405 protein-coding genes, 7 tRNA genes and 1 riboswitch (2 of these 413 cut by a window edge) are annotated in these 461,373 nt (G+C 46.6%); of the genes, 184 read left to right on the top strand and 228 right to left on the bottom strand.

Translation table 11 applies throughout. From position 1 onward, the window contains the following. Positions 1 to 599, top strand: the final stretch of a protein-coding gene (locus F458_RS0103130) for an NADP-dependent isocitrate dehydrogenase (RefSeq protein ID WP_018981920.1). It extends 1,624 nt beyond the left edge of the window; 599 of the gene's 2,223 nt are visible here — the last part of the coding sequence; its start codon lies off the left edge, out of view; the stop codon is at positions 597 to 599. A gap of 107 nt (positions 600 to 706) precedes the next feature. Here F458_RS0103130 and F458_RS0103125 read toward each other — a convergent pair whose 3' ends face one another. Continuing rightward, complete coding sequence (locus tag F458_RS0103125; RefSeq protein WP_156824147.1) at positions 707 to 1,966, bottom strand: hypothetical protein; 1,260 nt, start codon at positions 1,964 to 1,966, stop codon at positions 707 to 709. A 230-nt stretch (positions 1,967 to 2,196) separates the two neighbouring features. Beyond that, on the bottom strand, positions 2,197 to 2,415 hold the full coding sequence (gene cspD / locus F458_RS0103120) for a cold shock domain-containing protein CspD (protein ID WP_018981918.1): 219 nt from the start codon (positions 2,413 to 2,415) through the stop codon (positions 2,197 to 2,199). Positions 2,416 to 2,620: 205 nt separating this feature from the next. Here cspD and clpS point away from each other — a divergent pair, with 205 nt between their 5' ends. Then, the gene (clpS, locus tag F458_RS0103115; protein ID WP_018981917.1) at positions 2,621 to 2,941 is read left to right on the top strand and encodes an ATP-dependent Clp protease adapter ClpS; all 321 of its coding nucleotides are present in this window, start codon (positions 2,621 to 2,623) and stop codon (positions 2,939 to 2,941) included. Positions 2,942 to 2,968: 27 nt separating this feature from the next. Then, positions 2,969 to 5,248: an ATP-dependent Clp protease ATP-binding subunit ClpA gene (gene clpA / locus F458_RS0103110; protein ID WP_018981916.1), complete on the top strand. Its 2,280-nt coding sequence runs from the start codon at positions 2,969 to 2,971 to the stop codon at positions 5,246 to 5,248. A 79-nt stretch (positions 5,249 to 5,327) separates the two neighbouring features. Here the strand turns inward: clpA and infA are convergent, their stop codons facing one another. The 4 genes from infA to trxB all read right to left on the bottom strand — a co-directional run bounded on the left by infA (position 5,328) and on the right by trxB (position 8,168). Further along, positions 5,328 to 5,546, bottom strand: a complete 219-nt coding sequence (infA, locus tag F458_RS0103105) for a translation initiation factor IF-1 (protein WP_018981915.1) — start codon at positions 5,544 to 5,546, stop codon at positions 5,328 to 5,330. Between the two features lie 79 nt (positions 5,547 to 5,625). Beyond that, the gene (locus tag F458_RS0103100; RefSeq protein ID WP_018981914.1) at positions 5,626 to 6,333 is read right to left on the bottom strand and encodes an arginyltransferase; all 708 of its coding nucleotides are present in this window, start codon (positions 6,331 to 6,333) and stop codon (positions 5,626 to 5,628) included. Next, positions 6,330 to 7,079, bottom strand: coding sequence for a leucyl/phenylalanyl-tRNA--protein transferase (gene aat / locus F458_RS0103095; RefSeq protein WP_026294449.1), 750 nt, complete (start codon positions 7,077 to 7,079; stop codon positions 6,330 to 6,332). Before aat ends, F458_RS0103100 begins: the two co-directional genes overlap by 4 nt. Before the next feature lie 120 nt (positions 7,080 to 7,199). Then, a complete protein-coding gene (gene trxB, locus F458_RS0103090) occupies positions 7,200 to 8,168 on the bottom strand; it encodes a thioredoxin-disulfide reductase (RefSeq protein WP_018981912.1) in 969 nt (322 codons plus the stop codon). A 243-nt stretch (positions 8,169 to 8,411) separates the two neighbouring features. Between trxB and yfbV the strand changes: the two genes are divergently transcribed. Further along, the gene (gene yfbV, locus F458_RS0103085) at positions 8,412 to 8,861 is read left to right on the top strand and encodes a terminus macrodomain insulation protein YfbV (protein ID WP_018981911.1); all 450 of its coding nucleotides are present in this window, start codon (positions 8,412 to 8,414) and stop codon (positions 8,859 to 8,861) included. Here yfbV and F458_RS0103080 read toward each other — a convergent pair whose 3' ends face one another. Then, positions 8,862 to 9,374: a SprT family zinc-dependent metalloprotease gene (locus F458_RS0103080; RefSeq protein WP_018981910.1), complete on the bottom strand. Its 513-nt coding sequence runs from the start codon at positions 9,372 to 9,374 to the stop codon at positions 8,862 to 8,864. Positions 9,375 to 9,379: 5 nt separating this feature from the next. Further along, positions 9,380 to 11,242 (bottom strand): signal peptide peptidase SppA, encoded by a 1,863-nt coding sequence (gene sppA / locus F458_RS0103075; protein ID WP_018981909.1) that lies wholly within the window; start codon positions 11,240 to 11,242, stop codon positions 9,380 to 9,382. Positions 11,243 to 11,527: 285 nt separating this feature from the next. On the opposite strand from sppA, the gene F458_RS0103070 reads away from it, so the two are divergent. Beyond that, positions 11,528 to 12,079: an NAD(P)H nitroreductase gene (locus tag F458_RS0103070; protein WP_018981908.1), complete on the top strand. Its 552-nt coding sequence runs from the start codon at positions 11,528 to 11,530 to the stop codon at positions 12,077 to 12,079. A 37-nt stretch (positions 12,080 to 12,116) separates the two neighbouring features. Here F458_RS0103070 and pyk read toward each other — a convergent pair whose 3' ends face one another. Beyond that, the gene (pyk, locus tag F458_RS0103065) at positions 12,117 to 13,553 is read right to left on the bottom strand and encodes a pyruvate kinase (RefSeq protein ID WP_018981907.1); all 1,437 of its coding nucleotides are present in this window, start codon (positions 13,551 to 13,553) and stop codon (positions 12,117 to 12,119) included. Positions 13,554 to 13,877: 324 nt separating this feature from the next. Then, positions 13,878 to 14,726: a MurR/RpiR family transcriptional regulator gene (locus F458_RS0103060; protein ID WP_018981906.1), complete on the bottom strand. Its 849-nt coding sequence runs from the start codon at positions 14,724 to 14,726 to the stop codon at positions 13,878 to 13,880. A gap of 268 nt (positions 14,727 to 14,994) precedes the next feature. Here F458_RS0103060 and zwf point away from each other — a divergent pair, with 268 nt between their 5' ends. The 5 genes from zwf to F458_RS0103035 are packed head-to-tail and all read left to right on the top strand — an operon-like array spanning position 14,995 to position 20,618. After that, positions 14,995 to 16,488, top strand: coding sequence for a glucose-6-phosphate dehydrogenase (gene zwf / locus F458_RS0103055; protein ID WP_018981905.1), 1,494 nt, complete (start codon positions 14,995 to 14,997; stop codon positions 16,486 to 16,488). A gap of 1 nt (position 16,489) precedes the next feature. Further along, entirely contained in the window at positions 16,490 to 17,182 is a 693-nt protein-coding gene (pgl, locus tag F458_RS0103050; RefSeq protein ID WP_018981904.1) for a 6-phosphogluconolactonase, read from the top strand. A gap of 9 nt (positions 17,183 to 17,191) precedes the next feature. Further along, a complete protein-coding gene (gene edd / locus F458_RS0103045; RefSeq protein ID WP_018981903.1) occupies positions 17,192 to 19,021 on the top strand; it encodes a phosphogluconate dehydratase in 1,830 nt (609 codons plus the stop codon). Next, a complete protein-coding gene (locus F458_RS0103040; RefSeq protein ID WP_018981902.1) occupies positions 19,018 to 19,977 on the top strand; it encodes a glucokinase in 960 nt (319 codons plus the stop codon). Before edd ends, F458_RS0103040 begins: the two co-directional genes overlap by 4 nt. Further along, positions 19,974 to 20,618 carry a bifunctional 4-hydroxy-2-oxoglutarate aldolase/2-dehydro-3-deoxy-phosphogluconate aldolase gene (locus F458_RS0103035; RefSeq protein WP_018981901.1) on the top strand — a complete coding sequence of 215 codons (645 nt, stop codon included), beginning with the start codon at positions 19,974 to 19,976 and terminating at the stop codon, positions 20,616 to 20,618. Before F458_RS0103040 ends, F458_RS0103035 begins: the two co-directional genes overlap by 4 nt. A 90-nt stretch (positions 20,619 to 20,708) precedes the next feature. On the opposite strand, the gene F458_RS0103030 is transcribed toward F458_RS0103035, so the two are convergent. From F458_RS0103030 to gap, 3 genes are all read right to left on the bottom strand, one after another. Continuing rightward, entirely contained in the window at positions 20,709 to 21,278 is a 570-nt protein-coding gene (locus tag F458_RS0103030; protein WP_018981900.1) for a hypothetical protein, read from the bottom strand. A 182-nt stretch (positions 21,279 to 21,460) separates the two neighbouring features. Beyond that, positions 21,461 to 22,312 carry a D-hexose-6-phosphate mutarotase gene (locus F458_RS0103025; protein ID WP_018981899.1) on the bottom strand — a complete coding sequence of 284 codons (852 nt, stop codon included), beginning with the start codon at positions 22,310 to 22,312 and terminating at the stop codon, positions 21,461 to 21,463. A 135-nt stretch (positions 22,313 to 22,447) separates the two neighbouring features. After that, on the bottom strand, positions 22,448 to 23,443 hold the full coding sequence (gap, locus tag F458_RS0103020; protein WP_018981898.1) for a type I glyceraldehyde-3-phosphate dehydrogenase: 996 nt from the start codon (positions 23,441 to 23,443) through the stop codon (positions 22,448 to 22,450). A gap of 239 nt (positions 23,444 to 23,682) precedes the next feature. Between gap and malQ the strand changes: the two genes are divergently transcribed. The 5 genes from malQ to msrB all read left to right on the top strand — a co-directional run bounded on the left by malQ (position 23,683) and on the right by msrB (position 32,336). After that, entirely contained in the window at positions 23,683 to 25,890 is a 2,208-nt protein-coding gene (gene malQ, locus F458_RS0103015) for a 4-alpha-glucanotransferase (protein WP_018981897.1), read from the top strand. 48 nt (positions 25,891 to 25,938) lie between these two features. Next, positions 25,939 to 28,122: a 1,4-alpha-glucan branching protein GlgB gene (glgB, locus tag F458_RS0103010; protein WP_018981896.1), complete on the top strand. Its 2,184-nt coding sequence runs from the start codon at positions 25,939 to 25,941 to the stop codon at positions 28,120 to 28,122. Continuing rightward, positions 28,112 to 30,187, top strand: coding sequence for a glycogen debranching protein GlgX (gene glgX / locus F458_RS0103005; RefSeq protein ID WP_018981895.1), 2,076 nt, complete (start codon positions 28,112 to 28,114; stop codon positions 30,185 to 30,187). Before glgB ends, glgX begins: the two co-directional genes overlap by 11 nt. Before the next feature lie 175 nt (positions 30,188 to 30,362). After that, entirely contained in the window at positions 30,363 to 31,913 is a 1,551-nt protein-coding gene (gene gndA / locus F458_RS0103000) for an NADP-dependent phosphogluconate dehydrogenase (RefSeq protein ID WP_018981894.1), read from the top strand. A 21-nt stretch (positions 31,914 to 31,934) separates the two neighbouring features. Next, positions 31,935 to 32,336 carry a peptide-methionine (R)-S-oxide reductase MsrB gene (gene msrB, locus F458_RS0102995; protein ID WP_018981893.1) on the top strand — a complete coding sequence of 134 codons (402 nt, stop codon included), beginning with the start codon at positions 31,935 to 31,937 and terminating at the stop codon, positions 32,334 to 32,336. 127 nt (positions 32,337 to 32,463) lie between these two features. Here the strand turns inward: msrB and F458_RS0102990 are convergent, their stop codons facing one another. Then, positions 32,464 to 33,342, bottom strand: a complete 879-nt coding sequence (locus F458_RS0102990) for a DUF2989 domain-containing protein (RefSeq protein ID WP_018981892.1) — start codon at positions 33,340 to 33,342, stop codon at positions 32,464 to 32,466. Positions 33,343 to 33,472: 130 nt separating this feature from the next. On the opposite strand from F458_RS0102990, the gene F458_RS0102985 reads away from it, so the two are divergent. The 9 genes from F458_RS0102985 (at position 33,473) to F458_RS0102945 (ending at position 42,803) form a co-directional block, all read left to right on the top strand. After that, positions 33,473 to 34,918, top strand: coding sequence for a glyceraldehyde-3-phosphate dehydrogenase (locus tag F458_RS0102985; RefSeq protein WP_026294448.1), 1,446 nt, complete (start codon positions 33,473 to 33,475; stop codon positions 34,916 to 34,918). A gap of 109 nt (positions 34,919 to 35,027) precedes the next feature. After that, the gene (locus F458_RS18945; RefSeq protein ID WP_018981890.1) at positions 35,028 to 35,627 is read left to right on the top strand and encodes a TlpA family protein disulfide reductase; all 600 of its coding nucleotides are present in this window, start codon (positions 35,028 to 35,030) and stop codon (positions 35,625 to 35,627) included. A gap of 151 nt (positions 35,628 to 35,778) precedes the next feature. After that, on the top strand, positions 35,779 to 36,906 hold the full coding sequence (locus F458_RS0102975) for a M14 family metallopeptidase (RefSeq protein WP_018981889.1): 1,128 nt from the start codon (positions 35,779 to 35,781) through the stop codon (positions 36,904 to 36,906). A 58-nt stretch (positions 36,907 to 36,964) separates the two neighbouring features. Continuing rightward, positions 36,965 to 38,626, top strand: a complete 1,662-nt coding sequence (locus F458_RS0102970; protein ID WP_018981888.1) for an alanine/glycine:cation symporter family protein — start codon at positions 36,965 to 36,967, stop codon at positions 38,624 to 38,626. Between the two features lie 136 nt (positions 38,627 to 38,762). Beyond that, a complete protein-coding gene (locus F458_RS0102965; RefSeq protein WP_018981887.1) occupies positions 38,763 to 39,092 on the top strand; it encodes a zinc ribbon domain-containing protein in 330 nt (109 codons plus the stop codon). Further along, positions 39,089 to 39,379 carry a YeaC family protein gene (locus F458_RS0102960; RefSeq protein ID WP_018981886.1) on the top strand — a complete coding sequence of 97 codons (291 nt, stop codon included), beginning with the start codon at positions 39,089 to 39,091 and terminating at the stop codon, positions 39,377 to 39,379. The genes F458_RS0102965 and F458_RS0102960 overlap by 4 nt, the downstream gene beginning before the upstream one ends. Beyond that, positions 39,369 to 42,179: a DUF349 domain-containing protein gene (locus F458_RS0102955; protein WP_018981885.1), complete on the top strand. Its 2,811-nt coding sequence runs from the start codon at positions 39,369 to 39,371 to the stop codon at positions 42,177 to 42,179. The genes F458_RS0102960 and F458_RS0102955 overlap by 11 nt, the downstream gene beginning before the upstream one ends. Beyond that, positions 42,176 to 42,394: a hypothetical protein gene (locus F458_RS0102950; protein WP_018981884.1), complete on the top strand. Its 219-nt coding sequence runs from the start codon at positions 42,176 to 42,178 to the stop codon at positions 42,392 to 42,394. Before F458_RS0102955 ends, F458_RS0102950 begins: the two co-directional genes overlap by 4 nt. Before the next feature lie 55 nt (positions 42,395 to 42,449). Continuing rightward, positions 42,450 to 42,803, top strand: coding sequence for a hypothetical protein (locus tag F458_RS0102945; RefSeq protein WP_018981883.1), 354 nt, complete (start codon positions 42,450 to 42,452; stop codon positions 42,801 to 42,803). Between the two features lie 184 nt (positions 42,804 to 42,987). On the opposite strand, the gene F458_RS0102940 is transcribed toward F458_RS0102945, so the two are convergent. Beyond that, complete coding sequence (locus F458_RS0102940) at positions 42,988 to 43,350, bottom strand: hypothetical protein (RefSeq protein ID WP_018981882.1); 363 nt, start codon at positions 43,348 to 43,350, stop codon at positions 42,988 to 42,990. Between the two features lie 329 nt (positions 43,351 to 43,679). Here F458_RS0102940 and F458_RS0102935 point away from each other — a divergent pair, with 329 nt between their 5' ends. Beyond that, positions 43,680 to 44,114, top strand: a complete 435-nt coding sequence (locus tag F458_RS0102935) for a retropepsin-like aspartic protease (RefSeq protein ID WP_169334820.1) — start codon at positions 43,680 to 43,682, stop codon at positions 44,112 to 44,114. A 6-nt stretch (positions 44,115 to 44,120) separates the two neighbouring features. On the opposite strand, the gene F458_RS0102930 is transcribed toward F458_RS0102935, so the two are convergent. Continuing rightward, on the bottom strand, positions 44,121 to 45,035 hold the full coding sequence (locus F458_RS0102930) for a hypothetical protein (RefSeq protein ID WP_018981880.1): 915 nt from the start codon (positions 45,033 to 45,035) through the stop codon (positions 44,121 to 44,123). 267 nt (positions 45,036 to 45,302) lie between these two features. On the opposite strand from F458_RS0102930, the gene F458_RS0102920 reads away from it, so the two are divergent. Genes F458_RS0102920 through F458_RS0102910 form a run of 3 tightly spaced genes read left to right on the top strand, consistent with a single transcriptional unit; the run spans position 45,303 to position 48,577 of the window. After that, positions 45,303 to 46,592: a CHASE2 domain-containing protein gene (locus F458_RS0102920; protein ID WP_169334819.1), complete on the top strand. Its 1,290-nt coding sequence runs from the start codon at positions 45,303 to 45,305 to the stop codon at positions 46,590 to 46,592. Then, positions 46,589 to 46,978 (top strand): hypothetical protein, encoded by a 390-nt coding sequence (locus F458_RS20010; protein WP_018981877.1) that lies wholly within the window; start codon positions 46,589 to 46,591, stop codon positions 46,976 to 46,978. The genes F458_RS0102920 and F458_RS20010 overlap by 4 nt, the downstream gene beginning before the upstream one ends. 3 nt (positions 46,979 to 46,981) lie before the next feature. After that, positions 46,982 to 48,577: a M48 family metalloprotease gene (locus tag F458_RS0102910; protein ID WP_018981876.1), complete on the top strand. Its 1,596-nt coding sequence runs from the start codon at positions 46,982 to 46,984 to the stop codon at positions 48,575 to 48,577. A gap of 252 nt (positions 48,578 to 48,829) precedes the next feature. Here the strand turns inward: F458_RS0102910 and F458_RS21000 are convergent, their stop codons facing one another. The 7 genes from F458_RS21000 to F458_RS0102875 form a co-directional block, all read right to left on the bottom strand. After that, positions 48,830 to 49,126, bottom strand: coding sequence for a hypothetical protein (locus F458_RS21000; protein ID WP_026294447.1), 297 nt, complete (start codon positions 49,124 to 49,126; stop codon positions 48,830 to 48,832). A gap of 261 nt (positions 49,127 to 49,387) precedes the next feature. Next, entirely contained in the window at positions 49,388 to 49,771 is a 384-nt protein-coding gene (locus F458_RS0102900) for a Na+/H+ antiporter subunit G (RefSeq protein ID WP_018981874.1), read from the bottom strand. Between the two features lie 8 nt (positions 49,772 to 49,779). After that, positions 49,780 to 50,049, bottom strand: coding sequence for a K+/H+ antiporter subunit F (locus F458_RS0102895; protein ID WP_018981873.1), 270 nt, complete (start codon positions 50,047 to 50,049; stop codon positions 49,780 to 49,782). Continuing rightward, positions 50,043 to 50,543 (bottom strand): Na+/H+ antiporter subunit E, encoded by a 501-nt coding sequence (locus F458_RS0102890; RefSeq protein ID WP_018981872.1) that lies wholly within the window; start codon positions 50,541 to 50,543, stop codon positions 50,043 to 50,045. The genes F458_RS0102895 and F458_RS0102890 overlap by 7 nt, the downstream gene beginning before the upstream one ends. After that, entirely contained in the window at positions 50,540 to 52,066 is a 1,527-nt protein-coding gene (locus tag F458_RS0102885; RefSeq protein WP_018981871.1) for a monovalent cation/H+ antiporter subunit D, read from the bottom strand. Before F458_RS0102885 ends, F458_RS0102890 begins: the two co-directional genes overlap by 4 nt. After that, positions 52,063 to 52,431, bottom strand: coding sequence for a Na+/H+ antiporter subunit C (locus F458_RS0102880; RefSeq protein WP_018981870.1), 369 nt, complete (start codon positions 52,429 to 52,431; stop codon positions 52,063 to 52,065). Before F458_RS0102880 ends, F458_RS0102885 begins: the two co-directional genes overlap by 4 nt. Then, complete coding sequence (locus F458_RS0102875) at positions 52,431 to 55,226, bottom strand: monovalent cation/H+ antiporter subunit A (RefSeq protein ID WP_018981869.1); 2,796 nt, start codon at positions 55,224 to 55,226, stop codon at positions 52,431 to 52,433. Before F458_RS0102875 ends, F458_RS0102880 begins: the two co-directional genes overlap by 1 nt. Positions 55,227 to 56,010: 784 nt before the next feature. Between F458_RS0102875 and F458_RS0102870 the strand changes: the two genes are divergently transcribed. Beyond that, positions 56,011 to 56,691: a hypothetical protein gene (locus F458_RS0102870; protein ID WP_018981867.1), complete on the top strand. Its 681-nt coding sequence runs from the start codon at positions 56,011 to 56,013 to the stop codon at positions 56,689 to 56,691. Between the two features lie 3 nt (positions 56,692 to 56,694). Here F458_RS0102870 and F458_RS18935 read toward each other — a convergent pair whose 3' ends face one another. From F458_RS18935 to ansA, 3 genes are all read right to left on the bottom strand, one after another. Then, positions 56,695 to 58,302 carry a BamA/TamA family outer membrane protein gene (locus F458_RS18935; RefSeq protein WP_018981866.1) on the bottom strand — a complete coding sequence of 536 codons (1,608 nt, stop codon included), beginning with the start codon at positions 58,300 to 58,302 and terminating at the stop codon, positions 56,695 to 56,697. A gap of 609 nt (positions 58,303 to 58,911) precedes the next feature. Further along, the gene (locus tag F458_RS0102860) at positions 58,912 to 59,751 is read right to left on the bottom strand and encodes a DUF2797 domain-containing protein (RefSeq protein WP_018981865.1); all 840 of its coding nucleotides are present in this window, start codon (positions 59,749 to 59,751) and stop codon (positions 58,912 to 58,914) included. A gap of 1 nt (position 59,752) precedes the next feature. Further along, positions 59,753 to 60,760 (bottom strand): asparaginase, encoded by a 1,008-nt coding sequence (gene ansA / locus F458_RS0102855; protein ID WP_018981864.1) that lies wholly within the window; start codon positions 60,758 to 60,760, stop codon positions 59,753 to 59,755. Positions 60,761 to 60,923: 163 nt separating this feature from the next. On the opposite strand from ansA, the gene F458_RS0102845 reads away from it, so the two are divergent. The 3 genes from F458_RS0102845 to F458_RS0102835 are packed head-to-tail and all read left to right on the top strand — an operon-like array spanning position 60,924 to position 63,665. Then, complete coding sequence (locus F458_RS0102845) at positions 60,924 to 61,715, top strand: SAM-dependent methyltransferase (RefSeq protein ID WP_018981862.1); 792 nt, start codon at positions 60,924 to 60,926, stop codon at positions 61,713 to 61,715. After that, the gene (locus tag F458_RS0102840; RefSeq protein WP_018981861.1) at positions 61,712 to 61,930 is read left to right on the top strand and encodes a hypothetical protein; all 219 of its coding nucleotides are present in this window, start codon (positions 61,712 to 61,714) and stop codon (positions 61,928 to 61,930) included. The genes F458_RS0102845 and F458_RS0102840 overlap by 4 nt, the downstream gene beginning before the upstream one ends. Positions 61,931 to 61,934: 4 nt before the next feature. Continuing rightward, positions 61,935 to 63,665 carry a GGDEF domain-containing protein gene (locus F458_RS0102835; RefSeq protein WP_018981860.1) on the top strand — a complete coding sequence of 577 codons (1,731 nt, stop codon included), beginning with the start codon at positions 61,935 to 61,937 and terminating at the stop codon, positions 63,663 to 63,665. A 194-nt stretch (positions 63,666 to 63,859) separates the two neighbouring features. Here F458_RS0102835 and fadE read toward each other — a convergent pair whose 3' ends face one another. The 4 genes from fadE to purM all read right to left on the bottom strand — a co-directional run bounded on the left by fadE (position 63,860) and on the right by purM (position 68,898). Then, a complete protein-coding gene (fadE, locus tag F458_RS0102825) occupies positions 63,860 to 66,316 on the bottom strand; it encodes an acyl-CoA dehydrogenase FadE (RefSeq protein ID WP_018981858.1) in 2,457 nt (818 codons plus the stop codon). Between the two features lie 178 nt (positions 66,317 to 66,494). Further along, positions 66,495 to 67,244 carry a DUF3108 domain-containing protein gene (locus F458_RS0102820; RefSeq protein ID WP_040610028.1) on the bottom strand — a complete coding sequence of 250 codons (750 nt, stop codon included), beginning with the start codon at positions 67,242 to 67,244 and terminating at the stop codon, positions 66,495 to 66,497. Beyond that, positions 67,207 to 67,854, bottom strand: coding sequence for a phosphoribosylglycinamide formyltransferase (gene purN, locus F458_RS0102815; RefSeq protein WP_018981856.1), 648 nt, complete (start codon positions 67,852 to 67,854; stop codon positions 67,207 to 67,209). The genes F458_RS0102820 and purN overlap by 38 nt, the downstream gene beginning before the upstream one ends. Before the next feature lie 3 nt (positions 67,855 to 67,857). Then, complete coding sequence (gene purM, locus F458_RS0102810; protein WP_018981855.1) at positions 67,858 to 68,898, bottom strand: phosphoribosylformylglycinamidine cyclo-ligase; 1,041 nt, start codon at positions 68,896 to 68,898, stop codon at positions 67,858 to 67,860. 190 nt (positions 68,899 to 69,088) lie between these two features. Here purM and F458_RS0102805 point away from each other — a divergent pair, with 190 nt between their 5' ends. Together F458_RS0102805 and hda are read left to right on the top strand one after the other, a co-directional pair. After that, entirely contained in the window at positions 69,089 to 70,447 is a 1,359-nt protein-coding gene (locus F458_RS0102805; RefSeq protein ID WP_018981854.1) for a DUF2066 domain-containing protein, read from the top strand. Between the two features lie 2 nt (positions 70,448 to 70,449). Then, complete coding sequence (gene hda / locus F458_RS0102800) at positions 70,450 to 71,187, top strand: DnaA regulatory inactivator Hda (RefSeq protein ID WP_018981853.1); 738 nt, start codon at positions 70,450 to 70,452, stop codon at positions 71,185 to 71,187. Here the strand turns inward: hda and F458_RS18930 are convergent. The 4 genes from F458_RS18930 to arsC are packed head-to-tail and all read right to left on the bottom strand — an operon-like array spanning position 71,184 to position 74,461. Then, entirely contained in the window at positions 71,184 to 73,097 is a 1,914-nt protein-coding gene (locus F458_RS18930) for a hypothetical protein (protein WP_018981852.1), read from the bottom strand. The genes hda and F458_RS18930 overlap by 4 nt on opposite strands. Positions 73,098 to 73,101: 4 nt before the next feature. After that, positions 73,102 to 73,515, bottom strand: coding sequence for a DUF2069 domain-containing protein (locus F458_RS0102790; RefSeq protein WP_026294445.1), 414 nt, complete (start codon positions 73,513 to 73,515; stop codon positions 73,102 to 73,104). Then, entirely contained in the window at positions 73,515 to 74,108 is a 594-nt protein-coding gene (gene wrbA / locus F458_RS0102785; RefSeq protein ID WP_018981850.1) for an NAD(P)H:quinone oxidoreductase, read from the bottom strand. Before wrbA ends, F458_RS0102790 begins: the two co-directional genes overlap by 1 nt. Continuing rightward, a complete protein-coding gene (gene arsC, locus F458_RS0102780; protein ID WP_026294444.1) occupies positions 74,105 to 74,461 on the bottom strand; it encodes an arsenate reductase (glutaredoxin) in 357 nt (118 codons plus the stop codon). The genes wrbA and arsC overlap by 4 nt, the downstream gene beginning before the upstream one ends. Positions 74,462 to 74,553: 92 nt before the next feature. Here arsC and F458_RS18925 point away from each other — a divergent pair, with 92 nt between their 5' ends. Continuing rightward, complete coding sequence (locus F458_RS18925; protein ID WP_018981848.1) at positions 74,554 to 75,075, top strand: TlpA family protein disulfide reductase; 522 nt, start codon at positions 74,554 to 74,556, stop codon at positions 75,073 to 75,075. Here the strand turns inward: F458_RS18925 and bepA are convergent. Beyond that, positions 75,070 to 76,533, bottom strand: coding sequence for a beta-barrel assembly-enhancing protease (gene bepA, locus F458_RS0102770; protein ID WP_018981847.1), 1,464 nt, complete (start codon positions 76,531 to 76,533; stop codon positions 75,070 to 75,072). The genes F458_RS18925 and bepA overlap by 6 nt on opposite strands. Before the next feature lie 267 nt (positions 76,534 to 76,800). Between bepA and F458_RS0102765 the strand changes: the two genes are divergently transcribed. Then, on the top strand, positions 76,801 to 77,871 hold the full coding sequence (locus tag F458_RS0102765) for an AI-2E family transporter (RefSeq protein ID WP_026294443.1): 1,071 nt from the start codon (positions 76,801 to 76,803) through the stop codon (positions 77,869 to 77,871). A 198-nt stretch (positions 77,872 to 78,069) separates the two neighbouring features. Here F458_RS0102765 and bcp read toward each other — a convergent pair whose 3' ends face one another. Both bcp and F458_RS0102750 read right to left on the bottom strand, forming a co-directional pair. Next, a complete protein-coding gene (bcp, locus tag F458_RS0102755) occupies positions 78,070 to 78,534 on the bottom strand; it encodes a thioredoxin-dependent thiol peroxidase (protein WP_026294442.1) in 465 nt (154 codons plus the stop codon). Continuing rightward, entirely contained in the window at positions 78,512 to 79,072 is a 561-nt protein-coding gene (locus F458_RS0102750) for a glycine cleavage system protein R (protein WP_018981843.1), read from the bottom strand. The genes bcp and F458_RS0102750 overlap by 23 nt, the downstream gene beginning before the upstream one ends. 159 nt (positions 79,073 to 79,231) lie before the next feature. Between F458_RS0102750 and dapA the strand changes: the two genes are divergently transcribed. Genes dapA through F458_RS0102730 form a run of 4 tightly spaced genes read left to right on the top strand, consistent with a single transcriptional unit; the run spans position 79,232 to position 82,875 of the window. Further along, positions 79,232 to 80,116 carry a 4-hydroxy-tetrahydrodipicolinate synthase gene (gene dapA, locus F458_RS0102745; protein ID WP_018981842.1) on the top strand — a complete coding sequence of 295 codons (885 nt, stop codon included), beginning with the start codon at positions 79,232 to 79,234 and terminating at the stop codon, positions 80,114 to 80,116. 12 nt (positions 80,117 to 80,128) lie between these two features. After that, entirely contained in the window at positions 80,129 to 81,241 is a 1,113-nt protein-coding gene (gene bamC, locus F458_RS0102740; protein WP_018981841.1) for an outer membrane protein assembly factor BamC, read from the top strand. 14 nt (positions 81,242 to 81,255) lie between these two features. Beyond that, positions 81,256 to 81,969 carry a phosphoribosylaminoimidazolesuccinocarboxamide synthase gene (gene purC, locus F458_RS0102735; protein WP_018981840.1) on the top strand — a complete coding sequence of 238 codons (714 nt, stop codon included), beginning with the start codon at positions 81,256 to 81,258 and terminating at the stop codon, positions 81,967 to 81,969. A 60-nt stretch (positions 81,970 to 82,029) separates the two neighbouring features. Then, entirely contained in the window at positions 82,030 to 82,875 is an 846-nt protein-coding gene (locus F458_RS0102730; RefSeq protein ID WP_018981839.1) for a DMT family transporter, read from the top strand. A 19-nt stretch (positions 82,876 to 82,894) separates the two neighbouring features. On the opposite strand, the gene yfaE is transcribed toward F458_RS0102730, so the two are convergent. From yfaE to ubiG, 4 genes are all read right to left on the bottom strand, one after another. After that, entirely contained in the window at positions 82,895 to 83,167 is a 273-nt protein-coding gene (gene yfaE, locus F458_RS20365; protein WP_083928564.1) for a class I ribonucleotide reductase maintenance protein YfaE, read from the bottom strand. 11 nt (positions 83,168 to 83,178) lie between these two features. Further along, complete coding sequence (nrdB, locus tag F458_RS0102725; RefSeq protein WP_018981838.1) at positions 83,179 to 84,309, bottom strand: class Ia ribonucleoside-diphosphate reductase subunit beta; 1,131 nt, start codon at positions 84,307 to 84,309, stop codon at positions 83,179 to 83,181. A 54-nt stretch (positions 84,310 to 84,363) separates the two neighbouring features. Further along, entirely contained in the window at positions 84,364 to 86,685 is a 2,322-nt protein-coding gene (gene nrdA / locus F458_RS0102720) for a class 1a ribonucleoside-diphosphate reductase subunit alpha (RefSeq protein ID WP_018981837.1), read from the bottom strand. Between the two features lie 448 nt (positions 86,686 to 87,133). Continuing rightward, a complete protein-coding gene (ubiG, locus tag F458_RS0102715; RefSeq protein WP_018981836.1) occupies positions 87,134 to 87,835 on the bottom strand; it encodes a bifunctional 2-polyprenyl-6-hydroxyphenol methylase/3-demethylubiquinol 3-O-methyltransferase UbiG in 702 nt (233 codons plus the stop codon). Positions 87,836 to 88,118: 283 nt separating this feature from the next. Between ubiG and gyrA the strand changes: the two genes are divergently transcribed. The 10 genes from gyrA (at position 88,119) to pyrF (ending at position 100,992) form a co-directional block, all read left to right on the top strand. Then, the gene (gyrA, locus tag F458_RS0102710) at positions 88,119 to 90,806 is read left to right on the top strand and encodes a DNA topoisomerase (ATP-hydrolyzing) subunit A (protein WP_018981835.1); all 2,688 of its coding nucleotides are present in this window, start codon (positions 88,119 to 88,121) and stop codon (positions 90,804 to 90,806) included. A 93-nt stretch (positions 90,807 to 90,899) separates the two neighbouring features. Next, positions 90,900 to 91,985: a 3-phosphoserine/phosphohydroxythreonine transaminase gene (serC, locus tag F458_RS0102705; protein WP_018981834.1), complete on the top strand. Its 1,086-nt coding sequence runs from the start codon at positions 90,900 to 90,902 to the stop codon at positions 91,983 to 91,985. A gap of 4 nt (positions 91,986 to 91,989) precedes the next feature. Next, the gene (aroA, locus tag F458_RS0102700) at positions 91,990 to 93,273 is read left to right on the top strand and encodes a 3-phosphoshikimate 1-carboxyvinyltransferase (RefSeq protein WP_026294440.1); all 1,284 of its coding nucleotides are present in this window, start codon (positions 91,990 to 91,992) and stop codon (positions 93,271 to 93,273) included. A gap of 124 nt (positions 93,274 to 93,397) precedes the next feature. Continuing rightward, positions 93,398 to 94,075 carry a (d)CMP kinase gene (gene cmk, locus F458_RS0102695; protein WP_018981832.1) on the top strand — a complete coding sequence of 226 codons (678 nt, stop codon included), beginning with the start codon at positions 93,398 to 93,400 and terminating at the stop codon, positions 94,073 to 94,075. A gap of 114 nt (positions 94,076 to 94,189) precedes the next feature. Beyond that, positions 94,190 to 95,857 (top strand): 30S ribosomal protein S1, encoded by a 1,668-nt coding sequence (gene rpsA / locus F458_RS0102690; protein WP_018981831.1) that lies wholly within the window; start codon positions 94,190 to 94,192, stop codon positions 95,855 to 95,857. An 86-nt stretch (positions 95,858 to 95,943) separates the two neighbouring features. After that, entirely contained in the window at positions 95,944 to 96,231 is a 288-nt protein-coding gene (gene ihfB / locus F458_RS0102685; protein ID WP_018981830.1) for an integration host factor subunit beta, read from the top strand. Positions 96,232 to 96,389: 158 nt separating this feature from the next. Further along, positions 96,390 to 98,741, top strand: a complete 2,352-nt coding sequence (locus F458_RS0102680; protein WP_018981829.1) for a PilZ domain-containing protein — start codon at positions 96,390 to 96,392, stop codon at positions 98,739 to 98,741. A gap of 113 nt (positions 98,742 to 98,854) precedes the next feature. Next, on the top strand, positions 98,855 to 99,115 hold the full coding sequence (locus tag F458_RS0102675) for a LapA family protein (RefSeq protein WP_018981828.1): 261 nt from the start codon (positions 98,855 to 98,857) through the stop codon (positions 99,113 to 99,115). Between the two features lies 1 nt (position 99,116). Continuing rightward, positions 99,117 to 100,286, top strand: a complete 1,170-nt coding sequence (gene lapB, locus F458_RS0102670) for a lipopolysaccharide assembly protein LapB (RefSeq protein ID WP_018981827.1) — start codon at positions 99,117 to 99,119, stop codon at positions 100,284 to 100,286. After that, positions 100,276 to 100,992: an orotidine-5'-phosphate decarboxylase gene (pyrF, locus tag F458_RS0102665; RefSeq protein ID WP_018981826.1), complete on the top strand. Its 717-nt coding sequence runs from the start codon at positions 100,276 to 100,278 to the stop codon at positions 100,990 to 100,992. Before lapB ends, pyrF begins: the two co-directional genes overlap by 11 nt. 56 nt (positions 100,993 to 101,048) lie before the next feature. On the opposite strand, the gene ald is transcribed toward pyrF, so the two are convergent. Next, positions 101,049 to 102,179 (bottom strand): alanine dehydrogenase, encoded by a 1,131-nt coding sequence (gene ald, locus F458_RS0102660; RefSeq protein WP_018981825.1) that lies wholly within the window; start codon positions 102,177 to 102,179, stop codon positions 101,049 to 101,051. Positions 102,180 to 102,306: 127 nt separating this feature from the next. On the opposite strand from ald, the gene lrp reads away from it, so the two are divergent. The 6 genes from lrp (at position 102,307) to serS (ending at position 109,130) form a co-directional block, all read left to right on the top strand. Beyond that, complete coding sequence (gene lrp, locus F458_RS0102655) at positions 102,307 to 102,792, top strand: leucine-responsive transcriptional regulator Lrp (protein ID WP_018981824.1); 486 nt, start codon at positions 102,307 to 102,309, stop codon at positions 102,790 to 102,792. Between the two features lie 179 nt (positions 102,793 to 102,971). Further along, positions 102,972 to 105,482, top strand: a complete 2,511-nt coding sequence (locus tag F458_RS0102650) for a DNA translocase FtsK (RefSeq protein ID WP_018981823.1) — start codon at positions 102,972 to 102,974, stop codon at positions 105,480 to 105,482. An 11-nt stretch (positions 105,483 to 105,493) separates the two neighbouring features. Then, positions 105,494 to 106,129 (top strand): outer membrane lipoprotein chaperone LolA, encoded by a 636-nt coding sequence (lolA, locus tag F458_RS0102645; protein WP_018981822.1) that lies wholly within the window; start codon positions 105,494 to 105,496, stop codon positions 106,127 to 106,129. Continuing rightward, complete coding sequence (locus F458_RS0102640; RefSeq protein ID WP_018981821.1) at positions 106,129 to 107,439, top strand: replication-associated recombination protein A; 1,311 nt, start codon at positions 106,129 to 106,131, stop codon at positions 107,437 to 107,439. The genes lolA and F458_RS0102640 overlap by 1 nt, the downstream gene beginning before the upstream one ends. Before the next feature lies 1 nt (position 107,440). Beyond that, positions 107,441 to 107,824: a fluoride efflux transporter CrcB gene (crcB, locus tag F458_RS0102635; RefSeq protein ID WP_018981820.1), complete on the top strand. Its 384-nt coding sequence runs from the start codon at positions 107,441 to 107,443 to the stop codon at positions 107,822 to 107,824. A gap of 10 nt (positions 107,825 to 107,834) precedes the next feature. Beyond that, positions 107,835 to 109,130, top strand: a complete 1,296-nt coding sequence (gene serS, locus F458_RS0102630) for a serine--tRNA ligase (RefSeq protein WP_018981819.1) — start codon at positions 107,835 to 107,837, stop codon at positions 109,128 to 109,130. Positions 109,131 to 109,282: 152 nt separating this feature from the next. On the opposite strand, the gene F458_RS0102625 is transcribed toward serS, so the two are convergent. The 5 genes from F458_RS0102625 to F458_RS0102605 are packed head-to-tail and all read right to left on the bottom strand — an operon-like array spanning position 109,283 to position 111,336. Then, the gene (locus F458_RS0102625) at positions 109,283 to 109,627 is read right to left on the bottom strand and encodes a TusE/DsrC/DsvC family sulfur relay protein (RefSeq protein WP_018981818.1); all 345 of its coding nucleotides are present in this window, start codon (positions 109,625 to 109,627) and stop codon (positions 109,283 to 109,285) included. Further along, positions 109,627 to 109,833, bottom strand: coding sequence for a hypothetical protein (locus tag F458_RS0102620; protein ID WP_156824145.1), 207 nt, complete (start codon positions 109,831 to 109,833; stop codon positions 109,627 to 109,629). The genes F458_RS0102625 and F458_RS0102620 overlap by 1 nt, the downstream gene beginning before the upstream one ends. A 50-nt stretch (positions 109,834 to 109,883) precedes the next feature. After that, complete coding sequence (locus tag F458_RS0102615; RefSeq protein WP_018981816.1) at positions 109,884 to 110,231, bottom strand: DsrE family protein; 348 nt, start codon at positions 110,229 to 110,231, stop codon at positions 109,884 to 109,886. Next, entirely contained in the window at positions 110,231 to 110,620 is a 390-nt protein-coding gene (gene tusD / locus F458_RS0102610) for a sulfurtransferase complex subunit TusD (RefSeq protein WP_018981815.1), read from the bottom strand. Before tusD ends, F458_RS0102615 begins: the two co-directional genes overlap by 1 nt. 50 nt (positions 110,621 to 110,670) lie before the next feature. After that, positions 110,671 to 111,336 (bottom strand): Bax inhibitor-1/YccA family protein, encoded by a 666-nt coding sequence (locus F458_RS0102605; protein ID WP_018981814.1) that lies wholly within the window; start codon positions 111,334 to 111,336, stop codon positions 110,671 to 110,673. Positions 111,337 to 111,585: 249 nt separating this feature from the next. Here F458_RS0102605 and F458_RS0102600 point away from each other — a divergent pair. The 5 genes from F458_RS0102600 (at position 111,586) to F458_RS0102580 (ending at position 116,138) form a co-directional block, all read left to right on the top strand. Continuing rightward, positions 111,586 to 111,677: transfer RNA gene (locus F458_RS0102600), tRNA-Ser, on the top strand. Between the two features lie 124 nt (positions 111,678 to 111,801). After that, positions 111,802 to 111,893, top strand: a tRNA-Ser gene (locus F458_RS0102595). Positions 111,894 to 112,142: 249 nt separating this feature from the next. Further along, positions 112,143 to 114,239, top strand: a complete 2,097-nt coding sequence (ovoA, locus tag F458_RS0102590) for a 5-histidylcysteine sulfoxide synthase (protein WP_018981813.1) — start codon at positions 112,143 to 112,145, stop codon at positions 114,237 to 114,239. Then, on the top strand, positions 114,236 to 115,363 hold the full coding sequence (locus F458_RS0102585; RefSeq protein ID WP_018981812.1) for an aminotransferase class I/II-fold pyridoxal phosphate-dependent enzyme: 1,128 nt from the start codon (positions 114,236 to 114,238) through the stop codon (positions 115,361 to 115,363). The genes ovoA and F458_RS0102585 overlap by 4 nt, the downstream gene beginning before the upstream one ends. Before the next feature lie 82 nt (positions 115,364 to 115,445). Beyond that, positions 115,446 to 116,138, top strand: coding sequence for a pirin family protein (locus tag F458_RS0102580; RefSeq protein WP_018981811.1), 693 nt, complete (start codon positions 115,446 to 115,448; stop codon positions 116,136 to 116,138). Here F458_RS0102580 and F458_RS0102575 read toward each other — a convergent pair. Beyond that, positions 116,132 to 116,311 carry a hypothetical protein gene (locus F458_RS0102575; protein ID WP_018981810.1) on the bottom strand — a complete coding sequence of 60 codons (180 nt, stop codon included), beginning with the start codon at positions 116,309 to 116,311 and terminating at the stop codon, positions 116,132 to 116,134. The genes F458_RS0102580 and F458_RS0102575 overlap by 7 nt on opposite strands. Positions 116,312 to 116,501: 190 nt before the next feature. Here F458_RS0102575 and uvrY point away from each other — a divergent pair, with 190 nt between their 5' ends. From uvrY to F458_RS0102540, 6 genes are all read left to right on the top strand, one after another. Continuing rightward, positions 116,502 to 117,146: a UvrY/SirA/GacA family response regulator transcription factor gene (gene uvrY / locus F458_RS0102565; protein ID WP_018981809.1), complete on the top strand. Its 645-nt coding sequence runs from the start codon at positions 116,502 to 116,504 to the stop codon at positions 117,144 to 117,146. A gap of 7 nt (positions 117,147 to 117,153) precedes the next feature. Beyond that, positions 117,154 to 118,971 (top strand): excinuclease ABC subunit UvrC, encoded by a 1,818-nt coding sequence (gene uvrC / locus F458_RS0102560; RefSeq protein WP_018981808.1) that lies wholly within the window; start codon positions 117,154 to 117,156, stop codon positions 118,969 to 118,971. Between the two features lie 56 nt (positions 118,972 to 119,027). Then, positions 119,028 to 119,594, top strand: coding sequence for a CDP-diacylglycerol--glycerol-3-phosphate 3-phosphatidyltransferase (gene pgsA, locus F458_RS0102555; RefSeq protein ID WP_018981807.1), 567 nt, complete (start codon positions 119,028 to 119,030; stop codon positions 119,592 to 119,594). A gap of 163 nt (positions 119,595 to 119,757) precedes the next feature. Beyond that, positions 119,758 to 119,832, top strand: a tRNA-Gly gene (locus F458_RS0102550). Between the two features lie 206 nt (positions 119,833 to 120,038). After that, positions 120,039 to 120,112: transfer RNA gene (locus F458_RS0102545), tRNA-Cys, on the top strand. A 55-nt stretch (positions 120,113 to 120,167) separates the two neighbouring features. Continuing rightward, a tRNA-Leu gene (locus F458_RS0102540) sits at positions 120,168 to 120,254 on the top strand. A 618-nt stretch (positions 120,255 to 120,872) separates the two neighbouring features. Here the strand turns inward: F458_RS0102540 and F458_RS0102530 are convergent. Then, on the bottom strand, positions 120,873 to 121,304 hold the full coding sequence (locus F458_RS0102530; protein WP_018981805.1) for a hypothetical protein: 432 nt from the start codon (positions 121,302 to 121,304) through the stop codon (positions 120,873 to 120,875). Positions 121,305 to 121,404: 100 nt separating this feature from the next. Then, on the bottom strand, positions 121,405 to 122,274 hold the full coding sequence (locus F458_RS18920; protein ID WP_018981804.1) for a glycosyltransferase family 2 protein: 870 nt from the start codon (positions 122,272 to 122,274) through the stop codon (positions 121,405 to 121,407). Positions 122,275 to 122,635: 361 nt separating this feature from the next. On the opposite strand from F458_RS18920, the gene F458_RS0102520 reads away from it, so the two are divergent. The 6 genes from F458_RS0102520 to F458_RS0102495 are packed head-to-tail and all read left to right on the top strand — an operon-like array spanning position 122,636 to position 127,059. Further along, positions 122,636 to 123,481 (top strand): sulfurtransferase, encoded by an 846-nt coding sequence (locus tag F458_RS0102520; protein WP_018981803.1) that lies wholly within the window; start codon positions 122,636 to 122,638, stop codon positions 123,479 to 123,481. Then, positions 123,478 to 124,185: a Sir2 family NAD+-dependent deacetylase gene (cobB, locus tag F458_RS20625; RefSeq protein WP_018981802.1), complete on the top strand. Its 708-nt coding sequence runs from the start codon at positions 123,478 to 123,480 to the stop codon at positions 124,183 to 124,185. The genes F458_RS0102520 and cobB overlap by 4 nt, the downstream gene beginning before the upstream one ends. 3 nt (positions 124,186 to 124,188) lie before the next feature. Further along, complete coding sequence (locus tag F458_RS20620) at positions 124,189 to 124,815, top strand: LysE family translocator (RefSeq protein WP_018981801.1); 627 nt, start codon at positions 124,189 to 124,191, stop codon at positions 124,813 to 124,815. Positions 124,816 to 124,873: 58 nt separating this feature from the next. Next, complete coding sequence (locus tag F458_RS20005; protein ID WP_156824144.1) at positions 124,874 to 125,623, top strand: hypothetical protein; 750 nt, start codon at positions 124,874 to 124,876, stop codon at positions 125,621 to 125,623. Further along, the gene (locus tag F458_RS0102500) at positions 125,616 to 126,407 is read left to right on the top strand and encodes a glucosaminidase domain-containing protein (protein ID WP_018981799.1); all 792 of its coding nucleotides are present in this window, start codon (positions 125,616 to 125,618) and stop codon (positions 126,405 to 126,407) included. The genes F458_RS20005 and F458_RS0102500 overlap by 8 nt, the downstream gene beginning before the upstream one ends. Positions 126,408 to 126,420: 13 nt before the next feature. Next, the gene (locus F458_RS0102495; RefSeq protein WP_018981798.1) at positions 126,421 to 127,059 is read left to right on the top strand and encodes a DUF2987 domain-containing protein; all 639 of its coding nucleotides are present in this window, start codon (positions 126,421 to 126,423) and stop codon (positions 127,057 to 127,059) included. Between the two features lie 2 nt (positions 127,060 to 127,061). Here F458_RS0102495 and rssA read toward each other — a convergent pair whose 3' ends face one another. The 12 genes from rssA to ccoN form a co-directional block, all read right to left on the bottom strand. Further along, positions 127,062 to 127,958 carry a patatin-like phospholipase RssA gene (gene rssA / locus F458_RS0102490; RefSeq protein WP_018981797.1) on the bottom strand — a complete coding sequence of 299 codons (897 nt, stop codon included), beginning with the start codon at positions 127,956 to 127,958 and terminating at the stop codon, positions 127,062 to 127,064. A 6-nt stretch (positions 127,959 to 127,964) separates the two neighbouring features. Then, positions 127,965 to 128,897, bottom strand: coding sequence for a tRNA 2-thiocytidine(32) synthetase TtcA (gene ttcA / locus F458_RS18910; RefSeq protein WP_018981796.1), 933 nt, complete (start codon positions 128,895 to 128,897; stop codon positions 127,965 to 127,967). Between the two features lie 86 nt (positions 128,898 to 128,983). Next, complete coding sequence (gene uspE / locus F458_RS0102480) at positions 128,984 to 129,910, bottom strand: universal stress protein UspE (RefSeq protein ID WP_018981795.1); 927 nt, start codon at positions 129,908 to 129,910, stop codon at positions 128,984 to 128,986. Between the two features lie 84 nt (positions 129,911 to 129,994). Further along, positions 129,995 to 130,729, bottom strand: a complete 735-nt coding sequence (gene fnr / locus F458_RS0102475; protein ID WP_018981794.1) for a fumarate/nitrate reduction transcriptional regulator Fnr — start codon at positions 130,727 to 130,729, stop codon at positions 129,995 to 129,997. Between the two features lie 13 nt (positions 130,730 to 130,742). Then, the gene (locus F458_RS0102470; protein ID WP_018981793.1) at positions 130,743 to 131,423 is read right to left on the bottom strand and encodes a sulfite exporter TauE/SafE family protein; all 681 of its coding nucleotides are present in this window, start codon (positions 131,421 to 131,423) and stop codon (positions 130,743 to 130,745) included. After that, positions 131,416 to 131,607 (bottom strand): cbb3-type cytochrome oxidase assembly protein CcoS, encoded by a 192-nt coding sequence (gene ccoS / locus F458_RS0102465; protein ID WP_018981792.1) that lies wholly within the window; start codon positions 131,605 to 131,607, stop codon positions 131,416 to 131,418. The genes F458_RS0102470 and ccoS overlap by 8 nt, the downstream gene beginning before the upstream one ends. A gap of 6 nt (positions 131,608 to 131,613) precedes the next feature. After that, positions 131,614 to 133,989: a heavy metal translocating P-type ATPase gene (locus F458_RS0102460; protein WP_018981791.1), complete on the bottom strand. Its 2,376-nt coding sequence runs from the start codon at positions 133,987 to 133,989 to the stop codon at positions 131,614 to 131,616. Further along, positions 133,989 to 134,468, bottom strand: a complete 480-nt coding sequence (locus F458_RS0102455; RefSeq protein ID WP_018981790.1) for a FixH family protein — start codon at positions 134,466 to 134,468, stop codon at positions 133,989 to 133,991. Before F458_RS0102455 ends, F458_RS0102460 begins: the two co-directional genes overlap by 1 nt. Positions 134,469 to 134,581: 113 nt before the next feature. Further along, entirely contained in the window at positions 134,582 to 135,547 is a 966-nt protein-coding gene (gene ccoP / locus F458_RS0102450; protein ID WP_026294436.1) for a cytochrome-c oxidase, cbb3-type subunit III, read from the bottom strand. Between the two features lie 4 nt (positions 135,548 to 135,551). Then, the gene (locus F458_RS0102445) at positions 135,552 to 135,725 is read right to left on the bottom strand and encodes a cbb3-type cytochrome oxidase subunit 3 (RefSeq protein WP_018981788.1); all 174 of its coding nucleotides are present in this window, start codon (positions 135,723 to 135,725) and stop codon (positions 135,552 to 135,554) included. 1 nt (position 135,726) lies between these two features. Continuing rightward, a complete protein-coding gene (ccoO, locus tag F458_RS0102440) occupies positions 135,727 to 136,335 on the bottom strand; it encodes a cytochrome-c oxidase, cbb3-type subunit II (protein ID WP_018981787.1) in 609 nt (202 codons plus the stop codon). Between the two features lie 14 nt (positions 136,336 to 136,349). Continuing rightward, the gene (gene ccoN / locus F458_RS0102435; RefSeq protein WP_018981786.1) at positions 136,350 to 137,783 is read right to left on the bottom strand and encodes a cytochrome-c oxidase, cbb3-type subunit I; all 1,434 of its coding nucleotides are present in this window, start codon (positions 137,781 to 137,783) and stop codon (positions 136,350 to 136,352) included. Between the two features lie 186 nt (positions 137,784 to 137,969). On the opposite strand from ccoN, the gene F458_RS0102430 reads away from it, so the two are divergent. Further along, positions 137,970 to 138,407 (top strand): hypothetical protein, encoded by a 438-nt coding sequence (locus F458_RS0102430; RefSeq protein ID WP_018981785.1) that lies wholly within the window; start codon positions 137,970 to 137,972, stop codon positions 138,405 to 138,407. Here the strand turns inward: F458_RS0102430 and bfr (F458_RS0102425) are convergent, their stop codons facing one another. The 4 genes from bfr (F458_RS0102425) to F458_RS0102410 form a co-directional block, all read right to left on the bottom strand. Then, the gene (bfr, locus tag F458_RS0102425; RefSeq protein WP_018981784.1) at positions 138,408 to 138,875 is read right to left on the bottom strand and encodes a bacterioferritin; all 468 of its coding nucleotides are present in this window, start codon (positions 138,873 to 138,875) and stop codon (positions 138,408 to 138,410) included. It lies immediately after the preceding gene. Continuing rightward, positions 138,875 to 139,351 (bottom strand): bacterioferritin, encoded by a 477-nt coding sequence (bfr, locus tag F458_RS0102420; protein ID WP_018981783.1) that lies wholly within the window; start codon positions 139,349 to 139,351, stop codon positions 138,875 to 138,877. Before bfr (F458_RS0102420) ends, bfr (F458_RS0102425) begins: the two co-directional genes overlap by 1 nt. A gap of 118 nt (positions 139,352 to 139,469) precedes the next feature. Beyond that, positions 139,470 to 141,062 (bottom strand): cation:proton antiporter family protein, encoded by a 1,593-nt coding sequence (locus tag F458_RS0102415; RefSeq protein WP_018981782.1) that lies wholly within the window; start codon positions 141,060 to 141,062, stop codon positions 139,470 to 139,472. Positions 141,063 to 141,107: 45 nt separating this feature from the next. Beyond that, positions 141,108 to 142,055 (bottom strand): alpha/beta fold hydrolase, encoded by a 948-nt coding sequence (locus tag F458_RS0102410; protein ID WP_018981781.1) that lies wholly within the window; start codon positions 142,053 to 142,055, stop codon positions 141,108 to 141,110. A 249-nt stretch (positions 142,056 to 142,304) separates the two neighbouring features. Between F458_RS0102410 and F458_RS0102405 the strand changes: the two genes are divergently transcribed. The 3 genes from F458_RS0102405 to F458_RS0102395 all read left to right on the top strand — a co-directional run bounded on the left by F458_RS0102405 (position 142,305) and on the right by F458_RS0102395 (position 144,829). After that, complete coding sequence (locus F458_RS0102405; RefSeq protein WP_018981780.1) at positions 142,305 to 143,945, top strand: FMN-binding glutamate synthase family protein; 1,641 nt, start codon at positions 142,305 to 142,307, stop codon at positions 143,943 to 143,945. A 14-nt stretch (positions 143,946 to 143,959) separates the two neighbouring features. Then, positions 143,960 to 144,385, top strand: coding sequence for a universal stress protein (locus F458_RS0102400; RefSeq protein WP_018981779.1), 426 nt, complete (start codon positions 143,960 to 143,962; stop codon positions 144,383 to 144,385). Positions 144,386 to 144,469: 84 nt separating this feature from the next. Continuing rightward, the gene (locus F458_RS0102395) at positions 144,470 to 144,829 is read left to right on the top strand and encodes a diacylglycerol kinase (RefSeq protein WP_018981778.1); all 360 of its coding nucleotides are present in this window, start codon (positions 144,470 to 144,472) and stop codon (positions 144,827 to 144,829) included. A gap of 20 nt (positions 144,830 to 144,849) precedes the next feature. Here F458_RS0102395 and F458_RS18905 read toward each other — a convergent pair whose 3' ends face one another. The 7 genes from F458_RS18905 to F458_RS20355 all read right to left on the bottom strand — a co-directional run bounded on the left by F458_RS18905 (position 144,850) and on the right by F458_RS20355 (position 151,465). Further along, a complete protein-coding gene (locus tag F458_RS18905; protein ID WP_018981777.1) occupies positions 144,850 to 145,206 on the bottom strand; it encodes a hypothetical protein in 357 nt (118 codons plus the stop codon). A 133-nt stretch (positions 145,207 to 145,339) separates the two neighbouring features. Beyond that, entirely contained in the window at positions 145,340 to 146,587 is a 1,248-nt protein-coding gene (locus F458_RS0102385; RefSeq protein ID WP_018981776.1) for a DUF945 family protein, read from the bottom strand. 85 nt (positions 146,588 to 146,672) lie between these two features. Then, positions 146,673 to 147,479 carry an EAL domain-containing protein gene (locus tag F458_RS0102380; RefSeq protein ID WP_018981775.1) on the bottom strand — a complete coding sequence of 269 codons (807 nt, stop codon included), beginning with the start codon at positions 147,477 to 147,479 and terminating at the stop codon, positions 146,673 to 146,675. A gap of 80 nt (positions 147,480 to 147,559) precedes the next feature. Beyond that, entirely contained in the window at positions 147,560 to 148,090 is a 531-nt protein-coding gene (locus F458_RS18900; protein ID WP_018981774.1) for a DUF421 domain-containing protein, read from the bottom strand. A gap of 73 nt (positions 148,091 to 148,163) precedes the next feature. After that, on the bottom strand, positions 148,164 to 149,228 hold the full coding sequence (locus F458_RS0102370) for a tyrosine-type recombinase/integrase (protein WP_040610064.1): 1,065 nt from the start codon (positions 149,226 to 149,228) through the stop codon (positions 148,164 to 148,166). Between the two features lie 1,020 nt (positions 149,229 to 150,248). Beyond that, entirely contained in the window at positions 150,249 to 150,638 is a 390-nt protein-coding gene (locus tag F458_RS18895) for a rolling circle replication-associated protein (RefSeq protein WP_026294434.1), read from the bottom strand. Positions 150,639 to 151,345: 707 nt separating this feature from the next. After that, positions 151,346 to 151,465, bottom strand: coding sequence for a class IIb bacteriocin, lactobin A/cerein 7B family (locus F458_RS20355; RefSeq protein ID WP_018981770.1), 120 nt, complete (start codon positions 151,463 to 151,465; stop codon positions 151,346 to 151,348). A gap of 496 nt (positions 151,466 to 151,961) precedes the next feature. On the opposite strand from F458_RS20355, the gene F458_RS0102345 reads away from it, so the two are divergent. Further along, positions 151,962 to 152,273, top strand: coding sequence for a hypothetical protein (locus F458_RS0102345; RefSeq protein WP_018981769.1), 312 nt, complete (start codon positions 151,962 to 151,964; stop codon positions 152,271 to 152,273). Here the strand turns inward: F458_RS0102345 and F458_RS20350 are convergent. From F458_RS20350 to F458_RS0102330, 3 genes are read right to left on the bottom strand one after another with little or no spacing between them, the layout of a single operon-like run. Then, positions 152,270 to 152,434 (bottom strand): DUF2256 domain-containing protein, encoded by a 165-nt coding sequence (locus F458_RS20350; protein WP_018981768.1) that lies wholly within the window; start codon positions 152,432 to 152,434, stop codon positions 152,270 to 152,272. The two genes, F458_RS0102345 and F458_RS20350, sit on opposite strands and share 4 nt — an antisense overlap. After that, the gene (locus F458_RS0102335; protein WP_018981767.1) at positions 152,421 to 153,965 is read right to left on the bottom strand and encodes a cryptochrome/photolyase family protein; all 1,545 of its coding nucleotides are present in this window, start codon (positions 153,963 to 153,965) and stop codon (positions 152,421 to 152,423) included. Before F458_RS0102335 ends, F458_RS20350 begins: the two co-directional genes overlap by 14 nt. Further along, positions 153,965 to 155,392: a cryptochrome/photolyase family protein gene (locus tag F458_RS0102330; RefSeq protein WP_026294433.1), complete on the bottom strand. Its 1,428-nt coding sequence runs from the start codon at positions 155,390 to 155,392 to the stop codon at positions 153,965 to 153,967. The genes F458_RS0102335 and F458_RS0102330 overlap by 1 nt, the downstream gene beginning before the upstream one ends. 79 nt (positions 155,393 to 155,471) lie before the next feature. Between F458_RS0102330 and F458_RS0102325 the strand changes: the two genes are divergently transcribed. Together F458_RS0102325 and F458_RS0102320 are read left to right on the top strand one after the other, a co-directional pair. After that, positions 155,472 to 156,740: a DASH family cryptochrome gene (locus tag F458_RS0102325; RefSeq protein ID WP_018981765.1), complete on the top strand. Its 1,269-nt coding sequence runs from the start codon at positions 155,472 to 155,474 to the stop codon at positions 156,738 to 156,740. Further along, positions 156,737 to 158,203 carry a cryptochrome/deoxyribodipyrimidine photo-lyase family protein gene (locus F458_RS0102320; protein ID WP_018981764.1) on the top strand — a complete coding sequence of 489 codons (1,467 nt, stop codon included), beginning with the start codon at positions 156,737 to 156,739 and terminating at the stop codon, positions 158,201 to 158,203. The genes F458_RS0102325 and F458_RS0102320 overlap by 4 nt, the downstream gene beginning before the upstream one ends. Here F458_RS0102320 and F458_RS0102315 read toward each other — a convergent pair whose 3' ends face one another. Beyond that, the gene (locus F458_RS0102315) at positions 158,204 to 158,464 is read right to left on the bottom strand and encodes a hypothetical protein (protein ID WP_018981763.1); all 261 of its coding nucleotides are present in this window, start codon (positions 158,462 to 158,464) and stop codon (positions 158,204 to 158,206) included. A gap of 229 nt (positions 158,465 to 158,693) precedes the next feature. Between F458_RS0102315 and fabA the strand changes: the two genes are divergently transcribed. After that, positions 158,694 to 159,212: a 3-hydroxyacyl-[acyl-carrier-protein] dehydratase FabA gene (fabA, locus tag F458_RS0102310; protein WP_018981762.1), complete on the top strand. Its 519-nt coding sequence runs from the start codon at positions 158,694 to 158,696 to the stop codon at positions 159,210 to 159,212. Between the two features lie 49 nt (positions 159,213 to 159,261). Here the strand turns inward: fabA and rmf are convergent, their stop codons facing one another. From rmf to F458_RS0102210, 21 genes are all read right to left on the bottom strand, one after another. Then, on the bottom strand, positions 159,262 to 159,438 hold the full coding sequence (rmf, locus tag F458_RS20345) for a ribosome modulation factor (protein ID WP_083928560.1): 177 nt from the start codon (positions 159,436 to 159,438) through the stop codon (positions 159,262 to 159,264). Positions 159,439 to 159,721: 283 nt separating this feature from the next. Further along, positions 159,722 to 161,470 (bottom strand): DUF3466 family protein, encoded by a 1,749-nt coding sequence (locus F458_RS0102300; protein WP_018981761.1) that lies wholly within the window; start codon positions 161,468 to 161,470, stop codon positions 159,722 to 159,724. Between the two features lie 12 nt (positions 161,471 to 161,482). Next, positions 161,483 to 163,423 (bottom strand): ATP-binding cassette ATPase Uup, encoded by a 1,941-nt coding sequence (uup, locus tag F458_RS0102295; RefSeq protein WP_018981760.1) that lies wholly within the window; start codon positions 163,421 to 163,423, stop codon positions 161,483 to 161,485. Then, positions 163,420 to 163,647: a glutaredoxin family protein gene (locus F458_RS0102290; RefSeq protein ID WP_026294431.1), complete on the bottom strand. Its 228-nt coding sequence runs from the start codon at positions 163,645 to 163,647 to the stop codon at positions 163,420 to 163,422. The genes uup and F458_RS0102290 overlap by 4 nt, the downstream gene beginning before the upstream one ends. After that, on the bottom strand, positions 163,641 to 165,740 hold the full coding sequence (gene rlmKL, locus F458_RS0102285) for a bifunctional 23S rRNA (guanine(2069)-N(7))-methyltransferase RlmK/23S rRNA (guanine(2445)-N(2))-methyltransferase RlmL (RefSeq protein WP_018981758.1): 2,100 nt from the start codon (positions 165,738 to 165,740) through the stop codon (positions 163,641 to 163,643). The genes F458_RS0102290 and rlmKL overlap by 7 nt, the downstream gene beginning before the upstream one ends. A gap of 38 nt (positions 165,741 to 165,778) precedes the next feature. After that, positions 165,779 to 166,786: a quinone-dependent dihydroorotate dehydrogenase gene (gene pyrD / locus F458_RS0102280; RefSeq protein WP_018981757.1), complete on the bottom strand. Its 1,008-nt coding sequence runs from the start codon at positions 166,784 to 166,786 to the stop codon at positions 165,779 to 165,781. A 62-nt stretch (positions 166,787 to 166,848) separates the two neighbouring features. Continuing rightward, positions 166,849 to 171,687, bottom strand: a complete 4,839-nt coding sequence (locus F458_RS0102275; RefSeq protein WP_018981756.1) for an NAD-glutamate dehydrogenase — start codon at positions 171,685 to 171,687, stop codon at positions 166,849 to 166,851. Between the two features lie 189 nt (positions 171,688 to 171,876). Continuing rightward, positions 171,877 to 174,198 (bottom strand): efflux RND transporter permease subunit, encoded by a 2,322-nt coding sequence (locus tag F458_RS0102270; RefSeq protein WP_018981755.1) that lies wholly within the window; start codon positions 174,196 to 174,198, stop codon positions 171,877 to 171,879. Positions 174,199 to 174,207: 9 nt separating this feature from the next. Beyond that, positions 174,208 to 175,242, bottom strand: a complete 1,035-nt coding sequence (locus F458_RS0102265) for a WD40/YVTN/BNR-like repeat-containing protein (RefSeq protein WP_018981754.1) — start codon at positions 175,240 to 175,242, stop codon at positions 174,208 to 174,210. A 65-nt stretch (positions 175,243 to 175,307) separates the two neighbouring features. Next, positions 175,308 to 176,675: a DUF1329 domain-containing protein gene (locus F458_RS0102260; RefSeq protein WP_018981753.1), complete on the bottom strand. Its 1,368-nt coding sequence runs from the start codon at positions 176,673 to 176,675 to the stop codon at positions 175,308 to 175,310. Positions 176,676 to 176,687: 12 nt separating this feature from the next. Continuing rightward, positions 176,688 to 178,754, bottom strand: coding sequence for a DUF1302 domain-containing protein (locus tag F458_RS0102255; RefSeq protein WP_018981752.1), 2,067 nt, complete (start codon positions 178,752 to 178,754; stop codon positions 176,688 to 176,690). Positions 178,755 to 178,937: 183 nt separating this feature from the next. Continuing rightward, entirely contained in the window at positions 178,938 to 179,168 is a 231-nt protein-coding gene (locus tag F458_RS21190) for a DUF2835 family protein (RefSeq protein ID WP_083928559.1), read from the bottom strand. Continuing rightward, positions 179,155 to 181,764, bottom strand: coding sequence for an aminopeptidase N (pepN, locus tag F458_RS0102250; protein WP_018981751.1), 2,610 nt, complete (start codon positions 181,762 to 181,764; stop codon positions 179,155 to 179,157). Before pepN ends, F458_RS21190 begins: the two co-directional genes overlap by 14 nt. A gap of 14 nt (positions 181,765 to 181,778) precedes the next feature. Further along, the gene (nhaC, locus tag F458_RS0102245; RefSeq protein ID WP_018981750.1) at positions 181,779 to 183,251 is read right to left on the bottom strand and encodes a Na+/H+ antiporter NhaC; all 1,473 of its coding nucleotides are present in this window, start codon (positions 183,249 to 183,251) and stop codon (positions 181,779 to 181,781) included. An 18-nt stretch (positions 183,252 to 183,269) separates the two neighbouring features. After that, complete coding sequence (locus F458_RS0102240; protein ID WP_018981749.1) at positions 183,270 to 184,604, bottom strand: sodium-dependent transporter; 1,335 nt, start codon at positions 184,602 to 184,604, stop codon at positions 183,270 to 183,272. Between the two features lie 98 nt (positions 184,605 to 184,702). Then, positions 184,703 to 186,742, bottom strand: coding sequence for a carboxy terminal-processing peptidase (gene prc / locus F458_RS0102235; RefSeq protein WP_018981748.1), 2,040 nt, complete (start codon positions 186,740 to 186,742; stop codon positions 184,703 to 184,705). 3 nt (positions 186,743 to 186,745) lie between these two features. Beyond that, positions 186,746 to 187,411, bottom strand: coding sequence for an RNA chaperone ProQ (gene proQ / locus F458_RS0102230; protein ID WP_018981747.1), 666 nt, complete (start codon positions 187,409 to 187,411; stop codon positions 186,746 to 186,748). Positions 187,412 to 187,425: 14 nt separating this feature from the next. Next, positions 187,426 to 187,716: a hypothetical protein gene (locus tag F458_RS0102225; protein WP_018981746.1), complete on the bottom strand. Its 291-nt coding sequence runs from the start codon at positions 187,714 to 187,716 to the stop codon at positions 187,426 to 187,428. Then, positions 187,713 to 188,171, bottom strand: a complete 459-nt coding sequence (locus F458_RS0102220; RefSeq protein WP_018981745.1) for a GAF domain-containing protein — start codon at positions 188,169 to 188,171, stop codon at positions 187,713 to 187,715. Before F458_RS0102220 ends, F458_RS0102225 begins: the two co-directional genes overlap by 4 nt. A gap of 16 nt (positions 188,172 to 188,187) precedes the next feature. Continuing rightward, positions 188,188 to 188,895, bottom strand: a complete 708-nt coding sequence (locus F458_RS0102215) for an SIMPL domain-containing protein (protein WP_018981744.1) — start codon at positions 188,893 to 188,895, stop codon at positions 188,188 to 188,190. 81 nt (positions 188,896 to 188,976) lie between these two features. Further along, positions 188,977 to 190,206 carry a nucleoside recognition domain-containing protein gene (locus F458_RS0102210; RefSeq protein ID WP_018981743.1) on the bottom strand — a complete coding sequence of 410 codons (1,230 nt, stop codon included), beginning with the start codon at positions 190,204 to 190,206 and terminating at the stop codon, positions 188,977 to 188,979. A 178-nt stretch (positions 190,207 to 190,384) separates the two neighbouring features. Between F458_RS0102210 and F458_RS0102205 the strand changes: the two genes are divergently transcribed. Beyond that, entirely contained in the window at positions 190,385 to 191,020 is a 636-nt protein-coding gene (locus tag F458_RS0102205; RefSeq protein ID WP_018981742.1) for a nucleotidyl cyclase domain-containing protein, read from the top strand. Then, a complete protein-coding gene (locus tag F458_RS0102200; protein WP_018981741.1) occupies positions 191,021 to 191,755 on the top strand; it encodes a DUF3307 domain-containing protein in 735 nt (244 codons plus the stop codon). Between the two features lie 28 nt (positions 191,756 to 191,783). On the opposite strand, the gene F458_RS0102195 is transcribed toward F458_RS0102200, so the two are convergent. From F458_RS0102195 to F458_RS0102155, 8 genes are all read right to left on the bottom strand, one after another. Continuing rightward, positions 191,784 to 192,902, bottom strand: coding sequence for a pyridoxal-phosphate-dependent aminotransferase family protein (locus F458_RS0102195; protein ID WP_018981740.1), 1,119 nt, complete (start codon positions 192,900 to 192,902; stop codon positions 191,784 to 191,786). Between the two features lie 423 nt (positions 192,903 to 193,325). After that, positions 193,326 to 193,865, bottom strand: a complete 540-nt coding sequence (locus F458_RS0102185) for a gamma carbonic anhydrase family protein (protein WP_026294427.1) — start codon at positions 193,863 to 193,865, stop codon at positions 193,326 to 193,328. Positions 193,866 to 193,867: 2 nt separating this feature from the next. Beyond that, positions 193,868 to 194,731, bottom strand: coding sequence for an acyl-CoA thioesterase II (gene tesB, locus F458_RS0102180; RefSeq protein ID WP_018981737.1), 864 nt, complete (start codon positions 194,729 to 194,731; stop codon positions 193,868 to 193,870). A 4-nt stretch (positions 194,732 to 194,735) separates the two neighbouring features. Then, positions 194,736 to 196,580, bottom strand: a complete 1,845-nt coding sequence (locus F458_RS0102175; protein ID WP_018981736.1) for a protein kinase domain-containing protein — start codon at positions 196,578 to 196,580, stop codon at positions 194,736 to 194,738. Next, complete coding sequence (locus tag F458_RS0102170) at positions 196,577 to 197,446, bottom strand: 23S rRNA (adenine(2030)-N(6))-methyltransferase RlmJ (protein ID WP_018981735.1); 870 nt, start codon at positions 197,444 to 197,446, stop codon at positions 196,577 to 196,579. Before F458_RS0102170 ends, F458_RS0102175 begins: the two co-directional genes overlap by 4 nt. A 90-nt stretch (positions 197,447 to 197,536) precedes the next feature. Then, the gene (locus F458_RS0102165; protein WP_018981734.1) at positions 197,537 to 199,195 is read right to left on the bottom strand and encodes a dihydrolipoyllysine-residue acetyltransferase; all 1,659 of its coding nucleotides are present in this window, start codon (positions 199,193 to 199,195) and stop codon (positions 197,537 to 197,539) included. Between the two features lie 9 nt (positions 199,196 to 199,204). Continuing rightward, positions 199,205 to 200,182 (bottom strand): alpha-ketoacid dehydrogenase subunit beta, encoded by a 978-nt coding sequence (locus F458_RS0102160; RefSeq protein ID WP_018981733.1) that lies wholly within the window; start codon positions 200,180 to 200,182, stop codon positions 199,205 to 199,207. After that, positions 200,182 to 201,369, bottom strand: a complete 1,188-nt coding sequence (locus F458_RS0102155; protein ID WP_018981732.1) for a thiamine pyrophosphate-dependent dehydrogenase E1 component subunit alpha — start codon at positions 201,367 to 201,369, stop codon at positions 200,182 to 200,184. Before F458_RS0102155 ends, F458_RS0102160 begins: the two co-directional genes overlap by 1 nt. Before the next feature lie 343 nt (positions 201,370 to 201,712). Here F458_RS0102155 and F458_RS21130 point away from each other — a divergent pair, with 343 nt between their 5' ends. Further along, positions 201,713 to 206,137 carry a S8 family peptidase gene (locus F458_RS21130; RefSeq protein WP_018981731.1) on the top strand — a complete coding sequence of 1,475 codons (4,425 nt, stop codon included), beginning with the start codon at positions 201,713 to 201,715 and terminating at the stop codon, positions 206,135 to 206,137. Here F458_RS21130 and F458_RS0102145 read toward each other — a convergent pair whose 3' ends face one another. The 3 genes from F458_RS0102145 to F458_RS0102135 all read right to left on the bottom strand — a co-directional run bounded on the left by F458_RS0102145 (position 206,138) and on the right by F458_RS0102135 (position 209,938). Next, complete coding sequence (locus F458_RS0102145) at positions 206,138 to 206,842, bottom strand: SOS response-associated peptidase family protein (protein WP_018981730.1); 705 nt, start codon at positions 206,840 to 206,842, stop codon at positions 206,138 to 206,140. A 20-nt stretch (positions 206,843 to 206,862) separates the two neighbouring features. Next, positions 206,863 to 208,338: a DNA recombination protein RmuC gene (gene rmuC / locus F458_RS0102140; protein ID WP_018981729.1), complete on the bottom strand. Its 1,476-nt coding sequence runs from the start codon at positions 208,336 to 208,338 to the stop codon at positions 206,863 to 206,865. A gap of 70 nt (positions 208,339 to 208,408) precedes the next feature. Next, a complete protein-coding gene (locus F458_RS0102135) occupies positions 208,409 to 209,938 on the bottom strand; it encodes a fumarate hydratase (RefSeq protein WP_018981728.1) in 1,530 nt (509 codons plus the stop codon). Positions 209,939 to 210,092: 154 nt separating this feature from the next. Here F458_RS0102135 and pabB point away from each other — a divergent pair, with 154 nt between their 5' ends. From pabB to F458_RS0102120, 3 genes are all read left to right on the top strand, one after another. Next, positions 210,093 to 211,484, top strand: coding sequence for an aminodeoxychorismate synthase component I (gene pabB, locus F458_RS0102130; protein ID WP_018981727.1), 1,392 nt, complete (start codon positions 210,093 to 210,095; stop codon positions 211,482 to 211,484). Continuing rightward, complete coding sequence (locus F458_RS0102125) at positions 211,477 to 212,046, top strand: CoA pyrophosphatase (protein WP_018981726.1); 570 nt, start codon at positions 211,477 to 211,479, stop codon at positions 212,044 to 212,046. The genes pabB and F458_RS0102125 overlap by 8 nt, the downstream gene beginning before the upstream one ends. A gap of 157 nt (positions 212,047 to 212,203) precedes the next feature. Beyond that, the gene (locus F458_RS0102120) at positions 212,204 to 213,574 is read left to right on the top strand and encodes an L-serine ammonia-lyase (RefSeq protein ID WP_018981725.1); all 1,371 of its coding nucleotides are present in this window, start codon (positions 212,204 to 212,206) and stop codon (positions 213,572 to 213,574) included. Positions 213,575 to 213,588: 14 nt separating this feature from the next. On the opposite strand, the gene cysB is transcribed toward F458_RS0102120, so the two are convergent. Further along, a complete protein-coding gene (gene cysB, locus F458_RS0102115) occupies positions 213,589 to 214,563 on the bottom strand; it encodes an HTH-type transcriptional regulator CysB (RefSeq protein WP_018981724.1) in 975 nt (324 codons plus the stop codon). A gap of 181 nt (positions 214,564 to 214,744) precedes the next feature. Here cysB and F458_RS0102110 point away from each other — a divergent pair, with 181 nt between their 5' ends. The 3 genes from F458_RS0102110 (at position 214,745) to F458_RS0102100 (ending at position 217,005) form a co-directional block, all read left to right on the top strand. Beyond that, positions 214,745 to 215,449, top strand: a complete 705-nt coding sequence (locus F458_RS0102110) for a sensor histidine kinase (RefSeq protein WP_026294426.1) — start codon at positions 214,745 to 214,747, stop codon at positions 215,447 to 215,449. 78 nt (positions 215,450 to 215,527) lie between these two features. Beyond that, entirely contained in the window at positions 215,528 to 216,286 is a 759-nt protein-coding gene (locus tag F458_RS0102105; RefSeq protein WP_018981722.1) for a hypothetical protein, read from the top strand. A 221-nt stretch (positions 216,287 to 216,507) separates the two neighbouring features. After that, positions 216,508 to 217,005, top strand: coding sequence for a hypothetical protein (locus F458_RS0102100; protein WP_018981721.1), 498 nt, complete (start codon positions 216,508 to 216,510; stop codon positions 217,003 to 217,005). Between the two features lie 133 nt (positions 217,006 to 217,138). On the opposite strand, the gene F458_RS0102095 is transcribed toward F458_RS0102100, so the two are convergent. Then, positions 217,139 to 218,023 (bottom strand): LysR family transcriptional regulator, encoded by an 885-nt coding sequence (locus F458_RS0102095; protein ID WP_018981720.1) that lies wholly within the window; start codon positions 218,021 to 218,023, stop codon positions 217,139 to 217,141. Positions 218,024 to 218,128: 105 nt separating this feature from the next. Between F458_RS0102095 and F458_RS0102090 the strand changes: the two genes are divergently transcribed. From F458_RS0102090 to F458_RS0102080, 3 genes are all read left to right on the top strand, one after another. Continuing rightward, entirely contained in the window at positions 218,129 to 218,836 is a 708-nt protein-coding gene (locus tag F458_RS0102090) for a CoA transferase subunit A (RefSeq protein ID WP_018981719.1), read from the top strand. 1 nt (position 218,837) lies between these two features. Continuing rightward, a complete protein-coding gene (locus F458_RS0102085) occupies positions 218,838 to 219,494 on the top strand; it encodes a CoA transferase subunit B (RefSeq protein ID WP_018981718.1) in 657 nt (218 codons plus the stop codon). A gap of 119 nt (positions 219,495 to 219,613) precedes the next feature. Further along, complete coding sequence (locus tag F458_RS0102080; protein ID WP_018981717.1) at positions 219,614 to 220,945, top strand: DEAD/DEAH box helicase; 1,332 nt, start codon at positions 219,614 to 219,616, stop codon at positions 220,943 to 220,945. Positions 220,946 to 221,115: 170 nt separating this feature from the next. Here F458_RS0102080 and F458_RS0102075 read toward each other — a convergent pair whose 3' ends face one another. Next, positions 221,116 to 221,889 (bottom strand): glycosyltransferase family 2 protein, encoded by a 774-nt coding sequence (locus F458_RS0102075; protein WP_211213183.1) that lies wholly within the window; start codon positions 221,887 to 221,889, stop codon positions 221,116 to 221,118. A gap of 439 nt (positions 221,890 to 222,328) precedes the next feature. On the opposite strand from F458_RS0102075, the gene F458_RS0102070 reads away from it, so the two are divergent. Beyond that, complete coding sequence (locus tag F458_RS0102070; RefSeq protein WP_156824140.1) at positions 222,329 to 222,601, top strand: hypothetical protein; 273 nt, start codon at positions 222,329 to 222,331, stop codon at positions 222,599 to 222,601. A 215-nt stretch (positions 222,602 to 222,816) separates the two neighbouring features. On the opposite strand, the gene F458_RS0102065 is transcribed toward F458_RS0102070, so the two are convergent. The 3 genes from F458_RS0102065 to F458_RS0102055 all read right to left on the bottom strand — a co-directional run bounded on the left by F458_RS0102065 (position 222,817) and on the right by F458_RS0102055 (position 224,718). Further along, positions 222,817 to 223,059, bottom strand: coding sequence for an EF-hand domain-containing protein (locus tag F458_RS0102065; RefSeq protein WP_018981714.1), 243 nt, complete (start codon positions 223,057 to 223,059; stop codon positions 222,817 to 222,819). Positions 223,060 to 223,125: 66 nt separating this feature from the next. Further along, complete coding sequence (gene trhO, locus F458_RS0102060; protein WP_026294424.1) at positions 223,126 to 224,121, bottom strand: oxygen-dependent tRNA uridine(34) hydroxylase TrhO; 996 nt, start codon at positions 224,119 to 224,121, stop codon at positions 223,126 to 223,128. A 105-nt stretch (positions 224,122 to 224,226) separates the two neighbouring features. Then, positions 224,227 to 224,718: a VC2046/SO_2500 family protein gene (locus F458_RS0102055; RefSeq protein WP_018981712.1), complete on the bottom strand. Its 492-nt coding sequence runs from the start codon at positions 224,716 to 224,718 to the stop codon at positions 224,227 to 224,229. Between the two features lie 148 nt (positions 224,719 to 224,866). Between F458_RS0102055 and F458_RS0102050 the strand changes: the two genes are divergently transcribed. The 3 genes from F458_RS0102050 (at position 224,867) to F458_RS20815 (ending at position 228,054) form a co-directional block, all read left to right on the top strand. Then, positions 224,867 to 226,507 (top strand): response regulator, encoded by a 1,641-nt coding sequence (locus F458_RS0102050; protein WP_018981711.1) that lies wholly within the window; start codon positions 224,867 to 224,869, stop codon positions 226,505 to 226,507. 548 nt (positions 226,508 to 227,055) lie between these two features. After that, entirely contained in the window at positions 227,056 to 227,301 is a 246-nt protein-coding gene (locus F458_RS0102045; RefSeq protein WP_018981710.1) for a DUF4235 domain-containing protein, read from the top strand. 591 nt (positions 227,302 to 227,892) lie between these two features. Further along, complete coding sequence (locus tag F458_RS20815) at positions 227,893 to 228,054, top strand: hypothetical protein (protein WP_018981709.1); 162 nt, start codon at positions 227,893 to 227,895, stop codon at positions 228,052 to 228,054. A 1,061-nt stretch (positions 228,055 to 229,115) separates the two neighbouring features. Here F458_RS20815 and F458_RS0102030 read toward each other — a convergent pair. Beyond that, a complete protein-coding gene (locus tag F458_RS0102030) occupies positions 229,116 to 229,958 on the bottom strand; it encodes a DUF6279 family lipoprotein (protein ID WP_018981707.1) in 843 nt (280 codons plus the stop codon). A gap of 152 nt (positions 229,959 to 230,110) precedes the next feature. Here F458_RS0102030 and F458_RS0102025 point away from each other — a divergent pair, with 152 nt between their 5' ends. After that, entirely contained in the window at positions 230,111 to 231,109 is a 999-nt protein-coding gene (locus F458_RS0102025; protein ID WP_018981706.1) for an ATP-dependent 6-phosphofructokinase, read from the top strand. Positions 231,110 to 231,142: 33 nt separating this feature from the next. Here F458_RS0102025 and F458_RS0102020 read toward each other — a convergent pair whose 3' ends face one another. The 4 genes from F458_RS0102020 to F458_RS0102005 form a co-directional block, all read right to left on the bottom strand. Beyond that, positions 231,143 to 231,970, bottom strand: a complete 828-nt coding sequence (locus tag F458_RS0102020; RefSeq protein ID WP_018981705.1) for a LytR/AlgR family response regulator transcription factor — start codon at positions 231,968 to 231,970, stop codon at positions 231,143 to 231,145. Further along, on the bottom strand, positions 231,967 to 233,046 hold the full coding sequence (locus F458_RS0102015) for a sensor histidine kinase (protein ID WP_018981704.1): 1,080 nt from the start codon (positions 233,044 to 233,046) through the stop codon (positions 231,967 to 231,969). The genes F458_RS0102020 and F458_RS0102015 overlap by 4 nt, the downstream gene beginning before the upstream one ends. A 118-nt stretch (positions 233,047 to 233,164) precedes the next feature. Further along, the gene (locus F458_RS0102010; RefSeq protein WP_018981703.1) at positions 233,165 to 233,626 is read right to left on the bottom strand and encodes an Mpo1 family 2-hydroxy fatty acid dioxygenase; all 462 of its coding nucleotides are present in this window, start codon (positions 233,624 to 233,626) and stop codon (positions 233,165 to 233,167) included. Between the two features lie 16 nt (positions 233,627 to 233,642). Then, complete coding sequence (locus F458_RS0102005) at positions 233,643 to 234,296, bottom strand: flagellar brake domain-containing protein (protein ID WP_018981702.1); 654 nt, start codon at positions 234,294 to 234,296, stop codon at positions 233,643 to 233,645. Between the two features lie 125 nt (positions 234,297 to 234,421). Here F458_RS0102005 and F458_RS0102000 point away from each other — a divergent pair, with 125 nt between their 5' ends. Then, positions 234,422 to 236,200, top strand: coding sequence for a M61 family metallopeptidase (locus tag F458_RS0102000; RefSeq protein WP_018981701.1), 1,779 nt, complete (start codon positions 234,422 to 234,424; stop codon positions 236,198 to 236,200). Between the two features lie 25 nt (positions 236,201 to 236,225). Here the strand turns inward: F458_RS0102000 and F458_RS0101995 are convergent, their stop codons facing one another. The 3 genes from F458_RS0101995 to yejK form a co-directional block, all read right to left on the bottom strand. Then, positions 236,226 to 237,041 (bottom strand): M23 family metallopeptidase, encoded by an 816-nt coding sequence (locus tag F458_RS0101995; protein WP_018981700.1) that lies wholly within the window; start codon positions 237,039 to 237,041, stop codon positions 236,226 to 236,228. Then, complete coding sequence (locus F458_RS0101990; RefSeq protein ID WP_018981699.1) at positions 237,038 to 237,916, bottom strand: 6-carboxytetrahydropterin synthase; 879 nt, start codon at positions 237,914 to 237,916, stop codon at positions 237,038 to 237,040. Before F458_RS0101990 ends, F458_RS0101995 begins: the two co-directional genes overlap by 4 nt. Positions 237,917 to 237,989: 73 nt before the next feature. Beyond that, complete coding sequence (yejK, locus tag F458_RS0101985) at positions 237,990 to 239,063, bottom strand: nucleoid-associated protein YejK (RefSeq protein WP_018981698.1); 1,074 nt, start codon at positions 239,061 to 239,063, stop codon at positions 237,990 to 237,992. Positions 239,064 to 239,223: 160 nt separating this feature from the next. Between yejK and F458_RS0101980 the strand changes: the two genes are divergently transcribed. After that, on the top strand, positions 239,224 to 239,436 hold the full coding sequence (locus tag F458_RS0101980; protein ID WP_018981697.1) for a YejL family protein: 213 nt from the start codon (positions 239,224 to 239,226) through the stop codon (positions 239,434 to 239,436). A gap of 15 nt (positions 239,437 to 239,451) precedes the next feature. Beyond that, positions 239,452 to 240,975 carry a DUF3413 domain-containing protein gene (locus F458_RS0101975; RefSeq protein WP_018981696.1) on the top strand — a complete coding sequence of 508 codons (1,524 nt, stop codon included), beginning with the start codon at positions 239,452 to 239,454 and terminating at the stop codon, positions 240,973 to 240,975. Here the strand turns inward: F458_RS0101975 and F458_RS0101970 are convergent. From F458_RS0101970 to F458_RS0101945, 6 genes are all read right to left on the bottom strand, one after another. Then, positions 240,950 to 241,534 carry a D-glycero-alpha-D-manno-heptose-1,7-bisphosphate 7-phosphatase gene (locus tag F458_RS0101970; protein WP_018981695.1) on the bottom strand — a complete coding sequence of 195 codons (585 nt, stop codon included), beginning with the start codon at positions 241,532 to 241,534 and terminating at the stop codon, positions 240,950 to 240,952. The two genes, F458_RS0101975 and F458_RS0101970, sit on opposite strands and share 26 nt — an antisense overlap. Then, positions 241,531 to 242,349 carry a putative RNA methyltransferase gene (locus F458_RS0101965; protein WP_018981694.1) on the bottom strand — a complete coding sequence of 273 codons (819 nt, stop codon included), beginning with the start codon at positions 242,347 to 242,349 and terminating at the stop codon, positions 241,531 to 241,533. The genes F458_RS0101970 and F458_RS0101965 overlap by 4 nt, the downstream gene beginning before the upstream one ends. A gap of 98 nt (positions 242,350 to 242,447) precedes the next feature. Continuing rightward, entirely contained in the window at positions 242,448 to 243,338 is an 891-nt protein-coding gene (gene mmsB, locus F458_RS0101960; RefSeq protein ID WP_018981693.1) for a 3-hydroxyisobutyrate dehydrogenase, read from the bottom strand. Further along, on the bottom strand, positions 243,338 to 244,477 hold the full coding sequence (locus F458_RS0101955) for an enoyl-CoA hydratase/isomerase family protein (RefSeq protein ID WP_018981692.1): 1,140 nt from the start codon (positions 244,475 to 244,477) through the stop codon (positions 243,338 to 243,340). Before F458_RS0101955 ends, mmsB begins: the two co-directional genes overlap by 1 nt. Positions 244,478 to 244,494: 17 nt before the next feature. Further along, positions 244,495 to 245,649, bottom strand: a complete 1,155-nt coding sequence (locus F458_RS0101950; protein WP_018981691.1) for an acyl-CoA dehydrogenase family protein — start codon at positions 245,647 to 245,649, stop codon at positions 244,495 to 244,497. Between the two features lie 9 nt (positions 245,650 to 245,658). Then, positions 245,659 to 247,149, bottom strand: a complete 1,491-nt coding sequence (locus F458_RS0101945) for a CoA-acylating methylmalonate-semialdehyde dehydrogenase (protein WP_018981690.1) — start codon at positions 247,147 to 247,149, stop codon at positions 245,659 to 245,661. 282 nt (positions 247,150 to 247,431) lie between these two features. On the opposite strand from F458_RS0101945, the gene F458_RS0101940 reads away from it, so the two are divergent. Then, entirely contained in the window at positions 247,432 to 249,039 is a 1,608-nt protein-coding gene (locus F458_RS0101940) for a response regulator (RefSeq protein ID WP_018981689.1), read from the top strand. A 73-nt stretch (positions 249,040 to 249,112) separates the two neighbouring features. Here F458_RS0101940 and F458_RS0101935 read toward each other — a convergent pair whose 3' ends face one another. After that, on the bottom strand, positions 249,113 to 249,970 hold the full coding sequence (locus F458_RS0101935) for an NAD(P)-dependent oxidoreductase (RefSeq protein ID WP_018981688.1): 858 nt from the start codon (positions 249,968 to 249,970) through the stop codon (positions 249,113 to 249,115). A 109-nt stretch (positions 249,971 to 250,079) separates the two neighbouring features. On the opposite strand from F458_RS0101935, the gene F458_RS0101930 reads away from it, so the two are divergent. Further along, positions 250,080 to 251,072, top strand: coding sequence for a 2-hydroxyacid dehydrogenase (locus tag F458_RS0101930; protein ID WP_018981687.1), 993 nt, complete (start codon positions 250,080 to 250,082; stop codon positions 251,070 to 251,072). Here F458_RS0101930 and F458_RS0101925 read toward each other — a convergent pair. From F458_RS0101925 to F458_RS0101905, 5 genes are all read right to left on the bottom strand, one after another. Beyond that, entirely contained in the window at positions 251,069 to 251,818 is a 750-nt protein-coding gene (locus F458_RS0101925; protein WP_018981686.1) for a methyltransferase domain-containing protein, read from the bottom strand. The genes F458_RS0101930 and F458_RS0101925 overlap by 4 nt on opposite strands. 11 nt (positions 251,819 to 251,829) lie before the next feature. Continuing rightward, the gene (locus tag F458_RS0101920) at positions 251,830 to 252,588 is read right to left on the bottom strand and encodes a Nif3-like dinuclear metal center hexameric protein (RefSeq protein WP_018981685.1); all 759 of its coding nucleotides are present in this window, start codon (positions 252,586 to 252,588) and stop codon (positions 251,830 to 251,832) included. A 68-nt stretch (positions 252,589 to 252,656) separates the two neighbouring features. Beyond that, a complete protein-coding gene (locus F458_RS0101915; RefSeq protein ID WP_018981684.1) occupies positions 252,657 to 253,280 on the bottom strand; it encodes a TetR/AcrR family transcriptional regulator in 624 nt (207 codons plus the stop codon). Positions 253,281 to 253,289: 9 nt separating this feature from the next. Then, complete coding sequence (gene sohB / locus F458_RS0101910; protein ID WP_018981683.1) at positions 253,290 to 254,306, bottom strand: protease SohB; 1,017 nt, start codon at positions 254,304 to 254,306, stop codon at positions 253,290 to 253,292. Positions 254,307 to 254,454: 148 nt separating this feature from the next. Next, entirely contained in the window at positions 254,455 to 257,046 is a 2,592-nt protein-coding gene (locus F458_RS0101905) for a VolA/Pla-1 family phospholipase (protein ID WP_018981682.1), read from the bottom strand. Positions 257,047 to 257,346: 300 nt separating this feature from the next. Here F458_RS0101905 and F458_RS0101900 point away from each other — a divergent pair, with 300 nt between their 5' ends. Further along, positions 257,347 to 258,090 (top strand): YciK family oxidoreductase, encoded by a 744-nt coding sequence (locus F458_RS0101900; RefSeq protein WP_018981681.1) that lies wholly within the window; start codon positions 257,347 to 257,349, stop codon positions 258,088 to 258,090. A 67-nt stretch (positions 258,091 to 258,157) separates the two neighbouring features. Here the strand turns inward: F458_RS0101900 and glnS are convergent, their stop codons facing one another. Further along, positions 258,158 to 259,828, bottom strand: coding sequence for a glutamine--tRNA ligase (gene glnS / locus F458_RS0101895; RefSeq protein WP_018981680.1), 1,671 nt, complete (start codon positions 259,826 to 259,828; stop codon positions 258,158 to 258,160). 226 nt (positions 259,829 to 260,054) lie between these two features. Between glnS and F458_RS0101890 the strand changes: the two genes are divergently transcribed. Further along, positions 260,055 to 261,083 (top strand): LacI family DNA-binding transcriptional regulator, encoded by a 1,029-nt coding sequence (locus F458_RS0101890; protein WP_018981679.1) that lies wholly within the window; start codon positions 260,055 to 260,057, stop codon positions 261,081 to 261,083. A gap of 5 nt (positions 261,084 to 261,088) precedes the next feature. Here the strand turns inward: F458_RS0101890 and F458_RS0101885 are convergent, their stop codons facing one another. The 5 genes from F458_RS0101885 to hutH all read right to left on the bottom strand — a co-directional run bounded on the left by F458_RS0101885 (position 261,089) and on the right by hutH (position 268,708). Continuing rightward, positions 261,089 to 262,789, bottom strand: a complete 1,701-nt coding sequence (locus tag F458_RS0101885) for an alpha-amylase family glycosyl hydrolase (RefSeq protein ID WP_018981678.1) — start codon at positions 262,787 to 262,789, stop codon at positions 261,089 to 261,091. Positions 262,790 to 262,802: 13 nt separating this feature from the next. After that, a complete protein-coding gene (locus F458_RS0101880; protein ID WP_018981677.1) occupies positions 262,803 to 264,269 on the bottom strand; it encodes an MFS transporter in 1,467 nt (488 codons plus the stop codon). Positions 264,270 to 264,947: 678 nt separating this feature from the next. Next, positions 264,948 to 265,781 carry a PEP-CTERM/exosortase system-associated acyltransferase gene (locus F458_RS18880; RefSeq protein ID WP_018981676.1) on the bottom strand — a complete coding sequence of 278 codons (834 nt, stop codon included), beginning with the start codon at positions 265,779 to 265,781 and terminating at the stop codon, positions 264,948 to 264,950. 773 nt (positions 265,782 to 266,554) lie between these two features. Then, positions 266,555 to 267,085, bottom strand: a complete 531-nt coding sequence (locus tag F458_RS0101870; protein WP_051084990.1) for an RNA methyltransferase — start codon at positions 267,083 to 267,085, stop codon at positions 266,555 to 266,557. Positions 267,086 to 267,145: 60 nt separating this feature from the next. Continuing rightward, entirely contained in the window at positions 267,146 to 268,708 is a 1,563-nt protein-coding gene (gene hutH / locus F458_RS0101865; protein WP_018981674.1) for a histidine ammonia-lyase, read from the bottom strand. Positions 268,709 to 269,141: 433 nt separating this feature from the next. Between hutH and F458_RS0101855 the strand changes: the two genes are divergently transcribed. Further along, the gene (locus F458_RS0101855; protein ID WP_018981672.1) at positions 269,142 to 269,819 is read left to right on the top strand and encodes a hypothetical protein; all 678 of its coding nucleotides are present in this window, start codon (positions 269,142 to 269,144) and stop codon (positions 269,817 to 269,819) included. Further along, the gene (locus tag F458_RS20335; protein ID WP_018981671.1) at positions 269,816 to 272,674 is read left to right on the top strand and encodes a glycoside hydrolase family 16 protein; all 2,859 of its coding nucleotides are present in this window, start codon (positions 269,816 to 269,818) and stop codon (positions 272,672 to 272,674) included. Before F458_RS0101855 ends, F458_RS20335 begins: the two co-directional genes overlap by 4 nt. A gap of 291 nt (positions 272,675 to 272,965) precedes the next feature. Here the strand turns inward: F458_RS20335 and F458_RS0101845 are convergent, their stop codons facing one another. From F458_RS0101845 to sdhC, 9 genes are all read right to left on the bottom strand, one after another. Next, positions 272,966 to 275,797, bottom strand: a complete 2,832-nt coding sequence (locus F458_RS0101845) for a TonB-dependent receptor (RefSeq protein WP_018981670.1) — start codon at positions 275,795 to 275,797, stop codon at positions 272,966 to 272,968. A gap of 491 nt (positions 275,798 to 276,288) precedes the next feature. After that, positions 276,289 to 277,161, bottom strand: coding sequence for a succinate--CoA ligase subunit alpha (gene sucD, locus F458_RS0101840; RefSeq protein ID WP_018981669.1), 873 nt, complete (start codon positions 277,159 to 277,161; stop codon positions 276,289 to 276,291). Continuing rightward, a complete protein-coding gene (gene sucC, locus F458_RS0101835) occupies positions 277,161 to 278,327 on the bottom strand; it encodes an ADP-forming succinate--CoA ligase subunit beta (RefSeq protein ID WP_018981668.1) in 1,167 nt (388 codons plus the stop codon). The genes sucD and sucC overlap by 1 nt, the downstream gene beginning before the upstream one ends. 156 nt (positions 278,328 to 278,483) lie before the next feature. Continuing rightward, positions 278,484 to 280,085: a 2-oxoglutarate dehydrogenase complex dihydrolipoyllysine-residue succinyltransferase gene (gene odhB, locus F458_RS0101830; protein WP_018981667.1), complete on the bottom strand. Its 1,602-nt coding sequence runs from the start codon at positions 280,083 to 280,085 to the stop codon at positions 278,484 to 278,486. Between the two features lie 9 nt (positions 280,086 to 280,094). Then, entirely contained in the window at positions 280,095 to 282,914 is a 2,820-nt protein-coding gene (locus F458_RS0101825; protein ID WP_018981666.1) for a 2-oxoglutarate dehydrogenase E1 component, read from the bottom strand. Between the two features lie 172 nt (positions 282,915 to 283,086). Continuing rightward, positions 283,087 to 283,797 carry a succinate dehydrogenase iron-sulfur subunit gene (locus F458_RS0101820; protein ID WP_018981665.1) on the bottom strand — a complete coding sequence of 237 codons (711 nt, stop codon included), beginning with the start codon at positions 283,795 to 283,797 and terminating at the stop codon, positions 283,087 to 283,089. Between the two features lie 15 nt (positions 283,798 to 283,812). Further along, entirely contained in the window at positions 283,813 to 285,585 is a 1,773-nt protein-coding gene (gene sdhA, locus F458_RS0101815) for a succinate dehydrogenase flavoprotein subunit (RefSeq protein WP_018981664.1), read from the bottom strand. A gap of 1 nt (position 285,586) precedes the next feature. Then, positions 285,587 to 285,934 carry a succinate dehydrogenase, hydrophobic membrane anchor protein gene (sdhD, locus tag F458_RS0101810; protein WP_018981663.1) on the bottom strand — a complete coding sequence of 116 codons (348 nt, stop codon included), beginning with the start codon at positions 285,932 to 285,934 and terminating at the stop codon, positions 285,587 to 285,589. Continuing rightward, positions 285,928 to 286,302, bottom strand: a complete 375-nt coding sequence (sdhC, locus tag F458_RS0101805; RefSeq protein WP_018981662.1) for a succinate dehydrogenase, cytochrome b556 subunit — start codon at positions 286,300 to 286,302, stop codon at positions 285,928 to 285,930. Before sdhC ends, sdhD begins: the two co-directional genes overlap by 7 nt. Positions 286,303 to 286,960: 658 nt before the next feature. On the opposite strand from sdhC, the gene gltA reads away from it, so the two are divergent. Beyond that, positions 286,961 to 288,241 (top strand): citrate synthase, encoded by a 1,281-nt coding sequence (gene gltA / locus F458_RS0101800; protein ID WP_018981661.1) that lies wholly within the window; start codon positions 286,961 to 286,963, stop codon positions 288,239 to 288,241. A gap of 92 nt (positions 288,242 to 288,333) precedes the next feature. Beyond that, the gene (locus F458_RS0101795; RefSeq protein ID WP_018981660.1) at positions 288,334 to 288,756 is read left to right on the top strand and encodes a DUF3429 domain-containing protein; all 423 of its coding nucleotides are present in this window, start codon (positions 288,334 to 288,336) and stop codon (positions 288,754 to 288,756) included. A 30-nt stretch (positions 288,757 to 288,786) separates the two neighbouring features. Here the strand turns inward: F458_RS0101795 and F458_RS0101790 are convergent, their stop codons facing one another. The 3 genes from F458_RS0101790 to F458_RS0101775 all read right to left on the bottom strand — a co-directional run bounded on the left by F458_RS0101790 (position 288,787) and on the right by F458_RS0101775 (position 292,903). After that, a complete protein-coding gene (locus F458_RS0101790) occupies positions 288,787 to 290,247 on the bottom strand; it encodes a phosphohexomutase domain-containing protein (RefSeq protein ID WP_018981659.1) in 1,461 nt (486 codons plus the stop codon). Further along, entirely contained in the window at positions 290,247 to 291,662 is a 1,416-nt protein-coding gene (locus F458_RS0101785) for a mannose-1-phosphate guanylyltransferase/mannose-6-phosphate isomerase (RefSeq protein ID WP_018981658.1), read from the bottom strand. Before F458_RS0101785 ends, F458_RS0101790 begins: the two co-directional genes overlap by 1 nt. A 272-nt stretch (positions 291,663 to 291,934) precedes the next feature. Then, on the bottom strand, positions 291,935 to 292,903 hold the full coding sequence (locus F458_RS0101775) for a glutathione S-transferase family protein (RefSeq protein WP_018981657.1): 969 nt from the start codon (positions 292,901 to 292,903) through the stop codon (positions 291,935 to 291,937). Positions 292,904 to 293,100: 197 nt separating this feature from the next. Here F458_RS0101775 and tcdA point away from each other — a divergent pair, with 197 nt between their 5' ends. Together tcdA and F458_RS0101765 are read left to right on the top strand one after the other, a co-directional pair. Beyond that, on the top strand, positions 293,101 to 293,874 hold the full coding sequence (gene tcdA, locus F458_RS0101770) for a tRNA cyclic N6-threonylcarbamoyladenosine(37) synthase TcdA (protein WP_018981656.1): 774 nt from the start codon (positions 293,101 to 293,103) through the stop codon (positions 293,872 to 293,874). Between the two features lie 33 nt (positions 293,875 to 293,907). Continuing rightward, the gene (locus F458_RS0101765; protein WP_018981655.1) at positions 293,908 to 294,315 is read left to right on the top strand and encodes a hypothetical protein; all 408 of its coding nucleotides are present in this window, start codon (positions 293,908 to 293,910) and stop codon (positions 294,313 to 294,315) included. A gap of 13 nt (positions 294,316 to 294,328) precedes the next feature. On the opposite strand, the gene F458_RS0101760 is transcribed toward F458_RS0101765, so the two are convergent. Continuing rightward, a complete protein-coding gene (locus F458_RS0101760) occupies positions 294,329 to 294,796 on the bottom strand; it encodes a DUF2919 family protein (RefSeq protein ID WP_018981654.1) in 468 nt (155 codons plus the stop codon). Positions 294,797 to 294,964: 168 nt separating this feature from the next. Between F458_RS0101760 and rimO the strand changes: the two genes are divergently transcribed. Beyond that, complete coding sequence (rimO, locus tag F458_RS0101755; protein WP_026294418.1) at positions 294,965 to 296,383, top strand: 30S ribosomal protein S12 methylthiotransferase RimO; 1,419 nt, start codon at positions 294,965 to 294,967, stop codon at positions 296,381 to 296,383. Positions 296,384 to 296,416: 33 nt separating this feature from the next. Here rimO and F458_RS0101750 read toward each other — a convergent pair whose 3' ends face one another. The 7 genes from F458_RS0101750 to F458_RS0101720 form a co-directional block, all read right to left on the bottom strand. Beyond that, complete coding sequence (locus F458_RS0101750) at positions 296,417 to 297,415, bottom strand: Kelch repeat-containing protein (protein WP_018981652.1); 999 nt, start codon at positions 297,413 to 297,415, stop codon at positions 296,417 to 296,419. Beyond that, entirely contained in the window at positions 297,409 to 298,068 is a 660-nt protein-coding gene (locus F458_RS0101745; RefSeq protein WP_018981651.1) for an SDR family oxidoreductase, read from the bottom strand. Before F458_RS0101745 ends, F458_RS0101750 begins: the two co-directional genes overlap by 7 nt. Positions 298,069 to 298,072: 4 nt before the next feature. Next, positions 298,073 to 298,837: a 3-deoxy-manno-octulosonate cytidylyltransferase gene (kdsB, locus tag F458_RS0101740; RefSeq protein ID WP_026294417.1), complete on the bottom strand. Its 765-nt coding sequence runs from the start codon at positions 298,835 to 298,837 to the stop codon at positions 298,073 to 298,075. A gap of 8 nt (positions 298,838 to 298,845) precedes the next feature. Then, positions 298,846 to 299,040 carry a Trm112 family protein gene (locus F458_RS0101735; protein WP_018981649.1) on the bottom strand — a complete coding sequence of 65 codons (195 nt, stop codon included), beginning with the start codon at positions 299,038 to 299,040 and terminating at the stop codon, positions 298,846 to 298,848. A gap of 14 nt (positions 299,041 to 299,054) precedes the next feature. Then, the gene (gene lpxK / locus F458_RS0101730) at positions 299,055 to 300,056 is read right to left on the bottom strand and encodes a tetraacyldisaccharide 4'-kinase (protein ID WP_040610057.1); all 1,002 of its coding nucleotides are present in this window, start codon (positions 300,054 to 300,056) and stop codon (positions 299,055 to 299,057) included. A gap of 15 nt (positions 300,057 to 300,071) precedes the next feature. After that, on the bottom strand, positions 300,072 to 301,820 hold the full coding sequence (msbA, locus tag F458_RS0101725) for a lipid A export permease/ATP-binding protein MsbA (protein ID WP_018981647.1): 1,749 nt from the start codon (positions 301,818 to 301,820) through the stop codon (positions 300,072 to 300,074). Between the two features lie 111 nt (positions 301,821 to 301,931). Then, complete coding sequence (locus tag F458_RS0101720) at positions 301,932 to 304,004, bottom strand: DNA internalization-related competence protein ComEC/Rec2 (protein WP_169334818.1); 2,073 nt, start codon at positions 304,002 to 304,004, stop codon at positions 301,932 to 301,934. 289 nt (positions 304,005 to 304,293) lie between these two features. Between F458_RS0101720 and F458_RS0101715 the strand changes: the two genes are divergently transcribed. Next, positions 304,294 to 304,827, top strand: coding sequence for a DUF2062 domain-containing protein (locus F458_RS0101715; RefSeq protein WP_018981645.1), 534 nt, complete (start codon positions 304,294 to 304,296; stop codon positions 304,825 to 304,827). A gap of 34 nt (positions 304,828 to 304,861) precedes the next feature. Here the strand turns inward: F458_RS0101715 and ligA are convergent, their stop codons facing one another. The 3 genes from ligA to smc are packed head-to-tail and all read right to left on the bottom strand — an operon-like array spanning position 304,862 to position 311,674. Beyond that, complete coding sequence (gene ligA, locus F458_RS0101710; protein ID WP_018981644.1) at positions 304,862 to 306,904, bottom strand: NAD-dependent DNA ligase LigA; 2,043 nt, start codon at positions 306,902 to 306,904, stop codon at positions 304,862 to 304,864. A 58-nt stretch (positions 306,905 to 306,962) separates the two neighbouring features. Continuing rightward, the gene (zipA, locus tag F458_RS0101705; protein ID WP_018981643.1) at positions 306,963 to 308,201 is read right to left on the bottom strand and encodes a cell division protein ZipA; all 1,239 of its coding nucleotides are present in this window, start codon (positions 308,199 to 308,201) and stop codon (positions 306,963 to 306,965) included. Between the two features lie 20 nt (positions 308,202 to 308,221). Beyond that, positions 308,222 to 311,674, bottom strand: coding sequence for a chromosome segregation protein SMC (gene smc / locus F458_RS0101700; protein ID WP_026294416.1), 3,453 nt, complete (start codon positions 311,672 to 311,674; stop codon positions 308,222 to 308,224). Positions 311,675 to 311,888: 214 nt separating this feature from the next. Here smc and cysZ point away from each other — a divergent pair, with 214 nt between their 5' ends. Beyond that, on the top strand, positions 311,889 to 312,629 hold the full coding sequence (gene cysZ / locus F458_RS0101695; protein ID WP_018981641.1) for a sulfate transporter CysZ: 741 nt from the start codon (positions 311,889 to 311,891) through the stop codon (positions 312,627 to 312,629). On the opposite strand, the gene F458_RS0101690 is transcribed toward cysZ, so the two are convergent. Together F458_RS0101690 and nlpI are read right to left on the bottom strand one after the other, a co-directional pair. Beyond that, positions 312,626 to 314,077 carry an SEL1-like repeat protein gene (locus F458_RS0101690; protein ID WP_018981640.1) on the bottom strand — a complete coding sequence of 484 codons (1,452 nt, stop codon included), beginning with the start codon at positions 314,075 to 314,077 and terminating at the stop codon, positions 312,626 to 312,628. The genes cysZ and F458_RS0101690 overlap by 4 nt on opposite strands. 7 nt (positions 314,078 to 314,084) lie before the next feature. Next, a complete protein-coding gene (nlpI, locus tag F458_RS0101685; RefSeq protein ID WP_018981639.1) occupies positions 314,085 to 314,978 on the bottom strand; it encodes a lipoprotein NlpI in 894 nt (297 codons plus the stop codon). A gap of 169 nt (positions 314,979 to 315,147) precedes the next feature. Between nlpI and cdd the strand changes: the two genes are divergently transcribed. Continuing rightward, on the top strand, positions 315,148 to 315,555 hold the full coding sequence (gene cdd / locus F458_RS0101680; protein WP_018981638.1) for a cytidine deaminase: 408 nt from the start codon (positions 315,148 to 315,150) through the stop codon (positions 315,553 to 315,555). A gap of 14 nt (positions 315,556 to 315,569) precedes the next feature. On the opposite strand, the gene F458_RS0101675 is transcribed toward cdd, so the two are convergent. Beyond that, on the bottom strand, positions 315,570 to 315,878 hold the full coding sequence (locus tag F458_RS0101675) for a DUF1244 domain-containing protein (protein WP_018981637.1): 309 nt from the start codon (positions 315,876 to 315,878) through the stop codon (positions 315,570 to 315,572). A 57-nt stretch (positions 315,879 to 315,935) separates the two neighbouring features. Further along, positions 315,936 to 318,053 (bottom strand): polyribonucleotide nucleotidyltransferase, encoded by a 2,118-nt coding sequence (gene pnp / locus F458_RS0101670; protein ID WP_018981636.1) that lies wholly within the window; start codon positions 318,051 to 318,053, stop codon positions 315,936 to 315,938. Positions 318,054 to 318,379: 326 nt separating this feature from the next. On the opposite strand from pnp, the gene F458_RS0101665 reads away from it, so the two are divergent. Continuing rightward, the gene (locus F458_RS0101665) at positions 318,380 to 318,934 is read left to right on the top strand and encodes an HNH endonuclease (protein WP_018981635.1); all 555 of its coding nucleotides are present in this window, start codon (positions 318,380 to 318,382) and stop codon (positions 318,932 to 318,934) included. Here the strand turns inward: F458_RS0101665 and F458_RS0101660 are convergent. The 6 genes from F458_RS0101660 to F458_RS0101635 form a co-directional block, all read right to left on the bottom strand. Continuing rightward, positions 318,931 to 319,806, bottom strand: a complete 876-nt coding sequence (locus F458_RS0101660) for a mechanosensitive ion channel family protein (RefSeq protein WP_018981634.1) — start codon at positions 319,804 to 319,806, stop codon at positions 318,931 to 318,933. The two genes, F458_RS0101665 and F458_RS0101660, sit on opposite strands and share 4 nt — an antisense overlap. A gap of 113 nt (positions 319,807 to 319,919) precedes the next feature. Then, positions 319,920 to 321,167 carry a glutamate-5-semialdehyde dehydrogenase gene (locus F458_RS0101655; protein ID WP_018981633.1) on the bottom strand — a complete coding sequence of 416 codons (1,248 nt, stop codon included), beginning with the start codon at positions 321,165 to 321,167 and terminating at the stop codon, positions 319,920 to 319,922. Continuing rightward, positions 321,164 to 322,273, bottom strand: a complete 1,110-nt coding sequence (gene proB, locus F458_RS0101650) for a glutamate 5-kinase (protein WP_018981632.1) — start codon at positions 322,271 to 322,273, stop codon at positions 321,164 to 321,166. Before proB ends, F458_RS0101655 begins: the two co-directional genes overlap by 4 nt. Positions 322,274 to 322,286: 13 nt before the next feature. Further along, positions 322,287 to 323,786, bottom strand: a complete 1,500-nt coding sequence (gene putP, locus F458_RS0101645) for a sodium/proline symporter PutP (protein ID WP_018981631.1) — start codon at positions 323,784 to 323,786, stop codon at positions 322,287 to 322,289. A 358-nt stretch (positions 323,787 to 324,144) separates the two neighbouring features. Then, the gene (locus F458_RS0101640) at positions 324,145 to 325,152 is read right to left on the bottom strand and encodes a DNA topoisomerase IB (protein WP_018981630.1); all 1,008 of its coding nucleotides are present in this window, start codon (positions 325,150 to 325,152) and stop codon (positions 324,145 to 324,147) included. Positions 325,153 to 325,287: 135 nt separating this feature from the next. Then, positions 325,288 to 325,497, bottom strand: a complete 210-nt coding sequence (locus F458_RS0101635; RefSeq protein ID WP_018981629.1) for a hypothetical protein — start codon at positions 325,495 to 325,497, stop codon at positions 325,288 to 325,290. Between the two features lie 176 nt (positions 325,498 to 325,673). Here F458_RS0101635 and F458_RS0101630 point away from each other — a divergent pair, with 176 nt between their 5' ends. Then, on the top strand, positions 325,674 to 326,228 hold the full coding sequence (locus tag F458_RS0101630) for a hypothetical protein (RefSeq protein ID WP_018981628.1): 555 nt from the start codon (positions 325,674 to 325,676) through the stop codon (positions 326,226 to 326,228). 29 nt (positions 326,229 to 326,257) lie between these two features. On the opposite strand, the gene F458_RS0101625 is transcribed toward F458_RS0101630, so the two are convergent. Continuing rightward, a complete protein-coding gene (locus tag F458_RS0101625) occupies positions 326,258 to 326,947 on the bottom strand; it encodes an SDR family NAD(P)-dependent oxidoreductase (protein ID WP_018981627.1) in 690 nt (229 codons plus the stop codon). A gap of 25 nt (positions 326,948 to 326,972) precedes the next feature. Then, entirely contained in the window at positions 326,973 to 327,497 is a 525-nt protein-coding gene (locus F458_RS0101620) for a DUF2878 domain-containing protein (RefSeq protein WP_018981626.1), read from the bottom strand. Between the two features lie 148 nt (positions 327,498 to 327,645). Here F458_RS0101620 and F458_RS0101615 point away from each other — a divergent pair, with 148 nt between their 5' ends. From F458_RS0101615 to F458_RS0101595, 5 genes are all read left to right on the top strand, one after another. Next, positions 327,646 to 329,265 (top strand): diacylglycerol kinase family protein, encoded by a 1,620-nt coding sequence (locus F458_RS0101615; RefSeq protein ID WP_018981625.1) that lies wholly within the window; start codon positions 327,646 to 327,648, stop codon positions 329,263 to 329,265. Positions 329,266 to 329,367: 102 nt separating this feature from the next. Further along, entirely contained in the window at positions 329,368 to 330,708 is a 1,341-nt protein-coding gene (gene gdhA, locus F458_RS0101610; RefSeq protein WP_018981624.1) for an NADP-specific glutamate dehydrogenase, read from the top strand. A gap of 167 nt (positions 330,709 to 330,875) precedes the next feature. Beyond that, complete coding sequence (locus F458_RS0101605) at positions 330,876 to 331,319, top strand: hemerythrin domain-containing protein (RefSeq protein ID WP_018981623.1); 444 nt, start codon at positions 330,876 to 330,878, stop codon at positions 331,317 to 331,319. 30 nt (positions 331,320 to 331,349) lie between these two features. After that, positions 331,350 to 331,523, top strand: a complete 174-nt coding sequence (locus F458_RS20330) for a DUF1328 domain-containing protein (RefSeq protein ID WP_018981622.1) — start codon at positions 331,350 to 331,352, stop codon at positions 331,521 to 331,523. Continuing rightward, a complete protein-coding gene (locus F458_RS0101595) occupies positions 331,524 to 332,846 on the top strand; it encodes a DUF2254 domain-containing protein (RefSeq protein WP_026294412.1) in 1,323 nt (440 codons plus the stop codon). 63 nt (positions 332,847 to 332,909) lie between these two features. On the opposite strand, the gene F458_RS20325 is transcribed toward F458_RS0101595, so the two are convergent. The 10 genes from F458_RS20325 to rlmE form a co-directional block, all read right to left on the bottom strand. After that, positions 332,910 to 333,068: a YqaE/Pmp3 family membrane protein gene (locus F458_RS20325; protein ID WP_018981620.1), complete on the bottom strand. Its 159-nt coding sequence runs from the start codon at positions 333,066 to 333,068 to the stop codon at positions 332,910 to 332,912. Between the two features lie 503 nt (positions 333,069 to 333,571). Continuing rightward, a complete protein-coding gene (locus F458_RS0101585; protein ID WP_018981619.1) occupies positions 333,572 to 334,258 on the bottom strand; it encodes a PEP-CTERM domain protein in 687 nt (228 codons plus the stop codon). Between the two features lie 706 nt (positions 334,259 to 334,964). Further along, positions 334,965 to 335,453, bottom strand: coding sequence for a hypothetical protein (locus tag F458_RS0101580; RefSeq protein ID WP_018981618.1), 489 nt, complete (start codon positions 335,451 to 335,453; stop codon positions 334,965 to 334,967). A gap of 85 nt (positions 335,454 to 335,538) precedes the next feature. After that, positions 335,539 to 335,616: riboswitch (cyclic di-GMP riboswitch) on the bottom strand. A 395-nt stretch (positions 335,617 to 336,011) separates the two neighbouring features. Next, positions 336,012 to 336,096 (bottom strand) — tRNA-Leu (locus F458_RS0101575). 15 nt (positions 336,097 to 336,111) lie between these two features. Further along, on the bottom strand, positions 336,112 to 336,471 hold the full coding sequence (gene secG, locus F458_RS0101570; RefSeq protein WP_018981617.1) for a preprotein translocase subunit SecG: 360 nt from the start codon (positions 336,469 to 336,471) through the stop codon (positions 336,112 to 336,114). Positions 336,472 to 336,481: 10 nt separating this feature from the next. Next, entirely contained in the window at positions 336,482 to 337,225 is a 744-nt protein-coding gene (gene tpiA / locus F458_RS0101565; RefSeq protein WP_018981616.1) for a triose-phosphate isomerase, read from the bottom strand. A gap of 95 nt (positions 337,226 to 337,320) precedes the next feature. Beyond that, positions 337,321 to 338,664 carry a phosphoglucosamine mutase gene (gene glmM, locus F458_RS0101560; RefSeq protein ID WP_018981615.1) on the bottom strand — a complete coding sequence of 448 codons (1,344 nt, stop codon included), beginning with the start codon at positions 338,662 to 338,664 and terminating at the stop codon, positions 337,321 to 337,323. After that, positions 338,665 to 339,516: a dihydropteroate synthase gene (folP, locus tag F458_RS0101555; protein ID WP_018981614.1), complete on the bottom strand. Its 852-nt coding sequence runs from the start codon at positions 339,514 to 339,516 to the stop codon at positions 338,665 to 338,667. Positions 339,517 to 339,601: 85 nt separating this feature from the next. Continuing rightward, positions 339,602 to 341,551, bottom strand: coding sequence for an ATP-dependent zinc metalloprotease FtsH (ftsH, locus tag F458_RS0101550; RefSeq protein ID WP_018981613.1), 1,950 nt, complete (start codon positions 341,549 to 341,551; stop codon positions 339,602 to 339,604). 118 nt (positions 341,552 to 341,669) lie between these two features. Continuing rightward, positions 341,670 to 342,299 carry a 23S rRNA (uridine(2552)-2'-O)-methyltransferase RlmE gene (gene rlmE / locus F458_RS0101545; protein ID WP_018981612.1) on the bottom strand — a complete coding sequence of 210 codons (630 nt, stop codon included), beginning with the start codon at positions 342,297 to 342,299 and terminating at the stop codon, positions 341,670 to 341,672. Positions 342,300 to 342,391: 92 nt separating this feature from the next. On the opposite strand from rlmE, the gene yhbY reads away from it, so the two are divergent. After that, a complete protein-coding gene (gene yhbY / locus F458_RS0101540; RefSeq protein WP_026294411.1) occupies positions 342,392 to 342,688 on the top strand; it encodes a ribosome assembly RNA-binding protein YhbY in 297 nt (98 codons plus the stop codon). Between the two features lie 92 nt (positions 342,689 to 342,780). After that, entirely contained in the window at positions 342,781 to 343,557 is a 777-nt protein-coding gene (locus F458_RS0101535; RefSeq protein WP_018981610.1) for a 3-hydroxyacyl-CoA dehydrogenase, read from the top strand. 45 nt (positions 343,558 to 343,602) lie between these two features. Here F458_RS0101535 and F458_RS0101530 read toward each other — a convergent pair whose 3' ends face one another. Continuing rightward, entirely contained in the window at positions 343,603 to 345,996 is a 2,394-nt protein-coding gene (locus tag F458_RS0101530) for a Lon protease family protein (protein WP_018981609.1), read from the bottom strand. A 473-nt stretch (positions 345,997 to 346,469) separates the two neighbouring features. On the opposite strand from F458_RS0101530, the gene leuS reads away from it, so the two are divergent. The 13 genes from leuS (at position 346,470) to lipA (ending at position 359,446) form a co-directional block, all read left to right on the top strand. Further along, positions 346,470 to 349,073, top strand: a complete 2,604-nt coding sequence (leuS, locus tag F458_RS0101525; RefSeq protein WP_018981608.1) for a leucine--tRNA ligase — start codon at positions 346,470 to 346,472, stop codon at positions 349,071 to 349,073. Next, on the top strand, positions 349,073 to 349,588 hold the full coding sequence (locus F458_RS0101520; RefSeq protein ID WP_018981607.1) for an LPS-assembly lipoprotein LptE: 516 nt from the start codon (positions 349,073 to 349,075) through the stop codon (positions 349,586 to 349,588). The genes leuS and F458_RS0101520 overlap by 1 nt, the downstream gene beginning before the upstream one ends. Positions 349,589 to 349,594: 6 nt before the next feature. Beyond that, a complete protein-coding gene (holA, locus tag F458_RS0101515; protein ID WP_026294410.1) occupies positions 349,595 to 350,617 on the top strand; it encodes a DNA polymerase III subunit delta in 1,023 nt (340 codons plus the stop codon). Next, positions 350,617 to 351,267: a nicotinate (nicotinamide) nucleotide adenylyltransferase gene (gene nadD, locus F458_RS0101510; protein WP_018981605.1), complete on the top strand. Its 651-nt coding sequence runs from the start codon at positions 350,617 to 350,619 to the stop codon at positions 351,265 to 351,267. Before holA ends, nadD begins: the two co-directional genes overlap by 1 nt. After that, positions 351,260 to 351,610: a ribosome silencing factor gene (gene rsfS, locus F458_RS0101505; protein ID WP_018981604.1), complete on the top strand. Its 351-nt coding sequence runs from the start codon at positions 351,260 to 351,262 to the stop codon at positions 351,608 to 351,610. The genes nadD and rsfS overlap by 8 nt, the downstream gene beginning before the upstream one ends. Positions 351,611 to 351,684: 74 nt before the next feature. Continuing rightward, positions 351,685 to 352,155 carry a 23S rRNA (pseudouridine(1915)-N(3))-methyltransferase RlmH gene (rlmH, locus tag F458_RS0101500; RefSeq protein WP_018981603.1) on the top strand — a complete coding sequence of 157 codons (471 nt, stop codon included), beginning with the start codon at positions 351,685 to 351,687 and terminating at the stop codon, positions 352,153 to 352,155. A 5-nt stretch (positions 352,156 to 352,160) separates the two neighbouring features. Then, positions 352,161 to 354,068, top strand: coding sequence for a penicillin-binding protein 2 (gene mrdA, locus F458_RS0101495; RefSeq protein ID WP_018981602.1), 1,908 nt, complete (start codon positions 352,161 to 352,163; stop codon positions 354,066 to 354,068). After that, the gene (gene rodA / locus F458_RS0101490) at positions 354,065 to 355,186 is read left to right on the top strand and encodes a rod shape-determining protein RodA (RefSeq protein WP_018981601.1); all 1,122 of its coding nucleotides are present in this window, start codon (positions 354,065 to 354,067) and stop codon (positions 355,184 to 355,186) included. Before mrdA ends, rodA begins: the two co-directional genes overlap by 4 nt. Next, positions 355,183 to 356,100: a septal ring lytic transglycosylase RlpA family protein gene (locus F458_RS0101485; protein WP_018981600.1), complete on the top strand. Its 918-nt coding sequence runs from the start codon at positions 355,183 to 355,185 to the stop codon at positions 356,098 to 356,100. The genes rodA and F458_RS0101485 overlap by 4 nt, the downstream gene beginning before the upstream one ends. 247 nt (positions 356,101 to 356,347) lie before the next feature. Beyond that, positions 356,348 to 357,484, top strand: coding sequence for a D-alanyl-D-alanine carboxypeptidase family protein (locus F458_RS0101480; protein ID WP_051084989.1), 1,137 nt, complete (start codon positions 356,348 to 356,350; stop codon positions 357,482 to 357,484). 86 nt (positions 357,485 to 357,570) lie between these two features. Then, positions 357,571 to 357,834: a DUF493 family protein YbeD gene (gene ybeD, locus F458_RS0101475; protein ID WP_018981598.1), complete on the top strand. Its 264-nt coding sequence runs from the start codon at positions 357,571 to 357,573 to the stop codon at positions 357,832 to 357,834. A gap of 6 nt (positions 357,835 to 357,840) precedes the next feature. Continuing rightward, complete coding sequence (lipB, locus tag F458_RS0101470; protein ID WP_026294404.1) at positions 357,841 to 358,491, top strand: lipoyl(octanoyl) transferase LipB; 651 nt, start codon at positions 357,841 to 357,843, stop codon at positions 358,489 to 358,491. After that, positions 358,484 to 359,446 carry a lipoyl synthase gene (gene lipA, locus F458_RS0101465; RefSeq protein ID WP_018981596.1) on the top strand — a complete coding sequence of 321 codons (963 nt, stop codon included), beginning with the start codon at positions 358,484 to 358,486 and terminating at the stop codon, positions 359,444 to 359,446. The genes lipB and lipA overlap by 8 nt, the downstream gene beginning before the upstream one ends. Before the next feature lie 46 nt (positions 359,447 to 359,492). On the opposite strand, the gene F458_RS0101460 is transcribed toward lipA, so the two are convergent. Then, positions 359,493 to 360,128 (bottom strand): response regulator transcription factor, encoded by a 636-nt coding sequence (locus tag F458_RS0101460; protein WP_018981595.1) that lies wholly within the window; start codon positions 360,126 to 360,128, stop codon positions 359,493 to 359,495. Positions 360,129 to 360,299: 171 nt separating this feature from the next. Here F458_RS0101460 and cmoA point away from each other — a divergent pair, with 171 nt between their 5' ends. The 8 genes from cmoA (at position 360,300) to F458_RS0101420 (ending at position 369,593) form a co-directional block, all read left to right on the top strand. Then, positions 360,300 to 361,052, top strand: coding sequence for a carboxy-S-adenosyl-L-methionine synthase CmoA (gene cmoA, locus F458_RS0101455; protein ID WP_018981594.1), 753 nt, complete (start codon positions 360,300 to 360,302; stop codon positions 361,050 to 361,052). Then, entirely contained in the window at positions 361,045 to 362,028 is a 984-nt protein-coding gene (gene cmoB, locus F458_RS0101450; protein ID WP_018981593.1) for a tRNA 5-methoxyuridine(34)/uridine 5-oxyacetic acid(34) synthase CmoB, read from the top strand. The genes cmoA and cmoB overlap by 8 nt, the downstream gene beginning before the upstream one ends. Before the next feature lie 93 nt (positions 362,029 to 362,121). Further along, entirely contained in the window at positions 362,122 to 362,997 is an 876-nt protein-coding gene (locus F458_RS0101445) for a hypothetical protein (protein WP_018981592.1), read from the top strand. Further along, positions 362,997 to 363,821 carry an HAD-IIB family hydrolase gene (locus tag F458_RS0101440; RefSeq protein ID WP_018981591.1) on the top strand — a complete coding sequence of 275 codons (825 nt, stop codon included), beginning with the start codon at positions 362,997 to 362,999 and terminating at the stop codon, positions 363,819 to 363,821. Before F458_RS0101445 ends, F458_RS0101440 begins: the two co-directional genes overlap by 1 nt. 8 nt (positions 363,822 to 363,829) lie before the next feature. Next, complete coding sequence (locus tag F458_RS0101435; RefSeq protein WP_018981590.1) at positions 363,830 to 365,053, top strand: glycosyltransferase family protein; 1,224 nt, start codon at positions 363,830 to 363,832, stop codon at positions 365,051 to 365,053. 3 nt (positions 365,054 to 365,056) lie between these two features. After that, positions 365,057 to 366,817 carry a sugar phosphorylase gene (locus F458_RS0101430; RefSeq protein WP_018981589.1) on the top strand — a complete coding sequence of 587 codons (1,761 nt, stop codon included), beginning with the start codon at positions 365,057 to 365,059 and terminating at the stop codon, positions 366,815 to 366,817. 141 nt (positions 366,818 to 366,958) lie between these two features. Continuing rightward, positions 366,959 to 368,185, top strand: coding sequence for a molybdopterin molybdotransferase MoeA (gene moeA / locus F458_RS0101425; protein WP_018981588.1), 1,227 nt, complete (start codon positions 366,959 to 366,961; stop codon positions 368,183 to 368,185). 16 nt (positions 368,186 to 368,201) lie between these two features. Then, complete coding sequence (locus F458_RS0101420; protein WP_018981587.1) at positions 368,202 to 369,593, top strand: MATE family efflux transporter; 1,392 nt, start codon at positions 368,202 to 368,204, stop codon at positions 369,591 to 369,593. A gap of 10 nt (positions 369,594 to 369,603) precedes the next feature. On the opposite strand, the gene F458_RS0101415 is transcribed toward F458_RS0101420, so the two are convergent. From F458_RS0101415 to F458_RS0101395, 5 genes are all read right to left on the bottom strand, one after another. Then, positions 369,604 to 370,275: a rhomboid family intramembrane serine protease gene (locus F458_RS0101415; RefSeq protein WP_018981586.1), complete on the bottom strand. Its 672-nt coding sequence runs from the start codon at positions 370,273 to 370,275 to the stop codon at positions 369,604 to 369,606. A 28-nt stretch (positions 370,276 to 370,303) separates the two neighbouring features. Further along, the gene (locus F458_RS0101410) at positions 370,304 to 370,906 is read right to left on the bottom strand and encodes a nucleotidyltransferase family protein (protein WP_018981585.1); all 603 of its coding nucleotides are present in this window, start codon (positions 370,904 to 370,906) and stop codon (positions 370,304 to 370,306) included. Continuing rightward, a complete protein-coding gene (locus tag F458_RS0101405) occupies positions 370,903 to 371,874 on the bottom strand; it encodes an XdhC family protein (RefSeq protein ID WP_018981584.1) in 972 nt (323 codons plus the stop codon). The genes F458_RS0101410 and F458_RS0101405 overlap by 4 nt, the downstream gene beginning before the upstream one ends. Before the next feature lie 73 nt (positions 371,875 to 371,947). Continuing rightward, entirely contained in the window at positions 371,948 to 373,129 is a 1,182-nt protein-coding gene (locus F458_RS0101400; protein ID WP_018981583.1) for a vWA domain-containing protein, read from the bottom strand. Then, complete coding sequence (locus F458_RS0101395) at positions 373,129 to 373,965, bottom strand: AAA family ATPase (protein ID WP_018981582.1); 837 nt, start codon at positions 373,963 to 373,965, stop codon at positions 373,129 to 373,131. Before F458_RS0101395 ends, F458_RS0101400 begins: the two co-directional genes overlap by 1 nt. 223 nt (positions 373,966 to 374,188) lie before the next feature. Here F458_RS0101395 and cysK point away from each other — a divergent pair, with 223 nt between their 5' ends. Next, on the top strand, positions 374,189 to 375,154 hold the full coding sequence (gene cysK / locus F458_RS0101390) for a cysteine synthase A (RefSeq protein ID WP_018981581.1): 966 nt from the start codon (positions 374,189 to 374,191) through the stop codon (positions 375,152 to 375,154). Between the two features lie 137 nt (positions 375,155 to 375,291). Beyond that, the gene (locus tag F458_RS0101385) at positions 375,292 to 375,744 is read left to right on the top strand and encodes a hypothetical protein (RefSeq protein WP_018981580.1); all 453 of its coding nucleotides are present in this window, start codon (positions 375,292 to 375,294) and stop codon (positions 375,742 to 375,744) included. A 3-nt stretch (positions 375,745 to 375,747) separates the two neighbouring features. Here the strand turns inward: F458_RS0101385 and ggt are convergent, their stop codons facing one another. Continuing rightward, complete coding sequence (gene ggt, locus F458_RS0101380) at positions 375,748 to 377,463, bottom strand: gamma-glutamyltransferase (RefSeq protein WP_232362632.1); 1,716 nt, start codon at positions 377,461 to 377,463, stop codon at positions 375,748 to 375,750. A gap of 51 nt (positions 377,464 to 377,514) precedes the next feature. Then, on the bottom strand, positions 377,515 to 378,279 hold the full coding sequence (locus F458_RS0101375; RefSeq protein WP_018981578.1) for an enoyl-CoA hydratase: 765 nt from the start codon (positions 378,277 to 378,279) through the stop codon (positions 377,515 to 377,517). A 94-nt stretch (positions 378,280 to 378,373) separates the two neighbouring features. On the opposite strand from F458_RS0101375, the gene rrtA reads away from it, so the two are divergent. After that, entirely contained in the window at positions 378,374 to 378,967 is a 594-nt protein-coding gene (gene rrtA / locus F458_RS0101370) for a rhombosortase (protein ID WP_026294402.1), read from the top strand. Positions 378,968 to 379,005: 38 nt separating this feature from the next. Here the strand turns inward: rrtA and F458_RS0101365 are convergent, their stop codons facing one another. Next, positions 379,006 to 381,504, bottom strand: coding sequence for a S9 family peptidase (locus F458_RS0101365; RefSeq protein WP_018981576.1), 2,499 nt, complete (start codon positions 381,502 to 381,504; stop codon positions 379,006 to 379,008). Between the two features lie 254 nt (positions 381,505 to 381,758). Then, positions 381,759 to 382,370 (bottom strand): FMN-dependent NADH-azoreductase, encoded by a 612-nt coding sequence (locus F458_RS0101360; protein ID WP_018981575.1) that lies wholly within the window; start codon positions 382,368 to 382,370, stop codon positions 381,759 to 381,761. Positions 382,371 to 382,789: 419 nt separating this feature from the next. Here F458_RS0101360 and F458_RS0101355 point away from each other — a divergent pair, with 419 nt between their 5' ends. Beyond that, complete coding sequence (locus F458_RS0101355) at positions 382,790 to 384,499, top strand: M1 family metallopeptidase (RefSeq protein WP_018981574.1); 1,710 nt, start codon at positions 382,790 to 382,792, stop codon at positions 384,497 to 384,499. A 45-nt stretch (positions 384,500 to 384,544) separates the two neighbouring features. Here F458_RS0101355 and F458_RS0101350 read toward each other — a convergent pair whose 3' ends face one another. Then, a complete protein-coding gene (locus tag F458_RS0101350) occupies positions 384,545 to 385,786 on the bottom strand; it encodes a cystathionine gamma-synthase family protein (RefSeq protein ID WP_026294401.1) in 1,242 nt (413 codons plus the stop codon). Between the two features lie 202 nt (positions 385,787 to 385,988). Between F458_RS0101350 and F458_RS0101345 the strand changes: the two genes are divergently transcribed. From F458_RS0101345 to F458_RS0101335, 3 genes are all read left to right on the top strand, one after another. Beyond that, entirely contained in the window at positions 385,989 to 386,756 is a 768-nt protein-coding gene (locus F458_RS0101345) for an NRDE family protein (RefSeq protein ID WP_018981572.1), read from the top strand. A 101-nt stretch (positions 386,757 to 386,857) separates the two neighbouring features. Then, a complete protein-coding gene (locus tag F458_RS0101340; RefSeq protein WP_018981571.1) occupies positions 386,858 to 388,048 on the top strand; it encodes an amino acid aminotransferase in 1,191 nt (396 codons plus the stop codon). A gap of 290 nt (positions 388,049 to 388,338) precedes the next feature. Then, the gene (locus F458_RS0101335; RefSeq protein ID WP_018981570.1) at positions 388,339 to 388,551 is read left to right on the top strand and encodes a Sec-independent protein translocase family protein; all 213 of its coding nucleotides are present in this window, start codon (positions 388,339 to 388,341) and stop codon (positions 388,549 to 388,551) included. Positions 388,552 to 388,714: 163 nt separating this feature from the next. Here the strand turns inward: F458_RS0101335 and F458_RS0101330 are convergent, their stop codons facing one another. From F458_RS0101330 to F458_RS0101290, 8 genes are all read right to left on the bottom strand, one after another. Then, positions 388,715 to 388,972, bottom strand: coding sequence for a hypothetical protein (locus tag F458_RS0101330; protein WP_156824138.1), 258 nt, complete (start codon positions 388,970 to 388,972; stop codon positions 388,715 to 388,717). A gap of 276 nt (positions 388,973 to 389,248) precedes the next feature. After that, the gene (locus F458_RS18865) at positions 389,249 to 389,611 is read right to left on the bottom strand and encodes a VOC family protein (protein ID WP_018981568.1); all 363 of its coding nucleotides are present in this window, start codon (positions 389,609 to 389,611) and stop codon (positions 389,249 to 389,251) included. A gap of 12 nt (positions 389,612 to 389,623) precedes the next feature. Beyond that, positions 389,624 to 390,010, bottom strand: coding sequence for a DUF3224 domain-containing protein (locus F458_RS0101320; RefSeq protein WP_018981567.1), 387 nt, complete (start codon positions 390,008 to 390,010; stop codon positions 389,624 to 389,626). A 93-nt stretch (positions 390,011 to 390,103) separates the two neighbouring features. Further along, positions 390,104 to 390,454: a hypothetical protein gene (locus F458_RS0101315; protein WP_018981566.1), complete on the bottom strand. Its 351-nt coding sequence runs from the start codon at positions 390,452 to 390,454 to the stop codon at positions 390,104 to 390,106. A 194-nt stretch (positions 390,455 to 390,648) separates the two neighbouring features. Next, on the bottom strand, positions 390,649 to 390,930 hold the full coding sequence (locus F458_RS0101305; RefSeq protein WP_018981564.1) for a hypothetical protein: 282 nt from the start codon (positions 390,928 to 390,930) through the stop codon (positions 390,649 to 390,651). Positions 390,931 to 391,018: 88 nt separating this feature from the next. Then, positions 391,019 to 391,558: an isochorismatase family protein gene (locus F458_RS0101300; RefSeq protein ID WP_018981563.1), complete on the bottom strand. Its 540-nt coding sequence runs from the start codon at positions 391,556 to 391,558 to the stop codon at positions 391,019 to 391,021. Between the two features lie 116 nt (positions 391,559 to 391,674). Continuing rightward, entirely contained in the window at positions 391,675 to 392,445 is a 771-nt protein-coding gene (locus F458_RS0101295; RefSeq protein ID WP_018981562.1) for an SDR family oxidoreductase, read from the bottom strand. Further along, entirely contained in the window at positions 392,435 to 393,442 is a 1,008-nt protein-coding gene (locus F458_RS0101290) for an NADP-dependent oxidoreductase (protein ID WP_018981561.1), read from the bottom strand. Before F458_RS0101290 ends, F458_RS0101295 begins: the two co-directional genes overlap by 11 nt. A 144-nt stretch (positions 393,443 to 393,586) precedes the next feature. On the opposite strand from F458_RS0101290, the gene F458_RS0101285 reads away from it, so the two are divergent. Continuing rightward, positions 393,587 to 394,588: a GlxA family transcriptional regulator gene (locus tag F458_RS0101285; protein WP_018981560.1), complete on the top strand. Its 1,002-nt coding sequence runs from the start codon at positions 393,587 to 393,589 to the stop codon at positions 394,586 to 394,588. 113 nt (positions 394,589 to 394,701) lie between these two features. Continuing rightward, on the top strand, positions 394,702 to 397,005 hold the full coding sequence (locus tag F458_RS0101280; RefSeq protein ID WP_018981559.1) for a TonB-dependent receptor: 2,304 nt from the start codon (positions 394,702 to 394,704) through the stop codon (positions 397,003 to 397,005). A gap of 245 nt (positions 397,006 to 397,250) precedes the next feature. Here F458_RS0101280 and F458_RS0101275 read toward each other — a convergent pair whose 3' ends face one another. Further along, a complete protein-coding gene (locus tag F458_RS0101275; RefSeq protein WP_018981558.1) occupies positions 397,251 to 400,406 on the bottom strand; it encodes an efflux RND transporter permease subunit in 3,156 nt (1,051 codons plus the stop codon). Next, a complete protein-coding gene (locus F458_RS0101270) occupies positions 400,399 to 401,631 on the bottom strand; it encodes an efflux RND transporter periplasmic adaptor subunit (protein ID WP_018981557.1) in 1,233 nt (410 codons plus the stop codon). Before F458_RS0101270 ends, F458_RS0101275 begins: the two co-directional genes overlap by 8 nt. A 292-nt stretch (positions 401,632 to 401,923) precedes the next feature. On the opposite strand from F458_RS0101270, the gene F458_RS0101265 reads away from it, so the two are divergent. Continuing rightward, positions 401,924 to 402,232: an isoamylase early set domain-containing protein gene (locus tag F458_RS0101265; protein WP_018981556.1), complete on the top strand. Its 309-nt coding sequence runs from the start codon at positions 401,924 to 401,926 to the stop codon at positions 402,230 to 402,232. 61 nt (positions 402,233 to 402,293) lie between these two features. Here the strand turns inward: F458_RS0101265 and F458_RS0101260 are convergent, their stop codons facing one another. Beyond that, on the bottom strand, positions 402,294 to 403,220 hold the full coding sequence (locus F458_RS0101260) for an electron transfer flavoprotein subunit alpha/FixB family protein (protein WP_018981555.1): 927 nt from the start codon (positions 403,218 to 403,220) through the stop codon (positions 402,294 to 402,296). After that, entirely contained in the window at positions 403,220 to 403,969 is a 750-nt protein-coding gene (locus tag F458_RS0101255; protein ID WP_018981554.1) for an electron transfer flavoprotein subunit beta/FixA family protein, read from the bottom strand. The genes F458_RS0101260 and F458_RS0101255 overlap by 1 nt, the downstream gene beginning before the upstream one ends. Positions 403,970 to 404,260: 291 nt before the next feature. Here F458_RS0101255 and F458_RS0101250 point away from each other — a divergent pair, with 291 nt between their 5' ends. From F458_RS0101250 to fldA, 5 genes are all read left to right on the top strand, one after another. Continuing rightward, positions 404,261 to 405,910 carry an electron transfer flavoprotein-ubiquinone oxidoreductase gene (locus F458_RS0101250; protein WP_018981553.1) on the top strand — a complete coding sequence of 550 codons (1,650 nt, stop codon included), beginning with the start codon at positions 404,261 to 404,263 and terminating at the stop codon, positions 405,908 to 405,910. 109 nt (positions 405,911 to 406,019) lie between these two features. After that, a complete protein-coding gene (locus F458_RS0101245) occupies positions 406,020 to 406,421 on the top strand; it encodes an H-NS histone family protein (protein ID WP_018981552.1) in 402 nt (133 codons plus the stop codon). Between the two features lie 137 nt (positions 406,422 to 406,558). Next, the gene (locus F458_RS0101240) at positions 406,559 to 407,350 is read left to right on the top strand and encodes an alpha/beta fold hydrolase (protein WP_083928557.1); all 792 of its coding nucleotides are present in this window, start codon (positions 406,559 to 406,561) and stop codon (positions 407,348 to 407,350) included. An 89-nt stretch (positions 407,351 to 407,439) separates the two neighbouring features. After that, positions 407,440 to 407,658 carry a DUF2788 domain-containing protein gene (locus tag F458_RS0101235; protein WP_018981550.1) on the top strand — a complete coding sequence of 73 codons (219 nt, stop codon included), beginning with the start codon at positions 407,440 to 407,442 and terminating at the stop codon, positions 407,656 to 407,658. 26 nt (positions 407,659 to 407,684) lie between these two features. After that, complete coding sequence (gene fldA, locus F458_RS0101230; RefSeq protein WP_018981549.1) at positions 407,685 to 408,209, top strand: flavodoxin FldA; 525 nt, start codon at positions 407,685 to 407,687, stop codon at positions 408,207 to 408,209. Positions 408,210 to 408,269: 60 nt separating this feature from the next. Here the strand turns inward: fldA and F458_RS0101225 are convergent, their stop codons facing one another. Then, positions 408,270 to 410,276: a methyl-accepting chemotaxis protein gene (locus tag F458_RS0101225; RefSeq protein WP_018981548.1), complete on the bottom strand. Its 2,007-nt coding sequence runs from the start codon at positions 410,274 to 410,276 to the stop codon at positions 408,270 to 408,272. Between the two features lie 304 nt (positions 410,277 to 410,580). On the opposite strand from F458_RS0101225, the gene fur reads away from it, so the two are divergent. After that, positions 410,581 to 411,009 (top strand): ferric iron uptake transcriptional regulator, encoded by a 429-nt coding sequence (fur, locus tag F458_RS0101220; RefSeq protein ID WP_018981547.1) that lies wholly within the window; start codon positions 410,581 to 410,583, stop codon positions 411,007 to 411,009. A 79-nt stretch (positions 411,010 to 411,088) separates the two neighbouring features. Here fur and F458_RS0101215 read toward each other — a convergent pair whose 3' ends face one another. Genes F458_RS0101215 through F458_RS0101200 form a run of 4 tightly spaced genes read right to left on the bottom strand, consistent with a single transcriptional unit; the run spans position 411,089 to position 414,357 of the window. Then, positions 411,089 to 411,955 (bottom strand): aminotransferase class IV, encoded by an 867-nt coding sequence (locus F458_RS0101215; RefSeq protein WP_018981546.1) that lies wholly within the window; start codon positions 411,953 to 411,955, stop codon positions 411,089 to 411,091. Next, entirely contained in the window at positions 411,952 to 412,923 is a 972-nt protein-coding gene (locus F458_RS18860; RefSeq protein ID WP_018981545.1) for a 5-oxoprolinase subunit C family protein, read from the bottom strand. The genes F458_RS0101215 and F458_RS18860 overlap by 4 nt, the downstream gene beginning before the upstream one ends. Further along, entirely contained in the window at positions 412,916 to 413,611 is a 696-nt protein-coding gene (pxpB, locus tag F458_RS0101205; RefSeq protein WP_018981544.1) for a 5-oxoprolinase subunit PxpB, read from the bottom strand. Before pxpB ends, F458_RS18860 begins: the two co-directional genes overlap by 8 nt. Beyond that, entirely contained in the window at positions 413,611 to 414,357 is a 747-nt protein-coding gene (locus F458_RS0101200; protein ID WP_018981543.1) for a 5-oxoprolinase subunit PxpA, read from the bottom strand. The genes pxpB and F458_RS0101200 overlap by 1 nt, the downstream gene beginning before the upstream one ends. Before the next feature lie 68 nt (positions 414,358 to 414,425). Here F458_RS0101200 and F458_RS0101195 point away from each other — a divergent pair, with 68 nt between their 5' ends. From F458_RS0101195 to F458_RS0101175, 5 genes are all read left to right on the top strand, one after another. Further along, complete coding sequence (locus F458_RS0101195) at positions 414,426 to 415,274, top strand: CvfB family protein (protein ID WP_018981542.1); 849 nt, start codon at positions 414,426 to 414,428, stop codon at positions 415,272 to 415,274. A 3-nt stretch (positions 415,275 to 415,277) separates the two neighbouring features. Beyond that, positions 415,278 to 415,673 (top strand): OsmC family protein, encoded by a 396-nt coding sequence (locus F458_RS0101190; protein WP_018981541.1) that lies wholly within the window; start codon positions 415,278 to 415,280, stop codon positions 415,671 to 415,673. 185 nt (positions 415,674 to 415,858) lie between these two features. After that, positions 415,859 to 416,935 (top strand): efflux RND transporter periplasmic adaptor subunit, encoded by a 1,077-nt coding sequence (locus tag F458_RS0101185; RefSeq protein ID WP_018981540.1) that lies wholly within the window; start codon positions 415,859 to 415,861, stop codon positions 416,933 to 416,935. 26 nt (positions 416,936 to 416,961) lie between these two features. Further along, positions 416,962 to 420,243: an efflux RND transporter permease subunit gene (locus F458_RS0101180; protein WP_018981539.1), complete on the top strand. Its 3,282-nt coding sequence runs from the start codon at positions 416,962 to 416,964 to the stop codon at positions 420,241 to 420,243. Further along, the gene (locus tag F458_RS0101175) at positions 420,236 to 423,310 is read left to right on the top strand and encodes an efflux RND transporter permease subunit (RefSeq protein ID WP_018981538.1); all 3,075 of its coding nucleotides are present in this window, start codon (positions 420,236 to 420,238) and stop codon (positions 423,308 to 423,310) included. Before F458_RS0101180 ends, F458_RS0101175 begins: the two co-directional genes overlap by 8 nt. Positions 423,311 to 423,364: 54 nt before the next feature. On the opposite strand, the gene F458_RS0101170 is transcribed toward F458_RS0101175, so the two are convergent. Both F458_RS0101170 and F458_RS0101165 read right to left on the bottom strand, forming a co-directional pair. Continuing rightward, on the bottom strand, positions 423,365 to 423,694 hold the full coding sequence (locus F458_RS0101170) for a hypothetical protein (RefSeq protein WP_018981537.1): 330 nt from the start codon (positions 423,692 to 423,694) through the stop codon (positions 423,365 to 423,367). A 429-nt stretch (positions 423,695 to 424,123) separates the two neighbouring features. Then, positions 424,124 to 424,918 (bottom strand): DUF2189 domain-containing protein, encoded by a 795-nt coding sequence (locus F458_RS0101165; RefSeq protein ID WP_018981536.1) that lies wholly within the window; start codon positions 424,916 to 424,918, stop codon positions 424,124 to 424,126. Positions 424,919 to 425,536: 618 nt separating this feature from the next. On the opposite strand from F458_RS0101165, the gene F458_RS0101160 reads away from it, so the two are divergent. The 6 genes from F458_RS0101160 to F458_RS0101135 all read left to right on the top strand — a co-directional run bounded on the left by F458_RS0101160 (position 425,537) and on the right by F458_RS0101135 (position 431,998). Beyond that, positions 425,537 to 426,754, top strand: a complete 1,218-nt coding sequence (locus F458_RS0101160) for a pyridoxal phosphate-dependent aminotransferase (protein WP_018981535.1) — start codon at positions 425,537 to 425,539, stop codon at positions 426,752 to 426,754. Positions 426,755 to 426,757: 3 nt separating this feature from the next. Next, positions 426,758 to 427,405 (top strand): 5'-deoxynucleotidase, encoded by a 648-nt coding sequence (gene yfbR / locus F458_RS18855; protein ID WP_051084980.1) that lies wholly within the window; start codon positions 426,758 to 426,760, stop codon positions 427,403 to 427,405. Then, the gene (locus F458_RS0101150; protein WP_026294398.1) at positions 427,398 to 428,717 is read left to right on the top strand and encodes an anti-phage deoxyguanosine triphosphatase; all 1,320 of its coding nucleotides are present in this window, start codon (positions 427,398 to 427,400) and stop codon (positions 428,715 to 428,717) included. The genes yfbR and F458_RS0101150 overlap by 8 nt, the downstream gene beginning before the upstream one ends. A gap of 143 nt (positions 428,718 to 428,860) precedes the next feature. Continuing rightward, positions 428,861 to 429,862 (top strand): protein-methionine-sulfoxide reductase catalytic subunit MsrP, encoded by a 1,002-nt coding sequence (gene msrP, locus F458_RS0101145; protein ID WP_018981532.1) that lies wholly within the window; start codon positions 428,861 to 428,863, stop codon positions 429,860 to 429,862. A gap of 2 nt (positions 429,863 to 429,864) precedes the next feature. Then, positions 429,865 to 430,539, top strand: a complete 675-nt coding sequence (locus F458_RS0101140; RefSeq protein ID WP_018981531.1) for a protein-methionine-sulfoxide reductase heme-binding subunit MsrQ — start codon at positions 429,865 to 429,867, stop codon at positions 430,537 to 430,539. A gap of 235 nt (positions 430,540 to 430,774) precedes the next feature. Further along, positions 430,775 to 431,998: an MFS transporter gene (locus tag F458_RS0101135; protein WP_018981530.1), complete on the top strand. Its 1,224-nt coding sequence runs from the start codon at positions 430,775 to 430,777 to the stop codon at positions 431,996 to 431,998. Positions 431,999 to 432,027: 29 nt separating this feature from the next. Here the strand turns inward: F458_RS0101135 and F458_RS20000 are convergent, their stop codons facing one another. The 4 genes from F458_RS20000 to gloA form a co-directional block, all read right to left on the bottom strand. Then, positions 432,028 to 433,146 carry an energy transducer TonB gene (locus F458_RS20000; RefSeq protein ID WP_018981529.1) on the bottom strand — a complete coding sequence of 373 codons (1,119 nt, stop codon included), beginning with the start codon at positions 433,144 to 433,146 and terminating at the stop codon, positions 432,028 to 432,030. Positions 433,147 to 433,453: 307 nt separating this feature from the next. Beyond that, positions 433,454 to 434,938 (bottom strand): bifunctional 2-methylcitrate dehydratase/aconitate hydratase, encoded by a 1,485-nt coding sequence (locus F458_RS0101120; protein WP_018981527.1) that lies wholly within the window; start codon positions 434,936 to 434,938, stop codon positions 433,454 to 433,456. Between the two features lie 123 nt (positions 434,939 to 435,061). After that, positions 435,062 to 437,014 carry a GGDEF domain-containing protein gene (locus tag F458_RS19995; protein WP_018981526.1) on the bottom strand — a complete coding sequence of 651 codons (1,953 nt, stop codon included), beginning with the start codon at positions 437,012 to 437,014 and terminating at the stop codon, positions 435,062 to 435,064. Positions 437,015 to 437,195: 181 nt separating this feature from the next. Then, entirely contained in the window at positions 437,196 to 437,744 is a 549-nt protein-coding gene (gene gloA / locus F458_RS0101110; RefSeq protein ID WP_018981525.1) for a lactoylglutathione lyase, read from the bottom strand. A 326-nt stretch (positions 437,745 to 438,070) separates the two neighbouring features. Here gloA and F458_RS0101105 point away from each other — a divergent pair, with 326 nt between their 5' ends. The 8 genes from F458_RS0101105 (at position 438,071) to F458_RS0101065 (ending at position 448,303) form a co-directional block, all read left to right on the top strand. Continuing rightward, the gene (locus F458_RS0101105; RefSeq protein WP_018981524.1) at positions 438,071 to 438,601 is read left to right on the top strand and encodes a DUF305 domain-containing protein; all 531 of its coding nucleotides are present in this window, start codon (positions 438,071 to 438,073) and stop codon (positions 438,599 to 438,601) included. Continuing rightward, a complete protein-coding gene (locus F458_RS0101100; RefSeq protein ID WP_018981523.1) occupies positions 438,594 to 439,325 on the top strand; it encodes a MauE/DoxX family redox-associated membrane protein in 732 nt (243 codons plus the stop codon). The genes F458_RS0101105 and F458_RS0101100 overlap by 8 nt, the downstream gene beginning before the upstream one ends. 566 nt (positions 439,326 to 439,891) lie before the next feature. Further along, a complete protein-coding gene (locus tag F458_RS0101090) occupies positions 439,892 to 440,398 on the top strand; it encodes a DUF411 domain-containing protein (protein WP_040610048.1) in 507 nt (168 codons plus the stop codon). Continuing rightward, entirely contained in the window at positions 440,398 to 441,768 is a 1,371-nt protein-coding gene (locus F458_RS18840; RefSeq protein ID WP_018981520.1) for a TolC family protein, read from the top strand. The genes F458_RS0101090 and F458_RS18840 overlap by 1 nt, the downstream gene beginning before the upstream one ends. Positions 441,769 to 441,771: 3 nt before the next feature. Further along, positions 441,772 to 443,565 (top strand): efflux RND transporter periplasmic adaptor subunit, encoded by a 1,794-nt coding sequence (locus tag F458_RS0101080; protein WP_018981519.1) that lies wholly within the window; start codon positions 441,772 to 441,774, stop codon positions 443,563 to 443,565. A gap of 21 nt (positions 443,566 to 443,586) precedes the next feature. Further along, a complete protein-coding gene (locus F458_RS0101075) occupies positions 443,587 to 446,733 on the top strand; it encodes an efflux RND transporter permease subunit (protein ID WP_018981518.1) in 3,147 nt (1,048 codons plus the stop codon). Positions 446,734 to 447,061: 328 nt separating this feature from the next. Then, the gene (locus tag F458_RS0101070; protein WP_083928555.1) at positions 447,062 to 447,418 is read left to right on the top strand and encodes a copper resistance CopC family protein; all 357 of its coding nucleotides are present in this window, start codon (positions 447,062 to 447,064) and stop codon (positions 447,416 to 447,418) included. 6 nt (positions 447,419 to 447,424) lie between these two features. Next, entirely contained in the window at positions 447,425 to 448,303 is an 879-nt protein-coding gene (locus F458_RS0101065) for a copper resistance D family protein (protein WP_018981516.1), read from the top strand. A 72-nt stretch (positions 448,304 to 448,375) separates the two neighbouring features. Here F458_RS0101065 and F458_RS0101060 read toward each other — a convergent pair whose 3' ends face one another. After that, complete coding sequence (locus F458_RS0101060) at positions 448,376 to 451,219, bottom strand: PAS domain S-box protein (RefSeq protein WP_018981515.1); 2,844 nt, start codon at positions 451,217 to 451,219, stop codon at positions 448,376 to 448,378. Between the two features lie 614 nt (positions 451,220 to 451,833). Between F458_RS0101060 and F458_RS0101055 the strand changes: the two genes are divergently transcribed. Then, positions 451,834 to 453,519, top strand: a complete 1,686-nt coding sequence (locus F458_RS0101055; RefSeq protein ID WP_018981514.1) for a methyl-accepting chemotaxis protein — start codon at positions 451,834 to 451,836, stop codon at positions 453,517 to 453,519. 153 nt (positions 453,520 to 453,672) lie between these two features. Here F458_RS0101055 and F458_RS0101050 read toward each other — a convergent pair whose 3' ends face one another. Then, a complete protein-coding gene (locus tag F458_RS0101050) occupies positions 453,673 to 454,572 on the bottom strand; it encodes a sensor domain-containing diguanylate cyclase (RefSeq protein ID WP_018981513.1) in 900 nt (299 codons plus the stop codon). Positions 454,573 to 454,779: 207 nt separating this feature from the next. Here F458_RS0101050 and F458_RS0101045 point away from each other — a divergent pair, with 207 nt between their 5' ends. After that, a complete protein-coding gene (locus tag F458_RS0101045) occupies positions 454,780 to 455,229 on the top strand; it encodes a CreA family protein (protein WP_018981512.1) in 450 nt (149 codons plus the stop codon). Positions 455,230 to 455,610: 381 nt separating this feature from the next. On the opposite strand, the gene F458_RS0101035 is transcribed toward F458_RS0101045, so the two are convergent. The 4 genes from F458_RS0101035 to F458_RS0101020 form a co-directional block, all read right to left on the bottom strand. Beyond that, on the bottom strand, positions 455,611 to 456,684 hold the full coding sequence (locus tag F458_RS0101035) for a hypothetical protein (protein WP_018981510.1): 1,074 nt from the start codon (positions 456,682 to 456,684) through the stop codon (positions 455,611 to 455,613). A gap of 472 nt (positions 456,685 to 457,156) precedes the next feature. After that, the gene (locus tag F458_RS0101030) at positions 457,157 to 457,300 is read right to left on the bottom strand and encodes a hypothetical protein (protein ID WP_156824137.1); all 144 of its coding nucleotides are present in this window, start codon (positions 457,298 to 457,300) and stop codon (positions 457,157 to 457,159) included. A 60-nt stretch (positions 457,301 to 457,360) separates the two neighbouring features. Further along, positions 457,361 to 457,630 carry a hypothetical protein gene (locus F458_RS0101025; RefSeq protein WP_018981508.1) on the bottom strand — a complete coding sequence of 90 codons (270 nt, stop codon included), beginning with the start codon at positions 457,628 to 457,630 and terminating at the stop codon, positions 457,361 to 457,363. Positions 457,631 to 458,077: 447 nt separating this feature from the next. Beyond that, entirely contained in the window at positions 458,078 to 458,791 is a 714-nt protein-coding gene (locus F458_RS0101020; RefSeq protein WP_018981507.1) for a dienelactone hydrolase family protein, read from the bottom strand. Between the two features lie 277 nt (positions 458,792 to 459,068). Between F458_RS0101020 and rluF the strand changes: the two genes are divergently transcribed. Continuing rightward, positions 459,069 to 459,929, top strand: a complete 861-nt coding sequence (rluF, locus tag F458_RS0101015; protein ID WP_018981506.1) for a 23S rRNA pseudouridine(2604) synthase RluF — start codon at positions 459,069 to 459,071, stop codon at positions 459,927 to 459,929. 354 nt (positions 459,930 to 460,283) lie between these two features. Then, a tRNA-Tyr gene (locus tag F458_RS0101010) sits at positions 460,284 to 460,368 on the top strand. 365 nt (positions 460,369 to 460,733) lie between these two features. Here the strand turns inward: F458_RS0101010 and ylqF are convergent. Further along, on the bottom strand, positions 460,734 to 461,373 hold the 3' portion of the coding sequence (gene ylqF, locus F458_RS0101005; protein WP_018981505.1) for a ribosome biogenesis GTPase YlqF. Its footprint extends 359 nt past the window's final position; only the last 640 of its 999 coding nucleotides appear in the window; its start codon lies off the right edge, out of view; the stop codon is at positions 460,734 to 460,736.

Raw genomic sequence — 461,373 nt, 5'->3', positions numbered from 1 at the left:
CTGTTACGGGTAATGTTCTGCGTGACTATCTGACTGATTTATTCCCGATTCTGGAATTGGGTACCAGTGCCAAGATGTTGTCAATTGTACCGTTGATGGCCGGCGGTGGTTTGTATGAAACCGGTGCAGGTGGTTCAGCACCTAAGCACGTACAGCAGTTTGTCGAAGAAGGTCACCTGCGTTGGGATTCACTGGGTGAGTTTCTTGCACTTGCTGTGTCTTTGGAAGATGTGGCTATCAAGAATGATAACCTGCGCGCGAAAATCATCGGGCGCTCCCTTGATAAAGCCACCGAGACTCTGCTTAATAATGGCAAGTCGCCAAAGCGCAAAGCCGGTGAGCTGGACAATCGGGGCAGTCATGTATGGCTGGCACTCTACTGGGCGCAGGAAGTAGCAAATCAGTCCGAAGATAAGGAACTGGCTGCTGAGTTTAAAGACATCGCCGAGAAGCTTGAGAAGAATATCGATAAGGTACTTGAAGAAATCGATGCCACTCAGGGCAAACCTCAGGAAATTGGTGGTTACTATTACCCGGATCCTAAGAAGGTCTACGAGGCCATGTCTCCGAGTAAGACGTTGCACGAGATTTTGGGATAATACCTGTTACCATATAAAAACCCGGCAAAAGCCGGGTTTTTTGTTTATATGCGCATACATCTTCAATAGTATTCATGCATATCATACAGCTTGTCTGGTACCCGTTTCTAATTCCGCTTTCTAAACTCTATCATCAGAACGGTAAACGCGATTAATGCAAATGTGACCCAAACAATAGGTGGCAACATAGATGAGCTGATTTTGGCGATGTCACCATCAAGAGATGCCGGAATCAAAGACGCAATGCCTGCAGACAAATTTAAGCCCATCAGTAGCTTGAGCAACTTGGCGTGTTTTTCAGTGCGCGAGTCGATATGAAGTTTGGCAAGATTAATATGCTCTTTAACGGCATTCAGGTGCTTGTAGGTCTGCGCGATATGACCTTCAAGTTTTATCGCCTTATTGATTGAACTTACCAAAAAGGTGTAATCATCATTTTTAAAGGGAATACTCAGATTATCAAAGTTAATCATTTCTCTGTTGCACGCAAAATAAAAAGACTCAATCTCTTTGGCCTGCTTGTTCAGCAACGAATAGCTGTGAGCTTCGCCATCAATGTTTTTGTTGATTTCGTTAAGCCGATGCTCGCACTGAAAAATCCAGGTCTGGCACTGGAAAAACCGACTCAGTGATTCTGTGTAAAGGTTTAAAAATGTAGCCTGTTCAGCCTCGCTGGTCATCATAATGGTTTTCCAGGTACCCAACATTATTTTTCCATTATCAAGACTCGTCGCTGAAGCCGAAAAGGCTTCATTCATTAATGACTCTTTGATACCGGTAGCGTCGGGCTCACAGGCAAACAAAAGCCGGCCGTGCTGATAGGGATAACAATAGCTGTCTGCCTGAAAATCCTTTAATTGCTTTACTTTGTGTTGTATCTCTTCTAAGCGCTCACAATGGTCAAGAATGGCTGGCACGTCTTCATCAATGTCAGGTTGCGCGATCTTCGTCATGGCATTTTTATATGCGTCGATACGCTTTAGATAGCGCGTATAGGAAAGGTTGATATAACACTGAAGTGCTTCAACCAGTCCTTCGATGGCACCAGGTTGAACATCATCAATGTGGTAACGGTATTCAAAGCAAATATTACCGCTCATCCTCACTGACAAATTAAGGGATATCTCAACAGACACACCTTTGATCATCACGTGCTGCGTATCAACCATGTAACAAAGCTTTGGGATGTGCAAAGCAAGATAACTAAAATTATACGCCATGTACGCATACTGGTGCTGACAAGACTGCCAGGAAAAATGTGTTCGCAACTGCTTATCGACACGTTCGACCACATCCATAGAAGGAGCGAACACACCGCCCAAATCATAATAAATTGGATTATGGATAGTGAGTGAGTTGTTTTGCATTAGTTAATGAGAAAAAGACATTATACGGTCAATGTAATGAATTAGTGAAGCTTTTGTCTAGCACTAAATAATTAGTCAAATAGGTAAGACTGCGGTGGATTTAGATAACGGTAACGAAGACTATGGGCAGGAGAGAAGACGCTATTGACGTATAATTTATGTATGTGAAAATAAAAAAGCTTCCACTGTAAGCAACAGTAAAAGCTTTTTGGCGTTATTTGCTTTGGATTTTAACGCTCTGGTTCGTCTTTCACGTCGATGTTTTCAGCATGAAGACCTTTAGGGCCCTGCTGCACATCAAAGGTCACATCCTGACCCGCTTTCAACGAACGATAACCTTCCATTTGGATGGTTGAATAATGAGCGAAGATGTCTTCACCGCCATTTTCCGGAACGATAAATCCAAACCCTTTTGCGTTGTTAAACCACTTAACTTTACCAACCGCCATACTTCGACTTCCTCTTAATCCTTGAACTCATACAGTAATGCCCCCACAATAGATTTTGAAGGGCAAATGCACAATCATGCGTCACTTCATGAAGGTACATTAGAAACTGTAGATATTTTAACCACACAATGTCAAGCGTAATTTGCAGAATTAATCTTTAAGAAAAAATTCTGCGTAATATAAGCTTAAGCACTATCCTATTACTATGAGCAAAGACAACGCGATCAGTATCGAAAAAGAAAAACTCCGGGAAGCGCAGCGGAAGAAAACGCAGCCGCCTCCAATGTATAAAGTGTTGTTGAACAACGACGATTACACGCCAATGGATTTTGTGGTCGACGTGCTCACACGTTTTTTCAACCTTGATTCTGAGAAGGCTAACCAAATAATGCTTACGGTGCATTATCAGGGGAAAGCGGTTTGCGGCATTTACACCGCTGAAATTGCTGAAACTAAAGTGATGCAGGTAAATCAATATGCACGAAAAAATCAACATCCGCTTATGTGCACCATGGAACCGGCGTAGTAAGTGATTTAACTAGGGGCGAGCAATATGTTGAACAAAGAATTAGAGCAGACGTTAAACGAAGCATTCGTGTTTGCCAGAGAGCATCGGCACGAATTTATGACGGTTGAACATTTGCTTTTAGCATTGATGGACAATTCATCGGCGCAGGAAGCCCTCAAAGCCTGTGGCGCAGATATAGAAGCGATTAAAGCAGAACTCATTGAGTTTGTTAAAGACACCACACCGCTCATCCTGGATGACCAGGTGGGGGAGCGCGAAACGCAGCCAACGCTGGGTTTTCAGCGGGTGTTACAACGCGCCGTTTTTCATGTGCAATCTTCAGGTCGTGACGAGGTAACCGGTGCCAATGTACTTGTTGCTATTTTTAGTGAACAAGAGTCTCAGGCCGTTTATATTCTCAAAAAATCCGATGTCACCCGACTTGATGTGGTCAACTTTATCAGCCATGGGGTAAGTAAGTCGGAAGATGAAGGTAGCCCCGGTGCCGGCGAAGCCAGTGAAGAGGGTGCTGAAGGTGAGGAAAATGGGTCAGCGTTGAGCAAATATGCTACCGATCTAAATCGACATGCCAAAGACGGTAAAATTGATCCGCTTATAGGTCGCGATGCTGAACTCGAGCGGACAATCCAAATACTGTGTCGGCGTCGCAAAAATAACCCACTGCTGGTAGGTGAGGCTGGAGTGGGCAAAACTGCCATAGCTGAGGGCCTTGCATACCGTATTGTTAATGAAGATGTGCCTGAAGTTATAGCACAAAGCACTGTTTACTCACTGGATTTGGGTGGCTTACTGGCCGGTACAAAATATCGGGGAGACTTTGAAAAACGCCTTAAAGCGATATTGAAGGAGCTCAGTGCTGACGAAAATGCTATTTTGTTTATTGACGAAATCCATACAATCATTGGGGCGGGGGCGGCTTCCGGTGGCGTGATGGATGCGTCTAATTTGCTTAAGCCTAAACTGAGTAGTGGTGAGCTGCGGTGCATTGGTTCTACAACCTTTCAGGAATATCAGGGAATCTTTGAAAAAGACCGCGCGCTGGCGCGCCGTTTCCAGAAGATTGATGTTACCGAACCCAGTGTCAGTGATACGACGAAAATACTTCTGGGCCTGAAGAATCGATACGAAGAGCATCATAGTGTCAGATTCACGCAAAAAGCATTGCAGGCTGCTGCTGAGCTTTCCGCAAAGTATATTAACGAACGACAACTGCCTGATAAGGCTATAGACGTAATGGATGAAGCTGGTGCAAGTCAGCGCTTGTTGCCGCAGTCCAAGCGCAAAAAAACAATAAAGGTCGCAGATATAGAGCAGATTATTGCCAAAATGGCACGAATTCCGGAAAAATCTGTGTCGAAATCTGATCGGGAAGTGTTAAAAAATCTCAACCGCGATTTGAAGATGGTGGTATTTGGTCAGGACAAAGCGATCAGCTCGCTTACCGATGCTATCCATCTGTCGCGCTCTGGTTTAGGTAGTGAAGAGAAACCAATTGGCAGCTTCCTGTTTGCCGGACCTACCGGCGTAGGCAAAACAGAAGTTACCCAACAGTTAGCCAAGATTATGGGCGTGGAGCTGGTTCGTTTTGATATGTCTGAGTATATGGAACGCCATGCAGTGAGCCGTCTGATTGGTGCCCCCCCAGGTTACGTTGGTTTTGACCAGGGTGGCCTGCTCACCGATGCGGTTATAAAAAATCCATATTCAGTCGTTCTGCTGGATGAGATTGAGAAAGCCCACAGTGACATCTACAACATTTTGTTGCAGGTTATGGATCATGGCACGCTGACTGACAATAATGGCCGTCACGTTGACTTCAGAAATGTTGTGCTGGTGATGACGACCAATGCCGGCGTACAGGAGACGGTCCGTAAGTCTATTGGGTTTAAGCAACAGGATCATAGCCATGATGCGTTGTCTGAAATCAATAAGGTATTTTCGCCGGAATTCAGGAACCGCCTGGACGCCATCATCTGGTTCAATCATCTTGAATCTGACATCATACTGCAGGTAGTTGATAAGTTTATTATTGAACTACAGGCCCAGTTGGATGTTAAAGGGGTGTCGTTGGATGTCACGAGCGAGGCACGCGCTTATTTAGCTGAAAAAGGCTATGATCGCTCCATGGGGGCGAGACCTATGTCACGGCTGATCAAGGATGAAATAAAGAAAGAGTTGGCTAATGAATTATTATTTGGTGAGCTCAACAAGGGTGGTGGCGTGAAGGTAGACCTGAAGAATGACAAGCTTGAGTTTACCTATACTGGTGTAGAGTCACCAAATGCGAAAGCTGAATCGAGCTGAAAATACAAATATGATAATCATTAAAAAACCCGGCAATGGCCGGGTTTTTTCTTATCGGTGAGATTCTTACTTACTGATATTATCTTGCTCGATACACAATACGACCTTTGGTAAGATCATAAGGTGTCATTTCAACAGTGACTTTGTCACCTGTCAGAATACGAATATAGTTCTTGCGCATCTTGCCGGAAATATGAGCTGTGACCACGTGGCCATTTTCCAGTTCAACGCGGAACATTGTGTTAGGCAGCGTATCTAGTATCACGCCTTCCATTTCAATAGAATCTTCTTTTGCCATGTATAGCAGTTACCTCAGTAAGTCAAAATTTTGCCGCGCAGACATTACCGAATCTGACGCCATAAGTAAAGTTTAAAAGCTATTTTTTATCGCAACGATGCCAATCATTGTGAAAAAAACGCTCATGAGGCAAAAATTTACTTTTATAGTTCATCTTTGCACACGCATCTATCTGGTACCCCAGATACAGATAACGCTTATTGTTCGCCTGAGCATGTTTAAGCTGTTGGATGATCATCCAGGTGCCAGGAGAGTGTTGGGTCAGTTCAGGCGCATAAAAGGTGTAAAGTGCCGAATAGGCCTGGTGCTCCAAACCAAAATCAATATCGTCCGTGACCGCCACCGCAACGAGCTCATCTCCCTTGTAGGCCTCGATAAACAGGGGCGATTTCCACTCACACAATACAAAACTTTCAAATTGCTGTCTGTTTGGAGGATACATTGTACCATCCGCATGCCGATTTGTAATATAACGCTCATATAACGGATAATAACTATCTTTAGGCGAGGTCGCTAATTGAGAGGTCAATAACGCATTTTTTTTGATAATACGCTTTTGACTTTTTGACGGTGTAAATTCATCAACCAATATGCGAACAGACTGGCATGCTTGACACGAAGGGCAGTGTGGCCGATATATTTGTGAGCCACTACGTCGGAATCCGGCCTGAATAAGTTGGCCGTAACGTCCGGCAAAATTATGTTCAGTCTCTGCAAAAACCAATAGCTGTTCATGTTCGTCAGGTAGATAGCTACAGCGAAATGTTTGGGTAATTCCAAATTTCATAATGTGATTACCTGCTTTTGCCAACATGACTGGTAAAACAGCATAGGACTGCCGGAATTATCCAGAGTCTGATTATGGCGTGTTAATCTGGTTATGAACTCCGTTCGTGGAACGGTGACTGCACCGAGACTGGCCAAGTGATCGGTCGGCATTTGGCAATCAATAAACGCCAGTTCATGCCTGCTCATGTGTTCTACCAGTGCGTACATAGCAAGTTTAGACGTATTTGGGTGTTTGTGAAACATTGATTCGCCACAAAACACTTTGCCCACTCCGACCCCATAAAGCCCGCCAGCCAGCTGATCAGCTGCATCCCATACTTCTATGGAATGCGCGAAACCGTATTCGTGAAGCTGCCTGTATGCTTGTATCATGGTGTCAGTTATCCAGGTGTCTGTGCTCTCATGCTTGCCATTTATATCACGGCGTGGAATTTTGGCGCAGTGTAGAATCACCTCATCAAAACAGTAATTTAATGTGATTTTATAACGTTGCTGACGGACAAGCTTGCGCAGACTTCTGGAGCGATGAAACCCATCCAGTTCAATGATAGCTCTGGGATCCGGTGACCACCAAAGCAGTGGTTCATTGTCACTAAACCACGGAAATATTCCATGCTTGTAGGCAAGCATCAATCTTTTAACCGATAAATCGCCGCCAAACGCGAGCAGGCCGTTTGGCTCCCTGAGTGCCTGGGTCACAGGCGGGAAGGGGGTTGAATAGGATAAGTAGGGAAGCTCAATCATAGACGTTCTGACCATTGTTCACTTATGCCGTTATACCAAAAGTGAGTTGCTTAACACCAGTGCCAAAACAGGATCCACAAAAAAGGACCCACAAAGGGTCCTCTATTAAACGGAATTTGATTACCATTGTGCCGCAGCACGCACACCATCCAGATACTTTTCTGCATCAAGTGCCGCCATACAGCCTGTACCCGCTGAGGTGATGGCCTGACGATAAATATGGTCGCTTACATCGCCGGCAGCGAAGACGCCCTCTACAGAGGTTTGGGTCGCATTGCCTTCAGTACCACTATTCACTTTGATATAACCATCTTTCATCTCAAGCTGGCCTTCAAAGATGTCTGTATTGGGTTTGTGCCCGATCGCAATGAACAGACCCATCACATCTAATTCTTCTTTCGCGTCACTTTGCGTATCCGCAATACGAATTTTTGTTACACCCATCTCGTCGCCGAGCACTTCATCCAGGGTACGGTTAAGATGCAAGGTTACGTTGCCATTTTCTGCCTTATCCCGAAGTCGCTGCTCAAGAATTTTTTCCGAACGGAAAGTATCGCGACGATGTACCACATGTACCTCAGAAGCAATATTAGAAAGATACAATGCTTCTTCTACCGCGGTATTTCCGCCGCCAACGACAGCGACTTTCTGATTGCGATAAAAGAAACCATCACAGGTAGCACATGCTGAGACACCTTTACCTTTGAAGGCTTCTTCCGATTCAAGGCCCAGATATTTTGCTGATGCGCCAGTGGCGATAATTAATGCATCGCAGGTGTAAGTTCCTGAATCACCGTATAAAGTGTAAGGCTTTTTAGATAAGTCAGTTTTATTGATATGATCAAAAACAATTTCCGTATTGAACTTTTCAGCATGTTTTTGCATCCGAACCATTAAATCAGGCCCCGTCAGACCTTCAGGGTCGCCTGGCCAGTTTTCAACTTCCGTAGTGGTAGTAAGTTGTCCACCTTGTTGAATGCCGGTAATAAGAACCGGATCAAGGTTCGCCCGTGCAGCATACACTGCTGCTGAATAGCCTGCCGGGCCCGAACCCAGGATGAGTAGCGGCACATGTCTGGTTTCTGCCATTTTAATCTCCAATAGCAACCCGCGCTAGCAGGTCTGTACAAATGTTGAGTGTTAATTTGGGCAAAATTCTTACATTCAATGGCAAGGGATGCAATCTCTACTGTAAATGAATAAATTTTCAATATGGTTAAACCGGTTGATGAGCTATAATCTTCAGGGTTAAGTATTCTATGTAGAGAATATCGTAATTCGCTCGCAGCATTGAAGACAGGCTGTTGTGGCATATTTTAAATGAGGTGGCTTATGTCACAATCTGTAATGACATTATTTCGGGACGGTCAGCACTACATGAGTACCTGGCCAGTCAAAAAAGAACTGTTTCCTCATTTTGCTGAGTGCCGTGTTATTAGTGCTACCCGTTTTGCAATCGCTGTAATGCCGCCTGTAGCGGTTGTTTGTAGTGCGATGTTAATTAACTCCCAGGGGACAGAATATCTGCCCCAGACACTCGCCATGGGTGCATTTTTTCTTAGTCTGCCTTTACAAGGTTTGCTTTGGTTAGGTCATCGCTCAAATCAGGCATTACCACCAGCGCTTAAAAGCTGGTATTACGAGATTCACGGAAAACTGCAACAAGAGGGCTGTGATGTGCATAGCAGGCAGTCCGAGCCTAAGTACAGAGAACTGGCAGCGCTTTTAAAATCGGCGTTCGACCAATTAGACAAGGTTTTTACCCGCCGCTGGTTTGAGTGATTATTCGACGTTGTGGTGTTTCCCGCCTTCAACGTAAATAAGAATATTTCGACATTGTCTGCAAATGTATTGCTGCTGATTTCTCATCACTTTATTATGCCTGCGCACGGAGAGGGTAATTTCTCCACACGCACATTGATAAGAAAAACCTTTTAAGCCAAGTGGGGTCAGATCAAAGTTGTGCGTGGTTTTGGCGGGTGTATCAAAGACCGATGTCATGACCCACTGCCACTGCCGGCCATGCGGGGGAACTTTTCCATATAGTTGATGAACGACAACGTGGCTAACCTCATGCGGAATAACGTCGCTGAAATAAGCCTCACGGTTGTGACAAAAAAGGACTGGATTAAAGTTAATCTTGTTGGTGGTTAAATTTGCGGTACCGGCATTTTTTCCGCAACGACGCCAGGTAATTTCCGGCACTGTCAACGGTATAGAAAAGTGGTCCTGCGCTTGAGAAAACAGCGCGTGAACGCGCTGTTTTACCTGTGCTTTATCCTCTTTGCATATCACTGCAATTAACGAACCTCACATTGCAGACATAAGATATACACACCCATGGGATCATTTAATTTTTGAACATCGCTGTACTGCGTAAGCATCTGTTTAAACAGGCCCATCATTGGCGTATTGCTATCGATAAAATGACTTTTTGCCGCCCAGACCATGGCCTGACCAAAGAACTTGCGCCAGAACATCTCCTGCGGACTTAATTTTCGTTCTACGTAAGACGTTTCATATTCCTTAAGCCCCGCCAGTTCCGCAGCTGCTGCTACGGCGTCGTCTAACTCGCCCAGTTCATCTACCAAACCAAGTTCCTTGGCTTTGGTACCAATCCAGACCCGTCCCTGAGCAATCGAATCAACTTTTTCCGGGGTCATCCCCCGGTTTTCCGCAACCATAGTGATGAAGCGTTTGTAGCTGCTTTCAACATTACGCTGCAAGATATCTGCAAACCTGGGATCCAGCTCACGAGCGGGGGAAAGTCCCGCAATTTCTGTAGAGGCCACACCGTCACTGGCCACACCAATATAGTCAAGCGTATTTTCGTATGTCATAAACATACCGAACACGCCAATCGATCCGGTGATAGTACTGGGTGACGCGTAAATTTTATCGGCCGGTGCTGAAATCCAGTAACCGCCTGATGCCGCATAGGTGCTCATCGACGCGACAACCGGCTTACCAGCTTTTTGTAATTCAAGTACTTCCTGACGAATCACTTCTGAGGCGAACGACGAGCCTCCAGGTGAATCGACCTGCAGCACCACAGCTTTTACATTATCATCAATTCTGGCCTGGCGCAGTAATAGGGCAGTGCTGTCTCCGCCAATTGTACCGGCGCGTTGCTCTCCGTCCAGAATCTGTCCCTTGGCCACCACAACTGCAACATGATCACCGCGCTTATCGCCAATAGGCATGGGTGGATTAATCACTCTCAGATATGAATCGAAAGTTGTTACATTGACACTCAACTCTGTGTCATCACGCCCCACCAGATCGGCAAGTTCTTCGCGAATATCGGTACGGGTTTTCAATGCATCCACCCAGCCATTCTCCAGCGCGTATTGCGCGAAGTCACCGTCAGCAGCATCAAATTTTTCTACCAGAACATCGAGTTTTTCCACAAACTGGTCTTCTGAAATACCGCGGGCAGCAGCCACATCCTGTTTGTATTGCTCCCAGTATGAATCAAGCCACTCTCGATTGGCTTCTTTGGCTGCATCAGACATATCATTGCGTAAAAAAGGTTCCACCGCTGATTTATAAGTGCCTACCCGAAAAATATGCGTGGTTACCTGAAGTTTTTCCAACAAGTCCTTAAAGTACAGGCCATATCGTCCATAACCCTCAAGCAAAAGTGCACCCATAGGATTGAGATAAATTTTATCAGCCTGTGCAGCAAGATAGTATTGGCTCTGGGCATAGTAGTCGCCGATGGCATAAACAGGTTTGCCCGATGTCTTGAAATCCTGAATGGCTTGAGCAACCTGTCTTAGCTTGTCCAGGCCGCCACCTTCAAAGCGGTCAAGATCCAACACCAGGGCTTTTATGCGGTTGTCAGCTTTAGCGTTGTATAACGCTTTTTCGAGGTCGCGAACCAGGATTTCAGGATTTTCCGGCTCATCGCCAAATGCTTCCTGCATGAATGTCTCAAAGGGATCCACGGCTTCTTTTTCAATTACTAACCGGCCCTGTAAATTGACGTACAATGCACTGTCAGGCTTTACACTCACCGGGCTTTTATCAGCTGAAATAGCAACAATCACAGCGACCAGAATGAAGATGAAGATAATATTAAAAAAGAGTTTCCTACAGAAATTTAATACAGTCCAAAGACCGATAAAAAGGGACTTCGTCCAACTACCTTTTGCCGCCATAAACTTTTACTACCTCTGACTTATTTTCTTCTCATGGTATCGAATCATGACTGAATCGCTACTTAAAATTGTAATGAAATGTGATTTGTTTACGTTTTCTATAGTTAAGGTATCCGAACCGATACCGTCTTCGTCCAATTGTATAAGATAATATCTGAAGACAAAGCGAGTATCAGTAAGTAACTAAGCGCATAATTCTAAGGGGAGATGACTTCACCCCATACTGGTATTTTATCCGGGCTGGGCTTAGGATAACGGGCTGACAAATAACATAAGGAGTGGGTAATGGATGCGTTATCACTACTGACAACACGACGTTCACAACCCAGAGTGGGTGAACCAGCGCCAGGCGGTGAAGTACTGGAAAATATAAAGCAAGCTGCATTAAGAGCGCCTGACCATGCGGCGCTGGCACCCTGGCAGTTTATTGTATGTGAAGGTGAGGGATTAAACCGGTTGGGCGCTATCTTCGAACAGTCAGCAATTCGCAATGGCAAACCACAAAAAGACATAGATCGCGCTTCTCAGTTACCACTGCGCGCGCCGATGATAATTATAACGATTGCCAACTATACTGAACATCCCAAAGTGCCCAGGGTGGAACAAATTGCCTCAGCCTCCTGTGCCGTAATGGCAATGCAGATGGCGGCGATTGCTCAGGGCTTTAATGGTATATGGCGAACCGGCGCATATGCGCAGTGTGACTATGTAAAAGAGCAGCTGGGTATGACCAAAGAAGATGAATTGGTTGGCTTTCTTTATCTGGGTACACCTTTGATGAATGCGCCCCAGGCTCCAAGACGAGATACTGACAAACATTTTACGCATTGGTATTAGTTGAAAACCGGCGCACAGCGCCGGCCGCTGTCTTTTATTAGTCGACTTTAACAACTTTCATGGCGTTGGTAGCACCGATCTTTTCCATTTCGTCACCATACGTCATTACCACTGTGTCACCTGGCTCTATCTGGCCTATTGCTTTAAGTGCTTCCATTACATCGTTTTTAAGCTTACCCGGTTCACTGTCACGTGAATCAAAGTAAACTGGCTTCACACCACGGTACAGCGCCATCATGTTGAGGGTATCCTGATGCCGGGACAGCGCCACAATGGGCAGGGTGGTGGTCATCCGAGACATTAGCTTTGGTGTATTTCCGCTTTCAGTCAGTGCAATGATAGCGCGAATGCTGGGCAGGTGATTGGCTGCGTAAACCGCCGACAGCGCAATGGTTTCACTGACGGTGGAAAAAACATCATCCATCCGGTGTTTGGATAGTTTCACGCTGGGATGTGTTTCTGCACCCTCACAGACCCGTGCCATAGCCTGGACTGTCTCTACCGGATAGTTACCGGCCGCTGTTTCAGCTGAAAGCATAACGGCATCAGTACCATCTAATACAGCATTTGCTACATCCATTACCTCTGCTCGAGTGGGCATCGGACTGGTAATCATTGACTCCATCATTTGTGTCGCCGTAATGACTACCTTATTGAGCTGGCGAGATCGCGATATGAGTTTCTTTTGTTTTCCTACCAGTTCTGCGTCACCAATTTCAACGCCCAGATCGCCACGAGCAACCATTACTGCATCAGATGCGGTAATGATATCGTCAATAGCTTCATCACTGGCCACTGCTTCAGCGCGTTCTACTTTGGCACAGATTTGAGCATGACAACCAGCTTGCTGAGCCAGTTCACGCGCGTAATCCAAATCTGCTCCACAACGCGGGAACGAAACCGCAAGGTAATCGACACCGATCTTAGCCGCAGTTTTAATGTCTTCTTTATCTTTTTCGGTAAGCGCTTCGGCAGAAAGGCCGCCACCCTGACGGTTAATACCCTTATTGTTGGATAGCTTCCCGCCAACAGTAATTTCAGTATGAACTTTTCTGTCTTTGACCTGGGTAACTTTTAACTGAATCCGACCGTCATCAAGTAACAGAATATCGCCAGCGGACACATCATCCGGCAGAGCTTTGTAATCTATACCTACAGCATGTTTGTCGCCATCATCCCGCGACATTTCGGCGTCCAGGACAAACGCCTCGCCGACGGTTAATTCCACTGCACCATTTTTAAACCGGGCGACGCGTATTTTCGGCCCCTGAAGGTCGCCTAAAATGGCAACATATTTGTTGAGGTTGCTGGCCGCTTGTCTTACACGCTTTGCCCGCTCAATATGGTCCTCTGCCTGACCATGTGAAAAATTCATACGGACAACGTTAGCGCCTGCTTTAATGATCGCTTCAATCTTTTCAATAGAGTCGGTTGCAGGGCCTAAAGTAGCAAGGATTTTTGTTCTTCTGCTCATAGTATTCAGTCGCTTCGTTGCTTATAGTGAAAATTCAGAATGATCGTAACGCAAGTAAGTGTCATTGTCGCGATTGTGTAACCACGTTACGTAATTTTATTACAGGATAGTAGGTGAATTTTACATAAATGTGAATGTTATGCCTAACAATTCCATACTGAACATACCAGTATTGTTTACTATTCGTTCAGAATAATAAAGATTTTAGATCACAAATGTATTACATCCTAAACGAGATAGCGAAGCGAGCGTAAACTTTCCATTCTAAGCGGTGGGAGCGCCAGGCGCCGCGTTTGAAATTACGATGCCAGGGTGGGCTGCTCTTCAATCCCGTTTTTCGTAGCGAGAGTTACGTAATGTGTCTTTAACGCGTTTGAGATTTTCCCGAAATTTATTGCCGCGGCGAAGCGTGAACCCGGTAGCAAGAACGTCGACCAGGGTTAACTGGGCAATACGCGATGCCATGGGCATATACATATCCGTATCCTCAGGGACTTCAAGCGACAACACGTAGCTGCATTCGTTAGCCAGTGGGCTGCCAGCAGACGTAATACCTACTACTGTGGCATCATTGTGACGAGCGATCTGCGCAATTTCCACCAGGCTTTTGGTTCTGCCGGTGTGAGAGAACAAAACCACGACATCTCCGTCTGAAGAATTCATACAACTCATTCGCTGCATGAGAATATCTTCAAAATAAACCACAGGCACATTGAAGCGAAAAAACTTATTCAGGGCATCGTGTGCGACCGATGCTGAAGCCCCCAGGCCAAAAAAGGATATTTTTTGTGCCTGAGTCAGCAAATCCACGACACGGTTTACTACGTTTATGTCTACAGACTGACGCGCAACTTCCAGTGATGCCATCGTAGATTCAAAAATTTTGTTAGTGTATTCCTGCGGGCCATCACCTTCGTCCACATGTCGGTTTACATAGGGGGTACCATTAGCAAGACTTTGCGCCAGGTGCAGTTTAAAGTCAGGATAACCTTTAGTATCAAGGCGTCGGCAGAACCGATTGACTGTAGGTTCACTAACATCTGACATTTTCGCCAGCGTCGCGATACTTGAATGAATAGCGGTTTGCGGATTGGCCAGGATTACTTCGGCCACTTTTTTTTCAGATTTACTGAAAGCTGATTTGCTCTGGGCAATTTTTTCAAGAATATTCATACGGCTTAAGCACTTAAATAAAAGTCAGTCCCTGTTGCATGCGCCTATACTACTTGATGTACAGCGGGTGACAAGAGGAATGTAATTTTTTAACAACCGAGTAACCTGAACGGTTATCAGGTAGAATGAAAAGATAAAACGCATCGGATTGCATGAAAGTTGTAATTTTACTACATTTAATGTTAACTATGCGCAATACCATCAGTGGAATCCCTTAACCTACCTGACTGAATGTAGGGTTTCCCGCTATCATTAAAAGGTCGACAATATGGTAATGGATAATTCTTTTGAGCCCTGCGACTTTGTGTTGTTTGGCACCATGGGTGATTTGTCACGGCGCAAGCTGCTGCCATCACTATATCAGTTAGAAAAAGCTGAACTGCTCCACCCGGATACCACCATCATTGGTGTCGCTCGTCAGGCGATGACAAAAGATGAGTATATCGCAGAAGTAAAATCAAATATTGAGAAGTTCAGCGACAAATCCCTGTGCGAAGATACCTGGAAGCGGCTGTGCGAGCGCCTGGACTACATCCAGGTAGATATGAAAGATATCGACAGCTATAAAGTATTTGATGACGTTGTTGACCCGCAACGGGTCATGGTGTGTTACCTGGCGACACCACCGGCGATTTATGGTGATATCTGCAGGGGGTTACACGGCTGCAACATTATAGATAGTAGTGTTCGTGTAGTGCTTGAAAAACCTATCGGTCATGACCTCGACTCGTCGAAGGTGATTAATGACGAGGTCTCCGAGTATTTTAACGAATCGCAAATTTACCGAATAGATCATTATCTGGGCAAAGAGACAGTGCTTAATCTGATTGCTCTTCGCTTTGCCAACAGCATTTTCACTACGAACTGGGATCATAATTGTATAGACCACGTACAAATTAGTGTCGCAGAGTCTGTGGGAATTGAAGGTCGCTGGGGATATTTTGATGATGCCGGCCAAATGCGTGACATGGTGCAAAATCATCTGCTGCAAATTCTTAGTCTGGTGGCGATGGAGCCGCCGGCCACATTGGATGCTGACAGCATTCGTGATGAAAAACTAAAAGTGCTTAAAGCACTGCGACCAATTAACAGCTCAAACATCAATGATGTCACAGTGCGCGGGCAATACACCACAGGATTCGTCAAGGGCGAAGAAGTCCCGGGTTATCTGGAAGAAGAGGATGCCAATACCCGCAGTAAGACTGAAACGTTTGTGGCAATTAAGGCGGAAATAGACAACTGGCGTTGGGCGGGTGTTCCTTTTTATCTGCGCACCGGCAAACGTATGCCAACTAAGGTGTCAGAGGTCGTGATTTATTTCAAAAGGCAGCCGCATAATTTGTTTGGCGATAGCTTTAACAGTTTGCCACCCAACAAGCTTGTGATTCGACTGCAACCGGACGAAGGCGTTCAGATTACTGTGATGAACAAAATTCCCGGGCTGACCAGTTCCGGCTCGATGGATTTGCAAAAGTCCAAGCTTGATTTGAGTTTCTCTGAAGCATTTTCTGAAGAGCGCATCCCGGATGCTTACGAAAAGCTGCTGTTAGAGGTCATGCTGGGTAACCAGGCGCTATTTGTGCGACGCGACGAAGTTGAACAGGCCTGGAACTGGGTTGATTCCATTTTAGAGGCCTGGAGTAATTCTTCGGAACCACCGGAACCATACCAGGCGGGTACCTGGGGCCCAGTGGCCTCAATTGGCCTGTTAGCGCGGGAAAATCGTAGCTGGTATGAAAGTAAACTGACAAAGAAGAGATAATATGGCACTAACACAAAAGCATTTTGACAATCCGGATATTCTTACGGCCTCTTTTGCCAAGTCGTTAGTAGAGATATTACAAGAAGGGATCACCACTCGCGGACGAGCAAGCCTGGTAGTGAGTGGTGGGCGTACCCCGGTAGGCCTGTTTAAAACACTCAGTGAAGCGGATATTGACTGGTCCCGGGTAGATATTACGTTAGCCGATGAGCGTTGGGTCGACGAAACTGATGACGCCAGTAATACTAAACTGGTTCGGGAACATTTGTTACAGAATAAGGCTAGTCAGGCGCATTTTATATCGCCGATTACCAAGGATGAAGATGCCAACAGCGCCATTGCTGAGGTGGAATCACGCCTTTCCAGTATGCCACAGCCCTTTGATGCACTCATTTTGGGTATGGGTGAAGATGGTCATACTGCGTCACTTTTTCCGTGCTCTGATCAAATAGAAGATGGACTTAATATGTCCAGCGGCAAAATTTGTATTGCCGTGCAACCAACCACTGCTCCTCATCAGCGAATTTCGCTGACATTACCTGCATTGTTACACAGCCGGAATATTTTCATTCACCTTACCGGTGACAAGAAGAAGTCAGTGTTATTGGACGCACTTGAAAATAATACTGAAATTGAGAAGCCCGTTACTGCTGTTGTTAACCGTGCACCTGTAACGCTGATGTGGGCCCCGTAGGAGAAACCGATGAACAATCAAATCGCCGAAATTACGCAACGTATCACCGAGCGTAGCAAAGCAACCCGTAAAGCATACCTGGCTAAAATTGATAAGGCCCGTCGAGAGGGGCCACATCGCGGTGAGCTTTCCTGTGGTAACCTTGCGCATGGGTTTGCCGCCTGTGGCAGTAGTGAAAAATCTGATTTGCGCAGTATGACCAAGGCGAATGTCGCTATTGTGTCTGCGTATAACGATATGCTTTCTGCACACCAACCCTACGAAAGCTACCCCTCAATAATTAAAGAGGCTATCAAAGAAGTAGGTAGTGTAGCGCAGTTTGCCGGCGGTGTTCCGGCTATGTGTGATGGCGTTACCCAGGGGAACCCGGGGATGGACCTGAGTCTCATGAGCCGCGATGTGATTGCACAGGCGACCGCTGTTGCACTTTCCCATAATATGTTTGATTCAGCTATGATGCTGGGAATCTGCGACAAAATCGTGCCAGGGCTGCTCTTAGGTTCATTATCGTTTGGCCACCTGCCAACCGTATTTGTGCCGGCGGGCCCAATGCCTTCAGGTCTGCCTAACAAAGACAAAGCGCGTGTCAGACAGGAATTTGCCGAGGGCAAAGTAGGGCGTGAAGAGTTGTTGGAAGCAGAATCACAGTCATACCACTCAGCTGGCACTTGCACCTTCTACGGGACAGCCAACTCTAACCAGTTGGTAGTGGAAACGATGGGTCTGCACTTGCCGGGCGCCTCTTTTGTCAATCCGGGCACGCCTTTGCGCGATGCGTTGACTAAAGCAGCATCCATCCAGGCCACTCGTTTAACGGATCTGGGTAATGATTACATGCCCATTGGTCATATTGTGGATGAAAAAGCCATCGTTAATGGTCTGGTCGCGCTATTGGCCACCGGTGGCTCAACGAATCATACTATGCATCTTGTTGCTGTGGCTCGTGCCGCTGGCATTATTATAACGTGGGATGATTTTTCAGAAATATCCAATGCGGTACCTCTGTTAACACGCATCTATCCCAATGGGTCAGCTGATATAAATCACTTTGTTGCTGCAGGCGGCATGGCAGTATTGTTCAAAGAATTACTGGATAATGGCTTGTTACACAATGATGTTAATACCATTTGTGGACATGGCCTTGATCGTTATACCCAGGAACCCCGCATGGAAGACGGTGAGTTGGTCTGGCGTGACGGCGCCGGCGTTTCGGCTGATACCAGCGTTCTATCTTCAGTGGCCTCGCCTTTTAAACCAGATGGCGGACTAAGCGTTCTTGATGGAAATCTTGGCCGTGCGGTTATTAAAACATCGGCGCTGCCTAACCCTCATTGTCATATCAAAGCCCCGGCGGTCGTATTTGAGGACCAGTTTGAGCTGGACGAAGCATTCCGGGATGGCGATTTAGATAAAGATTGCATTGTGGTGGTTCGCTTCCAGGGCCCTTCTGCGATTGGTATGCCTGAATTACATCGCCTCACACCACCATTAGGTGTCCTTCAGGATCGCGGATATCAGGTAGCATTGGTAACTGACGGCCGAATGTCCGGAGCCTCCGGTAAAGTGCCAGCGGCTATTCATGTCACCCCAGAAGCATTTAACGGTGGGTTGCTGGCCAAAGTGAAAAACGGTGATTTGGTTGAGCTTAATACACAGACGGGTGAATTGACGTTATGTGTTGACGATAGTGAGCTGGATGCCCGCGAACCTGCCAAAGCTGATCTGGACAATCATCATGAAGGGATGGGGCGTGAGTTATTTGCTGGCATGCGCTCAGTGATGACGGGTGCTGAAGAAGGCGCTTGTTCGTTATTTTACACTCAGGAGCAGGCGCTATGAGTGAAAAGTTCGTTGCAGATGTTGGCGGCACCAACATCCGCCTGGCCAGGGTGACCGAAAACGGTGTGGCGGACATTAAGAAGTATATATGTGATGATTTTGCCAGTATCGATCTGGCGATTCAGGCATATTTTACTGACCTTCGTGAATACCGCTTTACCCATGGATGTATCGGCATAGCATGTCCGGTGTTAGGCGATCAGGTAGAAATGACCAATCATAGTTGGGCATTTTCACAACAAGCGTTACGTCAGCAGCTTCACCTGGACTCATTATATGTAATCAACGATTTTACAGCGGTAGCGCATTCACTACCCACGCTATCTGATGACCAGGTTATTCAACTTGGTCATGGCAAAGCAATCGAACATGGTAATATCGCGGTGTTTGGGCCAGGTACTGGTTTGGGTGTGGAGCATATCACGATGACAGCCGCCGGCTGGCAGACCCTTGACGGTGAGGGTGGGCACATGGATTTTGCGCCGGTGGATGAAACTGACATCGTTGTCTGGCGACATTTACAGAATATGCATGGCCGCGCATCGGCTGAAGAAGTTATGTCAGGCAGAGGTCTGTTAAATATTTATGCCGCACTGGCGCAGGCCAAAGGCGTGACTTCTGAAATCACAGATCCGGCGGAGGTAACTACCAAAGCGCTAGCCGGCGAGTGTGAGGTTTGCGAAGCAACATTACACCAATTCTGCCGTATTATGGGAAGCTTCGCCGGCAACCTGGCACTAAATATGGCCACCACTGGCGGCGTATTTATCGGCGGTGGTATTGCTAATCGCTTTGTAGATTTTATCAAGCAAAGTGACTTTCGTGCCCGCTTTGAAGCGAAGGGCCAGATGAAACATTACGTGAAGAATATTCCTACCTATCTTATTGCAGAACCCGATCATGGATTGTTAGGGGCAGCGGCGTATCTACAACAACATATTGCGAGTGAATTATGACAAAAAATTGGACCCTTTCCCCAGCGGAAATTTTTGCGGCTGGCCCGGTTGTACCTGTTCTGGTAATCAAGGATGCTGACAAGGCTGTACCGCTGGCCAAAGCGCTTATGGCCGGTGGTATCAAAGTGTTGGAAGTCACTTTGCGTACGCCTGCGGCGCTTGACGTTATACGCAGAATTGCCCAGGAAGTACCGGATGCACTGATTGGTGCAGGAACGGTTACAAATGCTCAACAGCTGAAAGAGGTGACTGATGCCGGGGCAAAGTTTGCTATCAGCCCTGGTATGACAGCCGATTTGCTGGAAGCGGGCAAGCAATGTTCTATTCCATTGATTCCTGGAATCTCATCTACGTCTGATCTCATGAAAGGTAAAGATGCCGGCTATACACACATGAAATTTTTCCCGGCTGAAGCGTCTGGTGGCATAAAAGCGATTAAATCTATCAGCGGTCCTTTCCCTGATGTTACATTTTGCCCTACAGGTGGCATCAGTCCTGAAAATTATAGATCTTACCTGGCATTAAAAAATGTAGCTTGTGTGGGCGGATCGTGGATCGCGCCGGATGATGCTATTGAATCAGGTGACTGGGATCGCATCACGCAATTAGCTAAAGAGGCAGTAGAAGGCGCTAAGAATTAAGCATTGCGTTTTGTGCTGTAATATAGTTAAGCTGTAATATAGTTAAAAAGACCGTGCCAGAAATCTGAGACGGTCTTTTTTTAATGCCGATTAATTAAAGGTTACGCTACCCTGGTGAGGAATAACTTTAAGATTGTTCTTACCGAAATCCTCATCGCCCGGGCAATTATTTATAACGCCGCTAAGGACAACAGTACCAGTGTCCAAATTACTATATTTGCCAGTTCCTTTTACCAAATTTATTTGCTCGTTTATAACTAATGGGCTCCCACCAGAGCAGATGAAGTCTCCCGATAAAGGGATCAGCAAATCGTTCTCTGAACGAAATGTATAATCCTGCTTTTTCCCTACCAATTTATGCGAGGCAAGCCCAGTCAGTGGATTAATTTTACCGGCTACTAAACCTTCAACTTTTATCAAATAGCGCGTTGTTTTTCGCTCCTGACCAGTTAGACTTTGCCAGTCTTTATTGACTAGATAAATTTTGTAGGTACCCAGTTGTTCAGGCGGCTCTCCCAGCGCTGGATCGGATACTTCAAATGTTTCTACCGTACCCTTCACCGGCACGTAAGTGCCCTTGACTGTTTTTGATAAAGCCATCGAAGAAAATGACGCGCAAAGAAGACTGGCGAATACAGCTGATTTGATGATGTTTTTCATGGGTTTTAGTTTCCCTACCTGTGTTTTAAAAGTGCGCAACAACCAGCACGCCCCGACTCATTGAAATCTTATACGGGAAAAAGCACAAAAAGAGCCTATTGGCTTTTAAAACTTTTTTGAAAATAAAAAAAATACAAAAACGGCCCCTGAGGGGCCGTTTCTGCAACAGGCTGGCTGATAGTCTATACGGGGTGGATAATCTGCGTCAGCGTGTGCTGTTCATCGGGCGCAAGTGATATATTCTGTGTGCAAGCGGACTCCACGCAAATCATATGCTTATAGCCGAACGCATCCATGTCTGAGATTGAAGCCGCTCCCTGCCATGGATTCCATACAACAATAGAGTCATGACCTGATGAATTGATACGGGTGAACGGTTTAGTATTTTCCTTGATAACCACTTGTTTGGCTGGATCCAGATGAATACGATCGGTTTCCTTTTCAATTCGATAGTCGGGCGGAGTGGTTTTCACGGCCCAGTTATCGTTTTTATCCTTGTAATCGCCAATAAGCCCATCTAGTTGTACATCGGCAATATTGGCTACCTGAAAATATGTGTGCAATGCCGTGTTGAACGTAAAAGGCACCAATCCTTTATTTACAGTTTGTAAACTTAAAGTAAGGGTAGCACCGACAAAAACGGTTAGTGTGACATCACAGTCGTATTCAAAGCCGTCAGCCCGAGTGTAAGAGGGGGACATATTAAGTTCAGTCCCTTCAGGGGTATCTTGTGAACTAACGATTTTCCAAACCTGTGAGCGCAGAAACCCATGAGCAGGTAAGTCACCTTTGGCTCTGCCATGATCATCGCTAAACCAGGGCCAGCAAACCGGAACGCCGCCTCTGATCGGCTTGTCGCCATTTTTTACCGCATGGGGGCTTAACCACAGACGCTCTGTTGCATCAGATTTTGGTATATAAGAGAGTACATGCCCACCATATAAGCTAATTTTGGCCTGGGCGAAGTCATTGTCGATATTCAGATACGTAATGCCCGATGATTCGTCCATGTTAATACTGCTGGCGATGCTCATAAATAATCCTGTGTTGAACTCTTATTACAAGGAAACGAACACTACTATACGGCCTTTACAATAAAAAAGGTGCGATAAATTCGCACCTTTTTACAATTTTCAGAGGTTTTAATCAATTAGCCTTATCTGCATTGCCTAGCGGCTGATGTGGCTGACCAAATCCAGGACCTTATTGGAATAACCCCACTCGTTATCATACCAGGCAACCACTTTGACAAAATTGTCGGTCAGGGCGATTCCCGCACCGGCATCAAAAACAGAAGTGCGCGCATCGCCTAGAAAGTCATTGGATACGACCGGATCCTCTGTATAGCCTAAAATACCTTTCAATTCACCCTCAGAAGCATCCTTCATAGCTTGGCAGATGGCTTCATAGCTGGCAGAGTCAGCAAGATTGACGGTCAAATCCACTACCGAAACATTTGGCGTTGGAATTCTAAATGCCATACCAGTTAATTTACCGTTAAGGGCTGGAATCACCTTACCTACAGCCTTCGCTGCACCGGTGGATGAAGGAATAATGTTCTGACCAGCGCCACGTCCGCCACGCCAGTCTTTCGCTGATGGACCGTCAACAGTATTTTGTGTTGCTGTGGTAGCATGCACGGTAGTCATCAATCCGTCCACAATACCAAATTTATCATTCAGGACTTTTGCCACAGGTGCTAAGCAGTTTGTGGTACAAGATGCATTAGATACAATCGTCTGACCATCGTAGCTGTCGTGGTTAACACCCATCACGAACATTGGTGTATCGTCTTTTGAAGGTGCTGACAATACGACTTTTTTCGCGCCGGCATCAATGTGTTTTTGTGCGGTTTCCTTAGTCAGGAATAGTCCGGTTGACTCAACTACAACATCAACATTAACGTCACCCCAGGCCAAGTCGCCTGGATCTTTTTCTGATGTTACCCGGACGGTCTTGCCGTTGACAACGAGCTGATCGTTTTCAACACTGACGGTGCCATCAAACATCCCGTGAGTGGAATCATACTTAAGCAGATATGCGATATAATCTGTATCAAGCAGATCGTTAATTGCTACAACTTCAATATCATCACGCTGTGCTGCTGCGCGCATAACTAAGCGGCCAATTCGGCCAAAGCCGTTGATACCGATGCGTACTGTCATGACATGCCTCTACTTTTTAGTGAGTTGAAATAAAATTACGTAAAGTATGGATCAAAATGGCATACTAAGCAAAAGAAAAAGGCAAAATGTTGCAAAGTTACGAAATTTAATCTATGCAATCGTATTCACTTTCGCAACAGCCTCGGTTTAAATAATAATGTTAATAGATTGTAGGAAAGCGTGTATGCACCTTTTCACCATTTACGCGCTAGAACCGCCAAATACAGGAATACGAAACAATGTCGAATCAAGTTTTGCAGAAGCTGGTAGAGATGCGGGGCATCGAATCTAATTATATTGATGCCTGGGGCAAACCCGCCACAATTGCTGATAGCAGTAAAGCAAAACTGCTCAATGCATTAGGATACGAAACCAGTAATGAATCTGCAGTATTAGAGCAGGTCAGACAGGACACCGTGGCATACTGGCAATCTGTATTGGACCCGGTACAAGTTATTCGTCAATCTCAGGCAATCAATTTTGCCATGCGCTTACCCATAGAATTGGTCAACGATTCATTTCTGCTGTGTTTGACTACTGAAGAGGGCAAACAGTTCACTCAAAATGTGGTACCCGTGGACACCCAGCTTATTAATGTCGCTGAGATAGATGATATTGAGTATCAGGAATACGCAATTAATTTTCCGCAGACGTTGCCTGATGGTTATCATACGTTGCAACTTTTTGTCGAAGGCGACGAACAGCCTGTTGCACAAATGCGTGTGATCATGTCACCGGACGCGTGCCACATTCCCGAGCGCGTGGCCAGTGGTAAAAAATCTTGGGGCCTGAGCGTACAGCTTTATTGTGTGCGTAGCGAAAGCAACTGGGGTATTGGCGATTTTTCCGACCTATCCAGACTGATTGTTGATGCAGCCGCAACAGGCGCAGATTTTATTGGCCTTAATCCTATCCATGCACTTTATCCGGCAAATCCTGACGCATGCAGTCCTTACGGGCCATCTTCCCGTCGGTGGCTCAACTTTCTTTACCTTGATGTTACGCAGCTGGAGGGGTATGACCATCCTAGTGTTCAGGCCATTGTTAATGCACCAGACTTTCAGCAACAACTGGCTGAGGCCAGAGATGTTGACTATGTTGACTATGCAAAGGTTGCTTATCTCAAACTCCGGGTGCTAACAGCGCTGTTTGATGTATATCAATCCACCTATTTACAAAGTAAAACGCCCCAGCGTGAAGCTTTCAATACGTTTGTTGAGGAAGGGGGAGAGAGCCTCGATATGCTGGCGGTTTACGATGTTATGCAAGAGCACCTTAAAGAGCTGGGTGAACCCTCTTGGGGCTGGCCGGTGTTTCCGAATAAATTCAAAGAATACCATAAGCCGGAAGTAGCGAAGTTTGCCAAAAAGAACAAAACCCGGGTGCAATTTTATCAGTTTCTTCAGTGGCAGGCGGCACAACAACTGGAAGCAGCAAATCAGGCGGCGGTAGATGCTGGTATGACGATTGGGCTCTATCGTGATTTAGCTGTTGGAGTAAGCGAAGGCAGCGCAGAAATCTGGGGTAACAAGGATCTGTATTGTGTCGATGCCAGTGTGGGCGCGCCACCGGATGTCCTGGGGCCGCTGGGACAGAACTGGGGCTTGCCTCCGATGGATCCTAAGCGCCTTTACGAGCAGGCCTATCAACCCATTATAGACTTATTTTCATCGAACATGGCCTCTGCCGGCGCCCTGCGTATCGATCACGTCATGGCACTACTGAGACTATGGTGGGTGCCCAAAGACGATCATGCCAGAGATGGCGGATATGTCTATTATCCGGTAGACGATCTTCTGGGCATTCTGGCGCTGGAAAGTCACCGCAATCAGAGCCTGGTAATAGGTGAAGACTTAGGTACTGTGCCTGAAGAAATACGCGGAAAACTAGCCGATAATGGAATTTACTCTTATCGTGTGTTCTTTTTTGAGCAAGCAGAAGATGGCGGGTTTTTCTCCCCGTCGCATTATCCGGTTCAATCAATGTCCACACTGACTACCCATGATATGCCGACACTCATCGGCTTCTGGCATTGCCTGGACCTTGAGCTGGGAAAATCGTTAGGCCTGTACCCAACTGACGAAATTCTGGAAACTCTGTATACCAGCAGGCACAAGGACAAACAGGAAATTCTTAATTCGCTTCATGGCCATCATTCGGTGAGCGAAGAAGTCGGCCGGGATGTTGACTACACGGGTATGACTCAGGCACTCAATTTTGGTTTGCAGACGCATATGGCCACAGGCTCCAGCGCTTTATTAAGCTTACAACTTGAGGATTGGCTGCAAATGGATAAACCCGTTAATATTCCTGGTACATTTGATGAGTATCCAAACTGGCGCCGCAAGCTTACCCGTAATCTGGAAGACATATTTAGGGATAGTAACTTGCGCGATTTAGCCAACCGACTGACCCAGGCACGTCAGTCTGCCAGTACTGATAAGTAACCAAGTATAGCTGCCTGCACGAGGCGGGCAGCATAACAGGAGTCATATATGCATAGTAAGCAACAGTTGCCGTGGGCCGGTTGTACTTTACCCTTCGACATTCTGGGAGCGAAAAAAACGCCAGAAGGCTTACATATTTGTGTATGGCGACCTGACGCGGAACGGGTCACTATCAGTAAGCCTGGAGCCGGTAAAGTACTGGCGACATTAGAAGAAGATGAGACGCAAGGATGCTTCGCAGGTTACGTGAAAGGTTTGGATGAAAACGAGGTGTATCAGGTCAACGCGTGTTGCGATGGCCACTGGATTGATTACATCGATCCTTACCAGTTTAAAGACGAAGCGTATCATGCAGTGCATTTTATCGATCATACCCCACAAAATCTTTATCGTCAGGGAGGCGCTCAGATCATCACGGCAGGCGGATATCCGGCGGTGCGGTTTTGCGTGTATGCGCCCAATGCTTCAGCGGTCTCTGTAATTGGTGATTTTAATCGCTGGGATGCACGGCTGCATCCCATGCAAAAAACAGACATGGGTTATTGGGTGGTGGTCGTGCCCGGGCTGGAGAGTGGGGAGCGTTACAAGTACCAACTAAAAGATGCCAGTGGCAACGGACTGCCCCACAAAGCCGATCCGTTAGGCTATCAGGCGGAGCAATATCCCTCCCATGCCTCTGTCATTTATGATCATAGTGATTATCAATGGCAGGATAGTGCCTGGATGACGCAGCGCGGCGAACAGCGGTATCACAAACCCATGAGTATTTATGAGGTACATCTGGGCTCATGGCGCAAGCCAGAAGATGATCGTCGTTATCTGAGCTACCGTGAGCTTGCCCAAACACTGATCCCCTACGCCAAGGAAATGGGTTATACCCACCTTGAATTATTACCCATCTCAGAATATCCGTTCGATGGCTCATGGGGGTATCAACCGGTGGGTCTGTTTGCGCCCACGAGCCGCTTTGGAACCCCTGATGATTTTAAATATTTTATCGACAAGTGCCACCAGGCGAACCTGGGTGTGATTATTGACTGGGTACCGGCACATTTTCCAGAAGATGGCCATGGCCTGGCACGGTTTGATGGTAGTCCGATATATGAATACGATGATCCTCGCAAGGGCTGGCATCCAGACTGGAACTCCTGCATTTATGACTACGGTAAAGACACCGTCAGACAGTTTCTGATCGCAAATGCGCTTTTCTGGCTGGATAAATTTCACGTCGACGGCTTACGTGTCGACGCGGTCGCCTCAATGCTCTATCTGGACTATTCGCGCAAGGAGGGGGAATGGATCCCGAATGTAGATGGCGGCAATCAAAACTACGAGGCAATCAGTTTATTGCGGTGGATGAACGAAGCAGTTTATCGTGAGTATCCCAGTGCGATGACTATTGCCGAAGAATCTACATCATTTCCTGGTGTATCGCGCCCAGTGAACGCCGGCGGGCTGGGGTTTGGTTTTAAGTGGAATATGGGCTGGATGCATGATTCATTGCATTTTATGTCTAAAGATCCGGCTTACAGGCGTTATCACCATGGTGAAATGACATTCTCTATGGTCTATGCATTTGACGAGAATTTTGTATTGCCACTATCTCATGATGAAGTCGTCCATGGAAAAGGTAGCTTGTTGGGTAAGATGCCTGGCGATGAGTGGCAGGAGGCTGCTAATTTACGGGCGTACGCGGCATTTATGTTTGCTCATCCTGGCAAGAAGCTTAACTTTATGGGTAATGAGTTTGGCCAGTATCGGGAGTGGAATCACGACAGTTCACTGGACTGGCACCTGCTTGACCATGCAAAACACAACGGCATCCAATCCCTGCACAAGGCGCTCAATGACGTTTATACGCACGTCCCGGCGCTGCACGCTCTCGATCATTCCCCAGCGGGGTTTGGCTGGATAGACCACGACAATGCACAGCAAAGTGTGATCTCGTTTGTTCGCAGGGGGACTGCAGCAGCCGAGCAGGTGCTAATAGTCTGTAACATGACGCCCATGCCCCGGGATAATTTCCGGGTAGGGGTGGAGCAGCCGGGCACCTATGCTTTGATTATCAATACTGACGATGAGAAGTATTGGGGCAGTGGTTACACCAGCGTAAAAGCAGTAGAGGCTTGCTCACAAAACTGGAATGGTCAGCCGTTTTCAATTGAAATTTCTCTACCGCCACTGGCCACTGTCTACTGGCGCTTAGTCACTGAGCAAAATAATGACAAATAGCGAGATGATACAAACTGAGGGCTTTTCCTACCCGCTGGGGGCCACGGTGACTGAATCAGGCGTAAACTTTGCCGTGTTTTCACCCGATGCGGTCTCAGTTATTCTGTGCTTATTTAGTTCCGACACGGAAGAGCCTGTGAACGAACTGGTATTGACTAACAAAACCGGTGATATCTGGCATGCACACATTAGCCATGTTAGTCATCACCAGCATTACGCTTTCAGGGTTCAGCGCGGCGAATCTGCATTACTTAGCGAATCGACCGATAAATTGTTAATTGATCCTTACGCAAAAATGCTGAGTCGCCCTGTACACTGGAATGCGCGTCAGTACGAAAATGATTCCCACTTCATGGTGCCAAAAGCGCTGGTTATCGATGAACGGGCTTATCAGACACCCCGTCCACCGAAACCGGATATTGCAGCACATCAACGGATTATTTATGAAACTCATGTTAAAGGGTTAAGTAAAACGCATCCTGCCGTGCCAAAGGAACAACAGGGAAAATATACAGGCGCATGTCATCCGGAGATAATCAGTCATCTTAAAGCACTCGGTGTGACCAGCGTACAATTCTTGCCGATGGCGGCATTTATGCCTGAACCCTATATTACAGAAAAAGGGCTGACTAATTACTGGGGCTATAACCCAGTCAACTTTTTTTGTCCTGAACCGCGTTATGCTATTTCTGATGCGTTAGGTGAACTGCAATACATGGTGGATCGTTATCATGAAGCAGGGCTGGAGGTCATCGCCGACGTGGTTTTTAATCACACTGCAGAAGGCGGCAAGGGCGGCCCAATATTAAGTTTTAAAGGGTTTAGCCCCTATCAGAGTTATCTGTTTGAACAGACGCCTCACGGCGACCTGGTCTACAGTAATCATTCTGGCTGCGGAAACACCATAAACACCTCATCACCCGCGATGATGCAATTAATTATGGACGCGCTACGTTATTGGGTAGAAGTAATCGGCGTAGATGGGTTCCGTTTTGATTTAGCGGTCTCGCTGGGGCGTGACCCGCAGATTTTTAATCCCGAATCTGGTTTGTTACAGGCAATGCGTCAGGATCCTGTACTTAAGAATGCGGTACTGATAGCGGAACCCTGGGATATAGGGCCCGACGGTTACCAGTTAGGACAATTTAGCAGTCAATGGCTCGAAGTGAATGATAAATTTCGTGATACGGTTCGGGCATTCTGGCGGGGAGATGGCGACACCACAGCAGACTTTGCCACCAGACTTATGGGGTCTGCGGATGTATTCACCCGCGGTAAACGTCCCGTCAATGCGTCTGTCAACAATGTGACCTATCACGATGGATTTACTTTGCACGATCTGGTGAGCTATGCCAAGCGGCATAATGAGGTTAATGGTGAAGAGAACCGCGATGGGCATGGTCATAATCTGTCGGCCAATTATGGTGAGGAAGGTCACACGCAAGATGAAGACATTTTGCAAATAAGAGAGCAGCAAAAGCGCAATATGTTTGTCACGCTCATTATCAGTCAGGGCACCCCTCACATATTAGGCGGTGATGAGCTGAGCCGGACCCAGCAGGGAAATAATAATGCGTACTGCCAGGACAATGATATCAATTGGTATCAATGGGAGTTGAATAAACGCAAGCAGGACTTTCTTGAATTCTGTGGTTATGTCATTGGGATACGGCAGTCCAGTCGAGTATTGTCTCATCTGCTCATGAGTGATGACGACTGGCAAAATAAAGTCAATGTTAAGCAGATCAGCTGGTATCTGCCTGACGGCTCAGAAAAAGAAATTGCGCACTGGCATGCTTCTGATAATCGGGCCTTCGCACTGGAAATTGAAGGTAGCCGAAACGACAATGAGGTTGACCCTGAGCACTGGTATCTGTGTTTTAATGCTGACCATGCCGAGCAACGTTTTACGCTGCCGGCGGTGGCAACCAAAAGCGGGTGGCAGCTCTTTTTGGATACCCGATACGACAGTGTCCGTGAACAACCTGATATTTGCATACAACAGATATTTCAGATGGCCGGTCGCTCTGTCGCCATGTTCAGACTGGCTCGTTTGTCTGAATAAGCATATTGCATTAACCATCGTATAAATAACAGCCACATTTGATGTCATGATGATGCTTTTCAGAGTCTAACGTTCGTTTGTATCGCCTTTTTCACCGAAAATCGGTGGTTTGATAGTGTTGTAATGAGCATCGGGTGATATCATGCGCAGCCATCTGCAATCTAAGGTGAGAACCATGCAAAACAAAGATGGAAAGCAAGACACTCAGCAACAGTGTGATATAGGATTTATTGGTCTTGGCGTGATGGGAGCCAATTTAACACTAAATCTGGCGGATAATGGCTATCGCGTTGCTTGTTTCGATCTAGACCAGACGAAGGTTGACGCCATTCTGGCCAAAGATTCTGCAGAGCGTGGTGATAAGCCCGCTCGTCTTGAAGGGTGTAATTCATACACTGAGTTACTAAGTAAACTCAAAGCGCCTCATCTCATCATTCTTTCCGTTCCCGCCGGCGATCCCGTTGACCATGTGTGCAATCACCTGATCGATGCCGGTATCAAAGCCGATGATATTGTTATTGATACAGGCAATAGTCTTTGGACTGACTCGGTGCAACGCGAAGAGCACTACAAAAGCAAATTCATATTTTTCACAACAGCTGTTTCCGGTGGTGAGGTTGGCGCAAGGTTCGGGCCGTCACTCATGCCCTCAGGTAACCCCTATGCGTGGACACGCATCGAACCGGTTCTAAATGCGATTGCTGCAAAAGTGGATCCGGTTACCGGCAAGCCCCTTGAATCTTATGTCCCAGGTGCGCCGGTTACCGAGGGTGAACCATGTGCAACCTACATAGGCACTATGGGCGCGGGGCATTATGTCAAAATGGTCCATAATGGTATTGAATATGCCGATATGCAGCTAATCTGTGAAACGTATCAGATTATGCGTACGGCATTGCATATGTCTGCCGCGGAGATAGCTGAGGTATTCCGGCGCTGGAATGATGGTAAGCTGAATAGTTACTTGATGGAAATTAGTGCTGAAGTTCTTGAGCAGCTCGATCCGGAAACAAAGCAGCCACTGGTTGATGTTATTCTCGATAAAGCCGGCCAGAAAGGAACAGGACTGTGGACGGCAGTAAGTGCCCTGCAGGTAGGTAGTCCGGCTCAAACGATTACATCCGCAGTTTTCGCCCGCAGTATTTCAGCATTAAAAGATGAGCGCGTTGCCGCTAGCGAAATATTGAAAGGACCGCACGCTCCTGATATGTCTGATGAACAGAAAGTGGCGGCGGTAAATAAACTAGAGCAAGCGCTATACTGCTCCAAAATTTGCGCCTATGCACAAGGTTTTCAATTGATGGCGACGGCGGCTAAAGAACACGACTGGGCTCTCGATTTCGGCGAGATTGCCAAAATCTGGCGCGCCGGATGTATCATTCGTGCCGTCTTCCTGCAGTCTATTGCAAAAGCTTACGAGAATAATGAGGATCTAAAAAACTTATTGTTGGATCCATTTTTCGCTGATCAAATAACTGAACTACAAGCAGACTGGCGCGAGTCTATTGCTAATGCCACGCTGGCGGGCATCCCCTGTCCGGCCATGATGTCAGCATTAAGCTATTACGATTCTTATCGTACCGCGATTTTGCCGGCAAACCTGCTGCAGGGACAACGAGACTACTTTGGTGCGCATACTTACCAGCGAATTGATAAACCTGAAGGAAAGAAATTCCATATGGACTGGAGCGATCCTAAACGGCCTCAGATTGCTATCAAAAAGTAGATAGTCCTTTAAGGAGACGTCATGAGTGAAAAACAGAGCAATGAATTAACTGCTGAAGAACATCGTGTCATCCGTGAAGCGGGTACCGAAAAACCGTTTTCAGGTGTATTGCTGGACGAGAAGCGTGATGGTACTTATGTTTGCAAATCATGCGGCGCACCTTTGTTTCCTTCTGATACCAAATTTGATGCTGGCTGTGGGTGGCCGTCATTTTATCAGCAGGCTGATGAGGATAATGTTGGATACCGGGAAGACAATACCCATGGGATGCTTCGAACCGAAATTTATTGCAAACAGTGTGATGCCCACTTGGGACATGTTTTTCCGGATGGCCCGGAACCGTCAGGACAACGATATTGCGTTAATTCAATATCAATGAACTTCAAATCCAACGATGATAATGAACCATTGGTAAAAGGGTAAAGCTTTTACAGGTGGCTAATATTTAATCTGGTTTGACCTATATCTGTTCGGAGCGCCTCAAAGGGCGCTCTTTTTTGTCCTAACCACAGGCTATTTTCACTGTAGCAAAATGAAAATTTATTACAGTCTAGAGCCGATGGATGCCAAGCGTGTATGCGCTAAATTCGCCATTTTCTAAATCAGCGATCACCTGATCCGCTAATTCCTCCACCTTATCTATATCTACCTCCGCTGCTATCGCCATTTTTTCATACAGTGCCATATCTACCGGCGCCTCATAATATTCTGCAATCTGTGCCCACAAGTAAGCTGCAGCTGTTCTGTTGTTGTCCAGGGCCAGTGTACTGAGGCTAAGAAACACATCGCTGCTGACCATCGTCTTTTCATCAACTCGTTCTAGCGCCTGATATAGCGTCTCACGGGCACCATCTTCATCAACTTTGATTTGAATGCTGGCAAGGGCGACTAGTAAATCAGGATCCTCGTGCAATCTGCCAGCCTCGGCAAACTGCATAAACCGCTGCTTGGCCTGTGTATCACTGAAGCGAGACCAGTGGTAATAAGAGAGATAAGGGTCGTCCGCGTTTTTGGTTTGCCATCCCAGTCGCTTCAGTTCCCGTTCTGCGGTTAACAGGCCTTTCATTCTGCCGGCTTCTTTTTCGCGATGTTTTATATGGCGAATACCCGCGGCTTTGGCTACACAAGCCTTGTAAGCTTCCCATTTAAGAAGCATGGCATAGTTTTGCTTGTGGCTCGCACCCTCTGCATGCTCGTGTCGGTGTCGAATAATGTCGGCTTTTTCCGAACGACACCAGGCATCGGGATTAAGGTCATTACAGTACGCAGGGGAATCTTTACAAATTTGCGCAATACTTTTCTGACCCCAGTTGTCGCAGCCGCTGAGCACCAAAGCGGCAAGAAGAAAGACAGACCTGATTGTCGAAAACTTACCAACAGAATGAAGAATATGACGGGGTTTAATAGGTTTATTGTAATTAATCAACAATTTGGCGTTCCTTACTACCTTATCTAGAATACCAGCGTTCATAACCGAGCTACTAATTCACCTAGTGTACCCTAAATAAAAGCCGGTTATGTTCACTTTCAAAACTATTTTAGTCGATGAAGGCAAAGGCATGAATCAACAGTTTGAACAGGAATTACAAAGTAGCTGGCAGGAACGTCAAGAGTACGCCGAAAAAATGTTACCTATCATTGGTAGCCTGTATCGCAAATACGCGGTAGAGATTTCTGTGTACGGGCGCCCACTGCTCAATGCCAGTGCTATTGATGTGATAAAGGCACACCGCATGGTGCGTTTACATGAAGGAATAAAGCTTCGTTTGCGTGAAAGCTGGCCAATACTGGAGGCCATCAACGCGATGAAACTGGCCCCGGCTCAGATTGATATCGGTAAGTTAGCTTTTGACTTTCATTACGGTTCTGCTGTTGATGAGACTGACCTGGACGCATTTTTGCGTCGGCAGTTAGAAAGTGTGGTTGATAAAGAGGACAATCAGAAGCCTCGAGATGTTGTACTTTACGGTTTCGGTCGTATTGGTCGCCTTATGGCGCGTCTGTTGATTGAGCGTCAGGGCATAAATAACAAACTGCGGTTGCGAGCGATTGTTGTGCGTGGCGGTCGTGATGGAGATTTGGAAAAAAGAGCCAGCTTACTGCGCAGAGATTCTGTCCACGGTCCGTTTAACGGAAGTATCACTGTGGACGAAGAACGTCGGGCTATAAAAGCTAACGGTGCTTATATTCAGGTTATATACGCCAATAGTCCCGAAGAAGTGGATTATACGCAATATGGCATCAATGATGCTATAGTGGTTGATAATACAGGGATCTGGCGCGATCGTGACGGATTGGGTCTGCACCTAAAAGCCAAAGGTACTGAGAAGGTTATTCTTACCGCGCCCGGTAAAGGTGATATCAAAAATATCGTGCATGGGGTCAACAGCGATAGTGTAACCAACGCGGATACTATCTTATCTGCTGCCAGTTGTACGACGAATGCGATAACGCCGGTGCTCAAAGCATTAGATGAAGAGTACGGCATTACCAGCGGGCACGTTGAAACGGTACATTCCTATACCAATGACCAGAACCTGACTGATAATTATCATAAGGCGGAACGTCGGGGCCGCAGTGCACCGCTGAATATGGTGATAACCGAAACCGGTGCAGCAAAAGCGGTGGCGAAGGCTTATCCGCAACTTGCCGGGAAACTCACAGGCAACGCGATACGTGTACCTACACCGAATGTTTCGCTGGCTATTCTCAATCTGAATCTGGATAAAGACACTGACAAGCTTCAGATTAACGAGTTTTTACGCGATACAGCATTGTTTTCGCCACTTCAACATCAGATAGATTTTACCGCGAGCAAAGAGATTGTTTCTACCGACCTGGTAGGCTCTCGTGCTGCTGCAGTGGTTGATTCTCAGGCAACCATCGTTGCAGATAATCGTGTCACCCTGTATGTCTGGTATGACAATGAATTCGGGTATAGTTGTCAGGTTATGCGGGTAGTGCGGGACATGGCGAATTTGTCGTTTCCAACCCTTCCGGCATAACATAAAGAATATAAAAAGACCGGCACTGTGGATTCAGTGCCGGTTTTTTTGTACCTTGAACTAAATGTCACGCAAAATTAGCGTGTAAGTCTATTTGGGGATAAAAATAATGAACAGAAACCGCTCCCGGCCATGGTATCGGCGTTCGCTGGTACGCTGGATCCGCGATATCGCTATCGTTGTTGCTGTGATATATGGGATCAGCCAGTGGCAAATGCGCGGTATGCTGTCTACTGGTGGCGATGCTGCTCCCTCTGTAACATTTGTAAAAACCCTCAATGGTGAGCCGCAAACGATCTCGGCGCGCGCTGGGAAGCGTACACTCATTTACTTCTTCGCCCCCTGGTGTGAAATTTGTAAAATGAGTATTACGAACACTGAGGTCGTAGATACCTCGCGCTATCAGGTCTTTAGAATTGCATTGGATTACGACAGTGTTGCCGACGTCAGGCGCTTTATAGAGGAGTCCGGCGTCAAAGGACCGGTGTACCTTGGCAACGCCAAGCTAAAATCTAATTTTCAGGTGCAGGGTTATCCCTCCTATTATTTACTGGATGAGCAATTCAAGGTGATAGATCGCGCTTTGGGTTATTCTTCTGCAGCGGGTTTGAGAGTCAGAACCTGGCTTTCCGCGCCGGGGCCGGATATCCCATCCCGAAAACAGTCGGCGCCGGCCGAACAGAATGGTGGGGGCAAGATTGATACCTAAGTTGGGCATTTGCTGAACAAGTGTCACAGTGTTTGAACAGTTTGGGTCGCCATTGGTTTATTAGCCTGAAAGTAAAACGGTTTAAACATAGTATTAACCAAACACAGTATGCTAAATTATCGCGCAAACTCATCTGAGGAACATCTAACTTATGCATATTTCCAGTCAGTTTGACAGCGGTAACATCCGCGTTATCAATGCCGATTCTCCAGAAAATATTACATTGGCAATTAACCAGGATAACCAGTCTGAATTTTATCAATGGTTTCATTTTAGATTATTCAGTGAGGCCCATGTCACGCACAAGATAACGATTACCGAGCTTGCTAAATCTGCCTATCCCGATGGCTGGAAAGATTATAATGTGCTGGCTTCTTATGATCGTCAGACCTGGTTTCGTGTAGACAGTGCTTTTGATGGCGACAATTTATCCTTTGATATTACTTTAGAGCAGCCAAGCGTCTATTTTGCGTACTTTGTTCCTTACAGTTATGAGCGCCACCTCGATTTGCTGGGTGACGTTCAAATGTTTTTTGAATGCGACCATCGCTTATTGGGACAGACACATGACGGCCGGGATTTATCCATGCTGGTTATTGGTGATGAAGCTGAGCATAAGAAAAAAATCTGGATTACTGCTCGCCAGCATCCCGGTGAGTCCATGGCACAATGGTGCGCTGAAGGTCTTATTTATCGTCTACTGGATGAAGAAGATGGTCTTTCCCGAAATCTTCTTGAACAGGTTACATTTTATATTATCCCCAATATGAATCCGGATGGTTCAGCGCGGGGGCACTTACGGACGAATGCCGTTGGCACCAACCTCAATCGTGAATGGGCGGCCCCGTCGGCAGAAAAGAGCCCGGAAGTGCTTTATACCTTGCAGGCCATGGACGACATTGGTGTAGATATGTATCTGGATCTCCACGGTGATGAAGCCTTGCCCTATAATTTTGTGGCAGGAAGTGAAGGCATTCCATCTTATGATGACCATATGCAACGTCTGGAAGATGATTTTAAACAAGCATTACTGACGGTCACGCCTGAGTTTCAGGATAAACACGGCTATCCGAAAGATAAACCCGGAGAAGCTAATCTGACAGTAGCCTCAAACGCAGTCGGTGAGCGTTTTCACTGTTTAGCTTATACCTTTGAAATGCCATTTAAAGATAATGCTGATTTACCAGATCCAGTGTTTGGCTGGTCTGCACAGCGGTGTCAGCAGTTAGGTGAAGATATTTTGGTGGCCATCAGAGCCGTCGTACCAAATTTGCGCTAGCGCAGATAAAAAAAACAATAAAACAGCATAATAACAACTACATAAAGGGGAACCTGTTTTGGAAGGGTTGTATAATTTTTTAACGTCGCTGGACGGGGTGCTCGGGGGGTCTCCGTGGTTCCCGTTTGTTCTTCTCGGGGTCGGCTTGTTTTTTACCGTTTATCTGAAATTTCCTCAGATAAGATACTTCAAGCATGCGTGGAAAGTTGTTTTCGGTAAGTTCGATAAGGGCAATGAGCCGGGTGATACCACTCACTTTCGGGCGCTCACTACAGCGTTATCCGGCACCGTAGGTACCGGTAATATTAGTGGTGTTGCGTTTGCGCTGTACCTGGGTGGTCCGGCTGCTTTGTTCTGGATGTGGGCAACAGCGTTTTTTGGTATGACAACCAAGTTTGTGGAAGTGACTCTGTCTCATAAATACCGTGTGCAAACCGAGGATGGCACCATGGCGGGTGGCCCCATGTATTACATGGATCGTCGCTTGAATATGAAGTGGCTGGCCATTGCTTTTGCAGTAGCCACGGTAATCTCCTCCTTTGGCACAGGTAATCTGCCGCAAAGTAACGGTATTGCACAAAGTATTGAAGCTACGTTCGGATTCGAGCCGGTCGTTGTGGGCAGCGTCCTTGGTATTTTGCTGGCGCTTGTCATTCTTGGGGGCATCCAGCGTATCGCCGCGTTTACCTCCAGAGTCGTACCGTTGATGGCGGTGATTTATATTATTGGTGCGCTGGCGGTTATTTTTGACAACCTTGAAAACATCGGGCCTTCCTTTGTTGCTATTGTTAGTGATGCCTTTACCGGGTCAGCCGCAGCTGGCGGGTTCCTTGGTGCATCGTTGGCCTATGCCTTTAACAAAGGGGTCAACCGTGGTCTGTTCTCAAATGAGGCAGGGCAGGGCTCCGCCCCAATTGCGCATGCCGCAGCCAAAACTAAGGAACCGGCATCCGAAGGAATGGTATCGTTACTGGAGCCATTTATCGACACCATTGTGATTTGTACTATCACCGGGCTGGTTATTCTTTCCTCTGGGGTCTGGAAGGAAAAGCATGAGAATAATTTTGACCGGTCAGATATGTATTTTGTGCAAGGCACCTATGATGATCAGGATTCAGAAGATGTCGGCAAATTGTACAACTTTCTTAACGAAGTCAAAACCCAGGATATTCAACCCTATACCGGCGATATTCGGATAGTTAATGGTACCGCTGTATCGGATGGCTTTACGCTGATTAACGCCCGCTCTGTCGCTGAAGATGTAACATACTCCGTGAGTGGAGAAGATCCCTTCACCGGAACATTACAGATTATCGATGGTAAACCGATGAAAGATAATCTTGAAGTTTCTGGTAAATCTCTGGTCCATTCAGCAGCGCTGACAACCATCGCCTTTACCCGAGGTTTCTTCGGCCATTGGGGCCAGTACATTGTATCAGTCGGTCTGATGCTCTTTGCCTTTTCTACCGCAATAGCCTGGTCATATTATGGTGACCGTGCAATGACATACCTTGCCGGGCCACGCTCTGTAATGCCATACCGGGTTATTTATGTTGCCGGTTTTATCTGGGCTGCATTTTCAGATACCACCCTGGTGTGGGCATTGTCAGCTGTCGCGATTGTAATTATGACACTGCCCAATCTGTTTGGTATATTGTTACTTAGCAAGGAAATGAAGCAGACGGTCAACGACTACTGGACAAAATTTCACAGTAAATAGTTGGCCTGCTAAAATGCGTGTCTGCGTAAACAGGATGTGATTCTGCTTTACGCAGACACGCATTTTTATTATCGGCTGAAAAATAGCGAAATATAATAACGCCAGTTATTCCATCATCTGTAACCGTGGAGAGTACATGGCACTCATTGATTGTCCATCATGTAATAAAAAAATTTCAGACAAAGCAGACAACTGCCCGCATTGTGGCTTCGGGCTGGGTGAAGCGTCTTCTGAAGATATTGTACGTAAACAGCAATTGAAAAAATTTAAAAAGCTGCACAGCATTCAGAATCAGTCCATGTTTGCCATGTTACTGTTTATAGCCGGATTTGGGTTTATGTATTGGGGAGGCGCTGACAAAGGGGATCTTCAATATAATCTGGCGGTGTTGTCCGTGGTGATTGGCTTTGTCTGGTACATTGTCAATCGGGTTCGCATTGTTATTATAAAACGATTTTCATCATGAATATTGAAGCATTAATGGCTGCCATGACGCCGGATGTTTATGAACGACTGCGTCAGGCTGTAGAAACGGGAAAATGGGCTGACGGCACGCCGCTTACCAGCGAGCAGCGCGAGAGCACTATGCAGGCAGTTATGCTATATCAGGCCAAAATTGCACGTTCTACAGAACATATGACCGTCAATGAAGCGGGCGAGATCGTCCATAAAAGTAAACGGGACTTTCAGCAGTCGCTTAAAGAACAATCAGCAGATCAGGAAATAGCGCGGTTCAAACAGGATGATATTTAAACGTTTATTTACACCGTCTCATCACAGTAACGATCCATCTACACGCAAAGCTGCAATTGAAAAATTATCGCCTGCCAAACCGCAGGACAAGGCGGCTCTTCATGAGTTGGCGTTTAATGACTCAGACCCATCGGTAACGTTGGCGGCGCTGCACAAACTCGATTCTTTTGCACTGTGGCAGAAAACAGCACAGTTGTCGCGATTTGACACCGTCAAACGGGTGGCCCGGCAAAAAGTAGAGAATGCAGTTCTTGGGGAAGAAGGCGCTGCTCTTGACGCCCAGCAGCAAAAAGATTATCTGCTGGAATCGGCCGATAGCGAGCTCATTAGACGTGCGCTGACTAAGCCTGTTGCAACATTGGATGATCAAACGGTTCTCACACTTCTGCAAAAAGCAGGTCAGAATGAATTTATCCTCTCGTATTATCAGCACCACGCCAATACGTCTGTGCGTCGTACGCTTATTTTATCTGCTGAGTCCTCTCAGTTGGAAAAATACGCCCGTAAAGAAACCGATGCTGATTTGCAGTCACTAATCGAGGACGAACAGAAGCGTCACGAAGAACAAAAACTTCGTCCGCAGCAAGTAGCTCAACAATTAACGCTGGTGCTGTCCAAGCTTAAAGCGTTAATAGAAAAAAATGATTATGCAGAAATAAAGCGTCGCTTACTTTTGCTGGAGGACGAATTTAGCCAGCTTTCTGCTGATTTTACGTGGCTGGAAGAAGAAGACCGGGCAAGAGCTCATGCTAAATTTGCTGATCTGGTAGCCCGGGTAAATGCGCATCTGGATAAACTACGGCCAGCCTGGGAAGAAGCTCAGCAGTCTGCCGCCGCTAAACAGGCGAAAGCTGAGGCGGACGAGGCGGAAAGAAAAGCTGGCGCATTGATTGCGGACTTGTACCATGGCGACAGAATGTCTATTTCAATGGCACAAATTGCTGAGGCTAACGCAGCAGTAGAAGCGCTAGAAAGGGCATTGAAAGATCCTCGCATTGCTGATCATTCCTCCGTGTCACAGCATGAAAAGCAAAAAATTGCGCAAAAGCTTGAGCGGCACCAACATCGAATTAATATTTTCCCTACTCAGCAGCAGCTGGCACAGCAGTTTTTTGAGTTTTTGGAGCGGGTTAAAAAGTTTTCCCCCGCTACTGATAACCCGTCAGCGCTGGAGGAGCTTAAAAACGAATATGAAACATTTCGTATCAAGTTAGAACAGATGCCGCAAGAATGGGTTGATCAGTGGAAAACGCTCTACAAGCAACATCGTCTGGCACAGAAAGCACAACAGCAAAGCCGTGATGAAGAGCTGAAAACCATCAGGCGTTTACTCAGTATCGTAGATAACCTCGTTGAAGAGGGGCGCTACAAGGCTGCGCTAACGCGCTTTAAAAAAGCGGAGGAAGCGTTTTTATCATTAGATGATGAACAGTCTGCGCGACTGCAACGCCGCTTTGAGGCGACAAAAGGTCAAATTAGCCGATTAGAAGGTTGGCAGGCATATCTGGCTGAACCGCGTATACCTGAGCTTATTGCGCAGGCTGAGCAGCTGGCTGCGCAACAGACCGATGATATTCCAGCGCGCGCCGGTGCAATAAAGTCATTGCGAAAACAGTGGCAGTCGCTGGTCAGGCCTGGTGAAGAAGATGCCCAGTTACAACGTTTCGACAGGGCATTAGAAACCGCGTTTGCTCCGTGCCGGGCATATTACGCACAGCAGGAAGAATTGAGGCAACAGGCTAAAAACCAGCGGCTTGCGTTAATAGAACAAGCAGCCCAGCTTGACGTCAATAATACGGAAATGGCGGTATTGGCAAAACAGTTAGAAAAACTGAGACAGGACTGGCGCAATGCTGGTCAGCTGGAAAAAGCAGATTATGAAGCGCTTAAGAAACAATGGGAATCAGCATTAGCTACAACACACAGTGCTGTAATGGAATGGCATAATGAAAACCGCCATAAAAAACAGCTATTGATTGACCAGGTTAATACGTTACTGGATGCTGAAAATAAGCAAGATGCGGCTCACCAGGCGCAGGCGCTTCAGCAGGAATGGAAAACTATTGGTCATGCCGGGCAGCGCTTTGAAACAAAGCTTTGGCGAGCATTTAAGAAAGCCAACGACACATTGTTTTCTGATCTCAAGTCACACCAGGAACAGAATCGAAGTAAAGCCAAAACTGCTGATAAGGAAATGGCAGCAGAAGTCGATAAGATTAGCGCAGAACTATCATCGTCCAATATTGCTGATGCCCAGCAAAAATTAACTGATATTAGTGAAAAGGCGGCAGGACTGGATGGTGGTGGTCCGTTGTTTAAGAGAAGTCTGAAACAGGCGCAGCGAGCTATTCAGAACGCTCAGGATAGTCTGGCCGCCGGCAAACAAAATGTCGCTTATGAGACGTTACTTGAGGCGTTGTCTTTCTGGACAAACCCGACTGTAGCGGTTGCTGACCAAATCCCTGAAACGCTGTGGCAGACGATGAGTAAAAAGCATCAGACTGCAATGCAAAATACGGATAAAAAGGCCCATGGTCGCGATTGGTACACTACGCAGTTGGAGCTGATTACGGACCAGCCTTCACCCCTGGAATTTTCAGCACAGCGTCAGGATATTCAATTGGCCATGATGATGAATAAGCTGGAGAGTGGTGAGGCCAGTAGTGCCGAGCAAGTTTTATTGGATTGGTTGTCTTGTGGCGCTATTACGCCAGCAGAGGAAAAGCTTGCGGTCCGGTTTGAGCACATTATCAACGCGTTTTTTATTCGGTCTGTTGCTGGCAGGAAAGCAGATCGATGAATGTACAGCTTGAATATGAGTTTGAAACCGAGCAGCATGCGTATCGTTTTTTGAATACAGCGGTGCATATGGATGCTGATGGACTGAAGGTTAGGCTGGGGCAGTCAGATCATCATGTCAGGGTCACATATCAGTATACTGAAGGGGCGTTTGATTCCACCGCCTCTGACCTGGATGATCTTGCACATCAATTAGGTGGCGAAGAACTTCGTTAACTTTAATACCCAGTCGATGGCCTCCGGGCTATGTCGTTGTCGTGAGCCTTGAAGTATGAATAAGACGATAAAAAAACGAGAGAACGCGTTAATTTGTGCATTAACTGAAGCCTGCGAGATGGCAAAGGACTGGAACATTGGCTTTCAGTGGCTTACACACACCGCCAGACACAATGCATTTCCCCACAGTTTGCTGATTTTCTGTGTTTTCAGTTCGGACGCTGAAATGGACAGGGCAACGGAGAGAAGTGATGATGAGATGCTTCGACTTGCCATTCAGAAGCAACTTGCGAAAATTGGTGTGCGGGTGAAAGATATCCGACAACACGTTCGCATTGATAGCGAAGAGAGCTGTTTACGAGAAGATCAGGGAAACTGGCAAAAAAGATTAGCGCGATTAAGCGTTTGAATCTACCTCTTGATTTTGTAAACGGTTAATTAGTTGACCGATAAGTTTTGATATACCAAATAGCGGCAGGAACCTATTCAATTGCACCGGAATATGGTTCACAAAGCGAGGTAGCGTGCTAATTTATAAAAGGCAATACAAACGCTGATCCCAACATATGTCAGAATCAGCTTTTGCAATTGGATTAAAAGCGCTTAAATGGCGGACGACCGGTCCGGGTCGCATCTTCGGCTTGGTTTACCTGCTCAAACTGAGCGACATCGTAAACCGGTAGTGTTTCCACTGTGCGGCGGAATGGCGGCTTGCCACTCATATTAACAGTTCGCACCGACACGTACTTTTGCGGCTGCTTATCGTTCGACAACGCTTCTAGCTTGGCAACATCATGAACTGAAAGCTCTACGACTTCTCTTTTAAACGGCGGTTTGCCAGAAAAATCTGCGAGCTGCACTTTTTGCGTCTCTGCTCCCCCGGTCATACTGGCCATTGCTGGGGTAGCCAAGAGCGTTAAAGGTAGAAGTTTGATTACAGACACTAACGAACGCATAACGTCTCCTCATTCAAAACAATCACTCCACTTATTTATGGCATCGTTTTGCTAAAAATCAACATCCTGTCAGGGGGAATCTCACTGTTTCAGCTTTTTTAATTTGCGAAGTTTGCCTGTTCTTCGGACATGTCTTGTTGAATACATTGCCTTATTGTGGTGCTTACGCCGGTGCGCCTGGTACTTTTTAGTGCAACGAAAATGGGTAAAATAATATAAAGCTTCGGTTTTTCATATGTTTATAAAACTGGTTTTAATTATGCAGAACCCTTGTCAGGTTTTTCCTACACAACATAAAGCATATGATCTCGATTCGACGGCTGCTGATTATGGTCTCACTCCTACCGCTGACTTTCTTTGCCAACAGTGAAGAACACCAGTTTGCCTTACAAAAGCATGGCGGTGGAACTTTATATCTGGATATCATGGTAGGGCAAGCAATCACAGCGTCCTTTTTGGTCGATACGGGGTCAGGTTTAGTCACGTTAAATCAGAGAACGTTTGACCAGTTGCGTCAGCAGGGACGAATACTAAAGCGCGGCTTTATTGCTGCCCGTATGGCGAACGGGTCGATTGAACGTGTTCAGCAGTATCGGTTAGAGTCAATATCCATAGATAATCGGTGCGAGCTTGGTCCGGTTGACGTCGCTGTTATACCCGCTGGTAGCAATATAATAGGTATTAATGCGCTGATGAAAGCTGCACCTATCACCATCACATCAGACGCATTAGGTCTGTCCGGTTGCAACAACCAGAAAACCTGATGGGCACTAATTATTAAAAAGGCACGCACTGTCCTGAAATGCTTGCACCTGTCGAGTGAGCAATTGTTTTTGTTCATCGTTCAAAGCGCTGGTGCGAAGGAGTAATTTACGCTTCGTTATCTCTTTACTGCAAAATTCCTTAATCAACTCAGTAGCTTGTTCGGGCGAAACCTGCTCGTGGTTCTGGATTCGGTGTAAATAGCTCGCGACCTGTTCTTCTGTCGTTAAAAAAGGCGCTACCTGCGAATACAGCCCGGGGTGAGATGCGTATGAGTCATCCAGATGGAGGAAGTGCTCAAAGACGGTGGAATTAGCTAATATGACCGATGCGATGAACACCGAACGCTTTTCCTCCATACCATAGCCGGCATGTAACATGAGTCTATCCAGCGCTTGTGTGTCCTGAAGGTTGGCAATGGGGAGGGCAAACCGATCACCGGGTGTCAGATAAGCACCGGCTTCGATAAATGCCTGCACTTTTTCAGCTGTAAGGTTGTGGTCTAAAGCAAGTGCCATTTCAAGTGCGGTGAACCCATACTTCGGACTACCCAGGACAGAATTGATAGACAGGTAGCCCTGATTGATTAGTGCTAACAGTAATGCAGAAATATCGCCACCGTTTTTCAGATAAGTAAAAATCCGTTTATCTAGCACGTCTTGTGACAAATTTTCTATGTCAGTAAATGGGGTAAGATTGATGGCTGAGTCAGCAAAAAGCAATACGGAGGAGGGGACCTCTGCCTTTGAGGAGGAGGGCGACAGCTTTCCATCAGTCTTTGAGGCTGGATATATTGAAGATTTTTTTGCTACTGGTGCAGTATTTTGTTCTGCTGCATTTTTCGTGTCATTATCAGGTGCGACAAATATCGCGGTGGTGGCCAGTATCATCGCAATAACTGTGATTCCCAGTAGCTTAGACAAAACCCCCTCCGTTAACTTTTTCTGACAATGGCTACATTACCACAATTTATAGAACAACAACCCGAAGGTGCACATTTTATCAAATAGCAGTATTTACGTTTTCAGTCATCCGATGCGCGCATATAAAGCCACAACACCGCAATGTAATCAAAATAGCTGGTAAATATAAACTTGAGGACCTGAGTCAGTTGTATATAATTTAACCAATTGACGTCTTTTACCACTAAGGAAAGTAGTATCAAAACGTTGTTCCTGAAGTTAAAGTTATTGCCATCTTTGTTGCGCGACCGGAATATTTGTCATTGGATAAAGCCGGTAGCGTTACTGTGTGTGTTTGCTTTGGATCCTTTCGGGCTGACCAGTGCCTCAGATAAAGCCTCTACCGACACACTCAACCGCATAGCGTCTCTTTGGTACTCCAACTCTGCACAAAAAGATATCACAATTGTACTTATTGACGATTCCTACCTTAAGGATTTGGCTTCCCACTGGCCTTTGAGTTATACCCAGCAAAGTATTTTATTTCGTCAAATCCTGGTGTATTCGCCGTCTGCGCTGTTTGTGGATCTTATCTATCATCATGACCGCTCCACAGATACTGATAGCCTGGCGCGTTTAAACAGTGTTTTTCAGCGTTTCAGTCAGACCAAAAGTATACCCACCTATCTGCCCAAAGCCTCAACAGAAACTGACTACCTTGCTGCCGGGCAGCTTGACCACACCTATCCTGTTCGTATTGCCTGGGATGGATTTGGCTACCATTATCCGCTGGAAGTAGATGGTACACCAAGTGCAGCGAAAGCCCTGTATCTTCATTATTGTAAATCCCATGCCTGTGCCGACCGGTTATCGGAGAGCTCAGCGCCAATCGCGTTGCAATGGGGTAGCCGTATTGCAGCGATACAGTCGGATATAAGCAGTACGGCCCACTGTGAACCAACGCCGACTCTGGCAGAAGGCGCAGGAAAAATTTTGCTTTCTGAATTATTCTGGAAGTTTGTCCCACGGTGGCGCCAGAACTGTCCTTATCATACTACGGCAAAAGCCTCACAACTTGCAGCGAATGATGCGCAGGCAAAGGCGCTGTTTAATAAAATTATCACTGACAGAATTGTGCTGGTAGGTGCTCTTATACAAGGTGCCCGTGACGAAATCACTTCCCCGGTCCATGGGCAGCTGCCTGGTGTATATCTGCATGCTATGGCACTGGATAATCTTATTACTTATGGTTCGAACTATGTACGGCCAGCACCTGCAATAATACAGAACCTGGATATCGTAGATCTGCTGGACGCAATTTTTTTGCTGTTAGTGGTGATATGGCAGGATAGGCTGCCGGAAAAAGAACAGCCAGAGATAAGAAAAAGGCATCGGCTGTGGGGCGCAATGATTATTTTTCTCATCTTGCTGGCAACCTTTATTACCACCTTTATCTTTCATTTCGAGCCGGTTAACTGGCTTGGCTTACTCATTCTGGTCATTTCAGTGGCGCTGTATCAACTGCACTGGCGTGCCCTGTGTATGTACTTCAAAACTGAAAAAGGAGAAAAAGTATGAAATACGTAACAAAGGCAGCAGTAATAACAGCTTTATTGGCGAACAGTTTTTACAGTTTAGCGGAAGAAACACCCTTAAAAGTATTGAGTTATCACGTCGATCCCGTCTCCATCCTTGATGAAAATGCAACGTTTTTACGAACCGTTGCTGCTGACACTTTACCGACTCCAACTGTTGAGGTGCTGGATACAAAACCATCGCTGGATCTTGTAAAGATTGTTGATAAGCAGGGTAATGAGGTGTGGTTGGACACTTACGAGCTAAAACTGAACAAAGGCAAAGTTGTCAACCTCGACTGCCATAAACTTGTAGAAGCGGCGCCTGACGATCGAAAGGAAGCAGGTACGATGGGTTATGGCGGTCGCTGCAATCAAGAGGGGGAATAGGCTATGAAAAGGGTAAAAACTTTAACGTTGATACTGCTTTTGCTTATTACAGGTGGCTGCAAATCAACATTTGAAGGTGCGGTTAAAGCGTTTGATAATTTGACCGGTGGAACGCCCCATAAGAGCTTTGAAGGCACATATCTGTCGCAAAGCACACTGGACGAGTATAAAAGCCGAGATGATGACTTAAGTGGAACCGGCCAGGTGATCAGTTACTCGGGCCTGTCAATTCCCGCTGATAAGCTTCGCCAGTCCCACGTCGTTGATGCACCGGTTATAACTGCATACTTACAGCGTATTCTCGATGAATTGATCAGACACTGGGATGGGACGCCGGTAAGAACGCAGGTCCAGATAATCGATAGCCAGCATTTTGCGCCATACGCGGACCCTTACGGAATGATAAGTGTTCCGCTGGGTATGCTTAACAACGTGGAGACAGAACATGAAATAGCGCAGTTGTTATCCCATGAGTTAAGTCATTTGCTGCTTCGTCATCATCAGCGTTTCAATACGATGGAGGCCAATAAAGCCAACGTAAACACTGTGGCAGAGATGTTTAAATTCGCCAATATTGTCAAAGACACCAAGGTAGAAAAAAGTGATAGTGTTCTACCTGATTTTAGATACGAACCCAGCAGGCAGGGTGAAAGCAACATCGAAAAAGCGATGCGTTACAATGGTATTATCGCCAGTCTATCCGATAATGTCTGGAATACAGCCTGGAAACGCACCCAGGAGGACGAAGCTGACCTGCTTGGTATGGATTTAGCCGTGGCCGCAGGCTATGCGCCTCGTGCAGCAAGCTTCACATTGCAGCGCTTAAGAGATTTTCAGGGAAAACAGCAAGGTTTGTTGTCTCAGTTCCTTGCGCAGGAGAAACTCGCATTGCAACAATCCTTAGCAGAATTCAATGTAGCAGAGCTAAATGAACAGGCTAATAGTTTTTTAGACAGAGGGGCGCAAGCACTTACCGGCACTATGTTGAATTATTTCGAGCGCACTCATATGTCGACTGATGATCGCGAAGAAAACCTGCGAGATTATGTACGACGGGAATATCAACATGTTGAACGGCAACGTACCAAGCCACTGGGGTTAACTGAATTGTTCCAGAATGCCAGTGTGCGAAATACATTAATCGGTTATCAACGCGCGTTTGCCGCTGCATCTGCACTTGCCCGTAATGACGTGAAAGAAGCGGAGCGTTTGGCGATTAGTGCGATAAATGATGAAACGCGATACCATCCCGGTATCCGCGAAGTGTTATACAATATTCGCATGGCGCAGGGAAATCAAAAACGGGCCTGGGAAAACATCAACCTGGTAAAAGACTGGCAACATGCTTCTCCGAACTTTTTAAAAACCAAAGTAGATATGGAACTAACAAACCGGAATTATCAGGAGGCTTTGGCCGCTATCCAGTTAGCTGAAAGTAGTTTTGGGAACGAGTCGTTGCTAATCATCCAAAAAGCAATAACGCTGGCCAGCCTGGATCGCAAAACTGAAGCATTAACTACTTTGCGAAAATGTCTATCGTATGCCGAAGTAGCAGATACCTGTAAGGTGCTTATAGATAAATACGAGCGCGTTAGCTAGCCTATAGACTGGATTAGAAAATGCTAAATGGGAAGTACGGTCTGCCTACCCAATAGGATAAGCAATAGTGTTTATCAGCCCAGCCAGTGCATATCAATGTCCGCAAGCATTGGTGGGCGCTGGCTGGCTTCTGAATATTTTGCAGGGTAGATAGATACGCTTAAAACCGTATTCGATATTAGATTATGACGGCCGGTCTTAACTGCGTTGTTGTTGCTGTATTTTCTGTCTAGCCAGCTTCGACAGCTATTTTTAAATATACATCGCCACTGACAGTAATTTTCGCTTACCTTTTTCAATTTTACTCACACTATGAAGGTACTTGTCAGGTCTGAAAAAAAAGATACGGTCGAAAAGGCTGAAAATTACTTTTTCACATGAAAAGTTGCCACCTTTAGTTGGTTTAATGAGTACCATATTGAACTTAAAGTAACGACCGCTTCCCATAGGATCGTTATGCTGTAAAACACGGTGTCCTTCGTGGTAGGTCACGATATTTACCGACAGTCGTCGAGAACGTAGTAATGTGGTGTTAAAAACTTTTGTCATAATTAACTATAGCTAAGGGCGATATCTGAGAAAAATTATCCGGTTAATCAGCCGCAGACACCATAGTTTATTCAGGTTGTTTTACGCATAGATATGGCTATGAGTTATAGGTTTTACTGCGTAAATGGAGTTCGTGGGTCGGGGCAACATATTGCTATTTCAGTAATAGTGGCAACGGGGTATTGCTATTTCAGTAATAGTGGCAACGGGGTATTGCTATGAAGGCTTTTCATCATCCCTACCAGAATAGAACGGGTGATGTTAGCTACTTCCAGCATCGTTGTCGCTGACGGGTGGACGTTGTTCTCTGGCTGTGGTGACCATGTGGCTGTTTCTCGTCGCTTCCATCGTTTTTACTTTATGATGCATAGCAGCTTTGGCAAGAATATGCGCGGTTACGGGTGCGGTGATAACCAAAAATAACGTAATCAGAAGCTCATGAATACTCAGATAGCCGTTATGATGAGACATATAGATCATCGAGCTTAACAGAATCCCTCCCAGTCCCACAGTGGTAGCTTTAGTGGGGCCGTGAAGTCGACAATAAACGTCTTTTAGACGAAACAGACCAATTGAACCCACCAGCACAAACGTACCGCCGATGATTAGTAAGATGGAAACAATGACCTCAACCCAAAAACTCATAATTTGTCCTATTCGATAATATCGCCGCGAAGAATATATTTGCCAAATGCAACGCTGCTTACAAAGCCTAACATTGCGATAAGCAAAGCGGCCTCAAAGTATAATGAGGTTTTGTTGTACATGCCAAACAGCATTATTAACGCGATGCTATTAATATACATAGTATCCAGCGCCACTATGCGATCGACCAAATCCGGCCCCACCAGCAATCGCCAAAGATTCAGAATAAGTGCGATAGAAATCATAATGCCAACACAAATCACAGCGGTTTCTAGCATTGAAAAATCTCCTTGATAGCTGACTCATATCTGTTTTTTATCAACGATATAACTTCTTCTTCGTTGTCAGGCATGTTAAGCACATGGACATAAAGCCAGTTTTTATCTTTCGAAAGTTCAGCGCTTAATGTTCCTGGCGTCATCGTAACGGTACTGGCAAGTATGGTAATAAGAAGGGTTTCTTCAAGATCTATAGGTATTGCCACGAAACCGGGTTTGATGCGCCGCATAGGCCCAACCACCAGGATAGCAACCTGTACATTAGCTACAACAATATCACCTAACACCATGAAGACATACCGAACCGCGCGCAATGGCCGTTTAAGTTTTGGCTGAGGGACCTGTAAAGGCGCGCAAAGAAGCGGAATAATAACTGCCAGCACCGAGCCTAAAATGATGTGACCAAGACTGAAACTCACATTTAACATCAACCACACAATGAGCAATAAAAAGCTATGAGCAGGCATCGGCAACAGTCGTGTAATAATACTCACTGTTGTACTCCTTTAAGTTGCATAACGCTAACCGCAGCGCTCAAATCATGAAGCTGCTGTGCTGCGTGGCCGGTATATTTAATAACCGGCGCGCCGTATATGACAATTAACGGAGAAGCAATCAGTAATAAAGAAACACCACCAATCTGCCAGTATGACACCGCTGTTTTATCCGCTTTGTCACGGTCGCCGGCGTGTCGCCAAAACAGCGTTGTACCTGCCCTTGATAGTGCGATGATAGTAAGAAGGCTGGAAATAAGAACAATTGACCAGACCCATACTTTGTCGGAATCGCTAAAAGCTGATTGCAGAATAATTAATTTACCAATAAATCCTGAAAACGGAGGTAAACCTGCTATTGCCATTGCTGCCACAAAAAACATCAGGCCGAGCAGTGCAGGTTGCTGTACTTTTCTGGCGATAACAAAGCGGTCAACGGCCTTACCTCGCTGTTGTCCAATCATATCGGCTATCATAAATAAGGCCGCTGATATAAGGGTGCTATGGATCAGATAGTAAAAACCTGCGGCGGTTGCCTCAGGTGTTCGAATAGCAAACGCCATCAGCAATGTGCCCACCGAAATAATCACGAGGTTACCGGTTAAGTTTCTGAGATCCGGGCTGGCTAATACACCCACGGTACCTATGATGACGGTTAAAATAGCCAGAGGCCATATCCAGGGCTGGATCATGCCACTTAGCTGTCCGGCCTGCTCACCAAAAATCACTGTGTAGACCCTGAAAATGCCATAAACACCAACTTTGGTCATGATGGCAAATAAAGCCGCGACGGGCGCGCTGGCCGCAGCATAAGTTCGCGGCAGCCAGAAATGTAATGGCAAAATGGCAGCTTTCAACCCAAAAACAACCAGTAGCAACATACCGCCAGCTTCAGCTATTACCTGTTCCCGCGCAGAGAGTGTACTTATTTTCAACGACATATCGGCAATATTGAGCGTACCTGTGGTGCCATACAAAGTGCCTAGCGCAAACAGGAACAGAGAGGAACCCACCAGATTCAATATTACATAATGTACATTTGCCAGTGTCCGCTGCTTGCCGCCGCCGTGAATAAGCAGGGCGTAGGAGGCGATTAAAAGGACTTCAAAAAACACAAACAAATTGAATAAATCATGAGTGAGAAACGCCCCGGTAATGCCCATGATTTGAAATTGCATAATAGGATGGAAATACCGCCCCTCGCGATCGGTGCCGGCAAAAGCGTAAAGGGTTGATGCAAGGCCCAGAAAGCCGGTTAATAAAACCAGCATGACGGCTAATGGATCAGCAAACATGATGATGCCAAATGGTGCCTGCCAGTTTCCGATTGCGTACATCATTGAGCCATTTTCACTGACTGAATTCATAAGAAAAATGGTTGCAACAATATGGAGCACACACAGCAACGTCGTACCGATTCGTCGATTGACGTACCGTTCAACACCGGCAAAGGGTGGCAATAGCATCAGCAGTCCACCAAACAGCGGAATCAGAATAGGCAGAATAGGAAGGTGGTCCATCATTTTTTACTGCTCCAGCGGGATGGGCTATTCATTGATGAATCAGGGGGCTCTTTACCATCGACATAGTCATTACCAAGATCAGCTCTTGCTCGCATTGATAAAATAACGATGAACGCTATCATCGCAAAACCAATTACGATAGCGGTTAACACCAGGGCCTGAGGGAGGGGATCGGCGTAGATTTCAGATTTTCCAAGAATAGCAGCGCCGTCTAAGTTCAGGCGGCCACTGGAAAAAAGAAACAGATTTACCGCGTAGCCCAGCATCATCAACCCCAGAACCACCGGGAATGTGCGCCCGCGCAGACATAGAAATACGCCACTGAAGGTCATCACACCCACGCAAAGAACATACAGAGTCTCCATTATTCTTCCTCCACCGTTGGGCGATGCTCGGTTGTTAACTTACCCAGATTTGCCAAAATTAATAAGGTTGCTCCTACCACCGTAAGATATACCCCGAGGTCGAAGATAATCGCACTGGCAAGCTCTATCTTGCCAATCCAGGGAATATCAAAATAATCAAACCAGGAGGTCAGAAACGGCCGGTCAAAAAGCCAGCTACCCACACCTGTTAGCGCAGCCAGTAACACTCCCCATGCAATTAGGTTCTGATAATTCAGCTTTATACGGGGCTTGATCCAGTCCACTCCGTGGGCTATGTACTGTTGAATAATTGCCACAGATGTCACCAGTCCGGCAATAAATCCCCCCCCGGGCAGATTATGCCCGCGAATGAAAATATAAGCAGAAACCAGCAATGCAAGCGGCAATAAGCTTTGTGAAATCATAACGAGAATCGGCGGATGCACATCTTTTGACCAGGCAATCCCTTTATCATTGGCCGTTGGCATTGATAGACGAATTCTTGTTAGTAATTTGAAAATACCCAGTGCAGCTATTCCCAGTACCGTAATCTCACCAAGCGTGTCGAAACCACGAAAATCAACCAGAATAACGTTAACCACATTGGTACCGCCACCGCCGGTTTTACTGTTGGCTATGAAGAAGTCTGAAATACTGTCAAATGGCCGGGTAATAATGGCGTAGTTAATGGTTGCCACAATACCGCCGAGAATCGCTGCAATCCCCAGATCTCTGACTATCCGTTTGGGCGCTGAATCAGCGGGCGTTTTCTGAGGTAAAAAGAACAGCGCCAGCATCAAAAGAATCACGGTCACAATCTCAACCGCTAGCTGAGTCAGTGCCAAGTCAGGCGCGGAAAAACGGGCAAATGTAATAGACACAATCAACCCAACCACGGAGATAGCAATCAGCGCGATCATACGTTGTTTATGGAGTATGGCGGTGGCAACTGCACTAATGCAAAGCAACATTGCAAGCGTGATTTCGATACCATTGACCGCCTGGTCGGTGAGATTTCCCGCGGCGCTGTCTAATTGTATGATCGGAATAGCGGTCATAACGATGACCAAAATAAGCAGCAAAGCTATATAACGCTGCAATGACCCATTACTAAGGGTATTATGCAAGCGGCTGACCTGTTGGATCCCTCCCTGCATGATGCCTTCGAATACTAGCTTTGCGTCTGTCTCTCTAAACTGTGACTGGAAACGGTAAAGAGGGTGGCGGTAAGCGTAAACCAGCAGGCCACCGAAAATAGCAATAACACTCATCAGTAAGGGTAAATTCAAACCATGCCAGATTGATAAACTGTACTCAGGCAGGGGGCCGTCGGGAAGAAGCGCAGTGGCGGAAATAGCGAGCAAATCGCCAATCATAAAGTCAGGAACAATACCCACTAACAAACAGATTACCACTAATATTTCTACCGGGAATTTCATGTAACGAGGCGGTTCCGCGGGGGTTTTTGGTAACCCCTCCGGCTCTTTGTTGAAAAAAACGTCGTGAATAAATCGCATTGAATACGCGACAGATAAGATTCCCCCCAATGTCGCCAGTACAGGGATCATCCAGGATAAAGAGCCAAGCGCGACCTGATCCAGTGTCTCTGCAAAAAACATTTCTTTAGATAGAAAACCGTTGAATAAAGGAATACCCGCCATGGATGCCGCCGAAACAGTAGCCAGCGTTGCTGTATGCGGCATATATTTCCACAAGCCATTAAGTCTGCGCATATCCCGGGTGCCGGTCTCGTGATCAATGATACCGGCTGCCATAAAGAGTGAGGCTTTAAATACAGCGTGATTCATTATATGAAACAGGGCGGCAATGGCTGCTAATTGTGTATTTATCCCCAGCAGTAACGTAATCAGCCCCAGGTGACTGATGGTCGAATAAGCAAGCAACCCTTTCAAATCATGCTGAAATAGCGCGAGATAAGCGCCGATAAGAAACGTAGCCAGCCCGGTCATACTGACGACAAAAAACCACAAATCGGTGCCCGCCAGTACCGGGTAAAAAAGGGCTAATAAAAATATACCGGCTTTAACCATGGTCGCAGAGTGCAGATAAGCACTCACCGGCGTTGGCGCTGCCATAGCGTGGGGCAGCCAGAAGTGAAAAGGAAACTGCGCAGATTTTGTAAAGGCGCCAGCCAGCACCAGCAGCAGTGCAACCGGATAGAGCGCGTGGTCTCTAATAGTGTCACCGCTATTTAACACAACACTGAGATCATAACTGCCGACTATATCCCCAATCAGTAAAAAACCGGCCAGCAATGCCAGCCCACCGGCACCAGTGACAGTCAGTGCCATGCGAGCGCCTTTGCGCGATTCCGATTTCGATGACCAAAAACTAATCAGCAGGAACGAGCTTATACTGGTTATTTCCCACGCCATCCAGAGCTGCAAGAGATTGTTGGCAAGCACGATTGATAGCATCGCTGTCATAAATAAAATCAGATAGGCGTAAAAACGTCCGATGGCTTCTTCTTCTGACAGGTAGTAGCTGGCATAAAATATTATGAGCAGGCCAATTCCCAGAATGAGCAATGCAAATAGCAAAGCCAGACCATCGACTCTCAGAGAAAGGATTAAACCCGCGGATGGTATCCAGGATAAATATTCGGTGATGACATTCCCGGCAAAAACCTCAGGAACAATAGATAGAATTTTAGCTAATGCTAACCCCGGCAAAGCCATGGTCGCCACCGTACACACATTTCTGCCGAACCGCTCACAGATGATTGGTACAAGAACGCCCAAAACTAATAAAACCGGAATCCAAAATAAGCTCATTGGGTTTAACATTCCTCACTAATTCTAATTATTGTGGCTAGTTGAGTTCAGTGACTACGGTAGCTTTGACTTCATTATATAAACTGGCTTATCCGGCCGCGCTAACGGTGATGCGCAAAAGCGTTATCAAAACAACAACCTATTGTACGCACATTTGGTTTATATTGGATTAAAGCAATCACATAGAGATGCAAAGATTCATAAAAGCTAACGCTGGCTGAATATTATAAAAAAGGCGGGCTGATGAATCGAGACCTGAAACAATACCTTCTTAGACCCGGCGATAGATCATAAAGATCGCCTGTCACCTTTGCAAGCAGGCCCGACAGTGCCGCAGAATAATCTACCAGGCAGACGGAATCATAGCATAAAAACGCCGGAACAAACCTGATACTGGTGGTTATCTGACTGTCGAATAGTGACTCCCCTTGGTCTGGCTAACCGGATCATCAAAATTAGCGTTAATCCGCAATATGACATTCTATGCGCGTGGTTCTTTAGCCTGATCATGGCAATTACATGCCGGCAGAATGCACGTTACTTAGCCTTTAGCTATATTTAACATACAAATCAGTGTTACCAGCCGTCGTACAAGCAGCGTTCGAAGAGAAAATTCTTATGAAAAAAGCGAAGAGGCAACCTGCCAAACTCAACGTTAATAGCACAGTGTTGATCTGTCTGGCTGCCAGCGCCCTGTTACTGTTTCTTGTGGTGGTGATAATGCGTTTTTAATGGTCTGGCCGGTCAATAAAAAATCTGATCACAACAACGAGGATTAACGCTGATGTTCCCCTATCGAATAGCACAGCTGTGTGTTTTTCTTCCGCTGGTTACTGTCCACATCACTTTGACTATTGGCATAGCGATGGGAAATCTTACAGCGTGCAACCCTTATTGGTCGGACTGCCATTCCATCAGTGCCACGGGCCGGCAGTATCCTGAATTTTTTATCTTTAAAGCACTGCTTATCCCCACTGCGGTTTTTATGTCTGCGTACTGGCTCTTGTTACATCACTGGTTACGCCAGATGTCAGTGGCTCAGGGTAAATCAATGATGGTCAGCGGGATGGGGATAATAGCCAGCCTGGCATTGGTCCTCTATACGGTAACTTTGGGCGCAGAAGGAGAGCCGTACGCCCTGGCCAGACGCATTGGCGTGATCTTTTACTTTGCGCTAACCGCGTTTGCTCACCTGATGCTATTAAGGAGTCTGGACTATCTCGATACGCAAAAACTACACATTGTAGCAGCACAAAATCGACTAACGATGATTGCGCTGGTGCTGATTATTACTGCCATCGTCAGCGCAGCGTTAGGTTATTTTTTTGAGGAATTCTGGACCAGATGGGAGAATGCTTACGAGTGGTGGTTCTCACTGCTAATGATTAGCATGTTTTACCAGGTAGGGCTGATGTGGCGCCAGACGCGGTATAAAGGCGCGTTTACGATAGATGTGGAAGACTGAGCATTAAAACGCCTTTTTAAGCTGTATACTCCATTCCCAATTGTTAACATTTTTTGCAGCCCCGAAAGGCTTTGCAACATCAATATGTACAACGCCACTGTTACTCGACTTGTTCGAAAAAAGGCGTGCACCCAGACCCACACTGTGTAACCAGCCGGATTCTTCATTCAGACGTGCTGACTTGCCATCAAAAGCTTTGCCAACATCTGCAAAAGCGGCGAAACCAACCTCAAATAGCTGGTAGAAATTGTAGTTCGTGTAAAGCCGTACCTCAGCACCGGCAGCAATTCGATGGTCGCCGTGCTGATACTGATTAGGAAAACCCCTCACGCCATTTTCATCATCAATTACAATCGGCTGGTCAAGGAATTGTCCTGCCGATAATGTTCCGTTTAATCGCAGGTAGTAACCTATCAGGTCAGAGTGTCTGTAAAAATACTCCAGTCGTGAATCAACGCGTATAAAATCACTGATACCTGTGTTAGTGATTGCATTAAAGGTTGCACTGGCCATTAAAAGCTGATTGAGACCAGTGATAAGGCTTTTTGTGATTGTCGCCTGAGTATGAATACCCAGTCCGCCTTCAGAGTTGTCGGCCTCTACACCTAGTCGTGCTGTCAGTTGCCAGCCTAAATTGATGTCTTCAGGCTGGTTAATCAGATAGATATCCCGCATCACCAGGATGTCACGCTCAGCATACACAAAGCTAACCCACGGATATAAAAAATCCCGGGAAGTCGGAGTGAAGGACACGTCATTAGCAGGGCTGTCAGCAGGCGATGAAAATATAGCTTTGTTGTAAGTCAGACCCAGCATCAGTCTGCTTGTGCGCCGGTTATTTGAGGCTATCCGCCAGCCATAAGCCCCGGTAAAGGCCTTGCCCGCGAGATGGAAGCTGTTGCGGCTTTTATTGTTTTGAAATATTTCTTCAACTAACGCTGTCTGGTTAGCACTTAACAATAGACTGTTAGCGCTATCAAGGTGATAGAAAGGTTTTTCAAAAGCAACGCTGTAAATATCGCCATCATCGTTGTTTTCCAGTCGTAGAAAAAGGTTAGCGTGTTCTACCCAGGGGACAATTGAGGAGAAAGCGAGCTGATAACCACTTCTTTGCTCATCCTTGGTATAGCGGGCGGTAGCCCGAATACCCAGGCCAAGCAAATTGTCCTCTCTGATACCAACGAGCGCCGAGTTTTCTGAGCCTCGGCGACTGAATGAGAGGGTCGGAATAAGTGACCAGTTATCATAGGTCTCAATCTTTACATCCATCGTGCCGACTTCACAATTGTTAGTCGTGGATATTGTCGCATCTGCCAGAAATCGCTGTGCCCTGAGAATGGCTTGTGCTTCAAGAATATCTTCTTCAGTGACCACATCGCCCCGCTTGAAGGTAAGTCTATCCTGGATAATACCGGGCCGGGTAATTATGTGCATGGCATTGGCCCAGCGGTGCAAAGAGATAGTGTTCGCAGCATTTTCATCAAAGATGGGACGGTTTATTATCTCAATAGTATTAACCTGCAGTCCTGAGGGAAAATCGTCATTACAACCGGTTAAATCCTGGTGCAGCGTCTGGGTAAAAGCTGATGGTAAAAAAGCAAAGTACACCATTGCGAAATAGTATCGCAAACTATGCAAGGGGCGAAGGAGCGCAAACGATAAAGGCATATCCGGCGCTATTACTTATTTAAAATCAGGGTGAAAGCTAGTCACGCAACAGCCCTCTAATCAGCTAACCGGTTTGAACATCATGGCTATGTTATGTAGTTAAAGTGCGCATTTTTATTTCAACCAGTCATTGGCTTGGTAATCATCGTCAAACCGACTTTACTAAAGCGCGCTGCATGGTTTGGCGCTGCCATCTAAATATAGTGTAGAACATATAGTCGTGGCTGGTGCATGTAGTGTTAAGTTTAATCGTCTCGGGCATGTCTGGTTCAAACATTTTGCCTGACAGAGGCAGCCTTAGCGATCTCATCGATCAAGATGCTAAGATTGCCAAACCAAGGTATTTGCGTCGACTGCCTGAGATCTGACAGGGGATAGGGTCGCTTTGTTTGGAGGGGGTAAGCCTGGGCTGGCTAAAGCACTGAATTACCGTGTATCGCTCATGCCGGCTACGCAGACCTATTTATCATAGGTCGCTGAGCAAATCACAGATTAACGTCCGGCGCAGAGCCAGCCGGAACGTTAACAAAATCAGATACGGGTCTGGTTCAATCAATAACTCACGGTAAGTTCATAGCCCGCATATTTGCGCATATTAATAACCCGGTTGTCGTCTAACAGCAGATATTGCCCCTTAATACCCTGAAGCTCACCACTAAACTGAGGCGTTTTGTCCAGATTAACGGACTTTATTTTGTCCGGGTAGTTGTTAACAGGATATTCAATCATAACCGGTTCGGCGTCAGCTATGCTTATGGCCTGTAATCCTTTTTGTTCCCGCAATTTGTCCAGTTGCGGCTCTATATCAGCCAAAAGGCTTGCTTTGACGGCCTCCATATCCTGCAAATCAGGCTTGCCTTTGAGCATTGTGCGCCAATTGGTTTTATCGGCAATATGGTTTTTGCACAATGTCTCAACTTCACCACTGGTTAATCTATCCGGTACCCGCAACATTACCAATGCCTGACTGGCGCCCTGATCCATCCAGCGGCTGGAAATACTGTCTTTGACATGTCTGGTAATACCGACTTTCAGATTGCCGGTATTTGCCAGGTAGACAAAATGCTCGCTCATACAATTAGTTTCTCCCCATTCGGGTTCGCGACAGGTGCCTTCGTGATAGTGACACTTTTCTGGTTTAATAATACAGCTGTCACATTGCGCCAGAGTAATAAGACAGCGATAACAATACCCCTGGTTAAAACTTTTTTTGGTCTTCTTACCGCAATGTACGCAATGGATTTGTCCGCTATGCTCAACATTAAGTTGTTGCCCTATAAGCGCATTCATAGGGACCTGCTCATCGCCTACCGGGAGTGAATACTGCACGGTATTGTCATCAGGGGTCGCGCTTACGCGCATTTTTGAGATATTTCCGGTTAAAGAAGGCATGTTACTGGCTCAGTTCTCCGCGTAGATTTTGACAAAGCAATTGATTTATCTGTTCAAACGTTAACGACTTAGACAGCAGGTAATGAAGTTTCGCCAAAGCTGCCTCAGGTGTCATATCACTGCCAGGAAGCACGCCCGCCTCAGCAAGTCCGTGGCCCGTGGCATATCCGCCCATATTGACGCGTCCCCGCATACATTGAGTACAGTTTAAAACGGGAATCTGATTATCTCTGGCACGTTGTAGCTGTTCTAACAGAGCGGGATGTTGAGGGGCATTGCCTACGCCATAGCTTAGCAGTATTAACGCATTTACCGGTTGTTGCAGCGTATTTTTTAGCACCTCATGGGAAATTCCGGGATACAGGCTGACCAGCCCGATTGGCTGGGCGGATACCTGGCTGACCACCAGCGGTGTTGCATCAGGCTCAGCCAGTATTCCTGCATTGAGACGAATATTGATACCCGCTTCAAGCAAAGGCGGGAAGTTTGGCGAGTCAAAGGCGTTAAATCCATCGGCGTCCACTTTGCGACTGCGATTTCCACGCAGCAAACGGTTATTGAAAAACAGGCCAACCTCAGCAATCGGGAAGTTTGCCGCAATAAATAACGCATTTAACAAATTGACCTGCCCATCTGAGCGCAGCTCAGCAAGTGGAATTTGCGATCCTGTAACAATGACAGGCTTTTTCAGGTTTTCCAGCATAAAACTAAGGGCAGAAGCGGTATAGGCCATGGTGTCAGTACCATGCAAAATAATAAAGCCGTCATACTTTTCGTAATTGGCGGCGATATCATCAGCGATGCGTTGCCAGTCAGATGGATCCATATCGGATGAATCTATAAGGTTGGGGTATTCGTGTAATGTAAAATGAGGCATCTCATCCCGATGAAATTCAGGCATTTTCTTCAGTGTCTCCCCCAGAAAACCTGCTGCGGGCACGTACCCCTGGGAAGACGGCTGCATCCCAATGGTGCCACCGGTGTAAGCAATATAAATATGTTTTCGCATGAGATACCTTTTATTTTTCATTGGTAACGCTTACCAGTAGATTGGCTATGCGCGCAATCATCAAACTATGCGGCGATGATAATAAACAATTTATCATTGCGCCCGGGACTGTGGCGGGCATAATACCACCCATTGATGAAAGACGTAAAAAGGGATACACCCTGTGAAAGGAAGTCTGGTGTGTGTTGGGCCTGGTATCACAGTGGGCGCGCATATGTCTGTGCGTTGCCGCAACCTTATCAACCGGGCAGATATTGTCTATAGTAGTTGTCATCCGTTGATGGAAGACTGGCTAAAGACGATGCACCACGATGTGCGTTCGCTGCAGCCCTTATATGCGCAAAATAAAGACCGCCGTATTACTTACAAAGAGATGGTAGACCTGATGCTAAATGCTGTTCGTGAGAACCGCCGCGTTACCGGCGTTTTCTACGGGCATCCAGGCGTATTTGCCCAGGTACCTCATCGTGCCATCGCGGCCGCTCAGCGTGAAGGGTACCGGGCCTGGATGGAGCCAGGGATTTCTGCAGAGGATTGTTTGTATGCTGATTTAGCCATCGATCCGGGTGCATACGGCTGTCAACATATGGAAGCCAGCCAGTTTATGTTTTATCAAAGACAGCTGGATACCGCAGGCTATGTCATTTTATGGCAGGTGGCGCTGGCAGGAGAAATCACCCTGTCAAATAGGGTAAGCTCCACAGAACAACGGGCGGTTTTGGTAGAGCTGCTCTTAGCCCATTATCCCGCAACTCACGAGGTCATCCTGTATGAGTGTCCAACGCTGGTAACTGACACCGTACGAGCTGAAAAGATTTGCTTGGACGAACTCACCCAGGCTGCATTAACACCTATAACCACACTTGTGATACCACCGGGTAAAAAGATGGAACATAATCAACAAGTCATAGACAGGTTGTCGCAACAAGCGGCGGCGGAAAAGGAGCAGTTATGAACGCAGCAGAACTTAGCGCTATGTTGGGTGAAAACGCTGATATCAGCATCAAAGATTTAAGCGCTGAGCAGCGTAAGGCCATAAAAACATGGCAAGCACAGGCGGCCCAAATCAACGCCATATTAAATATTAGTGAACCTCATGACCCTACCGACCCCGTACCAAACCCGGTACCGGAACCTGATGATAGACCCAGGGACCCTAGAATAAATTAATCCCATGCGTAGTCTCATTTTTTTATTGCTGTTATTTTCCAGTTCGTTTTTCAGTGCGGCAGCATCAGAAAGTGGACTTAATGAAGCAGATAAGCTGCGTTTGGCCAATCCACAAAAGTCTAAGCAACTGTTGGACGATATCGATTTTGACGCATTAACGCAGCAGCAAAAATATCGATATCGATATTTGCGGATCTATCTGAGCACTATTTTTGAGGGGGATTTGGCAAAAGTTGTTGAGCGGTACAGGCAGTTGATTGCAGAACTACCCGATAGCACGCTAAAAGTGCGTGCTATGCAATCAGCGCTAACGCTAACGGTTTACAAGGCGCAGTGGTATAAAAGTTTAGCGCTGGTGAGTGAACTCAAAACACTCATCTCGCAGATTGATGCTTATACCGTCGAACCCGATGCTTATTTGTCGTTAATTAATTTTTATCGTGAGACCGAGCAACCAGGCATCGCGTTAAAGTACGCAAATAAAGTATATATGCATCCTGCTGCAACGCCTCATCATCAGTGTTACGCATTGTCGCTGAAAAATCAGATCTTGCATCAAGAGGCCGACCCGGAACTCTCAGAGGATGATTTCTATCAAGGAATCTCTCTGTGCGAGGATGTACCTCTGCCTTTTTTTGTAGCCCACAATTACACAAGTTTATTCAAATTTCTTACCGACAAGGGCGAGCTTATCAAAGCAGAGATTGTGGGTGAGGAAGCGGGTCGAAGGATTGAAAAAATTGGCTGGAAGCATTTCAGCAGTGGCTTTTCAATAGCAAAAGCTGAGTTAAAGATGGCGCAGGAAAAGTTTGCTGAGGCCAAACAATTGTCTCAACAAGTTATTGATGAGGATGTAAAACAAGACGCTCGGGAGGCAGTTTTAGATGCTTATTCTAACCTGGCTGAGATTGCCGCATTGGAGAATGATTTTGAGAAAGCATACAAGTACGAAAAACAACTTGGTTCACTGTCACGATCTTTTTATGACGCCAGAGTAGCTAAATCGCTGGCCATTCAGCGGGCTCGGTTTAACCTAGAGAGTAAAGAAAATCGAATTGCTTTACTGGATAAAAAAAATCAGTTGCTTAGCACCGAGTCCCGTCTGGTTAAAGAGCAAATGGCTAATATGGCCCTCGTCGTTGCCGTCGCCCTGGCAGGTGTGTTGGGGTTGCTCTTTTGGTCTTATCGCTCTTCTAAAATCCAGAAGAAGTTGGCAGAACTTGCCTCTACTGACTACCTGACGGGCATCAGTAACCGAGGTTTCTTTAATAAACAATGCCAGCAGGTGATCAATACTGCACAGGATAAAAGTCTTCCCGCTTCGCTCATATTTTTGGATTTAGATCATTTTAAGAAAATTAACGATGCCTATGGTCATCAGACGGGCGACTGGGTACTCATCGAAGTGACGAGAAGGCTCTCAACGCTGTGTGAAGAGAAAAAGTACACACTTGGGCGTCTCGGAGGAGAAGAATTTGGTATCGTTATGGGCTGTAAAGATAGTGAACAAGCTTTTGATTTTGCTCAAGAGTGCCGAAAGTCCATAGCGTCCATGGAGACCGCTGAAACCGGCTTTGACTTCGAGGTGACTGCAAGCTTTGGTATCAGCGATACGCGTCAGGCAGGTTACAATATTAATAATCTTTTTTCAGCATCAGATCTGGCACTTTATCAGGCCAAAAAGTACGGTCGTAATCAGGTGTTATGTTATGACGGCAATATGTCAGATGACTGAATTTCACTTCAATGAATCATGAGCAATGCGCTCATTAACGTCTTTAAATGCTAGGGCGATCTGAATACCAGCCAGGTATTCTTGGTGACGTCCATCGCTGGGCAAAGGCCGTCGATTGACTGTCATGCAAATAAAAAAGCCACCGACATTAAATGCTGGTGGCTTTGCTTCAAACATCACGCTGTATTATTGAATCAGGCTGCAGACTTACCTTTATTACGGCCTTTTTTAGCGGATGCTGCCATTAACTCTTCGTGGTCAAAGTCATCTACATTGATAGTGCGTAAGCGGCCCGCTTCAGTTTCTTTAAGCAAGCTGGCTTCTTCTTCACTGATAATGCCATCTTTAAGCGCTTCGTCCGCCAGTTTGTCCAGTCGGGTGAACGGCAGTTTTTCGCCTTTTTCTTTACAGATTCGCTCGAACACAGGTTCAGCGGCCAATACGTTATCCAATGTCTGCTCTAAATCACCAAAAAGACTTCCTTCTTCACGGGTAAGGTACTGTCCGTCGCCCAATCTGCTGCGGGCGGTTGAAGGCTGCTGTAAAATACCGGCAATCTTATGTTCCATACGATCAGAAGGACGCTCACAGCGACGACCAAACGGGATAATAATTGCTTTAAGACCCAAAGCGATAGGACGCGAGGGGAAATTATCCAGGAACTCAATAATTGCTGTTTCAATGTCGTATAACGTTGTCTGCAGCGCCCAGTGCATCAACGGTGCATCTTCCTGCAAACGGCCTTCTTCGTCATAGCGCTTCAGTGTAGCACTGGCAAGATAGATGCCCGATAAAATATCGCCCAGACGCGCCGACAGACGTTCCTTTCGCTTGAGATCACCACCTAAAACGCCCATCGAAACATCGGTCATGAACGCCAGGTTAGAGCTGTAACCCTGCAGCAGTTTGTAATACCGCGCTGTATCATCGGAGAAGGGCGCAGAGCTGAAGAAATTGCTGGTAAATGCAAACCACAAACTACGTACCTTATTTGACATTGCAAAACCAATATGACCGAATACAGCTTTGTCAAACTCATTAAGTTGTTCGTGACGATCATCCTTGTTAGCGGCTTCCATTTCTTTAAGCACATAAGGATGACAGCGCATAGCACCCTGACCAAAAATCATCATGTTGCGGGTCAGAATATTCGCCCCTTCCACAGTGATTGATATTGGTGCGCCCTCATAAGCTCTACCCAGATAATTATTCGGCCCAAGCATGATCCCTTTACCACCATGAACATCCATGGAGTCATTAATTACCTGGCGCATTTTTTCTGTCAGATGATATTTGCAAATGGCCGATACGACCGAGGGCTTCTCACCCAAATCAACCCCCACAGTAGAAAACCGGGTAACAGCATCCATCAGATAGGCATTGCCGCCAATTCGTGCAAGCATTTCTTCGACACCTTCCATTTTGCCGACGGGCAAACGAAACTGGCGACGAATCCGCGCGTATGCCCCGGTTGCCAAGGCGACGGTTTTAGCACCACCGGCAGCCGTAGATGGTAGGGTGATACAGCGACCCACTGACAGACACTCCACCAGCATGCGCCAACCCTGGCCGGCCATTTTGTGACCACCGATAATGTAATCAAGCGGAACAAAAATATCTTGGCCGCGAATCGGACCATTCTGGAAAGGTGTGTTTAACGGGAAGTGACGACGACCGATATCCAAACCTTTTGTTTCACGGGGGATCAGCGCACAGGTAATGCCTAAGTCCTGTTTGTCCCCCAACAGGCCATCAGGATCCTGAAGTTTAAATGCCAGACCAATAACTGTAGCAATAGGTGCAAGGGTAATGTAGCGCTTGTCAAAGGTAAGACGCATACCCAGAATTTCCTCGCCTTCCCACTCACCTTTACATACAACACCAACATCGGGTATGGCACCGGCATCTGAACCCGCTTCGGGACCGGTAAGGGCAAAACAGGGAATCTCTTCGCCACTGGCCAGACGTGGCAGATAATAGTCCTGTTGCTCTTTGGTGCCATAATGACCAAGCAACTCACCCGGACCTAACGAATTAGGTACGCCAACAGTACTGGATAGTACAGCGCTGGTTCCGGCCAGCTTCTGCAGTACCCGGGACTGAGCGTAGGCAGAGAACTCAAGACCACCATATTTTTTCTTGATGATCATGGCAAAAAATTTGTGCTCTTTGAGAAAATCCCAAATCTCTGGCGGCATGTCCGCCAATTTATGGTTGATTTCCCATTCATCGACCATGCGACAGACTTCATTAACCGGCCCGTCTAAAAACGCTTGCTCTTCCTGGGTCAGTCGCCCTTTGGGAATCCCATGCAGCTTGTCCCAGTCAGGTTTACCGCTGAAGATATCGCCGTCCCACCAAACAGTTCCCGCATCAATCGCTTCTTGTTCGGTGCGAGACATTTCAGGCATCACTTTCTGATAAAACGCCAACAGCTTTTTGGTAATGTGTTTTTTGCGGATATCCGACACACCCAAAGGTACAGCCACGAGCAAAAAGACAAGCCAGCCAAGCCAACCAATGTCGCCAAACAACGTGCCGATAAACATGACGCCTGCTGTTAGCGCTATCGTATTTACCAACCCCAGACGTTTATAGCTGGCCACACAAAGGGTCAGCAATACAATTAAAAACCAGATAAATTCTGCCATTTTTACACTCCTGATAAAATGCGGCGTTACACCAGTCAGTTTACTACGAGAAACGAATTATCTAAAGATTCGAGGTCTGACCAGCTTTGGTTAAGCTATATACTCACGACCCAAAGATCAAGAAAAAAGCGCCGTTAAGGCGCTTTCGAGAGTAAAGCAGGAAGTACGGTGCTAAGCATTACAGACGTTTGTAAGCTTTAAGCTTTATATCACCCTGTTCGTCACCATCTTTAAATTGTTGTAACCGAACCAGCTGATAATCTAATTCAGGTGAATACCAGGCGTAAGTTTGACGGCTTTTTGAGTCTCTCACCAGTTTTACCTTAATGGTTTCAAGTTTACCGAAAGGTAGCGCCAGTGTTTCGTTTCCTAAAATACGAATACCGTAGTGTCTTTTTTGCCCGCGATAATTGATAAAGTCGTAGCCTAAATCACGCTTATCAATAGCCAGCTGTCGGCCCAGATCGATGCGGTAAAGCTGATTGTCCAGTTCATCCTCCCAGACCAGATTATCCTTGCCTTCAACGACAACGGTAGGAGAGGGCGACTTTTCAAAAGAAATGGTTATTTCTGAATCCGGACCTGTTCCAGTGCGTGTGTAATGGTATTGCGATGGTACCAGACTGTCATCGTCAACCATGAAAATGGAATGTTCAAAGCGTTCATCGGACAAAAAAAACTTTGAGACGCGAGAAGAGTAAGTCAGCGAAAACTGCTTATCTGCTAAGGGCTCGAGCTTCATGGTGGCGTTACCCACATCATCCCCCCATTTGAACGCCGTGTAAGTTGCCTCAAACGGAACCAAATCTGGCAAAGCAGAAGCCCCCTCGGGCTCCTGTGCCTTTGCTGATATTGTCAGACCCAATGTGAGCAGCACCAGCGCTGCTTTGTTAGTCGCTTGCGTAACCCGTCTCCGGAAGAAATTCATCGTCAAATATCGCCTTATTATCCTTCATTGCCAGACGTCCGTCACAGAACCATTTAACCACCAGCGGATAAATGCGTAACTCCTGTTCGTTGACACGTTCGGCCAATTCCTCTGCGGTATCATATTCAAATACCGGTACACGGCTTTGAACGATCACTGGCCCGCCGTCTAATTCTGCCGTGACAAAATGGACACTCACACCGTGTTCGGGGTCTTTATTGTCAATAGCACGTTGATGTGTATTCAACCCTTTGTACTTTGGCAGCAACGATGGGTGAACGTTCAATAGCTTACCTGAGAAACGGTCGACAAAGCCAGGCGTTAAAATACGCATAAAACCTGCTAAAACAATACAATCGGCATTTACCTGTATAATCAGCCTGCTCAGTGCTGCGTCGTATTCTGCCCGGCTGCTGTAGTCATCGTAACTAACTATATGGGTCGCGATAGCGGCTTTTCTGGCACGCTCTAAACCATATGCGTTAGGCTTATTGGAAATAACAGCAACAATCTGACCGTTGATCTTACCGGCACTACAGGCATCCATCAGCGCCTGCAGATTCGATCCTGAACCGGAGATAAGTACGCAGATATTTTTTTTAGCAGTCATCGGCTAAACGATCTCTACCTGGTTCTCATCGCCATTGCGATCTTCTATATGACCTAACAACCAGGCATTTTCGCCAGCTTCATTTAATTGAGAAAGCGTAGCTTCAACATCCTGGTCTTCCACAACCAGCACCAGTCCCACCCCACAGTTAAACGTTCTGTACATTTCATGATCGGAGATGTTGCCATTGCTCTGTAACCAGTTGAAAATCTCAGGCCACTGCCAGCTTTTCTCTTCAATAACCACTTTGGCAGAAGCTGGTAATACGCGGGGGATATTTTCCCAAAAGCCACCGCCGGTGATGTGGGAAATCGCTTTTACCTGAACTTTTTCAAGCAGTTCGAGTACCGGTTTGACATAAATTCGGGTGGGGCTTAACAAATGCTCTTTTAGTGAACGTTCGCCCAGCATTGTATCCAGATCAGCACCGCTGACCTCAATCACTTTTCTAACCAGTGAGTAGCCATTGGAGTGGGGACCTGATGAGCCCAGCGCAATAAGTTTCTGGCCGGCAGCAACCTGGGTACCGTCAATAACCTTATCGGCCTCAACCACACCCACACAAAAACCGGCTATGTCATAGTCGCCGTCGTGATACATGCCGGGCATTTCAGCCGTTTCGCCCCCGATAAGCGCACATCCTGCGAGTTCGCAGCCCTCGCCAATACCGGTTACCACTGACGCAGCAGTATCGACATCCAGTTTGCCCGTGGCGTAATAGTCGAGAAAGAACAAAGGCTCAGCGCCTTGTACAATCAAGTCATTCACACACATCGCTACCAGATCAATACCCACGCCGGTATGTTGATTTGCATCCATGGCCAGACGAAGTTTAGTGCCTACGCCATCGGTACCAGAGACCAGTAGCGGTCGCTTGTATTTCGCCGGGATTTCACACAGCGCACCAAAGCCGCCCAGTCCGCCTTTCACCTCAGGACGGTGCGTCCGCTTAGTGACTGATTTGATCCGATCGACTAACTGGTTACCGGCATCGATATCTACGCCGGCATCTTTGTAACTAAGGGAGGTTTTTTTGTCGCTCACGGTTAATGCCCTGATGCAGAAGGATGGAAAAATGCGAATTCTACCAGTAAGTGACTTTAAGTCCAACGTTGTGGACAGGCCCCGCTGTCCGGTGGTCAAAATATTGATGAAAACCGCCGCTAAATAGACCACAATAAGCGCAAGTAGAATTATTGCCCAAGATGCAAACTAACAAGGCCGGAATCTGTTGATGTTCACCCGAAAAGTTAAAGAAACAGCCCGTATCTGCCAAAGCAGAGCTATCCGCTGTGTACTGCTTGCCACCGCATTATGTTGTGTTTTCTCTATACCTGTAACGGCAAGTACCGTGATAGTCACTAATAAAGCCAAAGTACCGGTTTCTGATCAGAGTGTTTCATCGCGACGCGAAGCCCTTAAACAGGCCCTTGAGCAAGTACTGATAAAAATGAGCGGGTCAGCACAAACAATAACGCATCCGGCGGTAAAGCAGGCATTAAAGTCACCGGCCCGTTATCTGAGCGCTTATCAGTTCAGTTATGAAGATGGTCAGCAATTTTACGAAGGCGAATTCTCTCGTCAGGTGTTGGTAGAATTATTGCGGGATGCCTCTTTACCAGTGTGGGGCCAGCGACGTCCTGATACTTTGCTGTGGCTGGCGACCGAGGAAGGGGATGATAAATGGATCCTGCGGGAAGGGCAGCGTGGTGAGCTGGCAGCACAAATTAATAAGGACACCCGCCAGCGGGGCATTCCGATTACCTTGCCCCTGATGGATCTCACCGATAACAGCAATATATCGGTGTACGATGTGTGGGGGCATTTTAGCCGGGTGCTGAATCAGGCATCGGAGCGATACCGCCCGGATTTTATTATTGGTGCCAGACTTCATGAAAAGGCTGAAGCCAGCACACCGACGTTCTTAAGTACTGAAGAACAACTCGAGCAAGCCTTATCCCAGAGTAACTTAGCATTCTCCTATTCTAATGACGTTGACACCACACCAGCGCCCTCTGCATCTGCTACGGTTTCCAGCGATGCCAGAGAGCTGCTGCCAGACGGTCAGACAATGGGTTCAGCTACAGCATTGAGCGAGAGCGATAATACTAGCCAGAACGCAGCTAAACCTGCGTCAGCGCCTGTGCTACCAGCCCGGGTCGGCGAGGGGGATTTTGCTTTGGAATGGGTTCTGCTTGAAGGCAGTGATTCGCAATTTGGTACCGTGCGCGCTGCCAGCGCCAAAGCAGCCATTGCGGCTTTTATTGAAATTTACGGTGAATATCTCGGTCAGCGATTCGCTATTTCATTTGATGCGCAGGATGAAACACAGGGTACGACAGTATCAATTTCTGTAGCCAATCTTGATGGCCTTAACAAGTATGTTCATGCCCAGCGTTTTTTGACTGAGATGAGCGTAGTGAAACATGCAATGCTATCCAAACAGAGCGGTTCAGTGGCAGTGTTTGAGATAAAACTGGCCGGAACGGTGTCAGACTTTATCAACGCACTGTCAATGGATTCTCAACTGCAGCCCGTTCGGGATGCATTTGGAAGGCCGCTGGAAGGACATAACTTTTACTGGAACGAATAATCATGCAGTTGTCGTTGCCGGTATCGCTTCCTGCTGATGAAACCTTTGACAGTTTTGTAAGTGCGAACAACCGGCAGTTAGTCACGCTGCTTAGAGAAATAGGCAACCAGGCGCCTTACTGGCAGCGTATTCCCTCATTAACTGCGTTAGCTGCGCAGCCGCTGCCTCTGATAAACCTTTTCGGTGGCTCCGGGCAGGGTAAGAGTCACTTGCTGTATGCGACAGCCCATATGCTTAGTGCCCGGCAGGTTTCGCATATCTATCTGAATCTTCAACAGCACGCAGCTTTTAAGCCTTGCATATTGGATGGACTCGAGGCGCTGCATGTTATTGCGTTAGATAATATTCACGCTATTAGCAAAGCGCCGGCCTGGGAAGAGGCGTTGTTTGATTTAATTAATCGGGTTACGGAAAACCGTCAGACAGTTTTGTTGTTCAGTGCCCGTCAGCCTCCGCGGCGCATCCCGTTTAATTTACCGGATTTGCAATCAAGGTTACAGTGGGGTACCAGCTTTGCGGTTCATCAGCTTAACGACAATCAGCGCAAGCAGGCGTTGATTCTCAGATCGCGTCAAAAAGGCCTGCAGTTCTCCGATGCAGCAATTGCTTTTTTATTACATCACTACGATCGTAATCTCACAAACCTTATGCAAATGCTGGAGCGTTTAGATACTCGCTCTTTACAGGAACAAAGACGAATCTCGGTTGCCCTGATAAAACGCGAACTAAGTCGCAGCTAATGGTGGATCGCGGGCAACGGTAAATGGCGTTCGAAGACTGGCGACCGGGTTACACGTAACATTTTTTTCGGTTTCAATGCAGCATTTGGTGAATTTATTCCTATTGAAAGTGTGTCAAACCAGTTTTCGCCGGCAGGTAACATCAACGGCGAAGGCATAGCTGCCTGCGCCTGGCCTGCATTAATGTTCGGCAGAACGCTACTTACGACAAATGCTGCTCTGGGTTGTAGGTTTTGCTCATTGATGCGGTTGCGTTGCCCCCATGTAAGCAGCAGATTTTCTGCTGTTCCTGCCTGACCGCTGAAAATACCCACATCTGCATCAACGTTTAACCGATGTTGCATCATAAACCGTTCAAACAAGGTCGCGAAATCTTCCCGGGGCGTGTAGTAGGCGTACATTGATACTGCATCGTCCTGCTCAAACTCAGTAGCCACATCCTCAGCGGTATAATTTCTTTGTACCAGCGTGCTTTGTGCGCCACCATAGCTTACTCTGGCCAGTCCCAGTAAAATCTCAGAGTTCAGTGGATACTGTTCTGCCAGCGTGTCTGATATCTTGCTGTGGGTGTTAGCGTACCGCAAGGGTGAATCTGACAGCGCAAGTGTTGACCACACCGACAAGGGGAACACATCATTTGCGTGAGCCAGCTCATGGTAAAGTAGCCAGGTCAGTGCTGCTTCACGCTGCTTAGGCGTTCGAGATCTTCGCTCCGAACGGGGCAGACCGGGCTGTGGGTAATAATAGTCGCCTGCTTTGACGTAGCGCCAACTGGTTTGATATGACAGGTCGTCATCAAATTCAGTGCGATAATCTGGCTGCGTGTTGACGGTATCGCGTTGCTCCGGGGTAAGCCAAACGTTATCAGCATCAAGATAAATAGCGCCGGTAGCACTCCAGTAAAATGAAGGCCTTATATCATAGCTTATGACTATTGCGGTGGTGGCCCGTAATAACTTCAACATGTCCGGACCTGCTTCTGAATGTGTCAAAAATGCTTTAAATGCATCACCCATCCACTCGTGAGAGACTAACGTTCTGTCCATGACATCCGCGATGGTCGGGGCAGTGGTTTGCTGACCCAGCAAGGGTAGCCTGTTGAACAAACAGGACTGGCTTAGCGTCGGGGTATATATGCACGCCTGCAAAGCGTCCGACCATGGGCTTTGTGGTCGGTATGCTCGCATCTGCGTAGTTGGATAGATGCCGCTTGAAGGAAAATAACCATCATCAGCAATAGCGGTGTCGTTTACCACCACCCATACGTTGTCGGTAAGCGTGGTGGTATCTTCTAACGTAACATGGACAGTAAACGCCAACAGCGTGTCATTCTCCACTGACGGCGCCTGAAAAAAAACATCACTGGAAAGCGTAGCGCCTCTACGGGTGGTTAATTCAACGTCTGGACCCTGAGTTTGCTGCCATTCAATTTTCTGTGGCTTAAGCCCTTGATCAAGGTCAGTGCGTAGAGACACATTACCCAGCTCTACTGCCTGGTGGGTTAGTCGCGCGTTAACTGCTGATGCAGCGGTATTTGCAATCTCTAACGTGCCGCTGGCAGAAAGTGTCTCACCATTGCTGGTAGTGGCTGTAACACGATAAGAAATGGTGCCTGGTGCGTGCGCATCAAAACCTACTGCCTGAGTATGAGGCGCCAGTGGTTTGATATTGTCTGAAAATGTCCAGTTGACGTCACGAAGCCTACTGCGATCACTGGCTAAAACCACCAAACCTATGCTGTCACCGGCAGCGACGTGGGTATCGCCCACTACCTCAAGGACTATTGCTGATTGATCTGTCGCGCCGTTATCTGTCGAAGGCGGGGGCGCAGAACCGCTTTCGTCCTGGCCGCCGCAGGCACCTAAAAGGATAACCGGAGTAATTAATAGCGCTCGCAAAAGAATACTCATAGCCTTATTGCTTAAATCGTGATTTTTCTTGTTCCATTACCTGTTTAAGTTTAGGCAGGGATAACCCTAACTCTTTGCCGCGATGTCGGGCAAACAGGCTGCAGCCTACAAACATTGATGTGCTGAGCACAAGTTCAGTGATGGCAAACCAGCGCTCATGAGGAACGGCGTAGGCAACCGTTATCCCATGAATGATGTAGAACAAAGTAATGAAATTTGCCCAGGCGTGGGTATACGGCTTTGCTTTAAATATTCCTCGCATAGGCAACAGTAAGGGCACAATATAAAGCAGGAAAATGAACAGGAGAGAGTAAGGCTGGGGCTCGCGAAGTGTGGAGTGCCACAGCGCAACCCATAGCAACAACAGCAGATAACTGACCAGCGCCAGCCGCCGATAGCGCAACGTTTCGGGTTTCATCATTGGTTGTCTTCCAGTTTTAGCGTAATCCTGGCCAGTCGGAGTCCCTGAGCAATCGCCAGGGTTTTCTCATGGTCGCTCAACCCGCTGGACTGATGACCGCTGACGTGACTGGCGCCATAAGGGGTGCCGCCGGTGGTGGTGTCATGCAGAGCCGACTCGCTGTATGGCAGTCCGCAGTAAATCATACCCTGATGAAGTAGCGGAATTGCCATAGTCAGCAGGGTAGTTTCCTGACCCCCGTGCATGCTGGCACTAGAGGTGAAAACTGAAAAGGGCTTATCAATCAGCTGGCCTTTGAGCCATTCATCACTGGTGCTGTCTAAAAAATGTTTTAAAGGCGCTGCCATGTTACCAAAGCGAGTGGGGCTGCCTAGTGCCAGTGCTGCGCACTCATGAAGATCTTTTTTTGCAACAAACGGCGGCCCATCCTCAGGCACATGCTGAATCTCGGCAGACTGGTAATCCCGTAAGGGTGGCACAGTGCGAATTCGAGCCTGACAATGCCCTTTTTCGATACCCTTGGCAATATGACGAGCCAGTGCTTCTGTGCTTCCGTGACGGCTGTAGTAAAGTACCAGGATTTCAGTCATGATAATAATTCCAAAACCGATTCTGGAGGTCGTCCGAGCCTGGCATCGTTATCGGTAATGACCATCGGGCGCTCCATAAGTTTAGGATACTCAGCCATCGCACTAAGCCCTTGCTCTACGGTAACCTGGCCTTTTGTCAAACCGGCTGACCGAAATTCTGCTTCTTTCGGGCGCATCATCTGTTCTATATTATCAATGGGTAGTTTTTTAAACACATCAGACAATTCAGACGCGCTTAGCGGCGTTTTAAGATACTCGATAATCTGCGGTTCAATGCCGTTATCACGAAGAAGCTGTAGTGTCTGGCGGCTTTTTGAGCACCGCGGATTGTGCAATATCCGAATAATGGGCATTAGCGGGTCCATATAGTTGTCAGTTTGCTAGCCTGGCACCAGGTTTAAACTGTGGCCTGGCATTTATTAAACAAAGTGTTGAGATTAAGTATATGACTATGCAGGGCGACAAGAAAAACATCAAGCCGATAACCAGGTATAAAAACCTACTGTTCTTTACAGCAGGTTTATTGGCTCTGGTGGGTGGAGTATTGATCGGCCAGGATCAGCAAGGTGATGCGCCAGACTTCACTACTACCGCCGGTACGCAATATAACTGGCATGATTTAAAAGGCCAGTGGATTGTGCTTAACTATTTTGCGCCCTGGTGTGCACCTTGCCTGCGCGAAATGCCTGAGCTGAATCAATTTTCACAGTCACTGCCTGATAATACCCGGCTGTTTGTTATCAACTACGACCGTACCGGTGTAAACCAGGCTAATGCACTCAAAGAAAAATATAATATTAAGCCTGAAATGATTATCTCAGATAGCGTATCACTGCTACCTGTAAAAACACCACCAGCCTTGCCAGCTACCTACATTATCGGCCCGCAAGGTACCCTTGCCAAAACTATTATGGGCGAAATTACCGAACAAGAACTGAATGAGATTCTCAGCGATCTACAATCATAGCCGTTTTATACGTTCTTCATCTTCACGCAGTTGTCTTATTCTGGCCCGAATTTTCTGTTTCTCAAGATGGCTTTCGCCGGTGTAGTTATAGGCAAATTGCAATTCATCAATGGCCCGCTGATAAGCCCCGTTTAGTGCAAAAACTTCCGCTTTACTCTGATGCATGTCTTTGCGGTCCTGCGCGCGCTTGTAGGCTTCAGTCAGAAGCTGATAGGCAACTTCATAGTCTTCATTAACCAGAATGAAATCTTTAAGAATTAAAATAGCACGCTTGTACTGACCAGCTTCAATCAGCGCGTTTGCCTGATTGAGTGCTAACACCTGATTACGGGGAGTGCGTTCCAGATGAGGCTGGAGGCGTTCGATTGCCTCATCGAATTTTTCCTCAGCTAATGAAATATCTGTGGCCGCATCCAGGTAAAACAGGTTCTCCCCATGCTCAGCGAGCAATGACTCAATAATGGGCCGTGCCTTTTGTGGCTTATTATTACGCAAATACGCCAGTGCCAGGCCGTACCGTCCGGCTTCAGCCATAGGATAATCGTTCTTCTCAACCGCCGCCTCAAAATATTCCAGACTGAATTTTTCGTCCAGCGTGTAGCGAGCCATCACACGCGCCCGAGCCAGGTGAAATGCGAGCCGTTTAGGTATTCGGACCTGTTCATAATTTGCAGCCCGAGCTCTGGCATCGGCAATACGCGATTCGGTAAGAGGGTGGGAAAGCAATCGTGCCGGTGGCATAGAAACAAGCCGATATTGTTCATTTAACGTGGAGAAAAAACCGGCGGCACCGTTAGGATCAAAGCCAGCTCTGGCAAGCATTGTGATGCCGATGCGGTCGGCCTCTTCCTCGTTAGAGCGGGTATAGTCAATCTGCATTTGCGCAGAGGCTGCCTGCGAACTGGCCAGTGCGGCCATTCCGGCTTCCGGGCTGGCTAATGCCAGAAGCAACCCGCCTACCATTGAAGCCAGCGCAAGTGGTGCAGAGCGTTGCTGCGCCTGCATTTTTCTGGCCAGATGCCGCTGTGTGACGTGGGCGACTTCGTGGGCAAGCACAGAAGCGAGTTCGCTTTCTGACTTTGCATTATGGATAAGGCCAGTATGTACACCAATATGCCCACCAAAAAAGGCAAAGGCATTAATAGCACTGTTATTAACCCAGAAAAAGCGGAACGGGAACTTCGCACTGTCTGCATGAATAACCAGACGATTACCAAGGTCCTGAAGATACTCATCCAGAACCGGGTCCATGACGAGGGGAGCCTGGCCGCGGATCTGGCGCATCATTACATCGCCCAGAATTTCTTCTTTGTCCAGAGAGAGCGCATTGGAGGCTACTACGCCAATTTCCGGCAACGCATTTTTATTCTTGTAGCTGATATCCTGTGCCACTGCAGACAGACTCAGGGCCCCAAATAGCAGGCCTGTCCGGATGATATTTTTCACTAATGCTCTCATTACGCCCTTACATAGAGTACCGACCAGTGATTAATGTCTTAGAGCCGATCGGTCTGGATAGAGTTTCATTTTTCTTGGACTTTTCGGTATTTTGCCGTACCGGTTTACGATTTACTACTATAACCGGTAACACAAAGGTATTAAATCGTGGCAAACCGTTGCTTGTCCTGAATTTATCGCCGCCCCGGAATTTGGCAGTTGCTCTCGTTTGAGCCTTCACCTATGATGCCTGCTTTAACCGATTATACGTGAGATTGTTACATGAGTTTGATTAGCGTCTTCGGACGTTGGTACCGCCGTAAGTTCTCCGATCCTGACGCAGCTATGCTGCTCATTCTCATTATCCTGACCACCGCGGCACTGCTGTTGTGGGGCGGGCTAATCATGCCGGTGCTGGTGGCAGCGGTTATCGCCTATTTGCTCGACTGGCCAGTCAGCAGGATGGTCCGTATTGGCTTGAGTCGCACCATATCCAGCGTGTTTGTTTTATTAGGTTTTTTGATGGTCAGTGTACTGTTGCTCATTGGTCTGATGCCGGTAATATCCCGGCAAAGTATTAATTTGATCCAGGAAACTCCCCTTATCTGGCAAAAAGCACAGGATTGGGTGTTAACCTTACCGGAAAAGTACCCTGATTACGTTCAGGTTTACCAGATTCATCAAATGATGGAAGGGCTCAACGATAAGTTAGTGGAAGTCGGCGAGCAGCTTATTTCAGCTTCGGTCAGTTCCCTGGGTGACGTTGCAGCATTGTTGGTTTATCTCGTCTTAGTACCTTTAATGGTTTTTTTCATGCTCAAAGATAAGATGTTTTTTATCAATAGTATTTCATCGGTGCTGCCCAAAGAACGACGTCTGATTACGCAGGTCGGGCAGGAAATGAACACCCAGATAGCAAACTACATTCGTGGCAAAGTTATTGAGATTGTTATAGTCGGTGCCGTGTCATGTATCACATTTGTGGTGATGGATCTGCGTTATGCCATTCTACTGGGCGTGCTGGTGGGTCTGTCGGTACTAATACCCTATATCGGCGCTGCCGTGGTTACCATTCCGGTGGGGGTAGTGGCGATGTTTCAGTGGGGGATAACGCCGGAGTTTTGGTATCTGATGATTGCATACAGTATTATTCAGGCTCTGGATGGTAACTTATTGGTACCCTTGCTGTTTTCCGAAGCGGTAAGCCTGCATCCGTTGTACATTATTGTTGCGGTACTTTTCTTTGGCGGTCTGTGGGGGTTCTGGGGCGTCTTTTTTGCCATCCCGCTCGCCACGCTGGTTAAGGCTCTGATAACCGCCTGGAGCAGCAATCCACCCGCCCAACAGCATCCCGCCTAAATATAATGCCGGCAACATCAGGTGCCGGGATATATATTGATTGCGACTACCGATGTGCGCGCTGCTTAAGATTATTGAGGATATCAGTGTGACCATCCGTCATCATCACAGCCCGTTACTCGATAGTATTGAAAAGCACGGCTAAATTCTGAGGGGCCAAAAAAAGACGCTTCCAAGTGGTTGGAAGCGCCACACTTTTTATTTATTCAGATAGTCCAGCACCACATTGTGATGCTCTTTGGTTTTAAACTTATCAAACACATGTTCAATGGTACCGTTTTCATCAACCATAAAGCTGGTCCGATGGATACCATCATACTCTTTACCCATGAATTTTTTTGGCCCCCAAACACCAAACTGTGTTGCAACCTCATGGTCTTCGTCAGAGAGCAACGTAAAATTCAGATTTTCTTTTTCAACAAATTTGGGTAAGCGTTTTACCGGGTCAGGGCTTATTCCCAGCACAACAACATTATGTTCATCCAGTGATGATTTTGAATCTCGCAGGCATTGCGCCTGTGTTGTGCAGCCTGGGGTCATAGCTTTAGGGTAAAAATAAACGAGCACTTTTTTACCCTGTAAGGAGGCCAGCGAAACTGCCTCACCATTTTGATCCTGCAATGTAAATTGGGGGGCTTTTTCACCAGCCTGTAGCATTGTCATATGACTCCTTATTGGATTTATCAACCACTTTGCCTGTTAACGATAAAGAATCAAATAAGGCCATTACATCAGATTGCAAGCGTTCAAAATCGACATCAGTGGATGCATTGACCACAAATTTACAACGCATGATCTGCTGGCCAGTGGTTTCATCAACGCTCACACGCTGCCTGAAAGCACTGATTGACAACTGTCTCTGGGCAAAAAAACCAGTAACATTTTTTATCTGACCTTCAGCGTCAGTTCCGGTAAATTCAACATCAAATAAATGCTCAAGATTCTGCTTTTCGTGGTGACTGGTGCGTTTCATCATGGATAGCAAATCGAGGCGCTGACACAAAGGGGGGAGCAGACACTCTGTTTTTGTAATAGCGGTATGATCGCCTTCCAGAATCATAGTCAGGGAGAACTCCTTCCCGTAAATGGCCTGGCGGCTATCCAGAATATTACAGCGGGTCTCACTTACCAGCGAGGAAATCTCACTTAAAATGCCGCTACGGTCGGTACCCAGAATGGTGACAATAAGTTGCTGCTTCATAGATGGTATGCATTATTTTCTATGGGATGATGTTAGCACAGAGGTTTTTTATCTGACCAGTACTACTGCTCAGATAAATAGTCTAAATAAACCCTTTGCCGCGCTTGTTTTTAGCAGGGTGAATATTTAACATGTGCGCTCACCAAAAGCGGAGACACTATGTTTAAAGGCAGTTATGTTGCACTAATTACGCCGATGCATGATAACGGCAAGGTTGACTACCCGGCACTGGAACGTCTAATCGAATTTCATATCGATCAGGGTACCCATGGTATTGTTGCGGTCGGTACAACCGGAGAATCGCCCACGCTGCCTTTTGACGAACACGTCGAAGTAGTCCGCCAGACCGTTAAAATGGTGGATAAAAAGATACCTGTAATGGCCGGCGCTGGTGCTAACTCAACCGCAGAGGCCATCTTTCTGAGCGAGCAAATGGCCCAGGTTGGCGTAGACGGTTTTCTTAGTGTGGTACCGTATTACAATAAACCCAAACAAGCAGGCATGGTAGCTCACTTTACAGCTATTGCCGATGCCACCGACGTGCCGGTTGTGTTGTACAATGTGCCTGGCAGGACGGTTGCTGATATGCAGGCCGGGACGGTGGCAGAATTATCCCGGCATAAAAATATCGTTGGGATTAAAGATGCCACTGGTGATATTGACCGACTGAAACAAATGCAGGCATTGACGGATGAAAACTTTGTTTTTCTAAGTGGTGATGACGCCACCAGTTGTGAGTTTTTGTGTCAGGGTGGTCACGGCGTGATTTCTGTTACCGCCAACATCGTACCTAAAGCCATCGCAGACATGTGTCAGGCTGCTTTGGACGGTGACCATCTGCGTTGTCGCGAAATCGATAAGCCTATTAATGAGCTTCACACGGCGTTGTTTGTTGAGCCTAACCCGGTGCTTCCCAAATGGGCATTATATAAAATGGGACTTATCGAGAGTCCTAATTTACGTTTGCCGATGGTTTTACCGGAACTTGCTAACCAAAAACATATCGAACAACTATTAAAACAACACGCCCTGTTAAAAGGTTAAAAAGGAATATCAATGAATAGATCCCTGGCTTTGGTAAGTGGTCTTGTTGTGCTGTCTCTTACCGGATGTTCAAGCCAACTGGAAAAAACAACTGCAACGGGTAGTTATAAATATTTAAAAGCTGAACAAAAAGAAAAACTAAAAGTACCGGAAAGTCTGGAAACACCCGATTTCTCCAGTGAATATGAGCTGCCCGAGCTTAGCGATGATGCTAATAAAGGTTTGGTTGGTCGTGATTTACGCATCATTTCACCTGCGTTGGTACATCCACTGGTAACCGGTTCACATATTCAGGAAGGGACAGAGGGCGCTGTGGTTACCTTTGACCAAGTGGATGATCGTCAACCTCTTCGTGAAGCTATCTGGGATGCTGTAAAAAGCTTTCTTGAAAAACAGGAAGTGGGGATCAGCCAGTTCAATGACGCCGAAAATGTGCTGGTTACAGACTGGTTTGTATTGACCGAGGAAGTAGAAGACGAAGACAGCCCCTGGTACGCGTGGTCATCAGATATTGATGCAGAAAGAAAACGTCGTTTTAAATTTCTGCTGGATGTGAAGCCCCACGGTCGTACCGCGTCTTTGCGAACTGAGCTGGTAGAGTTTCAGGAGCAACGCGGTAGCAACACCGTGGAAAATATTAGTGAATTTGCCCGTCATCGTGAAGAAGTTGAGATACTTAACGAAGTGATCTCTCATTACGAATATCAGATCCAGCTGGACAACACCCGCCGCATAGCTGAAATTCGTCAGGGGTTAGAGACTGAGATGGGTTTCAATAACAGTGGTGAGCCTGCGATTCTGGTCAAAGGCAAGTATGACGTTGTGTGGCCCCGCATGCTTCTGGTTCTTCGTAAACTGGGCTTTGATGTGAAAGATTTAGACAAATCCACCGGATTATTATTTGTCACATTTAATGGTAATGATGAGGGCTGGTGGAGTAACTTATTCGCCGGTGATAATGATCTTCTGGACGAAGCCGATTACAGACTGCTTATCGCACCGAAAGGTAACGATACGGTGGTGACCTTTATGGACAATGAAAGCCAGCCTTTTGATGCCAGGCAAGTGACTGATATATTTGACCCGTTCTCCGAGGTTATGACCCAAGATAATCTGGACATTTAAGATTGAGACACAAGATGGAAAAGCGCGAAGAACTTTATCGTGGTAAAGCTAAGACCGTATTTTTAACTGATGATGCAGATAAGCTCATTCTTCATTTCAGAAACGATACATCGGCCTTTGATGGCGAGAAAATCGAGCAACTCGATCGCAAGGGTGAGGTAAACAATAAGTTTAATCATTTTATAATGAGTAAGCTTGAGGAAGCGGGCATTGACACGCAGGTTGAATCCTTACTCTCTGACAATGATTCGCTGGTTAAAAAGCTTGATATGATACCGGTTGAATGTGTAGTGCGAAACGTAGCAGCAGGTTCATTGGTCAAGCGACTGGGTGTGGAAGAAGGGACTGTTCTCAATCCACCGGTGTTTGAGTTTTTTCTTAAAAATGATGCCTTGCATGACCCAATGATCAATGATTACCATATCATGTCATTTGGCTGGGCAACAGAAGGGCAGGTTGAGCAAATGAAGGCGCTGACCTTCAAGGTCAATGAAGTATTAAGCGGGTTGTTTGATGAAGGTGGCATGATGCTGGTGGATTACAAACTTGAATTCGGCGTCGATAGCCAGGGCCGAATTGTATTGGGTGATGAGTTTACGCCTGACGGTTGTCGCTTATGGGACAAGGCGACCCGCAATAAAATGGATAAAGATCGTTTTCGTCAGGGGCTTGGCTCAGTGGTAGAAACTTACATTGAAGTCGCAAAACGATTAGGGCTTGAGCTTTAGTTCGTTGTAATAAATTACAGGGGAACAAAAGTTCCCCTTTTTTAGTGGAAGCAAATACCTGTGGTGATCTCTGCTAGTTTCCGCGTGAGTGCATTTACCACCATTGCAATGCTGGCCTTTGCTGCTAACTCACTGTTGTGCCGTATGGCACTGACAACAACCTCCATCTCACCGGCAACTTTCACCTCAGTACGCTTAGCCAGCGGTGCGGTATTCCTGTTTTTTCTCACCAGGTTTTTTTCCCGTTCGGGCAGTCTCCAGGGTAGCTGGAGTGGTGCTTTATTACTATTTACTTATGCTGCGGGCTTTTCTTTTGCTTATATTGGCATGAATACCGGTACAGGTGCATTACTGCTGTTTGGGGCTGTTCAGCTAACTATGCTGACTTACGGCCTGTTGCGCGGGGAGCGTTTTTTACTTCTGCAGTGGGCGGGATTCGTATTAGCATTAAGCGGTTTACTCATTCTGTTACTGCCCGGGGCGAAAGCGCCAGCGGTGTTACCGGCTTTTTTAATGATTATAGCAGGCGTTGCCTGGGGCCTTTATTCACTAAAAGGTAAATCCGCCAGACAACCATTGTTAATGACGTCCGGTAACTTTGTTCGGGCCTTGCCGTTTCTGATTTTTCTCTTACCCTTTGATATGACGGATTTCGACTCTTTTGCTGGTGTGCTTTATGCAGTTAGTTCCGGGGCGCTCGCCTCAGGAGCCGGCTATGCAGTTTGGTATAAAGTACTACCGCAACTTAGTGCATCTATGGCTGCCACATTGCAGCTTAGTGTGCCTGTCATTGCAATGCTTCTGGGATGGGCAGTGCTTAGTGAGGCGATCACACTAAAGATGATCATTGCGGCAGTCGCAACATTAGGCGGGGTAGGATTGGTTATCCATTATCGCGCCCGATAAACTCAGCGGGCCAAATTTATTATCGGGGAATATCGATCTTAAGCGGTGAACGGGGAATACAGCAGCACGGAAGAATTTCATCATCATCGATAAAGGCTAACGGATCGGTGGTGTAAGTAACACTTCCACATAGCAGTTTAGTCCGACATGCACCACAAAAACCTTCTCTGCAGTGATAGTGAACGTCTATATTTTGCCGTTCAATGGACTCAAGCAATGTTTTATCTGTAGACGCTGTGACAGATCCCACATCGACGATGTCGATGTGGAACGTCTCATCAGGTACCGACATGTACAAACAAATTATAGTTCAAAGTCTGCAAAATCGTCTTCGCTAACACTTGAGTCAATTTGTCCGACCAGATATGAGCTGATTTCTGCCTCCTGCGGAGCTACCTGAACATTGTCCGAGTTAAGATAATTATTCATCCAGGGCAGGGGGTTGCTTTTTACATCGAAGGGCGTGTCCAGACCAATCGCTGACATACGTTGGTTGGCGATATACTCTACATATTCACACAAGATTTGCTTATTAAGCCCGATCATTGAGCCATCTTTAAACAGATAATCCGCCCATTCTTTTTCCTGCTCCACCGCACACATGAAAATTTCCCGTGCTTCTTCCTTACATTCTTCAGCAATTTCAGCCATTTCCGGGTCATCTTTACCCTTGGCCCAGAGGTTAAGAATGTGCTGCGTTGATGTGAGGTGCAGGTTTTCATCGCGTGCAATCAGTCTAATTATCTTTGAATTGCCTTCCATCAGCTTGCGTTCTGCAAATGCAAAGGTGCAGGCAAACGACACATAAAACCGTATAGCTTCTAGTGCGTTAACTGAGTTCATACACAAATACAGTTTCTTTTTCAGCTCACGCTGACTAATAACATGTGTTTCGCCGTTAACGGTATGGGTACCTTCTCCCTGCGTCTGCCAGAGCTGAGTGGCAAATATCAGATCATCATAGTAACGAGATATATCCGATGCCCGGCGCTTAATTTCCTCATTGGCAACAATATCATCAAAGATATCACTGGGGTCAGAGAAGAGATTACGCAGAATATGGGTATAGGAGCGGGAATGAATAGTCTCGAAAAATGACCAGGTTTCGACCCATGTTTCCAGTTCAGGTAGAGAAATAATAGGCAGAAACGCAATGTTGGGGCTGCGGCCCTGCACTGAGTCCAGCAATGTTTGATATTTCAGGTTAGAAATAAAGATATGTTTTTCTGGATCAGTAAGCTTTTGAAAATCCACACGGTCACGAGTAACGTCGACTTCTTCAGGGCGCCAGAAAAAGCTGATTTGTTTCTCGATGAGCTTTTCAAAGATAGAGTGTCTTTGTTGATCGTAACGCGCCACATTCACTGGCATACCGAAAAACATTGGTTCGGCAAGAGTGTTAACGCTTTGCTGATTAAAAGTGGTGTATTTCATAAGTCCCGGTTACCTGATTCTGTATTAAAAGCGTTGGGAAAATGCAAAGGCGCGCTATATTTTGCACGCGCCGCCTGCACAATCATCGTCTTCAGCCATTACGGCTTCCTGGGCCTGAGGCTTTTGCTGTTGGGCTTTGGCATCTATAGAGCTGGCATCGGACGCACCATCACGGGTGTTGTGATAATAAAGCGTCTTCACTCCGAGCTTATAGGCAGTAAGCAAATCTTTCAGCAACAGCTTCATTGGTACCTTGCCACTTTCGTATTTACCTGGATCATAGTTGGTATTGGCAGAGATAGTCTGATCGATGAACTTTTGCATGATACCGACCAGCTGCAGATAACCATCGTTGGTCGGAATATCCCACAACAATTCATATTTTTCTTTAAGGGTTTCGTACTCCGGCACCACCTGCTTCAGTATTCCATCCTTACTGGATTTAATGCTGATATGCCCCCGTGGCGGCTCAATACCATTGGTAGCATTGGAAATTTGTGACGAGGTTTCCGACGGCATCAACGCAGAAAGGGTGGAGTTACGCAAACCGTGGGTTTTAATATCTTCACGAAGCGAATCCCAGTCCATGTGCATGGGTTCGTTACAGACCGCATCAAGATCCTTTTTGTATGAATCAATGGGCATAATGCCCTGAGCATAGGTGGTTTCGTTAAACTTCGGACATGCGCCTTTTTCTTTTGCCAGGGTATTTGACGCTCTAAGCAGATGATACTGCATGGCTTCAAAGGTGCGATGAACCAAACCATTGGCACTGTGATCTGAATACTTAACACCATTTTTGGCCAGGAAGTAGGCAAAGTTAATTACCCCCACACCCAGTGTTCGGCGGTTCATGGTGGCGTTGTAAGCTGCCGGAACAGGATAATCCTGATAATCGAGCAGGCTATCCAGTGCGCGCACCGCTAAATCGGCAAGCTCACCAAATTCGTCCACAGACTCGATAGCGCCCAGGTTAAATGCAGACAGAGTACAAAGAGCAATCTCACCATTTTCATCATTAACATGCTGCAAGGGTTTGGTTGGAAGGGCAATTTCCAGACACAGATTACTCTGGCGAACCGGGGCCACTTTGGGATCAAACGGGCTGTGGGTATTACAGTGGTCAACATTCTGCAAATAAATGCGGCCAGTGGAAGCACGTTCCTGCATGAACAGGCTGAAAAGTTCCATGGCTTTTATTTGTTTTTTACGAATTGATTCATCGTTTTCATATTTAACGTAAAGCGCTTCGAACTTATCCTGGTCAGCAAAAAACGCATCATAAAGGCCAGGGACATCAGAAGGGCTGAACAGCGTGATATAACCATCTTTCATCATGCGCTGATACATTAACTTATTAAACTGTACCCCATAATCAAGGTGTCTGACCCGGTTTTCTTCCACACCACGATTGTTCTTAAGTACCAGTAATGATTCTACTTCCATATGCCACAACGGGTAGAACAGGGTCGCTGCGCCACCGCGAACGCCGCCTTGCGAACAGCTTTTTACAGCAGTCTGGAAATATTTATAGAAAGGAATACACCCGGTGTGGAAAGCTTCGCCGCCACGAATTGGGCTACCCAAAGCACGGATGCGCCCGGCATTAACGCCAATCCCGGCACGCTGACTGACATACTTGACGATAGCAGATGCAGTGGCATTGATTGAATCCAGGCTATCGCCGGTTTCTATCAATACACAGGAGCTAAACTGACGGGTAGGGGTGCGCACACCAGACATAATAGGAGTAGGCAGTGAAAGTTTGAAGGTTGATGTCGCATTATAAAAACGGCGAACATAGTCCAGCCTGGTAGCTTTTGGGTAATCAGCGAAAAGACAAGCTGCGACCAGTATATAAAGAAACTGAGCGCTTTCGTAGATATCACCATTAACGCGATTTTGAACCAGATATTTACCTTCCAGCTGTTTAACCGCGGCGTAACTGAAGTTCATGTCCCGCCAATGATCAATAAAGCTATCCATCTCAGCGAATTCTTCAGGGGTGTAATCTTCAAGCAAATGCGTATCGTACTTGCCTGCATCCACCATTTTTGCAACGTGATCATACAAGGCTGGCGGCTCAAATTGTCCATATGCCTTCTTACGCAGATGGAAAATTGCGAGTCTTGCCGCAAGATACTGATAATCCGGCGCTTCAGTAGAAATTAAATCGGCTGCCGATTTAATCAGCGTCTCATGAATTTCACTGGTCTTAATACCATTATAAAATTGGATGTGCGCCTTGATCTCAACCTGAGAGACAGAAACATTGTTTAATCCTTCAGCTGCCCAGGTGATAACTTTGTGAATCTTTTCCAAGTCAATGGGCTCTTTTTCACCGTGGCGTTTGGTGACAAGTAAATCGTTATTCATTAGTACTGGCCGTTTGTTGTCTGTTAGCACTTTGTGCGTGGGCAAAGCCCGTGAGTTTGAGTTTTTAATTGTTCACGCAGATGCTTTAAAGGTATTGCCACCTTAAGAGCACATTCACATCCTTAGTCTCTGCAAACATTGTCGGTTATCGGGACAGATGATCCCGGACGAGACTTGGCAGAGCCAGGATTGAGATTAAGCACAAGATAGTGAGGTTTAAGGTCTATTGCAACCCAATATCTGGTGCTTAAACCAGCGATCAAAACACTAACATTTAGATGTTAGTGATAACTAACCTAGCAAGATGACACAAGCGTCATTTATCCAGAATGCAAGCTGTTTTCATCGAAAAAACTGTTAAGCAAATTTATTATTCTTTTTTTGTTTTAGTTTATAATTTGTGGACATATAGTGCCTTTCAAAAACACAAAGCACAATATCTTGTGTTTTATCCTAAGGTGGTATGAATCATATAATTGACATCTATGTTCTTATTTGACAGGTAAAATCGCTGGGTCAGCGGGTTCATATGTAATCCGGTGGCGTGGGAGGTTGTCAACCCTGCCTGATCGGTCATTGACATCAGCTCAGAAGGGCGGATAAAGCGACTGTACTGATGCGTACCTTTTGGTACCAGATTCAAAATATACTCTGCACCTACAATGCCCATTAAATACGATTTGGGATTTCTGTTCAGCGTAGAAAAAAACACATGCCCGTCTGGCTTGACCAGGTTTGCACATGCCTGAACAATTGAAGCTGGGTCCGGGACATGTTCAAGCATTTCCATACAGGTCACAACATCAAATTTGCCGGCATGCTCGGTGGCATAGTGTTCAGCCGTTACACAGTGATAATCTACGTGAATGCCAGACTCAAGTCCATGCAGTCTGGCCACTTCCAGCGAGGCTTCCGCCATATCAATGCCGGTAACCTGTGCGCCCATCCTGGCCATAGATTCTGCCAGAATGCCGCCACCGCAACCGATATCTAACACGTGTTTATCAAACAGGCCATGCGCATGACCGGCAATAAAATCAAGCCGTAGCGGATTAATCATATGCAGCGGTTTAAATTCGCCTTCTGTGTCCCACCAACGTGAGGCAAGCTCACCAAATTTAGAAATTTCCTGTTCATCCACGTTCGACATCGGTAAGTCCTTCTCGGCAATGAGGGGCTATAACATAGCGCAAAATCACATTAATGTGCATTGTTTCGTGCCACTGGCTGGCGTGTATGGACGAAAAATCACCGCTTAACATCCTGCTTGAGTTTTGGGATGATTAACCGCTACATTATTTGTCCGGGCGGTGGTACACTCAGGGATTGTTCTATCGCCTCAATAATAAGAATGTGCGCGTTCAGCCTTCTGCTGAATCTGGGGCATATTTAAATCGCGCACAGCAAACCTAAGTTAAGGGAAAAAGCAGTTTATGACTGATAACGCTAAAGAAATTCTCCCCGTCAATATAGAAGAGGAGCTTAAGACTTCTTATCTCGACTATGCGATGAGCGTTATTGTAGGCCGTGCACTTCCGGATGTGCGAGACGGCCTGAAGCCTGTTCACCGTCGCGTATTATTTGCGATGAACGAGCTGAAAAACGATTTCAACAAGCCATATAAAAAGTCAGCCCGCGTGGTCGGCGATGTTATTGGTAAGTATCACCCGCATGGTGACTCCGCCGTTTACGACACCATTGTTCGGATGGCGCAGTCTTTTTCACTGCGGTACATGCTGGTAGACGGTCAGGGTAACTTCGGTTCGGTCGATGGAGACTCTGCAGCGGCCATGCGTTATACCGAAGTTCGCATGGCGAAAATTGCCCATGAACTGCTCGCCGATCTGGACAAGGAAACCGTCGATTTTGTGCCGAACTACGATGGCACTGAATTTATACCTGAAGTGCTACCTACTAAAGTGCCGAACCTGCTGGTGAACGGTTCTTCCGGGATAGCTGTTGGTATGGCGACTAATATCCCACCGCATAATCTCAATGAAGTTATCAATGGTTGCATAGCATTAATTGAAGATCCTGACATCTCCATTGATGATTTAATGCAGCATATCCCGGGTCCAGATTTCCCCACGGCTGCCCAGATAAGTGGTCGCAAGGGTATCGAAGAGGCTTATCGTACCGGCCGGGGTAAAATATATCTGCGAGCTAAAGCGGATATAGAGACGGAAGATAACGGCAAAGAGACGATTGTCGTTAACGAAATTCCTTATCAGGTGAATAAAGCCCGGCTTATCGAAAAGATAGCTGAACTGGTAAAAGAGAAGCGGATTGAAGGCATTTCTGCTCTGCGCGATGAGTCTGATAAAGACGGAATGCGCATTGTAATCGAAGTCAAGCGTAATGAATCAGCCGAAGTATTGCTGAACCATCTGTATGCTAATACCCAGTTGCAAACGGTATTCGGCATCAATATGGTAGCGCTGGATAACAACCAGCCGAAAGTATTCAATCTTAAAGAAGTGCTGGAATGCTTTATTCTGCATCGTCGGGAAGTCGTTACCCGCCGTACTGTCTTTGAACTGCGAAAAGCCCGTGACCGCGCGCACATTTTGGAAGGTCTGGCTATTGCGTTAGCCAACATCGATCCGATTATCGAGCTCATTAAAGCATCCCCCAGTCCGGCGGAGGCCAAACAGGCCCTAGTCGCGCAGGGCTGGCGACTTGGTGATGTGTCGGAAATGCTTGATCGCGCAGGTGATGATGCTGCCCGCCCTGATTGGTTGGCACCCGAATTTGGCATTCGTGATGATAAATACTTCCTAACCGAACAACAGGCGCAGGCTATTCTGGATTTGCGACTGCACAAGCTTACCGGTCTGGAACACGAAAAGATTTTAGGTGAGTATAAAGAGCTGCTGGATCAAATTGCCGAGTTGCTTTATATCCTGCGCTCACCAGAGCGTCTGATGGAAGTCATTCGTGAAGAGCTTGAAAAGGTGCGTGACGAATTCGGTGATGCCCGTCGTACTGAAATTACCGCTGCCAGCCATGATATCGATATAGAAGATCTTATCGAACGAGAAGAAGTGGTGGTTACCTTATCCCGCGAAGGCTATGTGAAATATCAGAAGCTGTCAGATTACGAATCACAGCGTCGCGGGGGCAAAGGTAAATCAGCCACGAAGATGAAAGATGAAGATATCATCGAGCGATTACTGGTTGCCAATACCCACGACCACATATTGTGTTTCTCAACGCGTGGACGGTTATACTGGTTAAAAGTGTATCAGCTGCCGTTTGCCAGCCGTAATGCCCGGGGCCGCCCAATAGTTAACATATTACCGTTGGAAGCAGACGAGCGTATCACTGCAATTTTGCCAATTAAGGAATTTGAAGAGGGCAAATTTGTGCTGATGGCTACGGCTAACGGCACGGTGAAAAAGACAGATCTGAGTCTTTATTCACGCCCTCGCTCAAGCGGTATTATTGCAGTTAACCTCAATGAGGGTGACGAGCTGATTGGCGTTGCTATCACTCATGGTGACGATGACATTATGCTGTTCAGTGATGAAGGTAAGGTCGTAAGGTTTAATGAGAAACTACGTGACTCAGAAACGGGCGACGTGAAACGTGATCCAGAAACAGGTGAAGAACTTCTGGCGCTGCGTCCGATGGGCCGAACTGCGACTGGAGTTCGTGGGATCAGACTTCAGGAAGGCCAGCGTGTGGTGTCGCTTATTGTTCCGCGTGGTGAGGGAGCCATCCTAACTGCCACTGAAAATGGGTTTGGCAAGCGAACGCCATTAGCTGACTACCCGGCAAAAAGCAGGGCAACCCAGGGCGTTGTTTCAATCAAGGTATCTGAACGCAACGGTAAAGTTGTCGGCGCCGTGCAGGTTGATGATTCGGACGAAATCATGCTAATCAGCAATCAGGGTACGTTGGTAAGAACCCGGGTTGAGGAAGTCTCGGTTGTGAGCAGAAACACTCAGGGGGTACGTCTGATCCGTACAGCAGAAAGTGAATCTGTTGTCGGCTTGCAACGGATTGAAGAAGTCGAAGATAAAATAGTACTGGATGAAAACGGTGAGGTTGTGGCAGTGGAAACCGCCGAAGACGCGCCTTTGTCAAACAGTGATGAGAAGCCATCGACAGAAGAGTAACCTCATGCACTGCTGGTACGGAGTGCATGAATCATTCTTTTAATTAACAAGCGGCTTCGTGCCGCTTGTTTTGTTTACAGGTATTAATAATCAATGAATCGGGTGTTTAATTTTAGTGCCGGTCCGGCCATGCTACCACCGTCAGTTATGCAACGTGCTCAGCAAGAGTTTACCAACTGGCGCAACGGCGGCGCGTCAGTGATGGAAATCAGTCACCGCGGTGCTGACTTTGTCGAAATGGCGCAAAAATCAGAGCAGGATTTGCGTGATCTCATGGACATCCCTGATGATTATAAGGTGCTGTTCATGCAGGGGGGAGGTCGTGGTCAGTTTGCGGCAGTACCCCTGAATATCTCTGCTGCGACGGACACATCTTTGCACATGGTAACCGGTTCATGGTCGAAAGGGGCGGTGAGCGAGGCTGACAAATTTAACCATGCCGAGATCCTCAGTGAAATTTCTCAGCGCGATGGCAAGGCCTTTGTAGAAAAACCTGACGCCTCCGCCATTCCCCAGGACGCCGCATATTTACATTTTTGCCCTAATGAAACGGTTGATGGCGTGGCGTTTGACTGGTTGCCGGATGCCGGTAAGGTGCCGTTGGTGGCGGACATGTCCTCATGCATTTTATCGCAACCTCTGGAAGTAAGCCGTTACGGTATTATTTACGCAGGCGCACAGAAAAATATAGGGCCTTCAGGGCTTGCTGTGGTTATTGTTCACGAATCGTTGCTGGGCAGACCGCAAAGCGTCACACCATCATTTATGGATTACACCCAGACAGCCGACAACAATTCTATGTACAACACCCCCCCTACCTTTTCCTGGTATCTGGCGGGGCTTGTGTTTGAGTGGCTCAAAGAGGAGGGGGGGATAACCGCCATAGCCCGCCGTAACGACCATAAGGCGAACATGTTGTACGACGCCATCGACAGTACAGACTTTTATCGCTCTCAGGTGCATCCGGATTGCCGTTCTAAAATGAACGTTCCCTTTCAATTAGCAAACCCTGACCTTGATAAAACATTCCTCAGACTGGCCGATGAAGCTGGCCTGAAAGCACTTAAAGGCCATCGGTTTGTTGGTGGTATGCGCGCTAGTATCTACAATGCTATGCCAGTAGAGGGCGTTCAGGCGCTGGTTGATTTTATGACTGACTTCGAACGACAGTATGGGTGAAATGATGAAACAGTTAACGTTAAATCCCGTTTCCGCTGTTAATGGCGTGGTCAATGTTCCCGGGTCGAAAAGCTTGTCAAATCGAGCCTTATTACTGGCTGCATTGAGTGAAGGCACCACCACGCTGACTAACCTGCTGGATAGCGATGATATTCGTCATATGTTAGCGGCTCTTGAATCTCTGGGGGTAAGTTATTCACTTAGTGCTGATAAAACAGTATGCGAAGTCAGGGGATTAGGTGGCGGCTTTGCCCATGCCGGAAAATTATCTTTATTTCTGGGCAATGCCGGGACAGCCATGCGTCCATTGTGTGCCGCCCTTGCTGCCAGTGACGTGCAGGTTGAACTGACCGGCGAACCCAGAATGGAAGAACGTCCAATTAAAGATTTAGTGGACAGCTTACGCCAGGCGGGCGCAGATATAAGCTATCTGAAAAATGAGGGATATCCGCCAGTTTCTATTCATGGCAAAGCATTGCATGCTGATATCATTGAGGTTGACGGGAGTGTGTCGAGCCAGTTTCTGACAGCGCTGTTGATGGCCGCCCCCTTATTCAATTCCGCCAGTCGTATTCGCATAAAGGGCACTCTGGTGTCCAAACCCTACATTGATATTACGCTGGATACCATGTCCAGATTTGGTGTGGTGGTTGAAAATCATGATTATGCAGAATTTTACATTTCTGCTGGCCAGCGATATAGATCACCCGGCCAGTTTATGGTGGAAGGTGATGCTTCTTCCGCCTCTTATTTTCTGGCTGCCGGCGCGATTAAAGGTGGCACGGTGCGCGTTACCGGCGTTGGTAAACAAAGTGTCCAGGGTGATATTCGCTTTGCCGAAGTCTTAGAAAAAATGGGCGCGACTGTGTGTTGGCACGATGACTCTATTGAAGTGACAGGTGGCACCCTACACGGCATAGATATGGACATGAACCATATCCCCGACGCGGCAATGACGATTGCTACTACGGCGTTGTTTGCCTCTGGTCCAACTACCATACGTAATATTTATAACTGGCGAGTCAAGGAAACGGACCGACTTTATGCCATGGCCACTGAGCTTAAAAAGCTGGGCGCTGAGGTAGTGGAAGGTAAAGACTACCTGACTGTAGTCCCACCGGCTGTAATCAGACATGCAGAAATCGATACATATAATGATCATCGTATAGCGATGTGCTTTTCGCTGGTTGCTCTGAGTAACTCGTCAGTGACCATTAATGACCCGGGATGCACAGCAAAAACATTTCCCGACTATTTTGACCGGTTTGCTTCACTTTGTTCGGATTAAATATTAACCCCAACTAATAAAAGCGAGCGAGCGGGCAGATCCGCGTAGATCTGCCATTGCCAATACCTTTTAAGCGCGTATAATTGCGGCCGATTTTAACCTTTTATTAATAACTGGAGCAGGTATGCATCCGATTCCCGTAGTCACGGTTGACGGTCCTGGCGGGGCTGGTAAGGGAACGCTTAGTAGTTTGCTTGCTGAGAAACTGGGTTGGCACTTTTTAGACAGTGGCGCAATTTACCGGGTTTTAGCAGTGGCAACGTTACATCATGATATCCCGGATGACGATGAAGAATCCATAGTACCCTTGGCCACAGGTTTGGACGTGAGCTTTGAAACAGATAAAGAGACGACCAGAATTATCCTGGAAGGCGAAGATGTTACTGACGACATCCGTACAGAAAAAATTGGCGCAGTAGCCTCAAAGGTTGCGGCGTTGCCAAGGGTACGTGAAGCGTTATTGCGTCGTCAGCGGGCGTTTCAGCAGGAGCCTGGTCTCGTTGCTGACGGTCGGGACATGGGTACAGTCGTTTTCCCCAATGCGCCGGTGAAGATATTCCTTACCGCCAGCGCAAAGGCCAGAGCGGAGCGTCGTTATACCCAGTTGAAAGAGAAAGGCGCAGATGTTAATATTGCGCGCCTTTTGAGCGATATTGAGGCTCGCGACAAGCGTGATACACAACGCGCGGTTGCGCCATTAGTGCCTGCTCAGGATGCTTTAGTAATTGATTCTACGGATCTGGATATTGACCAGGTCTTTGAAAAAGCGATGGAAGTTATCTCCTCTTGCCTTAAAACGTGACCGGCGGATAGCACCAAAGCAACTAATCGCAATACGGATGTAGCGATAAATTTTAATAACCCCACATTAGCCGGAATGTAGTGTGGATTTCAACTATTTAATTAAACTGACCTTATGACTGAAAATTTTGCACAACTTTTTGAAGAAAGCTTACAGGAACTGGAAACACGTCCAGGTTCTATCGTAAAAGGTACTGTTGTTTCTATCGATAAAGACATCGTACTGGTAGATGCGGGCTTGAAATCAGAAAGTGCTATCCCAGCAGACCAATTTAAAAACGCAGACGGCGAATTAGAGATCGAAATCGGCGATTCTGTTGATGTTGCTCTTGATGCCGTTGAAGACGGTTTCGGTGAAACTGTACTTTCTCGTGAAAAAGCGAAACGCCACGAAGCGTGGGTAGAGCTTGAAAAAGCGTACGAAGAGAAAGAAACCATTATCGGTGTTATTAACGGTAAAGTTAAAGGCGGTTTCACTGTTGAAGTTAACAGTGTTCGCGCGTTCTTGCCCGGTTCTTTGGTAGATGTACGCCCTGTTCGTGACACTACTCACCTTGAAGGCAAAGAGCTAGAGTTTAAAGTTATTAAACTTGATGCAAAACGCAACAACGTCGTTGTTTCCCGTCGTGCTGTTATCGAAGCTGAAAACAGTGCTGAGCGTGAGTCGTTGCTGGCTAACCTTGAAGAAGGTCATGAAATCAAAGGTATCGTTAAGAACCTGACGGACTACGGCGCGTTCGTAGACCTGGGCGGTGTTGACGGCCTGCTTCACATTACTGACATGGCTTGGAAGCGTGTTAAGCATCCAAGTGAAATCGTCAACGTTGGTGATGAAATCAATGTTAAAGTCCTGAAATTCGACAAAGAGAAGCAGCGTGTATCTCTTGGTATGAAGCAAATGGGCAATGATCCATGGCAGGATATTTCTCAGCGTTACCCAGAAGGTACTAAGATCTCTGGCCAGGTAACTAACCTGACTGACTATGGTTGTTTCGTTGAGATTGAAGACGGTGTTGAAGGTTTGGTTCACGTTTCTGAAATGGACTGGACTAACAAAAACATCCATCCGTCTAAGGTTGTTAACCTGGGCGACACTGTTGAAGTTATGGTTCTGGAAATTGACGAAGAGCGTCGTCGAATTTCTCTGGGTCTTAAACAGTGTATCGATAACCCTTGGGAAACATTTGCCAAGTCCCACGAAAAAGGCGACAAAGTTACCGGTAAGATTAAGTCAATTACTGACTTCGGTATCTTCATTGGCCTTGACGGCGGCATTGATGGCTTGGTTCACCTGTCTGACATCAGCTGGAACAAATCTGGCGAAGATGCGGTTCGTGACTACAAAAAAGGTGACGAAATCTCAGCAGTGGTCCTGCAGGTAGATCCTGAGCGTGAGCGTATTTCTCTGGGCGTCAAGCAAATCGAAGAAGATCCGTTCAACCAGTATCTTGCTGCAAACAAGAAAGGTACTATTGTTAACGGTACCGTTACCGCTGTTGATGCTAAAGGCGTCACGGTTAACCTTGCAGAGGAAGTAGACGGATACATCCGTGTTGCTGACCTGGCTCGCGATCGTGTTGAAGATGCATCAGAAGTTGTTAACGTCGGTGAGTCTATTGAAGCCAAATTCATGGGCGTCGATCGTAAGAACCGTGCAGTAAATCTTTCTGTTAAAGCGAAAGACCAGGCTGACGAAAAAGAAGCTATCGATAAAGTTAATCAAGACGATGGCGGTTTCGGCAGCGCAATGGCAGAAGCATTTAAAGCCGCAAAAGGCGAATAATGCGATAAAAGGTGCGCCAGATTGAATTATCTGGCGTATATTGATGTGAAGAAGCTGATTAAACATTTAAAGACAAAGAGGTTATTATGACCAAGTCGGAACTGATTGAGCGGCTCGCGGATCAATACCGTCACCTTCCTGCTAAAGATTTAGAGCTGGCGATCAAAGAAATCCTTGAGCAAATGGCACAAACACTGCAAAAGGGTGAACGCATAGAAATACGCGGATTTGGTAGCTTTTCTCTTCATTACCGGGCACCGAGAACAGGTCGCAACCCCAAAACCGGGGAAACCGTCGAATTAGACGGAAAATATGTACCTCATTTTAAGCCGGGTAAAGAACTTCGGGAACGTGTCGACGCATCAATAGCCTAGTAGCCAAAGGTAATTCAATTAAAAAAGCCGCAATGTAAATTGCGGCTTTTTTGTATCTGATTTTTTGCTCTGGATTATTAAGACTAACTGTCTATTGACCACTGTTATAAAAGGGTTATATATTATTCAGGCTAAGACCAAAATATCAGTATTGCGTCATGCCTGGTGAAGAACAAAAAATTATAAAACAATATCAGGCTCTGATTCGGGCTTTGATCCCCTATGAACAAGAAAATCGCTTATTGGAAGGCCTCAACCGTTTCTCCAAGCGTATTCCTAGTAGTGTTCGCAAAATAGTTCGTGATGAAGTCGTTCGTTTATCTTCTTTAACGGATGCTCCGGCGGATAATTCCGCTTTTGCCCAGTTTCCGGTTATTAAGTTTCAACATTTCGGTGTGGATATGCGCCTGGATAAGGTGGGTACGCATATTCTAAAAACAGAATCTTCTTTTTATCAAAACCGCTACACGGTAGGCGTTTTCGAGTCCATCACAAATTCTGATTTCTATCAGGCCCATATTAAAAAAGAACAGTACAAGAAAATTGTCGATGCGTTCACAGTGGAAACACAATCGTTAAAAGACATTCAATTTGGTGATGATATTGCTATTGCACCAAATTTTCAGGTTGCCTGTCCTGAGTTTGAAAAAGGTCGCAATTTCACTGTAGCTGCATTAGCAAGTGAAACTATGGTTCTGGAAAGCAAGCGTCCGCCACGGATAGAAAAGAACAAGGTGTATGCGTTTCAGATGCCCGAGGTGTTTGGTGCAAATGGTAAGGATCGGCTGCTTGAGTATAGGGTGGCTAGGCTTACCTTTAACAAAGATACTGAAAAGTATGAGACACATTTCACGCTTAGCAATGATGATGAATCGAAAGTTGCTTCTCACCTTAGCAAGTATATTCAGGGCGCGGCATACCAACATCCCTTGAAACGTGACCTGGAAGTTGAACGTGCCATGCAGGATCTTGAACGGGACCGGGTCTTGATCAATAGCCCATGGGTACCAGTGGCACTTAAACGCAGCGGAAGCGTGCTATTACCGGTTCTCGCTCTGTTTACTAACGCAAACAGTAAACAAAACCGCGGATATAATTCATTGACTGCGTTTGAGGGTAAATCAAATTTCAATGCTTTAGTTCAGGAACTGGAGATTTTTTCTGAAGCTTTCTTGTTCAGGGGAACATTGAAAACAAAGCACGGCGAACTGCAGATTGAAGCAACCCATCGTCAATTACTGGAATATAACCTCTTCACCCCCATTATTTATTTACTGTCACGAGAAAAAGATATGCAGTGCTTTCACTGCAGACTCAGTGCGATTGATAAAGAAAATAAAAAAGTCGCTTTTGCAACGCATGATATTACCCGTGGCGAACACAGCGATCTTGACACGTTATCGCATATTCTGTTTTACACCGATATCAGCGAACGAATAACGCCGCAGGCGTTGCTAGAGCCATGTCAGCTGGGGCCCGTTCACAAAGACTTATTAGCGGATACAAAGCGACACAAAATAGACTTTGTGGTTGAAGACGGTTTAGATCGCCGCAATGAGCCGCGCTACAATATCAATAAACCTGCCGCAGTAAAAATGGGCCTGTTAAGCACTGCAGAAGCCAAACTCACAGATATTTCTGCTCATGGGATGAGATTATACCTGTCCCGGCCAGAGCCTAAAGCTAAAATCTCCGCAGTGGTAAAAGTCTCTGCCCCCGACTTTCGAATCAAAAATGAGCGCTACGAGGTTGTGTATTACTGTGAAAAAACCGGTTTATTACGTCTGAAGCTACCCGTAGGGGCTAAAGTTGAACAGGCTATCTTGCAATATCTTGAAACCAATGCCAGTTATTTCAGGAGCAAAGACACAGCTCGTTTACAACGTATGATGCAGCGTTTCGTATGGGAGCTTGCGATGCGGCATCACCCATCAGCAAGTGTTCTGTGTGTAGCTAACCGATTTTTACTTGATAGAATCAAGACACTGTACATCGACGAAGACTCTCAGGATCTCTACCCATTCTCACAAGAGCAAAACATTGCACCTCTGCACGGCTTTTTTGCCGATCAGGGAGAGTCAAAGCCTAAATCAGCATTATTACAGACGATACTCAAATCAAAGTCATGGCAAAGTGGTGTAATTCATTGTCAGCGAAAGGCTGATCAGAAACTCGTTTACATAAAAGAAGATGACTACCTGTACAAATCTCTGCGACAAAACATCAGTTTACACCTTAGCGAAGAGAAAACAGAGTTATGCGTAACCAGAATTCAGGCCAGACAGTGTGATAATTCAGTCTCATCAATGACCAAAAAACGCCTGGCACAGCTGTCAAAGGTAGATAAGGTGATGTATGAAAAGATGCTGAATATGCAGGGGTCCTATACGCACGTGATTTATCTTAGCAATGAGTCAGCGCTTCAGACTGCACTTACGAGCGCTAAATTGAAACCAGTGTTGGTAAAGAAAAAGACGCCAGTCCCTGTGGTGGGAAAGGCGGCAAAATAACCTTTGGCAAAGACGATAATGCGTGTTTTTTTACTTCAAATATAGTAACTAGTGATATCAACAAGTCCACCAATTTGCTATGCTCATGAGCACCTTAAGTAAACAGGGCGCTTGTGTTGAAAGGAATTATTTCACTTCTGATTATTGTGTTTCTTCTGGTTATGGCATTTGCTATTGGCTCCCAGAATGAAGCTATTATCTCGGTCAATTATCTGATTGCGAAAGCGCAAATAAGGATATCCACGTTGATTGCGATATCGCTGGCAATTGGCGTAATAATTGGGTTTCTCATTATGCTGACAAGCTGGCTAACAGTACGAGTGCAATTGACAAGCACCCGAAGTCGTTTGAAAAAGGCCTTAAAAGACAACTAATATGCTTGAGTTGCTGTTCCTACTTTTGCCCGTCGCAGCAGGTTATGGCTGGATTATGGGGCGCAATAGTGTTCGCCAGGCGCAGCGGGAACAGTCCAGCATATTATCCCGACATTATTTCCGTGGTCTGAATTTTTTGCTGTCTGACCAACCTGATAAAGCGGTTGACACCCTCATTAAGATGATAAATCTGAACAGTGATACGGTAGAAACGCATATAGCAATGGGAAACTTTTTTCGACATCGGGGCGAGATTGATCGCGCCATCCGAGTCCATCAAAATCTTGTTTCCCGCGAAGAAATTCAATCTACTCAGCGTGAAAATGCCCTTAAAGAGCTTGGTCTCGATTATGTTCAGGCTGGTTTTCTTGAACGAGCGGAAAATGCGTTTTTGCAATTGCTCAACAGTGACAAACACTATGTCGTTGCACAGCAGCAATTATTCAACATTTACCAGACTACCAAAGAGTGGCGCCGGGCGATTGAGCTGGCTGGCAGAATGGTAGATTGCCACGGCGATAATGACGATGTAAGTGAAAGACTTGCGCACTTTTACTGTGAACAGGCCCTGATAGAGCGAAAAAGTGACAATGACAGCGTCGCACTGGAACTACTTCAAAGCGCTGTAAATGCTGATGAGCGTGCTGTCCGACCATGGCTGTTGTTAGGCCAGATGGCGATGGAACAGGCGCGATATAAAGACGCCACTGCGTACTTTGTTCAGGTGGCGGAGCGCGATATTAGCTGGTTCAGCGAGGCTGTACCCAAGCTCGAAATCATTGCTGAACAAACAGGTGACTGGGATGCATTCGCCCGGCAGCTGGAGTCACACTGGCAAGAATGCGCAACTTCCTATCTGGCTATGGTCGACGTGCTATTGCGCAAAGGAGAAACTGTTCAGGCAGCAAACTACTTGCTGGAGCAACTTCACAAACGACCTACCATGAAAGGGTTCAAAACCCTCATGGGGCTGTACATTGACCAAATTGACGATAAGGCCTCCACACAAAGCCTGCAGTTACTTAAAGATTTGGTCGAAAATCAAATAGCCCAGCGCCCTCAGTATCGCTGCGTCAGCTGTGGTTTTTCGGGACGAAAACTATATTGGTTGTGTCCTTCCTGTAAAAAGTGGAATGTAGTTAAGCCGATAAAAGGGCTGGATGGAGAGTAAGGTGAGTAGCGTAGATCCCAAAATTATCGTGGCATTGGATTACGATAATAAAGACAAAGCGTTAGCGTTTGTTGATAAAATTAACCCCCAAATGTGCCGGCTGAAAGTTGGTAAAGAGATGTTCACTTTATTCGGGCCTGAGTTTGTCAGAGACTTGGTTGACCGTCAGTTTGAGGTCTTCCTGGATCTGAAATTTCACGATATTCCCAATACGGTGGCTAAGGCGTGTAAAGCTGCAGCCGAACTGGGTGTGTGGATGGTTAACGTTCATGCCAGTGGCGGCAAACCAATGATGGAAGCGGCTCTAAAAGCAGTGCGGGGCAGCAGCCATCCGCAGACGAAACTTATTGCTGTGACCGTGCTCACCAGCATGGACAATGCGCAGATGGAGCAGATTAACGGCAATGTAAGTGTGGCCGAGCAAGTCGGTCGTTTGGCTAGCCTGACAGTGGAATCGGGGCTGGATGGCATTGTATGTTCCGCTAAAGAAGCTGAATCACTGCGCAAAGTTATACCGGCTGGCTTTTTATTAGTTACCCCCGGAATCAGGCCTCACGGTAGCGATACTGGTGATCAAAAACGTGTAATGACGCCGGCAGACGCAATCGCAGCGGGGGTCGATTATCTGGTAATGGGACGGCCTATTACGCAAGCTTCTAATCCACTGGACGTTTTACAGCAAGTCACTGATAGTTTAGAAAAATGAGTCAGAACATAAAAAACCATCCCGCGGGATGGTTTTTTTCGAAACAGCAATAAAGATCAACCACGCAGCGCGTCGGCAGCGGGTACATATGTAAGATCAAGTTGTTCACCCAGCGCATCAACAACTGCTTTATAGGTCACTTTACCTTCATGCACATTAAGACCAGCCATCAGGTGAGGATCATCCAGCATCGCCTGCGCAGGGCCTTTGTTGGCCAGAGCAAGTCCGAAAGGCAAGGTGGCATTGTTTAATGCCATCGTTGAGGTCCGGGCAACGCCGCCCGGCATATTCGCAACGCAATAGTGAACCACCTCGTCTACAGTGTAGACAGGATCCTGATGGGTGGTGGCTTTAGATGTTTCAAAGCAACCGCCCTGGTCAATGGCAACGTCTACCAACACCGAACCAGGCTTCATTGCACGAATTTGCTCGCGGTTTAGCAACTTAGGTGCTGCTGCGCCAGGAATAAGTACCGCACCTACCACCAAATCCGCTTTCGATGAGTAATGTTCAATAGCATCAACCGTAGAAAATACGGTTTTAATCCGTCCATTGAAAATATCGTCAAGCTGGCGCAGACGCGGTAAAGAGCGATCAAGAATCGTTACATCAGCACCAAGCCCCAGAGCCATTTTGGCTGCATTTGTACCGACAACTCCGCCACCAATCACCAACACCTTGCCCGGTGCAACACCCGGAACGCCGCCAAGCAACGTGCCGGAGCCACCATGAGCAATTTCCAGATAGTGCGCGCCGGCCTGAACAGACATCCGGCCAGCAACTTCACTCATAGGTGCTAACAATGGCAAGCCACCGCGATCGTCGGTGACAGTTTCGTAAGCAATGCAGGTTGCACCAGACTCAACCAGTAATTCAGTCTGGGTAGGATCCGGAGCAAGATGTAAATAGGTGTAGAGAGTTTGACCTTTACGTAACATTTTACATTCGTCAGGTTGTGGCTCTTTTACTTTTACAATCATTTCTGCCTCAGCAAAAATGGCTTCTGGTGTCGCAGCAATTGAGGCCCCCGCAGCCTCGTACATCTCGTCAGTAAAACCGATCGCCAGGCCGCCGTTTGTCTCGACCATTACCCTGTGGCCATGAGTAACAAACTCCTTAACTGCAGCTGGGGTCAGACCAATTCGGTACTCGTGATTTTTAATTTCTTTGGGTACACCAATAAGCATAAGCGCCCTCTGTATGAATGACTGATTGAGATCGCGCAGTATACTGGCAAATAAAGCAAAGTATGTGCTGAAAACAAAACTTCCTCGGTGTAATATTCTGCAATAATTTAAAAATGCAGAATTATCTATGCTTGTTAAAACACCCAAGGACCTTGACAGAATAGATCGCAATATTCTTAACGAACTACAGAAGGACGGGCGGTTGTCCAATGTTGAACTGGCCAGAAAGATAGGGCTTAGTGCAAGCCCGTGTCTGGAACGTGTTAAGCGCCTGGAGTCGCAAGGCTATATAACCGGGTACCGGGCAATGGTAGAGCCTGCTAAGCTGGGTGCGGCCATGTTGGTATTCGTCGAAATCACGTTAACCAAAACATCGGTCGACATTTTTGCCGAATTTTCCAGCGCCGTACAGGAACATGAAGATATTCAGGAATGTCATTTGGTGTCTGGCGACTTTGATTTTCTGTTAAAAGCACGTGTGGCAGATATGTCCAGTTACCGACGCTTGTTAGGAGACACATTATTGCGGCTACCCGGCGTGAGTGAATCAAGAACGTATGTTGTGATGGAAGAAGTAAAAAGCACCACCCGGGTAAGAATTAACCTGAAATAACAAAATCTGTGTTTTTGTACAGCTTAAGATAGGTGCATCTGAAATCTTTGTGGTAGGCTTAGCGTTATAATAAAAAAACCGAAGCCAGTTTTATCTTTGTCAAAACAAAAGATAAATACATGGATGCTGATTAATAACAGTGCGTAGCTGCACGAGACGGTTAAAAGAAATTTAGGGTTATGGCGCGACTTTCCGGGATTCAGCGGTTGCTGGAAGCAGGTATGATCATTGCCTGCGTATTTGCTTTTTATTTACTACTGGCGTTGGCTTCTTTTCATCCGGGGGACCCGGGTTGGAGTCAGGCTGGACTGCAGCTTAATGTCCATAATTGGGTAGGGGCGACAGGCGCCTGGATCGCCGATCTTTTGCTATTCAGTTTTGGCTATTTGGCCTATTTACTGCCATTTTGCTCGGCATTTCTGGGCTGGTTTTTGTTCCAGCATGTGAAGCATCTGGAACATTTTGACTATCTAACTATTGGCCTGCGTATTATCGGTGCATTATTGATAAGCCTGGGGGCCAGTGGTATAGCCAGTATCAACTTCAATGATCTGTTTAATTTTTCTGCCGGCGGCTTTGTCGGTGATGTTATCAGCTCTGCGCTGATTCCCTATTTCAATGTACCGGGGACCATATTGTTACTCCTGTGTTTTTTTTGCACAGGGTTTACGCTAATGACAGGTATTAGCTGGTTAACGATAATCGATAGTATGGGTCACCTGGTGTTATGGACGGGCAAAAAAGCCTGGGAAGCTCCTCAGCAGCTGCTGGATTTTGAAGCCCCGCGATTGAGTCTGCCAACATTTTCCAAACGTTCAACGTCCCCTGACTCAGATGAGCTGGACGTCACCAGTATGCGCGCCGAGCCGCCGCCTGAAACAGCGAGCTTTAAGCAGGCGGCTGAACCGCAACAGCAGCGCTCGGAGCCTACCTTTGGGATCCCCGATGAAATATTTGATGTTGATGATGAGCCACCGTTTCATGTCGACGACACTCAAGTGGCAGAGACCACCCAGCAGTCTGATGTTTCTGCGAAAAATGCTCGCCCGCAGGAAGAGGAACAGACTAAACCGCGCTTTTCTGTTTCCGCACTGAAAGAAAAAGTTAAACCGTCCGGCAATGGCAGGGGAGGAGAGAAAGCCACTCATCAGCCACAAGCTGCGGCACCGTCGGTAACTAATAACGAAAAAAGCCAGGAGCCTATGCCTTCTGTGGACCTGCTGGAGCGTCCGGACCGCCATGAAAACCCTATTACGCAGGAAGAACTGGATGCCGTGTCCCGGCTGGTCGAGGAAAAGCTGGCAGATTTCAATATTCAGGCAAACGTTGTGGGCGTTTTTCCCGGCCCTGTAATCACTCGCTTTGAGCTGGATTTAGCACCAGGTGTTAAAGTGAGTAAAATCACTGCACTGTCCAAGGATTTGGCGCGGGCAATGTCGGCTATTTCCGTTCGGGTGGTGGAAGTGATTCCCGGCAAATCTGTAATAGGGCTAGAGTTACCCAATAAGACCCGGGAAATGGTGCGTTTAAGTGAGGTAATTAGCTGTGAGACCTTCCAGAGCAATTCCTCCCCACTAACAATGGTTCTGGGTGCAGATATCAGTGGCAAACCGGTAGTGGTTGACCTGGCTAAAATGCCTCATCTGCTGGTAGCCGGTACAACAGGCTCGGGTAAGTCAGTGGGTGTGAATGTTATGATTCTAAGCCTGCTTTATAAATCGACGCCCGAAGATGTCAGGATGATAATGATCGATCCCAAAATGTTGGAGCTTTCAGTTTACGAAGGAATTCCGCATCTGCTGGCCGAGGTGGTGACTGACATGAAAGAAGCGGCCAATGCGCTGCGCTGGTGTGTAGGGGAAATGGAACGCCGTTACAAACTGATGTCTGCGCTAGGTGTCAGAAATCTCAAAGGTTATAATACAAAGGTTAAAAAGGCCATAGAGGCTGGTGAACCTATAAAAGATCCGCTGTGGCGTTCAGAAGAAAGTATGGAAACAGAAGCGCCGGCGTTAGAGAAGTTGCCGAGTATCGTGGTGGTGGTAGATGAATTTGCCGACATGATGATGATCGTAGGCAAAAAGGTGGAAGAACTTATTGCCAGAATCGCTCAAAAAGCCAGGGCAGCGGGTATCCACTTAGTGCTGGCTACACAGCGACCTTCTGTTGATGTAATTACCGGGCTTATAAAAGCCAATATTCCTACCCGTATTGCATTCCAGGTGTCCAGTAAAATTGACTCGCGTACAATACTTGACCAGCAGGGCGCTGAAGCGCTGCTGGGAATGGGGGATATGCTTTATCTACCACCGGGTAGCCCTGTACCTACGCGGGTTCATGGTGCGTTTGTCGACGATCACGAAGTGCACGCGGTTGTTGCCGACTGGCAGAAGCGTGGCGAACCTGAATATATCGATGAGATTCTTAATCCTGAGGCCAGCGCGGAAGTGTTACTGCCGGGTGAACAACCTGAGGGGGGCGATCAGGAATTTGATGAATTTTACGATGAGGCAGTGGCTTATGTTACCGAAAGTCGTCGGGCGAGCGTATCTGGCGTACAGCGTAAATTCAGAATTGGTTACAATCGAGCAGCACGTTTGGTGGAACAAATGGAGCAAAGTGGCGTCGTAAGTTCACCGGGACACAATGGTAACCGTGAGGTTGTTGCGCCCCCACCACCAAAGGATTAGGAAAGTTAATCATGAAAAGTACCATGAAACTGTTACTGACTGGCCTGGCAGTAAGCTGGATGGCGTTATCTTATAACGTTCTTGCCAGTGACAAAGAAGATGTTAAATCTGCATTGCAGAGTAAGCTGGACACCATGCAGCAATATAAAGCTGACTTTACGCAAACTGTAAAGGATATGGATGGCACCGTAATTCATGAAGCCAGCGGCGCGCTGACGATGGCTAGACCGGATAAATTACGCTGGGAAACCAAGCGCCCGGACCAGACTTTGCTTATTGCGGATGGGCGTGCCGTCTGGAATGTAGACACCTTTGTTGAGCAGGTAACTATCATCGATCAGACTTCAGCCATTCAGGATAATCCAATCGTTTTGTTAACGACTGACGATGAAAAACAATGGGCTGAATTTACTATTCAAAAGATGTCAGATTCAGCCTATAGCATTACGCCGGTAGACGGCACTGGTCAGATTCAGGCTCTGCATTTGTATTTTGACGGCGATATACTTAGCCGTCTGATTATGAAAGATGCTCAGGGGCAAACAAGTGTGCTTGAGTTCAACCACATTCAGACAAAGTTTGAGCCTGCTTTGAGCCAATTTGAAGTCACCATTCCTGATACCTATACCATAGACGATCAGCGGTAATGTTATTTGAGGATAGCGAGCCGTTTGCGCCTTTGGCCGCTCGTATGCGGCCGCGCACTGTGGATGAATATACCGGTCAGGCGCATCTGGTGGGCGAAGGCAAACCCCTGCGCAAAATGCTGGAGGCCGGACATTGCCATTCTATGATTCTGTGGGGCCCTCCAGGCACCGGGAAGACGACACTGGCTGAACTTATCGCCCGCTACACTAACGCCAATGTTATTCGCTTATCTGCCGTTAATGCAGGAGTGAAAGATGTTCGTGCGGCGATGGAAAAGGCCGAAGCCGATGCACGCTATCAGCAAAGAACGCTGCTTTTCGTAGATGAGGTTCATCGCTTTAATAAGAGTCAGCAAGATGCTTTTTTGCCCTACGTCGAATCAGGCACGGTTACGTTTGTGGGAGCTACCACAGAGAATCCCTCTTTTGAACTTAATAAGGCCTTGCTTTCCAGAGCACGGGTTTATGTCCTCAAAGCATTGGATGAAGATGCGCTTAATGACTTACTGGACAGTGCTTTGAGTGATGCTGAACGGGGTCTGGGTGACCGTTCGCTGAGTCTGGAAGCAGATGCCCGCCGGGCATTAATCGGATTGTGCGGAGGCGATGCCCGCCGATTATTAACATACCTTGAACTGGCTGCTGATTTTACCAGTGCGCAGACTATTGTTTTATCTGATATCGAGCAGGCGGTCGGGGAAAAAGTTGCCAGTTATGATAAGCAGGGTGACGCTTTTTATGATTTGATATCAGCCTTTCATAAGTCAGTCAGAGGCTCAGATCCGGATGCGGCACTTTACTGGTACGCGCGGATATTAAATGGTGGAGGCGATGCCTTATATGTCGCACGACGACTTCTGGCCATTGCCTCAGAAGATATTGGCAATGCTGATACCCGGGCAATGCAGTTATGCGTAAGCGCCTGGGATACATTTCACCGGGTGGGACCGGCTGAAGGAGAGCGTGCTATAGCCCAGGCTGCAGTCTATTGCGCACTGGCGCCGAAAAGTAATGCGGTATACACCGCATTTAAAGCCGCCATGCGAACTGCTCGTGAAGCCCCAGACTATGCGGTGCCCAATCACCTGCGTAATGCACCGACAAAGCTCATGAAAGAACTCGGCCATGGGGAAGGGTATCGATACGCTCATGATGAGCCTAATGCTTTTGCAGCCGGGGAAGTATACCTGCCGGAAGAACTCTCGGGCACCCGCTTTTATGAACCTAAAGAGCGGGGTATGGAGAAAACCCTCCAGGCCAAGCGTCAATTTCTGGATCAGCTTAACCAACAGAGTAACAGGAAGCGCTAAGGTGTCGAATGGGTGGGTTGTTTATCTGTATATAGGCGCCGGCGGAGCTCTGGGAGCCTGCCTACGTTATTTTCTCACCAATCAGCTGGATTCCTGGTTTGGAAAATCTCTTCCCTTTGGTACACTTGCAGTAAATATACTCGGGTCGTTTTGCCTGGCACTGTTATATGTGGCCATCGAGCAATATGACCTGGCGGAGTCCCCCTACCGCGCGCTTGTCGGAGTTGGTCTGCTGGGAGCACTTACCACATTTTCTACATTTTCAATTGAAACACTGGCCCTGCTGGAATATGGCCTCTGGATAAAGGCGGCAGCGAATATATTGCTCAATGTCACGCTTTGTCTACTGGCTGGCTGGTTAGCCATAGTAATGACGAAAGGATAAAAATAAGCACATGTTAGATCCAAAGTGTCTTCGAAGCGATATCGAAACCACAGCCGAACGTCTTAAAAGCCGCGGCTTTGAACTGGACGTGGAGGCATTTAATGCCCTGGAAGAGCAGCGCAAATCACTGCAGGTAAAGATGCAGGATCTGCAGAACGAACGTAATGTGCGCAGTAAGTCAATTGGAAAAGCTAAAGCACAGGGCGAAGATATCGCGCCACTGCTTGCGGAAGTGGGCAAGCTGGGGGATGCGCTCGACGCTACTAAAGCCGAGTTCGCCGCAATTCAGATAAAAGTTACCGAAATGACCCAGGGCATTCCGAATCTGCCCCATGAGTCTGTCCCCGTAGGTAAAAGTGAAGACGAAAATGTTGAAGTCAGTCGTTGGGGCACGCCAAAGTCGTTTGATTTCACGGTCAAAGATCACGTCGATGTGGCTTATGATTTAGACAAGGGAGCAGATTTCGAGCTGGCATCTAAGCTGACAGGCAGCCGGTTTGTGGTGATGCGCGGTAAAATTGCTCGTCTTCACCGTGCACTCGCTCAGTTCATGCTTGATATCCATACCGAAGAGCATGGTTATGAAGAAACCTACGTGCCTTTTCTGGTCAATCATGACAGCTTGTTTGGAACCGGTCAGTTACCGAAATTCGGTGAAGACTTATTTCACACGCAGCCTGCAACTGAAGAAGGTCAGGGATTATCGCTGATCCCTACTGCGGAAGTACCGCTAACTAATATTGGTCGCGATGAAATATTTGAAGCAAAGCAGTTGCCTTTAAAAATGACGGCCCATACCCCTTGTTTCAGAAGCGAAGCTGGCTCATACGGCCGTGATACCCGGGGCCTCATACGTCAGCATCAGTTTGAAAAAGTAGAGCTTGTTCAGCTGGTCAGGCCCGAAGACAGTTTTGATGCGCTTGAAGCGTTGACACAGCATGCAGAGGCAATTTTACAGCGTTTGGAATTGCCATATCGCAAAGTATTGTTATGTACCGGCGATATGGGTTTTGGAGCCTGTAAGACCTACGATCTGGAAGTATGGTTGCCTGCTCAGGATACTTATCGGGAAATTTCTTCTTGTTCGAATATGCTGGATTTTCAGGCAAGACGTATGCAGGCGCGCTATCGCAATCCACAAACCAATAAACCAGAATTATTGCACACTTTAAATGGCTCTGGACTGGCTGTGGGCCGCACATTAGTGGCTATATTGGAAAATTATCAGCAGGCTGATGGGAGCGTTCTGGTCCCAGAGGTGTTGGTGCCTTACATGGGTGGGCTTAAGGCAATTACTGCGGGTTAAGATACTCCTCAATTCATTATTCCTTCTTTTTGAAAAGCCCGGTTTGTTACCGGGCTTTTTTACTCTGCTACTACTATTAAAAACATACAAAAGGGATCGTCATGCTCTGCGAAGAGCAGTCTATGTGTTTTTCAATTCCACAGACTGCAGTTCTAAAGGCATTTCGCCGGTTTAGGCAGCCCAGCAAGTTTAGTCGCCTGTTTAGCCGGCCCTTTGGGAAAAAGCCGCTGCAGATAGCGGCTGTTGCCTTTATCTGGTCCATAGGTTTGTTTCATTGCATTCACCAGTGCCCGTATTGCCGGGCTGGTGTCGTATTCCATATAAAAGTGACGGACAAATTTCACTACTTCCCAGTGGGCATCGCTTAAGATAATACCTTCTTGTGCTGCCAGCACCGGCACCATGTCTTCCTGCCAGTCAGAGACATTTAGCAAGTAACCATTCTTGTCCACCGGAACTGACTGTCCTTTCCAATCGAATGTGTTTTGTTCTTTCATTACCAAACTACCCAGGGCGAATGTGTGTGGGAAAGTGTAACCAGCATTGTATCGTCAGCCAACTGTTGTTCGTAGTTGCGGATACCACGTACTGTTGCATCGAGAGAATAAATATAACAACGGCAGCGTAATTCAGGCAGATGCGGCGCCAAATAAACGCCGTCACCCATTAATAGCACAGCATGCTGAGCTGATAATAAAGCCAATTGGCGTTTTTTGGCATCGCTGATCTGAGCCCTTTTTATAACAATAACCATCAGAAAGTAACCACGTGATCGGCGTTTAGAATCAATTGATTTATTTGTTCGCCGTCTAAGGCAGTAACTAACGGCGAGCTTATCTGCAAATCGTGAGCACTGGCTGACATACTGCAGATATACAAATTTTCAATATCAAAAAGTGGTAAAGCTTTTAATCGTTTTGCAAGGTTTTTTATCCCCGGCGCAGGTGACTGCTCAGGTTGCCATATGTGCACAGCGTGATCTGAAAATAAAACTGAAACCTCATGCCCGTAGTTGGTTGCTGCAATAGCAAAATCAAGGCCTTCGGCACAGGTGTTCGATGTATATGGTGCACTGTAGAAATGAATGAGTATCTTTGCCATTAGAACTGCACCAGATGGTCACAATCGTGTAACTGGGTAAAAAATTCACCAAGCCCAACTTGCTCAAATGGCGCTTGTAAGGTCACTGCTGTAACGCCAGCATCCTGAGCCTCAGTTGCACAGAGCAAACCTCGTTTAACAGCTGCGGTGACGCATACCATTAGTGGGCACCTGGCATCCCGGCTTATGTCGCACCACTCACTGTAACTTTGATGTTCGTCACTGGGGATTTGCATAAATGCGTTGGCGTGATAGGTGCCATTACCGTAAAAGAAAATATTGCTGAGCATATGACCAGCACCAGCAACCTGCCTGGCGAAACGCTGGGCGGCGATGGTGTGTGATATCTCACCGGGAGAATGCGTTATCAATATAGAGTAGCGAGCCATAAATACAAAAACACCCCGACAGAGCGGGGTGTTTTCCTTAACTGATAATGTTAGTCATCACCGCCAAATGCACCCAAAAGGTGTAGAAGCGACGTGAACAGGTTATAGATATTCAGGTAAAGCGCGACAGTTGCGCGCAGATAATTTGTTTCACCGCCATTAATAATACGGCTGGTGTCGAACAATATCAAACCTGACATAATAAACACGATTGCTGCGTTAAGTGCCAGACTTACTGCAGGTACTGCGAAAAAGATATTCGCGATACCAGCAACAATCACTACAACCAGACCAACCATTAAAAATCCGCCCAAAAATGAGAAATCTTTCTTGGTGGTCAGGGCATAGCCAGAAAGTGCAAAAAACACTAATGCCGTTGCGCCCAGCGCCTGCATGATAAGCATTGGACCGCCAAATTGCAGATAATACTGCAGGGTGTAGCCCAGTGACGCTCCCATCAGACCAGTAAAGGCAAAAACCCAGTAGATACCTGACGATGATTCTGCTTTTTTATGAACCACAAAAAGCGTAATGAACGCACCAATCATCATAGCAATGGACGCCAGTGGACCGACGCCAACTGCCAAGGCTACCCCTGCGCATACTGCACTGAATGCCAGAGTCATAGCCAGTAGCATGTAGGTGTTACGCAACACCTTGTTTGTTTCCAGCACCGACGGCTGAGATGTATTAGCATACATCGAACGGTTGTCCATCTTTTCCTCCAACAGGATTGACTATTAACTAAATCAGCTAATTGATTCTTTGAGTACGTTGTATGGGTTTTAGTTCCCGAATTCAAGTGTTTGAATCACAAATTTATACGAAACATTATAGCAGTCGGATGTCATTGTAGATATTGTTTATTTCACGTGCTGATTGGCTAAATGACCATCAGTTAACCCTTTTTTTTTAATTAAGACTTTACAGCCAAAAAAATTTCATTAAGATACGCAACACTTCTCGGAGAGATGGCAGAGCTCGGTTTAATGCACCTGACTTGAAATCAGGCGAAGGGTCAAACCTTCCGGGGGTTCGAATCCCTCTCTCTCCGCCATATTAGAGATAGCGTATGTGAAGTTAATACGGTATTTCAGCGGTAAAGCTATTAGGTAATTTGCTAATGAGCAAAAGACTTACTTGCTTACCCTATTCACATTGATGTGAAGACAATCAGTTTTGGAGAGGTGGCAGAGCTCGGTTTAATGCACCTGACTTGAAATCAGGCGAAGGGTCAAACCTTCCGGGGGTTCGAATCCCTCCCTCTCCGCCAAATTAAAACCCACCGCAAGGTGGGTTTTTTCATTCCTGCTTCTTAAATCCCAGAATCCTCCCTGGTAAGAAGTGAACAATTGTTCACGCAAACTTCTTTTGTATGATTAAACTGAAAACCTGTTAAAAGCGTAATATTTTTCTCGAAATCACTAGTTTGATCTGTCTTTTTCACATTAAAAAAATATGTGAGATATATCAGTGTAAATTGGTATGGTATAGCAAAATGAAGTTGTTATAAGGAAGTCCCATGACGCCGTTACACACCCCCCATCTGCGCACGGGGTCAGTCGAAGAGAAACGGGCAGAGATTCTGGCGTATTTTCACGCCACCTGCGACATGTATGAAAGCTTATTCAGTAATCTGAAATCCGATGAAGCGTTTTACCAGCGCCCTGATCCGCTGCGCCATCCTTTGATTTTCTATTACGGGCATACCGCTACATTTTTTATCAATAAATTGGTCCTGGCTAAACAGCTAAATACGCGCATCAATCCTGAATTTGAATCACTGTTTGCAGTCGGTGTTGATGAGATGAGTTGGGATGATCTTAATGACGATAATTATGACTGGCCTTGTGTCGATGCTGTGAGTGATTACCGCACGCAAGTTCGAAAAGTCGTAGGCGATTTGATCAATACCCAGTCCTTTTCAATGCCCATTGACTGGGAAAGCCCTATGTGGCCGATTTTGATGGGGATCGAACATGAGCGAATCCATTTGGAAACGTCTTCGGTACTGTTGCGTCAGTTAGATCTCAAATTTATTCAGCCCCAGGATGACTGGATGCCGTCGCAGTTGCACAACGACGTACCTGAAAATCATCTGCTCCCCGTTAGCGCAGGAAGTGTGGTCAACCAAAAATCCACGGAAGGGGACTATTACGGCTGGGATAATGAATATGGCATGCAAAAAGAAGACGTAACCGAATTTAAAGCGTCTGCTCATCTGGTTAGTAACGCGGAATTTCTTGAGTTTGTCGAGCAGGGTGGCTATCAGCAAAATGCGTGTTGGGAAGAAGAGGGTAAAGCCTGGCGAGACTTTACGAATGCCGCACACCCGGTGTTCTGGCGCAAAACCGATGAAGGCTATATGTATCGAGCCATGGTTAAGGAACTTCCACTGCCATTGTCGTGGCCCGTTGATGTAAATTATCACGAAGCAAAAGCATTTTGTAACTGGTTGGCTGCCCGTGAAAATAAACCTATACGCTTACCTACAGAAAATGAATGGCAGCGTTTGAGGGATCATTGCGGCCTTGAGCAGGTGCGTTTTAATGATGGCATGAATATCAATTTAAATAAAAGCGCTTCTTCAGAACCCGTTGATATCAATCGACACGGGGACTTTTATGATGTGGCAGGGAATGTATGGCAGTGGACTGAAACCCCTATTTATCCGTTTTCGGGGTTCAAAGTGCATCCTTTGTATGATGATTTCACCACGCCGACATTCGACAACAAACACAACCTGATTAAAGGCGGTTCCTGGGTATCTACTGGCAACGAAGCGACCCGGGATAGCCGTTATGCTTTCAGGCGTCACTTTTTCCAGCATGCTGGCTTTCGGTATGTAGAGTCACCTAATCATATTACAGTGACAGACTTTGATTATGAAAGTGATACGCAGGTTTCTCAGTACAGCGAATTTCATTACGGCGAGGAATACTTTGGTGTACCCAACTTTGCACGAACCTCTGCTGAACATTGCCTGAAATATGCGCAGGGCAGAGCTACTAATAAGGCGCTGGATCTTGGTTGTGCGGTTGGTCGTAGTTCGTTTGAATTGGCCAGAAAATTTCTCCATGTGGATGCAATCGATTTTTCCGCCCGTTTCATCAAAACTGCGTTTGCGATGCAGGAGCGTGGTGAAATTCGTTATCACCTGATAGACGAAGGTGAGCTGACTTCCTTTAAGTCGCGCAAACTGAAGAACCTGGGGCTCAGTGACTATGCTAAGCGGGTTCATTTTGCCCAGGGAGATGCATGTAACTTGAAATCACAATATTCAGGCTACGATCTGATTTTTATGGGGAATCTTCTGGATCGCGTTTATTCCCCGCGCAAATTACTTAAAGATGTTCAGTCACGCTTGAATAAAGGCGGAATTCTTGTGGTGGCCTCGCCATTTACGTGGCTAACAGAATATACCGAACGTGACGAATGGCTGGGCGGTTTTAAAGAAGCCACAGGTGAAACATTAACTTCAACCGATGCGCTGGAGCGGGCGTTAGATGAATGTCAGCGTCTGGATGGCCCCATTGATGTCGAGTTTGTCATTCGTGAAACAAAGCGAAAATATCAGCACAGCATTTCTGAGTTCAATGTATTTGAAAAAGTGAAGTGAGTCTGTTTATTGATCGGCGCGGTTCGGGTGCCTTACAGTACGATGGGGTAGAAGCGAAATTTGGGGTGGTTTACCCTGACATGTTATCGATGTGGATCGCCGACATGGATATCGCGATCCCTAAGCCGGTGCAGGATGCAGTGTGCGCTTTTATTAGCGGTAACCAGGCAGGATATCAGCATGTGTCAGTAGCAAACTCGATATGTGAGTGGCTTGGCGCCCAACAAGTTGTTATTGATGAGTCCTGGGTGGTCCCGTGTGCGGGCATCGTGGATGCGTTATATCACTGTGTCGATTGTTTTACAGGGCGCGGCGACAAAGTCACTGTTGTCTCACCCACTTATAGTCCGTTGTACGATGCAGTAAGCGCGCAGGGCAGAGCACTTAGCGTTGTGTCTATGACGCTTAACTCGCAAGAAGCATGGTCGTTGGATGTGACAACCATTGACCCTGATTCTACCGCGGTGTTGCTGTGTAATCCGCAAAACCCCACCGGCCATGTGTGGTCATATGACCAGCTGCAAACGTTGGTGGATTATTGTCACAGTCATAATATTATTATAATTTGCGATGAAGCTCATGCTGATTTTACCTTCGATGCCCCCTTCATATCGCTGCTGAATACCGATGCACAGAATTGGCCCGGTCTTATTGTACTGCGTTCGGCCTCCAAAACCTTCAATCTGGCTGCTGTAGATAATGCCGCTTATGCAATTGTCCCCAGTCCGGAACAAAGAAATACATTTCAGCATATAGTTAACCAGCGACATCTTTCGCCCAGCCCGTTGGGTTGCCATATACTCAATACTGTTTACCAGTCGTGCGATGAGTGGTTCGCTACTGTAAAACAAGTGATTACTGATAACCGGGATTTACTCAACACACACATCCCACGCTTACCTGATAGCCTGTCGGTAACTATCGGCGCAGGGACGTACTTTGCGTTATTAGACGCCAGAAGTTTATCTGCCGATCCGGCCCATACGCTGCTGCACGATTATCACCTGGCGCTAGGCCCTGGCGATACCGAGTTTTTACCGGGTTTTTTCAGGCTTAATCTGGCCACCCATCCTCAAACCATAGTCAGCCTGGTAAATCGCCTTTGTAAGAATTCTAAAAAATAGAACGCCAAAACAAATTTTTGATAATGTTGCTTTACCGTATCTGTGATTACACTATCTCTCTATTATTTTTTAAGGAATTGTTATGGAGTACATAAGACGCGCTGATGAACGAGGTCAGGTTGAGATAGACTGGCTGCAAAGCCGCCATAGTTTTTCTTTTGGGCACTATTATGATCCTGAGCACATGGGCTTTTCCGTCCTTAGGGTTATTAATGAGGATGTGGTCAAGCCGGGTTACGGCTTCGATACCCATGGCCATCGTGATATGGAAATTATTACCTATATTATAGATGGAGAGCTTGAACATAAAGACAGTCAGGGCAATCAGGCAATTATCCCGGTAGGCGATATCCAGCGTATGAGCGCAGGCAAGGGTATATTGCACTCAGAATTCAACCCTTCTTCTACGACTCCGACTCATTTGCTACAAATATGGATACAGCCTCAAAAACACGGTATTAGCCCTAGCTACGCGCAGAAAACCATAATACCAAACGGGCCGCTTACACCGATTGTTACGCCTCAGGGTAGCGATACAGCGATTTCTATAAATCAGGATGTCTCCATATATAAATTAAAGCTGCAGAAAGATGAAGAAATAACGTTTTCCGCAGAGGGCAGAAGTGGTTATTTGCATATGATAAAAGGCCAGCTTAACGGCACTGACAAGTATTTTGCGGCCGGTGACGGTTATGGTATTCAGAACGAAAAAAATGTGATGCTGCGTGCAGGGGAGGACACGGAAGCGCTTTGGTTTGATTTACCGCATCAATGATAAACAACACGATGCGCTCCCAATATGGGTTTGTATTGTAAACTTACAGTTGGGAGTGCTTTTTCGACCCTGTCACCATTTGCAGCTTTTTCGAAGTGTGCTTTAACGCCCGCCCAGGTTGCTTTAAACGACACTGTCTCTCTGCTTGCATCGCTGATAGCTGAATAAGACATAGCGTTTCACCTTCTCTGTTTTGATCTCATCGTTGCTATATTACGAATGACAATCTGATGGCGATTTTACAGGTACAGTAAAATATGGAAACCACCAAGGTACTTCACACACAAGGGCAGCATGGTATTATGTCCTTGCTGCGGGTACGCCTGCATATCAATGATTATTAAGACTATCGGTGAGTAAAACTTGATAAAAATAATTCTGGTAGATGATCATGAGCTGGTCAGAACAGGTATCAGACGGATTCTGGACGATATCAAAGACTTTTCTGTGATCGCAGAGGCAAGTAGTGGAGAAGACGCTGTTGCCTCGTGCCGAAAAAATGCGCCCGACGTAGTACTGATGGATGTCAACATGCCAGGTATGGGTGGGCTGGAAGCAACGCGCAAGATACTAAGGATGGCTGAAAATACACGGGTGATATGTTTATCAATGCATAAAGAACATCCGATCCCTGCTCAGGTAATGCAAATTGGTGCGTTTGGTTTTTTGACTAAGGATGCTGAGCATGAGGAGATGATTCGCGCTATTTACAAGGTAGCATCCGGCCAAAAATATTTGCCGGCGGATATTGCTCAACGTATCGCGATTAGCAAACTGTCAGCAGACTCAGATAATCCGTTTGACATTTTGTCCACCCGTGAGCTGAATATTGCTATGCGACTAACCCGTGGTCAGCGAGTGCCTGATATCGCAGAAGAGCTCTCCATCAACGCCAAAACGGTAAATACCTACCGTTATCGAATGTTTGAAAAGCTGGGGGTGTCTACCGATGTGGAACTGACGCACCTGGCATATCGACATAAGCTTATTGATCCTAACGCGCTGTAAGGCTTGCATGGCAACGTTTGATTCCACTGAATTTTTAAAACACCTGACTCATCAGCCTGGCGTATACCGCATGTATAACGAGCAGTCTGAAGTTATCTACGTGGGTAAAGCAAAAAATCTGAAGAAACGGGTGGCCAGCTACTTCAGAATGCAGGTGGATAACGCCAAAACCCGCTCTCTGGTCAGTCAGATTGCCGATATGGATGTCACCGTAGTTAACAGCGAAACCGAGGCGTTTCTGCTGGAAAATAATTTTATCAAAAAGTACAAACCCCGATACAACGTGGTTTTACGGGACGATAAATCCTATCCATTTATTTTTCTGTCCGATCATGAGCATCCCAGGCTGTCTTTTCACCGGGGGCCGCAAAAACGTAAAGGAGAATATTTCGGACCGTACCCAAGTGCCTGGTCGGTGCGCGAAGCTTTGCGCTCAATGCAGAAAATTTTTCCGGTAAGACAGTGTGAGGATAGCTACTATCGCGCCAGAAGTCGCCCCTGTTTGCAATATCAAATGAAGCGCTGTAGCGCACCTTGTGTTGAAGGGTATGTGTCAGACGAAGAGTACACCGAACAGGTAAATCTCGCGCGCATGTTTCTCAAGGGTAAGAATAAACAAGTCATTGGGGCGCTGGTTGAACGCATGGAAAAAGCCTCAGTTGATCTTAATTTTGAAGCGGCCGCCCGTTACCGGGATCAAATCAGTGCACTCAGAAAAGTTCAGGAAAGACAATGGGTAGCCGGCACTCAGGATGAAATGGATGTGTTTGGCTTTGCTGTGAAAGGCAATATGGCATGCATTCAGGCAATGTTTATAAGGGATCGCCAGCTGTTAGGCAGTAAAGCATTTTTTCCTAAAGTCCCCCCAACTGCGACAGAAGATGAGATTTTCGAAGCGTTCTTTTTGCAGTTTTATCTGGCTGGCAACAAAATTATTCCCAAACAAATTGTGCTTCCCGTAACGTTGAGTGATGAAGAGGCCATCACTGAACTGCTAAGTACAGAGGCTGGACGCCGGGTCAAATTGTTCCGCGGTGCACGGGAAGAAAAACGGCGCTACATGGAACTGGCGCAGAGCAATGCACAGAGCGCACTGGATGCGCGCTATGTTGAACAAAAGTCGGTACATGCCCGTTATCTTGATTTAGAAGAAACCCTTGAACGTGAAGTACCTATTCAGCGTATGGAATGTTTTGATATTAGTCACACATCGGGCCAGCAAACTGTGGCATCATGTGTTGTGTTTAATCGGGAAGGCCCGCTTAAAGCAGATTATCGCCGGTATAATATAGAAGGTATTACACCGGGTGATGATTATGCAGCAATGGCGCAAGCATTGAAGCGGCGTTATAAAACGGTGAGCGAAGTAGCTAAAATTCCCGATATCCTGTTTATCGATGGCGGAAAGGGGCAGCTGGCGCAGGCTGAAACATTTTTTGAAGACTGGCCAGACGATAAGCGTCCCATGCTCATTGGTGTAGCGAAAGGCACTACCCGAAAGCCGGGACTGGAAACACTTATTCTGGCTGATTCGCATGAAACCATCCCGATGGAAAGTCACGCCCCCGCATTGCATCTTATTCAGCATATACGGGACGAGTCGCATCGGTTTGCCATTACCGGTCATCGTAATCGCAGGCAGAAAGTTCGTAATACATCTACGTTGGAAGATGTACCGGGAATAGGCGCTAAACGCAGGCAAGCCCTTTTGAAATTTATGGGCGGGCTACAAGGCCTTAAAAAAGCCAGTAAAGATGAAATAGCAAGTGTTCCTGGCATCAGCCGGGACCTGGCTGAAATAATTTACGACCACTTACATGGCTAACTATCACCTGTATATGGTCCTGCCACTGGCAAAGTGGTGTTAACAGAGAAGTTATTATGTGGACAGTACCCAATATCATCACGCTATTCAGAGTTACCCTTATTCCTGTTTTTGTACTGGTGTATTTTCTGGAGTGGCGCTGGGCCCATGAGGCGGCTGCGTTTATTTTCTGGCTGGCAGCGATTACTGACTGGTTTGACGGATATCTGGCCCGTAAACTGAAACAAAGCACCCCCTTTGGTGCATTCTTAGATCCGGTGGCGGATAAACTTATTGTAGCAGCAGCATTATTGATGATAACCCACAACTATGCCTCGCTCTGGATAACCATTCCCGCCATAATTCTCTTAATTCGAGAAGTATATGTGAGCGCCTTGCGAGAATGGATGAGTAGTCAGGGCGTAAGAGAGTTAGTTCAGGTATCTTTTATCGGCAAAGCTAAAACAACCACGCAAATGTTGGCGCTTATTGGTTTGTTATCAGGCCTTGAAACCTTTATGGGTGTCCCGATTTTCTGGGTTACGCTAGGGTATATCCTGTTATATGTGGCTGCTGTTTTGTCGTTATGGTCTATGTGCAGTTATACAATTGCCGCATCTCGTCATCTCACCGGAAGGGACTGATTTCAAACAGTTGTTTGCCAGATAAGCAAAATGCATAAAAAACTAGCAAACAGTTATAAAATCCATAAATTACTGCCATTTCATATTGACAGTCAGCGAGGGGCAGGTAGAATGCATCCCACGTTTTAGAGAGGCACCAGCCAATCTAAAATGAATTAAAAGTGCGGGAATAGCTCAGTGGTAGAGCACAACCTTGCCAAGGTTGGGGTCGCGAGTTCGAATCTCGTTTCCCGCTCCAAATATATAAATGTTTGATTGAAATTTGATGTTTTGATGGTTTCGTTATTGCGACAGATCGCGGCAACGTGGTTACCAGCTACGCATCTTGTTTCTCGCCAGATATTTAAATGTTTGAGTGGAATGTGGATATTCAGGTAACTCTATATCGCGACGCCTCGCAATACAGTGGTTGCCAGTTACTTATCTTGTTTTCCTTACAGATATGGCGGAATGGCAGAATGGCTATGCAGCGGATTGCAAATCCGTGGATCTCGGTTCGACTCCGGGTTCCGCCTCCATATTGCTTTACAGCGAACAGGTTCTACACCTGCACCAAGCGCAAGCTGACCCAATGCCCGGGTGGTGAAATTGGTAGACACAAGGGATTTAAAATCCCTCGCTCGTTAGAGTGTGCCGGTTCAAGTCCGGCCCCGGGCACCATTTTTCTTTCTTTAAATGAATAGCTATTTAGCGCTTTCTGTATTGATATGTAGTTATTGCTATATCCGCTACGTCGGGTAGCTTTAGCAGGCATTTCTTTGCCCCTCTGTTAATCGTAACTTTCAAAAAACCTTCGATAGAAAATAATTCACTCGCCTGTCGCATTGACGCTCAACAATACCCTGGCCTGGTTCAGAATCAAATGAAGCATGTACAGGTGAATTTGCTGGGTTCTCAAAAGCCGATCGTGCATTTTGTTGAGAAAAACTGCAGGCAAGGTCATTCATCAAGCAGCATCACCTTTATTTCGCTGAGTGATGATAACAATCTTAATAAAATCAGCGTTTAACTTTTTGACTTCACCCATCCTGTAAATTACAGGCTAATTAACTTAAAATTCTTGAATTTCTGAGTTTTCGATTCGTTAATATCTGCAGAGGAAGAAGGGGGCTTTCAATCATTACGCAATGATCAGCTAAAAGACAGAAAATTTTATTCTGTCAGGTTAGGAACAGGCACGCACAGCTGGTTATATCTCTTAACTACAAAAATCTTCATGTTATGAGGTGAGCCCGGCTCGATTGGTATTTTCATCGAGCCAGTTACACATATGGATAATTACCCATTTACATAGTTAAGTACAGCATCGGACCCCAGTAGCTCCTGTGCCTGCTGGCAGAGTGTTTCAATAGATTCCGAGGTGGTAATGGTCAGGCCATCCTTGCTACCGGCCAGCGCGTGCGCAAAAATCTTTGCATTTACCGTTGAGGTCAGTATTAATACTCCCTGACAGCCGTGCGCGTCAAGCGCAGAAAGATCTTTCTTCATTCTTACAGCGGCATCGTGGGTGATAGTGTGAGAAATGTCAGGAATACTGAGAATAATCCATTTATCCAATTGCGACGCTGTCTTTATAATCGCTTTACACCAGTCGTCAACCTGCTTGGGGCAGTAGACATCACTGGGAATGTCGAAAACAACATTATCTTTGATAAAAAAACGATATTTTTGCGCTTTGTTTTTGTTAGTAGTTGCTTCGCTACCGGCCATTTACGACAACTCCGAAGGCAGTATAATATAATCTTTATATAGTAGCTGTTTCTTATGCAAAGCACCACAGTCTGCTCGTCATGAGCAGACTGCAAGAGATCTACGCAGTCATTTGTGCGGCATTTGCGGGTACATCGGGTTCAGCATGTTCATTTAACGCAGCGAAAATCTCATCCTGAGTGGGCATGCGTAAAATAGACAACCCTTTGCGCTCGTAGTCTTTATTCACAAAGCCATTTTTAACAAAAGCAGCAAGCCAGTGAGTAGCCGGGTAATACCCCCATTTATGTTTAAAAACATTGGCATTGGTCACAATATCCAGCAGGTGATTGATAGGGTATTGATAGTTTGAACGATATTGTGTGAATACTTGTGTTTTCAGCCTGGCCAGCTTAAGACCGGCAACATCGCAACGGGTTACAAAATCAATATCACCAATACCGAAACCATGATACTGCTCGTCAAATCCGCCAACCCGTTCAAAATCAGTTTTACGGATTGCGAATACCGCAGAGCGAAAACTCGTATTGGCAGGTACTGCTTGTTGGGTATCGTAGATATGCTGACTATCTGCCTGTTTAACCTGTTGGTAGCTGGCATCGTCCTGCATAGACTCAACCTGAACCACCTTTGCGGTATACAGGCGATTCTCTTGCCAGTGATGTAATGTATCAGCAAAAAAACCAGGTGGGCATAAACAATCTACATCCAGGTGAAAAATGTACTCATGAGAGCATGACATAAAGCCCTTATTTCGGGCCTGCGCAATAGGTAAGTCTTCAGATGTGGCAAAACGATGCTGAATATCAAAATGCTCGCTTTGAATCAGTGAACTGTCTGAAGGTGATGTCATCCAGACTATAATAAGCTCAGAGGGTTTAGCGTCCGCTGCCTCGAGGTTGTTGATAAGATTAGCGAGCTGTTGTGTCCGGTTTTTTACTATGGTCACTACGCTAAAACAGTTTGACATCTTATTGTCCTCTTAAGTACTGGTTTGAGTGGATACTTCGCGTGTCCAATCTTTCTGTAGAGCGATAAAGCAAATTCCAAACCAACTGGCAAATGCTTTAACTTGCTGTAACTAAAGGCAATCAGATGAATATTCTTTTTATTATGTATGTGTAATCATGAAATAATTACACTGGTTTCATAAATATACTGCGTTTTTTTCGCAGCTTACAATGAATAAGTATTATTATTTTTGGAATTTATATTACAGAACCAGAAGCGAATAGCTACCTTTTTAAATAAAACAGACAACAGCGTCACTATTTAATTTTAGAGCGACGACCCGTATCATCTAAAACCACTAATTTACGAAGGGAATAGTTATGGCCAGCTTTAACGCTGATACGCTAGTACAGCCAGGCTCACTACATCATCTGATAACCAGCAAACCTATGGTGCTAATCAGGGCGCTTATGCATAACCCCGGTGATAATTCGCCGGATAATAGCACCGATTACCTTCCGGGTTCCGTTGGTCTTGATTTGGATGCTGATGGTAGTACAACTTCAGCCGGGGTGCCTCATACGTTACCCACTTTGGAATTTCAGGCTACGTTATTCGGTCAGCGTGGAGTAAGTATGCAACAGCCGGTTGTGGTTTATGATAACCGGGGCATGTTTTGCGCGGCCCGAGTTTTCTGGATGTTGAAAGCCCTTGGTCACGACAATGTGGCATTACTGGATGGCGGACTGCCCGCATGGCGTGATGCAGGATACTTGACTAACCAGGCCCCGATTTTGCCGGCCACCCGGATTTTTGAACCCGCGCCAGTAAAGGGATGGTTTGTAGATAGCCATACGGTGCGTGCGGCGTTAGACGCACAGATCCAAATTATAGATGCCCGTAGTCCGGCACGATTTAGCGGTGCAGAACCCGACCCGCGAGAGGGAGTGCGCGCCGGCCATATCCCCGGTGCGATGAACCTGCATTACCGTGACGTATTGCAAGATAACGGACAATTCAAATCCCACGATGAATTGAAAAAACTGTTGAAAGATAAAGGAATAGTGCTTAACAGACCGACCATCTGCACCTGTGGGTCAGGTATTACCGCTTGCATTATCGGTTTTGTTTTGCGGTATTGCGGCGCCAATGAGGTTTCGGTATACGATGGCAGCTGGGCGGAGTGGGGCGCTGATACAAGCCTGCCTGTGGAGACGGGCGCATGAAACCGCACGTGGTGATTTTAACGGGGGCCGGGATTTCTGCAGAGTCGGGCCTTAACACATTTCGAGATAATGATGGGTTGTGGGAAAAGCATCGGGTAGAGGATGTGGCAACGCCGGAGGCGTTTGAACGGGATCCAGCGGCTGTATATCGGTTCTACAACCTACGTCGACAGCAGCTGCAACAGCCGGATGTTCGGCCCAACGCAGCACACGTGGCGTTGGCAGAACTGGAAGCCGAGATGGGCGAACGGTGCCTGGTAGTTACCCAGAATGTGGATAATTTACACGAGCGGGCAGGCAGCCGTCGGGTGATCCACATGCATGGTGAATTGCTTTCAGCAAGATGTATCCTTTCAGGCAAAGCTGTTCATTACACTGGTAACTTTGATGGTACCACCGGCTGTCATTGTTGTGATCCACCAGGCGCTTTAAGACCAGATATTGTGTGGTTTGGTGAGGTCCCTATGCATATGGATAAAATTGGCGAAGCACTGGCAGCCGCGGATATTTTTATTGCCATTGGTACATCTGGTCAGGTTTACCCTGCAGCTGGGTTTGTACAACTGGCGAAACAATACGGTGCTAAAACCGTTGAGTTGAATATTGAGGCACCTACCCGGCCAACTGACTTCGATGAATTCAAACAGGGGCCTGCTTCTCAGGTTGTACCGGCTTTTATTCAAAATCTGCTGGAAGGAAACTAGCGCATGCAGGAGTTTATAACTATTGCGCTTATTCATCTGGTGGCGGTGGCGAGTCCAGGCCCGGACTTTGCTATCGTCGTACGAAATAGTATAAGCTTTGGACGTCGGGCAGCGATGTTTACCAGCATCGGTATTGGTCTTGGCATACTGGTCCATGTTTCATATTCAATTGTGGGTCTTAGCGTTTTAATTAAGACTACGCCGTGGCTATATACGGTGATTAGTTACTTGGCGGCGGCCTACTTAATCTACCTTGCCGTTGGAGCGTTGCGAAGCGGGCCGACAAATCAGGAAGACCCGACAGACAGTAAATCACCCGTTGCGACAAAGACATTGTCTGTAAAAAAAGCGCTATGGACGGGTTTTCTTACCAATGGTCTAAATCCGAAAGCAACATTATTTTTTCTATCATTGTTTACCGCGTTTATTGATGTAGATACCTCTTTTAGTGTGAAGCTTGGGTATGGGATTTATCTGGCCGTGGCGACGGGATTGTGGTTTTGTTTTTTATCTTATCTGCTAAGTACCAGCAGAGTCGCCCAGCTGATTGGCGCAAAAGGTTACTGGCTCGACAGAACCATGGGAGTACTGCTACTCGGGTTGGCGGTGAGACTAATCTGGTATGGGTAACACCACCGCCGCTTTTCACGTATACTACTGATGGTAAGAAATAAATTTCGAGGTAAGCTTGTCTAATACGACTCCAACATCAGGCCAGAATAATCTTCAGCGAGCATTGGATGGCGACTACGCATTTTCGGTCAAAGAAATACTGACTCGAGCTAATGAACTGGTTAAAACCAACTATTCGCTATTGTTAGCAGGTTGCGGCGTGGTATTTGTCATCTGCGCTGTACTGATAATGATTCTGGTCAGTCAGTACTCGTTAGATGCACTGGCTACAATAAGCCAGGGTCAGCAGTTTATGATCAATTTGGCCGTAATCTTTCTGGTGACACCAATTACTACAGCGATGACAGTACTTATGGCTGAAACGGGCTCACACCAAAACCGAGGGTTCTCTGAGCTTTTCCGCTATGTACCATCAGTATTACCACTGGCAATAGCGCAGTTACTGATGACGATGTTAACGCAACTGGGGTTTGCATTACTTATCATCCCTGGCCTCTATTTGCTGGTAGCAACGTCTTTTACGCTGCCGCTCATCGCTGATAAGAAAATGTCTATTACCGGCGCGCTACTGTTGTCGTGTCGTGTGGTGAATCGCTATTTATCGGGCTTCGGCGTCTTACTTGTCATTTTTGTCGCGCTGGCACTCATATCGCTGTTCACATTGGGTCTTGCTTTACTTTGGGTTATGCCGTTTTACTATGCCACACTGGGGTTATTGTATGAAGACTTGTTTGGCAGTGGGCAAGGGGATTCGACAGTAAAATCTAAAAACGGCAATGAACAAGAGTCTACATTTGATGCATAAACGTGAAACCACCAAAATTGTTCTGATTACGCTGGGCGTATTGGCAGTAATTGTTATCAATGCATGGATCCTTGCTACCAGCGAACCGGACATTTTGGATGTGCCTGAGTCTGAGCAGGCCTCTGAACCGGTGCCTGACTTCGCTTCTTTTGACGACGTAAAAAGCCGTAAAGCGGCGTTTTACGACTACCTCGGACCAGAGGTAGACAAGCAGAATGAGTATTTGCTCTCGCTGCGCCATTATTTGCAAACGCTTCAACGCCAACTAACCAGTGGTGAAGAGCTGGACGAGGATGACATAGAACGCATCGACTGGCTGGTCGATGAATACAAAATCAGCCCGGAAAAATCAACCGACGAACGCTTAAGTACGTTGATGAATCGCATCGATATACTGCCTAAAGAGCTGGTTTTAGCGCAGGCTGCTAATGAATCAGCGTGGGGAACCAGCCGTTTTGCACAGGAAGGGTATAACTTTTTTGGTCTGTGGTGTTTTCGCAAAGGCTGTGGATTTGTGCCTTCCAGACGGACCAAAGGCGCCTCACACGAAGTGGCCAAATTTGATAATTTGTCACGTGCCACTTACACCTATATGCGCAACCTCAATCGTCATAACGCGTATAGTGATTTACGTGACATTCGTGCCCGATTACGCCGTAATCAGAAAGACATTTCAGGGATGGCGCTGGCAGAAGGTCTGATGAACTATTCCCAGCGAGGTGCCGCGTACGTTGAAGAGCTACAGGCAATGATGCGCTTTAATCGTGAATATATTAGTGAATAAGAGAAGCCAGCGAATGAAGAATCTTGTAGTCGCTCTAGCAGTAACGCTGTTTACCGGCCCTGTTATAGCGGAAAACCTGGAAATTGAATACAGCAAATTCTACAGTCACTTGCGCAAGCTAAACAGTGATGATGTGCAGGCGCTGGAGTTTGCATTTGGCTTTATGCGCGTTGGTGAAGGCAGACTGTGCGAGATAAAGGACGCTGAGATTGTAACTGATAAGAAGATACTGCCTATTACAGTTACCGACGAGCAGCGCTTCACATTGCCTGACGAAAAAGCGCTTAAACTGGCGGCGGCCAGGGTACACGTCGATTTGGCAGAGCCTGCCAATGTTTGCGATATGTCTGTGCAATTGCAAACAAAGCCAGCGTATCTGAAAACCGAGTACACCCCGGAAGAGCTGGCGATGCTGGTAGAGCAATATGACGCATTCTTTAATGAAATGGGCAGTTTTCTATCGTTTATGATGCCGTCTGTAAAAGGCCTGACCGTGCAGTTTGCTAATGAGCAGATGAGCCGACCATTAAAAGATGCACCTGCTATTAATGGTGGGTATTTGCAACTTCCTCTAGAGTGGATAGAGCAGGGGAAATCGCTGACCTTGCCTGAAAAACCGTTACGCGTAACTGCAATTGCGACCCGTGACTGATATCAGGTCAGCACCAGCTGGTAGCGTATTTGTTCGGCCAGCCGATTAACTGTTTCCTCGCCTTTCTGGCACAATTCGGACCCTCTGTGAAATTCCAGCAAGCCGACATCGGCCAGATTGGGCTCAATTAAAACATCGGGCGGGTCACCAGCCAGCCTTGAACGAGTAACCCTGGCCTGTAGGATTTCCAATGAGCTGCTCATCACACTGAGAATGCCCGGCGGTGTATCCACATCCGGGCCTTTGTCCGGTGAGAACCATTGACGGATGGCCGTGGAGCTCTTCTGCAAGAAGTGGTCGGTTTTTCGCTCATTAGCTTCATGCTCTTCAGCCGGTTTTTCCAGCCTTTGTGGTTTGAAATCAGCGTTAAGGTTAACGGCGATCACAAAATCAGCACCCATTTGTCGACACAAATTAACAGGCACGGGATTCACAACGGCGCCATCTACCAGCCAGCGTCCTTCGTAAGACACCGGACTAAAAAGCGCGGGGATCGCACATGAGGCCTGTATTGCCTCGTTGGCTGGCCCTGCATTGAACATTACTTCTCGGCCAGAGTGCAGGTCGGTAGCGACTACCGCAAATTGCTTTTGCATTTCTTCAAAAGTGGGCGCGCATAAATCATCGCGAAGTTTGTTGAAAACTTTTTGACCGCTGGCGAGGCCACCCCGCCGAATTCCGATACCCATCAACGATATTACCTGCCATTCTGTAAGAGAGCAGGACCAGGTTTTCAATTCTTCCAGTTTGCCGCTTGCGTAGGCTGCTCCTACGTAAGCACCAACCGAGCAACCTGCGACAATATCAATTTTAACACCGAGCTTTTCAAGCGCCTGAATAATGCCAATATGCGCCCATCCTCTGGCGGCGCCAGCGCCTAATGCAATTCCAATTTTCATAACAACCTACTTCGCTAACGTTACCACCTGAACGACGCCATGGGCATTGTGTGCAGGAGGATCATCAAATGACGGTTCATCAAAAGCCGTATCACCATCAACCACTGCTTCATGAGAGCGTTCAATGTTATCAAAGTCATGCAATTCGCGATCGAGTAGATGAGAAGGGGCAATATTTTGCATAGCTTTGAACATCGACTCGATACGACCTGGATATCTGCGGTTCCAGTCTTGCAACATATGCTTAATATTTTGGCGTTGCAGGTTTTCCTGTGAGCCACACAGGTTGCACGGAATGATAGGAAACGCCACCGCCTCTGTGTACTTTTGAATATCAGCTTCATTGCAATAGGCAAGAGGACGTATGACAATATGTTTACCATCGTCACTGACAAGTTTTGGCGGCATCGATTTTAGTTTTCCGCCGTGGAACATATTTAAAAATAGTGTTTCCAACATATCATCACGATGGTGGCCGAGTGCTATCTTGGTGGCGCCCAGCTCAGTGGCGGTGCGGTACAAAATTCCACGTCGCAGACGAGAGCAGAGCGAGCAGGTGGTCTTGCCTTCTGGAATTTTATCTTTCACAATTGAATAAGTATCTTCTTCAACTATCTGGTAATCAACCCCCAGATTATCAAGATATTCAGGCAGAATATGCGCCGGGAAGCCAGGCTGTTTTTGATCCAGGTTCACCGCCACAATAGAAAAATTCACAGGTGCAATTTTCTGCAGAAAAAGCAGTATATCCAGCATCGTGTAACTGTCTTTGCCACCGGACAGACACACCATTACTTTATCGCCGTCTTCGATCATAGAGTAATCGGCAATGGCTTTGCCCACGTTCCTGCGTAATCGTTTCTGAAGTTTATTGAAACTGTACTTTTGCTTACTTTGGGCGCTTTGATCCCCGGTAGGGGTACTGGCTGACTGGCTCATAGATGACATCTTGAATAACAAAAACCGGATTATACAAAAGCACAGGCCCCTTCGTCATCCTGAACGGCAATTTTTTAACACATCCTTTAAGATTGCATCGGTGACTCAAAGCCATCAGGTTTAACGGCCAGAACATCGCAATGAAGCCGATCTATAACGTGCTCGGCAGTATTACCAATAAAAGCAGCTGAGAGACCAGCGCGCCCAACGGTGCCGATAACCACCAGTTCAGCGTCCAGTTCACAGGCTTTCCGGGCCACCACATCTTCAGGCAAACCTTCTTCTACATGACAACGCTGAATATCCACTGCAAATTTTTTCGCGTGTGCTGCCATTTCCTGTTCATGATGTTCTTTTACCGACTCATGGTAAGCCTCTGTATCAAATTCGGGAATTTCTATAGCGATACTTATTGGTGCCCTCGGATAAGCGTTTATAAGGTGCACATTACCAGTTATCAATTTAGCATAATCCTTAGCTATCTCTGTCAGCTTTTCGTTGAGCTGAGCATGTTCTTTATCTTCGGTGCCAACATTAACGGCGGCCAGTATATTGCCCTGGGGCGGCCAGGCATGTTCTTTAACCATCAGAACAGGCATCGGTGCTTTACGCATCAAATGCCAGTCGGTGGGCGTAAAAATCACAGAAGCTAAATCATCAGACGTCTGACTGGCTTTTATAATAATGTCCGCATGGTGCGCCATGGCAGTACGAATAATCGCTTCAAAGGGCCGGCTCTGCCATTTGACTACCACTTCGATCTCAATGTTTCGATCGTATTGTGCAATCAAATCTTCAACCCACTGGGTCCGCTCTTTAATAACTGCGGTGCGCATAGCATCGCGCTCACCGGGGGATAGCATGGTGGTCATTTCGTAGGAAAAATCATAGGCAACCATTAGGGCGGTAATAGCCGCACTGGTTTTCGAAGCCAGTTCCAGGGCTCTGGATAAAGCCGGTTGCGTATCCAGGTCGTTATCAATGACGACCAGTATTGAAGTATAATTAATCAAAGCGGCCTCCCGGCATCATTTTCAACACTACTACATTGAGTGTAGCCTGTAGAAACCGGTGCAGCCTTGTTTTAAATCAAAAAATCAACGGCAAGCAGACGTCAGAGAAATGCCCTGCATTTTCTCTTCGATACGCGTAAAGTCGAGTATGGTAATCAGTTTACCGGAGACTTCGATGATACCTTCCTTTTGAAAACGGGTGAGCAAGCGGCTGATAGTCTCAACGGTTAAGCCCAGATAATTACCGATTTCATTTCTTGTCATGGAAAGATTAAACTGACGGTGTGAATAACCACGCTCTTCGAATCGAGCCGACAGCCGAGCAATGAAATAGATCAGCTTTTCTTCAGCGGTGCGGCGATTTAATAACAGCATCATTTCGTGATCATGTTTAATCTCAGCGCTCATGAAACTCATGATTTGCCGACGCAACTTAGGAAAATTGACTGACATCTCGTCCAGCGTTTCATAAGGCAGTTCGCATACCATGGCGGTTTCCAGCGCCTTGGTATAAATCTGATGTTCCTGCGCACGAAGGCCGTCAAAACCAATAATGTCACCCGGTAAGTGAAATGCCACAATCTGTTCCTCCCCATCGCTGTCACTGATGAAAGACTTGAAGGAACCTGATCGAACTGCAAATAAGGCATGAAATTTGTCACCAGCCTGAATCAGAACATCATTTTTGTGCAGAGGCTTTTTGCGCTCTATGATGTCATCCAGTGATTCTACCTCGGTTTTGTTCAACGCAACCGGCAAACAAAGATGACTAAAACTACAGTTTTGACAATGAATAGAAAAATCAGACGGGGTCGCCATAACTGCTTCCTTATCAGTTTAAAATCATAAATAACATACGAAACCCATTGTACAACAATGTTGCCGCAAATAGTGCCAGTAATACGGCGACACTTTGTCGCACCGCTGGTTGCCGGAGGGTTGTTACTAACCAGTGAGCCCCCAGACTTGTGGCAATCAGTGCCGGTAACGTGCCAAGCCCGAAACAGAGCATTACCTGAGCACCTTCAATGGCGCCGCCACTGGCTAAAGCCCATGTTAATGTGGAGTACACCAGGCCGCAAGGCAGCCACCCCCATATTATGCCGTAGGGCAACGACGCCAGGGGGGAGGAAAACGGGATGAATTTTTTTGATAGCGGTTGGATGCGCCGCCACACCACCTGTCCCGCGTGTTCAAGTCTGGTCAGCCCCATCCACCAACGCCCCAGATATGCAGCCATGGCTAGCAGCATAAACCCACTTAACAGAGCGAGCAATGGGCCGGTAAACGGCACGTATTCCGACGACATCTGACCAATGCCACCGGCCACAGCACCTGCGACAGTATAACTAAAAATCCGACCGGCGTTGTAGCTTAGGGTATAAGGCCAGTGGCTAGCATCAGCGGGGACGGCCAGACGCAGGGCAGAAGCAATCCCCCCACACATACCCAGACAGTGCAGGCCACCTGCCAGACCGATAAGAAATGCTGATAAGGCAGTAAGCTCATTCATTCATTTTCTTACGTTCATCAGCAAGTTTTTTTTCTTCAGGCGGCAGGTCATCATCAAACAAAATACTGTAACCCTGTCGGTCGAGATCTTCGAACTGATTACTGCGCACAGCCCAGAAGAAGACTCCGATGGCAATTGCTACGATAATTATTGCCAGGGGAATAAGCACATAGAGGATAGACATATATAACTACCTGAGCAATCGGGTTGAATTGAATACTACGATGATACTACTTATTGACATTCCGATCACGGCCATCCATGGGGCCAGCATGCCGCTGATTGCCAGAGGCAGAATCAACAGGTTATAGGCTAGTGCCCAGACCATGTTTTGCCTGATCACCGATGTTGTGCGCCGGGCCAGTGCCACGACATTTGCCAGGGTATCAAGCCGGGGAGATAAAAGGACAATATCGGCAGAAGACTTAGCGATATCCGTTGCATTGCCCACTGCAACGGACACATCAGCCCCGGCTAGTACGGGGGCATCATTTATACCGTCACCGAGCATCATAAATTTGTGTTTATCAAATTGAAACTGTTTAACAGTATTAAGCTTCTGCTCGGGCGTTTGCTGAAAGTAATAGTGGTCGATATCCAGTTGCTCTGCCACTTCAGACACACTGGCCTGAGTATCACCACTTAAAATAACTTTCTTGAGCCCGCTGAAAGACCTCAAAACATCTTTAACGCCTGGTTTGATAGTGTCGCTGATTTTCCAGGCGGCAATAATTTCCTCGTCGCAGGATAAATAAATGTTTGCTTCAAAAGCCAGGTCAGGCAACGCACAAGAGAAAAACAGACGTGAGCCTGCCCGGTAAGTCTTTCCATCCACCGTGCCTTTGATACCAAAACCTGGCACAATATTGAAATCACTCAGAGGCAGGATATCGTTTCGGTCGAACAGGCTGGCAATAGGGTGCTCGGAACGTGATTCTAGAGTTGCCATCGCCCTCAGGATATCCGTCTTATTCCAGTGAGAATGATACCAACAATCCACCACAGAAAATTTACCATTGGTTAGCGTCCCGGTCTTATCCAGCCCCAATATTGAGCACGCGGCCGCAGACTCAAGTACATCAGCCCGTTTTACCAGTACACCTTGTCGATTAAGGCTAGCCACCGCACAGGTGAGCGCTGTCGGTGTTGCCAGACCAAGCGCGCAGGGGCAGGTAGCAACCAATACCGCAACAGTGATCCAGATTGCCTCGTCCGGTTGATGCTCAGACCAGTACCAGTAAGTAACTCCGGCAATTAACAGAACAGCAGTCACAAAGTATTGGGAAAGTTGATCTGCCGCCCGGGCCAGGCGGGGGCGGGTCGCCATTGCCTGACTCTGCAGGCGAAGTATTTGGTTGACCAGAGAGTATTTTAAGGCTTTGGTTACCGTGATCAGAACTGTATCCCGGTGATTGAGCGTACCGCCATAAACGTTGTCGCCAGTATCTTTGCCAACCGGTGTAAACTCACCGGTTAACATTGACTCATCGACATGGGTGCGCCCCTCACAGATCACTCCGTCAACAGGAATGACTTCACCCGCTTTGACCATTACTGTCTGGCCTGTTTTAAGGCGCTTCGCCAGACAGCTATGATAACCCCCGTTATCACAAACAGTGGCTGTCATAGGAATGTACTGAAGCATATTGGAAGATATTTGCATGGCCCTGTGCCGGCTTCGGTGCTCAGCAAAACGACTAAGCAACAACAAGAACACAAACATACAGATGGACTCAAAATACACTTCTCCATTCCCACTAAATGTCGCTTTTAAACCAGCAAAATAGGTCACACCGATAGCTATTGTAACCGGCACATCCATATTGACTGTTTTTGCCTGTAATGCTTTAAATGCGCCCAGATAGAAGGCAGACCCGGAATAGAAGACCACTGGCGTGGTGAGAATTAAAGCGACGCCGTGAAAATATTGTTCCATTTGCGCCGACATATTGTCCAGCAGGTCAAAATACATAGCCGCCATTAACATCATTACCTGCATAGTCATAAGACCAGCAAGGCCAAGTTTCTTTATAAACTGTTTTTGCTCGGCAGCATAAGAGGCCTCGTGTTCATCAGCCTGGAAGGGAAAACCTTTATAACCGATCTGCCCGAGACGCTTTATTAATGCGCTCAGACTGGTGTGCTCTCCTGACCACCTAATCCAGGCTCGACGCTGGGCCACATTCACTGAAACCTGACGGACGCCGTTTACTCGTGACAGTTGCTTTTCGATAAGCCAACCGCATGCAGCACAGGTAATACCTTCCACGGTAAGCTGGATTTCTTTATCGTTATCACTGGAAATGACAAAATCCTCCTGCAACTGAGGATCATCGTACATATTTAATCGTGACAGCAGTTCTTCATCGGGTGGCTGCGCCTGTTCCGCTTTTTCTGTGCGAAACTGGTAGTAGTCCTGTAAACCATTTTCAACTATCGCCTCTGCAACAGCCTGACATCCGGGACAGCAAAAATGGCGAGTTTCTCCAAGAACATCTGCTGTATAAGGGCGACGCGGATCATTAGGCTCACCGCAGTGGTAACATTGGCAGGGTTGTGCTGGCATCAGGGTTTAAGGGAGATAGTTTGTTTGGCGGGCAACCATATCTGTTTTCTTATTTTCCAGTCTGAATTAATAGGCTCAAGCGTCATTTGCCATTTTCCAGCTACCATATTCTCACTAAAACCGCGGTACATTCCGCTGGCATCGCGGCTCAATAATACTGAAAAATCTTTGCTTTGCTGAGTAGTATGATAAAACGATAAGCGGATGGCCTGGCCATCGCGAGGAATACCGGAGTGGAATTGTAACGCAATAGCGCCATCGTCAATAGTAACATCTGCGGAGATATTCCGGCGCCGGGCTTCATGTTCTTTTGCCAGACTGGCATTGATAGCTTTACCCTGTTTGTAGTAATTGTCCACAACCAGGCTGTCCTCAGTGGATATAGCGAGGTTGAGCAGAACCCCACTCATGATCATTGTTATAGCTGGCACTGCAATCAAAAACCAGGGCCAGAATTGCTTGTACCAGGGTTTTTCCATCTAATATTGCCCGTAAATTAACGAAGTATGAGTTTGAGAATGAAAAACATGGGCCGGCGAGCCAGACAAAATCACAGAAGGTTAAAGCCCCGCTGGCGCGGGGCATGAAAGTATTACTCAGATTCTGGCTGGTTAGAAAGGCTATAAACATAAGCCGCGACAACATGAATCTTGTCTTCACCAAGAGTTTTCTTGAACGAAGGCATGACGCCATTACGTCCATACTTAAGTGTTTCTGTAACAGCTCGCTTGCTACCACCATACAGCCAAGTGTTATCTGTAAGATTTGGTGCACCCAACGCCTGATTACCTTTCCCATCCTGACCATGACAGGCAGCGCATACGGCAAAGCGAGCCTCGCCTTTATTCGCTAACTGCTGATCAACCTGACGTCCACTTAAACTGAGAACGTAAGCTACAACTTCTTCGATACCTTGTTCGCCCATTGCATCAAGCCAGGCTGGCATAGCCGCCTGACGGCCATTAATAAGCGTTTCTTTAATTTTTGCGCCGCTGCCGCCATATAACCAGTCGTCATCGGTAAGGTTAGGAAACCCCCCGTTCTGACCACGGGCATCTGAACCGTGACATTGTGCACAATTTTGCAAGAACAGTCGTCGGCCTACTTTGACAGCATCCTCGTCAAATGCCAGTTCTTCTACCGGTACCTGTGCAAAGGCTTCAAAAATCGGATCAAAGCGTTCTGCCGCTTTGGTGAGCTCTACGTCATACTGGACGTAGTCTCCGCTTTCCATGGCATCTTGTCGAGCCTGACGAGACTCTTCAAGCGACTGAATATTCTGGTTAGAGCTTTTCCAGTCCCACAAGCCTTTATAGCTGCCCAGACCAGGATAAAGAACCAGATATATAAGGCCGAAAACAATAGTGACGTAAAATAAGATGGTCCACCATTTTGGCAGAGGGTTGTTTACTTCCTCAATACCATCAAACTCGTGGCCCATACTTTTACCTTCTTCAACGCCGGTAAAATTCGTCAGACACCAACGAAGCAGAACGAAACACCCAATGATGCTTCCTAAAGTGATCACTGAGATCCATATTGTCCAAAACGTGCTCATGAGCTCAAGACTCCCGCTTATCTTTTTTTATGCGCTCTTTGTCTTCATCTGCAAAGGGCAGGTTCGCAGCGTCATCGAATTTCTTTTTATTCCGACCGCTAAACGCCCACCAGACTACGCCGGCGAAACAAATAAAAACAACAATTGTAAAAATAGTGCCAATTAAACCCTGATTCATATTATTTCAGATGTGTTCCCAGTGATTGCAGATAGGCCACAAGCGCTTCCATTTCTGTTTTTCCCTGAACGGCTTTTTTAGCACCAGCAATATCTTCATCGGTGTAGGGTACGCCGAAATCTCTGAATATTTCCATTTTTGCTGCGGTATCTTCACCGCTTAATGTATTTTCAAGCAACCATGGAAAACCCGGCATGTTGGACTCGGGAACCACGTCCCGTGGGTTTCTCAGATGTGCAATATGCCATGCATCGCTGTAACGACCACCCACTCGGGCTAAGTCTGGTCCGGTCCGTTTAGACCCCCACAAAAAGGGATGTTCCCAAACTGACTCACCGGCAACACTATAGTGACCATACCGCTCGGTCTCAGCGCGGAAAGGGCGAATCATTTGTGAATGGCAGCCTACACAGCCTTCACGGATATAGATGTCGCGTCCCTCGAGTTGCAGAGCAGTGTAGGGCGTCAACCCTTCCACCGGCTCCATAACTTGCTGCTGAAACATCAAGGGTGTAATTTGCACCATAGCGCCAAAGCTAATAGCTACCAGAATGAGAATCGTGAGCAGCCCAACATTTTTTTCAACAATTTCGTGTAAATTTCTTTTCACCTGACAACTCCTTCTTATGCTGGCTGCGTGGCCGGGTCAGCGGCGATACTACCTTTAGGTGCCCGAATTGTCCGGTAAGCATTATAGGCCATTACCAGCATTCCGACGACGACAAAACAGCCCCCGATAAAGCGCACAACATAATAAGGCTTAGAAGCTTCCAGCGACTCTACGAAGCTGTAAGTCAGGGTGCCGTCAGCGTTTACTGCGCGCCACATCAACCCTTGTAATACCCCCGAGAACCACATCGCTACGATATATAGGACGACGCCAATAGTAGCCAGCCAGAAATGCACATTAACCAGACGAGTACTGTACATAGCGCGCTGTCCGAACAGATGTGGGATAAGATGATAAACCGAACCGATAGACACCATGGCTACCCAGCCTAATGCTCCGGAATGAACATGTCCGATGGTCCAGTCGGTGTAGTGTGATAACGCATTTACCGTCTTGATTGCCATCATCGGACCTTCAAATGTCGACATACCGTAGAAGGTCAGAGACACCACCAAAAAGCGTAGTACAGGATCGGTTCTGAGTTTATGCCAGGCTCCCGACAATGTCATGATGCCGTTTATCATGCCGCCCCAAGAGGGTACAAAAAGAATGATTGACATCACCATACCTAACGATTGGGTCCAGTCAGGTAGGGCAGTGTAGTGCAAATGGTGAGGGCCGGCCCAGATATAAAGGGATATAAGCGCCCAGAAGTGGATAATGGATAAGCGATATGAATAGACCGGGCGGCCGGCTTGCTTAGGCACAAAGTAATACATCATCCCCAGAAAACCTGCGGTCAGGAAAAAGCCTACAGCATTGTGTCCATACCACCATTGCATCATTGCGTCCACCGCGCCGGCATAGAGCGAGTAAGACTTTGTAAACGAGACTGGTATAGCCATACTGTTACCAATATGCAATACCAGCACCGTCAGGATAAATGCACCGTAAAACCAGTTGGCCACATAGATGTGAGAGACTTTACGGATGACGATAGTACCGAAAAAGTTGATCGTATAAGCGATCCAAACCAGTGCAATCAGAATATCAATAGGCCATTCAAGTTCAGCGTATTCTTTTGAAGACGTCATACCAAGTGGAAGCGTTATAATCGCAGCAACGATAACTGCTTGCCAGCCCCAAAATGTAAAGGCGGCGAGCTTGTCTGAAAAAACGCGTACCTGAGAGGTTCGCTGAACCACGTAATAGGATGTGGCAAACAAGGCACTGCCCCCGAACGCAAAAATCACCGCATTAGTATGCAGTGGACGCAAACGGGAAAAGGTTAGCCAGGGAACGTCAAAATTTAGTGCAGGAGCAAACAATTGGGCAGCAATAAAGACACCCAGCCCCATACCTATGATTCCCCAAATGATGGTCATGATAGTGAACTGACGAACAACCTTATAGTTGTAAGTCGGTTGTGCTTGGCTTATCTCACTCATTTTATTGAATCTTCCACTTCGATGTACACAGGCTCAGTTGTTGTGCAAGTTGTGCCCGGTTTGGTCAATTGCACCGCGATGATAATGTTTTTGGATACAAAAAGATAGCACATCATCGCCAGGATTGATTCATGTCAATAAATAAGCATACTAAATTAATAGCAAAGTAGTAATTACAGAAAGTTTATGAAAAAACAAAGTAGTTTGACAAAGTTAGCGATAATTTTCGGGGTTGCTGTTGTGGTTATAGCGGCAGTATGGCTCTACCTTTCATCACAAACCTCATCGACTAACAGCTGTACAATGGCAAATCAGCGTTGCGATTTAACAGTAGCGGCAGGTGATGTCCATATTACTTTTAACAATCCGCCCCGTGCCGAGGAACAAATCGGATTTGAATTACGGGTCCCTAAAGACGTTATTGTTGAGGATATTTTATTAGAGGGGGACGATATGTATATGGGAAAAGTGCCCGTGTTTATCAAAGCCAACGCGGGAAGAAAACTTGAAGGTTGGTTTATGCTGGGAAGTTGTAGTCAGCCAACTATGCGCTGGCGTATGGTGATATGGTTAGAGAACCGCAAAGACCCTCTAACCATTTTCTTCGATGCTCCAGCAGGCTGATTACATTTGCGTCTGCAGGTAGTTTGATAAACCCAGCATCTTGATTAGTTTTAACTGTTGTTCTAGCCAGTGTGCATGATCCATCTCTGTATCATCCAGAAGCTCTACCAGAATGCCCCGGGTAACAAAATCCCCTTCGCGTTCGCACACAGCGATAACCTCACGTAATTTGGCATCGACTTCATATTCCACGCGCAGATCACTTTCGAGCATAGAAGGAACATCCTCGCCAACTTGGAAACCAGTTCGCGTCTGCATATCAGGCGTACCTTCCAGAAACAGCATTCTTTCAATCAGCTTGGTAGCATGACCCCGCTCGTCATCAAACTCATGATCGATTCGCTCATAAAGCTTATTAAGTCCCCAGTCCAGATACATCTGAGAATGAATAAAATACTGATCCATTGCCGCAAGCTCATAGGCAAGCAGCTCGTTTAATGCTGATACTATTTGTGCATTGCCTTTCATTAGTCGTCTCCGTTAACCTGAGCCTGAAGATAATTTTCAAGACCCATAGCGTCTATTTGATACTCCTGAGTTTCCAGCCAATCCAGATGTTCTTCCTCATACTCAAGAATTGCTTCAAGAATATCCCGGCTGACGTAATCCTGTTTTTGTTCACATAAAGCAATACCATTCCTAATCAGTGGAAGTTGCTCCAGCTGAAATTTGGTATCGCAGGCAATCATTTCAACCGGTGTCTCACCGATATACAATTTGCCCAATGCCTGAAGATTGGGTAATCCCTCGAGAAACAGGATACGTTCAATCAGGTCATCCGCCTGTTTCATGTCCTTTATAGACTTTTTGTAATTGCGTTCGTTTAAGTTATGAATGCCCCAGTTTTTGAACATCCGGGCATGCAAAAAGTATTGGTTTATAGATGTCAGTTCACTGGTGAGAATCTCATTCAGTGATGCTATGACCTGCCGATCACCTTGCATGGAAAAATCCTTATAGAGAATGTGCCACAGAGTATAGTGCTCAGTCTGGAAAAAGTCAAAATTACTTTAAAAAACAATAGCATACAAATGTGAATGATTATCAACCTGTTCTTTGTTTCTATTTGGCCGGTACCACAATGTCCTGATTTGCATGAACATATGCGAGACTCTCCTCTGCAAAACCCAATCCAGCCTCTGTAAAAAAGTTAAAAACTTTATCTACGCCATTTTCCAGCAGATGATTAACCTCATCCTCATACCGGGCTATCGCAGCGACTTTCCCTTGGTAACCTGCATGTTTTAATTGGCGGGTGATATTAATTGCATCTTCAATGGAAGGAAGGGCCAGCAATACAAGTCTTGCATTAGAGATATCCAGATTGTCCCACAGATCGATATCTTCGCCATCTCCGCAGATAACATTCATGCCGTTGGCTTTTAAGCGCTGAATTTTTACTCTGTCAGCGTCCATTCCCACAACCCGACTATCAACCAATTTGCTTAGCGACTGAAATGCACCCATTCCGACCCGGCCCATGCCAATGACCATAAACTGGGCATCGTCTATACTTGGATAGATATCTCCTGGCAAGCGTTTGTTGCGCTCATAATAAGCGAGTTTTTCTTTGATTTTGATATACCGGCTGTGCGAATTCCGATACAGCAAACTGGTAATAACGAACGATATTGAAACACTCAATGCCAGTACCACCAGCCACTTATCGTCTAACAGCCCCAAGGAAACCGCCAGCGAGCCGACGATGAGTCCGAATTCACTGAAATTACTAAGGACCAGACTCGTTAGATAGCTGGTACGGGCGCGCAACCGCAGTAAGGTCATGATGCCAAAGAAAAGAAAAGCCTTCAGGGGCAGGAACAGACAGACTATCACTGCCATGGTCAGCATCGGTAAGTCGGGCAGGGCGGTTAACCCGATGGATAGAAAGAAGCCAATCAAAAAGAGGTCTTTAAACGCTAACAGTGATTTTGACAGTTCGGTGGCCTTAGAATGTCTGGACAGCAACATACCAATAAGCAACGCCCCCAAATCACCTTTGATACTTACCAGTTCAAAGACTTGATACGCCCCCAATGCCAGGATAAAGCCGGTTAAAGGTAACAATTCGCCGTGACCAGAACGATCGAGAATGCGGTTGAGTAATGGTAGCGCCGGAAAAACTAACAGTAACGCTAAAGCCCACACTGACGGAAGTTTGCCTGTAGCGGCGACCATAAAGACCACTGCAAATACGTCCTGCATAACCAGAACGCCAATTGCCAGCCGGCCATGCCGGGTCTTGCCTTCACCAGCTTCCTCCAAAATCTTAACCACACATACAGTACTGGAAAAACTCAGGGCAAAGGCAATTAGTGCAGCGCTTTGAAAATCTAGAGGGCCGGTGAGACTCGTTAGCAGTCCGGCGATACCATATAAAATACCTGCAACCACGCCCACCCAGATTAATGTATGGGAAATGCTGCCTGCCCATACCTCACGCCGGCTAAGATCTTTTACATTGAGTTTCAGGCCAATGGTAAACAGCATGATGGTTATACCAAGACTGGCGATATCCTGAAGTTCGTCAGAGGCAGTAAAGCCCAGTGCGTTTAAGATAAATCCTGCAGCCAGATAACCCACCAGGGGGGGAATACCTGCAAGTTTAACTGTCAGTCCGCAGATAAATGCAAACAGAAGAAATATATAATCCATAACGAAGAAAAATCCCTACTACTCGGGTATAGCGTTCTTAAAATGTCAGGCAGCCTGACGCTGTTTTTTTGCATTTAGAAAATGCTGGATACGTTGGTAGGTGCGGCCGGGAGCTTCTGCCATAGGCATATGGCCTACATCATGAAATATTTCCCAATCACAGTTTAGGCAGTGGACCCAATTATCTAATGCAGTAACATCCAACAGCCCGTCGCGGCCTCCCCAAATTACCAGTACGGGGGTGGTCGTACTGGCCAGTTCCTTTTCATCAATGTACCCAGACGAAACAAAGTCATCGAAAACCTGCTGATACTCGCTAACTCTGGCGATATGCTGATCGGCTAGCACATCTTTAACAATACCGGGAATATATGGGCCACTGGCCATCGCCATAGATAACAAACGATGATAACCCCGCCGCCTGGTGATGAAAAAAGGATTTTGCCCCTTATCCAGCATGATATCCAGCCGACTTTTTGTTTTAGAGGGCATACCGGCAGGGCACAACAAAATAGAAGAAGCGACCGCACTTGCCTGATGCTTTGCCATCCACGCAGCGACATACCCTCCCATAGAATTGCCAATTAATGTCGCTTTTTGGTAACCCATACGCCAGACAAGCGCTGTTAGTAACTTTCCGTGATCACTCACTTTATAGTGCCATTCCGGTGAAAACCCGGTGTGGCCGTGGCCTGGTAAATCCGGGATAACAATATGATATTCATCTTTAAACAGCGCAGCCAGTGAAAGCCAGATATTATTATCGCCGGCAAAACCATGTACCATCATAAGTAGAGGTTTGCGTTTATCCCGTGTGCCTTCGGTTTCCAGAACGCTCAAGCTTATTCCGTTTATCGAATACCGCCGTCGCACTAATCGCGCCTGTTGCATTGCGCGTTTTTGATAGGCGACCAGCAGAACTTCCCCGAGCCGGGGATAGGTGTACCAGTAAACAAAGCCAAGTAATATAATAAAGGCGAGTAAAATCCACATGCCTGATGGTGACCCTGATAAACGAATTTATAATACCATAAGCCTGCTTAAAAATATGATTTCTCAATAAAATCGATATTGAAACGCGACTTTTAAGATACTTCTTTTTACCATATGGCTGACATCGATGAAAGCTGACAACATGGAAATAGTAATTTGTAATGAGGGGCGCGAAACATTACCGCATCTCATAATGATCTCATACAAGATACATTTCATATTAGCTGTAAATTGTTAAACTAAGCGTTTATGAGAAACTCCATTCTTGTTTTTATCTTCACCACGCTCATTATCAATATCGCTTTAGGTTTTCTGTGGCCTCCTGCCTGGTGGTTTTTATTGCTAACCACTACCCTTACCATATTTGTCTTAAGAGACATTACCCAATCACGCCATTCGATTTTAAAAAATTTCCCCCTAGTGGGTCGGGTCCGTTGGACGGTGGAAGGATTACGTCCATATGTTCAGCAGTATTTGCTCGAGAGTGAGACCGAGGGCCGTCCCATCCACCGGATGTTCCGTGGCATCGTATATAAGCGGGCAAAAGATTCTCTGGATAGTATGCCATTCGGGACACAGATGGATACTTACGCTGATGGTTATGAGTGGATTGCGCACTCACTTTCAGCGATGGGAGTGAAAGAGATGGATGAGGATCCCAGAATATGGATCGGCGGTTCAGCCTGTGAGCAACCCTACCTGGCCAGCGTTCTGAATATCTCGGCTATGAGCTTTGGCAGTCTTAGTAGCAACGCCATAACGGCGTTGAATCGAGGTGCGGCTAAGGGGAAGTTTTATCATAATACAGGCGAGGGCGGTCTTACCCCTTATCATCTCGATAATGGTGGCGACATAGTATGGCAAATTGGGACTGGTTACTTTGGCTGTCGGAATAAAGACGGCTCTTTCAATGAATTAGAATTCGAGGAAAAAGCCCGACACCCACGGGTCAAAATGATAGAAATAAAGTTAAGCCAGGGCGCCAAGCCTGGTCACGGCGGTATCCTGCCGGCAGACAAAAACAGTGAGGAAATTGCCCGGATTCGCGGGGTAGAGCCACATACTCAAGTAGATTCACCGCCTCGGCGTACTGCGTTCGGTACACCATTAGAATTGATGGATTTTATTCAGAAATTAAGAACGCTAAGTAACGGTAAACCTATTGGTTTTAAACTGGCGCTGGGCCGGAAAAGTGAATTTATTGCCATCTGTAAAGCCATGAAGAAAACCGGAATAAAGCCAGACTTCATCACTGTGGATGGCGGCGAAGGAGGGACCGGCGCCGCCCCTCTAGAATATACCAACTCGGTAGGTTTTCCATTGCGCGAAGCGCTGGCTTTTGTCGATGATGTTCTTATTGGTTTTGATTTACGACATGAAATTCGGCTTATAGCATCAGGGAAAGTATTTACTGCGTTTCACCTTGTGCAAAACCTCAGCTTAGGCGCCGATATTTGCAACAGTGCTCGCGGCATGATGTTGGCACTGGGGTGCGTTCAATCTTTATCCTGTAATACAAACCGCTGCCCAACGGGAGTAGCAACCCAGGATCCCAGACTTGCTAAAGGCCTTGATCTGGCTGATAAATCTGTGCGAGTGTTCCAGTATCATAAAAAGACCGTTCACGCTCTAATGGATATGCTGTCATCTACCGGCCATCAGTCAATTACGGACCTTAACCGAACTCATATTTTCAGGCGCGTTAATCAACAAAGTGTAAAACGCTATGATGAAATATTCCCTTTAGTTAAACGGGGCAGTTTGTTAACAGAAAATGAGAAACAATTGCCTGAAGCGTTCAAACTGCACGTTATAGAAGCAAGCGCACAAAGCTTTATGCCAGCCAGCCTCCTGGCTGATATTGACCATGAAACAAAGTCTGTTTGCTGACATAGGGGGGGATCATGAGCGGTTACACAAGTATTCTGGTAGCAGTGGATGTCTTCAACGATGTCAATGCAGTGATCGACCGGGCCCTTCGCGTTTGCAGCCAGGATACTAAGATACACGTGGCTTATGTGGTTCAGCCCCAACATAGTATTGCCCCGTACGGTGGTTATCTTGAAAGAGACTTTTCTGAAGAGGTAAGGGTGCAGGCGGAGAAAAAGCTTATTCAGATCGCCCAATCACTACCAGCGAAAAACACCACGATTCACACTGCAGTGGGTAGTGTAGCCGATGAACTTCACTGCCTTGCCAAGGCATGTTCGGCCGACTTAGTTATTTTAGGTGCTCACAGTAGCTCTGGTGTATTCAGGTTACTAGGCTCTGTGGCTAATGCTGTTATTCAGCGTAGCGAAATAGACGTGCTTACGGTGAAGATGCATTGAAACGCCCACTGTTGAGCAGATTTCATTCCTCTGTCATAGTTGTCATGCAAATTGGCGATAAAAACAACAGGTAATGCCGCGCTAATGAAAACAAAAAGCACCGGATTTGTAAGGCTATATTTCGCTACTCTCTACTCATTCAAAGGATTGAAGGCGGCTTTTGCCAGTGAAGCTGCTATCAGACAAGAGTTAGCAGCAACGGCACTGCTTATCCCCATCACGTTTTGGCTGGAAGTCACCCTGGTAGAACGGCTATTAATGATACAGTCTTTATTTATAATCATTATTGCTGAGCTTCTAAATTCAGCGGTCGAAGCATTAGCTGACAGAGTCAGCGCAGAAGTCCATGTGCTGATTGCAAAGGCGAAAGATATCGGTTCGGCGGCTGTTTTTGTTAGTCTGATATTGGCAGGGGCAATATGGGGCACGATATTACTTACCTGAACGGCCCCTGCTCAACACTTTTAAAAAGAAGAAACCTTAGTGCCTTCAGGCAGTCGCTCATTGAGCATCTCTGTGACTGTGCTGGAGATGAGTTTTAGGTGGGATGAATGGACTTGTTTTTCAATCGGCTCTTCAAAACTTACATTAGAAAATACCATATCTTCACCGCTGGAAGTAACTTTGACCGTGAGGTGATCATCTGTTCCTGCAATAGGGACTCTGATGCATAACGGCTCATTATGCGACTCTACATATTCTTGTGCTTCATCTGTACTTGCAAAAGCCCGTTTTTTTTCCGGATGAAGCTTCCAGTTGGACGACTGGTCTATTACCTGAATAAGTGTCTTAGCATGATGTTCGCTGATCTGATTGCTCATTTAAAACTCCTTTTGAGTGACGATGTCATTCCTACGCAAAGGCGTGGTAAACAGTTTTTGTTTACCACGAAAAAGCACAGCTTTCGCTGTGCTGTTACTCGTTGGGCATGCGTTTAAACAGAACCTTTACACGTCACAGTTGATACAACGGAATATCATTGGCTGAAATCAATCCCTGCTTAAGTCTGATAGTCGCCTGGAACTGATCCTCTTCTTCGGTCAACAAACCTTGTTCCAGATACTGCTCGATAACCGGCATTGCCATGGGAAATGCCTGATTAATGGATTTTCCAATATACAGATTTAGTGAACCAGTCATTTTCTGCAAGACTGATGCGCTTTGAATAGCCGACGCGTCATAGGGAGCTAATGTAAAGTTCCCTTCACTTTTAAATGGCGCATCTGCAATATCAAAACGGAATGATTCAACAGCAATGTTATGAGATGACTGACCAAGCTCTGCCAATACTTTATCAGTTTGCGCTGAAGAGCTATCGTCACTGGTTTGATTCATAAAGCGCAGCGTTTGACTGCTGATATTGTCAAGACTAACGTTTAAAGCAAAATTCTCAATAGCATTCGTCTGGTTTTGAGCACTAACCCGGTCAATAAATAATGCGTACGCCGCTTCGAATGTATCACTGTCTTCCTGTTCAATTTCGGTAATCGATCGGATATTTTCAATATGATAGTTGGCATTGTAAGTGGCCGAGGTAATATTCAAACTTTCCACCGTCAGCTCCGTTTCGCTGGCATAGACATTCTCAGCAATGCGCGTCATCTCGCTATTGACGTACATATTCTGCAAATTAATAGCAGTCCCACTGGAAGACCCTGATAAATTCATTCCTTTCCACTTCAGCTGAAATTCTGCACTGCTCATCGATAAGTCACCGTCATAGAATAACGTCAGCGGGGAAATGGTTAATGTACCGTCATTTTCCTCAACCGAAAACTCATCAAAAGAAAGTGTTGCACTTGTGCTGTTAAACAGCACATTTACTGAAAAGTTGGCTTCATGGCCTACTGAGCCTATGGTCGATAGCAGTTCGCTATCAGAGCTAACCTGAGAATCACAGACAACATAAAAAGGATAAAACGCGCAATCGCTATTTAGCGTGAACGAAAGAGGGGCTGAATCTGCAAGATTATACTGACTCAGATAGGTATCGGTAAGGGTAACACTCAACGTGTTCCTGGCCCCGAATAAACTATTATCAATATTTTCCTTGTTAATTAATATGCCCTGGGGGCGATAAGTCTGCTTGGCAATCGCTATCTGATCATTGAGTGAGGATTCAAAACGCGACTGCGTAAAAATTTGACCGCCTGCCGCTACCACACTAAGCCCCGCAAGAACGAGCACTGTTTTTTTATTCATTACCTGACTAACTCCCTGGTATTTCCTCCCTGTGGCAGTATTTTATTTTCACACCGCCTTAGGTCCATTAATTTATAGGGTTAGTTTACCGAAGAAGTTCGGGGTTTACAGGTTCAAATGCCTCAAAGGCGGGTTTTCCGAAAAAATAACCTTGTTGCTTGGTTACGCCTAACTCGTAGAGATAATCTCTTTCTTCTTTTGTTTCAACGCCTTCTGCAAGAATAGTAATATCCATCTGTTCAGCCATATGCTTGATAGTAGATAAGATAATTTGCTTCTTGCGATGTTCGTTGATGCCTCTGATCAGGGACATGTCTATCTTGATTTTATCCGGTGACAGCTCGGCCAGCCAATCAAGATTAGCGTATCCTGAGCCAAAATCATCGATAGCGGTAGAAAATCCAATCTTCTGATAGTAGTTGATAACCTCTTTAAGATGATTGATATCACTGACGTGGTCTGTCTCAACCAGTTCAAACGTAATATTTTGTGGCGGGAAACCATAGTTTTCTGCAGCAATCAGGGTGGTGCGGATACATATATGTGGCCTGTACACAGCGCCAGGTAAGAAGTTGATATTCAAATTTGTGTCAGGCTTTTTCTCAGCAGCCAGTGCAATGGCCTTAACCCTGCAGGTTTGATCAAATTTGTAAATGTTTTCAGCGTTAACCTTACTTATAATTGTCCCGGCTGGCGCATTATCGAGTCCTCTAACCAGCGCTTCATAGCTGAAAACCTTGCCTGCATCTAAGTCAACCAGCGGCTGAAACGCCATGGTGAAATCAAAATCAAGCATCTTGCCATTCCGACAACCAGTACAAGATAATTCGCGGGCATTTTCTTCAACCACAAAAATAGGGAGGTTTTTAGCCGAGACATTTTCGAACTTCATAAATACACTGTTACAACTCTGAACTACAGGTCCTGTAAGTTTGCAACAAAAATGTATTATTGCAAGTGCTCAGATGAAAATTAATGATCATGTTTAACAACATCTTCGATTGCTTTATCGTCACGGTCATCAGCTCTGTGCTGACTTGCAGGTATAATACTCAGCTCGCCGTTGGGTTCCAAAATAACGGCACTCACGTCATTCTCATCGATTAACCCCTGACTTCGGATCCCTGTGCGCACCTCATCTTTGGTAACACGCTCACGTTGTAGCGTTTGCTCAACATATTCTCCACTAAAATAAAGCAGAGCAGGGGACTTCTTCATTGTTTTACGTGACGTCAGAAAATAGACGGAGAGTTTATTGAAAGAAAATTGCAGTGCAAGTAGCAGGAAAAGCGCCAGAAAAAGCTCCAGAACAACCACTTTTTTAAATAATACCGATGAGCCGAGCATTGAACCCATGGCCACTGTCACTATCCAGTCAAAATTGTTCATTTTGGCACTGGCCCGCTTTCCGAACACAGAAACCATACCGACACATAACATATAAATAAGCACGGTGCTTATTGCCACTCGCGCCAGTTCATCCCAGTTTTGAAAAAAAATCATGTCTAGTTCGCAACAAAAACGTTTCTTTCCCTTACGTAGCAACTTATTCCGTAGATTAAACTGAGTTAACGTTTTATCGTCGCGGCTTGTTTTTGTTCTTAATCAGTTTAGCCATTCCACCCTTGCTTACCGATGCCTGCTGACCATAATGACCAGGCATTTCCGGTGAACGCCAGCCGCCTGCAAGTTGCATCTCTGGAAGTGTTGCACCGTGCTCAGCCAGTGACACAGCCGCGCCAACCCGACCACTGTGTGGGGTAATATTTTCTTTTATCTGAGCATGTCCGGCGATACGCTTCCATATACGATAGATGCTGGAGTATTCCAACTTATTGGCTTGTTTACCCTGGTTAGCCTCATCATAAGGAAGGAGTGCGTGTCCTTTGTTAGATAAGCGTCTGAACAGAATCCCTTTATTAATTCTTCTTGGATCATCCATAGAGCGCTCGCACTGATGTTGTTTGTCATAGTTTGCTTCATTAACATACTCATCAATCATGTCGAGTGTTGCCTGAGAAATGTAACGGTATTGCCCCTTACCTGACTGATCAGTTTTTGAGGTTAAAACGAGTAGGGCGTTATTGCGTTTATCGAGATCTTCAACACAAACACGGACAATCTCATCAGCCCGTAATAGGGCATCAAACATCAGATTCACCATCGCCAAATCCCGCATTTCCAAAAGTGTATCAGGAATAACACGATCATTAATTTGTTCCAGTAAATCCAATGTCAGCGGTACCGCCTGATGTCGGCTAAACTGATATTTTTCATTCTCAGCCAGTGACAGCCGGACAAAATCTTTCAAATAGACAGACTGAATGATGGGGTTGGGGAGCTTGGCGATACGTAAAAATTTGCTTAACGCACTGAGCCGGCGTTTTATCGTTCGGTAAGCTAGCGGTGATTCGCACAGCATCTCTACATAACGTTTTACACAGTTTTCGTTGTTCTCAAACGAAACGGTAAATCCCGGTAAGCCAGACTGCTTACAAAAAATTACAAACTCATTGAAGTCACTGATGTAGGCACGCTGAGTGTTTTTGGGCAAACGAGTGAATATTTCGTTGAAATACTGATTTACGGCATGACGATACTCACTGGTAAAGGACGCAGCATTGGCAATTGGGAGTTTCATAATAAAGTAATGATTTATAAGGAAAATAATTCTATCACGCATGATAACTGGAATTATCATGCGTGATAGATCTCAAATTGATCGTCAAGTATAAATGAATCTCATAAATGTGTATATATATACACTGGTTTATGTTTTTTTAATTATCTGAAATTTATTGATACGTTTAAAATGCCGCAGAAATAAAGGGCTGCAAGCGTATATGCAAGATATTACTTTGGCGCATTAAAGGTGCTTGGCATCGTATGGCTATCGTTGCACTAACATTAAGACAATGTGCCTTACTTAGTACCGAATGATGTTAAGGAACATTCGACACCTCCAATACATTCGCGATTTATTGTTAACCGGCCTGTGATTCAGATAACTGCGCTACAAACATTTAGCTTGTCTTCACGCACAGGATTAAGGCGACCGTGCGTTCAATCTGAGAGAAATTCACGGCAATACACGCATTCGATTTTTCTGTACACGAGTTGCTGATAACTCAAAAATTTACTTATTAAATCAGGTGAGAAGCCTGTGGGCTAGATAGCGAAGTCTCTAAAGAAGAATTAAAGGATGGAGCGATAAAGGCAATAACTCACTAAATCGCTAATGTCGCCAGGCCAAGCAACGAATTATTTTTGATAAAAGCTGCGTTTTAAGCGCTTGAATCAATAGTGATGACTAAAAGTAAAATGAGAGTTGTGACAACCTTGCTATGACAAAGCCAGTAAAGTGCTATACCAAATTATTACATGAGCTGTCGGGCGCAGTGTCCACAGTGCCTTACCAGATAGCTATATACATTATAATACTCTATTTAACATAATATACATTATGCGCAGTTAAGTATTATGCGCAGTTAAGTATTATGCGTTATGGGTGTTTGGGTCTGCTATTGCGTGACGCGTCTGCTTCAGTCCGTCGCGGCGAGCCCTCACGGCATGCCGCGTCGTTCTTCGCATTCGCTATCACTGTTTAATAATGAAGATCCCGATGTTGGTAATGCGCACCTTCCAAGGCGACGGCACAATTTCACCTGAGCTTTTCAGCACAATCCCTCCACCGATTGCGCGCCGAGGTTTTGTCCTCGATGCTGGCGATGTCTTTTACCCAGGTTGGCATCAACCACCAACAACGTTCATTTCTGGCCGGCTCAGATAAACCGCCACAGCCCATAATTCGACAGCCTTTTGGGAATGCATCGACATCGTCTTTGGACAGATATTTAGCCAGATAAGCGACTGGCCGTTTAACCCATTCAATACGAGTCATGCCATGTGGCCACCAACCTTGCTTGTCCGGTTTTGGCAACGTGATACCAATCGGTAGCCAAAGCACTAGAAGATAATCTGGGAATGAAATGAGAGATTTGAACTTTATTGAGAACATCGCCGCTTTTAAGTAGCTCAGCAACCCAGACATATCGGACTTCGATTTTTATCGGTCTGCCGCTGAGTTGCTTTATTTCAGTGTTATGCTGGAAAATGCGCTGCAGTTGTTTTCTCCATCAAGTCATAAATTCTTCGAAGATTCCTTTAAAGGCAACGCCTACAAAATCAGCTGTGCGATGGCTATTCTGATGACCTATGTGTTGGAGATCACTTTGCCTTAGTAAACGGCGGCAAATGCAAAAAACACCAATCGATCTTCATCGACCGGTGCTCAATCTATAACTTAATTGCCAACAATTTCATTTTTATTGTGATTCAAGATGTAAACTTCAATAAATGCGTAAAGTTGACACATGACCATAGCCGAGAGAAATGAATTTGTCGAAAATAGAAAGACATCCTGACTGTATGCATGAAAAAAAGCTTCAGCCAGCGCTCCTAAAATGGGTATGCACGCGATAGCTCTGAGACTGTAAGTAAATTTTTTTTTCATAATATCTAACTTAACTTACTATATTTATGGATGCGACCAATTATAGATTGCACCACCTAGTTAATAACCGAAATTGTTTAGCTCTCGTATGCCACTACCTATGGTATATCCAACGCCGTAGCCGAAACTGTCTACTGCACCAGCACCTGAAAAATTTTGTAACTCAGTAAAGTTCAAATCTCTCATTTTTTTCTCCAGTATATAGTTTATGGATGAAATGCGTCATAGAGACCTGAACCTAACCCTTAACCAAATGTCCACGCTGTTTCCAATGCGGATCCGTAAGCGCCAATACCGACTATGATGGCCCAGGGAGCTATTCCACCGCTGACATCCTGGATATCTGATTTTGTTAACTCTTTCATCAAGTAATTCCTTTTGATTGATAAACTGTCATTCATTTCTTGTGACGAACTAATCTTAGTCACTTATCAAAATAGGTAAACTGCACTTTGGTCCAGAATACGGCCTTACGCTTGCTTTAAACTGCTAAGGGTTCTGTCCACTCCCCCTTTAACACAATACAGAATTAAAACTTTCCAGTTTTGCTCGGCAAGGCTGGAGGCAGATTGCAGAGCTTGTGGCTCTATTGTGCAGGATAACGAACGTAACAGACTTGCTGTTTAAAACGATTTATAACTGTTGCCAGAGCGATAAACTGGAAAATGGCGATGGCACTGCCCTACTTCTCTTAAACTAGATAATCTATTTATTTAAGCCGAAAAAACTTATCTCAGATCAACTAATTTTTATTTTATCATCAGTTCTTAAGTGTTTTTGTGGCATTTATATTCGACGCGCACTACACTAGAAAATAGTTGAGGTGTGCAGTACAACCTATTTCAAACAATGGAGTGGTACATGCACATGCGCGAGTCTTGTTCCGATGATTTTTGTATTGGTATTGACACTTATGACAATACCATGATTGATGCTATCAGTTTGTTTTGTAAAGTTTTTGGCTACCTGATCCGTGATGTTTGGTTTCCCAGTGAGTCAGAAAAAATTGCCACTTATTTAAGTAATGGTGCATCTCTTCAATGTCACCGAATTGATTCAGTCACTGTCAAACTTGAGCTTCGCCCCAACTCAATAAAGCTGGCAAAATTTTTCATAATGCGCTTTAAAAAAGGAAGCTGGTTTCTGATGGAACAGGGTGCGATTGTACATTAGCCGTCAGCGTTCTGATGTCTGGCTTTTATAGTTTTACGCTGACCAGCACAGCGTTTTGAGCAGTACTTAACTTCACCCCAGGTTTTTTCCCATTTTTTGCGCCATGTGAAGGGTCGATGACATACCGGGCATACCTTTTTCGGTAATTCAGACTTCTTCATTATTGCTTAACTTTCTCAAAAAATTTGCCGCGTCTTCTCGCATTACCTGAATTTTTTCTTCCCCCATTCGCTCGTAACTTTTATACACCAATCCCATTCGGGGGTTTCCTTTAAGTTTAGCTTTGTGCGCATCCAGAAAACGCCAGTATAGATAGTTAAACGGGCAGGCCTTTTCACCGGTTTTTTTAGTCACGCTATAGCCACAGTTTTTGCAATAATCTGACATCTTATTGATGTAGCTACCGCTGGCCACATATGGCTTACTGGCGAGGTTACCGCCATCGGCATAAAGGATCATGGCTGATACATTTGGTAGCTCTACCCACTCGTATGCATCAGCATACACCAGCAAATACCATCGCTGAACCTGCTCAGGAGACAACTCTGTGAGCAGCGAAAAGTTGCCTATGACCATTAAGCGCTGGATATGATGGGCATAGGCATTTTGTTTGGTTTGGGTAATGCACTGGCGCATGCAGTTCATGTTGGTGTAACCGTCCCAGAAAAAGGATGGTAAATCGCGTGTGGCGTTAAAATAGTTGTCTTTGTCCAGGCCGGGCATATAGTGCCAGTAAAAACCTCTGACAAATTCCCGCCAGCCAAGAATTTGGCGGATAAAACCCTCCACAGAATTCAGAGGCGCGGCGCCGGCCTGGTAAGCAGCTTCTGCCTGCTCAATGGCTTCCTGCGGTAGCAGCAATCCGCAATTTAAATAAAACGAGATATGAGAGTGAAACAACCAGGGGGCATCATTGCGCATCGCGTCCTGAAACTGACCAAACTCGGGTAACCGCTGTTCGATAAATTCGTTGAGTACCGTAAGTGCCTGTTCACGGGTAACTGCAAACTGAAATGGTGTTAAATCGCCAAAATGGTCGGGGAATGTAGTTTCTACTAATTTCAAAACGTCTTTGGTTATCTCATCGGGCGAAAATGTTGTGGGCGCAGGCACGGACTTCGATTTAGGCAAGGACTCACGGTTCTTGTCATCATAATTCCATTTGCCACCAATGGGACCACCGCTATCCATCAAAATACCGGTCTTTTTGCGCATTTCACGATAGAAAAATTCCATGCGAAGCGACTTGCGATCCTTGGCCCATCGGGAAAAATCGTCCGTAGTAGCATAAAAACGCGGGTCGTCCATGATTTTCACCGGGGCGTCCAGCATATTTTCCCACTGATACATGCTATTCAAAAGACGATACTCACCGGGTGATGTGACCATTACCTTCTTGCACCCGGTATCGTCCAAGGCAAGCTTGACTTCCTGTAACAGACTCCCCTGATTATCGTCTGCATCATAGCGGCGATACCGGACCGTAATCCCCTGATCCTCCAGCGCGTGAGCAAAATGCCGCATTGCTGAAAACAAAAAAGCAATTTTCTTTTTATGATGCTTTACATAGGTAGCTTCTTCTTTCACCTCTGCCATTAACACCACATCCTGGCTTTTATCTGTATCCTGGATAATGGGTAAAGAGTCGGTGAGCTGGTCCGCCAGAATAAGTCGTAATGCCCCTGCCATCATTAACTTCCTTTTATTTCGTCGAAGGCATCGAGGGCCCGCTGGCGACTCGCTTTTAAATCCACAAGTGGTTCGGGATACTCGTCACCCAGTGTTACGCCAGCTTTTTGCAATACATCATCTGGTGCATCCCAGGGCTTGTGGATGTACTTTTTGGGCAGGTTTTTAAGCTCAGGACAGTACTGACTGACGTATTCACCCTCTTTATCGAACTTTTCCCCCTGCAGAACCGGATTAAATATCCTAAAATAAGGGGCTGCGTCAGCGCCCGAACCCGCTACCCATTGCCAGCCTGCGGTATTGCTGGCTAAATCAGCATCCACCAGGCAGTCCCAGAACCACTGTTCACCGTGATGCCAGTGCATCAAGAGATTTTTAACCAAAAACGAGCCCACTATCATTCTGACGCGATTATGCATCCAGCCGCGCTGCCAGAGCTGGCGCATGCCGGCATCTACAATGGGAATGCCGGTTTTACCCTGTTGCCAGGCTTTCAGTTCATTCTTGCTGTATCGCCAGGAAAAATTATCAAACTTCTTATTAAAGTTTTTATCAACAATATTGGGAAAATGATAAAGCAAATAGTAGCTGAACTCACGCCAGCCAAGCTCGCTTAAATAAGTATCAATGTCTTTATTTTCGCTATCACCGAATTTATCTTTAACCGCGTACCAGACCTGATTGGGGGATATTTCTCCCCAGTGCAAATGTGGCGACAGGCCTGATGTGCCATCTATGGCTGGCAGGTCCCTTTGTTCGTGGTATTGAGTCGCATCGTCATTGAGAAATGTACTTAACCGATCTGCGGCGCCCTCTTCACCTGGTTGCCAATGTTTCTGAATGTCGTCATACCAATGAATATCCGGCATGAGATTCAGAGCGTCAATGCCCTCGCCTTTATTCGGCACGTCGCTATAAGTGATTCGATCAGGTGGCGCATGAGGATAGCGAGGCTCTGCAGCATTAAGACAACCTTTTTTATAGTATGGTGTAAAGACTTTATAAGGTGTACCGCTTTTGGTTTCAATATTCATCGGTTCCCACAAAAGGCTGCCATTGAAACTTTTAGCTTTGAGCTCTTTATCCTCCAGAGTTTTCTTGATGGCTTTATCCCGGCGAATAGCCCAGGGCTCATAAGTGCGATTCCAGAAAATTGTATTTACCTTAAAAGCTTCCATCAGTTCCGGAATCAACGTTTTGGCATCGCCTTTGAAAACCTGTAAGTGACCATTTAATCGCTCGTTGAGCCGGGTTAAAGACTGGTGAAGCCACCACTGCCCCGCGCCACCGGGCAATCTGCCATCCGGAGCCCCTGTATCATAGATATATATCGGGATAATTTTGCCTAAATCACAGGCTGCATTCAGTGCCGGATTATCCTTGACCCGCAGGTCTTTTTTGAACCACATTAGACTTACTGGTACTGTCACGGTATCCCCTATTCTGATGGTCTTTGTTTACCAGATATACGTATTCAGCCATCAATTGATCTCAGTTAAGCGCACAACAATGGTGAAAGAACAACGTACAGGATTATACTGGTTCACACGGGATTTGCGTCTTGACGATATGCCCGCTTTAATTAAATTAAATTCAGTTGTTGATTCGTTAATTCTCGTTTATGTTTTTGATGAACAACTTTTTAAGACTGCAGAGTTTGGCTGGTCGCGGATGGGACCACACCGCAAACAATTTATCGAGCAGGGTCTCGGGGACCTAAGGGCCCAGCTTGATGATCTCGGTCAACACCTGTTGGTTCTAAATGGCGATACGATTAACGAGATTGCGCGGCTTTGTGAGCAATATGCAGTTAGTGATATCGGTGCTACAACCCTGGACGGTGTTTATGAGCAGCGAACACTGAGTAAAATTAAGCAAAAGTGCCCGTTATTGCGCTGGCACATGCAAACGCAGGAAACGCTGTTCGGGATAAACGCATTGCCCATGGCGCTTGAGAGCGTGGATAACACCTTTACTCCGTGGCGCAAGAAAATTGAGGACGTTGTCAGTCCGATAGCACCTGAGGCAGTTGTGAAAAGTCTTAAGCCCCCAGTGTTCGAATCAAACTGTCAGCAAAATAGTGAGCCCACCGCATTTTTAACAAAAGACTGGCACGGTGGTGAGCGGTTCGGCCTTGCTCAACTGGACTATTATTTCGAAGGTAGTCAGCATCTTTCTCAATACAAAGTCACCCGTAATGGCATGCTGGGATGGGATTTTTCCAGTAAATTTTCTGCCTGGCTAGCCAGTGGCATGCTTTCGCCCCGCCGAGTGGCTTCCCGCATCGTGAAATATGAAGAAAACGTAGAAAAAAACGAATCAACATATTGGTTGTATTTTGAATTACTGTGGCGTGAGTTTTTTCACCTTCAACTGAAAAAGCACGGCCATCTTTTCTTCGCTGCGGGCGGATTCAAGCAGCACAACCCGAACCTTCATTATGACAAAACAGAGGTGAGAAAATGGTGCGAAGGAAACACCGGCTGTGACATTGTTGATGCTGGCATGCGGCAGTTAAATACCACCGGGTTTTTATCTAACCGAGCCAGGCAACTGTGCGCCAGCTATCTCATTCATGAGCTGAATCAGCACTGGCGTTATGGCGCTGCCTATTTTGAGTATATGCTTATTGATTATGATGTGGCCAGCAATTGGGGAAACTGGTTGTATCTTGCCGGAGGTGGCAGTGATCCCAGAGGGCAAAGAAAATTTGATATTGCTGCGCAGACTGAACGGTACGACCCTCACCGCGAATTCATCGATTACTGGCTTCGATGACCAAAACATCCGTTAACATCGTTTGGTTAAAGCGTGATTTGCGCCTACGCGACCATGCTGCCCTGGTTACTGCTGCCAGTAGCGGTAAACGTGTTTTGCTTCTTTATATTATAGAACCGATACTACTTGATGATCCTCATTACAGCCCTCGCCACTGGCAGTTTATCATGGATAGTTTAGGGGATATCAATTCGCAATTGCGTCCATATAACAGTCAGGTATACGTTGCTTATGGTGAGGCTGTGGCGGTATTTGAGGATCTCCGACACATTTTTGCCATACAGGCCATTCATTCTCACATGGAAATTGGTCTTAACAACACGTTTAAGCGTGATGTTGCGCTACATAAATGGTGCTCAGTACACCAGATCTCCTGGTCAGAGCACAGACAAAATGCTGTGGTTCGGGGCCTGACTAATCGCAAGAACTGGCGTAAAAACTGGCAAGATTTTTACAATGAGCCAAGTCAGGATATTCATTTATCTTCGGTGAACTGGCATCAGGGTAGCTTTGCTTGCTATATGACTCACCCATTGCCTTGCAGCGCTAAGCAATTACAACCTGGCGGAGAACGCCGTGCGTGGTTTGTACTGAAGCATTTTTTTGGCAAGCGCTGTGCAGACTATCATCGGTATATTTCGTTTCCTGAAGCAGCCCGGCGCAGCTGTAGCAGACTCAGCCCTTACCTGGCGTTTGGCAATATTACTGTGCGCCAGGTGTATCAGTATGCCCGTCAATGTGCCCGCGGTGAAAAGCGCCACTCCTTATCCATGAAAGCATTTGGCGACCGGATTGCCTGGCACGATCACTTTATTCAGAAATTTGAAAGTGAAAGCAGGATGGAGTTTCGCAGTGTGAATAAAGCGTACGAAGAATTCAACTATGAGGATGGGCCGGTTGCTCAATATCTGTTTGAAAAGTGGTGCCGTGGTCGGACGGGTTTTCCATTGGTGGATGCCTGTATGCGCGCCGTTATAGCCACGGGATATTTGAATTTCAGAATGCGTGCGATGGTGGTCAGCTTTGCCTGCCATTGGCTGAATCTTCACTGGCGTCGCCCTGCTGAGTTTCTGGCTCGCCAGTTTTTAGATTTTGAGCCGGGCATTCATTATCCTCAAATACAAATGCAGGCTGGCGTTACCGGTACCAACACCCTGCGGCTGTATAACCCGGTAAAGCAGTCCCGTGAACTGGATGAAGACGGCATTTTTATTAAAAAATGGGTACCTGAACTGCAACCGGTTCCGGTTCAATATATTCATGAACCCTGGAAATTACCACCGCTGGTGGCTGAGCTCGAGGGTATCAATATTGTCGCTCCTTACAATGCGCCGATAATCAATATTGATGAGCATGGCGCAAATATAAGGGAACGATTGTGGGCGTTCCGACAGCGCCAGGATGTAATCACCGAAGCAGCACGAATTCTTGCCAGACATACACTACCAGACCGCAAGCCTTAATCATCGTTTATGGTCCTTCAACCACTCATTAAGCAGTTTGATCTGGCCGCACTTATGAGCCGCGTACATGATGCGTATTGCGTTCGACAACATTTCATTATCGCTCCATCCGGTTTTATCACGCATTTCGTCATAACACGTCGTTGCCTCGGGAGAAACATACCCGCGGACCATTTTTCTGCCTGCTTCACGCTGCTTATCACGAAAACGACGTTGCTTGTCTGCGTTCGCCTGTGAATTGATTTTTTTCGTATTTGCCATTTCAACACGTTAAACACTAACCACGTCTGTGTCTATACTACACAGAAAATTACTCCCGCCTAGTCGAAGTTTGGCGGTCAGTGCTTTATTTTAAACGACAATTGTTGTTTATTATCTGTTCGGTTACCTTGTAAAAACTAAAAACTTCAAGAAAATGACTGTTCAGAGTTGTTTAGCGTACAAGTGTTCGCTAAATTATGGCGCTTAATCCATTACAAGAAGAGAGTTTATGTCTCAACAACAAGATAGCTTTAGTCGGGAAGATCTTTTGGCCTGCAGTCGTGGCGAAATGTTCGGTGCCGGAAACAGCCAGCTGCCAGCCCCCAATATGCTTATGATGGATCGTATCGTCTCCATCAAAGATACAGGCGGAGACTATGGTAAAGGCGAGATTGTTGCTGAACTGGATATACACCCTGACTTGTGGTTTTTTGACTGTCACTTCCCCGGTGACCCTGTTATGCCAGGATGTCTGGGCCTGGACGCAATGTGGCAGTTGGTAGGCTTTTTCCTGGGATGGAGCGGTGGTCCTGGCAAGGGTCGCGCGCTGGGTGTCGGTGAAGTTAAATTTACCGGGCAGATTCTGCCTACGGCCAAGAAAGTGACTTATAAAATAACTATGAAGCGGGTGGTAAAACGGCGTTTGTTTATGGGCCTGGCTGATGGAACGGTAGAGGTCGATGGGCGTGAGATATACGCTGCGAAAGATTTGAAGGTTGGCCTATTTCAGGATACATCGAATTTTTAGTAAAAATAAAAAAGCCCCGGTAAGGGGCTTACCTAAACGTCAAAGAGATTTAACGTACCGTTAGACCGACACTACGGTCTTCTGCGGCTTCTCGCCATCCTCCTAGCCAATGTGAACGTGTATCAAACGATTGAAATGGACAGTTTTCTTTAGAGCGACCGCTGATACCAGCCTGATACCCTTTCGCATGGGCGCGAGTCAGTTTGTCTCTTTTTTGTCGTTTCATTGATTAGCCTCTTTTGTCAGATTATGTACACAATCAATGCAGTCACCTTAAGCTTAGATTGTCGACGAGTGCTGTTTTTTTTCGTGTACAATAATGTGATAGTCATTGTAGCGCGAAGGTTCAAGTAAAATTCACAAAAAATTCTCTTGACATAAACTAACTTGTGGAACTGTGGGAGTTTTTTATTTTGAATATTTTTGCTCTGAACACATTGCCTATGACAAAAGGCAAAAAAAAGCCCTGCAAAAAGTAAAAATTGCAGGGCTTAAATTACCAATACAGATTATCGACGAGTGAGTCGTCTGAAGCCGGCAAAGCCGAATAGTGCCAGTAATGCGCTAAACGAAAATGAAGCGCCACTGCGTTCATATTTTTCATCTTCCACATTACCAATGTCGTCTTCATCGCAGGTTTCAATTTCACCATTCGGATTAGGTGTTAATTTTACAGCAACAATGCGATCCTCAAATGCCGGTTCACCATCTTCGAGAATATCTTCGCCATCAACAAACTGTGAAGGCCGGCGAATCAGTGCATTAGCAATAATTTCATTGTTGTCGTTTATATCCAGGGCATCAACCAGCAAGTATTCGCTATCACAGCTGGTAAGATTGTTTAAATCCACAATAGCGTCATCGCCGATTTTGTACATAAAGGCGTGAGTTTTCGGCGTGACTCCTGAAGCCACAGCTTCAAACTGAGAGGCACCAACAACAATATTATTGTTGTTGATTGCGGCTGGTTCAGTTTGAGCATTTTCAAAAAAGCCCTGCGGATATAGAGTTTCTTCGGTATCCAGGTTATGGGCGAATAAGAAATTGCGGGCGACACTGTTCGGTTCGCGGGTGACATAACCGGTAATCCAGTTTGTGTCATTAATGGAAATCGCGCGGCTTTGCAGATTCTCTTCTCGGTTGAGTAACTCGGTGGTTTCGCCATTGCTAAACACGGCAGCAACCTCGCCGCGTTCACGGGTACGGTTTGCACCAAGGCGAGAAAGAATTGTATTTTCATCAGTAGCAGAAATACCTACCGCGATTCCGTTGTTATTTATGTCATACGCGCGGCCATAGTTATATGAGTCAAGCTGTTCGCCTTCAGGCTCATACACTAGCGGGTAACTGGTAATATCAACAATGTCCCCTGAGGCATTAAGGCTCCATATCACAGGACGAATTTGAGAAGCAACTTTCAACGGATAGACAAGACTGACGGAGTTACCGTTTGAGCGGCGCTGGTAGACGATATTTTTCAGGCACAACTCAATGGGTGTATCACCGCGTAATTCATCATCGCTACATTCTTCGATGTCTTCGCGAATAGCATCTGTGAAATCAGTCGTACCGAATCCGGCCACCTGAAAGCTTTCATTGACAGCAAAAGCGGTGGCGTAACCATTTAACAAATCATCCGGTGAAGGCAGTCGTACTGTTTGCCCGTTTACCTGCGCATAAGCCTGCTCCAGACCTTCGCTGATTAGCGCATAAGCAGTTTCGCCATCTTCATCAGTGTACTCTACCCGTTCAAATGGTAGTTCTGATGAGCCGACAATAAAGTCACGACTGATACTGTCCCTGGCAATGGATTCAGCGCTCTGGGTAAATCCCTCACCAGAGTCAATCAAACGATCCAGACCCGGCACCAGTTCAGCATCTACGGTATCAGTGACATACGAACGAAAAGATGCCAGCGACGGGTACACAATACTCGCCTGATTCTGATTATTTAACAAAAAATTGACTATAATCTGGTAGTCTACCGATGTGAATACACCATTTTGCGCATCTTCGGGGTTTTCAAGCGTGGTAACCACATTAAAAAAACCGCTCTCCTCAAGTAACGCAAGATCGATACGCGGATTAAACTCTTGTGAAACCGCGGTTAACATAGCTCCGGTATTGTCGATAGACTTACCAAAATTGCTCTTCGCGATATCGGTAACGGGTAAAGGGGTGACATCGTACGTAGCAGCCAGTGCAGACACACTGCCTGTTGCCATAAGCATGGCGGCGGCAAGCTGTTTTAATTTCATGTACTATCCTATTTACTGCTGAGTCTCTTCCAGCATGCTTTCTAATTCATCCCAGCGCGTATAAAGTTGTGACAACGCTGTTTCTGTATTGTCCAGTTCGCTTAACGTTCCGGCTGTGCTCTCGCTATCCTGTTTGAAAAACGCTGGGGAGTTGACCAGTTCTTGTAAGCTACTGACTTTATTCTCCAAGTCTTCTATTTGTTGGGGAAGCTGCTCCAGTTCCCGTTGATCTTTATATGATAACTTTTTCGGCTTGCTGACAGAAGTGTTTGCCTTAGAGCTTTCTTTATCCGATTTAGTTTCATCTGACTTTGGTTTTGCTGAGTTCTTTTTTTGCTGGCTACGTTGTACATCCTGAGCCTTGTACCATTGCTCAACGTCGGTGAAGCCGCCAACAAACTCCTTCAATTTACCCTGCCCCTCGAAAACCACACAACTGTTCGCAACGTTATCCACAAATTCTCGATCGTGACTAACCAGTAACACAGTGCCCTGATAGGAAGAAAGTAATGTTTCCAGCATCTCAAGGGTTTCAACATCAAGATCGTTGGTCGGTTCATCCAGCACCAGTAAGTTGCTGGGTCGCAGCATTAACTTAGCCAGCATCAGACGGTTTTTCTCGCCACCTGATAACGATTTGACCGGTGCATTGACGCGATCGGGCGTAAACAAATAATCCTGTAGATAACTGATAACATGGCGCGGATGCCCGTTAACCATAAGATCTCGTTTGCCATCACTTACGGCATCAATAACAGACTGCTCCAAATCCAAGCCAAAACGATGTTGATCAAAATAAGCAACTTCCAGATTCGTGCCCTGTCGAACTGAGCCCGATTGTGGGGTAAGCTGGTCCAGTAACAACTTAATCAGGGTTGTCTTTCCACTTCCATTGGGTCCGATAAGTGCGAGTTTGTCACCGCGTAGAACATTAATGCTGAAGTTATCGACAATAGGACGCCCTTCAATTTGATAAGACAAGTCATTAACTTCAAAAACCATTTTTCCTGAACGCACGCCCTGATGCTGACTGGCAACAACATTACCCTGCAGCTCACGGCGAGCCTTACGCTCATCCCGCAACTTTTTAAGCGCTCTGACACGACCTTCATTGCGGGTACGGCGGGCTTTGATCCCTTGCCGGATCCAGGTTTCTTCCTGTGCTAGCTTTTTATCAAACTCAGCATTCTGAGATGATTCAACCTCAAGATCTTCCTGTTTTTTCTGTAAGTAACTGTCATAGTCACCCGGATAGCTGGCCAGCGTCCCGCGGTCCAGATCGACAATTCGTGTAGCCATATTGCGGATAAACGCCCTATCGTGGCTGACGAACACAATCGCGCCCTGAAAATTGACCAGGCTTTGTTCCAGCCATCGGATCATCTCAATATCCAGATGGTTGGTGGGTTCGTCCAGCAACAATAGATCAGGGGCGCGAACCAGTGCTCTTGCCAATGCCGCTTTACGCCGCCAGCCGCCTGAAAGTGTGGTCAGCGAAACGTCAGGATCCAACTTGAGCATGGTCAGAGTCTGAGAAATTTGCTGTTCAATTTGCCACGCATCCCGGGATTCTATCTCTGACTGTAGTGTTTCCAGCCGAGCGAGATTTTTTTCGCTGGGATCATCTGTAATAACCCGCGCCAGATGATAGTAATCTTTTAATACTTTACCTACATCAGCCAGACCTTCGGCCACATAATCGTAAAGTGTGACATCGGTAGTTTGAGGAGGATCCTGTTCAAGCCGGGCGACTATAGTCTGGTTGTCGATAATACGTTGCCCATCATCCGCTATTACGTCGCCGGAAATTACCTTCATCAGGGTAGATTTACCACTCCCATTGCGCCCCACCAGGCACACCCTTTCACCGGGCTGCACGATCAGGTCGACACCGTTTAACAGCGGTGGATTACCGTAAATAACGGTAATGTTTTTTAATTGCAAAATACTCATTCAATAAACCTTTTCAACATTTGCTGATCGAAGGGCCAGCCTAACTCCTGTTGAGTATCACTGCGCATAATAACCGGAATACGCGCGCCATAGCGATGATACAGGTCGCTGTCTGTGCGCACGTTCACCGTTTCAACAGAGGGGGTAGGACGCAGCGTGCGCAACATCGCCAGGGCTTTATCACATATTGAGCAGGCCGGACCGGTGTACAGAGTGATCAACATTTTTTCAAAATCCAGCATTTGTGAATATTTGCATGACGAGCAAAATCACCGGGAATGGTTTGCGCAGTGATGTCTTCAACCCCCAGCCCCAGTGCGCTCATTGCGGAGCTATCAAGTTTGAAGCCCCGCTTGTTGTTTGAAAAAATAATTGTACCGTTTGCCTTGAGACATTTACATGCATCTGTCAGCAAGGCGACATGGTCACGCTGCACATCCCAGGTAGACTGCATTCGTTTGGAGTTTGAAAATGAGGGCGGGTCAACAAAAATAAGGTCATACTGACCACGGTGACTGGCGAGCCACTGAGTGCAGTCGGCCTGTTCAAATACATAGGGACCACTAAGATTATTTAGCCGGAAGTTTTCTCTGGCCCAGTCCAAATAGGTTTTAGACATATCTACTGTACATACCGAGCGTGCACCGCCTAACGCCGCAAAAATAGACACACTGCCTGTGTAAGCGAATAAATTCAGTACATCTTTATCCTTTGACATCTGATGAACACGTTTACGGGTATCACGGTGGTCAAGAAAAAGACCCGTATCAAGATAATCAGTCAGATTCACCAATAGCTTCGCGTCGTTTTCGTAAACAACTTTTTTGACACCTTTTTGATCAAACTTATCGTACTGAGCAGTCCCCTTCTGACGCTCTCTTACTTTCAGCGATATTTTTGATGCAGGTACTCCAGTGACTGCTGGCAAGTGAAGTAATACTTCCTGCAAGCGCCGACGAGCCTTGTTTTCATCGATATCTTTTGGAGGAGCGTATTCCTGTACAACCAGCCAGTCGTCATAGCGATCGATAGCGACATTATAGTCAGGTAAGTCTGCATCATAAATACGATAGCAATTGGTATCTTGTTGCTTCACCCAGCTTTTCAACTTCTTCAGGTTTTTGCGCACTCGGTTGGCAAATTCATGGTCCTGGGCATCACCGGAAAACTGCTCACAATTAGCAGCGTCCATAATATAGTTAACCAGCCGGCATTCAAGCTTGCCATTATTCATGGCGTAGTCTTTACTTGCCCGCAGTTTTAATACGCGCAATAAATCACGGTTACTTGAAAGCAGTGTTATGTGCCATCCTTTCCAGGCAGTTTTAAGATGCTTACCCCACTGTGAGAACAGAGGCAACAGCTCCGTGAGCTCGCCCAGCCGTTCTCCATATGGCGGGTTTGATACAAGGTACCCTTTATCCTTGTGCGGTGGTGCGGCTTTTGTCGCGTCCTGACTGGCAAACTGAATATCTTGATATACCCCTGCCTCATCCGCGTTTTTACGGGCGATGTTTATCAGATTTTTACTGATATCAGAGGCAAATATTGTGGTTGAGGATGGTTTTTGCGCCTCGATTGCCGAAGTGACCAGCCTGTCCCAGGTTACATTGTCATGGCCTAGCCAGCCGTTAAAGCCCCAATAAGAGCGCTTAATCCCCGGCGCAATATTACGCGCTATATAGGCGGCTTCAATGGCCAGGGTGCCAGAGCCACACATCATATCTGCCAGGGGTTTTGCGGTATCCTGAGCCCAGCCCGAGCGCATTAACATCGCACAGGCAATATGCTCTTTTAATGGCGCATCGCCGGTTTGCTGGCGGTAGGCTCGTTGGTGAAGACTATTCCCGCTCAAATCGATACCCAGCGTCACCTGTTCGCGCTGACATCTGGCGTAGATGGGTAAGTCAGGTTGTTTGCGCTCAACAGACGGACGCTGGGAACATTCCTGCAAAAACTGATCAACAATGGCGTCCTTTATTTTGACGGCACCAAACTGGGTGTTGTTGATGGCTCGATTGGTACCGACAAATTGTACGCTCAGCGTATCGTTGGAACGTAAATGCTGCGGCCAGTCAACATTGTCTGCCAATCCGTACAAATCTTCTGCTGAATCACACTTACCTGAGCTTAAAACCCAAATTACGCGGTTAGCAAGCCTGGACCATAAGCACAGGGTATAGGCATTTTCCAGAGAACCAGTAAAGCTAAGCGCGCCGGGCGACATTTTTACTTCCGCCTGTGGACATAGCGTTTCGATTTCCTGCCTGAGCAGCTCGTCCAGTCCGCGACTGGTGGTAACTAAGATGGTATTCATATTGGTGCCTTGCCAGACTATGCCGGCGTCAGGAAAAATTAAATAGCGCGAGCAATGGATTTTATCAGTTCAGGACCCTGATAAATAAACGCGGAGTATACCTGAACCAGAGATGCACCGGCGTTGAATCGGTCCTGGGCAGCTTTCGGGCTATCTATGCCGCCTACCCCAATAATAGGAATTGCTCTGTCGAGGGCCTGATTAAGTCGTTGGGTCACGTAAGTCGCCTGTTCTGTGAGAACTGCACCACTAAGGCCGCCGGCCTCTTCACTGTGAGCTAAACCCTTAACCGACTCGCGGCTCAATGTCGTGTTAGTCGCTATAACGCCATCCATCTTTGCATGCAATAATGAGGCGGCAATACTGTCAATCTGTGCATCATTTAAGTCAGGGGCGATTTTAATAAATAACGGGACGTAACGACCATGGGTTTTGGTTAACTTTTCCTGACCGGATTTAAGGCCAACTAACAGCGCGTCCAGCGCATCACCGTACTGCAATTCCCGTAAACCTGGGGTGTTGGGAGATGAAATATTCACCGTAATATAGCTGGCATAAGGATAAACTTTATTCAGGCAAATCAGATAATCATCCAGTGCCTTGTCCTCTGGCGTATCTTTGTTTTTGCCAATATTAATACCGATTACGCCATCAAACTTTGCTTTTTTGACATTCTCAACCAGATAATCCACGCCTTTATTATTGAAACCCATGCGATTGATGATCGCCTGTTTTTCTTCGATGCGGAATAACCGGGGTTTTGGATTACCCGGCTGTGGTTTAGGCGTTACCGTACCAATTTCAATAAATCCGAATCCCATGGCTGCAAACGCATCGATGCAATCACCATTTTTGTCCAGACCGGCAGCTAGCCCAACGGGATTGGGAAAGTCAACACCCGCAACAGTCAACGGCTTGTTTACTTGCGACTGGCTATACAGCCACTTAAACGGTGTGTGCTGTGTACGTTTCAACCACTTAAGGGCTAAGTCGTGACTTTTTTCCGGTTCAATTTTGAGTAACAGGTTCTGGGCTATGGTTGGCATATCTCAACAAGCTATAAAAAAGCCCTGTCAGACAGGGCTTTGTTTAGACGAATGGCTCTATTCTAATGGCTAGCCTTCACGCTTAAAAGCATCAATTCACGTAAAGCGACGGAAAACTTAGCAAAGTCATGCGCTGAGCTGGTCTTGAACTCAGACATCATATGATACCAACGCTTAAGTAACGCCTGATTATTGTCCATCCAGTTGCTCAGTATTTCGTCGGCATCAGAGGCATCAGGACGACTTTGCAACAGATTTGCAGTGATAGAACGCTGCTGCCAATCCAGTTCTTCACGGTATGATGCCCGGGCGAGTGCCTGCCAATGGTTACTGACAGCCTGATTATTAATCTGATCGAGGAACCAGTGAAGTTCAAGCTGATTGCCCAACTGAAAATACAATTTCGCGATGACAGATGTTTTATGCTCAGAAGACTCATCTATCTGCGCAATATCCAGACTTGAGAACAAGTTCGAGAAACTGGAAACCTGAAAGGCAATATCTTTTGGTACATCTTGCTCAATAAGCGAGTCTGTATTTTTATTCAGCGTGGCGAATTCTGCTTCTACAAGATACTGTTCAAGATTTTCACGCAAGTTTTCGCAGGTCCCACGATACGCATCGATGGCTTCCTGAATACCTAACGATTGATTACCATGACGAATATACCAGCGCGCTGTCCGGCGCATAATACGTCGCGCTTCCTCAAGCATTTTAAGCTGCAACTTAGCATCAATCTTCGTATCAAGCTCTTCAATACGGCGCCACAACGGACCAATATTGAAAATTCCTTTAACGATACTGTAAGCGTTAGCTATCTCGTCCACTGTTGCGCCGGTTTCCTCTTGCATACGAAAAACAAAATTGAGACCCATATCGTTGATCATATTGTTGGTAAGCTTGGTGGCGATAATTTCACCACGCAGTGGATGCTGTTGCATCTGCTCTTCAAACTTATCGCGCAATACATTAGGGAATGCTTCTATTAAGAGCTGACCGTGGTAAGGATTTTCAGTAATAGCCGGGATGTTGAGCTCATCCTTCAAAACCATTTTTCCATACGCGATCAATACGCTTAATTCCGGCCGGGTCAAGCCTTTATCTTCTGCAACACGGTCAGAGATTTCATCGTCGGAAGGTATGAACTCAAGTTCCCTGTTAAGACGCCCTTCACGTTCCAGTCCGTGGATGAAACGTAGCTGCTCTTTCAACGCAGAAACCCCGGCTAGCTCGGTAATAGAAATAGACTGGGTCTGACGGTAACAATCCTCTATCACAAGTTTGGCCACATCGTCGGTCATTTCAAACAGCAAGTTATTGCGCTGCTTAATCGTCAGATCGCCATTGCTTACAAGGTTGTTCAGCAGAATTTTGATATTTACTTCATTATCTGAGCAATCCACGCCACCCACATTGTCAATGAAATCGGTATTGACCCGACCACCCTGAGCAGCATATTCGATCCTGCCAAGCTGAGTCAGACCCAGGTTACCGCCCTCTCCAATTATTTTGGCTTTAACATCACGGCCATTGACACGTAGGTCGTCGTTGGCGCGATCGCCAACTTCTGCATGGGATTCCTTTTTACTTTTCACATAGGTACCGATGCCACCGTTCCAAATAAGATCCACTGACATCTTAAGAATATTGTGAATAAGTTCGTTCGGCGTCATGGTGGTCTGGCGAGTATCCAGCCACTTTTTCATCTCTGACGTGAGCTTGATAGATTTATCTTTGCGACTGAAAACGCCGCCACCCTTTGAAATAAGCTTTTTATCGTAATCGTCCCAGCTTAGGCTTGGATTTTCGAATAAACGTTGACGCTCGGCGTAGCTTTTTGCCACATCGGGATCAGGGTCAAAAAAGATATGCATATGGTTAAATGCTGCGATCAAACGGATATGTTCAGACAGAAGCATACCGTTACCAAATACATCCCCTGCCATATCACCGATACCCACACAACTAAACTCGGTAGTCTGGCAATTAACGCCTATCTCACGGAAGTGACGTTTAACCGATTCCCAGGCGCCACGTGCAGTAATAGCCATTTTTTTGTGGTCATAACCGATACTGCCGCCTGAAGCAAAGGCATCCCCCATCCAGAAATTATATTCATCAGATATACCATTAGCGATATCCGAAAATGTTGCAGTGCCTTTATCAGCGGCAACAACCAAATAAGGGTCATCATCGTCAAGACGTACAACATCTTCTGGGGGAACCACTTCCCCGTTTACAATGTTATCGGTAATATCGAGCAGGCTTCTTATAAACGTCCGATAACAGGCTTTACCTTCAGCCTGAATTTCTTCACGACTGGCGCCAGCAGGAATATCTTTACAGACAAAACCGCCTTTTGCACCTACCGGCACGATTACCGTGTTCTTAACCTGCTGTGCTTTTACCAGACCCAGAATTTCGGTACGGAAGTCTTCCTGCCGATCAGACCAGCGCAGGCCCCCTCTGGCAACTTTGCCGCCGCGCAAATGCACGCCCTCGACCTTCGGTGAGTAGACAAATATTTCAAATTTTGGCAAAGGTAGTGGCATTTCCGGGATTTTCTCCGGCGCCATTTTAAATGAAACATACGGCTTCTCTTTACCTTCACTATCATTTTGGTAGAAGTTTGTCCGCAAAGTAGCCTGCATCAAATCCAGATAACGGCGAATTATCCGGTCGTCGTCCAGGTTGCTAACATTGTCAAGCTGGGCCTTAATTTCATTAAGCACGGTTTCTTCGCGTTTTTTAGTCCGTGTTTTATGTGGGTGATAGCGAAGTTCGAAATATGTCACCAGTAATTTGGCAATTTTTGGATAGTTTGACAACGTATTGGCGATATAATCGCGGCTAAAGGAACTCCCAGTCTGACGCATATATTTTGCGTAAGCCCGCAATATTGTAACTTTACGACCGGTCAGCCCGGCGCCAAGTACGAGCCGATTGAAAGCATCATCTTCTAAACGCTTTTTCCAAACTTTGGCAAAAGCATTCTGGAAAAGGCTTTGCGCTTTTTCCATATCCAGTTTATCGCCTGCTTTATGCAACATAGTGAAGTCCATCACATAATTTAGCTCCCCTTCTGAGCAAGTGATTTTAAACGGACTTTCATCAATAACGCGCAAGCCAAAGTTTTCCAGCATTGGTAACACATCAGACAGATGTATTGGCTCTGCTCTATGAAACAGCTTGAGTTTTACAACATCGCTGTCTTTGCCCTCTTCCTGAGGCCGATAAAACAGCATATCCAGCTGGTGTTCATCGTTAAGCGATTCCAGCTTGCCGATATCAACTAATGCCACACTGGGTAAATTCTGTTCCATGTAGCTTCGGCTGAACGCATTATTATATTTACGTTCCAGTGCTTTTCCGCTGGCTTCACCATGAGCCTGACTGATGGCTGAGGCCAGTCGGTCATTCCAGGTTTTTGTCAGCTCAATAATATTCTGTTCAATTTCCTTCACATCATATTCCGCGTTGTTATTGTCTACCCTGGCAATGTAGTGCGTTCTGGCATAAACCGATTCTGAGAAAAATGTAGTAAACTCGACTTCTTCAGTGGCTCCCAGCGACTCTTTCAATAGTGCCTGGGTTTCTTTACGCAATTGGGTGTTGTAACGCTCTCTGGGCACAAACACCATACAGGAGAAAAACCGGCCAAACACATCTTTGCGAATAAACAGTCGCGTAATACCGCGCTCCTGCATTTGAAAGATACCCATTACAATTTGCTTGAGCTCTTCGGCGGGGGTCTGCAGTAATTCATCTCGCGGATAGGTTTCTACGATATTGACAAATGCTTTATAAGCATGCGTACCGGGCTCAAAACCGCTTAAGTCACAAATCTCCTGAATTTTTTCGCGCAATATAGGCAACTGCGTAACGCTGGCATTGTAGAAGGAGGCGGAGTACAGACCCAGAAAACGATGTTCCCCGATTACATGGCCTTTGTCGTTATAGGCTTTTACGCCGACATAATCCATGTACGCTGGGCGGTGGACCCGGGAACGGGTATTGGTTTTGGTCAGCATCAGCGGGTTGTCGCTTAATGCCTCTTCTCGGGCAGAGGCCGGAAGTTTGGATAACAGCCGTTCACGGTCGCTGATCGAGTTTTTCATCAGACCAAGGCTACTGTCGTTATCTGGTATCCAGCGATGATCGCCTTCGATAGCTTTTACACTGTAGAAACGGTAACCCATCATGGTGAAATTATGGTCGCCCAGCCAGTCCAAAAATTGTTTGATTTTCTTTTGTCCGGTTTCGTCAACCGGCCAGTTTAACTTGCTAGTATCGTCTTTAACGGCTTTAAGTTGATTGGCCATTTCCTGCCAGTCATTAACTGCCAGAGAAACCTCATCTACTACAGAATGCAATTCTTTGGTAAGCGCCTCAACATCTTTACGTGAGGTCTGCCGATCTATTTCAATGAAAAGGACGGTTTCCTTACGGGTGTCTTTACCGTTCTTACCCGGCTCTTTAAATTCAGTGATTTTATCATTTTTGTCACGTTTGAGGCCTATCGGACTATGTAGCAGAAGATGCGCAGTTATTCCCAAACGGTTTAAAGACATGCGCACAGAATCAACTAAAAATGGCATGTCTTTTACGACGATTTCTACGATGGTATGGCTTGAATGCCAGCCATGTTTGGAGATTTCGGGATTAAAAACTTTGATGTAGGGTTTGGTCTCATCAAAGTCGTAGAGCGTGTTCCAGAGACTGAGAGTGGCGCCATACAGGTCGCTGTCGTTACGGTGTTCCAAATCTTCGTTAGAGATGTTTTTATAAAGAAGCTCACCGAACTGTTTCACCAGCGCTTGTTGGTTTGTATCCACCTTTTTATCAATTAGCGAAAAAACGTTATCAAGAAGTACAGAGTGTCGCTTGGTGGTGACTGTCATGTATAAACCTTAAGTTTGTCGTAAGTGCGGAAAAACCTTAACCATTTTCGCTAAAACAGGAACGTATTAAAAGGCCTGTTTTAACGTTAAATTAACAGCATAGATAAGTATGCAGAAAACACCTATAAAAAAGGCCCTAACGGGCCTTTCTGGTGCTTACCTATGCAAAAATATTTTGCATTCGGGTGGCTAGTCTTCGTTACGCTTAAACCAAAGCACCCTAGCCAATGCCGGTAATACGATAATAGCGCCCAACATGTTCACCAAGAACATAAAGGTGAGCAAAATACCCATGTCCATCTGGAACTTCAGAGATGAAAACACCCAGGTGCTTACGCCTACCGCCAAAGTAATACCGGTAAACAGGACCGCACTACCCCGTTCTTGCAAGGCGGTCAGATAAGCTTGTTGTACGCTATCTCCATGTTTAAGTCGATAGCTCATGGTGGACAGAATATAAATACCATAGTCAACACCAATGCCCACGCCCAACGCAATGACGGGCAATGTCGAAACTGTCAGGCCGATCTCTAAAAATGTCATCAGTGCCTGAGCCAGCACCGACACCACATAAAGTGGCAGAACAACAGACAGTGTTGCGCGTAGTGAGCGAAAGGAAAGCAGACAAAGCAGAATAACCGCGCCAAATACGTATGCCATCATAGGTATCTGAGCATTTTTGACAGCTTCATTGGTCGCTGCCATTACACCAACCGGTCCTGAGGCCAGGCTGAATTTAAGGTCATCGGTTTCGTATTGCTTACGATACGCTTTTACCGCATCCACGACACGGGTAATGGTTTCTGCTTTATGATCCTCCATAAACAGGATAACGGGCATAACGGAGCAATCACCATTGAGTAAGCCCGATGAGGTTGGAACTCTGGCTATGGCCTGCACCAATGTCTGTTGGTTACGTGGCAATACTTCCCATTTTACGTTGCCTTCGTTATAACCTGCGTTAACCACTTTAGCAATTGAGGCCAGTGAAGCGGCTGATTGTACGCCAGGGACGTTTTCCATCTTCCACTGAAAATCATCAATGGAGCGCATCACGTCGTAACTGGTACAGGCATCTCCGGTGGTTTCAACCAGGACAGAAAGGTAATCTACCGTAACCTCATATTTATCAGTGATTAAAAATGTATCCTGATTATACCTGGAGGATTCATGCAAAGCTGGTGCGCCTGCATGTAAGTCACCAATTTTCATTTGCTGCGACTGATATAGACCAAAAACGAGAAGCAGCGCTGTTATCGCAAGAATAGTATAAGCAGGCTTTTTATCAGAACAACGTGATACAAATTGCCAGAAACGTAGCGAATGCGCTTCTTTACCCTCAAACTTAGCCACGTATTTGTGGTCAAGTTTCAAGTAGCTCATCAGTACCGGTAGCAGAATAAGATTAGTGAGGATGATTACCGCTACCCCAATACTGGCGGTAATGGCCAACTCTCTTATAATACCTATATCAATCACCAGCAATGTCATAAAGCCTACGGTATCAGAGAGCAGCGCGATACCACCGGGTATGAGCAGACTTTTGAACGCGAACATAGCTGCATGTTTAGCGCCGGCCCCCCCTATCGCTTTTTTCTCTACTGCATTGATCATTTGTACGCCGTGAGACACACCGATAGCAAAAACGAGAAATGGCACCAAAATAGACATCGGATCAATACCAAAGCCTAACAGCGACAATAATCCCATTTGCCAGACCACAGCAATGAATGAGCATGTAAGCGGAAGTACTGTCAACATGACACTTCGAGAGAAGAAATAAACCATGATCGCGGTAATAGCTAACGCGATAGCAAAGAAGAACACTACATCTTTGGCACCGTCAGCAACATCACCGATCATTTTCGCAAAGCCGATGACGTGAATAGAAATGCGATCATTTTCAAACTGACCGCGTAATTTGTTCTCCAGTTGCTCTGCCAGCGCCAACGTATCCAAAGGTTCGCCCGTTTCCGGGTTCAGCTCCAGTAATTGAGCGGTGACCATAGCGCAACTGTAATCGCTCGCTACCTGACGCCCGACAATATTAGCTTTCTCAATATTTGCGGCAACCTTGTCCAGCGCTGCTGGGTTTTTCGAGTCAAAATCAGCCGGGATGACGGGGCCGCCAGCAAAACCTCCCTCGACGATTTCGGTAAAACGGGTGGATGGCGAAAACAGTGATACCACTAATGAACGGTCTACACCATTGATGAAGAAAAGCTGATCGTGAACATTTTTGAGGGTGTCGAAAAAGACCGGATTAAAGATATTACCGCTCTTATCACACACGGAAACATAGACACTATTAGCACCGCCAAAATCTTTGCGGTGAGCCATGTAAGTTTGCATATATTCATGGTTAAGGGGAATATTTTTTTCAAAACCAGCATCCAAACGGATTTGCGAGGATTGATAGCCCAGAAAAAGTGTAACTATGGCAAACAAGGCAATAACGATTATTCGGTTGGCGAAAATCAGCCTTTCTAAAAAGTGGGTAATACTCGACATGGCAACTTCTTATTGTAAATTTAGCGATTCAATACCGTTAGCAGTAACGGCGATGACTTTACCCTGGAAGCCTTCAGCATTGACGATGGCAGCTTTGTTGGCGACTTGTCTGGCTGAAACCCCCTCCGCAGGTTCGCAGTTTGCCGGGTTGGCATAAGGATCATGCTGACTTACCGGAAGCGGCCGGGACAATGACACCACCATGCCATTGTTACCCAGGGCATAAACAGTGTCATCGTTTTCCAGATAAATAGAATTAAGGGTGCTTGTTGAGCAGGTTTTCACATATTCCCATTGCTGGTCATCCCGCATTACAAATATATTTCCCCGCAAGCCAACAGCAAGAAGCGTAGATGCATCAAGGGGCTTAATGTCAAAAAATGAGCCCGTGTAATCGACCTCAAACCGCTGCCAGGTATGCCCCATGTCGTTACTATAAGCCAGCGTTCCAGCTTCTCCGGCTAAATATAAGCGATCATCGACCAACGTAACACGGTTGATATGAGGTAATATAGAGTTCAGCTCTTGCTGATAGAATGCTTCATCTTCAGCTCTTACCTCTTCCAGATATTCCCTGTCGTAAGGATCAAGTAACGACACATGTTGTTCTGACTGCCACTTTTTACCGCCATCTTGTGTACGATAAAACATGCCATAAGCGCCTACTGCAACGCCGTGCTGTTTATTGAAAAATGTAATGTCCAGAAAGGGACGTTGCTTGTCGGGCGCTTCAAATTGCAGGTTCCATGTTTGACCGCCATCTGCAGAGTGAATAATGGTGGCATCATGACCTGCGGCCCAGATGTGGTTGTCGATAAGTGTTACTGCTGTCAGTGTGGCAGTGGTTGGCACATTCGCCTGTGCAAATGTTTCGCCATCAGAAGAGAGTAAAATATGACCGCGCTCTCCCACTATGACAACCTGCTCACCTGCCGTAATATCAAGCAATAATGACTGCTCAACTAGCGGAGCCTGGTAGGCATCCTGAGCAAAAACAGCAGTACTAATTGCCAGCGCAGCGAATGCTGCCAGTGGTTTTTTCATATGAGAAACAATCCTGAAAATATAAATGAAAAGGCAACCGCACGTACGGTTGCCAGTTTGGACGTTTATCGCATGCCTTCGCGACGCAGCGCCTGAGGTGTGAACTCTACATCACGAGGACGTATATTGAAGTCATAGATTTCTTCTTCGTTATCCAGACCTATCGCCAGGTAACGACGTGAATTTAAATCATGGTAGACATCTAATGTTGACCACTGTGTAGGCACATCGTAATAATTAACCCCGTATGCAAAAGCCACACGATACAACTCGCCGCGGTTATCATACATATCGGCTATCTGTATTTGCCAGCTGTCTTCGTCGATGAAAAATACGCGTTTTTGATAAACATGACGAAAACCTTCTTTAAGAGTGGCTTCTACCACCCAAACACGGTGCTTCTCCCAGCGGGTTAAGTCTGGATTAATATGGTTTGGGGTCAAAATATCCGAATAAGATACATCTTCACCATGTAGTTTGTAGTTGTTGTAGGCAACATAAACTTCTTTTTTACCCTTTAATTCCCAGTTATAACGGTTGGGGGAACCATTAAACATATCGAAATCATCGGTAGTACGAAGGCCATCAGCAGCTGTTCCCGGCGTATCATAAGCAATGTTCGGTGCCGCTCTGACCCGGCGTTGTCCGGTATTATATGTCCAGGCGCGACGAGGCTCTTTAATCTGATCTACCGTTTCATGCACCAGTAGTGCCGTGCCAGCCAGACGCGCAGGCTTGGTGACCTTTTGCTTAAACATGAACAATATATTTTCATCGAGCAGCTCTTCAGGCGTCATATCATCCTGAGCATATTTAATTAACAGCTGCTCATCAAATCCAATCACGTTATAGTCGCCAGATGCTGTTACTGCTGCCTGACCACCATAACGCTGAACCGCCTCGCCACGATATCGTAAGATATGATTCCAGATTGCTTCCAAACCATTTTCAGGCACCGGAAATGGAATGCCCATAACCGCGCCTTTAAGCCCATTTCCACCTTCAATAAGCTCTGCTCTGGTAGCATTTTCTTTTGTTGCTTCATAAACCGACTGCGGATTTGAGGCAGAGCGACGAGTTTTATATACCGGCATTTCGAACGTTTCTGGATAGGCTTTAAATAGCGCTATCTGCCCTTCTGAAAGATGCTCCTGATATTCTTTGTAGTTGTCTGCTGTAATGGTAAACAAGACTTCATCACCCTCAAATGGATCCGGGTGGTGGTCGCCGACTTCAAACCCTGCTGGCGCTTCGGTAATGCCGCCGGTCCATGCAGGAATGCTGCCGTCAGCATTGGCAGCCATTTCGCCGCCCAGCGGGGTCAATGAATTCCCCAGCTTATCTGCTTCTTCCTGTGATACTTTTGCTATAGCTGCCGTACTGGCCAGTGCTAACGAAACTGTTGCTGCGATAAAGCCAAATTTTCTTATCATAGTAACTACCCTTTAGATTGCATACTTGATGTTGAAAGAAATAAAGTCGCGATCCGATAACTGATTTGTAGTTCCTACACCACCAAAAAAGGTATTGTAGGATGCCGTTGCAGACCATCTATTCAGATAATCAAACGTTAATGAGATATTAGCTGACTTTCTATCTTCAATGAACAAAAACAGCGGATCAGGCGTCGTACCATCAACATCGTGGGAGAAGGTCGCTCGGGCGCGCATATTTACGCCTGCCATGATGCTATTGAAATCTGCAACGGCTAAAAGTCTATAGCCCCAGGCAGAATCTGTGGCAAAAGGATTATCCTCAGGTCCGTCTGACAGACCTTCATGTAACCCGGTCCGTGGATTTCCACTTGGTGTAGGCTCTAAAGAAGGCGTACGCGCGGTGCCTGGAGCATTCAGACGCAGTACATTTGGATCCGGAAAATCCATGACATCTACGTAACCAGCTTCGCCGAGCAAAACGAGGTTGTCACTGCCAAGCATTGGGCCAAACACGTGAGAAAGCGTAAACTGCGCCTGCCAGGTATCAGAAAATACGAACCCCTGAGCGGTCTCACCCGGCCCTACATCACGGCCAATATTATTAAGCTGAGAGATGCCGGCTAAGTCAGGGCGTAACCCGGCATTCGCTAACTGTTCTGGCATGCCCATATAGAGCAATTCCACATCATCGATTTGCAGCGGCTCATCTTTGCGATAAGCAAATTCACCGGCGAATGCAGTGGTACCAATGTTGGTATTGAAGCTCATGCCATAAAGCTTGATATCTTCAGGATAGAAGAAACGCGACTGGGTAAATGCACCTAATTCAGTGATATTTTCACGAGTGATGTTATTTTGCTGTAGAAATGCGATATCACTGGCAATACCCTCTTGGGTAAAATCAGAGGTTACGCCTGAAATCAGCGGTCTCTGACTGTGATAATTAATGTGATAAAAACTAAACTCTGTTTCGTTTAGATTTTCAGCAAACCAGGTAAGACGAAGGCCGTACTGGCCCTGATCATCCGCATCATTATGCGCCTGGTCAGAGTACCCGCGCACTGCAACTTTGGTTGGATAAGCAAGATATGCCTGAGATATCTGAGAGGGATCAGCACCACCATTGAGCGCAGCCCCCAATTCATTTAGCTGTGTAAGCAAGGTATCAAGATTGATATCCGGGTTACCACTAAAACCAAGTTGTACGTTATTAAACTGACCGCCTTCACCAGCGAAATCGTTAGTGGCAAAATAACTGCCTGCCACAGGCAGCCAGCTGCGCTCCCATTCGTACTGATAATAACCTGACACGCTAACGTTCATGGTTAATCCCAAAGACGCGTAGACCATGCCTACTGGAATAAACACTTCACGCAATTCGGCACCCGGTGCGCGAGCACGAGTAACGTCAATAGGGTTTGTAGTATTAATACCATGCTGGATAAACGTACTTTCGCCCCAGCTAATAACCTGTTGGCCTACACGAACGGTCAATGGCTTGTTACCCAGCCACCAGTCACCGTAGAAAAATGCATCAAGTAACCGAATATCTGCACATAGCAAATCTTTGGCTTCAGAATCTTTACACAAATCGTAATGTTCGCCGGTTATCGGGTTGGCGTTAGCTGATGTACCGTTTTCCTGTTCAAAATCATAGAACCAGAAACCCCGGGCAAAAAAGCCATAATCGCCAAAGTTAACATCCAGTTCATGGTTACCTGCGATCTGAGTCGAGAAAGCTTCACCGGGATCGTGAGCAAGATTGCCCAAATCACCGTTTGTGGAGTAGGAACCATCGCCAGACAGTGCCCACACGTCGGCACTTGGGTAAATGATATTGCTAGCAGCATTATATCCTGACCAGTCAAACTGTGGATGATTGCTGTTACCAATAAGACTGTAATCCCTGTCTTCTACTCGAATACTGGTAGCCAAGGTAAATGTTGAATCTAGCGTGACATTCGCATCGCCAATCTGCCAGTTTGCTGCTTGCGTGGGTGTAGAAGCAACGCCCAACAGAGCAATTACGCCAGCCGCGACAGGTGATTTGTTAAATGCGCGTAACCTTGTTGTCATAATTTTTATTCTCCCAAGTTGACGTTGTGGTGGCGCTGTAAGGTTAACCTACCATAACGATTAACAAAATCATTACATCATTTTCAACGAATCGCAAGAACTAATCGTACCAGTTAACAATTTGATTACGAGCAGGGTTTTATATTATGGGGATGGCACGCAATGTCACACTAGCGAATAATATTACTGAATTTTTTCGAAGCGAATGATTTTGTTGGCAGGAGAAACAGTCAGTCTAAAGCGTCCGTGTATTCCTATAGAGGTAAGGAAGGGGCGTAATGTGGCACAAGGCACCTGGACCCGGTGCCCGCTTTCTGACGTGAGTAATATGTTTCCCCCCGGGCTGCGATAGAGCTTCTCACACTCGCGATAAGTCGCAGCCAGAGAGAAAAAATAATAGTTATATGCGCTCACTTATCGTCTCATAAGCCAGACTTTTGCTGACTTTTTCAAACAGATCTTTGCTCAGACCTTCTTTTCCCAGCAAGCGATTCAGCTGTGTCTTCATCAGGGTTTGATACGCAGGCGCATAGTTATGCCACTGAGTTAGCGGTGTAACGATTCGAGCCGCCACCTGGGGATTCACTTCATCCAGTTTCAGCAAGTAATCGGTGACAAATTTATAACCCGATCCACTTTTATCATGGAATCCTGCTGTATTGAAAAAAGCAAAAGTGCCAATTACCGCTCGCACCCGATTCGGATTATTGATAGTGAATTGAGGGTGCTGCTGGAGCAGCGATAACTGGCTGAGTATATCATCCCGTTCAGTGGTTGCGTGTAGGCCAAACCATTTATCCAAAACTAAAGGATCATTATTCCAGGTTTTCTCAAATTGCTGCATCAATGTTTCAAATGTCTCGGGAACAGCACCCTGTGCCGCCTTCAAAGCACCCAGTGAATCGGTCATATTGTCAGCCGAGGTAAACTGTTCACTGGTAAGTTCGGCGCCTTTTGACGTTCGGGCAAGATGACCAAGAACAACATTACGGCAACGTCTGGCATTTACCGCCTGTTGATTGTATGCGTAAGTACCTGTTTCAATGGCCTCATATAAGTTGGTTAGCTCTGGTTCAAGCTGCGTTGCGAATGCCTTGCAAAATAATTCGCGCGCCGGGTTTAATGTATTCGGATCGACCAGCACCCGCGCCTGACTGAGCGTTTCAAACGACGGAATAACCAGACATTCTCCCAATAACTCGAGATTGTCTTTTTCGCTGCTAATCACATCACTTAAAGCCTGCCAGACGCTTGCAGATATCTGGTCACCCTGCCCCTGTTCGAATTCATCGATGCACCAACTATATACCGACTGCAGGGCATCCCACCGATTAAACGCATCATTGGCGTACTTAAAAATACTAAGCAATTGCTCGACACTTAAAGCATTTTTTACTTTAGCCGGAGCAGAAAAATTTCCTAATAATACTGGAATGAGCGGTTCATCAACCTCAGTAAAATGCAATGTGACTGAGGGAGCGTCCAGCATCAATACACCATCTTTGACTTTGCTGTCCACATCCGAGTAATGATTGCCCTTTGAATCGATGCAGTCAAACGCAACGGGAATAAACAAAGGCTGCTTGGTGCCTTGATCTGCAGTAGGTGGTGTATGTTGCGCAATGGTAATGTCCATCAGCCTGCTGTCTTCGCTATAGCGTGTGGTCGTTGTAATAACCGGGGTGCCAGACTGTGAGTACCAGCGGGCAAAGTGTGTCAGATCCAGTTCGGTCGCTGTTTGCATCGCGGCAACAAAATCATCACAGGTTACCGCCTGGCCATCGTGGCGCCGGAAGTACTCATCCATACCACGGCGGAAACCGTCTTCCCCGAGCAGAGTATGAAACATGCGTATAACTTCTGCGCCCTTATCGTAGACAGTCACTGTATAGAAATTATTCATCTCAATAACTTCTTCAGGCCGAATAGGATGACTCATCGCACTGGCGTCCTCGGCAAACTGATGCTCCCGCATTACGCGAACGTGTTTGATACGGTTGCTAAGAGCGCTGGTCATATCAGCGCTGAATTGTTGGTCCCGAAATACTGTTAGTCCTTCTTTGAGGCTCAACTGGAACCAATCACGGCAAGTAACACGGTTGCCTGTCCAGTTATGAAAATATTCGTGGGCAATGACGGACTCTACATTGAAAAAGTCTTCATCAGTAGCACTTTGCTGATCAGCGAGAACAAATTTGCTGTTAAAAATGTTCAAGCCTTTGTTTTCCATTGCTCCCATATTAAAAAAGTCGACGGCTACAATCATGTAAATATCAAGATCGTACTCAAGGCCATAGGTCTCTTCGTCCCATTTCATCGCACGCTTCAGAGACGCTAAGGCAAAATCACCTCGATGCTTTTTACCCTTATCCACGTACAGTTCGAGCTTTACATCGTTACCACTAGCTGTGGTAAATGTATCCTGAAGCAGGTCAAAGTCGCCGGCGACCATCGCAAAAAGATAGCAGGGCTTAGGAAATGGGTCCTGCCACTTCACCCAGTGGGTGCCATCTTCATTATCACCCTTATCGATCAGGTTACCGTTTGCCAATAGTGTTGGATACGTCTCTTTGTCCGCATGCATGGTAACTTCGAACGTCGCCAGAACGTCAGGCCTGTCGAGGTAATACGTTATTCTGCGAAAGCCTTCGGCTTCGCACTGGGTACAGTAGGTATTTTGGGAAAGATAAAGCCCTTCTAACGCCTGGTTATTTTGTGGATCAACCTCATTGACAATGGTTAGCGTAAAGGTATCCGGTACATTTTCCAGCACCAGTTTATCATCGGTTTGTGTAAAGTGTTCGAATGCTTCACCAGCCACTTCTACACTAATAAGTTTTAGCTTATCACCGTCTAATTCAAGCGCATGATCATGTGAACCATTACGCGCAACTGCCAGCGTACTGATGATGTTAGTTGCGGTAGGGTGAAGTCTGACATCTAGTTTTACATCAGAAATAGAAAATGCGGGCGGCTGATAATCCGCCCGTTTTTTGGCCTGCATACTCATTAATCCTCCCGGGATTATGCGTTTGACTCCTTCGCTTCTGCGTCAAAAGGAGGCTTAATTTGAAGAATTTTAATACCGACATAGGCGTAGATCACCGCCAAAATCGGGTTTACTACGTTGAAAACGGCGTAGAAGATGTATTCGAACGGATGTACACCGAGCACGCCCTGCATGTAAGCGCCACAGGTATTCCAGGGGATCAGCGGCGAGGTCAATGTACCGCCATCTTCCAGACTTCTGGAAAGATTAAGCTGATGTAATCCACGTTTTTCGAATTCTTCTTTATACATCCGGCCCGGCATAACGATGGCCATATACTGGTCTGCTGTTACAAGATTGGTACCTAAACACGTAAGGATGGTACGACTGATCATATCACCCGCGGATTTAGCCCCGCGCAAAATTGTCGTGACGCCTCGTTTCAATAAGCCGACTTTTTCCAGCACGGCACCAAATGACATGGCGCAAATAATCAGCCAGATCGTATTAAGCATGGAAGACATACCGCCCCTGCTTAACAAACTATTAAGGTTGTCATCGCCGGTTGCAAAAGCAACACCGTCGTACAGTGCTTTCCAGACCACCTTGAGCATTCCTACCGCGCCATTATCGCCGGTCGCGACCATATTAAGGACAACATCACTTTGGAATATAACAGCCCACAACGCACCAACCAGCGCACCAATGGACACGGCCGGGAACGCGGGCATCTTACGTACCGCGAGAGTCAGTAAAACGACTAACGGAATAAGCAAATGCCAGCCCAGCGTAAATGATTCATCCAACAGCGCCTGCATTTGTTCAATACGTTGAGCAGTAACATCCCCGGATTCATTGAACCCCAGAAATACAAAAACCAGTAATGCTATTAAAAAGCTGGGAATCGTGGTCCACAGCATGTAACGAATATGTTCGAATAAATCAGTGCCTGCTACCGCAGGTGCAAGATTAGTGGTTTCCGATAGTGGCGAAATTTTGTCGCCAAAATAGGATCCGGATATAACCGCGCCAGCAGTAACCGCTTCTGACATACCCATGCCCGATGCTACGCCCATCAGCGCGACACCGACGGTTGCCGCGGTAGTCCAGGAGCTACCGATACTCATTGCAACCACAGCACAAATCAGGCAGGTGGCAGCATAGAAAAAAGAAGGGTTAAGTAATTCCAGACCATAATAAATGAGAGTTGGTACAGTGCCCGCCAGCATCCAGGTACCGATGAGAGAGCCTACAGCGAGTAAAATCAAACAGGCACCCAGCGCCATGGATATCCCATTAACAATGCCCTGCTCAATATCTTTCCACTTATGGCCGTTTTTCATGCCTATTACTGCTGCAAGGCCGGTCCCCAGTAACAGTGCAATCTGGTTGGGACCAAACGAGGAGTTATCGCCAAACAAATAAACTGCAGCACTCATCATAATGATAAGTGCTATAACAGGCAGGAGAGCATCCAGTAGGGATGGAGCTTTGACATCTTTATTCATTATTATTTTTATCCCGCTTTACAGCACCGTACGTGCAAACATGATGGCAATTACAACCGGACAGACAAACCGAACATACCATGGCCAGATCTTCCAGAACATACCATTTTCTGCATCAGGACTGCCGGATTTAAGTTCCTGCAAAATAGCATCCCGTCGCCATACCCAGCCAGCGAAGATACACAATACCAGTCCCAGCAAAGGCTGGCTCCACTGCGTAGTGGCGGCAATGACAAGCCCGAACAGCGCTTCAAAATTGAAAATGATAATAGTACTGCAACAAAATATAATTGCCGTCATCAACCATACTGCTTTTTGACGCGCAATGCCCCGGCTTTCAACCATGTAAGCTACAGGCACCTCAAGCATAGAGATTGACGAAGTAACAGCAGCGATAACCATCAGTGCAAAAAAGGCAAAAGAGACAAAGAGTCCGACACTGCCAATTGAATCAAAAAGTGCAGGCAGAACGGTAAAGATAAGTTTATCACCCTCGATCAGTGCACCATCAGGTGAGAAAATTTCGACACCGTTATGCAGGGCGACATACATTGACGGTATAATGAGCATACCCGCTATGATGGCGACACCAATATCCACTAACGCCACGGAAGCGCCAATAGAAGGCAGGTTTTCTTCCTTACTAACATAGGAGCCGTATACAAGCATGGTACCCACACCCAGGGACATAGAGAAAAATGCTTGGCCCATCGCACTGATCAACAAATCTGGTTCTAAAACACGAGAAAAGTCAGGAACAAGGTAAGCGCTCCACCCTTCTACAGCGCCTGGCTGGAAGCTTACATAGACGATCAACATCAAAATAATGATAACCAGTGTCGGCATCAGGCGCACCGACCACTTCTCAATGCCAGCTCTGACTCCGCCAAGCACAATCAGAGAAGTCAGGGTAAGAAAAATCCCGCAAAAAATCATATTTCGGGGTACTGAAAAGCCCATTAGCCAGTCAGAGACTGATGTTGCCCCGACCATAGATACACCGGCATCTGCAAAATAAGCCAGCATCCAGCCGCCAACAATGGCATAAAAGGCCAGAATCATGGAGACAGTCACACACCCCCAAATACCTGTTGCTCTGCCCAAAACACTGTTAGAAATTTTCCCCAGTGCATCAACCATATTTGATCGGTTGGCCCGGCCAATGATCAATTCTGCCATGAGTACGGGGTACGCCAGTACAAACGCTAAAAGCAGATAGACCAGCACAAATGCTGCGCCACCATTACTGGCAACTTGTGTCGGAAAGCCCCATATATTCCCTAACCCTACGGCAGAACCCGCTGCGGCCAATATGAAGCCGATACGCGACGAGAATTCACCTCGCATAGCCATGATTGTGTTCCTGTTTATTATTGTTTTGTTGTTTTATTATGAGTGCTAAGCACATAAAAAAGGCTGGCTCAACACCAGCCTTTTTTGACTTTACCGTTTTATTTATGATTTATTGCATACTTTCCAGTGTTCAGCATATCAAATGTGATGTTGGCTGCTTCGTCAAGGAAAGGGTCAAGCTCTTCAATATCTTCTGGCAAATCGTCCATTGACTCTATCGGTTCTTTACCCAGACGAGCCAGTCTCTCATTGGCACGAGACAATTCTTCATTCTCTTCTTCTTCTTTTTCCGCCAGTCGCTCCGACTTAACCAAGGAGACATAGTCACGATCTTTCTTCTTTTTATAGTCTTCAATATCTTCGTAGATATATTTGAACTCAGGGTTTTCCATGATGCGTTTATTATGCTTGGCCGTCAGTACATCTACCGCACCCTGGTCGGCGCCAAATGTTGCGTAATTTGCCCGGTCAATGCTGTCCCACGGAAGTGCCGTTTCTTCCTGACTTTCACCCCATTCAGCCGGTTCTATCGGGCTTGGATACTTAATATCCGGTACTACGCCTTTATGCTGCGTACTCCCCCCGTCAATACGGTAAAATTTAGCAATAGTGAATTGCACACTGCCTAATGGATTTTCGTACAAATCATAGATGCGACCTAAACCACGATGTTGCTGCACGGTGCCTTTTCCGAAAGTTTGCTCACCGATAATTAATGCACGGTTATAATCCTGCATGGCAGCAGCAAAGATTTCTGAGGCAGACGCACTGTAACGATCAACCAACACAGTCAAAGGACCTTCATAAGCAACATCACCGTCTGTATCCCGATTAACACTGACTTTGCCCTCACCGTAGCGAATTTGGACCACCGGACCTTTTTCAATGAACAGGCCAGTCAGCAAGGTTGCTTCAGTAAGTGAGCCGCCACCGTTGCCGCGCAGATCGACGATGATCCCTTTAACGTTTTGTGCATTCAGCTTGTCGAGCTCCTTACTGACATCCTCATGCAGATTATTGTAAAAGCTTGGGATCGTAATAACGCCCAGCTTTTCACCTTGATGCGGACCACTTTCAGGCTCGTAGACTTCTGATTTCGCGGCGCGATCTTCAAGTTTGATTTTGTCACGGGTCAAATCGACTACCGACATGGATTTGCTTTCACTGGCTCCTTTTTGAACCTGTAATCGCACCGTGGAGCCCTTCGGACCTTTAATCAGTTCGACAACCTCATCCAGTCGCCAGCCAACCACATCAACAAACTCATCGTCATCCTGGGCAACACCAATGATTTTATCTTCAGGCTTAAGTGCCTTTGACTTATCTGCCGGCCCACCCGGAACAATACTTTTTATAACAGTAAAATCTTCTTCACTTTGCAGAACTGCCCCAATACCTTCAAATGAAAGGTTCATTTCCATTTGAAAGCGGTCCGCATTGCGGGGGGAAAGATAACTGGTATGTGCTTCAATACTGCGTGCAAAGCTGTTCATGACCGTTTGAAAAACGTCTTCGCTTTGCGTTTGCTTAATGCGCTTGATAGCCCGCTTGTATCGTTTAGTAAGAAGCTCTTTTGCTTCTTCCCAGTCTTTATCCGCCAGAATCAGGTTAAGCGCATCATATTTAACACGCTGACGCCAGATTTCATTCAGGGCTTCTTCTGATTCGGCCCACGTGGCGTCTTCTCTGTCGTAATAAAACTTATCGTCCTTCTTCTCAAAATCAAACGGTTCATCAAGCAGAGACAACGCATACTCGTAACGTTGCATACGACGTTCTGAGGTCTGATTAAACATATCATACGCGATTTTTAAATTGCCACGGGTCAGCGCCTCATCAAAATCGTCTTGATAGCGGGAAAAGTTTTCGACATCGGAAGCAAGCAGAATTTGCTTGTTGTTATCTAATGCCTTGAGAAAACGGCTGAAGATTTTTTCCGACAATGCGTTATCCAACGCTATTTCCTTGTAGTGCGCCCGGGTGAACAATGCACTCACCCGTTTCGCCGCAACGCTATGTTGAGTCTCCTGTTGCAGAATAGGCAACTCTTCAACATCAGGTGTTGTTGTAACAGCACCCGCACCAACCCCCATGGTCAGAAATGCAGTTGCAATGGAAATACGAAGGATATCTTTCATGTTTTACGACCTCTTGGAGCCAGCCAAACGTAATGCGTCCGAATTCACTTTTACTACCATTCCGGTATCAAGCTGAACATGGATGCCATCTTTGGCAACTTCAGTAATTACGGCAGGCATTGGTGCCTTGCCCAACTTAACCGTCACTTTCGTCCCGGCATGAAGATCGGACTCAGACAAACGTGCCGGGGGTGTCTTCATTGGTCTATCAGATTTCGGTTTAGTTCCCTTTTTTGTCTCGTTCGCCCGCTTTGCTGGTCCGACAGCAGGTTTCGCAGTATTACGACGGGGCGGACGTTTTTCACCATCCTGTTGCTGTTTCGCCTTGCGTTTCTCTGCTGCCTTGGCTTTGCTTTCGTCAAGTTGCTGCCTGGCGTGGTCGGCGTGTTCTTTCTCTATCTGGGCATCCTGATTACCATCAAGGTCCACGCGGTAGGCGCCTTCTTTGATGCTATGCAGATAACGCCAACTATTAGTGTAATGTCTTAATGTAGAGCGCAGCAGTGTTTTACTGATACGTTCCTCATCTTCCAATCGTTGCGCCAGTTCCTGAAAGATACCGATTTTCAGCGGCTGTGCTTCGCCGGTGGTAGAAAAACAGTGAGGAAAACGCTCTGCCAAATAGGCAATAACTTCTTTGCTGTTAGAAAACTTCTCTGCTGATTCCATTAATTTAACGCTAGTTAGTAAAATTCCGAATTATCCGCATCATCCCAAGTTGCCAGCGTGTGGTCAACCCAATCCAGTAATTCATCATCATCAATGTCTAATAAACTGGCATTTCGGTGCCACTCTTCCCAAGTATAGTGCAATATTCGTTCAAGCCGCTCGGTATCGATATCCTCATCAGCGTTGTCATACACACCATGCAGGATAAAATTTAAACGTTCTGCGGCTTCCACCGGATCGGTATGAAAGTCATCCATATCCTGAGGCGTTGCAAGCACAACATGAATGTCTACATTATCCTTCATAACTGCGTTGTCTCTAAAATTCGGGCAATTTTTTCGAGACCGGTCTGATCAGTTGCTCCAAAGCGCCCTATCTCCGGGCTATCGATATCTAACACTCCCAGCAACTGGTTATTAACATACAGTGGTATAACAATTTCTGAATTAGAGGCTGCATCACACGCTATATGTCCATCGAAGGTGTGGACATCTTCCACCACGAGCGTTTTATTTTGCTGAGCCGCAGTTCCACATACCCCCTTATTCATGGGAATGCGTATGCACGCTGGCTGACCCTGAAATGGCCCCAGAACTAATTGTTCTTCTTTATAAAGATAAAAGCCTGCCCAGTTGACCTGCTCCAGATTGTTGTAAAGCAGAGCGCTCAGATTGGCCATATTCGCGATAAGATCATGCTCGCCACTGACCAGTGCTTCAGCTTGTTTTACTAAACGCTCATAAATCTGTTCGGACACCATTGTTCTCCATTAAAATTCAATTAAGTGCAAATGTGACACTTACATTTGCTTCTATTTGCTGCTGACCTGGCATACTGCCGCTTTCATCAGCCATCGCCATACTTGCCTTGCTGGAAGTCATTATTCTTCCGCCATATTGTTGAGTAACGTCAATGACATCGCCCACGTTTACATCAAGCTCTCCGGCAATCAGCGCAGCCTTGGATTTGGCGTCACGGATAGCATTTATCAAGGCTTGCTTAAACGCATTTTGCTGATCCTGTGAAATAAGATCAAACTGACTTATCCGGGTTACCCCTCGCTTGAGCGCACCATCTATAATTCTGTCATAGTGTTCAATATGGTTATGCGTAACTGAAATTTCGCGCGTAAGTATAAAACCCTGTTGCTTTCTGCCTTCTCTGGCATTTTCATACCAAGGTGCCAGTCTTACCTGCATTGACTGAATTTGCTTAGCCGGCACATCCTGCTCAAGTAAAAAGTCGGTCAGCTGGTTAAGGTGATGCTGCAGCTGCGTGTTCAGCTTACTTACTGTCTCCCCTTTTTGTTCCAGTACAAAAGTCACTGTGAAAGCATCCGGCGTTACAGAGGCGCTTCCGCTTCCCTGAACCTGTATCTGCGCTGGTTTACTTTGCTGAGCAAGTGCGGATGCAGAAAAAACCAGTGCTGTGATTGCAACTGAGCAGATTGCAGATAAAAAACGGCCGCATTTATATTTGGTCATAAACAACTCCTGTTTAACGTGTGACGGTGAATTTTTGCTGACACTATGAATACCTCAACGTGAATACTGAATGAACAACCGCTAGCCAAAGAACCAATAACTAACTGTGATAGCTGTTATTATACCGGCGGCATCGGCCGCCAGGCAGCACGCTACCGCATGCCGGGCATGTTTTATCCCAACTGCACCAAGGTACACAGCCAACACGTAAAATGTCGTTTCGGTAGAGCCTTGCAATACGGAGGATAGTCTTCCGGCAAAAGAGTCAGCGCCCTGGTATTGCATTGTTTCTATCATTAATGCCCGGGCGCCACTGCCTGACAACGGCTTCATCAGTGCAGTTGGCAGTGCATCAACAAAACGCGTATCCCCACCTAACATCGCAACTCCACTGGCTATCAGCGTTGAGATGTGCTCAAGAACACCGCTGGCACGCAGCATACCAATTGCTATCAACATCGCTAATAAATAGGGAATCAGGTAAATTGCCACCTCGAAGCCTTTTTTCGCCCCTTCGATAAATACATCATAAGTATTTAACTGCTTTTTATAGCCGGCCAGTAGGACTGTAACGATAAAGCTTAATAATAAGAAGTTAGCCACCATTGAGGACTGACTGGCCAATACGTCCGTGGCCAGCGTCGAAAAGTACATGACTATGGCAGTTAACGTTGCAAATATCAGCGTGGCATAAATAATAATGGTCTTTTGAAATAAATTGATCTTCTGAACCAAAGCGGTAACTGCGACGCCAGCGATGGTCGAGGCGCTGGTGGCCAGTAAGATAGGGATAAATACATCCGTTGGCAGGGCTGCACCCTGCTCTGCCCGGTATAAAAAGACTGCAATGGGGAACAATGTCACTGATGAGGTATTAAGAACCAAAAACAGTATCTGACTATTGGAAATGGTCTCACGATGAGGATTAAGACTCTGCATATCCTGCATTGCCCTAATGCCGAACGGCGTAGCTGCATTGTCCAGGCCCATTACATTAGCCGATAAATTCATGGTAATGCTACCAAGCGCAGGATGGTCTCTGGGCAGCTCAGGCATTAACTTGCACAATAAAGGTGAAAGTAATCGGGCAAATTTTTGAATCATCCCAGACCTTTCTGCCACTTCAAAAATGCCGAGCCAGAACGCCAGCACACCGATAAGACCCAACGCTATTTCTACACTTAACTCGGCCATGCTGTTAACTGCGGTCATTACCTGAGCAAAACCGGCATCGTTAGTGCCACTTACTACCTGAAAGCAAGTCGCCAGAAAAGCAGTCAGAATGAAAGTTAACCAAATTTTATGAATCATTCGCGCTTGTTGTTTTTATTCCTTTTAGGCAGTGTATCAGAAACCGTTTAACGCTAAATCATAAACCTTTAGCGCAAGGCTATAAACTTGCATTTAAAATAGCAAGCCTATAGCCTTGCAGTATATGCATAGAAAAATAGTAAAAGAAGATAGCTGTAACAAAGACAAGGAAAATAGGATGATTGCGGTATTGAATGCTGACTTGGTCGGCTCCACCCGGCTAACACCGGAAGACTACACGCAAACTATTGCAGATATCGAGGACTATTTGCAGGGGTTGAAGCATCAGCATAATGTTATTTACTCCCTTTACAGAGGCGATGAGTTCCAAGTTGCGTTTGAACATCCTGAAGCCGCCGTGACTACCCTCCTCAAGCTGAAGTTATGGTTAGCCAGTGCGAACCTGTCACATCCATTGCAAAGTACAATCAGTCTGGCTTACGGTCCAGGTGAACTGACCGGCGAAGATCCCGGTAAAGCCAACGGCGAAACATTTATACTGGCCGGGCGAACGCTGGATAAAATGCGCCCGGGTCAATTGGCGATAAATCTTCTGCATAAAGAAACGCCGGCGCTGACGGTTATATGTCAACAGTTGAGCTATATTCTGAACCGACTTAATACCAGTCAAACTACCTTGCTTTACGATTATGTGTATGAAGACTTTCCTACTCACCAAAATCTGGCTGATAAGCTGGCGACATCCCGCCAAAACATCAGTGAGCGGTTAAGCGCAGCCGGGGCTGACCTGCTACCGGGATTTATTGATTACATGAACAACCTGATACAACAGCAGATGCAAAAGGAAAAGTAAGTGACATTGCTACTTTTACTGCTCACCGCACACTTTATTGGCGACTTTTATTTGCAGCCAGCCGCCTGGATTGATAACCGACATGCTTATGGTATTCGCGCGGCAGCATTGTATAAGCATAGTTTGGTGCACTTTATTCTGGCGTTAATTGCTCTTCTGATTGCTGATTACTCGGTTATGCAGGCATGTTTATGGGGCGCAATTATTGCTGTAACGCACTGGCTTATAGACTGGGCCAAATCAGGCCGCCATGGCTTGAAGGCTTTTATTCTCGATCAGATAGCCCACTTTATAGTGGTTATTGCAGTAACTGTATTTCTTTCACAGATAACGGTTGAAACCCTTTTAGCGCTGGCAAAAACCCTCAGGCAACCGGAAAAACTAATATATATTCTTGGCTATATTCTGATTCTTAACCCAGCCAGTATTCTGATTGCGCAGATACTTTCCCGGCATACAAAAATTCTGGCCGCTGCAGAAAACCGCAGCCTGGGTGATGCCGGACGCTGGATTGGCTATGTTGAGCGTACACTAGCTCTTTCTTTTATACTGGTGGGTCAATACACCGGATTAGGGTTCTTAGTTGCCACTAAGACAGTCTTTCGGATTGGCGATTTGTCTAAGGCGAAAGATATGCGCCTGACCGAATATATGATGCTGGGTACGCTGTTTAGTTTCGCCCTGGCATTAATTGTGGGTTGGGTAATAATCGCCATCGTTCCAAATTTGGCTTAATATTCAAAACGATGGCAAACATCTAGTATCAGCGAATAACGTTTGCGATACTGGCTATACAGTGGTCAATGTTTCGGTCTTTACAGGCAAAGCCCATCAGACCAATACGCCAGACCTTCCCGGCCAGGTCGCCAAGGCCCGCACCAATTTCCAGGTTAAAGTCTTCCAGTAATTGTTGACGGGCTCTGGCATCATCGACACCCTTAGGAATATTGACCACATTAAGCTGAGGTAGTCTGTATGCCTCATCAACAGTAAATTCAATATCCAGATCACTGAGGCCTTTTAACAGTTTTTCATGGCCGCTGCGGTGTCTGTCCCATGCATGCTCCAACCCTTCCTCTTTAAGCATTCGCAGAGACTCATACAGGGCATACAGACTGTTAACGGGCGCAGTATGATGATAGGCACGTTTGCCCCCCTGGCCCCAGTACCCCATAATTAAATTCATATCCAAAAACCAGCTCTGCACAGGTGTGCTACGACTTTGAATGCACTCAACCGCCCGCGGGCCAAAAGACACCGGCGATAAACCCGGAACACAGCTAAGGCATTTTTGCGAACCAGAATAAATAGCGTCAATACCCCAGCCATCTACATCCACTTCGATACCGCCCAGCGAGGTAACCGCATCCACAATACTAAGGCAATCATATTTTTGTGCTAACCGGCATAATTGCTGAGCATCATTACGTACACCTGTAGAAGTCTCTGCATGCACAAATGCAAGAATTTTTATGTCTGGTTGTGCGCTTAACGTATCTTCAACCTTCTGTGCATCTGTTTGCGAGCCCCAGCTATCCTCTATTACAACAGCCTGCCCGCCACAGCGTATGACGTTTTCGACCATACGCTGACCGAACACGCCGTTAACACAAACCAGGACTTTATCACCTGGCTCCACCAAATTTGCAAAGCAGGCTTCCATGCCGGCTGACCCTGGCGCAGAAACTGGCATGGTCAGCGCGTTGCTGGTTTTAAAGGCATACTGCAGAAGTGCTTTGATCTCATCCATCAAGTCAATAAATAACGGGTCCAGATGGCCTATAGTCGGGCGCGCCATCGCGTTTAAAACGCGCTGACTCACATCTGAGGGGCCTGGGCCCATAAGTGTCCGTTCCGGCGGTATAAAAGTTGGATAAGCCATATCATTTCCTGGTAGTTTATGCGTATCGCGATTGTGTCAGCATATTCAGCAAAGCTCAATGTATGCATTACCACTATCATTGTGATGAATATAGATGCCTGGCAGGCTGGTGATCCGTAAGGCCTGATCCGCGTAGAGGATCAGGAAACACATTTTTATGATTACCGGTTTTGGCATACTCACAGGTTGGACCGGTTAAGAAAATGCTTGTCCCGCCGTAAGATATGAAATACATTTTTATCAGGCGATAAGAAGTCAAAAAAAATTCATAAAATTTTGTTTATAAATCGAACAATTGTGAGCTATGATTAATTTGCTATAACGATTGTTAGCACTTCTCCCTTTGCAATAGTTAGCGCACGGCTCAGCAATGAGCCATTCCCCTAGGCCCGGAACGCAAGTTCTGGGCTTTTTTTATGGATACTATAACCCGTCAGCTAACCCGCTAATTGTGGTGAGATGCTCACTAAAATGACGGCCATTTTTCACATAATGTTGGGCGGACGCCTTGAGCATGCTCGCAGTGTCTTCATCCAATGTTTTAACTACCTTACTTGGCGAACCCATAACCACCGAATAGTCAGGGATCTCAGTCCCCTCAGTGATCAGCGTATTGGCGCCGATAACGCAAAACTTACCAATTTTTGCCCGGTTCAGAACCACTGCGTTGATGCCAATCAGGCTATAATCATCGATTGTACAGCCATGCAGCATGGCTTTATGGCCAACGGTTACACCCTGGCCCAATGTCATTTTTTCACCATGGTCAGTATGTAAAACACTGCCATCCTGAATGTTACAGTCTCTGCCCACATCAATGGTGTCTGAATCGCCCCGAATAACGGCATTAAACCATACGCTAACATTCTCCCCGAGCCTTACATCGCCGATAACATGGGCGCCCGGTGCGATATAAACACCTTCAGACACATCTGGTTTTTTGTCACTCAATTGATAAAGCATGATCACTCAGCTCCTTTTTTGCGAATCATTCCTTCCTGCATAGTACTGGCGACCAAATCGCCCTGGCGATTAAATATCTGCCCTTTTACTATCCCACGACTGTTGCCGGTGAAAGGACTTTCCATAGCGTACAACAACCAGTCATTCAAATTCACCGGACGGTGAAACCACATGGCATGATCAATTGTGGCCATGCGCAGATTTTTATCTGATACCGCAATCCCATGTGGCTGCAAAGAGGTACTCAGAAAATGATAATCTGAAGCGTAAGCCAGCGTTGCCTGATGCAGTCCCTGCTCATCATCCATCACATCACGCACTTTAAGCCATACGTGTCGGACTGGATCCCGGGCCTGAGCTTTAAAAGAATTGGCGGCATCAACGGTACGAATATCTATGGGTTTGTGATAGCTCAGTGCTTCTTGCATGCCCGTGGAGAGTTTATGGTAATTTTTTTCGTAAAAGGTTATGTCTGACTCAAGCGTGTCAGGATCAGGCACATCCGGCATATCAGCGTACTGATGAGTCATGCCATCCTCTATGGTTTGAAATGAAGCCGTCATATAAAAAATGTTTCGGCCATCCTGAATGGCTTTCACCCGGCGCGCCGAAAAGCTGCGTCCATCCCGCACTACTTCCACATCATACACCACGGGTTTCTTAGCATCGCCCGGCAATAGAAAATAAGTGTGAAATGAGTGCACAACACGATTTTCATCTACTGTACGATGGGCGGCAGCTAACGCCTGACCTAAGACCTGTCCGCCAAACAATGCTCTAAAGCCTAAATCCCAGCTTTGTCCGCGGAACAGTCCTTTTTCTATGAGCTCCAGCTCAAACAGCGAGGACATTTTTACCTCTGACATGTTTCTACTCCATTTCGTTAATAACTTTTGGGTTTCTGGGATAATACCGTTCAGGCTGCTGTGTTCTGTGCTCAAAAAGCCGGGTATCTTTATAGGGTAATTTCATAAAACCGGATATGCCCAGCCCCTTGATTTGTGGCACAGCGGCGACAATTTCCGCCAGCAGTTGCTCAAATACAGCCTGTTTACTGTGGTCCAGCAACATATAATAACTGTGAATTTTCAGGTGGGCCGGAAGCGCCTCAAAAATAATACAGCCCGTATGATGAATATTATTGAGCTGTTCCAGGCGCTGCATAATCGACTCAGGAAGTTTAAGTAACTCATCCGGATCCTCGCCATCTTCAAAGTAAGAGTGCGTGCGGCTGTTATCTTTTACCGCCGGCGTGCGTGATAATTCAAAAGGGATCTTGCACGTTGCCGAAGGCATAAAGGCAGTATCTGGTGAGTCACGCTCTATGTGAAGTGTATCTTTAGCATTGAACATACAACATTTAAAAATGCCAGAGCGATGAATGGCTCTGGCCAGACTGATCACATTATTAACCGATTGTTCAAATGCTGCCTGTCTCGATTCATCATACAGGTTTAGACTGGAATCCACATACACGCCATCCGGTTCCCACCGAATTGCCATTCCCCCAACCACCGGAAATTTTCCTAAGCGGCTGACCGCGGCAATAAAGCCTTTTTCTGTTTCACCCATCCCCATCAGATAGTTTTTGTAATAACGTTCAAACTGCGCATCGTTAACGTATTTCAGCTGAGCATCTGCTTCGGGTGCATGTTGTCGTAAATACGACTTTCTGGAGCTATAAACCACAGTTTCAATATCTTTAGACTGACTGCTTATCCAAACCGGAATCATCGGTACAAAGCGTACTGGCCGATCATCACCAAATACCATGTGATTAAGTACATGGATGTGAGCAAACAGATAGTCGGCCCCTTTTTGTTGTTCATGCAAATCATCGCTGAGCATATGCGCCAGGATATTGGCCAGCATCTTGGGTAAACCCAGCGATTGAGGTGTGATAACTTTGCGCCCGAAACGGCTGGACTGGCCAGAAGCCAGTGCATAAATGGTACTGGCGAGCCCTTGCTCGTCAAAACGCGGCGAAGACAAAGCCCCATTCAATTGTTCATCCCCAATAAAATATACATCACCCAGGCGCGCATTGGTTTGTTGCATATCCGATGACATCAGATCCATAACATTGCCTGAAACAAACTGCCCTTCACTGTCTAGTTGTGCGAAAACCGATGAGCCCCAGTCGATAAGTTGCACACGCTCACCGATCGGGTCCCAAACCAGGTTTGAAGGCTTAATATCACCGTGCACAATAGGCTTTGGCTCTTCCTGAACCCGGTGCCCACGCAATGCTTTAAGAATCTGGGCCAGTTGTACGGTAATTTTAACGATAATACGCGCCGACAGGGGGCCAACATTCAGGCTTAACTGTTCAAGATCATCCCCTTCGGCTCGCTGCATGACCAGAATAGCCTGCTTTCTTACCTGCTGAAAAGCAACCAAAGCCGGTACATTGGGATGGTCTACCTGAGACAGCATAAACGCCTCATCTTCCAGCCGGTCTCTGACATGCTGCGGTAAGGTGATGCGCGAAAACTTAAACACATGCCGTTCGCCATCGCCAGATATGCCGGCAAATACAAACCCAAAAGCCCCCTTACCGATAAGGCCAATATCTGAATAACCAAGCTGAGCAAGCTGTTTTATACATAAATTAACCCAGTCTTTAAGCTTTTTTGCATCAGCATGACTTAATAGGTATATGGACTGCTCTTCTGGAATATAAAAATGTTTTAGCGCGCCGGCAGCATCAGTCATGAGTTTTCGTGTTTCAGCCAGTTTAGTGAAAAATGCGTACTCTCACCCATGGCTTTACAGACTTCTTTCATAGCCTGCGTAAGGTGCTCATCAAGTTGCCACGAAGGGTTCACCACACAAACCCCTGATCCATACATTCCAGCATCATAAGTATTGGGTGCCACCGTAAGTTCAGCACTAAAGCAAGTCTTGCCCAGTTTCGATACGCTATTTATCATGGTCTGGCAGGCCAATACTTTGTCTTTTGCCCGGTCGGACAGTAACGGATACCACAAGACAACCTGGGCGTTATGCCAGCGACGAAACATTGCATCTACTGACTGAGTGACTTTTTCGTACTCAGATTTTTGCTCATACGGCGGATCTATCAGTACCGCGCCCCTGTTAGGCGTTGGTGGTGTAAGTGCTATCAGTGCTTCAAAACCATCGCGGTAATGCAAATGAACATTTGCAGAGGTCGGGGTTTGCTTATTCTGCTCCGACATATTTTTCTGTAGCGCCGGAAACTCTGTTGGATGTAACTCCATCATATGGGCTGTGTCCTGACCCCGCATCGCCATTGTGGTGATGACAGGGGAGCCGGGATAGATACCGGCTTGCCATAACGGGTTTACTATTGTTTGATAATCATTGAGCAATGCACTGGCCGGGGTCAGATTTTCAAGACGGGCAATGCCACTGTCGAACTCTCGGTTCATTAGAGCCTGTTCACTGCTTAGCGGATACTCTCCGGCACCTGCATGGGTGTCAAACACGACAAATGGCTTGGTTTTTTGCTTCAGATGAGAAATAACACCTAACCATGTCAGATGTTTAAGAATATCGGCATGATTGCCAGCGTGAAAGGCATGACGGTAACTAAGCACAAAAATCCTGGAAAAACGGGTGATTCCGCTATATTACCTGTGCCGGGGAATAAATAACAAGAGTGCGACGTGAGTCGCACTCCATCAAGATTAGCGCAGGTGCATCAACATACGGGTGGGATTGGCCAGATAACTGCACCACAGATTATTGAACCTGACCATAGTCGCCCCATCAATAATGCGGTGGTCTCCGGACCAGTTAACCTGCATCATGTGCCGGGCAATAATGTTGTCATGTTCATCAAAGCGCGGCAGCTTCTGCGTTTTCCCCAGCGCCACGATGGCAGCCTCTGGTTTATTGATTACCGGGGTAGCTGTCATGCCGCCAATAGCGCCAATGTTAGAGATACTGATAGTGCCACCTTTTAACGTATCTCCACCGAGTTTACCGTCGCGCGCTTTATCAATAATTTCCTGCATTTGCTGTGCAAGCTCAAATAAGGTCAAATCCTGTACGCGCTTGATATTAGGTACCAGCAAACCAATTTTTGAGTCCACCGCAAAGCCAATATTATGATCATCAAAATACGTCAGCTCTGTAGCATCATCATTTAGCTGACTGTTTATAACAGGAAACTCTGTCAGCGCTAGTGACAATGCCTTAACAAAGAATGGCATGAAGCTCAGTTTGACATTCTGTTCAGCAAATACCGGCTTCAATTCGTTACGCAGCGCCATTAACGCATCCATCTGCAACTCGTCACTGACGGTGAAATGCGGAATTGTCTGCACCGAGGCCGTCATCTGTTTCGCCATTGCCGCCCGAATGCCTTTAACTGGCTCGGTACGCGTTCCCCCGCTTGACGTAGTCGTCGGAGCCGGTTCCGACTCACCCTCAACGTTTGCTGCATCAGCCTTATAAGAAGATTGCTGTGATCCGATATTCAGCACATCTTTCTTTAAAATTCGGCCTTTTTTACCGGACCCCTCTACAGCAGTCAGGTCAATATCTTTTTCGCGGGCGACGCGTCGAACCGCCGGACTAGCGAGTACCCGGCCGGGTATTTCCACTGGCGGTTCAAATTCGCCATCCGGCCATTTTTGGTTGCTCGCTTTATCTTCAGCGGCTTTGCGCTGAGTTGGTTGGTTTTGATCTGTCGAGAATGACTGCTTAGCATCACTACCTGACGCTTCAGTGGCCGAAGATTGAGCACCTTCCACAAGTAGCGCAAATAATGGGGCATGGACTTTAGCAATGTCCCCCTGCTGATAATAAAGCTCATGGACTTTACCGGCATGTTTTGCCGGTATTTCAACCATGGCCTTATCTGTCATTACTTCGACTACCGGCTGATCTTCTTCAATGACATCGCCTTTCTCAACGTGCCATTTAACGATCTCACACTCGACAATGCCTTCACCGATATCCGGAAGAATAAAGTCTTCTATATCGCCCTGACCTGTTTCGTCCTTTGCAGCATTATTTTCACGTCCCGGCGTTGCCTCTTCATTCTTTTGCGTATTTTGCTCGCTCGCTGACGCCTGCTCAGCGTCAGCGGACTCGCCGTCACCGTCAATGTCCATGGCGAACAGCGGTTCGTGTACTTTTGCGATATCACCCACTTTGTAGTGAAGCTTTTTGACAATACCAGCATGCATTGCAGGAATCTGAACCGTGGCTTTATCCGTCATCACTTCAGCCACCGGCTGATCTTCTTCGATGGTATCACCTTCAGCCACCAGCCATTCCAACAGTTCACACTCAACAATGCCTTCGCCGATATCCGGTAAAATAAATTCTGTTGTCATTCCTGACCCTTAGTACTTAAGTGTACGCTTGATGGCTTCATAGGTTTTCAGCTCGTCTGGCATGTACTCTTTTTCATGTGCCAGCGGATACGGCGTATCCAAACCACAAACACGGGAAATCGGAGCTTCCAGGTACAAAAAGCACCGGTCCTGAATGGTTGCCGCCACTTCACTGGCGAAACCACCGGTGAGTGGCGCTTCGTGGTTAATTAGCAACCTTCCGGTTTTCATGACTGATTCTGCCACCGCGTCGGCATCCCAGGGCAATATTGAGCGGAGATCGATAATTTCACAGGAAATACCATCTTCCAGCGCCATGTCTGCCGCTTTTTGCAAGATCTCAATCTGTGCACCCCAGCCCAGCAGGGTAATGTCGTTACCTTCCTGCACTGTATCAGCCTTACCAAGTGGCAGCTCGTAATCCTCATCGGGTACATCACTTACCGAAGCCCGGTAAAGGCGCTTAGGCTCTAAAAACAACACTGGATTGTCGTCGCGAATAGACGCCAGAAGCAATCCCTTCGCCTGATAAGGATTGCGGGGAATAACAATCTTCATGCCCGGTATATGCGCAAAAAAGGCTTCAGGAGATTGACTATGATAATGTCCGCCTGCAATGCCGCCCCCATATGGAGTACGGATGGTAAGCGTGCCACAGGAAAATTGCCCCCCGGAGCGATACCGAAACTTAGCGGTTTCATTCACAATCTGGTCGAATGCAGGGAAAATATAATCGCCAAACTGAATTTCAGCTACCGGCACTGAGCCCTGAGACGCAAGTCCATTGGCAAACCCAATAATACCCTGCTCCGTTAATGGTGTATTGAAACACCGATCTCTGCCATATTTTTCCTGCAGATTACTGGTAGCTCTGAACACGCCGCCAAAATGGCCGACATCTTCACCAAAAACCATCACTCGCTCGTCCTGATCCATAACAGTTATAAGGGCACTGTTGATTGCCTGCAAAAGATTCATTTTCGCCATTACTTCACTCTCCCTGATGTTTTAGGATAGGCGTCAGGATACTGGCTAATGTGTTTTTTAAGCTGATCAAGCTGCTCTTCAAGATGCCAGGGGACCTTGTCATAAACATCATTGACGATATCTTCAATGGGATTTACCGGTACTTTTTCTGCTTCTTTAAGGGCTTTAAGCACTTCCTGACGGGTTTCATCAATGAGTTGCTTATTGGCCGCTTCATCATACCAGCCTTTCTGTTGTAACCATTTCGCCATCCGCTGGATGGGATCTTTGGCTCGCCACTTATCTTCTTCATCGCGAGAACGATAGCCAGTGGGATCATCTGAGGTCGAATGCGCAGCCAGTCGATAAGTCATTGCTTCAATAAGAACCGGACAACGTTCTTCCAACGCCAGTTCACGGGCCCGCTTAGTGGCGGCAAACACTGCAAGTGGATCATTACCATCCACACGAATCGTTTTAACGCCATAGCCCAGACCACGTGAAGCTATGCCATCCCCGGCGAATTGTTCGTCTGCCGGTGTGGAAATCGCATAACCGTTGTTACGACAGAAAAATATGACCGGACACTTTAAAACCGCAGCCATATTAAGACCGGCATGAAAATCACCTTCTGAGGCCGCACCCTCACCAAAGTAGCAGATTGTAATCGCCTCATTGCCCGCCATTTTCTGACCATATGCATAGCCGGCCGCCTGCGGGATCTGGGTGCCCAGTGGCGATGAAATGGTCATAAAATTGAGTGCTTTGTCCCCATAATGAATGGGCATCTGCCGCCCTTTGTTAGGGTCTTTCTCGTTACTGAACATTTGGTTCATAAATTGTGAAGTCGTGTAACCACGATAGGCCAATGCACCCTGTTCACGATACTGTGACATGATCATATCGTCAGGCGATAACGCAGCAGCACTACCTACAGCCGCCGCCTCTTCACCTGTTGATGCCAGATAAAAGCTGATTCTGCCCTGACGTTGCGCACCGATCATGCGCTCATCCAGCACCCGGATATATTCCATGGTGTCATACATTTTACGAGCAACATCTTTGCTCAAGTCAGGCTCTTGTGCTTCTTCATGCAGGGTGCCGTCAGGCTTAAGGATTTGGAGCATGGGTATATCAATCAGGCCATTTTCAATGATGTGTACCTGATGAGTGGTTTTAACCCGTGCCAGATGATTTCTGTCTTGCACTGTGAATCCCTCTTGTTGCGTTGAGGTAAGAAAAACGGTCTATTTATGAGAAACTATGCTAGTGCATGTTGGATTTACACATCTTGCTATTTCCATCATGAATTAGCTCAAAATAGACATTCTGTCCTTTTTAACCATGACAAAATAGAATTTACATCCTAACATTTTAACCTGCCGTTAAAGTATACTCATATAATTTAACATTTATATGTATTGTATGATGCCTCTTTCAGGGATGCACTGATACGATTGATGACGCTTAATTCATCTACTATTCATCATTGTACTGGTATAGTTACCCTTTAAACTGGTCGTCAGTATACGGAGTTGCATTTTGACGTCGATGATTTCCGCCCTGGCTGCGCTGCTACTTACTACCGGAGCAACTGTCGCGCCTGCTAAGTTTGAACAGATAGACCCGGTTTCTAACAATAAAGTCACCGCGTACAATCATGCGCTACCGCGTCAGACTGATGATGCGTCAAAAGAAATATTCATTGTTCGTTTTGATGCACCTTCTGCAGTTAACTACCATGAAAATATTATAACCGCCGGCAGGCACCAACTTAGCGCACTGACTGCGGCGGACAAACGCCGGGCCGTATCCGCTGGTAGTGATGTAACACAATACGTTGCCAGGCTCAAAGAAGAACAAAGCGCTCATATTTCCAGTATGCAACACGCTGTTGGGCCATTCAGGGTGTTAACGCACTATCGCTATGCATTTAATGGCATTGCGATTAATGCTTCGGCAAAACAAGCTGCTATGCTGCGTAACTTCCCCGGTGTCAAAAAAGTTGAAGCTGACGCAGTCAGGCAGCTTACCACTGACACTGGGCCTTTATTGATTGGCGCTGAGTCGATCTGGAGTGGTCTGTCAGGTGCAGCAACACAAACTCTTGGTGAGGGAATTACTGTGGCTGTGCTGGATACCGGAATTAATACCGGTCATCCTTCATTTGCTGCTACCGGTGCTGACGGTTATACACATACGAACCCATTGGGCCCGGGGCGTTATCTGGGTGATTGCAATAAAGGGTTTGCCACATTATGTAATGATAAGCTCATTGGGGTGTACAGCTATCCGGCAATAACCGATGTTTATTCCGATGAGGACATCTTTGCGCGGGTACTTCCTGCCAACGGTGAAGACTATAACGGTCACGGCACTCATGTCGCAGCAACAGCTGCTGGTAATATTCTTACCAACGTAGCCGAGGTGCTGCCGGATGCAGGTCAAAACCAGAGTGAAGGGATAGAATCCGGTTTTGTCTATGACCAGATAGCAGGCGTGGCGCCGCATGCAAACATTGTTTCATTTCAGGTATGTCTGCCCGGTGAAGATGATGATACCTATAACGGCTGTTATGACTCTGTAATAGCCCGCGCCATTGAAGATGCCATTGCCTCTGGCGTTGTGGATATTATCAATTTTTCTATCTCTGGTGGGGGGGATCCCTGGACCGGTGCAGTCAACGAGGCCTGGCTTGCTGCGCATAGCGCAGGCATCTTTACCACTCACTCTGCCAGTAACTCGGGGCCAGACGCTTATACCACCGAAAAACAATCACCCTGGATGACAGTAGTCGGCGCCAGTACTCACGGCCGGTTGGTAGATTACGAGAAACAAATCAACAGCTTTAACGGTGGCACGTTTACACCGGCTCCGATAACGGGATCCAGTAATACCGGCGAAATCAGGGCTCCGGTTATTTATGCTGGCAATGTTCCTAACGACAACGATCCCGGTAACGATCCGGCACAGTGTTTGGAGCCCTACCCAGCGGGAACGTTCAACGGAGAAATCGTGGTCTGTGACAGGGGCGATATCGCGCGCATTGAAAAAGCTAAAAATGTGGCAGCCGGTGGTGCTGGCGGATTTGTACTGGCCAATGTAGAAGGTGGCGCTACCAATTTGGCCAACGACACCTACGTTGTGCCCGGTATCCACATCGATGCTTCAGATGCGACGGCCTTAAAAAACTGGTTAGCCAGTGGTGACAATCATGTCGCAACCATTACGGCCGCTGATGGTGGTATATCGGTAGATCCTGACGCTGCTGATATCGTCGCTGATTTTTCTTCGCGGGGGCCTAACTCACTAATCAGTACCCTTACCCCTCACCTTACAGCCCCGGGCGTTGATATATTTGCGGCGTATTCTGATGAACAATACGGCCATGATATCTCCGATCCGGCGCCGGCCGATTTTGCTTATCTATCGGGAACATCAATGGCAAGCCCGCATGTTGCCGGGGCCGCGGCGTTGATAAAAGCCGTCCATCCTGACTGGTCGCCAGATGAGATTCGTTCAGCAATGATGTTAACAGCGCACACGGCCGTCAGCAGTGGCAATAGTGGACGAGCCGCAAACTGGTTTGAGATGGGTGCCGGGCGGGTGCAGGTGGACGCCGCAATCCGCTCCTCACTCATAATGGAAGAAACCTCGGCTCGGTATCTTGCAGCCAACCCGGCTGAAGGGGGTGATCCCAGAGATTTGAATATGCCAGCTGTTATTGATAGCGAATGCTTTACGAATTGTCAGTGGCAACGCACGGTAACTGCTACGCAGGACGGAACCTGGACCACTGAGGCTATTTCACAGGACGCCGGATTCCTTGTCTCAGTGTCGCCCGCCTCATTTAATCTCGCTGCCGGTGAATCACAAATTCTGACTATAATAATGAATACTGAATCACTTAGCAGTAACCAACGCGGGTTTGGCCAGATTGCCATTACCGACGCCAGTGGCAACAACCTGCACATTCCCGTGGTCGCCTTCGCCAGTAACGGTACTATCCCTGATTCTGTGGATATCCAGGCGCACCGTGATTATGACAGCTTGTCAATTGAAGATGTTTACACCTCTGAAGTAGATGCGCTCACCGTGACCTCATTTGGTCTGATAAACGGTAGCCGGACTGAACAAATGCTGGCACCAGATTCCGATAATAGCGCCGTGCTTGATGACATAGAAGACGGCCTTTACCTACTCCCCGTGACAGTAACGGAGAATGATCTGCGACTGGTGGCTGAAATTACACAATCCAGTGCTCAGGATCTGGACCTGTACGTGGTTTTTGATGAAAACCAGAATGGTCTACCCGAAGAGACTGAAATTGTTGCCGAAAGCACGTCGTTCAGTGTGGTGGAATACATTAATCTGAACCAGCCAGATGCCGGCGACTACTGGGTTGTAGTACAGAATTGGGCGGGCTCAGGAGCAGCACGCGATGCGTTCACTTTGTTTACTGCGGTGTTGGACCGATCGGAAAAATCCAATCTGACTGTAGAGGCACCCGCGACGCTGGCTGCAGAAGAAGAATTTGATTTACAGATAAGCTGGGCATTGTCGCAAGCCGAACCTGGAGACAGATACTACGGTGCATTTGAACTAAATAGTAGTGCGCAGGCCACTGGTGATATCGGTTTAACGACAGTAGACCTGGTCCGTGAGCAAGACGATGTTTACCTGACCTCATCTGCACCAGCCAGGGTAGCACCCGGTGACAGGGTGCCTTTTACAGTTAATATTTTGACTAACGATACGCAACAAGACCGTGACTACGTTATTGATGTTTTGCTGGGAGACACGCTAACGCTGGTTGAAGACAGTGTAAGCGGAGCTGCCTCGGTCAGCGACAATGTGCTGACGTGGCAGGTTACGCAGCCGGCTGTAGAACGGCCCGAACATAACGTGGCAATGACGACCGGAGATACCGATTTACAATGTCATCAAAGCGGACAGCAACTCAATACGCTGGCTGGCTGGCAGCCAGCCAAGGCTGATACCGCTGCATTCAAAACTTATAACATTGATTCAAGCTATATGGGTAACGCCTTCAGTTACATGACCATTTTGCGTGAGGGGGCGGTAAACTTTGATCCCACCTTATCTGCTCTGCCAGGCAATGCTAACAATGCGTTTGCGCAGATTAACGCGGTAATAAGTGCCCGTGGCGATACCGAGAATATGGCCTCACGTGTTCTGCAAAACGCTCAGGATCAGACCATTGTCCAATGGACCACACCCGATGCAGGCACGCACGTATTGTTAATGCTTGATTCATCTGAACGCGATAGCCAGCCTGCAATTGTCATGGCTTATCCATCAATTGCTAAAGGAGCATCAGCGACACTGATTAACAACAAAAGAAAAGTATGGTCAAGCGATAACGCCATGGATATAGCCAATGGTGATGTGCTGTGTTTCTATCCGATGGACAATGCGGTACAGGTAATTGAACAACTGCAATTTGAAGCCATTGTGCAACAAAATGCGATGCCAGGCCCATTAGACATCCAGGTCCGTTCACGTGTGACCAACGTGTTAAATACGCAGGAAGAAACAGCTGCCAGTTTTACCGGCGTTCAAATTGATGCTCCGCCGCGGGTTACCATTGACGGGCCGGAGCTAGTCAATCTCGTGGCTGGCCAATCCATACAGGTATCGGCCACTGCCAGTGACGCCAATAGCGATGAACTGCGATTTCAGTGGCAGGTTGAGGCTGCGTCCGGTGTCACGCTGAGCAATGCGCAGTCTGAAACGGTTACCTTACGGGCGTCAGGTATCAGTGAAGCAACAACATTGACCTTACAAGTAACAGTTGACGATGGTTTTGCTAATCAGGCCACTGATTCTGTGACGGTGCAAATCACGCCAGCCCGATCGTCCGGTGGAGGTGATGCCGGGGGTGGCTCGATGCATTATATTGTGCTGTGTTGCTTACTTATAATGGTTTGCCAGCGTGCCTGGTCAAGACAATGATTACACATCGCTGGTGATAGAAAATGAAGAATTGATCTGATTATATCCTGAGGGGCTGTCCACAGGCAGTGCGGTCAGTTCCTGGCGAATTTTCGGAACCAGTAAATCGGTAAGAACATCAGTGCTAACAGACGGATCGAGCCAGCTCTGCAAACTGCCATCTTTCAGGCTAAGCATTAAAGGGCTGGCTTTTTTATGAACATGGCCAAGTTTATCATGTGGCGGCAAAGTGACTATCGAGCATGAATATTCAGTAAAAGTACGGCCAAGTTCGTCTTTACCCGTCCACATACGGTAGAGCCCGCCCATGGCCAGCGCCTCATCATTAGCAACAAGCAAATCGTGATAGTATTTTTTACCGTTGACCGTGATAGTTTCGCCAAATCCACCGGCAGGAATAATACAACGCTGTTGTCGAAATGCCTGGTAGCCGGCAGTACCTGGCTTATTCAGTTTGTCATAACGCGTATTAAATGAGGTGTACCGAGAGGGCTTGAACCGATGACCTTCACGTTCCAGCAGTAACCACCAAATCGCGTTGACCATGTTATGTTGCCGGCCCTGTTTCATGACAATGGAAACCTGTTCAGTGGGCCTGATAAACCGGGAATACCGCATACCTATTTGTGGCCACAATGCTATTTCCAGCTGATCGCATAAGGCGTTAACGCCGGGTGAATCTGTTACATTGAGTCTGCCGCACACGGTGCTCTCCTTTTACTGGGCTACTTTACTGCAACGTCTGTTTCATCATCCATACTGGAAGCATCTAACATGGCGCGCGATAGTTTTTTACTTGGTTGAACGCCAAGGACCCGGAACTGTTCCACCTGTCTGACCAGGTTACCCTTGCCCGCTGTCAATTTGTTAAATGCACTGTCATAGTGTCTTTGGGTCACTTCAAGAGATTTCCCAATTTTATCCATATCCGTCACAAAGCCGGAAAACTTGTCATACAGTTTAGCTGCCTGTGCCGCAATTTTCTGGGCGTTCTGATTCTGGTATTCGTACTGCCATATATTATTAATGGTGCGCAAGGCAACCAGCAAATTGGTCGGGCTGACCAGCATAATATTGTGATTAAGCGCCAGAGAAACCAGTTCAGGCTCATGTTCTATAGCCAGCAAAAAGGCAGGTTCTATCGGAATAAACATGAGTACATAATCCAGCGTCTTGAGTTCGGCCAGTTCTTGGTAATCTTTGGCACCCAAGCCTTTAATATGCCCTTTTAATGACGCGACGTGTTCTTTTAACAGTTGTTGACGGGCTGTTTCATCATCTGCATTAAAATAGCGTTCGTAGGCTGAAAGACTGACTTTGGAATCAATGATGACATCTTTATCATTGGGCAAATGTACCACTACGTCCGGTTGTTGTAGGCGACCCTCGGCGCTGCGGGCGGACACCTGGGTTTCAAACTCATGACCTTCTCGTAAGCCGGACTCTTTAAGGATCCGCTCTAACACCACTTCCCCCCAATTGCCCTGCTTTTTGTTATCGCCTTTCAGGGCCATGGTCAATGCAGCAGCTTCTTCGGTGATTTTCTGGTTCAGAGATTTCAGCGACAGGATTTCTGTTTTCAGCGATGCGCGTTCCTGACCCTCGCGGCTGTACTGATCGTTAATTTGCCGTTTAAAACTTTCCAGTTGCTCTTTTAGCGGATTTAGCAGCGCATCCATGCCTGACTTGTTAGCCTGAGTGAAGGATTCGCTTTTTTCTGTAAAAATTTTATTCGCGAGGTTCTCAAACTGGGTTTGCAAGCGTTGTTCAGCCGCTTCCAGCATGGCTATTTTTTCCTCATTACTGCGTGAGGAATGTTCAAAACTGGCAGACTGGGCTTCATATTTGGCATTAAGATCTGACAATGACTGCCGGGTCTGGCTCAACGCATTTTGCTGTTCACGGTAATCAGCTTCCAGTCGCGTTAACTGTGCCGCTTTCTGGCCCATCTCCCCTACTTGTATCTGGCACTGATATAAGCGTTCCTGGGCAGCGGTCAGCTCGTTCTGTTTCGCTGTCAGTTGCTGGTTAAAATATGATTCTGCCTGTTCAGTTTGTTGCTGTAACACTAAGACTTGCTCACTGAGCGCTGAGCGTTCTTTACCGAAACGGCGCTGCGTAACAGCGTACGTCACAATAGCACCAGCCAGTAATCCGGCAGCACAGGCGCCACCCAGCAGCATCATTGCTTCTGTATTCATTCTTTTTCACCTGCAAATACAAAGACGGGCACCGTCTGGGGTGCCCGTTTAATCCTATAACAGCTAAGCTTTATTTAGCCAACTCACTGTCAAGTTCTTCAATTCTGGCTTTCCATATGGCTGGCCCTGTTTCGTGCGCATTGGCACCGGTGCTGTCCACAGCAACCGTCACAGGCATATCTTCAACCTCAAATTCATAGATTGCTTCCATCCCCAAATCCTCAAAAGCAACGACGCGGGATTTTTTAATGGCTTTGGATACCAGGTAAGCCGCTCCGCCCACTGCCATTAGATAGACAGCTTTGTGTTTAGCGATAGAATTAACGGTGGCAGGCCCACGCTCGGCTTTACCGATCATGCCGATAAGGCCGGTCTGTTCAAGCATCATATCGGTAAATTTATCCATGCGCGTAGCGGTGGTCGGGCCCGCAGGCCCGACCACTTCATCTCCAACTGCATCAACCGGGCCCACGTAATAAATAAAGCGGTTCGTCAAATCCACGCCATCAGGCAAACCTTCACCATTTTCCATCATGGTCTGAATACGTTTATGAGCAGCATCACGGCCGGTCAACATTTTGCCGGAAAGCAGCACTGTTTCACCGACTTTCCAATCCTGGATAGCTTCTTTGGTCACTTTATCCAGATTTACCCGGCGGGTATTAGCCCCAACTTCCCAAGTCACTTCCGGCCACTCTTCCAGCTTTGGCGCCTTCAACTCAGCAGGGCCGCTGCCGTCCAGATGAAAATGGGCATGACGGGTAGCCGCACAATTTGGAATCATTGCAACTGGCTTAGACGCAGCATGTGTTGGCACTGATTTAATTTTAACATCAACTACGGTAGTCAGTCCGCCCAATCCCTGTGCTCCGATGCCCAAATCATTTACCCGCTTAAAAATTTCCAGGCGTAGCTTTTCATCTGTGGTCTGCGGGCCCCGTTCCATAAGTTCCTGAATATCTACCGGATCCATCAGGCTTTCTTTAGCCAGCACAGAGGCTTTTTCTGCTGTGCCACCAATACCGATACCAAGCATCCCCGGCGGGCACCAGCCAGCACCCATCGTGGGCAGCGTTTTAACCACCCACTCCACAATATCATCGCTGGGATTAAGCATAACCATTTTCGATTTATTCTCAGAGCCGCCACCTTTGGCTGCGATCATCACTTCTACCTGGTCGCCCGGAACCATATCAATATGAACCACCGCTGGCGTATTGTCTTTAGTATTGGTTCGCGCACCAGCCGGATCGGCTACGATAGAAGCTCGCAAGGGATTGTCCGGGTTGGTGTAGGCGCGACGAGTACCTTCATCAACCATTTGCTGTACAGTCAGGTCAGTGTTGTCCCAGCTAACGCCCATACCGATTTTAACAAAGCAGGTGACGATACCGGTATCCTGACAAAGAGGTCGATGACCCTCTGCAGACATCCGGGAATTGATAAGAATTTGTGCCATAGCATCTTTCGCTGCCTGGCTTTCTTCTTTAAGGTAAGCCTGTTCAACCGCTTTTACGTAATCCAGAGGGTGGTAATATGAAATGAACTGCAAAGCATCTTCTATGCTGTCAATAAAGTCTTGCTGACGGATAACGGTCATGACGTCCTCTTTTACTTGCTTATTCGTGGTGTGTGCCGTGTAAAAATGCGTATACTAGCGTATCTGTCCCTGCGGCACCAACAAAACGCAGGTTATCCTTTATGTTAATTATCAGTGTTGTCAGACGCTGTTAATAAAAATCCAAATTGTCGTTATGAAGAATCAGGCTGAACAACAGCTAATTATAGAACCTATTCGTTCCCACCAGTCAATCTATCAACTTTTTGAACAGGTTGAGCAACAGCCATATGCAATGTTACTAGATAGTGGCAGTGCCGGGCGCTTCCATATTATGCTGTGGTCGCCGGCATGGGTGGTAAGTGCCAAAGCTGATAGCGTATGGGTGGAAGACAGACACAATAACCGAGTCGAGCATAGCGATGTGGCACCTCTGGCGTGCGTGGATGCGTTGATGCATCAACATTTGCCGGTGAGTCATCTAACCACCAACGATACTCAGTTGTACAACATGCTGCCATTTTTAGTGGGCGCAGCAGGCCTGTGCGGATACGATTTAGGCCGTTTCTATGAAGCCCTGCCCGCTACCAATGCTGATGAATACGACTGCCTGGATATGGCCATTGGTATCTTTGAGCAATCGGTTATAGCAGACAGTCGTACTGGCGCGCTTTACCACTGCCGACTTAGCCACCTTCCTGGTTTAGCGACGCAGTTAAAAGGCATCACCTCACAGGTTCAGCCGCCATTCGCGTTAAACAGTGCATGGTCATCTAATATGACCCAGAAGGTGTATACCGGTGCACTGGCTGGCATACATAAATATATAGTGGCCGGTGACTGTTATCAGATTAACATGGCGCAGCGGTTCAGCGCTCATTACAGTGGCAGTGAGTGGCAGGCATATCAGGCATTGCAACTTGAAAACAACACACCATTTTCAGCCTTTATGCGACTGCCTACGGGGTGTGTTTTAAGTATTTCGCCGGAACGTTTTATCAGTGTTAAACAAAACAAGGTCCAGACCAAGCCAATAAAAGGAACACGTCCGCGTTTTTCTGTGCCTGACGAAGATGAACAGAGTGCCCGGGATTTACTTGCCGCCACAAAAGATCGCGCTGAAAATCTGATGATAGTGGATCTGCTGCGAAACGATTTAAGTAAACATTGTAAAGCGCACAGCGTAAATGTTCCGCATCTTTTTGCGTTAGAGTCCTACGCTGCCGTACACCATTTGGTCAGTACTATCGAAGGTGAGCTCAAAGATGATGCCAGTCCACTGGATTTGCTGGCTGGTGCTTTTCCCGGCGGATCAATTACTGGCGCGCCTAAAGTGCGGGCGATGGAAATAATTGAGGAATTAGAGCCAAATCGTCGAAACATATATTGTGGCAGTTTCATGTACTATGGTGTAAAGCGGGATATGGATTCAAGCATCACAATTCGCACCCTGCTGGCCGAAAATGGTCAACTGTTTTGCTGGGCGGGAGGCGGTATCGTGCTTGACTCAAATGCTGAGGCTGAATATCAGGAGACCCTGGACAAAGTCTCTCGCATCCTGCCTGTATTGGATAAATATCGTGCATAAGTCAGAATTTATAAACCGCTTTCAGCATGCCCGCGCCGTTCATCAGGAGCCCGACTTCCCCCTAACTCGTCGCGGCCGGGATGCTGCCGTGTTGATCCCCATGCTGGATTTTCCTGATGGTTTACATGTTTTACTTACTGAACGCGCTCACCATTTGCGCCATCATGCCGGCCAGATAAGTTTTCCCGGCGGCGGCTATGAAGCGCAGGATGCGTCGCTGGTAGATACTGCCCTGCGCGAGTCGTATGAGGAGGTAGGCTTGCCACCGCACCATGTGGAAGTGATTGGCGCGCTGCCTAATTATCGCACCATCAGTGGCTATCATATTAAACCGGTTATCGGATTTGTTGAGCCCAGCTTTGAGTATCAGATAGACGATAATGAAGTGGCCAGTGTTTTTGATGTTCCATTATCTCACCTTATGGAAAAAAATAATCACCTGGTCCATCACACGACCCGTGAAGGACAGCGTTTTCCAATTTACTTTATCCCCTGGCAGAACCGAATGATTTGGGGGGCAACCGCTGCAATTTTGCGAAACCTGGCACATCATCTTGGCTGATTGCGTAATGGTATACCCTTATACGCAACAGTGTTATCAAGATTTGTTTACATTGAATTAGCTTTTCTTATCTGCTGATTAGCTTTTCTGTATTGTAGTTGTACCGACATGCAGGCAAGATCTGGCGTAGATTTTCATTGGGGATTTAATCACATTTATGATTAGTGTATTTGATATGTTCAGCATCGGAATCGGCCCGTCCAGTTCTCATACAGTAGGACCAATGCGAGCCGGTGCAGAGTTTGTATCAGAGTTAGCTCACGATGGTCAGCTTGAAGACGTTGACAGCATTAAAGTGGAACTGTTTGGCTCTTTAGGTCAAACCGGTAAGGGCCATGGTACCGGCAAAGCAGTTATCCTGGGGTTACTGGGCGAATCGCCAGAGACTATTGATGTGGATAGCATTGACGTTACTCTGGAAAATATACATGACTGTCAAAAGATTCTGCTCAATGGCAGCCATGAGGTAAAATTTCCCAATAAAAATGCCATTGTCTTTCACCGCCGCAAATCTTTGCCTCGTCATGCTAACGCACTGACATTTTATGCCTACAAGAAGGATGCACTTGTTAAAGAGCAGACTTATTATAGTATCGGTGGTGGATTTGTGGTCAGACACGAAGATTTTGACCAGGTTAAAGAGCACGCCATGTCGGTACAGGCAGAAGTGCCCTACCCGTTTAAGAGCGCTGAAGCGTTGCTAGAAATGTGCAAAGCTAACGGCATGTGTATCAGTTCATTAATGCTTAAAAATGAAGCAGTACATCGTCCGGTACACGAAGTAAAAGATAAGCTATATGAAATATGGCAGACCATGAAATACAGCGTACAGCGTGGTATCGAAAGCGAGGGTATTTTACCCGGCGGACTGAAGGTGGTTCGTCGCGCGCCGGCACTGTATCGTCGTTTGCAGACAGAACATACAACTGATCCTATGCAGACCATGGACTGGGTTAATTTGTTTGCTCTGGCGGTAAATGAAGAAAATGCAGCCGGTGGTCGCGTTGTCACTGCGCCGACCAACGGTGCCGCGGGTATTATACCAGCCGTACTGCACTATTTTGACAAATTTATCCGCCCTGTTGATACAGAGACCGCCGCACGATTCCTATTAACAGCGGGCGCGATTGGTATCCTGTACAAAGAGAATGCCTCAATTTCCGGCGCTGAGGTAGGATGTCAGGGAGAAGTAGGCGTTGCATGTTCCATGGCGGCTGGTGCGCTGACCGAAATAATGGGCGGCTCCATTCTGGCAGTGGAGAACGCCGCTGAGATTGGAATGGAACACAACCTGGGACTAACCTGTGATCCCGTTGGCGGACTGGTTCAGGTTCCCTGTATTGAACGTAATGCCATGGGCGCAATAAAAGCGATCAATGCGTCTCGTCTGGCAATGCGTGGCAGCGGTGAACATAAGGTGTCGCTGGATAAAGTTATCAAAACCATGCGTGATACCGGTAACGATATGAAAACAAAATACAAAGAGACCGCACGAGGCGGTCTGGCTGTAAATATCATCGAATGTTAGATAATAATGGGACGCTACTTTACCGGTAGCGTCACACCTTTGAACATCTTTTCGACTTCATCGTTATTTTTTAACATCATCGCTTTTTCTACCTTGTCCTTGGTCAGATGCGGGGCAAAGCGCTCAATAAAATCGTACATATAGCTGCGCAAAAAAGACCCCTTTCTAAAGCCAATTTTGGTGGTACTGTAATCAAACAGATGACTGGCATCAATTTTAACCAGATCACTATCCAGCTCTTCACTGACTGCCATCGAAGCAATAACTCCAATCCCTACGCCCAGCCTTACATAGGTTTTAATTACATCTGCATCGGTTGCGGTAAATACGATTTTAGGATTCAGGCCAGCACGCTCAAATGCCTGATCCAGTTCAGAGCGACCGGTAAAACCAAACACATAAGTGACCAGCGGGTACTCAGCAATATCGCTTATATCAATGCTGGTTTTTTTAGACAGTGGGTGGTCTTTATTAACGATGACACTGCGATTCCAGTGATAACAGGGCAACATTACCAAGTCATTGTAAAGATGCAGCGCTTCGGTCGCTATCGCAAAGTCAGCCTCGCCTTTTGCTGCCAAATCCGATATCTGCGACGGCGTCCCCTGATGCATGTGTAAGGAAACCCGCGGATATTTATGCATAAACCCCTGGATAACATCGGGTAATGCATACCTTGCCTGCGTATGTGTTGTGGCAATATTTAGCTTTCCCTGGTCCGGCAATGTATGTTCACGAGCCACTGATTTAATGCTTTCCACTTTGGCCAGAATCTGACGCGCGATATCTATTACATCACGGCCGGCATCGGTAACATGTGTCAGGTGCTTGCCGCTGCGTCCGAAAATTTGTACGCCCAGCTCATCTTCCAGCATGCGCACTTGCTTACTGATGCCCGGTTGAGACGTGTATAAGCTTTCTGCCGTAGCCGATACATTCAGGTTATTATTGACGACTTCTACAATGTATCTGAGTTGCTGTAATTTCATGCGTAATGGCCCTTCGCTACTGGCGCTTCCTGGTAAGTGTGTTAGTGTTATAACCAAAACCGGCATGCATTTCTATTGCCTTTTTCAGTTACACCATTACCCTTATATCAAAAACAAAGGCAAGTATTCAATTTATAGTGAATATTAGCATATGTGCCAACTGAAGTATGATACAACCTATATGCCAGAACCTACCGCATCGCCTGACCCAAAAATTGGATTTTCTACTGTATTGGCCGCTGCCGTACATGACATGAAAAACTCACTTTGCCTGCTGATTCAATCGATTGAAGAGCTTTCCGAGAGCATCGCACCGACTAATTTAAATGCCAGCAAACATGTCGCGGATGTGCACTATGAAGCAACCCGGTTAAACACCAGCCTGGTCCAAATTCTGTCGCTGTATCGCGCGCAATTGGAAACCCTGCCGATAACTGTCGATGAGCATTTTGTGGCAGATATTTTTGAAGATGTGCTTGGCGCGGTAAAATTGTCGGTGCGGCAACGGGATTTTACCGTTACAGTTGACTGCGATCCGGATTTGTCCTGGTACATGGACGGCGAACTCATTTATCTGTTGGTAAATGATGCAGTAATCAACGCACTAAGATATGGAAATAGGTCATTGCACATAAGTGCCCGACGAGAAAATGACACATTGTGTATCACTATTGAAGATGACGGCGAGGGATACCCTGAAACCATGTTAAAGCAAAGTCTTACAGAATTGTCTCGGTATGCCGTCAGCCAGGGGCGCACCGGGCTTGGCTTATATTTTGCCAGACTTATCGCCAGTGCTCACAGTCAGCGAGGTCAGAGCGGCGAGATATGCTTATCTAACGGCGGCCGACTGGGTGGGAGTGTTTTTGTGGTAAAAATACCGTAAACTCTGCCGTTATAAGAAAAAAGAATGTCTGAGGCCAACGGGCCGGTGACACAGTGAAAGCGATCGGAACCCATATCCATGTTCACCATTATAATCATCATGATAGTCGTGCTTATTATAGCCGCCATCTTTATCAATGCCCTGCAACAGCACCGGGCTAAAGTAGAGTCGGAACGGCGCGCAGAGATGTCCAGGCAACGGGTTATCGTGGATGAAACTGAGAACATTATCATGGCGTGTAGCAGCATGCCGGTATCAGCTCGTCTGATGCAGATCCTTTACAAGCGTTTATATAACGCATTAAAGGCAATGGGGGACGCTGGCGCCGGCGGTACTGATATCAAACGCCGACTGGATGAAGCAGAAAAAAGAACGCAGGAAGAGATCCCCGAAACCCAGAGCCTGAACGAATTTTCGTTGCCTGATAATGACAAAATGATTATTCAGTATATACAGGCGGTTAAAAAGCTGCGTACGTTGCTGCGCTCGGAGCATTCTAAGGGTAACGTTGATACCCGTAGTTTCATTGAAGAAGATAAAGCCCTAGAGCGTTTGCAACTTAAAACAAATGTAGAAACCCTCATAAAACGTGGGCGCGGTGCGATGCAATCAGGAATGCTAGGATCAGCCAGACAATATTTTGAGAAAGCCATCGGGGCGCTTGAGGGCCAGACTCAGCGCGACGAATATATCAATGCGCGTTTAAACCAGCTCAATGAGTGGCTGGAAAGCATTCAGAACAATTTGAAATCTGCCAATGCTGAAGACCGTGCCAAGCGAAAAGAAGAAGAACGTGATGAGCTTGATGAGCTTTTTGCACCTAAGAAAAAGTGGTGATGGTTCCTTCACTTCTTACAACTACACTCGCTGACGTTATATAACTTAAGTTAGCCTTAGTTTACATTTACAGCGTGTCATTGGTACACGCCTGAAAATGACTTGAAGGCCTGTCTTGTCGCCATACTAATTTAAGAAACAGTATCTTATTTTCTCTCAATTTTAAGTATTGCCGACAGAATCACTACCTATACAAAATCAAGAAATAAAAGAGTCGGTAAATGCTCAAAAATGTTTGCATTGGATTGTGCTTATTTTACTGTTTTAATGTGAACGGTCAGCTTATTAATAATATGCCTGTCAAAAAGCGATTTGATAGTCTGGAGCTCGTTAAGGTCTCTCCTCAATACAATGAATCAGACTATCTGGCGTTGATGAAGAGCAAAGCGTTTATCCATGAATTACTAAATAACGACACATGGCCGGGTGATCATCTTACACAAGAGCAAAACCTGGCAACCCTGATAAACGATTTGAATCAGTTTGATGCTGGCGAAAATTTCACCTTCCACATATTTGATGCGTCTGATCAGATTATAGGTTGCATCTATATTACGCCAACAATTGTAAATAAGAATGACATTCAGTTTAGTTCATTTTATTGGCTGGTACCTGAATATCAGGATCCCACGAAAGCCGCAGCTTTACGATACTCTGTTACTCAATGGTTGCTGAAAATGGACGGTGTAACGTCTGTCAATTTTCCTTTTAACGAGTGAGAAATAGACGGTATCCTTCCTTACGTGTCTATCTCTGGTAGTTTCCTCGTGCAGTTATACCTTACTGATATAGCCGCCTATCCAATGTCCTTTAACTATATTAACAATGATTGTCGCATAGCGTTTGACGGCTTCAGGCCAGTGATTCCAGACAGTGGTCCCACAACGCCTGTGCCGCCACAGAAAAACCCTGCCGGCTAGCCCGAATCATACCTACCCGTCTGACCAGCGGGTTATCGTTGATAGGCAGACATATTAAGCCATTGCGCTCCATTTGGCGTTGACACAATTGCGGCATAACTGAAACGCCCATCTTCTGTGCGATAAGTTGCCCCACGGAACCCAACTGGCCAGTCTCGGCAATAATATTCAGCGCGCCGTAACGCTGCGAAATCTGTTCTGTCCATTTACGTACCGCCGAGCCCCGGTTCATTGCTATCAGTGGACTTTTCAGCAGTTGTACAAAATCCACAGAGCGCTTTTGTGCTAAAGGGTGTGCCGGGTAAAGTACCGCGACAAACGCATCATTGAACAGCGGCGTAAACACACATCCTTCCGTGCTCTCTGGCTCAAAGGTAAAACCAATTTCGGCCCGGCCGGCTAATACCGCATCAATTGTATCTTCCATGACAACATCCAATATCCGCAAGCGAATATTGGGAAAGTTGCTATGATACTTTCTTAAAAGCTCAGGCAGCCTGGACTCTGCAAATGACGGCATCGCGGCAATGGTAAGCTTCCCCTGCCGGACAGAAAATAAGTTTTGCATCTCTTCCAACGTATCATCCCACTCGTGAATCAAACGCCGGGCGCTGGGCAACAGGGTTTCACCCTCGGGCGTTAATTGTACCCGGCGCGTACTGCGGCTAAACAACTTACCACCTAACTGCTCTTCCATTTTTTTGATGGCGCTGGATAGCGCTGGCTGAGTGAGGTGTAGTTTCTCAGCAGCTTCAGCAAAGGTTGATGATTCAGCGACTTTCAGAAACGCCAGCATATTACGGTACGAAACAGACATAATTGATAAATTTTATTTATTAATACTGATATAAAATTAATTTTACAAAATTTTTGCAAGGGCAGATACTCTTAATTGTATTTTCCATAATGAAAGGAGCGTCAGATGTCAGGTTTCGATAAAGTCGTGACCAGCTATGAAGAAGCGATGCAGGGACTCACGGATGGAATGACCGTGATTGCCGGTGGTTTCGGGCTGTGTGGAATCCCGGAAGGATTGATTGGTCAGATAAAGACGATGGGCGTCAGAGACCTTACGGTTGTATCGAATAACTGTGGGGTTGACGGTTTCGGTCTTGGAATCCTGCTGGAAGACCGCCAAATAAAAAAAATGGTCTCATCCTATGTGGGCGAAAATGCGCTATTTGAAAAGCAATTACTCGCCAATGAGTTAGAGGTAGAGTTGACGCCCCAGGGGACGCTGGCTGAAAAGATGCGTGCCGGCGGCGCTGGTATTCCGGCCTTTTACACTGCCACGGGATACGGTACACCAGTGGGCGAAGGTAAAGAGGTAAAAGAGTTTAATGGTCGTCCGTATATTCTGGAAGAATCTGTAACCGGAGATTTTGCTATTGTAAAAGCGTGGAAAGCCGATCGTTATGGCAACTGCATTTACCGGCATACTGCACGCAACTTCAACCCTATGGCAGCTACAGCGGGTAAAATCACTGTGGTAGAAGTCGAGGAAATTGTGGAAGCAGGCGAACTGGATCCTGCCCATACTCATACTCCTGGCATTTACGTGGACAGAGTTATCAAAGGTAGCTTCGAAAAACGTATTGAGCGAAAAGTACTGGCAAAGGAGGAGCGTTGAGATGGCATTATCCAGAGATCAAATTGCAAAACGGGTTGCCCGGGAATTTAAGGACGGCAGTTACGTCAACCTTGGTATTGGCATCCCTACCCTGGCCGCGAATTATGTCCCTGAGGGGATTGATGTAATGCTTCAGTCTGAAAACGGGTTGCTTGGAATGGGCCGGTACCCTACCGAAGAAGAGGTAGATGCGGATATGATCAATGCCGGCAAAGAAACGGTTACCGCAATCAAAGGCGCATCTATTTTCGACTCGGCTGAAAGCTTCGGAATGATTCGTGGTGGCCATGTCGACTTCACTGTTTTAGGTGCTTTTGAGGTTGATGTAAATGGCAACATCGCCAGCTGGATGATACCAGGTAAGCTTGTCAAGGGTATGGGCGGCGCCATGGATTTGGTGGCAGGTGCAAAGAACATCATTGTTACCATGACTCACGCTGATAAACATGGCAATTCTAAATTGTTGTCTGAATGTAAACTACCGCTGACCGGCGTAAATTGCATTACCCGGATCATCACCGACCTGGCCGTACTGGAAGTTAAAGATGGTGCTTTCCATTTACAGGAGCGCGCTCCAGGTGTCAGCGTAGAAGAGATTCGTGACAAAACTGCCGGGAAATTAATAGCTGAAGGCGATATTCCCGAAATGAAGGTATAACAATTTAGCCGGGTGCTCTGGAAAATCCGACGCCCGGTTTTATTCTATTTCTTTTCACGTCTTTTATTTGTTCGCTGCTTGATAGATAATGCGCCTGACTTCACTTAAAGGGCTTTGCTTTGCAGATCAGCGATCTTCCTGTACATCATAAAATAGTTTCACGTCTTGAAAGTAAGGGGTTTGAAGCCTTAACTGAAATTCAGGAAAAAACTCTCCTGCCAGCGATGAGTGGTAAGGATGTTATTGCCTCTTCGCAAACCGGATCAGGAAAAACGCTCGCGTTTCTCGTGCCGCTGATTAATCGTCTACTGACCCAAAAAGCGTTAAGTAAAAAAGATCCCAGAGCGATGATTTTGGCACCAACCCGGGAGCTGGCTAAACAGGTTTTCAGTGAAGCGAAGAGCCTGGTGTCACAGCTGAATATTCCCTGTGCGTTAATTGTAGGTGGCGAAAATTACAACACGCAGACCAAAGTGCTGCGAAAAAGTCCGGCCATTGTTATTGGTACAGCGGGAAGGATTGCTGATCATCTTGAGGATAAGACATTTTTCATCAATGGTCTGGAAATGCTGATATTTGATGAGGCAGATCGCATGCTCGACTTGGGATTTGCACCTCAGCTAAACATGATTAATCAATATGCTGATCACCGCAAACGGCAAACCATGATGTTTTCTGCGACATTAGATAACCTGGCACTGGATCACATCAGTAAGGCGCTTCTAAAAGCGCCTGTCCGCATCAGTGTAGGACTGGCCACAGCGGTCCATCAGGACATTAGTCAACGTATGTACTTTGCCGATAATATTGACCACAAAGATGCATTATTACAGCAATGTTTAAGTGATACCGAATACAATCAGGCAATTGTGTTTACCGCTACCCGCGAAGATACTGACCGTATCAGTGCGCTGCTAAATACTCACCATATGGAATCGGTCGCGCTACGCGGAGATTTACCGCAAAATCAACGCGCTCAAATTATGAGTGAATTCAGTCGCGGTCAGCACAGTATCCTGGTCACCACCGATGTAGCTTCCCGCGGCCTCGACCTGTTGAAAGTCGGGCTGGTTATTAACTTTGACTTGCCCAAACAGTCAGATGAATATATCCATCGAATTGGCCGGACAGGACGGGCCGGGCAGAAAGGTACAGCATTATCTTTGGTGGGCCCGAGAGACTGGCAAAGCTTCGAAAATATTAAAGCTCATGTGGACTACCCGGTAAGTTGTGCAGCGCATCCTGAGTTGCCCGCCCGTTTTACGGGTAAGAAAGAGAAAAAATCATCAACCGGAGCCGACCAAAAACAGTCACCGAAACAGGTAGCTAAGCCTGGCAGGGTACCCTCTGCGGCCAAAAAACGTGTGGATACCACAGCCGGTAAAGACGTTGGCCAAATGCCCATAAAACGCAAAAAAAGACAACCATCGCCTGAACAAGACGATGATTAATTGTAGCTGGCGGGCTGAACTGCCAGCACTTCATCTTGATTGCCAACCGTCATTTGCGAATACCAGACAGACGACTGTTTTTAGCCGGGTTGGCTTATGAAAAGAATGTATTGTTATTGATAATATAGCGGGGTATTTATATTACTTTCGGGCATCAATATCTCTACCAATCACAGATCCTTTTCTTGTTCATAAGCCCACAGGCCTGCGTATTTATTAAATGTATATTGGGCAAACATGATCGCATATAATAGCCCCCGGCTTCCATCTAATATCCCAAGTCTGAAAATATATATTTGCATAAAGCTGATTAATGCCCTGACTACAGCCACTGGCAGTCCGAAGCTTTTCTTCCCTTTTTCATGCTTCTTTTTTGCCATCAAAAGTGCATAGAGCCTGTTTTTATACAAAAGATGTTCAAAGTCTCGAATGGAGTAATGATTCAGGTATCCTTGTTTTATTAAGCCTGCGCCACCTTCATAAACAACCTTCTCATGGACGATTGCCCCATCAAATTTTGCATTAGCGCGCTCAAACAGTCGCATCGGAGCTCGGGCTGTCCTACCGAATCTAGTTGCCTTACCAAAAATAATATTTTTCCATCTTACTTTGTAGGCTTTATATTTTATAACATCTTGTTCTAACAAGTTAATTATTGCTTTGGCGAGTTTTTCATCCACTTCTTCGTCAGCATCTATTGATAAAACCCATTCACATGTTGCTTTTTCTAATGCACGTTGTTTTTGGATACCGTATCCCTGCCAATCAGTGATAAAAACATGACTGGTATATTCTCTTGCAATTTCAACTGTGTTATCAGTACTGCCTGAATCAAATACTATTATTTCGCTGGCGATATTTTTTACAGAATCCAGACATCTCCCAATTCTGTCTTCTTCATTTTTTGTGATAACGATTACTGACAATTGACGCACTACAAACATCCTTTTTACAACAATAATAAACATTATCAATTATACATAGCGACAAAGGCAATTTTAGTAATAAATAATTAGTATATTAATCGTAACAAGTTTTTAAAGAGGATAATAATCAAACGTTTACAAAACGACTATTCAGCAATTTTGAAGACCAATACTATTACTCAATTGTTGGTCGATACTGAAAATAGAAATAATACAACAATGTAGTTTCATTTACCTTTCCATCATGCCAACGGTTCAGATAGGCAATTGGTATTAATCGCCAGGTTACCCGCATTGTAGTTTGTGCGAATATTCTCACGGAAAATCCGATTTAACATCTTGCGTCTTGAGGTATTATAATAATTCTGTTCCTTAACCTTTTGGGGGTTCCATGTCGATAAAATGTCGCTACTGTGCAAAATGCGACAGTCTGTATGTTGGCTTGTGTGGCGGGCTTGTGGCGACTCTTATTGGACTCTTCACATTTATATTGCACTGGTCAATGTGGGATATGCGCGGTGGTCCTTTGCCGGGCTATAATATTTTACTGTATCCGGGCAACTTGACGCTGGCATACCTCTGGCACCCGCTTTTTACAGAAGAGCTACCGCTTTTGCAAAAGGCGGGACTGTTATTAACCGGTCAGTTTATGCTTGTAGGCTTAAGCGTTGCAGTGCTAAGAGCAGGGTTTGGTCTACTGGCTGTTTTCATTCGCCAACGCTGCTCATAGAAATCTGACGTTAAGTAAACATCTTAGATGGGCGTAATTCATACAATATAACGTCACTCTCCTGGCATCCATCTTCGGTAGAGATACTGTACTTAAGTAATAAATAGAATAGCCTTGAAAATAGAAAAATATCGCCACTGGCTATAAAAAGAGATTTGATTAAGACATAAAAAAAGCCTGATAACATCAGGCTTAATTACTATTCATACGGGAAATTAATATTCCCACCACCCTTCCTGCCACCAAGATAGAAACTCTTCAAAATCAATGTAACCATCATTGTTACTATCAATTAATTTAAAGCCTTCTTCAACATGACTGGCTTTGGTTTTTGGCGACAAAACAGTTAATAATTCGATAAATTCAGTCAAATCAATCTGACCGTTACCATCGCGGTCAAAAAAACTAAAATCGCTTCTTATTTCAGCGATTTTTTCTTCTGAAAGTTGGGCGCTCACTGGTTATCCCTATTTCTTACGTCTTAATAATCAGGTTTTCAGTGTACCGCCCTCATTGCTGGCTGTCTATGCCTGTTTTTGTCTGGCTTCCAACGCACGCTGGCGCTGCTCTTCAGCTTTTTCCTGACGACGCTTTTCCATCGCTTCACGAGCTTCAGTACCGACATGCTCTTCGTTTCTGGCCTTTGCCAGCTGAACTTGTTTTTCGCGTTCCCGAAAGCGTGCAATTTGATCGTCAGTATGCGTGCCGTAACAATGTGGACAGCTAACACCTGGCTCGTATTTCTCGCTTTGCTTGTCTTGCTCTGTAATAGGAAGGCGACAGGCATAACAAGCCTCATAGTGACTTTTTTGCAAATCGTGATTCACCGCTACCCGATTGTCAAATACAAAGCAGTCACCTTCCCACAACGACTCTTCCTTGGGTACGTCTTCAAGGTACTGAAGAATACCGCCTTCTAAATGATAAACCTCTTCGAAGCCCTGCTCCTTCATGTACGCAGTGGATTTTTCGCATCGAATTCCCCCGGTACAAAACATCGCCACTTTTTTGTGTTTTTTCGGATCCATATTGTCTTTTACGTACTGAGGAAACTCACGAAACGTTTTGGTATTAGGGTCAACCGCGTTTTTAAAGGTACCGATATCAATCTCATAATCATTGCGCGTGTCGACTACAAATACATCCGGATCGCTGATAAGCGCATTCCAATCAGAAGGCTTTACATAGGTGCCTACCGTTTCGCGGGGATCAATGCCTTCCACCCCCATAGTGACAATCTCTCTCTTAAGCTTAACCTTGGTGCGATAAAACGGTTGCTCTTCGTGAAGAGACTCTTTGGTGGAAATAGGATTAATGCGGGTATCGGCGTTTAGCCACGCCACAAGATTGTCAATGCCCTGTCGGGTACCCGATACGGTGCCATTGACGCCTTCAGAAGCAAGAAGCAACGTACCTTTTATCCCCTCTTCTTCCATCTTGGCTAAAAGGGGAGCCCGTAATTGCTGAAAATCTTCAAGCGTGACGAATTTGTACATCGCGCAAACGATATATTGAGACATAAAATTAACTACCTTTGCTAGTTGGAACGTAAAACCAGTGCAAAATGCGGCGGCGAATATAGCAAAAAGAGAGAAAAATTTCCAACGCGATTATCTACCCGAAGCTCAGATTAGTAGCGATTCCGAGCCGCGTATAACTTCGTCCAGCATTACAGGGGTTTCGGTAAGCGTAGTGTCAGGGCTTTCAGACCGCCATCTCTGCTGAGTCGCATAACTACAGTTCGCCAGTACCTCTGGCGCGACATGTCGGTGGTCATCTTTTACCGAAAGAGGATCAGGGTGCATGGCCCGCCAGAGCATTACCGAAGACGTATCATTAAAAGCTGTAAGTTTGCTGTAAATATTGGCTGTCTTAATATCATTCTGATCCGGCTGGGTTGCGGCCCGACGATAATGGCTGATGAACTCTGACTTTGACGATGTATCGTTAGCCTGGTCTGATGAGGGCTCGAAGGCAATGGTAGGGTTGCCTGGCTGCAGATGCATCGCCAGGTACAAGGAAAACAGCTGCGCATCTGATGAAGCACGGTTTAGTTGCCCGCCCCACTCAAGATTTTGCCTGTGCAACTCGCTGGCTTGTAAATTCACGTGCGCCACAAATTATGCCTGTCCGGTTATTCTACCTTTGCTATCGGTATATCAGACTAAACCTTTAATCTAAACGGGCATTGCTAAAACCCCGGCCTTAATGCGTATAATGTACTTCTTTTCCTGTGGTCGCCCGGTGTGGATCGGATTTTGTGTTATGAAGTATGCTGACAAACGGGTTCTTATTGTGGAGGACCAGCGCCCTTTCCTAATGTTATTGAAAGGGCTATTGCAATCCATGGGTGCAAAAGATGTAGTGACCCATACTGCAGCCGAGAAAGCGTTGACTGCTTGTCGCAAGGAAAAATTTGATATCGTGATTGCTGATTTACATTTAGGCAGCGATCAGAAAAACGGCTTTGAATTGGTAGAAGAGCTTCGCCAGGTCAGATTGATAAAGCCGTCCGCAGTTTTCATTCTCATCAGTGCTGACAGTGCCCGGCCCGTAGTACTTGGCTCAATAGAGCGGCGTCCGGATGACTATATCGTAAAACCATTTTCCCAGGCGCAGTTGAAAAGTCGCATCAACCGAGCCTGGCGTAAGCGTCAGGCGCTGTTACCCGTTTATCGCGCAATCCATGATCAAGAGATTGATACAGCAATCACAGCGTGCCGCGAAATTATTTCGCTGAATACGAGTTACCTTCACTCCACGGAGCTCTTGTTAACCCAATTATATTGGCAGAAGGAAGATTTTGAAAGTGCCCGTCAGTTATTAACACCTTACGAAAACGTGCCAAGCGCATTATGGATTCAAATCGCATTGGCCCGTACGTACTTATTTTGTGAGGAGCCTCAACAGGCTCTGGCGCTATGCGAAAAGATACTTAAACAAAATCGCTTTTCGGCCGAGGCCTACGATATTATTGCCAGCGCCAGACAACAACTTGCTGAAGGCGATGCAGCAATTGCTGCTATTACCCATGCAGTGAAGCTATCGCCATACTCTTTACCCAGATTTATCACGGCCTGCGATATCGCAAGAAAAAATAATGATTTTGTATTTGCGCATGAAGCATGCGCGGCTATCTGGAAGCTTACCAGGCACACGGCCAATCAACATATCGCTCACTGGTGCACTTATATAAGAAGTATGTTGGATGTCGCTGAACATACCGAAGAAAAACGACTTAAAAACCGTTATCAGCAAGAGGCACTTCTGCACTTACAGCGGGGCCGACATGATGAGCGCATAAGCCGTTTAGACCCTGATTTTGACTTCGATATTTTTGAACAAATGGTTATGGCCCGAATGGCCGCGCTGGATGGAAAATTTATCGATGCCAAGCATGCTCTGTTCATCTCGCAGCGGGATATCGACGCTAAATACGACTCATTTCCCGTCATATATGCCCAGGATTCGCTGAATGTAATGCTTGAATTGGGAGAGTTCGAAGACGCGCAGCCGATTATCAACTTGCTTAATAACACGCCTGAAGACAACAATGCATTTGTACCTGTACAGCAGATCTCTGATGCTTCGGCCCAGCGACATAAAGCCTATCTTCAGCATAATCGCGAGGGGATAAGTTTATATCAGCAGGGGAAATTTGAACAAGCACGCGAACAATTTAACCTGGCTCAGGGTTTTGCTCCACTCAATACAGGGGTTGCGCTTAACCTGATCCAATGTATTTTGAAACTGACCCATGGCCGTAAGACCAGTAATGATGAGCTGGTTTCTCAGTGCCGGAAACTGAATAAGTTACTTAACGATATTCCACTCAAACCTCAGCACCAACAGAAATTTGATGGCTTGCGCCAGGAAATTGATGAGCTACTCGGGTCAGGCAATTAATACCCAACATAAACAAAACATAAAATGTTTCGTTAGACCTTGCCAGTCCTGCCTCTCCCGCTTTGTTGCTGTATAGACGAAAGTTATTCCGATCTAAAGTGAGACGAACAGCGCACTGTTCTTGCTACCTTTCCACTATGTATTGCAACAGTCTTCGGGCGTTCCTTAGGTGCCGAGGTAGTCAGCACAGGAAAATTTACGCAAGCAGGATAGCTTAGTGATGCAGGCCTCAACGTCAATCAACATGCCTTAGTATTAGATGATGACGTCACTAAGCGAACAGTAGATAGCGGGGCCTGGTTTCGGGAGACGGGAATACTTTCGTAGGTTGAGATCTCGCTCAAGCCTTATCCTTAATCTGAATTTTGCTAAAAAACTAAGACACGCTACAAGGTGGTTATTATAGCGCTCATCAGCGCTAGGCTCTGCCCCCACCGGTACATAACTTGCAAGAATTTTCTTACACTTACATAAGCTTGTAAGTATCACGAAGAATGCGTAATGCATTTTATTCAAGATCTGTCCTTTAGCGGAGCATCGAGGAAACTATGAGCAATAAACACCTAATTAGTACCATTGGTATAGGGCTTGCTGCAGCATCTGCGAGTATGTTAACACGGAAAAGTGTGCAAAAATCCTGGGAAAAAATTACCAACGAGCCCGCCCCTAAAGATAAATCCAGTGAGGAAATAGATCTCAAAGAAGCCATTACGTGGGCGATGATTTCAGGCGTGGGTGCAGGCCTGGCCAGGATGGTTGTTCATTATGCTGTCGATAAGCATAAATCTAAGTAACTATCTTGTGTTAGCTTCACTCTGAGTTACTAATGCATGTTTAAGAAATTATACTACGCGCGCAGGCTAGCCCTTCAGAAACCATCGTAATGTATCGGGATTATCCGGTGCAGTTACTGTGTTGAGAACTTCCCTCACAGAATGTGCTGGCCTTGTGCTCATGTTGATTCTTTCCACAAATACAACAAATTATTCACTCTGTGTGGCTTGTCCGCGGAGTCCCCAATTCGGGTCCACGCTTAGTCGATAACCGGCAACAAGATTATTTAACATCGAAAGCAACTGCCTTTTTACATATAATCTGAGTCAAGCATGTTTTATTACTGATATACTTTATGCTTAGTAGTAACGCGTAGCGTCGTATCTGAGTACTTTCCCAAAAACCTGCTGTAAGCCCCGGCTGCAGGGAGGCTGGTGAAAATCTATATACCCGTACGTAGATATTTACGGGTATACAAATCCAGAGACATTCTGCCACATTACTGGAATCGCTTATCCAGGTGCGGTCCTGCGTGAGCCGTTACGTAGCAAGCCATACAAAAAAGGCTGCAACTGATGCTTTTTTGAAACCATAAAATATGAGGTTTAGAGATGACAAAATTTGATGAAAGAGTAAAAGAGCTTGTTGATAAACACCCTAACCTGACCAGAGATGAAGCGATAAAAATTGTTACTGAAAAAAATGCAAGAAAAAAACTTAAAAGAGAGAAAAAATTAGAAAAAAATAGTGATAAAAAATCCTCTGATATATAAATAGAGCCGGTAAAGGCTCGTCCGCCGTGAAAGAGATATATGCTTTTATGAAAAACGCTCATTTACTCTCATACAATTAATCGATACCTGAAGTTTTATCACTGAAAACATCAAAATACTCGAAACCGAATGCCGCATAAATTCTTAAAAGTACGTATACTGCAGTTGATATAACCAGCAAAGCCAGATTGATAAGGCGGGCAACCGCCGGAATAATTACGAGACATCGATTTTTTTGCTCTTTAAAAAAACATATTCCAGAGAATGTTAACGTGAAATGTACAAAATTCCGCATCACTTCAAAGGTAAAGAGCGTTATAGCTTCTACCACGTTAATGTTGCTCTTCATCTTTACATAGAATCATTTACCGCAGGCATTGCACTGAACGATGGCATAATACAACTGACCGCCACAAAACTGAACGTCACGGGCCACCGATCAGCTAGACTACTCTTTTACAAAGCAAGTATATGACAGCGACAAAAAGACAGTAATAATATGGTTGTCACAAATAGATAAAATAATTCTCGGCGTGTCAGTAGCTTACCCCCTGCGTTTTACAACCGGTTGAACGCAGGCATCCGTTCAAATCCGTACTGTGTTAACGCCCATCGCAACTTTCCGAATTAGAAAATTAAAAAGAAAGATCGAACCCCGCTATGTTGACACTACAACAGCGATACGCCCAATGACTAAATACACCGTTGTTGATGTTATTGAGTCCATCAGTGGCAATATGTAAAACGTTCACATCAATATTTCTTTAATAAAATATAGAGTGGGAAAACACAGTTTATCCACTTAGCACGATGCGTTTATCGCGCTGTGGGTACTGTATGCAAAGCCTGTTTTTACGAGAATGTAGTTTCGGTAGTAAGGTCGGAGTATGGGCAGTAGCGTAGAAAATGATTTGCCTGAGTACGGATCATCTGCTCATTCCAGGCAAGCTTCACTGAATGATAAAAATGGCTAACTGAAAATTTTTGTACGGTGGTGGAGTGGTTGACGTCTGACAATTATCTTTTTCAGATTACGCCGGCATCACAGCCGGCGGCCAGGTCTATTTTTGTAAATCCCGTATATCTTCAAGCCATTCATCTACTTTATCCAGTAAATGTTCTTTTTGGTCAGGTGTCATCGTCGGGGCCAGTTCGCTGGCCATATTCAGATACTGCTGACGATTTTCATCTCGCAATGCCAGATAAGTATCACTGCGGTATTCATCAGGATTATTCATCAGATAAGTCAAATCCTGCTCAAAGTTTTCGTTACTATCGCGGGTTATAAACAAGCGGCGTGCAGCATTTTGAATATCCCGACGAAACGCTATCCAATGCATTCCTGAACGATTAAATTGTGCGGCATAACGCGCAATGATGTCTTCCTGCTGGTCAGTTAAATCACCAAGTCTGTCTTCAAATTCTTCTTCTATGTCCTCTGTAAGTTCTTCGAGACGCTCATCTGCGCTTTCCTCTTGCGCTTCCCTAATATTCTCTTCCTCTTCTTCATTTTCTTTTTCCAATGCAGCAAACAGGTAGACAATCTGTTCGTCATCGAGCCGGGTGGCCAGCTTGGCCAGCTCTGGAGCAAGTTTATTTCTGATAGCATCGATATGCTGTTTGCCCTGGTCCAGATGATAAGCAATGGTTTCTTTATCTAACTCATCATTGCGAATATGTTGCTGAAGCTGTTGCAGTTGTTGTTCGTACTTTGATAATTCCTCGCTTCGATGCCAGTCTATCCAGGCATCCAGCTTTTCATCAAATACTGCTTCCTGTCTGTCGTTGAGCTCAACATAATCATCCATGTACCAGTAGATAAGCCAGTCGAGATTGTCATAAGCAAGTTTTGAGGAGCATCCGCCCGTCACCACAATTACTATCAATAAAAGCCACTTTTTCATTAATCTTCCTGAATGTTTCGTTTTTTGATGGTCGTTGACAAATCTGTTATGCCTGAGATACGAATAAAACAGATATTCAGACTGTTCACTTTGCTTAAGAGCCTAGTTTACGTATAAAGTTGCCAAACGCCTGACTTAAAAGGTTTCAAATTGTGACAAAACATATCGCTATTTTAACTTCCGGTGGTGATGCCCCGGGGATGAATGCTTGTATACGAGCAATTGTGATTGCCGCTGACCGGCAGGGTTATCAGGTATCGGGTTATTTACGTGGCTACAACGGTTTACTCGATGACCAGCGCATTAAATTAACCTGTGAACGTATGCACAATCTTTTGCAGCAGGGGGGAACGATTTTACATAGTGCACGTTGCAAGCCCTTCGCCACGCATGAGGGACAACAACGCGCTGCAAATAATCTGACATCTGCAGGTATTGATACGCTATTTATTATTGGCGGAGACGGATCGTTTCGTGGCGCGCATGCGCTGGGTAAATTATGGTCAGGGCAGATTATTGGTTTACCGGGTACCATTGACAATGATGTTGCCGGTACAGACGCTACCATCGGCTATTATACGGCGATTGAAACGGCAGTATCTTCCATTGATAAGGTCAGAGATACAGCTGACGCATTCGATCGTGTATTTCTCGTGGAAGTAATGGGTAGACACGCTGGTTTTCTTGCGCTTAATGCAGCGCTGGCCTCAGCGTCAGATTATGTCATCCTGCCTGAGCTGTTTGAGGATGAAGAAAAGACCCTGGCTCAAATTAGCAAACAGATTAAACAACGTCAGCAGAAGCGCGGGCCTGTGAGCTATGTCATTGTACTTGCGGAAAATGTCTGGCCCGGCGGTATTAATGATCTGTGTGAACGTTTGGCTAAACGAAGCGAAATGGACGCTAAGCCTGTTATTCTTGGCCATGTGCAACGCGGGGGAACGCCGGTGAGCCAGGACCGAATCTTAGCGGTAAAGCTGGGCACTTATGCGGTCTCTTTGGTGGGAACAGCGGTTAGTGGCGTGATGGTCGGCACAAATGAACATAGATCCGTCACGGTACCACTGCCACAAACCTGGGAAAAAACGAAGGCCCTGGATGAGGATTCTTTAACAACGATGACCACGCTGATGAATCATCGCTATAAATAATGTCCTGCAGCCGGTATATGCGCACCGGCCTGATCACATTTTCATTGCAGCTTTAACTTTATCACGATGGCTACGACTCACTTTCAGCTCTGTGTCATTTTGTAAAATCAGGTGATACTCTCCGCTGATATGGCTTACCAGCTTTTTAACAAATCGGATATTTGCAATTGCAGAACGGTGCACCCGAACAAACCACTGCGGGTTCAATTCCTGTTCAAGCTCTTTCATTGTCTTACGCATAATGTGCATTCCATCAATTGCATGGACACACATATAATCACCTGCAGCATCTATCCATTGTATATCCTGTACCGCTACGCGGGTAACTTCTGAGCCATCTTTAATTGCCAATACTTCAGGATAAGGGTTCGTATCAATGGCCTCGCCACTGGCCAGTTTCCGAAGTATGTCCTCAAAGTCATCGCCCGTAAGATCAGCGACCAATGCTGCCAGTTTTCGAGACTGCTCATCCTGGTGTTGGTTAGACAAATATTCCCTGACTTTAGCGACTGCTTCATCCAGCCGTTCATCATCAGCAGGCTTAAGCAAATAGTCCAGTGCATGCACATCAAACGCCTTTATAGCGTAACTGTCATAAGCTGTGACAAATACAATCAGCGGGATGGGCTGATTAAGCTCCTGCAGTTTGTGAATCACCTGAAAGCCGTTTAATCCGGGCATCTGAATATCCAGGAATACCAGATCAGGTCGGTGCTGGGATATGGCGCTTACCGCATCCAGACCATTCTGGCATTCTGTGATGAGCATGACATCCTCGTAGCGCTCCAGCCGGGCACGCAAGCCACGGCGTGCCAACGGTTCGTCGTCAACAATTATCGTTTTTATCACGTTGTCATTCATAGTTTGCATTCTTTTACTTCACTGGGGATGCGTAGTCTGACTCTTACGCCGGTTGGCTGATTATGTTCCACAGAAAACGCAAAGTTTCGGTGGTACAAAGACTGCAACCTTTCCCTGATATTGACCAAACCAACACCCTTTTCTCTGGAAAGCTGGCCATCTTTAATATCCGCACCCGGACCATTATCAGCAACATCTAACAATAAGTCATTGCCAAAATTCTTAGCCGATATAGCAATTTTACCACCCTTCTCCATTTTTGATATGGCATGTTTAATCGCATTTTCAATAAGTGGCTGAAGAATCATGCTTGGGACCAACGCGTTTTCACAGGCAGGTTCGATATCCCATTCTACCTCTAAGCGGTCATCAAAACGGACTTTTTCTATTTCCAGGTAAAGACGTAATGCTTTAATTTCCTGGCTAAGGGGGACCCGTTTTATCGGATCGTTATCCAGGGAGTAGCGCAAAAAGTTACTTAAACGCGACACCATTGCTTCAGCAGTTTTGTTCTCTTTAAGTAAAATTAGCGTTGAAATTGCATTAAGCGTGTTAAACAAAAAGTGGGGATTTAACTGATAACGTAGCATTTTTATATGAGCCTGATGCGCCATAGTACTGGCTTTGAGCGCATTTTGCTTCTCTTTTTGCAGCATTTGAAAATTCTTGATGCCAAAGTAAAGCCCGCTCCAACAAACAATCATTATCATCGAGTTTATGGTGTTGGTGAAATACATGTACCATTCTTCAGGCCGGTAACCGTGCTTATATATCTCCCAATAATTAATATTTTTGACGACTGCCCACAGTAACGCAGTGACATAACAGGCGAGCAACACAACACCGAGCATTTTGAGCGGGGCTAGCTTACGGGCACGGCGGAAGATATAACGAAGAGGAATAGTGACAAGCCACCCGGCATAAGCGTTCAACAGAATAATGAAAACCCAGATCGGGCGAACGTCGTGTAAAAAAGAGCCGATATAGTAAATGAGCGCAAACCCTGCCCACCCCATGGTATGGAATGCCCAGAAAAGTCGCTCGTTGCTCTCAAATGTTTTCTGCCAGCGGCTCACGCAACTACCGGATGATTTGTATGTTAAGTGCAATTATACGCATTAATTTAACAAAATCCGGCCACACTAATCGTAAACCACCGACGGCTTATCGCACATTGTCATCTGCCCCTGCTGATTAGTAACTTATATTCATCCGTTTTAGCCAGTGAACCCACCACCAGGCCGGGCCAACCAGTAAAAAGCGCAGATCTTCCAAAAATGAGGGTTTTTTGCCTTCAACCTTATGCCCCACAAACTGCAGGATCCACATCACAACAAACAACGCCAGACAAAATTGCCACACAGAAAGCCCCGCTGCTTCGAGCACTGCAATGCCGCCAAAGCACGCCAGTGTCAGTAATGTCATCGCAGCGCCTATCGGACCGGACAACAGAAAATAATAATACAGCACAGGAATGGCAATGATATGAGCCCAGGTAACATCAAACTGTGCCAGTAAATCAGGTACCGGTATAGCGTAAAGCAAACCCAGCGTGACAAAGTAAATACTGGGGACTGCAATAGCATGTATAACTACATTGGTTTTGTTCTGGTGACTCTCACCGTAACGGTCCAGCAAAAGCTCTATCTGACGCATCTAAATACCCACCTTTTTACTCATAATGTAATATGTGTCGTTCCAGCAAGAGGGCCACGCTTTCCTGGCCGGATACAAATTGCAGCCCCATATAGACGTAGCTACTCTCACGACTCACATTTTTTACCAATGTTTCTATAGTAAGTGGTTTATCGCCCAGTTGATAGCCTAATGTTAATCTTTTGTTATCAGTAGCTTCAGGGGCGTTTGCCTGCAGAATCGCGATACGACAGCCCGAGGGCGAAATATCGGTAATCACTGCCTCTGTGTGGTCAAAGCCCTCACCAATAGCCGTTACTGCAATACCCGGATAACCTCGCCTGACGGCACGAAGACCCTGAGACTGAAGTGCATCAGGAAATGAAGTGACCAGCAATGAAAAAGGATTATTAAGTAAACGCAATACATTTACTTTGAAAGCTATGATGGTACCGGTATCGCCTTCTATCACATGACGGATAATTAATGAGTTACCCGGCAACAATAAATCTTTTATAGCCGCCCAGCGCGTCGACGAGGGTACGGCAAAAAACATTCCCTGCTCTTCTTCCATACCCAGGTAGCGGGTGCGCACTCGTTTGGGCGCTGTAGGCGTCGTCACCTGCATGTCAACGGCGTCGCCTACAGACATGTTTCTCAATAGTTGCAGGTCGTTTTGTGGTAATGCCATCGCTGTCCTTAAAATAATAACGCTGCATCTTATCTCCAGTTTAATGCATCGAAACACGCGCTGCTACTGACAATCCCGGTATTGTTGGGCATCATAGAGCTAACTTTGCAATAAAAGAACTGACTATGACAGAACTACCTCAACATCCGCACTACACACTGTCTGTTGCATCAAAATCGCAGCACCTGTTCAATGTTGAACTGCGTATTCCGAATTCTGAATCTACCAGCATCACGCTAACGTTACCGGCATGGATACCCGGTAGTTATATGATTAGAGATTTTGCCAGGAACATCGTGTCAATTGAGGCAAAATCTTCGGACGAGCGAATCTTGCCGGTTAGAAAAGTGGATAAACAAACCTGGCAGGTGGAAAACCAGGGGAAGGAACTCACTGTAAAGTATCAAATTTTTGCATTTGATTTGTCTGTACGATCGGCATTTATCAATGACCAGTATGCATTTTGTAATGGTACGTCGGTTTTTCTGCAGGTCCGCGGCATGGAAACCCGTCCTCACAGCCTTGAAATTGCGCCACCGGAAGACGAAAACTGGCTTATTGAAACCACCATGCCAGTAAAGAATAAGCACTATCAGGCTCGCGATTATGCAGAACTTATTGACCACCCAATTTTTATTGGTCAGGCTTTAACCAAAAGCTTTACTGTGGATGATGTTGAGTTTGTGATGCTATTTAGTGGCAACGATCCGCTGGATATCGAACGTATCTGCCAGGATATGATACCGGTTTGCCAGCATCACCTTAATCTTTTTGATAAGCCTTACCCGGTAGAGCGTTATGTCTTTATGACATTATTGAGTAATGATGGATTCGGGGGATTAGAACATCGCAGCTCTACCGCCTTGCTTTTCCCCCGGTTTGAGTTGCCCCTGTCAGGAGAGCCAGCGACAAAAACCGATGGCTACACAACATTTCTGAGCCTGTGTAGCCACGAACTTTTCCACACCTGGCATGTTAAACGCATTAAACCCGCGTCAATGGTATCGCCGGATATGGGTAAAGAAGTTTTTACAGAACAATTGTGGATTTATGAGGGCTTTACCAGCTTTTACGATGATCTGACGCTGGCGCGTACCGGGCTAATATCGCCGGATAAGTATCTTGAGATTGTAGGTCAGAATATAACGCGCCTGTTACAAAGTGGTGGCCGGCATATGCAAAGCGCAGCGCAGTCCAGTTTTGATGCCTGGACGCGATTTTATAAACAGGACGCTAATTCGATAAATCATATTGTCAGCTACTATACAAAAGGTGGCATTATTGCCATGGGGCTGGATTTGCTGATTAGGGAGAAAAGTCAGCAGCGTTATAGTCTGGATGACCTCATGCGGTTACTATGGACACATTATGGTAAAGATGAGTCCGGCACGCCTGACGACGTCATTGAACATCTGTGTAACAACTTCCTCAATATAGATGTTAGTACCTATCTTGACGAGGTCGTCCACGGCACTAACGATGTGCCGCTGGAAAACTGGCTGGATGACATTGGTATTGCTATGGTATACCGGCCTAAACGCGGGATGACCGACAAGGGCGGTGTTAAGGGGCCTGAGCATAGCCAGAATCAGCATTTCGGCGCCAATATTAAAAATGCTTCCCCCGGGGTCACAGTAGCTCAGATCATGGATAATACGCCGGCCAGCGCGGCTGGGTTACAGAATAACGATGTGATAATTGCCGCCGACAATTATGTTGTCGATGACAAGCTATTGGAAAGATTCGTAAACAATAAACAAAAAGGCGCGATAATGCTCACTGTGATCCGGGAAGGCCGTTTGCTTAGCCTGAATCTTGTGCCGCAAAAAGCAGTGAACGATGCCTGTTATTTTGTCATCACTGACCGCAAAAAACTGCATCAGTGGCTGGGTTTACCGGTCTGATATGGCCACCAGAATAAAGGCCGCCCTAGTCTCGGGGCGGCACCAACAGCTGCGGATCTAACCGTTTATCGTTAAGGTTGATTCGCCAGTCCAGATGCGCACCGGTGGAGCGTCCTGTTGACCCGATAGTACCAATTTGCTCACCTTGCTTAACCGTATCTCCCACCTGGACGCCCATTGAATCCAGATGAAGAAAGGTACTAAAAACCCCCATACCGTGGTCCAGCACAACGGTGTTGCCGGAATAGTAAAGGTCATCTGCCAGCGTCACAGTGCCATTTACCGGCGCGACGACTGGCGTACCGGTAGGCGAACCTACATCAAGCCCATAGTGAGGACGACCGGGTTTACCATTCAATATACGCTGGCTGCCGTAGACGCCGGTTACCGGGCCTTCTGCAGGCCAGATGAAACCGGTAAATAAGGCGTCACTGTCAGATTTCCCCGCCCGCGCCTTGTAAACATTGGCAGCATCTTGGCGAATACGCTTTAAAACAGACTCTGGGGGCGTGACCATTTTCTGATCTAAGCCATCTATTCGCTGGGTTACATATTCCCGCGCCTCTAACTTGATCTGGCGGCTGTGGGTAGTGCCGTCGGGCAATGTCCATTTTAGCGAATGTGACAGGTCGGCATCTCGACCAAAACCAAAGACAAACTTGCCCTGACTGTTTGTCTTTAGTGTCTCACCATTGAGCGTTATCTGGCTACCAGCGGGTAACTGGCCACGTATCAGACTACCCTGCGTAAGCTTGCCATTGAACACAAGTTCATTCGCTACCGCGCTATAGCTGGTAATTGCGATACCTAAAGAAACGAGTATCCCTGCTATCTTTTTCATACCTTGCCTTCAACCATTGCACCTTTTCCCACGCCCTCATAGGCCATTACCCGCAGTTCACCCTGGCCGGTCCGTTTCTGTTGCTCGTCAAAGATATACTGAGCAAGGCACTCTACTGTTGAATCGGTTTCTACCACCTCACAGAATTTACGTGGGATAAGCAGCTCAAAGTAGCCCTGAGAGGATTCATATGCACAGCAATAATAATCCAGCGGATTGTCCAATGCCCCGGATGAGCGGCGCATATCGTAATCAATGATATCCTCACGGGTGATAATATAGATATCCTGCCACCGCTGTGACCAGTATTGCTGACTCTCCAGACAGGCCTGACCATCAATGAATATGCCTATCCTGGAGCGGTGTCCATGAGCGATTCGCTGGCAGTTGCCGTCGTGTTTTTTCAGGCCATGGGTATAATGATAGAAAGGCGTCAGTATCTGCTCAGCGCGCAATTTCAACTCAATGTTTGCTACGTTCTCAGGCAGATGGGTGGCAATAACCTCCCGCATGTAACGCCCGACTGAATCCATGGTAACGCTATCCGAATAAACAAATGCATAAGCTTCTGCCGGACAGAAAAGCTGAATGACATCACCGCTATCCAAGGTAAAACGTACTTCTACCTGATCTTCGTCCAAATGCGTAATGGCTGCACCGTTATGTTCCGCGGGCACCAACAGTTTGTGGTCGACATATTCATCGATAAGACGTTTCAGACCTTTTTTTACCTTGCCAAAATCCTGGATCATGCTTTCGTCATTGAGATCGCCATCTAAGATAACATCAACAATCCAGCTTTCTCCTACCATGCCCCGTTGGGGGCATAAATAAGAAAAATCCATCACGGTTAAATCGTTTACAAAAAGTTGCATAAGAGCCTTACAACTAAAAATTTAATAAATTATACGGGAAAATTCGTCTTCGCTCACCCCAAGATATCAGAGCTTAACTTCCAGACTGGCGATTCAGCTGATCTTTGAGATTTGGCGGGATTCCTTTAATGGTCAGTGTGTCTGTTTGTGGATCATACATGACCCGATCGCCTAATAGCTTGCGTTCAAAACTAACACTCACCCCACCACCGGCGCCAGTAAATTTTGCCAGTTGACGTAACGCTGCAGGATCTGGCTGTATGTCTTTTTCCAACGGTGTTTCCAAATTCTGGGTGAAGTGCTCAAATGAACGTTCTTCTTCTGCATCCTGGGGCAAGCGGCCGGAAAGCTCACTGACTGATACTGACTCACCACTATCAATCTTTTCTTTAAAGTAGGCCTTTACTTCATCCCGATGTTGCTCTTGTTCGTGGCGGTCCAGATTCTCACTGGCCAAATAGGCATCCACCGAGGAAATAAGCTGCTTGTTTTGCTGTTTTACATCAACCAGTTCTTCACAACCAATAAAGTCCATGAAGAAGTCTGAGACCTTGCGCCCCATCCGCCCTTTAATAAAACTGATATAGCGCTGCTGTTCGGGCTGGGTGTCAAGCTGGGTCAAATCAATACGTACTGCAAGCTGCATTTTAGCTAAATCCAGATGTTCCCGTTCGTATAACTCAAGCGACTGGTCAACTTCGACGTGTGCACGTGTATTGAGCAGTGCAATCATCAGATACTGGGTTGCCAGGTATTCGTACTGACAAAAAATAAGAAAGCCGGTTTCAACACTACCTACATTAATCAACGACTCAATCAAACGGTCAGTGGCATTTATCGAAAAGTTATGAAAACGTGGTTCGAGGTCATCGACACCCTGCTTTTGCACTCTCATAAAGTCCGCCAGTGACGATGCAAAAGTCGGCTTATCTGTTGCTGGCTCTTCTGGGGATTCCTCAGCGCTTTGCTGAGAAAAATGGCCCACGCCTTTACCAGGTTTGGCATTGAAACTGTGATTAATCTGATGCGCAAGATGCTCTATTTGAGGTGTAACAGACAGGCATTTATCTCGCGGCACTGCCTGAATTTTTTCCTCTTCATTGACGATCAGACGATGAACAACAAAGTGGTGTATAAGTGCACTCATATTAAAAAACGCATCCCGTTGATTAAAAATTGAAAAATTTACGAAGTTCAAAGAAAGGAATTATGAATGAATGATTGTTATCACTCAAACAACGATTATAATCCTCCTATTGATATTATCATTCTTTTAAAAGAATAAATTACACATAAGAGATGTCGCGATGCCCCAGAACAGCCGTTATCAGGACACCGAATTTGAAGCGTTAATGAATCAGGTTATCGAAACGCTCGAAGAAAATCAGGCCGACCGGGATTTATCATTGATGGTGCTGGGAAATGTAATTACGCATATTTTAAAGACCCAGGTAAAACAGCAAGATAGATCGGCAATGGCTGAAAAATTCGCTGACGTGTTAGTTAAGAGTGTCAAATAATAATATTGAGAAATCATGATTTTAGCTGAATCCCCACGCCGCCAGCGGGTGACAAAGTTAGTTAACTGGGGCCACTGGTTCGCCCTGGTTAATATTGCCATTGCTATTGTTATCGCATCAGTTTTTGTCTTTTCGTCTCCGTTGCCCGATACTGCGCTGGGCACTGCATATCTAATTGCTAACTGGCTTGGTCATATTAGCTTTATGACTTTTTCGGGGTTCGTCATACTTGTCTTGCCTCTGTGCTACCTGGTAAACCGGCCCAATGTGATAAAGGCCAGTGCCTCGGGAATCGCCGCAATTGGTCTGGCATTGCTGGCATTTGACGCGCTTCTTTATAACCGTACCGGTTTTCATATCAGCATCAACTCTGCCACGCTGCTAAAAAGTGAAGCACAAACCCAGATGAGTCAGTTTACCGTCCAGGACTGGGGCTTTCTGGCGCTTCTATTCCTGGTGTGGTTAGGCTTTCAGCTTATTCTGGCCAATGCTATCTGGAAACGTATAGCGCGCCTGCAGCAGTATCATATTGGCAGACCGGTTACCGGGTTGTTTGTAATTTGCTTTGTCAGTAGCCATGCCATTCATGTATGGGCCGATGCGCAATTGTATCAGCCCATAATAAAGCAGGATAATATGTTTCCACTGTCATATCCTGCCACGGCGAAAACCACCATGTCCCGGTATGGGTTACTGGATTTAGCTCGGTATGAAGAACGCAAGCAGCTGCAATTTGATCCGAACATACATAAGGTTACCTATCCGGTTAAGCCTGTTTATTGCTCGATCAAAGAAAACATTAATACCCTGTTAATCGTGCAGACCGATTCAGCACCGCTACCAGCGTTTGAACAGTTCAATCTGACAACAATGGATGAATATTATTCTACCGCCTCGACGCTGCAAGGCCTGATTGTCACTACCTTGTTTGGCGTCCCTGAAATTTATCGTGATACGGTGTCTTCCGAAAGTCCGGTTTTGCTGGCGTTGCCAGTGGCTATGCAGACTGCGGTATCTATTCATACTGATGCGACATTACCTGGCACTACGCTTGAAAGTTTCCGGCAACCGATTAGCAATAGCCACGATGGGTTACATGTGGCCTTTTTACCTGCTGATCAAATAGTACAGATGCTGGGGCGGGAGAGTTTCGCTAAGAGCAATATTCTTATTGCCTCTGGCTTTGATCCAGAAGGCGGTATTTCTAAAGGCAAGCTATTGACCAATCTGGACATCCAGCAGGGCCTTGCCAGTACTGAAGATCTTGCGCCAACGGTGTTAAACGCACTGGGATGTACAGCGCCGGTGCCGCACTATTCAACGGGCCAAAATCTGCTGGCACCAACCAGAAACTGGCTGGTGAGCACATCCGGAGAGCGTATCGTGGTTATGCACAATAACCAGCGTATTGAGGTATTAAGTAATGGTAGTTACGAAATTACTGATCTGACAACCCAATCGCGTAGCACAGATAATCTGAATGTTGATTTGCTCAGCCGCGCAATAAAACATCTTACCCGCTTTTCGACGCGGCAATGATATCCGGAATTTTGGCGGCAATGTCCGCCACATTCTGCGTCTGGAAAATACGTGAGGCATTCAGAGTTGGCGCTGGTTGCTTATTAACATAGCACTGGCTTGGAAGACCGGCCGCAACCCCAGCCTGAATATCACGCCAGCTATCGCCGATTAAAATACTCTGGCTTAAATCCGCATTTAGCTGACTGGCAGCCTTAAGCAACATACCAGCACCAGGCTTTCGACACTGGCATTCTTGTTGATAAGGCGGCAAGGCTTTAGTGGGATGATGAGGACAGTAATAAACCGGAATGTGCGGTAAGCCATGCTCTGTAAATCTATCCTGCATCCACCTGCTAAGGGAAAAAAAATCATCTTCCGAATAATAACCACGACCAATACCGGATTGATTTGTGACCACTACCGGTAAAAAACCATGATCTACAAATGTTGCAATAACAGTAAAGATGGCCGGAATAAATGAGACATCGTTGATACTGCCAACGTATCCTTTGTCTTCATTAATGATACCGTCGCGATCAAGAAAAAGCAGTCGGGTTGGTTTGTCGTTTTGATTCATGAATGTTTACACCAAACCCGAATAACAAAATCTGCCGTCACTGTTTTTACAGCATGGTGCAAAGTTGCTAACGTTTGTTCACTCAGTTTCCAGCACAAGGGCGTCATACCAATCAGTCCATTTCTTCGTTTGTCATCTTCGAGACTGACAGAAAAGGTTAGTGGTAGTTCTTCAACTATGTTGAGCAACCCGGACGATGCTGACGGTGGGCTATGTTTTTCAGGGGTTTCGTAGATAACCTTTTTCATTTCTATAAGATGTTCGGGACCAGGATCAACAGTAATAAGCACACCTTTATCAGCCAGCACCCTGGCGAATTCATTGTGGTCACCGGGCGCGAAAACCAGCAGCAACACATCTACAGTCTGCTCCATCACCGGCAGACTGAACGAGCTTGCAACAACAAATTGCCCACGCTTATCAAGCTTTGCAGCCATATCAACAGCAGCTTTTGCAATATCATTGCCTGCGGTAAAAACAGCCCCTTCGTGTATCAGGTTTTTTTGGATAAATCGCAAATAGGCTCCTTCACCGCAGCCTGCCTCATACACGGTGAGTGAATTTTTCTCACTAAAATGCGCCCCTATAATCTGCACGATTTTCTGCATTAAAGGTTTATAACCCAAGGTTTGATGAAAATCACGCCGGGCTGTCAGCATGACTTTATCATCGCCGGGTTCACGGGACCTTTTATTCTGAACGGGCAGTAAATTAATGTATCCGCTTTTTGCCTGGTCAAATGTATGATTATTGTCACAGCGCCATGTAGTAGACGAGGTGTCCAGGGCGTGCTGACAGAGTGGGCATTGCCACATGTAAAACAATCCAAAGTACAAATTCAGGGAAGAGATGCTAGCAGATAACCGATAAAAAGCGAAACCGGGCAGCTGCGCTACCCGGTTATCCAAAACTTCTATTTTTTGGAGGAGTACATGGAGAAAATACTGGAAAAATCCTTATCATCAAAACCGTTACTCTGGTGCAAACGGTACAAACTTTGCGCTAACGAAGCCATAGGCGTTGCTGATCCGCTTTGCGCAGCAGCATTCATGGCCAGGGTTAAATCTTTGTTCATAAGCTTGACCATGAATCCCCCTTTATAATCATTGGATGATGGTACATTTTCCATTACCCCCGGACATGGATTATATTTCTGCAGAGTCCAGTTGGACCCAGAGCTTTGCAGCATAATCTCACTTATAACCTTTGGGTCAAGACCATTATCCACCGCCATCTGTAACGCCTCACTGGTGCCTGCCATTAGTACAGCCAGCAGCATGTTGTTACAAATTTTGGCTACCTGTCCAGCGCCCAACGGGCCTGCGTGAAAGATATTTTTCCCCATGTGCGCAAGTACAGGTCTGGCCAGGGCTACCGCTTCTTCAGTACCGCCCATGATAAAAGTGAGCGTTCCCGCTGCAGCGCCAGCTGTACCGCCGGAGACAGGCGCATCGACAAAGTGGCGACCAGCAGCTTCTACTGCCTTACCCACTTCGGTGGCGCTGGCTGAATCTATAGTACTTGAATCAATAATCAGTGCGTGTGGCTGCGTGTGGTCAATGATACCTTTTTCACCCAGATACAGTGACTTAACATGGTGCGCTGCTGGTAGCATACTAATAATAACGTCAGCCTGAGCAACAGCTTCATGCGCACTGGCTGCGGATTTAGCCCCTTTTTCACAGGCTGCTTCAACAGCAGCAGGCACCAGATCGAAAACCGTTACATCACAACCGGCGCTAAGCAGGTTGGCGGCCATGGGGCCACCCATGTTACCCAGACCGATAAAAGCTATCTTTTGCATTATTTTTCTCCCAGTGTGGCTAAGGGATGTGGTTCGCCTTCCCAGGGATCACTGAAAAAGTAATTGACCACATCTTCCGGTACCGATTCGACATCCTTAAATTTCCATGCCGGCTTATTATCTTTATCAATGAGCAAAGCGCGAACTCCTTCCTGAAATTCGCCATACTCTCCGCAACGACAGGAAATGCCAAGCTCTGCCCTGAAGCATTCAGCCAGCGTCATTGATTGCCCACGACGAATCTGCTCATACACAATATGGGCGGTGATTGGTGAACCACCTGCCAATGTCTTTTGTGCTTTGGCCAGCCACTTATCATCGCTGGCAGATAATGCCTGTATGCCCTGCACGGCGTCTGCCAATGTGGACGCATCGCACACTTTATCGATCTGCGTACGGTGCCTTTCAACCTGGCCGGCTATACGGTCGCTTTCATTGACAGCAAATGATGCAAGAGCTGCACTGATAGCTTTATCAACAGAGGCGCTGTCAGACAACTCTTCGTTTGCCAACACATCCAGAATATTCTGCTTGTCACCGGCTGCGCAGTAGTGATCAGCCAGGCCGACATAAAGTGCGTCAGTGGCATTTATACTTGCCCCTGTAAGTCCAAGAAACAGGCCGGTTTTACCTGGCAGACGGGGCAAAAAGTAAGTTCCGCCAACATCTGGATAAAGGCCGATGCTTATTTCTGGCATCGCCAGCCTGGAGGCATCTGTAACTACCCGATGTGAGGCACCACTCATAAGACCCATGCCGCCCCCCATCACTATGCCGTGGCCCCAGGCAATAACGGGTTTCTGATAAGTGCGGATGGTGAAATCCAGACGATATTCCACTGCAAAAAATGTTTTAACAAAGTGCGGTACGCTGTCAGGGTTTTTCTGCATGGCCTGATACATACTAACGATATCTCCACCGGCACAGAATGCTTTGTCCTGCACTGCATCCATCAACACAAATGCGATGTCATCACGAGTGGCCCACGCCTGCAAAGCGCCCAACATAATTTCAGCCATCTCCAAATCCAGCGCGTTCAGTGCTTTGGGTTTGTTGAGGGTCAGCTGCCCTGCCACTTTGCCCTTAGCCAGTGTAAGTTCACTGACTATAACGGGTAATGTCTGACTATTCTCACTCATTAAAACTCCTTAGGGCTTTACAGTACTTCTCGTTCATCTGCGACTAATCGGCGGCCAATTATTAACCGCATTATTTCGTTGGTACCTTCCAGAATCTGGTGCACGCGCACATCCCGTACGTGCCGCTCAAGGGGGTATTCTTTGATATATCCATAGCCACCGTGTAACTGCAGCGCTTCGTTACACACTGTAAAGCCCACATCGGTGGCAAACCGTTTGGCCATTGCACAATAGGTCGTGCGATCAGCATCATTATTATCCAGTTTCCAGGCAGCAAGGCGCACCATCTGCCGGGCGGCAACAAGCTCTGTCCCCATATCAGCCAATTTAAATTGCAGGGCCTGAAAAGTAGCAATGGGTTTGCCGAATTGTTCGCGTTCCTGCATATATTCACGCGCTGTATTGAGCGCTTGCTGAGCGGTGCCGATAGAACAGGTGGCAATGTTGATACGACCACCATCAAGGCCCCGCATCGCAATTTTGAAACCCTCGCCTTCTTCGCCCAACAACCAGTCAGCATCCAGCCGGACACTATCAAAGGTGATCATTCTGGTAGGCTGTGCATTCCAGCCCATTTTTTCTTCAGCTTTGCCGTAGGAAATGCCATCGGCATCCGCCGGCACGGCAAATGCGGATATACCGGAAGCGCCCTCACCGCCGGTTCTTGCCATAACCACCAGCACATCTGTGCTACCGGCACCGGAAATAAATACTTTGGAACCATTTAGTAAATAACCGTCGCCTTCCTTACGGGCTGTGGTTTTTAACGATGCGGCATCCGAACCTGCACCAGGCTCTGTCAGACAGTAAGACGCCAGCTTTTGGCCGGTAACCAGCGTTTCACACCACTGCTGTTTAACCGCCGTCCCTCCCCATGTGGCAATCATCCAGGTCGCCATATTGTGTATCGTTAACATGGCGGTGGTGGTGGTACATCCCATCGCCAACTGCTCAAAGATTATCGATGAGTCTAACCGGCTTAAACCAAGACCGCCTGCGTCTTCAGGCGTATAGAGCCCGCAAAATCCTAATTCTCCGGCTTGCTGAATAGCGTCGACCGGAAAATGATGGTCCCTATCCCATTGCGCGGCATTGGGTGCCAGAACCTCACGAGCAAATTGCCGTGCGGTATCTGCAAAAGCTTGTTGATCATCGGTGAGTTCAAAATTCATAACTGCTATTTACCCCAACGAAATTGTCATATTCGGGCCACCCGGAATATCATTTTCAAGCCAGCGGGAAGTGATGGTTTTTGTTTCAGTATAAAAACGAATTGCTTGTTTACCGTAAGCGTGCAAATCGCCATAGAATGAGTTTTTCCAACCGGTAAACGAGAAGAATGGAAGCGGTACGGGAATCGGAATATTAATGCCTACCTGACCTACCGTCACTTCGTGCTGATATTTACGAGCTGCAGCGCCGCTGGCTGTAAAAATCGATGTACCATTACCATAGGGGTTATTGTTTACCAGCTTAAGCGCGTCATCCAGAGAATCGGCATTCATAATAGAGAGTACTGGCCCAAAGATTTCTTCTTTGTAAATATCCATCTCGTCAGTAACATCGCTAAATACCGTGGGGCCAATCCAGTTACCATTCTCGTACCCTTTAACGGTGAAATCCGAGCCATCTACCAGGCAGGTCGCGCCTTGTTTTTTTCCTGACTCGATAAGTTTTAACACACGCTGTTTCGCCTGCGGGCTTATAACCGGTCCGAATGCAGAATCTTTATCATCCCACGGCCCGGGCTTCACCGCTGCGATACGGTCTGCAAGCTCAGGAATCCACTCCTGTGCCTCACCAACAAAGACAGCAGCAGAAATAGCCATACAGCGCTGACCGGCCGCGCCTACTGAGGCACCAACCAGATTATTCAGTACATGTTCTTTATTGGCATCAGGCATGATTACCGTATGGTTCTTGGCGCCGGCAAAACATTGCGCGCGCTTCATATGTGAAGTAGCAGTACGATAAATATACTGACCCACCGGTACTGAGCCCACAAAAGAAACTGCTTTAATTTCTGGGTGGGTCAGCAGTGGTTCAACCTGCTCCTTACCGCCGTGAATTACGTTTAGTACGCCGTCAGGGGCACCGGCTTCTTTAAATAGTTCAGCCAGACGCATTGGCGTTAACGGATCCTGTTCGGAAGGTTTAAGTATAAACGTGTTACCGCAAGCGATGGATAACGGGAACATCCATAATGGAATCATGGCCGGGAAATTAAAGGGGGTGATGCCCAGACAAACACCCAGCGGCTGTGTGAAGCTGTACGTATCGATACCACGCGCGACATTTTCGGCGGTTTCGCCCATCATTAACGATGGCACATTCATCGCCTGTTCAACGACTTCTATACCACGCCAAACATCGCCCATGGCATCATCGAATGTCTTTCCGGTTTCCAGCGCTAGGGTTTCTGCTATTTCTTTCTGGTGTTCTTTGAGTAGCGCCTGATAACGCATCATTAACCGCGCACGCTCCGTAACCGGTACGTCCTTCCAGGTTTCAAAAGCAGTCTTTGCAGAAGCGATGGCCTGTTCGATTTCACTCTCAGTGGCGCAAGGAGCATGCGCAATCACTTCGTTATTTGCAGGATTGGTTACATCAATGTGTGAAGTCGCTTCTGAGCTTTTAAACTCACCATTGATAAATAAAGGTACATGTTTCATCGCTGATTCCTTTGATAAACGGACGTTAGGGACACCTTAACGCTGGCTCCCCTTGACGTAAACGTTAACCATAAACGTAAGGTTGTATTTTTGTAAACATAATGTGACATGAAAAATGATAGATTGCGATGGATGAATCAACACATCAGACGAGATAAAATTACACTGTCTTGATGACGGATAAAAAACCAGCTGTTATGCTTCAATTCTCTGCGTTGAACAAAGCTTAATTGTATTTTTATCAGGCGCGATTTATCTTTGTAGTTGTTAAAGAAGATTAAAATGACATACCGTCTTGCTATTCTCGAAGATAACGCGACAGCCAGAGCTAATTTGCGTAGTCACCTTCTTCGTATTGACCAGTTTGAAGTCAGCAGTTTTAGTCAGGGTAATGAGTTACTGTCAGCACTGCGGATCCAGCACTTTGAAATTATTATCTTCGACTATGTTCTGGGACAAGGTAAAACTGGCGTTGAGTGGCTTAGCAAGTTACGTCAGGCTCAATTTATTAAACCCAGCACGGGTATCATTTTCATTACGTCCGACAGGCAACCTCAGACAATTGGGCAGATCATCGATGCTCAGCCTGATCTGCTGCTGATCAAACCCTATAATATGCAGACGCTTTCCCGGGGAATAAATCATTATATAGAGTATCGCCAACTTGCAGGAAACGCCCTGAATGCGCTGGATAATAATGAACCGCTGCGAGCACTTAAGTTGCTGGAGGCCTCATCACGGCAAGCTATACCAGCCCGGCTGAGAAATGACGTTGCCAAACTCAGGGCGCAGCTGTTGTTTGAGGCAGGCCAGATAAAACAGGCGCGCGCCTTATATGAGTCAATCTTAGCAGACAGTAATCGCGTTTTATGGGCTCAGTGGGGGAAAATAAAATGTTTATATATCGAGGGAAACTGGACGCATTGTCAGGATGATCTCAGCGCGCTTGAAGAGTCAGCATTGGCCCGGGACAAAGCCTTTGAGTGGCTGGCCAGTCTGAGCTTTGAAAAACAGGCGTACTCTCAGGCAGAGTACTATCTTGACCATATAAAGATATCGGCATTAAGCGTACCGGCCACCAGACTGAAATCGCTGACCTACCAACGTCAGGATCGCGTTATAGAAGGTATTGAGTTACTGGAGAAGAAAAGAGAGGCTAATCGTACTGCGCGAGAGACATTCAGTGACTTTACCATAGAGCTGGCTGAATTTTATCTGGCTATTGCAGAACACCAGACAGCAGCAAACCGAACAGAAAGTCTGAGCCAGGCAAGACGGCTTACGGGCATTGCCAGCCGGTACAGTAACGATGCGCAAAGTGCACAAAAGCAAACTGTGCTTACTGCATATTGTGCCATTTTAGATGAGGATATTAATCGGGCGCGTGCATTAATGCAGGAGCAGGAGGTCAGCTATTTTTCGCGAGCTGACGTTAGTGCATTGATTATCGCTGCAAAAGTGTATTTTGCCCTGCAGCAGCCGCAAAAAGCGCGGGAATTACTGGCGGTGGTGCATTCACGAACGCGAAATAATCTTAGCCTCGCACAACGAACACTGCATCAGGATAGCCTGCTGGTTGCCCAGCAACAGCTGGGTATAGCAGCAGAACAGGCGTTTGAGCTAAACGATAAAGGGACCGATGCCTTTTTACAAAAAGACTACCTCAAGGCTGCGTACTATTTTTATCAGGCCTACCGGTTGTTACCAGAGACTGCTGCTTTTGGCTTAAATTTATTACATTGTATGACTGAGGCTGACCTGTCGACTTACAGAACCGTTAGTCTCGCGCCATTGCTGGCATTATTGGAAAAGGCTTCCTTATCTGCTGCTAACCAGGCCCGCTTGAGCAAGCTGCGCAATGCTATTGAGAAGCGCAGTGCTCAGTCCTGACCGCTCCGGTTGCAGTAAGCACCATCAAACCGCCGGGTTCTTACCGTCGCATCAAAAGATATCGGCCAGGTTATTATTTTTGAAGCCGGGTAAGTAAACTGGATGTATCCCATCGATTCCCCCCTGACTTCTGAACATCGGCGTAATACTGATCAACCAGCGCAGTCAGCGCCAGCGTTGAGCCATTTTTTCGGGCTTCCTGCAGGGCAATATTGAGATCTTTGCGCATCCAGTCCACCGCAAAGCCAAACTCGTATTTACCTTCAATCATCGTTGCAGCCCGATTATCCATTTGCCAGGATTGCGCCGCACCTTTGCTTATAACATCAATAACCTGGCCACAGTCTAATCCAGCCTGTTCACCGAAATGCAACGCTTCAGCCAAACCCTGTACAATACCAGCGATACATATCTGGTTCATCATTTTTGCCAGTTGTCCGCTACCATTTTCGCCAATCAACTGCACGTGTCGTGCGTATACGTCCAATACCGGCAAAGCGCTGTCATACACGCTTTCCTGCCCACCTACCATGATTGTAAGCTGGGCGTTTTGTGCACCAGCCTGTCCACCGGATATGGGAGCATCTAAAAAGCCAATTTCCCGTGCTGCGCATTTTCTTGCCAGTAACCGTGCGATATCTGCTGAAGCAGTAGTATGATCAACTAAAATACTGCCGGCATGCATCGTGTTGATTGCCTTATCCGCTACCTCTTCAACATCTTTATCATTGCCCACACACATAATAACAAGATCAGCATCGCTGGCGGCTTCTTCAATCGTCGATGCCTGCTTGCCGGCAAACCGCGCGCACCAGTCTGCTGCCTTTGAGGTGGTGCGATTGAACACGGTTACCGGATACCCGGCGTCAGCTAAATGCCCCGCCATGGGAAAACCCATTACGCCTAAACCTAAAAAACTGACCTTTTTCATTGCTATACTCTGTGGTGATTATATGTAAGAACGTATGCTGCCATAAAAGTTGCTGGCGCATAAGCATCATTCATCATAGACGAGGTCTTTTTCCAGGGAGCTAAATGAAATGAGTCAGATTGTCGGTGTATTCAGCTGTCAGCAATATGATAAAGAAACCTTTCAGGCTGTAACCTCCAAATCCATTCAACTTCGTTTCTTTGAAGCTGCACTGAATGAACAGTCTGTGTCATTGTGCGATGAGCTAGATGCGGTTTGCGTGTTCGTCAATGATGATCTTAATGCCTCGGTGATCAGTGCGCTGGCCGACAAAGGGGTTAACCATATCGCGATGCGCTGTGCCGGTTACAATAACGTTGATACACAGGCAGCTAAATCTCACAATATTGCAGTAAGCCGTGTACCTGCCTACTCTCCCCATTCTGTCGCCGAACATGCCCTTACCCTGATGCTAACGTTGAATCGGCGTACGCACAGAGCTTACAATCGTGTTCGGGAAGGTAATTTTTCGTTGAACGGCCTTATGGGATTCACTTTGCATGGCAAGACTGTGGGTGTGGTAGGCACAGGCCATATTGGTAAAGCAATCACCCGGATTTTAGCCGGATTTGGCTGTAACGTGCAGTGCTACGACCCCTACCCTGATGAAGAGATCAAAGCGATAGCCCGATATGTGCCTTTGCCTCAGTTAGTCAGCAACAGTGATATTATTACGCTGCATTGCCCGCTAACCGACGAAACCCGGCATATGATAGATGCGCACACCATCAAGCAAATGAAAGACGGCGTGATGCTGATTAATACTTCGCGTGGCGCACTTATCGATACCGCAGCAATGATTCAGGGACTTAAATCAAGAAAAATAGGTTACCTCGGTATTGATGTCTACGAACAGGAATCATCGCTGTTCTTTGCTGATCGTTCTATGGAGATTATTGATGATGATGTGTTTGAGCGCTTGCTGACCTTTCCTAATGTGTTGATCACCGGTCATCAGGGCTTTTTTACCCGTGAAGCAATGCACGAAATTGCAACGACCACACTTAAGAACTTAAGTGATGTGGCCAATGATACACTGCCTGAGGCTAATAGGGTCGTCTAGCACTTTTCTAACATAAGATGAAAATATTTACCCAACCAGCAAAAGGGCTCAACATCGCAGTACTGGCGCTCCAGTGTTAACAGCTGAGCAAAGACTTCTTCAGTGTCAGGTTTATTGTGCATGTAATCGTGAAAGCAGCGGATTCCGGTTTTCGATAAAATTCGAAAACCATGCCGCTCAGTAAATTCAATAACTTCAGCCGGACGCAGAGAATTGGTGGGATTCAGCCGTACTTGTTTTTTCACTTTCATACCACGTGCTATGTAGTCAAAATTGCCGTACACCGCATTGGTAAATAATGCGGCATCCCGATTAAAAAAGCTGAGACTAAGTCTCCCGCCAGAGGGTATTTTTTCGGCCAATATTGAAAGTGCTTCGAACGGATCCGCCAGCCACTCAAGGACAGCATGACAAACCACCAGGTCATAATGATGGAGTGTGCTCAGCTCTTGCAGCCGACTGTGCTTAATATCGATACCGGATGTATCACTGAGAAACTCCCTGGCTAGAGCAAGAATTTCAGTTGATGCATCCGTTAATGTGACATTATGCCCCTGGTCTGCCAGCGCTTTTGTCATTATCCCGGTCCCACCACCAATTTCGATGACAGACTGAGGCGGGCCTGACAAATAAGGCGCTAATGCATCCAGTAACAACAAATGCCTGAGCTTACCCTTCGTGGTGCCGTAGATATTACGAACAAATTTATCCGCAATGCCATCAAAATATTGGTCAGTGGCTTTCATTGTCGATTCAGCTATGCCGGATTATCGATATCGATAAAGGTAGTATCGAGGCCGAATTTTTCGTGTAAAAAATCACCCAAAGCCTTTACCCCGTAACGTTCTGTTGCGTGATGGCCGCAGGCAAAATAATGAATTTGCTGCTCCCGGGCGCTATGAATTGTCGGCTCAGACACCTCGCCACTGATAAATGCATCAAAACCGGCTTCCGCCGCTTTATCAATAAAGCTCTGGCCGCCCCCGGTACACCAGGCAACAGTGGCGATTGGCTGATCAACATCACCTTCAACCAATGGCTTTTTACCCAATACATTTTCCAGTTGTGTGGCCAGGGTTTTCTGAGATATCGGTGTCGTCAGTCGCGCTTCAAATACAATACCCTGAGGGGAAATATCAGGATGAGGTTTGGCAGTTTCGAAATTCAGTAATTTGCCTAATTGCGCATTATTGCCCAACGTGGTGTGCACATCGATGGGCAGATGATAAGCAAAAAGATTAATATCATTTTCCAGTAATGCTTTAATACGCCGCTTTTTCATGCCGGTTATAGCCGCACCCTCACCCTTCCAGAAATAACCGTGATGAACAATAATGGCATCCGCATCGTGATCAATGGCGGCATCAATTAATCGTTGAGAGGCGGTGACGCCGGTGACAATTCGCTTAATGCGATCTTTACCTTCAATCTGCAAGCCATTGGGGCAATAGTCTTTTATATCTGCAGGCTTTAGCAAGCCATCAAGAACCCGCCCTAATTCCGTTCTGCTAATCATAGACATTCTCCTGTTCACGGTGAAAATAAGGGCCAGCAGTGTAACAAAGTCTCGCTGAGAATGCGGTGTTATTGACCGGCAATACCTGTAGCAACAAAGGGTATCAGGTGTTCTATCACGCCCACCACATCGACATCTTCATTGAAGTCTGACTGGGCTATCTGGGTGAGCGCGCTGGAGGAAGACATTGAAAATACAAAAGCCCCCATCGCAAAATGCAGGCGCCAGAATAAATCTTCATCCTGCACCTCGGGCAAACGCCGGTGAATTTCAAGCAATAGTTGTTTTACAGCAACACCGTAATGACCCATGATAAAGCGGCGTAAATGCCCCTGGGTTTCGTTATAGCCTTTGCCTAATAACAGCACAAACGTCGCAGTGCCGTTCGGCCTGATGGCATTCAACGACAGCATAGGCGGTACAAGTGCATTTAACAGTGTAACCACACCCGCGCGACCGGTCTGAAGCGGTAAGTCTGCCAACACGGTCTCGATGTGGGGCATTAAGACATCAAAATAGCGTTTAAAAACTGCCTGAATCAGATTTTTTTTGGTACCGTAATGGTAGTTCACTGAGGCCAGGTTAACATTGGCGCCACTGGTAATGGCGCGCATGGAGGTCTGATTAAAGCCCTGTTCGGCAAACAGGGCTTCAGCCACATCCAAAATTTGAATTTTGGTGGATTTGGTCATTGGTAGTAATTAATGAAACCAGGTACGAGTCTGACTCCATAACCGCATCAGTTGCTGTTGCGCCACACTGGCAAACGACATGCCCAGCTTCTCGGCCATATTCTTTTTGTGGGAATATTTAACACTATATATTTCTTTAGCCGGATAGGCTGAAAGAATATAGTCGTCAGAGGTCATAATGGTATCGATCAGGCCCAGCTCTTTAGCTTTCACACCGGGCCAGAACTCACCGGTAGCAACCTTTTCAATATCCATTTCTTCGCGCTGCTCTTTCACCCAGTCTTTAAATAACACATGAATTTGTTCGATTTCTTCACGAAACTTCTCCCGGCCTTCGTCGGTATTTTCACCAAACATCGTTAGTGTGCGTTTGTAAGCACCTGCCGTGTGTTGCTCAAACTCAATATCGTTCTTTTCCAATACTTTGTGAAAATTAGGCATTTGCGCAAGAACGCCGATAGAGCCGATATAGGCAAACCGTGACGCCAGGAGTTGATCAGCCACACAGGCCATCATGTAGCCGCCACTTGCCGCGACTTTATCTACTGACACTGTAAGCTTGATACCCTTATCTTTAATTCTGTGAAGTTGCGCCGCTGCCAATCCGTATCCATGGACCACACCCCCGCCACTTTCCAGCTTTACCAGTACTTCGTCTTGTTGCTCTGCAACGCAAAGTATAGCGGTGACCTCTTCGCGCAGTCGCTCAACTTCGTGGGCATCCATGGAACCTTTAAAGTCCACCACAAATAACCGCGAACGATCCTGTTTATGCTTATCCTGATCTTTAGCATCTTTCTTTTGCTGCTTGGCCAGTTTTTTCATACTCGCTTTATCCAGCAAGACTGACCGTGCATAGTTGGTGATATCTTTTAACTGCTCATTTAATGAAGCGATCTCCAGATGACCTTTACCGGGTTTTTGCCGGTTAGCCGCCCCTACAACAGAGGCAACAATAATGACGAACGCCGCGACAAAGGTGACGGCTTTTGCCAGGAACAGCCCATATTCGTACAGAAACTCCAAGTTTGACTCCTGCTACTGATTGTCAGATTAGTGTGTTTTAGAATTTTAGCCGGCGTAAGTGTACCAGCGTTCAATGGCCGTGACGACTGTCATGTGTTTAACCCACAAAAAAAGGCCAGCGAATGCTGGCCTTGATAACGTCATTTGTTTAGTTTGCGACAACATCTTCATTGGTTATCTGGATTACAGTGCCATCTGTAGCAATATACGTAGCTACCTCACGCTGCATTTCTTCTGTTGCAGCAGCACTGGCGTCTGGACTCAAACTTGAGGCGTGTGCGCCTTCTGTGAATCTGACCTGCCCGGATACCGGCTCGCCGGTACTGGTGCTGGACACCTGTTCAAGACCAATAATACGTGCCAACGGATTTTGTCCAGACAGCGGCAAACTGGTATTTACCGGAATTACCTGGTCAGGTTTGTTTTCTTCACTACCATCTCCCACAACTGTCATCATATGAACCGGCGTGTTTTCACCCAACGTTTGTGCATAATTGTTGGGATCTGCAGAGTCCAGTACCGTCTGAGCAGCAAAGGCAAACTGGCTTAGGGTTGATTGGACCCCGGCCGCCTGTTCTGGTGTCAGCGCACCTTCAAACTGAGCTACCGCTGCTGTCAATTCCTCACGCTCAACATCTGTTGTTCCGTATAACTGCTCAAGCAGCCCCCGGAATTCAGGTGAAGACTCGGTTAACAGGATGCCTTTAATTAACGGTCCAAACGAAGGAGATTCAATGAGAAATTGAGCCAGACCGCCTCCTGGTGACTCCAGAGACGCAACATTGATTGCATAAGCGCCATCAAGCGCAGCCAGCTCATCACCCATTGACTGATTAGCAATCGCCGCAAAATTACCACCGGTAATAGCACCCAGCGAAACGCCCATTACAGAGACATCACCAATATTAAGTTTAACATCCTGTGCCGACGTGTTATCGCTAAGGGCATTCATACCCAAACGCAAGCCAAGCAAATCTGCGATACTCTGACGAATATTGTCCCGGGCGGTTGGCAAGCTACCCAGATTCATATAATGAACCGGCGTAATACTGGTGGCATTGATGTCATCGTTGCCATCCATATCAACGTCAAATCCACGCGAGCCGTGCAGTGGTTGATCAATAGCCACCGTTGCAATACCAGCTAGGGATAATGTACCGGTAATAGCTAGCATATCTTCTTTTTTGCTGGTAATACCATGATAAAGCATCACCACTGGCCAGCCGCTCTCGGGCTGGCTGATGTCAAAGCCAAGTGCTCCGGCGGCAGCCGGATCTGGTACCGTGACCTGAACATCCAGGGTTTGCGCGCTGGTCGCAGCAGGCAACGGATTAAAGCGTGTGATATTACGGGCCGGGTCAAGCTTTTCACCGTTAACCCGTAAATCTGCCAGGCCAATTTGCTGACAAACAGTATGGTTTGGGCCAGGTTCAGCAGCCGCTTTAGTTTCATCTGATACGGCAGCCAGGACAATGCCACTGTCACAGGCCGCGTGCCAGAATTCATTTACCGGCGCCATGGGGTTTTCGGCGGTAGGCACGCCCAGATAGTATGGCAGCGTGATGTTACCCGCATAGTGCTTTGCAGCACAGAGTGCGCCTACTTCTTCAAGTAGATTGCCGGCAAGTGGCTGGGCGAAATCATTGAGTGGACCAAACGCATCTGCCAGTTGGCCGGACGCGGTGGCAAGCAGACCACTGCAGGTCTGCAGACTGTCGAAACTACCGGCATCCAGTGCTGCCATTATCCCCGCTCTTTGCGTCTCATTTAGGCTTTCTGCACCTTGCATTACCGCACCGCTAAGCACATCATCATTTAACAGCTGAAGTGCCTCCATGGCGTTGGGGGCGCCCTCAGCATCACCTACCTGTAAAGCAGGCAGCGATTGTCCGGCAGCGGGATCACCACCCGCCAACCTTTGCGCGTAAGTAGCTATGCCGACCTTTTTCAGTGTGTCCAGTGACTGTCCTACAGACTGGGTGGTGAATGCTGACACGTAAGTCAGTTCCTCGCGGGAGAAACCAGCATCTTCCAGCGGTGTGATGTAGGTATTGACCAATGTCTGCAATTGTAATTGAGACGGTGTAGCCAATGGTTTGGTGTCTATATCCTGTTTAACCAGATCCCATGTGGTAGAGCCCATTACCGCTTTACCACTGGTATCCTTTAACCCGGTGGTCATTATTAGCATATAACCCTGTGCCGATTTCAGAGGCCTTAACGGAACGACTGAAATGGTATCTGAATCTACCAGACTTAATGTATAGTCTGTACCGAAAGTCAGAGCATCACCCACTTTACATCCAGAAGACGGAATTTCAGCCGCTGCACAATCCGGGTCGCTTTGATCAAGTCCCAACGTCGCTTCGTGAATATAAATCCCTGCCGCCAGCGTACTTTCATCAATTGCGGCATCTCCGGGCGTCTGAACATTAATCACAAAGGGGTGCTGAGTCGACCAGCCATCCAGAGTATTTAATGCCGCGCTGGGATCACTAAAATCATTAGGATTAGCAACAGGTATATTTAGTGTGTAATCAAAAAAACCATCGTCGCCTGGTAGCATCAGCAAATCATTCGGTGTGTTCAGATTACCGTTAGCCGGATCAAAGACAATACGGGAAAAGGGTGTCTGATCGGGCGTTTCAGCCTCAATATCCTCGATGGTATCGCCTGAGCCTCCGCACCCCGCTAACCCCAATGCCATGGCAACACTGGAACTGATAAGTAGTTTTCTCATTGTTTCTCCCTATGACTCATTGTTTTTATTGTCCGCCTAACACCCTGATTTTATTAACGGTAATAGCAGTCAGTTAGTCCACGGTAAAGAAATCTAAACATGAATTTCAACATGTAAGACCAGTTTCTATTAAAGCAATCTTATTGACTTTGCACCAACTTTGCAAAACTTTGTTAACTTTTTATTTTCTTTATTTACAGTCTGTACCAAGTAGCATGGCTGCCGATTATAAAGACAATGACTTCCATCCTTTTCCATCCCGTATTATCCTTGCGCCACACAGTTTAATCAGGAGAGCTTATGCATGACTACCAGGCGCCAGACGGGCTTTTACGCGATAAAATAATACTTATTACCGGGGCCGGGGCCGGTATCGGCGCGCAGGCCGCCAGAACCTACGCCAGTTACGGCGCTACCTGTATCCTGTTAGGGCGCACTGTCAGCAAGCTCGAAGCGGTTTATGATGAGATAGTATCGGCGGGCGATACTGAGCCGGCAATTATCCCGCTGGATATTAAAGGGGCCACGGCTAAAAACTATGAAGATATGGCGCGTACCCTTGAGGAGCAGTTCGGCCGTCTGGATGGGGTTTTACACAATGCATCTATACTGGGCCATCTCAGCACATTTGAAGATATTCCGGAGCAGGAATGGCAGGATGTTATTCAAACCAATCTGAATGGTACCGCGCTGATGACGCAAAAGCTATTACCGGTATTGCGCCTCTCTGACGCAGCCTCGGTGGTGTTTACAACCTCAAGTGTGGGTCGACAAGGACGTGCTTTTTGGGGAACCTATGCGGTATCAAAGTTTGCCACAGAAGGTATGATGCAAGTTCTGGCGTGCGAATATGAAAATCGTAATGTGCGCTTTAATTGTATTAATCCGGGTGGGACCCGCACCAGCATGCGTGCCAGCGCTTTCCCGGCAGAAGATCCACAAACGCTTAAAACACCTGCCGATATTATGCCGCTGTATTTGTACCTCATGGGAAAAGACAGCCAAACGGTTAATGGTAAGTCACTGGATTGTCAGCCTAAATAACCATGGCATGATAGATACAAAAAAGGCTACCTGTAGGTAGCCTTTTTTTCTGAATTGTTCTCACAATCTATTTATTTTCAATCTTGGCCCAGGTATCCCGCAAACCAACCGTTTGATTGAATACGCGCTGCTCATCACTTGAATCTTTGTCACAGCAAAAATAGCCAGTACGTTCAAACTGCCAGTTTCCATCTTCCACACTTGCTGTGGCAAGGCTTCTTTCAACATAACCCTGTTTAGTAACAAGAGAATCGTTATTAATAGCGTCAACAAAGTTTTCTTCAGCAGCCGGATTAGGTACTTCAAATAACCTGTCATACAAACGAAATTGTGCAGGGATGGCCGTTTTGGCATCGACCCAATGAATGACGCCTTTCACTTTTCTGCCATCGGCGGGATCTTTACCGAGCGTGTCTGCATCATAAGTACAGTAAATAGCCGTAACATTCCCGGCATCATCTTTTTCGACACGTTCTGCTTTTATTACATAAGCATTACGTAAACGAACCTCTTTACCCAGCACCAGTCGCTTGAATTTTTTGTTCGCTTCTTCCCTGAAATCTTCAGCTTCTATCCATACTTCTCGGCTGAAAGTGATTTCGCGTTTACCCATGGACTCATCATTGGGATGATTCGGTGCCTGCAAAGTTTCAGTATGGTCATCAGAAACATTTTCTATGATAATTTTTACGGGTTCGAGTACCGCCATCGCCCTTGGTGCGTTTGCATTCAGATCGTCGCGGATACAGGCTTCCAACATGCCCATTTCAACCAGGTTGTCCATTTTGGTCACACCGATGCGCTTACAAAATTCTTTGACCGCACCCGGGGTATAACCACGCCGACGCAATCCGGCGATTGTTGGCATGCGTGGATCATCCCAGCCACTTACATGGCCTTCATCAACTAATTGAATTAACCGACGTTTGCTCAGCACAGTGTATTCAAGATTAAGTCTTGAAAATTCATATTGCCGCGGGCGGGCATCGATGGTGATATTGTCGATGACCCAATCGTACAGACGTCGATTATCCTGAAACTCAAGTGTACACAGAGAATGTGTTATGCCCTCGATCGCGTCAGAGATACAGTGGGTAAAATCGTACATCGGGTAGATGCACCATTTGTCTTTCGTTTGGTGGTGATGGGCAAACTTCACCCGGTAAATGACGGGATCACGCATACACATGAACGGCGAGGACATATCTATCTTAGCCCGCAAACTGCATTGCCCTTCCTGATATTCACCCTTGGCCATTTTCGCAAACGCCTGCAGATTTGTTTCAACATCGGTGTCACGATAAGGGCTATTCGTACCGGGCTCAGTGAGCGTACCGCGTAACTCCCGCATTTCGTCATGCGTGGAAAAGTCGACATAGGCAAGCCCTTTTTCAATCAGCTCAATGGCAAATCCATGCAAGCGGTCAAAATAGTTTGATGAATAACGCGCCTCACCAGACCATTCAAACCCTAACCAGTGAACGTCCTGCTTGATACTATTTACAAAAGAAATGTCTTCTTTGGCTGGGTTGGTATCATCAAACCGCAGATTACAGGTACCCTGATAATCTTCAGCAATGCCAAAATTCAGACAAATAGACTTGGCATGACCAATATGTAGATAGCCATTGGGTTCGGGTGGAAAACGCGTTTTCACCTGCTGGTGCAACCCAGACGCCAAATCTTTATCGATAATTTGCCGGATAAAATTGGTCGGACGATTTTCAGTCTCCGCCATTCGCGAATTCCCCTTTTGCTACATTATTAAAAATAAACACGTTGAGTATATCATCACCCTCATACAGGTGATATTTTTTCATTACTGCATGGCATTAACTGCTTAAAATAACGTCGATTGCGCTGAACTTTAAGATGCTGTGGGCAGCAAGGTCCATAGCGAAGACAGATTTTGTGGTATCTTAGCACCAACATGGTGTGAACAAGTCCAGCCAAAAACAGTAATTATGAAAGAAAAAGCAACCTCATTTGATATTGCGCACCGTGCTGGTGTTTCTCAGTCAACGGTGTCCAGGGCGTTAAATAATAGCCCGTTGGTCAGCCAGGAAACCCGCGATAAAATCGTCGAAATTGCGCGGGAACTCAACTACCAGGTGGATAAAAACGCCAGTAATCTGCGTAAACAGAAAAGCAATACGCTGGCACTCTTACTTTTCGAGGACCCGACCACCGATGATTCGCTGATTAACCCATTTTTTCTATCGATGTTAGGCAGTATTACACGTGCCAGCGCCAGCCAGGGCTACGATTTACTGGTCTCTTTTCAAAACATGAAAAGTGACTGGCATGCCGAATACGAAGATTCCAATAAAGCTGATGGCATCATCTTACTTGGCTACGGTGATTACAGCTCTTATCGTTACAAACTTGATCAGCTGGAGGAACAGGGCACGCACTTTGTTCGCTGGGGCGCTCAGGATAATGAGCACCCGGGCGTAAATATCGGCTGCGACAACTATCAGGGCGGATTTGATATTACTACCCATCTTATCAACCTCGGTTACAAAACATTTGCATTTATCGGCGACAACAGTGTCGATGCGCCTGAATTTAGTGCCCGCTATCAAGGCTTTATCAATGCATTGAGTAATAATGGTTTGGCCGACAATCTACAGCAGTTTGCGGCCCATTCAACTGAAGCATCCGGGTATGCGGCAACACAACAGATGCTAAACGTGTCGCCGCTGCCCAGAGCCGTAGTGTGTGCATCAGATTTAATTGCAGTGGGCGCTTATGATGCGCTACGTGAAGCTGGTTTGCGGGTGCCTGAAGATATTGCCCTGGTCGGTTATGACAATATTCCAATATCGGCCTATACCACACCTGCATTAACTACCGTTAAGCAAAACACTACGCTGGCCGGAGAGTTACTCGTCAATACATTAATAAAAGCAATTAATAAAGAGCCGGTAAGTGATTATCTTATGCCGGCAGAGCTTATTGTGCGCCGCTCTTGCGGCGCACCTGGCCAATAGGCATTTTACTGGCGCTCTAACTGCGCTGTCGCCTTTTGTAACAATGCGTTGTTGCTAATCGGGCCATCTAATAGCCATACGCGCACGCCATTTGGCGGGACCGACGTTTGCAGTGACTGATTCTCATTCAGGCGCATTGTTTCACCCGTGATCTGTTCCTGCCACGAACCAGCCTGAACAAAGCGGTCAATATCAAACGATGCGGCTTTATCGCCCTTGTTTAACAAGACAAGGGCGGTTTGCCGGGCATCTTCGTCCTGAACTACCCTGTAAAACGCCGCTGTCGTGTCCGTAAAGTTCAGATTTATCTGTAACCCACGCTGTAATGCCGGGGTTTGCTGACGAATATGAGCGATAGTTTTAAGATGGCCATAAATCTCAGAGCTCTCTGCGCTATCAATCCTTTCCTGCCCCAAATAATTGCGATTTCCGGCATGTTCGGCAGTGCCTCGCATGAAGCCAATTTCTGAGCCCTGGTAAACCACCGGAATACCACGGGCAGTAAATAGCCAGTTGTGAGCATTTATAAAGCCTTCATCACTGGCCTGCATGCGTGGCATATCATGATTATCATAAAAGGTGGTCAGCTCATAAGGATTATTATAAGGACCATGGGTTAAATGTAAGACCGGCTCAAGCTCTGTGTACGCTGCATCGTCTTTTCCAAAAACCTGGTTCATGGCTTTTTGCATCGGAAAATCCAGCACGCTTACCCCACCGTTTTTCGGTAAGGTGTGCTGAGCGATAGCATTGGCATCGTACTCGAAGCTTTCTCCGAACATAAAAAAGTCCGGATGCTCAGCACGAATACGGTCAGACATGGTCCGCCAGAAATCGTGAGACACATGACGGATGGTATCAATTCGAAATGCATCCGCGCCCTGCTCTATCCAGTATAAGTAAGCATTGATGAGGTATTTCTGAACATCTGGATTATGTTCATCCAGATTGGATAGCTTTACTAAGTCCGGATAGGGGTGAAAAAATGCATGTAGCGGATTGTTGGGGTCAAGCTCGGTTGGATGCAGATTCTGGTGATCAGCAACAAGCTTTCCTTCAGCGTCATAAAGCTCGCCATAACCAGGTTGATCCTCAGGCATCGAGAAACTCGGCGAGCCGTGATTGGCGACAATATCAAAAACTGATTTGAGCCCGTATTGTTCACGCATCGCCTGTGTGTAGTCAGCATAAGACAGTGAATCACTAACCAGATGTTCGTCTGCTTTATAAAAGTTAGTCGCCCAGTAACCGTGGTAACCTGTTTTCCCACCGTCTTTAAACTGTTCGCCAAATGCAACCGGTTCATCGCCGGTAAAGGCCTGATCGGGATTATCCAGAATGGGCGTCAGCCACACGGCGGTAAAACCAAGATCTTTTATGTAATCACCATTGTTAAGCACGCCCTGCAGATCGCCGCCCATGTAACCCACATTGGCGGTTTTACCTTGTGGTCCTTCCAATTCAAGATTCCAGGTTGGGTGGTCTCCTCCCTGCTCTTCTTGATTATTCGTCGGGTCGCCATCTACAAAACGATCAGTAACCACAAAATAAATGGCTTCTTTGGCAAACGGATTGTCAGTTCCCCGAATAGTGGGAGTTGCAGGCTCTGACGATGAACTTTTGGATACTGACGATGAGGTTTGAGCGCATCCAGTAAGGGCCAGCGCAACACTGGCGGCAATTATCTGACGATAAAACAGTTTCAATTTAGACTCTCCTTTAAGGCTGCGTGACCGCAGGTTGGTCCGGCTCTTTAACAAAAAAGACGGCCGCTGCTCCTGCCATCATCGACACGCCAGCTACCACAATGATGTACTTGGCTTCATTTGCAAATACGGCCGATAAAATATAGCCAGAGAAAAGACCTGCTACTATTTGAGGTATAGCCACGGTAAAGTTAAATATACCCATGTATACACCGGTTTTTTGCGGTGGTAATGCACCTGCGAGCATGGCATAAGGCATGGCAAGAATAGCTGCCCAGGCGATCCCGATACCAACCATCGGTAACAACAGCTTGACCGCCCCCAGTGGTACGGTTACTTCCGTTACTAACAGATTGACATTGGTGGGTGTCATATCCTGAAATATCAAAAAGCTGACATACCCTAAGCCGCCGAGGAACAATGAGAGGCTATACACAAACTTTCGCCCGAAGCGATCGGCTAGCCGTGCCAGGAAGATAGAAAATATCGCAGCAAAAACAGAGTATGCCGCAAACAAGATGCCTACCCAGTCACCTGCAGCCCCTTTAGCCTGCACAATCTGCTGAGGAATAACTGAAAGCGTTGACAGATAATCTGGGTTAAACCATTTTTTATCTACATTCCAGATATGCTGAGTAATAGCCGGCGTTGTGTAGACCCACATGATATACAGTGAGAACCACGAAAAAAACTGTACTACGGCTAACTGTTTCATGGTAGTTGGCATGCTCTTTACCAATGTAAAAAAGGCGCGTAGACGCTTGCCAAGCCCCTGCTTAGGCTGAATTTGTTCAGGCTCATCGGTGATTTCTTTATAGTGGTTGTACTCTTTTGGTGCATACTCTTTAGTACGAATGACCGTCCAGATAACACTACCAAGCAACACCGTGGCACCAATATAAAATGCCCACATGACTGAAGGCGCAACTTCCCCGAACTGCGCTGTATTTTCCAGGCCTATCACATTCGTTAACAGAAACGGCAAAAGTGAGCCAATCACTGCGCCGATATTGATAAGTAAAGATTGTACTGAATAACCGATATTGCGCTGACGAGGCGGCACCATATCGGACACCAGTGAACGAAATGGTTGGAAACAGATATTAAAGGACGCATCCATCAGGGCCAGCATGAGAGCGCCAAAAATCATAGGTGTCATCAGCGCTACAAAAAGTGGTGCGTTGGGCATTAAAAACATACCAATAGCTGCAGCTATTGCACCGGCAAGAATGTAAGGGCGACGTCTGCCGAGCCGGTTCCATGTTCGATCAGAAGCTGCCCCCACAATGGGTTGAATGATTAAGCCCATAATCGGCGCTACCAGCCAGAAAAGCGACAAAGAATGAAGATCGGCACCAAGATCAGACAGAATGCGGGACACATTGGCATTTTGCAGGGCAAAACCAAACTGCACGCCCAGAAAGCCAAAGCTGACATTCCAAATCTGCCAGAAATTCAGGCCGGGTTGTTTTGATTTCATAGATACCACTACTTATGGTTATTTTAGTAAGTTTATCGTAACAGCCAGACTGAGACACGCCGCACCGATGACTTACCGGATTAGCCGCCGCTATAGTGACCGTTCCACTAGTTTCTCCCGGCTTTCAATCCATCCGGCTACTCGACACGTTATCTGGTTAGCTCCCAGATTTAGCGAAAACTGATTGTGTGCTGCACACTGCAATAAAACGTGAAAATACTTTACGGTCAGTGCTTTCAGATTAACTTGTCTGATTGTAAAACCGGTGTAGCCACAGCGACATGAACAGGTTAACAGGATGTTACCCTCACTAACGGATATATACCAAGACTTTGCATACGTATTCACGACAAATACCCATAGCCGCCGATGTGCATAATCAAAGGCTCTGCGTGTACCAGAACTTTGCCTAATGGTTACGCGTAACCGGGGTAGTATCAAAATGTAGTAAAAAATCGTATGGATGGCGCTTTACTTTGCAAGCAGACAGCACAACGCTCTGGCGGTCCATTGTCACCAACTGACGATGACAAACTTTGTATCATCAGGGAGTAAGTGAATGTTAGCTAAGGAATGCGGAGATTGAATAAGCCAGCGTAGGCGAATATGACAAATCGTTCTTATAACTGCTTTGGCAAACAGTTAAAAGAACGATTTTCTTATGAAGAGTAAGCGAGTTTACGCAGCGCGCTGTTCTTCGTGTATCCGGGTAAGAATTGAGGGCTGATGACGAAAAATTGCTCCGAAATTTGGCACTTCTTCCAGCTCATTCATAATCTTACGCTGAAAGCGTTGCAACGAAGGAGATATTTGCTGCATAAATTCCATGGGCGATAACTGAAATGCAGCACGCTTACCATGATAATCAATTTCACTGCCAAGCTGCTCAAAATTAATACCAAGCATACGCAGGCTTCGGGCAAGACGCGGTTCCATCATTACATATACGTTTTCGATGTCACGCAAGATACAAATGCTGGCAGCGAAAAAATACAACGCTAATGATAAGTAAGGAAAGTTACGCCCAGGGGCATTGGATTTAAAACCACCGTTTAACGACTTCCCGGTAACCGGAGAAACGTTGCTATCAGAATGACGACGACGGAATTGTTTGGGTATAGCCAGTCGGGAGATTTCACATACCTGAAAACGCGGATACCTTTTAGGGCTGTGCTCATCCATACGAATTGCTTCAGGACAGTTTTGTTCCACCGGCAACAGTTGGCCAGGATGCTGCGGCATCACCAATCGAATCGTTCCCGCGCAATCACCTGTGGCTTTATGTTTTATATAACAGCTCAATGCAAATTCATCAAACTCATCCACTTCCATTTTTGACTCGCGGGGGGGCTCAAATCCCATCTCCTCGCAATAAACCTGATGACGTGTCTGAAAGCAGGTTCGTTGTTCGCTTTCGTCATTAGCAACCACGAGGGTAAAGTGTTCAAAGAAATGATCAGCAGCTGCGTCGATAATTTTATTCATTTTGCGACGCACAACAGGGCGAATCATATGCTTGATTCCTGGTACTTTGTGTACTCTTTTAAAAGCATTTAGCAAGCGACGTTTCACTTTGGCTCCCGTTACTCTTTTGAATGTTGCAAATACTTCATTAATATCATCCTTGTCCCATGTACTACCATATCACTATCATTCCGTTTAACTGATAACATTGCACCAGTACACCAACAAAGTAAACCGACTATTGCAGTTCTCTCTTAATTTACCGGGCTGATTTACAATGGGAAATTACATAAATGAAGCTGAATATTATTCTGTGAATATACCATTACAACAACTGTGCCAGACTGGCGCTAGAATAGTGTTTGTGAAAATTTGATGTAGTTGGTGTGAACTTATTTCATACCTAGCAATTAAACTCGAGGGATACTGTTCTACATTGTGCCAATGACATAATTTTAATTTAACAGTATATAAATCAGTAATTTGTTTTAATCTTTTTAGGTATTAATTCTCATCCTAAATACTAAAAAAGGATGATAGGGATAATTCAGATTTACGCTACCCACCTATGTCGGAAATAGACTAAAGTTTAATTAAAATTAGTATGGTTGACATTGGGACACAGGTCTTTGTGTTAGTCATAAATTAAAGATAAAGGAATTGTAGCATCTAAGCTGTTGCAAATAAGCATCACCGAAAAAGCTAAAATGACCTGGCAGTACTGAAAAAACTTTTAACAGGGTAATTTTCTATTTTTATATCAGTAATATAGATGAATGTGTAGCAAAAAAGTTACACCTATGCATTGTGTCGCTATGCCACTAACGCTGAACCCGGGTTGTACGATTGTTAACGTCCCGACTACCGCGGATAAGCGTGTCTGAGTGCGAATACGGAGATTTTGCCAGCCTGTCGTACAGTAAGACGTTGACCGTGGCGGCCAGATTCATACATCCGTTTGTAGGCACATAAACAATATCATCGCACCAGTCAATCTCTGACTGGTTAACCGAACCGTCTTCCGGACCGAAAATGTAAAAAGCGTTTTCAGGATGGGCGAAGGCTGGCAGTGGAGTTGCACCTTCCACTAGCTCCACTGCGACCGTTGCAGCGCCTTTTGGAACAGCCGATTTAATGGTATCAACACCAATGGTAGGAATTTTTTTATGCATTTGCCGGGTGTCAGCATTAAAATCCTTTGCGTAGCCATATCGCTGGCCCGTATAAAACACACTGGAAGCGCCATAGCACCCTGCAGCTCTGAGTACCGATGCTACATTGGTAGCAGACTTAGGATTAATAAGACCCAAACTGACTAAACCCCAGGGAGAAAATTCTGTGCTCGCGCTCATTTTTTTATCATTGACCAGAATACGGGCGGCAAAGTATGCCAAAGTTACCGTACAATGTCATTAACGGCTGACTGTAAGGCTTTCGTCAAGGTCTTTGCCTTCAGTTAACTCCCTCACCAATTCCCAAAGTCTGCCATCCTGGATCAGCACAGTAGCAGCCTCAATATCCGGCGCAAAATAACGATCTTTATCGTAAAAAGACACTTTTTCTCTTAACAGAGCATGCACTGCTTCAAGCGGTTCACTGGTACGCAAAGGACGTCTGAAATCGATCCCCTGCGCCGCCGCTAACCACTCTATGGCTAAAATAACTGCTACGTTATCAAATATATCTTTGAGTCTGCGACCGGCAAATGCTGACATAGACACATGATCTTCCTGGTTTGCTGAAGTAGGAAGAGAGTCAATTGACGCTGGATGCGCCAATGATTTATTTTCGCTGGCAAGAGCCGCACAGGTGACCTGTGCAATCATAAATCCCGAGTTAATCCCGCCATTATCAACCAAAAATGCGGGGAGACCACTTAGGCTACTATCAATAAGCAGCGCCATACGACGCTCGGATAGCGCGCCAATTTCAGTCAGCGCAATAGCAAGATTGTCAGCCGCCATAGCGACTGTTTCGGCGTGAAAATTGCCACCTGAGAGAATTTCTTGGTCATCGCTAAACACCAATGGATTATCCGATACACCGTTAGCTTCAGTAATAAATATTTCACAGGCGTTTCGAATTTGGTGCAGTACGGCGCCCATAACCTGAGGTTGACATCGTAACGAGTAGGGATCCTGAACTTTTTTACACCCATGGTGGGCATTACCAATTGACGAAGTGTCTAAAAGTTGCCTGAATAATGTAGCAGTATCCGTTTGACTGCGATGACCTCGTATAATATGGATCCGCGCATCAAACGGCACTCTGGATCCCTGCGCAGCATCTACCGCCAAAGCGCCTATTCCTACAGCACTGAAATACGCATTCTCAGTTTTAAACAAACCTTCCAGTGCGAATGCGGTTGATGCCTGGGTGCCATTCAACAAAGCAAGGCCTTCCTTCGGCGCCAAAACAAGCGGGGTAAGACCTGCCCGTTCCAGCCCCTCTCGCGCCGGACATCGTCGGTTTCCCATGATAACTTCCCCTTCTCCGAGCAAAACTACGCTCATGTGCGCCAGAGGAGCTAAATCACCCGAAGCCCCTACCGATCCCTTTTGCGGAATCGCCGGCCAGATCTGGTTATTGAATAAGGTTATCAAAGCATCAATCACGTCCAGCCGGACACCGGAAAATCCCCGGGCCAGAGAATTGATTTTCAGCAACATCATCAATCTGACTGTGCTGATTTGCATCAAGTCCCCGGTCCCAGCGGCATGAGATAAGACGATACTACGCTGCAACAGCTCTAACTCCTGCTCAGCGATTCGGGTGTTTGCTAACAGCCCGAATCCTGTATTGATGCCATACACTATACTTCCGCTGGCCAGTATATTTTTTACGGCCTGATGTGAGGCGTGAATCCCGGCGTACGCACTTTTATCCAATGATAGATTAAAATGTTCTTTAACAGACCGACGACAGTCAGCCAGCGCAAGCTGACCTGGCACAAGAAGAAAGTTTTTACTCGTCATAGCAACCTCCGTTCATTGGCAGATTTAGATGATACTCAAGTGCGCAAGCTATTTCACTTTCGTGGCCTGCGTCTGCATCTGGCATAACGCCGGCGGCGGGATCATTGTGTAGCACCCGTACAATTTGGGCTTCCGCTGTCCCGTTACAGACAATCACCATACTGGCATACTACCGAAAGCACCATTTGAATTAACAACTTTCAGATATTGCTGAGCGTGCTCCCGTTTGCGACCACGGGTCCGGGACTGCGCAGCTTGGCGCCAGAATTAGGTTGTGAACGCGTTAATGCCTTGCACGCAATTGTAAATAGAGTGTTGCCATTTATATTATGTTTGGTTAAATTGTAAGCGCAATCATTTGTGGTGCCGTTGAATGAGATGGGCCTTATTCATCACACCAAAATGTAAGCGCTATCATAAACGAGGGATACACATGAAACTAACTAAGGCAACATTGATTTTAGCTACGGCCCTGGCCTGGCAACCGGCTCAAGCTGCATTCTTAACCAATGGCAATTTCGAAACTTGTGATTTAAGTGGCTGGCAGACTGACACCGACGGTGGTCCGGCTAACAGTGATGATTTTGCTATCGCTGAAAGTGATAATGGGTGTAGTGCCGTTATTTATGCTGACCGCAGCGATGCATTTGTAAACACACTTTATCAACCGATTGACTTTACCACCGATGAAAATGCGCAACTGGTTCTTCAATATGATTTTTCTGTAGCCAGTGCAGTGGATGATCAGCCGCCATTAACTGCTGACTACTTTACTATTGGCTTCGGTGATGGCTCTGGTTTACTTTATAACGCTGGCGGAGAACTGGGTAGCCTGTTCGGGCAGCCAGACATAAACGGTTTGATGAATTACACGGGTGATATCCTGCTTGATGGTAGTTTCAATAATCAGCAAGGGTGGACGCTGGAAATACAGCTGTTCAGTAACTTTGATTTTGAACAGGCTAGTATGACCATTAACAGCTTCTCTATTCAGGCTACAGACAATCAAATCAATGTTCCAGCGCCTGCTACATTACCCCTGATATTGTGTGCATTTGGGCTGATTGGCAGACGCGCGCTACAGACACCGGCACAGGAAGCATCATCATGAAACATCATTTAATTCGCCTTGCCGTGGTTGCCGGGCTGACTCAATTACCTGTGAATACAGCCATGGCGCAATGGCAACCGGCTCAGGAAAATCTTGAGGTAAAACAGCATAGAGCGGCCTTTGATCGCATAAATCGTCAGTTCAGTGTGCTGGTCAAAATTACCAATACCAGTGATGACACCTTGTCGATGCCTTTACGCCTGCATGTGAATAACAGTACGCATGAGGTTACCAACGCGCAACTTGATGGTGATATCTCGTATGTTCCGGTTGATGTGACGTCATTGAAACCAGGCGAAACCGTCACCGTACCTGTTTATCTGGCGTTTGCGCGCAAGCGTCTGGTGCTCGATGTAGCCCTAATGCAGGAAAGTGGTCCGGGCAACAACTGGCAACTAATCTGGCAGGATGAGTTTGACGGCAATACTATTGATACCAATAAATGGAATTTTGAAGAAAATTGCTGGGGTGGCGGGAACAACGAACAACAGTGTTACACCGATCGCTCTGAAAATGCGTTTTTGGAGGATGGTAAACTTGTTATAAAAGCTCAACGCGAAGACTTTACCGGCCCGGATAATCCCGAGGGTAATCCGGACAGCCTTGCTACCCTGCCTTATACTTCTGCCAGACTGCGCACGCTTAATCAGGGAGACTGGACCTATGGTCGCTTTGAAATTCGCGCTAAATTACCCTACGGTCAGGGAACCTGGCCTGCTATCTGGATGTTGCCCAGCGATTATAAATACGGTACGTGGGCCGCGTCAGGTGAAATAGATATTATGGAAGCGGTCAACCTCAAAACGCCTTCTGATGATCCCGCTGCAGCAGGAATGCCCGAAGATCGTGTCTATGGCACCCTGCACTTTGGCCGAACCTGGCCGGGCAATGTCTATGTAGAGGCAGAACACCGCTTGCCCAATAACATTAATCCAGCAGATGGTTTTCACACTTATGCAATTGAATGGGAGCAGGGAGAAATTCGCTGGTATGTTGACGGCTATCATTTTGCGACCCAAACACAGGATGGCTGGTATACCCAGTATCAGGATGAAAGTGGACAATGGCAAACCGGCGTGAGCGATGCGCCTTTTAACGAGCGTTTCCATCTATTGCTAAATCTGGCTGTAGGCGGTAACTGGGCAGCCAATACTAACGAAACAGGTATCGATGAATCCGTCTTTCCACAAACCATGGAAGTTGATTTTGTGCGGGTGTATGAATGCTCGATAAACCCTGCCACGGGTCAGGGATGTGCCACTATCGGCGATAATCCGCATCTGCCCGAGGGTATTGAACCACCTCCCCTGCCCGGCGAATCCTCATTGGTCGGTGAAGGTCCGGTATTTATGCTTTTTGATGATGCTTTTAGCGAAAAACTTTCTATACAAAGCTACAACCCTGACGGAACGGTCACCAGCTATGTAGAGTCGGCCGAAGATCGTGGTGAGGTCTTTACCATGGAGCAACTGGGAAATGTAGGTAATGTCTTTTTCAACGCAGATGCGCCCATTAACTTGCAGCATTTTGAACAACTTGGAAAACTGAAATTTGATATTCGTACACTGAATCGGGCCCCTGGCGCTGAGTTATTGGTTAAAATCGATAGTGGCTGGCCAGCAGTTGGAGATACGCAAGTTTCACTCACGGATGATGGCCAGTGGCAGTCTGTAAGTATTGATATTTCCGATATTGTTGAAGCCGGCAATCGGTTTGCACCGGGTAATACCACGGACTTGGCGCAGGTACTTAATCCTTTTGTATTAGAAGCAAATGGTCCAATGACGGTACAGGTAGACAACGTTCGTTACGAGTATGATTTAGCGGGAAAATCTGAGGTAATTGTGTTCGATGACAGCGACAATCCTCCCTTCGCGGCAGGTAAATATGTCGCCAGTGGCAGTGTCGATGTTGAACAGGTAGTCAGCGCAGATGGCGGTTATGGCGACGTAAAACAGTTTTCCTTTAACACCAACGAATCTGTGGTTTACTTTCAAACACCGGTAAATGGTGAAGGCCAAACTCAGAAAATTGACTTCACGGGTTTTGACACATTGTCTTTTGATCTGAAAGTTGTCGACGATCCGCGAACCAATCAGGACTTTTTCATTAAAATGGACTGTGGTCATCCCTGCTCCTCCGGCGACTTTGCCATTGAAACGCCGGATACAGGCATTTGGACACACTATGATATTCCAGTTTCCGAACTGATCGATAATCCCGGTTCTACACTGGATCTGTCACGTGTGGATACGCCTTTGGTTATATTCCCAGCGTGGGGTAACCAGCAGGGTGTGGTCATGCAAATTGACAACATTGTCCTTACAGGCGACGGCGAAACATCACCGACCCCGGATGTTGTCACAATCACTGACACGTTTAGTGTGTTTGACGAAGCGCTGGCAACAGGATGGTCATTGTGGGATTGCTGTGCAAATGCAAACCTTAGTGTCGTTAACGATAACGAACGTGGAAATGTTGCTCAGCTTGATTACTTCGGACCGGCACCTACGGTTTCCGGATTCAGAGCCAATAAGCCACACGATGCAACAGCCGTTCAGGGCGGTGTGCTAACATTTTCAATGAAGATGGTGTCAGCGCCGGATGACGCTTCAGCAAGTCTATTGCTAAAAGTAGAAGGCGGCGACGGTACATTTGCCGAATTACCGATATCAATGAACCTGGAAGGTGCGGTGCCGCAGGTGGGTCTATGGCAGCAATACAGTTTCTCACTGGCAGATCTTGCGAGTCAGGGGTTGTCTTTGGATAAACTTAACCTGATCATGATGTTTCCGGAATGGAATAAAGCCACTGGCGCTGTGTTACAAATAGATGACTTGACGATAATGCCCTGATCACAACAATCGATAAACAATGACGCCCGGCCTAATAGCTGGGCGCTTTTGTCTGTGCTGGAAAAAGTCAGTTCGGCAGTGGCATTTCATTATTTTTAGGCAAGCATCAACCCAGATCCCTAGACGCAGATGCTTACTCCTTGGCTTCGGACCAATTTTATTGAAGGTCCAAAAACTATCCTTAACCAGGTGAGCTATTCGTGTGCAAAAAACCGATAAACCCATTGGTATACAATAGGAAATAAAAAAACCGCAGGCTTGCGCACTGCGGTTTTTTTAACTCAAAGGTAATTAGAAAGAGTAATTAAACCCTAACAAATAGTTTGCGCCGTATGTCTGGCGAAGCGTTACCTGCCGGGAATCTGTACCTGCTGTTTGCAAGTCTTCTTCATCAGTAAGGTTTTGTGCTTGTAAGGTGACACGCAGCCCTTCCAGTGAACGAATGCCCGATTCGCTAAAGTCATAACCAATCTGTGCATCAATAAAGGTACCACCCTGGTTAGTAGAGTCAGACAGCGCAAGACTCAGGCCTCGCGTTTCGGTCAGGTAGCTTGACCGCTTTGTTCCAGCCACGCGGAACTCAAATCCGGCATTTTCGTAATAAAGTGTCAGACTGTAATTCTCATCAGACAGACCTGGAATACGGGTTTCAGTGGTTCCTGGTGCAGGATCCGCTTTGCCATCAAGGAACGTTGCACTGGCAAACATACCGAAGCCTTCGAGAGATTCGTGAATCAGATCAGCCGGTAAGCTTCCCTGGATCTCGTATCCTCTGACAAATCCTTCGTAACCATCTTCCGGACGTGAACGCTGACCAACAAATAGTTGAGGCGCCTCACCGGTAGAGCTTTGGTGCACACTTGGAATGTAAAACTCGCTGAAGTCAGCTTCAACTGCGTTGCTTCTATGCCAGTTTTTCAGATCCTTGAAGAACCATGAGACCGCTACGTACCCGGCGTCAGCAAAATAGTTCTCATAAGCCAAATCAATCTGGTTGGCTTCATACGGCTTCAGCTCAGGGTTACCAGCACTGCCGCTCCAGGGGGAGTTATCGATATCTGTACTATTGATTCGCGCATCCTGGAAGGCAAACGACACCTGATTATTTGGACGCATATCGTCCATACGAGGACGAGTCAGTACCTTAGCCAGACCTAGACGCACAAACTGATTTTCAGCAAACTCAGCGCTTAGGTTCAAAGTAGGCAGCACATCAGTGTAATCGGCGCCACCTGAAACCGGCAGGGACTCGACAAACCCAAGCTCGTTTTTAGTTGCAGCAAAACCTGTGGACTCCTGGTCTGCCTGAACGACCTGAATACCTACGTTACCGCGAATATAAACATTGTCGATTTCCGTATCGATATCCAGCTTAGTATAAAAGGTGGTCAGTTTTTCTTCTACCGTATAGGTATCGCCCAGACGGCCCGTTTCGATTTGCTGCGCGTCAAGCTCGTCGTAATATCCACTGTTATACAAACCCAACGCATCATAGGCTAAGACACCTTCGATACCTACAAAGTCAAGAGAGGTCACACCCAGTACCTCTGGAATAGCAGCGCTTCCAGGGTATTCCGGAGACACCAAAAAGGCACCGTTGTTATCTTTTGATTTTGTACGGTCTGAGTAGATTGCACCAATCTCAATACCGGTAAACACGCCCCATTCGACGAAGCCTTTTGTGCTCAGTCGCAGAGAATCCAGTTCTTCTTCAAATACAGGCTGATTGACAAAACCATCCTGCGCATCAGGTGCAAACAGTTGCTGACCGTCTTCATTAATAAGGGTTTGTCCCCACGGCTGGGGACCTGCCAGACGAATCAGAGAAGGATCAGTCAAATCCACTGCTGGAATGGTAGGATGATCAGAAAACATTACGCCGTCACCGGTCATCTCCCAGGAACGGGCAGTCGCTGTACGCCCTTCCATTCCTGCACGACCTGTACCTGAATAGCTTTCAACATCGGTGATGGTTTTGTCCACTTTACCGGTTGAGATGTCGCCGGTAATTGTCCAGTTGTCGTTGACAAAATATTCAACGTTCAAACCAAATGTCTTGAGTTCTGCTTCCTGTTCGCGGACATCATTACGAATAACACTGAAAAAGCCATCGTGATAGGCACGTGTTGCTAACCCATTCTGAATCTCAGATACGGTGTAATCTACGCCGCCCCATACCGGACCGCCTTCTTCAAGGCCGCGACGCGCATCATTTTCATTAAAGTCGATGTACAGTGCATCAAACTGCATGTTGATGTTGTCATCCGGCGACCATTGGATGACTGCAGCAAGCGAGTCACGCTCCATCATCGCAGAGCGGGCGAAGCTGTCGTGACCACCTAAAATAGCGGTTCCTTCTGGAATATCTACGCCTTCAGCGCCAGTGCCGGCTTCAGCATTAGGGTAACCCCAACCGCGGAACTGCTGCTCTTGTCGGGGTGATTCCATGGTTGCAAATGTCAGTGCTACACCCAAGGTATCATCAGCAAACTGGTCAACATAATTGACCGATACGCGATGACCATTGTCATCATAATCAGGGTTTGCGGCATCTTCGGCATTCTGCTCGTAAGTGCCGTTGATGGTAAATGTCTGATCTGCAACCAAAGGCTTAACAGTTTGTAAGTCAATGGAACCGCCGATATTTTGAGTTACCATGCCGGCTTCAGGCGTTTTGTAGACCAGGATGTTGGAAATAATTTCTGTAGGATATAAGTCGAATTCTACCCCGCGGTTATCACCCATACCTAAAAGCTCACGGCCATTTAAGGAGGTGCCTACATAGTTTTCATTAAAACCACGTACGGAGATCCCGCTGGTACGACCATTTCGACGTTCACCGGAAACCCCTGGTAAACGTGCTAACGATTCTGCAATACTAGTATCAGGAAGTTTACCGATGTCTTCAGCAGATAGCGCTTCAACGATAGAAGTGCTGTCCATCTTAATGGCCTGGGCACGCTGTAAGCTGCCACGGATGCCAGAAACTTCAATGACTTCTACGTTCGGTTCATTCGGTTGCGCAGTGTCATCATTTTGTTGAGCAAGCGCAGGGGTACATATTGCACTAAGGCCACTGGCGATAAGTGCAGCATTGATCATGTTAGGTTTAAAGTGTTTCATTTATAGTGTCCCATTACTATCCACACAACCCTGTCTCTGTTGTTGTCTCTCTGACAGGCCAGATGTCTAAATTCAGGTTTAAATCCTATATCCATCCCCTCTTTGCTACAATGTTATGCATACGTATTCATAATTTTATTTATACATCTGATTAACAGAGCCGGATTTTTAAAAGACACTCTGGTATTATTTTTTCTATCTTATCTTTCTGTTTTTTATTGTTTTTTATATTTTCTATGTGATTTTCAATCTTAGTTTTTTTAATAAATCTTTAACGAATCGTCGCTCTCTTCGGCAAATGTTAACAGGTGTTTAATACATATCATTTCATACAGAGCGGCATTTATAAGGTATAAAGTAGATGTTGTCGCCGGGAAGGGTGAGCAGGATCAAAGATGAGTTTGACCTCGAATATCTTCGCGAGGTGAATAGTAAGCAAATAAAAAACCCGCCGTGACGGCGGGTTTTTTATTTTTCACATAGAATAAGCTCTACCAGCCAGTTGCTTCGCGAAGCGCCTTGCCAATATCAGCCAGAGAACGCACAGTTTTAACACCTGCATCTTCTAAGGCTGCAAACTTATCATCTGCTGTTCCTTTACCGCCAGCGATGATAGCGCCAGCATGGCCCATCCGCTTGCCCGGAGGCGCAGTAACACCAGCAATATAAGATACGACCGGTTTAGTCACATTATCTTTGATAAAGGCAGCCGCTTCTTCTTCTGCAGTTCCACCAATCTCACCAATCATGACAATAGCTTCAGTTTGTGCGTCATCCTGAAACATTTTAAGAATGTCGATAAAGTTAGATCCAGGAATTGGGTCGCCGCCTATACCTACGCAGGTAGATTGACCAAAGCCTTCGTCAGTTGTTTGCTTCACAGCTTCATAAGTCAAGGTTCCAGAGCGAGAAACAATACCTACCTTGCCTGGTTTATGAATATGCCCTGGCATAATACCGATCTTCGATTCTCCCGGCGTGATAACACCCGGACAGTTAGGACCGATTAAGCGAACACCCTTTGCATCTACGTATTCTTTTACATAAAGCATGTCCAGTGTAGGAATACCTTCGGTAATACAAACGATAAGCTCAATACCCGCATCGGCAGCTTCTACAATCGAATCTTTACAGAAAGGGGCAGGAACATAGATTACAGATGCTGTGGCACCGGTTTCTTTAACTGCATCACGTACTGTATTAAATACTGGCAGACCAAGGTGCTCGGTACCCCCTTTACCAGGTGTAACACCACCCACCATTTGGGTGCCGTAGGCAATCGCTTGCTCAGAGTGGAATGTTCCCTGACCGCCAGTGAAACCCTGACAGATTACTTTTGTGTCTTTATTAATTAAAACAGACATTATTTGCCCTCCGCTGCAGCAACAACTTTTTTCGCTGCATCAGTCAGCGATTCAGCAGCAATGATATCCAGACCTGAGTTAGCCAGAACTTCTCGACCCAGATCAGAGTTTGTACCTTCAAGACGAACCACTACCGGCACTTTTACACCCACTTCTTTGACTGCGCCAATGATACCTTCTGCAATCATGTCACAGCGAACAATACCGCCAAAGATGTTAACCAGAACAGCTTTTACGTTATCGTCAGACAAGATAATTTTAAATGCTTCGGCTACACGCTCTTTGGTAGCGCCACCACCCACATCCAGGAAGTTTGCAGGTTTACCGCCATGCAGATTTACGATATCCATCGTACCCATCGCAAGGCCTGCACCGTTAACCATACAGCCAACGTTGCCATCTAATGCAACATAGTTCAGTTCATATTGCGCTGCGTGTGCTTCACGTGAATCTTCCTGAGAAGGATCATGCATCGCTTTTACATCAGGCTGACGATACAACGCGTTGCCGTCGATACCAACTTTGGCATCCAGACAATGCAGATTACCATCAGTATTGATAACCAGTGGGTTAATTTCAATCAGTGCAACGTCCAGTTCTTCAAACATTTTGGCCAGACCAAGAAATATCTTAACAAACTGTTTGATTTGATCGCCTTCCAGGCCTAATTTGAAAGCCATTTCACGCGCCTGATAGGGCTGCGGACCAACAATTGGATCAATTTCAGCTTTCAGAATTTTTTCTGGAGTCTCTTCTGCAACTGTTTCAATCTCTACACCACCTTCGGTGGATGCCATGAACACAACGCGACGGGTAGCACGATCTACCACAGCGCCCAGATAAAGTTCGTTGGCAATATCAGTGCAGGATTCAACAAGTATCTTGCTAACCGGCTGACCATTTTCATCAGTCTGGAAAGTTACCAGATTTTTTCCCAGCCAGTTTTCTGCAAACCCACGGATATCGTCTTTATTTTTAAACAGCTTAACGCCGCCCGCTTTACCGCGACCGCCTGCGTGGACCTGACATTTTACGACCCACTCTTCACCGCCAATGCGATCCGCGGCTTCAACAGCACCTTCAGGTGTATCAGAAGCGTATCCTTCAGAAACAGGCAAGCCGTATTCTCTGAATAGCTGCTTACCTTGGTATTCATGCAAATTCATGGTGTTTCTTTCCGATTATTAGTAAGACAAAAGCCGCTAAACGCGACTTGATTAATTTGACCGGCCGAATTCTACCTGTTCGGCCAGCGTTGTGCCAGATGCGATACAAGCATACCTGCTGCTCGCACCTGCACACAATTCTTTGAGACGAAAGTCTTAAACATCCAATAGCAGACGTGTTGGATCTTCCAGCATTTCTTTTACAGTTACCAGAAAACCAACAGATTCTTTACCATCAATGATGCGGTGATCATAAGACAACGCAAGATACATCATAGGCAGGATTTCGACTTTCCCGTTAACCGCCATTGGGCGATCCTGGATTTTGTGCATGCCCAGGATAGCGCTTTGGGGTGGATTGATAATGGGTGTGGAAAGCAACGAACCGAATACGCCACCATTAGTGATGGTGAAGTTACCGCCCTGCAAATCTGACATAGCAAGTTTGCCGTCACGACCCTTAAGCGCCAGTTCTTTAATGCCTTTTTCAACACCGGCCATACCCAGCGTATCGGTATCTTTTAGTACTGGCGTAACCAGGCCACGAGGGGTAGAGACAGCAATAGAGATATCAAAGTAGTTATGATAGCAAATATCGTCGCCGTCTAAAGATGCATTCACCTCAGGGAAACGTTTAAGTGCTTCAGTCACTGCTTTTACATAAAAAGACATAAAGCCCAGGCGGATACCGTGGCGCTTCTCAAAACTTTCCTGATACTGTTTACGAAGATCCATGATAGGTTTCATGTTCACTTCGTTAAACGTGGTAAGCATTGCCGTAGAGTTCTTCGCTTCTAACAGACGATTAGCAATGGTTTTACGCAAACGTGTCATCGGTACACGTTTTTCGGTGCGCTCGCCAGTTGGCGCTTCTGAAGGTGTAGACTCTGTTTCAGACTTGGCAGATGATGCTTTGCTACTACCACTGCTTTTATCGGATTTCAGATACTTTTCGACATCGTCTTTAGTAATTCGACCATTCTTACCGGTACCTTTAACTTCTGAAGCGCTGATGCCTTTTTCAGATAGTAAACGACGAACTGAAGGGCTAAGTGCATCACTATCACTCTCAACACCTTCATCAGTAGAATCTTCATCTACCTGAGAAGTGCCCTCAGATGAACCACCTTCAGCAAATTTAGCGATAACCTCTTCAGCGGAAACAGTCGTCCCTTCCTCTGCCAGAATTTCTGAAACAGAACCGTCAGCCGGAGCTACCACTTCCAAAACAACCTTATCTGTTTCAATATCAACCAGATTCTGATCACGACTAACCTGCTCGCCTACTGAAACATGCCATGTCGCTATAGTAGCATCGGCTACAGATTCAGGGAGCACAGGCACTTTAACATCGCTGGTCTTACCGCTTTTATTGTCTGTTTTAGCTGTGGTTTTTTCTGCTGACTTGTCATCATCTGAAGACGCATCTTTATCAGACTTTTCAGACGCTTCAGAATTCTCTGACTCTGACTTGGGTTCTGATTCAGACTCACTGTCGCCCTGTTTTTCGTTACCCGCGCCATTTTCATCTAACTTAGCGATAACTTGCTCGCCCAGAACCGTTTCACCTTCATCTTCGATAATTTCGCCAATCACGCCATCGGCGGGTGCAACAACTTCCAAGACAACTTTATCTGTTTCAATATCAACCAGGTTCTGGTCGCGTTTAACCTTGTCACCGGCCTTAACATGCCAGGTTGCTATGGTGGCATCGGCAACTGACTCAGGTAGGACCGGAACTTTAATCTCTATTGTCATCACTGTTCCTTATTTAATCGTGAGTGCGTCTTCAACCAGTGCTTTTTGTTGCTGGTTGTGGACTGAAACATAACCTACAGCAGGTGAAGCCGATGCTTCGCGTCCTGCATAAGTAAGTTTGGCGCCTTCAGGAATCGTTGCCCAAAAGTGGTGCTGACTGTTATACCAGGCACCCTGATTCTGAGGTTCTTCCTGACACCAAACCCAATCTTTTACATGGCTGTAATTCGCCACTACTTTAGCACATTCCTCTGACGGGAAGGGGTAAAGCTGTTCCAGACGAATGATGGCTACGTCTGTTTGTTCATTTTTACGGCGTTGGTCAAGCAGGTCGTAGTAGACTTTACCTGAACACATGACGACTCGTTTGACATCTGCCGGGTCCAGATCGTCAATTTCTCCAATAACATTATGGAAAACGCCCGTTGCTAATTCTTCCAGGGAAGAAGTGGCCTGTGCGTGACGTAGCAATGATTTTGGTGACATTACGATCAGTGGCTTACGCATAGGACGAAGCATCTGCCGCCGAAGCATATTAAATACCTGCGCCGGTGTCGATGGCACACAAACCTGCCAGTTATGATCAGCACATAACTGCAGAAAACGCTCAAGACGGGCTGAACTGTGTTCTGGCCCCTGTCCTTCGTAACCGTGAGGTAACAGCACGGTCAAACCACATAAACGACCCCACTTTGCCTCACCAGAACTTAGGAACTGGTCGAAAACAACCTGGGCACCGTTTGCAAAGTCACCAAACTGCGCTTCCCAAATGGTAAGGCAACTTGGTTCAGCAGTTGCAAAACCATATTCAAAAGCCATTACAGCAGCTTCTGATAGCACGGAATCATAAATTTCTATTTCGCCCTGACCTTCGCGGATATGCTGCAAAGGCATGTAGGTTGAACCATCATTCTGATTATGCAAAACAGCGTGACGATGAAAGAATGTTCCTCGACCGGAATCCTGACCTGTTAAACGAATGCTTGTACCGCGATCAACTAAATCTGCGTAAGCAAGGTTTTCAGCCATACCCCAATCGATACGCTTGTCACCGGCTGTCATCGTCTTACGATCCTGATAAAGCTTATTCACTCGTGACTGAAGCTGCACATCATCGGGATAGCTACTGATTTTTTCGCCCAGCTCTACCAGCTTTTCAATACTGATTTCGTGATCGTATTCAACATCCCAGTCGTGGCCTATGTAGGGAGACCAATCTACTGAATGCTCCGTCATGGGTCGCCACTCATCAACAACACAAGCTCCGTGATCAAGCGCAGCCCGGTAATCTTCAAGCATCTTATCAGCATCACGCTGCTCTATAACCCCTTCAGCTATTAACTGATCGGCATAAAGCACGCGCGTAACCGGATGTTTCTTAATCTTCTGATACATCAATGGCTGAGTAGCATTAGGTTCATCCGCCTCATTGTGGCCGTGACGGCGATAGCAAACCAGATCGATAACTACATCTTTTTTGAATTTATTGCGATATTCCAGCGCCAGCTTAGTAACAAACGCTACCGCTTCCGGGTCATCGGCGTTTACATGAAAAATTGGCGCCTGAACCATTTTTGCAATATCAGTACAATATTGGGTAGAGCGGGCATCTTCCAACTTTGACGTAGTGAAACCTACCTGATTGTTGATTACGATTCTTACTGTACCACCTACGGCAAAACCGCGGGTTTGAGACATGTTAAATGTTTCCTGCACAACCCCCTGCCCGGCAATCGCAGCATCGCCATGGATAGTGATGGGCAACACTCTGCTTGAATCATTATCACGGCGTAGTAAGCGTGCTCGTACTGACCCCATTACAACCGGATTTACAATTTCAAGATGAGAAGGGTTAAACGCTAAGGCAAGATGAACATTACCGCCAGGAGTAGCAAAGTCGGATGAATAACCGGCATGGTATTTTACATCACCAGACCCCAGACTATCATCGTGCTTTCCGGCAAATTCATCAAACAGAACGGAAGGATTTTTACCCAACACATTAACCAGGACATTCAAGCGACCACGGTGAGCCATTCCGACAACCACCTCTTTGGCGCCGGCAGTTCCAGCTTCAGTAATTAGGCCTTTAAGCATGGGAATCAAGGCATCTCCGCCCTCCAGGGAGAATCGCTTAGCCCCTGGAAATTTGGAACTAAGATACTTCTCCATTCCATCAGCGGCAATCAGACCTTTCAATATCTGCTTCTTCTGATCTTTACTTATCTCAGGTTTAGCCTGAACAGACTCAATCTTTTGCTGTAGCCAGCGTTTCTGCTCTGTATCGGTGATATGCATGTATTCCGCACCGATAGAACCGCAATATGTTCGGTTGAGAGACTTAAATAAGTCACCCAGCGTCATCGATTCACCACCATAGGAATACGATCCGGTATTAAACCGAATATCAAAGTCTTCTTCAGACAAATTATGATGGTTTAGTTCTAGATCTCTTACGCGTGGTTGTTCCCACAGACCTAGCGGGTCTAGATTGGCATGTTGGTGGCCGCGAAAACGAAAAGCGTTTATGAGCTGGAGGACTTTTACCTGACGGCCATCAGATGAACTGGAACCTTCATCTGAGGATGGAGTCATTCGTGCCGCGGGGCCCAGAGAAGCGAGTTTTTTGAACTGCTCACGAATAACTGAATGATTTTTTTCTAATTCTGCGCCTTCAACTTTTGGAAGGCCATCGAAGATTTTGCGCCAGGAATCTGAAACACTTTGCGGATCTTCGAGATATGCTTCGTACAACTCCTCGACATAGGCGGCATTGGCGCCAGCCATGTGCGACGAATCCCACCATGCTTTCATCACGCTTTCTTGCATTTTTGTGCCTTGCTACGTTTTATAGAAACTGAAATAACACGAGACGCTATTATGACTGTTATATACAACAGAACCAACCATTTAGGCCACGTATATAAAAAAATAGCCATCCGCTACCGGATGGCCATTTAGAGCATCACAATCTGTAAAGCCTATCTTTACAGAAAAATAACTAAACAGCCCGCTGTAACAGCATTGACTTGATCTGGCCAATCGCTTTGGTCGGGTTCAAGCCTTTCGGACAAACGCTTACACAATTCATGATGCTGTGGCAACGGAATACGCTGAAAGCATCATCAAGATCGTTAAGACGTTCTTCTGTCGCTGTATCACGGCTATCGATTAAGAAGCGATAAGCGTGCAACAAACCTGCCGGGCCAATAAACTTGTCTGGATTCCACCAAAACGATGGACAGGACGACGAACAACATGCGCATAAAATACACTCGTACAGCCCGTCAAGTTTTGCGCGTTCTTCAGGTGATTGCAAGTGCTCGCGAGCAGGCGGCTGTCTTGCATCATTAATAAGAAACGGCTTGACCTTTTCGTACTGTGTATAGAACTGTGTCATATCAACAACCAGATCGCGCACCACCGGTAAACCAGGTAATGGGCGAACAACAATCTTACCTTTACCCAACGCTGATACCGGCGTTATGCAGGCAAGACCATTTTTGCCGTTCATATTTACACCATCAGAACCACACACGCCCTCCCGACAGGAGCGGCGAAGTGACAGAGTCGGGTCCTGCTCTTTCAGCTTTAGCAGCACGTCCAGCACCATCAGATCAACGCCGTCTTCAACTTCCAGTTGATAATCCTGCATATGCGGAGCGTCATCAACTTCAGGGTTGTATCGATAAATTGAAACATCTAGCTTCATAACTGGTAACCTCTCTTAGTATGAGCGCGCTTTAGGCGGGAATGTTTCCCTTAGCTTGGGTGACATATTCACCTCACGCTTCAACATTGATTCATCTTCCGGACGATAAATGGAGTGACACAACCAGTTATCATCATCGCGATCCGGATAGTCAAAACGACTATGCGCGCCACGACTTTCAGTTCGGAAGTTTGCTGCTACTGCTGTGCTGTACGCGGTTTCCATCAAGTTATCTAATTCCAGACACTCAATACGCTGGGTGTTGAAATCTTTACTTTTATCGTCCAAACGAGCATTGTGCAAGCGCTCACGAATTTCACGCAGCTCTTTGAGGCCATCGGCCATAGCATCCCCTTCCCGGAATACTGAGAAGTTAAGCTGCATGCACTCCTGCATATCTTTTTTGATCTGAACCGGGTCTTCACCCTTGCCCTTCTCTGAATTCTCCCAGCGGTTGAACCGGGACATTGCTGCGTCGAGATCTGATTCACTGGCGTCGCGGCTAGGATCCATCTCATCTAACTTTTCACCCAAGTGTAAACCTGTGGCGCGACCGAACACAACCAAATCAAGCAGTGAGTTCCCGCCCAAGCGGTTAGCACCGTGAACCGACACACATGCTATTTCTCCGCAAGCGAAGAGGCCTTTAACAATGTGCTCTTTACCATTCTCATCAACGCGCAACGCCTGACCATCTACATTGGTAGGAATACCACCCATCATGTAATGACAGGTTGGAATAACTGGTATAGGCTCTTTAACAGGGTCAACGTGCGCAAATGTTCTGGACAGCTCCAGGATGCCCGGCAACCGTGACTCAAGCACATCTTTACCTAGATGATCCAGCTTAAGTTTTATGTGCTTACCCTGTGGTCCATCGCAACCACGGCCTTCACGAATTTCTGTCATCATTGAACGGGCGACGACATCACGTCCAGCCAAATCTTTAGCATTTGGCGCATATCGTTCCATGAAGCGTTCACCGTCTTTGTTAAGCAGATAACCACCTTCACCACGACAACCTTCGGTAACCAGTGTTCCGGCGCCTGCTATACCAGTTGGATGGAACTGCCACATCTCCATATCCTGAAGCGATACACCAGCGCGCATAGCCATACCGATACCATCTCCGGTATTGATGTGGGCATTAGTAGTCGACGCGTAAATTCGACCCGCTCCACCTGTGGCCAACACCACAGCCCGAGCTTTAAAGTAAACTATCTGGCCGGTTTCAATATCAATAGCTGTACAGCCTACGATGTCACCGTCCTGATTTTTAACCAAATCCAGTGCATACCATTCACTGAAAACTTTTGTCTTATTTTTGACATTTTGCTGATAAAGCAAATGAAGCAGCGCATGACCGGTACGATCAGCAGCGGCAGCCGTTCTAGCCGCCTGTTCGCCGCCAAAGTTTTTTGACTGGCCACCAAACGGACGCTGATACACCTTGCCGTTTTCAAAACGCGAGAATGGCAGCCCCATGTTTTCCATTTCAAGAATTGCTTTGGGACCGGTATTACACATGTATTCTATCGCATCCTGATCACCAATATAATCAGAACCTTTAACGGTATCATACATGTGCCATTCCCAGTTATCTTCATGGGAATTGCCCAACGCTACTGTAATACCACCCTGTGCAGAAACAGTGTGAGAGCGAGTTGGAAATACTTTAGAAAGCAGTGCGCAGGATTTCCCCGACTGCGATATTTGCAGTGCAGCACGCATACCTGCACCGCCAGCGCCAACGACGATGGCGTCAAATTCATGTACTGGTAAACTCATATTACACACCCCACAGAACAAACAGACCAACTAAAACATAAGCGAAAGCGATCAGGTTCAAAATCCACTGGAGCAGGCCGCGAACTTTTACTGACTTAATATAATCCGTCAATACCTGCCACAAACCGATTCGAACGTGAATCATGATGGAAATCAAAGTCGCCAGCGTAAATACCTTCATCGCCAGACCAGAAAAAAGCCCCTGCCATTCGGTGAAGGTAATGTTATCGGTAGTGATGAAAAACCACGTCATAAGGATAGTAAACGCAAGAATGATTACCGCGGTGGTGCGCAGTGATACATAGTCCTGGACGCCATTGCGTTTTACACTTGCCTGATTCGTTACCATAGTACTACTCCCAATACGATGGTCAGGATAATCCACAGCGCAATAATTGCTTTAGCACTGATATTTCCTGAATCCAATTCTTCCCAATAACCCATATCCATTACCATATGACGAACACCGCCAAGTATATGGTAAGTCAATGCTGATAAGGTGCCGATCGCAATTATCTTACCGAAGACGCCAGCCATAAGGCTTTGAACCTGTTCGAACCCTTCAGGTGACGATACTGATACCGCCCAAGCCCAGATTACAAACAGCAACGCAAAAAACATTGCGACGCCGGTGATACGGTGAAGAATAGACGAAATAGCAGAGGGAGGAAATTTAATGGTATTGAGCTCTAAATTTACTGGTCTTTGCTTTTTCACAATGTATGCCTGTTATATCCGTAGGGACAATGAACCACTCGTTATTTTTATGTCCTGAGCAAGCGATTCAATTTATTAATGTTAATTATCTCATCCATTGAGTTGTTAACAATTTGTGAACTATAAGTTACTTGAAACACAAGGATGTTCTCTCCCGTTTTCAAGCTGGTTTGAGTATATCTACCGCATTGTATAATTACAATTTTTTGTCGCTCTATTCGACCAGAGCGTAATTAGCAGATATAAATATGCCTCTTTGTCAAAAACTGATCAGAACGTACCATAACTAAAGTATAAATCCGGTGCCAGATAATCACTGAACCTGGTGATATAGCCGCTACTGCAGGTTAAAGAGAAACGATAAGCTTCGGGGGCAGGCTAAGACTATAGTACACCGTTCTGTCAACGACAGCGGGATTCGTCTTTATTTTATGGCTTTAAATACGTTTTCGCCGTGAAGTTTTTTTAATCGATATAAAAGCCGTAAAGTGGTCATAATGTATATCACCACAGACAATCTAGAATATTAATTGTACAAATATGCATTTAAATTGACTTCTGCATGCAGAATAAAGTACAAATACGCCACTTTTCCCAGCAAGACGTCGAATTTTTGATGATGTTGCTGAAAACAGAACCATTCTGAGGAGAGCAATTTATGGCAGATCAGAAAGCCATTTTAAAAGCCGGTGATAAGGAAATCGAACTTCCGATTTATTCCGGTACCGAAGGACAAGACGTTATCGATGTACGTTCATTAGGCGCACAAGGGTATTTCACGTTCGACCCAGGCTTTATGGTCACAGGTTCTTGCGAGTCCGAGATTACCTATATTGACGGTGCTAATGGTGTGTTATTGCATCGGGGCTACCCTATTGAAGAACTAGCTCGCGATGCCAGCTACTTAGAAGTGTGCTATTTGCTGCTAAACGGTGAAGCACCGAGTAAAGAACAGCACGAGGAATTTCGCTCAACAATTACTCGCCATACTATGGTGCATGAGCAAATTAACATGTTCTTTCACGGTTTTCGTAACGATGCCCATCCAATGGCTATGTTATGCGGGACTGTGGGCGCGATGTCGTCGTTTTATCACAGCGATCTTGATGTTTCTAATCCAGAAGAACGGATGCGCAGCGCGCACCGTCTAATCGCTAAGATGCCCACATTGGTGGCAATGTGTTACAAGTACAACATTGGACAGCCCTTTGTTTACCCGAGTAACGATATGAGCTACGCTGCCAACTTTTTGAACATGATGTTCTCTGTTCCTGCAGAAGACTACGAAATTAGTCCGGCTGTAGAGCGTGCAATGGACCGTATCTTTACACTGCATGCAGACCATGAGCAGAACGCGTCTACCTCAACTGTTCGACTGGCGGGCTCTTCGGGTGCCAACCCTTATGCCTGCATAGCGGCAGGTGTTGCTTCGTTATGGGGGCCTGCGCACGGTGGTGCCAACGAAGCATGTCTGAATATGCTTGAAGAAATTGGCAGTGTTGATCGCATTCCAGAGTTTATCGAGCGAGCTAAAGACAAAAACGATCCATTCCGTTTAATGGGCTTTGGTCACCGTGTTTATAAGAACTATGATCCTCGTGCCACTGTAATGCGTGAAAGCTGTCACGAAGTGCTCAAAGAGTTAGATGTTCAGGATCCATTGTTGGATGTGGCCATGGAACTGGAGCGCATTGCCCTTGAAGATGAATATTTCACAGAGAAAAAACTGTTCCCTAACGTGGACTTCTACTCTGGAATTATCCTCAAAGCCATTGGCATTCCTACCAATATGTTCACGTGTATTTTTGCACTGTCACGCACGGTTGGCTGGATTTCGCATTGGCATGAAATGATGAGCGACTCCAAACAAAAAATTGGTCGTCCTCGTCAACTTTACAAAGGTTACAGTCAGCGTAAATTCAGCCCTATTAATAAATAGCGCGTTTTTTCCAGACCAGACCATTTAAATAGCGCCTTCATGGCGCTATTTTTGTTTAATCTCGTCAACAATAGTGACAAGGAGGCATTATCATGCCCTATCCGGCTTTATTTCTGGGTATTGCGGGACTCATTCCTTTTATTGGGTTACCAGTATTCGCGCTGCTGGGCGTAATGGGCGTTTATGAAGCAACCCATTATTTCACGCTTTATTCAGCAGTATTACTCTCGTTTTTTGGCGGGATACACTGGTATGATGCCATTTCCGGTGGTAAGACAAATCATCAGTTATATGTCGCTATGCTGCCAACAATCGTTGGATGGCTGTGTTTGATTTTGGGCAGCGATATCCGCACGTTGGGAATTTTATCGCTATCATATCTAGCAATACTGATTTATGACAAATACACTCTCGCTTTACCGAAAGAGCAGATAATGAGTTACATCACCTTCAGAGTTGGTTTAACCACTGTGGTGGTTCTGGCCCATGCTGTAATGATTTTCATGCTCCGATAAAAAAAAGGCACCATGAGGTGCCTTTTTTTATCATTCAGCCCGAATGATGCTCAACAACTCTGCGGTTTTTTGTTCCATAAGAGGAATATCTCCCCGGGACTCGACATTTAACCTGATCACCGGCTCGGTATTTGATTTACGCAAGTTAAACCGCCATTTTTCAAATTCAAGCCCGATGCCATCAGTGTCATCGACAACCAGAGCATCAGATTTATATTTCGCCATTACGCGTGCCAGAGCAGCATCAGCATCTTTAAGCTTACTGTTAATCTCCCCCGATGAGGGATACTTCATGATGCGTTGTTCTACCATTTCAGACAAGGTCTGCCCCTTGGTACACAGGAGCTCGGCCACTAACAGCCAGGGGATCATACCCGTGTCACAGTAAGCAAAATCCCTGAAATAATGGTGAGCACTCATTTCCCCGCCATAAACCGCATCCTCTTTGCGCATTCTTTCTTTTATAAAGGCATGCCCGGTTTTACACTTAACCGGTCTGCCGCCTCCTTGCGCCACGATATCCTCTGTATTCCAGCAAAGACGAGGATCGTAGATGATAGCGGCCGATGGGTCTTTGTCCAAAAAGGCCTGAGCAAGCAAACCGACAATATAATAGCCCTCGATAAAGTCGCCGTTTGCGTCAAACAAAAAACACCGGTCAAAATCGCCGTCCCAGGCAATACCAAAATCAGCGTTATTTTCTCTGACTGCCTGCGACGTATCAGCGCGGTTTTCAGTCAAAAGCGGATTAGGTATACCATTTGGAAAATCAGGATCTGCATCATGATGGACTTTAATAAACTCGATGGGTATTTTCTTTTCCTGAAACGCTTCTTCCAGTGCATCTATCACTTTACCCGCCGCACCATTACCTGAATTGGCAACAATCCGCAGCGGCGTGAAATTTTTCGAATTAACATAACCAAGGATATGATCAATGTAAGCCTGCATACAGGAGTCCTGACGATATTGCCCCGTCGCTTCAATCTGAGTACGCGAAATATGGCCATTGCCCTGATAAAATGCTGATGGGTCAATGGTCTTGCCTTGCGTAAAATAAGTCAGCCGGCTTTGAACCTCATCACTATCCAAACCCTCCGCGGCCTGTTGTATAGCCTGCAAGCCGGTATCGCCACTGATCGGAATGGAGCCGCTTTTGACCAGCTTCATACCATTATAATTAATAGGATTGTGGCTGGCCGTAACTTCAATACCGCCATCCGCTTTTAAATGCTTAGTGGCAAAGTAGATCTCTTCGGTCCCCGTCATGCCTAAATCAATAACACTGGCACCACCGTCAATAAGGCCTGCACTTAGTGCCAGCTTCAATGGTTCAGAGGTATACCTTACATCCCCACCCACGACTACTGTCCCGGCGGCAAGAACATCAGCAAACGCGTAGCCAATGCGGTAGGCGATATGTTCATCCAACTGTTGGTTAAGTTCGCCCCGGATGTCGTATGCTTTAAAACATGTAATCCTTGTCGTCATCACTTGTCCTGTTTTTCTATGCGACCATAGCGATCTGAAAATCTCACAATGTCATCTTCTCCCAGATATGCACCGGACTGGACTTCAATTAATTCCAGCGGGATCTTGCCCGGATTTTCCAGTGCATGAACCTCACCAATGGGAATATAGGTAGATTCATTTTCAGTGACCATTTTGGTTTTTTCGCCTACGGTTACACTGGCCGTTCCCGATACCACAATCCAATGTTCTGCCCGGTGATGATGCATTTGCACGGAGAGTTTTTCGCCAGGTTTCACCGTTATTCGTTTTACCTGAAAACGCGCGCCGCTATCAATAGAGTCATAACTGCCCCATGGACGGAAAACCTCGCGATGAAATTCAAATTCGGGGCGTTTTTCCGCTTTAAGTCGGTTAACAACCTTTTTTATATCCTGAACATTGTTTTTGTTAGCCACCATGACTGCGTCTTTGGTTTCCACCACCACCACATCATCAAGACCAATAACCGAAATGAGGCGACCTTCAGAATTTATATAGCTATTGTTCACATCTTCTAAAATTGCATCGCCCACCACGGCATTGCCGTTGGCATCTTTATCGGCCACGTCCCATAATGAAGACCAGCTACCAACATCTGACCAGCCCGCGTCCAGGGGCACCATGGCAGCTTTTTCCGTCTTCTCCATAACCGCATAATCGATGGAGTCGTCAGGGCAGGTAGCAAAAATATCGGCGTCGATACGGATAAAGTCCAAATCGTTAGTCTCTGTCTCAATCGCCTGTCTGCATATTTTAAGAATATCAGGGTGGAATTTTTCCAGCTCTTCGATATAGCGGCCCGCTTTAAACATAAACATACCGCTATTCCAAAAATAGTTACCTGACGAGACATATTCCTGAGCGGTTGCCGCATCAGGTTTCTCGACAAATTGCTCGACGGCGAACCCAGGGTCCAGTTCCTGCGCAGCTTTAATATATCCGTACCCGGTATGGGCGCAATCAGGAACAATACCAAAGGTTACCAGATACCCTGATTCAGCAAGATTTTGCGCGTTGTGAACCGCTTTGTGGAACGCGGAGGTGTCTTTGATTAGATGATCAGCGGCAAGCACTAAGAGCACCTCATCAGGATCGCTCTGCAGCGCGTGCAACGCTGCCAGCGCAATAGCAGGAGCCGTATTACGGCCAACTGGCTCGAGCAAAATCCCACCGTGGTCAACATTCTGCTGACGAAGCTGTTCAGCCACCAAAAACCGGTGCGCATCGTTACAGATAACAATTGGTTTGTGGGTTTCCACGCCTTTCAGTCGTGAAAGCGTTTCCTGTAGCATGGACTGCTCCGAGGTTAACGCGAGAAACTGCTTGGGGAGTGCCGCCCGGGATTTGGGCCACAGACGACTACCAGAGCCTCCTGCTAAAATTACTGGTTTCATATTCTGTCCTATAAATTACAGCTACGACGTTTATTTAAAATCATGTTAATAGAGCAATTATGCTCAATCAACGTAACGCCGTGATTAATCGCCATTATTACTACGATAATGATAAAAAAGATGCGTTTAGTACCGTGATCTGGTTCTCTCATGCTTTAGTTGCACAAAAATACCGCGTTAGTCACGCTGTACTGTGATGTCTTTATTAATCAGATTTAGCAACAATCGGACCATTACACCAACGACGAGAACTCCACCAACCTTTTATTTAATTACTCCGGGAATAGTGCATCTCTGCCGTGAGGCTCACTGAGATTAAGTTGTGGACCTAGAGGCACTACTTGTGTTGGATTAATCATCGTGTGACTAAAATAATAGTGCCGTTTGATATGATCAAAATTAACGGTTTCTTCCACCCCTGGATACTGGAACAATTCGCGCAGGTATCCGCTTAACGCGGGAAAGTCGCTAATTTGCTTAAGATTACATTTGAAATGCCCGTGATAGACTGCATCAAACCGAATAAGTGTCGTAAATAAGCGCCAGTCTGCCTCTGTGATTTGATGACCAGCCAGGTAGCGTTGACTCGCCAGGCGCTGCTCAACCGTTTCAAGTGCTCTGAACAATGCCGATACTGCTTCTTCATACGCTTGCTGCGTGGTGGCGAAACCCGCTTTGTAAACGCCATTATTAATGTTGTGGTAAACCAGCGCGTTCACCTGCTCTATTTCTTCCCTTAATGACTCAGGAAAATAATCATCACTATTGCCCGTTATCTGATTAAAAGCACTGTTGAACATTCGGATGATATCTGCAGACTCATTACTGACAATCGTTTGCTGTTTTTTGTCCCACAATAAGGGCACCGTAACCCGAGTAGTAATATGTGGATCCACCCGCGTATACAATTCTCTGAGGTACTGGCTCTGATAAAGGGTATCACCGGTAGCACCCGGATAGCCGGCAAACGTCCAGCCTTCCCCCAGCATTTCAGGAGACACCACCGAAACACTGATATGGGTCTCCAAATTTTTTAGTTTGCGCAAAAGGAGTGTGCGGTGGGCCCAGGGACAGGCAAGTGAAACGTAAAGATGATACCGACCGGATTCAGCCGGGAATTTTGCATCTTCTTCTGCGCTTATCCAATCCCGGAATGTTGCTTCTTCTCGTTTGAACTTGCCACCATTATTGTCAGTGTCATACCACTTATCTTGCCATTCTCCGTTTACCAGTAAACCCATTGTATCCTCTCAGGAAGTTGATATTTCTAATTAACATATCTGTGTAAAACGTCTTTTAGACGGTTTCGGATTGACGATAACCTGCTTATATCCACTTGCAGCAAATTTTCTGTGTCAACGGCTACGTACACATTAGGCTTTTTGTTACACTATCGGCTTTATAAAACCCCTTATACCCAGCAATTTAGCAGGCAGATATGACGGATAAACAACGGTTTGGTGGCATTCAAAGGCTCTACGGTGAAGCCTCAGCGAAACGGCTGGCGCAGTCACATGTGGCCGTTATCGGTATTGGCGGCGTTGGTTCCTGGAGCGCTGAGGCGTTGGCCCGCTCGGGAATTGGCGAGATTACACTTATTGATCTTGATGATGTGTGTGTGACAAATATTAACCGTCAAATTCACGCCCTTGATGAAACTGTGGGTCAACCAAAAGTAGAAATAATGGCTCAGCGTATTTGCAGTATCAATCCTGCCGTCCGTGTTCATGCTGTTGAAGACTTCGTAACACCGGATAACGTGCGCGGTTATATACATGATGGTTTTACAGCCGTGATTGAGGCCACAGATAGTATTCAGGCAAAAGCTGCTATTCTTTACAGTTGTAAACGGCAGAAAATACCGGTGGTGACAGTAGGAGGCGCCGGCGGCCAGATTGACCCGACGCAAATTACCTGTGCCGATCTGGCCAGAACCATTCAGGATCCGCTGGCCGCAAAGCTTCGTTCTGTGCTGCGCCGCGACTACGGTTTCAGTAAAAACACCAAACGGCGCTTTGGTATTGAATGCGTATTCTCTACCGAACAGTTAAGGTATCCTCAACCTGATGGTAGCGTGTGTTTTAATAAGTCAGTGATGGAAAACGGTACACGACTGGATTGTTCGGGTGGTTTTGGTGCAGCAACTACCGTCACGGCTACATTCGGTATGGTTGCCGCCTCGCGCATCATCAATAAGATTACCGGTATTTGAGATATTCCCGTTTAGGAAAAATGACGAATACTAATGGAACAACAAGAACTTGAATTGCTGATGAAAGAGTCAGCGCAAAATGCGGTAGAAACAGCCAAAACAGTATTTGATATTGAGCTTGATTTCACCCGCCAAAGTGTCCAGCTCGTTGATGACATCATCCTTATGTTTCTTGAGAAGTTTAAAGATGAGGCGTTGGAAGACACGGCAGTTTTTACAATATGTAATATTTATGGAGCCTATTTAGGGGAAGTCTTCCGTCAAGAATTGGGTGGTCTGTGGAAATATGAGAATGCAGATTCCGATGAGCCTCACGTTTTGCTCGCCCTCGGTGATAGAGCTTACGCCTTTGCAGGTATTTGTTATCAGCGACTGGTAAATGATAGTCAGATAAGTGTATACCGCTATTTTGAAAAAGCCCGTCAGAATCATACAAATTAACCCAACCGTTGCGTTACTTTTTCCAGTCTTGCAGCATCAGGGCGACATGCTTACTCTTAAACATCAATGTCGCCAGCGTAAAAAGCGCGCAGATTTGACCGGCCATCACCGGTTGAAAATACCAGTGAGTGCCAGCGAGTTGCAGCAAGACTACAGTCAGGCTTCCGGCAACACCGCCAACGGTTAACCAGGGAATCAGACGGTACCAGTTTATCAATGATTTTTTCCATAACCGCTGCCGGTTACCTAATAGCAAAGCAGTAATAATAAACGGCAGAGTCACCGCAAGTTTGTACCACAGCAGCGAACGATCTGGAAAAAACAATCCCAGCAACTGTGAGGTATGCTGGCGACTTGCCACTGAAAAAATAAAGAAAGTCCAGTCGACGCTATTTATCAGTAACAACCAGTACAGCCACCTGGGCGGTTTAATAATGCCAGCGTCATCATAACAATGGAGAGGTAAAGGCAAAGCAGCCATGGTAATTCGTCAGCGAAGATAAAACTGTTAGAGCCTATGGTAAACGAGACGTAGTGAAATACAACGTACAGCACGGCGGTTTCTTAATTTTATTCACTGTTTGAGGGTGAGTGATGCACGTTCTTGATGGTACAATTACCGTATCAGGCATTTAACGTAAAGTTTTCCATGACAGTAGAGAAATTTTCTCCTAACCCCACCACCACATTGAGTACCCCAGTTAAGGTATTGCAGGCTGACCAGACGCAACGTGCTAAACAAACTGCAGATTCCAGAATTGGCTTTATCAGTCTGGGTTGTCCTAAAAATCTGGTCGATTCTGAGCGGATTTTGACACAGCTACGCACTGAAGGCTATGACGTCGTGCCAACCTTTAATGATGCTGACTTAGTTATTGTGAATACCTGTGGCTTCATTGATGCAGCAGTGCAGGAGTCGCTGGATACTATTGGCGAAGCACTGGCCGAAAATGGCAGAGTTATTGTAACTGGCTGTCTGGGTATCAAAGACGACGAGATTCGTGAGGTACATCCGAATGTATTGGCAGTCACCGGCCCTCATGCATATGAAGAGGTCGTTAACCAGGTCCATCAACACTTGCCGAAACCTGAGTTCAACCCCTATGCCGACCTGGTGCCGGATCATGGTGTGAAATTGACCCCCCGTCATTATGCTTACCTGAAAATATCCGAAGGCTGCAATCACAAATGCACATTTTGCATTATTCCCTCGATGCGGGGCAAACTGAACAGCCGCCCGGTTGGAGAGATTCTTGACGAAGCCAAACGGCTCAAAGCTGGCGGTGTAAATGAATTACTGGTTATTTCACAGGACACCAGCGCTTATGGTGTAGACGTAAAGCATCGGACTGGCTTTTGGAATGGTATGCCGGTAAAAACACACTTGCAGCAGCTTTGTCAGAAACTTGGGGAGCTCGATATGTGGGTGCGCCTGCATTATGTGTATCCCTATCCCCATGTGGATGATTTAATACCACTGATGAATGAAGGTCGTATTCTGCCCTACTTAGATATTCCGTTGCAGCATGCCAGTAAGCGAATACTTAAACTGATGAAACGACCTGGTAGTGCCGATCGTACCCTTGAACGAATTAAAAAATGGCGTGAGATTTGTCCTGAACTTATTCTACGCTCAACCTTTATTGTGGGATTTCCCGGCGAGACGGATGAAGAATTTGAAGAGCTTTTGACCTTCATTCAGGAAGCACAACTTGATCGTGTTGGCTGCTTTATGTATTCACCGGTTGAAGGTGCTGTGGCCAATGGATTACCGGATCCGGTTGCCGAGTCAGTAAAACAGGAACGTCATGCCCGCTTTATGGAAATTCAGGGGCGGATCAGTGCAGAACGACTGCAGCAACGCATTGGCAGAGAATATCAAATTGTAATTGACAGTGTGGACAGCGAAGGCGCCGTTGGCAGAACCTTTGCTGATGCGCCGGAAGTGGATGGCGTGGTACATTTAAACGGCATTTATGATGTAAAACCTGGTGACCGGTTATGGGCTGAGATTATTCACGCTGATGAGCATGATATCTGGGCTGTACCTGTTGAAGACACAGAATAAACACAAAAAAACGGCGGCATTAAAGCCGCCTTACTAATTCATGTTTTTCAATTTACTCACCACGGAGCTGGTTCCCGCAGCACCGGCTTTGGTGGCACCGCCAACCAGCCAAATCTGGTCATCGAGCACGACTGCGCCTAAACCATGCCTGGGCACGGGCATGGTGGAAATCTGCCCCCACTTTTTACGAGCAATATCGTAACGCCATACCTCGGAAAAAACCCCGCCTTCATCAACAAAGTGTTCACCGCCAAATACATAAATACTGTGACGATATGCCACACATGCAAGTCCTGCTTGTTTTTGCGGCAACGGCTTGAGTGTTTTCCAACGGGCAGTGGTTGGATCGTACATTTCATGGGTGTCCAGGTTACCACCACCAACCTGGCGGCCCCCTATCACATGGATTTTACCCATATAGGTTACCGCGCAAGCACTATTTCTGGGGGTAGGCAGAGGGGTGGCAGTTTTCCATACACCCGCTGTGGCATCATAGATACCATGCCAGTCAGTATCATTGTGATCGTGCCAGCGTCCGTTGGCCCTTCCCTTAATTGTTCGTCCACCAATCAGATGTAGCTTGTCGTTAAGCATTACCGCGACGGTTTCTGACAATGCTACTGGCATCGGGCTTTTCTGTTCCCAGCTTTGCGTCGCTTTATCAAAACGCAGTACGGTATCTGTATTGACCCACTGCCCGCCACCGGCCGTTATAAACCCGCCAAATGACCACAACGCGTTATCTTCAGCCACCAGCATAGCATGATGACGAGGCTCAGGAAGAGGTGGCAGCGTTTGCCATTTACCTGTCTTGGCGTCTAACTGATAAACGTTATCGCGAACAACAATACCGTTTTTACTTTCGCTTAACCCACCAGCGACATAAATGCTTGACTTGTTCACCGCCGGGTAAATTTCCTGAACTTTGACGGGCAGAGAAGGACCTGCAGACCAGTAATGATCAACCGCCGCCTGACCAGAAGTTGCAGTAAAGAGGAACGTACACCATAACATCACTACCCGCTTTACCATGGCAGTATCTCACCATTTGCATGATAAAATATACCTGTTGATGCCAGGTCCAAGTCGTCTAAACGTTGCATGAGACCAGCGGCAGCCGTAGCTGTATCCACGTCGCCAGCGTTGTTGACCATATCAGTTTGCACAAATCCGGGATGCAGTAACGCGACCGCTATGCCGCGGTTCTTGACATCATTCGCCAACGACACGCCGGCGGCATTTAATGCTGCTTTTGACATCCTGTAACCATAGTAACCCCCGGACCCATTATCCGTCATCGAGCCCATACGACTAGTGATAAGGCCAATTTTACTGCCTGAATGCATGTTAGGTAATAGTGTCTGAGTCACCAATAAAGGACCCAGGGCATTCACTCTGAATTGATAATCAATTGTTGCCGGCTCCCAGTCAGACAGTGATTCTCTACCCAATACCCCGGCATTGTTGATTAATATATCAATCTCAACTCCCGTGAGCGGCTCTAAGCTGGTCGACAGGCTGTCGGGATTACCGATATCCACACCACATATCACTTTTGCATTGAGACTGTTAAGCTCATCACTGCTGTTACGGCACAATGCATAAACATGGTCACCGCGGCCGATATATGCCTTGGTCAGAGCGAGCCCAATCCCCCGGTTTGCGCCTGTTATCACAATGTTCATAGTATTAATGTCCCTGAGTGGCTGCCAAATCTTTAAGTAGTGCTTCTAAATCCGCCGGAGTATCGATACCCACAGGCGGTGGGGCGGTTGCTACGTCAACATGTATTTTATCGCCGTACCACAGGGCTCTGAGTTGTTCCAGTGACTCAGTAAGCTCTAAACCAGTCGTAGCGTAACTGACATATTGTTTGATATAACCTGCGGTATACGCATATAAGCCAATATGACGCAGATAATCAGATGGATTCGCTGTGGCCGGTTCTTTTAAAAAGGCGGCACGGTCAAACGGGATAGCCGACCGGGAAAAGTAGAGCGCTTCGCCCTGAGCATTGACCACTACCTTTACCATGTTCGGATTAGCGATATCTTCTGCACTCGTGAAGGGTGTTGCCAGCGTAGCCATACTGGCCTGACCATTATTAGCGAGATTTACCGCTACCTGTCGAATATTCTGTGCAGGCACAAAGGGCTCATCACCCTGAACATTAACCACAACTGATTCATCGGGTAACCCCAGCTGATTGACCACTTCCGCCAGACGCTCTGTTCCTGAGTTATGGTCAGGATGTGTCATACACACTTCACAAAGCGGTCTTGCCACTGAGGCAATATCCTCGTTATCCGTGGCGAGAATCACCCGCTGAGCGCCGGCTTCATACCCGCGCTCAATCACGTGCTGCACCATGGGCCGGCCATTAATATCAGCCAGAGGCTTTCCCGGAAACCTTGTAGAGCCGTACCTTGCGGGTATAATCACAACAAAAGACATCATTAACCCTATTGTTGCTGCTCTAGTTCGTCACTGGATAATTGTGTTGCTTCTTCTTCAATCAACACAGGTATCCCCTCTTTAACCGGATAAGACAGGCGATCAAACCGACACAGCAAATGTGTCTTATCTTTATTTAAAACAAGCTTCCCTTTACAAACGGGACATGCCAAAACATCCAGTAACTTAATATCAAATACCATTTTTGATTCCTTAATCAACCTGCCAGATGAGCAAGCTTTTTATCAAGTTGTTTATACAAAGTGTCGGGCAATGAGGCACAGACTTCAAGGTACCAGCACTCATCATGACCAATCTGAGCAACTTTAACCGCATCTTTCTCTGTCATAATTACGGGCCCCGGGGGAATATCCGCAGCACAGTAGGCATGATGGTCTGCTTTAGAGTGCGTTGTTCTGCAATTAATACCCAACTGTTTAAGCTGGGTAAAGAAACGTTCTGGATTACCAATGCCCGCCAATGCCTCACAGGCGGTATACCGCTGGACAAACGCCGCAATACTCAGGCGCTGTTCGGGATGCTTTACATTAACGATTTCACCGGGGGTTAGCTGCATGTGAAATTGGGCAGTACTGACCCCCAATAGCTCTGCCCGCTTAAAGTTGTCAACATTGTGAATGAGCATATCTACCGTATCAAGCCGCCATGTTCCCTCTCTTAACGGCCCCATGGGTAGCAAATGGCCATTCCCGTAGCGCCGTTCGTCCATCACCACTAACTCTATGTCACGGTCCAGTGCATAGTGCTGCAACCCATCGTCACAAATCACCACATCGCAGCTTTCCTGTTGGGCAAGGCGCTGGGCGCCCCGGGGACGTTTGGGATCGATAATAACCGGAAGCCCCGTGCGCGCCGCAATAAGTTTAGGCTCATCGCCAACCAGCGCAGGACCGTCGCTACTTGCCACAAGATGCGGAAATTCAGTTTGAGTGCCGCCATAACCACGGCTCAATACGCCGGGTGACCACCCTTTTTTCTTTAAATATTCGGCTAAAGCAAGTACAACAGGGGTTTTGCCATTTCCGCCTACACTGATATTACCCACAACAATGACAATGGTCCGCGCAGGTTTGATCTGATTTAAGAACCCCGCTTTGAAAAGATATCTGCGCAAAGTACTGATTGTCCAAAATAGCGCGCTCAGAGGCCATAACACCCACACCCAGCGCGCTTTCGAATACCAGGCTTTTTCAAGCATATTCACTGATAATCCTTAATGACTCTCACCAAACTGGAGTGCATGAAGTTGCGCATACGGGCCATTGTTCGCCAGAAGCGTTTCGTGCCTGCCGCGCTCCAAGATTTTACCCTGTTCGACCACCATAATCTGGTCAGCCTTCTCAATCGTCGATAATCGATGCGCCACTACGAGACTGGTGCAGGATCGCTGAAGTGTCTCAAGTGCATCCTGAATCAACCGCTCAGATTCTGTATCCAGCGCCGACGTCGCCTCATCCAGAATTAAAATCGGCGCATTGGCAAGTATAGCCCGGGCAATAGCAATGCGCTGACGCTGACCGCCGGATAGCATCAGCCCGTTTTCACCAATGACCGTTTCGAAGCCGTCGGGTAGCTGATCCACAAATTCGGTCACATGCGCCATTGAAGCAGCTTTTTCAACCTCCTTACGGCTCACATTCTGATTGGCGCCATAGGCAATATTGTTAGCTATAGAGTCATTAAATAACACCACATGTTGCGAGACTAACGCAAATTGACGGCGTAAGGCAGTGAGCTCAATATCCTCTAACGGGATACCATCTACAGTAATCTCACCCTCCTGAGGCGAGTAAAAACGCGTCAGTAATGAAGAAATGGTGGATTTACCGCTACCAGAGCGCCCTACCAATGCGATGGTCTGCCCCGGTTCAGCTGAAAATGAAATATCGGTAAGTGCTGGCGTTTCTTTACCGGGGTAGGTAAATGTGACATCTTTGAATTCAATACTGCCGTGGGCGCGCTCAAGATTTTTCTTACCGGTATTGATTTCCGGCTCCTGATCAAGTACCTCAAAGATACTGGTGCAGGCTGCCATGCCTTTTTGAAACTCATTATTAACCGTAGTTAGCTGTTTAAGCGGTTTTAACAGCATAACCATGTAAAAAACCACACTAACGAACGTGCCTGCGGTAAGATCTTGCATCATCGATGGCAGACTCGCCATATACAATACAAAAGCCAGTGCAATAGAAGCTATAACCTGAATCGAGGATACGCTTAGAATCTGGGTTACCTGCAATTTCATATTTTGCTGTCGGTTGTGATTATTCTTGCGTTCAAAACGATCTTTTTCTATTTGCTGACCGCCAAACATCAAAATCACTTTATGTCCCTTTACAGCTTGCTCTACTGCTGCAGTAACGGTTCCCATAGATTGCTGTATGCTGCGACTGACCTTACGGAAACGCTTGCTGACAACCATAACAATAACGGCCACAACCGGGCCTATAAGCAAAAATATCAATGAAAGACGCCATGAATAATAAAACATCACACCGAGCAACCCGATAACCAGGGCCCCCTCTCTGACCAGTGTAAGAAATGCCTTGCCAGCTGCATTTGCCACTTGCTCTGTATCATAAGTAACTTTGCTGATTAGTGTTCCTACTGCCTGAGTATCATGAAAGGATACAGGTAAGTGCAGATATTTTTCGAACAATTGCTGACGCATACGCATGACAACTTTGGCACCTATCCAACCCAGCGTATAGGTGCCCATAAAATTAAAAATACCACGCAACATAAACAGAGGAACGATAGCGTACGCCGCTATTTTGAGAAACTCACTGTCATTGTTGGTCAACGACTCGTCAATCAATGTTTTCAGCTGCGCGACGACAAAGGTATCCAGTGCGGAGTAGCCAATCATACCGATAATGGCCACTGAGAATTCAAGTTTGTATTCACGCAAATAACCTAAAAAGCGCCTGACCTGACCTTTGGAATAGTCCATCTGTTGCATGTAATTTGTTCACCACGTTATAAATCGCCGCTATTGTAACTGTTTACTGCTCATTTCCATAGTCGGATACACAGCCGCGATATGTGGCACCATCGCGATGTCCTGGTTGAATCAGCGATAATACCAGCGTCGATTATGTTTGACCCACTCCCTAATCTTTGGAACTGCACCGGGTGAAAACTCAAAGCGAATATAGCCGGATTCAGATGTTTTCATGATGTGTGCACCTAACGCTTGATAGCGTGAGCTCACCTGGCGTGCCGGAAAATTCCAGCGATTATCTCTGCCCTGTGTAAAAACCACCCACTCTGGTGAAATCTTCTGTACAAACGCATTGGCCGACGAAGTAGCACTGCCGTGATGTGGCGCGATGAGGACATCGGCTTTTGATAAACGGTTGGTATATAGCAGTTGATATTCTGCCCAGCGCTCAATGTCACCCGGTGCGAGAATAGTATGCTCCCCATCGCTGATTTTGATGACACAGGAGTAATCGTTACCTTTTATACGATTACCTGACTCAGGCCACACAGCTGAAAAATTAATTCCCTGCAGGGTAAATGTCATGCCAGCTTGGCAATCATCTACAGGACTGCTGATAACGGTGTTCCAACCAACCTGTGACAGACGCGTTATATCCTTAAGACCACCAGCATGATCGTTATCGTGATGGCTAATCAGAATATTCTGCAAGGTCGTTATTTGCATATGCTCAAGAGCTGGCGCTATTTGCTGTAATAACAGACTTTGACTGGAAAAAGAGGCCCCTGTGTCTATGAGTACACCTTGCTCTCCTCTGGAAATTAAAAGCGCAGTCCCCTGACCCACATCAAACACATGCAGGTACCACTTGTTGGGGTTAAACGACAATGATGAAGAAAGTGCTGGTATACATAGCAACCCAATACACAGCCACTTTGTTCTAAACGGAGGTAAACAGATTACGAGCAACGCCAGAAAGGCTGCAATAAAGCTGGGAGCCGGCCAGTAACTCGTCAGCATGGGCCACCACTGTGCCATTGTGCGAATGACTGTCATCAGTATGCCGAGTGCATCATCAAACACCCTTAGCAACGCATCAGCCATAGGTGAATGAAACGGCATCAAAAAAAGGCTTATCAAACCTACTGGCAGCAATAAGGTTATAGCCGGAATGGCCACAAGATTAATAATGGGTGCGATTAAAGACTGCGCATTAAACCATAACAGCGTAACGGGCGTGAGAAAAACGCATAGAAAAAGCTGGAGTTTAACCGACCACAGAAAACGCCCTTTTATGTCAGATCTGGGTCGCCCGGCCCACCACGCGAAATACCAGATTAGTGACACCGCCCCTATGCTTAAGTAAAAACTGGCTGAATACACCGAAAAAGGGAATAGCAAACAACACAACGCTATCATTAGCCATAATGTATCCATAGCCCGGGTTTGGCGCTGCAAAGTTTGCATTACAACGAACACGCTCAACAATATTAACGCGCGTACTACCGGTAACTGCCAGTTCGCCAGCGCTGCATAAATAGTGCATAGTACCGCCGAGGCAATAAGAACCGGTATGCGTATGCTCACTTGCTCACGTCCACCAGCAAACGCTCTGGCGATGGGAAGTATACCTTTACTGATAAATAGAGCCCACAGCGCTACCAGCCCCAGGTGCATGCCCGACAGACTGAACAAATGTGCTGTACCACTTCGCGTTAGTAATTCCCAGTCCTGTTGGGTCAGAAAGGTTCTGTTGCCAACCAGCAATGCCAGGGCCCAGCCACTCAGATTTTTGTTAGTTAATAAGGTAACTGCTCGTTGATGCAAACTGGAGGCTTGACGGGGTTCGGTATACAAAACGGATTTTATATAACCGGTTTTTACAACTCTCTGCGCGAGCAGACGTTTAGTACGTAAGGGTGCACCTGGATTTACCACCCCCTGGGGTGGTTTGAGTCGTGTCTTTACATGAATCCGCGCACCTACGTAAGGACATGTTTTGCTATCAGAACGCCAATAAAGCTGAAATTTAGGCTTTAACAACTGATCAATAAGTCGGCCAGTTTGCGGTATACCGGTCAGCCGACAGGTTTTCTGCTCATAGATCGCTGTGGCAGTGATTAGTAGCGTAACTTGTGCATTACGTGGATTATTTTGTTCAGGCAGTTGCCAAGTCAGGTACCAATACCCTAAACTCGCCATCCATAAACTTCCTGCTGCAAGTCCAATCATCAGGGTGCTGGCCGAATAACTGTGGTATCCCAGCAAACTATTTCGGAGAAGCGGGGGTACAAATGACAAATGTCGTCTCAGTCCTGCGAATGTGTGGAACAAACAGGCAGCGATTAAAACAACTGTCAGTAACAACGGATGAGGTAAAACAGGCCAGTAACCTGCAGATAAACAGGCAAGAGAAAAACCCGCCAAGACGAGCGTGGCTTTTCTTTCCATAATATTGTGCTGTTGCATACTTGCGGCCCTGATTCCAAATATGCCAAGAAAATTTATTAAACGATTTTTGCCTGACCACCAAAAAATTAAGCAAAACCGTGCACTGAGTATGTTTGGTTCACTTTTGCATGAGCCAAATTTGTGGCACCTTAACCGTAAGTCAGCCAGCGGTGCCTTTGGTATTGGATTATTTTTTGCCTTCTGGCCAGTCCCCTTTCAGATGTGGCTTTCGGCAGCAATGGCCATTCCTTTTCGGGCTAATTTGCCCTTGTCGGTAGCCACAGTATGGATCACCAACCCATTTACCATGCCGCCAATATTCTACGCTGCATACAAGGTGGGAACGACTGTACTTGGGACCGAAACAACGCATTTTGAGTTTCAGTTTAATTGGCAGTGGGTAGTAGAAAGTATCAGCACCATTGGCCCGGCCTTCCTGGTGGGATGTGCTATCTGTTCGGTTTTTGCCGGTGCGGTGGGATATTTTGGCTTAAACTGCGTCTGGCGTTTTTCAGTAAAAAAAGCATGGGATGCACGTAGAGAAAAACGAAAGAACCAAAAAGAAACATTCTGAGCGCTACGCAGAACAAGCATAGCGCTTCTCGTGTTTATGCCTGGTAAACCTCAAATTTTTCCAACGTTGCAATAAGTTTACCTTCATCCCAGACCGCAATATCAAGCTCCTGCGCTTTGGTAAGCTTGGAGCCTGCTTTTTCACCCGCCACCAAAAAGTCAGTGTTTGCCGACACGGAGCCGGTTACTTTGGCACCTAACTGTTGTAACAAGTTTTTGGCTTCAGAGCGTCCCATTTTAGATAAGGACCCGGTTAATACGCAGGTTTGACCTGCCAGAGGCTGGTTTTCGTTTGAGACCTTAATTGCATCCCACTCAATTCCTTCTGCTAACAGAGCATCAACAATGTCACTGTTGTGAGACTCATTGAAAAAGTTAAAGATATGCTGTGCAACCACAACGCCGATATCATTAACCTCCTGCAAGCTCTCGACACTGGCCTGCATAATCTTTTCCAGGGTTTTAAAATGCTGGGCAAGATTATTAGCAGTGGTTTCGCCTACTTCACGGATTCCCAACGCGTAAAGGAATTTAGGAAGCGTTGTTTTTTTCGCCGAATCCAGCGATGCCAATAAATTAGCAGCCGATTTTTCTGCCATACGCTCAAGGCCAATCAAATCAGACATATTCAAACGAAAAAAGTCAGCAGGATGCCTGACAAGGTCGGCGTCAACCAATTGCTCGATGAGCTTATCGCCCAGGCCATCTATATCCAGCGCTTTTCTGGACGCAAAATGCTTTAAGGCCTGTTTACGCTGGGCCGCGCAAATGAGCCCGCCGGTACATCGAGCGACCGCTTCACCCGCTACTTTTTCAACCTGCGAATTGCACACCGGACAGGTTGTCGGAAATACAATATCATAAGCATTGTCAGGACGCTGGGCTTCAACCACTGACACCACCTGCGGAATAACATCTCCTGCACGTCGGATAACCACATGATCCTGTACTTTGACTCCAAGTCGCGTGATTTCGTCCTGGTTGTGCAATGTTGCATTCGAGACCGTCACGCCCCCTACGAATACAGGCTCAAGCCGGGCCACCGGGGTGATTGCGCCAGTGCGCCCCACCTGGAACTCAACATCAATCAGTTGAGTGATTTCTTCCTGGGCGGGAAATTTTTGCGCAATCGCCCAGCGCGGTGCGCGGGCCACAAAACCAAGTCGCTGTTGGAGTGCTATATTATTGACTTTGAATACCACGCCATCAATGTCGTAAGCCAGGTCATCGCGTATTTTTAAAATATGTTGATAATAACTCAGACACCCCTGCCCGCCCTGCGCTGTCTCTACCTGAGGACAGACCGGTAATCCCCAGCTTCTTACCAGTGCCAAACGCTCAGCGTGGGTATCAGGCAGTGTAAAGTCATCTGGCGTTACCAAACCCAGCGAGTACGCGTAAAACATCAACGGACGTTTTGCGGTTATTTTTGAGTCTAGCTGCCTCAGACTACCGGCGGCAGCATTTCTGGGGTTAACAAAGACTTTTTCACCTTTTTCTCTTTGCCTGGCATTTAACTTCTCAAACCCTTGCTTGGGCATGAACACCTCGCCCCGTATCTCTACGCGGGAGGGCACCTCGTCAGCATTCAAACGCAACGGTATATTGGCAATAGTGCGCACATTTTGCGTAATGTTTTCGCCTGTCTGACCATCCCCCCGGGTAGCCGCACGCGTCAGTGAACCGTTCTCATACAAGATACTGACAGCCAGTCCGTCAAGCTTAGGCTCACAGCTAAACGAGAGTGCTGTATCATCTTTGAGTCGATCTTTAACCCGTTTTTCAAATGCCAGCAGACTGTCATCATCAAATGCATTATCTAAAGATAGCATCGGCACTTCATGACTGACTTCCTCAAAGGCGCTAAGCGCCTCGCCGCCTACTTTCTGACTGGGCGAATCTGCTGTCTTATATTCAGGATATTGCTTTTCCAGCGATACAAGTCGCTGCATCAAACGGTCGTATTCGGCGTCGGGAACACTGGGAGTATCCATGACGTAATACTCATGGTTATAGTGTCGAAGTAAGCTTTTTAACTCTTCAATGTCCTGCTTAGGATGTTGCGATTTTTCTGACATGATGTGTACGCGCTATTTGCAAATGAAAAGGCCACCCCTGAAGGGATGGCCAAATGGATCAGGCGCGCGGGCTGCGCCGCTCAAACTCTCTTATTTTTTCTATATATTGCTGAAGCCCCTGTTTGGTCAGAACGCTTCGTTTACCATCAAGCACCTTAGCCCCAAATTCGTCCGCTATCTTGCGTGCCGCATTATGCATCATATTAAAAACCTGATGCGCATCACCTTCGATGGGTAAAATCATGAATAAAGAGACACCACGGGTGGTGAAGGTTTCAAGATTATCAATATCAAAGCTACCTGGCTTGAACATGTTTGCCAGACTAAACAGTACCGGCCCCTTTCCATTGGAATTAACGTGGCGATGAAAAATATCCTGATCACCAAATTTGAACCCCAATGTTAGAAGCAGTGGTAATAATGCTGCCCCTGAAATGTCATTACCCTCACCAGCACGCACATTAAGTATCAATACTTCCTGTGAAGGTGGGTTGGTATTCTGTGGCGCTTCAGCGTCCCGTGACGCGGATGGCTGTTCATCGCTGCTGGCCGCGGCAGGCTCATCAAACTCAATTCGCATCTGATCATCGCCGTTATCAGCATTTTGCGCCCCAGAGAACGGCTTATGCTGACGCTTTCTTGAAAGCCGTTCCGATGTATGACCTGAAGTATGCTGCGACGGTTTTGTATCAGCATCCGGACTATCCAGACTGAACGATTCGCCATCGTTGCTCTCAGGCGCGGGAGCTGGTTCAGCGCTGACTGTTTTATCAGTGCCTTTCAGTAAAAACCCTGGCGGTTCGGGAATCGACTGCTCACTATCACTGTGCTGGGCGCTAGCATTCTGATTACCCGACATATGTGGCTTAGGATTGGTTACCACCGAGCCATAGAGTTTTTCCTCATGATTCACATCTTCGCCTGCACTATCTGATGATGCTTCTGTTGAGGTGCCACGTTTTTTAAGCTCATCATCACCGGAACTCGACTCACGTTCTGCCCCATCAGCATTATCGCTATTGACCGAATTCTGACTGGCACTGACTACCCGGACTCTGCCAACTCCCAATTCGTCGAAGTTACCCTGAGATTGCGCCTTTTCTTCAGGCATATCCCAGCCATCATGATCAAATCCCGGCTCCTGACGCGAAGATTGCGACTCCCATTCACCCGGTTCAACACGTTCACGCGGCGTTGCTTTATTATTTTTTCTGATTTTCCAGATACCGTGGGCAAGTACACCTAATATGATGAGTGTACCTACAACCAGTAACGACAGACGTAATTCATCTTCCATCTTAATTAAGTCGCCCTTTGTTATGATTCTACAAATGCCATGGCTTCGTCGACATCAACAGCTACCATGCGTGACACTCCTGGCTCTGCCATTGTCACACCAGTGAGATGCGTCGCCATTTCCATAGCAATTTTATTATGGGTGATATATATAAACTGTACTGTCTGCGACATTTCTGATACGAGATTACAAAAACGTCCCACATTGGCATCATCCAGCGGCGCATCGACTTCATCGAGTAAGCAAAACGGCGCCGGGTTCAGCCGGAAAATTGCGAACACCAATGATAATGCGGTTAGTGCTTTTTCTCCACCGCTTAATAGGTGAATTGTGCTATTTTTCTTACCCGGTGGCCGTGCCATGATTGTTACGCCCGTTTCGAGCAGGTCATCATCAGTCAGTTCAAGGTATGCAGAACCGCCCCCGAATACTTTAGGAAACAATGCTTTTACATCCTCGTTGACCCTATGAAAGGTATCAGCAAAGCGGATGCGTGTTTCTTTATCGATTTTTCTGATCGCGCTTAACAGGGTTTCTAAGGCTTCATTCAAGTCATCGTACTGTGTATCCAGATGAGTTTTACGCTCTGCCTGTTCCTCATATTCTTCTACTGCTGCCAGGTTGACTGCACCCAGCCTCGATAACGCGCGACTGGTTTGTGTAAGATGGTTTTCCAATAATTTTTCATCTGCGTTCCCGTCAAGCTGCGCGAGCACCTGTTTGAGGGTAAAGCCTGTACCTGACATTTGCTCCAGTATGGCATCGCTGCGGGCTTTGTTACTTTCAATCTCAATAGTCAGGTTGTCAATATGATGCTGGCGTCGGGTGATACTGGCGCCTATTGACTGATGGTCCCTGGTCGCTTCGCTAATGATGGCTTCAAGTTCACTGAGCTTTTTGCGATGCTGTGACATGTCGATTTCTAACTGATCGCGCTTCACCAATAGTGATTGTAGACGGTCGTTTTGATCATCGATAGGTTCACGCAAGTCAGTAAGTTCAGTATCAAGGCGCCGGCGACGTAACGCATAATCGTGCGCTTGATTCTGGTTACGTGTAACTTGCTCGCTATACCGTTCAACAAGCTGCTGTTGCTGATTAAGCGCCAGCTCCAGCTGGTGACGGTGATTCTGATACTGGCTCAGCATTGAGCGCCTTGAGCGCACATCTGCTTCCAATGTCTCTTTTGTTGACCGTTGCTCTGCAACCTGACGTACCAGCGTCTCAAGCCGTTGTTCGCTCTCATACAGCGCTTCAGACAGCTGTTCCAGCTGAATCGCGTCCTGACTTTCTGTTGCCAAAGCAGCATCAAGCTCTGCCTGACGTTTGTCCAGCACACTTTGCTGGCGACTTGCGTGTGTAACGGCCATAGCCAGACGCTCTTTCGCCGTATCCCGGGAAACGACAAGGCGCTGCAGTTCACTTTTTGCCTTTTCAAATTGCAGTTGTGCCTCGTCGACCTGCTGCAATAATGTTTCATACTGACCCTGAGCGTTGGCGATTGCCATATCCAGTGAGGCTCGCTGCTCTGTGTACGTGTTGAGCTGATCCTGACGTCGCAATGCACCATCATTTTTTTGTTCAGCAGGAGCAAATAGCCACTGCGAGGTAACCAGATATCCCTGTTCACTGAGCGCAATTTCGTCGGCCTGTAGCGTGGTCGCAGCAGTCAGGGCGCTCTCAAGATCAGGTTTTATAATTACCTGATTAAACAGCGCGGGCACCGGCTGAGAAGGACTGATACGCGCAGCCAGTGAGTCTTTTCGCAGCATCTCCTGGGGAGAAAGAAACCGGGTTACCAGGGTATGTCCCGCGGGTAAAGAGTGTTCCAGAAGTTCAGCGTTATCGTTACGCACGGGTTGATGAAAAAATTGCAGCAGGCTTTCCACCGCGACGTGTAAAGAATCAGGGATATCCAGGTCGCGCCATAAGGGTGTTGCATCCGCGGGTGTCTGCTCAAGCGTATCTTGCTGCAATGTTTCAATGGCGGCAATTCGGGAAGACAGATTTTGGCGCTGCGCTTTAAGCGCGGCCAGACTTTCGGCTTCTTGCTGAGATTGCTCACTTAGCCTCTGGTATTGTTCTTTTCGGATATGCTGGGATTGTTCAAGACGGGCAATATCATTAGTAAGCGCATCAATTGTAGATTCGGCCTGACTGACCTGCTCATCGTGCAGGCTACTCTTCAACTCTGCTATCTCTGCACGCAATGCACTAATACGTTGCTGATTACGCATCTGCATATCGATCTGCGACTGAATCTGGCTATGATACCGCTGCACCCGATGTTTGGTATCAGCATGCTCATCTTCATGCTGCCGGCTATGCTGGCTAAAATCATCAAGGGCTTGCTCAGCATCCTCCAGTGACTCTTCGCATTGCATCAGCTGCGCTTCACTGGTTGCCAGCTCAGGCTCCAGTGAGGTTACTGAATGATGTGCCCTGTCAAGAGTCTCGCGCGCTTCCTGGATAGCGTCGTTAAGTGTACTTTCGTGTATGTTAAGTTCGCTTAACTCTTTTTCTATCTGCTCAGCGCGCTGTTTACTATGCAGTGCGCTTTGCTCTATGCGGGTAATTTCATTACCCAGCGTAAATGTTTTTTGCTGTAGCGCGTCCATCTCAGCGCGCAAATTATCGGCGTTTTGCCGGTACTGGATCAGCCCGGCTTCCTCACCCTTATATTTTGCTTCCAGCGTATCTAACTCACGCTGCTCTGCACGCTGAGTTGCTGTAACCGACTTTATTTTTTCATCTAACTTCAACCACCGCGCTGCAGTAAGTTTCGCTTTATACTGGCGCTCTTCTGCTTTGAGGGTCTTGTAACGCTGGGCTGCTGCTGCCTGGCGTTGTAGTGTTTCCAACTGACGGGCCAGCTCACCACGTACATCATCCAGCCGCTCCAGGTTTTCCTGAGTGTGCCGGATTCGGTTTTCAGTCTCACGACGCCGTTCTTTGTACTTTGAAACGCCGGCGGCTTCTTCCAGAAATACGCGCAATTCCTGGGGTTTCGATTCTATCAACCGGGATATCATTCCCTGCTCTATAATGGCATAGCTGCGTGGCCCCAGGCCGGTACCCAGAAAAATATCGGTAACATCTTTACGACGGCACCGGCTACCATTTAAGAAATACGTCGACTGGGCATCCCTTGTGACCAGACGTTTAACCGCCAGTTCACTGTATTTACCGTATTCACCTGCAATGCGCGCCTGACTGTTATCAAAAATAAGTTCAACGGAACACTGGCCCAAAGCTTTACGTGTCGACGACCCATTGAAAATGACGTCAGTCATGGCATCGCCACGCAGATTTTTGGCCGAACTTTCGCCCAGCACCCAGCGCACTGCATCAATTACATTTGATTTGCCACAGCCATTAGGACCAACAACTGCGGTCATTTCACCCGGAAAAGGAATGGTGGTAGGCTCGACAAACGATTTAAAGCCTGCCAGCTTAATTTTAGTCAGTCGCACGAACAGGCGCTCCAGCCAGATAACCGCGTGCAACAGACGAACATTCTGTCGTACTGAGAAACGGAAGGATCATACTCACCGCAGGGGGGTATTTTTTGCATTATTATACTCAGGGACTGTATCAGAACTCACAAGATGTAACAATTCAGATTTGAACTGCAGGGGTTAGCGTAATGTATACTACATGTTTTATTTTTCTGTGGCAGGAGCACAAATGATAGCTAGAAGTGGTGTGGCCTATTTTACCAGCGGATTTTCGCTGATTAGAACGAAAGGACTAAAGCGTTTTGTTTTCATTCCGCTGGCGGTGAATTTATTGTTATTCGCCACCGCCTTTTATTTTTTATTCGGACAGATTGAAATGGGCATCGCTTATTTAATTGATCTTATTCCAAAATGGCTTGGGTGGGTGCAAGAGGCGCTGGTTTATTTACTCTGGCCAATTGCGGTGGTCTCTGTTCTATTAGTATTTGCGTTACTCTTTGGTACACTGGCGAACTGGATAGCAGCGCCATTTAATGGCATTCTAGCGGAGAAAGTGGAACGCCATTTAACCGGCCAGGATATGGGCGATGAAGGTGTGATGAGCCTGGTAAAAGATATACCACGAACACTGGGCCGGGAATTTTCAAAGTTTTTGTGGTATCTCCCCCGGGCTGCCGGATTTTTTCTCATTTTTCTGTTTGTCCCTGTGATTGGACAGCTTATATGGTTTTTATTCTCTGCCTGGATGCAGGCTATTGTGTATTGCGATTATCCCTATGACAATCACAAAGTCCCTTTTGATAAAATGCGTCTGCATCTTGGTCAGCATAAGAGCCGGGCACTTACATTTGGCATGATGGTCAATATATTTTCGTTAATCCCGGTGGTCAATTTTATCGTCATGCCGGTCGCAATTTGTGGTGCCACAGCCATGTGGGTGAGTGAACTGCGTGAGGAAATGGTCCGCTAGTCAGCGGGTTGTTCGGTATCCGGGAGGGCGTTAAATGCATTGTAACGCGCCAGCCACTCCCCGGCGCGTTGCTGGTCGCCGGCATAATGAAAGCGCTGGAAAAGATTCATGAAAACCGGGCGTTGCTGATCTGGCTTTAATAACTGTTGCTTCCATAGTGCCAGATAGATTTTTGGTATTACACCACTATCGTGGTGTTCCATGAACGTAATCTGACGGCTGGGCTTGTAAGCATTAACGCCAAGCGCCCGACATGATGATGCGTTGGCAATGCCCGTAGAAGGTTTAAGTGAAAGCCATTTTGCCAGTGTCGATTGGGGACGATAAGTAAGCCTGCCATCAAACACCAGATTAGGGACTTTCGCACCATGACAGTACTGCTCGGCAATGTTTTCTGCAAGCGGGTACTCGTCGACAAAGCCAGCAAAATGCGCCAGTTCATGAACCATTACTGAGTAACTGTCTGATAAATCGAGGTACATAATACCGTTGTTAACGTTTGCCTTGCCGGCATCTCCCACCAGGATTACATGGGTTGCCTGAGTCGCTTCCACCGGCTTCGCCAGTTGCCGAATGTCACATCCCATACGGCCGGAACGTTGCCAGTCCGAGGAACAATCAATACTATTTTGACTCAGCCATATAGGTGCCTGTAAACAAAGCGGCAATGTTTCAAGACGCTCATCCTGCAAAAATGACTCATACAACTGACTGGCACGCTCTATACTGGATAATGACGTGGCAAACATTTGGATTTTCTGCGCGCACTTGCGGTCTTCTGGCCAGGGCGTTAACGTCACCGCATCAGGCGTTTGCACACTGTACTCTTTGATAATAGTAAGCAGCCGCGAAGCCATTTTGTGGCCATCATTAGATGCCTGACGAAGTAATGCGGTCCCCTGCTCCGTCTGACCTTCCTCAAACAACATTCTGCCCAGTTGAAATGCACTTTGCGGGTAAGCCTGAGCGGTAGCAATAAGCCATGGCCGTGCCTTTTCAGCAGCTTGGCTTAACAGGTATAGATCTGCCAGTGCTGCCTGCGCCGGTGCATGATCATTTTGCGCAGCACGGACCAGCCACGTCTCGCGCTGGGAAATACTATCACTCGCCATAGCCAGTTCAAGCTGAGCTGCGGGGACATCTCCCCGGGCAGCAAGGTTCAAAAGTCGCTCACTATTGACACTGTTCTTGTCCAGTTCATAGAGAGCCCAGGCAGCTTCTGGATTACGTAAGCCCACCAGCTTGGCAAGCCAGAATTTGTTCTGCGTTTTTATAGACAGCAAAACCAGCTCGCGCTGTGCCTGTTTACTACCGCGCAAGGAAGCCTGCCATAATAAAGGCTCTGGCTTAGCAGCATCACGGGCATTTTCCAGTAGCTGAGGAAGATGAAAACTACTATCTGCACTGACTAGCACCATTGCCAGTAACGCTATGACTAAACCACGCATAAGCTGGCTAAGGACTATCCGAGTCAGGCTGGCGCAAACGCTTTAATTCTTTTCGGGCATAACGATGTTCTACATAATCGTACACATTAGTGCTTAATGCCAATTTGAAATAGTTTGCTGCAATGCCCTGATTTTGCTGACTGCTGTGATACTTGCCTAAATAAAAATAGGCCTCGCACAACCGTTCTGTCAGCTCACGCTGATTGGATACGCCGTCAATGAGTTGTCCAAGTAGATGATCTTCGCCTACGTTGCCAAGATATAGATCGACGAGGCTGAGTGCCCAGTGATTCTGTGAGATATTGCTCCGAATGTCTGCCAAATAAGCCTGCGCGTCCACTTCATTAACAGCCGCCATCGCAAAATAAAGCCAAAGAGCCCGGAAGGGGTCGGAGGGATCATTGTTATAAAATGTGCGTAAATCAGGTATTGCTAAATCTGAGCGATCACCATAGTAAAGCGCTATACCACGATTTAAAAAAGCAAAATCATAATCAGGATTAATATCCAAAGTGGAGTCAAATGCTTCGTAGGCCTGGATATATTCACCCTGCTGGATAAAATGTATTCCCATTGAGTTATATGCCTCAGCCATATCCGGTTTCAACTGTAATGCCTGGCTGTAATCAAACTGAGCCAGGCCACCCAGGCCCACACTATCGTAAAGCATGCCCCGCTGATAAGTCAGCTCCGCTCGCTCTTCGTCAGATAGATCGGCACTGGCAAGAATTTGATTGTATCGGATAATCGCCATCTGCGAGCGTGGGCTCACCGGTACTGGCTCAGCCAATAGTAAATTACCCATCTGTTGCCCGCGCGACTCAGTCACCGGCGTTTGGCTACAGCCGGTCAGCATGGTCAGTAAGAAAGAAAAAAGAATGAGACTTATCAGTTTGTGCATGTTAAAAATGGCATCACTTTAATAATTAGGTAAAACGCGCGCAGGCTTATGCTTACCCGGAGCAGGCCTGTTTTGAAGATAATGGCCGGGCTCTGTTGATAATGACTGGCGCAACCTTCGCCCATTTGTCAAAAAAAGTAAAGTCTAACGGTGTTTTTGCAGGAATAAAATGGACAGTAAAATTATTCAAAACCTGGTGGATAGTGCGCGACAGGCGCAGCAAAACTCCCATTCGCCTTATTCTAATTTCAAAGTTGGTGCCGCCGTACTAGGCGCAAACGGTAAAATCTATGCCGGATGCAATGTGGAAAATGCGGCTTACCCTTTGGGTCAGTGTGCAGAAGCAACGGCCATCGGTAATATGATCACTTCGGGTACTCAGTCGATTAAGGCTGTCGTCATAGCCAGTCCAAACGATGCTGCCTGCTACCCTTGCGGCGGCTGCCGGCAAAAAATTGCTGAGTTCGCATCAGACGATGTACCTGTATATATGAGTACCCGGTCAGGCAGCCTGCAAAAGGTATCTGTGGGCGAGTTATTACCGTTCGCGTTTCGCGATTCATCGCTGGCAGGCTAATAACCTAATGTCGATTACCCGTCAGCCTTGTTTTTTTGCTGACGGGCATTGAGCGCATCTAACTGCTGTTGTGTTGCTGGAAGCTGGTATCGCGCTTTCCAGTCAGCATACGGCATTTTATAAATAGTATTACGGGCTTCTTCATAATCAATATCTACATCCCGTAATGAAGCTTCATGTTTGTACCATTTCGCCAGACAATTACGACAAAAATCCGCCAGAATCATCAAATCGATATTCTGTACATCCTTATTGTCGTCCAGGTGCTCAAGCAGCTTTCTGAATGTCGCGGCTTCGACTTCTGTCTGTGTTTGTTTATCCATAGTTTTCTCCCAAGAAAAAAGGAGGCCACTGGCCTCCTTTTGTACTAACAGCGGTAATTATTCACCTTGTTCATTTTGCTCTTTAGGCGCCGGTTTCTCAAGCAGTTCTTTAATGCTCAGACGAACCCGGTTCTGACGATCAATTTCCATCACTTTAACATCAATCATCTGGCCTTCAGACAAATAATCTGTCACTTTATTCACGCGCTCATGGGCAATTTGTGAAATGTGAACAAGCCCTTCTTTACCTGGCAACACTTCTACAAACGCGCCGAAATCGACGATACGTGTAATTTTACCGTGATAGGTTTTACCAACCTCGATTTCAGCCGTAACCTGCTCGATTTTACTGATCGCTATGTCAGCTTTAGCACGTTCAGTGGCAAAAATCTTGATAGTTCCATCATCTTCGATTTCAATATTTGTGTCAGATTCTTCGGTGATCTGACGAATCATCGCGCCACCTTTACCGATGACATCACGAATCTTGTCCTGATCAACTTTCATCGTATAGATCCGCGGAGCGAATTCACTCAGTTCATCACGGTGACCAGATATCGCTTCGTCCATTACCTTCAGGATATGCAAGCGCGCTTCTTTGGCCTGCTTAAGAGCGATCTGCATGATCTCTTTAGTAATACCTTCTATTTTGATATCCATCTGTAAGGCGGTAATACCTTCAGTGGTGCCGGCAACTTTAAAGTCCATATCACCTAAGTGATCTTCGTCGCCCAGAATATCGGAAAGTACAACAAAATTATCATCGCTTTTAACCAGCCCCATCGCAATACCGGCAACCGACGCTTTGATAGGTACACCTGCATCCATTAAGGCCAGTGACGTACCACATACTGATGCCATAGAAGATGAGCCATTAGACTCAGTGATTTCGGATACAATACGAACAACGTACGGGAAATCTTCTTCACTGGGCATTACCGCCTGGATACCACGTTTCGCCAGGCGACCATGGCCAATTTCCCGCCGCTTTGGTGAGCCCATCATGCCAGTTTCACCGACACAATAAGGAGGGAAGTTGTAATGTAGCATGAACCGGCTATCACGTTTACCCTGAAGCTCATCAATCATCTGCGCATCACGCTCTGTACCAAGGGTTGCTGCAACAATTGCCTGAGTTTCACCCCGAGTGAACAACGCAGAACCGTGAGTACGCGGTAAGACACCCGTCGCCACATCAAGGGCTCGGATCATAGCCGGGTCCCGGCCATCAATACGTGGCTCACCTGCCAGTATACGCGAGCGAACAACGTCGCTTTCAAGATCATGTAACAAGTTCAGAACTTCTTTCTGATCCTGCGCTTCGTCCTGCGCCACTATGTCTGCCAACGCTTTCTCAGTGACAGCATTGACGGCATCTTTGCGAGCCAGTTTGTCAGAGATCTGATACGCCTCTACCATGCCGCTGTGTGCTGCTGATTTGACCTTTTCTTTCAATTCGGTGTTTTCAGCTTTAGGCTGCCAGTCCCAGGCTTCTGTACCTACTTCATCAGCGAATGCTTTAACTGAATCTACCACAGTCTGAAGTTGTTCATGACCGAACATAACAGCGCCAAGCATAACATCTTCAGAAAGCATGTTAGCTTCTGACTCTACCATCAGAACAGCGCCCTGGGTACCCGCTACAACCAGGTCCAGTTCGCTGTCTTCTTGCTCAGAAGCACGTGTATTTAAAATATACTCGCCATTGCTGTAGCCAACACGCGCCGCTCCGATAGGGCCGCTAAACGGTATACCAGAAATTGCCAGTGCTGCTGACGTTCCAATCATGGAAATGACATCAGTAGGAATTTCAGGATTTGCAGACATCACCGTTACCACTACCTGTACTTCATTTTTGAAGCCTTCAGGGAAAAGTGGGCGAATGGGTCGATCTATCAATCGTGCTATAAGGGTTTCACCTTCAGATGGACGCCCCTCACGCTTGAAAAAACCGCCTGGAATCTTACCAGCTGCATAGGCTTTTTCCTGGTAATTTACCGTTAGTGGGAAAAAGCTCTGATCTTCTTTGGCTTCTTTTTTACCAACAACAGTCACCAAAACGGATGTATCATCCATACTGGCCATAACTGCTGCTGTTGCCTGACGAGCGATTACGCCTGTCTCAAGAGTGACAGTATGCTGTCCATACTGAAATGATTTTGTAATAGGAGTCACTATTTGTCCTTTATGTCTCTGTATATATATTTCGCTTTTAAACGCGGCGCTTAGTATAGCTTTGAAATCAGTTCAATACCATCAGCAGATACACCAATCCCAGCTAGCGGTTTGCTTATCGCCACGTCTTTTTTGTAAATCAGGGTTTATAAATATGCCGATACCCTAACAATGGCGTTAGAGAATGCCAAGCAACTTCGAACTTTTCATCCAGCCCGCACGGGCGCAATATTAAAAAAATCATAAAATTTACAATTCTGTTCGTAATTTCATCAATTTGCCATAAAGTGGCGTATGATGGATATAGAGGACTGAAGGAGTCATCTATGCTTATATTGCGTTTAAATAAAGCGGGAATGCCACAGGATTGGATTCATCCGGAACAAGCTGCCCGTCTGTATTGTCAGGATAAAGTATTGTTTGAGCTGGGGCACGATTCACGGCTGTTACGAGGCGGTCATAACCGGCTGGGCATTCAAAGCACATTGCGACTGGCTTCCATTATTGCATGTGATGGCAAAGTAACAGATCTGTCAGGAAAAGTAGCGCTAACTAATCGTTATCTGTTTAGGCGGGATAACGACATTTGTCTTTATTGTGGCCAGCGTTTTTCACCGCGAGTCCTTACCAGAGACCATATTATTCCACGCTCCAGAGGCGGCAAGAACATTTGGACAAACGTTGCCACCGCCTGTCGCCGCTGTAACCATGCTAAGGCTGCTCGCACGCCGGAAGAGGCAGGTATGCCACTTCTGGCAGTGCCATTTCGGCCAAATGTTTACGAACGGTTTTATTTGATGAACCGACGCATACTGGCAGACCAGATGAGCTTTTTAGCCAGCCACTTTTCGCATCAACGTGACTGGCAGGTCCAGGATTAATTGTGGGTTGGTTCTGGGCTTGCTTCTTGTTCAGCCAATGCGCGGTGCCACAGGTACATCCAATCAGCAGAAATTTTTTGCTGCAAATCATGGGCCTCGTCTGTAGGACAAAACAGCGCCACTGATATGACAATATTGCCAAGTTCATTTGTTTCTACACCGATGGTGGGATCGATTTTTATAAACTCCACTTCCATATGCCGCTCTATCAGACTTTTATATCGTTCGGCAACATCCCGGTAAAAATCACAGTGTGCTTTGGCTCGTGCTACAAAGGAGGGTAACAAAGTATATGGGTTTAATTTTGGCTCGCTGGTGATAGTAAAGGCATGTAATTTATAGCGGCGCAAAAAATTCAGATTTTTAACCATCTGCGTAACCAGGTGGCTATTTGGCACATATACATGCTTGCCAGTATAATCATGTGATTCTTCATCCACTTCAAGCAGTGCCGTCTTAGCCCAGTCCATTTCGACAACTTCGCCAACAATTTTATTTAACTGGACCCAATCGCCCACCCGAAAAGGCTTGGCACCAAGGTAATAAATAAAACCTAAAAAGCACTGAATAAATTCACGCATTGCAATCACAATGGCAACCATGAAGGCTGCAATTGAAATCGCCAGACTCTGTATCTCCGAACTCCAAACCAGAATGATGAGAATGAATAGAAAGCCGTTGCTGATTTGTTCCAGAATATTGAGCGTGTGACGACGGTCTTCACCCCGACGCCGGCTGCGTAAACGAATAAGCTTAAGGGCAAGGCGCTGCAAACCCAGAAATAAAACGATAATGATAGCGGATGTGATAATTTTATTATCAGCGGCGAACGCCGTAATTTGTTGCCATAATAGTTCCACGGAATAAGGCAATCTTCGTCTCCTGATAAATGCCGGTTTGCGCATAATGCAAATAAAAAAACACCGGGTTAAATAACCCGGTGTTCATTATGACGAAAGCCTTATTAGGGAACAATCCCAAGGCGTTAATTTCTGATCTGGCCCTCGCCATTAACCAGATATTTTTCTGTAGTCAATGATTCAAGACCCATAGGGCCATAAGCATGTAGCTTGGTCGTTGCAATACCAATCTCTGCGCCCAAACCCAACTGGCTGCCATCAGAAAAACGTGATGAAGCATTGACCATCACTACTGATGCATCAACAGCAAGTTGGAATTTATTCGCTGCTTCTTCATTTTCGGTACAGATGACTTCAGTGTGATTACTTCCAAATACAGCAATGTGATCAATGGCAGCATCAAAGTCGTCAACAACCCGAACGGCTATTTCCAGGCCCAGATACTCTGTGCCATAGTCTTCTTCACCGATAACATCAGCGCCATCAAAATATTCGCTGCCAGCTTGGTTAACATGCACTTTCACTTCGTGCTCAGCTAACGCTGCAGCTGCTTTTGGTAAAAATTCTGCCGCAACATCTTTATGCACAATCAAACCTTCAAGCGCATTGCAAACACCGGTGCGTTGTGTCTTCCCATTAAGCAATAACTGAAGAGCCTGATCCAGGTTAGCGTCTTTATCAACATATAAATGACAAACCCCTTCAAAGTGCTGAATTACCGGCACCTTGGAGTTCTCAGTGACATAGTTAATCAAGCCTTCGCCGCCACGGGGAATGATTACATCAATATAATCACGCTGTTCCATCAATTCTTGCATCAACGCACGATCAGGATTTGGTACAACGGTAATTAAAGCCTTAGGTAAGCCGTGCTTTTCAAGCGCCCCCTGTAAAAGCTCAGCGATAGCCAGACTAGAGTCAAGGGCTTCTTTGCCGCCGCGCAGAATTACTGCGTTACCAGATTTGAAACATAACGCGCCGGCATCTGCTGTAACATTTGGACGAGCTTCGTAAATCATGCAGACCACACCAAGAGGTATTCGCATCTTGCGTATTTTGATACCTGCCGGGCTGGTTCCGAAGTCACGGGTTTGTCCAGCAGGATCCTCCAAGCCGATAATAACCTCAATACCGGCAGCCATATCTTCGATACGATCATCATCCAGGATCAGGCGGTCTATCATCGCCGCGTCAAGATTATTTTCTCGCGCACGGGCGACTTCTTTTTCGTTAACTGCTTTGATTTTATCTTTGTTGGCGCGAATTGCTTCCGCCATATCTTTAAGTACTTCGTTTTTCTTGGCAGTATCAAGAATCGCCAGCTTTTGAGCGGCTTTCTTTGCGTCTTGTGATAATTGCGTAATTAAACTCATTCTTTCTCCAAATTTGCTAGATGCTGATTTGAAATAATCGGACCGGTTTTTTCTTCGAACTCAGAGGCGAATTCTTCACTGTCCTGTTTAGCGATAAAATTAAGCAGACAGCTGCTGTAATTAGATCTTGCTTTTACCAGCTTGGTACCATCATCTTTTCTGACCAGGATGGTATCACCTACCGAAAACTCGCCTTTAACATCAATTATTTCGCTACTTGTTAATTCTTCAGAATTTTCTCCCAACGAACCACCGAAATCACTTTCAACAATGACTTCGCCCTGCGCGTTAGAAGTATGTTTCATCCAGTGGACATTTTCTTTCATGGGCACTTCGTAGGCCTGGAAGTGCGTACCCGGATTCTTACCATCCAATAACATATTGAATGAAAGTTCCGTGAAGCCATTGATAATGAATGTATCAATACCATGGGAGACCGCTTTTTCAGCCGCTTCAATCTTAGTTCTCATACCGCCGGTACCAACACCACCTTTAACGGCACCGCCAGCCATGGCGTAAATACTTTCATCGATATTTTCAACCCACGACAATAATTTGGCATCGTCATTTTCATGGGGATTTTTGTCATAAAGACCATCAATATCAGAACAGATAATCAGGGCATCGGCGTCAGCTGCAGCAGCCACCATTGCCGACAAGTTATCGTTGTCTCCAACTTTTAATTTGTCCGTTGTGACAGTATCGTTTTCATTAACAATAGGCAGAATCTGATTGTCTAATAAAGAAAACAATGTTTCACGAATACTGACATAACGCTCTCTGTCACGCAGATCTGCGTGAGTAAGGAGGATCTGCGCTGACGGGAAGTCAAACAGTTTATCCCAGGTCGAAATCATTTCCGTCTGACCTGCTGCTGCCATCGCTTTTTTTACGGCAATATCTATATCTTCCTGGTCTGGAAACATATGAGAGCCCGCGGCCACCGAACCAGAAGAAACCAGGACAACCTGAATCCCCTCAGCACGACACTTGACAATAAACTGCGCGATGCTCAGCAGATAATGGCTGCTGCAACCCTGTTGATTTGGGGCTATTAGAGCACTACCAACTTTTATAACAATGCGTTTCCAATTTGCACGATTCATAGCTTCTATCACCTTAAGACTGTTGTTCTGCTAGTTCCTGACTGGCTTGCCTATACATTTTCTGTACATTCTCAGCAGGTGTAAGATCAACTGCTGATACCCCCCATAGGGTTACCGTACTGACAATAAACCCGGGAACAATTTCGTAAATTACGCTGCTAAGTGCCTTGCCATCCTCTAGTACCGGCGCATATATCCAGAACAAGACTGTTACAGCACCAGTAATTACACCCCACAGGGCGGCTTTTTCAGTCAGGTTCTTTTTATACAGACAAAACAGAACTAATGGACCAAAAGCAGCACCAAAGCCTGCCCAGGCATTACTTACCAGCGAAAGAATAGTATTCGATGAGTCCATTGCCAGTAGCAGTGCGACTATCGCGACCCCCCCTACGCCAAAGCGGCCGATAGTGACGGTTTTCTTTTCACTCACCTTCTTATTGGAAATAACCCGATAAATATCCTCAGTCAGCGAACTCGCAGACACCAGCAACTGGGACGAGATTGTGCTCATAATAGCAGCAAGAATTGCTGCCATCAGAAATCCACTGATTAGCGGATGAAAAAGGATTTGTGAAAATAGAATAAAAATAGTTTCAGGGTCATCAACCTTAAGACCAAACTGATTTGCGTAGGCCACACCGACAAAACCTGTTGCCAGCGCTCCGATAATGGTAACCAGCATCCAGGACATGCCGATGTTGCGCGCTGTGCTGACTGCTTTGACCGATCGAATAGCCATAAAACGTACGATAATGTGAGGTTGACCAAAATACCCCAGGCCCCATGCCAGACTCGATAAAATACCTACAGTTGTCATTGCTTCCCACGAAGCAACTAAACCGGGCACAGATTCTGTAGCTGCGGCAGTCATCTGGGTGGCGCTATCGAATTCAGAAAATGCCACAATAGGCACGAGAACGAGTGCTATAAACATAATGCAGCCCTGAACAAAGTCAGTCATGCTAACCGCCAGGAACCCGCCCAGGAGGGTGTAAGAGACGACCACGCCCAAAGTTATGATCAAGCCCCAGTGATATTGCACGCTAAAGGCACTTTCAAATAACTTGCCTCCGGCAACCAGTCCGGCAGACGTATAAAGTGTAAAAAACATAACAATAATAGCGGCTGAAACTATTCTGATGGGAGAGTTGGCCCGGCCAAACCGTTTGGCGAAAAACTCCGGAACCGTCAGTGAGTCGTCTGCTACCTCTGTGTAAACCCTGAGTTTTGGTGCGACTAACAAATAGTTGGCGAGAGCACCTGCCAGCAGACCAATTGCGATATACATCGCATCAAAGCCGGTGACAAACATTGCACCAGGTAACCCCATTAGCATCCAGCCGCTCATGTCAGATGCGCCGGCTGATAATGCGGTTACCTGGGGACTCACTGCTCGCCCACCCAGGATATAACCAGATATATCGCTGGTCGATTCGCGATAGGCGAATAACCCTATTCCCAGCATAGCCAGAAAATAAATAGCCAGAGAGATATAACTTTCAATCGGCATACTACGGTATGGACTCCTCTTGTTGATTACACGTCGCGGTGGGGTGCTCGACAATTTGATTGCACGCTAGCACCGGGGAATTCACACCGCCCCTTTAATTTGAGTTCTAACTATATCAGTCAAAAACATTTAATTGCAAATAAAGCGCTTCATAAACGCCTGAAATTACATTGTTCAGACTAAATGATTATAAATCTGTTCATTAACAATCAAAACATCAGTCTTGTAGCGGGCCGCGCGTATTGTTCGTGGCCTGTAAACAGCATTCAATTTTCAAAAAAATTGTTAACAAGCTGTGAACAAGCTGATTTTTCATGCAATAAACTGACAATTTTATTCATTTCAACTGAATTATATTTCAAGTGCTTTGTTTGGTTATAATTTGACCTAATACTTTTTCAGTTTCAGTCACGCTGTGATCACTTAAGCCATACTCGTCCAAGATAGTGCTCATCTTAGAAATAACAGAATCCCGACTATTTTCCTTCTCCACTATCTGATAAATATTTGGATGCAGATAGTATTGACGACACACCGTCGGTGTATTGCCAAGCATTGCAGCGACATGACTGGTTAAGGTAGCAGGCCAACTGCGGCGTGAATTTTCCAGGATTTTAAGGCGCACGTCCGGCAGTGCCAGTAAGGCAAACCGACTAGCTCCCCACGTTCTGAAGTCTTTACAGGAATACGCTTCGCCCAGATTGGCGTGAATAAACTGGTTAACATCATCTGCATCAACATCGTGCCATCGTCCCGCGTTATCTTCATAACGAAACAATGCGTAGCCACGCTCCTGAGCACTTTGCGCCACTAATTCCGCTAATTCGCTATCTTCAACTTCCACATTTCGAGGCTTATTATGCTTACCGACAAAAGATAATGTGACATGGTCATCATCCTGTTGCAGATGTTTTCTGCGCAATGTGGTCAGGCCGTGGGTGTTATTTTGTTGAGTATAATGGCGGTTGCCGATGCGTAGCCCAGTGTGATCTAGTAATAAACAAACTAATGAGAGCGTTTTGTCAGGCCCCCAATCTTCAGAACGAACCTGTTCCCAGCAAAATTTTCTGAATTCTGGAAGCGCTACACCAAATTCTGACAACCTTTCAAATTTTGCCACCTGCTGTTTCTCATGCCAGTTAGCATGATAAATATATTGTTTACGACCCTTTGCATCGTAACCTGTGGCCTGCAAATCCGAAGATGGTTCGCTGGCAATTCGGACATTTTGCCAGTTAGGTGGAATAACAAGCTTATGCAGCCGATGAAGCGTTTTTTTCGCGTGCACTTTGCGCCCGCTGGCATAAAAGTATTCAAATCCTTTTCCGCGCTTTTTTCTCTGAATACTTAAATCAGATTGTGACATATAAACCAGATTCCAGTGCAAGATACATATGTATCGTGATGCGATTGAGAAAAGCGTTATGCGTGCGAGTTAATAATGTTTATTAATCACGAGTATCGCTTTAACTGACTGCCGTTTTACAATTTCAGTCGCCACTTATTCTTCTATAACAACCTTAATTGCCGGAGTTACCGAGACTGACATATAAAAATTAAAAGCAAGAGGTTTGCCATAGGCTTTCCCCTTTCCCGAAGGCAAGTTTTTTCGGGCCTGAGCGGTAAATAGCGAAATTGCGGTTGAGTAAGACGCTGATTGGTAACCGGAAAATTTTTCAATTTTCAGGCAAATTGTACTTGCAACAATCATGTGAACCGCAGCTAGAAGGCGCTAATAAATTGTTTGTTTAATAAAAACAGGCGGTTGTAGCTTCGTACAATTCTTGCTTGTTGTTTCACAGATAAACAGAATGGTGATCCAGATACTGACGACCGTTTCGCCCTGTAAATTTCAATTAGCCGATACCCAGATGAAATGGTGATGAAATGACTCAAAGAAATAATCTTGATGAAATGCGCGCTGCAATTCTAAGTACAGAACACACCCAGGTGGCCGCTGTTTTTGATACAGAGGCATCCGCAAGAGCATCCGTCGATGAAGTAGAGGACGCTACTGATGTAACTGAAAGTCAGGTAACCTTTGTCAGCCCAATGGACGATACGTTTAGCCAAAAACTTGAAGCAGACAGCAAAAAACTGGGTAAGCATATGTGGTATGCCCATCTTATCCTTGGTGCTGCAGGGTTGCTCGTTGGTTTAATCGCTGGCTGGTTATTAGTCAGTTTCGGTCCGGCGTTGACGCAAAGCAATCCTCTTTTTACCTATATCGCTATGATCAGCCCGGGGATTTTTGTTGGTCTGTTTGTGGCCGGTCTCATAAGCTTACGTCCTGACAGAAGCGAGATTATTGATACGGTACGCCATGCCATAAGACGTAAACATTATGCCGTCATTATAAATATGAAGAAAAACCAGTCGGTAAAAAATGTTGCGGAAATTCTGTCGAAGACGAGCCACAAGGTGGTTGAAGCTGCATCATAAAAAAAGCGCCGCGTGCGGCGCTTTCTTTGTTACCAGTCTATTTCTTTTTTATCTCTGAAAAACTTCCCTGACGGCCCATCCTCTTCAAGCTGACCTAACCATATTGCTGTCTCGGCCCCTTTCTCAGGAGAGCGAGGAGCATCTCGTCCACCCATTCTGGTATGTACCCAGCCTGGGCACATAGCATTAACCTTCACGTTATTATGTTCTTTAACTTCATTAGCCAGTTTGAGTGTCATAGCATTAAGGGCAGCTTTACTGACTGCGTATGCCATCGGTCCTTCCATTCCCTCTGCAAACGACCCATAACCGGAAGATACATTCACTATGCGGCCGTAACCGCGCTCAATCATTCCCGGTAACAATTGTTGACTCAATGCTAAAGGCCCATTCAAGTGTATCTGCATAGATCGCTTTAATTTGGCCATGTCTAATTCATCCCAGCTGGCGTCATCCATCACACCGGCATTGTTTACCAATACGTCAATTCGTCCATATACCGCTGCTGCACGCGTAATATTATCTATCACTGCCTGTTCACTGGAAAGGTCGATTTCTATTACCTGGATATCTGCGCCAACGATATCTTGCTTGACCTTTTCTCCGGCTTCCTCGTCCCGACAGCCCATTAGAACTTTGCAGCCCGCCTGCGCATAGCCCCGAACAATTTCTAGTCCGATGCCTCGGTTGCCACCGGTGACAAATACGATAGGTGTCATGCTCTCTCCTATTGTTTACTTAATATCAATGAGGCTCTTTAAAGAACCGGTTTGCACAGCTGGTCAGATACATGCACGCAGGAAATACGATGGCCCACACCATTGCGAGTATACCCAAGGTATATAGCAGCGTGTGTGGAAAAATTACCGCACCAAATCGCGCACCGGCCCAATAACTCAGCGGACCGGAAATACTGCCTAAAAATGCACAAATCCACCACCTGCCCTGTAAATAATTCAGGCTGTACGGCAAGGTCAGCGCAAATGCTCCCCACAAAGCGGTCAGCCATAAAGGGATCGGAATAAAATAAATGGCCGAATTGAAAGCAAAAATGTTGAAAATCGTCAGCAGACTGTCAACCACCGAACCAAAAACCATCGCGGTTATCATTAAGGCTATATCGCGTCTGCGTGCAGGAGACAGTATAAAAAATGCGACAAACAGAAGCCCTATCAGCCAAATAAATGCATACTGAGTAAAAATAACCAGAACCCATATGGTCTGAAACCATATAAAATTAACAACTTTATTTAACGTATTGGAATTCATGGCAAAATTTCTGCATTAGCCTTAGTTCGTTGTTATTCATTACGCAATCAGCGTAACCATCATTGATGTTCATTACGGTAAGAACGGGCGACGGTTCAATGTCTGACATCTACAATATTAATCTGCAAAAGGAGAGAGAACGTTGAAAATGGTAAAGTATTACGTGTTAGGTGCTGTAATTGCGACGTTGCTGGCTATTTTCATTCCTTCACTTATCGCTGCAATACTTTTCGGGTGGATTGCTTTTTCACTGGGCATCGTTAGCTTCGCCTATATTTTTAACTTTCCTTCCCTATTCAGGAAACGGGAAGATGGCTCGATCCCTTTTTATATACGTTGGGCATTTATTCCTTTCTTAATAGGCGCTGGCGCTTATAATCACTTTGCCCGCAAATACGATAAAGTCCCTCCCATACAGCAAATCGACGACAATCTTTTTCTGGCCTGCCGACTGTTCAGTAAAGATATTGAACAAATGAAAGAAAATGGTCTAACAGCGATTTTAGATGTCACCGCAGAATTCGACGGTTTGGACTGGACAGCATATCAACTTGACCTCGCGTACCTGAACATTCCCGTGCTGGACCATACCAGTCCTACCGAGGACCAGCTCAATACAGCAATAAACTGGATCGACCAACAGATTGATAGTGGTAGAAAGGTTGTCGTCCACTGTGCCCTTGGCCGCGGGCGCTCTGTACTGACCATGGCTGCATATTTATTGGCAAAAGATTCAACGTTATCGGTCATTGATGCGCTTAACAAAATTCAGTCAGTGCGCAGTACTGCACGATTGAACAAAGGTCAGATGCGCGCTTTAAAGAAAATAAAACAGGGTGGACGATTACAATTGAACAGGTCGCTGGTGCTGATTGCAAACCCTGTCGCCGGCGGCGGCAAATGGCAAATTGAAAAAAATGATGTTTTGGCCCGGCTGAATCCATATTTTCGCGTCAAGGTTCTAGAAACAAGTAAAGAGCGCAACGGCTCTGTGATGGCAGAAAAAGCTATAAGTCAGGGTGCCAATATTGTTGTCGCCTGTGGTGGAGATGGCACTATTGCAGAAGTCGCTCATGCATGTATAGACCGTGATGTTACATTAGGCGTTATTCCGCTAGGGACCGCTAATGCGCTTAGCCAGGTTATTCACGGGTATTACTCGAAACTTGTTCCAATCAGTCACGCTTGTGATGTCATCGTGGAAGGTAAAACAATGCGTATGGACACCGCTCAGTGCAATGACCGGCTTATGCTTCTTGTGGCCGCTGCAGGTTTTGAGGAACAAATGATTTCTGCCGCTGATCGCGAGCAAAAAGATGCTGGCGGGCAGATGGCGTATTTGCGTGGTTTGTGGGAAGCCATTTCGCAAAATGAGGTTCAGGAGCTCAAAGTGACATTTGATGACGAAGAACCTGTAACAATTACAACCCCGAGTTTTGTTGTCGCAAATGCGGCTCCAACGACCACAGCCCTCGCTCAGGGAGGTGATGAACCTGATATGACCGACGGTAAATTAGACATTACCTGGCTACAACCACAGGAGCAGGCTGATCAACAGTTTCTTTCACTGGCTGAATTGGTCTTCAGCAGCCAGGATACCAAAAAACAATCAGACCGACTTGAACACCGGCAGGTGGAAAAGGTAACCATTGAGTTTAGCGAGCCTGCTGATTACGCCCTTGATGGGGAAATATTAAAGGACCGAAAAATTACTATTAATATAAAACCTTCAAGTTTGAATATATTTGGTTATCAGCCGGACGAGTAACAGCATTACTTACAATAAATCATGATTATTATCATATCACTATGATCAATGTGAGCATTCGTCAGGTAACAAAGTTCAACAGTTCCAAACTAAAGATAAACTATGAGCTACCAATCTAATTTTGATAATTTTAACGAATGGATAACCGGTCTTTTTCCTGATCAAAAAGAATATCTGCAAGCAACCCGGGAGCTTGCCCGGGACGTGATTGATATTTTCAATGCTCACGAGCCATACAAAAAAAATGATGTGCTTAGACGCCTGAGCATGCCAGAGCGAATTATCCATTTCTCTGTGCCCTGGCTTAATGATCAAGGTAACGTTGAGATTAATCAGGGCTGGCGTATTCAACATAATGGGATGATCGGCCCTTATAAAGGCGGCTTACGATTTCACCCTACAGTGAATGAATCTATTTTGAAATTCCTGGCATTTGAACAGTGTTTTAAAAACGCATTAACCGGGCTGCCCATCGGAGGCGCGAAAGGCGGTGCTGATTTCAACCCAAAAGGTCGCTCCGATCAGGAAATCATGCGCTTTTGTCAGGCGTTTATGACCGAACTTCAACGCCATATCGGGCCTTATACAGATGTCCCGGCTGGTGATATCAATGTAGGTAGCCGCGAAATAGGCTATTTGTATGGACAGTACAGAAGAATTAATAACCGGTTTGGTGGTGCCATAACAGGCAAAGATATCAGCTTTGGCGGTAGCCACGTACGTACGGAGGCAACCGGATTCGGACTAATTTACATGTTACAGGCTGTTCTTAAAGAACATCATGAAAATATTGCAGACATGCGCATCGGCATTTCTGGTGCTGGTAATGTAGCGCTGCATGCTGCCTTAAAAGCTATTGAGCATGGCGCTTGTGTGATTTCGTTGTCCAATAGTCGAGGCTGTCTGATAGTTGATAAAGGATTAACTACAGCTGATATAAACTGGGCAATTGATAACAAAGCGCACAAAGATAATATTCTTACTGCATTGGCTGAACGGGTACAAGGTCAATGGCACGATGGAAAGACCCCCTGGCAGGAAAAAATGGACATCGCCCTGCCCTGCGCTACGCAGAATGAGCTTGATGGCGAAGCGGCAAAAACATTGTTACAGAACAAGGTTAAATATGTGCTTGAAGGCGCTAATATGCCATGTACTGATAAAGCCAGACAAGAATTCGACAGAAGCGAAATACCTTTTGTTCCGGGTAAAGCGTCTAACGCGGGTGGCGTAGCCATATCTGGTCTGGAAATGTCGCAAAACGCCAGCTTCCGTCGCGGGTCTTATACCAGCATAGATGAAACATTAGAGGATATTATGCACAACATTCACCAGCAGTGCGTTGATGAAGGGCGTGAAAATAATCGTATTAACTATGCCCGCGGCGCCAATATCGCCGGCTTCAGAAGATTAGCCGATGCCATGGTATTACAAGGTATCTAAACGAATTTGCACAGCATCGTGTAATAACTACGAGTTTACCCGTATGCAAGTCGTGGGTGCATTCGTTCAATCCAGTGCAAGCCTTTGTTTTTTTTACGTTAATTTATCACTCTTGAATGGTATGGAATTAGCAATGGATTATGGGTAACCCCTAACAGGAGTGTTTGATGAAAATATTTGAAGAATTACGGGAAGACCATGAAAAACAACGTTCTTTACTAAAGATTCTCGCTGAAACTAGTGGTGATACACCCGCGCGTCGTGAGTATTTTACTCAGCTTAAAGAACAGCTTGAAAGTCATGCGGTGGCAGAAGAACGTTACTTCTACTCTAAGTTAATGGAATCTGACCAGACAATCGATATGTCCCGTCATGGTATTGCAGAACACCATGAAATAGATGAACTGATTGAAACATTAGAAAATACAGATATGGGCTCATCTGCCTGGCTGACCCACTTAAAGTCTTTGCAGGAAAAAGTAGAGCATCATTTAGCCGATGAGGAACAGGAATTCTTTCAGGTAGCAGGTAAAGTTCTTAACGAGCAGGATAAGAGTAAGCTGGCTGGAGATTATCGCGAAGAAATGCAAAAAGAACTCGCTAAACACTAAGCAGTATAATAAAAACTCAGGAGAATAATCATGTTAAAATGGGCACTTATATTTTTAATAGTTGCTATTATAGCCGCAATATTTGGCTTCGGTGGCGCGGCCGGTACCGCAGCAACCATTGCACAATATCTGTTTTATGGCTTTGTCATTCTTTTAGTGGTCTCGCTAATTGCCTCAGTGGTACGTGGCGGTTCACGAAGATAAATGACAAAAAAACGTACTTTCCCGGAACTGACCGTAAGGTTCCGGACGTGGTGGGAAGGCGTTAGCACAAGCTACTGGTTCATTCCGGTATGCATGATGCTAACGTCTTTTTTATTGTGCTACCTCTGCCTTAGCTATATTCAGCGGGCTACCCTACCTGAATATTTACTTACATTAACCCCGATTGTGACGCAGGCCGGGGCGCAGCAAATCCTTTCAACCATTGCTACCTCTATTATAACCGCTACCAGTATCGCCTTTTCCATGACGATTGTTGCACTTACTATGGCTTCCTCACAGTTTGGCCCTCGGTTACTTCGCACCTTCATGTTGGACAGAGGAACTCAGTGGGTTTTAGGTTTACTGGTTTCCACCTTTGTGTTTTGTCTGATATCACTGCATCACTTAAGCAGTATTGATGAGAACACTGATGCGCTATCTATACTCAGTGGCATATCAGTAATAATGGGTGTGGCAGATATTTTTGCAATCATCTTTTTTATTCATCATATCGGACGGTTTATACAAGCTGATGAAGTTATTTATCGTTGCTACAACGAATTGATGAACAATATAGATGAGCTATTACCTAAGCCTGAAGACGCACCCAGAGAGCAGCCCGTACCGTCAGCATTTTTGCAAAGTTCGGCCTGCCAGATTGAAATTCCCATGCAAAAAAGCGGTTATATTCAAACGGTTAATTATGAAAAACTTCTGAGCACTCAGCTTGAGGGACTGGAGGGCATCGAAATCAGGGCACGTTCTGGTGATTATGCATTTCCGGATGCCACCATTATGGTAATTCACAGCCGGTATCAAAAGCCGGTTGAATACTATAAAGGGCTCCTGGAATTAGTAATACTGGGAAACAGGAGGACACCTGTTCAAGATCCTGAGTTTGCTATCAGTCAAATGGTAGAATTGGCATTGAGAGCATTGTCAGCGGGTATCAATGATCCCCAAACTGCAATTTCGTGTTTAGACAGACTTACTGCAAGTTGCATTTACATGGGGCAACGTTCCTTTCCCGCTGATTGTGTTATAAACAGAGAAACAGGGATTTGGATAAAACGCCGTACGTTTAGTATCGAAGGCATTATAAATACCGCGTTTGACCAGATAAGACAAGCAGGTGAGGGGCATGTGGACATCGCTTTGCATATCATGTTCTGTTTGCAAACACTAATGAAACATTTGCCAGACAGATTACATCCGCTGTTGCGTCAACAGGCAAAATCAACATACGAGATAATTATCGAAAGTACAATAAACAAACAGGATCTGAAAACCCTTGAGAACGCCTATCTGCCTTTCAAAGACTAAAGACTGGTGGCCTTTTTAAAAGGCTTTATGAAAAAAGCCTGGCATAACGCCAGGCTTTTAATCTTACCGGGTAACGATAATGTAGACCGCGTGGATGATTCCAGGTATATAACCCAGCAATGTCAACAAGACATTGATCCAAAACTGCGCACCAATACCCACTTGTAAAAATACACCTAATGGCGGCAGCAAAATTGATAAAATTATGCGTAAGATATCCATTTCATGTTCCTTTCAGATTGAGAATAAGTTCAATAGTTTATTCAGTAGTTGCAAGGTCTTTGCCACACTGCCCTACTCTATTAAATAAACATAATGAACTATAATACAGGCTAAAGCCCCCGCTGCATCTGGGATACGCTACCGTAATTCAAATCAGATCGTGTCTCGGTAGTGAAAAAGATTCGTTCAAGGGGTGAAAATCATGAAGGGAATTTCTGACAATATGTAAAAAGTACATTTCTGTCGAAACTGGTTTATATGATCATTCATCTCCAGTGCAAGCTGGTTTCCGTTTCAGTGTGAGTCTTAAAAAGTATTGTTTTAAAATTGTCAGTGTAAATCTACTACTCAGCATTTATTTAGAGAGAGATTTTACACCTCTTTTTATTAACCTGGGTTATCAGGATGAAGCAGAGTGACTTTAGCCATTGAAAGGCTGCGTAGTCATAAATAAAAACACGCTGATAACGTTGGTATCAGCGTGCCGTTAAATGTATAACTTGTTATGCCTGGAAGTGACGTTTTTTCTTTAGTCGCAGACTGGCTAGCCCGACAAACGATAGTGCGAACAAGCTAACTGTATAAGGTTCAGGCACCTGCACCCGGACACTTATATCTCTAAATTGTGTAGAGTTGCTGCATGAGTCGCCATCACAGTCATTGATAAATACAAGGTACTGGTAATCACCATTGAAAACATCATTCAGGTCGACATTGAAACGCTGCCAGGTTGGCCGGCCATTGTTCAGGCTGTCAAAATCATACCTAAATGCTTTGCTCCCCCAGCTCTGGCTACCAGAAAGATTTAGTGCATAAACACCGTCGTCACCACCAATATTTTCAACGTTATCATTAGCGAGCATGATTCCGCCGATTTCAGAAGGTATAGCCGGACTGTTATTACCCTGCTTCACCCGCATATCAAAATTCAATGTGTAGCGCGTTTTGTCATCCAGAACAAAACTATCTAGGCCGAATAAGCTTTCTGTTGAAATGTATGTCCACGCTTCACTGCCTAGATGTAATATACCACCACCAGAATCGCGAACTTCATAGTGCCCTTTATTCTGGCCTGGGACATCTATAAATTCGCCGTTGGCAAAGTTATCAACAATATTCGCTTCCATCAGGCTTGATTGAGCGGTAAAACTGAAAACTGAAAAACTCAGTGCTAATAACAGACTTCTCATGCTTGTAACCTACATTCGTTTATTTAATCATCCAGATATTACGACATATCCCTGAAACCGTTATTGAGCAATTTTGATACCAAAATCATAACCTACTGTTTTAAAGGTAAAAGCAAGCTGAATCTCGGTAATACCGTAAAATAACCTGACAGTACCACACAAAAATAGTTTAAAACTTTTTATGTATTTATTTACCCTCAGGGGTGGTATCCCCCTGGCAGAGCCCAGCAACAAATTTGTATAAGCTATTAGCGGAGTCTGCGCCCTTTACAGTGTGTCGGGCGTTGACTTCGGATGGATAAAAGTCACAAAAAATTAGATAACTATGTCTTTCCGAGCTATGAGGTGTATTTTTATAGCTGATTTGATCAAAAAAAATACTGCGCCCTTGTGGCTGCTTCAGGCACCGAAGAGAATCGGTCATCACGTGTAATGAAAATAACAATAACGATTACAAAGTATAGTATTAAACGAAGAAGACAAAGTCGGTCTCAATATATTGATTGGTATAAATAAGGCATGAAGGGTGTATAGCAGATTCTGCTACTTACCAGCAGAACGGATCTAATCTGTTGTGTATAGACCAGGGAGCCTGCTAATTTATTTTTGCAGTGGATTAAAAAAGAGAGAACATCGTTCTCTCTTTTTAGCGTTTACTTCGGCCGGCATTCCGGATAGCTAGGATAGAAATCTAAAGAGCCTTACACTACAAGTCTTTATAAGTCGCGCCCCCAATAGAGCCGCAATTTACATGTGGCCGGGAAAATGTGAACTTGACGGGTTCGACATTCAGATTGTTTAACTGGTGCAGAAATACCGTGGTTTGACCCAGCGGACGAACTGTCTTATCGGAGCTGATAGTGATAGACGCTTCGGAGCCGGCTTTCTTATTCAGTGTATTAGCGCCAACTTTGCCGCTGAAGCCTTTATGCGTCGACTCTACGATCATAACCAGCGGGCGGTTAGTATGGCCTGTCTTTACAAGAGATACTTTTACCGCAGCAGCATTGTTTTCATCGCAGAAAGCCTCAAATTTCACGTCGGCCTTCCAATAGCTGTAATTGGTCACAGAGTACGCTTCACCTTCAGCGAATAGTGACGTGTCAACGGGTACAAAAAAGTATTGAGCAGAGACTGAGGAAGAAAGTGTGCCGAGCATTAATGCTGCGGTTATCGCTATACGGGATTTCAACATAAATATTCCTTTTCATCGTTTGTGGCATCCAGGACCACGCCAAACGCTTAGTCAACTTACAAGCGGGACAAGATGCAATGTAAAATTATGCAACCCGGCCATCTCGGTGTAGAGATCCGAAGCTTTCCGTCCTTACTTCACAGTAAGTTTGGCGATAAAATAATATGCAATTAAAGTCATAAGAGCAATGTGAGGCTGACTGCAAAAGAGATATTGATATAGAGTGATTGAACTAAGCAATCGATGCGCGACGTCCTTTAACTACCTGGCTGTAGGCAACAACGGGAAGAAAAGCTCGTGATATAAATGATAGCGAACTGTAAAAAATTGACGTTCGAGGTCCATTGGGAACATCTTTAACTTATAATTGTCGATTTTAATCGAGTTCTCAAAAGCCAAATCAGATTAACGTCAGAGAAGTTCTTTTTATAGCAAGCTCTGAAATTATAAACACCAATAGCAGCTTCTATCTGATTAAAAGTGCGAGACCTGGTTAATCTCTAAACGCAACAGTGATAAAAAAAAGGCCCGTATAAATCAATACAGGCCTTTTTTATTTGGTGCGGAAAGCGGGACTTGAACCCGCACGACCGAAGTCACCACCCCCTCAAGATGGCGTGTCTACCAATTCCACCACTTCCGCAAAAACTTATTACTCTTAATCAGGCGTATCAGATGCGTCGACATCATCACTAACCGGTACATCAGGATCTTGCTGTGTTGCCGCCGGCGCGCTATTTTGCGCAGGTGCTTCCAGATTGTTCCATTCATCAGAAGCGCTTTCACGGTTAGCTGTCAAATTGCCCAGGGCCAGACTCACCATAAAAAACAAGGCCGCCAGAATCGATGTGGTACGCGTCATAAAATTACCAGAGCCGGACGAACCGAAAACGGTATTAGACCCACCGGCTCCAAAAGAGGCGCCCATGTCAGCCCCTTTACCTTGTTGAATAAGAATAAAACCAACAAGAATAAGTGCAACCACTAAGTAGGCTACTAAAAGCACTTCGTATAACATAACTTCCTCGTCAAATTGCCGCCTGGCAAATTGCAATAAAATCTTTTGTATTCAGGCTTGCGCCGCCAATCAGGCCGCCGTCAATATCCGGTTGACTAAACAATGCCTGTGCGTTGTTAGCTTTAACGCTACCACCATATAAAATTCTAATACCATCCGCCAGGTCAGCGTCATGCTCAGACAATACATGACGGATAAACCGGTGAATATCCTGTGCTTGCTCAGGTGACGCCGTCTTGCCGGTACCGATAGCCCACACAGGTTCGTAAGCAATAACACTTTGCTTAAGCTGGTCTGCTGTCACTTCAGAAAAAAGTGCTGCTACCTGCTCACCGATAAATAATTTTTCCTCACCGGCTTCACGGACCGATAACGCTTCGCCCACGCAAATAATGGGAATCAAACCAGACTCAATAACTCTGGCTACTTTTTTTGCAACCAGCAAATTTGTTTCATTATGGTCTTCACGGCGCTCAGAGTGGCCGACAATAACATACCTGGCACCCAATTCTTTGAGCATCTCTGTCGAGATATCGCCAGTATGTGCTCCATTGTCGAGATGACTGACATCCTGTGCCCCAATTTGAAAATGCTCTGCATTAAACATGCTCAAATAAACACTTGGCGGACAGACGATAACATCCATTCTGTCGAATGCTTTGTCATTCAACGCATTGGTAAATGACTCAACCAGTGAACGATCTCCGTTCATTTTCCAGTTGCCAGCGACCATTGGCGTTCTTTTTTCTGTCATCCTGAGACCTTTACCGTGACTGTAAAGCGGGCGTGATATTAACGAGATACGCCCGATTATACAAGTGGAAAAATTAATTAACTAACCAATTTCAGCTAATTGGCTACTTCACGAACAACATCTGCGATTTTGTTTGCCCATGTTTTAGCGTCAGCTTCTTCACGCGCCTCTACCATGACGCGAATCAGCGGTTCTGTACCACTTTTTCTTAACAACACTCTGCCACCATCGCCTAAGGCCTGCTCAGCGGTTGCCTTAGCATCCTGAACACTGGCTGATTCAAGGGGACTTTCCACACCCGGCGTATAGCGAACATTGACCAGTTCCTGAGGATATTTTTCAAAGCCTTTACTTAAATCGTACAAATTCGCATTGGCTCTTAGCATGGAGGTCAGTACTTGCAGTCCAGCGACAATTCCATCACCGGTGGAGGCTAAATTAAGATTCAATACATGTCCTGAACTCTCACCGCCGATGGCCCAGCCTTTGCGCTGCAATAATTCCATAACATAACGGTCGCCAACTTTACTACGGGCAAAGGGAATGCTGAGTCGGGTAAGCGCATTTTCAAGACCAAGGTTACTCATCAGCGTACCTACTACGCCACCCTGTAATCTGCCTGATTTCAACGCATCTCTGGCTACGATATACAGTATTTTATCGCCATCAAGCACATTGCCCTTATGATCGACCATCATAATACGGTCGCCATCACCATCCAACGCAAAACCTAAATCAGCGTTCTCATCCACCACGCGCTTTTTAATCGCGGCCATAGATGTCGCACCAACCTTGTGATTAATATTAAGCCCATCAGGTTCGGTGCCAATTTCTATAACGTCTGCGCCTAACTCAGAAAGCACATTAGGTGCAATGTGATAGGTCGCACCGTGAGCGCAATCCACTACAATCTTCAAACCTTTCAGCGATAAATCCGAGGGGAAAGTGCCTTTGCAGAACTCAATATAGCGGCCAGCCGCATCATTCACTCTGACCGCTTTGCCTAACTTGTCAGAAGCGACGCATCGCATAGGCTCATCCATCATTTTTTCGATGGCTAACTCAATATCATCGTCAAGCTTAAAGCCATCAGCTGAGAAAAATTTTATACCATTATCATGATAAGGATTGTGCGAGGCGCTGATCACAATACCGGCCTCTGACCGAAATGTTCGTGTCAGATACGCAATTGCCGGGGTTGGCATGGGTCCGAGTAAACCAATATTTATTCCGGCAGCGGATAAACCTGATTCCAGGGCAGATTCAAGCATATAGCCTGAAATTCGGGTATCTTTTCCAACAAGCACCTTATTGGTACCACGCCCCGCCAACACTTTACCGGCGGCCCAACCGAGTTTTACTGCGAACTCAGGGTTAATAACGCTCTCACCGACTGTGCCGCGTATACCATCAGTACCGAAATACTTACGCTCACTCATTTATTGTTCTCCTTGTTGCGTATATACATGATAGGCATTCACAATCTCAACGACGTCAACGGTCTCTTTCACATCATGTACACGAATAATTTCTGATTTAGCCTGGGCCGCGAAAGTCGCCAGTGCAAGGCTACCTGCTAATCGCTCATTAACCTGGTTTTTAAGAACCTGTCCTATCATAGACTTACGGGACATCCCGACGAGGATCGGATAGCCAAGTTGACGTATTTTAGGTAGAGCCGCCAGCAGCTGATAATTATGCGCCAGGCTTTTACCAAAGCCAAAACCTGGATCGAGAATCAGGTTGTCTTTATTTATACCCGCGTTCAAACAAGCATCCACTCTTTGCATAAGAAAAGTCTGGACCTCTTCAACGATATCCTTATAAGTCGGATTATTCTGCATAGATTGGGGCGAGCCCTGCATGTGCATCAGGCAAACCGGTACATCACAACGAACAGCAGTTTCCAGCGCGCCGGGTTCCTGCAAGGCTCGCACATCATTAATTAGTTCAGCGCCCGAATCCACCGCATGTTGCATGACCTGGGGTTTACTCGTATCCACTGAAATCACCACATCAAATCTTGAAGCGATAGCCTCAATCACTGGCACAACTCTATCCAATTCCTGCTGAACATCTACCAAAGGTGCCCCGGGGCGGGTTGATTCGCCGCCAACATCAATGATAGCGGCCCCAGCATCAACCATTTCAGCACAGCGCGTTAACGCCTTGGACAAGGACATATATTCGCCGCCATCTGAGAAAGAATCCGGCGTTGCATTTAGCACACCCATAACAACAGACTTAGAAGGTGCCGCAGAGTCATTAATAAATTTTAATTTTTTATTCATGAATGGATAGCATTACTTAAAGGTGGGTCTATGAGATCGGTCGTTATTATAAAAAAACGCCAGCAGAGATGCTGGCGTTTTTGTTTTATCCTGGCAAGTCGCCGGGCTTACCAACTGACGGTTTATCAACACCATCATTTTTGATTTCGCCCTCCCGCGCGGGTTTACCACCACTGGGTTTATCACCATCACCAGGGGAACGATCATCCCAATCCGCTGGCGGACGAACCTCAGTGCGATTCATCAGGTCATCAATCTGCTTTGCATCAATAGTTTCATACTTCATGAGGGCATCTTTCATTGAATGCAGAATATCGATATTCTCTTCAAGAATCTTCTTCGCCCTGTCATAGTTCGAGTCTATGATCGCCTTGATTTCTGCATCTATTGCACGAGCTGTATCATCCGACATGCTTGACGCTTTTGACATCGACTTACCAAGAAATACCTCGCCTTCATCTTCAGCATACAGCATGGGGCCCATCTTACTGGAAAGTCCCCACTGCGTGACCATCTTGCGGGCTATCTCAGTGGCGCGTTCAATATCATTCGATGCACCGGTCGTAACTTTATCATCACCGTAGATAATTTGTTCTGCAATTCGGCCACCGAACAAACTGGATACCATACTTTCAAGATGCTGTTTCGAGTGACTAACGCGATCTTTTTCTGGCAGATACATAGTTACACCCAGCGCGCGACCGCGTGGAATAATAGAAACTTTGTATACCGGATCGTGTTCGGGCACCAGTCGTCCGACGATCGCATGGCCAGCCTCATGGTAAGACGTCATAGCTTTTTCTTCTTCAGACATGACCATTGATTTGCGCTCAGCGCCCATCATGATTTTGTCTTTCGCCTTATCAAACTCTTCCATTGATACAACACGCTTGTTAGAGCGCGCCGCAAACAACGCAGCCTCGTTAACAAGGTTCGCCAAATCAGCACCTGAGAACCCCGGCGTCCCACGGGCAATTACCGCTGGGTCGACATTATCTGCAACCGGTACTTTGCGTGCATGAACCTTAAGTATCTGCTCACGCCCACGAATATCCGGTAACCCTACCACAACCTGACGGTCAAAACGGCCTGGACGAAGCAACGCAGGATCCAATACGTCCGGACGGTTAGTAGCTGCAATCACGATAATGCCTTCATGGCCTTCAAAACCATCCATTTCAACCAACATCTGGTTAAGGGTTTGTTCCCTTTCATCGTGACCACCGCCAAGACCTGCGCCCCGTTGTCTACCAACTGCATCAATCTCATCTATGAAAATAATACAAGGTGCGGACTTTTTCGCTTGTTCAAACATGTCCCGGACTCTTGAGGCACCGACACCAACAAACATTTCGACAAAGTCAGAACCAGAAATCGTGAAAAAGGGAACTTTTGCCTCACCAGCAATTGCTTTGGCAAGCAGCGTTTTACCCGTACCAGGAGGGCCTACCATCAGCACGCCTTTGGGAATTTTACCACCTAACTTCTGAAACTTTGTTGGATCACGCAGAAAGTCGACCAACTCTGAAACATCTTCTTTTGCCTCATCACAGCCTGCAACATCAGCAAATGTAGTCTTCACCTGGTCTTCACCTAACAAGCGCGCTTTGCTTTTACCGAAAGACATTGCACCACGGCCACCACCGCCCTGCATCTGACGCATAAAGAAAATCCACACTGCAATCAGCAGTAACATGGGAAACCATGATATGAAAATCGATGTCAGGATTGAGGGTTCTTCGGCGGGCTCGCCATATATGCGGATATCTTTAGACGCTAAGTCAGATATTAACTTGTCATCATAATAAGGAATATACGTGACAAAGGTTTCCCCGGAACGTTTTGTCCCGCGAATTTCCTGTGATTCGCTGTCAATACGAACCTCACGAATATTACCCTGATTCGCTTCTTTAAGGAAGGTTGTATAATCTGTCTGGGGCCGTGCCGATTCTCCCGGAGAAAAACTCTGGAATACTGACATCAAAACCACAGCGATGACTAACCATAAAATTAAATTCTTTGCCATATCGCTCAATGCTACTAACCTCTGAAATTACCGGAATAATCCTGTCTTTGCTGATAAGTTACGCAGTAACTGGTCAGCTAACAAAACCGGACGAATAACGTTCCTTTAACCGCTACCCTTTAGCCTACTACACTTTATAGCCGCAAGCCACCAGATAGACTTCCCGCGAACGCGCCCTCGATGAATCGGGCTTACGGGTTTTTATCGAGGTAAACGTCTGACGCAACGCTTTTAAATATTCGTCAAACCCTTCCCCCTGGAAAACTTTAATCGCCAGACTGCCACCGGGTTTTAACACTTGGTGACACATATCCAGCGCCAGTTCACACAAATAAATTGAGCGGGCCTGGTCAACAGAATTATTACCCGACATATTAGGTGCCATATCAGACAACACAATATCTACGTTGTTCCCGTCTATTCTGTTCAATAATGCGTTGAGAACTGCTTCTTCACGAAAATCGCCCTGCAAAAATTCAACACCTGCAATGGGATCCATGGGTAAAATATCACAAGCAATAACCTGCCCCTCAGGCCCCACCAGACTAGACGCCATCTGCGACCATCCACCAGGGGCTGCGCCAAGGTCTACTACCGTCATACCAGGTTTAAAAAGTTTATCTTTTTGCTGCACTTCTTCGAGTTTAAAAAACGCCCGGGACCGACGCCCTTGCTTTTGCGCCTTCTGCACATACTGATCGTCAAAATGCTCTTTAAGCCAACGCTTACTGCTGGCTGAATGTTTCTTTTTCGTCATTGCCGCACTTTGTGATTGGGAATGTGGTCAAGATGGCGTTAGAATATGGCTTTTCAAGACGCAAGTCCCAATTAATTAAAGATATCCTGGTAATGAAACTTTCGAATAAACAGAAACAATTTTTAAAAGGTTTAGCGCATCCGCTGAAGCCTGTTGTACAGCTTGGTGGAAACGGCCTTACTGAGGGCGTGGTGGCTGAAATTGATAATGCGCTAAATCATCATGAACTGATTAAGGTGAAAGTACCGACCGATGACCGTGAAGAAAAAACGCTCATCAATGATGCTATCGTCAGGGAAACCGGTGCAGTGAAGGTTCAGGTAATCGGTCATGCGCTGGTGCTGTATCGTCCAACCGAAGAGCGTAAAATTCAGTTGCCAAAACAGTAGGCGGTGAAAGTACAACCTGACGCCCTGGCATAGTTATTTTTTTGTTAAGCAGGTAAGCTTTGCTGCACAACTTGGTTAATGAGAAAATATAAATGGATGTAGGTCAAATTACCGCAATTGTTACGGGTGGGTGTTCGGGGTTGGGTCACGCCACTGCAGTAGCACTTCGAGACGCAGGCGCCAGGGTCGCATTATTCGACCTGGACGCTGCATCAGGCGAGCAACGCGTTAACGAGCTGGGTGCAGAACATACCCGTTTTTATAATGTAGATGTGCGCGATGAAGCACAGGTTCGCTCAGCGATCGACGATGTTAAGTCAAAGTTTGGAGATCTTCACGTCTGTATTAACTGTGCAGGTATTGCTCCGGCTAAGCGTACTCTCGATAAAGAAGGCGCAGCAGCACCTCTAGAGGATTTTCAGCGTACGGTTGATATCAACCTTATCGGAACCTTTAATGTGGCCCGTCTGGCAGCTCAGGCCATGAGCCAGCAAGCCACTTTGAATGATGATGGCGAGCGTGGTCTTATTATCAATACCGCTTCGGTGGCGGGTTATGAAGGCCAGATTGGCCAGACTGCTTACGCAGCCAGTAAAGGCGGTATTATTTCGTTAACTCTGCCGATGGCCAGAGACTTATGCTCGCTGGGTATTCGGGTCAACACCATCGCACCTGGTGTGATGGGCACGCCACTGTTGTTAGCTATGCCGGAAAAAGTGCAGGATGCATTGTCTTCGAATGTCCCGTTCCCCAAACGGCTGGGTTATCCCAAAGAATTTGCCGGGCTGGTCAAGCATATGATTACAAATAGTTATTTAAATGGTGAGACCATTCGGCTGGATGGCGGCCTGCGTATGCCACCAAAATAATCACCCGCTTCGATTCAAAAAAGACGGGCTGTGCCCGTCTTTTTATTATTCCTCTCCGCCATTTACGATAAGCGCAATATTGTAGAGTCTATTGACGGCCATATAATTAATCGTATTTTTGGGATACCGACCTCGACTACTCAATCCGCCGGCTTCCCGCTCCATCAACAGTGTGAGCGCTTCGTCAACGGTTTTTACCGGGTAAATATGAAAGAGCCCCTGTTCAACAGCGTTCACTACAGTAGTATCCAGAACCAGATTGACGTGGTTAGAATACGGAATAATTACCCCTTGAGAGCCGGTCAGGCCGCGATGTTGGCAAAGATCAAAAAAGCCTTCAATTTTTTCGTTCACGCCACCAACAGCCTGCACTTCCCCATATTGATTAATTGAGCCTGTTACAGCCAGCCCTTGTAAAACCGGTATCTCGGTCAGGGCTGAAATAAGCGCTACCAGCTCACCCAGTGAAGCACTGTCGCCATCAATATGGCCGTAAGATTGCTCAAGGGCGATATTAGCCGACAGCGTAAGAGGAAAATGCTGTGCATACTTATTGCCCAAAAAGCCGCTTAGCAACATGACGCCTTTGGAGTGTATCGGCTGACCCAGTTCAACTTCACGTTCAATATCCACCACCCCATTGGCTCCGGCATAAACGGTGGAGGTTATCCGGGCCGGTGTACCAAAAGCCGTATCCCCTACTTCAAGTACCGTTAGCCCGTTGACGGTACCTACGGCTTTGTCTTCGGTGGCTATTAATACATGACCTTCCTTGATGTCATCCAGCAAGGACTGACTGACTCTGCCAGTACGGCGTTTTTTAGCCTGAAGGGCCGTTTCGATGTGTTCCGCCTCAAGGGTTGTGTCGCCCTGCTTCTGGCAGAAATAAAGCGCTTCATTGATCAGTTCCAACAATTCTGCGACGTGGGCAGAAAGCCGGTTTTTGTGCTCTGCCATGCGTAAGGACTGGTGTATAAGTCTGCGCATAGCGTTGACCGATATTGATGTTATTCCCTGAGCATGAACATGCTGCTGCACCTTGCCAATAAAGCTAAACAAATTAGTAGGATTGGCCGGGATTTCCGAATCAAAATCGACTAACACTCTGAATAGTTCGTCGAATTCGTCATCATAATCCTGCAGCGTGTAATAAAGATCCCGGGAGCCCAGCAGCACAACTTTTAGATTCAGCGACATAGGCTGTGGATTAAGTGTAATCGCGTTGACCATGCCGACTTCCTGCTGTGGCAGATCCATTTTTAACAGCCCCGACTTGATAGTGCGTTTGAGTGCTTCCCACACGTAGGGCTGTTCAACCATTTGGTCAGCATCCAATAGCAGGTAACCGCCGTTAGCCCGATGCAGAGCCCCGGGGCGAATCATGCGATAGTCGGTATACACGCCGCCATGCATGGTGTGATACTCAATACGGCCAAACAAATTCTGATAAGTGGGATTAGGCTCGTAAATAATTGGAGGACCGGCGTCATATTTGTGAGATACCAGAAGGTTGGGCAGATACAATTCTTCCAGATAACCGCGCTTATCCGGGTCATCTGACTTTTCCTCACGCTGTTCATCCAGCCACAGGTCAACCACGGTCTCTGGCAGGTGCGATCGTAGCTGGCGCAGATATTTCAATACGCCCAGGTTATCAGCATATTTGTGCTCAAGAGATTTAATCAGCGGACGCACCCCGGCGTCAGCCGTTTCCCGATTGAGGTTTCTTAATTTTTCGGCATTCTCCCGCCGCCAAACGGGTAAACTGATCAGACTCTCACTCAAACGATTTTCAAGTTCGTCAATAAGGCCATAAAAATAACTGCGCTGTTCTTTCTCCAGTTGTGCGAATTGCGCTTCAGTAACAGGCGCACCGTCGATGACTGGTACAAAGCTAATGGTACCCTGCTGTTCCTGCATAACCAGTTGATTTGCATTGGCATAACGCTCAACAGTGTCCACAGCCGTATCATATCGTTGCTGATAGGCGCGATTGATTGCCGCTTTCTGGCGCTGATAGCCGGGCATATCAAAGGCTGCCGGGAAAGTGGCCAGGACATCATCAATCAGTCCCTGCATCGCTTTGTGAAAGCGACGTCCCTGGGAGGCGGGCAACTTAAGCAGTAATGGATCGCGTTCATCTTCAAGGTTTGCGATATAGCACCAGTCTTCAGGTGCGTTGAGTTTCGTCGCCGCTGTTTCAATATGAGATTTCACCAGGGAAAACCGGCCGGTGGCGGGCTCTCCCATCACATAAAGGTTATAGCCAGGCGCGCCTATGCCCAAACCGAAAGACATGGCTTCACGGGCTCTCTCCTGCCCGACGAATGTTGCTTCACGGGCAGCAGGATTGTTAATGGTCTCTTCTATAAACGCATCGTCAAGCGTTGGGGCCAGCTCTTCAACAGAGATAGCTGCGATCTTATCAGCGCTGGGCATAAGGATATTTATTCTCTTGGATTACTGGTTGCTGTAAAACAACGATGTTTTACAGGACAACTATAGATAATAAGTCGATTATTCCAGTCTTCTTTGGATAACGCCATGAAACGCTGTGAATTTGTGAATGCCCGTTGATGATTGGTCATTTTATGTACCGATGTTGTCAGGATAAGCCACGTTAAGTTGGGGAAATCAGCTAACATCAAATGCACTGCAGTGGCTGTCAGCTTCGTTCTCACTGGCAAACGACGCTTGCTCTCTCCCTTATCGGAAATTCATGATGGTTCATGGCCGGTGCGGACCAACGTCTTTCGACACCCTTGCACCACGACATCAACAGAGTAACTCTGGTTAAAGTAACCGCTCCTGCCAGAAAAGTCGACGACGGCTATTGTGGGTCGGCAGGCCACTGGGGTATTCTATGCGGCTAATTGTATCTACACATAATCAACGCGGAAGTTTCAGTTTTCATGGCCGAGAAACAGTATAACCCTAAAGAGATTGAGCAGCAGGTTCAGCAATACTGGGAAGAAAATCAGTCTTTCCAGGCAACCGAGAATCCCGACCAGGAAAAATTTTATTGTCTATCAATGTTCCCTTACCCCAGCGGAAGGCTGCATATGGGCCATGTCAGAAATTACACCATCGGTGATGTGGTCAGCCGCTTTCAGCGCATGCAGGGAAAAAATGTTCTGCAGCCGATGGGCTGGGACGCATTTGGCCTGCCGGCAGAAAATGCTGCTATAAATAATAAAACAGCGCCCGCCAAATGGACCTACGCCAATATCGATTATATGAAAGGTCAGTTAGCTTCATTAGGTTTTGGCTATGACTGGGATCGTGAAGTGACCACATGCAAAGCCGATTACTATCAGTGGGAGCAGTGGTTTTTCACTCGCCTGTATGAAAAAGGTCTAGTATACAAAAAAAATTCGACGGTTAACTGGGATCCTGTCGATCAAACCGTTCTGGCTAATGAGCAAGTAGTCGACGGTCGCGGCTGGCGTTCCGGCGCATTAGTTGAACAAAAAGAAATTCCTCAGTGGTTTATTAAAATTACTGACTATGCTGAAGAATTACTGACTGACCTGGAAAAACTTGAGGAGTGGCCAGAACAGGTTCGCGCGATGCAGGCAAACTGGATTGGTCGTTCTGAGGGCGTGGAAATCACGTTTGAGTTGGAAAAATCTGACGCAGAGCTTAACGCGCTGGACGTTTACACCACGCGCCCTGATACCTTATTCGGAGTAACCTACCTTGGTATTGCTGCTCAACACCCTCTGGCAGAAAAAGCAGCAGCTACCAGTGAAGAAGCAGCCCGATTTATTGAAGAATGCAGAAATACCAAGGTAGCTGAAGCCGAACTGGCCACCATGGACAAGAAGGGCTGCCCCACCGGCTTCTACGCTATCCACCCGTTAACCAAAGAACGTCTGCCAGTCTGGATAGCAAATTTTGTACTAATGGATTATGGCTCCGGCGCGGTCATGGCTGTGCCTGGTCATGATCAACGGGACTGGGAATTTGCTAATAAATATCAACTACCTATAAAGCAGGTGGTTGAACCTGCGGTGGATAGCAGTGAAAAGTGTGACCTTGATCAGTCAGCATTCACCGGCAAAGGTGTTTTAATTAACTCTGGCGATTTTAATGGGCTTGAATTTAACGACGCTTTTGCACAGATAGCCGGAGAACTGGAAAGCATCGGTCATGGTAAGAAAAAGGTAAACTATCGGTTGCGCGACTGGGGTGTCAGCCGTCAGCGTTACTGGGGCACCCCCATCCCTATGCTTAATTTGGAAAATGGTGAATCAGCAGCCGTGCCCGCTGAAGATTTGCCGGTGCGTTTGCCAGAAGATGTCGAAATGGACGGTGTAACCTCTCCTATCAAAGCAGACCCGGCATGGGCACAGACTACCTATCAGGGTCAGCCAGCACTGCGCGAAACGGATACATTTGATACCTTTATGGAATCATCCTGGTACTATGCCCGTTACAGTTGCGCACAAAATCAGGAGGCGATGCTAAATCCAAAGCAGGCTAATTACTGGCTGCCAGTGGACCAGTATATTGGTGGTATCGAACACGCGATATTGCATCTTCTGTATTCACGTTTTTTCCATAAATTACTTCGCGATGAAGGCTTAGTAGATTCAGATGAACCCTTTAAGCGTTTGCTATGTCAGGGCATGGTTTTGGCAGACTCTTACTATTCGGAAGATAGCCTCGGTAAGAAAACCTGGCATGCGCCTGTTGACGTATCTACCGAAAAGGATGATAAGGGGCGCATTACGAAGGCATGGCTGACAAGCTCGGGTGAGCCGGTAATTCACGGCGGCATGACAAAAATGTCGAAGTCCAAAAATAATGGTATAGATCCTCAGCAGGTTATTGACCAATACGGTGCCGATACAGTGCGTCTATTTACGATGTTTGCCGCGCCACCAGAACAAACGCTTGAATGGATTGATTCGGGCGTAGAAGGCGCTCATCGTTTCCTGCGCCGGGTCTGGAAGTTAGTTCAGGACCATCTGGCCAGCGGCCGTGCTCCTGCTTTGGATACGTCAGCGCTGAGCAAGCCCCAAAAAGATTTGCGTCGTGAAGTACATCGTACCATCGAGAAAGTCACGGATGATTTAGGCCGCAGACAAACATTTAATACTGCAATTGCTGCAATCATGGAGTTGTTGAATCATCTGCAAAAAGCCTCTCAGGAAGGCCCGCAGGATAAGGCGATTATGCGCGAAGCATTGCAGGCGGTTGTACAGCTTTTAAATCCGGTTACCCCGCACATCTGCCATACTCTATGGGAACAGTTCGGTTTTGAAACGCCAATAGAGCATTGCGGCTGGCCAGAGCTGGATAAAGACGCTCTGGTTGAGGACGAAAAGCTAATTATTGTGCAAGTTAACGGTAAACTGCGAGCGAAAATTACAGTCAGTGCCACAGCCAGCAAAGACGATGTTGAACAGCTTGCTCTGTCGCAGCCCAATGTCCAGCAGTATACGGACGATAAAACCATTCGTAAGGTAATTGTTGTGCCGGGCAAACTCGTCAATATCGTTGCCAACTGATGATTCGTATCTATAGCTTCATATTTGTCATTGCAGCCTGCCTTTCCCTGGCAGGCTGCGGCTTTCATTTGCGTGGATCGCAAACACTGCCAGCGAATGTAAAGGCTGTAGCTGTTAACGCTGCTGCCCCACATTCGCGGTTACAGAGGTCACTGGAAGATCGACTGGACGTTTATCAAATCCCGCAGAAAGCTTACCAGACTGTAAAGGCCAAAGGTCACAATGACACTGTGCTTATCAAGTTGATGCCTGAAACAGTTGAAAGACGTTTACTGTCTGTCTTTTCCACCGGCCAGGTTGCTGAGTATGAGCTTATTTACGGGGTAAGCTATCAGGTTACCTTTCCCGGACATGATCCAATACAGGCTTATTTTGAAATAATGCGTGATTATCAGGATGACCCAGACCGCGTCCTGGCCAAGTCAAGAGAACTGGATTTGGTTGTTAGCGAAATGCGAAATGAAGCAGCAGACCGCATCATTCGCAGACTTGCGCTTCAGGCTAGTGAACTGTAGGACTATATGCAAGTTTATCCCAATCGTTTTGAGCAGGAGCTATCCAATGGACTAAAGCCTTGCTATATGCTTTTTGGCGACGAACCCCATCAGAAATTTTCTATGCTACAGGCAGTTCGGAAAAAAGCGCGTAATGAGGGTTTCGATGAGCGCACCGTCCTCGTGGCAGATAACGCATTCAGCTGGGCCACGCTGACTGAAGCTACCCAAACACGGTCCCTGTTCTCCTCTGCTCAGGTTATTGAGCTGGAACTTCCCACGGGAAAGCCTGGCGCAGAAGGGAGTAAAGTGCTTCAGCAAATCGCCCCTTCTCTTGGCACCGATGTATTACTGATCATTCATGGCCCGCGAATCGGCAAAGAGGTACAGAAAGCTAAATGGTTTAAGACATTAGATGATAGTGGTATATTCTCAGCTGCTTATCCGCTTGAAGGTCAGCAACTGGATAACTGGATAATGCAGACGCTCAGCCAGTTCTCTGTTACAGCAGACCGTGAGGTTGTGCGTTTAATTGCTGATTATACCGAAGGCAATATGCTGGCAGCTCATCAGGAAATTGAAAAACTCGGTCTGGTCTATGCCGGTAAATCTGTTACCCGCGAACAGGTCGATAGCGTTATTGTCGATCAATCCAGGTTCAACGTATTCCAGTTGATAGATGTCATGTTATCAGCTGATCGGCAACGCTGTATTAAAATGCTTTATCGCCTTGAAAGTGAAGGTGTCGAGCCGACGATCGTACTTTGGGCGCTGGCCCGGGAATGGCAGTTGTTATGGAAGCTGAAGCAGGCGATGAACCGTAGTGAAAATATTCAGTGGCAACGTTATGGTATATGGCGTAATCGTCAGCCGGCTTACCAGAAGGCGCTGAATTTATTGTCCATTGACGCTTTAGCTGCTTTACGCGATCAATTACGGGACGCCGATATTGCATTCAAACAACAGCAGGTAATCAGGCCTTACATAAAACTGTGTCATCTGACTATGTTGTTTATGGGTATGCCGGCTCAGCTACCACTGGGTGCCTGATGAAACCGACAGCAACCTGTATTCTTGGTGGTACCTTTAACCCACCCCACCGCGGGCACATTGAAGCAGCGCTGGATGTTTGTCGCGAGATTGACTGTGAAGCGGTAGGATTGATGCCCTGTCGCCTGCCTCCTCACAAACAGATTGCTGATTTATCGGAACAACATCGCGTGCGTATGGTCGAACTGGCTGTAGAAAATACAGATAACCTGTATCCAGAATTACTTGAGTTATCGCTAGATGAACCGTCTTACACAGTAAAAACGCTGAAGTATTTGCGCCAGCGCGATGAACATGCGCCATTAATTTTTGTGATGGGCGAAGACTCCTGGCAGAGCCTAACCAATTGGTACGAATGGGAAAAGCTCAGCGAACTTGCTCACCTCGTGGTCATGCGCCGACAAACTCAGAGAAAAAATTTAGCGCCGGCGCTTGTAAAGCTCAAAACAGGCCATAAAATAAGCGACCCGGCACGGCTTTACCAGCAGCCGGCTGGTTATATCTATTTCGCCGAAACCCGACTGCAACCTATATCATCCACCCAACTCAGAGATGCGCTGGGACACTCCCCGTCTGACACTGCCTGGTTGAGTGACTGGTTGCAACCATCTGTACTACAATATATTAAAGAGAATAGACTTTATGTCTGAGACCGTAGCTTCACGAGGAGAACTTTTGGAGAACACTGAACTAAAGCGTTTTGTTGTTGATAAAATAGACGACATGAAAGGACGCGACATCATCGAAGTTGATGTCGAAGGCAAATCCAATGTTACTGATACCATGATAATCTGCTCAGGTAATTCAAAACGGCATGTTATGGCTATCGCTGACAATCTGCAGGTAGAGGCAAAACATGCTGGCCATGCACCACTTAGCATTGAAGGCAAAGATACCGGTGAATGGGTACTGGTAGATCTTGGTGAAGTCATAGTCCATGTGATGCAGGATGAGACCCGCGACTTCTACCAGTTGGAAAAACTCTGGGCCTGATTCAGCAGGTGGGTGTCCAGGCAAATTTTTCCCGCATTCTTTTTCTCAAAAAGTAATTAAGAGAGCGTTGTACTGTGCGAATTCAGATTGTAGCGGTGGGTACCCGAATGCCCGATTGGGTAACCACTGGCGTAGACATATTTTTGTCGCGCTTTCCGGCTGACATGCCAGTTTATTTTACCGAAATTGCCGCTGGTAAGCGTGGAAAAAACGCCGATATTAAACGGATTCTGCAGAAAGAAGGCCAGGCCACTCTTGCCGCGGTACCGAAAAGTAATCGTATCGTAACGCTGGAAGTAACCGGTCGCCCCTGGGATACCCCACAACTAGCAAAACAACTGGATGTCTGGAAGATGGATGGTCGCGACGTCAGTTTGCTTATCGGCGGCCCTGAGGGGCTGGCCGATGAATGTATCTGTGCGGCTGAACAACGCTGGTCACTTTCGCCGCTAACCTTACCCCACCCGCTGGTCCGCATTATTGTCACTGAAAGTCTTTACCGGGCCTGGTCTGTAACGCAAAATCACCCCTATCATCGGGAATAGAGACAGTGGGTCGTAAACGCCAGCATATACGTGACCATAGCGCCGAAGCCAATTTATTTGCCCGGCGTTGCGCTATCGCGCTGCTTATTGTGGTGGCAATGCTCGGAGTGGTGGTAAGCAACCTGTACAGCCTCCAGGTTAGTCAATTTGAGGACTATCAGACTCGCTCAAACGGCAATCGAATCAAAGTGCTGCCTGTCGCCCCCAACCGCGGGTTGATTTATGACAGAAATGGCATCTTGCTAGCGGAAAACCGGCCGGTTTTTACCCTTGAGGTGATACCGGAGCAAATCGACGATCTTCAGCAAACTATCAAAAAGCTCGCTGTGCTTATGGATATTACAGCTGAGGAACAAGAAGAGTTTTTTACCACCCTCAATAGCCAGCGCCGATTTAAACCTGTCGCGTTAAAAACGCAGTTATCAGAAGAAGAGGTCGCACGGTTTTCAGCGCAGCAGCATCATTATAAAGGTGTATCCATTGAAGCGCGCTTATCACGCCATTATCCCTACGGAGACACGCTCACACATATCCTTGGCTATGTGGCCAAAATCAATAAAACGGACCTGCAAAAAATAACCGAGGCTGGGCAGGAAGCAAATTATGCCGCAACCTATGATATCGGCAAACTGGGTATTGAGAAGTTTCACGAAGATAAATTACATGGTGAAGTGGGCTATCAGCAGGTAGAGGTAAATAGTCAGGGCAGAATTATACGCACGCTGGATGTGGATCCTCCAACCCCAGGGCAGGATATTGTGCTTAATATTGATTTGCAGCTGCAAATGGCTGTGCAAAAAACCCTGGAAGAGCAACGCGGCACAGTAGTGGTGTCCGACCCCAAAACCGGTGGCATTCTGGCCATGTACTCCAATCCCAGTTACGACCCGAATCTTTTTGTGCATGGTATCAGTCGTAAGAATTATGCAGCATTGCTCAACTCCCCCGACCGACCGTTGATTAACCGTGCGACGCAGGGTCAGTACCCCCCCGCCTCTACTATCAAACCACATCTGGCGTTGCTCGGACTCGATAGCGGAACAATTGATCGTGACTACACCATAAAAGATACCGGACGATTCAGGTTGCCAAATGTGTCACATGTCTGGCGCGACTGGAAACGGTGGGGGCACGGAAAAGTCAATGTAAGTAAAGCGATAGAGGTTTCCTGCGATACCTATTATTATGACCTGGCCTACAAACTCGGTATTGATAAGATCAGTGCGGCGATGACGGACTTCGGTTTCGGCGATTATACGGGTATAGATCTTTATGAGGAGTCTGATGGCAATATGCCCAGCCGGGGCTGGAAACGCGCTCGCTTTAATGAGCCCTGGTATGTCGGGGATACCATCCCGGTAGGTATCGGTCAAAGTTTCTGGACCGCGACACCCATTCAGCTGAATCAGTCTGTTAACACCCTGATCAATCGCGGGACACGTTACGTCCCTCAATTACTGCGAGGCTACATGCAAAGTAATGGCGAGGTTGCACTGGCATCTCCCAAAACACTGCGTCCCTATCTGGTGCAGGAAGACAAGAACTGGAATATCGTGCTAAAGGCGATGTGGAAGGTGGTTAATGGTGAGGAGGGTACGGCGCGACACGCCTTTGATGATGTCCTTTATGAATCCGCCGGCAAAACCGGCACAGCACAGTTATTTTCAATTGGCCAAAATGAGTCATATGAAGAAGACGAAGTTGCCGAACGTCTGCGCGATAACGCCATGTACGTAGGCTTTGCTCCTTTCGACGCGCCGGAAATTTCGGTCACCGTGGTAATTGAAAATGCCGGTGGCGGAAGCTCTAATGCCGCGCCGGTGGCAAGACAAGTTATGGACTACTACTTTGCGAATATCTCCTCCACAACTTTTCCTGATCCTGAAGCAACGCCGGAGGATGCCGCTCCGTGAAAAATAAACGAGCCACTTTGAGTAACAACACGCCACGTTTATTGGAACGCTTTCACATTGACGTAATTTTGTTAATGGGGCTGCTAACTTTGATGGGCGTGGGGATGGTAACGCTCTATTCAGCGTCAGGACAGGACATGGCACAAATGGAAAGGCAGCTTACCCGGCTGGCCGTGGGCCTGGGCGTCATGTTAATTATGGCGCAGATTCCTCTTATGGCTTATCGACGCCTGTCGCCTTACGCATATATTGCCGGCTTGCTAATGCTCATCGCGGTACTTTTATTCGGCGATATGGGTAAAGGTGCACAGCGCTGGCTTGATTTAAAAGTCATTCGCTTTCAGCCTTCAGAACTGATGAAACTGGCGGTGCCTATGATGGTTGCCTGGTATATCAGCAAATTCACGCTGCCACCGCGCACCCTTCATGTGGTCACAGGTTTTATATTGGTTGTAATACCCACTGTTTTAATTGCCCGCCAACCCGATCTGGGAACGTCTCTGCTTATTGCCAGTTCCGGTATTTTTGCTATTTTTCTTGCCGGAATGAGTTGGCGGCTGATTGGTGTGGTAGCAGGCATGATTGGTGCGTTTGCTCCGGTGATGTGGTTTTTTCTCATGAAGGAGTATCAGAAACAGCGGGTAGTAACATTTCTGAATCCGGAAAGTGATCCCTTAGGTGCCGGTTATCACATTATACAATCTAAAATTGCTATAGGCTCGGGCGGTGCACAGGGTAAAGGCTGGCTTCAGGGGACGCAGTCGCAGCTGGAGTTTTTACCTGAGCGCCACACCGATTTTATCTTTTCAGTGTTCAGTGAAGAGTTCGGGCTGGTTGGCGTTATCGGTCTGCTCGCCATTTATCTGTTTATCATTTGCCGGGGGCTTATAATAGCCACACGGGCGCAAGATGCCTACAGCAAACTACTCGCCGGCAGTATTACTTTGACATTTTTTGTCTATATTTTTGTAAATATGGGTATGGTCTCAGGTTTACTGCCCGTGGTTGGCGTGCCTCTGCCCCTGATTAGTTATGGAGGCACATCAATGGTGACATTAATGGCCGGTTTTGGCATCCTGATGGCCATTGGAACGCAGAAACGTTTTTTATCACGATGATGAAGTTAATATTTCGTTTAATCACAGCTGTAGCCGCGGTGATGATAATTGCCGGGTGTCAGTCCTCTGGCAGGTACGCGCAAAAGCAAGACTCTGAGCCCACCTTCGCTTATGAAGCGCCACTCATGGAAGACATGCAGCCGCGCTATGAACCCTACAAGCCTTTTAATTCGCGCCCCTACGAGATACTTGGGAACCGCTATTATCCTCTTGAGTCTGGTAAAGGATTTGTCCAGGAAGGTATTGCATCATGGTATGGACAAAAATTTCATGGTCACCTGACCTCCAATGGCGAAACTTATAATATGTTTATGATGACGGCCGCTCACAAAACCCTGCCGTTGCCCAGCTTTGTTAAAGTTACCAATCTTAGCAATGGCAAAACAGCGGTAGTCAGAGTTAATGATCGCGGTCCGTTTCATCCGGATAGGGTCATCGACCTGTCGTATGCTGCTGCGAAAAAACTCGGGTATCAGCAACATGGCACAGCGCGGGTGAAACTAGAGGTCATTCATTTTGATAAAGATAATAATGTTACTGTAGGTAACCGCCCGACTGTAACTTACGAAGAGTATGCCGGAGCCGGACCATCAGAGCCTGCCACCGTTGCGGTCAACGCGGCGGCTAAATTCAGCGTCGACGAGACTGACTTGAAGCAACAAGATACCCGTTCAACCAATACTGATGACGGAATGTTCATCCAGGTTGCTGCACTGAGTGACCTGAAGAAAGCAAAGTCTGTGTCAACAGTCTTATCTGCACTCTATCAGGTGCCAGCCCAGATTCCACTTATTGATGATATCTATAAACTGAGGCTAGGACCGCTCAAAGACCGTTTTCAGCTAAAGATGCTGCTGGAAGAATTGAAAAATAACGGTTATCCCAATGCTTACAAGGTGGAAGAAACATTATAGGCTAGTCTTTCGCTGATAAGGTTATGATGAGGTCAGTTTCTGACAACAATGTGGCAGAACCGTGGAAATCGTCAGACTGACTTCTAAAAAAGATAAACTTTTCCGCTATAAACTAGTCCTATACCGGGGCTTGCGATAGAATCCCTCGCCAAGACCCAGTTAGCAACATCAACACGGTATTTAAATAATCATGCATAATAATAGTCAACGCGCTAACCAGTCGGCATTTGTTCGATTTTTGTCAGTTATGGCGCTCTCTCTGACAGTGTTCAGTACAGTCGTCTCTGCTGCAGTAGTAACGCCACCTGCGCCAGATGTCGACGCAGAGGGCTTTGTTCTGATGGACTACGACACAGGCCACATCATTGCGGAAAAAAATTCGGACATGCAGCTAGCCCCTGCCAGCCTTACCAAGATGATGACCACATACGTTATAGGCAAAGAACTTGAAGCAGGTAATATCAGCCTGAACGATCAAGTCACCATTTCAGAAAATGCCTGGGCCAAAAAATTTCCGGACTCTTCAAAAATGTTTATCGAAGTCGGCACACAGGTCGAAGTATCTGATTTGTTGCGCGGCATTATCATTCAGTCAGGTAATGATGCGTGTGTGGCGATGGCCGAGCATGTAGCTGGTTCAGAAAGCGCGTTTGCCAGCATGATGAATGCCCATGCGCAATCTCTGGGTATGACCTCCTCTCACTTTGTAAACAGCCATGGGCTGCATGACCCTGATCATTATACCTCTCCGCGAGACATGGCCATCCTGTCTCAGGCTTTGGTGGATGAAACACCTGAAATTTACGATATGTACAGCGAGAAGGAATTCAGTTTTAACGGCATAAAACAGTACAATCGCAATAGCCTGCTGTGGGATAAAAGCATGAATGTTGACGGCATTAAAACCGGACATACCTCCGATGCAGGTTATAGTTTGATAACGTCGGCCAAACAGGGTGATATGCGCCTGATTTCCGTTGTAATGGGCACCGAAAGTGAGCGGGCCCGTAAAGTAGAAAACAAAAAGTTGCTGCGCTACGGCTTCAGGTTTTACGAAACTGTTACCCCCTATAAAGCAGGCGAAAGCTTTGTCTCTCATCGTATTTATATGGGCGACAGAGAAACCGTAGATTTGGGTATCAATCAGGCCACGCCGATTACTATTCCCCGGGGCCAAGCGGAGAACCTGGAAGCTAATTTTGAGCTGGATAGAAAATTGGAAGCGCCACTGGACAAAGGCCAGGTGGTAGGAACGCTTTATATTCAGCTGGAAGGCAAAGACGTTGCCGAATACCCACTGGTGACATTACAGGAAGTTAATCAGGGCGGGTTGTTCGACCGCGTCTGGGATTGGGCGATGCTACAGGTGGGCTGGGAAGGCTAAACTACCTTAATAGCAACTAATCCTAGTTCTCAGGCGGCCAGATTTGTTACAATCTGGCCGTTTTTATTTGCAGTCAAGGATATCGCATGGATACCCGTTTTGATGAATTACTGGATTTTCCGACTTTTCAGACATTTAAAGTGATGGGCGTGGCTGATGAGAAGCTGGCTTCGCAAGTTATTGCCTGCTTGCAGGAACATGCTCCCGGGGATTACGCTCCGTCGGTAAAACCCAGTGCGAAAGGCAATTATCACTCAGTTTCGGTAAGTGTAAGAGTTACCAGCAAAGAACATATGGAAACAATTTATACTGAGCTGGCGAAAATTGAATTAGTCAGAGTTGTATTATAAGTGAGCATGACACATTCTGACCTTATCTTGCGGCAACTTGGTCGACAAGCATACGAACCCGTCTGGCAGAAGATGCAGGCTTATACAGACGTGCGTGAAGCCAGTGATGCAGATGAGATTTGGCTGGTAGAGCATAACCCGGTCTTCACGCAGGGCCAGGCAGGCAAAGCCGAGCATATATTGATGCCAGGTGATATCCCCGTAGTTAAGGTAGATCGCGGCGGTCAGGTAACTTACCATGGTCCAGGTCAACAAGTTATCTATCTGATGCTTGACATAAAAAGACGTAAGCTGGGTGTCAGACATCTGGTTAATGCCATGGAGAATGCAGTTATTGCACTGCTGGCCAGCGACAATATTGAGGCCTATGCTAAGAAAGACGCACCGGGTGTATATGTGGATGAAAAGAAAGTGTGTTCACTGGGTCTGCGTATTCGGCGCGGTTGTTCATTTCACGGGCTCGCGTTGAATGTCAATATGGACCTGGAGCCCTTCAGTCGGATTAATCCCTGTGGCTATGCCGGTATGGAGATGACCGACACAAGAACATTAGGAGGTGCAGACAGCCTTGAAGTTGCTGGCCCTGCCCTTATTAAGAAAATACTGAATGAACTAAATATTCAGCATACAGAGTACAAAGAAGGTTTTGATGAGTAATGCACGTCCCAAAGCCGGAGTGAAACTCCGCGACGATGAAAAAGTCAGACATATTCCCGTCACTGTCGTTCCTACTGAAAAAGAGGAAATGCTGCGCAAACCTGAGTGGATAAAAATCAAGCTTCCACGCACCACTGATCGTATCGACCATATTAAGCAGACACTGCGAAAAAACAATTTGCACTCGGTGTGTGAAGAGGCAAGCTGCCCTAATCTGGCGGAGTGTTTTAATCACGGTACAGCTACATTCATGATTCTGGGGGATATTTGTACCCGCCGTTGTCCATTTTGTGATGTAGGCCACGGTAAACCGTTGCCTCCAAGTGCTGAGGAGCCGCTTAAGCTCGCTAAAACTATCGCTGAGATGGATTTACGCTATGTAGTTATTACTTCGGTAGATCGGGACGATCTCCGTGATGGTGGTGCACAGCATTTTGTTGATTGTATCAATGCGATTCGGGAGCATAGCCCTTCCACTACTATTGAAGTACTGGTGCCGGATTTCCGTGGCCGTATGGACAGAGCGTTGGAGATTTTCAAAAACGGTGTGCCCGATGTGTTCAACCACAACTTAGAAACTATTCCACGTCTGTACCGTGAGTGCCGCCCTGGTGCCAACTATCAATGGTCATTGGATTTGCTTAAGAAATTTAAAGCGCAGCATCCCCATGTGCCGACGAAATCGGGTCTGATGATGGGTATGGGTGAAGAATCCGATGAAATAAAAGTTGTTTTACAGGATCTTCGGGATCATGGCGTAGATATGCTTACCTTAGGTCAGTATCTACAACCAAGTCGCCATCATTACCCGGTAAAAAAATATGTCCATCCAACCGAGTTTGATGCATTAGGTGATTTTGCCCGTGAAATTGGCTTTAAGCAGGCAGCATGTGGACCGATGGTTCGTTCAAGCTACCATGCTGATCAACAGGCTGCCGGTGTAGAAGTTAAATAATGCTTTGGTAAATTTAATTAAAAAACCCGGCATGAGCCGGGTTTTTTTAGCTTAATTGTAATTTATCCATTAACAGAACAGCCTGTGTTCGTGTATTTATCTCAAGCTTTCTTAAAATCGCACTGATGTGTGCTTTGATGGTTGCTTCGGTCACATTCATTTCATGCGCTATTTGCTTGTTCATCAAGCCGGACCGTAAAAAAGACAATACCTGGATTTGCTTAGGTGTGAGTTCACGAAATCGCCTGAGTAACTCTGATAACTCTTTATTGACTACCTCCAGTTCAGCTTTTTTCTCTTCCGGTACCCAGGTTTCGCCATCTTTGATGCGTACGATGGCGTTAGCAATATCCTTAGTGGCAGAAGACTTTGGAATGAACCCCTGCGCCCCCAGACTCATTACCTGTGCAATAATCTCTGTACTTTCACTGGCTGAAATAACCGCTATCGGCGTATCCGGATAGGCATCTTTGAGCGTAATTAAGCCGTTAAAGTACTCGCCCCCCGGCATATTGAGATCGAGCAGTATTAAATCAATATCTCGCTGCTGATTCATTATCTGCATGGTGGAGTCCAGACCGTCTGATTCAAGAATTATTGCGTCAGAAAAGTAAGGGGCCAACGCGCCACGTAAGGCTTCGCGAAACAGAGGATGGTCATCCGCTACCAAAATATGAGTCATGATTTACTTATCAACCTTAACTAAAACTACATCCAGGTAACACTTTAGTCTAACAATGACCGTCTTGAAAGTGTTAAGCGATGAAAAAACCCACATAAATCACTTCTCATTGGAAATTACGCTCAAACAGGTAAAATCAGCATATTTCAAACTAAGACCGGGAGTGCCAGCGTGCGCAAACAAGATACAATTTTTGCAAATCCCATGGATACTGTAGAAGATTTTAAATTTGATGAGGCCGTCGCTGACGTTTTTCCGGATATGATTCAGCGCTCAGTTCCTGGTTATCAGACAATTGTAAATACTATTGGTGAACTTGCCGCCCGATATGTTGGTTCTGCTACGAACGTTTATGACTTAGGTTGTTCACTTGGCGCAGCGAGTCTGTCAATTGCCCGGGCCACCAGCGATACACCCTGCGATATCTTCGCCATCGATGCCTCTCAGGCGATGACCGAGCGATGTGCAAGAATGGTACGCTCATTTTCTCTACCCAATCCCATTGATGTTAAGTGTCAGATGGCACAGGACACAGAGATCGTAAATGCATCTATGGTAGTAATGAATTTCACGCTACAATTTATTCCGCCCGACAATCGACTTGCCATACTCAAAAAGATTTTTGATGGTATGAATGAAGGCGGCATATTAGTCCTCTCCGAGAAAATCAGCCATCCCACCTTATCAGGTAATGAACTACTTATTGATCTGCACCATCAGTTTAAGCGTGATAATGGTTATAGCGAACTTGAGGTTTCACAGAAACGCGCTGCGCTGGAAAACGTCATGCTTACAGATACGTTCGAAACCCACGAATCCAGATTAAAAGAAGCAGGGTTTATGGATGTGGTGATGTGGTATAAATGTTATAACTTCATGTCTTTAGTGGCTATTAAGTCAGCGTCGGGAAAAACAGATGAATAAACTTGTCACAGCATGGTTTGAAGACGCATATCGCTCATTAATTGGCAGTCCGCTAAGCCACTGGCTGGAAACACTCCCCCAGCAGATCAGTCAGTGGGAAGCTCACTCAAAACATGGTGAGTTTGATAAATGGTGTCGCTTACTGGAAAAACTCCCTCAAACCAATATTACGTCTTTTGATGTGCAAGATGCTGTTAGCGCTGGTCAGCCACAAGACGTAGATAGCTATACACAAAAACAGATTACGGGTTTGCTGAAGCAGTTTATGCCCTGGCGGAAGGGACCTTTCACTATCCACGGAATTAAAATTGATACCGAATGGCGCTCGGATTTTAAATGGGATCGGGTGGTGCCCCATATCAGTGATCTGAACAACCGGCTGGTACTGGATGTAGGCTGTGGCAGTGGCTATCACATGTGGCGTATGTTAGGCGCTGGCGCTCGTGGCGTATATGGCATCGACCCGACCCAACTGTTTCTCATTCAGTTTCAGGCTATCAAGCATTTTATCGGCAACCAGAATATCCACTTTCTGCCTTTGGGTATTGAACAAATGCAGTCTTTACACGCATTTGATACCGTTTTCTCAATGGGGGTGCTTTATCATCGCAAGGATCCCGTTCAATTTATTGAGCAGTTAAAGCACCAACTGCGGCCGGGCGGCGAGCTTATTCTAGAGACACTCGTGGTGGACGGCGATGAAAATACAGTTTTCATGCCTGGAGAGCGCTATGCCCAAATGCGCAATGTTTGGTTTTTGCCCAGCGTGAATGCACTTTCTAAGTGGTTAGAGCGGCTGGGCTTTGTCGATATAACACTGGCTGATGTCAGTCATACCTCTGTGGAGGAACAGCGAGCTACAGCCTGGATGACCGGGCAGTCTTTGCAAGATTTTCTAAACCCTGAAGATCTTTCACTGACTATTGAGGGTTATCCCGCCCCACAACGCGCTATGCTTACTGCCAAACGTAAGTAATTGCTTTTACTTTAGACAACTTGATTTTGGCACAATAGTTGTAACCATTTAAAGTATTGTTAAAGTGCAGTTTGCACCAATACAGGTAATGACATGGATATTGCGCCATTTATAGCTGAGCATCGCTTACCCCAGAGTTACACATCGGTTGCACAAAATTGGTTCAACCCCATGGCTGATGAACTTGCATTGCGCCAACGTAGTGCATTGGGCCCGCTGTTTGTCGGTGTGAATGGCAGTCAGGGGTCGGGAAAATCTACCTTATGTGATTATCTGGCCTTTTATCTGAAGAAAACAAAAGCGCTGTCAGTAGTGGTTTTGTCAATTGACGACTTTTATCTGTCCAGAGCACAGCGTACGTTGCTGGCCCAGAAGGTTCATCCATTATTAGCTACCCGGGGGGTACCGGGAACTCACGATACTCAGCAGGCCCAATCTACCTTTATGGCGCTGAAAAATAGTCAGGAGGTGGCATTGCCGCGTTTTGACAAAGCCACGGACAACCCTTTCCCTGAATCTGAGTGGCCGGTGATCAATACCCCCGCAGACATCGTTCTTATTGAGGGATGGTGTTGGGGCGTGCCGCCCCAGGAGGAGCACCAGCTGGCCCAGCCCGTCAATCAGCTTGAAAAAGATGAAGATCCCGAGGGTATCTGGCGCCGGTTTGTAAATACCCAGCTCGCGGGTACATACCAACAACTATTTAAACAAATGGACTATTGGGCCATGCTCAAGGCACCTTCTTTTGATCATGTCTATCAATGGCGATGTGAGCAGGAACACAAGCTGGCTGCACGGTATGGCGATACAACAAACAGTAATATAATGAATGATGCGCAGATTGCCCGCTTCATACAGCATTATCAACGTCTCACTGAACATGCATTACGCATGTTGCCGGGGCAATGTGATACCGTATTTGAACTGGATAGTGAACGCGCAATAACAAAATCTTTTAAAGGGAACTGATGAGTACCTACGACACTCTCGTGTTTACAGATATGGATGGCACATTACTGGACCACCATACCTACAGTTTTGAAGCGGCTAAACCTGCACTTACAGCGTTGGATAATAAACATATCCCGGTCATTCCATGTACCAGTAAGACTTATGCTGAAATGATTGAGTTGCGAGACTATATCGGTTTAACCGGTCCATTTATCATCGAAAATGGCGCAGCAGCTTTTGTGCCCCATGGAATATTAGATCAAAAACCGGTGGGCACTGTCTGGCAGGATGGCTTTTGGTGTAAGTCATTTACGTCCCCCAAAGCCTATTGGTTAAAACTCTTAGAAACTATAAAAACAGAGTTTGAGGGTGAGTTTACCCACTTCAGCCAAATGGATATTGATGCTATTCAGCAAGCTACTGGTTTAGACGAAGCTTCGGCAGCACGCGCAGCCAAAAGGCAATTTGGCGAGCCGGTGCTCTGGCTTGGCAGTGAGGAGCGCAAAGCAGAATTTATCAAGATGGTCAGTGAACGCGGTGCGCAGCCACTGGAAGGTGGCCGTTTCATCCACATTTCAGGTGACTGTGACAAAGGCACTGCTCTGAAATGGTTGAGTCAGGAATATACCCGTCAACGCAATACCCCTACCCGTTCGCTGGCCCTTGGTGACGGGAAGAATGATATAGCTATGTTAGAGGCAGCAGATGTGGCAGTTATTATTGCCTCGCCCAATCATGCTGCTCCACAGGTCAACAAACAAGAAGAGCTCTACACCAGTACCCTACTCGGCCCCGAAGGCTGGACAGAAATGCTGACAAAACTGCTTTCATTACAAGATTAGGAGGTACCATGGCCGATTTTTATCAAAACGGTGTGGTTACAACGTTACACAATTTATCTAAACGTCCCACTGAAGAGTTGGAGGCTGAGTTACTAAGATTCTCACAAAAACGCCCGATGGCATTGATCCTGCCCTCCCTGTACTCTGAACTGGAAGGTGAGGCATTGCCGCATATTGTCAATGAGCTTACCAATGTTCCTTATTTGTCTGAAATTGTGATTGGGCTGGACCGGGCAGATAAAGCGCAATATCAACATGCACTTAAATTCTTTAATCAGTTACCCCAGCATCACAGGGTGTTATGGAATGATGGTCCAAGGCTGAAAGCGCTGGATGAGGAGCTCACAGAGCTAGGCCTGGCACCAAAAGAAATGGGCAAAGGCCGCAACGTCTGGTATTGCATGGGATACATTCTGGCATCAAATCGGGCTGAATCCGTGGCGCTGCACGACTGTGATATCGTCACCTACAACAGGGACTTGCTGGCAAGGCTTATCTACCCCGTGGCAAATCCTATGTTTAACTATGAATTCTGCAAAGGCTATTATGCCCGGGTGGCAGATGGAAAAATCAACGGGCGCGTTTCCCGATTGCTGGTAACGCCTTTACTTCGCGCGCTTAAACGCACCTTAGGCGACGTCGAATATCTGGAATTTATGGATAGTTTTCGCTATCCGCTTGCCGGTGAATTTTCGTTTCGTCGTGATGTTCTCAACGACATCCGGATCCCCAGCGACTGGGGACTGGAAATCGGCGTGTTGTCCGAAATGCACCGAAACTACTCCCATAACCGCTTATGCCAGGCTGATATTGCAGAAACCTATGACCATAAGCATCAGGACCTGTCTTTGAATAACGATCAGGGCGGGTTGTCAAAAATGTCCATCGATATCACTAAAGCGGTTTTCAGAAAATTAGCCACCCAGGGTTTTACATTCAATACGGAAATGTTCAGGACTATCAAGGCGACATACTATCGGATCGCTCTGGACTTCGTCGAAACCTATCACAACGATGCCATCATGAATGGACTGAACCTGGATATCCATCGTGAGGAAAAAGCGGTGGAAATGTTTGCTAAAAATATCATGAAAGCGGGTCAGAGCTTTCTCGAGAGCCCAATGGAAACGCCGTTTATTCCAAGCTGGAATCGAGTGACAAGTGCTGTGCCGGATGTTTTAGACAGATTGCTTGAAGCAGTGGAAGCAGATACGTCCGAACTACTGGAGTAGCTCATGACAGCCAACCTGAACGCGTTACACGAAAAAGTGTCGCATCATTTACAGGCAATTTATGCCGATGTGGTGCTCGACAGGCCGGTTGGTGAACTGGCCACTCAACTGATGCAGTCAATGCGCATAAACAGTGATGAGGACATCACGCCGCCTCAGCCCCATTTTAACTACTGGGATGAAGACGACATTGTCATGATTACTTACGGAGACAGTATTACAGATGGTCATGAAAAGCCTCTGTTTACACTCCATCGCTTTCTTCAGACGTACTGTGTCAATACAATCAATAATGTACACATCCTGCCATTCTTTCCCTACAGCTCTGACGATGGGTTTTCGGTTATTGATTATTCGAGCGTGAATGAGTCATTAGGTGACTGGGATGACATCAGTCGTCTGGCAAACGATTATGGACTAATGGCCGACCTCGTGGTCAACCACTGCTCGTCCCGTAGTGTGTGGTTTGAAAATTTCATCAAAGGTGAAGGCCCGGGTAGTGATTTTTTCTTCACTGCGAATCCTGATGATGACCTTTCCATGGTTACCCGCCCCCGGGTTTCCCCGTTGTTAAGGGAAACCCAGACCAGTGAGGGAACAAAATATGTTTGGTGCACCTTCAGCCATGACCAGGTAGACTTTGATTTTCGAAACCCAAAGGTACTGCTGGCGTTTATAGACATTATCCGACTTTACATTGATAAAGGTGCAAAGATTTTCAGAATGGATGCTGTGGCATTTCTGTGGAAAATCGTTGGCACCACCTCTATCAATCTCGAGCAGACTCACGAAATAATTCGGTTAATGCGCACCCTCATTGAGCATGTGGATCCGCGCATTATTATTATTACCGAAACCAATATCCCCAATCGTGAGAACCTGACTTACTTTGGTAATGCCAACGAAGCCCATGCAATCTATAATTTTTCATTGCCACCATTGCTGGTTAACACCCTGGTAACCGGAGATTGTCGCTATCTGAAAAGCTGGATGATGAGTATGCCGCCGGCACAGAGCGGAACAACCTATTTCAACTTCATTGCTTCTCATGATGGTATCGGCTTGCGTCCGGCGGAAGGACTGCTGGATGACGAGGAAATCTCAGCCCTGGTTCATACCATGCAGCATTTTGGTGGCAAAGTATCATGGCGTGCTTCGGCCCACGGTCAGCAAAAACCCTATGAAATTAATATCACCTTATTTGATGCCCTTCAGGGAACAATCAAAGGACCGGATCGTTATCAGGTAGACAGGTTTATCTGTGCCCATGCCATTATGCTGGCAATGGAAGGTATACCTGGCATCTATATTCATAGTCTTTTGGGCACATCTAATGACTATGAAAAGGTCGCGAATACTGGGCAAAACCGCTCAATTAATCGTAAACGCTGGGATTTATCTGAGCTGGAAGCACTGTTGGATTCACCGTTCTCTCAACATCATAAGGTGTTGACACGGATATCGCAGCTTATTCGCATCAGAAAAAAGCAGCCAGCATTTCATCCAAATGCGACACAGTTTACGTTGCAACTCGGCACTCAGGTGTTTGGTTTCTGGCGGCAAAGTCTGGACAGACAACAGAGTCTGTTTAGTATCAGCAACATCAGTGATACTGAGCAGGCGGTTTTGTTGTCCGATATTAATCTGTTTGGCACCGACCACTGGATAGACTTGATCAGTGGCGACATCATAGATAATGACGAAAATTATCTGCAATTAAAGCCTTATCAGACCGTTTGGATAAGTAACCTGGAAGCATCATAAGACAGGGGCTCGAAAGGGCCCCTCACCTCGTCCGTACAAGAACAAAGACGTCGACCTTTTCCGGTTTGGTAAAATCGGTAGCAAGGTAATGTCTTTTCAGGGATAATCCCGCATTTGAACTGATGTTCAGGGAGTTCACGGATGACCACATCCACTTGGTTGTCGCTTGACGAAGCACTGGCGCGTATTAAAGCGAAGTTTCCAACAGTAAAACAGACTACTCTTTGTCATATTGACACCTGTCTCGGGCGAATTACCGCACAGGATATTGTTGCGCCTGTGAGCGTTCCACCTCGGGCTGTTTCTGCCATGGATGGTTATGCAATAAACACATCCGTCGGTAAGCAAAACAGCTGCCTTCCTGTAGTAACGACGATTTTTGCAGGAATGGACGCCACTGACGTTACCCTGGAGCCTGGTCATGCCGCCAGAATAATGACTGGCGCGCCTGTTCCAATGGGGGCAGATGCGGTTGTCATGCAGGAAAATACCACTCAACGTGAAAACACCGTGTGTATTACCCAATGGCCGGACAGAGGCGAAAATATCCGTCCGCAGGGTAATGATATTTTTCAGGGGGATATTATCGTTGAGAAAGGCACACGACTGCAGGCCAGTCACCTCATGCTGCTGGCATCGGTGGGGATGCGTGAGTGTCCGGTCACCGCAGCGTTGAAGGTAGCGGTTCTGGCCACCGGCGATGAATTAATTACACCAGGCACGCCACTTGAAGCTGGGCAGATATATAACGCCAACAGCGTTGGCGTAAAAGCCTTATTACATCCCTATCAGGCTGATATAACAGATTTAGGAATTTGCGTGGATGATCCCGCTAAATTACGTGACACGCTTTTAACGGCTTCCAAGCAGTTTGATATCCTGATTAGTTCCGGGGGGGTCTCGGTAGGCGATGCCGACTACGTTAAAGACATTCTTGATGAGATCGGCGAAGTAGACTTCTGGAAAGTCGCTATCAAACCGGGCAAGCCCTTTGCGTTTGGCCAAATAGGCAAATGTGTATTTTGCGGTTTGCCCGGTAACCCGGTATCTGCTTATGTGACTACCGAAAAGCTGGTGACACCTTTAATCGCAATGATGCAGGGAGAGCAACGTTCGCTAAACGATCTTACCGGGCTGGCTGTGCTGGGTAGTTCTATCAGGCGGCGACCAGGCCGCCAGGAATTTCTTCGGGCCCGCCTTGAAATAAACCAGGATGGAGGCTGGCATGTTACCCCATTAGCAAAACAGAGTTCAGGCGTCATGAGCACGGTGACTCAGGCAAATGCTTATATTGTGGTGCCAGCAGAGACCGCTTTTATTGAATCGGGAACGCAGGTGCAGGTCTCGCCATTCAGATCTGTAAATTGATGGGGCTATACATATCGTGAATTTAGTTTCAAAACGCTTTGCTTTGGAAAGTAAACGTTTGGTCCAGCTGACCTGGCCGCTGTTAATTGCCCAGCTCACCCAAATGCTCATGGGTGTGGTCGATACGATTATGGCCGGTCACTACAATGCGGTGGATATGGCGGCTGTAGCGCTGGGCTTTAGTGTCACCATCCCGCTCATGTGTTTTTTACAGGGACTGGCGCTGGCACTGCCGCCAATTATTTCGCGCTACCAGGGTAGCCGACAATCCGATCAGGTAGCATTCGCCGCCCAACAGGCCGGCTATTTATTGTTGCTTATCAGCCTTGTGATCCTGGTGCTGTACCCCGCTATCCCAACTGTTTTACGTTGGTTTCCCATGGACGCCGGGCTTTATAGTATCACGCTGGAATATGTACGGTATGTGTTGCTCGCAATGCCAGCCTTTGCACTTTATCAGTGGTTGCGAAATTACTGTGAGGGTTTGGGCAATACTAAACCCACCATGATTATCACAGTAATAGGATTACTGTTTAATATTGTCGCTAACTATTGCTTTATCTATGGGGTTGGCCCGTTGCCAGCCTTCGGCGGGGCCGGCTGCGGTATTGCCACTGCCATTGTGATTACAGTTATGTTTATCAGCACGCTGATTTACACACACTATAGTGCACGCCTGCGCCAATACGCGTTGTTTACAATACTATTTCTACCAGATTTAAAGCAAATGGTGCGCACCTTCAGGCTGGGGTTTCCTGTCGCAATGACGTTATTGTTTGAAGTCACGCTGTTTGCTGTGGTCGCTCTTCTGCTTGCGCCTTTTGGGGCGACCACTGTTGCTGCCCATCAGGTCGCCCTTAATTTTTCATCTTTAATGTTTATGTTCCCGCTGAGTATGGGCATGGCTGTATCTATTCGGGTGGGATTTCGTATCGGGCAGAACAACTACAGTCAGGCGGCAACAGCCGTAAAAAGTGCATTGCTAATCGGCCTGGGTGTAGCGGTGCTGACCGCCGCTTTCACCGTTTTAGGCAAAGGTCTGATTATTCGGCTGTACACGACAGACAAAGCGGTTATTGACACCGCCAGTTCGTTATTAATCTACGCCGCACTTTTTCAGTTTTCTGATGCTATACAGGTCATTTCGGCAAACACACTACGCGGCTATAAAGATACGACGGCCATGTTTGTTCTGACATTCTTTGCTTATTGGATTATTGGCCTGCCAGCGGGCATTATATTGGGTCGTACCGACTGGTTGACGGATGTACCTATGGAAGCTGCCGGGTTCTGGATTGGGTTTATTATCGGCCTTAGCAGCGCTGCGGTAATGCTGGGGGTCAGGGTCTGGGTGCTGCAACGCCGGTATGAGCGCTTAACGCTAATGCAGCACAACCGGGCGTTGTAACACAGATATCTCAATCCCGGTGTTCGTGCTCTCCATCGGGATCGCGCCACATATCCTGTATAACAGGATCGTCCTGTTCCTCTTCATTCTCCCAGGAGTAAGTTTTGCGTACAGGCTTTGGATCATTGCGCCATAACAAAAGCGCGCAAATTACCCCTCCCAGTGCACCAAAAAAGTGTGCCTCGTAGGAGATGTCAGGCTCAGTGGGAAATATAGTAAGAATCATGGTGCCATACATAAAAAAAGCTATCATCATCAGGCCTACCGAACGTGCATCCCGGCGCAGTACAGACACGACGAACAAATAGAAAAACATGCCGTGTGCGACACCACTGGCGCCCAGATGCGTCGCCTCACGTCCAAACAACCATACTCCAATACCACTCCCCAACCAGGCAAACAATACGACCCAAAGCCGGGTTCTGGGATAGCCGTAAAGAAGCGCGCTGCCCAACACCAAAAGCGGAAGCGTATTATTGAAAAGATGTTCATAGCCGGAATGCACTAGCGGGGCGGTGAGAATACCGTATAGACGGACAGGATCCAGGGGAATAATTCCCAGAAGGGATAACGGCCAGCTAAACAACACACCAGCAGACTGAACAACCCACAGGACCGTTACGGCCATTACTGAAAGTAATATCGCCTGTCGCAGGGAATAATCTGAATTCGTTTTTTTCATTATCCTAACATGGGGCAAGCAAGTCAGATTACAATCTCTGGGCGAGTTTTTTCAAAGCCTCTGTAGTATCGATATCTAAAGCCGCCTCAGGGTGTGGCACGGGAAATGTTTGCGGCGGCTGTTGATAGAGCCCATTATTCAGCAGTCGACCGGCCCCATTGTCACCTTGCAGTTGACGCAGGTGTGGCCAGTACTGACCAGGAAATATTGCCGGTGCAGTACATTTTCCATTCCAATAGCTGGCCACCATTTTTTCTGGCTCCAACTCTGCCACTTCTTTAAGTACTTCAAGGGAAGGAGCTGTCACTGCTGGCAAGTCACCGAGCATTATCAGAATATGTGTGGTTGTCGGATAGCATTGATGAATCTGTTGTACACCGGTAGCAATACTGCCTGACATTCCTTCATGCCAGTCGGGGTTATAGATAATATTGACATTGTCCGGCAGATGTCTTGATAGTTGCTTATGATGAGCGCCGGTAACCACCATAATATTTTCTGTCACAGCTGCACATTGTGCAATTATCCGCAAAACCATCAACTGTCCATCCGGCATTCGTGTAAGTAGCTTGTTGCCGTTGAATCGATGCGATCTCCCAGCAGCCAGAATTAATGTGCTAAGCTGTATCACCAGGGCTCTCCTGCCTGCTCCAGAGGCTTTTGATGTAACACTGCGTGTGCCTGGGCCAGCATTGAAAGTGCAATAGATTCGGGCAACTCGCCGCCAATATTAAATCCGGCGGGCGAATGCAACGCCACGGGTAAGTCAGCAGGCTGAATGCCTGCTTCGTCCAGCACCCGTTGCGTGCGATGGCCCGGTCCGAGCACTGCCAGATAGCGTAGCCCTTTGGGTGGACACTGCGCGATGGTTGCCAGCATTTTTGCATCCAGACCCACTTGATGGTGCATTATGATAATGGCGCCCGCCTGATGATATTGAGTATTGTCGGGTAGCTGGTCTGACGTAAGCGAGTGGCAGCGATACGCGGCGTGAAAATCCGCTGAACGCGCGTAGCGGGCCCTTTCGTCATTGACGGTAACCTGCCACCCCAGTCGGGCTGCGATATCCGCTACAGGCACAGCATCAACGCCACCACCGCCGATAAACAGGCTCTGTGGTGGCGTTAACCGATGAGTGAACCAATGCTTGGCATCATTGCTCGCAGACAACTTTATTTGATTAGCTGCCCCACAGATGCAATGACTTAACACTACCGACCGATGACTCTGCAACTCACTAACCACGTCAGGCAACTGTAAATAATTGTTGTCTGCTGTTAGCGGTTGCAGTAACAATGTTACTTCGCCACCGCAGCCAATGCCCAGCCGCCACGCTACGTCGCCTTCTTCCTGCATATCATAGGTTACCGTCCGGCTTTGACCGCTAAGCCAGCATTTTCTGGCATGATGAAACAAGTCGCTTTCCAGACATCCGCCACTTACCACCCCAAACTGGTTACCACTGTCACTAAATAACATCATCGCCCCGGCTTTGCGGTACGCAGAGCCACGGGTTTTAATAACAGTAGCCAGCAACCACTGCCCCTCATCTTTATGGGCAAGCCAATGTTGCAGTAAATAAAAAATATGGTGGTTCATGGCCAAAAAAATATTGTGTTAATTTGCGTTGCCCTGAATACGGCCTGCCCTGGTGCTTTGTTCACAGGATACTTCAGCCCGGTCGGCTAAGACGTGAAATGGCTTCGGTCAGGCCATCCAGAGTGAGCGGGAACATTCGCTGCTGCATTATCTCGTGCATAATCCCCACTGAGTGATAGAACTGCCAGTGTTGTTGGGGCTGTGGATTCAACCACACGGCGCTGGAGAAATGATTCAACAGTCTGTCCATCCAGGCCGCCCCCGGTTCCTCATTCCAGTGCTCAACACTTCCTCCCGGATAGGTGATTTCGTAGGGCCCCATCGTCGCATCCCCTACAAAAATAACCTTATAATCGGGTCCGAACCGATGAATAATATCCCATACAGGAACTAATTGATCACGGCGCCGCTGGTTATCCTGCCAGACCGCTTCATAAACACAATTGTGAAAATAAAAATATTCCAGATATTTAAATTCACTGTGTACCGCCGAAAACAATTCCTGCATTTCTTTGACGAAAGGGTCCATTGAACCGCCAACATCGAAAAACATCAGTACTTTTACAGCGTTGTGCCGCTCCGGCGCCATCTGGATATCAAGTAAGCCACCTTTTCGCGCGGTCTCGCGAATAGTGCCGGGGACATCCAGTTCATAACTGGCGCCGGTTCGCGCAAACTTTCGCAACTTACGTAGCGCCATCTTAATATTGCGCGTGCCCAGCTCAACATCTGAGGATAGATTTTTGAACTCGCGTTTATCCCAGACTTTTGCTGCTGAAAAGTTCCGATTACCTTTTTGGCCGATTCTGACGCCTTCGGGATTAAAGCCGTACGCGCCAAATGGTGACGTACCACCGGTTCCAATCCACTTATTCCCACCCTGATGGCGCTCCTTTTGCTCTGCCAAACGCTGTTTGAGGGTTTCCATGAGCTTATCCAGCCCACCCAGCGCTTTGATCCGGGCTTTCTCCTCATCCGTCAGGTTTTTTTCAAGCTCTTTGCGAAGCCAGTCTTCAGGGATGTCTTCGCCAAATAAATCGATATTTTGAACACCATCAAAATAGTCAGCAAATGCTTTATCAAAACGATCAAATTGTGTTTCGTCTTTGACCAGCACCATGCGGGCAAGATAGTAAAAGGCCTCAAGATCGGCGTAGACAACCTGTGCCTCCATAGCCCGCAGCAAATCCAACAATTCCCGGACTGTGGTTTTGACCTTATAGCGTCGTAGGGTGAAGAAAAAATCAATCAGCATTAGCGGCGCGCCATAAACGCCAGTTTTTCAAATAAATGAATGTCCTGCTCATTTTTAAGCAGCGCGCCATACAAGGGCGGGATAGACGCTTTACCATCCTTATCATGCAGTGCATCGGGTGAAATATCCTCTGCTACCAACAACTTCAGCCAGTCAATCAATTCTGACGTTGATGGTTTTTTCTTTAAGCCCGGTACGTCGCGGAGTTTAAAGAACGCCTGCATGGCTTCATCCAGCAACCTTTTCTTTAGATCCGGGAAATGTACCGCTACGATGTCCTGCATCTGCTGTGGTGTAGGAAATTGGATGTAATGGAAGAAACAACGGCGCAAAAACGCATCGGGTAGTTCTTTTTCGTTGTTTGACGTAATGATAACGATAGGACGCTGGGTCGCTTTAACCTGTTGCTGCGTTTCGTAAACAAAAAACTCCATTTTATCCAACTCGAGCAACAAATCATTAGGAAATTCAATATCCGCTTTGTCTATCTCGTCGATCAGCAGAACCGGACGCTTACCGGCTTCAAACGCCTGCCATAACTTGCCCTTGACGATGTAGTTACTGATATCGTGAACCCGGTCGTCGCCTAGCTGTGAATCGCGCAAACGTGACACTGCATCGTACTCATACAACCCCTGTTGCGCTTTAGTGGTTGATTTTATATGCCACTGAATCAGCTCTGTATCCAGCGCGCCAGCGAGTTCCTCCGCCAGCATTGTTTTCCCAGTGCCTGGTTCACCTTTGATCAACAAAGGTTTCTCAAGGGTAATTGCTGCATTCACCGCAAGCTGCAATTCTTTGCTTGCGATATAGTTGGTTGTACCGGTAAAGGCCATTACGACTCCTTTTAGGTGCCTGCTAAATCTCAGCGGACCAGTGTAACGTGCTTGCTACAAATAACCATATCATATAGCAAAAAATCACTTTGCTTTTTTATCAATGGCCACAATGATATAAATGCAGAAATAAAATACGTCAGCGATTGTGTATTCATTGCGTTTTGGACGTAATCTTAGATGAAATACCAGCAACGTATTCCACGAGAATAAAGGATAAGTAATGAGAGTATTTGACGATAACTCACTGGCAATTGGCGGCACCCCGCTGGTTAAGCTCAACCGGGTCACAGGCGGCAACGTGTACGCCAAAATGGAAGCACGTAACCCAAGCTTCAGTGTTAAGTGTCGGATTGGCGCAAACATGATTTGGGACGCCGAAAAGCGCGGCGTATTGACGGATGGCAAGGAAATTGTGGAGCCAACCAGTGGCAATACCGGTATCGCGCTGGCGTTTGTTGCTGCATCTCGGGGCTACAAAATCACATTGACTATGCCCAGCAGCATGAGTCTGGAGCGTCGTAAACTGTTAAAGGCGTTGGGGGCGAACCTGGTTCTTACCGAGGCGCCTAAAGGCATGAAAGGTGCCGTCGCCGCCGCTCAGGAAATTGTCGAGTCTGATCCTGACAAGTATGTGCTACTCCAGCAATTTGATAATCCGGCGAACCCTGAAATTCATGAAAAAACCACCGGTCCTGAAATCTGGGAAGATACCGAAGGTAAAATTGACGCATTTGTTGCTGGCGTAGGGACAGGCGGTACTATCACCGGCGTTAGCCGCTATATTAAAAAAACCCAGGGCAAGGCCATTGTATCTGTGGCGGTTGAGCCTACTGACTCCCCGGTTATCACGCAGGCTAAAAATGGGGAAGAGCTCACCCCCGGCCCCCACAAAATTCAGGGTATTGGTGCAGGGTTTATTCCCGGCAATCTGGATTTAGACATGGTGGATGAAGTTGAGCAAATCACCAACGAAGAATGCATGGAAATGTGCCATCGACTGATGAAGGAAGAAGGCATTCTTGCAGGTATTTCCTCGGGCGCGGCAGTTGTAGCGGCAAAGCGCTTTGCAGAACGTCCGGAAAATAAAGACAAGATGGTGGTTGTGCTGTTGGCCAGTGCTGCAGAACGGTATCTGAGCAGTCCTTTGTTCGCTGGTGCATTCGGTGATGAGGAAGAGGTGCAGTAAGCTGGCACCCAGGCATTTGTAAAAAGCGAAGCGCCGGCTTCGCTTTTTTTTTGCCCATTATTGAGTAAACTGTGATAAATATGTTTTTTGCCTGCAAGACATACTAATCAACGCCCTTACCTGAAGGAAGCTGTATCATGGTCTGGAATAAACCGGTTCAATTTTTACTTGTCGCAGCCTTTGCAACTTTTCTCGTAGCCTGCGATAAGACGGCTGACAACGGCGACGGCGACGTCAGTGCCGGCACCCCGGAATATGCAGCTATTGTCTTCGCCAGGGCTATCTATCACGATGATAATATCGATAAAGCCTTAGCGGTAAGTACAGACTCGATGCGCCGGATCCTTTCCAGCTATCACACCAATCGCAATGCACAGCGTCACATTATGAACCTTAATTACGAGCAGGTTAATATCAAGCCGGATGGCGGCAACCGCATCGGCAGAACCGAATTTGCCGAGAAGGCCAGTGTGACGCTATTTTTCAATGGCAATTATAACGGTAATACGATCAAAGAGCTTCGCACTATTCATTTACTTCGCCAGGGCGGCCAATGGAAAGTTGACCGCGTAAGCGAACAATACGGCTAGGCGCTACTGGCCCACCGCGACGCCTTCACGCCGAGGGTCAGCCCCACCTATATAAGTGCCATCTTTTATCTGTATGCCATGTAAGCCGCTGTTCAGATCAATAACTTTTACCTTGTGACCTAACGCTTCCAAGGGTGCTTTGAGCTTTTCCGCTGCAGTGCCTTTTTCCAGTGCAGTGTAATCGTTACGATTGGTAACCTTGGGCATATTAATGGCCTGCTGAATATTCAGATCAAAATCCAGCACGCCAATTATTGTTTGAGCCACATAATCAATAATACGACTGCCACCCGGGGAGCCAACGATAAGTTCCAGTTCGCCGTTTTCATCGAAGACCATAGAGGGACTCATGGAGCTTCGCGGCCGTTTGTGGGGTTCTACACGGTTGGGGACAGGTTGATTATTTTGCGACGGATCGAATGAAAAATCTGTCAGCTGATTATTAAGTAAGAAGCCATCTACCATTAAGCCCGAGCCGAACATAAATTCAATACTCGTGGTCATAGAAACCGCATTGCCTTGCTTATCCACTATAGAGATATGACTGGTATTGGGCTGCTCCATCGACATGCCCTGCGTCACTTTCGCATCGTCGTAAGGTTTGCCCGCCCGCGCCGGGCGCCACTTTTTCTCGGCACTGATCAACTGTGCCCGTCGCTCCAGGTAGGCCGGGTTAATAAGCGCAGCATATGGCAAATTAGTAAAGTCAGTATCGCCAACATACATCTTTCGATCGGCAAAGCTCATGGCACTGGCCTGCGTGAACAGGTTGGCGAATTCCGGACTGTCTGCAGATAGTGTGCTGAGCTGTTTATTTTCTAACAACTTAAGGATTTGATAGACATTTATCCCGCCAGAGCTGGGTGGTGCCATCCCGCAAACTTTTTTGCTGTGATAATTACCGCATATTGGCTGACGCATTTTTGCCTCATAACGGCTAAGATCATTCTTGCTCAATTTACCCGGATTGATCGGCGCTGTATTAACCGTTTCTGCAATCTTACCGGCTAACTCTCCGGTGTAAAAATAATCAGCGCCCTGCTCTGCAACCGCGCGTAACGTGCGTGCCAGTGGTTTATTGGTTTTTGTCACGCCCGCTTTGAGGGGATTGCCGCCGGGGAAAAAATAAGTACTGCTTGAGGGAAACTGCTTCAGGCCGGGGTGATAGTCAAGTGCGACCAACTTTGCCAGGCGCTCAGAGACCTTAAAGCCCTCTTCAGATTTTGTAATGGCATCACTGAACAATTTTTTCCACTGCAACTTTCCAAATTTAGCGTGGGCCAGTTCCAGCCCGCGTAAAACGCCGGGAACCCCAACAGACTTGCCTCCAACCACAGCATCTAACCAATCCATAGGCTTGTTGTCATTCATAAACCAATAGGCATTTACTGCCTCAGGCGCCATTTCGCGGGCATCAATGGTATACAGTTTTTTCTGCTGATTGTCCCAGTAAAGAATAAAAGCGCCTCCACCGATGCCTGAGGACTGTGGTTCAACCAGTGTGAGCATGGCTTGCACTGCAATTGCAGCATCAATGGCATTGCCACCCTGTTCAATAATATTTTTGCCGGCCCAGGAAGCATAGGGGTTAGCCGCCACCACCATATATTCCCGGGCGGTAAATGCCTGTTTCTGACTGAAGCCTGTATTAGCCTCGGGTTCACGGGTCTCGATGGTTTGCGCGTGCGTTAACGGCGCGATACTTAATGAGGTAAACAGTAATACACTGCGTATACCTGACTTAAATGAAAACAAGATAGCGGTGTCTCCTTATCTGAATTTTTCCGGATTAACAGGCCGTTTGTGCAAAAACGCATCAAATGCTTCTTTTGCAGCTTCGGTGGTCAAAGCTTCCAAAAAAACATCAAGTTCGTCGTTTATGTGCTGATCAATAGACTCTTTGTTGTTGACCAGTAATGATTTAGTATGTTTTAACGAAAATGCCGGTTTTTGGGCCAGTTTCTGGCAAACCGTCTCTACGTGGGCAGCCAGGGTATCATTATCCACGACGGCGTTGACCAGCCCGAACTGGCTGGCTTGCGCGGCATCAAAGGGGTCGCCAAGCATTAGCCACTCGGCAGCCTTTCGATGACCTGCCAGCCGGGGCAGAATGTAACTTGAAGCAAATTCAGGCACCAGCCCAAGATTAACAAACGGCAGCACAAAACGCGTCTGAGGCTCGCAGTACACCAGATCACAGTGCAACAATAATGTAGTGCCAATACCCACTGCCATACCATGGACCTGGGCGACCACCGGCCGACTACAATAAAGCAGTGCCCGCATAAATGCTGAAACTTCCGCAATATGCTGACTATCCTGTTGATTGGCAAAGTCACTGATATCATTCCCTGCAGTAAAACAGTCGCCATTGGCATTAAGCTTGATAACTTTTACCGCATCATTTTCTTCTGCATCGTTAAAAGCACTTGCAAGGCTTTGATACATATCCCGGGTCAGCGCATTTTTTTTATCGGCGCGGTCGATAGTAATAGTGAGGATCCCGCCGTCCAGGCTGGTTATTACGTTACTCATCGTCTGTATTCCTTTTTTATTAAAGTGCTGACAAATTCTGGCTAATTTTCGGTATGATAGCGAGACTGGATAAAAATAAAAATCACTGTGAATGATGTTGTCACTACCTGTTTCGCCAAAATATAGTATGGGGCCATTAATCGTCGGTATCACCGCACTGGTCTGTTATCTTCTTGAACCCGCGACCAATACACTTCTTGCCTATGACAGGTATGCTCTGCAGGGGTGGGAAACCTGGCGCGTTATCACTGGTAACTTCGTGCACACTAATGGTTACCATTTGCTACTCAATTTAGCCGGCCTGGCGCTTTTATGGCTGCTTTACGCTGAACATTTCTCAGTTACCGTATTTTTGAAAGTGTTTATTTGGTGTAGCCTGGGAACAACCCTTGGCATTTACTGGTTTTCACCTCAGCTTATCTGGTATGCGGGTCTGTCAGGCGCCCTCCATGGTGTGTTCGTCTGGGGGGCGAGCAAAGATATTATCAGAGGAATACTTTCCGGCTGGTTGCTGCTGGCTGGTGTTATTGGGAAAATTATCTATGAGCAACTATATGGTAGCAGTACCGGCGTGGCTGAGTTGATTGATGCCAGCGTGGCAGTGGATGCACATCTGTACGGTGCTTTAAGCGGCATTCTGCTGTTTGGCGCCATGCATACCAGACAACTGTTGAAACGCAGCGCGTAAAAAAACGGCGCCAAGTGGCGCCGTTTTGCTATCTCTGTCTATAAGTTTTCTTCAAACAGTTTATAAATGCGACGGTACTCGTCCAGCCATGAACTTGGCTGCACAAAGCCGTGGGGCTCCACCGGATAAATCGCGGTTTCAAAGTCTTCTTTTTCCAGTTCAATCAGACGCTGGACCAGTCTGACCGTATCCGCAAAAAAGACGTTGTCATCCACCATAGGCGCATTAATAAGCAGCGGGTATTTTAATCCCTCCGCATGATAGATCGGTGAGCTTCTGCGATAAGCAATAGGGTCAATATCCGGTGTGTTGAGGATATTGGCAGTGTACGGCGTATTGTAGTGCGCCCAGTCAGTTACTGGTCGCAATGCCGCACCCGCTTTAAACAGCTCAGGGGCATTGAACATCGACATAAAGGTCAGAAAACCACCATAAGAACCACCGTACGTACCAATTCGATCGCGATCCACATTAGCGTTTTCTACCAGCCAGTTCACCCCGTCCTGCAAGTCCTGCACTTCTGGCTCGCCCATATTCCGGTATATTGCAGTACGCCAGTCGCGCCCGTACCCGGCCGATGCCCGATAATCCATATCCAGCACCACATAGCCCTGCTGGGTTAACAAACTGTGAAACATAAACTCACGAAAATAACCGGACCAGCCAAGATGTGCATTCTGCAAGTAACCGGCTCCATGGTTAAATACCACAGCACGGTGAGGCTCTCCCTGCTTGTAATTTTCCGGCAGGTATACGCGGGCATAAATAGGCTGCGCAGTGTGCGAAGATGGAATCGCCACTATTTGCGGCACAGACCAGGGCATATCAGTGAAGGCATCGCTGACAGTGCTGGTTATTTTACGGGCCGCTGTGTTGTCATCAATAGCTTTCAGATAAAGCTCAGGAGGCCGGGTCACCTTACTATGGGTTAACAGCAACGTTTTTTCATCCGGGCTCAATACATACTCAGTCATCCCGTTGAGGTCTGTGACCGCTTCGCTTTCGCCGGTTTGTATATTGACCCGGTAAATCTCGTAAATGCCCGGGTGCTCCTTATTTGCCTGATAATAGAAAAACTGATCGTTGCTGGTAAGGGTAGGTTTATCAACAATAAACTGACCGCGCGTCAGAGCGCGGGCCGCTTCCCCGGGCTTTTGTGTATATAAGTGAGAATAACCGGACTCTTCGGATAAAAAATAAAGCGTTTCACTGTCATTCATCCAGCCAAACTGGTTAAACCGATAGTTTATCCAGGCATCATCATGTAACCGGCGCTGCGTTACTAACTCGCTGTTTTCGAGATCCACAGTGGCGATCCAGCGGTCTTTGTTATCCCATGCTTCAAGCATCACAGCAACCTGTTCACCGTTTTGATGCCAGCGAATAGACGGTTCACTCCAGTACCAGCTTTCCAGTAGTGTGATGTCTCGCGGCAAGCGATTGACCTGATAAGTCTCGCCCCTGGCTTTGGCATTTTCTGCTTTAACTTCAGCCAGCACATCTTCGTTGTACCCTGGTAGATTAACGTATGAAAGCTCCTGTTTTTGGCCGGTCTTTAAATCTACCAGCCATAGCTGATGATTCTCTGGCTTGGCATCGGCAACGCGACGGCGGACCTCTTTTGCATCAATCCGACCATCTTCCTGAATATAATGGGGCATGATGTCGTTATCACCGCGCCAGGGTTTATCTTCGGTAATAGCTACTATCGCTTTATTCCCTTTGGGCGAGACAGAAGCACTCACCAGCCGGTAAGCGGGATCAAAGTGAACAGGTTCCGGGGCCACAGCCTGATTAGCCCTGGCCAATGCCTTGTCATGGGCTTCCTGTTCCTGGCGCTGCTTTCGTTGTAACGCGATGTAATCAATCAGTGTAACTTGCTCTTGCGCGATAAAGTCAGCGGGCGGCTCAACCGCTTCGGGTTTCTCTGTAAATGCCCAGCTTAATAAGGCTGTGCGCTGGCCTGTCTGTAAATCGATGGCGATAATGCTGCTACCGCTTTGTGCCATCAGTCGGCCATCTGTCATAAACGACAAATGGCTCAGAGGCGCTCCGCCGCGCGTCAGCTGCACAGTATCGCCACCGTTAAACTGCACAAATACGCTGTCTTTATACGTAAACGCAGTCACTGAACCGTCAGGACTCTCTACTTTTTCATCAAACCGATAACGATGAATGTCTTGCATTGGAACCGCACTGGCATCATCTGCATCAGTTAACGGAGCAGCAAATACCTCCATTAACGCGCTGTCGATTTTTTCTCGCTCATAAACGATGTGGCTGCCATCAACTGAGAAGCCGGGCTGTTGAGGCGCTCGCCCCAGCCATTGGGGATCGGCCATTATTTTTTTTAACGTTATCTCGGCTGGATTAGCATCTGTCTGAGTTTCTGTTTGCGGCGTCAGTACCGGCGCTGGTGATGCTGTGGCGCTTTGATTAGCAGTAGCGGTATCGGGTGTTTGTTCTGAAGTTGAGGTGCAGGCACCCAGTGCTGATGTCACCGCCGCTGCCACAAGCAACGATTTAAGTTTCTTCATGTGCTCATCTTATTGTCTTGTTATTAGAGTGACCTATTATAAGCAGGCAGCTCTTACGATGGTCAAGCTTCATCGAAAATGTATGTGCAGTCGTCTTGCTTATTTTACTACTTGGGTTATTGAGTGAATCAAGATAGACCAGACATAAAAAAGCCCCGCTATTTCAGCGGGGCAAACAAGCACACTCAACTTGGAACACACCTTAGCGAACTAACATAAGGCGATTGCCCTATGCTTTAGCTAACTGCAATAATTTAGTCAACGCTGGTTCTGGTAAGTTCAACAATTTTTTCATTTGCCCGAGAAAATGACTCACTGGCAGCCTGCTCCCCCATTGCCAGCCCTTCGGCATAAACAAAACGTACATTTGTAATACCAAGAAAATTGAAAAAATGCTTCAAATAAGGGGTTTGCGTGTCCATCTCTGTACCCTGATACTGGCCGCCACGAGCTGCCAGTACGGTGACCGGTTTGTTTTCAAGCAGTCCTTCAGGCCCATTATCGGTGTAACGAAAAGTCACCCCGGCCCGAGCAACGCGATCGATCCATACTTTCAGTGCCGAAGGTATGCCGAAATTGTACATAGGTACCCCAAGGACAATTTCATCCGCCGCTTTTACTTCTTCAATAAGTGCATCAGAGATGGCAGCCAACTCAGTTTGTCTTTCGCTTCGGGAGGCAGGTTCTGTCATCCATGCCTCCATTTCATCTTTTGTCAAATGCCCCCCCTCTTGCGTGTACAAATCCCGTGTGGTGAGATTCACGTCAGTATTTTTCTGTAATTCCGAAAGATACTGGCTGGTAAGTTTGGCGGAGTTACCGTCTTGTTGGCTAAGGCTTGAGAAAATGGCTAAGACATTACGCATTATGGCTCCATGCAATTGATTAACTGAAAGTTGATTGTAATTTAGCGGGTTCGAATTAAAAGGCCATTATATGGAATCAGGCATTCGATTTATTCGGACATATCGGTGTTCACATTCATGTATTTTGATCAATATTTACAATGTTGACAGGCCATTATGTTCGTGATGTTTTACTGAAAACTTACCGAAAAAGCACCTACCACGCCTTAGTAGTTTACCTGCTAGTCCTTTGGTGCCAGAACGCTGTGGTGGAGGTAGCGTTCTGAGTGATTGTCACCTTTATTGCGCTTATGGCGTTGTTAGTGAATAGCTGATTTTCACAGCGATAATCGTTATTGATTTATTGTGAAAGGCTGTACGCGGAACATTATTCAGGTCATTATTGTCAGTTATTTAATAAACCATCTACAGGAATCATCATGCGAATGTTCGCGATGGGGCTTATCCCATTGGTAGTTTTAATTGGATGCGCAAGTCGGGACCCGATTATAAAAGGCGAGCCTTCACGAGAGCTTTCTACGCCCTACACGCTTAAATCCGGTGGTTTTGCCCCACCGTTACAGCAAGGGTTGTCCATAGAGCATGCTGAGCTTTGGTTTAATTTTGATTTTAAACGCAAGGTGCTATTTGGCTCAGCCACGCTGACCCTGGATGCACAACGTCCAAAACGCACATTGTCCGTGGATTTGGATACCCGCTTTAAAATTGAGCAGGTGTGGATAAACTCAGAACCAGTGCCAGCCGGTAATGTTAAAAATCCTGATGGTCAGCTTTTGATTACACCCCGCCAGGCCGTCAGTTTCCCGTTAACCTTAAAAATTGATTATTACGGGCAGCCACGCACAGCGCCAAATCCACCATGGAGTGGCGGCGTAGTGTGGTCCCAGACACCGCAGGGTAGTCCGTGGGTAGTCAGCGCTGTTCAGGGTGAAGGCTGCGATCTCATCTGGCCATGTATTGATCAGCCATTTGGTGAGCCAAAAACAGCGGATATAAATATCACTGTGCCGAAACATCTGGTTGGTGTGAGCAATGGTAATCTGGCCGATATCACCGAACTGGAAGCGGCAAATACTTTCCACTGGCGCGTTACCTCCCCTATCAATACATACGGTATTGCATTTAATATCGGCCCCTACGATAAGCTTGAGGAAGGTTACAAAAGTATCTTCGGTAACCGTTTTCCCATGGTCTACTACTTTCTGCGTGATGATAAACCTCAACAGGCCCGAACATTGTTTGAAGAACTGCCCCAGATGCTAACCTTTTTCGAACAGGTAATTGGCCCTTATCCGTTTGGTGATGAAAAAGTGGGGATAGTACAAACACCGCATAAAGGTATGGAACACCAGACTATCAATGCCTATGGCAACGGCTATGCAAAAGATGAATATGGTTTCGACTGGTTAATGCAACATGAACTGGCACATGAATGGTTTGGTAACCAGATGACCAATACAAACTGGGATCATATGTGGTTACATGAGGGGCTGGGAACCTATATGCAGCCGCTATATGCACAGTATCTGCATGGCAATCTGGCATATCTGGCTTATATGAATAAGATTCGCAAATCGATCGCCAATGATGCACCGCTTGTCTCTGGCATGATCCGCTCTGAAAATGAAGTTGCCCGCGCCAAAGAAGGGCCGGGGCTGGATCTTTATTATAAGGGCGCCTGGGTTATGCACACGTTACGCTATCTGATGGGAGATGCTGATTTTTTTAATGGCATACGCGAGCTGGTCTATGGCACCGTCTCACCCCGCCCGGGTACCTTTTCACCTCTACAGCGCAATACCCGTGATTTTATAAAGATTATGAATAAACATCATGGCAAATCTCTGGACTGGTTTTTTGACATTTATCTTTTTGAAGCTGATCTGCCCCGGCTGAATATTGCCAGAAGTGATTCCAGCCTGACGCTGTCCTGGACCGTCCCCCAGACAAAAGCCTTTCCAATGCCCGTTGAAGTCAGCATCAATGGCGAAGTGCAGACATTGAATTTAAGCCGTCCGCAGAATATTAGGGTAAAACCAGATGACATCGTGATCGTTGACCCGCAAAGTAAACTGTTACGGCAGGAAAAACGTTACGAAACCTTCAGGGCAAACAAAGAAAGCTCGTGAGCCACTTGCGGCGCCGTGGCAGTGACTGCCACGGCCAGAATGGTATTAAAACGCGTCAAGCGCCTGTGCGAAGTCAGCGATAATATCATCGATATCTTCGATTCCCACCGATATGCGGATCATCGTATCCGAGATACCCATTTTCTGGCGCTCCTGCTCACCACTTTCATGGAAAATAGTACTTGCTACTGGCAATGCAAGAGTTCGGTTATCGCCTAAATGCGTTGCACAAATGACCAGTTCAAGCTGATTTAAAAATGCAATAGGATCTATTTTATTCACCAGATCTACGCTTAAAATTGCGCCATATCCAGACTCCATTTGCTCGCGGGCAATAAAGTGTTGTGGATGATCTGCCAACCCAGGGTAATAAACCCGATCAACTTTCGGGTGATTATCTAAAAAGGTGGCCAGATGTTTGGCATTTTCACAACTTCGCGGGATCCGCAAACCCATGGTTTCCATCCCCACTGCGAGCTTATGTGCTGCTTCAGGTGCCAGCGTGGCGCCCATATCCCTAAGTCCTTTCTTTTTTATCTGGGTCAGGCCCCATTGGCTGACATCATCGACCTGATAAGCCGGTTTAATATTATCAAATTGCCGCCAGTCGAATTGGCCGGTATCTATAACCGCACCACCAAGTGCATTACCATGGCCACCGACGTACTTGGTTAAAGAACATATAATAAGACTGGCCCCTGCTTTTTGTGCATTGAACACCGGAGGCGGAGTCATGGTGTTGTCCACCAGCAACAAAATTTGTCGTTCTTTACAATACCGCCCAATAGCCTGAATATCCGCAACCTGGGTCACCGGATTAGCAACAGTTTCTGTGAATACCGCCCGGGTATTGGGCTGATAGGCTTCTTTGATACTTTGTAAAGCGGTGACATCCACAAAGCTGATTTGAATGCCCATATCTGCAAGAGTATTCATCAAACTGCGGGTATTGCCAAATAAATACTGACTGACAATCAGATGATCACCGCTTTTAAACAACGAAAAAAACGTACTGCTTAATGCGCCCATTCCGGTTGCAAAACACACCGCACCCACGCCTTTTTCTAACAGGTTAACCTGATTAGCCAGTGCTGTTACCGCTCCGGAGGAAGAACGTGAATACACATGACCGGCCTTTTTACCCTGGAAAACATCTACAATAGACTGCGCATCTTTATACTCAAATAATACAGAATTTGTTGATGCGGTATGGACGGCGCCGTCCTGAGGGGAGTTACATTTTCGATCAGCGTGTACCTGGGTAGTGGTAAAGCCTGTTTGTTTCACTGCGGCGTCTCCTGCAAAAAGTCTCATCTGGCTTGCTGCAACGGTAGCACAATTTTTTTCAAATGTGCTGGCTTACACCTTGTCAAATGCATACTTTTATATCATTTTAGGCAGACACGGGTTCAGCCACAGTATGATCTAAGCCTCACGCCACGTATTATAAGAAAAACGCACTCGAGGCTAACAGGAGACGTATTGCCCCATGTGTATTTTATTCATCGCCAGAGATCAACGTAAAGATTACCCGTTGATAATTGCCGCTAATCGCGACGAGTTTCACGAGCGCCCTACCCAGTCTTCACATATCTGGCCGACGCACCCGCCTATATTTGCCGGTAAAGACTTACGCGCTGGAGGAACCTGGATGGGGGTCACACGGAGCGGACGCATTGCCGGCGTAACAAATATTCGCCGGTCGGACGAGGCGCGTCCAGATGCTAAATCACGTGGAGAGCTGGTAGTCGATTTTTTAACTCATCAATATGATGATGACGCCTTTCAACAGGCACTACAGGCTCGCAGAAACAACTACAACGGCTTTAATCTGCTCTATGGTGACTGGCGTAATTTACAGGTTTATAACAATCAGACCGGTGATGTAGAAGTACTGACTTCTGGAATCCATGGTTTGTCCAATGGTGCCCTGAATGACCCATGGCCGAAGGTGTCTCGAGGCGTCAGTGCGCTGTCACAATATTGCGCAGAAAACGATGTCCTGTCTGAAGAAACCCTGTTTTCCCTGCTAAAAGATAAAACTGAAGCCCCCCAGAGCACGTTACCGGATACCGGTGTTCCCGTGGAGTGGGAGAAGCGTCTTTCGCCGATATTTATTCAGTCTCCGGATTACGGCACACGCGCATCTACACTTATTCTGGTTAAACGGAACGGTTGTGCCAGCTGGACTGAGCGCACGTATACCCCGGCCGGACAAATCCGTGAGCAGACAACCGCACATTTTCAGTTTGTATAAATGACGCCAAGGCTAAAAAAACACTGACAGGGCTCGTATTTTTTACCATCGATGGCATAATGCTTTTCTTGCTTACCAATCACGCAACGTGAGGAATTATTGTGTTTGAAGTATTACCTTATCTGGAACCAGATCCTATCCTGGGCCTGTCCACAGCCTTTAAAAAAGATAGCAATGCTGCAAAAATTGACCTGGGCGTCGGCGTCTATAAAGATGAGCATGGTAATACCCCCATCATGACCTCTGTCGCGAAAGCCCAGAAAATATTGCTGGACCGTGAGACCACAAAAAGCTACATCACCATGCAGGGCCACCAGGGCTACATCGACAACATGCTGGAATTGCTACTAGGTGAAGAAAGCTCTGTCCTCAGAGAGGATCGGGTAGCCGCGGTCCAGGCACCCGGTGGCTGTGGCGCGCTGCGCATATTGTCTGAACTGGTGGCGCGAACCAATGAAAAAGCCCGTGTTTTTGTCAGCGACCCCACCTGGGCTAATCACATTCCGCTTATTGGTTCAGCGGGTCTGCAGCTTGAAACATATCCTTACTTTGACAAAGACAAGGCTGGTATAAAGTTCGATGCCATGATGGATACACTTAAAGATGCCGGCAAAGGTGATCTTGTGTTGCTCCACGGCTGTTGTCATAACCCTACCGGTGCAGATCTGACTAATGAACAGTGGGATGCGGTACTGGAACTGGCCCAAGACCGAGGCTTTATTCCATTTATTGATGTTGCCTATCTTGGCTTCGGGGATGGCCTGGACGAGGACGCCTATGGCCTGCGCTTATTGGCTGAAAACTTACCTGAAGTCATTATTGCAGCCTCCTGCAGTAAAAACTTCGGTCTGTATCGTGAACGTGTAGGGCTGGCGGCTATTGTTACTGAAAATACCAAAACCCGGGATATTGTTCAGGGGCAAATTCAGTCCGTGGCGCGCGGAAGTTACTCCATGCCTCCCAGTTACGGTGGCGCACTGGTAGATATCATTCTTTCCGATACCGCACTTAAGAAAGAATGGGTAAGCGAAGTAAACAGTATTCGTAATCGCATGCAAAGTCTTCGCACCATGTTGGTGGAAAAGCTTAATGACAATGGTGCAGAACAGGATTTCAGCTTTATAAATACCCAGAAAGGTATGTTCTCATTTCTTTGTATTACCCCCGAACAAGTTCGCGAGATGCGCGATAAGCATAGTGTGTACTTTGTAGAATCCAGTAGAATCAATATAGCCGGTATCAATCAGCAAAATGTCGATACGCTGGCAAGAGCTTTGGTTTCGGTACTGTAGCGTGTTTAGCCGGCGCACTTGTGCGCTGGCGCCTCTCCTTTTTCCTTCTGTGTCATTAAAAACCCGCTGAGCTGCATAGCTGATAGCAACAATTATTAGATAAAACGTCGTTGCGTAGATTAGCAACGCCAACGTTGTCACTTCACCACGCTGCCAATTCTTCACAATTTTAAATTAACTTTACGCTCCGCAAAATGCCACTGTTATTTACCGGACTTAAATTTTTTAATTTTTCAGTAGTGCAACGTTGCGGTAATGTGTGTTTCTATCCTCAATACAGGGACGATTAAATGGGTGGCATCAGCGTTTGGCAATTTTTAATTATTGCGATAGTGGTCGTAGCGTTCTTTTTACCGGCTTTGCTTACCGGATTTTCAAAGCGAGCAAAAGGCGCAGAAAAAGCGGGCTGGCTTATTCTGGTAATATTTACTTCATGGATCGGCTATGGGCTATTTCTTATTATTACCCACCTTTTTGATAATACCGGCCGACAACAGCCCTGAAAGAACAGTAGTTTCCAATATTACGTTACCGCTGGCACGGTATACGTGTATCGTTGGACATTATAAAGTGTGGTCTGTGGCCGTCAGTTTCATGACTAACAAAACCGCTTTACCGTTCAGTTAATCAAAGGGGATACGCAATATCGTTTCTGATTCACTAAATTCAGTCATAGGAAATTAAAATAACCTTATCCTGATGGTCGAATATGATAGTACAGCTGACGAGATACGCGCTGAGCGGGCTATTTAGCGTAATACGCTTTTGTTGTGGGGTATCGTCAATTGAATATTCGGATAAACTGACTGTATTAAGCTGATTCATCACGCTGGTAAACGAATCACCTTCGTTGAAGTTGAGACACAGAAAATAAACTTCTTTTTTCGCTTCCAGTGCAAAAAAACCGAACACCAGCATGCTCAAACAAAAAACGATCCACGTAATGCATTTTGGCTTAAGAAAAGTCGTGTTGTTCACGTTCATTTTTCATGTGTATAAAAGTCTCAGTGTAAAAGATGTCTTTTCGCATAGCCATTGCTGTTCACCCGGCGCCTGTTTTTTAATTCTTATCTCCTGTTAGAGAAGTTTCAGCTAATGCACCTCGCCGATAAAAGCCGTTAAGACCTCATTGCAAGCACACTACATCAGCAGTAAATCGCTGACAGCGTATAAATTCTTTAAAATAAAATGACAGATTGTTTACTCAGATGCAGCAAACACACGAAGCTGAACAATATTTCCCTCTGGGTCGGCAATATTGGAAACAGAAAAAAGCGGATTTGCCCACTCCCCGGGCAATGACTTCCCACCTGCCTCGGTAACGCTTTGGTGAGCGTCATGATGACTATCAACTGAAATAAATAACTTTATAGTGTTCATTCGTTCAGGGGGAAACTGCTGTGGTGGGACATGGACAACGATGTGCAATCCTTCGCATTCCAATGTCACCCACTGTTTTGACGTCTTGATAATGTCCATTGCGAAGACAGATTCATAAAATGCTGCAAGGTCTTCTGTGTTGTTAGAATAAATGATGACACCCTGTCGCGCCGGTTTTGACATTGTTTTTCCCTGTTACAAAGAATAATCAAAGATATACGTATGCTCACCATCGACCTGTTTGATATGCAGTTTACCTGCTATTGAATTCAGTTCGTCAGTTCCACTGCCTGCTATCACTGTGATATCAAGCTGCGATGACCCCTGCTGCATTTGTCCGTTGTGTAAAAGCGTAAAGCCGCCTTTTTTACCGTCTATTTCACCCTGAAACTCTTCAATAGCGCAGTACACTGAAACCCCGTTCTCAACTTGCTTACTTAACATCTGGCCTCGTCCCACACCCTGAATTTCGCCTTCATAATGCTTTTCAATAACCATTCTGCCTGCAGCTACATCATCTTTTTGGGGCGTAATTTCAACGTCAAATCTGCCAGTGGCCTTATACATTTTTGGATTACTCATAAAAACGTCCTTTTGTCTTGAACAGGTTGAGGCTTCAATTATTGATACGATGGCAACTGCCATCAGTAGCAATCTTACTTCTCTTAACTGGCATTAATCAGCATCATGTGGATTTATGAGTTTTTTTACATCCCGGTAAGTCAGTAATTCTGTTTTCAGATAATGCTTAATAACTGCGTACTCACTGTGCCTTGCAGCCACTGCACCACATAACAGGGAGGCGGTTAAAATAGACCAGTACGCCACAGGTTTCTGAATGAAAAACGAAGAATAAAACAGGTAAAAATTAATCGGCAGTACGATGAGCAAAAAACTGATCATTTTCAGTAGATCACGAATTACAAGTGTCTCGGCACTAATTTTTTGCACCATATTGTCTACATCATCAAAGGTAATATCTTTATATTGTGCGTAGCTACACTTAAACCAATACGCGTAATCCATGCTATCTCCCGAAAGTGGCATTAACGACTTCATCGTTCTTATCTACAAGCAAACAATTAAACTTCCCGCGGCCGCGCATATGCCTGACAGGGGAGTTACCTGATAGAAGTACGTGCAAATAAATCATGTTTTCCATAACCTCAAGGATAGTCTGATGAGACACATTTACGCCCATTTATGTGCCGGGCCAGTGATTACGCGGACTGTTGGGGGCCACAGACAATGCGTTGCTCGCCCAGCCTGTATATGTTGTTAACGGCCACATACGTCCCTGACACGATGCCAGTAATCGGGATGAGTGCAATACCACTAATAGAATAAAAGGTATTAGTTTGTTCAAAGCCGTTCACGATCTTCAGCGTTTTGTGGTCGGTGGAAATTTCACAGCGATTCTGAACTGTTTCATCGGGCGTGGGGACAACAACGCATCCGGATAACGCAAAAAGGCATATAAGCCCACTACTATAATTTTTCATTCATTCCCTTTACTGACCGTCTTCCGTTAATTATTAACCATATAGTAACAATCCAGAAATGCAAATAGGTTATACAATCCCCCATGGCTTATTTGATTAATTTAAGAATAGTTTGAAATTTAGGGTGCCGGCAATCTTTGATAAGTTCGAATAAACACATTTCCAGAGAGGTGATGGTTACCCCGGAAGCCTGCAGTCTGGCTATAGCGCGGGCTTTATTAGCGAATGTTCGTGACGCTATGCAGTCTTCAGGTACCTGAATATTGTAACCGTGCTGAAATAACGATAGTGCGGTTTGGAAAACACAGACATGCGCTTCAGTGCCACAAACTAACCAGTCAGATAACCCCGATGATGCCACTGCATCGCAAAACGCCGGGGTATCAAAAGCGTTAAAAGTATACTTTGTGATGGGTTGCAAAGGTTGTAATAGTTCACGAATAGAAGGATGAGTAGGGCCCAGCTTCTCAGGAATTTGCTCGAGCCATATAACAGGTAAATCAAGTGCTCGGGCAGCGCATATGAGTTTTTCACAAGATGCGACGAATGCATCGCTTTGGTCTACACATTCTGCAAGGCGGCCCTGAATATCCACTACCACCAGGCCAGTGGTCTTGTGACTAAACATAGATAATACCCCCTACCTGTATAGCTACTACTAATGAGTTTTGCAGGCAGTCCGGTAAGGGTCAAGGTCAAATAAGCGAGTTGCCTGATTAGTGACAACCCGCTTATACCCGAATACTAAGCTAACATGCCACCATCGACCGTAAGCGTGGCACCTGTTGTATAGCTGGATGCATCAGAAACCAGGTAGAGTACGGCACCTGCCATTTCTTCCGGGTCGGCCACCCGCCCTAAAGGAATCTGGGTTAAGGCACCTTTAAGGATTTTTTCATTATTGGTCAAAGCGGAAGCGAATTTTGTATCAGTAAGACCGGGTAATAATGCATTAACCCTGATATTGAGGGAGCCGCATTCTTTTGCAAATGATTTGGTCATACTAATTACCGCCGCTTTGGTAATGGAATAAATCCCCTGCATATCGCCGGCGACCACGCCATTGACTGAGGCGGTATTAAGAATAACCCCACCCCCCTGCTCTTTCATCAGCTTACCAGCCGCCACGGACATGAAAAAATAGCCGCGGATATTGACGTCGACAGTTTTTTGATAAGCCGCCAGATCAGTATCCAGAATATGTCCGAAGTACGGGTTTGCTGCTGCGTTGTTTACCAGTATATCCAGTTTTTCATATTCACTACTGATGTGCGCGAAAATACTATCTATTTGCTCCATTTCGCCAACATGGCAGGCGTACGCGGATGCACTGCCACCGGCGTCATTAATCGCTTGCGCTACTTGCTCACAACTTTCCTGCTTGCGGCTGGATACGATAACATGCGCACCATATGCGGCCAGCAGGTGCGCGATAGCCTCGCCGATACCACGACTGGCACCGGTTACCAGGGCCACTTTCCCTGTCAAATCAAAGAGGTTTTTTTTATTCGTCATGTTCCACCTTCAATACCAGCTTGCCAAAGTTTTCTCCTTTAAACAGCATCATCAACGTATCAGGAAATGTATCGATGCCAGTTACCACGTGCTCTTTGGCTTTAAGCTTACCCTGTTGAATCCACCCGGCCATCTCTTGTGCGGCCTGCCCATAGTTTTTTGCGTTATCAAATACAACAATACCTTCCATTCGTGCCCTGTTCACCAACAGTGAAAGATAATTAGCGGGCCCCTTGACCGCTGTGGTGTTGTTGTACTGGCTGATGGCCCCACAAATCACAATTCGGGCGTGCAAATTAATACAGGTGAGTACAGTATCCAGAATTTCGCCACCAACATTATCAAAATAAACATCGACACCTTTAGGGCATTGTTTTTTCAGACCATCACGTAGCTTCTCATTTTTGTAATCTACAGCGCCATCAAATCCCAGTTCATTGATAAGGTAATCACATTTTTCTTTGCCTCCGGCAATGCCTACGACTCTACAACCTTTAATTTTAGCGATTTGACCTACCACACTGCCTACGGCACCAGCGGCCCCTGAAACCACGACTGTTTCACCTGCTTCGGGCAGCCCGGTTTTGAGCAAACCAAAATATGCTGTCATACCAGGCATACCTAATACGCCCAGATAACGTTCCAGCGGCGCTAAAGCTGGATCCACCTTATGCACGCCCTTGGTATCACTGACAGCAACAGACTGAACCCCAAAATTGCCATACACTTTATCCCCCCTGGCAAAATCATCGGATTTTGATTCAATCACCTCACCTACGGCACCAGCGCGCATGACCTCGTCAATCTGTACCGGTTCGATATAAGACTTACTATCGTTCATCCAGCCCCGCATCGCCGGATCTAATGAAATAAACTCAACTTTTACCTTTATCTGACCGTCACCGGTCTGCTGACTTTCAACTTCCTGATAACGCCAGTTATCGCTAGTCGGCTCTCCCTTCGGGCGGGAAGCTAGTAACCATTGTTTATTTTTCATAGTCTCTCCATGGTTTGATTGTTTTAATCAATGTGGACTTATTGTTACACAGGTCTGACCTTGCCTTTACTGTCAAAAATGACACAATAATGGTGATAAAGGACACCCATCATTGGTGTTGATAATCAACTATGGGAAATTTTGATGCAACACCGCCATCCGGCTAAAATCGCGATATATGCATTTGACCAGGCACTAGCCTCAGCCATTACCGGTGCGGTTGATTTATTCGCCCAGGCCGGCGTTACCTGGCAAAAAATACACGGCGAGGCCCCTGCGCCCGTTTTTTCCGTACAACTATTATCTTCCAATGGTGCGCCCGTCCGCTGTGTCAACAATGTAACGATTCATGCAGATGACAAACTCGACGCAAGACACCCGCCAGAACTACTTCTTATTCCCACCATTGGCGGTAATATCGATCATGTCCTTGCGCAGCAGCAACCCTTATTGCCCGTACTGCGTGCTTTTCATCATAAGCGGGTGGATATTGCAGCTAACTGCACGGGAGTATACCTGTTAGCCGCTGCTGGCATTCTCGATGATAAAGCAGCCACAACTCACTGGGGATTTGCGGCTGATTTCAAACAGCGATTTCCCGCAGTTAATCTTAATACGGATAAACTGCATACCTACGACTCAAATATTTTCTGTGCTGGGGGTGGGATGGCGTGGTTTGATTTGGCGCTATTACTCATCGAGCGCTATGCCGGCGCTGATGTCGCCCGGCAAACGGCGAAAGCGCACGTTCTGGATTTACCCCGGTTAAATCAATCAATGTACGCTGGTAGTCGTCGTGAACAATATCATCAGGATGATGTAATAAAGACTATTCAGCAGTTTATGGCAGATAATATCAGCCAAACAGTGTCGCTTAATCAACTTGCTGCGCGGCACAACCTCACTACCCGAACTCTGAACCGCCGCTTTAAAGCGGCGACAGGGCAGACACCTGGCCACTACCTTCAGACCCTCCGCATAGATCACGCCAGGAAATTGCTGGAAAACCAGAAATGGACCATAGAACGGATCCTCACTGAGGTGGGATACGATGACCCCAGTACATTTTCCCGCTTATTCAAAAAGCGCACCGGCTTTTCGCCCTCCATGTACCGCACTAAATTTACAACTTTCGTTCAAAGCTGAAAGTTTTACTTATAAACTTTATCTAAAGCGAGTAAACTACCCTCCCGCAGACGGTCCGATCAGTTGACCGAAAAAAAGCTCACACTAATTTTTTATCATCACTTGGTGAACACATGAAAACACATCGTATTGCCTCTCTTGCGCTTGCTGTCAGTGCCGCATTTTGCAGCACCGCAATGGCTCAGGAAGCCGGAACGACTCAACAACAAAAAGCAAAAGACAGTTCCCTAGAGCAAATAACGGTCACTGCCCAGAAAAGAACTCAGTCTATTCAGGAAGTGCCTTTGTCTATTGCCACACTTAGTGGTGAAAAACTTGATAGCCTGTTTGCCGGTGGCGAGGATATTCTTGCCCTCGCTGTACGTGTACCCGGTCTTTACGCCGAGTCATCCAACGGGCGTGTTGCTCCCCGTTTCTATATTCGTGGTCTGGGCAATACAGATTTTGACCTGGCAGCGTCTCAGCCAGTATCCATTATTATGGATGAAGTGGTCATGGAAAATGTGGTACTGAAAAGTTTTCCATTATTTGATGTCCAGCAGGTTGAAGTTCTGCGTGGCCCCCAGGGCACATTGTTTGGACGCAATACCACCGCCGGTATCGTAAAGTTCGATACGGTTAAGCCTTCTCAGGATTTCGAAGGCTTTGCGAAGCTCGGGTACGGTAGTTACGACACTGTTAATCTGGAAGCAGCTGTGGGTGGCGGACTTACCGACGACTTATCAGGTCGCTTTTCGGTGCTTTCACAGCACCGAAGTGACTACATCGACAATGCATTTACCGGGCAGAACGATGCACTGGGCGGTTTTGACGAACGCGCATGGCGTGCCCAGCTATTGTTTGAGCCCACCAGTCGTTTTTCAGCGCTGTTAAATATGCATGGACGCTCGCTTGAGGCTACCGCATCAATATTCCGGGCCAATATCTTTGATAAAGGCAGTAATGACCTGAACGAAAATTATGACCGTGATGTTGTGTACTATGACGGTGATATTGATAGTAATGGCGCAGACAATAATCCGCAGGAATATGATGGATTCGGTACCTCACTGAAGATGTCTTACGATTTTGATGCAGTGGAGCTGACCTCTATTACCGCCTGGGAGCAGGCCGATGGTTTCAGTCTTGGTGATATTGATGGCGGCGCCGGTGAGGGACAAACAGAAAACTCAGGCTTTATTCCGTTTACAGCCGTTACTCAGGATAAACTGGACGATCTTGAACAGTTCACCCAGGAGTTTCGATTTGCCAGCCAGACAACCAAACCAGTAAGCTGGCAGGTGGGTGCATTTTTCTTTGACTCATCCTTTAGTGTTACCAGTATTGATGGGTTGTACGGCGCCTCTACTGTTTTTCATGAAAACACTACCTGGGCGGTATTCGGGCAGTCTTCTTACCAGGTTAATGAGAAGCTGGAGGTAACAGCTGGCGTGCGCTACACCCATGATGACAAGTCATTAAGAGTAGGCGAACAAAATGTAGACGGGCCCTGTCTATTCCTCGACTTTAACAACGATGGCATCACCGAATGTCAGATACAGGACTATGATCCTATTGATGTTGATGACGGTCAGATGAGCTATGAGTTGAGTGCCAATTACCGTATAACTGACGATATGTCAGTGTATTCGCGTTATGCGAACGGCTTTCGGGCTCAGACCATACAAGGTCGGGACGTAGCCTTTGAGAATCCGCCATCGGTCGCCGATGCTGAAACGATTAACTCATTTGAGGTGGGTTTTAAATCAGACATGCTCGATCGCACATTGCGACTTAATGCTGCGGCATTTTACTACACAGTCGATGATATGCAGTTTTCGGCAATTGGCGGCGGCAATAACCTGACCGCACTGGTAAATGCCGATGAAGGTGAGGCCTATGGTTTTGAAATCGATACACAGTGGCTGGCAACAGATGCTCTGACATTAACAGCAGGTTATAGCTACAATCACACCGAAATCAAAGATGACTCTCTCACCGTATTACCTTGTGGTGCCAACCCTGCGTTTGCTGCCACTGGTAATTGTACGGTGCTGGATCCGCGTCCGGATGGTTTTAGTGCAAGTATCGACGGAAACCCGTTCCCGCAGGCACCAGAGCAAATCTTCACCTTTACCGCACGCTACGCCATTCCGGCTGGCAATGATGGCGAGTTTTTCGCATTTACTGATTGGGCATTTCAGGGGCAGACCAGCATATTCCTTTATGAAGCTGTTGAATTTACCACTGATGACAATTTCGAAGGCGGTCTGCGCATAGGCTATGAAAACTTTAATGATGGTTATTCCGTGGCGCTGTTTGGTCGCAACATCACCGATGAAGATAATGTCAAAGGTGCTATCGATTTCAACAACCTGACCGGTATCGTTAATGAACCTCGCATTATCGGCATTGAGGTTAAGAAAACCTTTTATTAGATACTGCTGAATCGAGCAAAAGGGGGCTTCATGCCCCCTTTTTCGATCTAGCCTTACTTCCTCAATGTTACGGGTCACTGACGCGGTAGAGTTTGGTTTTTATCACGTTACCAATACGTAAATAATACTGATGTGATATCACTTAAAACCAATAACTTATGTTTAAGTGAACGATATCCTCTGCAAAAAAACCACCTTAAATAAAGGTGGTTTTCAATAATTGCATAGTCCCCGACGGTACTCACCTAGTGCTGTTCAACCCTCCGCTGTGCCTGTTCTGATGACCTTGGTTTTTTGTCAGATCGCCTGAATAAGCCACGTATATCATCAAGTATCAGATACAGCGCAGGTACCAACAACAAGGTGATAACGGTGGCAAACAAAATACCAAAGGCCAGCGAAATCGCCATCGGAATCACAATCTGAGCCTGCAGACTTCGCTCGAAAACAATCGGCATAAGACCCATAAAAGTCGTCAGGGACGTCAGGATAATCGGCCTGAACCGAAGCGTACCGGCATTGATTGCCGCATCAATCAGACGGTGGCCCTCTGACCGGGCCCGGTTCACGAAGTCCACCATGATCAGGCTGTCATTCACGACCACGCCGGACAAAGCAATAATTCCGCACAGGGACAAAGAACTGACCGCCATACCAAGCAGAAGATGACCAACAATTGCCCCTACCACGCCAAATGGTATTACAGCCATGATAATAAAGGGTTGGGTATACGAGCGAAGCGGTATGGCCAGAAGCGTGTATATAGCAAACAGCGCGAACAGTAATCCCTGGAACATACTGAACATGGCTTCCTGTTGCTCTTTAGAATTACCCTGCAACTGGAAGTTAACTGCCGGGTGGCGCGCCATAATATCAGGAATGACGGTCATCACGACATCACGGGTAACTTCACCCGGGTCAAGAATTGCTTTATCAACTTTAGCACTGACCGTTATCGACCGGCTACCATCTACCCGGATTATCGAGGCGAAGCCTTCTCCAAGTGAAATCTCGCCAACTTCCTCAAAAGGAATAGCATCACCCGTGGGCGCCCGGACGCGCATATCTCGTAGGTGTTCAACAGACGTTCTGTCCTCTTCGGGATAGCGCACCATGACTTTAACTTCTTCATCGTCCCGCTGTACCCGTTGTACTTCAGCACCGTAGAAACCATACCTGACCTGTTGCCCCAGCTGCTGAAGACTAACACCCAAAGCATCGGCCTGTGGGGTAGTCGAAAGCTGGATCTCGTCACTGCCCCCGGCAAACGAATCGTTTATATCGTTCACACCGTCATAATCTGACAGTCGCGCCTTCAATTCTTCTGCGGCAGATTTTAGTGCATCAATATTGGCTGAAGTGAACTCAAAGCTCAAATCAGGTCCCCCGAAGCCGCCTCCTCCACCGATGTCGAGGGTTTTCACTCCAGCTATTTCCGGCATCTGTTCACGCCAGCGCTGATGGATTTCATAATCAGCCAGTTCCCGGGTTTCTCCTTTTGACAGCTCGACAAAAATCTCACCCCCGGTATTACCGTTATCAAACGCGATAGCGTGTTTGATAACACCACCACCGGTTTCCTGCTCCACATTCTCATCCATACGGTACATCGCATTTAGCATGGTTTGCAGGGTTTCATCACGTTGCCTGATAGAGGAACCTGGCTCCAATTCAAAGCTGGCGGTCATAAAGTCACTGGGTATATTCGGGAAAAACACAAAGCGCACGATGCCACCGGCAAACAGACCAATGGTTATAATCAGCAAAGCGATGAAAGTAGCCAGTGTGATGTAACGGTTGTTAACTGCTTTAGTCAAAAACGGGGCATATTTTTTGTGTACAAAAACTTTTATGCCTTCACTGAAAATATTACGAAAGCGCTGAAATGAATTTAGCTTGTCCGGATCATGCGGTTTCAGATTCATGTGCACAAGATGGGCTGGCAGAATAAGCTTCGACTCTACCAGTGAAAAAATAAGGCAGATGATAACCACCCAGCCAATTGACTGCCAGATAACGCCGAAAGGGCCTGAGACCATGAGCATTGGTGTGAAGGCAGCAATTGTGGTCAACACGCCGAACGTGGCTGGCATTGCTACGCGTTTAACGCCGGCTATGACGTTATCGGTAGTATGGCCCTTCTTATCAATCTCGGTGTATGCCGATTCACCCATAATGATGGCATCATCCACCACTATCCCCAGGACCAGAATGAACGCAAACAGACTAAGTAAATTAATCGAAACGCCAACAAACTCCAGCGGCATTACAAATAAGGCACCCAAAAAGCAAACCGGTAAGCCCCAAATCACCCAGAAAGCCAGTTTAACCCGTAAAAACAGCGATAAGACAATAAATACCAGCAATGCGCCGACGCCCATGTTTTCAAGCATCATATTTAAGCGGTCGTTCAGGTAAAACGATGAGTCACCCCACGTATCTGCATGGAGGTGATCAGGAAATGTCTGCTTAGCTTCCCTGACGTAATTTTTTACCTGCTCGGCAATTTCCAGTGCATTCTGGTCGCCTACTGCTTTAACACGCATACTCACGGACGGTTTCCCATCAAAGTATGCAAAGCGGTTATCTTCTACAAAACCATCATTGATAACAGCCACATCACCTAACCTGACACGCGTTCCGTCGGAACTGGTCAACAGCGTAAGTTGGGAAAAATCATAACCACTATAAGCCTGACCTTTGGTCCGTAGCAAGATATCGCCGGTTTCGGTACGGATAGATCCGCCGGGTAAGTCAACACTGGACTGTCTTACCAGAGAAACCACTTCTGAGAACGTCAGGTTATACTTCTGCAGGTCTTCTTCGGATAATTCAATTGAGACTTCATAGTCTCGCGCGCCGACAATATCGACATTAGAAATGCCACTTAAGTTAGCTATATCATCACGGATATTTTTGGCAAACTCTTTAAGCTCACGCTCCGAGGCATCGCCATAAACCGAAACCCAAATAACATCCGATTGCATCTTCTGGCGATAAATTACAGGTTTTTCAGTATTAGCCGGAAAGCTCGGTATGGCATCCACCTGAACCTTCACTTCATCCAGCACCTCTTGCACATCGTAATCCTCTTCTACCTGGATACTTACGGTGCCCATTCCTTCTGATGCTGTGGAGGTAATTTTCTTAATGCCATCTATATTCTCAACAGACTCTTCAATCTTGAGAATAACCCCCTCTTCGACTTCCTGAGGCGCTGCACCCAGATAAGGGACTCGTACATTAATGACGTTGACTTCGATGGGCGGGAAAATTTGCTTCTGAATAGTAAATATCGAGAATATGCCGCCAATAATCAGAATCCACATCAGCAGGTTGGACGCTACGCTGTTGCGGGCGAACCAGGCGATAACGCCCTTATGGGTATCGATTTTACTCATTAGCCTGCGCTCCCAGTTTTACATCGTCAGATGAGTCTGGCGCATCGCTGGATTCTTCTGGCGGAGTATCCGTTTCACTGGCCAGGCGAACTTTCATGCCGGAAAAAGGATTCGGGACTGCGCTGATCACCACCTGATCGCCCTCGTTTAAACCTTCGGCAATATAGACGTGCTCAGCATCGGTTCTGGCGACATCAACAGGATTAATTTCCAACTCATTGTCAGCGTTCACAGTAAGTACTGTTTGATCAAGCCGCAGTACACTGCGTGGTAATACAAATAGTTGTCTGGGCTGGCCCGCAGAAATACTTGCCTGCACAAACTGACCAAACCGAAGGGGCATATCCTGCTCACTTTGGTCATCACGGTTATAGGGGTCTTCTACGCTGGCAACGACATAACTTACGCGACTGGCAGAATCCAGGATTCCTTCGCTTCTAACCAAATCTGCACGCCACTGATGCCTGATACCATTCACTCTGGCCTGTAATATTACATTTTCCTGTTCGCGCAACCCCTGTTGCAAATCGATAAACGCCATATCGCTATCTGCTACGGGCAGACGAATCTCAGCTACATCAGTACTATACAGGGTACCAATTTGCGTACCCATTGAGACAAACTGTCCAATATCAATATTACGACTAACCACAAGCCCATTGTAAGGCGCTCGAATCCGCGTTCTTTCAAGGTTACGCTGAGCACGCTCCAGCTTTGCCTCAGCCGCTTTCACGTTAGCTTTCTGGCTCGCCAGCTGAGGCTTGCGCAGGCCCAGCTCTGGGGGAGCCTCAGTATTCACCGAACGCCACTCCTGACGGGCTACCTCGCCGCGTGCAACCTCCTCAGCCAGGGCAGCCTGGGCCTGTGCCATCTCAGCCTCCGCCAGCTTCAGTTCGGTTTCATAATCCTGTGGTTCCAGAGTGACCAGTACGTCCCCTTTTTGAAACATGCCGCCCGCCACAAAAACCTCTGACAGAGATGCCACACGCCCACTTACCTGTGCACTGATTTGAGTTTGATTTTTAGGTAACACATTACCCTGAGTCTGAACCTCAAAATTTACTGACTCACGATTAACCTGACGGGTATCCACCAGAAACGCTTTGGTCTCTGCCGTTTTTTTCTCAGGCGGCTGTTTACTCATTACAAGTACCACCAGAACAACAACAGCAGCGGCGATAATGATAACTGGTAACAGAGTCTTTACCACAGACGATTTTTTCATGCAGATCCCTTCACAACATGGCTTGTATAGTAATTAGCTGGCTTATAGTTTTGTTTTTATAACCAATCAATTACGTTTCTTATTTATGAGACAGCAGTGTACCTTGAAAAAACCTTTTTTGCTTTCCCAAAACTGTTAATAAATATGACTGGATATAAACGACACTGAGTAAATCGTTTATAGGTTTATTCACCACGAGAGTATTAGCGCAACGCAAGGATACCAATCCCGATTTCTTCAGTATAAACTCTATACAAATTCCCCCATCAAAAATAAATGCCTGAGGTAAACCATGGGCCTGAAAAAGCAATATCTAAAATCAAAACCGGTATGTAAGGTTACTTTTCGATTAACCGCAGCAGAGTCGGGCTTTGCTGAATCTGTGCAGTTAGTGGGTGATTTTAATCAGTGGGATCAAACAGTGCCCCCGATGCGTCGTCTAAAAAACGGTAGTTTTACTCAGACGCTGAATCTGGAGAAAGATCAGCGCTATGCATTTCGTTACTTAATTGATGCAAACCGCTGGGAAAATGACTGGCAGGCAGATGCTTATCTCGCTTCCGGCATGGGAAGTGAGGAAAACTCAATAGTGGTGGTGTAAAATATCGAAAAAGCGTAAGAAAAAAAGGGTCGCTAGCGCAACCCTGATTATTTATAGAGACTTAGATCGATTTTTCCAGCTCAGGTAAAATATCAAATAAATCACCGACCAGACCATAGTCTGCTACCTGGAAAATCGGGGCTTCCTCATCCTTATTGATGGCCACGATGACTTTGGAGTCTTTCATGCCGGCCAGGTGTTGGATAGCACCGGAAATACCCACCGCAATGTACAGCTGAGGAGCGACGATTTTGCCTGTCTGGCCCACCTGCATATCGTTAGGCACAAAGCCTGCATCAACGGCTGCACGTGAAGCGCCAATCGCGGCAGCTAGCTTATCGGCAATACCTTCTAACAGAGAAAAGTTTTCCCCATTTTGCATACCCCGGCCGCCGGAAATAACAATATCTGCTGCAGAAAGTTCCGGGCGTTCTGACTCAGTCAATTGCTCGTCGACAAAACTTGATTTTTCAGATGTTTTGACTGCATCTGACGCTTCGACCGGTGCACTGTTATCCTGCCCGACCGCATCAAAGGAAGCGGCGCGAACCGTGATGACTTTAATGGTATCTTCTGACTGCACAGTGGCAATAGCATTACCTGCATAGATTGGTCGCACGAATGTATCGGGCGACTCAACTCCGATGATGTCAGATATCTGGGCAACATCCAGTAAAGCAGCTACCCGGGGCATAAAGTTTTTGCCCGTCGTGGAAGCACTCGCCACAATGTGATCATAGTCTTTACCCAGCTCAACCACTAATTCAGCGATGTTTTCAGCCAGCTGATGACCATAAGCCTCATTATCTGCAACAACAACTTTTGCTACACCATCAATTTTTGCCGCTGCCTCGGCAATACCAGCGCAGTCTGAGCCGGCAACCAGCACGTGAATGTCACCACCCATTTGTGTGGCAGCACTAATCAGCTTGGCGGTATCGCCTTTTAGCGCATTATTATCATGTTCTGCATAAACTAATACTGTCATCAGATCACCTTCGCTTCGTTTTTGAGCTTATCAACCAGTTCCGCGACACTGTCTACTTTAACACCGCCTTCTCGCTGGGCCGGTGGATTCACTTTAAGTACCTTCACTTTAGATGACAGATCCACACCAAAATCAGCAGCTGGCATTACATCCAGCGGCTTTCGCTTAGCCTTCATAATATTTGGCAGCGATGCATAGCGCGGTTCGTTAAGGCGAAGATCTGTGGTAATCACCGCGGGCAAATCCAGCTGAACGGTCTGCAGACCACCATCAATTTCGCGGGTTACTTTGACTTTGTTATCGTCAATATCTACTTTCGAGGCGAAGGTACCCTGGGGCATGCCAGTAAGCGCAGCCAGCATCTGACCGGTCTGGTTATTGTCAGAATCAATACTCTGCTTGCCCAGAATGACTAAGTCCGGTGATTCTTTTTCCACCAGCTTACTCAGTAATTTAGCAATCTGAAGCGAGTCCAGCTTTTCATCGGTGTCGATTTGGATCCCCCGATCTGCACCGAGCGCAAGAGCGGTTCTGATTTGCTCCTGACAGCTCTTGTCACCGATAGAAACAACCACCACTTCGGTTGCCACACCCTGCTCTTTCAATTTTACTGCTTCTTCAACAGCAATTTCACAAAAAGGATTTATTGCCATTTTTGCATTGGCCAGGTCAACGCCGGAATAATCAGCTTTAACCCGTACCTTCACGTTGTAGTCAATTGCACGTTTGACTGGTACAAGTATTTTCATTTGTTACCTCAAAATTTGAGTTAGCCGGTGATGTACCACCCTGTCTTGATATCATCAGCCTCTTTATATGGTTGATGGACGAAGAAAGGTTTACCCTGCATTAACGTAGAGTATACATTGAAACCAACTTGCTTTACGTTAACGTAAACTAAGCTGCAATCTACTTCCTGTTGACGTAAACGTCAACCTGCATTACCTTTCGAGACGACAATTAATTTACAACTTTTTGACACCTGGCATTATTTGTTTCACCTATAGTGCACTATAACAATGAATTTTAAGGAGCCACCCATGGAACGTGAATCAATGGAGTTTGACGTGGTCATCGTTGGTGCCGGACCTGCCGGTCTGGCCACAGCGTGTCGACTCATGCAACTTGCTAATGACGCCGAGCAGGAACTCATGGTCTGTGTCGTGGAAAAAGGCTCAGAAGTGGGCGCACATATCTTGTCAGGGGCGGTGTTCGAACCCCGCGCACTAAATGAGCTTTTCCCGGATTGGAAGGAAAAAGGCGCGCCATTAAATACGCCGGTTACCGAAGACGAAATCTATTTATTCAATGATGCGACCTCTGCGCGCAAGCTGCCTAACTGGATGACCCCCAAGACCATGCACAATGATGGTAACTACATTGTCTCAATGGGCAATGTCTGCCGCTGGCTGGCTGAACAGGCAGAAGCCCTGGGTGTAGAGGTCTTCCCTGGCTTCGCTGCTGCAGATATTATTTACAACAAGGATGGTAGTGTGGGCGGTGTCGCTACCGGGGATATGGGCCTCGATACACAGGGTGAAAAGAAAGACAGCTATATGCCCGGTATGGATTTGCTGGCCAAATATACAATTTTTGCAGAAGGCTCGCGGGGTCATCTCGGTAAAAGCCTCATTGAGAAATTTGAACTTGACAAAAATGCCAGCCCGCAGCATTACGCCATTGGATTTAAAGAAGTTTGGGATATTGACCCAGCTAAGCATAAACCCGGCCTGGTTGTTCATTCAGCAGGCTGGCCATTAGATGAAGCAACCGGTGGCAGTTACCTCTATCATGCGGAGGACAATCAGGTTCTGGTGGGTCTGATTATCGACCTGAATTACGAAAATCCATACCTGAGCCCTTTCCATGAGTTTCAGCAGTTAAAACACCATCCTGCTATTAGTCAGTATCTTGAAGGAGGCAAGCGCGTAGCGTATGGCGCTCGCGCCATTACTAAAGGCGGTTTCAATTCTCTGCCGAAAATGACCTTTCCGGGAGGCCTGCTGGTAGGTTGTAACGCCGGAACGCTAAATTTTGCCAAAATAAAAGGTAATCATACGGCGATGAAATCCGGTATGGTTGCTGCTGAAACATTATTCGAGGCGTTTAACCAGCAGACTCAGGAAAAAGAACTGCAGACGTTTGAGGAAAATATCAAAGCTTCCTGGCTGTATGACGAATTATATAAATCCCGCAACTTTGGGCCGGCTGTTCATAAATACGGAAATTTCTGGGGGGGGGCATTTAACACATTGGAGCAGAACTTCTTTGGCGGTAGTTTTTTTGGAAAAACCTTAACGGATAATTCACAAGATTATGCCCAGATGAAGACTGTCGATGAGGTAGAAAAAATTACCTATCCAAAGCCAGATGGTAAATTGAGCTTTGATAAACCTTCATCAGTTTATCTGTCCAATACAAACCACGAAGAGAATCAACCTTGTCACCTGCAACTCAAAGATCCATCAATACCTATTGAGATCAACTGGCCTAAATTTGCGGAGCCGGCGCAACGATATTGCCCGGCCGGCGTTTATGAAGTAATTGATGATGATCAGGGAAATAAAAAGTTTCAGATCAATGCGCAAAATTGTATTCATTGCAAAACGTGTGATATTAAAGATCCATCACAGAATATTTGCTGGGTAACGCCAGAAGGAACCGGCGGACCTAATTATCCCAATATGTAATTATTTTTAATTCGTTTTAAAAAAAAAGCAGCCGATGGTTGCTTTTTTTTTGTATAAAAATTAACTATTATAATTAAAGAACTAACACATATAAACGTAAGGTTAATAAATGAGCGAGTTTTTAGATATTTTAACCCACGGAAGACGTTTACAGGGAGCAGTAAAAGAATTGTCACTAGAAGAACTTGAAGAAGTTCGTGGCAAATTGGATAACATAATTGAAAAGCGCCGTGAAAAGGCTGCTGAACAAGAAAAAGTAGAAGAGGAAAAGAAGGCAAAGATTGCTGAAATCCAGAAACAAATGGAAGAAGCAGGATTGGCGGTCAGTGATCTTGAGTCGACCTCTTTGCCTGCGTCAAAACAAAGTAAGACGGGTAAAAAACGCCCGGTAAAATACAGGCTGACTGATAAGGAAGGCAACGAACATAAATGGACAGGTATTGGCAGAATGCCGAAAGTTTTCAAACAAGCACTTGAAGACGGCGAACAATTGCAGAATTTTTCAATTTAGAAGTAACGCACAAAAAAGGCGACTGATGTCGCCTTTTTTGCACTTCGCTATACTTGTAAATCTCTACGGGTAAGTCTTTTAATACACTGCTTGCGTATGTGTAGCACATTCCCTATTCTTTTTTGAAAGTTTTCATTATGTCAATTTCATTAAATTACGAAATCTCCCATAGCCACGAGGATGCGCCCTGGCTAGTGTTACTTCATGGCCTTTTTGGCAGCCTGGATAATCTGGCTATCGTGCGCCGTTATTTCCAAAATCAATATAATGTGCTTAGTATTGATTTGCCGGACCATGGTGAATCGCCGCACACAGAGGGTTTTACCTTGTCTGACAGTGCCCATGGCGTCCTGGCTATTGTTAACCAATTAAAGCTGGATTCGGTTTATTTACTAGGGCATTCCCTGGGCGGCAAGGTCGCCATGATGGCGGCGCTGGAACAACCAGATTATATCAGCGCTCTGGTTATTGCCGATATTGCCCCGGCTACCTATCCGGCTCGCCACGAATCAATCATTAAGGGACTACAGGCAGTCGATCTTGAAAAAGTGGACAAGCGTAGTGATGCAGATACGCAGCTGGCACGACACATTCCCATATCAGGTGTCAGACAGTTCCTGTTAAAAAGCTTATTTCAGGATGAAGAAGGCAGGTGGCAATGGCGTTTTAATTTAAACGGGCTTGCTACAAATTATGATGCTATCCGAAGCTGGCCGGATTGCGACTTGCAATTCGCCAAAAGCACCTTATTTATAAAAGGTGGAGAATCGGATTATCTTAGCTTAGAGCATCGCAGTGTTATTGCTCAGCTTTTTCCAAAGTCAAAAGCACGGGTAATTGATGGTGCCGGCCATTGGCTACATGCTGAAAAACCTGACGCATTTAACAGAGCAGTTGACCAATTTTTTTCCAGGGTTAATAGCGATTAGTGATACTCCATGAGATAAATTTAAGCGGTTTTCTGTGCGCCATTGAATTAAGATATGGTATAGTCTGCGCCTGATCAGAAAGGGGTGTTATGCCCAACAGTACTTACGAATTATTTGAATCCGTCTCGATTTATATTGGCCTTGGTGGCCTGTTCATTTTGATGGGTTTGGCAGTACATGATGTGCTTAAGAAAAATGATGTTCCCCTGATAGGAAAGCTCGTAGTGTATGGCGTGCTCGGCGCCGGGGCCATGGGTTTTTTAGCAAAAGGGTTGATAGAAGTTTTCTTACTAAGTACAGGTGTGTAAAAACAGTTAAATGATAGAGGGTAATTATGGCAAGTGTTGGCCTTTTTTTTGGAAGCGACACCGGAAATACTGAGCACGTCGCCAAGATGATTCAAAAAGAATTGGGTAAGCACCTGATTGACGTTTTTGATATCGCCAAAAGTACCAAAGAAGCCATTGCTGAATACGACTTGCTGATATTTGGCATACCTACCTGGTATTATGGTGAAGCGCAGTGTGACTGGGATGACTTTTTTCCCGAACTGGAAGAAATAGATTTCACCGATAAGCTCGTGGCCATTTTTGGTTGTGGTGATCAGGAAGATTATGCCGAGTATTTTCTTGACGCAATGGGCATGGTTCGGGATATCGTCGAACCTCGTGGCGCCATTCTGGTTGGTGAATGGCCGTGCGAAAGCTACGAGTTCGAAGCGTCCAAAGGTATGGCAGATGATAAACATTTTGTGGGCTTAGGTATTGATGAGGATCGTCAGCCGGAGCTTACTGACGAACGGGTTAAAGCCTGGTGTAAACAGCTTCACGAAGAGCTGTGCCTGGCTGAACTGGCCTAGCGTCTATTACACAAAGGAGCTGCTTAAAGGGCAGCTCCTTTTAATTTGTTCCGCTATTCTTTACAACCTGAAACGCTCAACCGCATTACGTAAGCTTTCCATTTGAGCATCCAGTTGCATAACTGACTGATTCGCATTTTGGGTATTTTCCGCGCTGGCATCAGCAAGCCCAACGATGGTATTAAGGCTGTTAGCCACGTCAGCCAGCAAGCGGTCCTGTTGTTCCGTGTCGCTGACGATGGTGTGGTTTATTTTACTCAATGAGTTGATAATTTCACGAATCTGACTCACCTGCTCATTTACCTGGCCAATAATCTCTACTCCCTGATCGGCCTGCATTTTCCCTGCATCAATAGCCTGTACTGCCTGCCTGGCATCCCGTTGCAGACTGGCAATCATACCTTCAATTTCTTCGGTAGAATTTTGAGTACGAGTAGCAAGTGTTCTTACCTCATCAGCCACGACGGCAAATCCCCTTCCCTGATCGCCGGCTCTGGCAGCTTCAATTGCAGCATTCAGGGCAAGTAAATTGGTTTGTTCAGCTATAGTTTTAATGACGTCGAGAATACTACCTATATTACGGCTATTTGCTTCGAGTCGCTCAATGGTCTCAGCTGACGTCTCTGCTTGTCTGGCTTGTTGATGGCTCTGCTCACGACATTGCGCTACCAGTTGCGCAATAACATCACTTTGTTTGTCCACCTTATTCAGCGAGGCAGTCGAAGCATTAATCTGGGCCAGATTACTGTGGCTGGTCTGTTGAACATTTGCTGTATTGTGCGAGGTTTTTCGAATCTGCTCACGTTGCTCAGCAACACCATTTAACGAACGCTCACCCATCGCAACGCTTTCTTTTGAGACCCTGTCAAGTTGTTCCTCCTGCGCCAGAATATTACCGATTAGCTCGCGCAAACTCGCGGCCAACACATTGACCTTATGGGCCAGTGCAGCAAACTCGTCGCGCCCATCGCTGTCCAACTGACAGGTTAGGTCTCCTTGTGACAACTGACTCAGCCCGCGGTTGATACGCGCCAGTGGACGAGCAATACTGCGTGTAGCTATGGTTCCCAGCACAATGGCTGCAATCAACCCTAAGCCAGAAACAATCAGAGTCTCTACAACGCTTTCCTGCACTGTCTGCAGGATGCTCTGCTGCCCCTCTAGCGTAGACTGGCTGGCCCTGTCAAAAAGCGTATTTATCGTCGCCATCGCAGCATCCAGTGCGTTGTCGGCGCTTTGCCGATAATCCTGGCTGGCTGTAATGGCCTTTAGCTTTTGTTGCTGCAGGTCAATCAGACCGTCGTTTCCTGTAAGATTTTGGAAGACCAGAGCATATTGTTCATTGAAAGCCTCAACGGTGCCGCTATTTTCAACACCTTGCGCCAACCGGTTCAGATAGTCCTTATCAACCTGCAGATTGCTCAGCTGATAATTCAGGTCTTCGACAATATTGGCAGTTATCTCACCACTATTTGTTTCAGCTAATTCCTGTAATGCGGTATTGAGGGTCAGCAGCTTGTTGTCAATATTTGTACCTGCGCCGATCAACGTTTGAATGGCAGGATCGTCACTATCAATATAGCTCAAGTCCAACATCAATGCGCTGGCTTCATCGGTCATACTCAATAATAGACTCAGCTGGTTATCCAGTGCCTGTGCCAAACTAATCCGCTGCATTAGCGCATCGTACATCTGCTGACTGTGGCTAATAAATGCCTTACCATCCCGGACTGCCTGAGCGACTACCTTACTATCCGGGCGAGACTGCAGCAATGTGTCAAGTTGGGTGACAAATTTGTTAGATAATTGGCTGAAAGCGTCGCGATTAGCAATCAGTTCTTCTGCACTTGTTTTATAAAAGCCATTTGCAATAATCGTTGCCAGAGACTGAGTTTCAGATTTTATTTCCATCATCTGAATCTGTAATGGCATTTTTTCGTTTGCAACAGAACGAGCCGCTTCACGGATATCGGACAAACCTGCATAAGACAGCACACCTATGAGAAACAGCAGACACCAAAATGTTACGAACCCTAAAATTATCTTTCTGACTACGGTCAACTGCATTTACTACTTTCCTGTCCCTGTCGTTGCAGCAATAACATACAAAATTGTTATCACTAAGTAAATTTATCTTTAACGCAGGATTAATATTTTAAATTAATTATTGGCCATAGCGGCAATTTTGTTATCATTCTTTCGTATATTTTCGATAGCTATCAACAGCTCACAAATTATACAAATTAATACCAAACCCGCCGGATGATTAATTTTTGCGCGTCAGTTTGACAAAAAGCGGCTTTTCCTTTCAAATCATGTCAATTTACCTATAATAACGTCACCTCGAACGCAGCCCTGAAGTTGGTATTCAATGGATCAAAATAAAGAGCTTAAGAAAGCCGGTCTGAAAGTAACGTTACCGCGCCTGAAAATCCTGCAGATATTGCAGGAGCCAGAGAATCAACACATCAGCGCTGAGGATGTGTATAAAATATTGATTGAACAGGGTGAGGAAATTGGTCTGGCCACGGTTTACCGTGTATTGAATCAGTTTGATGATGCTGGCATCCTGAGTCGCCATCACTTTGAAGGCGGCAAATCAGTTTTTGAAATCAGCCATAAGGATCATCATGATCACCTCGTATGCCTTAAATGTGGCAAAGTGATTGAGTTTGAAGACGATGTTATCGAGCGGCGACAGATTGAAGTCGCCGAAAGAAATAATATGAAGCTGACCCACCATAGCTTATATCTTTACGGCGAATGCGCCGACAAGGACTGTGATCAGCTAAATGATTAAGACCATCATTTGGTGTCGTTCGAATAGTTAAAAGCCTGCCGGCCATCCGGCGGGCTTTTTTTATCAGTTACAGATAGCGTTAAAAGGTAAATTTATGTTTATTGAATTTGCGCAAACTCTCTTCCCATACGGGTCCGGGACAGCCTTCGCCCACCGGTCTGCCATCGATGCTCAGCACCGGCGTAATTTCTTTACTGGAACTACTTAACCACACTTCATCCGCCTGCAACAGTGCGTTTTTAGTAATGGCACGCTCACGTACGATAGTCCCTTCCTCCCGTAAACTCTGGATAACAAGCTGGCGGGTTATACCAGGCAGAAGCTGATGATCCAGAGCTGGCGTAACTATCTGACCATCAATAACTGCAAACACATTGCAGGAGGCAGCTTCCGTTACCTCATCGTGTTGGTTTAACAAAATGGTTTCCTGTTTACCCTGAGTCACGCCCTGCTGATAATGCAAAACGTTTCCCAGTAAAGAGGTCGATTTAATATGACAGCGTTGCCAGCGTAAATCACGGCCTAGCGCCACATGGAGTCCCTTAACCGCCGTCCTGTCCGGAACGGGTGGAGCCGCCATTTCAAACGCATAGCAAAATACAGTAGGCACCATCTTATCATTGTATGCATGATTGCGCTGGGCCGCTGTCCCCCGGGAGACATGTAGATAAACACCAATAGACGAGGACTCAAATTCAGTAGCGTTGTGTGTTACCAATGTCTGAATAACACTTTCCCATTGCTTTTTTTGCATAGGATTGGGTATCTCAATGTCGTTGAGGCCGCGGCTCATACGCTGCAAGTGGGCGCTCAGCCCGATGGCTTTCCCGTTTTGCGTAGGGATAACCTCATAGATGCCATCGCCAAACAAGAACCCTCTGTCCATGGGCGAAATTCGCGCCTGGTCCAGCGGTAAGTACTCATCATTTAAAAACGCTAAAGTCATCTCTGTTCTGTTTCCGGGTGGCTGGAGTTAGGGTGGCTGTCAAAAATCAGTTCTTCCAAGCGGTGCCAGAGTAACCACTTTCCTCTGGCATTATCGGCATCAATTGCCCGAAAGGTGACAACATCACCCGGGACTGCCTGGGCCAGGCGGTATATATCATAGTCAGCAACGCAGCCAATCTTAGGATAACCGCCCAGTGTCTGGCGATCAGCAAGCATAACTATAGGCTGACCGTCTGGGGGAAACTGTATTGCCCCGCAATTGATACCCTCAGAATACATCTCTTCTGGTTCAACCTCTATAGCCTGACCGGTCAACCGGTAGCCCATTCGGTTAATATCATTAGACACCGTATATTCGCTGGCAAAAAACAATTGCTGTTGCCAGTTATCAAACCGGGCCTGTTGGTAACCCACCACCACATCCAAAGGCGTCTCGAGGGTATAATCGGGTATTTCATGCGCTTCTAATTCACGCATAGCCTGAATCGAATGCACCGCAACAGGGAGTGTATCGTCCTTCTGTAAGCTCTTACCATCATTATGAATACCACCGACGCCTTCCCGGGTGACTATCGTTTTGCTTCCCTTAATTGCGGGCAAATCCAGCACACCACCCAGGCCGATATACGATTTAGTGCCAAGTCGCCTGGGGCTAACAGTCACTGTGTCACCGGCTGCAAGATTGATGCTCTGCCATGCTGAAACTTCATCCCCATTTTGCTGCACACTGACCGCCGGACCGCCCACTGCAATCTCCATAGCGTGGCTGACTGAAAAAACGACCTCGCCAATGCATTCCAATGCCGGCGTATCCAGAGGATTCGCACACAGCCAGTTGACCAGCTCAAAGGATAATAAGTCTACGGCGCCGGAGGCACAAAAGCCGATTTCCTGGGCCTGTGGTTGCCTGCCAGCATCCACCACAAGAGTCTGCAAGCCACTATTTAGCAAAGTTATTTCAGCCATGTTTATCTGCCAGCTCCCTGAACGTTGCTTCATCAACTTGTACAAAGTTAACCGTATCGCCGGCCCGTAAGGTGATGGGTTGACTACCATCCGCTTTAAATAGCGGTAAGGGGCACAGACCTAACAAGTTCCAGCCGCCTGGTGACTCGTTTGGGTAAACTGCTGTCTGGCGGTCCGCAATCGCCACTGCGCCGGCCGGCACTTTCTTTCTTGGCGATTCCAGCCGCGGACAGCTCAGTGATTCTGAGGTTTCTCCCATGTAGGCAAAGCCCGGAGAAAAGCCGACAGTAAAAACCCGGTACTGTTGCCGCAGATGGGTTGCAATGACTTCATCTTCGCTCAGTCCGGTCTTCTCACTGACCACGGCTATATCGTTGGCACTGGGAGCGCCGTACCACACAGGCAGCTCATAATGACTGTGCTCATCGGCACCAGCTTCACGAGGTTGTGTGTTCTTTAATGTACGGTATACAAGGTGGACATCGGCCCGCTGCAAATCAAATAAAACCAGCAGCGAATCGTAGCCGGCGATGAGAGACTTAAGCCACGTCAGACGCTGTGCTCTGAGTCCTCTGGCTAACGCCTGAACCGCATCATTTTTGTCAGTAAGTGTATCACCGCTAAAATAAATGATGACACCATCAATACCGGCAGGCTGAATATCTTTAATGCGACCAAAAAAACGCATTAGTCAGAACTCTCCTTACTATTTATAATTTGTCTGATGGCCCGGGCCATTTCTACAGCACCTGCCGAATCTCCATGTACACAAAGTGTATCTACCGGCAACGATAAGACTGTCCCATCAGCAGCGGTAATTGTGCCCTGCTCAATAATAGCCCGGGCCTGCTCAATCGCCTGTTGTTCATTAAGCACCGCACCGGCTTTGTGACGGGACATCAGATAGCCATCAGCTTCATAGTGCCGATCGGCAAATGCCTCAAACATCACGGGTAAGTCATAGGTTTGTGCATGCTGTGCGATAACGTGATGTTGAGGGTGAGCTTGGACCATTATTTTTAACGGATGGGAAGTGAAATCTGCCAGCGCCTGGAATATCGCATCCCTGGTGATCTCATTTCGCATCATATCGTGATAAAGAGCACCATGGGGCTTTACATACTTGACCTGTGTCTGGTAAAGACTGGCTAACCCTTGCAGGGCGCTTATTTGGTACTGGATGCATGCTACCAGCTCAGCGTGCTTCATCGCCATGCTGCGGCGGCCAAAACCCTGTAAATCAGGATAAGCCGGATGCGCGCCGACAGTGACATTATGCTCTGCGGCAAGGGCTAACGATCGTTTTAGTGTTACCGGATCGCCAGCGTGAAACCCACACGCTATATTGGCCTGATCAATCAGGCCCATGATCGCGTTTTCCACCGGCATTTTCCACGCGCCGTAGCTTTCACCCAGATCGCAATTCAATAACATAGTTGTTTCGCTCTTACTTCAAATGTGCGTTATCATATTACCTTTAATTTCATCGACAGTCAGGCGCCATGATACAGGTTGGTACATTAAACAGGCTCACAGTGGTGGGCGAGTTTCCATTCGGTTTTCAGCTTTCTACGGGCAGTGACACCGAAGGTTTAGTCACGCTGCCGACGGCCGAAGCACCGGCAAATCTTGCAGCCGGGAGTACCATTGAGGTTTTTGTCTTTCCTGATGAAACCGGTTCATTACTCGCCACAACCCGCCGCCCGGTGATTGAGGTAGGTCAGACCGGGGTATTAAAAGCCGTTAATGTGACCCACTTCGGCGCTTTCTTTGACTGGGGGCTGGAAAAAGACTTACTTGTGCCTCTGCAGCATCAGGAAAGTACTGTGGATTTGGGTATGAACTATGTTGTTCACGCCTTTTTTGACAGGAAAACTCACCGTATTCTGGGCGCCACGCGATTGCACCCTTTTTTAAATGAACATGGTGAAAATTTCTTTGCAGGTCAGGCGGTAGACTGCCTGGTTTATGCTAAAACAGAGCTGGGCTTCAAAGTCGTGGTCGAAGGTACCCACACAGGCTTACTGTTTCACTCAGATGCCTTTATTCCACCGCGGGTGGGAGACGCTATCAATGCTGTCATAAAGTCTGTGCGAGAAGATGGCAAACTGGACATTGCATTGCAGCGTACCGATAAGCACGGCCGGGATACCCTCAGTGATGCTATCTTAGAAGATTTGGATGCTCATGGCGGGCTGTCAACCTTAACTGATAAAAGCCCCCCAGATGAAATTTATGCCCGCTTTAAAGTCAGTAAAGCAGCGTACAAAAAAGCGTTAGGGAATTTGTATAAACAACGCAAAATTGTCATTGATAAACAGGCGATACGCCGAACAGAACAAAAGGATTAATCGATGAAAGCAAATGTGGTGTGGGATCACGATTTATCGTTCACAGGCGTTACCGATAGCGGTTACAAAACCGTGATGGATGGCAGTGGAAATGCTATTTCTCCGATGGAATCTGTGTTGTTGTCGGTCGGCGCCTGTTCAAGCGTTGATGTGGTGGAGATCCTCAAAAAAGGACGCTATGAACTTGCACACTGTGAATGTGAGCTGTCTGCACAACGCGCGGATGAGGCCCCGCGGGTCTTCACATCTATTCATGCGCACTACATAGTAAAAGGTGAAGGCCTTACTGATAAAGCGGTGGCACGCGCGGTATCTTTATCTGCAGAAAAATACTGCTCGGTGATACTGATGCTTAATAAGAGTGTCGATATTTCAACAAGTTATACTATCGAACCCTGATACTGGTCAAAACGACAACTTTTTAATCAGAAAAGTCACCTGGCTCATTGGGTGGCTTTTTTTATTGCCCGCATAAAAATATAACCATCTGATAAATAAAACATTTAAAAATTTTGCTATGTTGGCATATACCCTGCTGAAGTCACTGGCATACAGTGATTACTATCGTTTTACAGGACTTTATCATGGATGTTTTATCTGCACGTTCGTTTCGCTTAACCCTGGCCGCCATAGCCTGCACCACTTCACTTACACTTGCCGGCTGTGGCAACGTCGAAGCTGTAGATGCCACCGAAAAAGACACCTCCGAAAGAATTAAAATTCCGGTAGAAACCGCCAGTGTTACCATTGGTGATATTGATGCCACCTATTCAACAACTGCCACGCTACAAGCCATCGACGAGGCATTTGTGGTGGCCCGGGCATCCGGCATCATTGAACAAATACTGGTAGAGGAAGGTGACTATGTGGAAAAAGGACAGATACTTGCCCGCCTGGATCAAAAAAGGTATGAGCTTGCCCTCAACAAAGCACGCGCCGATTTACGAGGTATCAAACAGGAACTCGATAAAGTCAACAAAGTTTATTCACAAAAGCTGGTCAGTGATGATGCCTACGAAAAACTCAATGCCCAATATGAATCGGTCAGAGCATCAGTGCAGCTGGCTGAGCTTGACCTCGCCGAAACAATCATTACTGCGCCAATAAGTGGCTACATCGCAGAAAATAATGCCAAAGTAGGAAATCTGACTGAGTCATTTCAACGCGAGCGCATGTTTCACATTGTGCAGCAAAAGGTGCTGCAGGGAATTGTTTATTTGCCAGAAAGCGAGTTACCTAATATCGCCGTGGGTCAGCACGCCAAACTGCGAGTATCAGCGGTACCTGAAACACCCGTCACAGCCTCTGTCATTCGCATTAGTCCGGTTATCGACGCACAGACAGGTACTTTCAAAGTTACCCTGCGTGTGCCTAATCAGGCAGAAAAATTAAAGGCCGGTATGTTTTCCAACGTGGCACTCAATTATGCCACTCACCAACAGGCACGTCTGTTGCCCCGTCGGGCACTGCTGACAATTGATAATAAAACCTCTGTATTTGTGGTTAATGAGGGCGTGGCCAATCAGGTTGAGGTAACACCAGGTATTGAGCAGGGCGAGTATATTGAGATTCTCAAGGGATTAAATGGTACTGAAGAGGTCATTACCGTAGGCCATCAAAATCTGAAAGATGCGACGCCGGTTAATATCGTAAACAGCTAACTGCACCGTACTTTAAGGAGAAAGTAATGAGAATTATCGATGTTGCAGTGAAACGGCCCGTGGCCATTGCGATGTTTACAGCAGCGGTATTGCTTTTTGGTATGGTTTCGCTTAGTCGGTTATCCGTGAACCTGCTGCCAGAACTGTCCTACCCTACCCTGACCATCCGCACCGACTATACCGGTGCTGCGCCTGGCGAAGTGGAGCAACTGGTTTCAAAGCCCATTGAAGAATCTGTCGGTATCGTCAAAGGAGTACGCGAAGTTACATCGGTATCCAGGCCCGGCCAGGCAGACGTTATACTTCAATTTGCCTGGGGCACGGATATGGATATGGCCAGTCTGGAAGTCAGGGAAAAGCTGGATATATTGATGTTGCCACTGGACGTGGAAAAATCCCGGTTACTGCGGTTCGATCCTACCACTGAACCCGTGCTTCGCTACGGCTTAAGTTTTGCAGATACCACCAGTCACACCTTCGAGAGTATGAAACAGCTGCGTTTCTATGCTGAAGAGCAACTTAAGCGAAAGCTGGAAGCTGTCGAAGGCGTGGCATCTGTACGCGTCGGTGGAGGTCTGGAAAATCAAATACAGATTCTGATAGATCAACAGAAAGCGAACCGGCTCAATGTGGGCATCGAACAGGTAATTGAACGGCTTGAGCAGGAAAATATTAACGCCGCCGGCGGTAAAGTGAACCAGGGCGGCCAGGCATTTTTAGTCAGAACACTCAATGAGTTTGCTACGCTGGATGACATACGCAATCTTTATATTAGCCAAAACGAACAACGCAGTATCCAACTCAAAGACATTGCGATGGTCGAAAGCGCCTACAAAGACCGTAATGCAATCACCCGCTTTAATAACACTGAAGGCGCCGAAATCGCAATTTACAAAGAAGGCGATGCGAATGCTGTTCAGGTAGCTCAGCGGGTTAAGCAGGCGATTAATCTATCAGACTCACCGGTCCCCTCTTACTATTCACTGGATTTGTTTTATGATCAAAGTGAATTTATTAATCTGGCGATTAGCGAAGTTAAGTCAGCCGCCTGGCTGGGTGGCTTATTAGCAATGTTTGTGCTTTATCTGTTTTTGCGCAATATCTGGACCACACTGATTGTTTCCATCTCCATTCCGGTATCAGTCATTGCCACTTTTAATCTTATGTACGCTAATGATATCAGTCTGAACATCATGAGTTTGGGCGGCATCGCCCTGGCGGTAGGGCTGTTGGTCGACAACAGTATTGTGGTATTGGAAAATATTCACCGCAAACGTCGCAACGGTGTGTCCCACGCGACATCAGCCATTACAGGAACCCGTGAAGTCAGTAGTGCCATCATTGCATCAACGCTAACCACGCTGGCGGTGTTTGTTCCTCTTATATTTGTTGAAGGTATTGCCGGTCAACTGTTTAGCGATCAGGCAATGACTGTGTCTTTTGCATTGCTGGCATCGTTGCTCGTGTCACTAACACTTATCCCTACCCTGGCTGGACGGCAGGCAATATCTCAATCCAGCCCAGAGCCGCTAGCGCAATGTCAGAAGGATGTGCTAGCGCAGAATAAAAAAACGTCGTCTCGCTATTTACGCCTGTTACTGTTGCCATTCTCAGTATTATCGAAGTTGTTCTTTCATTGGTTGCCAGCGGCCCTGGTAACAGTAGTGCTGCTAATCTGGCATGTGCTTAGCCGTTGTTTATCATTGTTGTTTGCGCCGCTTTTGCGTGGGTTTCATTCAGGATTTGCTTATTTAGAGCAAGGCTACCAGACAATACTTTGTCATGCCCTTAAGACCCGACTACTGGTGGTGTCACTGGCGCTCATTGTAGCTGTGGGGGCTGTTCCTTTGGTCAGACAGCTAGGCGTTGCACTTATTCCGACCATGACACAGGGGGAGTTTACTGTAGAGGTTACGCTCGCCGCGGGTACCAAAGCTGAGCAAACCGACAGGTTACTGGGCGAACTGGCTGCTAAGGCAGCTGAATATGCTTCCGTGGCCAGGACCTACTCGCTGGCAGGCACAGGCAGCCTGGTCAGTGCTTCGGCCAGTCAAAGTGGTGATCACTGGGGCCGATTGAATGTTGTTATGAAACCGGATTATCCAGCGTCAGCCACTGAACAGGTCCAGTCTGGGTTGCGATCTTTTCTGGCCCGGCAGGCAGGCGTCCAAAGCCAGTTCTCCGTTCCAAGCCTGTTTACCTTTGATGCTCCTATCCAAATTGAACTGCAGGGATACAACCTGGAGCAACTCTATTTGCATAGCCAGACGATTGTCAGCCGGCTACAGGACAATGCCCGTTTTGCCGATGTCACCACCACCCTTAACCAGGGGAACCCGGAACTCAAAATCCGCTTTGATCACAATAAACTGGCTGCAATTGGGTTATCTGCTCGTCAGGTCTCAGACCGGGTAGCTGCACAGATTGGCGGTAAGGTGGCGACTCAGTTCAGTGTTCAGGACAAGAAAGTTGATGTGTTAGTCAGAACAGTAGACCAACAGCGCAACAATGCTCAGGCAGTGAAGCAGATTATTGTCAATCCGCAAAGTTCACAGCCGGTGCCGCTGGCCGCCGTAGCGGATGTCTACATGAGTCGAGGCCCAAGCGAAATCACTCGTATAGGGCAGCAACGGGTGGTCGTTATTGCCGCCAATCTGGCGTACGGCGATCTTGCTGATGGCGTGCAGGTCGCTCGGGCTATCATTGATGATGCAAATCTGCCCCTGACGATATCCGCCGACATTGCCGGTCAGAACGAAGAAATGCAACAAAGTTTTCGTTCTCTGCAGTTTGCTCTGGCGCTGGCGGTATTTATGGTTTATCTGGTGATGGCGTCGCAGTTTGAAAGTTTACTGCACCCGCTGTTAATCCTGTTTGCAGTGCCGCTGGCGGGCGCCGGTTCTGTGTATGGTTTGTGGCTTACTGGCACCCAACTAAGCGTAGTGGTATTCATCGGGCTTATCATGCTATGTGGTATAGCAGTGAATAACGCCATCGTGCTGGTCGATCGCATTAATCAGTTGCGTGAGCAGGGCATGCAAAAAAATGCGGCAATTATCGAGGCAGGCACGACTCGCTTGCGGCCGATTATAATGACCACTCTTACCACTGTGCTTGGTTTGTTACCTATGGCAGTCGGGATCGGTGAAGGCGCTGAGGTACGCACGCCTATGGCGGTCACGGTTATCTTCGGACTCCTGTTTTGCTCGCTGATTACATTATTGCTGTTACCGGTGCTGTATGCGTTGTTCGACAGAAAACATTTTACCCAGGACAGCCATGCAACAGGAGAAACCACTTATGGATAAGCAAGCGACGTTCGCAGCCGGGTTAGCGCGGTTTGCTCTGACCCATCCGGTTACGGTTTGCATGGTATTTTTCTCCATGCTTGTGTTCGGCATAATTGCCAGCCGTATGTTGCCGCTGGAAAAATTTCCGGGTATCGATATCCCTCAGATGGTAATTAACGTTCCCTATGGCGATGCTACGCCAGCAGAAATTGAGCGAATGATCACCCGCCCTGTAGAAGAAGCTGTTGCTACGTTGTCGGGCATTAAACGTATTCAGTCGCGCTCCTACGACAACCGGGCGGAAATTTTTGTTGAGTTTAACTGGGATGAAAATATAAAAGCGAAAAGTATTGAAGCCAGGGAAAAAATAGATGGTATCCGTCATTTGTTGCCCGATGATGTAGAGCGCATTCTGGTCTTTAAATTCAACACTAACGATATGCCTATTTTCCAACTCAGGGTGTCCAGTGAAAGAGATCTGTCGAATGCCTATGATTTGCTGGACCGCAATTTAAAACGTGCCATGGAACGCGTCCCCGGGATCGCTAGGGTCGAATTGTACGGGGTGATGAAAAAACAAATAAATATTCGTCTTAATCCCCAACGAATGGCCGCTTTACATGTCAGCCCGGCGGATATCACGCAGCAATTACAGCAGGCAAATTTTGCGATGTCAGCCGGCCAAATTGATAATGGTAGCGAGCAAATTCGCGTCACTCCGCAGGGTCAGTTTGAGGATATCCGCGATTTTAACAATATGCCGGTAAAGCAGGGCATTACTTTATCTGATGTGGCTAACGTGACCTTTGAGCAACCTGAGGCGCAGGAAGGTCGACACCTGGATCGCACTTATGCGGTGGGCTTTAACGTCTACCGCGAATCCGGCAGTAATCTTGTTAATGTCTCTGCAGCTGTTCTCAAAGTCATTGAGCAAGCCAAAAAAGATCCCGCTTTTGATGGTATTAGTCTGTTTGTAATGGACGATGTAGCCGACAGTGTCACTACGTCTCTGGCGGACTTACTGTGGGCAGGCATTATTGGCGCGATATTGTCTGTTGCTGTGCTGTATGTCTTTTTACGGCAACTCAGTACAACTCTTATCGTGGTTCTGTCAGTGCCTGTATCACTTTGTATAACGCTGGGCGTGATGTATCTGGCTGGTTATTCGCTCAACGTACTTTCACTTATGGGGTTGATGCTGGCGGTTGGCATGCTGGTGGACAACGCTGTGGTCATTACCGAAAGTATTTTCAACGAACGACAACACACCAGTAACCGGCGTCAGGCCACCCTGGCCGGAATCAATAAAGTCAGTCTGGCAGTTATTGCCGGTACCGCCACCACAGCCATCGTCTTTTTACCTAATATCATTGGCGTCAAAATTGATGTTACCGTGTTTCTCGAGCATGTAGCTATTGCGATTTGCATATCACTTTTTGCCTCGCTCCTCATTGCTCAGACGCTAATCCCGCTGCTTGCCGAAAAAATCAAAACACCAGAGAATATTACTCAGCATAATAACGCCGCCTATCAGAGGCTATATAAACGCGTGCTTCAATGGGTGATTAGCCATCGCAAAATAAGTGCTGTTGCCGCTCTACTGATTTTGTTCTCCGCTGCGATCCCACTGCAAAGTATCAGCGCCGACAGTCAGGGGAATGACGACCCCAAACGGGTATGGCTTAGCTATCACTTTACTCAGGGATACAACATGGAGGAAGTGGAGACAAGCGTAAATAAAATGGAAGCATTTTTATACGCTAATCAGGATAAGTTTCACATCGAGCAGGTTTATAGCTGGTTTACGGCGGGCGAGGCAGTTTCGGGTATAACGTTAAAAGATGATTTGCCCATTCCTATAGCCCGGTGGAAAGAGATGGTGAAAGACGCCATGCCTGAATTTGCCAGGGCCCGCCCTTCCTTCAACTGGCGTAGTGATAATGGCGGCGGTGTGCAAATCACACTGACAGGCGATGCTACCAGTCGATTAATCGCACTGGGTGATAGCCTCGTTATGCCGCTTTCTGCCATAGATGGTCTGGAAGATGTAAAGCTGGATGTGGGTAATCAACAGCAGGAGGTTCAGATTCATATTGACCGTGAAAAGGCATTCCGGCTCGGCCTGGATGCTCAATCAGTGGCGCAGCTTATTGCCACCGCTTTACGTGGTGTAAATCTGCGCACATTCCGTCACAGTGACGCTGGCGAAGTCGATGTGGCCCTGATGTATTCGTTACAGACACAAACTTCATTAGCTCAGTTAAACAATATTCAGCTAACGCGAACTGAAGGTAAACCTATCACACTGGCCAGCGTTGCAACCGTCACTCGCAAACCTCAGTTATCTGAAATCCAACGCATTAACCGTCAAACAGCATTGATGATCAGGGCCAATCTGAATGATAGCCTTACACTTGAACAGGCCAGAGAAAAAATAACCGGGGTCATGCAAACCCAGACGTTTCCGGATGGCTATAGCTGGTCATTAGACGGTGCTTTTCAAAATATGGATGAAGCCGGCGCGGTCATGCAGGTGAATATGTTGCTTGCTGTCTGTATGATTTATATTGTGATGGCTGCGTTATTTGAATCGCTGTTGTTGCCGACAGCCGTTATTGGTTCACTGCTTTATTCCTTCACTGGCGTTTTCTGGACATTGCTGCTCACCGGCACCTCGATGTCAGTGATGGCGATGATTGGTATGCTTATTCTAATGGGGATTGTCGTAAACAATGGGATTGTTCTGGTCGACAGAATAAATCAACTTACAGAACACGGTTTGTCATTAACGCAAGCGGTACTGGAGGGCTGTCAATCCAGGGTTAGACCGGTGCTAATGACGGTGGCAACTACTGTGCTGGGACTCGTTCCGCTGGCCGTGGGTACAACACGAATCGGCGGAGATGGCCCGGCTTACGCACCAATGGCAATTGCTATTATCGGTGGTCTTTTGTTTTCTACGTTAACCAGCCTGTTTCTTGTCCCTCTATCTTATATACAGCTTATCAGATTACGCCAAGGCACTGGTTCAATTATTAACGCGGCCCAATATCGCGTCCGTCGCTGGACCAGACAAGCCACCTGAGCGACTGGCGGGGGTAGCCTTCGCTACCCCGCTTTACTGCGCCATAGTTAAGCATTAACGTTGTGCGGTAAGAAAACTTTTCACCTGCCGAGCTTCACGCTCATCAGAAAACTCCAGTAAGTTACTGCCATTGCATTTTAGGCCATCTTCTGCAGTGATTCGACGCACTACGGCGCGATCATTGGCGGCTACATTCCCGATGCTGCGCTGGATGCTAGAACGCAATATCCGAATGTCATCAAGTACAACTGCCTTGCAGAAACCGGAGAAAGCGGTGTCACCCTCAAATTTTATAACAGTTTCTTTTTCATGTGCCATTGCTGGCTGGCTTAGTGATAGCAAACCTGCGGTTAATAGAAGTGTTTTGGTCAGTAATTTTTTCATTGTCTTTCCTGTCATATGATTTTCGGTTTTAAGATGTGCAACACGTTTTCTAAAACGCCCTATATTTATGCACTAAATGAAATAAAATTACTGTTTTAATGTTGTATGAGTATCGTAAATATAGCGTAAAAACCGCAATTTACATCTCATTAAAATAAACAAGTCGCTGTTTATAAAGACTTTTTGTTTTTTCTTGATACGAAAAATGAGGGAAGCTATAACTAATCGATATTAAAATGAAAGCTACAAATGACGGTTAAATGCCATCCATTCTGTAACTTTACTACATCTTTACACTTTATTCGGTTTGTCGAAGAAAATTCATCGGGCTTATTCAAAAATTTGGGCAGTAATTCAACAAAAAACTTCCCGTAAAGCCAAGGCCACTTAGTCTACATGTAACCCGGACATTTATGCGCTCAGCAGGGCTTACTCATAATTTCGCGGCTTCTTAGTTTCAATGGTATCGATATAAGCATGCCAGGTGGCATAGCCCAATAATGGCATGAGAATCAGAAATCCGAGAAATGCCGTGGCGAACCCCAACAGCACAGAAACAAAAACAATCCCAGCCCAAAATAACATTGGCAATTTGTTAAGCCATACAGCATTGATACTGGTGAGCAACGCTGTGGCCAAGTCGACTTTTCGCTCCATCAAAATTGGCTGCGTAAAGGCGGATATAAAAAGTAATACTAACGAAAAAACGACACCTACCAGGGTACCCAGAATTAAAAATGGCCACAGGTCAGACAACGTTTCATCCAGATACGGTGGGTAAAGGGCGTGTATTAACGAAGCCACACGCAGCCAGAAAATCATCATGATGACAAGCACCACACCAAACCCCCACCCGTTTACCGCGTTGCGTTTCATTGCCCGCAGCGAATGTGACATAGTGGGCTTATGACCTTTTTGCAACTCCCAGCTTACATCATACATGCCAGCAGCCAGAAAGGGGCCGATAAGCATAAAGCACACCATGGCAGGCATGATAATCAAATGCCAGCCGGTCATATTCACAAGTAAGGTGATAAGCCAGGGGATGATGGCAAATATCACACCGTACACAGCGGTGTGAAGGGGAGCCCGTTTCATATCACCCATAGCCAGGGCCAGCCATTTAACCGGGTCTTGCAGCGTCAGCGATTTACAGGGAATGACGCGGGCAATGCCGCTGTCAGTAATCGCGTTATGGGGCGTTTCTTTAAAAGAGTGTGACATATAAGGCCTCATTGTAATCCAAATTACGGGCCGTAGCGCCACCTCCCGAACCACCTGTGGCAAAAGGCCCCTACTAATTAAGATAGATCAGCGTGTCAATTTAACAATGTTAAAATAGTACTTAATAGCCACTGTTGTTGATTGAATACCAGGTGTTCCGTTATCTACAGTCAGTCATCAGTCTATTCAATACAATAAGCGTGTTTAGCGATATGGCATACATATCAAGTCAGTCTGCCAATATTGTGAGGCATGTAAATGCGAGCGAATATTGTACATATGCCTGGGTTTACTATTCGCCAGACGCATTACAGGAGACTGTCAAACAATGGGTCACTGGATCGTAAACAGCACCCTGAATCCACAGGTTTATGCCTCTCATGCCTGATTTTAATCTCATTAACTGTTACCCATGCGTGCATATCCTGGAGGACATCCTGAAGATAAATATTGCGCCCAGTACCCGATTGGGCCGGTTAATTATTTGCTGTATCCTGATTGAGCGTTAAAAACAGGAGAAAATGGTTATTTTTGTCCGATTAACAGAAAATAACGCTTCGCATCCCAGAGAGCTTTACGCTACTCTGAAAAACTATGAACTAATAAAGCCAGGGGACTATGAAATCAGTAGCTCGCTCCCACAAACTTGATAGTGTTTGTTATGATATCCGCGGTCCGATTGCCGCTCAGGCCCGAAAAATGGAGGATGAAGGTCATCGTATTCTCAAATTGAATATAGGTAACCCAGCACCATTTGGTTTTGAGGCACCGGACGATATTCTTAAAGACGTTATTTACAACCTGCCAACCTCCCAGGGTTACTCTGACTCCACGGGAATTTACGCGGCGCGCGTTGCGGTGATGCAGTATTATCAGCAAATGGCAGTGCGCGACCTACAAGTCAGTGATGTATTCATAGGTAATGGTGTCAGCGAGCTCATTATGATGGCGATGCAGGCGCTGCTAAATACTGGCGATGAAGTCCTGCTACCAGCGCCGGATTACCCGTTGTGGACGGCAGCCGTCAGCTTATCCTCTGGTACGCCGGTACATTACTGTTGTGATGAGCAGGCCGACTGGTTTCCCGACATCGATGATATAAAAAGCAAAATCACCGCCCGTACCCGCGCCATTGTACTGATTAACCCTAATAATCCGACCGGCGCTGTTTACAGTGAAGCATTGTTAAAGGAAGTCATTGAACTGGCTCGAGAACATAATCTTGTTATATATTCTGATGAAATTTATGACAAGATCCTCTACGACGGCACCAGGCACACCTGTATAGCCTCGCTGGCCGACGATGTGTTTATGGTCACATTGAGCGGATTATCTAAAAATTACCGGGTAGCAGGCTTTCGCGCAGGCTGGCTGGTGGTCAGCGGCAACAAGCGGGTCGCCGCCGATTACATTGAAGGCCTCAATATACTGTCGTCTATGCGAATGTGCGCTAATGTTCCCTGCCAGACGGCGATTCAAACCGCTCTGGGTGGCTATCAGAGCATCAACGAGTTGGTTGCAGAAGGCGGCCGCTTGCGCGCTCAGCGTGATATTTCCTGGCAAATGCTTAACGATATCGAGGGTATTCACTGTGTAAAACCTAAAGGGGCGATGTATTGTTTTGCCCGGGTAGACCAGAAACGGTTTAATATCAGCAATGATGAACAAATGATTTACGATTTACTTAGCAGTGAAAAAGTATTGTTAGTTCATGGCAGGGCTTTCAACCTGAATCAGGGCGTGTATTTCCGGCTGGTCTTTTTACCTCACACTGACGTGCTAAAACCTGCGCTTACCCGTATAGGTAACTTTTTCGATAATTACCGGCAGGTTTAAGCTATGTCTGATAGGAGCCATTTTTTCGCGCATCTTGCGCGAATGAAACTAATAAATCGCTGGCCGCTGATGCACAATGTGCGCAATGAAAATGTGCAGGAACACAGTTTACAGGTGGCCATGGTAGCGCATGCTCTGGCGCTGATAAAAAACCGTTTTTTCGACGGGAAATTAAATCCGGAACGCATCGCCACCATGGCGATGTTTCACGATGTTTCTGAGGTATTAACAGGCGATTTGCCCACGCCGGTAAAGTATTACAATGCCACTATTGCCGCCGAATACAAAAAAATTGAGAAGATTGCCGAAAGCAAGCTGATTGACATGGCGCCTGAAGCATTGCGGGATGATTACGCCATGCTGATAGACAGTCGCACGCACAGCGAGGAAGATGCCTTCATTGTTAAGGCTGCTGATGTTTTGTGCGCTTATCTTAAAACTCTGGAAGAGCTCAATGCCGGTAACCGTGAGTTTACTCTAGCGAAAAATCGTCTGGATAAATTACTGGCAGCTTATCAGTCCCCGGAAGTGGATTATTTTATTTCGCGCTATGTGCCCAGTTTTTCGCTGAGTCTTGATGAAATAACCCAGGACGAATTTGACGCATCCAGCCAAACTCATCGTGATAATATCGGGAAAAATGATGTGTAGCACTCATTGGACGCAACCGTGGCAGGAGCGACGTTTACCGCGGGTGCAAATGCGCGACGGTGATCATCGTAGTAGCTATCAGCGCGATAAAGCGCGCGTTCTGCACTCAGCTGCATTCAGACGACTGCAGGCAAAGACACAGGTGTTGGGCGTTGGTCTGAGTGACTTCTACCGGACCCGATTAACTCACTCGCTGGAGGCGGCACAGATTGGGACGGGAATTACCGCCCAGTTAGAGGCCAAATACCCGGCGCTTTCCAGACATCTGATGCTGGATTCCAGCCTCATTGAAACGCTGTGCCTGGCCCACGATATCGGTCACCCGCCGTTCGGCCATGGCGGCGAAATCGCTCTGCATTTCATGATGCATGAACATGGTGGTTTTGAAGGGAACGGGCAAACATTCCGTATTGTCACTCAGCTTGAACCCTACACTGCACAGCATGGAATGAACCTGGCGCGTCGCAGCATACTGGGGCTGATAAAATACCCCAACTTTATTGATAATCTTACAAATCCGGCCTGTCATGGTCAGATAAACACGTCGCTACGCCAGATAAAAGCTTCTGACTGGCATCCGCCCAAAGGCCTGTTTAACTGCGATAAGATCTTATTTGAGTGGCTTGTCTCACCGTTTGAACAACAAGACATTGAGCAGTTTATGATGTTTGATGTCTTTGACGATAAACATGCAAAAACCCGTCACAAATCTTTTGACTGCACCATCATGGAGCTGGCAGACGATATAGCTTACGGTATTCATGATCTGGAGGATGCTATCGTCATGAGTATGGTTGACAGAGACCAGTTTGAAAATGACATTGTGTTACCGCTGCAAACTATGGAAGTGCCATGGTTATCACAAAATATTCAGGAACTTGCAAGCCGGTTGTTCAGTCAGCATCACCATGAGCGGAAAAACGCCATCGGCGCGCTGGTAAACTGCTTTATTACCGCCATAACCATTGAGCAATTGCCCCAATTTTCTCATCCGTTGCTGGCTTATCAGGCTAGCTTGCCACACAATTATGAAAAGGCGCTGGCGCTCTTTAAAGTCTTTGTGTATGAACAGGTTATTCGACAATCGGATGTTCAGATCCTGGAATACAAAGGCCAGCAAATGGTGATGGCGTTATTTGAGGCTTTTAGCAGCGACCCGGAACGCCTGTTACCTGAAAACACTCGCCAGCGTTGGCGTCAGGCAGAAGCAAAAAACTATGGGCAGCGAATTATTGCAGATTACATCTCGGGTATGACAGATGAATTTGCCACCCGCTTGTACAGTTCACTATTCCTACCTAAACACAGTTAAATAATGAAGTTTTATTCATAAGGAAAGAAAATCGCACTTTTGCAGGTCTTATTCGTAAACAAGTAGAAGATGTCTGTGTGTGAGTGACGGCTATTCCGGTAACACAGGCTGTATTTGATACTGAATGACGGATAGGTCCTATCATGCCAAAACGATTTTCTCCCTCTGTAAAACTCACCGAAAATGAGGTTACTGACGAATCAGTTTATCGCCAGCGTCGAACTCTGCTCAAGAGTATGGGCTTTTTAGGGGCCAGCACCCTGTTATCCAGTAAGGCCTCGGCGTTTGGCTGGTTTGACGATGATGATGAAAAGAAAATTCAGCGTGAGGCTTTAGATTTTTCGCCCGCCGGCAAATACAGTACTGCGGCGAAAAAGACCCCTTACGATAAGGTATCCGGTTATAACAACTTTTATGAGTTCGGCACCGGTAAAGATGATCCGGCTGAATATGCGCATAATATGGAGACCGATCCCTGGTCGCTTAAAATTGATGGGATGGTGGAAAAACCGTTTACCCTGGATCATGCCAGTCTTACCTCAAAATTTCCCTTGCAAGAACGTATTTACCGGTTACGTTGCGTGGAAGCCTGGTCTATGGTGATACCCTGGGTAGGCTTCGAGCTGGGCGCGTTGATTCGCCAGGCTCGCCCCCTATCATCTGCACGCTATGTAGCATTCCAAACACTGTATGCGCCCGAACAGATGCGTGGTCAAAACAGTCGGTTCATTGGTGGAGGCGTCGATTATCCTTATGTAGAGGGATTACGTTTGGATGAAGCGATGCATCCGCTCACGTTGATGGCTGTCGGCCTCTATGGCAAGACACTGCCGCCGCAAAACGGCGCCCCGATCAGGCTGGTGGTGCCCTGGAAATATGGGTTCAAGAGTATTAAATCCATCGTCCGCATAACGCTGACAGACAAAGAGCCGCCTACAACCTGGAATAAACTGGCACCGAATGAATACGGCTTCTATGCAAACGTTAATCCCAACGTCGACCATCCACGGTGGAGTCAGGCCAGCGAACGCCGGATCGCCGGCGGAGGTCTGTTATCACGCAACAGAATCGATACAGAACTCTTTAATGGCTATGAGGAAGTTGCCTCACTTTACAAAGACATGGATTTGAAAAAGTATTATTAAGTATGGCATTTCGACTGTTTAAAAAACCAGCCCGTTTGACTAAAGCGCAATTGTTGACAGGCAAATCGATGGTGCATATTTTGGTTTTGGGCGCGCTTGTATGGCAGTTTGTGATGGGGTTTACGGATAACCTTGGCGCAGATCCGGTTCAGGCTTTGCTCAACTTCACTGGCCTTCACGCTATTCACATTTTATTGCTAACATTATGTCTGTCACCTTTAGCCCAACTTACCCCGTGTGGCGATTTCATTCGCTACCGGAGAATGCTAGGTGTCTATACCTTTATCTATGCATTAGCACATTTTGCCACCTACATTCTATTTGAACTACAACTCGACTGGCCACTTATTGGAAGTGAACTGATCGAGCGTCCGTACATCAGCGTCGGGTTTGTAGCATTGTTACTCTTACTGGCCATGGCCGTCACGTCGTTTGACAGGCTGAGAAAAAAAATGGGCCGCCGCTGGCAGTCTCTTCACAACACCGTCTATCTGGCTATCTTGCTGGCTTTGCTTCACTACAGCTGGTCACAAAAAACCGTACTTGCAGACCCCCTGCTATACTGGTTTGCAGCATTTGTTATCCTGCTTCCCAGAATGAAGCGTTGGTACCAATCACTGCAGCGTAAAAGTGACGGCAAAAAAAAACATAAAACGACAGCGACACGGACAACCTGACTAGTGCGAGCCGACCGCACTCAAGGGTTTCATTGTTTTCTGCCTTTACAATATATTAACCCGTAAACCAATGATTTCACAAAGGTTATACACAATACTCCAATACATGGCGTGATGCCGGTGTTACCATGTTGTCTTTGTACAGGCAGCGTATTTTCAGCGTACGATAAAAGCTTTTTTTTAGTACTTATATTGCGCCCACTGTCCCATCCCTTTCAGATATTGGTTTACAAGCATGACAAAGCCCCAACATAATGACACCGCTGGACACCAGATCCGTGACGGCGAATCCTCGTTAAAGGTAGTCACATTTTGGCTGGCTTTTGGCACATTCGTGCTTGGGTGTAGCGAATTTGCAGCCATGGGGTTGCTGCCATATTTTGCCGAAGATTTTAATATCAGTGAAAAGACAGCCGGCTACGCAATCAGCGCCTATGCACTGGGTGTGGTTGTCGGTGCGCCGGTAATCACGATGTTCTTTTCCCACCTGGCTCGTCGCACAATGCTCATCGCGATGATGATTTTTTATACCGGTGGCAACTTGCTTACTGCGCTGGCGTGGTCTGAATGGATGATGAATATCGCCCGGTTTATCGCGGGTTTACCTCATGGCGCTTATTTTGGTATCGCTATGCTTTTTGCGGCAGACATTGCCGGTAAAAATCGTCGGGCAAGAGCTGTCAGTAATGTCATACTGGGGTTAACCGTGGCGACCATTATCGGGGTACCTGGTATCAGTGCTATTGGACAGACCCTGGGCTGGCGTACCGGATTCTTTATGATTGCGGCATTATCACTACTTACCGCTCTCATGGTGTGGAAAAAAGCGCCCTATCGAGGGCCCGATCCTAACGCCAACCCTCGCACCGAATTATCAGCCCTGAAAAACAAAGATGTCTTGCTGGTGCTTTTGATGGGTGCTATCGGGTTTGGTGGAATGTTTTCAGTCTATTCATACTTCAGTACAACCTATTTGCAGACCACTTCGGCACCAGAATGGGGTATTGCTGTTGTCTTGTTTATCTACGGTATCGGTACCACGCTGGGTAATTTGATCGCAGGTCGAATCGCAGAAGGCCGTTTACTGCGCACAGCGCTTGGATTTCAGGTATTACTGGGAATCTCCGCGGCAGCTTACGCCATGTCTGTTGGCAATGTTATTTCAATGGCGACAGCGCTGTTTTTTATGGGCATGGGTGGCGGTATGGTAGTGCCATTACAAACCCGTCTTATGGATGTTGCAGGCAACGCACAAACGCTTGCTGGCGCAATGAACCATGCCGCGTTTAATTCTGCCAATGCCCTGGGTCCCTGGTTAGCGGGTATGACGCTGGCTGCAGGATATGGCTATGCCAGCACCGGCTGGGTAGGTGTGGCCCTCGCTGTCGGTGGCATTTTCATCTGGTGTCTGATTGTGATGGCAAACGACAAACGTCAACTAAGCCAGGCACCTTCGTAGCGCAACCTTTACTTGAGTCTAAAGCTTCTTCAACGTTCTATCTTGAAGTCTAATTGTACAAACAAGGGCTCAGATTCTACCGCTTCGCCGTTTACAAATTTTGGCGCGTAGCGCCATTTTTCCAATGCTTTTTGTGCCTCGTTGCCAAATGCGCTGCCGCCCTTTGTATCTGTGACTTCAACATTTCGCACAAACCCTTCCCGATCCACTGTAAATGACAGTGTTGCACTTCCGTCACGGCCACCACGGGCAGCTCCGCTCGGATATTCCGGGTGAACCCGATAAAGTGGTTCAGGCTCTTGCTCAGCGCGCCATGGTTTCATTCGTCCGATTGCACGGCAGTGTTCAGTGGCCTTATCAGATTGCCCCTTATCCTCATAAAGCGCGACAAGTCTTGCATGTGCCCCTAGTTCATAAGGATGCGTATAAGTAAGGTGCTGGTCAAAAATATCCGCCACCTGATTAAAATAAGTAATGGCATCATCTTTCTCCCGGCCATTGCTTAGTGCAACCGCCAACATATATTTTGATTCTAAAACCCTGACATCTGCTTCCCCCCACTCTTCTTCACTATATTGGGCTGCATCTTTGAACAGTCTTCGCAGTGATGATGGTGACACGCGCAGGGGTGATGATGACTCCACCACCGCCTTTGCCGCCTCTACGTGAGCAAAGGCACGTTCCGCCGAGGTTTTATAGTCGACATCGTCAATATGTAGAACAAGCAGACGCCCTAATCTGGCAGATAGCTTATTACGTCCGTCGGTCTGGAAATGCATCTCTGCCAGAGTGTGCATGATATCGGCATACGCCATCAGTGTTGTGACGCTGCTATCGCCATATATGGATTCATATTCATCAGCCACAGCTTCAAAATGGGTAACTGCCTGTGCATCCTTTCCCGCCACTGCCAGCACATTAGCGTATGAAAAATGAAGCTTGGCCGCAGACTCACTGTTTGGCCCAAAATTATCTCTTCCCAGTTGCCAGGCTTTTTCGGCAAGCCGAATACTTTCAGGCAGGTTTTGCGCTTTATAGGCATTTTGAAAAGCGCGATAAGTCTCATCAAAAGAATCTGAAAAAACACTGCCGGAGGCCACCAGCGCCCCGAGTAATAAAGGTAATGAAATTTTTGAGGTAAGGGCCATACGAGCAATCTCCTTTTGCCTGTGTTTATTTATTCACAGTAGCGAAGCTTCTTGCTATAAACAAGCTGTAATTTTTTTTATATTACCTCTGGTTGGCTGAGAAATTTATCCGCCAAGATAGCCTGGAAGAAAACCGTAAGCAGAGCATGCATTTAGTTTACCTCACCGCTTTAAAACAGCTGATGTTAATAGGTGGTCCCGGTTTTGACAGTCCATCCAGAAAAAAATGGTTTGCCTCACGCCCTGTTACCGACGGCTACTGTCTGCCGGTAACGCAAGCGCGATGATAGCGAAGACAGCCAGAATATTAGATAACCAGTAAATCCATAAACTTATGAACCGGAAAGGCCTCTAAATCGCTTTGTGACCGACAAAGATTAAGAATTTGCTCACAGCGATCTTTGGGAAACCGCGTGGCCAGATTAGCCCGGAACTTTTCTTCCAGTACCGGTATTCCTTCCTGCCTTCTGCGGCGGTGACCAATGGGATATTCAACTTCGACTTTTTCGGTTGACGTTCCATCTTTAAAAAAGATTTGCAGCGCATTTGCAATGGAGCGTTTATCGGGATCATGGTAATCCCTGCTGTAACGGGCATCCTCCTGGACGTCCATTTTTTCCCGTAGCACATCAATCATAGGGTGTGCTGCATGAAAGTCATCTTCATAATGCTCTGCTGATAACTTACCGAAGATAAGGGGGACCGCAGTCATATATTGCAGACAATGATCACGATCGGCCGGATTTGCCAGCGTCCCGTGCTTGGAGATTATGCGGATAGCTGAATCATGGGTAGTCAATGCAATACGATCGATGTCATCCAGCCTGTCCTTTATCTCCGGGTAGAGCGTTACTGCCGCTTCGCACATGGTCTGGGCGTGAAATTCAGCAGGAAAACTAAGCTTGAACAGGATATTTTCCATGACATAGGTGCCGTAATCCCGCTGGAATGTAAATTCGCGCTCATGTTCAGGTTTCAATGCTAAATCTTTGTTAGTCTGACTAAAAGCCACATCGTAAAAGCCCCACTGTGAAGCAGTGAGAACACTGGGAATGCCCATTTCGCCACGCATAGCGATATCCGCCAGACGCACTCCCCGAGAGGTGGCATCGCCCGCCGCCCAGGATTTACGCGATCCGGCATTCGGCGCGTGCCGGTAAGTACGCAATGCAGATCCATCAACCCAGGCATGGGAAATACCCGCCATAATTTGTTCACGGCTGCCGCCCATCATGTGGGTCACCACGGCCACCGTCGCTACACGGACCAGAAGTACATGACACAGCCCAACCCGGTTAAAGCTGTTTTCCAGCGCGATCACACCTTGAATCTCATGCGCTTTGACCATCGCTTTAAGCACATCAGCCATAGTAAGGGGAGATTCATTGCGGGCGATACGCTGCTGACTGATGAAGTCGGCCATCGCCAGAATTCCGCCAAGATTATCCGAAGGATGCCCCCACTCTGCAGCCAACCAGGTGTCGTTGAAATCCAGCCATCTTATAATACACCCGATATCCCAGGCTGCTTTGACCGGATCAAGCGCAAATTGTGTACCCGGGACCCGCGCCCCATTGGGGACCTGGGTTCCTGAGACCATCGGGCCTAAATGTTTGGTACATTCAGGAAAGCGCAGCGCCAGCAGGCCACATCCCAGTGTATCCATTAGACAGTTGCGGGCGGTATCCATGGCTTCTTCCGACTGGATATCGAAATTTATTACATAATCTGCAATAGTCTGAATAACCTCGTCGTATTCGGGTCGATTGCTCAATTCTCCCTGTGTACTCATCAGCTTTTTCCTCTTGTTACCAGTTGGAGCGCCGACTACAGTAAACCAGACGGCATGTGCTGTTTTTGTACGCAGATTATGAGATATAGATGTCGAAGACTACACGCAAAGGTGTAAAGAAAATCATGCAAATTCGACAGCACGCGTACATGCACGGCCGGACGCCTTGGCACTGTATAGCTGAGCGTCACAGGCGCTAATGATAGCGTCAATATCGTTAATCTTATCCACCTGAATAATGCCAGCTGAAAATGTCACATTAAATCGTACCGGGATAGATTTCCAGGAATCACAGGTTCTGAGTGACTGTCGAATATCACCTAACAGACTTGCTGCTTCAGCTTTATCAATATTATGAAGATACAGCAGGAATTCTTCGCCACCGTAGCGACACAGTAGATCTGTTTTTCGAATACGGGTCTGGATGATACGACTGACTTTGCTGAGCACTTCATCTCCCACAACGTGGCCATAATTGTCATTAACCTGTTTAAAGTGGTCCAGGTCAATAAGTACTACACACGCTTTAGCATTATCATAGGTTGATTTTGTCAGTGCGCTGTAGAAAGCTCTTCGCGTCAGAGCACCCGTGAGCGAGTCCGTATCTGCCAGACGTGCAGTACGACGCTGACGCTGCCAGAACCACATCGCCACCACGGCAAGTAGCGCAGCCAGCAGGCCGGCGACAATGACCCGTAGACGTTCCGTTTCTAAACGCAGTGCCTGTTCCGCTTTCTCGGCCTCTGTAACTCGTAAATGAGCAAACTCAATATCTTTACTTAGCGGATCGCTACTATCACTGTTTGACACGCCATAGCTCTCTGTATTGTAAGCAACCATGGTACGGTCGTACATCTCATAATGATGTAATGCTTTTGCATGCTCACCCCGAAGTTCATACACTCTGCGTAAATTGTAGTGATTCAACAGATCGATCTGCTTGGGATAAAAGGATGCCTCAAGTTGCTGGTCAATGATGGCTTTATAAGCGGCGACGGCTGCTTCAAACTCTTGTTCTGTGCCTTCGATTGCCATCGCTACAGCGTGAAATATTGCCGGTAACATTTGCCAGGCCTCCGGCAGGCTCGCGGCGTCCGTCTCAGCGCCTGCTGTAGCCAACTGGTAAATGCGCGCCCTGTCTCCTTCCTGCTGACGATGCGTAAAAACACTTAACATATACGCGTTAGCGATCACTCGCTGGACGGGATCATCACTGCTTTGAGCATAAAACCTGGCTTCTTCAGCCATGCTCAAAGCCTCGTCATACCGTGCCATGCGGTTGAGGGCAAAAATCGCATCGCCAAAATATTCGGTGCGCAACATTCCACGTGATCGGGCGCCGGCAATATCCTGGCGTGCATGATAAAGAACCCGACTCTGGATATTAAACTCTTTATAAAACTGTGCCAGCCAGGTGTGCGCATGATCAGGGTCTAACTGCGTTTCCATTCGGCGCTCCTGGTCAAAATCAGACAAGTGCGGCAATGCGTACTCGATTTCAGTCTTTGCTTTAAATGGGTCAGTTTCTGACAACTCATTGGCCAGCCACATGCTCACGGTGGCCACTGCTTGTTTATCGCCAACTTCAAGCATTTCAGTTTTCAGTGCCTGTAATTCGGGGACGGATTGTTCAAGACGTTTGGTGCTACCGTCATAGTCAATCATTGCTTTTAAGAATATATAATAGGCTCGGTTTGCGGCGTAGCGATGGGCATCTAAACTACGCAGATAGTTCCAGTGTTCTGGCTGGATGGTTTGCACAGGCTGCCCGGGCAGCGTTGCCGGAGCATTATCAAACCCCTGATGACTCAAAGCGAGAATATGTTTCATAACAATACCTAAAGGCGTATTGTCATCGTGGATATCTGCCTGGCTGAGCATCTGCTCTATCTGCTCATTCGTCGGGGCTATAGGGCTGTCCCAGCTATAAATTACGGCATGAGCAAGATTGCTGTAGCGTTGGAATTTTTCATTCTGTGATTCCTGCGCATTTACAGCAAAGGCAGAAAGCACAGTGAGCGACATAGCGTACAATGTCATTAACGTTGCGCGCAGAACAGGCACAAATTGTCGCATCTGAGTTAACTCCTTTAACTTCACAACATTACCGCTGGTAGAATTCTATTGCATTGTAGGAGTATAAAACTAAAGTGCTACGCAAAACATCCCTGTTTAACCATATTTAATATTTCTTTTTATGTCTACTATAACGACTCATGGCGGCAGTTAGGTGGCGCCAGACAGCGTTAATACAACGTTAATTTCTCATGTGCGGTTTACATACCTGGCTAACCTGACGGGCGTCGAAGATTTCAATCCAGTAACCATCAGGATCCCTGATAAATGCAATCCCCTTCATTGCGCCATCATCGGGCCGTTTCTGGAAAGGAATGTCCAGACTTTCAAAACGCTGACAAGCTGCTGACAGATCAGGCACGTGAAAACCAATATGGCCAAACCCTTTGGGTTCACTGTTGCCGTTATGATAGTCAGCCGTTTCAGGTGTATCCCCCCAATTATGAGTTAATTCAAGTATGGCGGGCCGGCTGAAGGTCTGCGCGGTGCGCTCGCTGTCATCCTTACTTATATCTGAAAAATCCTCACCTGCGGCGAGAAAATACAGGCTGAACTGCATGTCGTTAAAATCCAGCTTTTTCAACAAAGTCATGCCCATCACCCGTGTGTAAAAATCCAGTGAGCGCGCAGGGTCAGCAATACGTAGCATCGTTTGGTTAAACACATAGCCGTCTGTAGCGGTGTCTTTTTGCTCACACAGTCCGGTGGCGGTTTCAAAGTGTCGACTCATGGATTGTCCTCTTTTCTTGTCTAAAATTGATGATTAATGCTACACAGCGCTCAAGAGTGAAAACTATATGTACCAAAATACTGTGTTTCACTGTCAATTTTCTTCATCAGCTTGCTGTCTGTTATCGATTAAATCAAAAGGTTTCCAACTTGTCACAGATGAACATTCCCGCCCCATTAGCTTCTGAATAAACTTTCAACCGCTAGCTGGAACAGATATTGCGACAACAGAGGGAAGATACCGGCCGCAGCCGTGTTATTAACGCGCTGAAGTTGTTAATCATGTAAATATGCATGAGTTTGATTACAAAAATGTAAGGATTACTTATGAAATATACGCGCTTTCTTGCAATGATCGCAGTATCTACTATTGCAATGTTTATCATGATGTACCTCAACACTTACGCTCTTTCCCACATTTGGTTCAGTGAAACCCGCACCTACATGGCACTTTACATGGGCGCTGGGATGGCAGTCATCATGCTGGCGTTTATGCTGGGAATGTATACAGATAAACGTATCAATATTTTGATTTTTGGCAGCGCTGTGGTGCTTTTCGCGCTATGTCTTTATCTGCTTCGCTCGCAAATGACCATATCGGACTCAGCGTATATGAAAGCAATGATTCCTCATCATTCCATTGCTATTTTAACCAGCGAGCGCAGCGATATCGACGATCCACGGGTGCGTGAATTGGCTAATGATATTATTAAAGCCCAGCGCAAAGAAATAAAAGAGATGGAGTGGTTGATCGAAGATATACAACAAAATGGCAAGGCGACCACACCAGAAGAAGCAAGTGCGCGGCCAATACCTGATTTTAAAGGTCAACTAAAGCCAGGAGAGAATTATGAGTAAACCTGCTGTTTTATATCGTATGTCCACCCCCGACCACAAATGCCCTTTCGGCTTGCGTTCCAAAGACCTGCTTGAAAGAAAGGGTTATAAGGTTGAGGATCACACTCTGACTTCCAGGGAGGAAATTGATAAATTTAAAGAAAAACACAATGTAGAGACCACTCCTCAGACTTTCATTGATGACGAGCGTATCGGAGGTTATGAGGAGCTCAGGAAGTTTTTCAATAAAGGCCCGGCCGGACAAACCGGTACTACCTACACGCCCGTGATAACTATATTTTCAGTCGCCGCATTGATGATGCTTGCCTGGCAATGGGCCGTTGGTGACAACGTGTTCGCCATTCGTTCACTGATGCTGTTCATCGCCTTTTCAATGATTATGCTGGCGGTGCAAAAACTCAAAGATCTTTATTCGTTCACTAACTCTTTTATTACCTATGATCTGCTGGCCATGAAATGGCTTCGTTATGGTTATATATATCCCTTTGTGGAAGCTTATGCAGGTATAGGTATGCTTGCACAGCTGCCTGCCCTCATGGTAGCGCCTTTTTCCCTGTTTATCGGTACGGTAGGTGCTATTTCAGTATTCAAAGCAGTATATATAGATAAACGAGAGCTTAAGTGCGCGTGTGTTGGTGGTGACAGTAACGTTCCCCTGGGGTTTGTTTCCTTGTCGGAAAATCTGTTTATGATTGCTGGCGGGCTGATTATGCTTTTATATTAAGCCGCTAATTTAACCGAAACCGTTTACGAGTATGCAAAATTTGCTATTATGCATACTCGTCACAGAGGTTCACATGGTCACTATCTTAATCCGATTTTGTTTAATTCTTATGTTAGGAGCACTCTCTGGGCAAGCTCTTGCAATGAATATGACGGATGATAATGCTCCCTGCTCTTCCCACGCCGATGTGGCAGACAGGCTTTCGCAGTCACCTCAGCCTGCTAGGGTATCCGCTCACAGCGATATTGATCTGCATTCTGCTGATACCGTGCACACTACCTGTTGCAAGCAGGATTGCCAGTGCCCCGCCGGGACCTGTGCAGCCTTTACACTACTGCACAGTATTTCTGAATTGAAACGTCTTCCCACCCAGCGTAAGGCAAATACAATCGCACGGTTCATGCTGCCTTCGCTTTCTGTAAGTACCCTATTTCGCCCACCCATCGTTGCCTGACCCAGGATAGATCCGTTCTTTTTTCAGGTATTTGACCTGATATAAGCGAGGTTTGTGCGGACGCAATATCTATGTGTTCTTTACGCTTACTTTTTTCGGTACTGAGGTTGGTATGGCTAACTATAGTGTTTTATTGAATCTTATTTTTTTAACAACATCGGCATGGGCAGGGCCTGCTCAGGTCCCTTCGAATATACAACTGCAAGTTTTTAAATCAGCCTCCTGCGGCTGTTGCAAAAGCTGGATAAAGCATCTTGAGGCGGTAACAGAAGGTACTGACGAACATTCCCACTCCCTGTGGCAAATAACAGCACAGAATGTCAGTGATATGGCGCGTATCAAGCAGACGCATAACATTTCGTCTGAATATCAGTCCTGTCATACGGCGGTCACCCCATCAGGATATGTTTTTGAGGGTCATGTTCCCGCCAAATTTATGCAGCGATTTTTGAACAATCCACCTGCCAATGCGATCGGGCTGGCTGTGCCGGGTATGCCAGTAGGTTCTCCGGGAATGGAGCATGGGGAACATTTTCAGCCTTACACTATACAAGTATTGTTAAAAGACGGCTCCCATCGCCCCTATGCGTCAGTTAGTCAGCCTGGGGAGCAATTCTGATGACGGCAATCTCACGGACAAAAACCGTCGGTTTGTTGTGCAGCTTATTAACCAGCTTGCTTTGCCCTGCTACGGCACAGGAAACAACACCGCTGTCACTGGATAACGCGGTGGTCGAAGCACTAGCAAATGACCCCTGGCTGCAAAGTAACAGGCTGCAACAGAATGCCACTGAATCCCGCAGTATCGCCGCTGATGCACTGCCTGATCCAACATTGACCTTTGCTATGATGAATTTACCGGTAGATTCCTTTAGCCCGGGCCAGGAAAATATGACCCAGGCTCAGGTGGGATTATCGCAGGCATTCCCCCGTGGCGACTCACGCCTGCTGAACAGGCAGAAGCTTGCTATTCAGGCGGCCATGGGTCCACACGAACGTGCAAACCGGCGAGCGATCATAGAGCGCGAGGTTACGCTACTTTGGCTGGATGCCTATCAGGCGCAAGCAACTCATCGTTTACTGCTGCGTAATCAGAGCTTATTTGAGAAAATGCGTGAAATTGCCCAATCAATGTATACAAGTGCAGCGGGCGGCGCCCTTCAACAGGACATTGTACGTGCTGAACTTGCGCTGATGCGGTATGACGACCGGATAACGGTACAGGCTCAGAAAATGGATGCCGCTCTGGCTGCTTTGGGTGAGTGGCTCGTCGGTTACGATAAAGATACCCTGCGGCTTTCTGGTGCTGCGATAAAAATATCAACCAGAAAGCTGACTCATACCCTTCCGACGCTACAGGCGAACACCTCAGTTTCCCTGCCGGTGCTCGCCAATAATACTGAGATGCTCGTAAATTATCTTATGATGCATCCTACTGTACAGGCCATCGAATTGGCTTATCAGGCCAGTCAAAAGGACGTGGCGCTGGCTAAACAACAATACAAACCACAATGGAAAGTCAGTGCCAGCTATGGCTGGCGAGATGATACACCCGCAGGCACTAACCGTGCTGACCTAGCCTCTGTAGGGCTCAGTGTAGACTTGCCTCTCTTTTCCCGGCACCGACAAGACCATAACCTGGACGCGTCAATCTATGCCTCCGAGGCGGTTAAAACCCGTAAACTACTTACGCTGAAGTCGCTTATGGCTGGCTTCCAAAATCAGGTCGTGCAGTTGCAACATATCAGCCAGCGCCAGAATCTGTATACCGATAATATTCTTGAGCAAGCGGATATGCAGGCTGAAACGGCCATGACTGCTTACACCAATGATAACGGTGATTTTGCCGAGGTGGTACAGGCTCAAATCGACAAGCTTGAAGCGGAAATAACGGCATTATCTATTCAGGTAGAAAAACAAAAACAACTCGCACGGCTCAACTATTTTCTGGTTCAGTCCGAGCCCGTTCGTTCAACCCGCCGGGACTAATCCATGATTAACAAATCCATTATATTTTCGTTACTGGCCGGGGCCCTGACAGGGGCAATTATTGTCAGCGCTTATCTTTGGTTAACTGAGACCACTCCAACGACTACTGCGTCAGCGCAACAAAAACCGTTGTACTGGGTAGCGCCTATGGATGATAGTTACCGCAGAGATAAACCAGGAAAATCTCCTATGGGCATGGACCTGGTGCCCGTTTATAAACAGAATGAGCAACAGAACGCCCCAGCGGGTACAGTCACTATATCTTCCGTGGTAGAGCAAAATATGGGGGTACGGACTGCCGTTGCCAGCACCTCTGCTATCAACAACGATATCAATACCGTGGGCTTTGTTGCTTATGATGAAGATGAAATTGTTCACATTCATCCGCGTGTAGAGGGGTGGATTGAAGAACAATTCGTAAAAGCAGCAGGCGATCCGGTTGAACAGGGTCAGCCGCTGTACTCACTGTATTCTCCACAACTGGTCACTGCCCAGGAAGAGCTCATAATTGCACTTAAGCGGGGTAACCCCTCTTTGATTCAGGCAGCCAGAGAGCGTCTGAAGGCGCTTGGTGTGTCATCCGATGTCATCCGCATGGTAAGTGAAAGCCGGGCTATCGTCAGGGATATTACATTTTATGCACCGCAAAGCGGCTTCGTAAATGCACTGAATATCCGTGATGGATTTTACGTAAAACCGGGCATGACATTGATGAGTATCGCTCGTTTGGACTCAGTTTGGGTAGAAGCACACGTGTATGAAACAGATGCCAGTGCGGTGCAAACCGATATGCCGGTAACGATGACCGTAGATGCGGTGAAAGGTAAAATCTGGCATGGCAATATTGCTTACATTGCGCCCTCACTGAAACCTGATACGCGCACGCTGCCGGTACGATTGAAGTTTAAAAATCCTCAACAGATACTCAAACCTAATATGCTGGCTAATGTACATATCAGTCTACCCGACAACACGGGCATTGTTAGCGTGCCCAAAGAGGCGGTTATTCGAACAGGCACTATGAATCGGGTGGTACTGGCCATGGGTGATGGCAAGTTTCGCTCTGTAGCGGTGACACTTGGGCGGGCAGGCGAGAATAACATTGAAATACTTGAAGGGCTTAAACCCGGCGCTGAAGTTGTCACCTCAGCACAGTTTCTAATTGATTCTGAATCAAGCAAAACCGCAGATTTTGCCCGTATCGACACGCCGACTGAGGCTGACAACACCGCCTGGGCAGAAGGGGTTATTGAGGGTAAAAGCATCGCGAATCGTCAGGTCACCATCAGGCATGCCCCTGTGCAAACATGGTCCTGGCCTGCCATGACTATGACATTTGCAGTCGCCAAGACCATAGACATGGAAAAACTTAAACCAGATGCTGCCCTGCACTTCAAAATCACCAAAACACAAGATATGCCCGTCGTGTCAGCTATTCATGTGATCAAAAATAGTCCTGCAGCAGAGTCCTACGCTGGCCAGGGCCAAGGCGATAAAGATTCGTTTGCACCGGAGAAACCCAGGTCTATTGCTATCTTAGGCAAAGTAACTGCAGTTAAGCACCAAACCCGCATGGTCACTATCGACCATGAACCTGTTGAAGCGTGGCAGTGGCCAGCTATGGTGATGGATTTTGCGGTCGATGACAGCGTCGATATGGACAGTCTTGCACCGGATCAAACCTTACATTTTGAAGTTACCCGACAAGACGATGAGTCACTGTTAATCACTGGCATTCACATAATGTCACAGCCTGGCGCAAAGGATAAATCAGACGCCAGTCACGACCATCATTAAATTCAAAGGATACGCGCTGTTATGATTGAAGCGATAATACGATGGTCGGTTAAAAACCGCTTTTTAGTGTTGCTGGTTACCGTACTGCTGACATGTGGTGGCATATATGCGGTCAGTAAAACGCCCGTCGATGCGCTGCCCGATCTGTCTGATGTACAGGTCATTGTAAAAACCAGCTATCCGGGCCAATCTCCGCAGGTGGTGCAGGACCAGGTAACCTATCCGTTAACCACTGCGTTGTTATCGGTCCCCAAAGCGAAAACGGTCCGCGGGTTTTCTTTTTTTGGGGACTCCTATGTCTATGTGATTTTCGAAGATGATACTGACTTGTACTGGGCCAGAAGTCGGGTACTGGAATATCTCAATCAGGCTTCCGACAGTCTTCCGACAAACGCCACACCTCAGATTGGACCCGATGCTACCGGCGTCGGCTGGGTATTTATGTATGCCCTCACCGACCCGTCTGGCAAGCATGATCTTAGCCAGTTGCGGACTATCCAGGACTGGTTTTTGCGTTACGAGCTACAAGCGGTAGATGGTGTTGCCGAAGTTGCCACGGTGGGAGGGATGGTAAAGCAGTATCAGGTGCAGGTCGATCCTGACCGCCTGCGCGCTTACAGCATCCCCCTGGACGTGGTTCAACGTGCTCTGGCCAGAGGAAACCAGGAGACAGGCGCGTCAGTTATCGAAATGGCTGAAGCTGAATACATGGTGACAGCAACCGGCTACATTACGTCAATAAAAGATATCGAAGCTATTCCTTTGGGGGTTAGTGATACCGGCACGCCGGTTACCATCGGTGAGATAGCCAATGTAAGTATTGGCCCGCAGATGCGGCGCGGTGTGGCTGAACTAAACGGGGAAGGCGAAGTTGTGGGTGGCATCGTGGTCATGCGCTACGGCGAAAATGCCCAGCAAACCATTGATGCGGTAAAACAACGTCTCAGGGAACTGGAAGGGTCCCTGCCCGAAGGTGTTGAGGTAGTCACAGTGTATGATCGCTCTGCGTTAATTGGCCGGGCAATTGATAATCTGCAGAATAAGCTCACCGAAGAATTGCTTGTGGTGGCGCTTATCTGCATGGCATTTCTGTTTCATCTACGCTCTTCGATGGTGGCTGTAATCACCCTGCCCCTGGGCATTCTGGCGGCGTTTATTGTTATGTATATACAGGGTATAAATGCCAATATTATGTCTCTTGGCGGAATTGCAATTGCAATAGGCGCAATGACCGATGGCGCCATTGTAATGATTGAAAATATGCATAAACACATGGAGAAAGAGACGGTGACCAGCGAAAACCGCTGGGAAATAGTGGCAAGATCCGCTGCAGAAGTAGGCCCTGCTCTGTTTTTCAGTTTGCTGATAATCACAGTATCTTTTCTGCCCGTCTTCATTCTTGAGGCACAGGAAGGCCGGATGTTCGCGCCTCTGGCGTTTACCAAAACTTATGCGATGGCTGCGTCTGCTGGTATCGCCATTACAGTAGTCCCGGTTTTGATGGGCTATTTTATTCGTGGGAAAATACGGCCCGAATCACAAAATCCTCTCAACCGGGTGCTTGTTGCTCTTTATCGGCCGGTATTAAAGCGGGCACTTGGGTTCCCTCGTCTGACATTAATCATGGCGCTAGTGATCACCCTGGCAGGCTTTTACCCGTTAACAAAGCTGGGCAGTGAGTTTATCCCGCCACTGGATGAAGGCGATCTGATGTATATGCCAACTACCTATCCGGGGATCTCCATCGGTAAAGCCCGACAGCTGCTGCAACAGACCGATAAACTTATCAGCACATTGCCGGAGGTGGAATCGGTGTTTGGTAAAGTCGGGCGTGCAGAAACCGCCACTGACCCGGCACCGTTAACAATGATAGAAACCTTTATTCGCCTCAAACCCAAAAGCGAATGGCGTGAAGGCACGACCACCGACGACTTAATTGCAGAACTGGACGCGCTCGTTAACTTTCCCGGACTGACCAATGCCTGGGTGATGCCAATTAAAACACGAATTGATATGCTCGCTACGGGGATTAAAACGCCGGTGGGTATCAGGGTTGCCGGGCCTGAATTGGATGTTATTCAAAAAATAGGACAAGACCTTGAACGTTTGCTTACCGATTTGCCCGGCACCGCATCGGTCTATTCTGAACGGGTCGCCGGCGGTCGTTATCTCAAAATTGCAATTAAACGCCAGGCTGCCAGTCGCTATGGATTAAATATTGCTGATGTTCAGCAGGTGGTGGCCACCGCGATTGGCGGCGTGGATGTGACCCGCACCGTGGAGGGCCTGGAGCGGTATCCGGTTAATCTTCGCTACCCGCAGGATTATAGGGATTCACCTGAAACTCTGGCGCGGTTGCCCATTATTACAGCCAACGGCCAGCAAATAGTATTAGGGGATGTGGCCGACATCTATATAGAAGATGGTCCCCCGGGTATCAAAAGTGAAAACGCCAGAATCAACGGCTGGACATTTATTGATATTCAAAATACAGATGTCGGCTCGTATGTAGCAAATGCCAGAAAAGTGTTAGCTCAACAACTGAATTTGCCAGCCGGGTATTCACTGACCTGGTCTGGTCAGTATGAATATATGGAACGGGCTAAACAAAAGCTGGCCTACGTGGTTCCACTCACAATTGTCATTATCATCATATTGCTCTACCTGAATTTTCGCGCCATCAGTGAAGTTTTTATGATTATTCTGACACTACCCATGGCCATGATTGGTGGGTTGTGGCTGTTATATTTACAAGGTTTCAACCTGTCCATCGCTGTTGGAGTAGGCTTTGTCGCGTTAGCGGGAGTTGCTGTGGAAATTGCAGTGATTATGTTGGTTTATTTAAACCAGGCGTTAGCTGGACTGAAGCAAAACGCGGTGAAGCACCAGGTACCGATTGATAAAGAAGCTTACAGGCAAGCCTTGTTGGAGGGTGCGGTGCTGCGTGTCAGGCCGGTAATGATGACTGTAGCCACAATTATTATCGGCTTACTGCCAATCATGCTGGGCAGCGGGACCGGTTCTGAGGTCATGAGCCGCATTGCTACGCCATTGGTGGGGGGGATGACCAGCGCGTTAATGCTGACGTTAGTGGTCTTGCCTGTGGTTTATGCGCTCGCTAAAAAGCGCAGCATTGATAGGCACAACAGGCAGATTAACGATGCGTAACATACTACGCCCGTGTTGCAGATGGAGCACGCTTTCCGTCTGCGACGTAGTTTGCATTTTGCAACGCTTCAGGGCTGCGCATCGCTATCATGCTAGTTATATAATTAAGCCGACATTGTGATAACTCGGTAAGTGTGAATCAGCACGGCGTACTTTATGGTCTAACGCAAGTTGATTCGAGACAACCAATAGCTTGTCTGATTACGCACCGGATTTTGTGCGGCACTGGCCGGCTTATTGGCAAAGCGCGCTTTGTCACGCACTGTATCAAAGCCGTAAGTGAAAAGGTAATTCAGCGTTGTTACGGTATGTTAACTTTAAGGAAACTATGATGATTAAATTTAGAAGCTTTTTATTACTTTCAGTATTACTCAGCCCGTTATCTACTTTCGCTCATTCTGATGTCGAGCTGCAAAAGTCGATACCCGCAGATAATGCAATGTTGATGTCAGCGCCAAAAGCCTTACTCCTCAATTTTTCAAATGACGTCAGACTCACAGCCATATCGTTAACCAGTGAGAAAGGCGAGAGTATCGACTTTAGCTTTGCACCGGCCTTTAAAAAAAGCGCATCTTATCAATGGAAATTACCGCAGCTGCCCCCTTCAACCTACACGGTAAGTTACGTGCTCATGAGTGACGATGGCCATAAAATTGCTCAGGATTATACATTTATGGTTCACTAGCCAGTAATGAGTTATATTTTTGATATCTTGCAGGTTGCCGGCAAGACACTCTTTTATATCGGGTTCTCAGCTTTCGCAGGCGCTGTTTATGCGCCTTTATTGATTGGTTCGGGCACGAATAAAAAAGATGTTCAGCAAATATTAATAGTCGCTGAAAAGGTTATTCTAACCGGGCTGCTTGGTGTGCTCTTGTGGTTTTTCGCTAAAACCGGCGCCATGGCAGCCATGGGCTTGGCTGGCATGATTGATCCCCTTATGCTCAATATCATGTGGTCAACAGCAGTGGGTGACGCAGCGCTAATGCGAGTACTCGGTCTTCTAGGGGCATTAGTACTATCCATGACTTATCGCCACACCACGGTAACTACCCAATACTGGCTTATACCAGCAGGCGTTACTCTGATAATGTTACTTGCAGCTAGTATTGTCAGAATAGGCCATATATCGGATTTGCCATTCGGTTACCAGGCAGTTTTGGTCGCTCATGTCATTGGAGTGGCGTGGTGGCTGGGCTCTGTGCCTGTGCTGTGGCGCCTGGCAACCCGTAATGATAGTGGGCACGTTAAACAAATAATGCAACGGTTTGCAAAGCATGCCGCGATGCCTGTCGGTGTCATCGTATTAAGTGGCGCAACCATGGCATACACATTATTCAATAGCTTCGACGCGGTATACCAAACCCGATACGGCCAGCTTTTGCTACTGAAACTGGCATTAGTTGGATGCATCTTACTGATTGCTGCGCATCATAAATGGTTTTTAGTGCCTGAACTTAAGGCGTCCTTATCCCGCACCCGACTGACTCGTTCTATTGGTTTTGAGATGCTATTCATGACGGCCGTATTCATTATCACAGCAGCGCTTACCACCGTGCTCAGCCCCTGAACAAAAAGTAAAAACTTATCAGTGGTTACGTTTTGTAAGCAGGCAATGATATAACGAAATTATGCCTGTGAATTAGTTATCACGAGTATTCTGCGCTTTGACCTGTCTGGCTTTACTTACCAGAGGCGTTAAATCGTTCAGATCTAAAGGTTTTACCAAATGATGGGCAAAACCTGCTTCCTTCGAGCGTTTGATATGAGAGGGCTGGCCCCAGCCAGTCTGAGCAACAAATATTGCGTTATCCAGTGCCTCGTTTTGGCGTAAGGCGACACATAGATCGTAACCGTTCATATCCGGCATACCGATATCCAGCAGGACCAAATCGGGGATGAATGTTTCCACCGCTTTCAACGCATCTTTACCATTTTCGACCACTTTAACCAGGCAGCCTTTGGCTTCTAAAATCCACCCCATTGTAATGGCAGCATCCTGATTATCATCCGCTATCAATACATTAATCCGCGCACTCCCCTCTTCCGGTGAGTCTGGCACTGCGTCGGCTTCCATTTCTGCGTACTCTGGTTCCGGGATACACGGCAGCGATACAGAAAAGGTTGTGCCTTTATCTAAACCATCGCTGGTAACAGAGACCGTACCATCATGCAATTCTGTTAATCGTCTGACCAGAGTAAGGCCAATACCCAACCCGCCCTGGGAGCGCTCCAATACATTGTCGACCTGAGAAAACATTTCGAAGATATTTTCCAGCTTGTCAGAAGGAATACCGGCACCGTTATCTTTGACCAGAACCTGCACTGTGTGTTTTTCCTGCGTTACGACAATTACAATCTCACCTTCCTTTGGTGTGTATTTGGCTGCATTGTTAATAATGTTGGAAAAAATCTGTGACAAGCGAATTAGATCACCGTCTACCCAAATGGTCTCTTCCGGATAGCTAAACGACAATTTGTGGGCGCACTCTTCGATAAAAGGGGCCACTGTTTCCACAGCGGTATTCAGCACCTCTCTAATATCCAAAGGCTTACGGTTCAGTCTGATTTTTCCGCGGGTGATGCGAGAAATATCCATCAAATCATCCACCAATTGGATCATCTGTGTGACCTGACGCTCTACCAGCTTGAATGCTTCGTCTTTCTGTTCCCGGCTAAATTGTGTCGATTGCACAATTGCCAGCGCGTTACGTATCGGCGCAAGAGGATTGCGCAATTCATGCGCAAGGGTGGCCAGAAATTCATCTTTGCGCTTATCCGCTTCCTGTAACGCATCGATGGCTTCTCGTTCGCGGGTGACATCAACGCCTACACCGGGAAATCTGGAGGGTTCACCCTGGTTGTCATAAATCACCCGCCCCCGGAACGAGGCCCAGCGAACACTACCGTTTTGCTGAATAATTCGATATTCCTCATCGTACGGGCAGCCATGGCTGATACTCTCATCAATGGCTTTTTTTATGCGGGGAAAATCGTCGGGATGGATAGATTTAAGTGGTTCGGCAATGGCAACGCCTTGTGTGGCTTGCTCCGCAGTAATGTTGAACAACTCGGCCAGGCGTTCATCGGCAGTAAAGGTGTTAGTTTTTATATCCCAGTCCCAGATGCCAAAACTGTGAGAAGCTTCCAGGGCAAGACGTCGCCTGGCCTCTGCTTTTTTGGCCAGCTCTTCTGCCTCTTTGCGTTCGGTGACATCGCGGGTTGAACCGGCAACGGCTTCTACGTTGCCATCATCGCCGATTACGGGTACAAAAATATAATCATAAATACGCCGGCCATGAGTACCATCAAACGGGACATCTCCACGAATAGGCTTTTTGGTTTTGATAACCTGACGAATTTCACGCATATGCATTTCTGCATGCCAGGGCTCATAGCCTAATTCGAAACAGGTTTTACCTACCGATTCTTCCCAGGTACGCCCCCACATTTCCAATAATGCATCATTGGCATAGGTAAACCGGCCCTGCAAATCGAAAACATAAATTAAATCCGGCGTATTAGATAGTGCAGTTTCATACAAACGCCGTTGCTTATTAAGCGTCTCAGTATTTGCTGTCAGCGCTGATTCAGCTTTTAACCGCGCCTGATTTTCACGATTACGCTCAATCACTATTGCTGCTGTGCGCGTAAGCGCATCTACTACCTGTTGATCAGAATCCCATTGTCCATTGGTTTGGGTATAAAACACTGAGAATGTACCCAGTACTGACTTACTTCGCGTGGAAAGAATGGGCATACACCAATGGGCATTATACCCGGCGTCAAGAGCTGTCTGGCAAAACGTCGGCCAGCGTTCTTCGTGTTCAAAAGCGTTGATAGCGGTGATTCGCCGGGTGGTAAAACAGTTACTACAAGGACTGTTTTGTGAATCGATCGGCATATTGGTCAATTGCTTTTGCATCGATACCGGCAAGCTAGGTGCAGCGCCACAATAAAGGTGGGTTTCATCCTCGCTGACCAGGGAAATCACTGCCGCTACATTATATCCCGCCTGTCGCTCTACCGCTTCAGTAATAATGGTAAGTACTTCAGATTGGTCGCCGCCTGCCAGCGCCACACTAAGTGCTTCGCGCTGGCTATGTGCCACAATTTCTAACCGGCGTTTCATGGTGCTCTCATGAAATGCGATGCAAAGTGTATTGTCGTTAAGTTTGAACACACTGGTCCAGAACAATATATATCCTGGTCCAAACGGTGCTTCAAAAGCTTCTGATTTACCGGTTTTCATGACCTTGTGACAGGCTTTTTCGAATTGGGTATTAACAGATTCGGGGAAGACTTCGAACAACAAACGCTGTAGCACTTGCTCTTTGCTGAAACCGGTAACGTCGAGAGCCTGGCTATTCACATAATTGATCTGCCACTGGTCATTGACAAGCAAAATCCCGTCTGAAACATTCTCCATCAGAGTATCTACAGGAAAACTGGTCTGTTCGGTTACGCTGCGTCCTGATCCGTGCACGTTAATCTGTCTCTGCCATTCGCGTATGAATAAGTTGTCATCATAAACTACGCACTGTTTCGATGCGAACCATTTTCATGGGAATCGATGATACTTCGTCAGCGAAATATCACCTAAACGCAGGGTAACGTCTTTATCCAAAACGCGAGTATAGATTACTTCATCTGCACTCGCTATGAGGTAAACTGAAATACACGCGGGCACTTGGCAGGACAACAATCGCACGACAACTATGTACTGCGACAACCGCCCGTTAGGTTACGCTTGGTATTTAGAAATATACGCAACACTTTTGACGCAATGATACGAGACTTACATCAGCGCCACTTTAAGCCAGTAAACGTAAGGTCGTCGAATACAGGAATTTGTGTTATCGATTCCCGTCTGGATTTTAATCGCCAACTAACCGAGCACATGACCGATCTTTCACTTTAGCCTTTGATCTTGCTTTCAAAGCTGAAAAGCCCAACAGATTACTACCAGCACCCTCTTTATTATATTCCATACCCGGATATGCACCGATATATCTTTTGGCGTGCTTGTTATTAGCAAAATTTTAACATCTTAACTACCATTCATTCGGCTTCTTGAATTGGCTGGAAAGAGATAAACAAATGCTGAATAAGTTATCCGTCAAAAACCGATTAGTTTGTCTGGCAGTGCTGCCGCTCATGCTGCTTTCTCTGACTTTACTGGCAGTGATTATCATTCAGGTTGATAAGATGCAAAGTAAGAGCCTGCAAAGTGCTGAGCAATTATTAGTAGAGAGTAAGCAGGAAGAACTCAAGCATATCGTAAATGTCGCCTATTCAACTATTGCGCCTTTGTATGAGAGCGGTGAAAGTCGTGAACAGGCTATTCAGGTGTTAAAACAAATTTCATTTGGCCAGGATGGTTACCTCTTTGGATATACCGGGGATGCTGTGCGTGTATTCAGCGGCATGAGTGAAGATAACATTGGCAAAAGCTATGCGGATTTTCAGGATGTTAATGGTGTATTTTTAATACAAGAGCTAATCAAAGCAGGTAAACAAAATAACCTGACTGACGAAGACCATTTTGTGGAATATCACTTTCCGCGCCTCGGCCAGACAACTCCTCAGCCCAAATTATCGTATTCGATGTACTTGCCAAAATGGGACCTTATGATTGGCACAGGTATCTACATCGATCATATTGATAGTCAGATTGCTGGCGTTGAGACTATTATTTCCCAGGCAAGACGTGATCTGGTCATTCTGGTTTTTGGCGCAGCGGCGATAGCGCTTGTTGCCTTCGCTGCAATAGGACTTAGCATTACCCGCTCTATTCTTTCCCCGCTGCAACAGACTGCCGCGTCTATTTATAATCTTTCGCAGGGTTCTGGTAACTTGCAACAGCGCCTGAAAATAGCTGATCGCCACGAATTAGGCGTATTGGCAAGCAACACAAATGCACTTCTAGCTACGTTACAAACATTGATCACCAAAGTGAAGAATGTATCCCAGGCAGTTTCAGAGCAAAGTACAGCGCTAACCAGTCAGGCTGAACGTATAAATGCCCTGAGTAATTCTCAACACCGGGAGGTAGAACAAATTGCTTCAGCTACCACCGAAATGTCTGCATCCGCGAGTCAGGCAGCACAGAATGCCGCTCAGGCTGAAACTGCAGCCCGACAGGTCGAACAGGAATGCAATGCAGCAATTAGCAGTGTCACGAATAGCCGCAGTGAGATGCAGAGATTAGTAGAAGAGTTGTCGAAAACAAATGGCGTCGTCAATAAAGTGGGCAACGACGTGGAAAATATAAGTGGCGTTTTACAGGTTATTGAGAATATTGCTGAACAAACAAATCTGCTGGCGCTAAATGCAGCCATTGAAGCAGCCCGCGCAGGTGAACAAGGCCGTGGGTTTGCGGTTGTCGCTGACGAAGTCAGAACACTAGCTTCAAGGACCCAGGGCAGCACGGAGGAAATTCAGCAAATGATTGAACAGCTACAAAAAGGTGCGAAGGACGCCTCCAGCGTTATGTCGGCAAGTATAAAACGCAGTGAACTGACCGCAGAAAGTATCAATATAACAGCGAGTCATCTGGAAGGAATCGATGAGTCTATTCATGTTTTAACCAATGAAAATACCCAAATAGCGTCAGCTTCCGAGGAGCAAAATATCGTCAGTGCTGATATAACGTCTCGAATTGTCGAAATAACCAGTCAAACCACTGACCTTGCCAAGATAGCCGCTCAGAATGATAACGTTGCGACCCAACTGGAGCAAAAGGTTAAAGAGCTTGAAACGCTGGTTGCACAGTTCAATGTATAGTTAAAATATTTTTTAATTTCATGCTTTAGCTGACTTTGAACAGGCGGGAGTTCACGCTTGATTTGACTATCAACCCATCGCAAATTGACGCCTATTCCCCGCAAGAACGTCAGCGATGTAGTCATTCTGTCAGATACGCGATAACGTGTTGGGTTAGCCACTTTTGACGGTGTTTTTACCACTTCGTTTGGCATCGTAAAGTAATTTATCGGCGCGGCGCAGAGTCATCTCATGAGAATCATCGGTACAGGTGATTACCGTGACGCCAATGCTAATGGAAACGTCAATATTGCTGAGCGAAAATGTCTTCGCCTGTTCTGCAAATTGCGCACTAAGACGCTCTGCGAAAACGGTGGCCTCACTCTTTCGGGTATTGGGTAATACGATGACAAACTCATCGCCACCATAACGGTACGCAGCATCAGCCTCGCGCATCTCCCCGCGCACGATGGTAGACAATGCTACCAGAATTTCATCGCCTTTATGGTGGCCTTCGGTATCATTCACCGACTTAAAGTTGTCCAAATCCAGCATCAGGACAGAGGTAGTAACGTCATAACGGGAGAAACTGGCATGATGCTTCGCCAAATCCTGCTCTAAACGGCGACGATTGAATAACTCTGTTAGTTGGTCGGTATCCCCCCAATAGCGCAGCTTTTTTTCCAGCTTATAGCGCTCAGAGATATTGGTCGCCACCCACAACACAACCTCTTCATCTTCCACAGTAAAATCCAGACGCTGAACACGCCCCTCGTACCAGACGGATTTTTCTGGTCCGGCATCCGGAATCGCGAGTATGTCTTTGTCCCTAAGTTCGTATTCGACCACCAGCATGTCGTTGGACTGAATTGCTTCGTTGATTTTGGCTACGAAAAACTCTGCTTTTTCTGTTACGAGCACATCGAACAGGTTTTGTCCCACCAGCGAGGTGCCATCATGATAATAACGGACATCCTGACCACCAAACAGCGCTACATATTTGCCGCTGCCAGACAGAATAAAAACCGGGTCTGGAAGCGCTCCTAACACTGACTGGATCTGCTTGATATTCATTCAAACTCTTTCATAAATAAGTCGCACTATTTTTAAGATACACCTTTTTAAACGCTTATTAAAAGAAGCTTATATAAAATGGTCTGGTTGAATCAGACGCGATAGCTAGCAACCAGTTTACTTATTACTGCTTTTTGTAGGTTGTGATGTTAGTTATCGCAAACATTAGGTATCCTCGGCATTATTAAAACGTTGAGGTGACTATTTATGACCAAAAAAATTCTGACAAGTCTTGCTGCGCTTCTTTTACTTAGCAGCTGTTCAGACGACAATTCTGTTAGAACCGGTATTTTCAGTGCTACCACGGTGGACTGGGAGGTGGCTAAAGATCCAGATTTAGCAGGCGTTACCTGTCATGTGCAGCATATTACGGCAAACCTTTCCATCAGCGACCCTTCGAACATGTCTATTGCCTGCAGACAATCCGGTGAAATCACCCTTTTCGATTTGGAAAAAGCTGAGATCGAAGAGCCTAAAATGATATTTAGAGAATCAAAGTCTATTTTCTGGAAATCGCTAAAAGTGCGCAGAACGTTCGATAAAGATAATCAGGTAATTATCTATACTGCTTATTCAACTAAAGAAACCAGCGGCAGTTTTAAACACGCTATTTCAACAGTCCCTCTATACGGTACGAGCGCTTATCAAAAAGGATAGTCCGCTTTACGCAACACAGGTATAAACGAGCCTGTTGCTGACAGGGACGTCGCGATGTTTGACATCAACCAGCGGTTCATTGAAGCGGCGTTTGATAGCACTTTTTGAAGGTTTGGCCGCTCGTTACCGGTGGTCGCGCTCATCTTTCTTCCATCTGCCTGCGAGGAGAACTTTCATTTAGTGCTTCAACAAACCATCACGATTTTAGTCGCTGCACGTTGGCGCAGCACTCACTGGCTCTTAGGTGTTTACCGTTGCACTTTTGAGCCTAAGAGAATGACGTCCACAATTGATTCAGATACCTCGGTTTTCCATTTCCCTGACTATTAGCCAGATAATTACACGGTACCTAATCTGGGCCGGATAAGGTTGCAAACCTGTTTAATCACATTTAACCAGCGGCTTTGTATCACCATAATCTCGTACCTTGAATTCAAACGAAGCACGCTCTTTCACGCTTTTGTCTGTACTGAACAATGCCACCACCGGGCATGTTTTGTCTGCATTACGAAGGGAAACCCGACCGTTGTTGTCACCGTCCTGAGCAAGTTTAATAGGGGGGACTTCCGGCGTACGGTCGTTACCTTCCATGTAAGCCTGCGCAAGCTCGACAGCATCTTCCATACAAATCAGCTTATTCTGAAAATCCGCCGGACTATCAAGTTTTAGTTGAAGGTCAAGCAGCTTTGACTGCTCACCATAAGGGCCAAAAAGAAGAAAGGAAGACGGATCGAGGTCCACCTGCTTATATGTTGCTTTCTGTGTTTCACCTAACTTTGAAAATAGCTTAGTCTGCTCCAGCTGACCGAGTTCCGATACCACCCGTCCGGAACAAAAATCTATAGCGGCACTGAAACCATCAGACATTTTTTTGCTGAAACGCTGCTCACCCTTATCCACCAGCTTTTCATCTGCCAGGGTATCGGGCGACTGACCTACCAGGGTCGCTGCACCGGCAAGCACTGTTCCCCAGGCTCCTTCTTTGTCAACATCAACATCGCCAGAGGCATCGAAGTTCACCGCTGGGGCTTTAACGGGTGTGAACCAAAATGCGAAATTCTTTGCATCAGGGTCATAATGTGTTTTGACGCGTCCGGTTAAACCAACGTCGACCTGAAAGCGCGCGAATTCACTTACATTGAAGTCAGCCCCAAGCTTTTCTTTTTCTCTTTCTAGCCAGCGCCAGCCTTTCACACCAAGCTCAAGTGTCATAACGTCCTGATCGTTACTATCATAACTGACCTCGCAGGAATGAATCCAAAGTGTGCCGCTATACACTTTCTCTCCCTGTGCATTTTCACGCTGCAACCCCCGAAACCGGTTTTCCAAACGGTCACAGATTTTTGCACCGGCGACATCAACCAACGCAGCCGATAGGTTATTTTCCTGGGCTGACGCCGGCATGGTGAGTAAACTTAGTCCCGCTATCCCTGACAGTGCTAATGCGTTTTTCATCGACCCACCCCTTATAATTAAACGTTAAAAACAACTGACAGTTATCGTTACACAAACCGTTCTAGCTGATATTACTTATCTGTTTCGGTACGACGAGTACCTGTTTATAGATTGAAATCCACAGTGACTTAAAATCGCCATACACACTAAGCCGGCGTTATAGCCAAAAGACTGATGGACTGAAGTTATGGAAATAGACAGCAGGATTACGGTGGAAAAACAATGGCCGCATCTAAAGCAAGCTGCAGGACGAAGTTAGCAATGTTAATACCGACAACCGGATATAAGTATTAGCCTTAGAGGCGTGACACACTAACTGGTGAAGGACAATTAATAACACACTAAGCCATTTTAAAAACTCACGCAGCATGGTTAATTTTCTATTACGATGACAAAACGGGTGGCTAAAGTGAATCATCAAATTTGTTTCGCTCTTTGAACAAGGTTAAAGAGCGAAACATTTATAAAGCAATTAACGTGCTTTCGAATCGCGGGCAACAAATATCCCGATAATACCTGCCATCGGCAACAGCCCCCAGACCAGATGGGTTTCTATAGCGTATTCAGCCGTTACCGTCGGGTAAATCACCCATCCAGCCAACACACTCAGACTCAATATAATTAACCTCTTCAGGTTGCATATAAAAAGGTTTTTTTTTGCAGTCATCATGCGTGCTCAGTGTTGTTTATGTGTTGCATCATAGATCCAACTTCCCATACGACGCCCCAGACCACCTAACCCGATAGCAGTACCAAAAGAATAGCCCGCATAGCCGGCACCTACCAGAAGGCTACCTGCCACTGTCGCGCTTGCGACTACACCAATGCCGGCGCCGGCTGCAGCAGCGCCGGCCCCACCAGAAAAGCCGCCCATAGCGATTGCTTCACCAAATGATATAGCACCACCGGTAACTTTATGAACCTCTAACGTATTTAATATTTCCATTTTACAATTCCCTTTAAAATAAATAACACGAAATAAGCTAAAATACTTCAGATACATCTAGGTGCGCAAAAATCTCTGAAGTGCTTTAACACTATCAGGATAAGCTGAAAAAAATACTGGCCTGACTATCTGAATTTATGCTTTTTAAGATCATCGAAGGGGAGCACTAACGGGGCCTGTGGTGCTCAGTGCCGGGTGTGGGTAATGAAGCCTTGCGCCGAAGGTGGCAGCGCAATGACTGAATGCTAATTATTTGCCTGGCAAATCGGTAAAGCAGAAAGGCCAGCAACCCGAAAATAACCCAGAGCCTGCGTAGAGGCAGGCCCTCATAGATTATCTTCACATCGGCTTTACACGGTGAAGCATTATTGCCCGATGATAAAAATAGAATACAACATATCCTATCCTATGGCCTGACAGACATAATATAGGAAGCTTCACTCGCTGCTACTTAAACAGTTCACTCAAGAAGTCAGTGAACATTTTCCAGGATCGCTCAGAAGCCTGTTTATTGTATTTCAGACCCAACTCATCATTGCTGGCATCGGGGTTTGTGAAGGCGTGAGAAACCCCGCCAAATACGTGTAGCTGCCAGTCAGCATTACGGCTGGTCATTTCGTTACCAAAGTTAATTAGCGCTTTATGATCAGCCATAGGATCATCAAATCCCTGGAAGCACACAATCTTAGGTTTAATATCATTCTCGCCGGGTTTACCTGGCTTCCCAATCACCGCATGAAAGGCCGATGCGCCTACCACCGGGGCGTTAGTGCGCGCCATATCAAGTGCACACAGGCCGCCAAAACAATAACCGGTAACAGCAATCTTTTGCGCATCCGCTTCCGGCTGCTCAGTCAACGCGGCCAGCGCCCCGCGCAAGCGGCGTTGCAGTGCATCGCGATCTTCCACCAACGGCGTCATTAATGCCTGGTTTTCGTCAATTGAATGGCCCCGTACGTCCTTGCCATATACATCAGCAGCGAAAGCTGTATAACCCAGCTCCGCCAGCCGCTTAGCTGTGTCTTCCTCATGCTCTTTGCGTCCGCCCCAGGCGTGACAGATCATTACTGCAGGGCCGGCGGTGCTCCCGCCCGTGGCAAGTAACCCCTCGAACACTTCGCCATCAACAGTGTATTCAATTGTACGCGTGCTAATACCCATGAAAAATCCTTAGATGTGTCTGATCAGATTAGCGCACAACATAAAGCGCCGGCGTCTGATGGTGGAAGAAAATTTAACTAGTTTAGTTACGGGAACATGCATGATTGGTTCAACATCCTGGGTTGTTAAAAAATGCTCCCCCGCGCATTGATTGCTGCATCTTGCGTGCTTTGGTAGATGTTGTCAGGACGTATTATGATAAACTCCGTGATGGAGCCAAACATACGCCGCTTTTATAGAAACATCACGCTGACCTTACAACTTACAGATAATTGATATGCAAACAACAGACTCAACACGCCTGAACAAATTCATCAGCGAGACGGGCTTTTGCTCCCGCCGTGATGCCGATAAGTACATTGAACAGGGCGCCGTGCAGGTCAATGGTAAACGTGCTGAAGTGGGCACGAAAGTGCTGCCTGACGACATAGTAAAAGTAAATGGAAAACGAATCAGGCCAGCTGATAAAAGTAAGTTTGTTGTACTGGCGTTGAATAAACCGGTGGGTGTGGTAAGTACCACTGACAGTGCTGAAAAAGCGAATATTGTTAATCACATGCGCTATAAGGAGCGGATATTCCCGATTGGTCGACTGGACAAAGATTCTCAAGGCCTTATTTTTCTGACCAATAATGGTGATTTAGTCAACAAAGTGTTGCGAGCCGGCAACCAGCACGAAAAAGAATATATTGTCACTGTTGATAAGCCTCTGACAGAGGAATTTCTCAGCGGTATGCGTAATGGTGTACCTATTCTGGGCACTGTTACAAAACGTTGTAAAGTGGCCAAAGAAGGACGGTTCAGCTTCAAAATCATTTTGATTGAAGGTCTCAACCGTCAGATTAGACGCATGTGCAGCCACTTTGGCTATGAAGTTAACAAGCTCGAGCGTGTCAGAATCATGAACGTAAAGCTGAAGGGTCTGAAAATCGGACAATGGCGGGAATTGTCCAGCGATGAGCTGGCTACATTACTTAAATCTGTTGAGCACTCATCATCCGAGGCCCCGGCAGGACACCGCAGCTCAAGACCGAAACCCGGTGGTTATAAACAAAACAAGGGTAAGTCTGGAAAACACACACAACGGTCGCAAAAAAATCGAATAAGCCGGTCCGCGCCAAAACGCCCGAAAGGTTAATGTGTACACAAAGGACTGTGTAAGCATCTTGTCTGATGCTAATAGTGTTGTCGTTAGTTTAATTTTTGCGGGTAAAAAACCGTTACAGCAGTGCAAAAGCAAAAACCAGCGGCACAGTTAATTCCTGTCAACTGTCTGATCGATAACAATAAATGGGTCTTATTCTAAGTGTTTAGTGAGCGTCGCCGGTCAAATAAACAACACTGCTGTACAAAAACTAACCCTATGATTTTATTAATACTTTTCAAATAAAAACTTGACCCTGCAGACAACGACGATTACTATGCACTTCTCAAATGGCGCAAAGCCAGATTGTATCGCCAATCAGGTTTAAGCACATCGCTATTTGTTCGTGGAGTGGTACCCAAGCGGTCAACGGGAGCAGACTGTAAATCTGCCGGCTCAGCCTTCGCAGGTTCGAATCCTGCCCGCTCCACCATCTTTTCTTTCTGGCACTTATGTCAGCATACTGCTATTACCGCTACCCTATTCAATACGCACCAATTGGAAATTAAAAATTTTATTTTCAGGAACTTATATTGATAGTTTTACGCCATTCGGTGAAGCATAAAAACGCATATAACCAGTTGAATCCTTAAGACTCATGCAGGTTCTGGAAACTCACATAATCTTGCACAACTAACCCGCCATCATGCGCATTTGTAACAATCCGTCATAAGTGCAGATCTGGCTTATCTCCATTTTATCAATGGCAATTTGAGTTGCAGAATAAATCACGAAGAACACGGAACCCCATGCAATCAGCAGAAAATATCCGGTTTAAATCTGAATAAGAATACCGCGTTATCTCTTTTTCATTCGCTGACTTTGTGCCTGACGTTTCTCGGTACGTTTTTCCTTACGATCCTGCTTCTGAGGCGTTAGAGAGCCTTCTTTAAATTGCTGTTTGCGCTTTTCTTTTTTTGCCTGCTTTTTCGCTGCGGCCTCAGCTACTTCGAGATTCTCTCTGACAACCATCTCCGGGGTTTCAAGTGTTATTCTCCCCAATTTTCCTGACTGTAATTCCTTTAACAATATTTCGCAGATTTTATGTAAGTTAACGCGACCGCCGCTCATAATTGCGCCACGTTTTTTGGCGGCAGCTTCTAAAAACGCAAGTTCAGTGTCGGGTAACTCATCCAGTTTGAATCGCTGTTGCATCATCTCTGGATATGCCTGAATTAAATAGTCGGCAGCAAAAAAACCGACATCATCGTACTCCATTGCGGTATTTTTAACAGCGCCAGACGCTGCCAGACGGTAGATAGACTGGGGATTTTCTATTTTTGGCCATAACACACCAGGGGTATCATGCAACACGATGCCACTTCCTAAATTGATCCGCTGCTGGCTTTTGGTGACCGCTGGTTCGTTGCCGGTCTTGGCGATGATACGGCCGGCCAAAAGATTTATCAGGGTCGACTTCCCTACGTTCGGAATACCG

This window comes from Salinimonas chungwhensis DSM 16280 (genome assembly GCF_000378185.1).
GTDB lineage: Bacteria > Pseudomonadota > Gammaproteobacteria > Enterobacterales > Alteromonadaceae > Alteromonas > Alteromonas chungwhensis.
This window is presented reverse-complemented; position numbering and strand designations above follow the sequence as displayed.

Bases quoted from the DNA above. Each gene is read 5' to 3' on its own strand.
- F458_RS0103125 (WP_156824147.1), bottom strand. From the start codon at position 1,966: ATGCAAAACAACTCACTCACTATCCATAATCCAATTTATTATGATTTG.
- cspD (WP_018981918.1), bottom strand. From the start codon at position 2,415: ATGGCGGTTGGTAAAGTTAAGTGGTTTAACAACGCAAAAGGGTTTGGA.
- clpS (WP_018981917.1), top strand. From the start codon at position 2,621: ATGAGCAAAGACAACGCGATCAGTATCGAAAAAGAAAAACTCCGGGAA.
- clpA (WP_018981916.1), top strand. From the start codon at position 2,969: ATGTTGAACAAAGAATTAGAGCAGACGTTAAACGAAGCATTCGTGTTT.
- infA (WP_018981915.1), bottom strand. From the start codon at position 5,546: ATGGCAAAAGAAGATTCTATTGAAATGGAAGGCGTGATACTAGATACG.
- F458_RS0103100 (WP_018981914.1), bottom strand. From the start codon at position 6,333: ATGAAATTTGGAATTACCCAAACATTTCGCTGTAGCTATCTACCTGAC.
- aat (WP_026294449.1), bottom strand. From the start codon at position 7,079: ATGATTGAGCTTCCCTACTTATCCTATTCAACCCCCTTCCCGCCTGTG.
- trxB (WP_018981912.1), bottom strand. From the start codon at position 8,168: ATGGCAGAAACCAGACATGTGCCGCTACTCATCCTGGGTTCGGGCCCG.
- yfbV (WP_018981911.1), top strand. From the start codon at position 8,412: ATGTCACAATCTGTAATGACATTATTTCGGGACGGTCAGCACTACATG.
- sppA (WP_018981909.1), bottom strand. From the start codon at position 11,242: ATGGCGGCAAAAGGTAGTTGGACGAAGTCCCTTTTTATCGGTCTTTGG.
- F458_RS0103070 (WP_018981908.1), top strand. From the start codon at position 11,528: ATGGATGCGTTATCACTACTGACAACACGACGTTCACAACCCAGAGTG.
- pyk (WP_018981907.1), bottom strand. From the start codon at position 13,553: ATGAGCAGAAGAACAAAAATCCTTGCTACTTTAGGCCCTGCAACCGAC.
- F458_RS0103060 (WP_018981906.1), bottom strand. From the start codon at position 14,726: ATGAATATTCTTGAAAAAATTGCCCAGAGCAAATCAGCTTTCAGTAAA.
- zwf (WP_018981905.1), top strand. From the start codon at position 14,995: ATGGTAATGGATAATTCTTTTGAGCCCTGCGACTTTGTGTTGTTTGGC.
- pgl (WP_018981904.1), top strand. From the start codon at position 16,490: ATGGCACTAACACAAAAGCATTTTGACAATCCGGATATTCTTACGGCC.
- edd (WP_018981903.1), top strand. From the start codon at position 17,192: ATGAACAATCAAATCGCCGAAATTACGCAACGTATCACCGAGCGTAGC.
- F458_RS0103040 (WP_018981902.1), top strand. From the start codon at position 19,018: ATGAGTGAAAAGTTCGTTGCAGATGTTGGCGGCACCAACATCCGCCTG.
- F458_RS0103035 (WP_018981901.1), top strand. From the start codon at position 19,974: ATGACAAAAAATTGGACCCTTTCCCCAGCGGAAATTTTTGCGGCTGGC.
- F458_RS0103030 (WP_018981900.1), bottom strand. From the start codon at position 21,278: ATGAAAAACATCATCAAATCAGCTGTATTCGCCAGTCTTCTTTGCGCG.
- F458_RS0103025 (WP_018981899.1), bottom strand. From the start codon at position 22,312: ATGAGCATCGCCAGCAGTATTAACATGGACGAATCATCGGGCATTACG.
- gap (WP_018981898.1), bottom strand. From the start codon at position 23,443: ATGACAGTACGCATCGGTATCAACGGCTTTGGCCGAATTGGCCGCTTA.
- malQ (WP_018981897.1), top strand. From the start codon at position 23,683: ATGTCGAATCAAGTTTTGCAGAAGCTGGTAGAGATGCGGGGCATCGAA.
- glgB (WP_018981896.1), top strand. From the start codon at position 25,939: ATGCATAGTAAGCAACAGTTGCCGTGGGCCGGTTGTACTTTACCCTTC.
- glgX (WP_018981895.1), top strand. From the start codon at position 28,112: ATGACAAATAGCGAGATGATACAAACTGAGGGCTTTTCCTACCCGCTG.
- gndA (WP_018981894.1), top strand. From the start codon at position 30,363: ATGCAAAACAAAGATGGAAAGCAAGACACTCAGCAACAGTGTGATATA.
- msrB (WP_018981893.1), top strand. From the start codon at position 31,935: ATGAGTGAAAAACAGAGCAATGAATTAACTGCTGAAGAACATCGTGTC.
- F458_RS0102985 (WP_026294448.1), top strand. From the start codon at position 33,473: ATGAATCAACAGTTTGAACAGGAATTACAAAGTAGCTGGCAGGAACGT.
- F458_RS18945 (WP_018981890.1), top strand. From the start codon at position 35,028: ATGAACAGAAACCGCTCCCGGCCATGGTATCGGCGTTCGCTGGTACGC.
- F458_RS0102975 (WP_018981889.1), top strand. From the start codon at position 35,779: ATGCATATTTCCAGTCAGTTTGACAGCGGTAACATCCGCGTTATCAAT.
- F458_RS0102965 (WP_018981887.1), top strand. From the start codon at position 38,763: ATGGCACTCATTGATTGTCCATCATGTAATAAAAAAATTTCAGACAAA.
- F458_RS0102960 (WP_018981886.1), top strand. From the start codon at position 39,089: ATGAATATTGAAGCATTAATGGCTGCCATGACGCCGGATGTTTATGAA.
- F458_RS0102955 (WP_018981885.1), top strand. From the start codon at position 39,369: ATGATATTTAAACGTTTATTTACACCGTCTCATCACAGTAACGATCCA.
- F458_RS0102950 (WP_018981884.1), top strand. From the start codon at position 42,176: ATGAATGTACAGCTTGAATATGAGTTTGAAACCGAGCAGCATGCGTAT.
- F458_RS0102945 (WP_018981883.1), top strand. From the start codon at position 42,450: ATGAATAAGACGATAAAAAAACGAGAGAACGCGTTAATTTGTGCATTA.
- F458_RS0102940 (WP_018981882.1), bottom strand. From the start codon at position 43,350: ATGCGTTCGTTAGTGTCTGTAATCAAACTTCTACCTTTAACGCTCTTG.
- F458_RS0102935 (WP_169334820.1), top strand. From the start codon at position 43,680: ATGGTCTCACTCCTACCGCTGACTTTCTTTGCCAACAGTGAAGAACAC.
- F458_RS20010 (WP_018981877.1), top strand. From the start codon at position 46,589: ATGAAATACGTAACAAAGGCAGCAGTAATAACAGCTTTATTGGCGAAC.
- F458_RS0102910 (WP_018981876.1), top strand. From the start codon at position 46,982: ATGAAAAGGGTAAAAACTTTAACGTTGATACTGCTTTTGCTTATTACA.
- F458_RS21000 (WP_026294447.1), bottom strand. From the start codon at position 49,126: ATGACAAAAGTTTTTAACACCACATTACTACGTTCTCGACGACTGTCG.
- F458_RS0102900 (WP_018981874.1), bottom strand. From the start codon at position 49,771: ATGAGTTTTTGGGTTGAGGTCATTGTTTCCATCTTACTAATCATCGGC.
- F458_RS0102895 (WP_018981873.1), bottom strand. From the start codon at position 50,049: ATGCTAGAAACCGCTGTGATTTGTGTTGGCATTATGATTTCTATCGCA.
- F458_RS0102885 (WP_018981871.1), bottom strand. From the start codon at position 52,066: ATGATGGACCACCTTCCTATTCTGCCTATTCTGATTCCGCTGTTTGGT.
- F458_RS0102880 (WP_018981870.1), bottom strand. From the start codon at position 52,431: ATGGAGACTCTGTATGTTCTTTGCGTGGGTGTGATGACCTTCAGTGGC.
- F458_RS0102875 (WP_018981869.1), bottom strand. From the start codon at position 55,226: ATGAGCTTATTTTGGATTCCGGTTTTATTAGTTTTGGGCGTTCTTGTA.
- F458_RS0102870 (WP_018981867.1), top strand. From the start codon at position 56,011: ATGTTCCCCTATCGAATAGCACAGCTGTGTGTTTTTCTTCCGCTGGTT.
- F458_RS18935 (WP_018981866.1), bottom strand. From the start codon at position 58,302: ATGGTGTACTTTGCTTTTTTACCATCAGCTTTTACCCAGACGCTGCAC.
- F458_RS0102860 (WP_018981865.1), bottom strand. From the start codon at position 59,751: ATGCCTTCTTTAACCGGAAATATCTCAAAAATGCGCGTAAGCGCGACC.
- ansA (WP_018981864.1), bottom strand. From the start codon at position 60,760: ATGCGAAAACATATTTATATTGCTTACACCGGTGGCACCATTGGGATG.
- F458_RS0102840 (WP_018981861.1), top strand. From the start codon at position 61,712: ATGAACGCAGCAGAACTTAGCGCTATGTTGGGTGAAAACGCTGATATC.
- F458_RS0102835 (WP_018981860.1), top strand. From the start codon at position 61,935: ATGCGTAGTCTCATTTTTTTATTGCTGTTATTTTCCAGTTCGTTTTTC.
- fadE (WP_018981858.1), bottom strand. From the start codon at position 66,316: ATGGCAGAATTTATCTGGTTTTTAATTGTATTGCTGACCCTTTGTGTG.
- F458_RS0102820 (WP_040610028.1), bottom strand. From the start codon at position 67,244: ATGAATTTCTTCCGGAGACGGGTTACGCAAGCGACTAACAAAGCAGCG.
- purN (WP_018981856.1), bottom strand. From the start codon at position 67,854: ATGACTGCTAAAAAAAATATCTGCGTACTTATCTCCGGTTCAGGATCG.
- F458_RS0102805 (WP_018981854.1), top strand. From the start codon at position 69,089: ATGTTCACCCGAAAAGTTAAAGAAACAGCCCGTATCTGCCAAAGCAGA.
- hda (WP_018981853.1), top strand. From the start codon at position 70,450: ATGCAGTTGTCGTTGCCGGTATCGCTTCCTGCTGATGAAACCTTTGAC.
- F458_RS18930 (WP_018981852.1), bottom strand. From the start codon at position 73,097: ATGAGTATTCTTTTGCGAGCGCTATTAATTACTCCGGTTATCCTTTTA.
- F458_RS0102790 (WP_026294445.1), bottom strand. From the start codon at position 73,515: ATGAAACCCGAAACGTTGCGCTATCGGCGGCTGGCGCTGGTCAGTTAT.
- wrbA (WP_018981850.1), bottom strand. From the start codon at position 74,108: ATGACTGAAATCCTGGTACTTTACTACAGCCGTCACGGAAGCACAGAA.
- arsC (WP_026294444.1), bottom strand. From the start codon at position 74,461: ATGCCCATTATTCGGATATTGCACAATCCGCGGTGCTCAAAAAGCCGC.
- F458_RS18925 (WP_018981848.1), top strand. From the start codon at position 74,554: ATGACTATGCAGGGCGACAAGAAAAACATCAAGCCGATAACCAGGTAT.
- bepA (WP_018981847.1), bottom strand. From the start codon at position 76,533: ATGAGAGCATTAGTGAAAAATATCATCCGGACAGGCCTGCTATTTGGG.
- bcp (WP_026294442.1), bottom strand. From the start codon at position 78,534: ATGACAATGCTACAGGCTGGTGAAAAAGCCCCCCAATTTACATTGCAG.
- F458_RS0102750 (WP_018981843.1), bottom strand. From the start codon at position 79,072: ATGAAGCAGCAACTTATTGTCACCATTCTGGGTACCGACCGTAGCGGC.
- dapA (WP_018981842.1), top strand. From the start codon at position 79,232: ATGTTTAAAGGCAGTTATGTTGCACTAATTACGCCGATGCATGATAAC.
- bamC (WP_018981841.1), top strand. From the start codon at position 80,129: ATGAATAGATCCCTGGCTTTGGTAAGTGGTCTTGTTGTGCTGTCTCTT.
- purC (WP_018981840.1), top strand. From the start codon at position 81,256: ATGGAAAAGCGCGAAGAACTTTATCGTGGTAAAGCTAAGACCGTATTT.
- yfaE (WP_083928564.1), bottom strand. From the start codon at position 83,167: ATGTCGGTACCTGATGAGACGTTCCACATCGACATCGTCGATGTGGGA.
- nrdB (WP_018981838.1), bottom strand. From the start codon at position 84,309: ATGAAATACACCACTTTTAATCAGCAAAGCGTTAACACTCTTGCCGAA.
- nrdA (WP_018981837.1), bottom strand. From the start codon at position 86,685: ATGAATAACGATTTACTTGTCACCAAACGCCACGGTGAAAAAGAGCCC.
- ubiG (WP_018981836.1), bottom strand. From the start codon at position 87,835: ATGTCGAACGTGGATGAACAGGAAATTTCTAAATTTGGTGAGCTTGCC.
- gyrA (WP_018981835.1), top strand. From the start codon at position 88,119: ATGACTGATAACGCTAAAGAAATTCTCCCCGTCAATATAGAAGAGGAG.
- serC (WP_018981834.1), top strand. From the start codon at position 90,900: ATGAATCGGGTGTTTAATTTTAGTGCCGGTCCGGCCATGCTACCACCG.
- aroA (WP_026294440.1), top strand. From the start codon at position 91,990: ATGAAACAGTTAACGTTAAATCCCGTTTCCGCTGTTAATGGCGTGGTC.
- cmk (WP_018981832.1), top strand. From the start codon at position 93,398: ATGCATCCGATTCCCGTAGTCACGGTTGACGGTCCTGGCGGGGCTGGT.
- rpsA (WP_018981831.1), top strand. From the start codon at position 94,190: ATGACTGAAAATTTTGCACAACTTTTTGAAGAAAGCTTACAGGAACTG.
- ihfB (WP_018981830.1), top strand. From the start codon at position 95,944: ATGACCAAGTCGGAACTGATTGAGCGGCTCGCGGATCAATACCGTCAC.
- F458_RS0102680 (WP_018981829.1), top strand. From the start codon at position 96,390: ATGCCTGGTGAAGAACAAAAAATTATAAAACAATATCAGGCTCTGATT.
- lapB (WP_018981827.1), top strand. From the start codon at position 99,117: ATGCTTGAGTTGCTGTTCCTACTTTTGCCCGTCGCAGCAGGTTATGGC.
- pyrF (WP_018981826.1), top strand. From the start codon at position 100,276: ATGGAGAGTAAGGTGAGTAGCGTAGATCCCAAAATTATCGTGGCATTG.
- ald (WP_018981825.1), bottom strand. From the start codon at position 102,179: ATGCTTATTGGTGTACCCAAAGAAATTAAAAATCACGAGTACCGAATT.
- lrp (WP_018981824.1), top strand. From the start codon at position 102,307: ATGCTTGTTAAAACACCCAAGGACCTTGACAGAATAGATCGCAATATT.
- F458_RS0102650 (WP_018981823.1), top strand. From the start codon at position 102,972: ATGGCGCGACTTTCCGGGATTCAGCGGTTGCTGGAAGCAGGTATGATC.
- lolA (WP_018981822.1), top strand. From the start codon at position 105,494: ATGAAAAGTACCATGAAACTGTTACTGACTGGCCTGGCAGTAAGCTGG.
- F458_RS0102640 (WP_018981821.1), top strand. From the start codon at position 106,129: ATGTTATTTGAGGATAGCGAGCCGTTTGCGCCTTTGGCCGCTCGTATG.
- serS (WP_018981819.1), top strand. From the start codon at position 107,835: ATGTTAGATCCAAAGTGTCTTCGAAGCGATATCGAAACCACAGCCGAA.
- F458_RS0102625 (WP_018981818.1), bottom strand. From the start codon at position 109,627: ATGAAAGAACAAAACACATTCGATTGGAAAGGACAGTCAGTTCCGGTG.
- F458_RS0102615 (WP_018981816.1), bottom strand. From the start codon at position 110,231: ATGGCAAAGATACTCATTCATTTCTACAGTGCACCATATACATCGAAC.
- tusD (WP_018981815.1), bottom strand. From the start codon at position 110,620: ATGGCTCGCTACTCTATATTGATAACGCATTCTCCCGGTGAGATATCA.
- F458_RS0102605 (WP_018981814.1), bottom strand. From the start codon at position 111,336: ATGGACAACCGTTCGATGTATGCTAATACATCTCAGCCGTCGGTGCTG.
- ovoA (WP_018981813.1), top strand. From the start codon at position 112,143: ATGACGCCGTTACACACCCCCCATCTGCGCACGGGGTCAGTCGAAGAG.
- F458_RS0102580 (WP_018981811.1), top strand. From the start codon at position 115,446: ATGGAGTACATAAGACGCGCTGATGAACGAGGTCAGGTTGAGATAGAC.
- F458_RS0102575 (WP_018981810.1), bottom strand. From the start codon at position 116,311: ATGTCTTATTCAGCTATCAGCGATGCAAGCAGAGAGACAGTGTCGTTT.
- uvrC (WP_018981808.1), top strand. From the start codon at position 117,154: ATGGCAACGTTTGATTCCACTGAATTTTTAAAACACCTGACTCATCAG.
- pgsA (WP_018981807.1), top strand. From the start codon at position 119,028: ATGTGGACAGTACCCAATATCATCACGCTATTCAGAGTTACCCTTATT.
- F458_RS0102530 (WP_018981805.1), bottom strand. From the start codon at position 121,304: ATGGCCGGTAGCGAAGCAACTACTAACAAAAACAAAGCGCAAAAATAT.
- F458_RS18920 (WP_018981804.1), bottom strand. From the start codon at position 122,274: ATGTCAAACTGTTTTAGCGTAGTGACCATAGTAAAAAACCGGACACAA.
- F458_RS0102520 (WP_018981803.1), top strand. From the start codon at position 122,636: ATGGCCAGCTTTAACGCTGATACGCTAGTACAGCCAGGCTCACTACAT.
- cobB (WP_018981802.1), top strand. From the start codon at position 123,478: ATGAAACCGCACGTGGTGATTTTAACGGGGGCCGGGATTTCTGCAGAG.
- F458_RS20620 (WP_018981801.1), top strand. From the start codon at position 124,189: ATGCAGGAGTTTATAACTATTGCGCTTATTCATCTGGTGGCGGTGGCG.
- F458_RS0102500 (WP_018981799.1), top strand. From the start codon at position 125,616: ATGCATAAACGTGAAACCACCAAAATTGTTCTGATTACGCTGGGCGTA.
- F458_RS0102495 (WP_018981798.1), top strand. From the start codon at position 126,421: ATGAAGAATCTTGTAGTCGCTCTAGCAGTAACGCTGTTTACCGGCCCT.
- rssA (WP_018981797.1), bottom strand. From the start codon at position 127,958: ATGAAAATTGGAATTGCATTAGGCGCTGGCGCCGCCAGAGGATGGGCG.
- ttcA (WP_018981796.1), bottom strand. From the start codon at position 128,897: ATGAGCCAGTCAGCCAGTACCCCTACCGGGGATCAAAGCGCCCAAAGT.
- fnr (WP_018981794.1), bottom strand. From the start codon at position 130,729: ATGGCGACCCCGTCTGATTTTTCTATTCATTGTCAAAACTGTAGTTTT.
- F458_RS0102470 (WP_018981793.1), bottom strand. From the start codon at position 131,423: ATGAATGAGCTTACTGCCTTATCAGCATTTCTTATCGGTCTGGCAGGT.
- ccoS (WP_018981792.1), bottom strand. From the start codon at position 131,607: ATGTCTATCCTCTATGTGCTTATTCCCCTGGCAATAATTATCGTAGCA.
- F458_RS0102460 (WP_018981791.1), bottom strand. From the start codon at position 133,989: ATGCCAGCACAACCCTGCCAATGTTACCACTGCGGTGAGCCTAATGAT.
- F458_RS0102455 (WP_018981790.1), bottom strand. From the start codon at position 134,468: ATGGAAAAACCCTGGTACAAGCAATTCTGGCCCTGGTTTTTGATTGCA.
- ccoP (WP_026294436.1), bottom strand. From the start codon at position 135,547: ATGAGCACGTTTTGGACAATATGGATCTCAGTGATCACTTTAGGAAGC.
- F458_RS0102445 (WP_018981788.1), bottom strand. From the start codon at position 135,725: ATGAATCAGGGTTTAATTGGCACTATTTTTACAATTGTTGTTTTTATT.
- ccoN (WP_018981786.1), bottom strand. From the start codon at position 137,783: ATGAGTGAGATAAGCCAAGCACAACCGACTTACAACTATAAGGTTGTT.
- F458_RS0102430 (WP_018981785.1), top strand. From the start codon at position 137,970: ATGAAAAAACAAAGTAGTTTGACAAAGTTAGCGATAATTTTCGGGGTT.
- bfr (WP_018981784.1), bottom strand. From the start codon at position 138,875: ATGAAAGGCAATGCACAAATAGTATCAGCATTAAACGAGCTGCTTGCC.
- bfr (WP_018981783.1), bottom strand. From the start codon at position 139,351: ATGCAAGGTGATCGGCAGGTCATAGCATCACTGAATGAGATTCTCACC.
- F458_RS0102415 (WP_018981782.1), bottom strand. From the start codon at position 141,062: ATGGATTATATATTTCTTCTGTTTGCATTTATCTGCGGACTGACAGTT.
- F458_RS0102410 (WP_018981781.1), bottom strand. From the start codon at position 142,055: ATGTGGATTTTACTCGCCTTTATTATATTACTTGGCTTTGTTTACTGG.
- F458_RS0102405 (WP_018981780.1), top strand. From the start codon at position 142,305: ATGAGAAACTCCATTCTTGTTTTTATCTTCACCACGCTCATTATCAAT.
- F458_RS0102400 (WP_018981779.1), top strand. From the start codon at position 143,960: ATGAGCGGTTACACAAGTATTCTGGTAGCAGTGGATGTCTTCAACGAT.
- F458_RS0102395 (WP_018981778.1), top strand. From the start codon at position 144,470: ATGAAAACAAAAAGCACCGGATTTGTAAGGCTATATTTCGCTACTCTC.
- F458_RS18905 (WP_018981777.1), bottom strand. From the start codon at position 145,206: ATGAGCAATCAGATCAGCGAACATCATGCTAAGACACTTATTCAGGTA.
- F458_RS0102385 (WP_018981776.1), bottom strand. From the start codon at position 146,587: ATGAATAAAAAAACAGTGCTCGTTCTTGCGGGGCTTAGTGTGGTAGCG.
- F458_RS0102380 (WP_018981775.1), bottom strand. From the start codon at position 147,479: ATGAAGTTCGAAAATGTCTCGGCTAAAAACCTCCCTATTTTTGTGGTT.
- F458_RS18900 (WP_018981774.1), bottom strand. From the start codon at position 148,090: ATGATTTTTTTTCAAAACTGGGATGAACTGGCGCGAGTGGCAATAAGC.
- F458_RS0102370 (WP_040610064.1), bottom strand. From the start codon at position 149,228: ATGAAACTCCCAATTGCCAATGCTGCGTCCTTTACCAGTGAGTATCGT.
- F458_RS18895 (WP_026294434.1), bottom strand. From the start codon at position 150,638: ATGTCTGGGTTGCTGAGCTACTTAAAAGCGGCGATGTTCTCAATAAAG.
- F458_RS20355 (WP_018981770.1), bottom strand. From the start codon at position 151,465: ATGAAAGAGTTAACAAAATCAGATATCCAGGATGTCAGCGGTGGAATA.
- F458_RS0102345 (WP_018981769.1), top strand. From the start codon at position 151,962: ATGCACATGCGCGAGTCTTGTTCCGATGATTTTTGTATTGGTATTGAC.
- F458_RS20350 (WP_018981768.1), bottom strand. From the start codon at position 152,434: ATGAAGAAGTCTGAATTACCGAAAAAGGTATGCCCGGTATGTCATCGA.
- F458_RS0102335 (WP_018981767.1), bottom strand. From the start codon at position 153,965: ATGATGGCAGGGGCATTACGACTTATTCTGGCGGACCAGCTCACCGAC.
- F458_RS0102325 (WP_018981765.1), top strand. From the start codon at position 155,472: ATGGTGAAAGAACAACGTACAGGATTATACTGGTTCACACGGGATTTG.
- F458_RS0102320 (WP_018981764.1), top strand. From the start codon at position 156,737: ATGACCAAAACATCCGTTAACATCGTTTGGTTAAAGCGTGATTTGCGC.
- F458_RS0102315 (WP_018981763.1), bottom strand. From the start codon at position 158,464: ATGGCAAATACGAAAAAAATCAATTCACAGGCGAACGCAGACAAGCAA.
- fabA (WP_018981762.1), top strand. From the start codon at position 158,694: ATGTCTCAACAACAAGATAGCTTTAGTCGGGAAGATCTTTTGGCCTGC.
- rmf (WP_083928560.1), bottom strand. From the start codon at position 159,438: ATGAAACGACAAAAAAGAGACAAACTGACTCGCGCCCATGCGAAAGGG.
- F458_RS0102300 (WP_018981761.1), bottom strand. From the start codon at position 161,470: ATGAAATTAAAACAGCTTGCCGCCGCCATGCTTATGGCAACAGGCAGT.
- uup (WP_018981760.1), bottom strand. From the start codon at position 163,423: ATGAGTATTTTGCAATTAAAAAACATTACCGTTATTTACGGTAATCCA.
- F458_RS0102290 (WP_026294431.1), bottom strand. From the start codon at position 163,647: ATGTTGATCACTCTGTACACCGGTCCGGCCTGCTCAATATGTGATAAA.
- rlmKL (WP_018981758.1), bottom strand. From the start codon at position 165,740: ATGAATACCATCTTAGTTACCACCAGTCGCGGACTGGACGAGCTGCTC.
- pyrD (WP_018981757.1), bottom strand. From the start codon at position 166,786: ATGCCAACCATAGCCCAGAACCTGTTACTCAAAATTGAACCGGAAAAA.
- F458_RS0102275 (WP_018981756.1), bottom strand. From the start codon at position 171,687: ATGACAGTCACCACCAAGCGACACTCTGTACTTCTTGATAACGTTTTT.
- F458_RS0102270 (WP_018981755.1), bottom strand. From the start codon at position 174,198: ATGTCGAGTATTACCCACTTTTTAGAAAGGCTGATTTTCGCCAACCGA.
- F458_RS0102265 (WP_018981754.1), bottom strand. From the start codon at position 175,242: ATGAAAAAACCACTGGCAGCATTCGCTGCGCTGGCAATTAGTACTGCT.
- F458_RS0102260 (WP_018981753.1), bottom strand. From the start codon at position 176,675: ATGATAAGAAAATTTGGCTTTATCGCAGCAACAGTTTCGTTAGCACTG.
- F458_RS0102255 (WP_018981752.1), bottom strand. From the start codon at position 178,754: ATGACAACAAGGTTACGCGCATTTAACAAATCACCTGTCGCGGCTGGC.
- pepN (WP_018981751.1), bottom strand. From the start codon at position 181,764: ATGAGTATGCAGGCCAAAAAACGGGCGGATTATCAGCCGCCCGCATTT.
- nhaC (WP_018981750.1), bottom strand. From the start codon at position 183,251: ATGAATAAAGATGTCAAAGCTCCATCCCTACTGGATGCTCTCCTGCCT.
- F458_RS0102240 (WP_018981749.1), bottom strand. From the start codon at position 184,604: ATGGCTATGCGAGGTGAATTCTCGTCGCGTATCGGCTTCATATTGGCC.
- prc (WP_018981748.1), bottom strand. From the start codon at position 186,742: ATGAAAGATATCCTTCGTATTTCCATTGCAACTGCATTTCTGACCATG.
- proQ (WP_018981747.1), bottom strand. From the start codon at position 187,411: ATGGAATCAGCAGAGAAGTTTTCTAACAGCAAAGAAGTTATTGCCTAT.
- F458_RS0102225 (WP_018981746.1), bottom strand. From the start codon at position 187,716: ATGAAGGATAATGTAGACATTCATGTTGTGCTTGCAACGCCTCAGGAT.
- F458_RS0102220 (WP_018981745.1), bottom strand. From the start codon at position 188,171: ATGGTGTCCGAACAGATTTATGAGCGTTTAGTAAAACAAGCTGAAGCA.
- F458_RS0102215 (WP_018981744.1), bottom strand. From the start codon at position 188,895: ATGACCAAATATAAATGCGGCCGTTTTTTATCTGCAATCTGCTCAGTT.
- F458_RS0102210 (WP_018981743.1), bottom strand. From the start codon at position 190,206: ATGATTCATAAAATTTGGTTAACTTTCATTCTGACTGCTTTTCTGGCG.
- F458_RS0102205 (WP_018981742.1), top strand. From the start codon at position 190,385: ATGATTGCGGTATTGAATGCTGACTTGGTCGGCTCCACCCGGCTAACA.
- F458_RS0102195 (WP_018981740.1), bottom strand. From the start codon at position 192,902: ATGGCTTATCCAACTTTTATACCGCCGGAACGGACACTTATGGGCCCA.
- F458_RS0102185 (WP_026294427.1), bottom strand. From the start codon at position 193,865: ATGCTTTATCAATTGAGTGACAAAAAACCAGATGTGTCTGAAGGTGTT.
- tesB (WP_018981737.1), bottom strand. From the start codon at position 194,731: ATGTCAGAGGTAAAAATGTCCTCGCTGTTTGAGCTGGAGCTCATAGAA.
- F458_RS0102175 (WP_018981736.1), bottom strand. From the start codon at position 196,580: ATGACTGATGCTGCCGGCGCGCTAAAACATTTTTATATTCCAGAAGAG.
- F458_RS0102165 (WP_018981734.1), bottom strand. From the start codon at position 199,195: ATGACAACAGAATTTATTTTACCGGATATCGGCGAAGGCATTGTTGAG.
- F458_RS0102160 (WP_018981733.1), bottom strand. From the start codon at position 200,182: ATGGCGAAAATGAATCTTTTGCAGGCAATCAACAGTGCCCTTATAACT.
- F458_RS21130 (WP_018981731.1), top strand. From the start codon at position 201,713: ATGATTTCCGCCCTGGCTGCGCTGCTACTTACTACCGGAGCAACTGTC.
- rmuC (WP_018981729.1), bottom strand. From the start codon at position 208,338: ATGAATACAGAAGCAATGATGCTGCTGGGTGGCGCCTGTGCTGCCGGA.
- F458_RS0102135 (WP_018981728.1), bottom strand. From the start codon at position 209,938: ATGACCGTTATCCGTCAGCAAGACTTTATTGACAGCATAGAAGATGCT.
- pabB (WP_018981727.1), top strand. From the start codon at position 210,093: ATGAAGAATCAGGCTGAACAACAGCTAATTATAGAACCTATTCGTTCC.
- F458_RS0102120 (WP_018981725.1), top strand. From the start codon at position 212,204: ATGATTAGTGTATTTGATATGTTCAGCATCGGAATCGGCCCGTCCAGT.
- cysB (WP_018981724.1), bottom strand. From the start codon at position 214,563: ATGAAATTACAGCAACTCAGATACATTGTAGAAGTCGTCAATAATAAC.
- F458_RS0102110 (WP_026294426.1), top strand. From the start codon at position 214,745: ATGCCAGAACCTACCGCATCGCCTGACCCAAAAATTGGATTTTCTACT.
- F458_RS0102105 (WP_018981722.1), top strand. From the start codon at position 215,528: ATGTTCACCATTATAATCATCATGATAGTCGTGCTTATTATAGCCGCC.
- F458_RS0102100 (WP_018981721.1), top strand. From the start codon at position 216,508: ATGCTCAAAAATGTTTGCATTGGATTGTGCTTATTTTACTGTTTTAAT.
- F458_RS0102095 (WP_018981720.1), bottom strand. From the start codon at position 218,023: ATGTCTGTTTCGTACCGTAATATGCTGGCGTTTCTGAAAGTCGCTGAA.
- F458_RS0102090 (WP_018981719.1), top strand. From the start codon at position 218,129: ATGTCAGGTTTCGATAAAGTCGTGACCAGCTATGAAGAAGCGATGCAG.
- F458_RS0102085 (WP_018981718.1), top strand. From the start codon at position 218,838: ATGGCATTATCCAGAGATCAAATTGCAAAACGGGTTGCCCGGGAATTT.
- F458_RS0102075 (WP_211213183.1), bottom strand. From the start codon at position 221,889: ATGTTTGTAGTGCGTCAATTGTCAGTAATCGTTATCACAAAAAATGAA.
- trhO (WP_026294424.1), bottom strand. From the start codon at position 224,121: ATGTCTCAATATATCGTTTGCGCGATGTACAAATTCGTCACGCTTGAA.
- F458_RS0102050 (WP_018981711.1), top strand. From the start codon at position 224,867: ATGAAGTATGCTGACAAACGGGTTCTTATTGTGGAGGACCAGCGCCCT.
- F458_RS0102045 (WP_018981710.1), top strand. From the start codon at position 227,056: ATGAGCAATAAACACCTAATTAGTACCATTGGTATAGGGCTTGCTGCA.
- F458_RS20815 (WP_018981709.1), top strand. From the start codon at position 227,893: ATGACAAAATTTGATGAAAGAGTAAAAGAGCTTGTTGATAAACACCCT.
- F458_RS0102030 (WP_018981707.1), bottom strand. From the start codon at position 229,958: ATGAAAAAGTGGCTTTTATTGATAGTAATTGTGGTGACGGGCGGATGC.
- F458_RS0102020 (WP_018981705.1), bottom strand. From the start codon at position 231,970: ATGAATGACAACGTGATAAAAACGATAATTGTTGACGACGAACCGTTG.
- F458_RS0102010 (WP_018981703.1), bottom strand. From the start codon at position 233,626: ATGCGTCAGATAGAGCTTTTGCTGGACCGTTACGGTGAGAGTCACCAG.
- F458_RS0102005 (WP_018981702.1), bottom strand. From the start codon at position 234,296: ATGGCATTACCACAAAACGACCTGCAACTATTGAGAAACATGTCTGTA.
- F458_RS0102000 (WP_018981701.1), top strand. From the start codon at position 234,422: ATGACAGAACTACCTCAACATCCGCACTACACACTGTCTGTTGCATCA.
- F458_RS0101995 (WP_018981700.1), bottom strand. From the start codon at position 237,041: ATGAAAAAGATAGCAGGGATACTCGTTTCTTTAGGTATCGCAATTACC.
- F458_RS0101990 (WP_018981699.1), bottom strand. From the start codon at position 237,916: ATGCAACTTTTTGTAAACGATTTAACCGTGATGGATTTTTCTTATTTA.
- yejK (WP_018981698.1), bottom strand. From the start codon at position 239,063: ATGAGTGCACTTATACACCACTTTGTTGTTCATCGTCTGATCGTCAAT.
- F458_RS0101980 (WP_018981697.1), top strand. From the start codon at position 239,224: ATGCCCCAGAACAGCCGTTATCAGGACACCGAATTTGAAGCGTTAATG.
- F458_RS0101975 (WP_018981696.1), top strand. From the start codon at position 239,452: ATGATTTTAGCTGAATCCCCACGCCGCCAGCGGGTGACAAAGTTAGTT.
- F458_RS0101970 (WP_018981695.1), bottom strand. From the start codon at position 241,534: ATGAATCAAAACGACAAACCAACCCGACTGCTTTTTCTTGATCGCGAC.
- F458_RS0101965 (WP_018981694.1), bottom strand. From the start codon at position 242,349: ATGTGGCAATGCCCACTCTGTCAGCACGCCCTGGACACCTCGTCTACT.
- mmsB (WP_018981693.1), bottom strand. From the start codon at position 243,338: ATGCAAAAGATAGCTTTTATCGGTCTGGGTAACATGGGTGGCCCCATG.
- F458_RS0101955 (WP_018981692.1), bottom strand. From the start codon at position 244,477: ATGAGTGAGAATAGTCAGACATTACCCGTTATAGTCAGTGAACTTACA.
- F458_RS0101950 (WP_018981691.1), bottom strand. From the start codon at position 245,649: ATGAATTTTGAACTCACCGATGATCAACAAGCTTTTGCAGATACCGCA.
- F458_RS0101945 (WP_018981690.1), bottom strand. From the start codon at position 247,149: ATGAAACATGTACCTTTATTTATCAATGGTGAGTTTAAAAGCTCAGAA.
- F458_RS0101940 (WP_018981689.1), top strand. From the start codon at position 247,432: ATGACATACCGTCTTGCTATTCTCGAAGATAACGCGACAGCCAGAGCT.
- F458_RS0101935 (WP_018981688.1), bottom strand. From the start codon at position 249,970: ATGAAAAAGGTCAGTTTTTTAGGTTTAGGCGTAATGGGTTTTCCCATG.
- F458_RS0101930 (WP_018981687.1), top strand. From the start codon at position 250,080: ATGAGTCAGATTGTCGGTGTATTCAGCTGTCAGCAATATGATAAAGAA.
- F458_RS0101925 (WP_018981686.1), bottom strand. From the start codon at position 251,818: ATGAAAGCCACTGACCAATATTTTGATGGCATTGCGGATAAATTTGTT.
- F458_RS0101920 (WP_018981685.1), bottom strand. From the start codon at position 252,588: ATGATTAGCAGAACGGAATTAGGGCGGGTTCTTGATGGCTTGCTAAAG.
- F458_RS0101915 (WP_018981684.1), bottom strand. From the start codon at position 253,280: ATGACCAAATCCACCAAAATTCAAATTTTGGATGTGGCTGAAGCCCTG.
- F458_RS0101905 (WP_018981682.1), bottom strand. From the start codon at position 257,046: ATGAGAAAACTACTTATCAGTTCCAGTGTTGCCATGGCATTGGGGTTA.
- F458_RS0101900 (WP_018981681.1), top strand. From the start codon at position 257,347: ATGCATGACTACCAGGCGCCAGACGGGCTTTTACGCGATAAAATAATA.
- glnS (WP_018981680.1), bottom strand. From the start codon at position 259,828: ATGGCGGAGACTGAAAATCGTCCGACCAATTTTATCCGGCAAATTATC.
- F458_RS0101890 (WP_018981679.1), top strand. From the start codon at position 260,055: ATGAAAGAAAAAGCAACCTCATTTGATATTGCGCACCGTGCTGGTGTT.
- F458_RS0101880 (WP_018981677.1), bottom strand. From the start codon at position 264,269: ATGAAATCAAAACAACCCGGCCTGAATTTCTGGCAGATTTGGAATGTC.
- F458_RS18880 (WP_018981676.1), bottom strand. From the start codon at position 265,781: ATGATTCGCCCTGTTGTGCGTCGCAAAATGAATAAAATTATCGACGCA.
- F458_RS0101870 (WP_051084990.1), bottom strand. From the start codon at position 267,085: ATGAGCGCGAGCACAGAATTTTCTCCCTGGGGTTTAGTCAGTTTGGGT.
- hutH (WP_018981674.1), bottom strand. From the start codon at position 268,708: ATGACGAGTAAAAACTTTCTTCTTGTGCCAGGTCAGCTTGCGCTGGCT.
- F458_RS0101855 (WP_018981672.1), top strand. From the start codon at position 269,142: ATGAAACTAACTAAGGCAACATTGATTTTAGCTACGGCCCTGGCCTGG.
- F458_RS20335 (WP_018981671.1), top strand. From the start codon at position 269,816: ATGAAACATCATTTAATTCGCCTTGCCGTGGTTGCCGGGCTGACTCAA.
- F458_RS0101845 (WP_018981670.1), bottom strand. From the start codon at position 275,797: ATGAAACACTTTAAACCTAACATGATCAATGCTGCACTTATCGCCAGT.
- sucD (WP_018981669.1), bottom strand. From the start codon at position 277,161: ATGTCTGTTTTAATTAATAAAGACACAAAAGTAATCTGTCAGGGTTTC.
- sucC (WP_018981668.1), bottom strand. From the start codon at position 278,327: ATGAATTTGCATGAATACCAAGGTAAGCAGCTATTCAGAGAATACGGC.
- odhB (WP_018981667.1), bottom strand. From the start codon at position 280,085: ATGACAATAGAGATTAAAGTTCCGGTCCTACCTGAGTCAGTTGCCGAT.
- F458_RS0101825 (WP_018981666.1), bottom strand. From the start codon at position 282,914: ATGCAAGAAAGCGTGATGAAAGCATGGTGGGATTCGTCGCACATGGCT.
- F458_RS0101820 (WP_018981665.1), bottom strand. From the start codon at position 283,797: ATGAAGCTAGATGTTTCAATTTATCGATACAACCCTGAAGTTGATGAC.
- sdhA (WP_018981664.1), bottom strand. From the start codon at position 285,585: ATGAGTTTACCAGTACATGAATTTGACGCCATCGTCGTTGGCGCTGGC.
- sdhD (WP_018981663.1), bottom strand. From the start codon at position 285,934: ATGGTAACGAATCAGGCAAGTGTAAAACGCAATGGCGTCCAGGACTAT.
- gltA (WP_018981661.1), top strand. From the start codon at position 286,961: ATGGCAGATCAGAAAGCCATTTTAAAAGCCGGTGATAAGGAAATCGAA.
- F458_RS0101795 (WP_018981660.1), top strand. From the start codon at position 288,334: ATGCCCTATCCGGCTTTATTTCTGGGTATTGCGGGACTCATTCCTTTT.
- F458_RS0101790 (WP_018981659.1), bottom strand. From the start codon at position 290,247: ATGACGACAAGGATTACATGTTTTAAAGCATACGACATCCGGGGCGAA.
- F458_RS0101785 (WP_018981658.1), bottom strand. From the start codon at position 291,662: ATGAAACCAGTAATTTTAGCAGGAGGCTCTGGTAGTCGTCTGTGGCCC.
- F458_RS0101775 (WP_018981657.1), bottom strand. From the start codon at position 292,903: ATGGGTTTACTGGTAAACGGAGAATGGCAAGATAAGTGGTATGACACT.
- tcdA (WP_018981656.1), top strand. From the start codon at position 293,101: ATGACGGATAAACAACGGTTTGGTGGCATTCAAAGGCTCTACGGTGAA.
- F458_RS0101765 (WP_018981655.1), top strand. From the start codon at position 293,908: ATGGAACAACAAGAACTTGAATTGCTGATGAAAGAGTCAGCGCAAAAT.
- F458_RS0101760 (WP_018981654.1), bottom strand. From the start codon at position 294,796: ATGGCTGCTTTGCCTTTACCTCTCCATTGTTATGATGACGCTGGCATT.
- rimO (WP_026294418.1), top strand. From the start codon at position 294,965: ATGACAGTAGAGAAATTTTCTCCTAACCCCACCACCACATTGAGTACC.
- F458_RS0101750 (WP_018981652.1), bottom strand. From the start codon at position 297,415: ATGGTAAAGCGGGTAGTGATGTTATGGTGTACGTTCCTCTTTACTGCA.
- F458_RS0101745 (WP_018981651.1), bottom strand. From the start codon at position 298,068: ATGAACATTGTGATAACAGGCGCAAACCGGGGGATTGGGCTCGCTCTG.
- kdsB (WP_026294417.1), bottom strand. From the start codon at position 298,837: ATGTCTTTTGTTGTGATTATACCCGCAAGGTACGGCTCTACAAGGTTT.
- F458_RS0101735 (WP_018981649.1), bottom strand. From the start codon at position 299,040: ATGGTATTTGATATTAAGTTACTGGATGTTTTGGCATGTCCCGTTTGT.
- lpxK (WP_040610057.1), bottom strand. From the start codon at position 300,056: ATGCTTGAAAAAGCCTGGTATTCGAAAGCGCGCTGGGTGTGGGTGTTA.
- msbA (WP_018981647.1), bottom strand. From the start codon at position 301,820: ATGCAACAGATGGACTATTCCAAAGGTCAGGTCAGGCGCTTTTTAGGT.
- F458_RS0101720 (WP_169334818.1), bottom strand. From the start codon at position 304,004: ATGGCGAGTTTAGGGTATTGGTACCTGACTTGGCAACTGCCTGAACAA.
- F458_RS0101715 (WP_018981645.1), top strand. From the start codon at position 304,294: ATGCCAAGAAAATTTATTAAACGATTTTTGCCTGACCACCAAAAAATT.
- ligA (WP_018981644.1), bottom strand. From the start codon at position 306,904: ATGTCAGAAAAATCGCAACATCCTAAGCAGGACATTGAAGAGTTAAAA.
- zipA (WP_018981643.1), bottom strand. From the start codon at position 308,201: ATGGAAGATGAATTACGTCTGTCGTTACTGGTTGTAGGTACACTCATC.
- cysZ (WP_018981641.1), top strand. From the start codon at position 311,889: ATGATAGCTAGAAGTGGTGTGGCCTATTTTACCAGCGGATTTTCGCTG.
- F458_RS0101690 (WP_018981640.1), bottom strand. From the start codon at position 314,077: ATGCGTGGTTTAGTCATAGCGTTACTGGCAATGGTGCTAGTCAGTGCA.
- nlpI (WP_018981639.1), bottom strand. From the start codon at position 314,978: ATGCACAAACTGATAAGTCTCATTCTTTTTTCTTTCTTACTGACCATG.
- cdd (WP_018981638.1), top strand. From the start codon at position 315,148: ATGGACAGTAAAATTATTCAAAACCTGGTGGATAGTGCGCGACAGGCG.
- F458_RS0101675 (WP_018981637.1), bottom strand. From the start codon at position 315,878: ATGGATAAACAAACACAGACAGAAGTCGAAGCCGCGACATTCAGAAAG.
- F458_RS0101665 (WP_018981635.1), top strand. From the start codon at position 318,380: ATGCTTATATTGCGTTTAAATAAAGCGGGAATGCCACAGGATTGGATT.
- F458_RS0101655 (WP_018981633.1), bottom strand. From the start codon at position 321,167: ATGAGTTTAATTACGCAATTATCACAAGACGCAAAGAAAGCCGCTCAA.
- proB (WP_018981632.1), bottom strand. From the start codon at position 322,273: ATGAATCGTGCAAATTGGAAACGCATTGTTATAAAAGTTGGTAGTGCT.
- putP (WP_018981631.1), bottom strand. From the start codon at position 323,786: ATGCCGATTGAAAGTTATATCTCTCTGGCTATTTATTTTCTGGCTATG.
- F458_RS0101640 (WP_018981630.1), bottom strand. From the start codon at position 325,152: ATGTCACAATCTGATTTAAGTATTCAGAGAAAAAAGCGCGGAAAAGGA.
- F458_RS0101635 (WP_018981629.1), bottom strand. From the start codon at position 325,497: ATGATTGTTGCAAGTACAATTTGCCTGAAAATTGAAAAATTTTCCGGT.
- F458_RS0101630 (WP_018981628.1), top strand. From the start codon at position 325,674: ATGACTCAAAGAAATAATCTTGATGAAATGCGCGCTGCAATTCTAAGT.
- F458_RS0101625 (WP_018981627.1), bottom strand. From the start codon at position 326,947: ATGACACCTATCGTATTTGTCACCGGTGGCAACCGAGGCATCGGACTA.
- F458_RS0101620 (WP_018981626.1), bottom strand. From the start codon at position 327,497: ATGAATTCCAATACGTTAAATAAAGTTGTTAATTTTATATGGTTTCAG.
- F458_RS0101615 (WP_018981625.1), top strand. From the start codon at position 327,646: ATGGTAAAGTATTACGTGTTAGGTGCTGTAATTGCGACGTTGCTGGCT.
- gdhA (WP_018981624.1), top strand. From the start codon at position 329,368: ATGAGCTACCAATCTAATTTTGATAATTTTAACGAATGGATAACCGGT.
- F458_RS0101605 (WP_018981623.1), top strand. From the start codon at position 330,876: ATGAAAATATTTGAAGAATTACGGGAAGACCATGAAAAACAACGTTCT.
- F458_RS20330 (WP_018981622.1), top strand. From the start codon at position 331,350: ATGTTAAAATGGGCACTTATATTTTTAATAGTTGCTATTATAGCCGCA.
- F458_RS0101595 (WP_026294412.1), top strand. From the start codon at position 331,524: ATGACAAAAAAACGTACTTTCCCGGAACTGACCGTAAGGTTCCGGACG.
- F458_RS20325 (WP_018981620.1), bottom strand. From the start codon at position 333,068: ATGGATATCTTACGCATAATTTTATCAATTTTGCTGCCGCCATTAGGT.
- F458_RS0101585 (WP_018981619.1), bottom strand. From the start codon at position 334,258: ATGAGAAGTCTGTTATTAGCACTGAGTTTTTCAGTTTTCAGTTTTACC.
- F458_RS0101580 (WP_018981618.1), bottom strand. From the start codon at position 335,453: ATGTTGAAATCCCGTATAGCGATAACCGCAGCATTAATGCTCGGCACA.
- secG (WP_018981617.1), bottom strand. From the start codon at position 336,471: ATGTTATACGAAGTGCTTTTAGTAGCCTACTTAGTGGTTGCACTTATT.
- tpiA (WP_018981616.1), bottom strand. From the start codon at position 337,225: ATGACAGAAAAAAGAACGCCAATGGTCGCTGGCAACTGGAAAATGAAC.
- glmM (WP_018981615.1), bottom strand. From the start codon at position 338,664: ATGAGTGAGCGTAAGTATTTCGGTACTGATGGTATACGCGGCACAGTC.
- folP (WP_018981614.1), bottom strand. From the start codon at position 339,516: ATGAATAAAAAATTAAAATTTATTAATGACTCTGCGGCACCTTCTAAG.
- rlmE (WP_018981612.1), bottom strand. From the start codon at position 342,299: ATGACGAAAAAGAAACATTCAGCCAGCAGTAAGCGTTGGCTTAAAGAG.
- yhbY (WP_026294411.1), top strand. From the start codon at position 342,392: ATGAAACTTTCGAATAAACAGAAACAATTTTTAAAAGGTTTAGCGCAT.
- F458_RS0101535 (WP_018981610.1), top strand. From the start codon at position 342,781: ATGGATGTAGGTCAAATTACCGCAATTGTTACGGGTGGGTGTTCGGGG.
- F458_RS0101530 (WP_018981609.1), bottom strand. From the start codon at position 345,996: ATGCCCAGCGCTGATAAGATCGCAGCTATCTCTGTTGAAGAGCTGGCC.
- leuS (WP_018981608.1), top strand. From the start codon at position 346,470: ATGGCCGAGAAACAGTATAACCCTAAAGAGATTGAGCAGCAGGTTCAG.
- F458_RS0101520 (WP_018981607.1), top strand. From the start codon at position 349,073: ATGATTCGTATCTATAGCTTCATATTTGTCATTGCAGCCTGCCTTTCC.
- holA (WP_026294410.1), top strand. From the start codon at position 349,595: ATGCAAGTTTATCCCAATCGTTTTGAGCAGGAGCTATCCAATGGACTA.
- nadD (WP_018981605.1), top strand. From the start codon at position 350,617: ATGAAACCGACAGCAACCTGTATTCTTGGTGGTACCTTTAACCCACCC.
- rsfS (WP_018981604.1), top strand. From the start codon at position 351,260: ATGTCTGAGACCGTAGCTTCACGAGGAGAACTTTTGGAGAACACTGAA.
- F458_RS0101485 (WP_018981600.1), top strand. From the start codon at position 355,183: ATGATGAAGTTAATATTTCGTTTAATCACAGCTGTAGCCGCGGTGATG.
- F458_RS0101480 (WP_051084989.1), top strand. From the start codon at position 356,348: ATGGCGCTCTCTCTGACAGTGTTCAGTACAGTCGTCTCTGCTGCAGTA.
- ybeD (WP_018981598.1), top strand. From the start codon at position 357,571: ATGGATACCCGTTTTGATGAATTACTGGATTTTCCGACTTTTCAGACA.
- lipB (WP_026294404.1), top strand. From the start codon at position 357,841: ATGACACATTCTGACCTTATCTTGCGGCAACTTGGTCGACAAGCATAC.
- lipA (WP_018981596.1), top strand. From the start codon at position 358,484: ATGAGTAATGCACGTCCCAAAGCCGGAGTGAAACTCCGCGACGATGAA.
- F458_RS0101460 (WP_018981595.1), bottom strand. From the start codon at position 360,128: ATGACTCATATTTTGGTAGCGGATGACCATCCTCTGTTTCGCGAAGCC.
- cmoB (WP_018981593.1), top strand. From the start codon at position 361,045: ATGAATAAACTTGTCACAGCATGGTTTGAAGACGCATATCGCTCATTA.
- F458_RS0101445 (WP_018981592.1), top strand. From the start codon at position 362,122: ATGGATATTGCGCCATTTATAGCTGAGCATCGCTTACCCCAGAGTTAC.
- F458_RS0101440 (WP_018981591.1), top strand. From the start codon at position 362,997: ATGAGTACCTACGACACTCTCGTGTTTACAGATATGGATGGCACATTA.
- F458_RS0101435 (WP_018981590.1), top strand. From the start codon at position 363,830: ATGGCCGATTTTTATCAAAACGGTGTGGTTACAACGTTACACAATTTA.
- F458_RS0101430 (WP_018981589.1), top strand. From the start codon at position 365,057: ATGACAGCCAACCTGAACGCGTTACACGAAAAAGTGTCGCATCATTTA.
- moeA (WP_018981588.1), top strand. From the start codon at position 366,959: ATGACCACATCCACTTGGTTGTCGCTTGACGAAGCACTGGCGCGTATT.
- F458_RS0101415 (WP_018981586.1), bottom strand. From the start codon at position 370,275: ATGAAAAAAACGAATTCAGATTATTCCCTGCGACAGGCGATATTACTT.
- F458_RS0101405 (WP_018981584.1), bottom strand. From the start codon at position 371,874: ATGAACCACCATATTTTTTATTTACTGCAACATTGGCTTGCCCATAAA.
- F458_RS0101400 (WP_018981583.1), bottom strand. From the start codon at position 373,129: ATGCTGATTGATTTTTTCTTCACCCTACGACGCTATAAGGTCAAAACC.
- F458_RS0101395 (WP_018981582.1), bottom strand. From the start codon at position 373,965: ATGGCCTTTACCGGTACAACCAACTATATCGCAAGCAAAGAATTGCAG.
- cysK (WP_018981581.1), top strand. From the start codon at position 374,189: ATGAGAGTATTTGACGATAACTCACTGGCAATTGGCGGCACCCCGCTG.
- F458_RS0101385 (WP_018981580.1), top strand. From the start codon at position 375,292: ATGGTCTGGAATAAACCGGTTCAATTTTTACTTGTCGCAGCCTTTGCA.
- F458_RS0101375 (WP_018981578.1), bottom strand. From the start codon at position 378,279: ATGAGTAACGTAATAACCAGCCTGGACGGCGGGATCCTCACTATTACT.
- rrtA (WP_026294402.1), top strand. From the start codon at position 378,374: ATGTTGTCACTACCTGTTTCGCCAAAATATAGTATGGGGCCATTAATC.
- F458_RS0101365 (WP_018981576.1), bottom strand. From the start codon at position 381,504: ATGAAGAAACTTAAATCGTTGCTTGTGGCAGCGGCGGTGACATCAGCA.
- F458_RS0101360 (WP_018981575.1), bottom strand. From the start codon at position 382,370: ATGCGTAATGTCTTAGCCATTTTCTCAAGCCTTAGCCAACAAGACGGT.
- F458_RS0101355 (WP_018981574.1), top strand. From the start codon at position 382,790: ATGCGAATGTTCGCGATGGGGCTTATCCCATTGGTAGTTTTAATTGGA.
- F458_RS0101345 (WP_018981572.1), top strand. From the start codon at position 385,989: ATGTGTATTTTATTCATCGCCAGAGATCAACGTAAAGATTACCCGTTG.
- F458_RS0101335 (WP_018981570.1), top strand. From the start codon at position 388,339: ATGGGTGGCATCAGCGTTTGGCAATTTTTAATTATTGCGATAGTGGTC.
- F458_RS18865 (WP_018981568.1), bottom strand. From the start codon at position 389,611: ATGTCAAAACCGGCGCGACAGGGTGTCATCATTTATTCTAACAACACA.
- F458_RS0101320 (WP_018981567.1), bottom strand. From the start codon at position 390,010: ATGAGTAATCCAAAAATGTATAAGGCCACTGGCAGATTTGACGTTGAA.
- F458_RS0101315 (WP_018981566.1), bottom strand. From the start codon at position 390,454: ATGGATTACGCGTATTGGTTTAAGTGTAGCTACGCACAATATAAAGAT.
- F458_RS0101305 (WP_018981564.1), bottom strand. From the start codon at position 390,930: ATGAAAAATTATAGTAGTGGGCTTATATGCCTTTTTGCGTTATCCGGA.
- F458_RS0101300 (WP_018981563.1), bottom strand. From the start codon at position 391,558: ATGTTTAGTCACAAGACCACTGGCCTGGTGGTAGTGGATATTCAGGGC.
- F458_RS0101295 (WP_018981562.1), bottom strand. From the start codon at position 392,445: ATGACGAATAAAAAAAACCTCTTTGATTTGACAGGGAAAGTGGCCCTG.
- F458_RS0101290 (WP_018981561.1), bottom strand. From the start codon at position 393,442: ATGAAAAATAAACAATGGTTACTAGCTTCCCGCCCGAAGGGAGAGCCG.
- F458_RS0101285 (WP_018981560.1), top strand. From the start codon at position 393,587: ATGCAACACCGCCATCCGGCTAAAATCGCGATATATGCATTTGACCAG.
- F458_RS0101280 (WP_018981559.1), top strand. From the start codon at position 394,702: ATGAAAACACATCGTATTGCCTCTCTTGCGCTTGCTGTCAGTGCCGCA.
- F458_RS0101275 (WP_018981558.1), bottom strand. From the start codon at position 400,406: ATGAGTAAAATCGATACCCATAAGGGCGTTATCGCCTGGTTCGCCCGC.
- F458_RS0101270 (WP_018981557.1), bottom strand. From the start codon at position 401,631: ATGAAAAAATCGTCTGTGGTAAAGACTCTGTTACCAGTTATCATTATC.
- F458_RS0101265 (WP_018981556.1), top strand. From the start codon at position 401,924: ATGGGCCTGAAAAAGCAATATCTAAAATCAAAACCGGTATGTAAGGTT.
- F458_RS0101260 (WP_018981555.1), bottom strand. From the start codon at position 403,220: ATGACAGTATTAGTTTATGCAGAACATGATAATAATGCGCTAAAAGGC.
- F458_RS0101255 (WP_018981554.1), bottom strand. From the start codon at position 403,969: ATGAAAATACTTGTACCAGTCAAACGTGCAATTGACTACAACGTGAAG.
- F458_RS0101250 (WP_018981553.1), top strand. From the start codon at position 404,261: ATGGAACGTGAATCAATGGAGTTTGACGTGGTCATCGTTGGTGCCGGA.
- F458_RS0101245 (WP_018981552.1), top strand. From the start codon at position 406,020: ATGAGCGAGTTTTTAGATATTTTAACCCACGGAAGACGTTTACAGGGA.
- F458_RS0101240 (WP_083928557.1), top strand. From the start codon at position 406,559: ATGTCAATTTCATTAAATTACGAAATCTCCCATAGCCACGAGGATGCG.
- F458_RS0101235 (WP_018981550.1), top strand. From the start codon at position 407,440: ATGCCCAACAGTACTTACGAATTATTTGAATCCGTCTCGATTTATATT.
- fldA (WP_018981549.1), top strand. From the start codon at position 407,685: ATGGCAAGTGTTGGCCTTTTTTTTGGAAGCGACACCGGAAATACTGAG.
- F458_RS0101225 (WP_018981548.1), bottom strand. From the start codon at position 410,276: ATGCAGTTGACCGTAGTCAGAAAGATAATTTTAGGGTTCGTAACATTT.
- fur (WP_018981547.1), top strand. From the start codon at position 410,581: ATGGATCAAAATAAAGAGCTTAAGAAAGCCGGTCTGAAAGTAACGTTA.
- F458_RS0101215 (WP_018981546.1), bottom strand. From the start codon at position 411,955: ATGACTTTAGCGTTTTTAAATGATGAGTACTTACCGCTGGACCAGGCG.
- F458_RS18860 (WP_018981545.1), bottom strand. From the start codon at position 412,923: ATGGCTGAAATAACTTTGCTAAATAGTGGCTTGCAGACTCTTGTGGTG.
- pxpB (WP_018981544.1), bottom strand. From the start codon at position 413,611: ATGCGTTTTTTTGGTCGCATTAAAGATATTCAGCCTGCCGGTATTGAT.
- F458_RS0101200 (WP_018981543.1), bottom strand. From the start codon at position 414,357: ATGTTATTGAATTGCGATCTGGGTGAAAGCTACGGCGCGTGGAAAATG.
- F458_RS0101195 (WP_018981542.1), top strand. From the start codon at position 414,426: ATGATACAGGTTGGTACATTAAACAGGCTCACAGTGGTGGGCGAGTTT.
- F458_RS0101190 (WP_018981541.1), top strand. From the start codon at position 415,278: ATGAAAGCAAATGTGGTGTGGGATCACGATTTATCGTTCACAGGCGTT.
- F458_RS0101185 (WP_018981540.1), top strand. From the start codon at position 415,859: ATGGATGTTTTATCTGCACGTTCGTTTCGCTTAACCCTGGCCGCCATA.
- F458_RS0101180 (WP_018981539.1), top strand. From the start codon at position 416,962: ATGAGAATTATCGATGTTGCAGTGAAACGGCCCGTGGCCATTGCGATG.
- F458_RS0101175 (WP_018981538.1), top strand. From the start codon at position 420,236: ATGGATAAGCAAGCGACGTTCGCAGCCGGGTTAGCGCGGTTTGCTCTG.
- F458_RS0101170 (WP_018981537.1), bottom strand. From the start codon at position 423,694: ATGAAAAAATTACTGACCAAAACACTTCTATTAACCGCAGGTTTGCTA.
- F458_RS0101165 (WP_018981536.1), bottom strand. From the start codon at position 424,918: ATGTCACACTCTTTTAAAGAAACGCCCCATAACGCGATTACTGACAGC.
- F458_RS0101160 (WP_018981535.1), top strand. From the start codon at position 425,537: ATGAAATCAGTAGCTCGCTCCCACAAACTTGATAGTGTTTGTTATGAT.
- yfbR (WP_051084980.1), top strand. From the start codon at position 426,758: ATGTCTGATAGGAGCCATTTTTTCGCGCATCTTGCGCGAATGAAACTA.
- F458_RS0101150 (WP_026294398.1), top strand. From the start codon at position 427,398: ATGTGTAGCACTCATTGGACGCAACCGTGGCAGGAGCGACGTTTACCG.
- msrP (WP_018981532.1), top strand. From the start codon at position 428,861: ATGCCAAAACGATTTTCTCCCTCTGTAAAACTCACCGAAAATGAGGTT.
- F458_RS0101140 (WP_018981531.1), top strand. From the start codon at position 429,865: ATGGCATTTCGACTGTTTAAAAAACCAGCCCGTTTGACTAAAGCGCAA.
- F458_RS0101135 (WP_018981530.1), top strand. From the start codon at position 430,775: ATGACAAAGCCCCAACATAATGACACCGCTGGACACCAGATCCGTGAC.
- F458_RS20000 (WP_018981529.1), bottom strand. From the start codon at position 433,146: ATGGCCCTTACCTCAAAAATTTCATTACCTTTATTACTCGGGGCGCTG.
- F458_RS0101120 (WP_018981527.1), bottom strand. From the start codon at position 434,938: ATGAGTACACAGGGAGAATTGAGCAATCGACCCGAATACGACGAGGTT.
- F458_RS19995 (WP_018981526.1), bottom strand. From the start codon at position 437,014: ATGCGACAATTTGTGCCTGTTCTGCGCGCAACGTTAATGACATTGTAC.
- gloA (WP_018981525.1), bottom strand. From the start codon at position 437,744: ATGAGTCGACACTTTGAAACCGCCACCGGACTGTGTGAGCAAAAAGAC.
- F458_RS0101105 (WP_018981524.1), top strand. From the start codon at position 438,071: ATGAAATATACGCGCTTTCTTGCAATGATCGCAGTATCTACTATTGCA.
- F458_RS0101100 (WP_018981523.1), top strand. From the start codon at position 438,594: ATGAGTAAACCTGCTGTTTTATATCGTATGTCCACCCCCGACCACAAA.
- F458_RS0101090 (WP_040610048.1), top strand. From the start codon at position 439,892: ATGGCTAACTATAGTGTTTTATTGAATCTTATTTTTTTAACAACATCG.
- F458_RS18840 (WP_018981520.1), top strand. From the start codon at position 440,398: ATGACGGCAATCTCACGGACAAAAACCGTCGGTTTGTTGTGCAGCTTA.
- F458_RS0101080 (WP_018981519.1), top strand. From the start codon at position 441,772: ATGATTAACAAATCCATTATATTTTCGTTACTGGCCGGGGCCCTGACA.
- F458_RS0101075 (WP_018981518.1), top strand. From the start codon at position 443,587: ATGATTGAAGCGATAATACGATGGTCGGTTAAAAACCGCTTTTTAGTG.
- F458_RS0101070 (WP_083928555.1), top strand. From the start codon at position 447,062: ATGATGATTAAATTTAGAAGCTTTTTATTACTTTCAGTATTACTCAGC.
- F458_RS0101065 (WP_018981516.1), top strand. From the start codon at position 447,425: ATGAGTTATATTTTTGATATCTTGCAGGTTGCCGGCAAGACACTCTTT.
- F458_RS0101055 (WP_018981514.1), top strand. From the start codon at position 451,834: ATGCTGAATAAGTTATCCGTCAAAAACCGATTAGTTTGTCTGGCAGTG.
- F458_RS0101050 (WP_018981513.1), bottom strand. From the start codon at position 454,572: ATGAATATCAAGCAGATCCAGTCAGTGTTAGGAGCGCTTCCAGACCCG.
- F458_RS0101045 (WP_018981512.1), top strand. From the start codon at position 454,780: ATGACCAAAAAAATTCTGACAAGTCTTGCTGCGCTTCTTTTACTTAGC.
- F458_RS0101035 (WP_018981510.1), bottom strand. From the start codon at position 456,684: ATGAAAAACGCATTAGCACTGTCAGGGATAGCGGGACTAAGTTTACTC.
- F458_RS0101025 (WP_018981508.1), bottom strand. From the start codon at position 457,630: ATGGAAATATTAAATACGTTAGAGGTTCATAAAGTTACCGGTGGTGCT.
- F458_RS0101020 (WP_018981507.1), bottom strand. From the start codon at position 458,791: ATGGGTATTAGCACGCGTACAATTGAATACACTGTTGATGGCGAAGTG.
- rluF (WP_018981506.1), top strand. From the start codon at position 459,069: ATGCAAACAACAGACTCAACACGCCTGAACAAATTCATCAGCGAGACG.